Origin of the sequence: Pseudonocardia abyssalis, from assembly GCF_019263705.2 — a bacterium.
GTDB classification, from domain to species: Bacteria; Actinomycetota; Actinomycetes; order Mycobacteriales; family Pseudonocardiaceae; genus Pseudonocardia; species Pseudonocardia abyssalis.
Genome location: NZ_JADQDK010000001.1, coordinates 5820763 through 6273229, shown reverse-complemented (window position 1 = coordinate 6273229; position 452467 = coordinate 5820763). Strand labels below are relative to the sequence as shown.

The window sequence follows — 452467 nt, the reverse complement described above, 5'->3', positions numbered from 1 at the left end:
GCTACCTTTCGGCAACGTTCCGGGGCTGTGTTCCCACTGTACACCTCCCGATCCTTGCGGATCCTGGGGGGTCCCAGTGGGGCGGTCCTCGCTCACCTGGTGACCGGGCCCCTGAGGGGCTTCGTTCTGTCCGGTGTCGCGCTGACAAAGAGAAAGTTACGCGGGGGGTTGACACCAAGTCAAATCGCCGCCCTTGAATCGCGCTGACCTGCGGAAACATGCCCGTAACCGTCACCCGGCGTCGTGCTCGTCGCGCTCGTCGCCGATGAACGGTCGGGGTCAGCGGGACCTTTCCGGCGGCTCCGGGGACGCCCGATCAGGGCTCTGAACTGCGGAGATGGCAACGTCGTCGCGTCCGTGTGGGCTCGTCGGACGCCCTTCGGCGGTGCCGCCACCCTGATCGGTGTGACCTGGGGAACTTTTCAGATTGTCGCTCTCCGCGACGGGCGGCCCGGTTTCCGTCGCCAGGCGGTGCAGCATGGCGTTGTAGGCCTTCAGGTCCGCGTCACCGTCGTGCTCGGCCCGACGATCATCGCGTCGCGCCGACCGTTCGTCGTGGCGCGACCATTGGATCAGCAGAGCGATCACCACGAGCAGCAGCGGCAGCTCCCCCGACGCCCACGCGAGACCGCCGCCCAGGCGCTGGTCCTGCAGCAGGTCAGGGACCCAGGGCAGGGCGAGCGCGCGGTAGAAGTCGCCGCCGATCACCGTCGCGCTGCTCATCAGCGCCACCCCGAAGAAGGCGTGGAAGGGCACCGATGCGAACACCACCGCCAGGCGCGCGACCGGCGGCAACCGCCTCGGTGACGGGTCGATCCCGATGATCGGCCAGAAGAACAGCGCCCCCACCAGCAGGAAGTGCAGGTTCATCAGCACGTGCGCCCCGTGCTCGGGTAGCGCCGCGGGGAACAGCCCGGAGAAGTAGAGCGCGTAGTACGACCCGACGAACAGCGGCAGCGCGACCAGCGGGTGCGTCAGCCAGCGCGACACCGGGGAGTGCACCGCAGCCAGCAGCCACTCCCGCGGCCCCGGCGGACCGGAGCGTCCCCCGGAGGGCAGCGTCCGCAGCGCGAGCGTCACCGGCCCGCCCAGTACGAGCAGGATCGGCACCAGCATCGACAGGATCATGTGCTCGCCCATGTGGACGCTGAACATGGCGGGCCCGTACCGGCCGATCCCGGAGCTCGTGGCCAGCAGCAGCGCCGCGCACCCCGCCAGCCAGGCCAGGGTGCGACCCACCGGCCATGCGTCACCCCGGGCCCGCAGCCGGCGCACCCCCACCAGATAGGCGACCGCCAGCACGATCGCCGCGGTCCCGAAGATCAGGTCGAAGCGCCAGTCGAACAGCAGCCGCTCCAGCGTCGGCGGGCCGTTCAGGTCGTAGCCGATCAGCGCCTCCGCCCGCGACGGTGCGCCGCTCCCGTCGTCCGGTGCCGCCGTGCGTCCCAGCGCGACCGCCAACCCGATGGTGGCGAGCATCAGCAGGATCTCGACACCCCCCAGGCGCAGCAGCGCCCCTGGCTCACCCCGGGACGCCGGGCCGACGGTGCGCTGCCGGTGCAGAGCGCCCAGCGCACCCAGTGCCAGCAGCGCGCCGGCCTTCGCCAGCAGGAGAGCGCCGTAGTAGCTGTCGAACAGCGCTCCGGGGGCGATCCGCGTCAACGCGTTCACGATCCCGGTGCCGGCCAGCACGATCCAGCACACGAGCGCGATGTTCGAGAACCGCGGGACGGCGGTGCCCAACGCGGCGTCGCGGTCGGGGCCGCGGGCGGCGGCGAGCGCGATCACCGCCACCAGACCGCCCACCCACATCGACGCGGCGAGCACGTGCAGCACCAGGCTGTCCGTGGCCAGGTCGTGCGATCCCCCGGCGGCGGAGTGGCCCGTCAGCGTCACCGGCAGGGGCCCGACCACGGACAGTCCGAACAGGACCGTCGTCCAGCCCCAGGTGAGCACGCTCCGGCACCCGACGACGACGAGCAGCGCGACCACCGCGGTCCACGCCCACGCCGTGGACGCCGCGAGCTGCGGCACGACGTCGACGAGCAGCCCGATGTCGAGCACGTCCGCGACCGGGCGGCCGAGTGCGTCGGCGACGTTGAGCGGCACCAGCAGCACCGCGGCGACCAGCCATCCCGCGCCCGTCCACGACGCCGTCCGCAACGCGCGGTACCCGGCGACGTCGAGGTACCCCGACCGCTGCGGGGGCACCAGGAACGCGGCGAGCAGCAGCGCGCCGATCGTCAGCACCATCCCCACCTCGGCGACGGCCCGCACGGCGGGCAGCCCTGCCGTCGTGAGCACGCCCGGATCAGGCAGCCCGAGCGCGACGAGCGGGCGGGCGCCGGACAGGACGGTGAGGCCGGCGGCCACGAGGACGGCGATCGCCGTCCCCAGTGCGACCAGCCCGGCCGGACCGGACGAACGGGGTGGAGCGGCGGTCTCGACGGGGGTCTTCGCCATGTCAACCAGGCTAGCCGCAGGTCCGACGCCCGGCCGGGCACACTGCGGCGGTGGCCGACGATCCCCTCATCACACTCTGCGGTGGCGACGCCGCGGCATGGGCCGCCGCACCGCTGCGAGGGCTCGATCCGGTGCTGGTCCCCCGTGTCGTCGGCGGCCGGCTCGTCGTGGACGAGCCCGGGCGCGGTGGGGCGGGCGGGGTCCTGCTGCGGCTGGCACTGCACCGCGTCGTCGACGTCGACGGGGCCTTCGCCCGGCTGCGGGACACCCTGCGGCCCGGCGGGACGCTCGTCGTCGTCACGCCGTCGGTGTCGGTGCGCTCGGTCGCGGACCTGCGCTGGCGCGGGGCCCTCCGCCCGGTGCACCGGGGGCCATGGCTCCACCGCGCCGCGCTCGACGACGCGTCGTGGCTGCTCATGGCCGCCGACTTCGCCGTGCTGGCCGACGACCGCGTCCCGTTCACCCTGCCCCTGCCCGACGGCGGTGCCGCCCGCCGCGCGGTCGCGGACCTCCCCGCGGCGGGGTTGTGGCCCGACCTCACCGCGGACGTCCGCACGGAGCTGGCCGCGGAGCTCGTCCGGCGCTGCGGCCCGGGGTGCCGGCTGCCGGTCCCCCTGCGGCGGCTCGTGGCCCGCCGCTAGAGCGCGGCGAGCACCTCACGCAGCGGCTTCGGCCGCCCGAGGTGGTAGCCCTGCCCCTGCGCGACGCCGAGCCCGCGGAGCTGGCCGACCAGCGGCGGCCGGTCCACCTGCTCCGCGACCGTGACGATCCCCAACCGGTGCGCCACCCCCACCACGGCCTCGACCAGTGCCCGGTCGACCGGCTCCGTGTCGAGCTGCCGCACGAAGTCGCCGGCGATCTTGATCCCGGTGAACGGCAGGTGCTTGAGGTAGGAGAAGGAGCCGAAACCGGCGCCGAAGTCGTCGAGGGTGAAGCCGCACCCGGCCCGGGTGAGCCGACAGGCGAGGTCGCGGGCGGCGTCGATGCTGGCGATCGCGGCGGTCTCGGTGATCTCCAGACCGAGGCGGCGCGGGTCGACGTCGGCGCGCGAGAGGACCGACAGGATCCAGGCGCCGAGCTCGGGGTCGTCGAGCGACCGCGCCGAGACGTTGACCTCCAGCCGCAGGTGCGACTCCAGCGCCCACGGCGTCGCCAACGCCGCGATCGCCCGTTCCAGGACCCAGCGGTCCAGCCGCAGCACCAGGTCCGTCCGTTCCGCCGCCGGCAGGAACTCGGCGGGCCCGAGTGCGGGCTCCAGCCCGTCGCGCAGCCGGATCAGCAGTTCGTGCCGGACGACGGTGCCCGTCCTCAGGTCGAGGATCGGCTGGGCGTCGAAGGTCATGGTGCCGTGGTCGAGCCCGGCCCGGACGCGCTCCAGGACCGAGACGCGACGCAGCGCCTGGTCGTACTGGTCGGGGGCGAACAGCCGCGCCCGGTCGCGCCCGGCGCCCTTCGCCTCGTACAGCGCGAGGTCGGCCTGCGACATCGCGCTCTCGACGTCGTGACCCGGCCGGAACGCCGCGACCCCGACCGAGACGCTGACGCGCAAGGCGTCGCCCTCCCCCGGCACCTGCGTGCCGCGCGCCGCGGCGCACAGGCGCTCGCCGAGGTCCAGTGCGTCGGCGGCGCCGCAGGCCGGGACCACCACCGCGAACTCGTCGCCGCCGAGCCTGCCCAGCAGCGCGTCCGGCCCGAGCTGCGCCCCCAACGTGCCGGCGAGGGTGCGCATGACGCGGTCGCCCGCGGCGTGGCCCCGGATGTCGTTGACGTCCTTGAAGTTGTCGACGTCGACGAGCAGCAGCGCCGCCCCCTGCTCGTCGGCCAGGCACTCCTCGAGCCGCCCGGTGATGCGGCGACGGTTGGCGATGCCGGTGAGGGGGTCGTGCTCGGCGAGGAATGCGAGCTCGGCCCGGGCGCGGCTCTGCTCGGTGACGTCGCGCACCGCACCGAGCACCCGCACCGGTGCGCCCGACGCGTCGGTGAACACCTCGCCGAAGCACTCGAACGTGCGCAGCGTGCTGCGGTCGTAGGAGTGCATGCGGTGGGTGTAGGTGAAGGGGGCGCCTGTCCGCAGCGCTTCCGCGATCACCGCGCCGACCGTCTCCCGGTCCTCGTCATGGATCAGCCTGGCGAACCCGGCCTGGTCGAGTGTGCCCCCCGGGGGGATGCCGAACAGGCGCAGCAACGAGTCGGACCACTCCACGTGCTCGTCCAGCGGGTCCCACTCCCAGGACCCCATGCCGGCCATCGCCTCGAGCCGCGCGAGGCGCCAGCGGTCGTTGCGGTCGTCGCGCAGCTGCCGCGGCGTCTCGTCGGTGACCTCGTAGAGCAGTGCCGGTCCGCCCGGGTCGAGCAGGCTGCAGGTGATCGTCCACCAGCGGGTGCCGCCCACCGGCGACGGCCAGCGCAGCGCCTCGCGCCGGGTACCTGGGCGGACGGCGTGCAGGAGGCGCACCACCGACGCCGGCCCCTGCCAGGAACCGCCGTGCGGGACGACGAGGTCGCGGGCGGCGTCGTTGGCCCACTGCACGGCGCCGTCCTGAACCACCACCAGCCCGACGGAGGTACGGCGAGCCACGTCCCCCGCGGTCACCTCGGCCGCCACGTCGCTCATCCTGCCAACAGTCGGGCCGTCCGGCTCGATCAGTCGGGCGGCGCGACCGCGGCGGCCCCGACCAGCTCCGGGCCCGCGTCGGAAACCGGCTCGTCGCCGTCGACGACGTCGGCCACGACGCAGGTGATGTTGTCGGGCCCGCCGCCGTCGTTGGAGAGCTCGATCAGCCGCTCCACCACCGCCTGCGGGTCGCCCGCCGACGTCAGCACCTCGAGGATCTCGTCGTCGCCGAGCACCGCGGTGACCCCGTCGGAGCACACCAGGTAGCGGTCGCCCGGCTCGGCCTCGTGGTGGAACAGGTCCGGCTCGACGGTGTTGCCGTCCTGCAGCGTCCGCATCAGCATCGACCGGCGCGGATGCTCCCGCGCCTCCTCGAGCGAGATGCGTCCCTCGTCGACCAGGGCCTGCACCAGCGTGTGGTCGCGGGTGAGACGCAGCAGCTCCCCCTCGCGTACGAGGTAGGCGCGCGAGTCGCCGACGTGCAGGATCCCGACCCGACCCCCGTCGAAGAGCAGGGCGACGACCGTGGTGCCCGACCCGCGCAGCGCGGTGTTCTCGCGCGCGAGGCCGGTGAGCCGGTCGGCCGCGGCGGTGACTGCCCTGGCCAGCACGCCGAGCAGGTCGAGGCCCGCGAGGTCGGTGCCGGCGAGGTCCTTGTCGAGGTCGGCCAACGCCGTCACGGCGACGGAACTGGCCACCTCACCGTGCGCGTGCCCACCCATACCGTCGGCGACGGCGAGCAGGCGCGGACTCGTGACCGCGGAGTCCTGGTTCAACGGACGGCGCCGACCCACGTCGGACCCGGCCGCCGAGCGCAGCGTCAGGGGCATGGGCACACCTTCTCATGGGGTCGACATCGGCCACCACGACGACACCCGGGAGAGGTCCTGCTCGCCGCGCGGAGTGCGTGCGGGGCCCGCTACGCTTTCAGCGGGCGGTTCGTCCGTCCCGGCCCTCGTAGCTCAGCTGGATAGAGCAAGAGCCTTCTAATCTCTAGGTCGCAGGTTCGAGTCCTGCCGGGGGCACACACCACCAGGTCAGCGCGATGGCCTGCAAACGCATGCAAGATCCATCTACCGAGTACCTACCGTTTACGCGCTGGTGCGAAGCGGTCGAGTGCGGTGGACGCGGCGGCGCCGGCCACGCGGCGGGTCATGTAGACGTCCTGGGTCATGGAGATGCGCTCGTGGCCGAGGTAATCGGCGATCTCCCGAGCGGACAGCCCCTCGGCATCCAGCCGGGTCGCGACGAGGTGTCGGAAGGCGTGTGGGTGAAGGCCCTCCCACTCCGTGCCGGCCACGGTCTGGCGCAGCTGCTTGCGTGTGTTGTCCGGGTCGCGCAGGGTCCCGGCGGTGGAGGGGAACACCCACAGGCCGTGCGAGTCCGCGTGCCGCTTCACGAGCAGCTCCATCAACCAGGCCGGCGGGGTGATCGTGCGCATGCTGGCCCGCACCTTGGTGTGCGGCTGGACGATCAGGCCCTCCCCCGGAACCCGGATCACCGTGCCCTCGAACGCGAGCGTGCGGGCCTTGTCGTCGACGCGGGTCCAGTCGAGCGCCAGCAACTCCCCGATGCGGCACCCGAGTCCCGACAGCGCGTCGACGAGGTCGCGGAGGTCGTACTTGCCCGCGTCGTCGGACTCGGCGAGGAAGGCCTGTAGCCGGATCAGCCCGTCTTCGGTGAGCGTCATCGCCTCGCGCGCCGGCTTGGACTTCCGGGCCGGTGTCAGCTCACGGACCGGGTTGGCGTCGAGCGCGTCGTGACGCACGGCCAGGCCGAGGATGCCCGAGAGGACCACCTTGGCGTGGTGCGCGGACGCCGAGCCGCGCCGTTGCCGGATCTCCCGGATGACGCGGTCCACTGTCGACACCCGGAGGTCGCTCAGCCGCAGCTCCCCCACCGCCGGCTCGACCGAGCGTCGCCAGGCGTCCCGATAGGTGATCTTCGTGCGCAGAGCGCGGTCGGACTCGTCCAGCTCCCGGAACCACATCTCGGCGACGACCCTGACGCGGGTGTCGCCGGTGATCTCGCCGTCCAGGGCGACGCGGTTGCGATCACGCATCGCCTCTTTGAGCCGGTTCTCCGCGGCGAGCTTGGTCGGGCCAAAGCGCTGCACGCGGCGGGTGACGCCGTCGAAGTCGCGGTAGTTGGCCCACGAGCGGTACCGCTCCCGGTCGAGGCGCACGGTCAGGATGTGGCCGTACGTCCCGATCGGGAGCGGGGGCCGGCCCATCAGGCGGCGTCCCCGTCGAGCTGGGCGAACCACTGCCGAACAACGGTCTCCTCGTACCGGAGGTACCGCCCGACCCGCTTGCCCTTCGGGCCGTAGCCCTTGCAGCGCCAGTCGTAGAGCGTGCCGACCGGGACGCCGAGGTAGTCGGCCACGTCCTGCACAGTCCAGAGCCGGTTCTTGACCTGCATCGCTGTCACCTCCTCCCCTACGCCGCCGGTTGATCGTCGGTTGCCGGAAGCTCGGCGACCTGGTCGCGGGCGCATTCGTACTGCTCGCGCCATCGCTTGCGTTCGGAGATCAGCCGGAGCAGCAGTTCGAGCCGGTCGGGCTGGTCGGGGTCGGTGGGCCGGATCGGCTCCCAGGTGTAGCGCTCCCGCTCTCCGTCCGGTGTCGACTGTTCGACCGCAGCGCCGACGACACCTAGGGTGCGGAGCACGTGCTCGCGGCGTTCGGTGCGGTGCTCGGTGAGGTTGCGCCCAGCCCACTTGCGCGAGACCAGGCAGCGCCGGCCGCCGTAGCCGAGGTTCTCGCGCTTGTGCGCCTTGCCCTTGCACAGCCCGGGCACGAGACCGGCTTTCGCGTTCTCGGGTGCGACGCCGTAGAGCAGCCAGTTGGCGCAGGTGGGCGAGCACGGTTCGTAGCGCAGCGCGTCGGCGAGCCGGTCGACGTGCGCGATCGCGGAGGTGGAGTCGGGTTCGTGGCACTCGTCGAGGGACTTGGTCAGGTACTTCACGAGGTAGCGCAGGCATTGGCCGGCCTGCTCGGTGTCGCCGAGGACGCCTTGCACGTCGACCTGGCTGCCGAACTGGACCACGTGTGCGGGCGGCGCGGCCTTGTCCCTCGCGAGCTCGTCGAGGACGTCGTCCCAGGCGCGCAGTGGCCGGCCGGTGTCGGGGTCGATGTAGCAGGGGATCTCGCGGGTCTCGTCCCAGATCGGCGGCCGGTCGGGTGAGTAGGTGGGTTCGTCGTGCGCCGGCCACCAGACCTGGTGGTAGGTGGCGGCGGCGACCTGGCGCAGGAGCTTGCGCGGGATGGTGCCGCGGACGGCGGCGTGCAGGTGCGGGGCGCCCCGGCGCTGCGGTTCGACGGCGGCGAAGTACTGCACGTTCCACCCGACGGCGCGGCGCAGGTTCTGCCAGAACCGGTCCACGAGGTCGCCGAAGTGGATCGCGTCGCGGGCCGCGCGGCGATAGTCGTAGCGGTCGGGGTCGACGGGTGAGCCGTCGGAGTAGACCCGGCCGTAGGAGGGCAGGGTGAGGGTCAGGAACGTCGAGGGCCGGTAGCGCCGGCCGTCGGGGGTGTCGAAGGTCCGGCCGACGGTGCGGGCGGCGACGGGCAGCCGGGGCAGGTTCGGTGCGTCCTGCCGGCGGCGCGTGGAGCGGACGCGACGGGGCTTGCGCTCCCCCGGTGGGCGGGTGCTGCCGCGGGCGCCGGCCGCCCGGACCATGTCGTCGGCGTCGCCGATGGCGCGGTCCAGGTCGGTCACGGCGGCGGTGTCGTTCTCGGCGAGCGCGGCGGCGCGGGCGGACTCAAGGTCGGCCCGGTAGCCGATCACGGCGAGCTGCTCGGCGGTCGGTTCGGCGGTGACGATCTCCGGGTCGGTGTCGAGGTGCCATCCCTCCTGCGCCTGCCACATCCGCAGCCGGCGGGCGCGCTCGGCGCACGGCGGGCACTTACTGGCCCGGGTCGCGCCGCACGGGATCGGGACGGCCATGCGGGCGCCGGTCTGGGTGTCGATCCGGCGGACGGCGAGCGGGCGGAGGCAGGCGCCGACCTCGGTGGCGGCGGCCTCGGCCAGCTCCCGGGCGAGCGGGGCGACGATCTTCACGGGTGGGGTCATGCCGGGATCTCCTCTCGGGTGGGGCGGGCCGCGTCGTGGGCGTCCAGGTTGTTCAGGTAGCGGCGGAACCGCAGCTCTCGGACGGTGGCCCGGGCGAGGTGGCCGGCGAGGGCCAGGCCGGCGAGGCCGAGCAGGCCGGCGGTCATCACGGTGTCGATGGCGGGCCACACGCCCGACGCGGCGCAGAGCCCGCAGAAGCCAGCGATGCTGGTCATGATCAGGCGGTACTCGTTCACGAGGTCACCGCCGCGACGACGGACGCGATGTCGGCGTCGGTGAGCCAGGTGCAGCGCATCCGGCGCGGGATGCCGCCCTCGGCGAGCAGCCAGCCGACGCCGCGGTCCTCCGGGTCGATTGTGGAGGCGTCGAAGCCGCGGGTGTGCCAGCCGTGGCCGAGGATGATGTCCGAGCTGGTCTCGGTGGTGCAGCGGAACGCGAGCCGGTAGCCGAACAGGTCCCGCAAGGAGACCGGGATGATGTCGTGGCTGGGGCGCTGGGTGGCGGCCACGGCGATGATGCCGGCGGCGCGGCCGCGGGCGACGATGTCGCGCAGCAGCAGCGAGAACTGGTCGCGCTGCTTCTTGTCCCCCGCCGTGGCCGAGTAGTAGGCGAGTTCGTCGATCACGAGCATGATCGCGTCGGTCCAGTCGTTGCGCTCGATCTGCCGTGCGCTGTCGGCGTCGAGCTGGTCGTAGCGGCGGTCCATCTCGGCCTGCAGCTCCCCGAGCGCGTCGATGGCCTCGGCGAGGTCGGGGCCGACGAACCGGTCGGTGGCGCGTCGCCAGAGGCCGAGTTCGACGCGCTTGCCGTCCATCAGCCACAGCCGGCAGTCGGTCGCGAGGGCGGCGTGTGCGGTGATCCGGTTCAGCCCGCCGGACTTGCCGGCGCCGGGCTCCCCGGCCAGCAGGATGTTGCGGTAGATGAGCGTGATGTCGACGGGGCAGGCGTTCTCGTCGATCCCGAGCCGGATCGGGTCCCAGATCGAGGTGGGCGCGAGGTCGATCGGGCAGGCGCGCGGGCGGAATCGGCGGCGGATGGCGCGCATGGTCAGGCTCCCTTCTGGGTGGGCACGCTGTGCAGGACCGGCCGGGCGACCGGGCGCGGTGTCGTGTGGGCGGCCAGCTGGGCGGCCGGGCCGCTGAGCGGGTCGCGGCGGATGACGTCGACCAGGACCAGCGCTGTCATCCGGCGGGTGACGTTGATCCGGGCGTCACGGGCGAAGCATCCCGAGGCGATGTGCGCGAGGTTGCGTTCGATGTCGGTGCCGTCGATCCCGGCGCGCAGCAGCACCCACACTCGTTCCCCGACCGGGGTCGGGCGCGACCAGAGCAGGACCGGCAGGTTCCCGGTCCAGTTCATGACGCGGCGCTGCACGAACACCGAGCGGAGCCGGTGGCGGGTGAGCATGGCCAGCGTGCGGCGGTGCAGGTAGCGCCGGCTGGCCGGGACCGCGATCGCCGCCAGGGCCGGGATGCCGAGGACGAGACCGGCGCCCCAGGTGGGCAGGTGCTCGGTGAGCCAGGACCAGGCGAGCAGCCCGGCGACGATGACGGCGATCTCGGCGCGGCGGCGGATCAGGAGGCCAGCGAGGCGGGCCGGGCGCGAGCGCTGTGGGCGGGTGAAGACCTCGAACGGCTCCGAGCGGGCGAAGCGGTCCGGGTCGGTGCGGCGGTTCATGCGGCCCTCCGGGTGCGTCGGCCGACGGCCCGCATGGGCACGAGGGCGAGTTGGGCGAGGTGGTCGGCGCAGCGGCGACGGTGGGGCTGCGGGCGGCGGCCGAGGACGGCGCAGCAGACCTCGCAGCGGTCAACCGGGGCGCGGCGGTTGCGGCGGTCGGTGCGCATGGCGTGGCTCATGGCGTCGTCTCCGTTCCGATGTGGCCGATGGCGGACCAGAACCGGTTCGCCGGCACCACGGTCGTGCGCAGGCCCTTGCGGGTGTCGCGCAGCAGGGCCGTGGCCTCGGCGAGCCGGGCGGCCGGGTCGACGGTGCGGGTGTCGTCGTAGACGGGCCGGCCCTGCGCGTAGCCGGCGACCTGGCCGGCCAGGACCTCGGCGAGGTCGTCGAGCGCGTGCAGGGTCGTGACGATCTCGCCGGCCAGGGCGTAGAAGTCGGCGTGATCAGGAGTCGCGTGCCGCTGGTGGCGCACGACCTGCCCCCACCCGTCGGTGCCCTCGGCGGCCCGGTCCAGGGCCGGGGAGCGCTGCTCGTCGATGCCGTTCATGACGCCCTCCCGGACGTGCGGTCGAACGGGTCGCCGATCACGCGGGCGGTGTGCTCGGCGTGCCAGTCGGCGGCGGTGCTGCGCCAGAACCGGGCGTCGTCCTCGTCGCGCCGGCGCGCGTCGAGTACGGCGGCGCCGAACACCCACGGCAAGGTGCAGTCGGTAGAGAAGATCCACCGCAGGAGCACGCCCCACCAGCGGGCGCGGCGCTCGCACACCGCGGCCAGGGCCTCGGCGCGGTGGGCCTGCTCGGCGTAGCTGCCGCTGGGCAGGGCCAATGCCTCGCCGTACTCCTGCGAGCACCGGAGCATCGCGCGCTCGACGAGGTCGGGAACGGTCGTGCCGGCGGGCACGGTGATCTCACGCAGCATCGCTGTGACCCGCCTTCCCGGCCGGGCGCGGGGCGCGCATGCCGATCGCACGCAGGCTGTAGGCGATCCGGGCGCGGCAGCGGTGCTGCTCCCCCGGCCGGGCCGGCTTGCACGCCTTGTCGTCGATGTAGGGCGTCACGGTCAGGCCGTCGAACTCGACCGGCCGGAACGGCGTGCCGGGCACGGTCGGCGGAGGCACCGGCTGGACCTCGCCCATGAACTTGATCTCGAAGGTCTTCTCGGTCTTACGGACGTCCGGGTCGGCGTCGTGGGCCATCGCCGACCACAGGCGCAGGCCGGTGACCTTGTCGAGGGCCTGGACGAAGTTCTCGCGGGTGGACTTGTCGAAGTCGCGCATCGGCTCGACGTCGGTGACGAGGTAGCAGCCGTGCGGGAAGATCTGCTCGTGCGGGATGGGAAGGCGCTGGTTGCTGGCAGACACGAAGGACTCCTGAGACTGAGTTGCGCCAGTTGGCTAACTGGCTTGAGCCAGTAGAGCACGTGGCGCATGACACAGGAACGGCGACCTATGGATTTCACCTGACTGGCGCAAGCCAGTACGGTGGGTGACATGACTTCTTCCGAGGGCGGCGACCGTCGTCCGGCCAGCGAGCGCCTGGCCGATGAGCTGCGCGTTTCCATCGAGTCCGGCGAGCTCGCGGCCGGCGCGAAGCTGCCCTCGGAACGCGAGCTCGCCGAGTTCCACGGCATCGCGCGCAACACCGCCCGCCAGGCCATCCGGCTACTCGCCGAGAGCGGGCTAGTCATCGCCGAGCACGGCCGCGGGGTGTTCGTGCGGCCGGCCATCTCCGTGATCCGCCTCGGGAACGACCGCTACAGCCCCCGCTACCGCGACACCGGCCTGTCGCCGTTCCTGCTGGAGTGCGCGAAGCAGGGCAAGGCCGGCCGGTTCGAGGTGCTGTCCGTCGAGCGGGTCACCCCGCCGGCCGACGTCGCCGCACGGTTGAAGATCTCCCCCGACACCCCGTCGGCCCTGCGCCGCGAGAACGTGTTCTGGGCCGACGCCGACCCGGTCCAACGGGTCACGACGTGGCTGCCGTGGGCACTCGCCGACAGCACCGCGCTCCTGCGCGACGAGGTGGGACACCCGTTCGGCATCCACGGGATCTTGGAGGAACGCGGGCACCTAATGGCCCGCATCCACGACGAGATCAGCGCCCGGATGCCCACCCCCGACGAGCGGGAGCACCTACAGCTCTCCCCCGGCGTCCCAGTGCTCGACGTCCTACACACCAGCATCGACACCGAGGGCGAGCCCTACGAGCTGACGCGGTTCGTCATGCGCGCCGATCTGTCGGGACTGCGCTACGACGCCCCCGTCGAATAGGTGCGCACCACCGGCCTGATCGCCGCACTCGCCCTGCTGTGGGGATCGGGATTCTTCTGGATCGCACTGGCGCTCGACGGATTCACCCCAATACAGCTCACATTCGCCCGGCTCGCGCTTGGCGCCTTGGTGCTCGTGCCGATCGTGCTCGTGCGCCGGCTACCGCGGCCGGCCGGCCGGGCAAAGTGGTTTCACCTCACCGTTTCCGCGCTGATTGCTAATGCGATCCCCTACACACTGTTTGCCGTTGCGGAACAGACCGTGTCGTCGAGCCTGGCTGGCGTCATCAACGCCACAACTCCACTGTGGACGCTGCTACTCGCGACAGCGACCCGCAGCGACAGCCGGCTTACAGTTAGACGCAGCGCGGGCGTTGCCCTCGGATTCGTCGGCGTCATTGTGGTGTTCGAGCCGTGGAACGGCTTGGCCAGCGGCACAACCGGCGGAGTGCTCGCCTGCATCGGCGCCGCAGCCAGCTACGGACTGGCCTACATCTACCAGGCCCGCTTCCTCACCAACCGCGGACTTTCACCCCTGACGCTGACCGTCGCACAGCTCGTGATCGCAACCGGCATCCTCGCCGTAGCCCTGCCGTTCAGCGGCGCGATCCACGGCCCCGAGGCGCTGCCCACCGTGTCCGTCCTAATCCTCGGCATCATCGGGACCGGTATCGCGCTGATCATCAACTTTCAGCTCATCGCCACCGAAGGCGCCACCGCCGCCAGCGTCGTGACCTACCTGGTTCCCGCGATCGCGCTGCTGCTCGGCGTCCTGATTCTCAACGAGCCCGCGAGCTTGACCTTGCCCATCGGCGGTGTCCTCATCCTGGCCGGCGTCGCCCTCACCCGTGCCGGCCGGCCCGTAGCCGGGTAGGCCGGATCGGACCCCGGAACGACGCCGCCCGCTCGCGCCGGTGCCAGCCAAGACAGCGGCATGTCGAGTTGTGCGACATGACCTGCTGGTAGCCGGGTACTTTGCCCCGATGAAACGTGGCAGACCCAGAAAGGACGCCAACCGGCAGATTGGCCATCTTGCGGAAGTATCCGTGATGAAGGTCTGCGCTTTGGCGGACTACATATCGAGTATCAACAATGAAGACTTTGGCGAAGACTTACTCGTTCAGACCTGTATCGAACAGGAAATGGACGACTCTAAAATCTGGATACAGGTGAAAGGATTCAAGGGAACCTCACTCCGCGATTCAGCATCCCCGAAAGCTGTCGCAATATCTAACGGACATCTCGCCCGCTGGGTGAAGAGTGCAGACTTGGCAGTAATAGTTCGATGGGACGTCACAAATGACTGTGGCTGGTACCTGATCCCCGATGGTAGCGATTACTCCAAGCGGATCCCCGTCGATAAGTCGGGAACCCAAACCATAAAGTTCGACAAGCGGCAGGCTTTCGATATTCCAGCAGTCAAGATTCTGGCATGGAAGACCCGCTTCCGCCATGCAATGAGAAACATCGCAACGATATCTCACTTGAAATCTTTAGGAGAGCTTGACGGCAAGGAAACTCTGGATCTGCAACACGAGCTGTATGACAGACTTGCTCAGATTGCGTTTGATATCGGGACGCTTCTGCCCAATGGAAAAGACGGATGGATGATCTCAGCAGACTTTCAGGAGATCGTCTTCGAGTACACCAGGTCACGCCGAGAAGACCCTTCTCCCAGCCCTCTCGGAAATCTGCTTCTTGCTGACATGAATGAAGACTTCAGCGATGCCGAGATGATCCACACGGTTATCCTGGAGTCTGTTTACCACGCACTCGTAAGATTTCAGGCCGCATACATTCCAGCCGAGGCGGCGATGCCAGCGGAACTATTCGCGGAGATTGTCAACTTCCTCGCCCTCATCATTGGATCGGTCTACACACGCGACACGCTGGGTTGGGCGTAGGCCAGCGGAGCTGATACCCCGGCTGTCAGGCTCCAGCCGGCTGCAGATCCACGAGTCCGGGCTACGAGACGCAGGTTTCGCCGCACCTGTAGCGAAGCACCGTCGCAAGTCCGTTGCCGCCACGTTGCCGCGTTGACCTCTTTCATCATCAAGGGCGCGCTTCGCGCGCCGCCGGGCCAGACCCCGCCTTGCCGCTCCGCTCCCGGCGGGGCTCGCCCGGCGCAGCGGGATCGCCCTTGCTGATCAGTTCACCCGCAGACGGCTAGCGACTGGCTACGACTCACACAGGCCCGAGTTCTCCGCGGCCCCAAATATTGCGGACGCCTGACTCTGCGAAACGTCGCCCTGAAGGACGAACATTGACTCAGCGAGCCTTCGACCCTGCGCGGCGCCATTTACCTGCGATGAGTTCGCCAGGAACTCGCACGCCGCATCACCGTACGCAATCATATCTGCTTCGGTCGAAGTCAAGGCACCTTGATTGACGATGATTGCCATGTACGCCTGCTCCGCCGCCTGCCGCGGTGACAACGGTTCGACCGCTACTTCGCCACTTCCGCCGGTACTTGCACATCCACCCAATAGCGCCAATGACACCACAGCGATGATGCTGGTGGTGCTCACGCGGCTACTCGTCACTTCCCGACCTCCGTATGAGTCCGATCGTCAGATCACGGACTGTGGCGTGGATCATGCCGCCCTAAACGTGGCGTCACAAGCACCTACGGTCGACGCGGTCAGGAGGATGCGGAACGGCCCCTCTGCCGTTGATCGTCCACGTCGCACCGGCGGAGTACAGGGCGCCTGCGGCGTCGCTACGCGATGGCTGCGCCACCCTGGACACCACCACCGCGACGAGCAAGGCGGCCAGGACGAGGGAGCCGGGGAGGTGTGGGCCGAACCCCGCAGCGGGTCGGTTCAAGATCGCATCCCACATTTACCTACCTGGAACGGCCAGGAACGACGCCAGATGTCGCGTAGGCGCCGGAACTGTCCGCCCAGCTCAGCGGCACTGTCCGGCACCACGCGGCACCGTCCCGGGACACCGACTCGGAATCTCTAGGTCGCAGGTTCGAGTCCTGCCGAGGGCACCACACCGAGGTCACGGTCTCACGCCGGCCACCGGCCACCGGCCTTCGGCGGGCGGCCGCGGGGGCGCTTGACCGCGACCACCACGCCCCGGTCGAGGATCTCGCCTCCCCACACACCCCACGGCTCACCGCGGCTCAGCGCTCCGCGCAGGCAGGCGGGTCGGATGCGGCAGCTCCCGCAGTGTCGTTTGGCCGTCTCCAGGTCGGCCGGTGTCTCGGCGAACCAGAGGTTCGGGTCGTGGACGTGGCAGGGGCGCTGCCAGGTCGGGTCGGTCGTGCTCGGTATGGATCCCCCCATGGACCCCACCCTGTCGAACGTCCGGCACGTCCACATCGGTCGATCGACTGATCCACCGCGACGCAGAGCGACCGACGGCTCAGCGCTCGCGGTCGCCGTACGCCACGACCGAGAGGAACCGGATCGGCAGCTCCACCAGCTCCTGCGGGCCGTGCACGCCCTCGCCGTCGAGTTGCAGGGCGTCACCGGGGCGCAGGGTGTAGCCGGAGTCGCCGTGGCCGTGGCCATCTCGCCCTCCAGCACGAACAGCAGCTCCGTACCCGGATGCTGGAACAGCGGGAACACCTCGCGGCGCTCGGTGAGCGTGACGAGGTGGGCCTCCATGCGCTTGTGCCGGCCGCGCAGGGCGCCGAGCAGGGTGTAGCCGAGCAGGGTGTAGTAGTGGCCGACACGGGTCCCGCGGGCGGTGATCCGCGCACCCTCCCCGGCCGGGGTGTACACGGCCTCGCGCGGTGTGTCGGCGCCGCGGAACAGCGCGGTGACCGGCACGTCGAGCGCGGCGGCGAGGCGGGCCAGGGTCGTGAGACTGCAGGAGGTCTGGGCGTTCTCGATCTTCGACAGCATCGCCTTCGAGATGCCGGTCCGGGTCGCGAGGTCGCCGAGGGTGGCTCCGACGGCGAGACGGTACCGCCGTACCTGGACCGCGGGTGCCCGCTCCAACAGTCCGTCCGACGGCGCGGGACGGTCGACCTCGCGCGCGGCCGGTCCGTGGTCGGGCCTCACCGCATCTCTCCCGCGCCGACGTAGGGGTGCGGGCTGGTGAGCGGGGTGCCCGCAGCGAAGCGGCCGAGCGGGAACGAGGTGTCGCCCCCGTCGACGACGAGACGCGCCACCAGCTCGCCGACGGCGGGCGAGGTCTTGAACCCGTGACCGCTGAAGCCGGCGGCGACGAGCAGCCTGTCGACGCCGGTGGGGCCGATCACCGGGTTGTAGTCGGGTGTGACGTCGTAGCAACCGGCGTAGGTGCTGCTCACGGCCGCGTCCGGCGGCCCGGGGAACCGGTGCGCGATCTTCGCGACGGCCTGCTCCGGCTGGGCCGGGTCCGGGTGGTCGGAGTAGTGATCGGTTCCGGAGCGGTGAACTGCGGCGAGCGACCGCTGTGGACGGGTACTTCTGCACAGACGAGAAGGTCCCGCCACCGGAAGCTGGTGCACACCCCCGGACGTCGCAGCCACCAGGAGCCCGCCATGTACGACACCCCCCGACCCGCCACCGGCATCCGCACGATCCTGCTGCTCGTCGGCGGCCTCGTCGTCGGGATGGTCCTGCTCGTGTCCTCGCTCCTCGGCGGAGACGGAGGCGGAGGCGGCACCTCGAGCGAACCGGAGTGCCGGACCGAGTTCTTCGACAGCGGATCGATCAGTACCTGCGACGGCGATCTGCTCTACACCGACGACGACGGCAACGACTTCTCCTCCGGCGGCTGACCCGGGTGATCCGGACGACGATCCCGACGCGCGGGCGCCGTGCATCGTCGCGCACCTCCACCACCGGTTCCGGCAGGCCTGCGGCATCACCCGGGCGAGTGGCGGGCCGGGGCGGCCGAGCGTGCTATCGCGGCCCGGACGCGATGGCTACGGTCGGATCATGACCACCGGCACCGTGGCCGCTTCGAGACGCGTCACCGACTACACGACCCGCTTCCGCACCTTCCTCGACAGCGAGGTCGCGTCCGTGGAGGCCGGGCTCGCCGCGGCGGGCGTCGGTACCGTGTGGCGGCCCGCCCTCGACGCCGACGGCCGGATGCACCCGGTCGTCTGGGCGGCGCGCCGCGAGGTCCAGAGACGTTCCGCCCGCGCCGGGCTCTACAACCCGCACATCTCCACCGGGGCCGGGGGCGACGGGTTCTCCCGCGTGGAGATGCAGCACGTCGAGGAGTACGTCTACCGCAGCTCCGGCCTCGGACTGGGCCTGGCCGCGCTGGGCTGGACCGAGGGCGTCAGCCCCGCCATCGAGCACTGCTCCGACGCCGCGCGCGGCCGCTACCTCGAGCCGCTGTTGGCCGGGGAGATCACCGGGGCGTTCTGCAACACCGAGACCTCGGTGGGCACCGACGTCCTCGCCATGACCACCCGCGCCCGCCGCGACGGCACCGACTGGATCCTCGACGGCGCCAAGGCATGGATCACCAACTCCCACTTCGCCGAGGTCCTGCAGGTCGTCGCCGTCACCGAGGCCGGGGCGGGCACGCGGTCGCTGTCGATGTTCCTCGTCGACGCCGACGCGCCGGGCGTCACCCGCGGCCGGGACATCCCCACGATGCTGGGCGACGGCCTGACCGGCGAGCTGCACTTCGACGGCGTCCGGGTGCCTGCGGAGAACGTGGTGCGCGAGGTCGGCGACGGGTTCGCGCTCGCCATGGCGTGGATCAACTGGCGGCGGATGTGCCGCGGCGGGATGTGCGCCGGCTGGGGTTCCTGGCTGGTGGACCGGGCGATCGACCGGGCGCGCACGCGGCAGTCCGGCGGACGGCCGATCGCGGACCTGCAGGCCGTGCAGCACCTGATCGCCGACATGGACACCGACGTCTACGCCGCCCGCGCCACGTCGCTCGTCGCGCAGGCCGAGCTCGACGAGCTGGGGCCGTTCTCGATCCCGCTGCACTCCGACGCACCGCGGCTGGTCAGCCTGATCAAGGTGGTCAACGACGAGGCGTTCTTCCGGGTGGCCGACAACGCGGTGCAGGTGCACGGCGGCACGGGACTCCTGCAGGGCTCGCCGGAGGAGAAGCTCTTCCGGGTGGCTCGCAACCTGAAGATCCCGGCCGGCACGGTGGAGATCCAGCGCAACGCCATCGCCCGGGGGCTGCTGCGGTGACGACCGGCTGCGTCACGGGCCGGTTCCAGCCCGTTCACGACCAGCACCTGGAGCTGATCGGCGTCGCGCTGGCGGAGTGCGACCACGTGATCGTCGCCGTGACGAACCCGGACACCGAGGCCCGCCACGAGGAGTCCACGTCGGCACACCGGCACACCCGGGCGGCCAACCCGTTCACCTACTACGAGCGGTCCCGGCTGCTGACCGCCGCACTCGCCGGGGCCGGGTGGGCCGACCGCACCACGATCGCGCCGTTCGACCTCACCCGCCCCACGGTCTGGGCGGACTACGTCCCGCTCGACGCCCGGCAGTACGTGCGCGCCTACCACGGCTGGGAGCGGCAGAAGGCCGAGGCGCTGGTGGCGGGCGGCTACCCGGTGACCGTTCTCGACGGCGACCCGGCCGCCAAGCGCTCCGCCACCGAGGTCCGCGTCCTGCTCGCGGCGGATGCAGGCTGGCACGACGCGGTGCCTCCGGGTGTGGCGCCCCTGCTCGCCGAGATCCTCGCCGTGGCCCCGATGGCGGCCCGCCGGTGACCGCCCCGGCCCCGACCCGAGCTCCCGGAGACCCCGACCCGCGCACTACGGGACCCCGGCTCGCGGGGGTGCGTACGACCCGTCCCCCGGGTCGGGGCGTGAGCGTGCGCCGGTCGGGGTGCCGGTGAGGCCGCCGGAGGCGGTGCTCCCGCGCGCCGACGGCACGTTCCACCACGGCGAGACCCAGCCGCGGCTGCCCGACGACCGGGTCCCCGTCGTCCTCGTGGTGCTCGACGGGCTCGGCGACCGCCCGGTCCCCGAGCTCGGGGGCCGCACCCCGGCCGAGGCCGCCCACACCCCCGTGCTCGATGCGCTGGCCGCGCGCGGGGCGTCGGGATGGCACCTGCCGTTCGGGTGGGGACCGGCGCCCGCGTCGGAGCTCGCGCACTGGGCGATGTTCGGGTTCGCCGACGTGCCGTTCCCGGGCCGGGCCGTGCTGGAGGCCGTCGGCGCGGGCCTCGACGTGCCGTACGGGACGGCCGTGACGCACGCCGCACTGCGGGCGTCGTCCACCCACGACGGCCGGGTGTGGATCACCGGCCGGGCCGCGGCGGACGACGCCTCCGACGTCACGACCCTCTTCGACGCCCTCTCCCCCGTCGCCGCCCGACACGGGGCGACGCTGCGCGCCCTGCGCGGGAGGGGCGAGGCCCTGCTGACGCTGGCCGGGCACGCGAGCGGCGCCGTCACCGACTCCGACCCGTTCTTCGCCGAGCGGCACCCGTGGCTGCGGGTGCTGCCCACCTCGCCCGAGGGCACGGCCACGGCGGAGACGCTCAACGCGCTGCTGCTCGACGCCCGCGCCGTGCTCCGCGCCCACCCGGTGAACGCCCGCCGCACCGCCGACGGTCTGCCCCCGCTCGACGTGCTCACCACGAAGTGGTCCGGCGACCGCACCCCGATCCCGACGTTCACGGAGCTGAACGGCGTGGCGGGCGCGCTGGTGACCCAGACCGGGCTCTACCGCGGCCTGGCCGGAGTGCTCGGCACGGAGCTGCGGCACGTGGCCGCCTCGCCGGACGTCGCCGCCGACCTCGCCACCCGGCTCGCCGCGGCCGACGAGCTGATCACCGGCGGCGCGCGGTTCGTCCACGTCCACACGAAAGCCACCGACGAGGCCGGGCACACGAAGCGGCCGCACGCCAAGCGGGAGGTGCTGGAAGCGGCCGACCGCGGCCTCACCGGGCTCGCGGACCTGGCCGGGCGCGCCGTCGTGGCCGTCACCGGCGACCACGCCACGCCGTCGGTGGGTGGGGTGCTGCACACCGCCGACCCCACCCCGCTGGTCGTGGCCGGGCCGGGGGTGCGACCCGACGGCGTCACCGCGTTCGGCGAGGCGCCCGCCCGGCACGGCTGGTACGGCCCCGTCCGGGCCGCGGAGCTGCTGCCGCTGCTGTTCGCGCACGCCAACCGACCTGTCTTCCTGGGCCACCGTGCCACCCGACGGGTGACGTCGGCCCTGCCGGACGATCCCGAACCGATGCCGTCCAGCCCTGCTCCGTGAGTACGACGTCCTGGACCGGCGGGAGCGGTCGTGGCAGGACCGGTCCACAATCGGGGCCATGACCAGTGATCACGTCGACGTGCTCATCGTCGGGGCCGGCCTGTCCGGGATCGGGGCCGCGTGGCGGCTGCAGCACGACGCCCCCGGCACGAGCTACGCGATCCTGGAGTCGCGCGACGCCATCGGGGGCACCTGGGACCTGTTCCGCTACCCGGGCGTCCGGTCGGACTCCGACATGTTCACCCTGAGCTACCCGTTCCGGCCGTGGCGGGGGCGGGAGTCGATGGCCGGCGGCGAGAAGATCCGGGAGTACATCCGCGACACCGCCACCGAGGCACGGATCACCGAGCACATCCGGTTCGGTACGCGGGTGCTCGGAGCGCAGTGGTCCTCCGACGACGCGCGGTGGACGGTCCGCACCGACGGCGGCGACGTGTGGACGTGCACGTTCCTCTACGCCTGCACCGGCTACTACGACTACGGGAAGGGGTACCAGCCCGACTTCGCCGGCCTCGACGACTTCGCGGGCCGGTTCGTGCACCCCCAGTTCTGGCCCGCCGACCTCGACCACGCCGGGCAGCGGGTCGTCGTCATCGGCAGCGGCGCCACGGCCGTCACCCTCGTCCCCGCGATGGCCGGGAAGGCCGGGCACGTGACGATGCTGCAGCGCTCGCCGTCGTACCTGACGGCGCTCGCGCGCACCGACGGCATCGCGAACACCCTGCGGACGTACCTGCCCGCGGGGCTCGCCCACTCGATCGTGCGCACCAAGAACGTGCTGCTGACCTCGGCGTTCTACCAGCTGTGCCGGCGCCGCCCGCAGACCGCGAAGAAGCTGCTGCGGGCGGGCGCGCTGCGCTTCATCGACGACCCGGCGTACGTCGACGAGCACTTCACCCCCACCTACGAACCGTGGGACCAGCGCCTGTGCGTCGTGCCCGGCGGCGACTTCTTCCGCTCCGTCGCGGCGGGCGACGCCTCGGTCGTGACCGAGCGGATCGACCGGTTCGTGCCGGAGGGGATCCGGCTGGAGTCGGGGCGGGTGCTCGACGCCGACATCGTGGTCTCGGCGACCGGCCTGTCACTGGTGGCGCTGGGCGGGATGGACCTGGTGGTCGACGGGGACCCGGTCGACGTGGGCAGCAGCGTCGCCTACCGCGGGCTGATGCTCGGCGGGGTGCCGAACTTCGCGTTCTGCTTCGGGTACACCAACGCCTCGTGGACGCTGCGCGCCGACCTGTCGTCGCGATTCGTCGCCCGGCTCGTGCGCCACCTGCGCGAGCACGGTCTGGCGTCGGCGACGCCCCGGGTGCCCGACGCCGACGCCCCGCGCCTGCCGTTCCTGGACCTCACCTCGTCCTACGTGCAGCGGGCCGTCGACCGGTTCCCCCGCCGCACCGGCCGGGAGCCGTTCGACGTGCGGCAGAACTACCTGCTCGACCGACTCGTCATGAGCAGCGCGAGCCTGCGCCGCGACATGGACGTCGCCCCCGCCCGGGTCCCCGTGCGGTGACCGCGATCCCGGGCGGCCTGCTCGCCGTCGGCGCGGCACTGGTCGTCGCCGGGGTCGTGGTGGCGGTGCGGCGGGCACGGTTCGTCGGCCGGGCGGCGTCGGTGCCGGGCGCCGTCGTGGGTTCCGAGACCGACGGCGGGCACCGGCACCCGGTACCGGAGTTCACGACGGCCGGTTCGTGCGCACCACCTGCGCGCGCAGCAGCCTACCGTGGACCGTCCGCCTCGGCTTGCGGGTACGGGTGCTGCACGACCCCCGCGACCCACGTCGCGCGTCGTTGCCGGGCGGGCCCGCGGGACGCGTCGCGGCGGGGCCGGTCGTGGTCGGCGTCGCGTTCGTCGTGGCCGGTCTGATGGCCCGGTCGCTGCCCGCCGCGCTCGGCTGACGGATCACGGCCCCGTCGCAACGGACGCTCAACGGAGCGACAACGGCCGCCCCCTTGCCGCCCCCCTCGCCCGACGGGCACGATGGCCGGGAGGGGGTCGAGGGTGACCGATCGCACACAGGCGCGGGTGCTCGTCGTCGACGACGACGAACGGGTGCGCACCGTCGTGTCCTGGCAGCTCGAGGCCGACGGCTACCTCGTCGACGAGGCTCCGGACGGGGCCGCGGCGCTGGCCCGGATCGCCGACGCCCGCCCCGATCTCGTGGTGCTCGACCTCTCGATGCCGGGCGTCGGCGGGCTCGACGTCCTGCGCCGCGTCCGCGACGGCGACGGGTCCCTTCCGGTGATCGTGCTGTCCGGGCGCAGCGGGGAGACCGACCGGATCGTCGGCCTGGATCTCGGCGCCGACGACTACCTGGTCAAGCCCTTCTCCCCCGGCGAGCTCGCCGCCCGGGTCCGCTCCGTCATGCGCCGCTCGGGACGCTCCGCCCCGGGGGCGCGCGGCGGCGGACTCGTCGTCGACCCGGCGACCCGCGACGTCGTCGCCGACGGCCGCACCGTCGACCTGACGGCACGCGAGTTCGACCTGCTCGCCTTCCTCGTCCAGCACCCGCGGCAGGTGTTCAGCCGCGCGCAGCTGCTGAAGCAGGTGTGGCGCAGCGACCCGGGCTGGCAGGGCGAGGCCACCGTCACCGAGCACGTCCACCGACTGCGGCACAAGATCGAGTCCGACCCCGCGCACCCGCGTCGGCTGCGGACCGTGCGCGGTGTCGGCTACCAGCTGGAGCCGTGATGCCCGCCCTGACCCGTGACGCCGTCGCCGAGCTCGACCACGCCGACAGCCTCGACCTGCTGCACCGCCAGACCACCGTGCTGGAGCTGATCGCGGGCGGCGCCGCCCTCCCGGAGATGCTGACGGCGGTGACGGTGGCGCTGGAGGAGCTCATCCCGGGCAGCCGCTGCTCGGTGCTGGTGCTCGACGACAGCGGCACGACGCTGCGCCACGGTGCGGCGCCGTCACTCCCGCCGGTGTACTCCGCGGCCGTCGACGGCATCGCACTCGGCCCCGAGTCCGGCTCCTGCGGCACGGCGGCGCACCTCGACGCCGAGGTGGTGGCCGAGGACATCCTCGACGACGCACGCTGGACCCGCTTCCACGCACTCGCCAGCCCGCACGGACTCCGGGCGTGCTGGTCGAGCCCGATCCACGGCCGCGCGATCGGCGGGGCCACCGGGGTGCTGGGCACGTTCGCCGTCTACCACGACGTCCCGCACCGCCCGTCGGAGCGCGAGCGGCGCCTCGTCGAGCGGTTCACGCACCTGTCGTCGGTGGCGATCGAGCACGCGCGGCTCTACGGGGCACTGACCGAGAGCGAGGAGCGGTTCCGCCGCGCGTTCGAGGACAACGCCGTCGGCATGGCGCTGACCGGGCTCGACGGCCGGTTCGGCCGGGTCAACCGCGCCCTGCGCGAGATGCTCGGCCACGACGAGGACGCGCTGCTCGCGGCCGGGCTGGGTTCCGTGCTCGACCCGCCGACCGCCCCGGCGGCGCTGACCGCGATCGAGCTGTGCACCAGTGGCGCGCTCGACTCCGTGCAGTTCGAGACCACCCTGCTGCGGGCCGACGGCGAGCCGGTGCAGGCGGGCGTCACCGCGTCGGTCGTGCGGGGGGCGGGCGGGGAGCCGGTCTACCTGAGCGTCAACGTCCTCGACGTCACCGCCCGGCGCGCGGCCGAGGCCGACCGGCGGGCGCGGCGCGACGCGGAGCTGGCCCGCGAGGTGGCGGAGTCGGCGAGCCGCGCGAAGTCGGACTTCCTGTCGGCGCTGAGCCACGAGCTGCGCACGCCGTTGCAGGCGATCACCGGGTTCACCGAGCTGCTCGGCACCCTCGAGCTCAGCCCGGCGCGCCGGTCCGCGGCCCTCGGGCACATCGGCGGGGCGTCCTCGCACATCCTCGCGCTCGTCGACGACGTGCTCGACATCGCCGCGATCGAGGCGGGGGCGCTCCCGCTGCATCCGGTCGACGTCGACGTCGCCGGGCTCGTCGGCGAGGTCGTCGACCTGCTGGGGCCCCTCGCCGACGAGCGCGGTGTCGTGCTCGACGCGTGCGCCCCCTGCGGCACGGTGCGCGCCGACCCGCGGCGGCTGCGCCAGGTGCTGATCAACCTCGTCACCAACGGCGTGCGCTACAACCACGCGGGCGGCCGGGTGCGGGTGCGGGCCGGGGCCGGCACGATCCGCGTCGCCGACTCCGGACCGGGCATCCCGGAGGAGTTCCTGGAGCGGCTGTTCGTGCCGTTCGACCGACTCGGGGCGGACGTCGGTCCCGAGCCCGGCGCCGGCCTCGGGATGGTGCTCGCCCGCGGCCTCACCGAGGCGATGGGCGGGCAGCTCACCGTGGACAGCGCACCGGGGTCGGGCACGACGGTGCTGGTGCGGTTGCCGGTCAGCTGACGGCGGACTCGATCCGGTCGAGCGTGCCGGCGAGCTGCTCCTGCGAGACCCGCGGGAACATCTTCTCGAACTGCGGGTCCTTGACGCCGGTCCAGTCGTAGACCGAGGTGACCTCGGTGCCCCCGTCGACCTCGCGCAGGTCGTAGGTGAACGTGTGGCCGCTGGCCTCCATGTCGCCGAGCTTGCCCGCCAGCTCGCACGTCGGGTCGACCTTCGGGGCCCAGCCGACGCGCGCACCGGGGACGTAGGCGGTGACGGAGTTGACCATCCGGTACTCGCCCAGGTCGTCGGCCTGCATGTTCATCGTGAAGACCTGGCCGATGCCCGAGATGGGCGGGGTCGTTCCCTCCACACTCTGGATCGCACCGGCACCGTCGATCGCGGAGTGCTGGTTCGGGTCGGACAGGAGCGCGAAGATCGTGTCGGCAGGGGCAGCGATGACCTTGCTCGCCTGAAGCTTCTTGTCGGTGTCCATGTGGGGCGGGTACCCCGTTCGGACGAGCCCCAATCCCTACCCGAGGGTGAAGGGGTCGCGCGTGCCGCCCGTCAGCTCCACCCAGACGGACTTGTTCTCGGTGTAGGCGAGCACCGCCTCGACCCCGTTCTCGCGGCCGATGCCGGACTGGCCCATGCCGCCGAACGGCACGCTCGGCGACACCACGCGGTAGGCGTTGACCCACACCGTGCCGGCCCGCAGCCTCGCGGCGACCCGGTGCGCGCGGTGCACGTCCTTCGTCCAGACGGCGCCCGCCAGCCCGTAGGGCGTGTCGTTGGCGAGCGTGAGCGCCTCCTCCTCGTCGGTGAACGTGACGGCCGAGAGGACCGGGCCGAACACCTCCTCGCGGAACACCGTGTCGGAGGCCTTGACCGACAGCACGGTCGGCTTGACGAAGTAGCCGCCGAGGCCGTCGTCCGCAGCGCCGCCGTACGCCACCGTCGCACCCTCGTCCTGCGCGGTGCGCAGGTAACCGAGCACCTTCTCGTACTGCGGCCCGTTCGCGACCGGACCCATCTCGGTCTCCGGGTCGTTCGGGTCGCCGAGCCGGATCGTGGCGGCGCGCTCGGCGACCAGCCGGATCAGCTCGTCGTGCACCGACTCGTGCACGATCAGCCGCGAACCGGCCATGCAGGTCTGCCCGGTGGCCGCGAACACGCCCGCGATCAGGCCGTTGGCAGCGGCCGCGAGATCGGCGTCGGGGAAGACGATCTGCGGCGACTTCCCGCCCAGCTCCAGGGTGACGGCGTTGAGGTTGTCGGCCGCGGCGTGCGCGACGGCCCGACCGGTGGCCGTGGAGCCGGTGAACGCCACCTTGTCGACGCCCGGGTGCCCGGCCAGTGCCGCACCGGTCTCCCGTGACAGCCCGGTGACGACGTTGACGACGCCCGCCGGGAACCCGGCCTCGGCGAACAGCTCGGCGAATCCCAGCGTGGACGCGGGCGAGTGCTCCGAGGGCTTGACGACGAACGTGCAGCCCGCGGCGAGCCCAGGCGCGAGCTTCCAGGTCGTGAGCAGCAGCGGGGAGTTCCACGGCGTGATCGCCGCGACGACCCCGACCGGCTCGCGGCGGGTGTAGACGAGGAAGTTCGGGTTCGGCGCCGGGATCTGGCGGCCCTCGAGCGTGGCCGCGAGGCCCGCGTAGTAGTGGTACCAGGAACCCAGGCCCGTGAGCTGGCCGATCATCTCGCGGTAGAGCTTGCCGGAGTCGTTGACCTCGAGGCGGGCCAGGCGCTCCGCGTTCTCCCCGATCAGGTCGCCGAGGCGGCGCATCAGCGCGGCGCGCGCGAAGCCGGTCAGGGAACCCCACTCGCCGTCGAGAGCGGCGCGGGCCGCGGCCACCGCGGCGTCGACGTCCTCGGGCCCGCCGTCGGGCACCTGCGCCCAGGGTTCCCCCGTGTACGGGTTCTCCGACTCGAACGTGCGGCCGGACGCCGCGTCGACGGCCCGGCCCCCGATCAGCATCCGGAACACCTCGGTCATGCCGTCCTCCTCGCGCGCCGCGCACCCACCAGGGGGTACTCGCCGGGGAGGTTACGAGGCGGGAGAGCCCGACGCATGTGTACCCGGCGGTAACACGGGGGCCGGTCCACCGACATACAGGGCGTGACCCGACGCCGCGTCCTCACCGCCCTGCTCGTGGTGGCCGGCATCGCCGGCTGCTCGGTCGGCCCCGCGTGGCGGATGCCCGGCGTGGTCGGCCAGAACCTGCAGGCCGCCCAGGACGCCGTGCAGGAGCTGACCGGGTTCGAGGTCCCGGTCACGACGCACGACCTCAGCGGGGCGAACCGCACCCAGGTCGTCGACGTCGACTGGCTCGTGTGCACCCAGACCCCCGACCCGGACAGCGAGATCACGGCGGGCTCGATGGTCGACCTCGGCGTCGTGCGGCAGGGCGAGGGCTGCTGACCGGGGCGGGGCGGCCTCAGCAGGCCGCCCCGCCCGCTCAGCCGGCGAGCAGACCGTCCGTCTCGGCGATCTCCGCCTCCCGGATGGCGACGATCCCCTCGGCGGGCGCGCCCGCCGGCGGTCGGACCGGTCCGCGGCGTCCGCGCGGCCGACCCTTCCCGCGCAGCGACGGGAATACCTGGTGGGGGTACCGCCTTCCCTGCTATCGTCGCCATACCCCCATGGGGTATACCTGAGGAGGTACCGATGACCATCGACCACGCCGTGGCCGCTCCGCACGCGCACGACCACCACGACCACGCCGCCCGGTTCCGCGACCGGTTCTGGATCAGCCTGGTGCTCGCGGTGCCCGTCGTCGTGGCCAGCCCGATGCTCGCCGACCTGCTCGGCTACACGGTGCCGGGCTGGGCCACCGGGATCCCGCCGACGCTCGGCCTGGCCCTCTACCTCTACGGCGGATGGCCCTTCCTCACCGGCGCCGTCGGCGAGGTACGGGCGCGACGGCCCGGGATGATGACGCTGGTCGCACTGGCGATCACCGTCGCCGCGGTCGCCAGCACCGCGACGACGCTCGGACTCGGCGACCTGATGCTCGACTTCTGGTGGGAGCTCGCGCTGCTGGTCGTCATCATGCTGCTCGGGCACTGGCTGGAGATGCGGGCGCTCGGACAGGCCTCCGGCGCCCTGGACGCCCTGGCCGACCTGCTCCCCGACTCCGCGGAGCGGGTGTCCGCCGACGGCACGGTGACGGCGGTCCCGCTGGCCGGCCTCGTCGTCGGCGACGTGGTGCTCGTCCGTTCCGGCGGCCGCGTCCCCGCCGACGGGACCGTCACCGAGGGGGCCGCGGAGGTGGACGAGTCGACGGTCACCGGCGAGTCGCGCCCCGCACTGCGCGGGGCGGGCGACCGCGTGGTCGCCGGTACGGTCGCCACCGACTCCGCGATCCGCGTCCGGGTCTCCGCCGTCGGCGAGGACACCGCGCTCGCCGGAATCCGGCGCCTGGTCGCCGACGCGCAGGCGTCCCGATCCCGCGCACAGGCCCTCGCCGACCGGGCCGCCGCCGTGCTGTTCTGGTTCGCGGCCGCGTCCGGGGCACTGACCTTCGCCGTGTGGACCGCCTTGGGCGACCTCGACGCCGCGGTCGAACGCACCGTCACCGTGCTGGTCATCGCCTGCCCGCACGCTCTGGGTCTGGCGATCCCACTGGTCATCGCGATCTCGACGTCGATGTCGGCGCGCGCGGGGATCCTCGTGAAGGACCGGCTCGCGCTCGAGCGGATGCGCTCGGTCGACGCCGTGCTGTTCGACAAGACCGGCACCCTGACGCGCGGCGAGCCGACCGTCGTCGCCGTCTCCCCGGCCCCGGGACGCACCCGCGACGAGGTGCTCGCACTGGCCGCGGCGGCCGAGTCGGACTCCGAGCACCCACTGGCCCGCGCGATCGTCGCCGCGGCGCCGACCGTCCCCGCCGCCCGCGGCTTCCGGTCGCTGACCGGCCGCGGCGTGCAGGCGGTGGTCGACGGGCACGAGGTCGCCGTCGGCGGCCCGGCCCTGCTGCGCGAACTGGCCCTCGACCCGCTGGACACCCGCAGCGGCGCGACCGTGCTGCACGTCGTCCGCGACGGGGTGGTGGTCGGCGCGATCGCGCTCGCCGACGCGGTCCGTCCGGAGTCGCGCGAGGCCGTCGACGGGCTGCACGCGGCGGGAGTCCGCGTCGTCATGATCACCGGGGACGCGCGGGACGTCGCGGAGGCCGTCGGTGCCGAACTGGGCGTCGACGAGGTCGTCGCGGAGGTGCTGCCCGCCGACAAGGACGCCGCCGTGGCCCGGCTGCAGGCACGCGGGCTCCGGGTGGCGATGGTCGGCGACGGCGTCAACGACGCTCCCGCGCTGGCCCGCGCGGACGTCGGCATCGCGATCGGGGCCGGCACGGACGTGGCGATGGAGTCCGCCGGGGTCGTGCTGGCCACCGACGACCCGCGCGCGGTGCTCGCCGTGCGGCGGCTCTCCCGGGCGGGGTACCGCAAGATGGTGCAGAACCTCCTCTGGGCCACCGGGTACAACGTGCTGTCGGTACCGCTGGCCGCCGGGGTGCTGGCCGGGGCCGGGTTCGTGCTGCCGCCCGCGGCCGGGGCCGTCGCGATGAGCCTGTCGACGGTCGTCGTGGCACTGAACGCACAGCTGCTGCGCCGGGTGGACCTGCGTACGGTACCCCCGCAGAGTATGGTGGAGTCGTGAACGGATACGCCCAGGACAAGGACGCCTACCTCAAGCGCATGAAGCGCATCGAGGGCCAGGTACGCGGGATCGCCAAGATGATCGAGGACGACAAGTACTGCATCGACGTCCTCACGCAGGTCTCCGCCGCCACGAAGGCGCTGGAGGCAGTGGCACTCGGCCTGCTCGACGAGCACCTGCGCCACTGCGTCTCCGAGGCCGTCGCCCAGGGAGGGCAGGCGGCCGACGACAAGGTCGCCGAGGCCAGCGCGGCCATCGCGCGCCTCGTCCGTTCGTAGAGGAAGGAAACGACATGACCGAGCACACCTGGACCGTCACCGGCATGACCTGCGAGCACTGCGTCGCGTCGGTCACCGAGGAGATCACCGAGATCGACGGCGTCACGGCCGTCGCGGTCGACCTGCCCACCGGGGCCGTCACCGTCCGCAGCGCCGCCCCGCTCGACGACGGCGCCGTACGCGCCGCCGTCGCCGAGGCCGGGTACGCGGTGGCCGCCTGACCATGCGCACCACCACCAAGCTGACCGCCTACGGTGCGGCGCTCGTCCTGGTCACGGCCGGGGCATGGGCGACCGGAACCGCTGTCGGTCCCCTGGGTTCCGCGGTCGCCGCTCCCGGCACCGCGGCCCACGGGGACGCTCACAGTGGCACCGTCGCGGAAGCGACAGAACCACCCCCGGGCCTGGCCGTCACCGAACGGGGCTACACTCTGCGACCCACCGCGACGACCCACACCGGCGGCCCGTTCGCGTTCACGATCACCGGCTCCGACGGGGCCCCCGTCACCGCGTTCGACGTGGAGCACGAGAAGCGGATGCACCTGATCCTCGTGCGCCGCGACGGCTCCGGGTTCCGGCACGTGCACCCGGAGATGGCGCCGGACGGGACCTGGACCGTGCCGCTGGAGCTGCGCGACGGCGGAAGCTACCGCGCATTCGCCGACTTCGTCCCCACCGGCGGCGCCCCCGTGACGCTGGGCGTCGACGTGTCCGTGCCCGGAGAGTTCGTCCCCGTCGAGCACGTCCCGACCCGCACCGCGCAGGTCGGCGGCTACTCCGTCACCCTCGACGGCGACCTGGTGCCGGGGCGGGCCTCCCCCGTCACGCTCACGGTCGCACGCGACGGCGTGCCCGTCACCGATCTCGATCCCTATCTCGGCGCGTACGGCCACCTCGTCGCGCTGCGCGGCGGTGACCTGGCCTACCTGCACGTGCACCCGTCGGACGGGCCCGCGGGGCCGGAGATCGGGTTCGTCGCCGAGGTGCCGAGCGACGGCACGTACCGGCTGTTCCTGGACTTCTCCCACGGCGGGGTCGTCCGCACCGCGGAGTTCACGGTGCCCACCGGCCCGGCCACCGGACCCGTGGCCGAGAGTGAACCGCATTCGCACGAGGAGGGACCCCGATGACCGCCACGCTCCCCGTCACCGAGATCGAGCTGGTGATCGGCGGGATGACGTGCGCGTCCTGCGCCAACCGGGTGGAGCGCAAGCTCAACAAGCTCGACGGCGTGAGCGCCAGCGTCAACTACGCCACCGAGAAGGCCAGGGTGCAGGCGCCCGCCGGCGTCGATCCTGCGGTGCTCGTCGCGCAGGTGGAGGCGGCCGGGTACACCGCGGTCCTGCCGGCCGCGGAGCCCGCTCCCGTCGAGGAGGTGGCCGACCCGCTGCGCGAGCGGCTGCTCGTCTCGATCGCGCTGTCGGTGCCGGTGATCGCGCTGTCGATGGTGCCGGCGTGGCAGTTCACGTACTGGCAGTGGATCGTGCTCGCGCTCGCCGGGCCGGTCGTCGTCTGGGCGGCGGCGCCGTTCCACCGCGCGGCCTGGACCAACCTGCGCCACGGCGCGGCCACGATGGACACGCTGGTGTCGATGGGCGTGCTGGCCGCGTTCGCGTGGTCGCTCTACGCCCTGCTGTGGGGCACCGCGGGCACCCCCGGGATGGTGCACCCCTTCGAGCTGACGATCTCGCCGAGCGACGGCGCGGCCAACATCTACCTCGAGGTCGCGGCGGGCGTCACGACGTTCCTGCTGGCCGGACGGTGGTTCGAGTCGCGGTCCAAGAGGCAGGCGGGGGCGGCGCTGCGCGCGCTGCTGGAGCTGGGGGCGAAGGACGTCGCCGTGCTGCGCGACGGGTCGGAGACCCGCGTGCCGGTCGAGTCGCTGCGCGTGGGCGACCGGTTCGTCGTGCGCCCCGGGGAGAAGGTCGCCACCGACGGAGTGGTGGAGGACGGCAGCTCCGCCGTCGACGTCTCGCTGCTGACCGGGGAGCCGGTGCCGGTGGAGGTCGGGCCCGGTGACGCCGTGGTCGGATCGTGCGTCAACTCCGGCGGGCGCCTGGTCGTGCGGGCCACCCGGGTCGGCGCCGACACCCAGCTCGCCCGGATGGCGAAGCTCGTCGAGGACGCGCAGAGCGGCAAGGCCGCGGTGCAGCGCCTGGCCGACCGCGTGTCCGGGGTGTTCGTGCCCGTCGTCATCGCCCTCGCCGCGGCCACCCTCGGGTTCTGGCTCGGCACCGGCGCGGGGGCCGCGACCGCGTTCACCGCGGCGGTCGCGGTGCTGATCGTCGCGTGCCCGTGCGCGCTCGGGCTGGCCACGCCCACCGCGCTGCTCGTCGGCACCGGGCGCGGCGCCCAGCTCGGCATCCTGATCAAGGGACCGGAGGTGCTGGAGTCCACCCGTCGCGTCGACACCGTCGTGCTGGACAAGACCGGCACCGTCACCGAGGGGCGGATGTCGCTGGTCTCCGTCACCGGCGACGAGGACGCGCTGCGGTTCGCCGGGGCGGTCGAGGCGGCGTCGGAGCACCCGATCGCGGCGGCCGTCGTGGCCGGGGCGCGGGAGCGCGTCGGGGACCTGCCGGAGGTCACCGGATTCGCGAACGTCGAGGGCCTCGGGGTGCGCGGCACCGTCGAGGGCCACGAGGTCGTCGTGGGGCGGGCGGCACTGGTCGACGTCGACCTGCCCGGGCCGCTGGTCGCGGCGCGGGAGGCGGCCGAGGAGTCCGGGCGCACCGCGATCGTCGTCGCCTGGGACGGGGTGGCGCGCGCCGTGCTCGTCGTCGCCGACACGGTGAAGCCGACGTCGCGCGAGGCCGTCGCGCAGCTCCGGGGCCTCGGCCTGCACCCTGTCCTGCTCACCGGCGACAACGCCCGCGCCGCCCGCGCCGTCGCCGCGCAGGTGGGTATCGACGACGTGATCGCCGAGGTGCTGCCCGCCGACAAGCTCGACGTCGTGAAGCGGCTGCAGGACGAGGGGAAGGTCGTGGCGATGGTCGGCGACGGCGTCAACGACGCCGCCGCACTCGCCCAGGCCGACCTCGGGCTCGCGATGGGCACCGGCACCGACGTGGCGATCGAGGCGAGCGACCTGACGCTGGTCCGCGGCGACCTGCGGGCCGTCGGCGACGCGATCCGGCTCTCGCGCCGCACGCTCGGCACCATCAAGGGCAACCTGTTCTGGGCCTTCGCCTACAACGTCGCCGCCCTGCCGCTGGCCGCCTCCGGACTGCTCAACCCCATGATCGCCGGGGCAGCCATGGCGTTCAGCTCGGCGTTCGTGGTGGCCAACAGCCTGCGGCTGCGGGGGTTCCGGCCCGCGCGGTGATCAGCTGATGCCGACGAGGTCCACGACGAAGACCAGCGTGGCACCGGCGGGCAGGCCGGGGGGCGGGTTGTCGCCGTAGGCCAGGTCCGGCGGCATCACGATGACGCGGCGCCCGCCCGGCGCCATGCCCTCGATGCCCTGCGAGAAGCCGGGGACGACCTGGTCCAGCGGGAACTCGATGGGGGCGTCGCCGCGCGACCACGAGCTGTCGAAGGTCGAGCCGTCCGACCACAGCGTGCCGGTGTAACGGACGTTCACCGTGTCGGCCTGGGTCGCCGCGGCGCCCTCCCCGACGACGACGTCCTCGAGGAGCAGCTCGGTCGGCGGCGCGCCCGAGCCGGCCCCGGCCTGGGTGGGGGCCGTCAGGTCGGTGGGGTCACCGGACAGACCGGGAACGCCGCCCTCGGGGCCGGCCGGGGCGGCGGCGGTCGCGGAGGCGGACGACGCGGCGGTCGACGGGGACGCGGCGGGGGCGGCGGTCTCGGCGCCGCCGCAGCCGGCGAGGGTCAGGACGAGGAGTGCGGGGAGCAGGAGCCGTCTCATGCGACCAGGAGATCACGCAGCGTGCCCGTCACCGCGCGCGGGCCCGTCAGCGCAGGACCGCTCGGATCTCCCCCACCGGTTCCCCGCCACCCAGCACCGGACGTCGGCCCAGGTCGTCGGGGATGTCGGCGCCCAGTGCGCGCAGCGCCTCGGCGACGACGACCGGCAGCGGCCGCATCGCCCCGTCGAGCACCTTCACCGCGACCGCGCCGCCGTCGGGCAGGGCGGCCGCCCACACCCCCTCCGCCCCGTCCTTGGCGACGAGACCGGGCACGTCGGCCATGAACCCGGTGACGTCGCGGCCGATGCCGCCGACCCATTCGGGATGCGCCGACATGGCCGCAGCCACCCGCTGCTCGGGCGTGCCGGGCTCGGCCAGGACGAGCCACGCGAAGGCGTGCGCGAGGCCGGTGAGGGTGCAGGAGTAGAGCGGCGCGCCGCAGCCGTCGACCGTGACGTGCTCGGCGGTGTCGCCGGTGAGTTCCTCCACGGTCTCCCGGACCGCCTTCTGGAGCGGGTGCGCCGGGTCGCGGTAGCCCTCGACGGGCCAGCCGGCCGCCACGCACGTGGCGATCATCGCGGCGTGCTTGCCCGAACAGTTCTGCACCAGTGACGACGGGCCGAACCTGTCGGCCCGCCAGGTGGCGCCGACGTCCTCGCCGAGCGGGTAGGCGGGAGTGTTGGCCAGGTCGTCCTCGGTGCGGCCCGCGGCGGCGAGGATCCGGCGGACCCCGTCGACGTGCAGCGGCTCTCCGGAGTGGCTGGAGCAGGCGAGCGCGAGCAGCTCGTCGTCGATGTCGAGTCCGGCGCGCAGCATCGCGACGGCCTGCACGGGCTTGAGCGCGGACCGCGCGAAGATCGTGACGCCCGGGTCGCCGCGGTGCAGGACCGTCGAGCCGCCGCCGTCGAGCGCGACGAGGTGCCCGCGGTGCACCGACTCCACCGTCCCGCCCCGCACCACGTGGGCCAGGGCCTGTGCCCGATCGTCGATCACGCATCGACGCTACGTGAGCGCGACGGGTTTCACCGAACGCCCACGGAGTGCGGCCCTCCGTCCGTACCGTCCGCGGGCATGGACGGACGACAGTGGCTCGACAGCTACCAGCACCGGCTCACGGACCTCAAGGCCCGTGCCGACCGCGCGCAGGCCGCGCTCGCCGGCGTCGACGGCACGGCCGCGAGCCCCGACGGGGCGGTGTCGGTCACCGTCGCCCCCGGGGGCGCGGTGCGGCGCATCGTGTTCTCCGAGCGCAGCGAGGCACTCTCCCGGGTCCAGTTGGCCGCGCTCGTCGTCGAGACCGCGGCCCGGGCACAGGCCGAGGCCGACCGTCGGGTGACCGAGGCCGTCGCCCCGCTGCTCGGTGGCGACAGCGAGGCGATGCAGGTGATCCGCTCGTACCAGGGGTCGGGGTCGTGAACGCCGACTTCGGGTTCCGGCTCGGCGACATCGGGGCGCACATCGGCTTCGTCGAGGGGTCGGTCGCGGAGCCGATGCGCCGGGCAGGCGACGCCGGACGCCCGCTCGACCCGCTCTCCTACGGGCTGCTCGGGCAGGTGTTCGCCCTCGCCGTCGGGGTGGCGGCGGGCATCGGGGCGCACGCGGTCCGCGGGCTCGCCGACGAGTCGGAGGGCTTCGTCGTCGGCCTGCGCGCCACGCGCGACGCCTACGAGCACGCCGAGCGGGTCACCGCCGAGCTGTTCCGGCCGCCGCGATGACCGCGCCGAACCCGCTGATCGTCGAGGCGGAGAACGAGGACGCCCAGCCGCTCGACAACTGGGAGGGCGCGGGCGCCACATCGAGCGTCGCCGACATGAACGCCGCGTGGGCGCGCGACGACCCCGACCTCCTGCAGATCGGGTTCACCACCGCCGGTGCCGCGCTCGACGGACTGGACGCGGTGATGAACCCGCTCGACGCCCTCGCCACCTCCGCCATCGGCTGGTTGATCGAGCACGTCTGGTGGCTGCACGAGCCGCTCGACGCCCTCGCCGGTGACCCGACCCAGATCAAGGCCCAGGCGCAGACCTGGCGCAACGTCGGCGCGCAGCTCTCCTCGGTGGCCGCCGGGTACCGAGGAGAGCTCGCCGGCGGCTCCCCGGACTGGGAGGGGGCCGCGGCCGACGCCTACCGCGCCGCGGTCACCGACTACGCCACCCGCCTCGACGACGTCGCCGCGATGGCCGAGCGCCTGTCGTCGGTGATCCTGGTGTCCGGCGCCGGGGTCGCGGCGATTCGCTCCTGGATCCGCGACCAGATCGCGGAGTTCGTGTGGCTCCTCCTGCAGCTGCTGCTCTGGTCGGGCGTGCTCGCCTTCCTCACCGCCGGTGGATCGCTCGCCGCCGCGGCGGTGCAGGCGATCGTGCGGGCGGAGCGACTGGCGCGCTCGTTCGTCCAGCAGATCTCCCGCCTGCTCGACGCCCTCGACGCCTCCGGCCGCACCGCCCACCAGCTGGTCTCGGCGATGCGCGACACCGTGGCGCAGGTCCGCGCCGCCGCCCCCCTCCTCGACACGACGGGCGAGGGGATCCTGAGCGGTGCCGGCACGGTCCGGGCCGCGGAGGTGATCGAGACGGGCAAGCAGCTCACCAACGCCGCACAGGACCGTCAGGGCTGGGACGCACCCTCCCCCGGCTGATCGCGGTCCCGCCCGGCAGCGGCGGCGAGCGAAGGCCCGCCGTCGCAGCGGCGGTGGGCGGGCGGGGTACGGGGGCAGCTGGAGCCACGAGTTGTGTACCGATGTCTCTCGCGGGTCCTCGACGGTCGGCCCGGGCCGATCCTTGCTCCGCGCGGAGCGGGCGGTTGTGCGGGCGGGGCTCGTCGTCGGCCGCCCGTCTCCTCGCGATCGGGACGGGTGCAACCGCGGTGGCCGGGCCGCCCGCTCTCACCACTCGATCGGGGCGAGGTCGGCGGACACCCCCAGCACCAGGTCGGCGTGGACCGGGCGGTGTCGCCGCGGTCGACCGCCGACAGCACCTCGGTCATCCCGCCGGCGTCGCGCGACCGGTGCCGGGCGTGCGGCAGGATGGCCGCCATGGCACAGGTGACGGCTACGGCCGAGCGCACGATCGACGCCCCCGCGGAGACGGTCAGCACGGCACTCGGCGACTACGAGAAGGTCCGTCCGACGATCCTCACCGAGCACTACTCGGAGTACCGGACCGAGCCCGACGGGCGGGTGCACTGGAAGCTCGCCGCCACCGAGAAGCGGGTGCGCGACCAGCTCGTCGCCGTCGAGAAGCCCGACAACGCCACGATCGTCGAGCGCGACGCGAACTCCTCGATGGTCACGACGTGGACGGTCACGTCCGAGGGAACGCACCGCAGCACCGTCCGCGTCGTCACCACCTGGAAGGGCGCGGGCGGGATCGGCGGCTTCTTCGAGCGGACGTTCGCGCCGAAGGGCCTGCGCCGGATCCACGAGGGTGTGCTGGCGAACCTCGACGGCGCCGTACGTGGCTGAGACGGGCATCGTCGCGGTCGCCGGTGAGGCGCTCGTCGACCTCGTCCCGGCCCCCGTCGGCGGCTACCTGGAGATCGCGCCCGGCGGGAGCCCGGCGAACGTCGCGGTCGGGCTGGCCCGGCTCGGCGTCCCGGTGCGGATGCTCGCGCGCCTCGCCGACGACCCCCTCGGGCGCCGGATGCGCGCGCACCTCGCCGACAACGGGGTGTCGCTCGACCACACGGTCGCCGCCACCGAGCAGACGTCGATGGCGCTGGTGACCGTCGACGACGACGGCGTCCCCAGCTACGACTTCCGCGTCGACGCCACCGCCGACTGGCAGTGGACCGACGCCGAGCTGGCCGGGGCGCTGGACGGCCCGGTCGTCGCCGTGCACTCCGGCTCGCTCGCGCTCACCACCGCCCCCGGCGACGGCCCGCTGCGCGCGCTGCTGGAGCGGGCCATGGCCACCGCGACCGTCAGCTACGACCCGAACTGCCGCCCGCTGCTGATGGGGGACCCGGCCGGCGTGCTGGAGGGGGTGCACGCGCTGCTCGCCGTGGCCGACGTCGTCAAGGTCAGCTCGGAGGACCTGGAGTGGCTCGGCCTCACCCCCGAGGCCGCGCTGGAGGACTGGGTCACGCGCGGGCCCGCGGTCGTCGCGATCACCCTGGGCGGCGACGGCGTGCTCGCCGGTACCGCCACCGGACTGCGGACGCGGCGACCGGGCGTGCCGGTGACGGTCGTCGACACCGTCGGCGCGGGAGACACGTTCTCCGCGGCCCTGCTCGCCGGGCTGCACGGCCGGGACCTGCTCGGGGCTGCGCGCCGGGCCGAGCTGAGGGCCCTGGACGCGGCCGTCCTCGACGCATTGCTCGACCTCGCCGCCCGGGCTGCGGCGATCACCTGCTCGCGGCGCGGGGCCGACCCGCCCACCGCGGCCGAACTGGCCTGAAACGTGGGTGGGGCGGCGACGCCCCAGATCTTTTCGCCGCCGCCCCACCCACGGGCCCGCCGTAAGGCCGACACGATCATCGACCGCGCAGGGTCCCCGGCGCCACCTCAGGCACCGGTCCGGGTGGCCCTCCATCGGGTCGGCGCGTCGCGTTGCGTCAGAATCGCGGGGTGTCCGCTCCCCCGGAAGCTGCAGCTCACGGCCTCGTACCCCACCCCGAGGGGGGTTGGTACCGGCGCACCTGGACCTCCCCGGTGTGCGTCGACACGCCGCGGGGGACGCGCCCGAGTGCCACGGCGATCCTCTACCTCCTCGACGCGGTGTCGGCCCGGCACCGCGTCTCCTCGGCCGAGCTGTGGCTGTGGCACTCGGGCTCGGCGGTGGAGCTGACGGTCGACGGGAGGGCGTCGGTGCTCGACGCGGGCACCCCGCAGCTGACGGTGCCCGCCGACGCCTGGCAGTCGGCCCGACTCCTCGGCCCGGCCCCGGCCCTGCTCAGCTGCGTGGTCTCCCCCGGCTTCGACTTCGCCGACTTCGAACTGGCCTGACCCCGATCCCCGAGCGGGAGCGGCACACTCGCCGGGTGAGGTTCGCCCGAGTTCGCCGGCGCGCCCTGCGAGGGTGCCCTCGGGCCGGTGAGTCGGCCGATCAGGCGCGGGTGCGGTCCAGGAGCCTCTCGACGGGCCAGGTGTTGAGGACGCGGTCGGGCGGCACCGCGCAGGCGACCGCGCGCTCACAGCCGTTGCCGAGCCAGTCGAGCTGGCCGGGGGCGTGGGCGTCGGTGTCGATCGTGAACTCGCAGCCCGCCTCGACGGCGAGGCGCAGCAGGCGCTTCGGCGGGTCGAGCCGCTCGGGCCGGGAGTTGACCTCCACCGCCACGCCGTACTCCGCGCAGGCCGCGAAGACCCGGTCGGCGTCGAACTCCGACTCCGGACGCTTCCGCTTGCCCATGACCATCCGTCCGGTGCAGTGCCCCAGCACGTCGACGTGCGGGTTCGCGACAGCCGTCAGCATCCGCTCGGTCATCTCCGCCCGCGGCATCCGCAGCTTGGAGTGCACGCTGGCGACGACGACGTCGAGCTGGTCGAGCAGGTCCGGGTCCTGGTCGAGCGCGCCGTCGTCGAGGATGTCGACCTCGATGCCGGTGAGGACGCGGAAGTCCGTCAGTTCGGCGTTGAGCTCAGCGATCTGCTCCAGCTGCGCCCGCAACCGCTCCGGCGAGAGCCCGTTGGCCACGGTCAGGCGCGGCGAGTGGTCGGTGACGACGAGGTAGGAGTGCCCGAGCGCCCGCGCCGTCTCCACCATCTCGCGCAGCGGTGAGCCACCGTCGGAGGCGTCGGTGTGGCTGTGGCAGTCGCCGCGCAGCGCGTCCTTCAGGGCCAGCGCAGCCGCGTCGAGCGGTGTGCCCTCCGTCGCCTCGAGGCGGCGCAGGTACACCGGCTCCTCACCGGTCAGCGACTCGACGACGCACCGCGCCGTCACCTCCCCGACCCCCTTGAGCCGCACCAGCTCGCCGGACAGTGCGAGCCGCGTCAGCTCCCCGCGCTCCTTCCTCGCCAGCACGGCGGCGGCGGTACGGAACGCACGGACGCGGTAGGTGGACTCGTGCGCACGTTCCAGCAGGAAGGCCACCCGGCGCAGGTCGGCCACGGGGTCGCGGTCGTCGCTCACCGGCCCGATCCTGCCCTACGGTGGACGTCGTGGAAGCCCGTGGAGTCCTCCTCGTCGGATCCGTCGCGGCCGACCTGCGCACCGCGGCGTTCGGGCTCACGACCCTGGCCAGGCGCTACGCGCGCTGTCCGGCGTTGACCGACGGGCCGGGCGAGGGCGCCGACAGCGAGCGCGTCACCACCGGCCACCTCGAGGACCTGCGGTCCTGGGCGCAGGTGCTCGTCGAGTACCGGCGCGGCCGCACCCGGTTCGTCCTCGACCACGTGCGCCTGACCGCGGCCCGCGAGGCCGGGCAGCTCCCGGTGGTGGCCACCGACGAACCACGGGTCGTCGACGCGCTGCGCCGGGAGTCGCCCGACTGGTTCGTGGTCCTGCTGCGCGGGGTGGGCGACCGCACGTGGGCCGAGCTCGACGTCGCGCTGTCCGTCGGCCTGCCCGCCGCGGTCGCCCCACCCCTGGTGCACCTGGCGATCCAGCTGCGCGAGGACTCAGCGGCGGGCCCAGAGCCGCGGTAGGTCGTGCTCGATCCGCGCGGCCCGCTCGACGTCACGGCCCAGCAGTACGCCGAAGCTGAACCCGTTCTCCCCGCTCGCGTGGGCCGCGGCGCCCAGCTCGCGCAGTGTCGCGCTCGCGACGACGGCGTCCTGGTGCTCCCCCAGCGCCTTCTGCAGGTGCTTGAGTCCCTTGTCCTTCGTGCCCGCGACCTCGGTGGCGTAGCGCAACCGCTTGCCCGCCTTGCGTGCCGCGTGCACGGCCTCGGTCTGCTCCGGGCCGGACTGCACCGCGACGTCGACGGCCCGGGTCAGCCGCTTCGTCGCCCGCGCGACCCCGGCCTTCAGCCCCGACTTCCCCCGCGCCGCCTTCGTCAGCGGCGGCTCCTCCAGCAGGGCGTCGAGCGCGCTGCGCAGGGCGGCGTAGCGCTCGCCGTCGAGTTCGGTGAGGACGGCCGCACGTGCCTCGGCCTCGATGCGGGCGAAGTGCCGGGTCGCGAACGCCTCGGCGTGACCCAACCGCAGCTCGGGCGGCAGCGCGGCGAGTCCGGCGAGCACCCGCTCGCGGAGCACCTCGGCGTCGCGGGCGGGGGCGAGGGCCTGGCCGAACCCGCGCAGCGCGTCGACGACGGGCTCGGTGCGCTCGGCGTCGAGCAGTGGCCGGTAGGCCTGCAACGCGCTGCGCATCCGGCGCGCGGCGACCCGCAGCTGGTGCACCGCGTCGGGCTCGTCGCGGCGCACGCGCAGGTCCTCGGCGGCGATGCGGTCGGCCTGCGCGGCGACGTAGGTCATCAGCACGGCACCGGCGGACCCCTTCTTCCCGACCCGGGCCCGACGCGGGCGGGCGGGGCGGAGCAGGCGGTCCAGCTCGGCCTCGACGCCGGGAGGGGCGGGGGTCAGGCCGGACTCGGCGAGGCGGCCTGCCAGGCCGTCCGGGGCCCCGGCCCGCAGGTCGAGCGCTGCCTCGGTCCAGGTGCGGACGTCGGTGGAGCGGCCCAGCGTGGCCACCGAGACATGGTCGTGCACGACCTCGGCGACGACGGTGTCGTCCTGCGAGAGCAGGCGCGTCACCGCGCGGGTCGTGCGGGCGCGGCCGACGGGGCGCACCGCGCGGTCGCGGGCGGCGCCGCGGATCAGCTCGTCGATCTGCGCGGGCACCGGGGCGGGTTCCGGCGCGTCGGCCGCGACGGGCACGCGCAGACGCTCGTCGTGGTCGCCGTCGGGGAGGTCCAGGTTCCACTGCGCAGGCCCGTCTCCCCGGTGCAGGGACAACGTGATCCCGGCCACGGACAGGCGCAGGTCGTCGGTGTCGTAGCGCTCGACCTCGAGCACCACCACCGGCGACGGCTCCTCACGGTGCACCCCCGGCAGGCCGGCCAGCCGGGGCGATCCGGCCTCGGCGGCGCCTCGGAAGTGCAGGGGCGTGGGCGGGGCTGCGGTCGTCTTCGGCATTGAACCGGAGTGCCCGGTCTCAGCCCTCCCGTAAACGGGACTTGAGCACCTTGCCCATGTCGTTACGCGGCAGCACGTCGACGAACCGCACCTCCCGCGGGCGCTTGTGCGGGGCGAGCTGGGCGGCGACGTGGTCGATCAGCTCCTGCTCGACGGGCACATCCCCCGCGGCGACGACGACCGCGACGACCCGCTCCCCCAGGTCCTCGTCGGGCAGGCCGAACACCGCGGCCTCGGCGACGCCGGGGTGCTCCAGCAGCGCGTTCTCGATCTCCCCCGCGCCGATCTTGTAGCCGCCGGACTTGATCAGGTCGGTGGAGTGCCGGCCGACGAGCGCGAGCGCCCCCGACTCCGTCCAGCGACCGATGTCGCCGGTGGCGAACCAGCCGTCGTGGTCCGTGCCGCCGCCGCGGTTGAGGTACCCGTCGAACAGGCCGGGGCCGCGTGCGTGGACGGTGCCCAGGTCCGGGTCGCCCTCGACCGGGTCCAGGCGCACCTCGGTCCCGGCGAGCGGGCGGCCGACGGTGCCGGGCTCGGGCTCCTCGTCGGCGCGCACGGCGGTGAGGATGAGCGACTCGGTGAGCCCGTAGCGCTCGCGGACGGCGAGGCCGGTGGCGGCGCGCAGGCGGGTGTGGTCGACGGCGGTGAGCGCCGCGGAGCCCGAGACGAGCAGCCGGGCGCGGCCGATCCGCTTCGCGGCGTCCGGGTCGTCCTGGAGCTGGTCGGCGAGGCGGTGGTACTGCGTCGGCACGCCGAACACCATCGTGGCGCCGCCGTCGACGGCGTCGGCGAGCGCGCCGGCGTCGAGGGCGGGGAGGTGGTGCAACGACCCTCCGCGGCGCAGCGGTCCGAGCACCCCCAGCACGAGCCCGTGCACGTGGAACAGCGGGAGGGCGTGGACGAGCACGTCGTCGCCGGTCCAGGACCAGGCGTCGGCGAGGGCGTCGAGGTTGGCCGCGACGGCCCCACGGGAGAGCACCGCGCCCTTGGGCGGGCCGGTGGTCCCCGAGGTGTAGACGACGAGCGCGGGCGCGGCCGGCCCCGGGTCGCGCGGGGGCGCGCCGCCACCGGTGCTGCTGAGCTCGACGTCGATCCGCGGGAGATCCGCCAGCCCGCCGGGGAGGACGGCGCCGGGGGCCGCGAGCACCGCACCGGGCTCGGAGTCGGCGAGGACGTGGGCCAGCTCGCGCTCCCCCAGCTTCGGGTTGACGGGCACCGCGGGCACCCCGGCGAGCACCGCCGACGCCACCGCGACCGCCGTGTGGATCCCCGGCACCGCGTGCACCGCGATCCGCTTCGGTCCGGCCGCCCGGATCCGCTCGGCCAGCGCGTCGGCGACCGACGCCAGCTCCGAGTGCGTCAACGAGTCGTCGCCCGCGCGCAGGGCGGGGCGGTCGGTCGGGTCGAGGAGCGTGGGGAGGACGGTCACGCGATCACCTTGCCCGGGTTGAGGATCCCGCGCGGATCCAGGGCCGCCTTGACGGCGCGGTGCATCGCGACGACGGCCGGGCCGAGCTCGCGCAGGGCCCCGTCGCGCTTGAGCAGTCCGACGCCGTGCTCGCCGGTGACGGTGCCGCCGAGGTCGAGCGCGGCGTCGACGATGTCGTCGAACGCGGCCTGCGTACGGATGCGGGCCGCGTCGTCGCCGTGCGGGGTGAGCATCAGCGGGTGCAGGTTGCCGTCGCCCGCGTGCGCGACGGTGGCGATCACGACGTCGCGGCGCGCGGCGATCTCCTCGATCCTCGTCAGCATCTCGGCGATCCGGCCGCGGGGCAGGCAGACGTCCTCGGTCAGCATGGCCTGGCCGAGCTGCTCGAGCGCCGGGTAGGCGAGGCGCCGCGCGTCGAACAGGGCCTCGGCCTCGACCGGGTCGGTCGACACCAGCGCGTCGCTCGCCCCCGCGGCCAGGAACTCGGCGTGGATCGCCGCCGCCTCGTACTCCGCTGCGGGTTCCGGGAGGTCGGTCTGGGCGAGCAGCAGCACGGCGGCATCCTCGGGGAGACCGGCCCGCTTCCAGTCGTTGACGGCCTTGAGGCACACGCGGTCGACGAGCTCGAAGATCGCCGGCTGCAGCCCGGCGGCGGTGACGCGCGAGATGGCGTCGCCCGCCGCGGGGAGCGTGTCGAAGAAGCCGACGACGGTGCGTGGGGCGGTGGTCCGCGCGGGCCGCAGCTTGACCGTCACCTCGGTGACGACACCGAGCGTGCCCTCCGACCCGACCATCAGCCCCGCCAGGTCGTAGCCGACGACGCCCTTCGCGGTGCGCCGACCCAGCCGCACGACCTGGCCGTCGGCGAGCACGACCTCCAGCGCGAGCACGTAGTCGCGGGTCACGCCGTACTTGACGCAGCACAGGCCGCCCGCGTTGGTGGCGACGTTGCCGCCGATGGTCGACCAGGGGGCGCTCGCCGGGTCCGGCGGGTACCAGAGGCCCTCCTTCGCCGCGGCCGAGCGCAGGTCGTCGTTGACGACGCCCGGCTGCACGACGGCGAGTCGCTCCGCCGGGTCGATCTCGACGATGTCGCGCATCCGCTCGGTGGACAGGACCACGCACCCCTCGACGGCGTTGGCGCCGCCGGACAGCCCGGTGCCCGCCCCACGCGTGACGACCGGGACGCCGTGCGCTGCGCACGCGGTGACGATCGCGGCCACCTCGGCGGTCGTGGCCGGGCGGGCCACCGCCACCGCGGCCCCGTGCGGCGCCCACTCGGCCTCGTCGTGCAGGTAGGGGGCGACCGTGTCGGGGTCGGTGAGCAGGTGCCGCGCCGGCAGTGCGGCGCGCAGGTCGTCGAGCACCGTCATGGCGCCGACGCTAATCCGCCGAGGCGCGGGCCGCGAGTGCCCGCCCCAGGAGCGTCCCGGAGCGCCACGCCGTCTCGACCTTCGGCGTGCCCCAGCCGTCGCCGGCGAACGCGATGCCGTCGTCACCGAGGTGGAAGGGCTCGTCCCGATCCCGCGCCGGGGAGGCGTAGCGCCAGCGGTGGGCGTAGGTCCACTCCGGCTCGACCGACACGCCGAGGAGTCCGGCCAGCGCGTCGAGGACGAGCGGGACGGCCGAGTCCGGGTCCGTGTCGTGGTCGCGGGCGACGTCGGCGACGGTGTGGGAGACCAGCACCGGGGCGCCGTCACCGCGGCGGGCGCCGTCGTCGGCGACGAGCGTGAGCACGGGATGGTCGTTGACGAACGCGACCGGCAGGTCGTCCCACCGGCGTCGGGACCACCCCGCGGCGACGGCGATCACCGGTGTCCACTCGGGGGACGGCGACGGTGTGCCCAGCAGCCGCGCGGACTGCGGGTCCGGCATGGCGAGGACGACGGTGTCGGCGGACTCTCCGTCGACGACCGGGCCGGGGCCGACGCGGGTGACCTCGTGCCCGAGACGGACGTCGAGGCCCGTCGCGAGGTCGGCGACCAGGCTGCGGAGCCCGCCCGGTGCGGCATAGCGGACGGGTCCGGGGGCGCTGCCCCGCTTCCCGTTGCCGAGCACGGCGGGTTCGGAGGTCCACTCCCGGACCAGGCCGGCGTCCTGCCAGCCCTGGACTACCGCGGTGAACTCCGGGTCGCGCGCGGTGAAGTAGGCCGCGCCGAGGTCCACCGGACGTCCGGCGAGGCGCCTGCTCGACATCCGCCCGCCGACGACCCGCGCGCGCTCCAGCACCCGCACCGGCAGCCCCGCGGCCGCCACCTCCCGCGCACACGCGATCCCGGCGATCCCGGCCCCCACGACGATCACCGACATGGCGGCCACGCTAGGCGCCGGGTGGACCCGGCGCCCGGTGACGGTGGCCACCCCGCCCCGCGTGCCCGGCCTTGCACTGCGCACACCCACGCACCGGCGGAGACGGCTGGTGCGTATCGGTGCGCAGGGCACAGGGCCCGCGCACCGACCGGCGTCTCGCGCACGTCCGGCGGTGCGCGAGCCGCCGGTACGTGCGCGAGCCCGGATGGGCGCCGCCCCGACCCGCGAGGCACCGCCCCGACCCGCGGGCGCGGAACCAGCGACTCGCGGGGCGGGGTCAGGGGCGGCGGCGGGTCAGGGGGTACGGACCCGGGCCAGGCGGGCCAGCCACCACGCCGTGCGCTCCGGGTCGGCGGCGAGTGCCTCGTCGAGGATCGGGACGGGGGGCGTGCGGGGCACCGGGAGCAGCCCGCCGACCGGGGCGAGGGGGGGCACGACGTCCGCCGCCAACAGCGCGCCGGTGCCCAGACCGCAGGCGAACTCCAGCGACGGCAGTGCCCCGGCCAGCGCGATCTCCGCGGCCAGCCCCACCCCGGACTCCAACGCCGAGGACACCACGCACGGCAGCCCGCACGCCTCCGCGACCTCCAGCGCCCGGCGCACCCCGCCGAGCGGCGCGCACTTGAGCACGACGACGTCGGCCGCCCCCGCGACGGCCACCTTCAGCGGATCCGACGCCCGGCGGATCGACTCGTCGGCGGCGATCCGCACATCGACCCGCCTGCGCACCGCTGCGAGATCGGCGAGCGACTCACACGGCTGTTCGACGTACTGGAGCCCCCCGGCCGCGCGGTCCAGGGAGCGGATCGCCACCACGGCCTCGTCCACCGACCACCGCGCGTTCGCGTCGACCCGCACGTGCCCGCCGGGCCCCACTGCGTCGCGGACGGCCTCGACGCGCGCGAGGTCGTCGGGCAGCGACCCCGGCGCGTCGGCCACCTTCACCTTCGCCGTGCCGCACCCCGACGCCACGACCATCGCGTGCGCGACCGACGGCGACACCGCCGGCACGATCGCGTTGACCGGCACCGTGTCCCGGACCGGCGCGGGCCAGCCGTCGAACGCGGCCTCGTGGGCGGCGTCGAACCAGGCGCGCGCCTCCGGGTCGGCGTACTCCGGGAAGGGGCAGAAGTCGCCCCACCCCGCGGGCCCCTCGAGCAGCAGGCCCTCCCGGACGGTGATCCCGCGGAAGCGGGTGGTCATCGGCAGGGAGTAGACGTACACGGTCCCTATGCAACCAGTTCGTGGTCGGCCGGGTTCACCTTGCGGGTGCGGCGCCGGTAGTCGAACGTGTAGCCGGGCCAGACCGTGCGGTTGTTGCCCTCCGCGTCCAGGTACCAGGACTTGCAGCCGCCGGTGTTCCACACCGAGCCGACCAGCCGCTTCTGGATGTCGGCGTTGAAGGCGTCCTGGCGGTCGCGGCGGGTGTCGATCGCGGTGACGCCGTGGACGTCGAGCAGGCGCAGCGCGTCGAGGATGAAGCTGGTCTGCGACTCGATCATGAACACCATCGAGCTGTGCCCGAGGCCGGTGTTCGGGCCGATCATCATGAACAGGTTGGGGAACCCGGCGACGGTCGTGCCGAGCAGTGCCTGCGGACCGGAGGCCCACTCGTCGGCGAGCTTGACGCCGTCGCGCCCGGTGACGGTGACGTCGGCCAGGCTCTCCCCGACCCGGAACCCGGTGCCGAAGATGATCGTGTCGACCTCGTGCTCGATCCCGTCGGCCGTGACGACACCGGTCTCGGTGACGCGGGTGATCCCGTCGGTCACGACGTCGACGTTGGACTGCTTGAGCGAGGAGTAGTACTCGTTGGACATGAGGATGCGCTTGCAGCCGATCGTGAAGTCCGGCGTCAGCTTGGCCTTGAGGTCGGGGCGGTCGGCGAACTTGCGGTCCAGGTAGGCGCGCGCGAAGCCCTCGATGATCTTCATGCGGGCGGGCTTGAGGAAGCCGCCCACGAGCATCTCGTTGCGCGCGTAGACCAGGGAGCGCTGCACCTTCTGCGCCGCCGGGAGCGCCTTGTACAGCGCGCGGAGCGGGCCGGCGATCTCGCGATCGGGCTTGGGCAGCACCCACGGCGCGGTCCGCTGGAACAGCGTCAGCGCGGCGACCTCGGGCTGGATGTGGGGCACGAACTGGATCGCGCTCGCCCCCGTCCCGATGACGGCGACGCGCTTGTCGCGCAGGTCGTGGTCGTGGTTCCAGCGCGAGGAGTGGAACACGGCGCCGCGGAACTGCTCGATGCCCTCGATCTCGGGCGTCGACGGCAGGTGCAGCGGCCCGGTGCCCCACACGACGGCGCGCGCGTGCACGACGGAGCCGTCGGCACTGCTCACGGCCCAACGGCTGCCGTCCCACTCCAGGCCGGTGACCTCGCGGCCGAAGCGCAGCCGGTCGCGCAGGCCGTAGCGGTCGGTCACCGACTCCAGGTACGCGCGGATCTCCGGCTGGCGTGCGAACGTCCGCGTCCAGTTCGGGTTGGGGGCGAAGGAGAAGGAGTACAGGTGGCTCTGCACGTCGCAGGCGCAGCCCGGGTACGTGTTGTCCCGCCAGGTGCCGCCGACGCTGTCGCCCTTCTCCAGGATGACGAAGTCGCCGCGTCCGGCCTCCGCGAGCTTCACGGCGGCGCCGAGCCCGGCGAACCCGCTGCCGACGATGGCCACGTCCACGGTCTGATCGGTCATCCCACGTCCTCCCGGGTCACTGTTACCGGCGGTAAGTTACCACGAGTAAGTTACCTGCGGTAGGGTCTTCCCGTGACGACGACACGAGCCCCCCGTCGCCGCGTCGGCCGGGCGGAGCGCGAGCAGCAGATCCTCGACGCCGCCGTCGTCGTGTTCAGCGAACGGGGCTTCCAGAACGCGTCGATGGACGCCGTCGCCGAGCGCGTGGGCGTCACCAAGCCCGTGCTCTACACCCACTTCGGCTCCAAGGACGGCCTGTTGCTCGCCTGCATCTCGCGGGCGCGCGCAGAGCTGCTGGAGGTCACGTCGAGCGCGGCCGCGTCCGCCGACACCCCCGAGGAGATGCTGCGCCGCGGCACCCGCGCGTTCTTCGACTACCTCGAGCGCCACGAGCCGGAGTGGACGCTGCTGTACTGCGAGTCGACGGTCGCGGGCGAGGCGCTGGAAGGCATCCGCGCGCAGCAGACCGACTTCATCGCCGCCCTGCTCGCCGTGCAGGCCCCCGGCACCGACCCGCAGCAGCTCGCAGGCTGGGCGCAGGTGATCGTGGGGGCGTGCGAGCGGCTGGCCGTGTGGCGCGGCAGTGCCCGGACGGTCACGAGCGAGCAGGCCACGCAGTACCTCATGGACCTGGCCTGGACGGGGTTGGGGACGCTGAACCCGGGCACGGGATGATCCTCCGATGAGCACGACGGCACCCCGCCTGCTGCAGGTCCGGCGCAGCGAGCGGGTCACCCCGCGGATGATCCGCGTGACGCTCGGCGGCGACGAGCTCGCCGGCTTCCCCGGCGACGGCCCGGACCGCCGGATCAAGATGTTCTTCCCCGTGCCCGGCCAGGAGCGCCCCGCGGTGCCCCGCGCCGCGTCGGGCGGGCCGGTGTGGCCCACGGGTGAGGCCCGGCCGGCGATCCGGACGTACACGGTGCGGCGGTTCGACGCGGGCGCGGGCGAGCTCGATGTCGACTTCGTGCTGCACGGCGACGGGCCCGCCGCGGCCTGGGCGGCCGAGGCGCAGCCGGGCGCCTGGGTCGGCGTCTCCGAGCCGGGCGGGCGCTACGACCCCGACGCGGGAGCCGACTTCCACGTCGTGATCGGTGACGAGACCGCCCTCCCCGCGGTCGCCACCGTGCTCGACGCCCTCCCGCCCGGCGTGCCCGCGCTCGTGTTCGTGGAGGTCGCCGACGCGGCCGAGGAGCAGGCGCTGCCCGGCATCGTCACCTGGGTGCACCGCGGTGACCGCGCGGCCGGGGCGCCGCTGGCCGAGGCGGTGCGGGCGGCGGAGTTCCCGCCCGGCCGCGGGCAGGCGTGGCTCTCGGGCGAGAGCGCGTGCGTCAAGGACCTGCGCAAGCACCTGCTCGACGACCGCGGCATCGACCGCCGCGCCGTCTACGCCACCGGCTACTGGCGGGCCCGCTAGAAGCCCAGCAGCTTCACGATGATCTCGTTCATGATCTCCGTGGTGCCGCCGCCGATGCTCAGCAGCCGCGCGTCGCGGTAGTGCCGCTCCACCTCGTGCTCGCGCATGTAGCCGAGCCCGCCGAGGAGCTGGACGCACTCGTAGACGGCGTGGTCGCACGCAGCCACCGCGGTGTTCTTGGCCATCGCGGTCTCCATGAGCATCGACTCCCCGGCGAGCCAGCGGGTCGTCACCGTCTGCGTGTAGACCCGCGCCACGTCGATCTGCCGGGCCGTCTCGGCCATCCGGTGCCGCACGACCTGCCGCGAGGACAGCGGCCGCCCGAACGTCTCGCGCTCGCGGATCCAGGTGCTGGTGAGGTCGAAGCAGCGCTGCGCGGTGGCGTAGGCCTGCACGGCCAGCGACAGGCGCTCGCTCTGGAACTGCTGCGCGATCTGCAGGAACCCGGTGCCCTCGGCGCCGACGAGGTGCCCCACCGGCACGCGGACCCCGGCGTAGGACAGCTCCGCGGTGTCGGAGCAGAGCCAGCCCATCTTGTCGAGCTTGCGCGAGACGGCGAACCCCGGCGAGCCCTTCTCGACGACGAGCAGCGACACCCCCGCGTGCCCCTCGCCGCCCGTGCGCACCGCGGTGGTCACGAAGTCGGCCCGCACGCCGGAGGTGATGTAGAGCTTCGCCCCGTCGACGACGTACTCGTCGCCCTCGCGGCGCGCCCGGGTACGGATCCCGGCGACGTCGGACCCACCCTCGGGCTCGGTGATCCCCAGCGCGCCGATCAGCTCACCGGCCAGGGTGGGGCGCGCGAACCGGTCGATCAGGTCCGGGTCACCGGCCGCGATGATGTGCGGCAGCGCGATCCCGTGCGTGAGCAGCGCCGCGACCAGCCCGCCCGAGCCGCCGGACAGGATGATCTGCTCCGCGACGAGGAAGCCGTCGATCGCGTCGCCGCCGCCCCCGCCGACCTCCTCCGGGTGCGCGACGCCGAGCAGCCCGACGGCCGCGGCCTTCCGGTGCAGCTCACGCGGGACCTCCCCGTCGCGCTCCCAGTCGGCCAGGTGCGGCACGATCTCGCGGGTCGTGAAGTCGGCGACGAGCGCCCGCAGCGCGTTCCGCTCGTCGGTGCGCCAGGGATCGGTCATGTCGTCTCCACCACCACGTGCTCGCCCGTCGTCGTCGCGCGGACCCTCCGCCCGACCGTCTCGCCCAGCCCCAGCGACAGCGCCCGTGCGCTCGCGACGTCCCCGGGGACGGTGGATGCGCAGTACCGCGCCCCCTCCGCGGTGCGCGCCACCAGGAAGCCCTGCGCCGGGGTGCCGTCGCGGCCGTGCTCGACGGTGGCGGTCTCCACCGTCACCTCCTCGCCGTCGACGCGCTCTCGCACCGCGGGCCCCGGCCCCGCGGTGTCCCGGGACTCGGGATCGCCGACGTAGTCGTGGGGTGTCGTGCTGACGACGAGCGCGTGCTCGTGGGTGAGGTAGCCGCCGTTGCCGTGCACCAGCGCGGTGCCGCGCTCCCTACGCAGGTGCTCGGTGACGGCCACCAGCGCGTGCAGCGTGTAGCTCGACAGCGGCCCGCCGAACGCCGAGTGCCCGCCCGTGACCCCGACCGGCGGCGCGATCCCCAGGTGCTCCCCGACCAGCTTCGGGACGACGGGGAAGCAGCTGTAGACGTCGATGACGTCGAGGTCGGCGGCGCTCAGGCCCGTCGCGGCGAGGGTGCGGTCGAGGACGTCGGACAGTGCGGCCGACGCCGCGAAGCTCGGCCGGGCGAGTGCGTCGGCGGCGTCGTGGGCGCCCGCCCCGCCCCACACGTGCACGATCCGGTCCTCCGGCACGCCCGCCTCGCGGGCCGCGGCCAGCGAGGTGACGACGACCGCGGCGGCCTGGTCGACCATCGGCATCGCGTTGAGCGAGAGCGGGTACGGCTCGCACACCATCCGGTTGCCGGGTCCGACGGTGGCGATCTCGTCGGCGGAGCGCGGCTCGGGGTTCCACGCGGCCGGGTTCGTCGCCGCGACCTGCGAGAACGCCGCGTACAGCTCCGCGGAGGCCCGCGCGGCCCGCTCCGGGCTCTCCCCGCGGGCGGCGCGCAGCGCGTTCTCGAACAGCGGGTAGACGCGCGTCGGCAGCACGAGCCCGGTGCGGGTCATGGCGTCGCTGCGCAGCCCGGTCTCCTCGAACGACGGCGGCCCGCCGGGCGTGGCGCTCCAGCGCTCCGCGGGGTCGATCCCGTTGCGCCACAGCGCCTGCACCGACGCCTGCGCCTCGCCGCCGACGATCAGCGCGACCCGCGAGTCACCCGCCGCGATCCGCGCCGCCGCCTGCTCCAGCAGCTCGGCGGGGCGCTGGCCACCGACCCCCGTGTCGAGGGTGTGCCGCGGCGTCGCCCCGATCTCGCGGGCGACGCGGGCGGCGAGGTCGTCGTAGGCCCAGCTCGCGACGTGCACGGTACAGACCGCGTCGAGGGTCGTGAGGTCGATGCCGCCGTCGGTCGCCGCCGCGCGCACGGCGTCGAGGATCAGGGGGAAGGGCTCGCGCGCCCCCTCGACCGTCCGCTCCCGGTTGCCTCGGACCTGCCCGACCCCGACCAGCACCGGCCGCCGTTCGTCTGACGTCACGACGGCGACGCTACAGACGCCGCCGGGGCCCCGGGCCATGATCGCCAGGAGTGGCCCCCGGGTGTCGCCGGTGGCACCTGCGGACCACCCCCGGTGATCACCCGGCGGCGATCGCCCGGCGGCGGGCGGCTCCGGGCGGGGGCGGGGTACGACCGGGTCGGCCGCGCCCGACGTGGTGGTCGAGCCAGCGCAGCACCGGGCCGGCCGCGCGCCACGTCTCCCCGCATCGGGGTGGCGAGCGCGGCGGTGTGGCGGTCGCGGTGGGCGGCGAAGAACCCGGGGTGCTGTCGTCGGCGATCTCGGACAGGAACGCGATGGCGTCGGCGGTGAACATGCCGACGTGCACGGAATCGGGAGCCGTCCGGTTCCACAGCAGGCGCACAGGTCTCTCCCAGCGACGGGACAGCTCCGCGCGCGAGGGTCACTAGCATGTCGACGATGAACGAGCAGGTGCCGCTGCGCCGCGCCGACGGCGGCGCGATCCGCGTGCTCGTCGTCGACGACGAGTCCACGCTGGCCGAGCTGCTGTCCATGGCCCTGCGCTACGAGGGCTGGGAGGTCCGCACGGCGGCCGACGGCTCGTCCGCGGTGCGCGGGGCGCGCGAGTTCCGGCCCGACGCGGTCGTCCTCGACGTGATGCTCCCCGACTTCGACGGCCTCGAGGTGCTGCGCCGCATGCGCGCCGACACCCCGGAGGTGCCGGTCCTGTTCCTCACCGCCCGCGACGCCGTCGAGGACCGCGTCGCCGGCCTGACCGCGGGCGGCGACGACTACGTCACCAAGCCGTTCAGCATCGAGGAGCTGGTCGCGCGGCTGCGCGGGCTGCTGCGCCGCTCGGGGATGGCCGCGGTGCGCCAGGGCACGGAGCTGGTCGTCGGCGACCTCACGCTCGACGAGGACAGCCACGAGGTCCGCCGCGCCGACGCGCTCGTCGAGCTGACGGCGACCGAGTTCGAGCTGCTGCGCTTCCTCATGCGCAACCCCAAGCGCGTGCTGAGCAAGGCCCAGATCCTCGACCGCGTCTGGCACTACGACTTCGGCGGCCAGTCCAACGTCGTCGAGCTCTACGTCTCCTACCTGCGAAAGAAGATCGACGCCGGGCGCGAGCCGATGATCCACACCGTGCGCGGGGCCGGGTACGTCCTGAAACCGGCCGGGTGAGGGGCACCCTGCGGGCGCGGCTGGTCGCGACCGTCCTGCTCCTGCTCGCCGTGACGGGGGCCCTGATCGGGATCGTCACGACGGTGTCGCTGAACGGGATCCTCGTCGACCAGCTCGACGAGAACCTCCGCGCGACGGGCGGGATCGCCCGCGGGCTGCCGCCGGACGACAGCGCCCGCACCCCGCCCGACGGCGACGACCTGCCCGCGGGCGCACCGTTCGGGCCGGGGCTGCCGTTCGGGGTGCTCGTCGCCGAGATCACCGACGGGCGGGTCACGAGCGCCGCGGTGCTCGACCGCCGCGGGACGAGTCAGCCGGTGCCCTCGGAGGTCACCTCCGCCCTGCTCGACGTCGTGGTCGGCGACCGGCCCCGCAGCGCGGAGCTCGGCGAGCTGGGCAGCTACCGGCTCGTCGCCGGCGAGCGCACCGAGGCCGACGGCGACACGGTGACGGTCGTGACCGGCCAGTCCGAGCGGCCGCTGCAGGAGACGCTGTCGACGCTCGTGACGATCGAGGTCGTCGTCGTCGCGGTGGCCCTGCTCGGCGCGGGGGTGGCCGGGGCGGTCGCGGTGCGCCGGGAGCTTCGGCCGCTGGAGGAGGTCGCGGCCACGGCGTCGCGGGTCAGCGCCCTGCCGCTGGCCAGCGGGGCGGTGGAGCTCGTCGAGCGCGTGCCGGTGACGAACCCGCGCAGCGAGGTGGGGCAGGTCGGCACCGCGCTCAACCGGATGCTCGACCACGTGGGTTCGGCGCTCGAGGAGCGGCACGCGAGCGAGCTGCGGCTGCGCCAGTTCGTCGCCGACGCCAGCCACGAGCTGCGCACCCCGCTGGCCGCGATCCGCGGGTACGCCGAGCTGTCGCGCCGCGGCGAGCTGACCGAGGAGGCGGCGTACTCGCTGCAGCGCATCTCGTCGTCGGCGGAGCGGATGAGCACGCTCGTCGAGGACCTCCTGCTGCTCGCCCGCCTCGACGCGGGCCGCCCGCTGGAGCGCGTCGAGGTCGACCTCACCCACCTCGTCCTCGACGCCGTCAACGACGCGCACGTCGCCGGTCCGGGGCACCGCTGGCTGCTCGACCTGCCCGACGAGCCGGTGACCGTCACCGGCGACCCATCCCGGCTCGCCCAGGTGCTCAACAACCTGCTGGCCAACGCCCGCACGCACACGCCGCCGGGGACGCGGGTGTCGGTCGGGCTGGCGCCGCGCGACGGCGGTGTGGTGCTGACGGTCGTCGACGACGGGCCGGGGATCGCGCCCGAGCTGGCACCGCGGGTGTTCGAGCGGTTCGCGCGGGGATCGAGCTCGCGGTCGCGGGAGAGCGGCAGCACCGGGTTGGGCCTGGCGATCGTCTCCGCGGTGGTCGCGGCGCACCGGGGCACGGTGGACGTGACGAGCCGCCCCGGCCGCACCGAGTTCACGGTGACCCTCCCCCACTGAGTCTGCCGACCACCCCCCGCGAGTTTGCCGACCACGCACGGCGAGTGTGCCGACCACGCACGGCGAGTGTGCCGTTCGCGCACAGGCGGCGCACAGCTGCGGCACCGGGCGGACACAGGTCGCGTCGCCAGGCTCCATGATCGTGACGACCGCCCTCGCCCGCCCGGCCGACCCGATCTCGCGGCCGGGACGCCCGACCCGGGGCCGAGCGCGTCCGTCGCGGCCCTGCTCGCCGCGACCGCCGCCCTCTACCTCTGGGGCCTGTCCGCCTCCGGTTGGGCGAATGCGTTGCACGCCGCCGCGGCGCAGGCGGGCGGTGAGAGCTGGACCGCCTGGTTCCTCGGCTCCGCCGACGCGATCACCGTCGACAAGACGCGCGCGGCGCTGTGGGTCATGGGCCTGCCGGTGCGGATCTTCGGTCTGTCCAGCTGGAGCAGCCTGGTGCCGCAGGCCCTGATGGGCATCACGACGGTCGGTCTGCTGTACGCGGCCGTGCGCCGCACCGCGGGCCACGGGGCGGGGCTGCTCGCGGGGGCCGCCCTCGCGCTGACGCCCGTCGCCGTGTTGATGTTCCGCTTCGACAACCCCGACGCCCTGCTGACGTTGCTGCTGGTCGGCGCCGCGTACGCGACCCGCGGACGGAACCGACTCGCGGTGGAGTGTCGCATCGGCGACGCGACTCGCGGTCGGAAAGTCGACGACTCGCGGACGCGGGAACAGCGACTCGCGGACGGGTGGTCGGTCAGGATCGGGGGCAGGGGCGGGGGTCATGGGTGTGGGGGCGTCGGGAGCGTCACGTGGTAGCCGGTCGGGAGGAACCGCACGTCCCGCCCACCCGTCACCGGCCCCCACAACCCGCGCCGGGTGGAGCGGGCGGCGGCGATCGCGACCGGGCCGAGCACCACCGGGTACCAGACCCCGTACGGCTCCAGCACCTGCTGCAGCGCGAAGAACATGATCGCGCCGAGGATCGGGCCCTCGATCGAGCCGATCCCGCCGAACTGCTCGACAACGCCACCAACTTCTCCCGCCGGTCGCGCCGGTGCGGAGGCGCGTCGTCCGCTCCGGCAACGGGCCGCTCGTCGTCGAGATCACCGACACGGGCGTGGGAATGCCCGCCGAGGACCTGGCGGAGGCGAACCGGTCGCCGGCCCGGCGAACCGAGGTCGGCGGCACGGCGTCACGGCGATGGGGCTGTTCGTGGTCGCGCGGCTCGCGGCACGGCATCGACGTCCGGCTCGTGACCGGCGCCGGGCTGGCGCAGGCCCGCGTGCAGAGCGGCGGCGAGGTGGTGTCGGTCTCGTCCATCACCGGCGACCCCGGGATCACCGCGCGTCGCCATCCCGGCCACCTCGTCGTCGGGTCCACCCCGCGTCGACAGCCGGTTCCGCAGGCGGCCCCGGTCCCGGCTCAGCAGGGCCGGCCGACGACGCCGCACCGGGCGGCCCGTTCCCGGTCGACCTCGACGCCAACGGATCGCCGCAGCGCACCCCCGGCGCGCAGCTCGTGCCGGGGAGCGCGCCGGCCCGCCGGTCCGCTGCGCCGGCGCGATCCCGAGGCGATCCGCGACCGGCTCACCGGCTACCACCGGGGTCCGCGACGGGCGGGACGCCGACGACGACGGTGCCGAGTTCTGACCGACCGGGCGTGATCGGCCGACTCACCGAAGCGGATCGGCGAACTCACCGGGCCTGATCGGCGAACTCGCCGGGTGTGATCGGCAAACTCGGCGGGGAGGGACGCACAGCCGACGCACAGGTCGGCCACACGGGCCCGACAGCGGAGATCGACACGCTCGTGCCATGACCGTCGAGACCGCCCCCGCCGCACCGCCCGGGGCCCGCGCCGGCGGCCCCGTGCTGGACCTCGTCGTGCCCGTCCACAACGAGGAGGCGGCGCTGGAACCGTCGGTCCGGCGGTTGCACGCGCACCTGTCAGCCCAGCTGCCCTACCCGTTCCGCATCACGATCGCCGACAACGCGAGCACCGACGCGACCCCGCGGATCGCGCGGAGGCTCGCCGACGAGCTGGCGGGCGTCGAGGTGTTCCGAATGGCGGAGAAGGGCCGTGGCCGGGCGTTGCACGCCGTCTGGGAGTCCTCGGACGCGCAGGTCCTCGCCTACTGCGACGTCGACCTGTCGACCGATCTCGCCGCCCTGCTGCCGCTGGTCGCCCCGCTGATCAGCGGGCACTCCGACCTCGCGATCGGCACCCGGCTGGGCCGCGGGTCCCGGGTGGTCCGCGGGGCCAAGCGGGAGTTCATCTCGCGGTCCTACAACCTGCTGCTGCGCGGGGCGCTGGCCGCGCGGTTCAGCGACGCGCAGTGCGGGTTCAAGGCCATCCGCGCCGACGTGGCGCATGCGCTGCTGCCGCACGTCGAGGACGGCGGGTGGTTCTTCGACACCGAGCTACTGGTGCTGGCCGAGCGCGCCGGGCTGCGGATCCACGAGGTACCCGTCGACTGGGTCGACGACCCCGACTCCCGCGTCGACATCGTGCCCACCGCGCTCGCCGACCTGCGCGGCATCGCCCGGCTCGGACGCGCGCTCGCCACCGGGGCGCTGCCGCTGGGCGAACTGCGCGGCCAGCTCGCCCGCCCCTCGCTGGAGGTGGCCGGCGTGCCCACCGGGATGCCCGGTCAGCTGGTGCGCTTCGCCGCGATCGGCGTCGTCAGCACGGTGGCCCACCTGCTGGTCTTCCTGCTGCTGCGCGACCCCCTCGGGGCGTACGCGGCCAACCTCGTCGCCCTGCTCGTCACCGCCGTCGCGAACACCGCGGCCAACCGGCGCCTGACGTTCGGGGTCCGCGGCCGCGACGGCGCCGCTGCGCAGCAGTTCCAGGGCCTGATCGTGTTCGGTCTCGGACTCGCACTGACGACCGGCGCGCTGGCCCTGCTCTCCGCCGCCGCACCCGGTGCGAGCGCGGCCGTCGAGCTGGCGGTGCTCATCGCCGCCAACGCCCTCGCGACGCTGCTCCGCTTCGTCGCCTTCCGCACCTGGATCTTCCGCCCGAAGGAGTCCGTGTCATGACCGCCACCCTCGACCGACCCGCTCCGGCCCCTGCCGCCCCCGCCCCCGTACGGAGGCGGGCACCGCTGACGATCCTGCTCGTCGGGACGGCGGTGCTCCACATCTGGGGCCTCGACGCCAACGGCTGGGCCAACAGCTACTACGCCGCCGCCGTGCAGGCGATGTCGCAGGACTGGACGGCGTTCCTGTTCGGCTCGCTGGACTCGGCGAACGCGATCACCGTCGACAAGCCGCCCGCATCGCTGTGGGCGATGGCCCTGTCCGCGCGGATCCTCGGGTTCTCGACATGGAGCATGCTCGTGCCCCAGGCGCTGATGGGCGTCGGCACGGTCGCGCTGCTGCACGCGGCGGTACGCCGGGTGGCCGGGCCGGGCGCCGCTCTCGTCGCGGGCACCGTGATGGCGCTGACGCCCGTCGCCGTCCTGATGTTCCGCTTCAACAACCCCGACGCGCTGCTCGTGCTGCTCATGGTGGGCGCGGCGTACGCGACGGTCCGCGCGGTGGAGCGGGCCGGTACGCGCTGGTCGGTGCTCGCCGGCGTGCTGATCGGGTTCGCGTTCCTGGCCAAGATGCTGCAGGGCTTCCTGGTGCTGCCGGCGTTCGTGCTGGTCTACCTGGTGGCCGCGCCGACCGGCCTGCGCCGCCGCCTGTGGCAGCTGCTGCTGGCGGGCGTCGCTGTGGTGGTGAGCGCGGGCTGGTGGATCGCGCTCGTCGAGCTGTGGCCCGCCGACAGCCGTCCCTACATCGGCGGCTCGGAGACGAACAGCGCGCTGGAGCTCGCCCTGGGCTACAACGGGCTCGGCCGGATCCTCGGCGGCTCCGGCAACATGGGCGGCGGCATCGGTGGTGGTGGCGGCTTCGGCGGCACCGTCGGCCTGACACGGCTGTTCGGCTCGAACTTCGGCGGTCAGATCTCCTGGCTGCTGCCGGCCGCGCTCGCGCTGCTCGTCGTCGGGCTGTGGCTGACGCGCCGGGCCCCGCGCACCGACCCGCTGCGGGCGTCGCTGCTGCTGTGGGGCGGCTGGACCGTCGTCACCGGGCTGGTGTTCTCCTTCATGGAGGGCACGATCCACGAGTACTACTCGGTCGCGCTCGCCCCCGGGATCGCCGCGCTCGTCGGCGTCGGCGGGCACGCGCTGTGGCAGCAGCGGTCGACGTGGCGGGGTCGGGCCGCGCTGGCCGTCGTCACCGCCGGGACCGCGGCGTGGGCCTGGGTGCTGCTCGGCCGGTCGCCGGACTTCCTGCCCTGGCTGCGCTGGGTCGTCGTCGGGCTCGCGGTGGTGGCCGTCGCGGTGCTGCTGCTGGGACGCACGGGACGCCGGGCCGGGGTGGTCGCGGTGCTGGTCGTCGCGCTGACCGGGCTGGCCGGCCCCACGGCGTACGCGGTGCAGACGGCCGCGACCGCCCACACCGGCTCGATCGTGCTGGCCGGGCCGACCGTCGAGGGTGGGACCGGATTCCCCGGCGGCGGCTTCCCGGGAGGCTTCCCCGGCGGGGACCTCCCCGCCGGCGGGCTCCCCGGCGACGGCACCCGTCCGGACGGGGCGCCCCGGGGGACGGCGCCGACCGGCACCGTCCCCGGCGGCGGCGCGATGCGCGGCGGGACGGGCATGGGCGGCGGCCCGGGTGAGGCCGTCGAGTCCGATCCCGCGCTCGTGGCGCTCCTGCAGGACGCCGGGACGCGCTGGGCCGCGGCGACCGTCGGCGCGCAGGGCGCGGCGGGCCTGGAGCTGTCCTCGGGTACCGCGGTCATGGCGATCGGCGGGTTCACCGGCAGCGACCCCGCCCCGACGCTCACCGAGTTCCGGGGCCACGTCGCCTCGGGCGAGATCCGGTACTTCATCGGGTCCACCGACGTCGGCGGGCGCGGGAACTCCGAGATCGCCGCCTGGGTCGCCGCCACCTACACCGCGACGACCGTGGGCGGGCAGACCGTCTACGACCTCGCGGGCTGAACCGGCACGTCGGGCCGCCGCCCCCTCCGGCGGCCCGACGTGCCCCCGCCCGGCTCGCGGAGCGGGGTCGCCCTGCGTCCGGCCCACCGCGCTGCGAAGATCGCGGCGTGAACCTGGTGTGGAGCACCGCGCGCGCGGTGGCGGACGAGGCGGTCGGCACGGCGCGCGCGCTGCGCGAGCTCGGGCGGGCGGGGTTGATCGGCCCGGTGCGGCCCGACCGGCTCGCCCGCATGGCGACGGCGGCCGTGCGTTACCGGCTGAGCGTCGCGGCCGGGTACGAGGCGGGCGCGGCCCGGCACCCCGACCGGCCCGCGATCGTCGACGACGACGGCACCCTCACCTTCGGCGAGCTGCACGAGCGCACCGACCGCCTCGCGAAGGCGCTCGCCGCGAGCGGGGTCGGCGAGGGCACGCGGGTCGGCGTGCTGTGCCGCAACCACCGCGGCCCCGTCGAGATGCAGATCGCCGTGGGCAAGCTGGGCGCCGACGTCGTGCTGTTCAACACGGGCATGTCCGCCGGTCAGCGGGCCGACGTCGTCGACGAGCTCGGGGTGCACACCCTGCTCGCCGACGCCGAGTTCACCGACCTGCCCGACTCGTGCCGTGTCGTCCGCGACCTGACCGACCTGATCGCGCGCGGCGGCCCCGGCCCGCTGCCCTTCCGCCCCACCGGCGGGCACACCATCGTGCTGACGTCCGGCACGACCGGCCCGCCCAAGGGTGCCCGCCGCCCGCCGCCGCACAACCTCGCGCCCATCGCCGCCGTGCTCGGCTCCATCCCGCTGCGCGCGGGCGAGCCGGTGCACATCGCGGCGCCGCTGCTGCACACCTGGGGACACGCGGCGCTGCAGCTCGCGATGCTGCTGGGTTCCCCCGTCGTGCTGAGCGCGAAGTTCGACCCCGCCCGGTTCCTGGAGATCGCCGCGACCTGCGACGCGGTGTTCGCCGTCCCGGTGATGCTGCAGCGCGCGATGGACGAGCCCGCCGGGGGCGCCATGGCGCGGGTCGTCGCCGTCAGCGGGTCGGCGCTGCCCGCAGGTCTCGCGACGGCGTTCCTCGACCGCCACGGCGAGGTCCTCTACAACCTCTACGGCTCCACCGAGGTCTCCTGGGTCAGCATCGCCGGGCCCGGGGACCTGCGCGCGGCACCCGGCACCGCGGGCCGCGCGCCGCTGGGCACGCGGCTCGCCGTCCTCGACGAGCACGGCGACGAGGTGCCCGCCGGTACCGAGGGCCGGGTGTTCGTCGGCAACGACATGCCGTTCGAGGGCTACACGCGCGAAGGTGCCGACGTCGAGCGGTCGGGGGACCTCATGGGCACCGGCGACGTCGGGAGGGTCGACGCCGACGGGCGGCTGCACCTCACCGGCCGCGCCGACGACATGATCGTCAGCGGTGGGGAGAACGTGCACCCCGGCCCGGTGGAGGACCTGATCGTCGCGCGGGCGGAGGTGCGGGAGGCGGCCGTCGCGGGCGTCGACGACGACGAGTACGGCCAGCGGCTCGCCGCGTACGTCGTGCTGGAGCCCGGGACGTCGGTCGACGCGGACGCGGTGCGCGGCTGGGTCAGGGCGGAGCTGAGCCGGTTCGCCGTGCCCCGGGACGTGGTCTTCCTCGACGAGCTGCCGCGCAACGCGACCGGCAAGGTCGTGCACCGCGAGCTCACGGGCTGACCATCCGTTCACCCGGGCGTGTTAGGGCACCCTTACGGTACCTTCACCCGATGACGGGTTGCGAGGGTCGCTGCGCGGTCCTCGCGCGCGCCGTCGACGAGCCGCTGGCCGGCACCGCACCGCAGGCCGCGCGCTGGGTCGCCCTCGAGCACCGCGGCGCCTGGCCGCGCGACATCGCCTCCCACCCGGACCCGTCGATCTCCGGTTTCGCGGCCCGGGCCAGCGCCGCGGGCTGGCGGCCGCTGCTGATCCGCCGTCCCGGCCGCCGCGGACCCGACGGCCCCACGCGCGTGTTCCTGGCCGACACCGTGCCCGGCGCGGCCCGCACCACGGTGCTGACGATCACCGGCCCCCACGACCTCACGTCGGTGCCGCTGCCCCGGGCCGACACCCCGATCCCCGGGGAACCGGTGCGCGACCCCCTGCTGCTGGTCTGCACGCACGGCCGCCGCGACCGCTGCTGCGCCGTCGACGGGCGCGCGCTCGCCGTCGCCGTCACCACCGTCGGGGAGCCGAACGTGTGGGAGTGCAGCCACCTCGGCGGGCACCGCTTCGCCCCCACCGCGCTCGTGCTCCCCACCGGGTACCTCTACGGCCGCCTGGACGCGGCCACCGCGATCTCCGCCCGCAAGGCCGCCGCACTGGGCGAGATGGAGGCCGGGCTGAGCCGGGGCCGGTCGACGTGGTCGGCGGCCGGGCAGGTCGCCGAGCTCGCCGTGCGCGACGCCACCGGCCTGCGCGACGCCGACGCACTCACCCTTGACCCCCTCGCCCGTCCCGGCACCGTCGTGGTCTCCGGGCCCGCCGGCCGACGGTGGGCGGTGGAGGTCGCGGAGCGCCCCGGCGTCGGCCACCGCCCCGCCTCCTGCGGTGTCGCGGCCCTGCCCTACGTCGCGCTGCACGCCACCGCGGTCCTCCCGCTCCCCTGACCTCGAAGATCGGCCCGCGTCGCACTCCACGGTCCCGAACAGGGCGACACCGTGCGGACCGCGGCGATCGTGCGGCGGGGGTCGGAGTGAGGACGTAGCGTCGGGAGAGTGGGTTCAGCGACCGTCCTCGAGCACTTCGCCCTCCCCGGCGTCGACGGCCATCCGGCGGTCGTCGCGGCCGCCCGGATCGCCGCCGACCTCCTGGTCCCGCACGCCGCCACCGCCGACGACGCCGCGCACGGCGTCGACCCGGCGCACCTCGACGTCCTGGCGGAGGCCGGGCTCCTGAGCACCCGCGTCCCGGTGGCCGAGGGTGGGCACGGGGCGGACGAGTCGGTCGACGCGGCGGTGGTCGAGCAGGTCGCCGGGGCCTGCGGCGCCACCTGGTTCCTCACCACCCAGCACCGCGTCCCGCAGGCGCTGTCCCGCGGGCCCCTCCCGGGCCTCGACGGGTACCGGGCCGGGCCGGCCGCGGACCGGTACCGCGCCCGCCTGTCCGCCGCCACGACGCGGGCGGGCATCGCGATCGCGCACGTCCGCCGCCCCGGCCCGCCCGCGGTGCGCGCCGAGCCCGCCGGCACCGGGTGGACGTTCCACGGTGCCGCCGACTGGTGCACCGGGTGGGGCCTGCTCGACGTCGTCATGATCGCCGCGACGACCGCCGACGACCGCTTCGTACTCGCCCTCCTCCCGGCCCGCGAACGGCCGGGGCTGCGCGCCGGTGCGCCGCTCCCGCTCGCCGTCATGGGCGGCACCCGGACCGTCGCGTTGGAGCTGGACGGCCTGACCGTCGACGCCGACGACGTGCTGGCCGTCATCGACGCCGTGGCCTGGCGCGCCCACGACGCCGCCCGCACCGCGAACGCGACGCCCGCCTCCTTCGGTCTCCTGCGCGCGATGCTGGTGGCGCTCGCCGACCTGGGCGCATCCCGGCCGGAAGCCCTCGACGCCGCGCTGGACCTGGCCCCGCGGGCCGCCGCACTGCGCCGCGAGGCCTACGGGTCGACGGCCCCGGTGGCCGAGCGGACGGCGGTGCGCGCGGCCGTCACCGAGTTGGTGGTGCGGGGCGCGCACACCCTCGTCGCGGCGCGGTCCGGGAGCGCGCTCCTGCGCACCAGCCCGGAGCAACGCTGGGCCCGCGAGGCGGCGTTCCACCTGATCCAGGCCCAGACCGCGGGGGTGCGGGTCGCGCAGCTCCGCGCGTTCACCGGCCGGGCATGATCGGCGCCATGACCGTCGAACCGCCGCTGCGCCCGCCCGCGCACCAGGTGAGCCCGCGGGCCGTGCGCTGGTGGCAGCTGCGGGCGCTCCTGTGGCTGGTGGCGCTCGGCGGGCCCCAGCTCGTCCTCCTGCTGACGACGGGCGCACCCGCCTGGGCGTACCCGCTCGCGGCCACCGTCGCCGTCGTCCTCGTCTACGTGCTCGTCGTCCCGCGCATCCTGTTCCGCATCCACCGGTGGGAGATCACCGACGAGGCCGTCTACACGTTGTCGGGCTGGCTCGTGCGGGAGTGGCGGATCGCGCCGATCTCGCGCGTGCAGACCGTCGACACCCAGCACGGGCCGCTCCAGCAGCTCCTGAAGCTGGCCACCGTCACCGTGACGACGGCCTCGGCCCGCGGCGCCGTGAAGATCGCCGGGCTCGACGCGCGGGAGGCCGCCGAGCTGGCCCGCACCCTGACCGAGACGACGCAGGCCACCCCGGGCGACGCGACGTGACCGCCGTCGACCAGGTCGTCGGCGAGCAGCCGTGGCGCCGGCTCGATCCGCGGATGCTCGTCGTCGGCCCGCTGGGCAGCCTCGGGCGACTGGTCCCGCTGGTGCTGATCCTGCTGGTCACCGGCGGCACCGGCGACCCGGTCCGGCTCTGGATCGCCGCCGTCGCGGCCGGGGTCGTGGTGCTGGCCGGGATCGTCCGCTGGCGCACGACGCGGTACCGGATCACGGCGGACCGCGTGGAGCTGCACACCGGGTGGCTGCGCCGCCAGCGCCGCTCGGTTCCGCGCGACCGCATCCGCTCCGTCGACCTCACCGCCCGGCTGCTGCACCGCGCGTTCGGGCTGTCGGTGGTGCAGGTGGGGGCGGCGTCGGGATCGCCGCTGGAGTCGGCCGGGCTGAGCCTCGACGCCGTCAGCAGGGCCGAGGCCGATCTCCTGCGCCGCGAGCTGCTGGACCGGTCCGGGCCCGCCGCCGTCGCGGCGCAGGAGGCCGCGCCGGGTGAGCTGCTCGCCCGCCTCGACTGGTCCTGGCTGCGCTTCGCCCCGCTCACGTTCTCCTCGATCGCCGGCATCGGCGCGATCGGTGCGACCCTGTTCAACCTGGTCGACGACCTGGGCGTCGACCCCCGCGACATCGGCGCCGTCGACGACGCCGCGGGCCGCTTCGCGAGCGCCCCGATCTGGCTGGGCGTGCTCGTCGTCGTGGGGGTGCTGCTGGTGCTGGCCGTCGTCGGGTCGGTGCTCCTCTACGCCGAGCGCTGGTACGGCTACCGCCTCACCCGCGAGGCCGACGGCACCCTGCGCGTGAAGCGGGGCCTGCTGACGCAGCGCTCGCTGTCGGTGGCCGAGCAGCGGCTGCGCGGGGCCGAGATCAGCGAGCCCGTCCTGCTGCGGTTCGGACGCGGCGCGCAGTGCCGGGCCCTGTCGACGGGGCTCTCGCGCGACGCGCAGGGCGGCGCGCTGCAGCCCCCGGCCCCCCGCGCGGAGGCGCACCGCGTCGCGTCCGCCACGTTGCGCGCGCACCCCGCGGAGATCACCGGGGCCGCGCTGCGCACCCACCCGGCCGCGGCCCGGACCCGCCGCCTCACCCGCACCCTCGTGCCCGCCGTGGTGGTGTGCGCCGCCGCCTTCCTGCTCGGGCCCGGCTGGGCGGGGCCGACGTCGCTGCTGCTGCTCCCCGTCGCCGTGCTGCTGGGCCTCGACCGCTACGCCCAGCTCGGGCACCAGCTCACCGCGCGCTACCTCGTCGCCCGGCAGGGCTCGCTGGTGCGCACCACCGTCGCGCTGCAGCGCGACGGTGTGATCGGCTGGACGGTGCGGCAGAGCGTGTTCCAGCGCCGGGCCGGGGTGGTCACGGTCGAGGCGGTGACGGCGGCCGGGCAGGGCGGCTACACCGTCCTCGACGTCGCTGCGGCCGACGGCGTGGCCCTCGCCGACGCCGCCGTCCCCGGCCTGATCACCCCGTTCCTGCGCCGGTGACGGCGGCGGCCCGCGCCGCGTCGACGACCCGCCCACGTCGCGTACGGTGACGGCGCCCGCCCGGACCCGCGCACGGAGGACACCCGATGTCCCGCATCCTGATCGTCGCCCGCGGCGGGGACACGACCCCGCTGGTCATCGGCACGGAGCTCGTCCGGCGCGGCCACGACGTGCGCGTGCTCGACCACGCCGATCGGTACGCCGCGGTGAACGGTGCCGGCCTCGGGTTCGCGGCGTACGCCCACGCCGCCGCCCTGTCCCCGGCCGCGGACATCCCGGAGAACCGGTTCCTGGCCGCCCGGGTCGCGCTGGCGCTGGATCCGGGGGCCGGGGTCGACGTCCGCGCCGAGCTCGCGCGGCGCCGCCCGGACGTCGTGCTCGTCGACGCCACCTGCCTCGCCGCCGTGCGGGAGGCGGAGCGCTCCGGGATCCCGACCGCGGTGCTGGTGCCGACGCTGTACCGGTTCCTCGCCGAGCGCTGGGCAACCGGGCCACTCGGGCTCGCCTCCCGGTTGCGGCGGCTGCGGCCCGCGACGCTGTGGGGCCGGGCAGCGCGGGTGCTCGTGGCCACCGACCCCGACCTGGACGGCCCGCTGCCCGCCGGCGCGGTGCACACCGGCGCCGTCACCGGGCGGCTGCGGCCGCCGGCCCGGGAACCCGACGCGCTCGTCGCCGTCGACCTCGGCACCGGCGCCTACCCGGGGCGGACCGAGCTGCTGCAGCGGGTGCTCGACGCGCTCGACGGCCTGGACGGCACCGCGGTCGTGGGCATCGGCGACGGGGTGGACGGCGAGGTGCTGCGGGTGCCCGACGGCGTGCGGCTCCACCGCAGGCTCGACCACGCCGACGTGCTCTCCCGCGCCCACCTGCTGATCGGCCACGGCGGGCACGCCACGACCGTGCGTGCGCTCGCCAACGACCTGCCGGTCCTCGTCCTGCCTGGGCATCCCCAGCTGGTGCACCCGATGATCGGGGCGGCCGTCGAGGCGTCGGGGGCGGGGCGGGCCCTGTCGCCGGGCAGCCCGCCGGCGGAGATCGCCGCGGCGGTCACCGCGCTGCTCGGGGACGGGCCACACCGGGGTGCCGCGGCCGCCGTCGGGGCCCGGATCCGGTCCCGCGACGGCGCCGGTGCGGCCGCCGACGAGCTGGAGTCCCTGGTCCGGACGTAGCGCGGCGCCGGTCGGGGATCCCGACCGGCGCCGCGTCAGCGGGAGCTACTTCCCGGGGCCGTGCCAGTCCTTGCCGCCGCCGTGCTCCCCGCCACCGTGCTCCCCGCCACCGTGCTCCCCGCCACCGTGCTCCCCGCCACCGTGACCGCCGTCGTCGTCCTCACCGGGCACGCCGGGCGGGAGCGCGCCGGGCAGGCACAGGCCGGTCGGGTCGCTGGAGGCCCCGATGTTCAGCAGCCACATGTTGGCAGTACCGGCGGTACCGCCACCGGTCGAGGCGTCGCTGCAGTCGAGCTGCCGGCTGCCGAGCACCGCGTTCTTGGCGACGACGACGCCGTCGGTGTCGCCGAGCAGGCGGATGCCGAAGCCGTTGGCCGCGCCCTCGCCCCGGCTGTCGAAGACCCCGTTGAAGCGGATCGTCACGGTGTCGTCGTGCGGTCCCGAGACGCCGATGCCGACGTCGCGGCCGGTGACCAGGTTGGCCTCGACCAGCACGTCGGTGTTGGGGGCGCCGAACGCCGAGATGACGCCGATCCCGACGCCCCTGCCGCCGATGATCTTGTTGCCCCGCACCACGGGTCCGTCGGAGTTGCCGCCGAGCAGGATCCCGGTGCCGGACGGCAGAGCGGCGGACTTGGTCGCCCGGTTGAACTCGATCCGGACGCCGGAGGACTGGTTGACCACCGCGAGGGTGGCGTCGTCGACGCTCTCGTTGTCGCGGAACACCAGCCCGGTCGAGCGCGGGTTGTCGCCGATCGTGTTGAACGCGGCCACGCCGTGGTTGCGGAACAGGTTGTCCGACACCAGCACGTCGTTCGCGGCGCCGGAGGTGTTGAACACGCCCTGCCCGCCCTCGCCGCCGCCCCGGTTGTTGCCGTCGAACAGGTTGCGCTGGATCAGCGTCGGCTCGGAGCCGTTGGAGTTGAAGTTGATCCCGTTGACGTTGTCGGCGAACACGTTGTTGACGATCGTGTGCCCGGCGCCGCGCTGGAACGCGTCGATGCCGTTGCCGTCGCTGCCGCGGAGCGTGAACCCATCGATGGTCACGCCGTCGACACCACCGGCGACGGTGAACGCGCCGCTCGCCGAACTCACGATCGACTCGACCGCGTCGTCGGTACGCCCGGTCCGGGCGTCGACGCCGTGCTGGGCGCCGAGGAAGGTCAGCGACTTGTCGACGTCGACGTCCTCGTCGTACTCACCGGCGCAGACGTAGACGGTGTCGCCCGCCGCCGCCGCGTCGACGGCGTCGCCGATCATCGCGAACGCGGGGTCGGGGCACGTCGACGAGTCCTCGCCGACGATCAGTGCGCCCGCGGGCGCCGGGACCGGCGGCGCGGCCGATGCAGCGGTGGCCGTCACCACCCCGACGCCGAGCAGGCCTGCGGTGGCGAGGACCGCGAGCGCCTTCTTCCGATGGACGAGAAGTGCCGACATCACGAACCCCAATGGCATCGAGTATGAGCGCGATCACGTACTGCAGTCCCTAACGTGCCGATCGGCCCAGGGGTGTGGTCGTTTCGCGTCGTTCTCGTTCCGTTCGTGACCGAACGTGTTCGTTCTGCGGCCCTCGGCGTCAGCGCCTGCGGCGCGTCCCGAACATCCCGCGGGTGATCTCTCGTCCCAGCGCGCTGGCCGCGGAGCGCAGGAACGACTTCACGACCGGCGAACCGAACGCCTTCTCCACGAACCCCGGCTCCTCGCGCTCGCGACGCTCCTCGCGGGCGGGCGGCGCGTCGGCCGGGGCGGGGGGCGGCGGCACCTCGGCGATCTTCGCCGTCAACTTCTCGTAGGCCGACTCGCGGTCGACGGTCGTGCCGTACTTCCCGAACAGGGGCGACGCCGTGGCCGCGGCGGTGACTGCGTCCTCCCCGATCGCCGCCATCAGCGACCGCGGGGCCCGCATCCGGGACCACGCGACGGGGGTCGGCGCCCCGCGCTCGGAGAGCACCGTGACGATCGCCTCGCCGGTGCCGAGAGAGGTGAGCGCCTCCTCCATGTCGTAGTGCTTCGTGTTCGGGTAGGTCTTGACGGTCTTGCGCAGCGCCGTCTGGTCCTCGGGGGTGAACGCGCGCAGGGCGTGCTGGATGCGCGCACCGAGCTGGCTGAGGACGTTGTTGGGCACGTCGGTGGGCAGCTGGGTGCAGAAGAAGACGCCGACGCCCTTGGACCGGATGAGCTTCACGGTCTGCTCGATGCGCTCCAGGAACGCCTTCGACGCGTCGTTGAACAGCAGGTGCGCCTCGTCGAAGAAGAAGACGAGCTTGGGCTTGTCGAGGTCGCCCGCCTCGGGCAGCTCCTCGTAGAGCTCGGCGAGCAGCCACATGAGGAATGTGGAGAACAGGCGCGGGTTGGCGGCCTGGTCGGCCAGCTCCAGCAGCGTGACGACACCCTTGCCCTCGACCAGGCGGATCAGGTCGGACGGCTCGAACTCGGGCTCGCCGAAGAAGTCCTCGCCGCCCGCGGCCTCCAGGTTGACCAGTGCGCGCAGGATGACCCCGGCCGTGGCGGATGAGACGCCGCCGATGCCCTTGAGGTCGGCCTTGCCCTCGTCGCTGGTGAGGTGCTGGATGACCGCACGCAGGTCCTTGGTGTCGAGCAGCGGCAGGCCCTGCTTGTCGGCCCAGTGGAAGATCAGGCCGAGCGTCGACTCCTGCGTGTCGTTGAGGTCGAGCACCTTGCTCAGCAGGATCGGGCCGAACTGCGTGATCGTCGCCCGGATCGGCACCGCGGAGCTCGTGCCACCCAGTGACAGGAACTCCACGGGGTACGCGGTGGGCGTCCAGTCGTCGCCGGTGTCCCGCGCCCGCGCGTCGATCTTCGGGCCGGGCTCGCCGGGCCGCGACAGCCCGGACAGGTCGCCCTTGACGTCGGCCAGCAGCACCGGGACGCCGGCGTTCGAGAGCTGCTCGGCCAGGCCCTGCAGCGTCTTCGTCTTGCCGGTTCCGGTGGCGCCCGCGACGAGCCCGTGCCGGTTCAGGGTGGCGAACGGGATGCGCACCCGCGCCGTCGGGTCCACGACGCCGTCGACCAGGACGGCCCCCAGTTCCAGCGCCGCCCCCTCGGTGGCGTAGCCGGACGCGATCTCCTGTGCTGCGGTGTTGTCCCCCACGGCGCGCACCCTATCGCCCGATCATGTCCGCCACCGACGCGCCGCACGGGAACCCGGCCGTGCCGCCGACCAGCGCCTACGCTGGCGGGGTGAACGACCGTCTGGTGTGGATCGACTGCGAGATGACCGGCCTCGACCTGCAGAGCGACGCTCTGATCGAGATCGCCTGCCTGGTCACCGACGGTGACCTGAACGTGCTCGGCGAGGGGGTGGACGTCGTCATCCACGCCGACGAGTCCGCGCTCGCCGCGATGCCCGACGTGGTCCGCGACATGCACGCGCACTCCGGCCTCACCGAGGAGGTCCGCCGCTCCGCGGTGACGCTGCGCGAGGCCGAGGAGCAGGTGCTCGCCTACGTCAGGGAGCACGTCCCCGACGTCCGCACCGCCCCGCTCGCCGGCAACTCCATCGGCACCGACCGCGGCTTCATCGGCCGCGACATGCCCGAGCTCGACGCCCACCTGCACTACCGCATGGTCGACGTCAGCTCGATCAAGGAGCTGTGCCGCCGCTGGTTCCCGCGGGTGTTCTACGCGAAGCCGGAGAAGGGCCTCGCCCACCGCGCACTCGCCGACATCGAGGAGTCGATCCGCGAGCTCGCCTACTACCGCGGCACGCTGTTCGTCGCCCAGCCCGGCCCGAGCACCGAGCAGGCTCAGGCCGTGGCCGCAGCGCTCGCACCCCGGGGTTAACGGCTCGCGGGGTCACGTTAAGCTGGAGCGGTTCCCGGCTCCGGCCGGTGCGCATGGTGGGTGTAGCTCAGCTGGTAGAGCACCTGGTTGTGGTCCAGGGGGCCGCGGGTTCAAGTCCCGTCACTCACCCCATGCCGCCTCGTCGCAGTGCGACGACCGCGTTCATCGCGGGTGTGCGGCCATCCAGTCGTCGCGCAGCACGAACTTCTGGATCTTGCCCGACGCCGTCTGCGGGAACCCGTCGACGACCTGCCAGACGCGCGGAACCTTGTAGGACGCCAACGCGGTGCGGCACAACGCCTCCAGTTCGGTCACGTCGATCCCGCGACCGTCGCGCGGCTGGACGAACGCGGCGACGATCTCGCCCCAGTGCTCGTCGGGCAGGCCGACCACCGCGGCGTGCGCCACGGCGCCGTGCCCGTACAGCACGTCCTCGACCTCGCGCGGGTAGATGTTCTCCCCACCGCGGATGATCAGGTCCGTGATCCGCCCGCTGAGGCGCAGGTAGCCGTGCTCGTCCAGCGAGCCGACGTCGCCGGTGTGCAGCCACCCGTCGCCGTCGATCGCGGCTGCCGTGGCGGTGTCGTCGTCGAAGTACTCCAGCATCACACACCGGCCGCGGGTGCAGATCTCGCCGGATCCCCCGACCGGGACCGCCTCCCCGGTGCCGGGATCGACGACCCGCACCTCCACCCCCGGCAGCGGCCGCCCGACGGTCTCGGACCACGCGGGATGCGGGTCGTCGGGCACGGTGTGGGTGATGTAGGGCGACGCCTCGGTCTGCCCGAACCCGATGCCCACCGCCACCCCCAGCTCACGCTCCGCCCGCCGGACCAGCTCGGTGGGGACCGGTGCACCGCCCAGCGTCGCGAGGCGCCACGCGCCGATGCCGCGGGGCCGCGCCGCCTGGGCGTCGAGCATGCGGATGAGCATCGTGGGCACCGACAGCAGCACCGTGCCGCGGTGCCGTTCGAACAGGTCGAGCATCAGGTCGGCGTCGAAGCCGGGCGGGAGCACGTGACAGCCGCCCGTCTGCAGCGCCCCCAGCGTCACGAGGCCGCATCCCGCGGTGTGGAACAGCGGCATCGGGTTGACCCAGACGTCGCCCGGCCCCGCCCCGATCGTCTCGGCGTAGACGCGGCCGTTGAGGGCCAGCCCGCCGTGCGACAGCAACGCGCCCTTGGGGAACCCGGTGGTGCCGGACGTGTACTGGATCTGGGCGGGCTCCCGCGGGTCGACCGACGGCAGGTCGGCCGGCCCGGCGGCTCCCAGGAAGTCCGGCCAGTCGTCGAGGGAGACGACCGTGTGCAGCGTCGGCAGGTCGGCGGCCACGCCGAGCGCGACGGCCAGCAGGTCGCGCGAGCGCACCGTCGGCTCGACGAACAGCCCGTGCGCCCGCGACTGCCGCAGCACGTAGGCGACCTCGCTGTCGCGGTAGGCCGGGTTGACGGTGACGAGCACGATCCCGGCGAGCGCCGCGCCCATCTGCAGCAGGACCCACTCGGGCCGGTTGGTCGCCCACACCGCGACGCGGTCACCCGGGGAGAACGACGTGAGCAGGGCCCGGGCCACGCGGGTGGACGCGTCGGCGAGGTCGGCGTAGGTCCAACGGCGGGGCTCCCGCCCGTCCGCCCGCCCCTCGACCAGGGCGGGGGCGGCGGGATCGCGGCGGGCGGCCGCATCGAGAGCCGCGCCGATCGTGGTCGGCTCCGGGACGTCCATCCCGTCAGTCAACCTCCGATTCGGAGGGTGGTCAAGCGTCGGGAGAGGATGTGCCCATGAGCGAGGACGGAATCCGCCTGAGCCCCACCTCGTACGTCGTTCTGGGACTGATCCACCTGCGGGGCCCGTCGACGCCGTACGAGCTCGAGAGCGCGGTCCGGAAGTCCGTGGAGTACTTCTGGACGTTCCCGCACTCCCAGCTCTACCGGGAGCCCGACCGCCTCACCGCCTCCGGCCATCTCACCGTCGACCAGGAGCCGGGCGGCCGGCGCCGCAAGGTCTTCGCGCTGACCCCGCGGGGCCGCTCGGCGCTGGACACCTGGCTGACCCGGCCCGTCGAGGACGTGTTCGAGATGCGCGACGAGGCGGTGCTGCAACTGTTCTTCAGCGATCAGCTCACGGCCACGGCTCTCGTCGACCTCGCCCGCCACGAGATCGCCCTCTACCAGCGACGACTCGACGAGTACGAGCGAATCGCCGCACGCGAGCTCCCCCGCCACGGCCAGGACCGCCGCATGGCACCGCTACGCCTGGGGATCAAGCTCGCCGAGGCCTTCCGCGAGTTCTGGGAGGAGATCGCCGCGGACCCCCCACCGCCGACCCCGGTTCCCGACCCGGTCGACGGCCCGCCCGGGCGGCTGTGTTAGCGTTTTCGAGCGCTCGTCGGAGCGCATCGCACGCGCCGTTAGCTCAATTGGCAGAGCAGCTGGCTCTTAACCAGCGGGTTCGGGGTTCAAGTCCCTGACGGCGCACCAAAGTAGCAGGTCAGAGCGTTGTCGCTCTGGCCTGCTACTCGTTTCAGGAGATCCACTCGTCGCAAACCCTCCTGGAGCGTCCGTCATGCGCGTCCTCCCCTCGCCCTCGGGCACCACGGCATGGGCTCCGGGTCGACGAGCTCGATCGCGCCCGGGGCGACCAGCGCACGCTGGACCATCGGCCACGACACCCGATGCGCCGCGGCGACACCGGACGCCGCACGGGCTCAACCTCAGGTTGCCCGCCCCCTCTACCCATGCTCTGGCGCCCACTACCGCTGCATTCCGCCTCTCATGCGCACCACCACGGGGCCGGGGAGACGGCCGTCGAACTGACCGGCGTGACCGTTCGCGCCGCGATGGGGATTCTTCGGCCGGTGCCGATTCGCCCACCACTACAAGGAACGGTTCGGCGAGATCCGGCGGCAGAACTCTGGGGGACCGCCTGGGGCGGTGCGGCGGCTACTGTGACTTGCTCTCGATCCGCAAGGGCGAAATGCCGTAGGCGCCGCGGTGGAAAAGCAACGGCGACCGCGACGCGTCCGCACTGAGGTCCTGAACCAGCCCCAGGACGATCGTGTGGTCACCGCCGGGAAACTCCTCATGCAGCGCGCAGTCGATCCACGCGGCCACCCCGTACAGCCGAGGCGCGCCGGACGGGGCAGGCGTCCACGGCACGCCGGTGAACTTGTCGGTTCCCGAGCGCGCGAACGCAGTGCTGATTTCTGCGTGATCGTCGGCCAGGATGTTCACACAGAATCGTCCTGCTTCCCGGATGCGTGGCCACGTCGCCGAGCTGCGGGCCGGCGCGAAGGACACCAGAGGCGGATCGAGCGACAGGGAGCTGAACGACTGGCACGTGAAGCCGACCGGTCCTTCCGGCGTGATCGCGGTGATCACGACGATGCCGGACGGGAAATGGCCCAGCACGCTGCGCATGTACAAGGGGTCGACCGAGGTTACCCCGGTGTGCGTCCGGTCACTCATGCGGAACGAGGCTATGCCGAGCAGCGGCGGCCCGATATCCGCCGACATCCGCGCATTATCCGCTGGGCGAACATCGGAACGTCTGGTGCACTCCGCGGATAGTCGTCGTCATTCATCGGATAGTGCGAGCCTTTCGACTCCTGTTAGCGTCGGCGAGTGGTCGACGACGATGTGGCCGCCCGTCGATGGCGGAGCCATGAGGGGTCCGTGTCATCGAGGTCGGGATCTTGATAGCCGGCCCGTTCTACGGGCGACTGCACGCCGCCCACCTGCCGAAGTGGTCAAGATCGAGCCCCCAGGAGTTGACGATGACGCGCTCCACTGACAACCACGGTCCGCATTTACCGGCGATGCCGTCGACACTTGCCGTTCAGTATGCCGTCGCCGCGCTCGCGGCCGGGCGAATGGTGGTCGTCACCGACGACGCAGACCGGGAGAACGAGGGTGACCTGATCCTGCCGGCCGCTACTGCCACAGCCGAACAGGTCGCGTTCGTCGTACGCCACACCACCGGCATCCTCTGCGCTCCCATGCCGGCATCACGAGCCGACGCACTCAACCTGCCTCTGATGGTCGAGGAGAACACCGACGCGCACGGGACGGCCTTCACCGTCACCGTCGACCACCGCAGCTGCGGAACCGGGGTGGCGGCCGCCGACCGCGCTGCGAGCCTCCGTGCTCTCGCGGATCCGGCCACCCGGCCCGAAGACCTGCGACGCCCCGGACACGTCTTCCCGCTTCGAGCCCGAGACGGCGGCGTCCTCGTCCGTGCGGGGCACACTGAGGCCGCAGTCGATCTGCTGCGCCTGTCCGGGCACGAACCTGTCGGAGTGATCGGAGAGATCGTCGCTGCGGACGGGTCGATGGCGCGAGGAGAACTGCTGCGGACCTTCGCCGCCGAACACGACCTGCCGATCCTCGCGATCGCTGACCTCGTGCGGTACCGGCGAGCTACGGAGCGACTGGTCGAGCCCGTCGCCACCTCGGCGATGCCGACGGTGTTCGGGGACTTCCGGGCGGTTGTGTACCGATCGACGATCGACGGTACGGAGCATCTCGCCCTGGTCCACGGCGACGTCGCCGCCGCCAGCCACACCGACCGTGGCGCGCTGGTCCGGGTGCACAGCGAATGCCTCACCGGCGACATCATCGGGTCATTGCGTTGCGACTGCGGGGCACAGCTCGAGCAGGCACTTCGTGCGATCGTCGCCGAAGGGGCCGGCGCTGTCGTCTATCTCCGCGGCCACGAAGGTCGCGGGATCGGCCTGGCACACAAGATCCGCGCCTACGCGCTGCAGGAGTCCGGCCTGGACACCGTCGACGCCAACACCGCGCAGGGGCTCCCGGTCGACAGCCGCTCGTACGGCACCGGTGCGCAGGTCCTGGTCGATCTCGGCATCACCCGGCTCCGGCTCATCACGAACAACCCCGCCAAGTACGGCGGCCTTGATGGGTACGGCCTGGAGATCCTCGGCCGCGTCGGTCTCCCGACCAGTACCTCGCCACACAACGTCCGCTACCTGCGTACGAAGCAGGAGCGCATGGGGCACCTCCTATCAGGGGGCGAGAGTACGGGTTGACGCAGAACTCATGGGCGGGGTCGGAACCGAGCAGAACTGACGTCCTCGACGAGCGCGAACCAGTGGATGCGTTGAGTCCGCCTCAGCCGTGGCGTCGAAAGCCATGGCGAGAGCTCGTCACCACCGTGTGGGGCGACGATCGATCGCTGCGTTCGCGCAACGGCGAACCGGCTACGCGACGGGGATAGTCACGTGGTGGGCCAGAGAGCTAGCGTGCGGCGTCCAGGTCTGACGACGGTGTCCGGGGCGAGGTGGAGGGAGGGTCGACCCGATGCGTGCGACAGGGGCGCTGGAACCGAACTCGTCCGACACCTCGCGCATGCCCCTGGCCCGTTCCCCGATCTGCGCGACGGAGGACCTCGATGAGGCCAGGGACGTCATCTGCCGGCTCTACTACCCGCACCGGCTCGACATCGCCGAGGATCAGCCGCTCGACCTCGTGCTGAACGCCGCGGTCAGCGGGAGCATGACCCTGGGGTTCTGCACGTTCGGAGCCGATGCGCGAGCAATGCTTGAAACCTGTGGATGACCGGAGGGGCCGTACCCTTCCGGTGATCTTGAGGCCATCAAGCAAGATCGGCGCGCCAACGCCGGTCGGAAGGGTACGACCCGTGCTCACCGTAGTTCCTGGAGCTGCCGACGCAGATGAACCCCACCGGGACGGCGGCTCGCTGATCGACGAGCTGGTCCGCGAGGGCGCCCGCCGGATGCTCGCCGAGGCTCTGCAGGCCGAGGTCGACGACTACATTGCCCGCCACGTCGGCGAGCGCGACGAGCACGGCCGCCGGCTGGTCGTGCGCAACGGCACCCACCAGCCCCGCGAGGTGCTCACCAGCGCCGGCGCGGTCGAGGTGACCGTGCCGCGGGTGAACGACCGGCGCACCGACCCGCAGACCGGGGAGCGGGCGCGGTTCTCCTCGGCGATCCTGCCGCCCTGGTGCCGCAAGACCCCGAAGATCACCGAAGTGCTGCCGCTGCTCTACCTGCACGGGCTCTCGACCAGCGACTTCGTGCCCGCCCTGGGCCAGTTCCTCGGCTCGACCGCCGGGCTCTCGGCGCCGGTGATCACGAAGCTGACCGAGACCTGGAAGGCCGAACAGCGCACCTTCGCCGCCCGCGACCTGTCCAGAGCCGACTACGTCTACCTGTGGGCCGACGGGATCCACGTCAACATCCGCCTCGAAGAACACAAGCTGTGCCTGCTCGTGCTGATCGGCGTCCGTGCTGACGGGCGCAAGGAGCTCGTCGCGCTGGCCGATGGCTACCGCGAGTCGACCGAGTCCTGGGCGGACCTGCTGCGCGATGCCGCCCGGCGAGGGATGCGCGCCCCGGTCCTCGCGGTCGGAGACGGCGCGCTGGGGTTCTGGGCCGCGCTGCGCGAGGTGTTCCCCGCGACCCGCGAGCAGCGCTGCTGGTTCCACAAGATCGCCAACGTGCTCGGCGCCCTCCCGAAATCCGCGCACCCGGGGGCGAAGAAGGCACTCGCGGAGATCTGGAACGCCGAAGACCGCCGCCACGCCCTCGACGCCGTGAAAGCATTCGAGGCCGCCTACGGGGCGAAATTCCCGAAGGCGGTCGCGAAGATCACCGACGATGTCGAGGTGCTGCTCGCGGTCTACGACTTCCCCGCCGAGCACTGGATCCACCTGCGCACCACGAACCCCATCGAGTCGACCTTCGCCACCGTCCGGCACCGCACGAAGATCACTCGCGGTCCCGGCTCGCGGGCAGCCGGGCTGGCGATGGCGTTCAAGCTCATCGAGGCCGCCCAGGACCGCTGGCGCGCCGTGAACGGCCCACACCTGGTCGCGCTCGTCCGCGCCGGCGCCCTGTTCGTCAACGGCAAGCTCGTCGAACGACCCGACGACCACCACCAACCGGAAGCCGCCTAAAGATCTTCATCCACAGGTCTTGACTATTGCTCCGATGCGCGGCTCGATGCGCCGACGCTCGAGGACTGCTACCAGATCAACCTCTCCGTCCGCGGGGGGACATCGGCGTACCTGTATCGGCAGCGCAAGTACGTGGTGACGGAGGCGGGCGTCCGCGCTGTGATCTTCACACCGGCCGACGCGGTGCGGCTCGAATGGCCGGCCAGCACCGGCCAGTTCGCAGTCAAGATGTCGGCGCTGGCCCTGCACGACCACCTGTCGAACCTGCTGGGCGCGCCGGTGCCCCGGCCCGTCGACTTCCACCCCGAGGTCGATCTCCGGGCGCCGGCAGGAGCTCGGCTGGCGTCGGCGATCGCCTACTACGCAGGCGAGATCGATCGCTTCGGCGGGCGGATGAGCCCCATTCTGGAAAGCCAGTTCGAGAACCTCGTCATCGCGAGTTTCCTGCTGAGCTCACGGCATCGGTACTCTCAGGAGCTGGCCGGAGGTGACTCCCGATCCGCCCGGCCGGCAGCGGTGCAGCGCGCCCTCGATTTCATCCACGAGAACATCGCCGAGCCGATCGGTCTGGCCGACATCGCGAGCGCCGCCGGGGTTTCGGCCCGTTCACTGCAGATCGCCTTCAGCCGCAACCTCACTTCTACCCCCATGGCGGTGTTGCGCGACCTGCGCCTCACCCGTGTTCACGAGGAGCTGTCCTCGAACGACCCGGAGTCAGCGACCGTCTCGAGCATCGCGACGCGGTGGGGTTTCCTGCATCAGGGTCGCTTCGGTCAGCAGTACCGGGCCCGTTACGGATGCCGCCCCGTCGACACGCTCCGAAGGAACCACTGAGCTGCCGCGGACTGCTCGTGGTCAGCGCCCCGGGCCCCATCCGAGACCTCACCGGACGGAGCACACCACCGGCGGGTGTCCGCCGATACGACTGTCATGGTCTCGTGCGTGGTTGCCCCGACCTCGCGCGGCACGCGCCCTCGTCCGCTGCGCTCACATGCCCAGCTCCTCGCCGAAAGCCCCCTCTTCCAGACGGGCTCGGACCGCGCTGACGAAGCGGCCGGCGTCGGCACCGTCGACCAGACGGTGGTCGTAGGTCATCGGAAGGTAGCAACGAGAGCGGACGGCGATCTGGTCCTCACCGTCCGGGCCGGTGATCACAGCAGGAGTTCGGTAGACGGCTCCCGTGGCCAGGATCGCGACCTGCGGCTGGTTGATGATGGGAGTGTCGAACAAGGCACCGACGCTGCCGATGTTGGTGATCGTGAACGTGCCGCCGCTGAGTTCGTCTGCCGTGATGGTGTTCGTGCGGGTGCGCTCGGCAACGTCCGCGATACGGCGGGCGAGCCCGACGACACCCAGCTCCTGGGCGTTCCGTATGACCGGGATGAGCAGCCCCCGTGGGGTGTCAACGGCGACGGCGAGGTGGACGGCGTCGTGATAGATCGCCGACTTGCCGTCCTCGGAGATCGAGGCGTTGAGAGCGGGGAAGGTCGCCAACGTCTCGACCACGGCTTTCGCGATGAACGGCAGGAACGTCAGCTTGATGCCTTCGCGCCGGGTGAAGTCGTCCTTCGCCGCGACCCGCAAGCGGGCAACTCGGGTGACGTCGACCTCCTGGACCGTGGTCAGCTGCGCCGACAAGGTCAAGGACTCCGTCATGCGCTGAGCGATGATCTGCCGCAGCCGCGACATCGGTACCTGCGTGCCTGCCATCTCGGCCGACGTCGACCGTCCGGCTCGGCGCGGCTCCTCGCGTGGGGCCGGCTCTGCGGCCTGCTCGACAACCGGATTCGGGGCGACCGGCGCCGCAGGCGCCGGTTCCGCACGCGCACGCTGGACGGCGGTGCTTTCCGCGGGCGCGGCCGCCGGCGCGGGCTTCCTGTCGGTCACCGGTTCCGTTGTGACGGCGCAGGACTCGCCCGCCTCGCCGACATGCGCGAGCAGGCCGCCGACCTCGACCACCTCGTCCTCACCGACGAGCAGCTCGAGCACTGTGCCCGCCACCGGCGAGGGGATCTCGGTGTCGACCTTGTCCGTGGAGACCTCGAGCAAGGGCTCGTCGACCGCGACCGTGTCGCCGACGTCCTTGAGCCAGCGGGTCACCGTTGCTTCGGTGACGCTCTCCCCGAGCTCGGGCATGGTGACGGAGACGGACATGACGGCAAGAGCTCCTTGCGTGACGGGGCTAGAGAAGGTCGAGGGCGGCCGCGACGATGGCGTCGCTGTCGAGGCCGTGGTGGCGGTAGACGGACTCGAGGTCTCCGGACTGTCCGAACCGGGTGACCCCGAGGTGGGTGGCGCGCACAGAGTTGATCCCGGCCAGGAACGCCAGCGTGTGCGGGTGACCGTCGAGCACGGTCACCAGAGGGGCGGCCCGACGTGCGGGGAATGCGGTGTCCAGGACCCAGGTGTCCGTATGTGCGGACCGGGCCGAGCGCCCGGACCTGGCCTGCACGGCATCGAACAGGAGTCCGGGGCTCGTCACGCACACCACGTCGACGGCCGTGCCGAGCGACTCGAGCCGCTCCGCAGCGCCGAGTGCCTCGGGGGTCACTGCACCCATCACGGTGATGGTCACGGCGGGCGCCTGCTCCGGGCTGCGTCGGATCGGGTATGCGCCGGCCACCACCTGACGGCGGCGCCGCTCGCGGGCCGCCGCGTCGGTCGGCACCGCGGCCAGGGCCTGGTCGACCGGCCGGGTGGACAGACGCAGGTACGCCGAGCTGCCGTCCGGACGGCCCAGGCGGGCCAGGGAGGCGAACAGTGTCCATTCGGTGTCGATCGCGAACGCGGGCTCGTAGGTGATGCAGCCCGGCTGCTCCAGCCCGACGGACGGTGTGGTGATCGACTGGTGCGCACCGCCCTCGGGCGCCAGCGAGACCCCCGACGGTGTGCCGACGAGGATCGACTGCCCACCGGCGTAGATGCCGTACGACCACGGCTCCAACGCCCGCTCGACGAACGGGTCGTAGAGCACTCCGATCGGCAGCAGCGGCTGCCCCCAACGACTCCAGGTGGCACCGAGCTCGGCGAGCAACCCGACCAGGTTGCCCTCGGCGATGCCCAGCTCCAGATGCTGGCCCGTGGGCTTCTCCCGCCAGTGCAGAATGGTTTCCGGATCGTCCTCGAACCAGTTCTGTCGCTCATCGGGGGACCACACGCCGACCTTGTTCACCCAACCCCCGAGGTTCGTCGAGGACGAAACGTCCGGGCACAGCGTCACGACGCGCTTGGCGGCCTCGGGCGAGGACCGGGTCAGGTCGAGCAACGCCCGGCCCAGAGCTGCCTGCGTGGTGGCCGTGCCCGAGGGGGTGCGCCCGATGTCGATGGGGAGCTCGCCGACCGGGGTGGGTGACATCTGGTCCCTGCGCAGCCGCTCCGCGGCTGCAGCACAGGCCTCGCCGGCCTCGCTGTCGGCGGGGAACCTCTGCCACGGTGCGTCGAGCGACATGCCGGAGCTCTGCGCGAGGTCGGCGATCTGCTCGGCTGACAGCAGTGAGGAGTGGTTCTGCGGGTGTCCCTCGCTGGCCAGTCCTCGCCCTTTGACGGTGTAGGCGAAGATGACCGTGGGGCGGGCGTCGTCGATCGCGCCCAGCACGTCGCCGACGGCCCGCAGATCGTGGCCGCCCAGGTTGCGGACGGCCGCGTGGAGCGTGTCGTCGTCCAGCGTGGCGACGAGCTCGGTCAGGACGGGCGTGTCGGGCAACCGCACGCGTAGCTGTGCCGGGGTGCAGCGCAGCAGCCGCTGATACTCCGGGTTGGCCATCTCGTCGATCCTGCGGCGCAGGTCGTTCCCCCCGGGCCGCTCGAAGAGCTCGTGGAGCAGGCGGCCGTACTTGACGGTGAGCACCTGCCAGCCCGCGGCCTCGAACATCCCCTGCAGGCGCGTCGCTCCGATGTTCGGCACGACCCGGTCCAGGCTCTGCCGATTGAGATCGACGATCCACACGACTTCACCGAGCTCACCGACCATCGGGTCGAGGATGGCCTCCCACACCGCGCCTTCGTCCAGTTCGGCGTCACCGACGAGCGAGTACTGGCGACCACTGCCGGCGCCACCGAGGTGGGAGTTGACGTAACGGCGGGACAGAGCGCCCCAGATCGGTGCGGTGGCACCGATGCCGACCGAGCCGGTGGAGTAGTCGACGGTGTCGGGGTCCTTCGACCGCGACGGGTAGGACTGCAGTCCGCCGAAGGACCGCAGCGTGGTCAGGTAGGCCTCGTCGAGGTCACCGAGTAGGTAGTTGATCGCGTGCAGGACCGGTGACGCATGGGGCTTGACCGACACCCGGTCCCCAGCGCGCAAGTGTTCGAAGAACAGGGTCGTCATCAGCGTGGTCATCGACGCGCACGACGCCTGGTGCCCGCCGACCTTGAGCCCGGTCGGATTGGCCCGAACACGGTTGGCGTGATCGATGATCGCGGTGGAGAGCCACAGCACGCGCTGCTCGATCTGCTCAAGCACGACGAGGCGACCTGCGTCCTGCTCGACAGGAATGACGTTCGTCATCAGTGCTCCTCTCGGGAGAGCCAGGTGAAGTAACGACCGGAGAGTTCGTGAATGCCGCTCGCGGGATTGCGCGTGTGACCCGTCGGCACCGGTCGATCGGCGAAGGGTCGCCGGGACCTCGGTCGGTGGTGTGCGATCTGCCGAGCCCGGCCCCGGGGGGCACGCCGGGCGGTCAGCCCTGAACCGCCATCGGGCTCGTCCCCCGGGCAGTTGCGCGCAGCTCCCCCTTCCGCACCTTCCCGGTCGAGGTCCGCGGCAGCTCGGTGACCATCTCCACTTCGCGCGGGGCCTTGTACCGCGCGATCCGACCCCGGACGTGCTCGATGAGCGCCTCCGACGATGTCTCCGCACCCACGGCGAGGACCACATACGCCTTGGGGCTCTCGCCCCACCTCTCATCCGGAACGCCGATGACCGCAACGTCGGTCACGTCCGGATGGCTCGACAGGGCTTGCTCGACCTCCAGGGTGGAGATGTTCTCGCCACCGGAGATGACGATGTCCTTGGCGCGGTCGAGGAGCTTGACGTAGCCGTCCGGGAACATCACGCCGAGGTCGCCCGAGTGGAACCACCCCCCGGCGAACGCCTCCTCAGTCGCGGCGGGGTCTCGGTGATACCCCTTCATGACCGTGTTGCCCCTCATCACGATCTCGCCCATCTCGATGCCGTCAGGGGTGACGTCGACCAGCCCACCGGCCTCGTCGCGCTCGCGGCGCACCACGCGCATGCGATCAGCGGTGAGCATCCCGACGCCTTGCCGGGCGAGCAGCTCGGCCTGCTCCTCCTCGGGACGCGTCGCCCAGTCGTCGCCGACCTCGGCCACCGAGTAGGGGCCGTAGGTCTCGGTCAGCCCGTAGACGTGGACGACCTCGGCACCCAGCTTCCGCATCCGTGCGATGATCGTCGGGCTCGGGGGCGCCCCCGCCGTCGTCACGGACAGCGGGCGGTCCAGCGGATGCGCCTGTGGCGCATCGGCCAGGGTGGTCAGCACCACCGGCGCACCGGCGAGGTGGGTCACCGCCTCCGAATCGATGAGTGACCAGACCTCGGCACCGCGAACCGCTCGGATACAGAGGTGGGTCCCCGCCACCGCCGCGAGCGCCCATGTCGTGCACCACCCGTTGCAGTGGAACATCGGGAGGGTCCACAGGTAGCGGCTGCCGTCGACGAGCCGCTGATGCTGGACCTCGGCGAGTGAGTTGAGGTAGGCGCCGCGGTGGCTGTACTCCACACCCTTCGGCCGACCGGTCGTACCGGACGTGTAGTTGATGGTGATGGTCCGCGTCTCGTCGTCCACCTCCCACGGGAAGTCCGCGCCCGACGCTCGGGTCAGCAGGTCGGAATAGCGGACCGCGCTCGCTGTGGAGTGGTATGCGCCACTCTGGTCCGGGACCTCCACGACCTCGCGGATCGTGGGGAAGGCCTGACCCAGATCCAGCCCGTCGAGGAGATCACCGTCGCCGATCAGCAGGGACGCCGCCGAGTGCCGGCAGATGTAGGCGACCTCGGACGGGCTCAGCCGGGTGTTGACGGACACCAGCACCGCGCAGGCGAGCGGCACGGCGAAGTGAGCGGCCAACAGTTCGGCAGAGTTGCTGCCCAGGAAGGCGACACGGTCGCCTGGTCCGATCCCGCTCTCTCGCAGAGCCCGGGCGAACGCCGCCACCTCCTGGTGGAACTCCGCCCACGTCCATCGACGTCCTCCGTCGATGACCGCCACACGGTCGGGGTGCACCTCGGCTGCCCGCGCCATGAAGCGCAGTGGTGTCAGAGGGACATCGAGTCCGGACATCGAATCTCCATGCGAGTAGCTACGAGGTCCCGTGCGACGGACACGGGTAGGGCGGCAAGACCGAGTGGTTCGGAGACGTGCTCGCGGACGGATCCGGCGCACACTGCAGGAGGGCGAGGCGCTCACTCGTTCCCGCGGACGGCCGTCCGCAGTTCGCCCAATCCCTCGATCCGGCTCAGCAGCTCGTCTCCCGGACGGAGATAGACCTGCGGATCTCGGCCGAACCCGACACCGGACGGCGTGCCCGTGAAGATCACGTCTCCGGGGTGCAACGTCAGGTACCGCGACAGATAGGAAACGACTCGCCTGACGTCGAAGATGAGGTGCTTCGTGCTGGACTGCTGGACGACCTCGCCGTTGAGCAGGCAGGTGATCTCGAGGTCATCCGGGTCGGCGAGCTCGTCCGGAGTCACCAACCACGGACCCAGTGGACCGAAGCCGCGCAGTGACTTGGCAAGTCCGAACTGCTGTGGTGCCGGCCCCGCGAACTGCAGAGTCCGGTCGCTGATGTCCTGTCCGATGGTCAAGCCCGCCACGTGGTCCCATGCCACGGCTTCCGGAACGTCGCGTGCGACCGCACCGATCACCACAACCAGTTCGACCTCCCAGTCGATGGTCGAGTTCGGCAGGACGAGCGGCGAGCCCGGATCCGCTATGCACGAACTGAACTTCGGGAAGACGAACGGCTCCTCCGGGAGTTCCAGCCCGCTCTCCTGTGCGTGGTCGGCGTAGTTCAGTCCAACCGCCAGGCACTGCCGAGGCCGCGGGACGGGAGCACCGACACCCACCGGCGTGGCCGGGAGCGATGCAGGGCCGGGCCGTGTCGCCGCCCAGTCCCGGAACTCGGCCCATCGGGCGTAAACGGCTTGCGGATCTGAACTGAAACGACCTTCGCTGGTCTCGGCGACGTCGATCAGAACGTCCCGCTCCTGCAGGTGCAGCCGTCCTCCCACGTTCGCGATCCTCATCGGACCACCATCCGGCCTTCCGGGGCGGTGTGCCGTCGGGACTCCCCCGAGCGTGCCGTGCCCTTCACCGGTAGACCGATGTCGGTGAACAAGGTCGGCCTCCTTTGATCCTTCGATGTGATCGATCTACGCGTGAACGGCGTGGGCGCCGGCCGCGACCTGGTCGTCCAGCGCATCGATCTCGGGCGTCAGCGCACTGGGCAGTGGGTGTTCAGGGCGTGAACGGCTCCCTCAGGCCCATCTCCTCAAGGCGGGGAAGCACCTGCTCGACGAAGTACGGGAGCTCCTCGAGGTAGTCGAGCATCCCGAGCACGACGCCCTCGACGCCGATGTCGTGGATCTCCTTGAGCTGCTCGGCGACCTGGTCGGGGGTCCCGATGAACTGCGGGCCACCGAGGCCGACGATGCCGCGGTCGACGAGTTCGCGCATCTCCTCGCTGAGCGATCCGCTGCCGATGCCGAACTCGCGCAGGAAGTTCTCCGCGGCGGGGCGATCAGCCATCTCCAGCATCTGGTCGACCACCGCTCGCGCCTCCTTCTCCGTCTCCCGACACACGAGAAACCCGTCGGTGAGCGGTGAGATCTCGCGGTCGTACGTCTCACGAGCGAGCTTCTTGGCGCGCTCGACGTGCTGGGCACCGGACTCGAGGTCGTTCACGATCGCGAAGTTGTAGTCGGCCTCCCGCGCCGCGAAGTCCACGCCGGCAGGCGAGCCGCCGGCGTTCAGGATCGGCGGGTAGGGACCCTGGAAGGGCTTCGGCAGCGACTGCACCTCGCGCAGCTGGAAGAACTCGCCGTCGAAGTCGAAGGGCTCCTTCGAGGTCCAGATCCGCTTGACCAGCCCCATCCACTCGGCCCCGTACCGGTAGCGGTCGTCGTGGTCCATCATCTCCTGGCCGAACATCACCATGTCCGGGGCGAACCAGCCCATCACGGCGTTGAAGGCATAGCGACCCTTCGCGATGTGGTCGATGGTCGCGCATTGTTTGGCTGCCATGACCGGGTGGGCCAGGGTGAGGTGCAACGTCGAGACCACCGTGATGTGGCTCGTCTCCGCAGCGATCCCCGCCGCCCAGGTCATGGTCTCGAACGACTCCGAGAACGGGTCGGTGTTGCCACCCATGCCGCGCCACCGGGCGACGGGGATGAGGAACTCGATCCCCGCCTGGTCGGCTGCCCTGGAGATCGCCGAGGTGTGCGGCCATGTGATCTCGTAGCTGGTCGGCGCGGTGGTGAAGGAGAGACCATTGCTCACGTTGTGCCCGAATAGACCGAGCTTGAACTTGTTGCCCTTCCGGATCTGCTCGCGAGCAGTCAAAGGGGTATCCGCCGAAGTCGTCATCCCACGTCCTTGTGTCGAGGCCTGCCAGCAGATTAGGAGAGAGCACTCGACCACCGATATCCCCGCGACGCAGCCCCGGATCCGATTCCCGAACCGCCTCACGGAGCTCATCTCACTGTCGCAGCCAGAGATCGAGGAACAGGCGGGATGTCCGTGCTCGCGACGCAGATCATCCGGCGCGCCTGTTCTCAGCGGCGGAGGGCGCCCGCCCGCCTCCTTCGTGAATCGGCTCGTTGTCCTACCTGAAGCGGATAGACTCCGGACCCGGGGCGCACTACAAACCTCTCAGTCCCGCTTCGCGTCCTCGACTATCGACGCGCAGCGGGACGGTTGGCCCGACGGGCCCCGAATCCCAGGGACTGCGGCCGACCGATACGCACTACCGGGACGCAGGCATCACTCAAGGCCGGCGGAAGTCAGAATCAGCACGATCAGCCCGGTTCCCACGAAGCAATCGGGACGATCAGTTCTCTGATCACCGTTGAGGCACTTTCGGCAGGCGCATCGACAACCCGATCAACTCATGCCCCGCGAGATCTCGCCACGGTCGGCGGTGGGTGGCACCGCTCCGCCGCCTGCGGTGAGAGATCCCAACTGAACGGAACCGGATGTTCACCGCGTCGCCGTGTCCCGCGGAGACCCCGTCGTCGTCAGATGGGGTCGCACCGTCAGATCGCGCTCGAGTCGCGATGGGTTTCCACGTCGCGTCGCGGAGGCCGCCTTCTCGGATGAGTCCGTGATGGCGCCGCTGCAGGACGCCGGCCGGCAACAGTGAACGCCGTGGATTCCATCTCCCTGTCCGAGACCATGGCCCGACGCGGTAATGCGACGCACGGCATCGATCGAAGCAAGTACGACAGGATCAACGAGGAGCAGTCGTGAACGAGACCATCGAGATCGGCGCCGTGAGCGTGACCAGGGTGATGGAGTGGGAGGGACTCTTCGCTCCCGTCACCGACTTCGTGCCGGAGAGCGACCGGGAGTTCTGGGAAGAGCGGTCGGACGTGCTCACCCCCGACTTCTGGGACCGCGAGAGCGGCATGGCCCGCGCCTGCCTGCAGACGTTCGTAGTGCGTAGCGAAGGGCGCACCATCCTCATCGACACCGGTGCAGGCGACGGCAAGGAGCGGCCGTACCTCCAGGTGTTCGGCCACCTACAGACGGGCTTCATGGAGCGCCTGGCCGCCGCCGGCGTCCGCCCCGAGGACGTGGACGTCGTGGTGAATACACATGTCCACGTCGACCACGTCGGCTGGAACACCGTCCTGCGAGACCGAGAATGGGTACCTACCTTCCCGAACGCGCGGTACCTGTTCTCGAAGGCGGACTTCGAGTTCTGGAACCCACTCAACGGCCACGAGCGGCTGGGCATGTGGGTCAACCACAACATGTTCGAGGACAGCGTGCTGCCGGTGCACCAGGCCGGGCTGGCCGACGCCTGGGAGGGCGACACGCTGCAGATCGACTCGAACCTGACCCTGGAGCTGGCACCCGGTCACACCCCCGGGCTCACCGTGGTGAAGGTGGAGTCCGAGGGTGAGCGCGCCGTGTTCGTCGGGGACCTCATGCACAGCCCGGTCCAGATGCTGCGTCCGGACTGGAACAGCTGCTTCTGCGAGGACGCGGCCATGGCGCGCAGGTCCCGGCGCAGGATCCTTTCGTGGGCCGCCGACGAGAACGTCCTGGTGGTCCCTGCGCACTTCGACGGGCACCATGCCGCCGAGGTCATCCGAGACGGCGACAACTTCGACCTGAAGGCGTGGGCCGCGTTTCGGCCCCAGAGCTAGCTGGACAGTGTCTCGGCCCCGGATCCAGCCGGACGGTATGGATGCGTCCGGGTGGCCCTCACCCTGGCGACCCCTCCGGGCCCGAGCTTCGCAACGGGGATATCGCCGAGCCACGTATGGGATATCCGAGCCGTCCCTCGCGGACTAGCGTCGTTTCAGCCGGATCCGCCTCGAGCAGATCCGTGCGCCGTGCCGACAGCCGGTAGGACCGTTGCTTTCGTAGCGATGACGAGAGGCAGAGCAGCCGTGAACGATCCGATCGATGTCCCGTCCGCCGCCGACGGCCGGCGGTGGCCCGGAGATGCCGTGGCCGCGGTCAGCGTGACGATGGACAACATGGGCGAGGCCTACGAGCTCGAATCCAACTTGTGGCCGTCCGGAATGCCCATCGGGAACCACTTCTCCGTTTTCCGTTCTTTGCCTCCCATGCTGGAGATCCTGCAGTCCTACAACGTGCAGGTCACCTACTTCGTCGAGGCCTGGAACACGGACGTCTACCCCGACACGATCAAAGATGTGGCCGCGCGCGGCCACGAGATCGGCCTTCACGGCTTCCGCCACGAGGCCTGGGCCGCCCTCGACCCGGAGCGCGAGGAGGAGCTGCTCGACGTCTCCGTCCGACGCTTCCGAGAGCTCGGTATCAACATCCGGGGCTTTCGACCCCCGGGCGGCGGCCTGAACACCGGCACCCGGGAACTTCTCGCCGGTCACGGGATCGACTACACCTCCCCGGCGGGAGAGCACGTGGTCGCGGCCGACGACCACGTATTCCTACCGTTCCGGTGGAGATGGATCGACGCCTACTGCTATTTCGAGCCGCTCGAGGAGATGCGCAAGGCGGACGGCCGTCCGCCCGGGCTCATCGACCCCCAGGGGTTCGAGGAGATCATGGAAGCCTGCATCGGCGAGGTCATCGAGTCGGGTGGTTACGCGTCCCTGTTGTTCCATCCGTTCCTGCACGACGACGCCGACCGGCTCGCGGCGATGCGCAGGATCGTCGAACGAATCTCGACGGACTCCCGACTGTGGTGTGCTCCGTGCGGCGAGGTAGCCGAGTGGGTACGCGGCAGGCCTGGGATGTTCGACGAGGACCCGGGCCTGACCACACAGAGTTGGATGCGATGACGCCGCTCGACCATCCGCGCCGCGCGCCGGCGGCGCGGGCAACTGCGGGCGCTGGCGGCCGGGTCAGTGCCCGGCCTCAGGGGCCTACGACCCCGGCCCCGGTCGGAGCTCTGTTCGGGAGCGCTGCGCTCCGGTGACGCGACCGCAGGCAGTCCGCACGTGACCGGAAGATCCTGACGGTCTGGGCGTCGCCCTGCCCCGTGCCCTCGTACAGCCGGTGCGCAGACGACGACCGGATGGTCGTGGTCGGGCTGCGCGGCGACGATCAGGTCGCGGCGGCCGTTCCGGCAGGAGCCGTCCCGGGTTGATCCCCGAACGGCGGGGTCGGGGCTCACGTAGTAGCAGCTCAGAGCGTCGTCGCTCTGGCCTGTTGCTCGTTCCGGGGCCTTCTCCCGCCGCCCGACGTGCCGAAGCGGACAGTCGCGCTGGTCCGCCGGGCAGGTCCGAGCAGGTAGACTTAACGCGTTGGTAACTTTGCCGACCCTCAGGGCAGACCGATCGCTGATCGTTGGGCCCACCGGCCCGGCCACGAACTGTCGCCTCCTCTGAGACTTCTCAGAGGATGTCCATGTCGTCGCTCTTCAGCCCCGCGTTCCCGTTCGCCCTGCCCACCGGATCCACCGCCGTCGTCTACTGCGAGGCCCAGTTCGGTGAGCAGGACGGGAAGACCGCGAACGGCCTGGTCCGGCACTCGGAGAAGTACGAGGTCCTCAGCGTCATCGACAGCGTCCGGGCCGGCGTCGACTCCGGGCAGTTCCTCGACGGCACCGCGAACGGTATCCCGGTGCTGGCCTCGCTCGCGGAGTCCGTCGCGCACGCCGGACGGGTGCCCGACTACCTGATCTGCGGGCTGGCCCCCGCCGACGGCCTGCTGTCGGACGAGCAGCGGATCGTGCTGCTCGACGGCATCGCCCGCGGCATGCACATCGTCAACGGGCTGCACGAGTTCCTCAACGACGACGCCGAGTTCGTGGCGGCGGCGGTGATCGCCGGCGTCACCATCACCGACGTCCGCAAGCCGAAGGCGAAGCGCGACCTGCACCTGTTCTCCGGCCGGATCTTCGACGTGACGTGCCCGCGGATCGCGATCCTGGGCACCGACGGGGCGATCGGCAAGCGCACCACCGCCACGCTGCTGGTCCAGGCGCTGAACGCGCGCGGGATCAGGGCGGTCATGGTCGGCACCGGGCAGACCACCCTGATCCAGGGCGGGAAGTACGGCGTCGCGCTGGACGCGCTGGTCCCCCAGTTCTGCTCGGGCGAGGTCGAGCACCAGGTCGTCGCCGCGTTCGAGGGCGAGGACCCCGACGTGATCGTCGTCGAGGGCCAGGGCGCGCTCAGCCATCCCGCGTACCTGACCTCCGCGCACATCCTGCGCGGCAGCCGCCCGGCGGGGGTGATCGTGCAGCACGCGCCGAAGCGCCGGGTGCTCGGCGACTTCCCGATGATGCCGATGCCGACGGCGGCGAGCGAGATCGCCCTGATCGAGGCGTTCGCCGACACGCGCGTCATCGGGGTCACGATCAACCACGAGGAGATGACCGAGGTCGAGCTGACCGACGCGATCTCGGACCACCGTGCACGTCTCGGCCTCCCGGTCACCGACCCGCTGACCCGGCCGGCGTCGGAGCTCGTGGACATGGTGCTCGCAGCCTTCCCGGCCCTCGCGACGACGGCCGATACGACCACATCCGTGTGACCGCTCCCCGCATCGAGGCGGATCTCGACAAGGTCGAGCAGAACACCCGGATCCTGGTCGACCGGCTCGCCGTCGCGGGCATCAGGGTCACCGGCGTCACGAAGGCCGTGCTGGGCTCGCCTGCGGTCGCGGCGGCGATGCTCCGCGGCGGTGCCTGCGGGCTCGGCGACTCCCGGGTGCCGAACCTCGCCCGGCTGGCCGGGCTGGGCACGTCGCGCACGTTGATCCGCTCCCCCATGCTCAGCCAGGTGGGGCGGGTCGTCCTGGTCTCCGACATCAGTCTGAACACCGAGGCCGTCGTGCTGGCGGCACTCGACCGTGCGGCGTTCCGGGAGCGGCGGACGCACGGGATCATCCTCATGATCGAGCTGGGCGACCTCCGCGAGGGCATCGCCGTCGCCGACGTCCCCGAGGCCGTGCGCGCGGTCCTCGGCCATCCGTCGCTGCGGCTCGTCGGGCTCGGCGGGAACCTCGCCTGCCAGAACGGCGTGGTGCCCGACGACCGGAACATGGGTGTCCTCTCCGGCCTCGTCGACGCCACGGAGGGCCTGCACGGGATCACCCTCGACGTCGTGTCCGGCGGCAACTCGGCGAACCTCGACTGGGCCTTCGGCAGCCACGACGTCGGCCGGGTCGACCAGCTCCGGCTCGGCGAGGCCATCCTCCTCGGCGTCGATCCCCTGTACCGGACCCCGATCGTCGGACTGCACACCGACGCCTTCACCCTGACCGCCGAGGTCATCGAGGTCGCGGTCAAACCGGTCCGGCCGTGGGGGGACCGGGCGCAGGCGGCCTTCGGCGAGGCGCCGGTCCGCACCGGCGCCGGCACCGTCCGCCAGGCGATCCTGGCCCTCGGCCACCAGGACGTGGCACTCGACGGCCTGCGCCCGCCCGCGGGCATCACGGTCCTCGGGATGAGCAGCGACCACCTGGTCGTCGACCTCGGCGACCACGCCGTCGCGGTCGGGGACGAGATCGACTTCGGGGTCGACTACGGCGCGCTCCTGCGGGCGATGACGTCGCCGTTCGTCACCACGATCGAGCAGCGTGGGCCTGCCACCGCGCGGACGATGCGCCAGCGCGGCGGCCACGACGACGCCGAGCCGGGCCCGCGCACGGGCACCGGCATCCGGTGAGACACGTCGCCTCCTTCGTCGACGCAGACACCGACCGCACCCCACCGCCTGCTGACGGACCGCGTGTCAGTGCAGGTCAAGGCCGGGGAGCGGGCGTGCCGCCGATCACCGGCGCGCTGCGGCCGTAGAGGTAGCTCGCGGCGTCGAAACGCCGCAGCCGGCGCCGTAGCTCCGTGGTCGTCCCCGGCCAGTTCGTGGTGTTGCGGCCGCGCCGGTCGAGGTACCACGCCCGGCAGCCCGTCGCCCACACCGTGTCGACGAGCCGTCGACGGACCTCCCGCTCCCCGGCACGCGCCACCGCCGGGTGCACCTCCACCCGGTCGGCCCCACGGTCGCGGGCGGCCGTGAGCGCGGCCGCGACGTGGGCGACCTGGGCCTCGAGCACGGTCACCGAGGACGTCTGGACGTTCGAGTTGGGGCCGGCGAGCAGGAAGAGGTTGGGCGTGCCCGCCACGGCCGTCCCGAGGTGCGCACGGGCGCCGGTGGCCGCGAAGCGCTCGGCCAGCGACGCACCGTCGGACCCGTGCAGCAGCCGGTAGATCGGCGGTTCCGCGGCGTGGAACCCGGTGGCCAGGATCAGCGTGTCGACCCGGTGCTCCCGACCGTCGCCGTCGACGACCGAACCCGGCCGGACCTCGCGTACGTCACCGGCGACCGCGACGTTGCGCCGGATCAGGGTGGGGTACCAGGTGTTGGACCGCAGCAGGCGCCGGCAGCCGATGTCCTCCGCGGGCAGCAGCCGGGCCCGCAGGGCCGGGTCGGTGACGGAGCGCCGCAGGTTGTGCTGGGCGAGCCAGGTCAGCGCAGGGCGCAACCACCGCTGCCGGACCCCGAGAGCGACCGCCTCGGCCGCGAGGTAGACACCCAGCCGCACCATCCGCTGGGCGGGCGGGAACCGGCGGAACAGCCGGCGCTCGACGCCCGTGACGGACCGGTCGAACCGCGGCAGCACCCACTGGGCACTGCGTTGCAGCAGCACCAGCCGGCGGACCTGCGGGGCGATCCGCGGGACGAACTGCAGCGCCGAGGCCCCGCTCCCGACGACGGCCACCCGGCGGCCGCGCAGGTCGTGGTCGTGGTCCCAGCGGGAGCTGTGGAAGACCGTGCCGCGGAAGGTGTCGAGGCCGGGGAGGTCCGGCCAGGCCGGCTCGTGCAGCGTCCCGCCCGCGGCCACCAGCCACCGCGCGGAGACCGGGCCCGTGGAGGTCTGCAGCAGCCACCGGCGGCTGCGCTCGTCCCAGTCGCCGCGCAGCAGCCGGGTGCCGAAGCGGATGCTGGGGGTCGCGGAGAACCGGTCCGCGGTGCGGCGCAGGTAGTCGAGGATCTCGGCCTGCCCGGCGTAGCGGGCACTCCACTCGGGGTTGGGGGCGAACGAGTAGGAGTAGAGCGCCGACGGGACGTCGCAACCCGCGCCCGGATAGGAGTTGTCGCGCCACGTCCCGCCGATCGCGTCGGCCTGCTCGAGGACCAGGACGTCGTGGCCCTGCTCGCGCAACCGGATCAGTGCGGCGAGCCCGCCGAACCCGGAGCCGACGACGACGACCTCGCGCTGCTCGACGCGCGGACCACGGCTACCGACGGTCACGCCGCCACTCGGGTGCCGGGCCCGCGGACCACAGCACGAACAGCGAGGCGGCCAGCAGGGTCGGGGCCAGGGTCAGCGAGGCGGTGTTGCCGCCGACGATCCCGCCGCCGACCACCGCCCCGGCCATGACGAGCGCCAGCACCGCCGCGACCACCCGGATGCCGATCCCGGCCACGAGTGCCAGCCCGCCGAGCACCTCGACCAGGCCGGTCCCGTAGACGAGCAGGCTCGACTCGGGCAGGCCGTAGGTGCCGAAGTCGGCGACCCAGCGGGCGTGGTCGGTGAACTTCGGGACACCGAACACCACGAACAGGATTCCTGCGACCACCCGCACGACCGCGGCCGGCCGCGGCATCCGGTGGTGCAGACCGGTGCGGAGCACCTGGTCCATCACGCCGGTCATCACGCCCCCAGTGTCGGTTATGTCGGACATCCTCGCGACTCGCGGGTGCAGGGCCGGTGAGCGAGGCGCCCCGCGGTCAGCGCAGGCGGGCCGTGGTGATCCAGGCCCGCGAGTCGAAGGCCACGCCGCCGTCGGTGGCGTGGGCCGCGAGGACGGCGCGGAGCCGGGTCCGAGCCTGCTCGGCCGCGGGGGCGTCGAGATCGGCGAGCAGCTCCGCGTACCCCGGCAGGCGGAACACGTTGTCGAAGGCGGCGGCGGGGTCCGGGCCGTAGTGGACGGGCTCGTGCACGTCGGTGAATCCGACGTCGGTGAACCCGGCCGCCACCAGGAGGTCCTCGGTGACGGCCGGGTCGGCGAGGGAGAACGCGTCCGGGCCGCGCGGGACGGCCGGTGAGTCGGTGAGGGCCCCGCGGATCACGGAGGCCCACTCGTTGCGGTCGCGCTCCTGCCAGACCAGCAGCACCAGGCGTCCCCCCGGGCGCAGGGCGCGCCCGATGTTGGTGAACGCCGCGACGGGGTCGGCGAAGAACATCGTCCCGAACCGGCTGATGCAGAGGTCGAAGTGAGCCGCGGGGAACGGGTGGACCTGGGCGTCCGCCTGCTCGTAGGTGACGTTGGACAGTCCCTCGTTCGCGCTGAGCGCGCGGGCCTGTTCCAGCATCGGCGCGGACAGGTCCACGCCCACCGCGCTCCCGGAGGCCGCGGCGCGGGCGGCCTCCCGGGTGGTCCGGCCCGTGCCGCAGCCGACGTCGAGCACGCGGTCGCGCGGGCCGACGCGGGCCGCGGCGCGGAAGTGGACGTTGTGTCGACGCAGTTCCGCGTCGTAGTCGAACAGGCGATGAGGGTGCACCTCCCCACCGGAGCACCCCTCGGGCCGGGCTGTCCAGGTCCGCGTCGTGGACGGGCAGCGCCACCTGGACGCGATCAGCGGCCGAGGAGGGCCCGCACCCGTTCGGGGTCCGGTCCTTCCGGCCCGATCACCACCACGACGTCGTCGAATCCGGCCTCCGCGTAGCGGTGCAGCGCCTCGCCGGTGGGCCCGAGGTCGGCGTCCGAGTCGACCGGGACGGCGCACACGATCGCCCGCCCGCCGCCGGCGGCCCGGAACCGCCCGTGGGCGGCGACGATCTGGTCGGGGGTGGTGCGGTAGCCCGAGGCCAGCCAGCCGTCGAACTCGCGCGCGGCCCGCTCCACGTTCTTCCCCCACGACCCGAGCAGCAACGGGGGGACCCCGGCCGGGGCGGGGCCGAGGTCGGCGCGAGCGTCGCGGCCGTGGGTGATCAGCTCCCGGACCCGCGGCAGGTTCTCCCGGAAGGTGTGGAAGCGCGCGGCGTGGTCGCGGTCCAGGGTGGCGAAGTCGATCTCCGTCGACCCGGGGCTGACGCCGAGGGTCAGCCGGTCGCCGCACACCGCCATCAGCGAGAGGACCTTGTGCGCGAGGTCGGCGGGATGGTGCAGCGGGATCTGCACGGTCGCCGTGCCGACCTCGACGCCCTCGGTGGCCGTGGCCGCCACCGCCAGCGTGACGAACGGGTCCGGGACGAGGTACCCGCGCCCGATCACCTGGTGGATCCACAGGCTCTCGAACCCGGCACCCACCAGGCGCTTCGCCCACTCCGCGGTGGGCGGGGGCGGGCCAGGGGCCAGGTGGGCGAGCGCCGCGCCCAGCCTCACGCGCCGCCGTTCCTCTCCTGCGCGAACCGCGCGAACCAGCGCAGCGCGTCGGGGTCGTCGACGGAGGCGATGTTCGCCGCCTTCTCCAGGGGCCGGCCCGTCATCAGCTTCTTGATCGGGACCTCCAACCGCTTGCCGCTCAGGGTGTGCGGCACCGCGGGCGCCTCGACGATCTCGTCCGGCACGTGCCGGGCCGTCAGGCGCGTGCGCAGCGTGGTGACGATCTTCTTCTTCAGCTCGTCGTCGAGCGCCTGCCCCTTCGCCGGGACCACGAACAGCCCCAGCCAGTACCGGTCGTCGGGCAGGTCGACGCCCACCACGAGGGTCTCGGTGATCTCGGGCATCGTCTCGAGGACGTCGTAGAAGTCGCTGCTGCCCAGCCGCACGCCCTGCCTGTTGAGCGTGGAGTCCGAGCGGCCGTGGATGGAGACGCTGCCGTCGGCGTGCATCGTGACCCAGTCGCCGTGCCGCCACACGCCGGGCCAGGTGTCGAAGTAGGACTCGGTGTAGCGGACGGCGCCGGGGTCGTTCCACAGGTGCACCGGCATCGACGGCATCGGCTGGGTGATCACGAGGTCCCCCACCGCGTCGACGACCGGGTGGCCGTCCTCGTCCCAGGCCGCGCAGTCGACGCCCGCGAGCGAACCGCCGATGCGCCCGGCCCGGACCGGGGTGTACTCGTTGGCCCCGACGAACGCTCCGGAGATGTCGGTGCCGCCGCTGGTCGAGTCGATCCGCAGATCGGGGCTGACGTTCTCGAGGACCCAGTGGTAGCCGGCCGGGGGCAGGGCCGATCCGCTGACCATGACGTGCCGCAGCCTGCCCAGGTCGTGGTCGGAGTTCGGGCGGATGTCCGTGTTGGCCGAGGCGGTGATCACCGCGGCACCGAGCAGCATGACGTCGGCCTCCGTGCGGGCCGCGACCTCCCACACCGCGCCCACCGGGAAGCCGGGGCTGCCCTCGTACAGCACGATCGCGGCACCGTGCATGAGCGTGTTGATCTGCATGTTCCACAGCGCCCAGCCGGTCGAGGTGAAGGCGAACATCCGCTCCCCCGGCCGCATCCCGGCGTAGAGGCCGGCCCACTTCAGCCCCTCGAGGGTGATCCCACCGTGGCCGTGCACCAGGCCCTTGGGCAGGCCGGTCGTGCCGGAGGTGAACAGCACCCACAGCGGATGGGAGAACTCGACCTGCTCGAACTCCGGCGGCGCGTCGACGGCGAGCAGCTCGTCCCAGGCCGTCGACCCGTCGGGATCGGGCCGGTCGAACACGTACGGGACGTGGACGACGTGCCGCACCGTCGGCAGGTTCTCGCGCAGCTGCGCGACGACGTCGCCGCGGTCGATCTCCTTGCCGTTCCAGTGGTAGCCGTCCGTCGCGATGAGCACGGTGGGCTCGAGCTGCGCGAGGCGGCCGATGGTGCCGTCGGCGCCGAAGTCCGGGGAGCAGCACGCCCACACCGCGCCGACCGCGGCGGCGGCCAGCGAGCCGATCACGGCGTGCTCGGTGTTGGGTAGATAGGCCCCGACCCGGTCACCGGGCCGCACCCCCGCCCGGCGCAGCCAGCCGGCGACCGCCGCGACAGACCGGCGCAGCTCGCCGAAGGTGACCTCCCGGGCGGCCCCGCCCCCCTCCTGGACGCACACCAGCGCCGGGGCGTCGTCGGCTCCGGTGCGCAGAGCGCGCTGCGCCCAGTTCAGCCGCGCGCCGGTGAACCAGCGGGTGTGCGGCATCGGATCGGCGGTGCGCACCTGCGTCCAGGGCGCGGAGAGGTCGACGTCGTAGTAGTCGATCAGGGAGATCCAGAAGCGGTCCACGTCCTCGACCGACCAGGCGTGGAGGGCGTCGTGATCGGGGAACGGGCGCCCCTCCCGCTCCTCGAGCCAGTTCAGGTACGCGCGTAGCGCGGACTTCTCGATGCGGTCGGCCGTCGGGCTCCAGAGGACGGGGTCCATGCCTGGAACATAGGCCGGTACCGGGACAGCGGGTACCGCAGGAACGGGTCGTTGATCATCCGTTGAGATCCACATGAGATCCGGTTGATGTGGCCGCAGAACACTTACGGGCAAACCACCGGCACGACGGCAGCCGGGAACGCTCGACGACGAGACCCCGAGGAGTCCGACCGCATGAAGCTCGCCCTCTACCTCCCCAACTTCCGCGACGAGGTGACCGTCAAGGAACTCGAGGACCTCACGGCCCTCGCCGAGGACCTCGACTACGACTCCGTGTGGACGCTGGACCGCGTGTTCGTCCCGGAGCGGTCCGACCGCGCCGAGATGGACTACCCGTTCGGCATGATGGAGGGGCTCCCCAACGGCCTCCCGGTCATCTCGCGGGGCAAGTGGTTCCAGGGCTACCCGCTGCTGCCGTGGCTCGCCGCGAAGACCACCAAGATCCGCTTCGGCATGAGCATCACCAACACGCCGTTCCGCGGCTCGGCCGTCCTGGCCACCGAGCTCGCCACCATCGACCACCTCTCCGGCGGCCGCCTGAACGTGGGCGTCGGCTCCGGCTGGATGCCCGAGGAGTTCGCCGCCTCCGGTGTCGCGGACCTGTTCCCGCGTCGGCACGGCCACGTGCGCGAGACGCTGGAGATCATGAACGGCATCTGGAACAACGAGCTGTTCGAGTACAAGGGCGAGTTCGCCGACATCGAGCTCGGCGGCTTCGGCCACAAGCCGCTGCAGGAGAACCTGCCGATCTACTTCTCGGGCCTGAAGGACCCGAAGCGGTCGGCCAAGCGCATCGCCAAGTACGGCCTCAACGGCTGGATCGGCATCCAGGACTCGCCCGCGGACATCAAGCGGTGGAAGGGTGAGATGGAGCGCGAGCTCAACGAGCTCGGCAAGGGCTTCCCCGAGGACTTCCAGATGTGCTCGATGATCTGGACCGTCATCACCGACGAGCCGCTGGACCAGACCGACAACGGCAAGGTCACCAACCTGCTCGCGGGCACCGCCCAGCAGATCGAGGACCGGCTCAAGGCCTACAAGGAGGCCGGCATGACGATGCCGCTGCTGTGGCCGCCGTTCCGGGACGTCCCGACGTCCAAGACGATGGACGACATGAAGCGCCTGACCGAGGAGATCATGCCCAAGGTCAACGCCAGCTGAGCACCGGTCGTCCGAGCCCCCGTCCCGTGCGGGCGGGGGCTCGGTCGTGTCAGGAGCAGCCGTGGTCGCCGCAGGGATCCCGCGACCCGCACGGGCAGGACACCCGCGCGCGCTCGTGCAGGGCGGCGAGGGCCTGCGCGAGCGGGTCCGACGGGTCGCCGCGCAACCGGCCGGAGCGGGCGGCCTCCACCAGCAGGTCGTCGGCGAAGGCCTCCTCCGACTCGCACGGTCTCGCGGAACCGCGTGGCTCGTCGGTCACCGGTCACCGCCTCCCAGGGCCGGAGCGCGACACCCTCCTCGCCGCTCCCGCAGGAGCGCGCCGCCCGTCCGGCGGTCGGTGCACGCGATCGAGTGATCCCACGGTAACGCTGCGCTGCACACCCCGCAGGGCGGACGACTCCCCCGCCGGGCCCGCACGGGCTCCGCGCGGCTACGGTCGACCGATGAGTGATCCGAGCGGCCGCGTCGGCCGGTACGTCCGGATGGTCGCCCAGCCCGGGCAGGGGGCGGCCCTCGCCGACACCCTCCTGCGCGTCGCCGACGGGCTGCGCGACGCCCCGGGCTGCGAGCTGTACGTGATCAACGCCTCGCCCGACGAGGACGACACCGTCTGGGTCACCGAGGTGTGGGCCGACGAGGAGGCGTCGGACCGGGCACTGTCCGGCGAGCTCGGCGAGGTCGGCATCGGCGACGTCCTGGAACTGCTGGCCGGGCCGCCGGAACTGGTGGACCTCACCCCGCTCGGCGGTGCCGGCCTGCCGCGTTAGGCGGTGCCCTCGCTCTCCTTCTTGCGCGAGGCCTTGAGCGACCCCGGGTGGGCCTTCGCGGTGGGGTCGCCCTTGGTCCTGATCAGGCTCGCGACCGTGACGACGACCAGCACCACGAGGATCACGACCAGGCTGACCGGCGTGGAGATCTCCGGGACGGCCGGGTCGATGTCGACGTGGGCCCAGTGCAGGATCAGCTTCACGCCGATGAACGCGAGGATGAACGCGAGACCGGCGGAGAGGTACACCAGCCGGTCCAGCAGGCCCTTCACCAGGAAGAACAACGCGCGCAGGCCGAGCAGCGCGAACGCGTTGGCCGCGAAGACGATGTAGGCCTCCTCGGTCACGCCGAAGACCGCGGGGATCGAGTCGAGGGCGAAGAGCAGGTCGATGCTGCCGATCGCGATGAGCACGATGAACAGCGGCGTGACCATCCGCCTGCCGTCGACGCGGACGACGAGCCGCCCCTCGACGTACTCCTCGGTGACCGGCAGGAACCGCCGCGCGGCCTTGACCACGGCGTTGTCCTCGATGTCGGGGTCCTCGTCGCGGTGCCGGAACAGCTGCACGGCGGTGAAGATCAGCAGGAGCCCGAAGAGCAGGAACATGAACGAGAACAGCGACAGCAGCGTGGCACCCAGCGCGATGAAGATCGCCCGCATGATCAGCGCGAGCACGATGCCGAACGTCAGCACCTTGTGCTGGTGCTCCTCGGGCACCGCGAACGTCGTCATGATGATCACGAAGACGAACAGGTTGTCGACCGACAGGCTCTTCTCCACGATGTAGCCCGCGAAGTACTGCGTGCCGAAATCGGCGCCGTAGGTCGCCATGAACCAGAGACCGAACGCCACCGCGACCGCGATGTAGAACACCGACCACCCGGTGGCCTCGCGGAACCCGACCTTGTGCGGCCGGACCGCGGCCAGGACGAGGTCGAGTGCCAGCAGCCCGACGACCAGCCCGATCGTCAGAGCCCAGGTCAGCCCGGTGATCTCCAGCACGACACCCTCCATTACCGAGCCTTTACCCGATCGGAGAACCTACCGGTTCGCCGCGAAGACGCCATCCGGGAAGCAGCCCGCGGCGAGCAGTGCCCGCACCAGGACGCCGCCGATGTCGCCGAGCCGGGCCACGCCCTCGTGGCCGAGGTGCTCCCACGGTCCGGCGCCGAGCCGGTCGGTGTCGTTCTCGACGCCCTTCCGCAGTGCCTCGCCGCCCTCGGTGAGCGCGCCGTCCGCGGTGAGCAGGCCGCGCTCGGCGAGTCCGGCGGCGGCGTCGTCCCACTGCTCCTGCGACCAGCCCCGGCTGGCCATCGCGAACGGCGTGACGAACCCGCGACCGGTGGCGGTGTAGGTGACGAGCGCCTCCAGCCCGGACAGGCCGGCCCCGAGCAGCATCGCGATGTGCCCGTCGCCGCGGTGCTCGCGCAGGATGCTCAGCGCGTGCCAGAGCACGAGGTGCGGCACGGTGGGCCACTCCAGGTCCAGGTGCCCCGCCGCGAGCGGCCGCCCGTCGACGGTGCAGGACTCGGCGGCCCGGCGGGCCAGTGCGGCGGCCTCGGCCACCTCCAGCGAGCCGACGACCTCGTCGCCCAGCATCCGGCGCAGCGCGGCGTCGACGGCGGCGAACCGGGCCGCGACCAGCGCGTCCGGGCTCGCGAGCGTCCACGCGTCGGGGATGCTGCGGGCCACCAGCGTCGGGTTGAAGTTGTAGAAGGTGGCGGCGACGACACCCGCGGACACCGCGCCCATCGGCGCCGCACGCCCGGCGAAGTAGCTCATCCGGCCCGGCTTGAGACCGGCCGCGGTGAGCAGCTGCTCCGTCTCCGGCGCGAAGTAGATCATGGCGTGCAGAGGTTCGAGGGCTCGCGCGAGGCGGCCGGAGTCACGGGGGTCCACCGCCGGACCGTACCGGGGTGATCGTCAGGCGTGGAGATCGAGGGAACGGGGTAGTCCGCCGCCGACCACCCCGAACTCCCCAGGAGGAACCACACATGGCACTCGACGACAGCGACATCGGCACCACCACCGACACCGGCACCGAGGGCCCCGCCGACTCCGGCGCGGGCTCCGGTACCCCCGGGGTCTCCGACGGCGGCGCGGACGGCGGCGCCGACTCGGGCGCCGAGGGCCCGGCCGACTCCGGTGCCGGCGAGGGCACCCCCGGCCAGTCCGACGGCGGGGCCGACGGCGGCGCCGACTCGGGCGCCGAGGGCCCGGCCGACTCCGGTGCCGGTGCCGGCACCCCCGGCCAGTCCGACGGCGGCGCGGACGGCGGCGCCGACAGCGGTGCGTGAGATCGACCGCGCTCTCGACGCCGGGCGGCCCGTCGCGGGCCGGCCGGCGTCGGCGCTGCGGCGGGCGACCGGGCTCGACCCGGCCGCCTTCGCCGACGCGCACTGGGGTCGCGCGCCGCTGCTGACCCGCGGTGCCGACACGGAGTCCTTCCGCGACCTCCTCGACCTCGACGGCGTCGACGAACTCCTGTCGGTCCGCGGACTGCGCACACCGTTCCTGCGGCTGGCGCGCAACGGCTCGGTCGTCGGGTCGTCGTCGTTCACCGGGCCGGCGGGCGTCGGCGCGGAGATCTCGGACCAGGTGCGCGACGACCGCGTCGCCACCCTGTTCGCCGACGGCACCACCGTCGTCCTGCAGGCATTGCACCGCCTGTGGCCACCGGTGATCGACTTCGCGACGCGCCTCCGCGACGAGCTCGGACATCCCGTGCAGGCAAACGCCTACGTCACCCCGGCGTCCTCGCGCGGCTTCTGCGCGCACTACGACGTGCACGACGTGTTCGTGCTGCAGCTCGCCGGGCGCAAGCACTGGACGGTGCACGCCCCCGTCCACGACGACCCGCTGCGCGACCAGCCGTGGAGCGACCGGGCCGACGCCGTCGCCGCCCGCGCCCGCGACGACGAGCCGGTGATCGACACCGTGCTCGAGCCCGGTGACGCGATGTACCTGCCGCGGGGCTGGCTGCACGCCGCCACCGCGCTCGGCGAGGTGTCCGCGCACCTGACCGTCGGCGTGCACGTCATCACGAACTTCGCGCTGGTGGAGGCGCTGACGGCACTCGTGACCGGCGACCCTGCGCTGCGGGCGTCGCTCCCGCTCGGCCTCGACGTCGCCGATCCGGACGCCCTCGCCCCGCACGTCGACGCGGTGCGCGACGCACTCGTCGCCGCCCTGGGGCGGGTGCCCACCGCCGACGTCGCCCGTCGCGTCCGGGCGCGGGTGTGGAACGGGAACCGGCCCGAGCCGGTGCGGCCCGTCGCGGGTGCGGCCTTCGCCGACGGCCTCGCGACCGGTGATGCCGTCCGGTTGCGGGCGGGGCTGGGACACCGGGTCGTCGAGCGCGGCGGGAAGGTCGTCCTGGAACTCGCCGACCGCGAGATCACGCTGCCCGCCGTCACGGGTGCCGCGCTGTGCTCCGCGCTCGATGGCGCCACGCATCCGGTGGGTAGCCTGCCGGGTATGGACGAGGCCGACCAGATCGTGCTGGTCCGCCGGCTGCTCAAGGAGGGCGTGCTCGTCCCTGCCACCCCGGCATGACCCGCTGCGCCGATCTGGCCGGTGACGACGCCCGCGAGGGCACCGCGCCGCCCGGGGACCACTGGTTCCTCGTCGAGCACCCGGGGCCGTGGGGGCGGGTGGCGTTCGCGCAGTCCGGGTTCCCCCCGGCCGTCGTCGCGGCGATGGACGGATGGGTGCGCTCCGAGCGGGGCCGGGTGCTGCTGATCCGGCGTCCGGGACGGCGGGTCGGGACCGGGCCGCGGCGCTGGTTCCGCGTCGACTCGCGGCCGGGGCACGAATCGGTGCGGACGGGGACGGTCGCCGACGACACCGGGCTGATCGGCGCCCTGCACGGCGGGGGCTCGCTGCACGACGGCGCGCTGAACCTGGTCTGCGCGCACGGCCGCCACGACGCCTGCTGCGCGGTGCGCGGCCGTCCACTCGCCGCCGCACTGGCCGCCGCCGATCCGGAGGGCACCTGGGAGTGCTCGCACATCGGGGGCTGCCGCTTCGCCCCCGCGCTCGTGCTGCTCCCCCACGGGTTCGTCCTCGGCGGGATGGCCCCGTCCGAGGGCGTCGCGGCGGCGGCGGGCTACGCGGACGGGGTGATCGACCCCGGGTACCTGCGCGGCCGCTCCACCGACCCGCCGGCGGTGCAGGCCGCGCAGTGCCACGCGCGGCTGGTCACGGGCGAGCACGGCGTCGACGCGCTGCGGCTCGTCACGGTCGAGGCCCCCGAGCCCGGCCGGTGGCGGGTGGTGCTGGGCGATCCGGACGTCGTCGTGGAGCTGGCGGAGCACCGCGTCGACGCCGGACGGCCGCTGACCTGCGCCGCGACGGGCAACGGGTGGCTGCGGGAGTTCGACGTGCTCGGGACGACGTAGGTCGTCAGCCGAGCTCGGCGCGGACCGTCGCCACCGCCGCGGCGTCGAGCAGGTCGTGCTCCGCCGCGTGCTCGGCGATCTGGATGCTGTCGTCGACCGCTCGCATCGGGACCCCGAGTGCGGTGATCTCGGCGGCGAGGGCGTCGATCTCGTCGTTGCGGCCCAGGTCGAGGCCGGTGACGCGGCGGATGTAGATCGCGGCGACGCGGCCCGGGCACTCCCGCGCGATGTCGGCGTAGATCTCGGGGTCCTCCTGGCCGCTGTCGCCGATCAGCACGAGCCGCAGCTGCGGGTGCTCGTCGAGCAGGCGGCGCACCAGGGCCGGCTTGTGGGCCTGCGCGCCGATGCGGAACAACCCCGTGTGCGACGGGCCCCAGTCGGTGAGCAGCAGCGGACCCAGCGGGAACCCGCGCATCGAGACGAACTGCAGCAGCATCTCGTGCAGGTTCCACGGGCTCGTCGACACGTAGAACATCGGCCGCTCGGGCTTGCCGGGCTTCGTCACCAGCGCGCGGTACAGCGCGGCCGCGCCGGGCAGCGGGGTGCGCTCCTCGACGTCGGTGAGCAGTGTGGCCTTGAGGAAGTCCAGCCCGCGGGTGAGCCCGGTGTGCAGGATCGTGTCGTCGACGTCGCTGATCACGCCCACGTCGACGACCGGGTCGACGAGCAGCACGCGCGCCGTCGCCGTGGCGCCGTCGGGCCCGGACAGCGCGATCTCCAGCCAACCCGGCTCGACACCCGAGAGCTGCAGCTCGTGGTCGATGTAGCCGTCGCGGTTGGTGCGGACGACGACGTCGCCACCGGGGGCGTGGATCGTGACCTCCGCGCGCGGGACCTCGACGGTGAGGAAGCGCGCGAGGCTCACGCGCAGCGTCGCGCGGCGCGAGCGCGGCGAGGGCGTGGAGTCGCCGACCCTGACGGCGAGCGCCTGCGGTTCCACTGCGGCCCGGCGGCCCAGGACGAGCCGCGCCCCGACCCGTGCGCGGGCGGTGGTGCCGTGCCCGATGAACGGGATGATCACCGGGTGCCGGTGGCCGCCGAGCTTGGCCCCGGTCGCGATCCCCGCCTCGACGACGTCCTCCAGACGCAGTAGTGCGTAGGTGAACTGTCTGCGCCAACCCCGTGCCGTCACCCCGTCACCGTAACGGCCCCGGTTACGCTCGGTCCGTGCGAACCGTGCTCCTCGACCTCGACGGCACGCTCGTCGACTCCGCCGCGCTGATCACCGAGCACCTCTCCGCCGCGCTGCGCACGCTCGGGGTCGCCCGGATGCCGCACGAACTGCTCCCGCTCGTCGGCCCGCCGTTCGAGACGGCTCTGCCGGCCCTGGGCCTCACCGCGGAGCAGACCGCCACCGCGATCGCGGCGTACCGCGCCACCTACAACCCCGTCGCACCCACCGAGACGCCGCTCTACCCCGGCACCGTCGGGATCCTGGGGCGCCTGGGCGGGCTGCGGCTGGTCGTGGCCACGTCGAAGCCGGAGGAGGTGGCGCGCGGGATCGTCGAGGGCGTCGGGATCGGCGGGCACTTCGAGCTCGTCGCGGGCTCCGCCCAGCCGGTCGGACGCGTGGGCAAGGCCGCCGTCATCGGATCGGCACTCACCCGGCTGGGGCTCGACCCGGCGCGCGAGCCCGTCGTGATGGTCGGCGACCGCCACCACGACGTCGACGGGGCCGCGGAGTTCGGCATCCCGACCGTCGGCGTGGCGTGGGGCTACGCGCTGCCCGGCGAGCTGAGCGGGGCGGCGAAGATCGTCGCCGACGCCGACGCGCTGGTCGACGCCCTCACCGGCGACGCGCACTGGTCCTCTCGCCCCTGACCCGCGAGTCGCTCTTTCCCCGCCCGCGAGTCGCTGTTTTCCCGCCCGCGAGTCGCTGCTCTCGGGCCCACCGGCCCGCCCGACCGCCGGGCGGGATTCCGGCGACTCGCGGGCGCGAATCTCGCGACTCGCGGGCGCGAATCTCGCGACTCGCGGGCGCGGAACTCGCGACTCGCGGGTCAGTCGAGCGAGGTCTGGACCCAGCCGTAGCTGCGGTTCACCGCGCGACCCCAGTTGGAGTGCTCTCGTTTGCGCAGGTCGGGGTCCATCGCCGGCTCCCACGCCGCGGCGCGGTGCCAGTTGGAGCGCAGCACCTCCACGTCGGACCAGTGCCCCACCGCGAGCCCCGCCGCGTACGCCGCACCCAGCGACACCGCCTCCGAGCCGAGCGGGCGCTCCACCGGCACGTCGAGGACGTCGGCGACGAACTGCATGAGCAGGTGGTTGGCCGTCATCCCGCCGTCGACCTTGAGCCGGGTGACGGGCAGGCCGGAATCGAGGTTCATCGCGTCCACGACCTCGCGCGTCTGCCAGCCGGTGGCCTCCAGCACCGCGCGGGCCAGGTGCCCGCGGTTGATGAACGACGTCAGCCCGACCATGACGCCGCGGGCGTCGGGGTGCCAGCGCGGGGAGTACAGCCCGGAGAACGCGGGCACGATGTAGCAGCCCCCGTTGTCCTCGACGGTCTCGGCGAGCGTCTCGATCTGCGCCGCGCTGCCGATCATGCCGAGCGAGTCGCGGAACCACTGCACGAGCGAGCCCGTCATCGCGATGGCGCCCTCGAGTGCGTAGACGGGGTGGTCCCCGAGCAGGTAGCCGACCGTCGGGATCAGCCCGTGCGTCGACTCCGCGATCCGCGACCCGGTGTTCATCAGCAGGAACGCGCCCGTGCCGTAGGTGCACTTGGCCTCGCCCGGGGAGAAGCAGGCCTGGCCGACGAGCGCGGCGTGCTGGTCCCCGAGCGCGCCCGCGACCGGCACCCCGGGCAGCACCGTCGTGCAGACCCCGTAGACCTCGGCGTTGGAGCGGATCTCCGGCAGCATCCGGCGCGGCACGTCGAGGACGTCGAGCAGGGCGTCGGACCACTCCAGGCTGCGCAGGTCCATCAGCATCGTGCGGCTGGCGTTGGTGACGTCGGTGACGTGCACCCCCGTCAGGTTCCAGATCAGCCAGCTCTCCATCGTGCCGAACAGCAGGTCACCGGCCTCGGCACCCTCGCGCGCACCGGGCACGTGGTCGAGGATCCAGCGCAGCCGCGGCCCGGCGAAGTACGTGGCGGGGGCGAGGCCGCAGACCCGCGTGATCAACGGCCCGTGCCCGTCCTCGACCAGGCGCGAGACGATCCCGTCGGTGCGGGTGTCCTGCCAGGTGACGGCGCGGGAGATCGGGACGCCGGTGTGCCGGTTCCAGACGACGGTGGTCTCGCGCTGGTTGGCGATGCCGAGCCCGACGAGGTCCTCGGACCCGAGCCCGGCGCTGCGCAGCGCGGCCGGCACGACACGCGTGACGTTGCGCCAGATCTCTGCGGCGTCGTGCTCGACCAGCCCGGGCGCCGGGTAGTGCTGGCGGTGCTCGCGCTGGGCGACGGCGAGCATGCGGCCGGAGCGGTTGTAGAGCAGACAGCGCGTCGACGTGGTGCCCTGGTCGATCGCGGCGACGACGCGCTCCCCCTTCACTGCCTGCCCCACGTCGCCGCATGGCCGCCTTCACGCCGTGGAGTCCTGTGAAGGTGGCCATGCTGCAACCCGGAGGGCGTCACGCCGTCCCCTCCACCAGCGACGCCGAGATCTCCCGTGCGGCCGCGACCAGGTGCACCGCCACCGCCGCCCGCAGCTCGCCGCCGATCCCGAACAGCTCCTCCACCGGCCCGACGACGCCGATCGCCCCCGCCACCAGGCCGCCGCTGCCCCGCAGTGCCACCGCGGCACCACCGACGCCGGGCGCGAACTCCCCGCTGTCGCCCGCCCAGCCGCGCCGCCGCGCCACCGCGAGCTGGGCGTCCAGCGCCGCGACGGTGACGCAGGTGCGGCCGGTGTAGCGGGTGAGCGTCAGGTCCCGTGGGGGTGGCGTCGCGACGGGGGCGAACGCGAGCAGGCACTTGCCCAGTGCGGTGGCGTGCAACGGCTGCTCGTCGCCGGTGCGGATGGACTGCGGCGTGCCGTCCGGGCGGAAGACGTGGTGCACCAGCCGCACCGCGCCCGCGTCGGGCACGCCGAGCTGGACGGCGAGCCCGGTGCTCCCGGCCAACGAGTCGGCCCAGTTCATGGCCCGGGCACGCAGGTCGTGCCGGTCCCAGCCACCGCGGCCCAGCTCGCGCAGCGCGCTGCCCAGCACGTAGCGCGACGACGGGTCCTGCTCGACGAACCCGACCTCGCGCAGCGTGCGGACGATCCCGTGCGCGGTGGGCCGGGGCAGGTCCAGCGCCGCGGCCATCTCGTTGATCCCCAGCGGCCGGTCGGTGCTGCCCAGGAGCCGCAGCATCGCGGCGGCGCGCTCGATCGACTGGATGGAACCCGGCATCCCGCCGACCCTAACCCCCGGGAGTGTGACCTGCGTCCGAACGGCGGTTCGACAATGTCGAACACCTCGCGTTGACCCGCGTCGGCGCCGTTCCTAGCGTCCGGTGTCACGGCCTGTCTGTGGGGGCGGCCGACGAGAGAGGACTTCACCGATGAAGAACTCCTACCTGGGTGAGCTGAGTGCCGAGTTCCTCGGCACCATGATCCTCATCCTGTTCGGTACGGGGGTGGTGGCGCAGGTCGTCACCACACCCGACGGCAGCCTCGGCGACCACGACTCGATCACGTGGGCCTGGGGCATCGGCGTCACGCTGGGCGTCTACGTCGCGGCCCGGCTGTCCGGCGCGCACCTCAACCCGGCGGTGACGATCGCGCTCGCCGCGTTCAAGGGTTTCTCCTGGCGCAAGGTGGCGCCGTACGCGCTCGCGCAGACCGCGGGCGCGTTCGTCGCCGCGCTGATCGTGCGCTTCGTCTACTCCGACCTGATCAACAAGGTCGACCCGGGCCACACCATCGCCACGCAGGGCATCTTCTCGACACTGCCCGGCAACGGGGTCGAGGGCGTCGGCGTCGGCACGGCGTTCTTCGACCAGATCGTCGGCACCGCGATCCTCGTGTTCGTCATCTTCGCGCTGACGACCGCGGCCAACAACCCGCCGATGGCGAACCTCGGGCCGGTGGTCGTCGGGCTGCTCGTCGTCGGCATCGGCATGGCGTGGGGCGCGAACGCCGGCTACGCGATCAACCCGGCCCGGGACTTCGGTCCGCGGCTGGCGTCGTTCGTCACCGGCTACACGACCGCGTTCCTCGACCAGAACGGCGATCTCTACTTCTGGTTGCCGATCATCGCCCCGATCATCGGGGGCCTGATCGGCGGGGCGCTGTTCACGTACATGATCGAGGGGTTCCTGCCGAACGAACCGGAGGCCGTCGTGGTGTCCGAGCCCAACCAGAACGCCTGACTCAGCGAGGAGAACAGTGATGGCAGAGTTCGTCGGAGCCGTCGACCAGGGCACCACCAGCACCCGCTTCATGATCTTCGATCACAGCGGCAACGAGGTGGGCCGCCACCAGCTCGAGCACGAGCAGATCCTCCCGCAGGCCGGCTGGGTCGAGCACAACCCCGTCGAGATCTGGGAGCGCACCTCCGCCGTCATCCAGACCGGGCTGAACAAGACCGGGCTGTCGGCGTCGGACCTGGTCGCGCTGGGGATCACCAACCAGCGCGAGACCGCGGTGGTGTGGAACAGGCGCACCGGCCGCCCGCTCTACAACGCGATCGTCTGGCAGGACACCCGCACCGACCGCATCGCCACCGCCCTGGACAAGGACGGCCGCGGCGACGTCATCCGGCAGAAGGCCGGGCTGCCCCCGGCCACGTACTTCTCCGGCGGCAAGATCCAGTGGATCCTGGAGAACGTCGACGGGGCGCGCGAGCTCGCCGAGAGCGGCGACGCGATCTTCGGCAACACCGACACGTGGCTGATCTGGCAGCTCACCGGGGGCGTGAACGGAGGGGTGCACGTCACCGACCCGACCAACGCCAGCCGCACCATGCTGATGAACCTCGAGACCCTCGACTGGGACGACGAGCTGCTCGGCTTCTTCGACATCCCGCGCTCGATGCTGCCGGAGATCAAGCCCAGCTCCTGCCCCGGCGGCTACGGCACGACGCTGACGAACGGCCCGTTCGGCGGCGAGGTGCTCATCACCGGCGACCTCGGCGACCAGCAGACCGCCACCGTCGGCCAGGTCTGCTTCGCCCCCGGCGAGGCCAAGAACACCTACGGCACCGGCAACTTCATGCTGCTCAACACCGGCACCGAGCTGGTGCGGTCGAAGGCGGGCCTGCTGACGACCGTGGGCTACAAGTTCGGCGACGAGCCCGTCGTCTACTGCCTGGAGGGGTCGATCGCCGTCACCGGCTCGGCCATCCAGTGGCTGCGCGACCAGCTCGGCATCATCTCCGGCGCCTCGGAGAGCGAGACGCTGGCCCGCCAGGTCGAGGACAACGGCGGCGTCTACTTCGTGCCCGCGTTCTCCGGGCTGTTCGCGCCCTACTGGCGCTCCGACGCCCGCGGCGCGATCGTCGGCCTGTCGCGCTACAACACCAACGCGCACCTGGCCCGCGCCGCGCTGGAGGCGATCTGCTACCAGAGCCGCGACGTCGCCGAGGCGATGGAGAAGGACTCCGGGGTGCACCTGGAGGTGCTCAAGGTCGACGGCGGCGTCACCGCCAACGAGCTGTGCATGCAGATCCAGGCCGACGTGCTCGGCGTGCCGGTCAGCCGGCCCGTCGTCGCGGAGACGACGGCACTGGGCGCGGCGTACGCGGCCGGGCTCGCCGTGGGCTTCTGGAAGAACACCGACGAGTTGCGCACCAACTGGAACGAGTCGAAGCAGTGGACACCGGAGTGGTCCGAGGACCAGCGTGACGCTGGTTACGCGCAGTGGAAGAAGGCCGTCACGCGGACGTTGGACTGGGTAGACGTGGGCTGAGAGACCCTCGCCCCACGACGAACGAACGAACGAAGGGACACACCATGAGATCGGTCGCGCTCTCCCCCGCCGCACGGGAGTCGGCACTGGAGGCGATGGCGTCGACCGAACTCGACGTGCTGGTCGTCGGGGGCGGTGTCGTGGGTGCGGGAAGCGCCCTCGACGCCGCCACCCGGGGGCTGACCGTCGGGCTCGTCGAGGCCCGCGACTTCGCGTCGGGGACGTCGAGCAGGTCGAGCAAGCTCATCCACGGCGGCCTGCGCTACCTGGAGATGCTGGACTTCCGGCTGGTCGCCGAGGCCCTCTCCGAGCGCGGCCTGCTCATCGAGAAGCTGGCCCCGCACCTCATCCGACCGGTGCCGTTCATCTACCCGCTCAGGCACCGCGCCTGGGAGCGGATCTACGCCGGGGCCGGGGTGGCGCTCTACGACGTGCTCGCCCGCGCGTCCGGACACAGCGCGGGGCTGCCGCTGCACCGCCACCTCACCCGCCGCGGCGCGCGCCGGATCGTGCCGTCGCTGCGCAAGGACGCACTCGTCGGCGCGCTGCAGTACTACGACGCGCAGGTCGACGACGCCCGGCACACGATGTTCATCGCCCGCACCGCCGCCGCGTACGGCGCGCACGTGGCCACCCGCTCGCGCGTGGTCGGCCTGCTGCGCGAGGGCGAGCGCGTCACCGGGGCCGAGGTCCACGACCTGGAGTCCGGCCGCACGATCAAGGTGCACGCCAAGCAGGTCATCAACGCCACCGGGGTGTGGACCGACGACACCCAGTCGATGGTCGGCGAGCGCGGGCAGTTCAAGGTCCGGGCGAGCAAGGGCATCCACCTGGTCGTGCCGCGCGACCGCATCCAGGGCGACTCGGGGCTGATCCTGCGCACCGAGAAGTCGGTGCTGTTCGTCATCCCGTGGGGGCGGCACTGGATCGTCGGCACCACCGACACCGACTGGGACCTCGACAAGGCCCACCCGGCCGCGTCGGCCGCCGACATCGACTACCTGCTCGACCACGTCAACGAGGTGCTGGAGCAGCCGCTCACGCACGCCGACGTGGAGGGCGTCTACGCCGGGCTGCGGCCGCTGCTCTCGGGCGAGTCCGACGCCACGTCGAAGCTGTCGCGCGAGCACGCGGTGGCGCACACCGCGCCGGGGCTCGTCGTCGTCGCCGGGGGGAAGTACACGACCTACCGGATCATGGCCAAGGACGCCGTGGACGCGGCGGTGCACGCGCTCGACGCGAAGGTGCCGAGCTCGGTCACCGAGAACGTGCCGCTGCTCGGCGCCGAGGGGTTCACCGCGCTGAAGAACGCCCGGTACGTCCTGGCCGCGCAGTACGGGCTGCACGAGGCCCGGATCGCGCACCTGCTGGGCCGCTACGGGTCGATGATCCACGAGGTGCTCGACCTCGTGGCGGGCGATCCGACGCTCGGCGAGCCGCTCGCCGGGGCACCGGACTACCTGCGCGCCGAGATCGTCTACGCGGCGCAGTACGAGGGCGCCCGCCACCTGGAGGACGTCCTCGCCCGCCGCACCCGGATCTCGATCGAGACGTTCGACCGGGGCATCGGGTCGGTCGACGAGGCCGCCGCGCTCATCGCCCCCGTCCTGGGGTGGAGCGACGACCAGATCGCGCGCGAGGTGGAGCACTACCGCAAGCGCGTCGACGCCGAGCGGGAGAGCCAGAAGATGCCCGACGACGAGACCGCCGACTCCGCCCGGATGGGGGCGCCGGAAGTGGTCCCGCTGCGCTGAGGCACCCGTGCGCGGAAACCGTCGCCCGGCCACGGTTTCCGCGCACGACTAGCGTTCCGCGCGTGACGGGACCGGCGTGGCGGCGGCGGACGCGGGGCGAGCACCGCTGGCCCGCGCTGCTCGCCGTGGTCGTCGCGATCGCGCTGCAGCTCGGCCTGCCCGACCAGGTGACGCCGACCCCGCGCTGGCTGCTGCCGGGGCTGGAGGCGCTGCTCATCGTGGTGCTGCTGGTGAGCAACCCGCTGCGCATCGACCGGGCGTCGCAGCGGCTGCGGGTGCTCGGCATCGGGTTGGCGTCGCTCGTCGGGCTGGCGACGGCGCTGTCGGTCGTCGGCCTGGTGGTGGGGCTCGTCGACGGCCGGTTCGGCGACGACGCCGCTCCCCTGCTCGCCACCGGCGGGGCGATCTGGCTGACCAACGTCATCGCGTTCGCGCTGCTGTACTGGGAGTTCGACCGCGGCGGCCCGGCCGACCGCGCGGCGGGCGTCGCGGAGCACCCGGACTTCCTGTTCGCCCAGATGCAGACCCCCGACGTGTCCGACCCGGACTGGGAACCGGTGTTCGTCGACTACCTCTACGTGTCCTTCACCAACTCCACCGCGTTCAGCCCCACCGACACGCTGCCGCTCTCGCGGTGGACGAAGGTCGCGATGCTCGTGCAGGCGCTGGTGTCGCTCGTGACGGTGGCGCTGGTCGTCGCGCGTGCGGTGAACGTGCTCGGCTGAGGGCGCCTACCGTGGCGGGGGTGAGCGACCTGATCTCCATCGACGACATCGCCGCCGCCGGGGCCCGCATCGCCGGGCACGTGGTGCGCACCCCGACCGTGGAGTCCCCCGGGCTCTCGGCGCACCTGGGCGTGCCCGTCGCGCTCAAGCTCGAGCTGCTGCAGCGGACCGGGTCGTTCAAGCCGCGTGGGGCGTTCCACAAGCTCCTCGGGCTCTCCCCCGCCGAACGCGCCGCCGGGGTGGTGGCGGTCAGCGGCGGCAACCACGGGCTCGCCGTCGCCGACACCGCCGGGGCGTTGGGGATCGCGGCGACGATCGTCATGCCGTCGTCGGTGCCGGAGCGGGCCGTGTCGACGTGCCGCGCCTCCGGGGCCGAGGTCCGGCTCACCGACGACATGGCGGGCGCGTTCGCCCTGCTCGACGAGCTGGTCGCGGGCGGGATGACGCTCGTGCACCCGTTCGACGACCGGGACGTCATCGCCGCGCAGGGAACGGTCGGCGCCGAGTTCGAGGCCGACGCCCCCGGGCTGACCGACGTGCTGGTGAGCATCGGCGGCGGCGCGCTGATCTCCGGGATCGCGGCGGCGTTCGCGGGATCGGGCGTACGCGTGTGGGGTGTGGAGACCGAGGGGGCCGATGCGATGTCGCAGGCGCTCGCCGCGGGGGCGCCGGTGTCGTTCACCCCGACGTCGGTGGTGAGCACGCTGAGTGCGCCGTACGTGACGCCGCTGACGCTCGACCACGTGCGCTCGCTCGTCGAGGACGTCCTGGTGGTGTCCGATGCCGACGCCGTGCGCGGCACCCTCACCCTCGCCGAGCGGGCGAAGGTCTGGGCGGAGCCCGCGGCCGGGTGCCTGGTGCCGGCGGCGCTGCGGGTGCTCGACCGCGTCGGGCCGGACGCCCGGCTGGGCCTGGTGGTCTGCGGCGGCAACGCCACGACCGCCGACCTGGCGGTGTGGACCGGACGCTTCGCCGCCACCCCGTTCCCGCCGCGGGAGCCCGCCGCCGCCTGAGCCACCCGCCCGCCGCGCCTGAACCGGCCCGCGCCCGCCCAGCCTCACCCCGCCCGCCCAGCCTCACCCCGCCCGCCCAGCCTCACCCCGCCGATGCACTGCGGTGGGGTGGGACTGCGGTGGGGTGGGACTGCGGTGGGGTGGGACTGCGGCGGGGTGGGACTGCCGCCGGGCGCTCGCGCGTTGTGCCGGGTGTGCGTACCGACGTCGTCGTGATCGGGGCCGGGCAGGCCGGGCTCTCGGCCGCGTCCGGGCTGGCCCGGGCGGGGGCCGACTTCGTGGTGCTCGACGGCGAGGACGGACCCGGTGGTGCGTGGCGGCACCGCTGGCCGACCCTGCGCGTCGACGGCGCGCACCGCATCCACGACCTGCCCGGCCTGCACTTCGACCCGACCGACGTCACCCGCCCGGCCGCCGAGGTGGTACCCGAGTACTTCGCCGACTACGAGCGCGAGTTCGGGCTGGCGGTCGTTCGGCCGGTGCACGTGCGCGGCGTACACGACGATGCCCCGGACCTGCGGGTGGAGACCGACCGTGGCACCTGGACGACCCGTGCCCTGATCAACGCCACCGGCACCTGGACCCGCCCGTTCGTGCCCCGCTACCCCGGCACCTTCGACGGGCGCCAGCTGCACGTCGCCCAGTACCGCGGGCCGGACGAGCTCGTCGGGAAGCGGGTCGTGGTCGTCGGCGGGGGCACCTCGGCGGTGCAGCTGCTGATCGAGATCGCCGCCGTGGCCGTCGACACCGCGTGGGTGACGCGGCGCCCGCCGGTGTTCTCCGACGAGACCTTCGACGGGCGTGCCGCCGTCGCGCTCGTCGACGAGCGCGTGCGGGCCGGTCTGGCACCGGGGAGCGTCGTCTCGGTGACCGGGCTGCTGCGCACCCCCGCGGTGCAGGCAGCGCAGGAGGCCGGGGTGCTGGTGCGGCGGCCGATGTTCGACCGGCTGGTGCCCACCGGTGTGGCGTGGGCGGACGGGTCCACATACGACGCCGACGTCGTCCTCTGGGCCACCGGCTGGCGGGCCGCGCTCGGCCACCTTGCCCCGCTGCGCCTGCGCGGGCCCGGCGGCGGGATCGCGATGGACGGCACCCGGGTCGTCGCCGACCCCCGTGTCCACCTCGTCGGCTACGGGCCGAGCGCCAGCACGATCGGCGCGAACCGGGCCGGGCGGGCTGCGGCGCGGGAGGTTCTCAGGACGGAACCTGGGACATGTCCATCCACATGACCTCCCAGTTGTGCCCGTCGAGGTCGTGGAAGCTGTTGCCGTACATGAAGCCGTGGTCCTGCGGTTCGTCCTGCGCCGGGCTGCCACCGTTCGCGATCGCGGTGCTCACCAGCCGGTCGACCTCCTCGCGGCTCTCGGCGGAGAGCGCGAAGATCACCTCGGCGGAGGTGCGGGCGTCGACGATGGTCTTGTCGGTGAAGTCGCTGAACCGCTTCTTCACCAGCAGCATCACCGACGTGTGCTCGTTGACGTGCATGCAGGTGCCGTTCCCGTCGGTGAAGTTCGGGTCGAACGTGAAGCCGAGCGCGGTGAAGAAGGCGACGGAGGCGTCCAGGTTCTCGACGGGGAGGTTGACGAACAGCTTGCGGGACATGATCTCTCCTGGGGCACTCGATGCGGTGCGTACGCCACTATGACGCCGACCCCCGACAGAACTCATCGGTCGCTCGCGACGCTCCTCGTGGACGCCGCGGACGGCCGGTTCCCCGAACCCGACGGGACCTGGATCCGGGTGGCCCCGTGGCGGCCGGGCGTCGAGGCGGTGGTCGCGTTCACCGGGTTCGCCGTGCTCGCCGTCGACGGTCCGGTGCCCGGCCCCGTCGACGGGTTCGGCGGCGCCCACGACCCGCGACTGATCGCCGCGCTCGCGGGCCCGGACGGCTGGATCGACAGCCTCGACGCCGTGCTCGTCGCCCGCGGCACCGGCGGCCCGCCTGTGCTGGTGGGGCGGCCCGACCTGGTCGGGCACCCGCGCGCCGCGTTCGCCCGCGCCGTGCGTGACGACGTGCGGGTGCTCGGCCGCCCCACCGGCGACGAGATCGCAGTGCTCGGGCGCGGGATCGCCGGGCTGACGGAGCTGAGCATGGAGGTACCGCCCGCCGTCCGCGGAGGGACCGGACGCGCGATGGTCCGCGACGCGCTCGCCTCCGTCACGGCGGGGGACGTGGTGGTGGCGGCCTGCGCGCCGGGCAACGCCGCGAGCCTGCGCACGCTGCTGGCCGCGGGCTTCGTGCCGGTGGGGTCGTCGCAGCTGTTCCGGCGCGCCTCCGCGTCGCAGTGAAGCCGCCTTGCTGCCGTCTCGGGGCGGCAGGGTGGCTTCACTGCAGTCCGGGGGGCGGAGGCCGGGTCACGAGCCGGCCGCGCCCACCACGAAGCCGACGGCCGTGGCCGCACTCCCGCCGATGTTCAGGGTCGCGACCGTGCCCGCGCCCTCGACCTGGCACTCCCCCGCCCGCCCGGTGACCTGCCGGGCGGCGTCGTGCAGCATCCGCACCCCCGTCGCCCCGACGGGATGCCCGGCCCCGATCAACCCACCGGAGGGGTTGACGGGCAGCGCGCCGCCGCGGGCGATCCGTCCGTCGTCGACGGCTTTCGCGGCCGGGATCCCGAGGTGCTCCAACGCGACGTACTCGGTGATCGTGAAGCAGTCGTGCAGCTCGATCGCGTCCAGCTCCTCGGGTCCTGCGATCCCGGCCCGGCCGTACGCCTCGGTGATCGCCGTGCGCAGGTGCGGGAACAGGTACTCGCGGCCGCGGCTCGCGTCGAGCTTGTCCTGCAGTCCGAGCGAGCCGGTGCGGTGGCCCCAGCCGCGGATCACCGCGGGGGTGCGACCGGTGCGCCGGGCCCACTCGCCGGCGTAGCGCCGCCCGGCGAGCACCACGGCCGCGGCGCCGTCGGTGATCCGCCCGCAGTCGGCCGCACGCATCTCCCCGACCACCGACGGGTTCGCCGCGTCGTCGGCCGCGGTGACGACGTCGGTCCAGCCGCGGGTCTGGGCGAGCGGGTTGGTGCGGGCGTTCTCGCGGTTGATCTCGGCGATGCGCCGGAGGTGGTCGCGGTCGAGCCCGTCGCGCTCGTCGACCTCCTGCGCGATGCGCTCGAACAGCGTGGGCCAGGGCAGCCCGTCGGGGAACTCCTCGCGCCCCACCCACGCCGCGCAGCCGAGGTGGTCGGCCGCCTGCCGCCCGCCGACGTTGCGCATCAGCTCGACGCCCGTCACGAGGGCGACGTCGTAGCGGCCCGCCTCGATCTCCGCCATCGCGGCGAGCACGGCGATCGAGCCCGACGCGCACGCGGCCTCGTGCCGGCTCGTGGGCAGCGAGGACCAGGCGGGGTCGAGCGTGGTGAGCAGCGCGCCGAGGTGCGCCTGACCGGCGAACAGCTCGGCGGCGAGGTTGCCGACGTGCCCGGTCCCGACGTCGGACGCGGGCACGTCGGCGTCGGTCAGGGCGGACGCGACGGCGTCGGCGAGCATCGCACGCAGCGGCTCGTCGGAGACCCGGGACCAGTTGGTGGCGAAGTCGGTCTGCGCCCCGCCGAGCACGAACACCTGTTCCGTCATGGGGTCCACGATCGACCCTGCCGCGCCTGTGGACAACTCCCCGGTCCTGTCGGGGAGCCGTGCCGCACTCGTGCCGTGACCGCTCTGCCCCTCCCGCGGCCGCGCCTGCTCACCGCGGCCGGGTCCGCCGCGCTCGACGAGGCCACCGACGGTCGCTACGAACCGCAGGACGGGACCGTCGTGATGTCACCGAGCCCGGTCCCCCGCCATCAGGCGTGTCAGGGCGAGCTGATGGTCCAGCTCCGGGGCCAGGTGCCCTCGCACGACATCGAGACCCTGTCCCCCGGATCGCGGCGCACCGATCGCACCGTCAAGCGCGCGGAGTACCCCGACGCGCGCATCCCGCACTACTGGATCCTCGACATCACCGACGGCGTCGGCCTCGTGGAGTGCCACCACCTGGCCGGCGAGTTCGGGTACGCCGACGCCGGACCGGTCACGGGCCGCTGCACCACCGACGACCCGTTCCCCGCCCGCATCGATCTCGACGTGCTGCTCGCCTAGCCGTCCGTCCGCACCTCGGAACCGTCCTGCCCCCACCGGGTGTGGAACTTCCCCTCGGCGTCGGTGCGCAGGTAGGTGTGGGCGCCGAAGAAGTCCCGCAGGCCCTGGATGAGGTTGGCCGGCCCGCGCTCGCGGCGGTAGCCGTCGTAGTAGCTCAGCGAGCTGGCGAACGCAGGCACCGCCACGCCCTGCTGGGTGGCCGTCACGACCACGCGGCGCCACGCGTCCTGCGCGTCGGCCACGGCGTCGGTGAAGTACGGCACCATCAGCAGGTTGTCGAGGTCGGGGTGCTCGGCGTAGGCGTCGCGGATCCGGTTGAGGAACTGCGCCCGGATGATGCACCCACCGCGCCAGATGGTGGCCATCGACCCGAGGTCGAGGTCCCAGTCGTTCGCGATCGACGCGGCCCGCATCTGCGCGAAGCCCTGCGCGTAGGCCACCACCTTCGAGGCGTAGAGGGCCTGGCGGATGTCGTCGACGAGGCCGTCGGGCCCGTCACCCGGCGTCGGCCCGGCCAGCGTCGTCGACGCCGCCCTGCGCTCGTCGCGCAGTGCGGAGAGGCCACGCGCGAACACCGCCTCCGTGATGCCGGTCAGGGGCACGCCGAGACCGAGGGCGTCGACGGCGGTCCAGGTGCCGGTGCCCTTCTGCTCGGCCTGGTCGACGATCACGTCGACCAGCGGGCCGCCGGTCTTCTCGTCGGTCTTGCCGAGCACCTTCGCGGTGATCTCGATGAGGAAGGACTCCAGATCCCCGGAGTTCCACTCCTCGAAGATCTTCGAGATGGCCGGGGCGTCGAGCCCGCCGACGTGGGTGAGCAGGTCGTAGGCCTCGGCGATGAGCTGGATGTCGGCGTACTCGATGCCGTTGTGCACCATCTTCACGTAGTGCCCGGCGCCACCCGGCCCGACGTGCACGCAGCACGGCGTGCCGTCGACGACCGCCGCGATCGACGTGAGGATCTCCTCGACCTCCGCGTACGCCGACGGGTCGCCGCCGGGCATGATGCTCGGCCCGAGCAGCGCACCCTCCTCTCCGCCCGAGACGCCGATGCCCATGAAGCGCAGGCCGTTCGCGGCGCACTCCTCGGTGCGGCGCACGGTGTCGGGGAAGTGCGAGTTGCCGGCGTCGATGATGATGTCACCCTCGTCGAGCAGCGGCGTCAGGTCGGAGATCACGCCGTCGACGGGCTTGCCCGCCTTGACCATCACGATGATCCGGCGCGGCTTCTCCAGCGCGGCGACGAAGTCCTCCAGCGACTCGGCGGCGGTGAACGCCCCCTCCTCGCCGTAGGCCTCCATGAAATCGGTGGTCTTCGCGGTGGTGCGGTTGTGCACGGCGATCGGGACCCCCCGACGCGCGATGTTGCGGGCCAGGTTCGCGCCCATCACCGCAAGCCCGGTCACACCGATACGGCTCGTCGCCTCAGTCATGCCCGGACCGTACCCAGATCCCGAGGTGCCGCACACCCGGTCCCGCGGCGCACCTCCCTGCGTGTCCTACATCTCCGCGGCGGCCGGGATGACCTCCTTGCCGATCAGCTCCAGACGCTCGGTCTCCCACACGCGCGGCACCCAGCCGTGGGCCTCGGTGACGCCGAGGGCGGCGAGCGGCCGGAGCTGAGCGAGCAGGGCGTCGACCTTCTCGCCGTTCTCCCCGGTGTCGAGCGGGAACATGACGGTCTTCTCGATCTCGTCGTAGTCGCGCCCGACGTCGGCGCAGTGCCCGCGCAGGATGTCGAGCTTGCGCTCCACGTCCGGCCCGGCGAACAGGTTGCACGCGTCGGCGTACTGCGCGACGAGGCGCAGCGTCTTCTTCTCCCCGCCACCGCCGATGAGGATCGGCGGACGGCGCAGTGGCTGCGGCACGTTCATCGTCGCGCCGAGGCGGTAGTGCGTGCCCGCGTACGGCCCGTCGTCCGCGCCCCACATCTGGCGGCAGATCTGCAGGGTCTCCTCCAGGCGCTCGAAGCGCTCGGCGGTGCCCGGGAACGGCAGGCCCAGGCCGGTGGCCTCCTCGTCGTTCCACGCGGCGCCGATGCCCAGCCACGCGCGGCCCTTCGACAGGACGTCGAGGGTCGTGACGAGCTTCGCGAGCATCCCCGGCTCGCGGTAGGTGACGGCGGTGACCCAGGCCAGCAGCTGGACGCGCGACGTGCGCGCCGCGAGGAAGCCCAGGGTCGTGTACGCCTCCAGCATGTCGTTCTCGATCGGCCCGACCGGGCGGATCTGCCAGAGGTGGTCCATGACGCTGACGCGCGCGAAACCGGCCTCCTCGGCCGCCACGACGATGCGCGTCAGGTCGTCGGCGAGCCCGCCGGGCCCGCTCGGGTAGGTGAAGTCCGCGACGTGCAGACCGATCTCCACAGCAGTACCTCTCCCCTGCGGCCGACCAGGTGCGGCCGCTCGGACACCGACGCTAGCCCCGTGTCGCCACCGCAGCCTGGCCCCGACGGTCCTACCCTCACCCGCCGACAGCCCGGGTGCCGAGGACCGCGACTCGCGGGCGGAAGAACGGCGACTCGCGGGCGGGGAAACGGCGACTCGCGGGGGTGTTCCGGTATGCGGTACGGCGGTCCCGATCCGACGGGCGGTCGCCGTAGCGTCGCGTCCGTCGTCCGCGTCGCGTCCGTCGTCCACCTGGGAGGTTCCGTGTCGGACTACGAGGTCGTGCTGCTGCGGCACGGGGAGACCGTCGGCTACGACGGGGACCTCGGGCTCACTCCGCTCGGCGAGGAGCAGGCGCGCGAGCGCGGTGCCGTGCTGGCGAAGGAGATCGCGCCCGGCACCGTCGTCCGGATGCCGCACGCCCGTACCGCGCGCGCGATCGCGACGGCGGTCGGGTTGCGGGCGGCGCTGGTCGACGCCGGGATCGAGCCGGGCCCGCTGCACCCCGACCCGTGGTTCGACAACCTGCGTTACTCGCTGCACGGACAGGGCGTCGACACCTCCGACGCGGTCACCGAGCGGCTGACGCTCACCGGCGACCTGCCCGACTGGGCCCGCGAGTACGACCGCTTCGACTCCGACTACCGCTCGGTCGCCGCGGCGGGCGGGCCGATCGAGTACTGGCTGCACAACCCGACGCTGTACTTCGAGCCGCCGCACGTGGCCGCGCACCGGTTCTGGCGCGGCATCACCGAGGTCGGCCGCGACGCCCCGGAGAACCTGCTGGTCGTCGCCGCGACGCACTCGGCCCCGATGCGCGCGTTCCTCGCCACGACCCTCGGCGAGGACCCCGGCGAGCCGCACAATCTGGAGGACATCCGCGTGCGGGTGCGCCCCGACGGCTCCGCCGACGTCACCTTCCGCGGCCGCACCACCTCGATGACGGTGCCGCCGCACCTGCCGCCGTGGATCGACCGCGACTGGTTCGAGTCCTACGGCCGCTGATCCGACCGTCCCCGATCAGATGTTCATGTCCTCGGGCGGGCGGCCGGACGGCACACTGCCGGCCCCGGCCGGACCGTCGGCCGAGACGGGACGGTCGAGGCCGAGGGTGTACGCCGTCATCGACAGCGAGCCGTAGGCGTACCCGTCGACCAGTACGTCCGCCCCGCCGCCGGACGCCGCCCCGAGCCCCGCGAGGTAGAGCAGCGGGATGAAGTGGTCGGGTGTGGGCACGGCGACGTCGAAGTCGCGCGACCCCACGATGCCCGGCAGCACGTCCGGGGAGCCGGTCATGGTGGCGCGGGCGGCCTCGTCGAAGCGCTGCGCCCAGTCGAAGCCCTCGTCGCGGCGGCGCGGGTCCATCCCGCCGAGGTTGTGCACGACGTTGCCGCTGCCGACGACGAGCACGCCGCTCTCCCGCAGCGGGGCGAGCTTCGCGCCGAGGTCGAGATGCTCGTCGAAGGACTTCCCGGCATCGATCGAGAGCTGGATCACCGGGACGTCGGCGTCGGGGAACATGTGCGCGAGCACCGACCATGTGCCGTGGTCGATCCCCCAGCTGTCGACGTCCTGGCCCACCCACGTCGGCTTGGCGATCTCCTCGACCTCCGCGGCGACGTCGGGCGCCCCCGGTGCGGGGTAGTCGACGTCGAACAACGCTCCGGGGAAGCCGAAGAAGTCGTGGATCGTGCGTGGCCGTGGCATCGCCGTGACGGCAGTGGCGTTGATGTACCAGTGCGCCGAGACCACGAGGACCGCCCGCGGCCGGGGCAGCGCGGCACCGAGGGCCGCCCACGACTCCGTGTACCGGTTGGACTCGAGGGCGTTCATCGGGCTGCCGTGCCCGATGAACGCCGCAGGCATGGGTGTCATGCTCAGAGAGGGTAGGCGAGGCGGAGCACGGCGAGAACGAGCGCGAGGACCCCGAGCACCAGCGGCGGGAGGTAGGCCTCCTTGCGCCGGACGTGCACGACGACGGCGCCGGCCATGGTCAGCGCGAGGCCGATCGCCGCGACGGGGACCAGCCAGGTCGCGATGCCGGTGACCGCGGGGAGCACCAGCCCGATCGCACCGAGCACCTCCAGCAGACCGATGGTCTTGATCGCCGAGGACGAGAAGTCCTCGGCGTACCCCATGCCGGCCGCGACGAGCGCGGGCTTCGGTCGGGCGAGCTTCATGCCACCCGCGCCGAGGAAGGCGAGGGCGAGGACGATCTGCAGGATCCAGGCGACGACGGACACGGTGCGCTCCCAGCGCTCGACGGTGACTTGAACTCTCAATAATGTAGCGCAAGATGCATGAGCGTTGAAGCAACGTCACCCGACCGTGACCCGTGCCCCAGGATGACGCCGTGATCGCGATCCTCCTGGCCCTCGGCACCGCGCTCGGCTACGGCGTGGCCAACTACCTGGCCCCCGTGCTCGGTAGGCGGATGCCGCTCGCCGCGGTACTGCTGGGCAGCCAACTCGGCGGACTCGCCGTCTCGGTCCTCCTGACGCTCGGCTCCGACCTGACGATGGACGCCGCGGGCCTCGCGTTCGCCGTCGCGGCCGGGGCGAGCAACGCCGGCGCTCTTGCCTGCCTCTACCGCGCGGCACAGACGGGCAACCTCAGCGTGATCTCCCCGGTCGCGGCGAGCGGTGCGGCGGTGCCGGTGCTGGTCGGACTGGCCTCCGGGGACCGGCCCGGACCGTGGCAGCTCGTCGGGATCCCGCTGGTGCTCGTCGGGATCGTGCTCGCCGCACGCCGCCCACCCACCGGGCCGGGCGGCACCCGGGGCATCGGCTGGGCCCTGGGCGCCGCCGCGCTGTTCGGGACGTTCCTCACCACGTACGCCGGAGCCGCGGCCGACTCCTCGTCCGGGGCGCTGGTGTGGTCGCGGGTCGCGCTCGTGCTCACCACCGGCCTCGGGATCCTGATGCTCCGCGCCCCGGTCCGGGTCGCACCCCGCGACGGTGCGCTCGTGCTCGTCCCCGGGCTGCTGCTGGCCCTGGGCACGTTCGCGTTCGGCGAGGCCACCCGGATCGGGCTGCTCAGCGTCGTCTCGGTGATCGCCACGCTCAACCCGGTGGTGACGGTCGTGCTCGCGTTCGCCCTGCTCCGCGAGCGGCCCGCGGCGGCGCAGCGGACCGGTGCCGCGCTCGCCCTCACCGGGATCGTGCTTCTCGCGATCGCCTGACCGGTGATCGCCTGACCGGTGATCGCCTGACGATGCGCACGACTAGATCGGGTGCAACCATGCGCGCATGCCGATCACCGGGTACTCCCACGTCCGCCTGACCGTCACCGACATCGCCCGCTCGCGCGCGTTCTACGACGAGGTCTTCGGCTTCGACGTCGCCTTCGAGGTGCCCGCCGACGCCGACGACGCCACCCGCGAGCAGCTGTGGTTCGTCTTCGACGGCGTCATCTACCAGGTACCGGGCGGCCTGCTCGGCCTGCGCCCGACGGCCCCGGACGGCGATGTGTTCGACGAGAACCGCGCCGGGCTCGACCACCTCAGCTTCGGCGTCGACTCCCGCGCCGACCTCGACGCCGTCGCCGCGAAGCTCGACGCACTCGGCGTGGAGCACGAGCCCGTCAAGGACATCGGGATGGGCTTCCTGCTGGAGTTCCGCGACCCCGACAACATCGCGCTCGAACTGATGGCCCCCGCCGGGTCCTAGAACGCGGGCCAGGGGATCGCCGGGCCGTACCCCGAGGGTTCCGGGAAGCGCGGCTCGGCGATCAGCGCGTCGACGCGCGAGGACAGCGTGCGCACCTCGCGGCGCGTGACGTGCTCGCCCAGCACGTCGGCGAAGGTGCCGTCGAGCTCGGTGCGCAGCTTCTCCAGCGCCTCGACGACCTCGCCGGGCAGGGGCTCGCCGACCCAGCCCCACAGCACCGTGCGCAGCTTGTCCTCGACGTGCAGCGTGAGGCCGTGGTCGACGCCGTAGAGATGCCCGTCGGTGCCCGCGAGGACGTGCCCGCCCTTGCGGTCGGCGTTGTTGACGACGACGTCGAACGCCGCCATCCGACGCAGCGCCGGGGTGTCGGCGTGCACGAGGACGGCGGGCTCACCCCGGTCGCCCCGGGCGCGCAGCACGCCGATCCAGCCATCGGGCACCTTCTTCGGCGAGCACACGTCGACGAACTCGCGCTCGTCGTCGGTGTCGACCCAGACCTGCACCATCCCCGGCCCGAACGGCCCCTCGCGCAGCAGCGTGGGCGGCACGAGGTGCAGCCCGGCCGCCTCGGAGACGAGGAACGAGCCGTACTCGCGGCCGGCCAGCGTGCCGTCCGGGAAGTCCCACAGCGGACGCTCGCCGCGGACGGGCTTGTAGACGCACCTGGCCTCCACCCCGTCGGCGCTGACGGTGCCGAACAGCGTGGCGTTCGAGGCGTCGACGAGGCGGCCGGTGATGTCGATGCGGCCGTTGCGGAGCAGTTCCGGTACCGCGGGGTCGCGAGGATGCACCGAGGGGTGGCCCTCAGCCCTCGACGGCGGGCGTGCGCCGGCGGTAGCCGTTGAGCCGCACGCAGACGTGACCCTCGGGATCGAGCGCCTCGGCGCACAGCGGGCACGGCGGACGGCCGGCGGAGACGACCTTCTCCGCGCGGTCGGCGAAGGCCTGCGCCTGCACCGGGGAGAGGAAGACGCGCAGGGCGTCGGGGCCCTCCTCGGCGTCGTCGAGGACGACCGACTCGTCGACCTCCTCCTCGCTCACCGCGAGCAGCTCCACGACGACCGACTTGGAGTCGGCGTCCCACCCCAGGCCCATGGTGCCGACCCGGAACTCCTCCTCCAGCGGCACGGCCAGGGGGTCGAGGTCGGTGCCGTCGCCCGGGGTGTCGGGATCGTCGCCGCCGAACCGGCGCGCCACCTCCTCCAGGAGAGCGGCGATGCGCTCGGCGAGCACCGACACCTGCTGCTTCTCCAGGAGCACGCTGATCGTGCGCGAGTCCTCGATGGCCTGCAGGTAGAAGGAGCGGTCGCCGGGCTCGCCGACGGTCCCGGCGACGAATCGCTCGGGCTGGCGGAAGACGTGAATGACGCGTGACATGACCCTTCCAGGGTAGCTGCCCCCGGCGCGGACGGCACGCCGCACGTCAGGTGGTGCCGCCCACCACCGCATCCGAGCTGCGCGCGGCGGCCGTCCGACGGCGGCGCTTCGGGGTGGGCGGGATCAGGCCGGAGACGTCGCCGCCCAGATCGTTGACGCGCGCGACGAACGGGCGGGTCTCCGTGTAGTGCACGACGCTGATCGAGCAGGTGTCGACCATGATCCGCTGGAAGTTGTCGAGGTGGGTGGCCAGCGCGTCGGCCAGCACGGCCTTGATGACGTCGCCGTGGCTGCACGCGAGCCACACCGCCTGCGGCCCGTGCTCGGCCGCGATCCGGGCCCCGTGCCTGCGCACCGCGGCCACCGCCCTGGCCTGCATCGCGGCGAGCCCCTCGCCCTCGGGGAACACCGCAGCCGACGGGTGACCCTGCACGACCTTCCAGAGCGGCTCCTTGCCGAGCTTCTTCAGCTCCGCGCCGGTCCAGGTGCCGTAGTCGACCTCGGCCAGGTCGGGCTCGGTGACGGGCGTCAGGCCGCGGCCGGCGGCCAGCGGCGAGACGGTCTGCTCGCAGCGCAGCATGGGCGAGCACACGATCTCGGCGATGGGGACGCCGTTCAGCCGCCCGACGACCTTCTCCGCCTGCCCGCGACCGGTCTCGTCGAGCTCGACGCCGGGGGTGCGCCCGGCCAGCACACCGGCGACGTTCGCCGAGGACCGGCCGTGGCGCAGGAGGATCAAGGTGGTCACGAACGCGACCCTACGTGGACGGACCCCTACGTGGCGGCGAGGCGGCCCGTGCTCAGCGCGGCGAGCAGCAGCAGGCCCAGGCCGACGCGGTACCAGACGAAGACGTAGACGCTGTGGGCCTCGACGTAGCGCAGCAGCCAGGCGATCGTGGCGTAGCCGACGACGAACGCGATCACGGTCGCCACGATCATCTGCAGGACGCTCGGCCCGTCGTTCGCGAAGACGTCGGGGAGCTGGAACAGCCCCGCGGCGAACACCGACGGGATGGCCAGCAGGAACGAGTAGCGGACGATCGCGGGCCGCGTCATGCCGAGGAACAGGCCCGCGGTGATCGTGCCGCCGGAGCGCGAGACCCCCGGGATCAGGGCCATGGCCTGCGCGAACCCGAGCAGGATGCCGTCCCTCGGGGTGATCTTGCGGAGCTCGATCTGCTGGCGGCCGATCCGCTCGGCCAGCCCGAGCAGCAGGCCGAAGATGATCAGGGTCGAGGCCACCAGCCACAGGTTGCGGCCCACGGTCTGGATCTGGTCCTCGAACAGCAACCCGAGCACGGCGATCGGGATGGTGCCGATGATCACCAGCCAGGCGATCTTGTAGTCGTCGGTGATCCGCACCATCGGCGTCGAGAAGCCGCGCCACCACACCGCGACCAGCCGCCCGATGTCCTTGGCGAAGTAGACGACCACGGCCAGCTCGGTGCCGAGCTGCGTCACCGCGGTGAACGCGGCCCCCGCGTCGCGCCCGAAGAACACCTCGGAGGTGATCCGCAGGTGGGCGGAGGAGGAGATCGGGAGGAACTCCGTCAGCCCCTGCACCAGACCGAGAACGAGAACTTCGAGCCACGTCACGTCGAGCGACCGTACTGGGGACCGTGATCGCGCCCGCCGTAGGCTCCCCGCCGTGCAGACGAGACGGGTCGGGGGCAGCGGTCTGGAGGTCTCGCGCATCGGCCTGGGCACCTTGACCTGGGGGGCCGACACCGATCTCGAGGCCGCGACGGCACAGCTCACGGCGTTCGTCGACGCGGGCGGCTCGCTCGTCGAGACCGCCGACGGCTACGGCGACGGCCTCGCCCAGGAGACCCTCGCCGCGGTGCTCGCGGCCTCGGTGCCGCGCGAGTACGTCGTGATCGCCGGGCGCGCCTCGCTGCCCGGCGGGCCGCTCGGCGACGGGGCCGCGCGCGGTGCGCTGCTGTCCGGGCTCGACGCCACGCTGAAGCGTCTGGGGGTCGACCACCTCGACCTGTGGCAGCTCCCCGCCTGGGACGCCACGGTGCCGGTCGACGAGACGCTCTCGGCCGTGCAGGTCGCCGTGCTCGCGGGCAAGGTCCGCTACGCCGGGCTCGTCGCGCCCCGGGGATGGCAGCTCGCCACCGTCGCCGAGCGGGGCCGGACGCTGGGCCCGCTCACGGTGCCGGTGTCGGCGCAGGTCGAGTACTCGCTGCTGGCCCGCGACGTCGAGGCCGAGCTGGTGCCCGCCGCGGTGCACCACGGCGTCGGGCTGCTGGCCTGGGCCCCGCTCGGACGCGGCGTCCTGACCGGCAAGTACGCCGACGGCACCCCGGCCGACTCCCGCGGCGCGTCACCCACCCTCGCCCCCTACGTCGAGGCGCGGCGCACCGAGCGCTCCACCCGGATCGTGCAGGCCGTCCTCACCGCGGCCGACGGCCTCGGCACCTCGCCGCTGGCCGTCGCGCTGGCGTGGGTGCGGGACCTGCCGGGCGTCGCCTCGGCCGTCGTCGGCGCCCGCGACGCCGCGCAGCTCGCCGCCTCGATGGCGACCGAGGCGGTGACGCTGCCCGCGGAGATCCGCGCGGCGCTCGACGACGTCAGCGGCCCGATCGCCTGAGCCGCCCCGGCCGGACCCGGACGAACCTGGCACCGGGCCCCCGCCCCGCCTATCGTGTGGGGCCATCCGCCGTTCACCGCGGCGCAACACGGACGAGCTCTCGGAGGTGCCGGTGGCCCGCAGCAGTCCCACCGCGGACGTCGACCCCGACGCCGCCGACGGGGAGTGGGAGTACCGGCCGATCGACATCCCCGGTGACGTGTCCCGGGTGACGGCGGCGGTCCGACTGGCGATCCAGGCGGAGTTCGGCGGCTGGGAGCTCTCCCGCGTCCGGCTCTACCCCGGCGGCGTGCGCAAGGTCACGCTCCGCCGCAAGCGCAGCAACCGGATGCTGCCCGAGATCTCCTTCTAGCCGGGCAGCAGCACGACCTTGCCGGTCGTGCCCCGCGACCCGAGCAGCCGCAGCGCCTCCGGGGCCTGGTCGAGCGGCAGCTCCGCGCCGACCAGCGGGTCGATGGCGCGGCGGGCCCACAGGTCCTCGACGACGCCCTGCCACTCGTCGATCCGGCCCGGGTCCATCGTGCGGTAGAACCCCCAGTGCACGCCCACGACCTCGTAGTTCTTGACGAGCACGTGGTTGGTGGGAGCCTCGGCGATGCGCCCGCCCGCGAACCCGATCACCAGGATCCGCCCCTCGAACGCGACGACCTTGCGCGAGAGGTCGAAGATGTCGCCGCCGACCGGGTCGTAGACCACGTCGGCGCCGCGGCCGCCGGTGAGCTCCTTGACCCGCGCGACGACGTCCTCGGCCGCGTAGTCGACCACCTCGTCGGCGCCGAGCCCGCGCACGACGTCGCACTTGGCCGCGCCGCCCGCCGTGCCGATGACGCGGGCGCCGAGCGCCTTCCCGATCTGCACCGCGGCGCTCCCGACGCCGCCGGCCGCGGCGTGCACGAGCAGGGTCTCCCCCGCCTGCAGCCGCCCGCGCCGGGTCAGCGCGCACACGCCCGTCTGGTAGGTGACGAACAGCCCCGCGGCCTGCGCCGCCGTCATGCCGTCGGGCCACGGGAACGTCGACGCCGCGTCGAGGACGGCCAGCTCGGCGTACCCGCCACGGCCCATCGGCGGCGTGCCGAGCACGCGGTCGCCGACGGCGGCCCGCGCCCCCTCCCCCGCCGCGACGACCTCACCGGCGATCTCCAGCCCCGGCGTGAACGGCAGCTCCGGCTTCTCCTGGTAGCGCCCCTGGCAGACCAGGATGTCGGGGAAGTTGCACGCCACCGCGTGCACCCGGACCAGCACCTGTCCCGGCCCGGGCTCCGGGTCGGGCAGCTCGCCGAACTCCAGCACCTCGGCCGGGTCGCCCAGGCGCGCGACGCTCCAGCCGCGCATCAGTGGTCCTCCCAGGACACGGCGGGCGGCGCCCCGGCGCCCTTCGGCCCGGGGACGCCCCGGAACCCGTACGGGGCGGGCTCGCGGCCCGGCTGCACGAACCAGCACTCGCCGGGCTCCGCGCGGCCGAGGATCGCGTCGACCCCGTCGGCGACGTCGTCGGCGGTGAGCAGCGGGAAATCGCCGAACTGGTCCTTCGCCTGCGCGATCAGCGGGGTGTCGGCGAAGCCGGGGCACAGGGCCGCGACGCGGATGCCGTCACCGATCAGCGTGGGCGCCACCGCGCGGACGTAGCCGACGACGGCGTGCTTGGTGAGCGTGTAGATCGGGTCGCCGGGCATCGGCACCAGCCCGGCCAGCGAGGAGGTGGCGATGATCGTGCCGCCGCCCGCGCGGCGCAGGGCGGGGACCGCCGCGGCCAGGCCGAACACGACGTGGTCGACGTTGACGCCCATGATCCGGCGGTACGCCTCGACGTCGAGGTCGGAGATCCCGGACTGGCCCGACGTCGTGCCCGCGTTGAGGAAGACGATGTCGAGGCCGCCGAAGTGCTCCTCGACCTGCCCGACGAGGCCGGTGATCGTCTCCGCGTCGGTGACGTCGGCGACGACCGCCAGCCCGCCGATCTCCTCGACCAGCGCCGTGGCCCTCGCCTCGTCGCGGTCGACCACCGCGACCTTCGCACCCGCCGCGGTGAGCCGCCGCGCGACGGCCTCCCCGATCCCCGAGGCCCCGCCGGTGACCAGGGCGCGCTTGCCGTTCAGATCCATCACGAGCTCCTCAGACTGCATTGAATGGTCCTGCTAGCAAGTACGCAGGAACGTGTCGAGCACGCGGGTGCCGAACTGCAGGGCGTCGACGGGCACGCGTTCGTCGATGCCGTGGAACAGGGACGCGAAGTCGAGGTCGGGCGGCAGCCGCAGCGGGGCGAACCCGAAGCAGGCCATCCCCAGCTCGGCGAACGCCTTCGCGTCGGTGCCACCGGACAGCATGTACGGCACGGTCTCGGCGGTGGGGTCCTCCGTGCGCAGCGCGGCCGCCATCGCGTCGGTGAGCGGGCCCCCGAACTCCGTCTCCACCGGCGGCAGCTCGGTGACCCAGCTGCGGGTGACGTGCGGCCCGATCAGCTCGTCGACCTCGCGCAGGAACGCCTCCTGGCGCCCGGGCAGCACCCGGCAGTCGATCACGGCCTCCGCGGTGGACGGGATGACGTTGGCCTTGTACCCGGCCGAGAGCATCGTGGGGTTGGCCGTGTCGCGGATGGTGGCCCCGACGATCCGCGAGAGCGGGCCCAGCTTGGCCAGCGAGCCCTCCAGGTCGTCCTCGGGGAACTCCAGGCCGGTGAGCTCGCTCATCCGGTCGAGGAACTGCCGGACGGTGTCGGTGATCGTCAGCGGGAACGTGTGGTTGCCCAGCCGCGCGACGGCCTCCGCGACGTGGGTGACCGCGTTGTCGTCGTGCAGGAACGAGCCGTGGCCGGGCTTGCCGCGGGCGTGCAGCCGCATCCAGGCGATGCCCTTCTCGGCGGCCTCGATGAGGTAGACGCGGCGGTCCTCGGCCAGCGTCAGCGAGAACCCCCCGACCTCCCCGACGGCCTCCGTGCAGCCCTCGAACAGGTCCGGGCGGTTCCTGGTCAGCCAGTGCGCGCCGTAGGCCCCGCCCGCCTCCTCGTCGGCGAGGAACGCGAACACGATGTCGCGCGGCGGCACCACGCCCTCGCGCTGGAAGCGGCGCGCGACGGCGATCGTCATCGCCACCATGTCCTTCATGTCGACGGCGCCGCGGCCCCACACGTAGCCGTCCTGCACCGCCCCGGAGAACGGGTGCACCGACCACTCCGACGGCTCGGCGGGCACCACGTCGAGGTGGCCGTGGACGAGCAGCGCACCGCGGGACGGGTCGGCGCCGGGCAGCCGGCAGAACACGTTGTCGCGACGGGGGGCGCCGGACTCGACCATCTCGATCTCGTAGCCGACCTCCGACAGCTTGGCCGCCACGTACTCGGCGGCCTCCCGCTCGCCGGTGACCGTGTCGGGGTCACCGGTGTTGGTGGTGTCGATCCGGATGAGCTCGGAGCAGAGGTCGACGACCTCGTCGACGGCGGAACTGTCCTGGGAGCGGGTCACGCGGCCTTCCTACCATCGAGTCCCGTCCGGGGCGGTCGTAGTCTCCCCCGCATGGCCCGACTGCTCGTGGTGGAGGACGACGAGACCATCGGCGGCGTGCTCAACACCAGCCTGCTCGCCCACGGTCACGACGTCACCTGGGTGCGCACCGGCCAGGGGGCGCTGCGCGAGGCCGCCGCGCACGACCTCGACCTCGTGCTGCTCGACCTCGGCCTCCCCGACCTCGACGGCGTGGAGGTGTGCCGCCGCCTGCGCACGCAGCAGCCCGGCGCGGTGCTCGTCGTCCTGACCGCCCGCACCGACGAGATGGACGTCGTCGTCGGGCTGGAGGCGGGCGCCGACGACTACCTCACCAAACCCCTGCGCCTCGACGAGCTGCGCGCCCGGATCCGCGCCCACCTGCGCCGCGGCGGGCCGGTGGCCCCCGCGGGCGCCGGGACCGTCGAGCTGGGGTCGGTCTTCATCGACGTCGCGGGCCGCCGCGTCACCGTCGCCGGGACCGAGATCTCGCTGCGCGCCAAGGAGTTCGACCTCCTCGCCCGCCTCGCCGCCGACGCCGGGAGCGCCGTCAGCAGGGAGACGTTGATGTGCGACGTGTGGGACGTCAACTGGTTCGGCTCCACGAAGACCCTCGACATGCACATCGCGGCCCTGCGTCGCCGGCTCGGCGGTACCGGCGCGACCGGTTTGCCCGAGATCGTCACGTTGCGCGGCCACGGGTACCGGCTCGACCCTCCGCACTGAGCCGTCCGGGCCGAGATTTGTCGCAGCGGTGGGTCTCGGTTGGTCGTCCGTTGACCCTCCGTGAGCAAGCCTGGAACCATGACGGCTCCCCCGCTCCACTCCCGGCCGGCCCCCGTCCGTCCCGCACCGTCCCGGTCGGCCCTGCCCCGGCTGATCGTCCTGCACCCCAACGACGGGTCGCTCACGATCGCCCGCGTGCTCGCCCGCCGCGGCGTCGACGTGCACCTGCTGACGAGCGCCGCCTTCGCCCACGCCCTGCGGTCGCGCGCCGTCACCGGCCGGGTGCTGCCCGACCCCGGTGAGTTCCCCGAGCTGTGGACCGCCGAGCTGCGCCGCCTCGCCGAGGACGGCGGCGGCGTCCTGCTCTCCGGGTCCGACGCGGCCACGAAGTACCTCGCCGAGCACCGGGCCGCCGTCCCCGCCGCGCTGCGGTCGTTCGAGTCCGGCGACGGCGCGCACCTGGCACTGATGGACAAGAACCGGCTCTACGAGCTCGCCGCCGAGGCGGGCGTGCGGACGCCGTGGATGCACCACGTCTCCACCCGATCCCAGCTCGAGGCCGTGCGCGGCTCGCTGACCTACCCGTGCATCGTCAAGGCCACCCTGGGCCACGTGGCCCGGGAGAAGGCCGGCTTCGGCACCACCCGCCTCGCCTCCGACGCCGAGCTGCAGGACAAGGCCGGCATCCTGCTCGACCTGGGCCTCGACATCGTGCTCACCGAGCTCGTCCCGGGGCCGGAGACGGCGCTGGAGGGGTCGGTGCTGGTGCGCGAGCGCTCCGGGGAGATCACCCTGCGCTACGGCCGCCGCAAGATCCGGCAGTGGCCCGTCGACTACGGCGTCGGCTCGATGCTGGAGTCGTTCGACGTGCCGGAGGCGCACGCGAACCACCTGCGGCTGCTCGAACACGTCGGGTTCGTCGGGATCGCCTCGTGCGAGATGAAGCGGCACGCCGACACCGGCGAGCTGTACCTCATCGAGATCAACGTGCGGATCCCCGGCAACTTCGGGCTGTCGCAGGCGTGCGGCGCCGACGGCCCGTGGCGCCTCTACGCGACGCTGGCCGGCCGGGAGCTCGGCGCGCAGCCGCGCCCGGTCCCCGGGCGGAAGGTGTGGCTGCCCGAGGAGGACCTGCGGACGATCCGGTTCCGCCTGCAGAACGGGCTGACGACGGTGCCCGAGGTGCTGCGCACCTTCCGCGGCGTCCGCGACATCGGCGTCCTGTCGCTGCGCGACCCGATGCCCGGGCTGACGTGGGCGACCGAGCTCGTGACCCGGCGACCGCGGCGGCTGCTGCGCGAGGCGCTGGCCCGACGCTCGCACTAGGGGCCACCGTCGCCCATCATGTGCCGATGCGCCATCGGATCGTCGTACTGGCGGTCGTCGCCGCGGTCATGACCATCGGACTGTTCGGCGGCCCCCTGGCCGCCGTCATGGCCGCGTACATGCTCAACGCCGGGCACAACCAGGTCGACAAAGCCACCGACACCCTCGGGCTGACGCTGGCCGCGGAGTTCGCGCGCGGCGAGGTCCCCGGCGCGCTGCCCCGGGCGGGGGAGATCCGGTTCACCCTCTACGACGCGGCGGGCGCGCGGCTGGTCGGCGACGGCCCGGCCGTCGCGGACGGTCCGGTCGACGAGGTGATCGAGGGCGAGGGCATCGTCGACGGGGACGGGGCGGGCCGCTTCCTGGTGGCCATCCCGCTCTACGACGGCGACCGGATCGTCGGCGCGCTGCGCGGCGAGGCACCCCAGGGGCCCACGTTCCTGCGGATCGCCGTCGCCCTCGCGGCCATGGCGGCGCTCGGGCTGCTCGCCGTCGGCGCGGTCTGGCTGGTGTCGCGGCGCCTCGCCGCCCGCCTCGCCGAGCCGCTGGAGGACCTCGCCTCCGCCGCCCGGACCGTCGGGGCGGGCGACTTCACCGCCACCGCCCCGCCGTCGCACATCCCCGAGATCGACGAGGTGGGCACCGCGCTCAACGGCGCCGCCGCCCGCATCGGCGGTCTCGTCGCCCGGGAGCGGGCGTTCTCCGCGGACGCCTCCCACCAGCTCCGCACGCCGCTGGCCGGCCTGCGGCTGGGCCTGGAGGCCGCGCTCGACACTCCCGGCCAGAACCTGCACACCGTCGTCGTCACGGCGATGGCGGGGGCCGACCGCCTGGAACGCACCATCGACGACCTGCTGAGCCTGGCCCGCGACACCGACCGCCGCGGCGAGCCCCTGGACCTCGACGCGCTGCTCGACGGCCTGCGCCGCGACTGGGCCGCCCCGCTGAGCGGGGCCGGCCGGACGCTGGCCGTCACCGTCCCCGCCGACCCGCCCGTCGCCGCGGCGTCGACCCCGGCGATGCGTCAGGTGCTCGGGGTGCTGCTCGACAACGCCGTCCGGCACGGCGGCGGTGCGGTCACGGTGACCGTCCGCGACGCGGGCGACGCGCTGGCCATCGACGTCACCGACGAGGGGCCGGGCGTCCGCGGCACCGACCCCGACGTGTTCACCCGCCGGTCGGGGAGCGCAGGCGGACACGGGATCGGCCTCGCCCTCGCGCGGAGCCTCGCCGAGGCCGAGGGCGGTCGCCTGCTGCTCGCGAGCCGCCTCCCCACCCGGTTCAGCGTGCTGGTGCCGCTCGTACCGATCCCCGTACGCACCCCCTGAAGGGCGTCCGTTATGGTCTTCCCAGTGCGCGGCCACGGCCGCGAACGGTCCGAGTGGCGGAATGGCAGACGCGCTAGCTTGAGGTGCTAGTGCCCTTTAACGGGCGTGGGGGTTCAAGTCCCCCCTCGGACACTCACCATAACCCCACGGTTGTGCGCCCACGTGAACGTCGGCGCGCACCGTGCGCTCCTCCGGCCGGTAGGTCAGCCGGAGCCCGAGCTGGCGGTACACAGCAGCCTTGTCGGCAGTGTCCGCGGCTACTAGGACGTCGTGCACGTTCTGCAGGGCGTCGACGACGGCGCGGATCTCGTCCCGGCTCATCCGGGGTCTCGTGACCGGCGCGCGGACCGCGCCCAGGGCCGCGGCCCGTTCGGACTGCACCTGTGCCGTCCAGCCCGCGACGAGCGCCGGATCCGTGCCCGCCTCCAGCGCCGCCCGATACCGTGCCAGCTTCGTGTCGCACTCCTGGACCACCTGTTCCGCGCGTGCGGCGGCCGGGTCGACCGGGTCGTCAACCTGCGCCTCCCACATGGCCGCCACGGTCCGGTCCAGCTCCGCCGGGGCGAACAACCCCGCCAACCAGCCGTCGAGCACCGGCAGGACGTCGTGCTCGGCGATGTAGACGTTCGACGGGTGCTCCACCCTGTTGGCCAGCCCGTACTCCCGCGGGTACCGGCAGCGGTAGTACGGCCGCTCGTGGTTCCACTGCCCCTGCATCTTCCGTTCGCACACCCCGCAGTGCACCAACCCGCGCAGGACGTAATCCCGCCGCACCCGCGTCCGGGTCCGCGACCTGCCTCGACCGTGCCCGGTCATCAGCGCCTGGGCCCGCTCGAACGACTCGACGTCGACCAGCGGCTCGTGGACCACGTCGGTGGACCACACCCAGTCGTCGCGGTCGTTCCACCGAAGCTTGGTCTCGTGACCGAGCGCGACATCCTCGACGTCGAGCAGGACCTCGTCCTTGCGCTGCTTGTTCCACACCTGCCGACCCGTGTAGCGGGGGTTGGTCAGGATCACCCGGATCGCCCCCTTGGACCAGGCGACACCGGTCCTGTGGCGGTTGCGGGCGCGGTCGTACGCCGACGGGGACAGGACCCCGTCACCGGTGAGCCCCTCGGCTATCGCGAAGATGCCCAGGCCTCCGAGGTACTCGGAGAAGATGCGCTTCACGATCGGGCCCGCCAGCGGATCGGGCTCCAGCACGTGCAGGCGGCGCCCGTCGGCGGCCTTCGCAGGGTTCGCGTGCGGACCGGCGTCGAGGAGGCGGTACCCGTAGGGCGGGCGGCCGCCGAGGAAGCGGCCCTCGACCTGGGCTTGGGCGGCCATCGCGGTCCGGACCCGGATCCTGATCCGGGTCCGCTCCCCCTTGGACATGCCACCGAACACCGACATGATCAGGTCGTGGGCCTCGGACTCCGGATCGACCGCCCCGCCGACCTCGGGAACCCAGAGGCTCACGCCGTAGTGCGCAAGCACCGGGAAGGTCAGGCTGTACTGGTTGCCGTAGAAGGCGCGCTGGGGCTCGCCGACGACCACCGCGTCGAAGTCCCGATCGGGACGCTTCAGGGCCACCAAGAGGGCCGAGGCCTGTGGCCGCCGCTTCCAGGGAATCGACCGCGACTGCCCGATGTCGAAGTACTCCGCCACGATGGCGCCGTGACGGTCGGCGAGCGCCCGCGCACGGCTCATCTGCCAGTTGCGCGACGCTTCCGGATCCTGCTGATCCTCGGTCGAGACCCGGCCGTAGAACGCGAACCTGATCGTCACGCCGCCTCCCGATCCACCACGTCGCGCTCGTCGGTCCGCGTTGCGGCCAGCACTATTCGTAGCAGCCCGCGAGCCGCCGCCTGTGTCAGGAGCGGCGCCTCATTCGGGACCACAACGCGAACCCACGCACCAGCACCGTGGCCGTCAGGCGTCGCTGCGGCCAGGTTTCCGGACTCGTAGCGGTTGCGCCGTTGCGGTAGACGGCCATCCGTCCGGTCGTCACATTCGGCGTCGAACCTCGTTCCGTCTCCTGGGGGATCCGAAACAGGCGGGTTGGAGTCGATACGGCGCTCCACAGCGTGGTCATGTTGCTCCCGGAGCCTGCGCGCACCGCCGCGGGGCTCGACGGGGCCGTTGGTCACGATCACGCCACCCCCCGCCCGATCAGGCCGTGCCCTGACCGGGCGGCGGCACGTACGTCCCATCCAGCACCCTTGCGGCTCGAAGCGCCAGCGTGCACTTCGGCAGCCGAGCTGATCGACGTCGCCTCCCGCAGCAGGAGGGCGACGGCGTGCGCCGCCTGGGCCGGAACCACGCCGTTGCCGAGCAGACGCAGCTGCGCGGTACGCGAGATGGCAAGCCCGGTGACCCACCCGACCGGCAGGCCCATCAGGAACTCGACGAACTCCGGGGCCAGGACCGGTTGCCCACGCCTGCCGGCCAGCAGCGGCCGCGGGGCACGCCGACCGAGCGCCCGCTCCCACCGGGCAAGCGCGGCACCGTGCACTCCCCACCGGAAGTCGGCTGTGCCGCACCGCGCACTTTCCTTCCCGATCATTCGCTCAGCTGGTAGTCCTGCGCATCCGCCAGATCGAGGATCAGATCCAGTAGGGAGGGCCCACCGGTTCTGCTCGACGCGCTCCGGCCGTTTGATGTGCCGTCGTGCGCGGTCGGCGTCGGCAGCAAGCTCAGCAGGGCCCTCGGAACGCGGCCAGGCGAGCAGGAACACCCGCTCGCGCCGGTGCGGCGCCCCGACGTCGTCGGCGCAGACGCTGCGCCACGACGAGTCGTACCCTGTCGCGGCCAGGTCGCCGAGTACTCGGCCGAGGCCGCCGCCCCGCCATCGGAGGGCGGCGACGTTCTCCACGACCAGCAGCCGGGGTCGAACCACGCGAACCACACCCAGCACGTCCCACAGTCCACTCCGGTCCCCGTTCTCGACACCGGCTCTGCAGCCGGCTGCGGAAATGTCCTGACAGGGAAAACCCGTCGTCAGCACCTCGACCCGGCACAGCCGGGTCCAGTCGAGCGCTCGTATGTCACCGAGGTTCGGGACGTCCGCGAAACGGGCGCTCAGGACCTTGACGGCCTGCGAGTCGATGTCCGAGCACCAGCTCAGCTGGCAGCCGGACAACGCCGCCATGACCCCGAGCTCGAGTCCGCCGACCCCCGAGCACAGCGATCCGATCGTGATCGGCCGCGTCAAAGCCTCGAACGCCGTGCCGCGGTGGCGTGGCGTGGCGTGGCCGGTCACGCGGCTTCGAGGAGCGCTGAAGCGCGATCGGCCCGCTGCTCCGGGCCCGTGTGCCTCCTGCCGGACTCCGCGCGGAACACCTGGACGTCCTCGTGAGCGATCAGGTGGAGGGGGAGACCGGCTTCGCGCTGCTTGCGGATGAAGTCGCGCTGGAAGAACGAGCCTCGGGCGACGAGGCCGTCGTCGGCGACGCGACCCAGCAGGGCGACGCAGCGTTCGACGGGGACGAGGCCGGCGCGGGTGCCGCAGGCGAGGATCTGGGAGGGCAGGTCGATCAGCTCCGCGTGCTCGCGCCACGGCCGGACGGTGATCGCGACGTGCGCGCCCGGGCGGAGAACCGCCGCGAGGGCGGCGAGGATGCGCTGGAACCCGGCCAGGAGGCGGTGGTGGCCGATGTTGGCGAGGTTCCCGCGGTCGAGCAGGTTGCCGTAGAGGTGGTGGTACTTCTGCACACCGCCGCCGGGGATGACAGACACCTGCCCGTGGGTGGAGGGCCCGTAGGGCGGGGAGGTGACCACAAGCGCGGCCTGCCCCACGAGGTCCGGCGGCAGGAGCGTGGTCAGCTGGCGGGCGTCGCCGTGGAGCACCTGAGAGCCGTCGAGGACTGCCGGGTCTACGCCGTCGTGGTCGCGGGCGAGGTCGAGGTTGGCGCGGGCGACGTCGACCCAGTGCGGCTCGTACTCGACGCCGACGGCGCGGCGGCCGAGGTGGACGGCCTCGACGAGGGTGGTGCCGATCCCGCACATCGGGTCCAGGACGAGGTCCCCGGGGCGGGTGTAGTGGGCGATGGCGTGGGCGGCGACGGCGGGCAGCATCTTCGCCGGGTGCGCGGTCGAGTCCGGGGTGTAGCGGTCGCGGCGCTGGCTCGCGGGGGGATGCTGCGCGGTGGTCCATACCGACAGCGGCAGTTCCTCGATGTCGAGGTCGACCGGGAGCCGTTCGGGGTGGGCGGTGTCGGGCATCGCGTTGCCTTCCGGGTCGACGGACATGGGGTGGCCAGCGGACGTGTGGATCACTGCCGTGCTGAACGGGCGGAGGCGGGGCGGGCGCCGTCGTCGTGGGGCTGGGCGAAGACTAGGACGTCGCTGTGCACGCGCCGGTGCGCCGCGGGCGTCCGGCCGTCCGCCCGGTGGGCGGGATGCGGGCGCAGCCGGGCGGGTGGGAGGTGCACGGCGACGACGTGCTGGAGGTAGAGCAGGTCGGCGTTCTGCCCTGCGGTCACCATCGGGCCGCTCGGGTCGACGAGGACGCCGTCGCTGCGGTCACAGTGGGTGAGTACGGCGAGGACCCCGCCGAGCCGGAGTGTTCGGGCGGCGAGCCGGGCGACAGTGTCGGCGTGCTCGGCCGCGTCGTGTCTAGCAGGCATCACAGTGACCAGCAGATCGACCCGGTCGTCCGCGACGTCGGGCCGGGGAGGACCGGCATCGTTCCCAGCGGCGCCGTCGGGGAGATCTCCGGTATGCGGGCGGCGGCCGAGTTCGGCAACCGCTGCCACCACGCCGAGTGGAACCGGTTCTCCGAGTCCGTCTCGTGCGGCGGCGGGCCAGGGTAGGAGCAGGACGGTGGCGTCGGGTTCTGTGAACGAGGTGACGGCGCGGGCGAGCACGGGCAGCGGCCAGACCACGCCCGCCGGCTCGGTCTCCGGCGCCCCTCCCCGCCCCGACAGGCAGGGAGGGTCGGTGATAACGGGGCCCGCCTCGTGCCGGGTCGGGGTGAACCAGATGGTGGACGGGGTCGGGTGGTTGCCGCGCCGGGTGTGACGGCGCGCGGAGTTCGCCGGGCTCCGCCGCGTGCGGGTCGGCGCGGTCGGGTAGGGCCGGAAGTCCACGACCGTTCGGGCTCGGCGTGCCTGGCTCGACACGGCGGCGCCGGGGGTATCGGGCTTCTGTTCGTCGCGGGCTGGGTAATCGTCGGACGGCACAGGGACGCTCCTGAGGTCGGGGGCGGGCCGCGCTCCGGGCGCAGCCGAGGACGCCCCTGAACTCCGTCTTCGAGGCCCGGCGGGGACATGCCGGCATTCGCCGCCAGTACCCCTTGAATCGCGCAGCCCGCCCCACTCGCCGTGCCCGTCGCGACACCCGGCGGCGACCGGGCGGAAAGCGCGCAGAGCGCGGACGGGCTGAATTAGGTGGCTGGCGCGCGCGGCATGTCGCGCGGCCGAACGACCGGGTACCAAACGGGTACCGGACGCTTACCGATGAGGTACCGAGCGGGTACGGCGAGAGGTTCACGCAGCTCAAAGCATGATCGTTGGAGGCGATCGCCGGACCAGACCACGCGCTTCGAGCCCCGAACCTCATGCGGTCCAGGCCGTCCAAGTGATCGACGGTAAGCGTTTCGTACCTCTCCGGTATGCGATCGGGAACGGTTCGGTACCACCTGCTGTGGCGTCCTTTCCTCGCTGATTCACCGAGCGAGGCGAGGAGCCGACCGATGCAGGACAGGAACACGATTCCGAGGGCCGCTTTCGGCCCGACCGACATGCCGCTCGACGCCGCGCGCTCGGTGTTCGGGTGGCTGGTCACCGGGCCCGAGCCGCTGTCGGTGGACGGGCGCGAGTTCGCCGGGTTGCCCGACCGGGCGGTGCCGCTCGACGAGGTGCGGTACCGGCTGTTGCGCCGCCGCTGCCCACAGCCGGTGCGCGACGCGGTGTGGGCCCACCTCGTCGTGCGGTCCCGGGCAGCGCAGACGGAGGCGGGGGCCGGGGCGTGGACGGTCGGGTGCGTCGGGGTCGCGCTGCCCGCGCTCACCGGCATCGCCGCGAGGCTCACCTCCCGCTTCGTGGGCGACCCGCGCGACATCCACGCCGCGGTCCTGGCCGGGTTCCTGGCCGAGCTGCCGGTGATCGATCTGGCCCGGCCGCGGATCATGCTGCGGCTGCGGTGGGCCGCCTACCGCGCCGGGCACACCTGCCTACGGGAGTCCCTCGACGCGCCCACCCCGTCCGCGCGGGCGTTCCATTCCGCCGCCCCACCCGCACCGGCCGGGCACCCGGATCTGGTGATGGCCCGGGCGGTCACCGCGGGCGTCATCACGCCGGTCGAGGCCGAACTGATCGGCAGCACCCGGCTGGAGGAGGTGTCGCTGGCTGAGGCCGCCACCCGGCGCGGCACCGGATACGAGGCCGCGAAGAAGGCCCGCCAGCGCGCCGAGCACCGGCTCGTCGCGTTCGTCCGCGAGCGCCAGGCCGAGCCCGACGACGACCAGCTCGACCTCGACGCGATGACCGCCACCGACTCCCGTCGGACACGCAGGGTGACCGTCGAGGTGGTGTCGGGAACGCACCGGCGCCGCGTGCGCCGCCGGATGTCCCCGGACGCACAGCACGGCGGAGTTCAGGTGCGCGGACGGGACCAGCCCGTCCACGGCCGGGTTCCCCACCGCCCGGCGTCCGGCGACGACGCCCGCCGCGACCGACCGCAACAGCCGGTCGGCGGGCCCGAGGGCAGCACGAGCTCTGGGCCGGTCGAGACGCCGGGCCGCACCCCGCGACCGAGCACGGAGGAACCGCGATGCGCGTGAACCGACACACCAGCCCTCCTCACGGCGGAGGGCACCGCGTGCGTCGTCTGCTGGTGGTCGGCGCCCTCGTCGCCGTAAGCCTGCTCACGACAGTCGCCGCAGCGAACGCGGCCGAGGCCGGGGTGCTGGTGCTGGCTCAGGCCGAGTCGGTCGAGCAGGTGCTGGAGAACGTGCGCGGCTGGGTCGTCGGGATCCTGGCGTTGCTGGCCACGGTGTTCCTGACCATCGGTGGGGTCCGCTACATCCTGGGCAGCGGCGATCCTGGGGAGATCGAGAAGGCCAAGGTCGCCTTCCGCAGCGCGTGCGTCGGTTACGCCCTGGCGATCCTCGCACCACTGGTCGTCACGGTGCTGCAGGGCATCGTCGGAGCCTGACCGATGCCCCTCCCGACCTCACCGACCACACCCTGCCGGCGAGCCGCATCACCCGCATCCGCGACCGTGTCGCCCGACGTCGGACGATCGCGACGAGCAGAGCACGCCGCGAGGGGGTGGCGTCTGCTCCTGCGCGCACCGATCCTGCTCGCTGCGGTCTTCATGCTCGGCGCCGTCGGGCTGGCGACCGGGTCCTCCCAACCCGCGCCAGTGGCCCAGCACGCCGTCGCGCAACCACCGGACACCACCCCGGTACCGGTGCCGTTCTGTGAGGACGGCCTGCCGGTCGTCGAGTGCCTGGCCCCCACCCCCGCACCGGTACCGACCTTCCTGCCCCCGGACGTGGCGCCTGCGCCGACGGGCGATCCGGTCCCAGCTCCGTGCGAGGGCTTCGGGTGCCTTCCCGACGTACCCGCACCCGGCGTCGACCCGGGCGCGGTGGGCGGTCCCGCTCCGGGCGCCGAGGCGGCGGAGGAGCCGTGCGGGTTCACCGACCTCGGTGGCTGCGTCAGCAACGCGATCAACGCCTTCTTCCGCGGCGTGGTGACCGCGGCGCTCAACCCGCTGCTGGACCTGCTGTCGAACACGCTGCTCACCACACCTGAGTTGGACACGTTGCCCGGGCTCGCGGAGCTGTGGAGCAACTCCTGGCAGATCCTGCTCGCCTGCTACGGCCTGCTCGTCCTGGTGGCCGCCATCGTCATCATGTCGTTCGAGAGCCTGCAGACCCGCTACACCGCCAAGGAGATCGCCCCGCGGATCGTGGTCGGCTTCCTGGCCGGGGCGCTGAGCCTGTGGGTCGCGACCCGCGCCGTGGAGGTCACCAACGGCCTGTCCCGGGCGGTCATGGCCGGCGGGGTCGACCCGGCGGACGCGGGGCAGGCGTTGCGCGACATCACCCTCGGCTCGCTCAACGACGGCATCTTCGTGCTGTTCGTCGGGGTGTTCCTGATCGGGATGCTGCTCGCGCTGCTCGTCGGCTACGTCATCCGCGTCGCGCTCACCGTCATCCTCGTCGCCGGCGCGCCGCTCGCGCTGATGTTCCACGCGCTGCCCCAGACCGAGCACATCGCCTACTGGTGGTGGAAGGCGCTCGGCGGGTGCCTGGCGATCCAGGTCGTGCAGAGCCTCACGCTGATCACAGCGATGCGGGTGCTGCTGGCCCCCGGCGGGTTCACCCTGTTCGGGACGACCGAGAACGGGCTGGTCAACCTGCTCGTCGCGTGCGCGCTGATGTATGTGCTGTACAAGATCCCGTTCTGGGTGCTCGGCTCGATCCGCGGCGGGGGCGGGGGACGGTCGCTGATCGGGTCGCTGGTACGCGGGTTCATCGCCTACAAGACCTTCGGCCTGCTGTCGGGCCGCGGCGGCAAGGGCGGCGGAGGCCCGGCGGCGAACCGGGGCGGGCGGGGACGCGGCGGCCGGGCGGGCGGAGGCGGGACCGGTGACGGTTCCGGCGACGCCTACGCGAACGTGCGCGCCGACTCCGAAGGCCAGTACATGCTCCCGCTGAGCGGGCTGCGCCGGGTCCGCGCCGCCCGCCGTCCGAGCGGCGACACCCCGCCAGCACCGCAGGCAGGCGGGGCCGGGCAGGGCCGGCAGCTCGCGCTGCCGCTCGGCGAGGACTGGCCCGAGAACCGGCCGGTCCTCGGCCGCGACGGCCAGTACCGCCTGCCCATCGACGTGCCTCGCCGAGCCCGCACCCCGTCCACGCCACCGGGAACTCCGGATCGGAGCTCGGCAACGCCGGGACCCGCGCCACGGCGACGACGATCGGGCGTTCAGCTCGAGCTGCCACTCGACCCTTACCAGGGCAACCGGCCCGGCCGCGACGGCCAGTACCCGCTTCCGCTCGACGGCGTGCACCGGGTCCGCCGTGCCCCGGCCCCGACTCCACCGGCGCCACCGCGCCGGACAAGTGGCCCGCGACCGCGACAGCTCGAGCTTCCCTTCGACCCCTACCGGGACAACCGTCCCGACCGAGCCGGCCAGTACCCCCTCCCGCTCGACGACCTCCGCCGCGTCCCCCGCCGCCCCGCAACAACTGCGAGCCCAACACCGGCAGTGCCACCGGCACCGGCTCCGGTGCGACCGGCCGCCCCGCGATCAGGCGGTCAGCAGCTACGCCTCCCGATCGGCCTCCCCACACCGATCCGGCCAGCGGCAACCCCAGCACCAGCAGCTCCGGCGCCGCGTCCACCCGCCCGCCGCCGCGGCGGGGCGACCGGCACCACCCCCGCTCCCCGACCCGGAGCCGCCGCACCGGCTCGCGACGAGCCGGGTCCACCGCCCGCCTCCGCCACCCCGCCCGCGCGCCGCACACCACCCCCGGCCCGCCGCCCGCGCCGGTCCCGACCCGCAGACCCCACCGGAGGAACGTCATGACATCGCCCGTCCGGATCCCCGCCGACGTCGACATGGCCGACCGTGTGATCGGCTCGTTCACCGCCCGCCAGGTCACGATCCTCGGTCTGACCGGCCTCGTCCTCTACGCGGCCTGGGACGCGACCCGGGTCGCCGTGCCGACCGCGGCGTTCCTCGCCCTCGCGGTTCCGGTCGCGGTGACCGCGGTGGTCCTGGCGCTCGGGCGCCGTGACGGCGTGTCGATGGACCGCCTGTTCGTTGCCGCGATCCGCCACCGCCTCGCCCCCCGAACCCGCACCGCCCACCACGTCGACACCGGACCTGGTGGCAGTCATGACGGAAGGGCCCCGGCCTGGCTCGACGCCCGCGGCCGTCCCGCCGAGGAGCCCGCCGTCCGCGGACGGCGAGGGGTCCTGCGTCTTCCCGCCCGCTCGGTCACCGCCGGGAACAGCGGGACCGACGTCGGGGTGGTTGACCTCGGCACCGACGGGCTGGCCACGGTCGCGGTCGCGTCCACGGTCAACTTCGCGCTGCGCACCCCGGCCGAGCAGCAGTCCCTCGTCGCCGTCTTCGGCCGCTACCTGCACAGCCTGACTGCGCCGGTACAGGTCCTCGTCCGGGCGCAACCGCTCGATCTCACCGGGCAGGTCGCCGACCTGCGCACCCGCGCCGCCGATCTGCCACACCCGGCGCTGCGGGCCGCAGCGCGCGAGCACGCCGACTACCTCACCCGTCTCGGCGGGCACGCCGTGCTCCTGCGCCGCCAAGTGCTGCTCATACTGCGGGAACCGCTCGGCCCCGTTGGACCGGTGGACGGGCTCGGTGGGCCCTCACCGCTGGCGGCGGCTCGTGCCGGTCTGGCGTCGCTGACCGGCAGGCGCCACCCCGCGCGCCCGCCCGGTAGTGGCGCGCGCCGGGCCGCCGAGGCCCGCCTCGTCCGGCGGCTGGGCGAGGCGATGGAGCTGCTCGCCCCGGCCGGGATCACCGTCACCCCGCTCGACGCCGCCCGCACCACCGCAGTGCTCGCCGCCACGTGCAACCCCGACCCGCTCCTCCCACCGACACCGCGACGTGCCGGAACCGACGAGGTCGTCCACGCCGCGCCCGGTCCGACCTACTGGGAGGGCGACGACCCGGACGACGGCTACGACACCGACCAGGGGTACGGCGACTGGGACGACCCCGAACCCACCGCACCGGACGACGACGAGGACTGGGAGTACGAGGACTGGCCCGACGACGCGGACGACGTCGCGTGGGACGGGGGAGCCGGTGCTTCGCCGAACGCGGCGGCCCGGGGCGGACGGGCGAGGCGAACAGCCCCCGAACCCGAGGCGCTGAAACGGGATCGGAGTCGTCGGCGTCACGCGCCTCTCGCCCGCGGAGGGCAGCGATGAGGCGGGACCGGCGCAGGCCGCGCACGGCGGGCACGGCGGCGTCCGTGTTCGTGCCCGACACCCTCACCGTCGGCACCCGACACCTGGAGATCGGCGACGGCGAGCACGTCGCGTCGCTGGCAGTCGTCGGGTTCCCCCGCGAGGTGCACCCCGGCTGGCTCGACCCGCTGCTCACCCACCCCGGCCGGATCGACGTCGCCGTGCACGTCGAACCCGTCGACCCGGTCACCGCTGCGAGCAGGCTGCGCTCCCAGCTCGCGAAGCTCGAGAGTGGCCGGCGCTCCACCGCCGAGCACGGCCGGCTGCACGACCCGCACGTCGAGGCGGCCACGGAGGACGCCTACGACCTGTCGAGCCGGGTCGCCCGCGGCGAGGGCCGCCTGTTCCGGGTCGGGCTCTACCTCACCGTGCACGCCGCAGGCGCCACGGAGCTGGCCGACGAGGTAGCCGCGGTCCGCGCGCTGTGCGCGAGCCTGCTTCTCGACGCCCGCCACATCACCTTCCGCGCCCTGCAGGGCTGGGTCACCACCCTCCCGATGGGGCTCGACCCGGTGGGGATGCGCCGCACCTTCGACACCTCGGCGCTGTCCGCGGCGTTCCCGTTCACCAGCCCGGACCTGCCCGCGCCCGACCCCGCGAGCGCCGCCGTCGCGGACGGGGTGCTCTACGGCTACAACCTCGGCTCCCAGGGTCTCGTGCACGTCGACCGCTTCGCCGCCCACATGCACAACCACAACGCCGTCGTCCTCGGACGGTCCGGCGCGGGCAAGTCCTACCTGGTCAAGCTGGAACTGCTGCGGTCGCTGCACCGCGGCGTCGAGACCGTCGTCATTGACCCGGAGGACGAGTACACCCGCCTGTCCGACGCCGTCGGCGGCACCCGGATCGATCTCGGCGCGCCCGGGATCCGGCTCAACCCCTTCGACCTCCCGATCCACACCGGCCCCGACGGGCGCCGCCACGCCCCGCGCGACGCCTTCGCCCGGCGCAGCCTGTTCCTGCACACCGCGGTAGCGGTGCTGCTCGGCGAGCGCCCCGACCCGAGCGCGAGAGCGGCGCTCGACCGCGCGATCACCGCCACCTACACCGCCGCCGGCATCGTTGCCGACGACCCCGGCACGTGGACGAGGCCCGCTCCGCTGCTGCGCGACCTGCGCGACACCCTCGCCGACCCGGACGGACCCGCCGCCGCGAGGGAACTGGCCGACCGGCTGCACCCCTTCGTCGACGGCAGCTTCAACCGGCTCTTCGACGGCCCGACCACCACCCGCCCCGAGGGCCACCTCGTCGTGTTCAGCCTGCGCGACCTGCCCGACGAGCTCAAGGCCACCGGCACCCTGCTCACCCTCGACGCGATCTGGCGCCACGTCACCAACCCCGCCCTGCGCCGCCCACGCCTCGTCGTCGTCGACGAGGCGTGGCTGCTGATGCAGGACCGCGCCGGGGCCGAGTTCCTCTTCCGGATGGCCAAGGCGTCGCGCAAGCACTGGGCCGGGCTGACCGTCGCCACCCAGGACACCGCCGACGTCCTGGGCACCGACCTCGGCCGTGCGGTCGTCGCGAACGCCGCCACCCAGGTACTGCTCCGCCAGTCCACCCAGGCCATCGACGAGGTCACCCGTGTGTTCGACCTCTCCGCCGGGGAACGCCAGTTCCTGCTCTCCGCCGACCGCGGCCAGGGACTGCTGTCCACGGGCACCACCCGCGTCGCGTTCCAGGGCGTCGCCTCCGAGCTGGAGGACACGCTCTGCACGTCCAGCCCGGCCCAGCTCGCAGCGCAGAACCTCGCTGGGCAGGACATCGACGCAGGCCGCGGTGACGACGAGGAGGACACCGCGCCGGGCGGCGACGGAGACGGCTGGATCGACCTCGACAAGTCTCGACCTCCGGATCGGCGACGCCGCGAACGCGACTCCGCCTACGTCGTCCTCGACCCGTCCTGACCCCGGCCGAGCCGATCCAGCTGGACCAACCCCCATCACCCCACTCGGCCCGGAGGCCATGCCGTGCCCACGCCCACTCTTGTCACAACCTCGCGAACGACCCCCGTCGGCGGCCCGCTCGGCGACCTCCTGCGTGACCCGAGTGACACGCTCGGGCGGTGGTTCGCCGACACGCTCGGGCCGGTCGTGTCCGTGCTCGTCACGCACTGGCCGATCACGCTGGTGCTCCTCGCGGTCGTCGGCACGGTGACCGCGCTCGGGTGGCGGCGGTTCACGCGCCGCCGCGACGACCGGCTCCTCGCCGACGCCCGGCAGGTCACCGTGCTCGCCCCGCCCACGGTCGACCCGGCCGGCGGCGAGGCCCTGTGGGCGAACCTGGTCGGCCTGCTCCGCCCGACCTGGCGTCGCCTGCTCGCCGGCCAGCCGCACCTGGTCTACGAGTACGTCTTCACCAGCACCGGGGCAACGATCCGGCTGTGGGTGCCCGGCGCCGTCCCACCCGGACTGGTCGAGCGGGCCGTCGAGGCGGCCTGGCCCGGATCGCACAGCCGCACCGAACCCGCCGCCGCGCCCCTGCCGGCCGTCGAGCCCGGGCGACGGCGGGTGGTCACCGGCGGCGAGCTGCGCCTCGCCCGCCCCGAGGCCCTACCGCTGCGGACCCGGTTCGACGCCGACCCGGTCCGCGCCCTGCTCGGCGCCGCCGTCGGACTCGGGCACCACGAGACCGCCTGCGTCCAGGTGATCGCCCGCCCGGTCACCGGACGCCGCGCGGCTCGAGCCCGGCGCAGCGCCCGACACCTGCATGGCACGAACGGATCACCCGCCGGTCTCCTGGCCGGGGTGCTGTCCGAGATTCTCGACCTGGTCACCCCGCGCCCCCTGCGCCCTGCCCGCCGCACTGGCGCTCCCCCGGTGAGGGGAGCGCGTAGCGGGCCGGGCCAGGACCGGCAGACCGCACTCGACCTGTCGGCCCAGGCCCGGGCGGTGGTCGAGAAGCAGCGTGGCTCCCAGTACGAGACCGTCGTCCGTTACGCCGCCGCGATCGACCTGCCTGTCGACCTGGCGCGGAAGCACTCCGAGGACGATCCGGTAGCGAAGGCGCACGACCTCGTACGCGGCCGCGCCCACGCGCTGGCCGCCTCGTTCGCCTCCTACACCGAGCACAACCGCTACGGCCGCCACCGGCTGCGGCACCCCGCGGACGCCCTCGCCGCGCGCCGCCTCACCCGCCGGCCGCGCCTATGGGGAAGGGGACCGTGGGGGCGTGACGGCGACGTGCTGTCGGTGCGCGAGCTCGCCGCCCTCGCGCACCTGCCCACCGACGACCACGTACCCGGCCTGCTCCGCGCCGGAGCCCGCGCCGTCGCCCCTCCGCCGGGCATCGCCACCCCGAGCCCGGACGCCAAGCCTCTCGGGACCACCGACACCGGGCACGAACGTCCGGTCGCGTTGCTCGTGCCCGACGCCCGGCAGCACCTGCACGTCATCGGCGCCACCGGCTCGGGCAAGTCGACCCTGCTCGGCAACATGATCCTCGCCGACGCCGACGCCGGCCGCGGGATCCTGCTCGTCGACCCCAAGGGCGACCTCGTCACCGACGTCCTGTCCCGGCTACCCCGGCGCTGCGCCGACCGCGTCGTGCTCCTCGACGCCGACGCCCGCTCCCGCCCGCCCTGCCTCAACCCCCTCGACACCACCAGCACCGGACCCGGCACCCCGGCGAGCGACCTGGCCGTGGACAACCTCGTGTCGGTGTTCCGGCGGGTCTACGCCGCCTACTGGGGACCCCGCACCGACGACGTCATGCGCGCCGCCTGCCTCACCCTGGCTCTGCAGCCCGACACCCCGACGCTCGCCCAGCTCCCCGGCCTGCTCGCCGACCCCGCCCGCCGGGAACGGCTCACCGCCGCGGTCACCGACCCCGTCCTGGCCGGGTTCTGGGACTGGTACACCCAACTGTCCGACGCCTCCCGCGCCCAGGTCGTCGCGCCACTGCTCAACAAGCTCCGTGCGTTCCTGCTGCGCCCCTTCGTCCGCGAGGCCATCGCCGCCGGGCCCTCCACCATCGACATGACCACCGTTCTCGACGGCGGCATCTGCCTCGTCCGTATCCCCAAGGGCTCGCTCGGCGAGGAGACCACTCGCCTGGTCGGGTCGCTTGCCGTCGCCGCCGCCTGGCAGGCCACCACCGCCCGCGCCCGCACCCCCCAACGCGACCGCGCCGACGCCTCGCTCGTCATCGACGAGTGCCACAACTTCCTCAACCTGCCCTACCCCATCGAGGACATGCTCGCCGAGGCCCGCGGGTTCCGCGTTGCCATGACCCTCGCCCACCAGCACCTCGGACAGCTCCCCCGCGAGCTGCGCGAGGGCTTCTCGACCAACGCCCGCTCGAAGATCTACTTCAACGCCGGCCCGGAGGACGCCCGCGACCTCGCCCGCCACACCGCCCCGCACCTGACCGACCACGACCTGACCCACCTCGGCGCCTACCACGCCGCCGCCCGCCTCGTCCTGCACGGCGAGCAGGCCCCCGCGTTCACGCTGCGCACCCGGCCCCTCCCGGCACCGGTGCCCGGCCGGTCCCGCGAGATCCGGGCCGCGGCCCGGACGGCCGACGCGGCGCGCGCCCATGCCGCCCGCGAACGGGCCGCGAACGGCCGCGCGACGGCGACCACTGCTGCCCCGCCGGACCGGCCCACGACGGACGCGGTCGACCCGCGCCGCCGTGGCTGACCCGGCACCACCACCTACGGAACGGAAGGCCGCACGATGATCACCAACCCGATCCAACAGCGAACTTTGCGTGGAGTCCTCCCGAGTCACCCGACCGCGCGGCCCGGCGGGCGCGTCCGCGACAGCGCCGAACACCAGGCCGCACTCGCGTGGCGGCTCACCCCGCGCGACCACTGGATTGTCGCCATGCTCGCCGAGCACCGCGTCCTGACCGCCACCCAGATCACCGGCATGGCCTTCCCCTCGTTCCGGGCCGGACGCCAGCGGCTCCGCGAGCTCCACCAGTGGTCGGTCGTCGACCGGTTCCAGCCCTTCGCCACCGTCGGCAGCGCCCCCATGCACTACGTCCTCGCCCCCGCCGGAGCCGCGGTCCTGGCCGCCACGCACGGCCTCGAACCGCGTGAGCTGGGCTACCGCCACGACCGCACCCTCGCCATCGCCCACAGCCTGCAACTCGCGCACACCATCGGCGTCGCCGAATGGTTCGCCTCCCTCGTCTCCGCCGCCCGTCACAGCACCGGAACTGCGCCGACGGCACTGGAGACCTGGTGGTCGGAGACCCGGTGCACGCGCCTGTTCGGCGACCTCGTCCGCCCAGACGGCTACGGCCGCTGGACCACCAGCGGTCGCCGCATCGAGTTCTTCCTCGAGTTCGACCTCGGCACCGAGGCCCTGAGCCGGGTCGCGGCGAAGCTCGCCGGCTACGCCGCCCTCGCCGCCGCCACCGGCATCACCACACCGCTGCTCGTCTGGCTCCCCACCCCCCGCCGCGAGGCCGGGGCCCGCACCGCCCTGCACCGCGCCTGGCGCCACCTCGACCGGCCCACCGCCGTCCCTGTCGCGACCGCCGCCGCCGGGCTGCTCGACCCCCACGCGCCGAATCCCAGCCCGGCCGACCCCGTCTGGCTCCCCCTGCACGCCACCGGCACCGGCCGGGACGGCGCCCGCCTGCCCCTGCACCGCCTCCCCGACGCCTGGCCCCACCTCGACGGCCCCCACCCCAACGGCCCAGATCCCCTCGACGCAGCCCCCGTGCAGGCAGGCCCCACCGGCATGACCGACAGCGGCACCGGACCCCACCGGCTCCCCGCCCCGTTCCCCATGCCACCCGCCCCCTCGCCACGCGGCACAACCACCCCGGCGCCGTGAGTGCGCGGATCGGGGCCGCGCTCCTCGCGGTCGTCGTCCTGCTCCCGATCCTCGTCCTCGCCGCCGTGCAGAGCGCCGTCACCTCCATGTTCGGCGCGAGCAGCCCCAGCTCGAACGCGCTGGCCGACATCCCCGCCGACTACCTCGCGCTCTACCGGCAGGCCGCCCCGACCTGCCCCGGGCTCGACTGGTCGGTCCTCGCCGCGGTCGGCAAGGTCGAGACCGACCACGGCCGCTCCCCACTACCCGGGGTCCGCGACGGCGAGAACGCCGCCGGCGCCGGCGGGCCCATGCAGTTCCTCGCACCCACCTTCGCCGAGGTCGTCGCCCGCCACCCGCTCCCGGCCGGCGGCGCCCGGCCACCCTCGCGCTACGACCCGCACGACGCCGTGCACGCCGCCGCCCACTACCTCTGCGACAGCGGCGCGAGCACCGGCGACCTCAACGCCGCCCTCTTCGCCTACAACCGCGCCGGCTGGTACGTCCGCAAGGTCCTCGACCAGGCCCGCGCCTACGCCGCGACGCAACCCACCGGGACCGGGGACTGCAACGCCATCGCCGCCACCGGCCCGGCCACTCTCGCCGCGATCAACTACGCCTGCGGCCAGCGCGGCCTGCCCTACCTCTGGGGCGGTGACGGCCCCGACAACGGCGAGGCCGGGTTCGACTGCTCCGGCCTCACCACCGCCGCCTACGCCGCCGCCGGGATCACCCTCCCCCGCACCGCCCAGACCCAGTACCTCGCCGGCCCGGCCGTCCCCGAGGGCGCCCCGCTGCTCCCCGGCGACCTGGTCTTCTACGGCACGCCCGGCACGACCGTCACGGCCCGCATCCACCACGTCGCGCTCTACCTCGGCGGCGGACAGATGATCAACGCACCCCGCTTCGGCGAACCCGTCCAGGTCGAGCCCTACCGGTGGAACGGCGACGACTACGCAGGCGCCAGCCGACCCGCCGGAGTCCCCTCCTGAGCGGTGCCCGGAGTCGTTTGCGCTGCTCCACGAGGTGCGCACGCTCCGCTTGACATCCCCGACGAAGGAAGCGTCCATAGGTCCGTAGCCCGCACCACCGGCAGCGCACCGGGGGCCACACGCTCCGGCCGGGGCATGACCACCGCTTCGCACCACCGACGACACGGAGCCCGTCATGTCCACCAACACCACCCTGCCCGACAACGCCAGCACCACCGAGCACGGCGACGTGCGCCCCGACGGCGACGACCGGCCCGCCACCGACCGCACCGCCACCGCAGCCGATCATCTGTGGGCCGCGCTGCACGCCCGTCCCGGCGGTACCGCTGAGGAGCTGTCCACCGACGCCGGGATCGGTCGGTCGACCGCCGCGAAGATCCTCGCCCGCTGGGTCACCGACGGCACCGCGGTCCGGATCCCGACGGAGGGGAAGCGTTCCGCCTCCCGCTTCGCCGTTCCCGCGTCCGCCGACGCCTACCTGCCCGACAACACGAACGGCAGCGCGAAGGACGCCAGCGACCCGCACACCGGCCGCATCACCAACACGCCGGAGGGCGTCGGCGACACGGCCACGGACGGTGTGGGCGATGCGGATGCCGCTCCGTGCGGTGCCGAGGACCCCGCCGAAGCGGTGACCGGCGTGACGGGTACAGCGACCGACCCGGCCATCGGTACCGAAGTCGGTTCGGAGGTGGCAGCCGACGCCCCATCCACGCCCGCGACGGGCGTGCACGACGACGGGACGACGGATACGCCCACCTTCGACACGGCAGACACCGAGGAGAACCCAACGGAGGGCGCCGAGCCCGACGACGCGAACCCGGCTGTCGCGGCGGCAGTCCGCGGACCCCGGCTCGCACCCGGTGCCCTGCACGGCATGGTCGAGGACTACCTGCGCGATCACCCCGACGAGGAGTTCGGCCCGACGAAGATCGGCCACGAACTCGGCCGCTCCACCGGCGCGGTCGGCAACGCCCTCGAGCGCCTCGTGAAGGCGGGCTACGCGGTACGAACGAAGGACCGACCGAAGCGGTACGCCCTGGCAACGGCCGCAGCCACCGACCTCGACACCGCCGGGGAGGACGGCGCGTAGCCGAATCGACTACTCGAGCCGGTCGCAACGGGCGGGCACCGACGGCAGCAAACCGTCGGTGTCCGCCTGCCACTCTTCCCCTGCACTCGGACGCGGCCTCGTTGCTGGCCGCCGCTGGAGGCTCGGCCTCCACGCGGCGTCCAGGCTCACCGCTACTCGGCATGCGCGCGTAGGACGACGGCTGGCGGCGTGTCGACGGCCTCGCGCGACTGCTCGACCCGACCTCGTGCAGACCAGACGGTCGGCGACATGCAGACGATAACCTCATAGATGGACTGACTAGTTGACAGGCCGTGCGCGCGATGCGAGGGTGGTCCGGTACCCGGATAGCCGGGCCCGCTAGTTGAGGAAGGTACACCACATGCCTATCCACATCACGCTCACCAGGAAGACCCGCATCGATGACCCCACGGACGTGCTGGGCCGCACCTACTTCGGCTGGGACCCGGATGCGACCGCGGAAACCAACTGGGCGGCCAACCGGGGCCACTGGGTGCTCGGCCAGCGCGCCAGGGGTGAGAGGTACGTCCTGTTCTCGTTCGTCGACGATCGGGAGATCGTCATGGCGGCCGAGATCGATGACATCGTGGAGGCCACGGACAAGCCCGGCAAGAAGATCATCGAGGGTGCTCTGCTCCAGCCGGGCCACCCGGTCTACGAAGCCTTCGTCGGCCAGCCCCAGCCCGAGTCGGCGCGCGTCCGCAACCCCGTGACCTATCTCGACGTGACGGTCGGCGGGTGGCTCTGCGGGTGCGGGTGCGGAGCCGAGATCTATGTCGGCGAGTTCGTACGCGGTCACGAGCAGACGGCACTGCACCAGCGCGTCGCGCGCATCGGCACGATCCCGGAGTTCATCCGCTGGTTCGACACCTTGGAAGCTGGTCAGTCCCCCGAGACGACTCGCGCAACCGCGATCGCGGTGGAAGGCCGGCTCGAGCTGTCGGTGACCGCGAAAGGCGCTACGACCCTGAGGTTCACTCCGGTCCCGGCCTGATCGGCGTCACCCCGACCGGGGAGACCGGTTGCACGAGAGGCACGCCCACGTCGTCGACGTGTCCAGCTCCGAGTCGCCGTCGGGACCCGGCGACGCCCGACGCTCCGACCCGGACCACCGTTCCAGCTGGTCCGGGTCGAGGCGTGGTCCGTGCGGGCGTTCAGTCACCGATGAGACCGGCCGATCTCGCAGTGTGGGCCGTGCCCGGGGTCGCCGAAGAAATCCTCCGGCAGGTCCGGACGGTCGCCCTCGTCGTCGGGGTCCGCCTCCCCGGGCGGGACGGGGCGGGTACCGGCCGAGGTCGACCAGCCCGGCCACCGTCGTCATGGGCACCCGGGCGCAGTGCAGTCGGGGCATTCGTCGAGGAGAAAGGAAGCCCACCCAGCCCGACCTCGGGGATGAACGCTAGATGGTGGCGGGGTCGTCGGGGTCACGGACGGCGAGCAGGTGCCAGGCGTGTCCGGCCGTAACGGCGGCGGGGTCGTCGGTGACGACCACGCGGGCGGCGGGCACGCCCAACATGAACCGCCACGTCCCGGGCCATCCGGGCGCGGAGGTGCCGCAGGTGTGCGGCGGTGCCAACCGGTGGCGCCCGGGTCGGCCGGGTTCGGTTGTCGGAGGTACGGGGTGCCGGACCCCCGTCGGGCGGTCCGGCACCGGGAACGGTCAGCGGGTCGCGCGGAGGGCAGCCGTGGCTGCGCGGGCGATCTCTCGCGCGGTGGTTGCCGGGTCCGTGAGCGGGAGGACGGTGGCACCGTTCAGCGGCTCGACGGGTCCGCGCGGGGCGAGCCAGAGCACCCCGCACCCGGCCGCGCGGAGCCGGTCGACCCGGGCCTGCGCGGCCGCGCGGGGGGTCGGACAGAAGATGCCGTCGGACACGACGACCAGCAGCCGCGCCGCGCCCGGGGAGGCCAGCCCGAGGGCGCCGTCGAGGGCGGCGATGGCCTCGTCGATGACCTCGTACCCGTCCGGGGCGCGGAACCGGGTCACCCGGTCCGGTACTGCACCTGGGCGGGTGATCGCGTGCACCGCCTCGCCGAAGGCGACCGTGGCCGTGGTGGCAGGGACCCGGGTGTGGGCGGCGGCGTTCGCGAGGATCCACGCCGCCGAGGTGACCGGTCGCGCGAACTCGCGCATCGAGCTGGACACGTCGCACGCGATGCCCAGCCGCAGCGGCGGGGTCGGCACGGCGCGGCGGGTGGTGCGGGTGAACGGCTCCGCGGTCGGCATCGCCCCGGCCGCGCGCTGGGCGTCGGCGGCGAGCGCCCCGCGCATCCGCAGCCGCCCGGGCGGCATCGCCGAGGTGGTGCGCGTCGCGACCCGGTCCCGGACCCCGGCGGTGTCCAGCACCCGGCCGACCTGACGCGCGGCGCGGCGCTCGTCGGCGGTGGGCGCGCGGGTGCCCGCGATGACGTCCCGGGCCCCACCGCCGGGGGCGCCGGTGGTCGCCGCTCCGGTCCCGTCGTCGGTGGCGGGGCCGAACACCCGGGCTGCGGCGGCCCCGGCGGCCGGGTCACCCGCCGGGCCGGTGGCAGGGGCGCTGGACGTTGCGGGGGTGCCGTCGGCGGCACCGGGGACCGGTTCGTAGGCGACGGCCGCATCGATACGGCGCAGCGCGTCGGAGATCGCGCCGCTCATCGGCGACGGCCCGACGGCCGGGCCCGTCCCGTCTCCGGTCCCGGGGGCACCGTCCGGTGTCCCGGGGGCCGTGTCGGTCCCGGCGTCGGGGTCGACGCCGAGGGCGTCGCACCACCGGCGGCCGAGGTCGATCATCGCCTCGGCGTCGTCGTCCGGGGTGGCGTGCGCGGCCGTCCATATCTCGCGGAGGGTGGCGAGGGTGTCCTCGCCGAGGACGTCGGTGACGACTCGGGCGACCGACTCGACCTCGTCCGGGTTGAGGATCCCGGCGTCGACCCGGGCGAGCAGGAGCGCGGCGGCCCGTCCGGCGTCCGCGCGGCTCACGCCGAGGGTGCGGGTGGGGTCGGTCAGCCCGGACTCGTCGAGGATCAGGTGGGTGGCCGAAGCACGCAACCAGCGCCGGTCGTCCGGGCGGCGTGCGACCTGCACGGCCTCGATGCGGGACTCCTCGAGCTCCTCGGCCGCCGCCGCCGCGCCCGGGGGCGCGCCCGGGGGTGGTTCCCAGACCGAGTGCGCGGCGTGCGCGCACTCGTGCACCAGCAGGCCCCATGCGGGCCCGTACCGGGCCCGGTCCCCAAGCCGGTGTGGGGTGACCGTCGCGGGGTCGACCCCGCCGAGGTGGTGGCCGTTGACCTCGATCCGCGCCAGGGTCGGCAGGAAACATGCCGGGGCGCCCCGCCCGGCACCGGGGGCGATGGTGACCAGCAGGTCGTCGCGGTCGGCGATGACCGGGACCTCGTCGGTCATGGCGGCCGACAGGACGAGCCAGGCCGGGTCGGTGACGGCGACGGCCGGGGTGTCGGGGTCGGTGGTCGGGTCGGTGATCAGGTGGGCGCTCATGACGGGCTCCTCCGGGGGTTCGGGTGTGGTCGGTCAGATGCGGGTGCCGAGGGCGAGCGGCGCGTACTCGACGCCGAACGCGTCGCGGACCACGGTGGCGACGATCTCGCGGTCCTCCTCCGGGGCGACCCCGACGATGTTCCCGGCGGCCGCCTCGACACCGAGGACCTTCGCGATGCGGTCGAACGCGATCAGCTCCCGCAGTTGCGGGGCCCACCCGACCTCGCCTCGCCGTTGCCGGGTTGCGAGGTTCCGGGCCGCGCGCACGGCCCGCCGGTCGACCTTCAGCGCTACGGCGAGGTCATAGTCCGACGACACCTGGATCTGCGCGGAGAACCGTGACGACAGGGCGTCGGTGAGGACCGCGCCGTGGACCCCCGGGTTGTGCCCGGCCACCACGTAGAACCCCTCGGCGGCATCGACGACCTCGCCCCCGTTGGCCTTCACGATCACCTGACGGCGCCCGTCCATCGCCGGGTACAGCGTCGCGAGGACGTTCGGGGGGATCAGGGTGGCGTCGTCGACGAACAGCGGGCGGCCCTCGCGCATGGCCCGGATCAGCGGGCCGTGCACGAACACGTAACGGCCCTCCGGGGTCTGGGTGTACTCGCCCACGATGTCCGCGACAGTGGTGTCACCGTCACCGGGCACCGTGATCAGGTCACCGAAGGCCGCCTCGACCACCGAGGTCTTTCCGGTCCCGGGCGGGCCGTAGAGCAGGGCGGGCACCCCGGCCGCGCGCAACTTCCGCAGCGCCGTCACGTCCGGCACCCCCGCCACCGTCCGCGGGTGGTAGAGCTGCCCGTTCGGACGCGCCACCGGCCCCGTCACGGGCGCGTCGTCGGGCGTCGCGACAGCCCCAGTGGTGGTTGCGGCGGGTCCCGCCGTCGGGGCGGGGGCCGGGGTCGGGGCCGGGGTGGACGGGCGGGGTGCGGCCGGGCGGGCCGGGGCGGGCGGCACGGAGGCGAGGCGCCCGGTGCCCGGGGTGCCGCGGTAGCGGGCGGGCCGCTCGGAGACCAGCTCGGCCTCGCCGTGCGCGGCGAGCACGGTGAGCGCGTTCGCGACGGCCCCGGACGACCGACTCAACGCCCGGGCGACCTCCCCGGCCGTGAACGTGTCGGTGGGCGCCTCGTCGAGGTGGACCGCCACCTGACGGCGCAGCTCGCCGTTGGGCAGGCGGCCGGGGCGCCCGGTCGGTGCGGTGGTTGGGGCGGGGGCTTCGGCGGGTGTGGGCACGGCACGAGTCCTTTCGCGTTTCCGGTGAGGCGCAGAAACCGAGGCGATCGGGTCGAAACTCGTCGATCCTACGACGGTCGACGCATTCCCCAGGGTCGGGGGCTGCCTCTGCGACGACCTAAATATAGCTCTGCCGCGCCCACTCTTCAACACTTTTCCGCGCCATTTCAAGACTCTTTAAGGATATCCGCGAATTCAATCCAGGCCCTGCGGAACAGCCCATCTTCACCGGGAACGCCGGCGACCAATGGGAAGGTATGAATGCAGCCCGACCGCGGCGACCAGTCCGACATGACATCGACAGAGGAAGAATAGCGAGAGAAGCAGTAGTAGGAAGCAGGAGATTTGAGGAGGGAGAATAAGAAAGAAATGAGGGAGAGGCAGATATGAAGATATAAAGAGAACGAAGCAGCCCGACCCGATGTGAAGTTACTCCTGAGGGGAGGCGAGTCTGGGACACCAGGTGATCCGTCTGTGGACGTCCTGACATGCCCGAGGTGCACCACGGACGGGATCAGTCCTGGCCTCCACCACGAACTGATCCCTTAGCGGATCCCCCAGGTGAACCCCCAACGGCGGCCACGACGATCGGTGTTGATCTCCAGCGTCCGTCCACTCTCGACGGAGCAGCAACCGTCCCGCGCTGGTCTGTTCGAGTGAACCTTGTCCGTTCGCCCACGGCGACGCACCCCGCCAGGAACGGTGATCCCTTCGGGCCGAACGGCCGACATCCGTTCGGGCCGGTACCGGGAAGACCCACGAAGGGGACGGCGAGGCGAGGCAACGGAGGAACGATGAAACCCGATGACAGATGTTTCCTGCGGGACGCGGCTGCCGTCAAGCACATCTTCGGCGACAAGTGGACGATACCGGTGATGGTCGCGCTGGCCGGCGGCCCGATGCGCAGGTCGAAGATCCTCACAACGGTCAACTCCTACGCGATCGACGAGAACTGGCGGGGAAAGGCGACGGTCCTGCACGACCGCATCCTGAGCAGGACGCTGCACAAGATGGTGGCCGAGGGACTCGTCGCCCGTCAGGAACTGCCGGACGTCTTCCCGCGACATGTGCGGTACGAGTTGCTCCCCGAGGCGGCCGACTTCCTCGACAGGGTGCGGCAGGTGGTGGGCTGGTCGGAACACAACGCGCACGTGGTGGCGAACGCGCAGGAGTTCCACCGTCTCCAGACCGGGGAGCCGGACGGCTGCGACCATGAGGTGTGTGATCTTCCCGCGAGTGGTTGAGCTCCGCATCGTGTAGCGGGGTTCAACCGGCACGAGCCGTACCGCCCGGGGGCACGCTGCCACTGTCGTCGGCGCCCCGGGGAACGTGCTGTTCGGCGGCGCCCCGCGACTGGAGACGCCGAGCGAGGTCGATCGTGTCGGCGTCCGGCTGATCGCCGATCTCGCCGAGCCGGGCCGTCAGCAGCGCCAGCGTCCGGGAGATGGCATCCAGCCGCCCGAGTCGGCTCTGCAGCCGCATGATGTCGCGGTAGATCATCTCGTTGATGGGGTCGAAGGCCCTGGCGATCTCCAGGAGGTCGAGAGTGCGCTGCGGGTCGCGCGGGACGAGCGCTCGCGCGAGCGCCGCGGCGGAGTCGATGGCGTCGCGCCGGACCGCCTCGCGAGCGATCTCGATCCAGGGGTAGGGCGTTCCCTCGGCGAGCTCGCCGCCGTAGGTCTCGACGACGAGCTGGTCGGCGTCGATGCGCTCCTCGTCGGTGCCGGCGGCGCGTCGGGCGGTCACCGCGGCGTCGAAGCGCCAGTAGTCGACGTCCACCAGATCGGGGTCTAGGCAGAAGCGGCCGTCGCTGTTGCGGACGATGTCGCCGACCTCTTCGCCGGTGACCTGGGTCAGGGTCTGACGCAGCCGGGTGAGTGCGGTGTTGAGTGAGTTGGTTGTGCGGCCGGGCGAGCTGCCGGGCCACAGCGCGGCCGCGACGGACTCACGGCCGACTCCGTCGGGGTGCAGGGCCAGGTGCACGAGCAGCTCCCGTGCCCGAGGCTGCAGGCGGCCGGTGATCTCCACCTCCGCCTCGACCTCGTGCGAGCCGTAGCCGGCTGGGTCAGAACTGTCCGGATCGCGACGGGGACGCCAGTGCAGTCGGGGCGGGCCGAGGACCACGAGCCGGAGCGGGAGTACGCCGAACGTCGGCTCGTCCGTCGAGCGGGCGACGTGGGCCGGAGCGCGGAGTGGCGCATGTTCGGTCGAGGAAGGCGGATCGTTGCGCTCCTCGATGGACGGCGGACCGATCTCGAGAGAATCCGCCACCTTCGCGCCGATGGCGCTCCGGTCCGGCGCGGCGGTGCCGGACGCGGTGTCATGGAACAGCTCGACGATGCGGACGGCGGCATCGCGGTCGAGGGTGAGCAGACGTGTGCCGCGCAACGCGGCACACGGGCCCGGGCCGGTCGCTGTGACGGTGCCGTCGCGTCGGACGTGCACCGTGCTGCCCGATCGCCACTGGCCCAGCAAGAGCGCGCTGATCCCGAAGTCGGAGCCGTTGTCGAGGACGGCCTGCAGCCGGGCGTTGTCACCGGCGATGCGCGCGACCAGGACGAGGACGGGCATGGTGTGGTCAGTCGGCGGGTGTGCCGCACGGGCGACGGACTCGGACTCCAGGACGTCGAGCGCGCCGTCCAGCGTGTCGTGGACCTCGATCCCGGAAGGAAGGTCCCCTGTCGAGCCGAGGACGCCGATAGAGTCCTCGCGCGGAACGAGGAGGCGGACGACGGGGCCGCCCTCGTCGAGGTCCGGGCGCTGGTCCACCGCCCCGTCGAGGACTCCGGCGATCAGAGTCAGCAGCAGCGCCCGGAGCGCGTCGGGGGCACCGGGGCCGGCCAGACCGAGGCCGCGGGTGCCTGCCGCCGCCAGCGCGATCCGCTGGGCGTCCTCGCCCGGCGTCGCTCCCCCGGCCGCGGGCGTGGCCGGGCCGGACCTGGTGTCGGTGCTCGCGAGCTGGTCGTCCTCGTCGCGTCCGGGGTCGGGGTCGTCGTCAGGACCGGGATCACCTTCCGGGTCCGGCTCGTCGGGATCCGGTTGGTCGGCGCGGAGGTGGGCCAGCCGGAGCTGGTAGACCACCGGTGCGGCCGGGAGGTCGTCGCGCCGCCCGCTGCCCGGACGGTAGCGGCGCCGGTGTCGGCGCCGGGCCGCCATTAGGGCCGCGCTGACCGCCGCGGCCAGCCCGAGTCCGGCGAACGCGACGGGATCCCAGATCAGCGCCGGAGCGCCGCCGCGGGTATCGGCGTGCTCGTCTCCGCCCGCCGGCGGGCGGACGGGGCTCCCCGTCTCCGGGATCGACGGCCCGGGGATCGACGGCCCGGTCGGCAGCGGTTGCATCGGTTCCTGGGTGGGGGTCGGTGTCGTGGGTGGAACATCCGGGCCTGCCGGAGGTCGCTCGTCGGGAAGCCCGTCGACCTCTCCGGGCGGCAGGACGAGCTCCTCGCCCGGGAAGATCAGGCTGGGGCGGGTGAAGGTGCCACCGCCGGGCTGGGGTTTGCCGCGGTTGATCTCGAAGATCTCCGGCCACCGGGCCCCGCTGCCCAGCGTGCGGTCGGCGATCCGCCACAGGGAGTCGTGGACGCCGGTGACGGGGTCCGGGACGCGGACGACCACCGAGTGCGCCGACTCCGGCTCAGCGTCCTTGCCCGTGTGCGCGGCGTCTGTGTGTTCGGTGCTGGTCCGGTCAGGCACCGTGAACGCGACCGGCATCAGCGGCCCGGCCTCCGGCCGGGCGGGTCCGGCCGTCAGCGCGACGGGCCACGCGACGGCGGCCGAGCGGGCGTCACGCAGAGGAAGCCGGTTGCCGAGGATCGACAGGACGACCGCGCCGACGAGTACGGCGGCCAGGGCGTGCGTGGGCGACAGGCGCACCCGGCTCGGCACCCGGACGTACCCGGTGCCGCGGGTCAGCAACGCGGCGGTGCAGCGGACCACGTCGAGGGTGAACGCCGCCCACGCCAGCCAACAGGCGCAGGCGAGGATGTCCAGGAGCAGGCCGCTGCTCAACGGGCCGAACAGGTGCAGTTCCAGTTCGGTGCCGGTGGGCAGCCGTTCGGGCAACGGCCAGCCGACGTAGCGGGCCAGCGCCCAGGGCACCCCGGCCACCAGGACGGCGAGCAGTACGGCGGCCGACGCACCGCGAATCACGCGACCGGCTCGCCGGCGCGTGCGGGGTCGGCTCTCGGGCCGTGACGGTCGGGCCATCGTGTGCTCCTCTCGACTGGTCGGATCTCGGTCTGGCGCGGGGATCAGGCAGCCCGGACGGTCACGGGTCCGCGACGCCCACGCCGCCCTGCGGTACGGCCCGTGCCTCTCCGGACACGGTCAGCTCGGTGACCCCGGCCAGCCCGAGCAGGCGCGGGACATGGGTCGCGGTGACCCGGACAACCACACCGCCGTCGCGCAGCGAGACCTCGCCCTCGGCACCCGCGGCGGCGAGCTGGGTGCGGGCGGCGGCGACCGCGAGGTCCGGAACGAGGACGAGTCGCCCGGTGGCGCGGTAGGTGCCGAGATCGATGGCCTGCGCACCCGCGCGGGCCGCCGCCTCGGCCTGCCCGACGGCGCGGACCTTGGCAGCGAGGGCGAGTCCACCGTCGAGACCGAGACCCGCCAGCGCGAGGACCCCGGTCATCAGCACCACGACGAACGCGGTGACGCGCCCGTCGTCGGCTCGCCACCAGACGGTGCCGCACGGACGGAGCCGCGACCTGGGACTCATGGTGCGACCGCTGATCGGAAGGAGTCGACGGGCTCGGTGGCTGCCGCGGTGACCTCGGTGCGTCCGGGGACCCCGAGCAGGAGCCCGCCGGTGAGATCGACCGAACAGGACACGGTGACGGTGACCGTGCCACCGGCGCGGAAGCCCGAGGTGTCGGTCGCGACGTTCAGGTCGGCGCAGCTCGGTCCGGCCGAGCCGAGCGCTGACGCGGCGAGGTCGTCGGCCGCACGCTCGGCGCCGGCCGCGCTCCGTTCGATACTGGCCGCGCGGGCGGCCTGGTGCGCGGCGGAGTCCAGGCGCAGCCGGGCGTCGACGACCCGGTGGGCGACCACGGCGACGAGGACCAGAACCATCACCAGCACGGGGGCCAGCAGCGTCAGCTCGGTGGCCGCCGAGCCGCGGTCGGCGCGCCACCACCCTGTCCACCCCCGTGTCCATGCGGTTCCCGGGCGCTGCGGCTGCGACCTCACGCGATCGGCCGCTCGTCGGAGGTGAACCGTTCGACCGGTCCGACGGCGACGGCCCGAACAGGGAGGACGAGGAACGGCACGACCGGGGTGACCGTGCCGCTCACGGTGACGGTCACCGACGTGGCGTCGCGGGTGGTCTCGACGAGGGGTGCGGCCAGCGGCCCGCCGGCGAGCTGCGCGAGCAGTTCGCTCGCCTCCCGGGTCCCGTCCGCACCGGTACCCGCCACCGTGCGGGCGGCACCGAGCCCCTGCGCGGCGGCGGCCTGGGCGACGTGCGAGGCGTGTGACCAGAGCGCGAACTGCACGATCAGCATCAACATCAGCAGCAGCAACGGCGTCGCCACCGCAAGCTCCGCGGTGGCCGAGCCCCGGTCATCGTCCACGACCTGTCGGAGCCGCTGTCGCACACCACCCGCCGTCGTCATCCGCCGACCAGGCTGATCCCGTTGGCCGCCTCGGTGACCTTGGCGATGATGATCGCGATGACGATCAGGGCCGCGACGACGAGCAGCCCGGTGACCACGACCGTCTCGGTCGAGTACCCGGCGTCGGGGTCCCGCCGCACCGCCGCCCACCGCCCGCGCAGGTCGACGAGCAACGCGTCCCACCAGCGCGCCGCCACTCGTTCCGGGGCCAGGTGGCGCGGCTCCTGGTCCGGCTTCTCGTTCATGGTCGTCCTCCTGTCGTAGAGCCGTGGCGGTTGTTCAGAGCCCGTTGAGGATCTGGCCGATCGCCGGGTAGGTGATGAAGGTCAGGAAGCCGAGGAACAGCAGCATCACCGGCAGTGACATGCGCTCGGTGGCCGACTGCGCCCTGGCCTCCGCGTCGGTGATCTGGTGCGCCCGGAAAGAACCCGCCCGGGCGGCGAGGCTGGCCCGGACCCGGGCGCCCTCGGTCCCCGCGAGGCTCACAGAACCGGCCAGCTCGGCGAGTTCGTCGACGCCGATCTCCTCGCCCAGACGCCGCAACGCCGTCCACGCGGTCACCCGGGTCAGGTGGGCGGTCGACAGCGCGCCGGCCAGCCGATCGAAGGCCCAGCCCTGCCCGATCGTCACCGATCCGGTGAGCGCGCTGTCGACCCCGGCGCCACCGGCCAGGGTTATCCACACGAGGTCGAGGTAGGCGGACAGGGCGTGCCGGAAGTCCGCGCGCATCTCCGCGGCGCGCCCGCGGGCCCGCAGTTCCGGCCACAGGAATCCGAGCGCGGCGAACACGACCCCGCCGATCAGCGGCAGCTCGGCGCCGAACGGGATGCCGGCCGCCGCGAGCAGGAGCTGGACGATCGTCGGGGTCACGAACCCGGCCAGCGACAGGAGCGCCTTGCGCGCGAGGTGCTCCGCGACGGGTGTGCCGGTGATACGCAGATCCGCGGCTACGCGCGCACCGGGTAACCCCGCGCGATGCTGCGCCACGATCAGCGGGCCGAGGAGTCGGGCGAAACGGCCACCTGGCGACCCGATGTTCTCGGGCTCTGCCGGGGCGTCAAGGGTGCGCGCCAGTAGCTGACCCAACGTCGGCCGCGGCGGATGGGCCCAGACCGCGAGCGCCCACAGACCAGCGCCGAACCCGGCTCCGAGCAGGACCGCCCACAGCGTCGTCGTGCCCAGCAGCGTCGAGCCCAGCGCCGTCGAACCGGACGGGCTCCCCCAGCCGGTCATGATCCGGGCCTGCCTTCCAACTCGCGCCCAGTGGCCCGTCCGGATCCGACAGGATCGCGCGATGCGGGGCCACCCGGTTCGTCGCCGTCGTCCGAGATCAACCTTCCAGCCTCGGGGACGACCGCGATCGATCTGAGCCATCCGAACCCGGCCGCGAAGAGCAGGCCGACCATGAGCAGGACGGCCTGGCCGGTCACCGAGTCGTACGCGGCGAGGTAGGGCCGGTTAAGTAGCACCACGGCCACCGCGAACGCCGTGGTGGTGCCGACGACGACCCGGACCGACGTACGGGACCGGGCCCGACCGGCCTCCACCCGCATCCGCATCGACGCCCGTTCCCGCGCGGTCGCGGCGAGCGCCCCGAGGAGGTCGGTGAGCTGGCGGGCCTGCTGCTCGGCGGCGATCACCAGCGCCGCGACGACGAGATCCGCCGTCGGGTCGGCGAGGTCGCGGGCCAACAGCCGCAGCGCCGGCACGAGCCGCACGCCGCGGTCCAGGCGCGTCGCCAGCGCGGCGACCTCCTCGCGGATCGGTGTGGGCGCGAGCGGGGCCGTCGAGAGGATCGCCTGTTCCAGCCCGGCCGCCGCAGACAGGGTGTCGCGGATCATCTCGGTCCAGGTGGCGACAGCCTCGATGCGGGCGACCCGCTGCGCGTGCCCGACGTCGGGCCCGAGCACCCGCGGCAGGAACCAGCACCCCGCGGCGACGAGCACCGCCCCGACGACCCACCCGGTGAGCACCGCCGTGACGACAGCGGCGAGCACCGCGCTCCCGGCCCGCGCGACCACCTCGCGGCGGTTCCACCCGCGGTCGCGCAGCCAAGTGGCGAACGCGGCACCAGCAGAAGGGACGGGCTGCCGAGGGATCATGCCGAGGAACACCAGGAACAGGCCCAGCCCGACCCCGGCGCCGAGCAGGGCGAGCACCGCGGTCCGGCCCGGGTTCGCGACCACACCGGCGGTCGGTAGGTCGAGGGACAGCAGCGTGAGCTGCGTTGAGATGTTCATGACGGCCACCCGTCCCTGACTCGGGTGAGCAGCATCGGGTCGAACCCGGCGTCCGCGAGGTCATCGAGCGTGTCCGAGCGGATCGCCCCGGCGACCGGACGAGCACGGCGCTCGGAGTCCGGGCGAAAGATCTCGTTGGACACGACTTGTGGGCCGTCGGCGCCGACCACCTCACGGATCGACGAGACCACTCGTGTGCCGCGGCTGCCGGGGACGCGGGCGAGGTGGACGACGAAGTGCACCGCCCCGGCGACGAGCAGGTTGGTCGCCTCCAGCGGCAGCCGCTCCGGGCCCTGCGCGGCGTAGGAGGCGAGGCGGGTGAACGCGATCGCCGAGCTGGAGGCGTGCAGCGTGGCCATGCTGCCGTCGTTGCCCTGGCTCATCGCGTTGCACATCGGGATGACCTCGGGCCCGCGGATCTCCCCGACGATGACCCGGTCCGGCGACATCCGCAGCGCCCACCGCACCAGGTCGGCCTGGGTCACCGCGCCCTCGCCCTCGACGTTGGCCTCGCGGGCCTGGAACGCGGTCACGTCGGCGTGCACGTCCGGGTCGGTGTCCAGGCCGAGCTCGAAGGCGTCCTCGATGGTCACGATGCGTTCCATCGGGTCCATCTCCGCGGCCAGGGCGCGGAGCAGGGTGGTCTTTCCCTCGCCGGTGCCGCCGACGATGACCAGGTTCTTCCGCGCGCCCACACACGCCCGCAGGTACCGGATCAGGACCTCGTCGACGGTGCCGCGCCTACGCAGCTCGTCGAGCGTGACGCGCGGGAAGCGGTGTCGGCGGATCGACAGCGAGGTGACGCCGCCCGCCGTCACCGCCATCACCGCGAACAGCCGCTCCCCACCGGGAAGCTGCAGGTTGACCGACGGGCTGCCGTGGTCGAACCGCCGTTCCTGGCTCGACGCGCGGGCCGCGAGCAGCCGCACCAGCTCGGTCAGCTCGTCGTTGGACCGCGCGATCGGGCCCACCCGCTTGCGCAGCCCGTCCGCGTACTGGACAAAGACGCGGTCGAACCGATTGGCGTTGATCGTCTCGATCCGCGGGTCGTCGAGGAGCGGCTGCAGCCCGGCCATTCCGAACAGCTCGTCGACCACCTCGGCGACGACCCGCCGCTCACTCTCGGGCGACACCAGCGGCCGGTTGGCGGTCAGCTCACGCTCCGCGAACGCGTTCACCGCGCCGTCGACGATCTCCCGCGCCAGGGCCCGGTGCCCCTCCGGTGTCGTGCGGACGCCGGTGCGTCGCCGCTGCTCCTCCACCCGGCCCGGGAGCTGGGCGGCCAGGACCGAGCGGACGTGTTCCCGCAGCCGCCGCTCCGCCGCCTCGGCCGGCCCCCGTGACTCCCGCGCGTCGTCGAACGTGCCGCTGGCGAACGGCACCAGTCCGCTCCGGCGCTCGCCGCGATCGCGCAGCGGCACCACCGCCCCCGGCTCCGCATGGTCGCTGCGTCCCGCCGGGTTCGACCGCCGGGTCTCGCCGCTGTCGGTCATGACGCCCTCCCAGCCACGTTCGAGTCGTTCTGGCGGCGCGCGGCCGCACGCCGCCTGGCTCGCTCCGGCCGCCCGACGGTCGTCGGAGCGGGGGCGCCGGGCGCCAGAAGGTCCGCGATCTCCCGCGCGGACCGGCCCAGCAGGGACCGGCCGGGCCCGCTGTGGTGCCAGCGCAGCACGCTGCGTCGCCCGGACAGCACCGCTGCGCCCCGCGGGTCGAACGGGACCCGGGCCAGCGGCGCGACGCCCAGCTCGCGGGCCACTGCGGCGATCGAGTGGCCCCGGTCCTTGTCCCGGTCCGCGAGGAGCAGGACCGGATGCCGCGACCACGCCCCGATCTCCGGGATTCGACGGGCGAGATGCGCCAGCTCGTCGGCATGCGCGCCGGTCAGCAGGACCATCACGTCCGCCGACCGCAGCAGCGGCATCACCGGCGATCCCGGGTCGGCCCGGCCGCAGTCGGCCACCACCACCGCGCCCGGGTGCGCGGCGGCGGCGAGCAGCGGACCCAGCCCGCCGGCCGGGTCGGGGGCCGCGAGTACGGCGAGCGCGCCACGGGCGCGAGCGGCGTCCGGCGGGGACGCGACCACCAGCACGTTCCCGGGCAGGGCCTGGGCGTGCCGCCAGAGCAGCTGCGCGTCCTCGCCGCGCCCTCCGGCTACCCCGCCACGAGCGGCGGCGGCGAGGCTGAGCAGCCCTGGCGACTGCGCCAGGCCGAAGCGCATCGCGACATCTCCCCCCGCGGGGTCGGCCTCGACGACGACCGCTCCGGCCGGGTCGGGCCAGCACGCCGCCAGCGCGACGCACAGGGTCGTCACCCCGGGCGACCCCTTCACACTCGCCACCGCGACCAGCACCCCGATCACCCACCCGCCGCCATCAGCACGACGGCCAGCTGGCCCGCCGGCGTTGCGGCGATCTCGCGGGCGGGCCCCTCGGGCAGCTGCACCGACACGACGGTGAGCTGGCCGGTGTCCGACGGCTCGACGCTCGCGACCACGCCCGGCCACGACCGCGGCACGGCCCGCTCGGATTCCGTTCCACCGTTCGCCGCGGTCGGTGCGGCGACCACCGAGACCCGGTCACCGGACGCCACCTCCAGCGGCAGCCGGCCGGGATCGAGCGCGACCGCGACGATCGCCTGGCCCGGCGGCGGAGCGCCGGCTCCGCCGAACGACTCCGGCGTCAGCAACGCGCCCGCGGGGAGCGACACCGCGACCGGTCGCCCGATGAGCGACGCCGCGGAGTCCGCGTCGACCGCGCGGACGTCGGAGTCCGCGGGCAGGGAGACCTGCCGCAGGTCCGCGGCCGTCAGGGCCTGCCCGATGGTCACCGCTCGCGCGGTGGCGAGCACCGGCCGGCTGCCGCCGAACTGCAGCGTCAGAGCGAGCGCACCGACCGCGCAGGCCAGCACGAGCAGTACCCCCAGCAGTAGGTGCGGCACGCTGCGCCGCCCGGCCGGCGCAGCCGGACGGGATGTCGAGGACCACGGGTCGGGCCCCGGATACTCACCGGCGTGCGGCGCGTCCTCGCGGGGCTCGCGAGGAGGAAGGGTCGTTCGCATCTCCGGACCTCCTGACCGGTCGTGACGAGGGCGCGCCGGACCGCCGCACCACCCGCCCGTCCGGTGCGTCGTGTCGTCGCGATATGGCTACTGCTGTCGCTTGCTGTACTGCCGTCCACTTGCCGTGCTGTCCGAGGTCAACCGCCGCCGGTGACCAGGGCCTGGGACTCCGCGACGCGGAACGCGGCCTCCCCCGTGGTGGTCAGGTCGGGGAACGTGCCGCCGTCCCCGGCGCCCGCCCATGTGACCGTCCAGCTCACCGTGACCGACGCCGTGAACACCTCGCCGGGCTCGCCGGCCGACGAGAGCCGGTAGGTGTGCCCGCAGTCCGGCGACGGCGACGCCGCGTCGACCCCCGGGGCGTACGGGGTACCAGGGCCCCGGCAGACGACCTCGCTGCCGTCCCCCATGACCCAGGTCGCCGACTCCGGCACCGCCCGCGCCGTCACCGACACCCCCGGGACCGAGGCCGTCGCCTCGATCGCCGCCCAGTCGCCGTCGAGCCACAGCCACGTCGGCAGGTTCACCAACTGGTCGCCCAACGGACTCGCCGCTACCGCCGGACCAGGCAACCGCAGACGCTCCCGGGCCTGCGCGGCCAGCTCGGCAGGTGACGGTCCTGCCACACCCGGCGCCTGCTCGCCGTCCGGGATCCACACCGGCGGCCGGTACAGCGAGTCCCGGAATCCGTCCCCCGAACACCGCCACAGGTACCAGGCGCCCTCCTCACCGGGCTCGGGCTGCTGCTCACGCCACGCGGCAACCACCGGCACGACGACCACCGCCGGCGGCCGTCGCTCCGACGAGCGCAACGACGCGGGCACCAGCCCGCCTCCGGGCGGTTCGTAGTCGCTGATCACATACGAGCAGCGCACCCCGTCCACGGGCTGGGTCGCGCCGCCCGCGCCCCCGCCGTCCCGTGGGCCGGATCCCCCGGGACCGTCCCGATCGGATCGGGGGGACGGCGCTGACCCCCCGCCGGAGCCGGCGTCGAGATCGCAGGCCGGGGACGGGGTCTCCGAGCACGACACCGAACCCCAGCCGTCGCCCGACGGCGGCGGTTCCGGCGCCGGCTGAGCGAGAATGCCGACCACAGCGGCCAGCGCGGCGATCGCGGTCGGGGCCGTCAGCATGATCCGAGTTCCTGGACGCCGTAGTCGGAGACCTTCCACGAGCCGTCCGACTGCCGCTCCACCACGGCGTTGATCAGCCGTCGCCCGCCGGGACCCTCCGTGGCGAGCGAGTCGTCCTCCTCCCGGTACTTCAGCCAGTTCGTCGAGTCGCCGCAGTCGGTCACGACGACCCGGACCGGAGCGTCGACGGGCTCGACCGACGACACCTCCGGGGACAGCAACGGTTCGCCACGGGTCACCAGACCGTTCGCGCTGTCCGCGTAGAGACCACGCGACAGGTTCGTCAGCGCGACGCCGGTGGCGTGCCGCCCAAGCTCCGCGGACTGCCAATCCGAGGTGGTCCCGGCGACGACGAAGTCCTCCCACATCCCGCGGTACGCCGCGAGCGCCTCCTGCCCCGCGAGTTCGTCGGCCGACGGCGTGGGCGACGCCCGCGGAGGCGGCGCCGCCGGCGGCGTCGAGGACGGAGTGGTGACGTCGGGCGGCGTGCCCATCGAGCACCCGGCCACCAGGGCGAGAGCTACCACCAGGACGGACCTGGATCTGCCGACCATCGAGCACCTCCCCGCGGGCCACCTCGAACACCGATCATCGGGCGATACTGACCACGTGTACACCCATGACCTGCACGGACGACGAAGTGCGTGAACACGGACTTCACGGTCCGGAAGGGGTCAGCGACGATGTTCACCCGATAGGACCAGAGGCATGCTGCACAGCGACTCGCTCGTCCTCGCCGAGGAGGCAGTGCCCCTCGTGTCCTGGGGAATCGCGGGCTGGGCCCTCGCCGGGGCTCTGCTAGGCGGAACGATCGCCGCGGTGGCGATCCCGCGCCTGCTTGCACACCGCGAATCATCTCCCCGTTGGCGGTCGGTGAGCGGCTGCTCTGCGGCAGCCGGACTCGCCGCTGGGATCCTCGCCGTGCGCTTCGATGGGATCGAACTCGTCGCGTTCGGCTTCCTCGCCGGCGTCGGTGTCGTCCTGGCCGCGATCGACCTCCTCGAGCGACGGCTGCCCGGGCGTCTCGTCCTTCCGAGCTACGGCGTACTGGGCGGCCTGCTCGTCCTCGAAGCGGCCGTCACCGAACGCTGGAGCAACCTCCTCACCGCGCTCGCCGCCGCCCTCCTGGTGGCGCTGGCCTACCTCCTCGTCGCACTCGCGTCGCGCGGCGGTCTCGGCTCGGGCGACGTCAAGTTCGGCGGCCTGCTCGGCATGGCGATGGGGTGGCAGGGATGGTCGGCCGTCGTGACCGGGACCGCGGTCGGGTGGCTGGGAGCAGCAGCCGTCCTGCTCGTCCTACGCATCCTCGGACGTCGCCCCGGCACGATGCCGATGGGACCGTTCCTGCTCGCCGGCGCCCTGTTCGCCCTGGTGCCAGGCTGACCGGAGGGGGCAGATCGGCGGGCATCACTGTTGCCCCTCGTGCCCCCTTGTACGGCCCACGCGCTGGCGGATGTCGGGCCCTCACGACCGGCGGGAAGCGGGCTCACGCAGACCGATTCAGTGCCGCAATCGGACATTGTCGCTGTCCGGGCCCGCCCTATGGACCTCCACCGTGCCGCCGGGCTCACTGGCACGGGACCAGCCACACAGGAGCCGGTCGGGTGATGGGAGTTGAGTGCCGTGGAGCAACGCTACGAGATCCAGGGCCGGGTCGTCGAGAGGGACAAGGGGGTGATCGTCAGGGACGAGGCGCGGCGCGCGGAACGGGAATCGCTCGACTCAGCGAAGGAGGTCGCCACGACGTTCCTGGCCGACGGCCTGATGACGTGGATCTTCGAGGTGCGGTGGGAGCCGGGCCAGACGACGCCGACGTACACCATGGTCGACCGCCTTCGGCCGGCGGAAACACTCTCGTCACGCCAGATGCCGACACTCCGCGCGGTCGCGGATCGCGATCGGGGAAGGCGGGCCGCGTGAGGTTGATCGGCGGCTCGACTCCCAGCCGCGACGAGGGCCCAGCCGTGGACACGGCTCCCCGATTCCGGGGACGTGTGCGCGTGTCGTTCCCGGCGGCCCTCTCGCTGCGCGGGCTGGAGTCCGGCAACCCCGCCGGGCGACCGCACGGCCACGACTTCACCGCGGAGCTGGTGTTCGAAAGCACGACGCTGGTCTACCCGGGCGTCGTCGTCGACGACGACATGCGCACCGAGATCGAGCGGCACATCGCCGACCGGCTCGCCTTCCGCGACTTGGACCGCCTGTTCGACCGTCCCCCGACTTGCGAGGCCATCGCCGAGTACCTCGCCAACTGGCACTGGTGCTCTGCCCGCCCACCCGGCCATGCCCGTCTCGTCGCCGTGAACGTGTCTACCGGCGCCGGGGACCACGGCGAGATCCACCTGCCGGCGTCGACCGGAGCCTCGGCATGAACGGCCCCACCGATGCAGAGTGGCGTCGCTACGCCGAGCGTCTCGTCGACGGCCTGGTCCGTCGAGGGGCGCTGCGCGACGACCGCTGGCGTGCCGCGCTGCTCGACGTGCCGCGGCATCACTTCGTGCCCGCGCACTACACCCGCCCCGCGAGGGGTGGGCACTGGCAACCCAACGACCCCGGCACCGAACCCGAGGCGCCGGGCTGGCTGGGCCGGGTGTACTCCGACGCCGGGCTGACCATCGCGCTGTCCGAACTCGACGTGTGGGGCGACCAGCACCCGGTCGCGGCCTCCCCGCCGCCGGAGCTGACCGTGCGCAGTCTGCAGGCCCTCGGGGTCGACGACGGCGACCGGCTTCTGCAGCTGGGCGTGGGCTGCGGCTACACGACCGCGCTCGCCGCGCACTGGCTCGGCCCAGGGCGGGTCGTCGGCGTCGAGATCGACCCGGACCTGCTCCGGGCCGCGGCCCGCCGGTTCGAGGAGCGCGACCTGGACGTGGCAGTACGCCCGGGTGACGGCAGCCTGCCCGTCCCGCTCTCCGGAGACGGCGCACCGTTCGACCGCGTGCTCGTCGGCTACGAGTCCGACGACGTCCCTGCCGTGTGGGTGCACCACGTCCGGCCGGGCGGGCGGCTGCTGGCCCGCCTCACTGGAGGGTTGGGCGGCGGCGGGCACATCCTGTTCGACCGCCCGAGCACCGATCCAGGGGCACCGTCCGCGGAACCGTCGCTGGTGGGACGCTTCCTCGCCTGGACCGGCCCCCTCCCCGCACGGCGGGTGGCGGCGACCCGTCGCGCCGTCCGGCGGCCGGCCGGCCCGACCGGCGGGCTCGTAGCCTCGGGCAGCACCCCGGTCGCCCCGACCTTGCTTGCCAACGACGACGACCCGCTGGTCCTGCTCGCGCAGCTGCACCTGCCGCGCGGCACGACCCGCGCGGTGCGCTCCACCGATACGGGCGCCGCCACCTACCTGCAGGCTCCGGACGGCTCGTGGGCGGAGATCGCGCACGCGTCCCACCGACACGGCCGTCACGACACGCGGGAGGCAGGCCCGACCCCGCTCGTACACGCGCTCGATGCGGCTGGCGAGCTGTACAACGACCTCGGGCGCCCGGAATGGACAGACTTCGGCGTGACCGCCACCGCCGCGGGCACCCATGTCTGGCACCACGACCCCAGAACCGGTCCCCGGTGGCCCCTGCGCACGACCTGGGCCGCGAACACGGGCACCTGACCAGGGCCCCGGGCCCGCGACCGCCCTGCGATACGCGTTTGCGCGAACACGCCATTCCCTCGTCGTCCGTCGCGTACGGTGTCGACGCCGGTATGGAGCGTGGCAAGCGGCGGGAGGTGGGCTGCAGTGGCGAACCGGCCGCGGGCACTCGACCCGCAGGCGTCCCCGGCGGCGCTGTTCGGAGCCGAACTGCGCGCTCTGCGGCAGCGGCGCTCCCTGTCGCTGGCCGCGGTGGGCAGGCTGGTCCACGTCAGCGGAGACCTCATCGGCAAGATCGAGAAGGCGGACCGGCGGCCGCAGGCCGACCTCGTCACGCAGCTGGACCGTGCGCTGGAGGCCGAGGGCGCCATCGAACGCCTCGGCCGCGGGGTCGTGAACGAGGACGACCACGGCGGCCGTCCCGCGTCGGCTGCGCCTGTCCTGTCACCCGACGACGCACCGGCCCGGCTACGGCAGGTGATCGACACCGTCCGCAACGGCGACCACGCCATGAACGACCGCGCCGACCCTGGAACGCTCGTCTCCCACGCCCTCGCCGCGGAACGCGTTCTGCCCGGTGTCGGGCGTGACGCGCGGACGCCGCTGTACTCCTCGATCGCCGAAGCTCACCAGCTCGCAGGATGGATGAGCTTCGACCACGGCCGCCCACGCCAGGCCGAACGACTCCTGGGCACCGCCCGCGGCTGGGTCGAGCGCGCCACGGACCCGGCCCTCGCCGCGTTCGTCCTGGGACCGAACCTGTCCTTCGTCGCCACCTACGGAGGCGACCCCGCCCTCGGCGTCGAGCGGGCCTACGGCGCGATCGGCTGGGCCCGGCGCAGCGGCAACCACCGCCTCACCGGCTTCGCCATGGCGATCGGAGCACGGGCCCACGCCCGCCTCGGCGAGACCGACCTGTGCCTGGACCTGCTCGACCAGGCCAGCACCCAACTGGAGCGGCACGACCCCGACGGGCACGACCCCGACGCCCACCGCTGGCTGTCGGTGTTCGACCGGGCCGCGCTCGACGGGCACCGGGGCTCGTGCCTGCTCGACCTGGACCAGCCCGACCGGGCCCTGGCACCGCTGGCCGAGCAGGAACGGACCTCCCCCCACCAGTTCGTGCGCAACCGCGTCATCTGGCGTCTCGACCGCATCGACGCGCTGTTGCGCCTCGGCGAGATCGATCAGGCCTGCGCCGACCTCGCAGCCGCCACGGACACCGCGACCGGGGTGACCCCGAGGGTGCTGCGCCGCTTCGCCGCGATCGGACTCCGCCTCGGCGAGCTGCCACGCTCGGCGGCGACCACCGACGCCCTCGACAGGCTCCGCCTGCTCAGCGCGGCGTCCGCGTGAACGGGTAGGTCGCCCACTCCAGCGCCGCCACCTCCCCCGCCGGATCCCGGCGCACGGTGAGTCGCTCGCCCGTGAAGCGGCCCGCAACAGCGCGGTAGATGTCGCGGTCGAGCCGCTCGAACCGCGTCTCGCTGGTGACCGGAGCGCCGACCATCAGCGCGTGCAGCCCGTCGGCACGCCAGGTGAACACCGTCTCCGCCGCCTCCGACCACCAACGACCGAGCATCCCGTCCAGCTCGGCCGGCACCTCGGGCAACGGGACCCACGGCGCCGCATCGCCTTCCGGCTCCGCGCCCACCCGGCCGTCGATGACCGCGTCCACGAGATCGGCCGACAGCGCTCCCACCGCCGCGCCCCGGGTCGCGTTCGACAGCGCCACCGCCACCGACCGCGTGGCCCGGTCCAGCGACAGCGAAGCCAGGAACCCCGGCATCGCGCCCGTGTGCCCGGCCAGTACCCGATCACCGCGGCGCTCCAGGATCAAACCGAGCCCCCAGCCCGACGTCCACGCCGTGCGGTCGACCATCACCTCGAGCGTGTGCATCGCCTCCACCACCGCCGGGGCGACCACGTCCGGCCTGCCACCGGCCAGCGCGTCCCCCCAGGTCAGCAGGTCGGCGGCGTTCGACCAGAGCTGCCCGCCGACACCGACCGCGCCCTGGTCCATGTCCGGCTCGCGATGCACCACGTCGGCGTAGGGATCGACGCGGTACCCGCACGCCGCACCCTCTGGCCGAGCCCACACCGTTGCCGACAGCCCGAGCGGCGCGAGGAGCCGCCGGTTGATCAGCGCCGCGCAGGAGTCGCCGGTGACCTCCTCGACGACCAGCCCGAGCAACGCGTAGCCGAGGTTCGAGTAGTGCCACCGGGCGCCGGGCCGGTCCACCAGCTCCGCGCGCGGCAGCGCCCGGCGCAGCGTCGAGGCATCTGGACCCCGCATCGACTCCCACATGTCCCCTGGCGCCTCCCGCTGGACACCACCCCGGTGCGCCAGCAACGCCCGCAGCGGCACCTCACCGAACGGCGTTCCCGCGAGATACGTGCTCACCGGGGCATCCAGCGCAAGCACGCCGTCCTGCACCAGGCCGAGAACGACGGCGGCGGTGAAGGTCTTGGTGATCGACCCGACCCGGTAGGGCACCTGCGCGGACGCAACGCAGCCCCGCTCGACGTCCACCCTGCCCGCAGCCCCGAGGCCGAGGACCGAGCCCGCGCGCGCCGCCCCCAGCACCACCGACGGAACCCGGTTCTCGCGCTGCGCGGCGGCAGCCGGCCCATCGAGCCGACCGGTGGCGGTCACGTCGTCGACACCCGGAGCCACGACGCTGAACCGCGACCGTGCCCGCCGATCCGTGCCGCGCCGCGCTTCGTCAACAACCGCCCCATCGCCACCCCATTACCTCGATCGATCCGGCGGCCAGCGTACGGAGGAGGGGTGCCCGACCGCAGCGCCCCGGCGGGCGCGCAAACGGACATCTCGATCGTCCGAGCGCGTGAGCGATCAAGGCGGCAGCTCACCGGCCGCCCGATCATGGCCACAGCGATGCCGGTCCTACCGGCCCTCCGGCGAGCACGGTGCTGGCGCGGGCCGGGGCTCCGGTACGAAGTCGTGGTGCGACGCACCGAACCCCTCAACGCCCGGCAGGTCGAGGTCCTCCGCTGGATCGCCGACGGGCGTGGGAAGCCCGTTCCGGCTGGCCCGCGCCGAGCAGGGCCGGCCCACGCACTGTTCGACCGCTATGTCCGCCGCCACGTCGAGCGATGGGACCTCCCTTCGAGGGTGTCCTCGACGCATTGCCAATGCCGGCGACGTCGATCTACTCGCCGCCTAATGGCATCGACGTGTGGGGCACCTGCCTGGATCGGCTGGCGCCCGGCACCGAGAACATCGGGGTCTACACCACCCATCTCGGCCTCGTGCACCACCCGGCAGTGATCTGGGGGATTGCCGACCCGCTCGCCCACCCGGCCGAGCGTTGGGAGCCCTTCCGGGCACCTCTGCCGCTGCGGATGGCATACGTAACGCCGTCGCCTCACAGGCGCACGTGACCGACGGAGACCGCTCGGATCGGCGCAGCGCAGCGCAGCAGCGCAGCGCAGCGTTCCACATTGGAACAACTGCGGCGGCGGGACGGTCGCCACAGTATGAGCCAGAAGTCACAATGTGAGCCCTACTCAAGCACGAGTGGGCTCGCGCCGAAGGTCAAGGAGGACCACATGACAGCGGCTCCGTCGGTTCGGCCGACGTCCACCTCTCCCGAGTCCGAGGCGCTGCGGGCGCTCTACGCGGACTGGTCGAACATCATCGCCACCACGCCCGATCTGACCATGCGACTGTTCCGCAGCATCTTCGACGAGTGGCACCAGTCCACCCGCGAGCCCGAGGACGTGACCTACCGCGAGGACACCGTCGGCGGCGTCCCGGGGATCTGGGCGCTGCCCGCCGGGGCGGACACCACCCAGGTGCTGCTCTACACCCACGGCGGCGGGTTCGCCGTCGGCTCCGCGTCGAGCCACCGCAAGCTCGCGGCGCACGTGGCCAAGGCGCTCGGTGTCACCACCTTCGTCCTGGACTACCGCCGCGCCCCCGAGCACCCGCACCCCGCGCAGGTGCAGGACGGCGTCGCGGCCTTCACCGCGCTGATCGAGCGCGGCATCGCACCGGCCGACATCACCACGATCGGCGACTCGGCGGGCGGCAACCTGGCCGTCGCCATCGCACTGTCGCTGCGCGAGCAGGGCAGGCCGCTGCCCGGCCGGGTAATCGCGTTCTCCCCGTGGTTGGACATGGAGAACAAGGGCGAGACCCTGGTGACCAACGGCGCCAGCGACGCTCTGATCACCGTTCCGCTGCTCGAAGGCATGATCGCCGGCGTGCTCGCGGGCGGCGCCGTGCCCGCGACGACGCCGCTGGCCAACCCGCTGCACGCCGACTTCACCGGCTTCCCCCGGCTCTACATCAACGCCGGTGGAGCGGAGGCCCTGCTGGACAACGCCACTCGGCTCGCCGAGCGGGCCAAGGCCGCCGGGGTCGACGTCACCCTGACCGTCGCCGAGGGCATGCAGCACGTCTACCTGTTCCTGGCCGGGACCGCGCCCGAGGCCGACGCCGAGATCGCCGCGATCGCCGCGTGGTACCGCAGCTGAGCGCGACCACGCCTGTCACCACACTCACCGGCATCCCCAGGAGCACCTCATGAGCACCACCACTACCCCAGACATCGACGCCGTCGTCATCGGCGCCGGTTTCGGCGGCATCTACATGCTGCACAAGCTGCGCAACGAGCTCGGCCTGACCGTGAAGGCCTTCGAGAAGGGCGGCGGCGTCGGCGGCACCTGGTTCTTCAACCGCTACCCCGGCGCCAAGTCCGACACCGAGGGCTTCGTCTACCGGTACTCCTTCGACAAGGACCTCCTGCAGGAATGGGACTGGACCACCCGCTACCTCGAGCAGGAGGCCATCGAGAAGTACCTCAACCACGTCGTGGACCGATTCGACCTGCGCCGCGACATCCGGCTCAACACCGAGGTCACCGGGGCCACCTTCGACGAAGACACCGACCTGTGGACGGTGACCACCGCCGACGGCGCAACCGTCACCAGCCGCTACGTCGTCAACGCGCTCGGCCTGCTGGCCAAGACGAACATCCCCGAAATCGCGGGCATCGACACCTTCGCCGGCCGGGCGGTGCACACGAATGCCTGGCCCGCGGACCTGGACATCACCGGCAAGCGGGTCGGCGTCATCGGCACCGGCTCGACCGGCACCCAGTTCATCGTCGCCGCCGGAAAGTCGGCGGGACACCTGACGGTGTTCCAGCGCTCGCCGCAGTACTGCGTGCCGTCCGGCAACGGCCCGGTGAACCAAGGCGAGGTCGACGAGACGAAGAAGAACTTCGACGCGATCTGGGACCAGGTCCGCAGCTCGGTGGTCGCCTTCGGCTTCCAGGAAAGCGGCGTCGAGGCGATGAGCGTCTCCGAGGAGGAGCGCCAGCGCGTCTTCCAAGAGAACTGGGACAAGGGCAACGGCTTCCGGTTCATGTTCGGCACCTTCGCCGACATCGCCATCAACCCGGAGGCGAACGAGCACGCCGCGGCGTTCATCCGCTCGAAGATCGCCGAGATCGTGCAGGACCCGGAGACCGCCCGCACGCTCACCCCGACCGACCTGTACGCCAAGCGCCGACTGTGCAACGAGGGCTACTACGAGACCTACAACCGCGACAACGTCTCGCTGGTCTCGATCACGGACAACCCGATCCAGGAGATCACACCGGCCGGCGTGCGCACCGCCGACGGGGTCGTCCACGAGCTCGACGTCCTGGTCTTCGCCACCGGGTTCGACGCGGTCGACGGCAACTACCGGGCGATGGACCTGCGCGGCCGCGGCGGCAAGCACATCGACGAGCACTGGACCGACGGCCCGACCAGTTACCTGGGCGTGGCGAAGTCCGGCTTCCCGAACATGTTCATGATCCTCGGCCCGAACGGGCCGTTCACCAACCTGCCGCCGAGCATCGAGGCCCAGGTCGAATGGATCGGCGACCTGATCGGCGACGCCGAGCGCAACGGCATCCGGACCGTCGAGCCGACCCAGGCCGCGGAGGACGGCTGGACCGCCACCTGCAACGAGATCGCCAACTTCACGCTGTTCCCGAAGGTCGAGTCCTGGATCTTCGGCCAGAACATCCCGGGCAAGAAGAGCTCGGTCATGTTCTACATGGCTGGGATTGGCGCCTACCGACAGAAACTCGGCGAGGTTGCCGAGAACGGCTACGAGGGCTTCGAGCAGAAGAGTAAGGAGACCGCGGCCGCCTGACGGTCGCCGAGCCACCTGATCGGGCCAGTGACGACGACCGTGTGGTCGGCGTCACTGGCCCGGCTATCATGAAAGATCGGGACACCCCTCGGATGCCTCGATCCCGCCGACTCGACGACGAGGAGCGGCAGTGGCAGATGAACCGACACCGATCCCGAACACCGCGGATATCGGGCCAGCCCAACAGATGCTGCCCGACCAGGCACAGACCCGGCAGGCGCTCGAGCGGCTCCTCGCACAGGGACTCCTCGCGACGCCGGTCGCCCAGTCCGGTGTCCGCGACGTCATCGAGCGCAGCTGGCGGCGCTGCGTCGGCGCCGAGGTGCCGATCGGCCGGCACGACATCCCCTACGTCGCCGACGTGCACGACATGGCACCCCGGCTGCACGCGGCGGCCGCACCGGTACTCGACCGCCTCGGCGACGACCTCGGTGACGCCCGCGTGGCGATGTTCCTCAGCGACGACCAGGGGCGAATCATCATGCGCCGCGCCGGGGAGCCCCAGCAGCTGCGGATCCTCGACAACTCGTGTGCCGCGGAGGGGTTCGACTTCTCCGAGACCTCGATCGGCACCAACGGCCTGGGCACGGTCGCGCGCGAGCGCCGCCCACTGCTGGTCCACGGCTCCGAGCACTACAGCGAGCTGCTCGGACCGCTGACCTGCGCCGGCACACCGATCTTCGAGCCGTTCACGGGGCAGCTGCTGGGCACCTTCGCGCTCGCCTGCCGGTCCGATCACGCCAGCGCGCTGATGCCGGCGATGGCCACCGACGTCGGGCGCCAGATCGAGGGCAACCTCACCGCGATGCTGGGCGCTCACGAACGCACGCTGATCCAGGCCTTCCTGCTCGCCACACGCACCGATCGGCAGCCGGTCATCGTCGTCACCGAGAACACGGCCTTTGCCAACACCGCCGGGCTCGTTCACGTCACGCCCGAGACCCACGCCCTGCTCTGGTGCGACCTCGCCGAGTCCGGACTGCGCGCGGGCCGGCACCGGCGCGTGATCCGGCTGGCGGGCGGCCGGGCTGACGCCCTCGTGGAGCGCGTCGACGGTGTCGGTCCGACCGGCCCGGCCTTCTGCGTGCGACTGCTCCAATCACCGCGCAGCCCCGAACCCGACCGGCCCTCCGACCATCGGCGGCGACACCGCAGGGCGGCGCCGCAGGCGCCCCTGCATCCGGTTCCCGACATCTCCGACCAACTCAGGAGCGCGGTCGGTTTCCGGGAGGTCCTGGCCGTCGATGGTCCCGCGGGCAGCGGGAAGCTCACCGCGGCGATGGCGGCGTTGGCCGGGGCGACCGGGGCGACCGGGGCGCCGCCGGTCGTCGTCGACCTTGCCCGGACCGATTGCCCGGAGTCCCTCGCCGAGACCGGCGCCCCCGCCGTCGTGCTCCACCATGTCCACGACGCGCCGGCCGAGCATCTGCGCCGCATCAGGACCGCCATCGAGGACTCGAGCGTGCCGGTCGCGCTCACCGTCGACCTGGACACCGCCCACCACGACGTCGCGGCCGTGGTCGCGGCGCTGTGCACGACGGTTCGGCTGCCCTCGCTACCGGAGATGTCCGCCGAAGTGCCGCGCATCGTCCTCCAGATCGTGGCGGGCCTCCCACCCGGCCAGCGGGAGACCCGGTTCACCTCGGACGCGCTGCAAGTCCTCATGCGCTGGCCGTGGCCCGGCAACCTCGCCGAGCTACGGCGGACCGTAGAACAGTTGGCGCGCCGCCGGGCCGGCCGCAGCATCAGCTCGGCCGACCTGCCACCGCGCATGCAGCAGGCTCCGCTGCGCGGGTTCGGCATGATCGAGACCGCGGAGCGTGACGCGATCGTCAGCGCCCTGCACCGCTTCGGCGGCAACCGGACGCAGGCGGCTGCGGCACTCGGCATCGGCCGGACAACGCTGTACCGCAAGCTGCAGACCTACCGGATCCCCACCGGCGACTGACCATGAGGCTTGCAGCCGCATACGTCGTGAGGGTGCGACCCGGGTTCGCCATGACCCTCGACGAGATCGAGGAGGCTCTCCAGCACAAGCCGTGCCAGGAACTGCACTGCAGCCAGCCCCGATCCGAGTTCGCTACGTCGAAGTTGCGCAGCCGGCAAGTCGAGTTCATCGTCTGCCCCGAGCATCTCGAAGCGGTCATCAGCGGTCACGAGAGCGAAGAGCGGGCGCTGACCAGACAGGGCCGGTGTAAGGCGGCGCCGGCCAGGTCGAGCCCGGCGAAGCTGGCGACGATCTCCGTCGGGAACTCTCGGCGGCCTCCCAGGCCCGCTCGACGACCGGCGCGACGTCGGTGGCGAGGAAGGCCCGCAGGCGACGCAGGGCCGCGTTCTTCTTCTCGTCGGTCAGCAGGTCGGCGTAGTGGTGGAAGGCGGCGTGAGGTACGTCCGGGTCCAGGTTCAGGATCGGCGGCGGCAGCGACGAGCGGGTCGGCCTCGGCCCATCGTGCCCACGATTGGGCGATCCAGATCCAAGACCACTTGCCGGCCGACTATTGCGGAAGCGGCATCAGTGTCCGGGAAGTATCTCCTCCGAGGTCCGCAGGACCCGGCGTAGGACAGATGAGTCGTCGTCGCGGCGCCAAATGAGGTACACGTCGACCGGGGGCAGCGGGTCGGCGATCTCGCGCACGCGGACGCCGTCGAGCGGGAGGTGCACGACCGCGCTGGCCGTCGTGAAGTGCAGGCCGACCCGGCGGACACGAGTGCGGTGGCCGTCCACGAGTCCGGTGCGGGCTGCGCGAACCGCGGGGCGAATCCGGCCGCCTGGCAGCGCTCGACGAGCGTCGCGCGAACGACGGACCCGAACGACTCGGGAGAGGCGACGAACGGCTCGTCACGGAAGTCGGCGATCCGCACCTCGCCGGCGTCGGCCAGCCGGTGCCGGACGGGGACGGCGACGACGCACCGATCACGCGCAACGCTGCGGCTGGCGACCCCGAGCGGAGGTTCGGCGAAGCGGGTCAGCGCCAGGTCCGACTCGTTGTCGAACAGCTCGGCCACGGCCGCTGTGCCGTAGCGGCCGGGCCGGAGGTCGAGGTCGATCAGTGGGTGCTGCTCGCGCACCGCGCGAGCAGCTGGCCGACCACCACGTGGGCCGACGGTCCCGCGAAGGAGATCCGGACCCGGCCGCTGCGGCCGTCCCGGGCGGCCGCCACCGCCCCGCGCGCCTCGTCGGTGCGGGCCAACAGCGCACGCGCGTGCGGCAACAGCGCCGTTCCGGCCGGCGTCAGCTCGACCTTACGGGTGGTCCGCCGGAAGAGGTCCGCGCCGAGCTCGGCCTCCAATGCCCGGACGCTACGACTCAGGTAGGGCTGCGCCAGATGCAGCCGATCCGCCGCACGACCGAAATGCAGCTCCTCGGCGACCGCGACGAAGACCTGCAGCTTCTGCGCGTCCATCTCACACACCTATCGTTGATGCGACATCTGAAACAATAGTCCCCACACTGGTCTTGGACACGCAGCGGATTCCGGACGATCATCGACGCATGAGCCAGCCAGCGCCGTCGACCTCCGAGGTGTCCGCCGAGGACTTCGCCTACATCCACGAGCAGGTCCGCGACTTCGTCCGATCGGCGGTGGTCCCGCGCGAGAACGAGATCATGCGCGAGGACCGGATCCCCGACGATCTCCGCCGGGCCGCGGCCGAGATGGAGTTGTTCGGCTACGCGATCCCGTCCGAGTGGGGCGGCATCGGCCTGGACCTGGCCCAGGACGTCGAGCTCGCGATGGAGTTCGGGTACACGTCGCTCTCGCTGCGCTCGATGTTCGGCACCAACAACGGCATCGCCGGGCAGGTCCTTGTCGGCTTCGGCACCGAAGCGCAGAAAAAGGAGTGGCTCGCCCGGATCGCCTCCGGTGAGGTCGTCGCCTCCTTCGCCCCTCACCGAACCCCGGCGCCGGCTCGAACCCCGCCGGCCTGCGCACCCGGGCCCGCCGCGACGGGGACCACTGGGTGATCGACGGGCAGAAGCAGTACATCACCAACGCGTCCTCGGCGGGCCTGTTCGTCGTCTTCGCCCGCCACGCCGACGCGGCGCCCGGCTCCCCCGGCATCGCCGTGTTCCTCGTGCCCGCGGACGCGCCCGGCGTCACCGTCGGCCCGAAGGACGCCAAGATGGGCCAGGAGGGCTCGACGACGTCTGACGTCGCGTTCACCGGCGTACGGGTCCCCGCCGACGCCCTCGTCGGCGGGGACGAGGCGGCCGGTTACAAGGCCGCGATGACCTCGCTGGCCCGCGGCCGGGTGCACATCGCCGCGCTCGCCGTGGGGACGGCACAGCGCGCCCTCGACGAGTCGGTCGCCTACGCCGCGCAGAACACCCAGGGCGGGCAGCGCATCGGGGACTTCCAGCTGGTCCAGGCGATGCTCGCGGACATGCAGACCGGTGTGATGGCCGGGCGGGCGATGGTCCGCGAGGCCGCCCGCGCCTACGTCGACGGCACCGACCGGCGGATCGCCCCGTCCGCGGCGAAGCTGTTCTGCACCGAGATGGTCGGGAAGGTCGCCGACCTCGCCGTGCAGGTGCATGGCGGGGCCGGGTACATGAAGGAGATCCCGGTCGAGCGGATCTACCGCGACGTCCGCCTGCTGCGGCTCTACGAGGGCACCAGCGAGATCCAGCGCCTTATCATCGGCGGCGGCCTGGTCCGGCAGGCGCTGGCCCTGTCGTGACCCTCCCACCGGAGCTGCCCCTGGCCGGCGTCACCGTCGTCGCGCTCGAGCAGGCCGTCGCCGGGCCGATCGCGACCCGGCACCTGGCCGACCTCGGCGCCCGCGTCGTCAAGATCGAACGTCCCGGGGAGGGCGACTTCGCCCGCCGCTACGACGACGCCGTGCACGGGCTGGCCACGCACTTCGTCTGGCTCAACCGCGGCAAGGAGTCGCTGGCCGTCGACCTCAAGTCCGGACGTGGCCGCGACGTCGTGCGGCAGCTCGTCGCCCGTGCCGAGGTGTTCCTGCACAACACCGCCCCCGGCGTCGTCGACCGGCTCGGGCTCGACGCCGAGACGCTCCGGGCCGCCGACCCGCGCCTGATCGTCGTCAACATCTCCGGCTACGGCACCAGCGGCCCGCGCAAGGACCGCAAGGCCTACGACATGCTCGTCCAGGCCGAGTCCGGGATGGCCGCCGTCACCGGCACCCCCGAGACCGCGACCAAGACCGGCGTCCCCAGCGCCGACATCGCCGCCGGCCTCTACGCGACCACCTCGGTCCTGGCCGCGCTGCTCCGACGCGAGCGGACGGGGGAAGGCGCCGTGATCGACGTGTCGATGTTCGACTCCGCGGTCGAGCGGATGGGCCACCCGATGTACATGCAGCTCTACGGCGGCCGCCAGATCCCGCGCATGGGCCTGAGCCACGCACGCCGCGATCACCCCCTATGACGCCTACCCGACAGCCGACGGCGAGATCCTCATCGGCGTCCAGAACGACCGGGGCTGGCGCGCCTTGGTCTGCGATGTCCTCGGCTCCCCCGCCCTCGCCGACGACCCCCGCTTCGCCACCAACATCGACCGGGTCCGGCACCGTGCCCAGTGCGACGCCGCCCTCGCCGCGCACACCGCCGGATGGACCACCGCCGCGCTCGAGGAGCGCCTCGCCGCCGCCGGGATCCCGGCCGCCCAGATCAACACCACCGCGCAGATGGTCGAGCACCCGCAGCTGCGCGAACGGGACCGCTGGCGCACCGTGGCGACCGAGGCCGGCGACATCCGCGGTCTGCTGCCACCGATGACCTTCCGCGACATCGAGCTGCCGATGGGCGCCGTCCCCGCACTCGGCGAGCACAACGACCGGATCCTCGACGAGCTCGGCCTGCCGCCCGAGGGCGGACGGACAGATGGTTCAGCCGGCCGCGAGCCCACTGCCGATGTCGATCCCGACACCGCCGAGCGCACCTGCAGCGAGTTGCTCCAGTAGTCTGACGAGGCGCGCCCGCGGAATGCTGTCCCTGATGTGCGCCGTTCCGTTCAGCATCGACAGCATCACCTTGACCACTGCGCGGACGTCAGGCTCGGCCAGGTCGGCACGTTCCGCTGAGATGGCCCTGCGCCAGACAGCTTCGTACTCCCGCTGGCGGCGACGTAGCTGTCGCAGCTCTCGGACCGGCAGCTCCCGCTGTTCACGGAGGTAGACCGCGAGCAGTGCTCGCTCGTTCGCCGCGAACTGGACGTGGAACTCGACGAGCCGCGCGATTGCTGCTGGGCGGGCGCCATCACACTCGACGATCGCCCGAGATCCGTCGAGGAGGTGGTCCATCGCCGCGTCGCAGAGCGTCGTCAGCAACTCGACCTTGCTCGCGAAGTGGCGGTACACGCCCGGACCCGAGATCCCGACAGCACGGCCGATGTCATCGGTGCTGACCGCGTGGTAACCCCTGGCGGCGAACAGGTCGGCCGCCGCCTGGAGCAACGCGGACTTCCGTAGCGACAGGCTGCCTTCGCTCCCGTTCACGACAGGCATGTGCAGGCCCCCACTTGCGACTCCTCGGATCCGTGACCCAGGAAGCCTATACGTGAGCCGTCGCTAACCTCGCCCGCGGCAAAGGGGCCACCGGCGGGGCCCCTCTCGGTCGAGCTCAGGTCGACAGCCACCGCTCCGGGGGTAGGACGGGCTGGTCCAGCCGGCCGTTCGCGGCCAGCACGCGCTCGAACTGTTGCAGATGACGGACCATCGCCTTCGATGCGCGGTCGGCGTCGCCTGCCGCCACTGCCTGCGCGATGCTCCGGTGAGCGCGGCGCGTTTCCTCCATGTCCCGCAGGGAGAGCTGCTCTCCGGGAACGTGCCAGGTCAGCTCCTGTCCGAACGCCGCGATGACCAGACGGACGATCTCGTTGTTGCTGCACACCCCGAGTGCCTCGTGGAACTCGATCGACGGCTCCCACGAACCGTTGCGCGGCGATCCCGCGTTCGCGAGCGCGAGCAGCCACCCGCGCTGCTCCTCGGTCGCCGTGCGCGCTGCGGCGGCCGCCGCCGCGGGTTCGACGAGCTGGCGGAACTCGGAGAACGCCCGCATCGTCGTTCCGGACAGCGTCAACAGCAGGGCGAGCGAGCGGGTGACCTGACTCAGGTCGGGCTCTGCGACCCGGATGCCGCCGTGTGGGCCACGCCGGATCTCGATCAGTCCGTCGGATTCGAGGAGCCGCAACGCCTCGCGCACGGTCCCCCGGCTGAACCCTGTTTCGGCGATGAGGGTGGCCTCGGACCGCAGGGGCTCGCCCGGCCGCATCTCATTGCCGAGGATCTGCCCGCGCAACCGATCTGCCAGCACGTCCGACGCCTTGGGCAGCCTCGGCTGTCGACGACCGTACATCGGGGCCTCGCTCGCAACACCGCGGGTGGCCGATGGATCCAAGCCGTCCACACTCAACTCCGTCCCTGCCGTAAGCGGGACAGGACCGCAACGAGGAGGAACACGCCGTCCATCCTGTACCCGCCGTCAGCTTAAAGAGTCGGCTGCTCGGTTGCGCGACGGACCTGGCGATCCCGCTGTGATCCGCGAGACCTAGGTGAGATCGAGTCCCGCCGCATCCAGCTTCCGGTAGAGCGTCGAGCGGGAGATCCCCAGCAGCGACGCCGCGGCCTTCTTGTTCCCGGCCGCCTCGCTCAACGCGTCCATGATCGCGCTGAGTTCGGCCTGCTCGAACCGGCTCATGCGGCGGCGGTACGCCCGGGCACGCAGATCGTCTGGAAGGTCACCGACGTGCACCTCGCTCCCCCGCGCGACGGTCAGCGCCTGGTCGATCGCATGGCGCAGGGCGCGCGTGTTGCCCGGCCACGGGGTCCGGAGGAGCAGCGAGACTACTTCGGGCGCCAGCCGCGTCGGCGCGGCGAACGATCGGGCGAGTGCCGGGATGTCATTCGTCCGGTTGCGCAGCGGCGGCAGCACGACCGCAGCGCACCGCTGATCATCGTGGCCGGCCGTCATCGAGAGAGGCTGCGTGCCGGCGGTCGCCAGGCAACACCATCCCTTCACGCGCACCCCGTGCAACAGCGATGTCAACGCGCGCAACGCCGCGGGCGAGAGCCCGTCGACGTGCCTCACCACGACGGTGCCCGGCACGCCGACGAGATCAGACCGCAGACTCGCCATCCAGGCCGACGGGCCGTCCACCGTCATCGACTCGGCGTCCTTGACGACCAGCGAACCGACGCCACCCAGGTGGCGATGAACCGCCTCGGCCACCGCCGTCTTCCCGACACCCGGTTCGCCGGACACGACGATGACCCGGCCGCGCGCGCGTGCGGCGATTCCGTGACACGCTCGGAGCCACGCCGGGTCGGCGCCGACGAGGCCGGGGAGACCCGACGTCCGCGTCCGGCCGCCGCCGGTGGACCCCGACTCGGTGCGTGGCGCCTCCCGGATCTCGACGATCGCACCGATCTCGTCGCCGCCGTCGCACATGGGCTCGCCGTGCACCACGACCATCCGGCCGTCCGGCAGCTCCAGCTCGGCCTCGGAGACGTCGGGCGACCGCAGCAGCCGGTTGACCTGGTCCCAGACCAGTGCCTGCTCGGTACCGTCGAGAAGCTGGGCCGCACGGGGTGAGCTGATCAGCAACCGCTCGCTGATCACGAAGAAGTCGTGACGAACGCGTCGTGAGGCCGCCACGAACCGGTCGAGCAGTGCCCGTTCCGCTCCCGACTGCTGCGCCCACAGCCGTTGTTCGATCTGCTGCGCGGTCTGCTCGGCGATGTACTCCACGAGCGAGTTGTCGTGGTCGGCGGCGCAGGTGACGTCGAGCAGGCCATGCAGCCGGCGGTCCGCGCTTCGGATCGGGACCCCGACACAGGTGAACTCGTGCAGGTCCCCCGCGTAGTGCTCGTGACCGTCGACCCGGACCGTCCGGCCGAGTTCGAGCGCGGTGCCGACCCCGTTGGTGCCGACATCGCCCTCCGCGAAGACGAAGCCCTCGGCCGCCGACACGGCGTCGAGGCGGTCGAGCAGGTGTGCGTTCGACGAGGTGCGGTTGAGAATGCGGGCGGAGGCGTCGGTGAGCAGGAAGGAGATGCCGAGGTCCCCGAGCCGCTCGTTGACATGGTCGAGCACGGGACGGGCGGCACGCACCAGGGGTGCCTCGTGATCGAAGTCCGGGGCGTAGCGTGGCGTCATGGTGTCCACCGGCACGTCGAGGTAGGAACAGCGACGCCAGGACACGGCGATCTCCGGACGCATCGCGCAAGGGGTGCAGCCGTCGAGGAATGCCTCACGCTCGTGGGCCACCGCGTGCTGAAGGATCGTCATCGATCACTCCCCGCGTCCATCGGGCGTCCAGTGGGCGTCCGTAACCGGTGCTACGCGGAAAGATTATACCGATTGCGGCCGGGATCCGTGTCCCCTTCTGGGACACGGATCCCGGCAGACGATCATTCGAAGCAGTTCGGTGCGTGTTTGAACTCGGCCCAGTCCTCCGGGTCGTGGCTGATCCAGATGGTGGCATCGGCGGAGTCGCGGAGCAGGTTGAGCCTCCGGATCGATCTCAGCGCCTGGACGGTGTCCGCGTCGTGGGGCATGGGGGCGATCGTGGTCAGTGCGTCCCGCAGGTGCACCGTGTCGCCGGTGAGGATGAAGTTGCGACCCGGCAGCCGGACCAGCAGGCTCAGCTCACCCGGGGTGTGCCCCGGGGTGAACAGGATGACGACGCTCCCGTCGCCGAACACGTCGTGGTCGACACCGGGCACCTCGAGCACGTTGCGCCCGCGGAGCGGCTCGAGATCGGCCTGCCGGAAGAACCCCGCCCCGGCCGGGTCGGGCCAGAACCCGAACCTCATGTCGCCCTCGCCCACGTAGAACCGGGCGTCCGGGAAGAGGTAGAGGCCGCCGGTGTGGTCGAAGTGCGTGTGGGAGGCGATCACGTACTTGATGTCCGACAGCTTGTACCCGAGCGCATCGAGCTGCGCGTCCACCGTCTGTTCCGGGGAGAATCGCAGGCCGAGATGCTCGGCGAGCGGTCCGTAGACCCCCTCGGGGTCGGTGGCCGCGGCCGGGACGAGTCCGGTGTCGAACAGCACCAGACCCTTCGGGTGCTCGATCAGGTAGGCCGGCATCGGGATGGTGCACTCGCCTGCCGCACCCAGCAGGAGCAGGGACTTGTCGACGGTGAAGGTGGGCGAGTCGAGCGCCCACATCCGCTTGGCCGTTCCGGGTGTTGCCATGGTTCGTCTCCTTGCCGGGGTCAGGCGGTGACGGGGACGCGGGGCTGCACGTCGAGATCGACGCTGCTCGGCTCGCGCTCGATACGGCCGCACTCGCGGTGCAGCACGGGCATGATCTCCTCGGCGAAGTACTGCATCTGCGCCTCGATCTCCTCGCCCTGGAAGCCGGCCGACTCGAACCAGGTGTGGAACATGAAGTCGTCGTAGCCGCACTGCTCCTTGACCTCCATGATCGAGTCGATCACGTACTGCTTGGACCCGTGGATGGCGACCTTCTTGTCCCGCAGCAGCTCCGCGGTCACCTTCATGTTCAGGTCGTAGAACGGCTCGTCGGCCTCGGCCAGCACGGCGGCGAAACCGAACGGGCCGTAGTAGTCCCACTGCAGCTCCAGCGCGCGGGCAGCCCGGTCCATGTCACCGAGCCCCTTGTCCACGCAGTGGATGTAGCGGCAGGTCACCACGCCGCGACGGCGCTCGGCATCCCAGCCGCGCTTGAACTCGCCGCGGTCCTGGCGGTCGGGCCAACCGGCCTTCTCGGCCTCGTCGTGGTAGAGGTCGATGTTCTGCTTGAGCCGGGAGTTGGGCTCGACGATGAAGTAGCCGTTGATGCCCCGTTCGGCGGCGAACCGGATGGACCGGGGGCTGGTGAGGGGTTCCCACATCTGCGGGTAGGGCTTCTGCAGCGGCTGCGGGTAGACCGGGATCTCCAGCAGCTTGGTGGTGGTGGCCTGCACCGGGTTGCCGGCGGAGTACATGTCCGGGGCGCCGAGCTTGAGGACCTGCTCGAGCGTGCGGCCCATGCCCTCCTGGCTGAAGTAGGCATGGGTCTGCTTGTGACCCCACTTGGTGTAGGACGGCGGGATCGACATGAACTCGCCGTGGTGCGACATCGAGTCCTGGGTCCAGGCCTTGATGATGATGTCGTAGGCCTCCTCGAAGTAGGCCCGGTTGCGCTCCTGGTCCTGGATCGTGGAGCCGTAGGCCCAGCCGAACACCTCGTTCTCCCGAGGCTGGTAGCCGCGGCCGATCCCGAACTCCAACCGGCCACCGCTGATCACATCGAGCATCGCGGCCTGCTCGGCGATCCGGATCGGATGCCACCAGGTGACGATGTTGGCGGCCTGGCCGAGCCGGATGTTCTTCGTCCGCGACGCGATAGCCGTCTCGGCGAGCAGCGGGCTAGGGCTGAGCTCGGCACCCTCGGGCTGGAAGTGATGCTCGGTCTGGAACCAGTAGTCGAAGCCGAGCTGGTCGGCGAGGATGCCCTGGCGCACCTGGTTGATGATGGTGCGCTGGGCCGAGGCGTGTGTTGCGGGCAGGTCACCGTCGTTGACGGCCACCGTGTCCCCGTTGTACTGGACGTGCTTGACAGGAAGGTCCGAGGCTCCGTTGTGGAACACCCCGATTTCGATCGCCACCGCTGTTCTCCGTTCTCCGGCCGAAGCCGATCATTGGTCGTGCACTGGTGGACCGTGCGCCTGGACGCCCGGTCGGGTCACTGGGTCGAGTAGCCGCCGTCGATCACGAGCTCCGAACCGGTGACGTAGGACGCCTCGTCCGAGGCCAGGAAGAGCACTCCGTAGGAGATCTCCTCGGGTCGCGCCTGCCGCTGTAGCGGCGTGGCGCCGACGATGATCGGGATGACCTCGGCCGGTACGTCGTCGGACACCATCGGGGTGTCGACGATCCCGGGGTGCACCGAGTTGACGCGGATGCCCGCACCGGCGAACTCGATGGCCGCGGTCTTGGTGAGCAGCCGGACAGCACCCTTGGTGGCCTGGTACGCGGTGGCGCCGCCGCTGCCGATGAGGCCGTAGATCGAGGAGGTGTTGACGATGGAACCGCCGCCCGCCCGGCGCATCGCCTCGGCCGCGGCCTTCATCCCCAGCCAGACACCGGTCTGGTTGGTCGCGATGATCCGGTCCCAGCTCTCGCGGGTGGTCGCCTCGACGCCGGCCATGTCGAGGACCCCGGCGTTGTTGACCAGGATGTCGAGGCGGCCGAAGCGCTCCTCGGCCAGTGCTACCGCGGCGTCCCAGCCGTCCTCGTCGCGGACGTCGAACACGTGCGCGACGACGTCGTGACCCTTCGCGGTGAGCGTCTCCGCCACGGCGGCGAGCTCGTCGGCGAGGATGTCGCCGATCACGAGTCGCGCGCCCTCGGAGGCGAGCAGCGCCGCGTGCGCGGCACCCTGGCCCCGTGCCGCGCCGCTGATCAGCGCCACCTTGCCGGCAAGCCTGTCACCCATGTCGCTTCTCCTTCGGTTGTCGGTCCGCTCGGCGGGCCGCGCTCACGCGGTGCCGGCGGCACCCGACGCGGCGGGTGCCGCGTGGGCGTGTGCGTGCCCTGTCCCGTTGGCGTGTCCGTGGTCGTGGGACACCGGGTCCGCCACGGGTCCCGCGGTCTCCTTCAGGGAGCACTCCTGGCGTTCGAGCTCCCGGTCGAGGCTGCGGTTGTCCCCCCTGGCCCTGGCGACCCACGTGCGTGCGGCGTCGGGCGTCATGTGGCAGAGCCCGGGCACGTCGCGGTTGTCCAGGCACAGCGCGCGGTCGGACGCGGCCGGCGTGCGCTCGGTCGGCGGTGTCGCCCGGCCGGAGAGCCCGACCGCGGAGAACCGGCGCCTGGCGGGTGCCCGGCAGGCCGGGCACCGCATCGTCGGCGGCGCCGGATTGGACACGAAGTGCTCGCTGACGCCGTCGCAGGCCTCGCACCGGTAGTCGGCGATGATCATCGTGACACCTCCGCGCGGTATCGCTCGCGGGCGTCGGCCTCGCCGAACCTGGCCCGCAGGACCTTCTTGTCGAACTTGCCCACCCCGGTCTTCGGGATGGCGTCGACGAACAGGAATTCCTCGGGGATCCACCAGCGGGCGAAGTGCTCCAGCAGGTGCGCCGTGAGCTCCTCGGGAGTGACGGGCGAGCGCGTGACGACACAGGCCAGCGGGCGTTCCAGCCACTTGTCGTGGGGCACCGCCACGACCGAGGCCTCGGCCACCGCCGGGTGCGCCATCAGGGAGTTCTCCAGCTCCACCGAGGAGATCCATTCCCCGCCGCTCTTGATCAGGTCCTTCGAGCGGTCGGTCAGCTGCACGTAGCCGTCGGGGTCGATGACGCCGACGTCCCCGGTCTTGAACCAGCCCTGCGCGTCGTAGCTGGCCGGGCTGCGCGGGTCGTCGTAGTAGGCGCTGGCCATCCACGGCGATCGCAGGTGGTACTCGCCGACGGCCTTGCCGTCCCATGGCAGGTCGTTGTCGCCCTCGTCGACGAGCCTGACCTCGCACAGCGGCAAGGGCAGCCCCTGCTTGCCGCGGACGTCGTAGACCTCGTCCTCGGTGACGTGCTCGTACTTGCTCTTCAACGCCGTGAACGTGACGAGCGGCGAGGCCTCGGTCATCCCCCATCCCTGCGGCACCACGATGCCGTGCGTGTCGGCGAACCACTTCATCAGACCGCGCGGCGGGGCCTGACCGCCCAGCCAGAGGACCTCGAGCGAGGAGACGTCGTAGTGCGGGTCGTCGCGCTCGAGCAGGTCGCGCATCATCACGCCGATGGTCACCGCGCCGACGGCATGGGTGACCTCGTGCCGGTCGATCAGCTCGAGGTAGTGCTTCGGCTCGGGGTGCGGACCGGGCAGCACCAGCGTCGCGCCCTGGAGTGCGGCGGCGAAGGGTATGCCCCAGCTGTTGGCGTGGAACATCGGACTGATCGCGAGGAAGATCGCCTCCTCGCGCACCCCGATCGAGCCGTGCAGGCACAGGGCCAGGGTGTGCAGCACCACGCTCCGGTGGCTGTAGAGGACGCCCTTGGGGTCCCCGGTCGTGCCCGACGTATAGCACATCGCGGACGCGGTGGTCTCGGGGAAGTCGGGGAACTCCAGCTTCCCGTCCTGGGCGGCGAGCAGCTCCTCGTAGGAGTGGACCGGACTCAGCGTGGTCTCGGGCACCTCGCCGGCGAGCACGACGTAGGCCTGCACACCGGGCAGGTCCGGGGCGAGCCGCTCGACCAGCGGGATCTGGTCGGGGTCGATCAGCAGCACCCGGTCGTCACCGTGGTTGATGATGTAGGCGATCTGCTCGTCGAACAGCCGCAGGTTCACGGTGTGCAGCACGGCGCCCATGCACGGCACACCGACGTAGGCCTCGTAGTGGCGGTGGGTGTTCCACGCCAGCGTCCCGACCCGGTCGCCGGGCTGCACGCCCAGCGCGGTCAACGCCTGGGCGAGCTTGCGCGCCCGTACCGCGTACTCGGCGTAGGTGTAGCTGAGGTCCTCGCCGGCACCGGTCCGGGAGATGATGCGCTTGTCGCCGAACACCCGTTCCGCACGCCAGAGCAGCTGCTTCATCAGCAGCGGCCGATCCATGATCAGGCCGTCCATGCCCACCTCCGAGCTCGGTCCATCCGCTGGTCGACGCTAGCCATCGGGGGAGGAAGTGGCGTGTGTCACTTCGTGACACGCCTGCGGGCTCGATGCGGAGACCCGACGACCCCGGGTTCGATCGGCGCCGGGTCGACCTGTGGTGGGCATCGGAGTGACCCGTTCTGCACCACTCCCCCGAGGAGCAGGCGGGAGACATCCCCGACGAGCGGCCGTCCGTCAGGGAGGTACGCGACGCCCTGGAGGTCCCCGCAGAGCCCGGGGGTGGACGTCGGCGAATCAGGAGGCGGCCGCAGAGCCACGGCGGCCGGGCCGCACGCCGTGGAACCTACCGACGTTCCACGTCACGGCAGGAGGTGGAACGCGCGCCGGAAGTACACTGCAGGCGTCTCCGGACCCGTCCGCACGTTCTGGACCTGGCCGACCAGGATCGTGTGATCTCCGCCGGGATAACGATCGTGCATCGCACACTCGAGGATCACCGATGCGACGTCGAGCACCGGGAGTCCGTTGTCGTCGGCGACGAAGCCGGCGTCGGCGAACTTGTCCGCGCCGCGGGTGGCGAAGCGCATCGCGAGCTGCGCGTGCTCGGGATGGATCACGTGGACGATCCATCTCGTGGCGCGTTGGAAGACCGGGGCGCACTCGGCGCCATTCGCCAGGCACACCAACACGAGCGGCGGCTCCATCGAGACCGAGCAGAACGACGTCGCTGTGAAGCCCCACCAGCGGCCCGACGGGTCAGCCGTCGTGACGATCGTGACCCCGCTCGGGAAGGACGCCATGGCGTCCTTGAACAGGTGCAGCCCCGCTGGCGCAGGCGGAGGGTCCTCCGCACTCACCGCAGCGCCGTCGCATCCGGGTCGGCCACGAACCCCATCTCGTGGTTCATGCGGACCCGCTTGGTCGTCAGGTAGGCGATGTTGTCCGCATTCGGGGCGATGATCAGCGGTTCGCGGGCGGCGATCCTCACCCCGTGCCCGGCGAGCCCGTGGTACTTCGCCGGGTTGTTGGTCATCACGCACACCTGTCGCACGCCGAGGTCACGCAGGATCTGTGCGCCGATCCCGTACTCCCGGCTGTCGACGGGCAGCCCCTGGGCGAGGTTCGCCTCGACGGTGTCCATGCCCCCGTCCTGCAGGGTGTAGGCGCGGAGCTTGTGGCTGAGCCCGATCCCCCGGCCCTCGTGGCCGCGCAGATAGACGACAGCACCGCGGCCGACCATCCCGATGCGCTCCATCGCCGCCTGGAGCTGCTCGCCGCAGTCACAGCGGCGCGACCCGAACACGTCCCCGGTGAGGCACTCGGAGTGGACGCGCACCAGTACGTTGTCGTCGGAGGCCGGCTCCTCGGCCTGGCTCACGTCACCCATCACGAGTGCGACGTGCTCGCTGTCATCGAGCTCCGAACGGTATGTCGTGACCGTGAACTCGCCGTACGGGCTGGGCACCCGGCCGGAGGCCTGGCGCACCACAAGGGTGTCCGTACGCAGGCGGTACCGCACCAGGTCCGCGACGGTGATCGAGACCAGCCCGTGCCGCTGGGCGAACCGGGCCAGCTCGGGACGTCGCGCCATGGCGCCGTCGGCGTTGGTGACCTCGGCGAGCAGACCGGCGGGTGCGAGCCCCGCGAGCCGGCAGAGGTCCACGGCGCTCTCGGTGTGCCCGGCCCGCCGCAGCACGCCGCCCTCGCGGGCCCGCAAGGGGAAGATGTGTCCGGGCCTGGACAGGTCCCCCGGCCCCGTCCCTGGATCGGCGAGTGCCCGGATCGTCGCCGCACGGTCGGTGGCCGACACCCCGGTGCTGGTGACGTTCTTGAGGTCGACCGAGACGGTGAAGGCCGTCGCTCTCGGGTCGTCGTTCTCCGCGACCATCGGAGGCAACTCGAGCCTGTCGACGAGCGCGGCGTCCATGCCGACGCAGACGAGGCCGCTGGTGTGGCGAATGACGAATGCGAGCATCTCCGGGGTCGCCAGCTCAGCGGCGGCGATGAGATCGCCCTCGTTCTCGCGGTCCTCGTCGTCGACGACGAGGACCATCCGTCCGCGTCGCAGCTCCGCCAGCGCGGCACCGACCTGGTGGTCCTTGTCCATGCAGGTCACGGTAGAAGGCGTAGGCGACGCCGACGTGTACGACATCGCGACACCTCGTCCTGGTGCGCTGCGGTGGCGCGTTGCAGGCTCCGGACGTTCCCCTCAGCCCGGTTCGGGGGGCGCCCGCGGCGGGAGCGGGCGCCGCGCCGGCCCGACGTAGTCCTCGCGGTCGGGCGCCAGCATCCGGAACCGGTCCCCGCTCTCGATCTCCTCGAGCATGTGCGCCGCGATCCCGGGCAGGAACGAGATCAGGCTGGCCACGTACATCTGCGGCGGCCCGAACCCGAGCTCGGTGAGCACCCTGGCCATGGCGCCGTCGATGTTGAGCGGGAGCGGCCGCCGGCCGGGCCGCAACGCGTTGTACGCGGCGAGGATCGCTTCGTGCAGCCGGCTGACCGTGCCCTCGACACCGTGCCGGCGGGCGACCGCCAGCACCGCCACGGCCCTGGGGTCCCGGTCGGTGAACTCCGGGTGCCCGGCCCCCGGAAGCGGCTCCCCTGCGTCGCGGCGCTCCTGTGCCACGGCGGCGGCGACGGCCGACAGACCGGCGTCGGTCCGGTCGTCCCCGAGACGCTCCAGTGCGGCGGACAGCATCTCCCCCGTGTGCTCCGGCGAGATCGTCCGGCGCCCCGCGCAGGACAGCGCCGCGAGGATCCCGACGGAGGGGTCGGGGTGCACCGAGATCGCGATGCGCCCGGCGAGGATGTTCGGTCCGCGCGCGGCCGGGTACGACATCAGCCCGCACAGCGCGGCCTCGAACACCGCGGCCTGCGCGGCGGTGGGCAGCTCGCCGCGCAGGGTCAGCCAGGTGCACTCGGCGTAGCCGCGGCCGCGGATCAGGTCCGAGAGCGGGTAGCCCCGGACGTAGATCTCCTCGTCGTCCATCTCGGTGATCGCGGTACGGAACCGCAGACCGTCGCCGCTCGTCATCGCTGGACGCCTCACTCCCACAGCCGGCCCGCGGGCCGCCGGTTCAGATGTCGCTGTCGGCCAGGAACCCCAGCACCGTGGAGGTGAAGGCGTCGTTGTCGTCGCCCGCGACCATGTGCCCGGTGGCGGACACGTCCACGTGCCGCGTACCGGGGATGAGCTCGAGGAACTCCGCGACACCCTCGTCGCTCACGATGTCGGACTGTTCCCCGCGCACCAGCAGGGTCGGCACCGTGACCCGCCGCGCCGCGGCGGCGGCCCGTTCGTGGCTGGTGGACCGGCGCGGCTCGGAGTCGATCTGCAGGAACGCCGGGTCCCAGTGCCAGTACCACCGGCCGTTCTCCCGCTGCCGCACGTTCTTGCGCAGACCCTCGGGAGTCGGCGCGCGCTTCCGGTGCGGGTTGTAGGCCCGTACGGCCTCCGCGACCTCGTCCAGCGAACCGAACCCGTCGGGATTCGCGCTCATGAAGGCCATGATCCGGGCGACGCCCGCGGGTTCCGCCCGCGGCACGATGTCGACGAGCACGAGCGCGCGGGCCACGTCCCCCCGCTCGCCCTGCGCGACGAGCGAGGTCATCCCGCCCATCGACGCTCCGATCAGCAGCGGGCGCTCCTCCAGTGCGCCCACCACGGACGCCAGGTCGGCCACCAGCCCGTCGATGCCGTAGTCGCCGTCGGGTGCCCAGTCGCTGTCGCCGTGGCCGCGGGCGTCCAGCGCGAGCGCGGTCCAGCCGTTGTCGGCCAACGCGGCGGCCGTGCGGAACCAGGAGTGCCGGGTCTGCCCACCGCCGTGCAGCAACAGCACGGCTCCGCGACGCTCGCCGACCCCGTCCCAGCGGTCCCCGACGATCTTGCCGGCGGCCCCGTCGAACACGGCCCGTTCACCCGGGCGGACGCCGTTCACGAGCGGGAGCTGATCGTCGCCGTCGGGGCGGGACCGAAGAGGTTGGTATCGACCATGCCCCGGACCATAGACGTCCGGTCGAGCTCGGGCGAGGTAGGACGCCACCCCATTCTCTCAACCGTCAGTTCGAAGTTCGCCCGAGATGTCGTTCTACGATCACGTGCTGGAGTCCCGCCATGCTGACAGGGGATCAGCGCCTGGCCGGGGAGCCGCCGGATACGGGTGAGCCACGCGGTGGTCTGCGCACGGGCCCGCGCTCCTGCCCGCCGCCGCACACCACCCACTGGGTCGGCGGCCACAGCGACTCCTCGATGCGGCGGGCGGCCCGGTTCGGCGACGGATGGCTGGCGATGCACCGGATGCCGAGCAGAGCGGTGAACCGGATGGTCAGACCGGTCGCCGGGTCCTCCGGGTCAACGATCAGCCGTCAGCACCAGGGCCGAGCCGTCGGTCAGCGCGCCGGAGGTGACGACGCCGACCTCGTGGCGCGGCACCTGCCGGTCACCACCACGACCCTGGATCTGCAGCACCGCCTCGGCGACCGTGTTCATGCCGTGCAGGTAGCCCTCGGCGAGCAGGCCGCCGTGGGTGTTGACCGGAAGCGTTCCGTCGCGTGCGGTCGCCCCGGACCGGACGAACGCGCCGGCCTCTCCCCTATCGCAGAAGCCCAGGCCCTCCAGCCCCATCAGCACCACGCTGGTGAAGCAGTCGTAGATCTCGGCGAAGTCGACGTCGGTGGCGCTGATGCCGGCCCGGCCGTACAGCTCGTCGCGCAGCCCGTGGGTGAAGTTGCGGGTGTAGTCGTCGTGCAGCAGCTGGTCGCCAATGTCCAGGCCCGGCCGGGCGTCGGCCCGGTAGGCGGCCGATGCCACCACCGCCGGCGGGTGCGGCAGGTCGCGAGCCCGGTCCAGGCTGGTCACCAGCACCGCGCAGGCACCGTCGACCTCGCTGGTGCAGTCGGCGGCCCGGAACGGCTCGGCGATCATCGGCGAGTCCAGGTAACCGGGCAGGTCCAGCGGGCGGCGCTGGATGGCACGGTCGTTTGCCTGCGCGTAGACCCGCTGCGCCAGCGCGACGGCCGCCAGGTCGCGCTCGTCGCCGCCGGTCTCGTGCAGGTAGCGCCGGGCCCACATCGCGATGTACATAAGGTACGCGGAGTAGCCGATCGGGTACCGGTACTGCGCCGCGCCACTGCCGAAGGCGGTGCTGCCGACGCGAACCCCGGACCGGCCGTTGAGCGCGCGGAAGACCACCACGTTCTCCGCGTAGCCCTGGGCCACCGCCATCGCGGCCTGCTGCACCATGAAGCACGGCGACTGTCCGCCCTGCTGGAAGTCCATCACGAAGCGCAGCCCGGGTACGGCGAGCGTGGTGGCCACCGCCTCGCTCGACACCGAGTCGTTGAGAACGCTGAAGCTGACCACCCCGTCGACGTCGACGGGCCGCAGGCCCGCGTCGAGCGTGGCGGCGCGCGCCGCCTCGGTCGCCAGGTCCAGCACCGTCCGCCCGGAGGCCTTGCTGAACGCCGAGTACCCGACGCCCGACACCGCCACGTCTCTCATGTCGCCTCCCGGTCGAGGACGCTAGGGCGGCGGACCCGGTTCGTCAACCGGCGATTCGAACTTTTTCGTTGGCGTTGGTTAACGGCTAAGTGTTAAGATTCCGTCCATTGAGTCAGGACGGCGGAACCGTCGGGCCTGGTCCGACGCCGGCCGCGGCGGGCCGCGACCGGTGAGCGGTCCCCGCCATCGCGAGCGGTCCCCGCCATCGCGAGCGGTCGCCGCCACCGACAGCAGCGCAGACCGCGGAGGCCGTACATGACCACACAGCAGCAGGCCGGGATCCTCGTCGACCGGGTACGGCTCGGCGACGGGGACGACGAGATGGGCCTGGTCACCCTCAACCGGCCAGCCGAGATGAACCCGCTGGACTGGCCGACGGCGCTGGAGCTGGGCCGGGTGTTCGACGAGCTGGCCGGCGACGACCGTGTCCGGGTCGTTGCGGTGACCGGCGCCGGGCGGGCGTTCTCCGCGGGTGGGGACATGAAGAAGTACCGGGAACTGCAGCGTGACCCGGCCGCGTTTCCCCAGTTCCTGAGCGACGCCACTGAGGTGTTCGCCCGGATAGGCCAGTACCCGAAACCGTTCGTCGCCCTGGTCAACGGCGTCGCCGTGGCCGGCGGGATCGAGCTGCTGCTGTCCTGCGATCTCGCCATCGCCTCCACCTCGGCCAGGATCGGCGACGCGCACCTCACGTTCGGCCAGATGGGTGGGGGCGGGGTGCTCACGTTGCTGCCGCGCGCGGTCGGCCCGGCCAGGGCGCGCGAGCTCATCCTGTCCGGTCGGCTGCTCTGGCCCCAGGAGGCCCTGGACTGGGGGCTGGTGTCGAAGGTGGTGCCCGACGAGGAACTCGTCGCAGCGGGAACCGCATTCGCCGCGGAGGTGGCGAAGAAGTCGCCGCTGGCGGTGGGCAACGCCAAGCGGGTGCTCAACGCCGCCCTATGGGACGGCACCGGCGTGGCCGCCGGAATACGCCTGGAGCGTGAGGTCACCAGCCGCTACTGCCTGACCAGCCACGACGCCGAGGAGGGCCTGGTCGCCTTCGCCGAGAAGCGCCGGCCATCCTTCACCGGGCGCTGAGGAGGACCGCCGTGCCGACCCCCGAGCGCCCCGGGCCGCCCCCGCCGAACACCGACGTCGACAGCGAGCCGCATTGGGCGAACCTGCGCGCGCACCGCCTGGCGCTGCAGGCCTGCGCAGCGTGCGACCGGCGCCGGTTCCCGCCCACGCCGGCGTGCCCGTACTGCGCGCACCCGGAATCGCGGTGGGAGGATGCGCCCGGCACCGGCACCGTCTACTCCTCGATCACGGTGCACCGGACCCTGGACCCGGCCTTCGCCGCCGAGGTGCCCTACTCCGTCGCCACCGTCGACCTCGACGGAGGCGGCCGCATGATCGCCAGGATGGCCGACGGGGTGCCCCTAGACGCCCGGGTCGTTCCCCACTTCGTCGATCACGAGGGGTGGACGGAGCTCCGCTTCACCGGCGTGGTCGGCTCGTGACGGACATCGGGGTGGGCGGCCACGCCCGGCCGCCGGGCCCTTCAGCCGCCGGGACCGGCTCCGGGACGGAACAGCCGCAGCAGGTTCGCCGCGACCGCGGCGGACGCCGCGTCGAAGTCCCGCTTGCGGCGGCCGCGGAACCACACCGGCACGTAGTTCATCGCCCCGTAGAGGTTGTGCATCGCCACGTCCTCGTCCACGTCGAACTCCCCGTCGGCGATGCCGCGGCGCACGACCGCCCGGAAGATCGCGTCGTGTCCCTCACGCAGCCGGCGGGTCCGCCGCCGGTAGGTTTCGGGCCAGTCCAGCGGCTGGAGGAACAGCCGGGCCATCTCCGGGCGGGTGCGCACGATCAGCTCGAGCTGTCGCGTGATCAGCAGGGTGAGCTGCTCGGTCGCGGTGCCCGGGTGTGCGACCACCAGGTCCCGCAGCTCGCCGTTGAGCGAGCTGCCGAGCTGCTCGAGGCAGGAGCTGACGAGCTCCTCCTTGCTCGGGAAGTAGTGGTAGAGCGACGCCTTGGTGAGGTCCAGCCGCTCGGCGATCTCGTCCAGGCTCAGGCCGTGGTACCCGCGCTCGGCGAGCACCACCGCCGCCGCGGCGAGGATGTCCTGGACCTTGCGGTCGCGCCGCCGCGCAACCCGCCCCCCCGTGGGCTGCTCCGCCGAGCCGACCGCCCCGCGCACACCTGTCATCGCCGCTCCGTCCCGTGATCGCCGGGTCGATGCTACCAGTCGGTCGATTACCGACGATCCTTCTATACTTCGACCGGATGGTTGACGATTCGCCGATCGGGCACCTACGGTCAGCACGACTGCAGGAGGCGACGATGACTGCTGTGACGGCCCGTGGACCGGGCACGAAGGTGACCGACCCGGCACAGGTGATCGCGTCGCTGCCGCCGGTCGACGTGCTGGCGCTCGGTGGCCTGGCCCTGGAGAACCGGCCGGCCACCCTCGTCCGGGCGGCCGTGCGGGCCGGGTTGCGGACACGGGTGCTCACCTCCAGCCCGGCGGCGTCCTGGGACGCGGATGTGCTGCTGGTCGCCGGGCTCGTGGAGCGGCTGAGAATCCCGCACGTCTCCCTTGGCGAGGCGGGTCTGGCCCCCGGCGTGCGCGCGGCCGCCGACGCCGGCGTGGTGTTCGAGGACCTAGACGAGGCGGTGCTGATAGGCAGCCTGATCGCTGCGGCCGAGGACTCCCCCTACCAGGTCCTGCACAAGCTCGGCGCCAACGACGTGCTCGACGACAACCCGCTGCTCGACACGCGCGACGGGCACCGCGTGGTGGCGGCCTGCCACCCCGATGTCGCGTTCCTGCACGCCCCGCTCGGCGACAGCGCGGGCAACCTCGCCTATCTCGGCAGCCGCTACGCCGATCTGCTGCTGGCTCGCGCGAGCACCCGGGTCTACGCCCAGGTCGACGCGATCGTGCCGACCTCGGTCGTCCGCCGGGTCGGCATCGGCGTACCGGGTCACCTCGTCGACGGCATCGTCGCGGCCCCGTTTGCAGCGCACCCCACGGCGAGCGGAGGGTGCTACAGCGCGGACGTGCGCCATCTCGCGGAGTACGTGCGGGCCGTGCGGACCGGGGCGGCTCAGGAGTACCTGCAGCGCTACTGCCGGGCGGAGCGGCCAGCGGAGTACGCCGAGCTGATCGGCCACCCGCACCTGCGCACACTCGAGACGGAGGCACTCGCGTGAACCTGGGATCCAGGGAACGGATGGCCGTCCTGCTGGCCCGCGAGCTGCGTGACGGGTGGACCGTAGGGACGGGCGTCCGCTCGCTGGTGCCGGCGGCGGCCTGCCTGCTGGCCCAGGCCACGCACGCCCCGGACCTCACCGTGCTGGCCGGAGGCATCTACACCAACCCCCGGCGGCTGGTGGCGCTCGCCGCCGGACTCGACTGCCGCCCCGAGGCCACCGGCGACTTCGTCGACGTCTACCAGACCACGGAGCGGGGCATCGACGCGATCTTCCACAGCGGCCTGCAGATCGACCGGTTCGGCAACGTCAACCTGCACTGGGTGGACCGCCCTCAGGGACGGCTGCGGGGGCCGGGAGTCGCCAACACCTCCTTCGGCCACACCGCGGGACGCATCCTGCTCTGGCTGGAGCGCCACGACCCGCGAGTGCTCGTCGAGCACGTCGACTTCGTCTCGATCGCCGGCCTGCGCATCCGCAGGCGCACCCGTGCCGAGCTGGGCATGCCCAACCTCGGGCCCGCCGTGCTCGTCACGCCGTCGGTGCTCTTCGCCCCCGACGGGGGCGAACTGCTGGCACGCAGCACCCACGGCACCCGGGACTGGGCCGCGGTCCGACGCGACACCGGCTGGCCGCTCCCCGACCAACCTCCGCCCTGCACCCCCGAGCCGACGCCCGAGGAGATCTCGGTGCTGCGCTCGGTCGTCGACCCCGGTGGGTTGCTGCGGGAGGCCGCCTCGTGATCTACCTGGAGCACGAGGCGAAGTCGGTGCTGGCCGCGGCGGGGCTGCCCGTGCCGGTGGGCAGGCTCTGCACCGGCAAGGCCGTGCCGCTGGTCGGGGAGACCGGCCCGTGGTACGTCAAGGCGCAGGTGCCCTACGGCGGACGCGGCAAGGGCGGGCTGGTCCGCCGGGCCGACGACGAGGCCGGGCTGCTGGCTGCGGGCGAGGCGATCCGGCAGGTGGCACCCGAGGCCGACCAGCTGGTGGAGCTGGCCGTCCCGACCCGGTCCGAGCGCTACGTCGCGATCGGGTTGGACACCGCGGCCGGGCGGCCCTACGCGGTGTTCGGCGCGCGGGGCGGGATCGAGATCGAGTCGGGCGACCCCGCCCTCTTGGCCCGGACCGACATCTCGATGGCCCGGGGGGTCCGGGCGGAGGACGGGGCCGAGCTGGCGCACCGGGTCGGCCTGCCGGCCGACGAGGCGGCTGCCGCCGGGGCGCTGCTCGTCCGGCTGTGGGACCTGTTCCGACGCCACCAGGGAGAGTTGCTGGAGATCAACCCGTTGATCTGGGACGGGGCGCGGTTCGTGCTCGCCGACGCGAAGCTGCGTACCTTCGAGCACGAGGCCGAGGACGGCACGGTCTACTTCCCGCGCCCCGGCCCGGTCGCCGTGCTCAGTGGAGGCGCCGGGCTGGGCATGGCGGTGGCGGACATGCTGCACCATCTCGGCACCCCACCGGCCAACTTCGCCGACATCGTCGGCGGGGTCACCACGCAACGGCTGACCCACGTCGCCCGGCAGGTCCTGCACCGGTGCCGCGACGACGACGTCGCGGCGGTCCTGATCGTGCTGTCCGTGTCGCTGACCCCGCTCGGCGGCGTGTTGAGCGTGATCCGTGACGTGATCGTCGAGGTCGGCCTCGACGTCCCCGCCGTCGCCTACTTCGGAAGCGGGGCGGCTCGTTCGGACACCGGGGACCTGCTGGGCGAGCTGGCCGGGCTCGGCGTCGACGTGCGGCCCGAACTGGAACAGGCGATCTCCCGTGCAGCCGAGCTGGCTGGCGCGGCAACACGTCCGGACACGGAGGCAGCGTCATGAGCATCCTCGCCGACCGCAGCACCCGCGTTCTGGTCCAGGGCGCCACGGGCTCCGCCGGACGGCGCCAGCTGCGGGCTCTCGCCGAGTTCGGTACCCCCGCGGTCGCCGGCGTGACGCCCGGCCGCGGCGGCACGACTGTCGACGACGTCGCGATCTTCGACACGGTCGCGGAGGCCGTCGCGGCCACCGGCGCGACCGCCTCGATCGTGCACGTCCCCCCGCGCGACCGAGCGGCGACCGGCGCCGCGCTGGAGGCCATCGAGGCCGGCCTGGACCCGGTCGTACTCGTGACGGAGGGGGTTCCGGTCCACGAGACCCTCGAGATCGTCGAACACGCGCGCGCAGCCGGAACGACCCTGGTCGGGCCCAACTGTGTCGGCGCGATCATTCCCGAGTCCGCCCTGCTCGGCATGCTGCCCCCGGGCTGCACCACACCCGGCCGGGTCGGGCTGATCTCCAAGAGCGGCAGCCTGGCGATCGAGATGCTGCGGGCGCTGACCGGTGCGGGCATCGGCCAGTCCACGGCGGTGTCGATCGGCGGAGACCCGGTTCTCGGCACGAGCCAGGCTCGCTACCTGGAGCTGTTCGAGGCCGACCCGGACACCGATGCGGTACTGGTGCTCGGCGAGATCGGCGGGACCATGGAGGCCGCCGCGGCGGAGCAGGTGACGCGGATGCGGACCCCGGTGGTGGCGTTCATCGCCGGCCGTACGGCACCGCCGGGCCGGCGGATGGGGCACCTCGGCGCCCTGAGTTCGTCGGGCGCGGACTCCGCGGCCGGCAAGGAGTCAGCGCTCGCCGAGGCCGGTGCGGTGGTGGTCCCCACCCTGTGGGCGGCCCGCGACGCGCTGCGGGAGCTGACCCGTGGCTGATCTCGAGGTCGAGGTCGTCGGCGGCACCCACTGGGTGCGGCTGAACCGGCCACAGGTGCTCAACGCCATCACGACCGCGCTCAAGGACGAGTTGCTCGCCGCGCTGGAGCGGGCTGAGGACGATCCGGGTGCGGCCTGCCTGGTGCTGACCGGTACCGGTCGGGCGTTCTGTGCCGGGGCGGACACCCGCGAGCTGGCCGCCGCGGGCGAGGTCGAGAACCTCCTGACCTCCGTGGCCCGGGTGGAGCGCACCCAACGGCTGGTCGAACGGATGCGCCGCAGCCGCCTTGCGACGGTCGCCGCGGTCAACGGGATCGCCGCCGGCGGTGGGGTCTCCCTGGCCCTGGCCTGCGACATCGTGGTAGCGGCGGGGTCGGCCCGGTTCGCCCTGCTGTTCGGGGCGAGGGGCCTCGTCCCCGACGCCGGTCTCACCCGCCACCTCGTGGAGTCGATCGGCAGGCGTCGTGCGCTGGCGCTCGCCCTCACCTGCGCCGACCTGGACGCCGACGAGGCCCTGCGCTGCGGGCTCGTCGATGCGGTCACCTCCGACGACGAGCTGGTGAGCAGGGTGACCGAGCTCGCCGCTGATCTCGTCGGTCGCGGGGCGCACACGATCGCCCTCACCAAGCGGGCGTTCGCCGCCCCGCAGCACTCCGACCTCTCCCTCGAAGCGCTTACACAGGCGGTGGCGCTGCAGGGCGCGGCGACCCCCGGCACCCGAACCGCCCCGGCGAAAGGACGATCATGACCCGGTCACCCTCCCCCGGCCGCAGGCTCCGCCTGCCCGCGGTCCTGCTCACCATGGCGTTGCTGCTCGCGGGATGCGGCGGCGGAGCCGCCCCCGGCGCGGCCGGCGGCCCGTTGCGGATCGCGAGTGCCAGCTCGAGCCTCAGCGCCGGACCGCTCCTGGCGGCGATGGCCCTGGACACCTTCGCCCAAGCCGGCATCGCCTACGAGTACACCGACTTCGCCGGGAACAGCCCCAACACCATCGCCGCGCTGAGCGCCGGTGCCGCCGATGTCGCGCTGGTCGGCGCGGCGTCGGGATGGGACGCCCTGCAGGAGGGAGCGCCCCTCGTCGTCGTCGCCGCGATCGCCGGGAACACCAGCGAGCTCGGCATGCGCACCGACGTGGCGCAGCGCCTCGGGATCACCGAGACCTCGCCGATCGAGCAGCGGGTGCAGGCGCTGCGCGGGCTGACGATCGCCACCGCACGGACCGGGTCGGCCAACTACCAGATGCTGCGCTCCCTGTTCACCCTCTACGGCCTCAACCCCGACACCGACGCGACCATCGTCCCGTCCGAGCCGACCGCGATCGTCGCCGGGCTCCAGAACGACGGGATCGACGCCGCCTTCTACGGGACCGGGGTGATGCAGACCAACTACGCGGACGGCACCGCCGTCCCCATGGTCAACCTGCCTCGCGGTGACGTCCCGGAGCTCGAGGACATCGTGTTCGCCACGGCGTTGGTGCGCACCGAGACACTCGAGAACGACCCCGCCCGGGTGGAGCAGTTCGTCACCGCGCTGCGGGCGGCGGGCACCGCCATCACCGACCGGGGCGAGGAGACCCGCGCCGCGGTGAAGGACAGGTACTTCCCCGACCTTCCCGACGAGGTCTACCGGCTGTCCTGGGATCAGGTCGCACCGGCCTGGATCCTCGACGGCGCCCTGAGTCCCCAGCAGCTCACCGCATCGCTGGAATTCCAGACCCAGACCACAGGGAAGCCCTACGACGGGATCGGCTTCGAGGACGACGTCGCGCCGATCGCCCGCTCGTGAGCGGCGGCACCGTGACCGCGACACGTGCGGAACTCGTCGGTCTCGACGGCGTGAGCGTCCGCTTCGGCGACACCGAGGTCCTCGCGCCCACCTCGATCCAGGTGCGCGAGCGTGAGTTCGTCACGCTGTTCGGTCCGAGCGGATGCGGGAAGTCGACCCTCCTCAACATCGTCGCGGGGTTGCTCGTCCCCAGCTCGGGTCAGGTGCGGTTCGACGGGAAGGCGATCTCGGGGATCAACACCCGGATCGGCTACATGACCCAGGACGACACCCTGCTGCCCTGGCGTACGGTCCGGGCGAACGTGGCGATGCCGCTGCGGATGCGCGGCGTCCCGCGCCCCGAGATCGCCGACCGGGTCCAGACCTACCTACGGCTGCTCGACCTCGAGCACGCCGCGGACCGGTACCCGGCCCAGCTGTCGGGTGGTATGAAGCGGCGAGCCCTGCTGGCCCGCAGCATGATCTACGAGCCTCGGATGCTGCTGATGGACGAGCCCTTCGCCGCCGTCGACGCGAGGCTGCGGGAAGGACTGCACGACGAGGTGCGTCGGGCGGTGGAGCAGGCGGACCAGACCGTGTTGTTCGTGACCCACGACGTCGCCGAGGCCGCGCTGCTCTCGGACCGCGTCCTGGTGCTCGGACACCGACCCGGCCGCGTGGTCGCCGAGCTGACCATGCCCTTCGGAGCGAATCGCGACCTCCGTCGGCTGCGGCTCAGCGAGGAGTACCTCGCAGCCCAGCTGGCCGTGCGCCGCGCCCTGGACACCGCGGAGGAGGACGATGACTGACACCATGAACGGTCGCGCCCGTGCTGTGGCGACCAAGCCGGTACTAGCATCGGGGATCCGGGACCGGGTGGCCCGCCACCTGTTGCAGGCGGCGATCCTGGTCGCCTTCCTGCTGCTGTGGCAGTACGCCTCGGGACGCTGGGTCGCGCCACTGTTCATCAGCTCCCCGGTCGCGGTGTGGGACACTGTCGTCCGCTGGATCGCGGACGGCACGCTCCTCCACCACGCGGTCGCCACGTTCCGGGTCGCGGTGGCCGGTTTCCTGATCGGCGGGCTGTCCGCGGTGGTGTTCGGTTACCTGCTCGGCGTCTCGCGGTTCTGGGCGGGGGTGGCGGAGCCGTTCATCACCGCGCTGTACGCGCTGCCCAAGGTGGCGATCATCCCGCTGCTGATCATCTGGGTGGGCGTCGGTGCGGGGCTGTCGCTGGTCGTCTGCGCGCTGATCGTGTTCCTGCTGCTGTTCTACAACACCTTCTACGGCATCCGGGAGGTCAAGCCTGCCCTGATCGACGGGGTGCGCATCATGGGCGGCGGCTGGGCGGACGTGGCGTTCAAGGTACGGCTGCCCTCGGCCTTCGTGTGGATCGTCGCGGGAATGCGGATCTCGGTACCGCAGGCTCTGGTCGGCGTGGTCACCGCGGAGATCCTGGCCGGCAACCGCGGCCTCGGCTACCTGGTGAGCTTCAACGCGGGCCAGTTCAACACCGCAGGCACCCTGGCCGCGGTGGCGACGCTGCTGCTGATCGGGCTGGGGCTCGACCGGGTGGTCGCGCTGGCCACCCGGAGCGCGCTCGCCTGGCAGCACGGCGGGGGCCGGTGAGCGTGCCGGCCGGCGTCGGTCACCGGCCTGCGCTCGCGCGCCTGCTCGCACCGGCGTCGGTCGCGGTCGTCGGGGCGTCGGAGGGTCTCGGTGGCTTCACCGGGTCCTGCGTGCACAACCTGCTGCGCTACGGGTTCACCGGCCGGATCCACCCGGTCAACCCGCGGCGCGCCGAGGTGCTCGGCCTCACCTGCCACCCGAGCCTGGCCGAGGTGCCCGGTCCGGTCGACTCCGCCGTGCTGCTCGTCGGTGCCGACCGGGTGCTGCCGGTGCTGGAGGACTGCGTCGCCGCCGGGATCGACAACGTGATCGTCGCCGCGTCGGGTTTCGGCGAGGGCGGGGCGGGACCGGCCGGCCTGGCCCGACGACGGGCACTCGACGCCTTCCTGGACCGGCACCGGATCACCCTGCTGGGACCGAGCACCACGGGTGTCGTCAACCTGTTCGACCGCTACGTTCCGCGCGCGGCCACAAACATGATCGGCCCGGACGGCGTGGTGCCTGGACCGGTGGCGGTCGTCTCGCAGAGCGGCGCGTCGAGCAACATCGTGTTCAACCGCGCGCAGGATCACGGGCTCGCCGTGGGCCTCGCCGTCGCCACCGGGCTTCAGGCCACCCTCACGACCTGGGACGTCGTCGAGCACCTGGCCACCGACGACCGGGTCAGGGTGCTGGCACTGATCGTCGAGGAGCTCGGCCCCGCGGCGGCGTGGCGGCCGCGGGTCCACGCGGCGGCCGCGGCCGGCCAGCAGGTCGTCCTGTGCCGGGTCGGCACCTCCGATCGCGGGGCCGCTGCCGCGGCGTCGCACACGGGAGCGGTCGCCGGGCACTGGCGCTCGCAGCGCGCGGCGCTGCGTGACGCCGGGGTGCTGGTCGTGGACGATCTCGACCAGCTGTGGGAGGTTGCCGCGCTGTGCGTCGCATGGGGCACGGCGTCCGCACCGGCACGCCTGGGCGTCGTCGCGCTGTCCGGCGGCGAGGGCGCGCTGATTAGCGACCAGGCCACCGCGGCCGGGATCGCCATGCCCGACCCGTCCGACGCCTTCGTCGGACTGGTCGGGAAGCATCTCACCCTGACCCGGGGCGCCAACCCCTTCGATCCGTCCGGGGAGATCCTCGGCAAGCCCGACCTACTGGTCCCGATGCTGGAGCAGTTCTTCGACGACCCGGCTTTCGACCGGGTGCTTCTCGCCTGGCACGTGCTCGACCAGAACGTCCTTCCCGCCCAGCAGGAGGCGCTCGACGACCTGTTCGCGCGCTACCGGCACCGGCTCGTGGTCACCGCGTGGCCGCTGTCGACCCTGGACGGGTGGCACCGGCTCGCCGGACCGGGCGCCCCACCGCTGCTGCCCGGCTCGCACCGAGCCATCGCGGCGCTCGCCCGCTGGTCCGGATCCGCGCCCATCATGGCGGTGGCACCGGCGGTGACGGCACCGGTCACGCTCCCGGCCCGGCTCGGCACCGGCTACCACGAGGTCCGGGAGCTGCTGGCGGGTCTCGGCGTCCCCTTCGGCCCGGCGCGTCGGGCCGAAGGGGAGGACGCCGCCGCGGCGGCGGCGGCGGCGATCGGTCCACCGGTCGTGCTCAAGTCCGACGTCGACTCGATCACCCACAAGTCGGCCGCCGGCCTCGTCGAGCTCGGCCTGGTCGCCGACGACCAGGTGCGGGCCGCGTGGCGCAGGCTGCACGCGGCGACCGCGTCGGCCACGGTCATCGTCGAGGCACAGCTCACCGGGGAACTGCAGGTGTTCCTGGGTGCCCGGCGAGACCTGGACGCCGGCTCGGTGCTGCTCTTCGGCTCCGGCGGTTCGGCAGTGGAGTACCTCGACGACATCGGGTTGGTTCCGGCCGGCGCCGACCCACGCCGCGCGATCGCGGCCAGCCGGGTCGGTCGCTTCCTCGCCGACCGCACGCCCGCCGTCACCGACGCACTGGCCGACATGCTGGCCGCGCTGGGCGGCGTCGTGACCGACCCGCGGATCGCCGCCGTCGAGGTCAACCCGGTGATGGTCGACCTCCGGCGGGGTACCGCGCTGGCCGTCGACGCACGGATCGAGCTCAGCTCGGACTGAGCCGCGCAGCGGTCACGTCCCCTGCCCGAAACGTGGCGGCCGCTTCTCGACGAACGCCGCGATCCCCTCCCTGGCGTCGGCGGTGCCGAAGAGCCGGTCGATCCCGGACGCCTCGGCGCGCATCCCGGCTCGCCGGCCGCCGTCGAGATGGGCCAGCACGCACGCCTTGAGCTCCCGCAGCGCCGGACGGGCCCCCGCCGCGAGGCCTGCCGCGTAGTCCACGGCCTCCGCCACCAGCCGATCGACCGGGTGCACGCTGTTGACCAGGCCCAACGCCAACGCCTCGGCGGCGGCGAGCTGGCGTCCGGTGTAGAGCAGGTCCAACGCCCTGCCCTTGCCCACGACCTCCACGAGCCGCTGCGTGCCGCCCGCCCCGGGGAGCAGCCCGAGCTTCACCTCGGGGAGCCCGATCCGCGCCTGCTCCGCGAGCATGCGGAGGTCGCACGCCAGTGCCAGTTCCATGCCGCCGCCCATGGCGTGGCCGTTGACCGCGGCGATGGTCGGCAGCGGGATGGCCTCGATGTCGTCCATCGCCCGTTGGATGCCGCTGATGAACCGGGGCATCTCGTCCGCGTCGAGCGCGTTCATCATCTTGATGTCGGCCCCCGCGACGAACCGCGGCCCGGCCCCGGTGATGACGAGCGCGCCCACCTCGTCGCGGGCCGCCGTCCGGGTCGCCGCCAGCGAGATCTCCTGGACGAGCGCGAGGTCCAGCGCGTTCGCCGGCGGCCGGTCCACGGTCAGCAGGCCGACCCCGCGGTCGACCTCGATCCGGACGTGCTGGAACTCGGTCTCGGTCATCCCGTCGCCTCCGTCGTGGTCGGGTCGGTCGCGGCTCGGCGGGCGCCGAGCACCCGGTCCAGCCAGGCCACCAGGTCGGCGACCACCTCGGCCCGGTTGGTCTCGTTCAGGATCTCGTGCCGGCCGCCCTCGTAGGTGACGACCGTGACCTCGGTGAGCCCGGCCGCACGGTAGCGCTCGACGAGCAGGTTCAGCAGGGCGAGCCCGGCGTTGATCGGGTCCTGGTCACCGGCGACCACGTAGAGCGGCAGGTCCGTGCGGATCCCGCCCAGCCGCTGCGGGTCGGCCAGTTGGGTGCCGGACCCGAACATGAGCTTGGACGAGGGGATGTCGGTGCCGAAGCCACAGGCCGGGTCGGCGACGTAGGCGTCCACGACCGCCTCGTCGCGGCTGAGCCAGTCGGACTCGGTGCGGGCCGGCTCGAACGCGGCGTTGAACCCGGCGAGCTCCAGCGGCTGGTCCAGGTCGATGGCCGCGGCCAGCTGGTCCAACGCGGTGGTCCCGGACAGCACGACCGCGTCGACGCGGTCGCTGTGGTCGAGCAGGTACTGCTGGGTGGCCAGCGAACCCATGCTGTGCCCGAGCAGCACGACGGGCAGCCCCGGGTGGGTCTCGTGGACCTTCTCCACCAGCGCGCCGACGTCCCCGACCAGGCGGTTCCAGCCGTCCTCCCCGAAGTCCCCGAACCGGGACGGGTCGCCGGCGGTGGCACCGTGGCCGCGGTGGTCGTTGGCGTAGACCACGAAGCCGGCCTCGTTCAGGGCAGCCGCGGTCTCCGCGTAGCGGCGCGCGTGCTCGCCCAGGCCGTGCGCGATCTGGACGACGCCGCGCGGGGCGCCCACCGGGTCCCACCGGTAGACCACCACCCGGGTGCCGTCCCGGGACACCAGCTCCGAGGTGTGGGCCTGCTCGACGGTGCTCATCCGGATCCTCCTCAACGAGGTCGTGCACAGTGGGTCGCGCCTAGTGACGCGGTCGCCGGGAGACGCTAACGTACCGGGTGATCCTTATCAGGAAAACAGCGAGGTTTTCAGATGGCAGCCCTTCGGGAGCGGCTCACCCCGGAACAGACCGACTTCGTCAAGGCGGTGGATGCATTCTGCGAGCGGGAGTGCCCGCCGCACAAGCTGCGCGAGATCACCGCGGGCGGCACCGTCGCGCACGACGACACGCTCTACCGGAAGCTGGCCGCCACCGGTTGGCTCGGGTTGACCATCCCCGAGGAGTACGGCGGCTCGGGCGGCGAGCTGTCCGACGTCGCGCTGCTCACCGAACGCCTGTCCTACCATCGCCTGCCGGTCACCGGGTACCTCACCACGGTCATCACCGCCCAGGCGCTGATCAGGTTCGGTACCGAGGAGCAGAAGCAGCGCGTGCTCCCCGGGGTGGCCCGGGGTGACGTGCTGTCCATCGCGATCACCGAGCCGGACACCGGATCGGACGCCGCGGCGGTGCGCACGCACGCCCGCCGCGACGGCGACGGCTGGCGGATCAACGGCGAGAAGATCTACACCAGCAACGCCAACCACGCGCGCTGGGTCCTGGTGGTCACGCGCACCAACCCGGACGCGTCCAAGCACCGCGGCATCTCGCTGTTCCTGGTGCCGATGGACCGGGTCGACGTGACCAAGCTGGACATGCTCGGGCACATCGACACCACCATCACCCGCTACGCGGACGTCCGGGCCACCGACGCCGACATCGTCGGCGGGATCGACTCGGGGTGGCAGGCGCTGGTCCAGGGGCTCAACAGCGAGCGGATGATCATCGGTGCGGAGGCGGTCGGGGTCGGCCAGCGCGCGTTCGACGACGTGCTGCGCTATGTGAAGGACCGCCACCAGTTCGGGCAGCCGATCGGCCGGTTCCAGGCGCTGCAGCACGGGCTCGCCGAGACGGCCACCAAGCTGCTCGCCGCGCGGCTGCTGGTCCGGCACGTCGCCGAACTGCTCGACGAGGGCGACCCGGCCCCGGCCGAGGCCTCGATGGCGAAGCTGTTCGCCACCGAGACGGCCAAGGAAGCCGCCCTGCAGGGCATGCAGTTCATGGGCGGGATGGGCTACAGCATGGAGAGCGACATGCAGTCCTACGTCCGCGACAGCCTCGTCATGACCATCTTCGGCGGCACGTCGCAGATCCAGAAGAACATCATCGCCGGGCAGCTCGGCCTCAACGACTGACCAGCCCGCACCACCACCGGGGAGCACCATGACCGACGAGCTCAGCGACCGACTCGACGAGCTGGCCGCCCGCGACGACACCTGGGTCACCCGCGAGGTGCTGCAGCGCTACGTCGACCAGGGCGCCTGGACCGAGCAGAGTTTCGTGCACGACCTCGAGCGGCACGCGGCCGAGCGGCCGGACTCCCTGGCGATCATCGACGAGGATGGCCGGCGCACCAGCTACGGCGAGTACGAGCAGCGGACCCGGCGGTTGGCGAGCTCGCTGCTGGGTCTCGGCCTGCGGCCCGGCGACCGGCTCGCGATGCAGCTGCCGAATTCGAGCGAGTTCTGCCTGACGTTGATGGCCTGTGCCCGGGTCCGGATCATCCCGGTGTTCCTGCACGTCGTCTACGACGAGCACGACCTCGACTACGTGCTGAACCTGACGGAGGCCCGCGCGCTGGTCGTCCCCGCCTCGTTCAACGGGCGCGACTTCGTCCCGCTGGCCCGCACGATGTGCGAGCGGATCGCCGTGCTGGAGCACATCGTGGTGGTCGGCGGTGACGGCGGCGACGGGCTGCTCTCCTTCGAGGACATGGCCGCGGCGCAGCCGGCGCAGGACATCGAAGCACTGCGCCCCACCGGCGCCGACCCGTTCTTCATCATGTTCACCTCCGGCACCACCGGGCGGCCGAAGGCGGAGCTGCACACCCACGCCAACAACCTGTTCTGGATCCAGAGCTTCGAGCAGGGCCAGCAGTTCCCCCGCGACGCACAGTGGATCATCGTCACGCCCATCGCGCATCTGACCGGGCTGGGCCTGGGCGTGCTCTCGGCGCTGCGCCGTGGAGCGGCGTTCACGCTGCTGACCGGCTGGGACGTGGGCAGGTGCGTCGAGCTCCTCGAACGCGACAAGCCGACCTACCTGCTCGGGGCGGCGCCGATGCTCATCGACCTCGCCCGCTTCCCCGACCTCGGCTCCCGCGAGGTGCGGAGCCTGCGCGGCATCTGCTACGCGGGCGCCCCCTGTCCGGCCGAGACCCTCAACGCGCTCAACGCCCAGCTGGGTGCCGAGATCGCCGCGTTCTACGGCTACACCGAGGCCGGCGTCACCTTCATGACCCGGCCCGGCGACCCGATCTCGGTCACCAGCCGCAGCATCGGCTCGGTGCTCGACGGGGTCGAGATGCGACTGGTCGACGACGAGGGCGACGACGTCGAGCCGCCCGGCGAGGGCGAGCTCTGGTCGCGCGGGCCGAACTTCGTGGTGGGCTACTACGGCCAGCCGGAGACGACCGCGCGGATGTTCGACGCCGACGGCTGGTTCCGTTCCGCCGACATCGTCCGCATCGACACCGACGGCTACGGCTACTTCGTGTCGCGCCGCGACGACCTGATCAACCGGGGCGGGTACAAGATCGACCCGCGGGAGATCGAGGAGCTGCTCTACACCCACCCCCGGGTCGGCCAGGCCGCGGTGGTCGCCATGCCCGACGAGCGGCTCGGTCAGCGGGCCGCCGTCTTCGTCGTCCCCGCGACCCCGGGCGACGAGGTCGCACTGGCCGATCTGACCACCTTCCTCGAGGAGAAGGGGTTGAGCCGCACCAAGTGGCCGGAGGCCGTGGAGCTGGTCGAGTCCTTCCCGATGACCAGCACCGGCAAGTTCATGCGGTACTCGCTGCGCGAACGGGCCGAGCAGCTGCGTCCGCAGCGATGACGCCGGTCCCGCCGTGATCGACCTGCGGGAGTTCGTCCGTCCCGGGGACACCGTGGCCTGGGGGCAGGCGGGCGCCGAGCCGCGGGCGTTGATCGGTGCGCTGCTGCTCCAGGCAGCGGGGCTGGGCGGGGTCACCGCGTTCGTGGGGATGACCTTCGACGACCGGCTCGCCGCGGCGCCCGGCGTGGCACTGCGCTCCTACGGCGCCCTCGGCGTGCTCTCGGGCGGGCCGGTGGAGGTGCTGCGCTGCCACATGTCGTCGCTCCCCGGACTCATCCGGTCCGGCCGCCAGCCGGTGGACGTGGCGTTCTGCCAGGTCTCACCGGCCGACGCGGACGGTTACCACGGTCTCGGGGTGAGCGTGGACTACCTCATGGCGGCGGTCGGGACCGCGCGGGTGGTGCTGGCCGAGGTCGACCCGTCGGTGCCGGTGACGCACGGGCCGGGTCGGGTGCACGGCTCGGTGTTCGCCGCCACGGTGACCACGGACCGCGGGCCGACGCCGGTCCCCGATCGGCCGGGAGGCGAGATCGAGGCCCGGATCGCCGCGCACGTCGCGGCGCTGGTGCCGGACGGGGCGGTGCTGCAGCTGGGCGTCGGCGGGCTGGCCACCGCGGTCGCGGGCGCGTTGCGGGGCCACCGCGGGCTGCGCGTGCACAGCGGGCTGGTCGGGGACTGGCTGGTCGATCTGGACGAGTGCGGGGCGCTGGTCACCGGCGACGGGCCGCCGGCCGTCGTGGCGGGCACGGCGCTGGGCACCGACCGGCTCTACCGCCACCTCGACCGCAACCCCCGCGTCGAGATGCGCCCGGTCGAGCAGATCCACCCGCCCGCGGTCACCGCCGCGATACCCGGGTTCGTCGCGGTGAACCAGGCGCTGCAGGTCGACCTCGACGGGCAGGTCGGCGCCGAGTCGGTGGCCGGCCGGTACCTCGGGGCGGTCGGCGGCCAGGTCGACTTCCTGCGCGGAGCCGCGATGTCGGCGGGCGGGCTCGGGATCGTGGCCGTGCCGTCGGTGACCACCCGCGGCGCGTCCCGGATCGTCGAGCGGCTCGACGGCCCCGTCACCACGTCGGCCACGGACGTCGGGTGGGTGGTCACCGAGCACGGTGCCGTCGACCTGCGCGGCCTCAGCCGCGGCGAACGGGCCCGCGCCCTGCGTACCGTCGCCGACCCGTCCCACCGGCCCCACCTCGGTGGGGTGGTGTCCACCCATTGCCCCACCACGGCCACTACCTCATAATTCTTATGATGAACGGAGGCATGCGATGGCAACAGTCATCTCTCCTTCCCGCTCCGCGAGGACGCGGGCGTCACGCGCATGGACGAGCTCACCGACGGCGGTGTGCCGGTGATGACGTCCGTGGACGACGAGGTTCGCCGCACGACCGTCGGCGCGATCTGCGCCGGTGTCGATGTCCACCCCGCCACGGAGGGATCCGCATGACCACCCCGCTCGACCAGCTGACCGACGCCCAGGCCGACCTGGTCGCCCGTGCCCGCACGATCGCCCAGAACGAGCTGCGACCCCGCGCCGCGGAGTGGGACCGGCGCGCGGAGTTCCCCGAGGAGCAGTTCGACCTCCTGCGCAGGGCCGGCCTGACCGGGCTCACGGTCCCCGTCGAGTACGGCGGCCAGGGCCTGGGGACCTTCGAGGCCTGCCTGGTGCTGGAGGAACTGTCCGCGGGCTGCCTGGCCAGCGCGATGACGATCCAGATGCAGGTGAACGGGCCGCCCCGGGTGATCGCCCGGATCGGCACCGACAAGCAGCGCAAGGAGTACCTGCCACGGGTCGCGGACGGTTCGGTGTGCTTCTCGATCGCCATGACCGAGCCCCAGGCCGGCTCCGACGGCACCGCCCTGCAGACCACGCTCAGCCCGAACGGCGACGGGTTCCTGCTCAACGGCGAGAAGTGCCACATCACCGGTGCGCTGCGTTCGGATGCCTTCCTCGTCTTCTGCCGGGCGCCGGACACCGCCGGCCCCGACGGCATCGGCGCGGTCCTGATCGACCGCGACGTGGAGGGCCTCGCCCCGATCGAGACCGAGCCCAAGATGGGCGGCCGCGCCATCGCCGAGGGCATCATGCGCTTCACCGACGTCCCGGTGCGCGCCGACCAGGTCGTGCTCGAACCGAGGAAGGGCTCCCGGGACGGGGCCAGGTTCCTCATCCGCCAGTTCAACCCGGAACGCTGCGGCAACGCGGCGATGTCGCTGGGCCTCGCCCGCAGCGCGCTGGACGACGCGGTCGCCTACGTCAAGCAGCGCGAGCAGTTCGGCCGCCCCATCGTGGAGTTCCAGGGCCTGCAGTGGAAGATCGCCGACATGGCCACCGCCATCGACGCGGCCCGGCTGCTGCTCTGGCGCGCGGCCCGCACCGACGTCGAGGGCTTCCCCGGCATCCGGGAGACCGCGATGGCGAAGCTCGCCGCGAACGAGGCGGCCCTCATGGTCACCACCGAGGCGCTGCAACTGCTCGGTCACAAGGGCTACCTCACCCGGTACCCGATGGAACGCTACGTGCGCGACGCGTTCGGCCTGGGCATCGGCGGCGGCACCACCGCGGTCCTGCGCAACATGATCGCGGGCGAGGTCACCGGCGTGCGCGTCAGCCAGCGGAAGTCCTGATGGACCTGGCGCTGTCCGCCGAGGCGGCATTCTACCGCGAGGAGCTGCGGTCGTGGGTCGAGGAGCACCTGCCGGCGCAGTGGCGTGACGTGCCCGTCGGCACCGGCGACGACGCGGCGTACGTCGCGATGCGCCGCGAGTGGGGGCGCATGCTGCACCGCGGCGGCTGGCTGGCGCCGCACTGGCCGGTCGCCCACGGCGGGCGCGGGCTCGGCGTCGACGCCCAGCTGGCGTTCCTCGACGTGCTGGTCGCGGCGGGTGCCCCCGAGCAGATGAACACCAACGGGATGGGCATCTTCGCGCCGGCCCTGATGGCGTTCGGCACCGAGGCTCAGCAGGACCGCTACCTCGGCCCGATGCTGGCCCACGACGACATCTGGTGCCAGGGCTTCTCCGAGCCCGGGGCCGGGTCCGACCTGGCCGGGCTGGCCACCCGGGCGGTTCCCGACGGCGACCGGTTCGTCGTCTCCGGGCAGAAGGTGTGGACCTCCTACGCCCTGTTCGCGCAGCGCTGCTACCTCATGGTCCGGGTCGCCGGGGTGCCGGACGGCGTCACGATGGTGGTGCTGCACCTGGACCGGCCGGGAGTCACCGTCCGGCCGCTGCGGAACATCACCGGTACCAGCGAGTTCTGCGAGGTCTTCCTCGACGAGGTCACGGTCGACGCCGACGACGTCGTGGGCGGGATCGGCGACGGGTGGCGGGTGGCCACGTACGCGCTCGCCCGGGAGCGTTCGACCGGGCTGGCCCAGCGGGCCCTGCAACTGTCCCGCGAGCTGGTGCTGATGAACGCCCGGCTGCACCGCGACGGCCACGCCGACGACGTCCTGGTCGAGGCGTTCGTGCGCAGCCGCGCGGTGGACAGCACCGTGCGCCGGGTCCTCGCGACGACCGCCGACGGGGGTGAGCCGGGGATGCTCGCACCGGTGGCCAAGCTGCTGTGGAGCGAGGGCCACCAGGCCCAGCTCGCCACCCTGGTCGAGGCGGCGGGCCCGGAGCTCACCGGCGCCGGGGACGGCTGGTCGGACTGGCTGCGGGCGCTGCTGTTCAGCCGGGCGGAGACGATCTACGGCGGTACGTCGGAGATCCAGCGCAACCTGATCGCGAAGTCGCTCGGGCTACCGAGCGACCGCGGCTGACCGGACAAGGAGCGGGATGGACCACCGGATCGACGACGAGACGGCGGTGCTGCGCGCGGCGCTGCTGGAGTTCCTGCGCGAGCGGATGCCCGACCCCGGTGCGGAACCCGGGCCGGCGGCGCGGCTGGACGCCTGGCGGGAGCTGGTCGAATCGGAGTGGCTGGAGCACTTCTCCTCCGCGGACCGGGCCGACCCGGCCGTGCGGGTCGCGGCGCTGCACGTGGCGGAGGCCTTCGGAGCGGCGCCGGTCACCGGGCCGGTCGACGTGGTCGCCGGCTACCTGCTGCCGCTGGCCCTGACTACCGCCTGGACCGCCGGGCTCGACCGGCTGCGCGACGGGTCGCTGGTCACCGCGCTCGTCCCCGGCATCGACGCGTCCGGCCCGGACGCCGTCCCGCGCCGCCGGGCCGTCCGGCCGGCCGCGGCGCCCGACGCGCACGGGATACGGGTCAGCGGCGTGCTGCCGCGGGTGGCCTGCGCCGCGGGCGCCGCGGCGGTCGTCGTCGCGGTGCAGCTCGACGGGCGTCCCGCGCTGGCGATCGTCGAGCTCGACCGGGCCGGCGTGATTGTCGGTGAGCCGTCCGGTGTGGACCTGCGCCGGCCGGTGGCCGACGTGACCCTCGACGCCGTCGCGGTCGACGCCGCCTCGATCCACGCCCCTCCCGACCTGCTCGAGCGCGAGGACGCCTGCGCGGCCGGGCACAGCCTGTTCCTCGACGCCGAGGCCGTCGGCGGCGGCACGGAGGTGATCGCCCGCACCGTGGCCTACTGCACCGACCGGGTCCAGTTCGGACGCCCGATCGGTTCCTTCCAAGCCGTCCGGCACCGGCTGGCCGACGTGACCGTGCAGGTCGAGGGCGCCCGCTCGCTCGCCTACCGGGCGGCGTGGGACCTCGCCGCGGCCGAGCGCGACGCGCCCGCCGACGTGGTCGCCAGCCGGTTGTGGTCGTCGCGCGCCTACCTCGCGGCCGGCGAGGCGGCGGTGCAGTGCCACGGCGGCGCGGGCTTCACGTGGGAGCAGGGCGTGCACGTATTCCACCGCGCCGCCCTCGCCGGGCGCGGCGGGGCCGACCTCGCCGCGGCCCGTGGCGCGCTCGCGGCACACCTGCGGGCGCTCGCCGACCCGACCCCGGGCGCCGGGCGCGCGGCCGAACCCGTCGGGGCGACGGGAGGGGCGCACCGATGAGCGAGCGGGTCGTGCTGGTCGACCGACCGGAGCCGGGCGTCGCGGTGATCACCCTGAACCGGCCGGCCGTGCGCAACGCGGTCGGATGGCAGTCGTGGGAGGAGCTGGGGCCCGCGGTGGCCGAGGTGGCGGCCGACGACGGCTGCCGCGCGGTGGTGCTCACCGGATCGGGCGGGTCGTTCTGCGCCGGCGGGGACGTCAAGTCCTCCCCGTCGCGCGGCACCGGGCTCGGGGCGCCCGCGGCGCGGCTGCTCGTCGGGCAGCGGGTGCTGGAGGACCTGCTCCGGCTGCCCAAACCGGTGCTCGCCGCCGTCGAGGGCCCGGCCATGGGCATCGGCTGGAGCCTGGCGCTGGCCTGTGACGTCGTCGTCGCGGCCAGGGACGCGGTGTTCGGCGCGCCGTTCGTGCTGCGCGGGCTGGTGCCCGACGGCGGTGCGGCCTGGTTCCTGACCCGGGCGCTCGGCCGCCAACGGGCGTTGGCCCTGCTGCTCACCGGCGGCCGGATGACCGCGGCGGAGGCCGCCGCGGCGGGCCTCGTCGCGCACCAGGCGTCGCCGGGTGCCGCGCTCACCGACGCCGTCGCGATGGCCGTGGCCATGGCCCGCGGGCCGGCCGAGGCGCTGCGCCTGACCAAGGGGATGGTCCGCGCCGCCGACGACCTGCCGCTGGAGCGCTTCCTCGAGGTCGAGTGGCTCTCGGCGACGCTCGACATCACCGGTCCCGACGCCGCGGAGGGTCGCGCGTCCTTCGTCGAGAAGCGCGAACCCGACTTCTCCGCCGTCCGCGAGAGCCCGCTGTAGCACCTGCCGCGGCACCCACGTCGGCGGTGGCCGACCGAAGGGGACACCCGATGGATTTCGACCAGGACGAGGATCACGACGCACTGCGCAGGGGCGTGCGCGAGCTGATCGCCCGCTACGACGACGCGTACTGGTCGGCGTGCGACGCCGAGCACCGCTTCCCGACCGAGTTCTACCGGACACTCGCCGACGGCGGCTGGCTCGGCGTGGCGATCCCGGAGGAGTACGGCGGCGCCGGGCTGGGCATCACCGAGGCGGCGCTGCTGCTGCAGGAGGTCGCCTCCTCGGGTGCGGCGATGAACGGCTGCAGCGCCATCCACCTCACGCTGTTCGGAATGAACCCGCTGGTCAAGCACGGGTCCGCGGAGCTGCGCCGGGAGCTGCTCCCCCGGGTCGTGTCCGGCGACCTGCACGTGTCCTTCGCGGTCACCGAGCCCGACGCCGGCACCGACACCAGCCGCATCACGACCCGCGCCCGCCGCGACGGCGACGGTTACGTCGTGGACGGGCGCAAGGTCTGGATCACCAAGGCCCAGCAGGCGGAGTACCTGCTGCTGCTGACCCGCACCACCCCGTTGGAGGACTGCGCCAAGCGCACCGACGGGATGACGCTGTTTATGGCACCGATGGACCGCTCTGCCATCGACGTCCGCGAGATCCCCAAGATGGGCCGCAACGCGGTCAACTCCAACGAGCTGTTCATCGACGGGCTGCGGGTGCCCGAGGCGTGTCGCATCGGGGAGGAGGGCCAGGGCTTTCGCTACCTGCTCGACGGTCTCAACCCCGAGCGCATCCTGCTCGCCCACGAGTCGGTCGGCATCGGCCGTTCGGCGGTGGACCGGGCCGTGACCTACGCCAGGCAGCGGGTGGTGTTCGACCGGCCGATCGGGCAGAACCAGGGCATCGCGTTCCCGCTCGCCGAGGCGACGATGCGGCTGGACGCGGCCGAGCTGGTGGCGCGCAAGGCGGCGTGGCTCTACGACCGCGGCCGGCCCTGTGCCCGCGAGGCCAACTCGGCGAAGTACCTGGCGGCCGACGCGGCGTTCTTCGCCGCCGACCGGGCGGTGCAGACGCACGGCGGGTTCGGCTACGCCGTCGAATACCACGTGGAGCGCTACTTCCGGGAGGCGCGGCTGATGCGGATCGCGCCGATCTCCCAGGAGATGGTGCTCAACTACGTGAGCGAGCACGTCCTCGGCCTGCCCCGGTCCTACTAGGGTCGGCTCGCCCCGACAAGGCGTTCCCGGCACCCGGGGGTCGGCCCGGATCGGCCGACCGCAGACATGTCACCCACTGCGCTCCCGAGCACTGGAGACGATCACGCAGGAGCCGACCCCGTCATCCGGCCGGACGCCGTTCCGCGAGCGCGGGCGGATCGTCGACGCCCTGAGCGCGGCGGCCGGACGCGCCCCGATGTATCAGACGGCGTTCTGATGGCCGCCGGGGTCCGCCTCGACGGGCGGGTCGTGCTCGTCACCGGGGCCAGTCGCGGGGTTGGGCCGCGGATATGCGCTCGACCTGGCCCGCCGCGGCGCCGCGGTCGCGCTCAACGCCCGTGACGGGGACGCACTCGCGGCGCTGCGCGCGGAGATCGAGACGGCGGGCGGTCGGGCCGCCGTCGCCGCTGGCGACGTCGGCGCTCCCGGCGTGGCCGAGCGGGTGCTGGAGGCCGCGGCCGCGCTCGGCCCGCTCGACGCCGTGGTGAACAACGCGGGCGTCAACCGGGACCGGACGGTGGCGAAGATGTCCGACGAGGAATGGCACTCAGTGATCACCGCCAGTCTCAACGGCACGTTCTTCGTGTGCCGGGCGGCGGTACGGGCCTGGCGGGCCACCGGGCGCGGCGGCCGGATCGTCAACACCGCATCGGTCGCCGGCCTCGTCGGGAACGTGGGCCAGGCGAACTACGCCGCGGCGAAGGCCGGGATCATCGGCTTCTCGCTGAGCCTCGCCCGCGAGGTCGCACCGTCCGGCATCACCGTCAACGTCGTGTCACCCCGAGCGGTCACCGACATGAGCGGTTGATCCCGCCCGAGCGCCGCCGGGCCTTCTACGAGATGCAGTCCCGCACGAACACCCTGGGCAGGCCGGGCACCCCCGAGGACGTCGCGCCGGTGATCGCGTTCCTGTGCAGTGCGGAGAGCGCCTACCTGACCGGCCAGACCCTCACGGTCACCGGCACCCCGGGGACGTCGGTGGGATGACGTCCCCGGGGTAGCGAGGGTCAACCCGCGTAGAGCGCCTCGATATCCGCCGCGTACTTGGCCGCGATCGGCTTGCGGCGCAGCTTGCTGGTCGGGGTCAGCTCGTCACCGGCCGGCAACCACTCCTGCGCGAGCAGCTTCCACCGCTTGATCTGCTCGATCCGCGACAGCGTGGCGTTCGCCCTGGCGACGCCGTCGCCCACCTCGGCGATCACCGCCGGGTCCCGGGAGAAGGCCGCCAGGTCCGAGCCGTCCAGGCCGTGGGCGGCGGCGAACGCGGGGACCGCCTCGGCGTCCAGCACGAGGATGGCGACGTTGTAGGGCCGGGCGTCGCCGAAGCAGACCGCCTGGCCGATCAGCGGGCTGCCGGACTTGAGCGCTGCCTCGTGTTGGCGGGCGACATGTTCTTGCCGCCGCTGTTGATGATCAGCTCCTTCTTGCGGTCGATGATCGTGAGGTAGCCCTCGGCGTCGATCCGGCCGACGTCGCCGGAGTGCATGAAGCCCTGCTCGTCCACGGCCTCGGCGGTCTTCTCCGGCTGGTTGCGGTAGCCGCGCATCACGATCGGGCCCCGGACGAGCACCTCCCCGTCCTCGGCGAGCCGCACCTCCACCCCCGGGAGCGCCGTGCCGCAGGTGCCCAGTTTGATCCTTCCCGGCGGGTTCCAGGTGGCGATCGGCGAGAGCTCGGACATGCCCCATACCTCGGCCATCATCAACCCGAGTGCGGCGAAGAACTGGTGTACCGGCATCGGCGTGGGCGCGGCGCCGACCAGCCGGACCTCGGCCGCGTCGAGGCCGAGCTTGGCGCGCAGCGGGGCCAGCACCGCCGCCTCCCCCGCGGCGGCCCGGCGCGCGGTCGCCTCGTCGAGCGCGGTGCCGGCCTGCTCGGCCCGTACCCGTGCGAGGTGGGCGTCCATCGCGTCGTCGAAGGCGGCCCGGAACTCCGGCGGGGCGGCCGCGACCTGCGCCTCTACCGCGGCCTTGAGCTTCTCCCACACCCGGGGCACCGCGAGGAAGATCGTCGGCCGGCACTCGGCGAGGGCCGCGGCCAGCCGGGACGGGTCCGGACAGCAGGTGACGGTGTAGCCGAGGTTGTTGGCCAGGTAGATGCCGATCGTGCCGGTCGGCGATGTGCGCGGCGGGCAGGTAGGACACGACCCGGCCGCCCGGCTTGATCGGCCAGGTGCGCACCAGCATGTTCCACTGCGCCACCAGGTTGGCGTGGGTCAGCTCGACGCCCTTGGGCGGCCCGGTGGTGCCCGAGGTGTAGATCAGCGTCGCCACGTCGCCCGGCTCGACCCGGGCGCTCACCTCGTCGAGGTCGAAACCCGCGTGTGCGGCCGCGACCAGATCGTCGAGGGTCAGGGTCCCGTCGTCGCCGGCCCCGTCGATCACCACGATGTGCTCGACGGAGCCGCCGAGCGCCAGCGCCGCCTGGGCGACCGGGAGGAACTGCCGCTCGGTGACGACGACCCGGTTGTCCGCATCGGAGAACAGGTAGCCGACCTGCTCGGCGGAGGAGGTGTTGTACACCGAGAACGGGGCGGCGCCGAGGTACTGGGCGGCGGTGTCGACGACGAAGAACTCCGGCCGGTTGGCCAACATCAGCCCGACGCTGTCGCCGCGGCGCACGCCGAGACCGGCGAGCCCCCCGGCGACGTCGGCGACCCGGTCGCGGTACTGGCTCCAGGTCAGCGTCCGCTGCTCGCCGACCGTGCGCAGCGCGATGTCGTCGGCGAATCGGGCTGCCGTCCGGGCGAACACCTGGGGCAGCGTCTGCGCCCCGTCGAGCGGCAGCGGCTCGCCGCACAGGGGTGAGCGAACCAGGTGTGGAGCTGTGTCGGTGGTCGCGGTCACGGGTCCTCCTCATCGAGCGAACGTGACGCACGTCGCCGGGTACGTTAGGGGCGGCAACTCGCCGTGCCAGCCCCCGAACGGTCTGATCCGCATCCTCGGCCGCAGCGACGACTCCGGGTCCGCCCGCGTGGGGTCAGCCCGCGGCGAACCAGACCGACTTCTCCCGGGTGAAGTGGCTCATCCCGGAGAATCCGCCCTCGCGGCCGAACCCGGAGTTCTTGTACCCGCCGAAGGGCACCGCGGGGTGCAGCAGGTTGTAGGCGTTGATCCAGACGTTCCCGGCCTCGATCCGGTCGGCGAAGCGCAGGGCGCGGTCGATCCGGGCGGTGAAGACACCCGATCCCAGCCCGTAGGTCGCGTCGTTGGCGATCTGCAGCGCCTCCTCCTCGTCGGCGAAGGACATGACCGACAACACCGGGCCGAAGATCTCCTCGCGCGCGATCCGCGCGGTCGGCTCGACGTTGTCGAACACCGTCGGGGTGACGTAGAAGCCGGGCAGGTCCGGCCTCGCCCCGCCGGTCACGAGATCGCCGCCCTCGTCACGGCCGACCTGCACGTACCCCTCGATCCGGTCCCGGTGCGCGGCCGAGATCACCGGACCGAGCACGGTCGACTCGTCGGCCGGGTCGCCGATCCTCAGCCCGTCGGCCGTGGCGACCACGGCGTCGAGCAGTTCGTCGTGCACGGCGCGGTGCACGAGCAGGCGCGAGCTGGCGGTGCACATCTCCCCGGCGTTGAGGAAGATCCCCAGGAAGGCCGCCTTGGCTGCACCCGCGATGTCGGCGGCGTCGAACACGACCAGCGGCGACTTCCCGCCCAGCTCCATCGTGCAGGTCTTGAGCTCCCCGCCCGCGGTGGCCGCCACCTTGCGCCCGACCGCGTCCGAGCCCGTGAACGACACGTGGCCGACACCGGGGTGGCGCACCAGTGCCTCGCCCGCCGCCGACGCGGCGTCGGTCACCACGTTCACCAGCCCCGGAGGGATGCCGGCCTCCAGCGCCACCTGGGCGAGCGCCAGCGCGGACAGGGACGCGAGCGGCGACGGCTTGATCACGATGGCGTTGCCGGCGGCCAGTGCGGACACCGCCTTCCCCGCCGCGCCGACGAGCGCGAAGTTCCACGGCGTGATGCCGGCGACGACACCGATCGGCTCGCGCAGCACCATCGTCACGAACCGGCCGGAGACCGGGATGGTGCGGCCCTCGAGCTTGTCGGGCATGCCGGCGTAGTAGCGCATGTTCTCCATCAGCATCGACCCGTCCACGGCGCGGGCCGTGGCGATCGGCTTGCCGACGTCGAGACTCTCGATCTTCGCGAGGTCCGCCACCCGTTCCTCGCAGAGGTCGGCCCACCGCCGCAGCAGCCCGGCCCGGGTGGCGACCGACCGCCTCGCCCAGGCGCGCTGCGCCTCGCGCGCGACCCCGACGGCGTGGTCGACGTCCGCCGCGCCGGCCGCGGGGAGCCGCGTGATCACCGACCCGTCCGCCGGGTTGTGCACCGCGAAGGTCTCGCCGCTGCGGGCGTCGAGCAGTTCCCCGCCCACGACCATCCTGTCGACCAGCAGCGCGGGCGTCGGGGCGGCGTCGGTCACCTGGGTCATGCGGGGCCTCCCTGGGCCAGATCGAGCACGGGTCGTTCGGCACTGCGGTTCGACACGGCGTCGGCGAACGCCGCGTCGATGTCGTCGAGGGCGTAGCGGTGACCGGAGCCGAGACGGGTGATGACGGGGTCGGTACGCAGGTCGCCGAGCATCCCGACGACGTCGCGGAGGATCTGCGGGTCGTAGAGCGCGACCCCGACCAGTGAGATGTTGCGCATCAGCAGTGCCAGCGCCGGCACGTGGAACACGTCGGAACCGCGGGTGATCTGCCCCATCTCGATGTAGCGGCCACCGCGGGCGAGCATCCGGACCCCCTCGTCGACCACGCCCGGCACCCCGGCGACCTCCAGGACGACGTCGGCTCCCCCGCCGGTGAGCTCCCGCACCCGCTCGACCCGTGCTGCCGCGTCACCGATCTCGGTGAGGTCGACGGTGGCGTCGGCACCCAGCGCCGTGGCGGCGGCGAGCCGGTCGGCCATCGCGTCGACGGCGACGACCAGGCCCGCCCCCATCCGCTTCGCCGCGGCGACCGCGTAGAGGCCCAGCCCACCGGCGCCCTGCACGACGACCCGCTCGCCCGGGCCGACCCCGCCGCGCACCAGCCCCATCCAGGACTGGGCAGCCGCACAGTTCGCGCTGATGCCGTGCTCGGGTGTCATCCCCTCGGGGAGTCCGAGCACGTACTGGCCGCGGCGCAGGTGGTAGTAGTCGGCGAAGCCGCCGACGAAGTGCGGCGGTCGCGACGGCGGGCGCAGCAGGCCGCCTATCACCTGCTCGCAGGCGTTCGCCCGGCGCTGCGTGCACGCGTGACAGCGCCCGCACGGCCGGAAGTAGGCGAAGACGATCGGGTCGCCCTCGGCCAGCGGCTGCCCGGCGGAGTCGGAGGTGACCCCGGAGCCGAGCCGCTCCACGTGGCCGACGGTCTCGTGGCCGAGTAGCAGGCCGTTCGCCGCGAGGTCCTCCACGACCGGGTCCTCACCCCGCCAGTAGTGCACGTCCGAGCCGCAGATGCTCGTGTAGTCCAGCCGGGCGAGCACCTCGCCCGGCCCGGGGTCGAGCACCGGGTACTCGGCCAGCTCGAAGGGCTTCCCGGCGCCGAAGAAGATCGCAGCGCGCCCCGTTGCTCCCATGCGGTCCCTCTCGACACGGTTCTCCCGATCGGCCACGGTCGACGGTAGGTCGCGGTAGTGCCGGGCGGATGACGCGATTCGGGACACACCCGGTCCCCGTCCGGCCGGCCCACCGGAACGTCGCCGCCCGGAGCGGATCCCGGCCGTCGGCCGTGGTCGAGCCCGACGGCGAGGCGATGCCGTCCCGCCGCGCGGCGCGCCGCGACCGGACCGGACCGAGGAGTGCCTTCGCCGTTCCACCGTTGTACGCTAACGGCCGTTAACATGCTGTCCGTTCGACGAGGAGCGCATATGGCACACCACCATCGGTACCTGTCGCACCCGGTCATCGGGAAGGGCGCCACTTCATGACCGCGGCGATGCCGGCTCCGCTGGAGATCGCGGGTACCGGCCGGCTCGCCGGCAAGGTGGCCATCGTCACCGGAGCGGCGGGTGCCGGCATCGGCCAGGCCGTCGCCCGACGCTACGCGGCCGAGGGCGCCAGGGTCGTCGTGACCGACGCCCACGCCTCCCGGCCGGCGCAGCTGGCCAAGGACATCGAGGACGCCCACGGCGTCGAGACGATCGGCATGACCGTCGACGTCCGCGATCCCGAGCACATCGCGGCGATGGTGCGCGCGGCCACCGACCGGTGGGGCCGCATCGACGTGCTGCACAACAACGTCGGGATCAACAAGCTGGCCCCGATCTGGGAGATGGACGACGAGACCTGGGACTTCGTCCAGGACATCTGCCTCAAGGCCGCCTTCCGCACGCTGCGCGCGGTGCTGCCGGCGATGATGGAGCAGGGTTCGGGCTCGATCGTCAACATGGCCTCGGTGGCCGGGTACATCGGGTCGACGATGGGCGAGTCCGCCTACTGCGCGGCCAAGGCCGGCGTCATGGGTCTCACCCGCGCCGCGGCCGCCGAGCTCGGCCCCAAGGGCGTACGGGTCAACGCCATCGCGCCCGGCCTGATCTGGAACCCCTTCCTGGAGCGCATCTACCCGCCCGGCGAGCTGCAGAAGCTCGTGGAGCCCGCCGCGCTGGGCCGCGCCGGCCAGCCCGAGGAGGTCGCCGCGCTCTCGCTGTTCCTGGCGTCCGACGAGTCCAGGTACATCACCGGAGAGGTGCACACCATCTCCGGCGGCATGTACTACAAGGCATGAGCACCTACGGCGTGTCGGTCCTCGGTGCCGACCTGAGAACGCTCGTCGACACGGCGCAGGCCGCCGACCGCGCCGGCTTCGACGCGGCCTGGGCCTCGGAGTTCTACTCCCGCTCCGGGTCCATCTCGATGGCGGCGATGGCGGGCCGCACCGAGCGCTGCCGGCTCGGTTCCTCGATCATGTACGGCATCGGGCGCAGCCCGCTGGTGCTGGCCACCGAGGCCCGCGACCTCGACGAGCTCTCCGGCGGCCGGGTCGTGCTGGGCCTGGGCAACGGCACGAGGCGGATGATGAGCGACTGGCACAGCGTCGCCGACACCTCCGCGCCCGCCCTGCGCATGGAGGAGCTCGTCGGGCTGATCCGCCGCATCTGGAACCTGCACGAGGGCCCGGTGCGCCACGAGGGCCGCTTCTACCACATGAACCTGGTGCCGACCGGCGAGCTCGAAGCTCCGCAGCGGACCGTCCCGATCGTCACGGCCGGGGTGCGTCCGCGGATGTGCGAGGTCGCGGGCCGGGTGGCCGACGGCCTCGCCGGGCACCCGCTGTTCACCACCACCTACGTGGAGGAGGTCGTCCGCCCGGCCATCGCGAAGGGGGCCGCGCACGCCGGGCGGGACCCGCGCGACGTCGAGCTGATCTCGATGGTGATCTGCGCGATCCACGACGACCCCGAGGTCGCGCGGCGCGAGGCCGCCCAGCAGATCGCCTTCTACTCCTCGGTCAAGTCCTACGACACGGTGCTCGACGTCAACGGCTTCACCGCCCAGGGCGAGGCCATCCGGGAGGCGTTCGGGCGCCGCGACCTGCCCGCGATGTACGCCGCCGTCACCGACGACATGATCGACACGATGGCCGTGGCCGGCACCGCGGAGCAGGTGCGCGCCGGGCTGAAGCGCTACGAGGGGGTACTCGACCACATCATGCTGTACTCACCGTCCATCGGGCTGCGCCCGCAGCGCGTCCAGGAGAACCTCGACAGCATGATCCGCGAATGCGCGCCCACCGCAGGAGGCGACGGAGATGACTGACGCCTCGCTCGCCGGCCGGGACCTGGGGACCATGACGTTCCCGGTCGACCGGTCCAAGGTCCGCGAGTTCGCCCGTGCGCTGGGCGATCCCGACCCGGTCTACACCGACGTCGACGCGGCACGCGCCGCGGGCTTCACCGACATCCCGGTGCCGCCGACGTTCGTCGTGTCCAGCGCCCACTGGCGGGAGGAGGACAACATGGTCGCCACCCTCGGGCTCGACCTGCGCCGCGTCCTGCACGGTGAGTGCGGCTGGGAGTACCACGGCCCGGTGGTGGTGGGCGACGAGCTCACCGCCTCGCGGCGGGTGTCCGGCGTCAGTACGCGCGAGGGCAGGCGCGGCGGGACGATGACCATGGTCTCGATCGAGACCGACTTCACCAACCAGCGCGGCGAGCTCGTCGTGCGCCAGACCGACGTGCTCGTCGAGACCGGAGGCTGACCCCGATGAGCAGCAGCACCCGGGTGACGACCCCCACCGCCCCCGTCGCCCTCGCCGTCGGCGACGAGATGCCGGCCTCGGAGTTCGGCCCGCTGACCCGTTCGCACATCGTCCGGTACGCCGGCGCCGGCGGGGACTTCAACCCGATCCACCACGACGAGGAGTTCGCGCGCTCGGCCGGGATGCCCGGGGTGTTCGGGATGGGCCTGCTGCACGGCGGACTGCTCGGGCAGCGGCTGGCGGCCTGGGTGGGTCTGGCCGCCGTCCGGGCCTACCGGATCCGCTTCACCGGTCAGGTCTGGCCCGGCGACGTGCTGGGCTTCACCGGCACCGTCACCGACATCCGCGAGCAGGACGGCGAACGGCTCGCCGACCTCGCGCTGGTCGTGACCCGCCAGAACGGCGACCCGGCGATCAGGGCGACCGCCGTCGCCCGGATCGCCTAGTGCGCGGCGGCCTACCAGCAGACCGGTCCGGTTCTCCGGCCGGACCACACCACCGACGGAAAGGACGACCGTGAGCACTGCGACCACCGACGTCACCGGTCTCGGGATGGCCTTCGGGACGATCGAGGAGGGCTGGGCCTGGGCCGGTCGCACCTCGGAGCCCAAGCAGGCCTGGTTCCCGATCGACCGGTCGATGGTCCTGTACTACTGCTCGCTGGTGGAGGACGCGAACCCGCGGTACTGGGAGGGTGACGAGTGCCCGCCCGGCCTGCTGATGACCTTGGGCTTCAACCCGCAGTGGACCCCCGAGCACCTGCACCGCGACGACTCGCTGTTCGCGCTCAACGTGCCGCTGCCCGGACACCACATCATCAACGCCTCCACCACCACCGAGCTGGAGCGAAGGCCGCGGATCGGCGACCACGTGTCGATCGTCGAGGAGATCGTCTCGGTGTCGCCGGAGAAGACGACCCGGATCGGCACCGGGGTGTTCATCACCTCGCTGACCACCTACAGCGACCAGCACGGCGAGGTCATCGCGCGCAACACGAACGTGCTGTTCCGCTACGACATCGCCGACCCCGCAGCCGGGACCGAGGAGCAGGCATGACCACCAGCACCGCCGCGGGACTGCGGTTCGACGACGTCGCGGTCGGCGACGAGATCACCCCGGTCTCGATCCCGGTCACCTACAAGCGGATCTGCATGAACGCCGCCGCCACGTGGGACTGGTTCCCGGGCCACCACGATCCCGAGTACGCACGCAGCCAGGGCCAGCAGACGATCTACCTCTCGACCCTGTTCTTCCACGGCTTCATCGACCGCGGGCTCGGCGACTGGGCCGGTCCGGACGCGCTGCTGCGCCGGCGCAAGATCTCGATGACCAGGTCGATCTACCCGGGACAGACCGCGACCCTCACCGGACGTGTCGTCGGCAAGCGCGAGGTGGACGGCACCGGCCTGGTCGACCTGGAGCTGATGGTCTCCAGCGAGGAGGGGCCGTGCGTGCCCAGCGAGGCGACGCTGCAGCTCCCGACCGGGCAGGGGTGATCATGGATTCCGACGGGCGACGCGGCATCGTCTCCTACGGCGCCTACCTCCCCTTCCACCGCCTCGACCGGGCGGCGATCCGGGCGAGCCTCGGCCAGGGCGGCGGCACGGGCACCCGCACGGTGGCCGCCTACGACGAGGACTCGACGTCGATGGGCGTCGAGGCCGCCCGCCGGGCGCTGTGGGGCGCACCCCTGCCCGAGTCGCTCTACTTCGCCACCACCGCACCCGCCTACGCCGACAAGACCAACGCCACCGCGATCCACGCGGCGCTGGGCGGCAGCCGGGAGGGTTTCGCCACCGACCTCGGCGCGGCGGTCCGTGGCGCGTCCGGTGCCCTGCGGGCCGCCGCGGCCACCGGCGGGATGGCCGTGCTGTCCGACATCCGGACCGGGCGTCCCGGCTCGGCGGACGAGACGGCCGGGGGCGACGGCGCCGTCGCGTTCGCGTTCGGCACCGGCGAGCGGGTCCTCGCCGAGATCGTCGCCCAGGCCTCGGTGTCCGCGGAGTTCCTGGACCGCTGGAGGGTGCCGGGCGAGCCCTACAGCCGGGTGTGGGAGGAGCGCTTCGGCACCCAGGCCTACCTGCCGCTGATCAACGATGCCGTGACGCGGGCCCTGAAGTCCGCGCAGCTCGAGGCGCCGACCCACGTCATCGTGTCCTCCCCCCAGGCCCGGGCGGCCCGGGCGGCGCTCGGCGCGTTCCCGAAGCCCTCGCGCGCCGACGCGCTGGAGCAGGAGGTCGGGTTCGCCGGTGCCGCGCATGCCGGTCTGGTGCTCGCCGACGTCCTGGACCGGGCCGCGCCGGGTGACACCGTCCTGCTCGTCGTGGCCGCCGACGGGGCCGACGCCACCGTCCTGCGGGTGACCGACGCGATCACCCGCCGCCCCACCGGCGACGGGGTGCGCGACCAGCTCGCCGTCTCCCGGGAGGTGTCCTACCCGGACTTCCTGACCTGGCGCGGGTTCCTGGACCGCGAGCCCCCGCGCCGCCCCGACCCGGAGCGACCGGCCGGACCGCCGGCGGCGCGCTCGCAGCGCTGGAAGTACGCGTTCGAGGGTTCGCGCTGCCTGTCCTGCTCGACGGTCAACGTCCCCCCGCAGCGGGTGTGCGTGCACTGCGGCGCCGTCGACCGCGCCGAGCCGGTCCCGCTCGCGGCCACCCGGGCCACCGTGGCCACGTTCACCATCGACAAGCTGGCCTTCTCCCTCGCCCCGCCCGTCGTCGACGTCGTCATCGACTTCGACGGCGGCGGCCGCTACGGGTGCCAGCTCGCCGACGCCGACCCGGCCGCGGTCGCGATCGGCGACCGGGTGGAGATGACCTTCCGCCGCTTCCACACCGCCGGCGGCGTGCACAACTACTTCTGGAAGGCACGTCCCGTCAGGAAGGAGCACTAGTCATGGCCAGCAACGGTATCCGCGACAAGGTCGCCATCGTCGGCATGGGGTGCACCCCCTTCGGCGAGCACTGGGACCGCTCGGTCGACGACCTGCTCATCGACGCCGTCACCGAGTGCATCGGCTCCGTGCCCGGCGTCGAGAAGGACGACATCGACGCCTTCTGGCTCGGGACGATGGCGTCGGGGTCCTCCGGCCTCACCCTGTCCCGGCCGCTCAAGATCGGCTACCGGCCCGTCACCCGCGTGGAGAACTACTGCGCCACCGGTTCGGAGTCGTTCCGCAACGCCGCGTACGCGGTGGCGTCGGGCGCCTACGACTGCGTGATGGCCGTCGGGGTGGAGAAGCTCAAGGACTCCGGGTTCTCCGGTCTGGTCATCCCGACCCCGGCGAACGACGGCACCGAGTCCGAGCTCACCGCACCCGCGATGTTCTCGCTGCTGGCCCCGTCGTACGCGAAGAAGTACGGCGTCGACGCGGACGTGATGAAGGAGGTGATGACCCACATCGCCTGGAAGAACCACCTCAACGGGGCGAAGAACCCCCGTGCGCAGTTCCGCTCCGAGGTCGCCAAGGAGACGATCTCCTGCTCGCCGCTGGTGGCCGGCCCGCTCGGCATCTTCGACTGCTCGGGGGTGTCCGACGGCGCCGCCGCGGCCCTGATCGTGCGGGCCGAGGACGCCCACCGCTACACCGATCGGCCGATCTACATCAAAGCGCTGTCGTTCGTGGCCGGCCCGGCCGAGGGACCGCTCGACCCCGCCTACGACTACACGACGTTCACCGAGGTCGTGCGCTGCGCCGAGGACGCCTACGCGCAGGCCGGGGTCAAGGACCCGCGCACCGAGATCTCGATGGCCGAGGTGCACGACTGCTTCACCCCCACCGAGCTGGTGCTGATGGAGGACCTCGGGTTCTCCGAGCGCGGCCAGGGCTGGAAGGACGTCCTGGGGGGCTTCTTCGACCTCGACGGCGGCCTGCCGGTCAACCCCGACGGCGGCCTGAAGTCCTTCGGCCACCCGATCGGCGCCAGCGGGCTGCGGATGCTGTTCGAGATGTGGCTGCAGCTGCGGGGCGAGGCCGGCGAGCGGCAGCTCGCGAGCCCCCGGCTCGGGATGACGCACAACCTCGGAGGCGCGCCGGGCGCCTGCGTCTCGTTCGCCTCGATCGTCGGAGCCGAACGGGACTGACGCCCCGCAGCGGACCACCGTCGGCCCTGCGACGGGCCCGGTCCCGTGCCGTCGGGTCGGCGTCGACGCCGACCCGACGGCACCCGATCAGGTGATCGTGAACCCCGCGTAGTCCTTCGCGGCGGACTCCTCCCACTTCGTGAGGTAGGTGGGCAGGCCGCCCGGGTAGTTGAGCATCTGCCGGGTCTTGCCGGGGATGTTGGCCCCCATGTACCAGGAGTCGGCCCGGTCGAACAGCGAGGGCACCACCAGCTCGGCCACGTGCTCGCGCCACGCGTTCTCCGCGTCGACCTCGGCCTCGACCCGAGTGCGGCCGCTGCGCAGCAGGTCGTCGATCATCCGGACGATCAGCTCGCCCTGGATCTCGGCGCAGGTCGGCCCGTTGCAGAACCCCGACGGGCTCTGCGGCCCGTAGAGGAACAGCAGGTTCGGGAACCCCGCGGTGGCCACGCCCATGTAGGCGCTGACGCCGTCGGCCCACTTCTCCCGCATGGTGATTCCGCCGGTGCCTCGGATGTCGATCGCCGTCAGCCCGCCGGTGACCGAGTCGAACCCGGTGGCCAGGACCAGCACGTCGAGCTCCACCTCGCCGGCCGCGGTCCGCACCCCGGTGGCGGTGACCTCCTCGATCGGGCTCTCCCGCAGGTCGACGAGGGTGACGTTGTCCTGGTTGTAGGCCTCGTAGTAGTTCTGCTCCAGCGACGGGCGCTTGACGCCCAGCGGGTGGATCGGGACCGCCGGTGCCAGCTTCTCGGCGACCGCCGGGTCGTCCACCCGCTCCCACACCTTCTTCCGCCAGAACTCGTAGGCGGTGTCGTTGGCCTTCGTGTCGAACAGCACGTCCTGGAAGGTGCCGAGCCAGAAGGTGAACCCGCCCATGCCCCAGATGCGCTCGTAGGTGGCCTCGCGCTCCTCGGGCGTGACGTCCAGGGCCGACACGGGCAGGAAGTCGTAGTCGAAGCCGCCGAAGGTCGTGGTGCGGATGGCGTACCGGGCCGCCTGGCCGTCCTTGATCTCCTGCTGCTGCTCGGGGGTCAGCGTCTGCTGGCCCATCCGGAACGCCAGGTTGGGCGTGCGCTGGAAGACGGTGAGCTCGGCCGCGTCGCGGGCCGCCTCCTGGATGACCTGCACGCCACTGGCCCCGGTGCCGATCACCCCGACGCGCTTGCCGGTGAGGTCGACACCGGACTGCGGCCACAGTCCGGTGTGGTGGCACTCACCGCGGAAGGACTCCAGCCCGGGGATCGGCGGGATGTAGGGCTTGGAGCCGAAACCGGTGCACGGCACCAGGAAGGTGGCCCGCACCGTCGATCCGTCGGCGGCCCGCACGACTCACTGCTTGCGGCCCTCGTCGAACTCGGCCGAGGTGACCCTGGAGTCGAACCGGATGTTTTTGCTCAGGTCCAGCTTCTCGTCGAGGTAGTCGAAGTACCTCCGGACCTCGCTCCAATCCGGGAACCGCTCGGAGTACTCCCAGTCCTGCCAGAGGTCCTCGCGGGAGAACTGGTACATCGGCCCGTCGCTGTCGACGCGGGCGCCCGGGTAGCAGTTCCAGTACCAGATGCCGCCGATCCGCGATCCGGCCTCGTAGACCTTCACCGAGTACCCGAGCGACCGCAGCCGGTCGAGCTGGTAGATGCCGGCGAAACCGGCGCCGATCACGAGGACGTCCAGCTCCTCGACCGTGTCCGACTGGGTTTGACTCATGCATGCTCCCCTCGTGACCCCGGGCGGTCTTCCCACCCCGGGTCGGTGCGGTGGGCCACGTCACACGCGCCCGGAGCCCATCGTGCGACAGGAACGGGTGCGGAAGGTGTCGCGCAACGGGACATGTGCCCGCGCTCAGCGCGGACGCAGGCCCATGCCTTGGACGACGTGCTTGCACTGCATCTGCGACGTGTCGGCGGTGACCATGGTGATGGTGATGCGCACGTCGCGGACGTGGCGCTGCCTCGCAACCTCCGTCATGGAGGAGCAGCCGCCGAGCACCTGCATGCCCTCGTTCGCGACGTCGACGAAGGTCTCGGACCGGAACAGCTCGGCTCATCGCCACCTGCGGCCGAGCGGGCCGTCCCGCGCGACCAGCGTCGCGGCCCGGTAGGTCGACAGGCGGGCGGCGTCCGCCGCGGTCTGCATGTCCGCCGGCAGTCTGCGCGATCGTCCGCGAGTCTCCGGTCGGCCTGCCCGAACTGCTCGCGCCCCGCGCGTGCACCGGCGCCTGGGTCGACGACGGTCGGGTGAGATCCACGTCGTCCACCCGATGGGGGCAGCCCTTGCCGACCTGGACGATCAGGACGATCAGGACGATCAGGACGATCAGGACGATCAGGACGATAATCTGATGATGTCACAACCCCTTGAACGGGAGTCCCCGTCACCGACGTCGACACGGACTGCTACTCAGCTCTGCGCGACACCGGCGACGCCGAGATCGCCCAGGGCTCCGGTGGCGGGTGCCGGGCCGGATGACCCTCGTGGTCCAGGTGTGCGACCGCTACCGTCACTCCGGGGCACGAGCGATCCGCTGACTGGGGCCGACGGCTCGTCGCGCGACGTCGGCTTCGCCGAGCTGGCCGACACCTCCGACCGGGTCGCCGTGCGCTGCGCGAGCTCGGGGTGGCACCGGGCGGGCGACCGCGTGTTCACGATGATGCCCGGTTGCCCGTGCCCTGGGCGCTGCTGCTCGGCACGCTCAAGGTCGGCGCGGTGTGGAGCTGCCTGTCCACCACATTCGGCCCCGACGGGGCCGCCGTCCGGGTGGAGGCCGTCGCCGGCCTGCCGGGCGGCGCCGGACCCCAGGCCTACTCCTCGGCGAAGGCCGCGGTGATCAACCTGAGCCGGCGACAGCGGTCGAGCCGGCGGCACACCGCGTGCGGGTCAACGCGATCTGCCCGGGTGTGATCCTCACCCCGCTGCTGCACCAGGGCCGGGAGGGGCAGATGCGCGAGCTGCTGCCCACTGTCCAGCCGTGGCCCGACCACGGCCGCCCGGAGCACACACCGGTGTCCGCTCGCACATCCGCCGGCGGGTCAGTGACCCGACCCCGGGATGAGCCCACCCACCAGACCATCTTCTTCGACCAGCACGTGGTCACGATCCTGGAGGCCGGCATCGCCGACGGCTCGTTCCTTCCGGTGGCCTCGGCCCGGGTGCTGGCCTCGGCATCATCGGCATGTCGGCCTGGGCCTACCAGTGGTACCGCACCCGGACCGATGGCCGCCCGCGACACCGGCCGCAGATACGTCGAGATCGTCCTCGACGGGCTGAACCGAGCCCAGCAGACCCAGAGATGAGCACCGTGGCCGGATCGAACCGCACCGACGTCGACGTCGACGTCGGGGCCGGTTTCACCGGCCTCTACATGCTGCACCGGGTGCGTGACGTGCTCGGCCTGCGGGCCGTCGTGATCGAGGCGGCCGACGGGGTCGGCGGCACCTGGTATCTGAACCGGTACCCGGGGGCGCGCTGCGACTCCGAGAGCTACGTGTACTGCTACTCCTTCTCGAAGGAGCTGCTGCAGGAATGGGAGTGGAGCGGCAAGTTCCCGCGCCAGCCGGAGATCCTCGCCTACCTGGAGCACGTCGCGGACCGGCTCGACCTGCTGCGCGACATCCGCCTCGGCACCCGCGTCGAGGCCGCGGTACCAGGACGCCGACGGCATCTGGCGGGTGCGGACCAGCGCCGGTGACGTCGTCAGCGCCCGGTTCCTCGTCACGGGGATGGGGCTGCTCGCCTCCGCCCCGTACACGCCCGACATCCCGGGCCTCGACACGTTCTCCGGCGAGTGCCACCACACCGGACGCCGCCGCACGAGCCCGTGGACATCGCGGGCCGGCGGGTCGGGGTGATCGCGCCGGCTCCACCGGGGTGCAGGCCATCCCGGTGATCGCCGAGCAGGCCGCGCACCTGCACGTCTTCCAGCGCAGCCCGCAGTTCACGGTGCCCGCGCGCCACCACACCGTCGACCGTGCCGTGCTGGCGGAGATCAGGTCCGACTACGACGCGATCTGGGCGAAGGCCAAGTGGTCGCTCAGCGGCTTCCCGTGGCAGCACAACGGCCGCTCGGCACTGGAGGCCACCCCCGGGGAGGTCCGGGAGACGTTCGAGGAGCTGTGGGAGCAGGGCGGGTTCCGGTTCGTGTTCGGCTCCTACCGCGACCTGCTCACCGACATCAGGGCCGCCGACCTCGCCGCCGACTTCGTCCGGCAGAAGATCCGCGCGACCGTGTCCGACCCGGACACGGTCGCGAAGCTGATGCCGGCCCACCATCCGTTCGGCGGCCGGCGGCCGGCGGCCGATCATCGACACCCACTACTTCGAGACCTACAACCGCGACGACGTGACGCTCGTCGACCTGCGGGAGACACCGATCGAGGAGGTGACCCCGCAGGGCATTCGGACCACGACCGGGAGGTCGAACTCGACGTGCTCGTCCTGGCCAACGGTTTCGACGCCGTGACGGGACCGTTCACGAGGATCGACATCACCGGTCGCGACGGCCTGGCGCTGCGCGACGTGTGGGCCGACGGGCCGAGCACCTACCTGGGACTGGCCGTCGCCGGGTTCCCCAACATGTTCACCATCACCGGCCCCGGCGCCACCTTCGGCAACCTGCCGGTGTCCATCGAGCACCACGTCGAGTGGATCGCCGCCTGCATCGAGGACACCCTGCGCCGCGACCTCGCCATGGTCGAGGCCCAGCAGCGCTGGGCGGACCACGTGCGGGCCCAGGCCGAGCGCATCGTGGCCGGTCCATCGGGGAGCTGGTACGACGGGGCGAACATCCCCGGTAAGTCGCGCAGGCCCCTGTCCTTCTTCGGCAGCTTCGGTCTCTACCGTCGCACATGCGAGGATGTCGCGGCGAACGGCTACGAGGGCTTCGACCGGCACCCGTCGGTCTGAGCGGCCCGGCGGGCCTGCGCGGGCCCGAGACGCCGTCCGACCGCCTAACCTCGACGAGGAGGAGACCAGTGGACGGCACCCGGACACCCGTGCACGGCACCGGCAGCGGGCCGCAGGTCCACCACACCCCCGAGGACATCTCCACCGCTGTGCGGGCCCTGCGCGCGACCGGCCGCAGCATCGCGTTCGTGCCGACGATGGGTGCGCTGCACGCCGGGCACCGCGAGCTGATCCGGCACGCCCGCCGGGCCGACGACGACCCTGCGACGGTCGTGTCGATCTTCGTCAACCCGCTGCAGTTCGGGGCCGGGGAGGATCTCGACCGCTATCCCCGACCGCTGGAGGCCGATCTCGCCGCGTGCCGGGACGAGGGCGTCGAGCTGGTGTTCCTGCCCGGGGTCGCGGACATGTACCCGGAGGGCGCGGACACCACCGTCGTGCCGGGTCCGCTGGGCGGGCAGCTGGAGGGCGCGGTCCGGCCCGGCCACTTCGCCGGGGTGCTCACCGTCGTCGCGAAGCTGTTCCACATCGTCGCCCCGGACCTCGCGTACTTCGGCGAGAAGGACTACCAGCAGCTCGCGCTGATCACCCGGATGGTGCGCGACCTGAACTTCCCGCTGTCCGTGGTGCCCGTCCCCACCGTCCGTGAGCCGGACGGGCTGGCCCTGTCCAGCCGCAACGTGTACCTCACCCCGGCCGAACGGTCCCGCGCCACGACGCTGTTCCGCGCGCTGACGGCGGGTGCCGCCGCGGCGGCGGACGGCCCGGCCGCCGTGCTCGACGCCGCGCGGGCGGTACTCGACCGGGACGGTGGGCTCGCGGTGGACTACCTGGAGCTGCGCGGCGCCGCGCTGGACGTGGACCCGGGGCCCGGCCCGGCCCGGCTGCTGGTGGCCGCGCAGCTGGGCACGACCCACCTCATCGACAACATCGGCCTGCACCTGTAGCGACACACCGGAACCGGCTCGGTCGGGTGTCCGGCGCGACGTACCCGGCGTGACGGTCGACCGCGTCGTGGGCCCGTCGAGGGCACGTCAGCTCATCGTCAGCCCGCCACTGGCCGACAGCGTCTGCCCGGTGATGTAGCCCGCCGCGTCCGAGGCGAGGAACACCACGGCCGGCGCGACGTCGTCGGGGGTGCCCATCCGCCGCATCGGCACCGCCTTGGTCATCGCGGCGATGAGCTTGCCGGAGCGCTCACCGGCGGTGATCTGGCGCAGAAGCGGGGTGTCGGTGGGCCCGGGGCAGACCGTGTTGGCCGAGATGCCGTACTTCGCGAACTCCCGCGCGATGGTCTTGGTGAAGCCGATGACGCCGCTCTTGGCCCCGGAGTACACCGACTCCATCGAAGATCCCACGCGGCCGGCGTCGGAGGCGATATTGACCACGCGGCCGTACCGGGCCTCGACCATGGCCGGCAGGGTGGCCCGCAGCACCCTGATCGGGCCGTTCAAGTTGATCTCCAGCACCTTGTGGGTGAAGTCCTCGTCGGTCTCCAGGAACGGCTTCAGCTCGTCCCAGCCCGCCACGTTGACCACGATCGTCGGGGCGCCGAGCCGTTCGGTGGTCTCGGCGACCGCCGCCGCCACGGAGTCGGGGTCGGTCACGTCGAGCGGGACGCCGATGCCGTCGATGTCGGCGGCCACCTTCTCGGCCGCCTCCCGCGACAGGTCGGCTACGGCGACGGTGCGGCCCGCCGCCGCGAGCTGCCGGCAGATAGCGGTGCCGATACCCCCGGCGCCGCCGGTCACGAATGCGACCCGGCGGGCGTCCCCGTCCGCGGGCAGTCCGTCTACACCGGTCATGTCGTCTCCTCAGCGTCATCGGTGGGCCGGGCGAGTGGTGGACTTTGCCCCCACGACATCCCTACGATCCTCGTAATCATCATACCCGACAAGGGAGGCGCCGGATCATGACCGCAACGGTCGAGGAATACTCCGACATCCTGTACGAGGTCAAGGACGCGGTCGCACGGGTGACCATCAACCGCCCCGACAAGCTCAACGCGTTCACCCCGCACACGGTCAAGGAGCTCGCACACGCGATCTGGCGGGCGGGCGCGGACAGCCAGGCCGGCGTGATCGTGCTGACCGGCGCGGGCGAGCGCGCGTTCTCCGCGGGCGGCGACGTGAGCGTCGAGAACGAGGACACCTTCCGCGCCGGCGACGACTCGTTCGACAAGCTGATGAAGGAGCTCTACCGCGCCTTCCGCGAGTGCCTCAAGCCGGTGATCGCCCGCGTCGACGGCTACGCCATCGGCGGCGGACACCACATGGCCTACGTCACCGACTTCACGATCGCCTCGGACCGGTCGGTGTTCGGTCAGAACGGCCCGCGCGTGGCCAGCCCGGCGGAGGGCTGGCTGGTCAGCCACCTGTGGACGGTCGTCGGGATGAAGCGGGCGAAGGAGATCTGGATGCTCTGCCGCCGCTACACCGCGCAGCAGGCGCTGGACTGGGGCCTGGTCAACGCCGTCGTGCCCGCCGACGAACTCGACGCCGAGGTCGAACGCTGGTGCGCGGAGCTGCTCGCGCTCAGTCCCACCGTCCTCAAGCTGATCAAGAAATCGTTCGACGACTCGACCGCGCACATCCGCGAGGAGCAGGAGCGGTTCACCATCCTCAACCAGGTCAACCCCGGTTTCTTCGCCTCCGGCGAGCAGACCGAGGGCTCGCAGGCCTTCATGGACAAGCGCAAGCCCGACTTCTCGCCGTGGCGCTGAGCATGCCCGCGACGTCGACGACGACGTCGACGTCGACGTCGACCGCGACGATCCGGCTGCCCGACGCCGGGCTGCCACCGGCGGCCGAGGCGCTGCGGGGCGAGGTCCGCGAGTTCCTCCGGGCCGAGCGCGATCGCGGCACCATCCAGAGCACCAGCGACGCCTGGCTGGCCGGGTTCGACACCGGGTTCTCCGCCAGGCTCGGCGACCGCGGCTGGCTGGGAATGACCTGGCCGCGCCGCTACGGCGGCCACGAACAGCCGTCGTTGCACCGCTTCGTGGTGATCGAGGAACTGCTCGCCGCCGGGGCGCCGGTGGTCGCGCACTGGGTGACCGACCGGCAGAGCGGGCCGGCGCTGCTGCGCTACGGCACCGAGGAGCAGCGCGAGCGGTTGCTGCCGGAGATGGCGCGAGGACGGTCCTTCTTCGCGATCGGGATGAGCGAGCCCGACAGTGGATCGGACCTGGCCTCGGTGCGGACCACGGCGCGGCGCGACGGTGCCGGGTGGCGGCTGAACGGGACCAAGGTCTGGACCAGCCAGGCCCACCACTGCGACTACATGATCACGCTGTGCCGCAGCTCGCCGCGCAACGACGCCGCCCGCCACGACGGGCTGAGCCAGTTCATCGTCGACCTGCGGTCGCCGGGCTGACCATCTCCCCGATCCGGCTGCTCGACGGCGAGCACCACTTCAACGAAGTCCTCCTCGAGGACGTGTTCGTGGGTGACGACATGGTCCTCGGCGAGGTCGGCTCCGGATGGAGTCAGGTCACCTCCGAGCTGGCCTTCGAGCGCAGCGGTCCGGAGCGGTTCCTGTCCACGCTGCCGCTGCTGGTCGCACTCGTCCGGGTGGCCGACCCTGACGACCGGCGCCAGGCGGTGGCGATCGGGCAGCTGGTCGCCCAGCTGTGGACACTGCGCAGGCTCTCGGTGCAGATCGCCGCGGCCCTGGACCGCGGGGAGGCTCCCGACGTCGCCGCGGCACTGGTCAAGGACATCGGCACGACGCTGGAGAACGAGATCATCGACGTCGCGCGCTCCGTGGCCCCGGTGGAGCCGAGCGCCACCGCGGCCGACCCGTTCGCCCGCGAGCTGGCCCGCGCCGTGCTGCACGCGCCGGGGTTCACCCTGCGCGGAGGCACCAACGAGGTGCTGCGCGGAATCGTGGCCCGCGGGTTGGGGCTGCGATGATTGCGGGGTCGCCCGACGACCGGGCGCTGCTGGAGCGGACCGTCGGCGAGATCATGGCCGACCGCTGCCCGCCCGAGGTCGCCGCCGCCGCCGAGGGCTCGTGGAGCGAGCCGCTGTGGGCCGCGCTGGTCGAGGCCGGCATGACCGCGGTCGGGGTGCCCGAGCACCTCGGCGGGTCCGGCGGGGAGCCGGCCGACGCGGCGGCCGTGCTGCGCGTGGTCGCCGCGCACGCCGGGCCGGTGCCGCTGGCCGAGGCGCTGTTCCCGGTCGCCGCCGGCTGCGCGGTGTCCGGGCTGGCGTTCCCGCAGGGGCCGAGCACGGTCGCGCTCGGTCCCGGGCTGACGATCCGGCGGACCGGGGCGGGGGTGGTGCTGGACGGGACCGCGCCGCGGGTGCCCTACGCCAGGTTCGCCACCCGCATCCTGGTCGCCGGCGTCGGCGGGGGTCACCGTCCCGAGCTGGTCGCGTTGCTCGACCCGGCGCATCTCACGCTGGCCGCCGGTGACAACCTGGCCGGCGAACCCCGTGACGACCTGGTCGCGGCCGGGTCGGAGATCCCCACCGACGACCTCGCGGAGGTCCCGGCGGGCACCTCCGCGCAGCTCCACCGGCTGGGGGCGCTGGCCAGGGCGGTGCAGCTGGCCGGCGCGCTGGGCACGGTGCTGGAGCTGACCGTGCGCTACGCAGGCGAGCGCGAGCAGTTCGGTCGTCCGATCGGCCGGTTCCAGGCCGTCGCCCACCAGGTCGCGGTGCTCGCGGGCCTGGCCGCCGCGGCCGGTGCGGCCGCGGACGCGGCCGTCGCCTCGCTCTCGCGCGGCTCGGACCCGGCCGACCTCGGGCTGGCGGTCGCCGCCGCGAAGGCCCGCACCAGCGCGGTGGCCGGCCCGGCGGCGCGGATCGCCCACCAGGTGCACGGCGCGATCGGCTTCACCCAGGAGCACCGGCTGCACCACCTGACGCGGCGGCTGTGGTCGTGGCGCGAGGAGTTCGGGTCCGACGAGCACTGGGCCGCCGAGCTCGGACGCGCGGTGGTCACCGCCGGTCCGGACGAGCTCTGGCCGACGATCACGAGGATCTGAGGTGGACCTCACCTACTCCCCCGCGCAGACGTCCTTCCGCGCGCGGGCCCGTGACTGGCTGGCCGCCCACGTGCCGGCGGAGCCGCTGCCGCCGCCCTACACCGCGGAGGGGGTGGCCGCGCACCGGGTGTGGGAGCGGCAGCTGCACGACGCCGGGTACGCGGCGCTGCACTGGCCGCGCGAGCACGGCGGCGGCGGTGCGGGGCTGATCGAGCAGGCCCTGTTCGGGGAGGAGTACGTGCGCTCGGGCGCTCCGGTGCGCCTGAACCGGCTGGCGCTGGGCATGGCCGGACCCACCGTGATGGCCCTCGGCACGCCCGAGCAGCAGCAGCGCTGGCTGCCCGGGATGCTCAGCTGCGAGCAGCTGTGGTGTCAGGGCTTCTCCGAGCCCGACGCCGGCAGCGACCTGGCCGCGGTCCGCACCCGCGGCGAGCTCGACGGCGACCAGCTGGTGATCACCGGGCAGAAGGTGTGGACCTCGCTCTCGGCGTTCGCGCAGTGGATGTTCGCGCTGGTCCGCACGGATCCGGCGCAGCAACGGCACCGGGGTCTGACCTTCGTGATGATCGCCATGGACTCCCCCGGCGTCGAGCTGCGTCCGATCCGCCAGCTGCACGGCGAGCCGGGCTTCTCCGAGGTGTTCCTCACCGGGGTCCGGGTGCCGCTGGCCGACGTCGTCGGCGGGATCGGGCACGGCTGGGCGGTGGCCATGGCCACGCTGGGCTTCGAGCGCGGCGGGCTCGGCGACCACGCCCGCTTCGCCCGCGACGTCGACGACCTGGTGGAGCTGGCGCACCGTGCCGGGGTGGCCGACGACCCCGTGGTGCGCGACGAGGTCGCCGCGCGGTTCGTCGAGGTGCAGCAGTTCCGTCGGCACGTCGAACTCGTGACGGGCCGGATGGCGGCCGGTGCACCGACCGACGCCCAGGCGAGCATCACCAAGCTGTACTGGTCGGAGATGGAGGCCCGGATCTTCGAGACGGCGCTGCGCATCCTCGGCCCGCTCGCCGAGCTGACGCCGGAGGCGTCGCTGAACCTGGCCGCGCCGGGGCTGCACCGCCGCTACTGGCACGCGCGGGCGGCCCGCATCTTCGCCGGCACCAGCGAGGTGCAGCGCAACATCATCTCCGAGCGCGTGCTCGGCCTGCCGAGGGAGCCCCGGTGGACCTCGACCTGACCCCGGACCAGCGCTCGCTCGCCGCGGGGGCGCGCTCCTTCCTGACGGCGCAGTGCCCCCCGTCGCGGGTCCGCGCCGCCTGGGACGACGGCGCCGGGCTCGACCGCGCGCTGTGGGCCCAGCTCGCCGAGGTCGGCTTCCTCGGCGTCGCCGTGCCGGAGCGGTTCGGCGGCCTGGGCTGCGGCGACCTGGAGGTCGCGGTGCTGCTGGAGGAGGCCGGGCGGGCCGCCCTGCCGGTGCCGCTGGCCGAGACCGCACTGGCCGCGCTGACGCTGGCCGACCACGGCTCCGCCGACCAGCGCGAGCGCTGGCTGCCCGCCATCGCGTCGGGTGCGGCCGTGGCCACCGTGGCGCTGCCCGGCCATCCGCTGGTGGCCTGCGCCGCCGACGCCGACCTGCTGATCGTGGCGGCACCCGACGGCCTGCACGCCGTCGAGCGCGGACGCTGGACCAGCGTCGCGCAGCCCGCGTTCGACCTCTCCCGGCGGCTGGCGAGCGTGACCGCCGACACCGGGCCGGACACGCTGCTGCCCGGTACCGGACCGGCCCTGCGGCTGCTCGACCGGGCGGCCGTGGCGAACGCGGCGCTGCTGCTCGGCGTCGCGTCCCACCTGGTCGACGTCACGGTCGGCTACGTCGGGCAGCGCCACCAGTTCGGCCGCCCGGTGGGGTCCTTCCAGGCCGTCAAGCACCGCCTCGCCGACGCGCACGTGGCCGTGCAGATGGCCCGACCCGCCGTCCGGGTCGCCGCCCACCTGCTCGCCACCGACGACCCGGAGGCCACCGCGGCCGCGGCCGTTGCCGCGGTGGCCGCCTCCGATGCCGGGAGGGCGGCCAACGAGCACGCCCTGCAGTGCCACGGCGGCATCGGCTTCACCTGGGAACACGACCTGCACCTGTGGCTCACCCGCGGCAAGGCGCTCGAGCTCGCCTGCGGGACGCCGGCCGCGCACCGGGCCCGCCTGGCCGCGGCGTTGTTCGACGGTCCGGTCCACCAGTCACACCACGGGAGGCCCACGACATGACCGCAGGCACGGGACCACTGGCCGGGATTCGGGTGCTCGACCTCTCGGCGCTCGCGCCGGGCCCGTTCGCGACGACGCTGCTCGGCGACCTCGGTGCCGACGTGATCACGCTCGAGGCCCCGCCCGCGGCCCGGCCCGGGAGCGGCGTGAGCGACCTGGGGGTGCACGGGGGACGCGAGGCGCGCCGCCTCGGGCTCAGCCCCCTGCACCGGTCACGCCGCTCGATCGTGGTGAACCTCAAGGATCCGGCCGGCCTGGACATCGCCCTTCGGATCGCCGCGCGCAGTGACGTGTTCGTGGAGGGCTTCCGCCCGGGCGTCTGCGAGCGGCTCGGGCTCGGATACCCGGCCCTGTCGACCACCAGCCCCGGACTGGTCTACTGCTCGCTCACCGGGTACGGGCAGACCGGCGAGCTCGCCCAGCACGCGGGGCACGACCTCAACTACATCGCCGAGGCCGGGTTGCTCTCGGCCAGCACCCGGGCAGGACAGCGTCCCGGGATCCCGCTGAACATGGCCGCCGACTACGCCGCCGGCGGGCTGCTGGCCGCGTTCGGCATCCTCGCTGGGCTGACCGGCCGGGCGAGCACCGGCCGCGGCACCCATGTCGACGTGTCGATGTACGAGGGCCTGCTGAGCCTGCTCCAGGTGGTCCCCGCCTGGATCGACGCCGGGGCGCCCGACCCGTCCTGGGGTGGTGGGCTGCTCTCCGGCGCGGTGCCCTTCTACGACTGCTACCGCACCTCCGACGACCAGTGGATCTCGGTGGGCGCACTGGAGCCGAAGTTCTTCGCGAACCTCTGCACGGCGCTCGGCCGGCCCGAGTTGATCGCGCTGCAGAACGACCCGACCCGGTGGGACGAGATGCGCACGGCGTTCACCGAGACCTTCGCCGACGCCCCGCTGGCCACCTGGCTGGACCGGCTCGGCGCGGTCGACACCGCGGTCGCACCGGTCCGCTCGCTCCCCGACGCCTTCGCCACCGCGCACCGCCGCGGCGTGCTGCCTGCGCCCGGCCAGGTCGGCCCGGTCCCGCGGATGAGCGGCTGGGTCACCACCGCGGGTCCGGTGGTGACCCGGCCCGGGGCGCACACCAGGGAGGTGCTGGGCGGGCTGGAGATGACCGGCGAGCAGATCGACGAGCTGATCGCGACCGGCGTGGTCGCGGAATGACCGACCGGGGCACAGGAGGAACGGTGGAGGTAGATCTCGAGGTCGGCGACGGTGTCGCGGTACTGACGCTGAACGCACCGGAGCGGCGCAACGCGCTGACGCCGCAAATGGCCGGCGAGATGGTGGCGGCACTGGAGCGGGTCGACGCGGACGACAGCGTCGGGGCGCTGGTGATCCGCGGCGCCGGCGGCCGGTTCTGCGCCGGGGCGCACACCGGCACCCTCGCCGGCGCGGGTGCCGATCCGGCCGACGACGCCACCTACACCGGGCTGTCGGTCATCTACGAGTCGTTCACCCGGGTGGGCCGGGTCCGGGCGTTCACCATCGCCGCGGTCCGGGGCGCGGCCGTCGGTGCGGGGATGAACCTGGCCCTGGCCACGGACATGCGCGTGGTCGCCGGGAACGCCCGGCTGATGTCGGGGTTCCTGCGGATCGGGCTGCACCCCGGCGGCGGGCACTTCGTGCTGCTGTCGCGACTGGCCGGGCGCGAGGCCGCGGCCGCGATGGCACTGGGCGGCGCGGAGATCGACGGTGACCGGGCCGTCGCGCTCGGCCTGGCCTGGGAGGCGGTCGACGACGGCGCCGTCGAGGCCCGGGCCATGGAGTTCGCCGCAGGCGTGGCCAAGGACCCGGCGCTGGCCAGGGCCGCGGTACGCAGCTTCCGGATGGAGACCGGCCCGCCGGCGGTCGGCTGGGACACGGCGGTACAGACCGAGCGGGCACCACAGATGTGGTCGATGCGCAGGCGAAGCGGAGGACGATGATGACCACCACGACACCCACGACGGTCAACCGGACCTGGACGAAGACCGGGATGGGCAAGCTCGAGCTGCGCGAGGCCCCCGTCCCGGAACCCGGCCCGGAGGAGGCCGTGCTCCGCACCCGGCTCGCCACCGTCTGCGGCTCGGATCTGCACTTCCTGCACGAGTTCCCGATGCCCCGCGGCGTCGAGCAGGTCGGGATGGGCCACGAGGCGGTCGGCACCGTCGCCGCGCTCGGCGCGAACGTCCGCGGGTTCTCCGTCGGCGACCGCGTCGTCGCCTCCTGCGTGGTCGGCTGCGGCGAGTGCGGCAACTGCCTGCGGGGGCAGCTGCAGGCCTGCCTGGTCCTGGGCAGGGTGCCGGGCATCTCCAACGCCCTGGCCGGCTGCCAGGGCGACCACTTCGTCGTGCCGCGCGCGACCATCAACATGGCGAAGGTGCCCGAGGGCCTGTCCGACGAGCGCGCCCTGCTGGCGGGCGACGTGATGTCCACCGGGTTCTCCGCGGTCGAGCGCGCGAACGTGGAGACCGGCGACACGGTCGCGATCTTCGCCCAGGGGCCCGTCGGGCTCTGCGCCACCGCGGGCGCCCGGCTGCACGGTGCGGGGCTCGTGATAGCGGTGGAGGGGGTACCGGAGCGCGCCGAGCTGGCGCTGCGGCTCGGCGCCAACGTCGTCGTCGAGCCCGAGGGCGCGGTGGCCCGCATCCGGGAACTGACCGGCAAGCGCGGCGTGGACGTCGCGATCGAGGCGCTCGGCCGGCAGGAGACCTTCGCCGCGGCGCTGGAGTGCACCCGCCTGGACGGCACCGTGTCCAGCGTCGGGGTCTACGCGGCGCACCGCAGCCTCGACGTCCCGATCGGACTCGGGTTCTACCAGCGCAAGATCGTCACCAGCCTCTGTCCGGCGGGGAGCGACCGCCTGCGCCGGCTCTTCGCGCTCGCCGAGCACGGCTCGACGGACCTGTCGCAACTGTTCACCCACCGGATGCCGCTCTCGGCCACCGACGAGGCGTACGAGCTGTTCGGCTCCCGTCGCGACGGAGTGGTCAAGATCGCCCTGGTGCCCGATGCGGGGTCGTGACGGAGGGGTTCGACGGCCTCGTGCGCGTGCCCCGTCAGGACGATCCGGCCCGGCGGGCGACGGCCACGGCGGCCTCGCCCTGCTTCGCGCCGGCCATGTCGGCGATCTCCGCCCAACGGTCGGCCAGTGCGTCGTCCGTCGGCGGCTCGGCGAAGTCCACCCCGAGCGACTCCACGAGCCGCACCCGGCTGAAGTGCGGCCCGTTGACCCGGACGATCTCGGCGGTGAGGTCGCACTCCTCGGTGCACAGCCAGCCCACCGCCGCCGCCACCCAGGCCGGGTCGAGGTCGGTGGAGGCGTCGAGCAACCCGTCGGTCATCCGGGTCAGCGCGACCGGGGCGACCGAGTTGACGCGGATGCCGTAGCGCGCGCCCTCGAGCGCGAGGGTGTGCATGAGGCCGACGACGCCGAGCTTCGCCGCGGCGTAGTTGGCCTGCCCGAAGTTGCCGAACAGGCCGGCACCCGAGGTGGTCATCACCACCCGTCCGTAGCGCTGCTCGCGCAGGTGCGGCCAGGCCGCCCTCGTGACGAACGCCGTGCCGTCGAGGTGCACCCGGATCACGGCCTGCCACTGCTCGGTGGTCATCTTGTGGAACGTCGTGTCCCGCAGGATGCCGGCGTTGTTCACCACGACGTGCACACCGCCGAACGCCTCCACCGCGGCGGCGACCGCTGCCCGGGCACCGTCGTCGGTGGAGATGTCGTGGTGGTCCGCCACCGCGACCCCACCGGCCGCGGTGATCTCCGCGACCACGTCCTGCGCGGGGCTGCTGTCGCCGCCACCCCCCTCCCGACCCACCCCCGGATCGTTCACCAGTACCTGTGCACCGCCTGCGGCCAGCCGCAGGGCGTGGCTGCGGCCGAGGCCGCGACCGGCCCCGGTCACGACAGCCACCCGTCCGTCCACACCTGGCATCGTCGTCTCCCTGCGCTCGTCGTCCGTCCGGTCGGCCGCCCGGCGTGTGCATTCGATGACGTCGCTCCACGGCATCGACCGGCTCGGTGGACCGGCCGGCTCCCGGCGGGCGGTGCCGGTGGGGAGAACTTCGCCGTCCCCCTGACCGCATCATCACCGCATAATCATTACACCGAAAAACCGGCCAGTCCCGACTCGTGCCACCCGATCGGACCTGTGCACCGCGCCTTGCCTCGCCCATCGTGACACCCGTCACCCAACTGCCTGGAGGCTCTTCCATGACCGAATCCCTGCGCTGGGCGCTGGAGCGGGCCGCGCTCGTCGCGGGCGACCGCACCGCGGTCGTCGACGGCGACATCAGGTTCGACTACACGACCCTGGCCGAGCGGGTCGACGCGCTCGGCGGCGGGCTGCAGTCACTCGGCATCGGCACCGGCGACGTGGTCGGCGTGCTGGCCCTGAACGGGCACCGGCACCTGGAGTACTGGCTGGGCGTGCCGGCCATCGGCGCCATCCTCAACGACCTCAACTTCCGGCTCAGCGAGGAGGAGCTCGCCTTCATCGTCGACGACTGCGGCACCGTGGCACTGGCCGTGGACGACGTGCACCTGGAGGTGGGGCGCAGGCTGCTCGACCGGTGCCCGACGCTCACCACGCTCGTGCACATGGGCTCCGGGCCCGCGCCGGAGGGCATGGCCTGCCACGACGTGCTGGTCACCCACGCGCCGGCGACCCCGGTGAACCCGGGCCCCGACGACATCGCCGGCATCTTCTACACCGGCGGCACGACCGGGCGACCCAAGGGCGTGCTGCTCAGCCACCGCAACCTGGTCGCGAACGCGAAGCACGCGCTGCTCACCATCCGGCACACCCCGGACGAGCGCTACCTGCACGCCGGGCCGATGTTCCACCTCGCCGACGGGTCACAGACCTATGCGGTGACGTGGATCGGCGGGGTGCACGTCTTCGTCCCCGGCTTCGACGCCGACCTGGTGGGCCGGGTCATCGAGCGCGAGCGGGTGTCCCTGCTGCTCATCGTGCCGTCGATGATCAACATGTTCGTGAACCACCCCGGGACGGCCGACCGCGACCTGTCCAGCCTGCGACTGCTGCTCTACGGCGCCTCGCCGATGCCCGACCAGCTCCAGCAGGCCGCGATGAAGCTGTTGCCGTGCGAGTTCAGCCAGCTCTACGGGATGACCGAGGCCGCCCCGCTGCTCACCCAGTGCACCCCGGAGGACCACCGGCGCGGGGCGGCCGGCGAGCAGCCGTTCGCCGCCCGGCTGCGGTCGGCCGGGGCGCCGGTGATCGGGGTGCAGGTGGAGATCCACCGCGAGGACGGCACCCGGGCCGCGCCCGGGGAGGTCGGCGAGATCTGGGCCCGGGGACCGAACATCATGGTCGGCTACCTGAACCGTCCGGAGGAGACGGCGGCCGCGCTCGACGCCGAGGGCTGGTACCACAGCGGGGACGCCGCGTGGGCCGACGAGCAGGGATACGTCTTCATCGTCGACCGGGTCAAGGACATGATCATCTCAGGTGGGGAGAACGTGTACTCGGCCGAGGTCGAGAACGTGCTCTACACCCATCCGGACGTCCTGGAGGCGGCCGTGATCGGGGTCCCGGACGACTCCTGGGGCGAGCGCGTGCACGCCGTCGTCGTGCCGCGGCCCGGGGCGGAGCCCGCGGTGGAGGACCTGATCGCGCACTGCCGGGCCAGGCTCGGCGGCTTCAAGGTGCCGCGCTCCGTGGACTTCCGGGCCGACGCGCTGCCCAAGTCCGGCGCGGGGAAGATCCTCAAGCGAGAGCTGCGGGCGCCGTACTGGGCCGGGAAGGACCGGGGGGTGAACTGAGCCGGCGACCGCGCTCAGCCCGCGGCGTTCTCCCGGCCGTCGAGCCACTCCTTGAACCGGCCGTAGTGCTTCTCCGGGTCGCGCTCGACGAAACGGGCCTGCGCGTGGCACAGCGGCCGGTCGTCGCCGGACAGGTACAGCTCGGCGTGGATGATCCAGTGCCCGCGCTCGTCGCGGGACTCCGGCCAGGCCCGCACGTCCAGCTCGCGATCCAGCGGGACGGGACGCCGGAACGCCACGTTCATCTCGGCGGTCACCGACAGGACGGCCGCCGCGATCGGTACCGCGCCGCACGCCTCGTCGAGCGCGCCCATCACCGAACCGCCGTGCACGACGCCACCCGCACCCTCGTGCTCGGCGGAGAACCGGGCCGTGCCCTCGACCGCCCCGTTCTCGCCCCGGCGCAGCACCAGTCCGAAGCGGCACCGGCCGGCGGGCCGGCAGCCCATGCACAGCATCTTGCCGAACTCGATGCTGAACATCGGCGCGGCGCCGTCGGGGGACTCTACGGGGGCCGGGACGGCGCCCGGACGGGCAGGCAGGCTCACCGGCGTCACGGTATCCGAACCCGGCCCGCACACCGCAGCCGGTGGTCAGCGATGTTAGTCACTGCTAACGTCTGGAACCATGTCTGACCCGCTCGCCACCCTGGCCGGCTTCGCCGAAGTCGCCCCGGGCCGGCTCGACCGCCCGTTCCTCGGTCTGCACCTCGATTCCGCCGTCGCGGCCCTGCACGACGCCGGCATGGCACCCGACGACGTCGACGGCCTGCTGTGCGTGGGCTCGATGATGGGTGAGTCCGTCGAGCACACCTTCCTGTCCGAGGAGATCCAGGACTCGCTCGGGCTGCACAACCTCAGCCTGCAGCTCGGCGTGCAGCTCGGCGGCGGCAGCCACCTGGCGATGCTCGGCGTCGCCACCCGGGCCATCCAGAGCGGGCAGTGCTCGGCGGTGCTCTGCGTGTCCGCAGGGGTGTTCCCGCCGATCCGCGACGTCGGCCGCAACCTGATGACGATGACCTGCCACCCGGACTACGAGCTGCCCTACGCACCGTCGATCCCCACCCTGTACGGGCTGATCGCACAGTCCTGGCTCGACGAGGTCGGGCAGGGCCGGGAGGTGTTCGCCGAGGCGGTGGCGGCCCAGCAGGAGTGGGCCGTCGCGCACCCGACGGCGATCGGGGCGGGGGCGGGACCGTTCACCGTGGAGCAGGTGCTGGAGGCCCGGCACATCGCGGGGCCCTTCGGCTATCTCGACTGCTCGATCCCGTGCGAGGGCGGCGGCGCGTTCGTGCTGGTCTCGCCGGAGCGGGCGGCGGGCCTGCGGCACCGTCCGGTGCACGTGGTGGGCGTCGGTGAGGGTCACACCCACGGCTTCCTCACCTCGATGCCCGACCTGTCGCGCACCGGGGCGGTCCGCTCCGGGGCGAAGGCGTTCGCCGAGGCCGGCTTCGGGCCCGCCGCCGTGGACCTCGCGCAGCTCTACGACGCGTTCAGCTCCAACCCGCTGATGCTGATCGAGGAGCTGGGACTGGCCGAGCGCGGCAAGGCGGTCGAGCTCTACCGCGAGGGCGCCACGCGGCCGGGCGGACGGCTGCCGGTGAACACCAACGGGGGCCTGCTGCGGTTCGGGCACTCCGGCACGGCCTCGGGGATCTGCGGGATCCTGGAGGCCTACCAGCAGATGACCGGCCGGGCCGCCGGTATCCAGGTCGAGCGGGCCGACCGGGCCGTCGTGCACGCCTACGGATCCATGTTGTGCAGCCATGTCACCGTCGTACTGGAGGGCTCGTGACCACCTACCTGGACGGCCTGGCCGACCCCGAGGTCCTGCCGCGCGTCGACGACGTCAACCGCGGCCACTTCGAGGCCGCGGCGAAGGGCCGGCTCGCGGTGCGCCAGTGCACCGCGTGCGACCTGTTGTTCCACTACCCGCGCCCGTTCTGCCCGCGCTGCCACTGCGCACGGCTGCGCTGGACCGACGTCTCCGGCGAGGCCACCGTCGTGGTCTCCGCGGTCGTCAGCCGGCCCCCGTGGAACGACCTGCCGCGGGCCGCCCCGTACCCGGTGGTGATCGTGCGGCTGGCCGAGGGCCCGCAGATGCTGTCCACCGTCGAGCACTGCGATCCCGCCTCCGTCGTGCCCGGGATGGCCGTCCGCGCCGCGTTCGAGCGCGTGGGCGACATCGGGCTGGTCCGTTTCGTGCCCGCGTCCTGAGCCACCGACCCCGGGCCCACCCGCACCCCTTCGGAGGAACCGTGACCATCGACCACGACCTGCACGCCAACCTCGTCACCCGGGTCAACGTCGGCGACATGCTGACCCGCAGCGCGTGGCGCAACCCCGACCGCGAGGCGGTCGTCGACGGCGCCCGCCGGTTCACCTACGCCGAGCTCAACGGCGAGGTCAACCGGCTGGCCCACGCACTGCTGGCCGCCGGGTACCGGCGCGGCGACGTGCTCGCCCTGGCCAGCGGCAACAGCGTGGAGTTCCTCGCGACCTACTACGCCTGCGCCAAGACCGGTGTCGTCTGCGTGCCGGTGAACCTCGCGTGGGGGCCGCCCGAGGTCTCCTATGTCCTGGAGCACTCCCGGGCTCGCGGCGTGGTGGTGGAGAGCCAGCTCGCCGGGCTCGTCGACGGTGCGCTGCAGCTCGTCGAGGGCAGCGGTGTCCTCGACGTGGTCGTCGCCCCCGGGACCGGGGCCGACTGGGCCGCCGGCTCGACGGGCACCTGGCGGGATCTGGCGACGTTCCTCGGGGACGCCGGGACCGGCGAGCCGGAGTGCCTGGTCGGCGACCGGGACCCGATCAGCTACCTCTACACCAGCGGCACCACCTCCGCCCCCAAGGGCGTGGTCAGCAGCCACGTCGCGGTCTACATCGAGTCGCTGAACGCCCCGCTGGTGCTGGGCATCGACGGCAAGGAGCGGTCGGTGGCGATGATGCCGCTGTTCCACACCGCGCAACTCAACGGCTTCACCACGGGGCTGCTCTACATGGGCGGCACGCTCGTGCTGATGCGCGCGTTCGACCCGGCCGCTCTCCTGGCGACGATCGAGTCCGAGCGGATCACCCAGATCTTCGGGCTGCCGATGATGTACCGGATGATGATGGACCACCCCGACATCGACAAGCGCGACCTGTCCACGCTGCGGTTGGCCCTCTACGCGATGGCACCGATGCCCGACACGGACCTGCGCCGTGCGATAGAGGTGTTCGGCTGCGACTTCGCGCTCGGCTTCGGGCAGACCGAGATGAACCCGATCACCACGGTGTTCCCGCCCGAGTACCAGCTCAGCCACGCCGGCTCGGTGGGGCTGCCGGTGCCCAACGTCCAGGTCGGGATCATGGACGACGCCGGCAACCTGCTGCCCGACGGCGAGACCGGCGAGATCGTCTACCGCGGCCCGCACGCGATGGAGGGTTACCTGCGCAACCCCGACGCCACCGCCGAGGCGTTCGCTCACGGCTGGTTCCACTCCGGCGACGTCGGCCGGTTCGACGCCGACGGGCTGTTGTGGTTCGCCGACCGCAAGAAGGACGTGATCAAGACGGGCGGCGAGAACGTGGCGTCCATCGAGGTGGAGAAGGCGCTCTACGAGGCCGAGCCCCGGATCCAGGAGGTCGTCGTCGTCGGGCTGCCGCACGAGCGCTGGTCCGAGGCCATCGCCGCGATCGTCACGCCCAAGCCCGGCGTGGAGCTCACCGAGGAGGAGGTGCTCGCCGCGGCGCGGAGCAGGCTGTCGGGGTTCAAGGTGCCCAAGGCGGTGCTGTTCGCCGACGAGATGCCCCGGACCGCGACCGGCAAGATCCAGAAGAACGTGCTGCGCGAGCAGCACAAGGGGCACTTCGGGACCTGACGGCCCGCACCGCCGGAGGGGGGCGGTGCACCGCCCGGTCGGGGTTCCGGCCGGCCCGCGCTGCGCGGGCCGGCCGGACCGGGGTCAGCCGCCGGTCACCGAGGGGAACTTCGGCGCCCGCTTCTCCTTGATGGCCGTGGCGCCCTCGAGGACGTCGTCGTCGAAGAAGTTGAGCATCTCGTAGGCGAGCGAGGCCTCGAAGATCGGGCTCGCGTCGCGGATCCAGAGGTTGAGCGAGCGCTTGGTCCAGCGCAGCGCGTGCTGCGGGCCGGCAGCCAGCTTCTCCGCGACGGACAGCGCGGTGGGCAGCACCTCCGCCTGCGGCCGGCACAGCGAGACCAGCCCGATCCGCTCGGCCTCCTTCCCGTCGATGAACTCGGCGGTGAGCAGGTAGTACTTGGCCTTCGCCATGCCGCACAGAATCGGCCAGATGATGGCCGCGTGGTCGCCCGCACCGACGCCCAGGCGAAGGTGCCCGTCGGTGAGCCGGGCGTCCTCGGCGATCACCGAGATGTCGGCCATCAGCGCCGCGGCCAGGCCGGCGCCGACCGCCACCCCGTTGATCGCCGAGATCACCACCTTCTGGCAGTTGGCGATGTTGTAGACCAGGTCGGCGGCCTCCTTGGCGATGGCCGCGATCTGCTTGAAGTCCTTGACCTGGTCGACCACCATGTCGAGGTCGCCGCCGGCGGAGAACGCCTTGCCCGCGCCGGTGATCACCGCGATCCGCGTCGCGTCGTCGGCGTCGACGTCGAGCCACACGTTGCCGAGCTCCCAGTGCAGCCGCTTGTTGGTGGCGTTGAGCCGTTCCGGCCGGTTGATGGTGATCAGCAGGACGCCGTCGGAGGGGCGTTCGAAGGTCAGGTACTCGTACTGGTCGTAGTCCACGGGAGCTCCTCGCTCGTCGATGTGCGCAGAAATGGTCGGGGCGGGGCTAGAGGCCGATGTGCTTGGCGATGATCTCCTTCATGATCTCCGTGGTGCCGCCACCGATCCCGAGGATCCGGGAGTCGCGGTAGTGCATCTCCACCTCGGTCTCCCGCAGGTAGCCCATCCCGCCGTAGAGCTGCACCGCGGTGTCGACGGCGAGCGCGCAGGCCTCCACGGCCTGGTTCTTGGCCATCGAGACCATCCGCACGTCGGTGTCGCCCGCGATGATGCGGTCGACCGCGGCGCGGGTGTAGGTCCGGGCCACGTCGACGGCCGTGGCCATGTCGACGATCTTGTGCCGCACCACCTGCCGGGTGGACAGCGGCCGCCCGAAGGTCTCCCGCTGCTTCACCCACTCCAGGGTCAGGTCCAGGCAGCGCTGGGCCGTGGCGTAGGACTGCACGGCGAGGAAGGCCCGCTCCACCTGGAACTGCTGCATGATCTGCAGGAAGCCGCTGTTCTCCGGGCCGACCAGGTTCGCCGCGGGCACCCGCACGTCGGAGTAGCCGAGCTCGGCGGTGTCGGAGCACAGCCAGCCCATCTTCTTCAGCGTGCGCGAGACGGTGAAGCCCGGCGTACCGCGCTCGACCACGAGCAGCGAGATGCCCGAGGCCCCCGGCCCGCCCGTCCGCACGGCCGTGGTGACGAAGTCGGCCCGCACCGCGGAGGTGATGAAGAGCTTCGCGCCGTTGACGACGTAGTGGTCGCCGTCGCGGCGGGCGGTGGTGCGGATGCCGGCGACGTCGGACCCGGTGTCGGGCTCGGTGATGCCGAGGCTGCCGATCTTCTCCCCGGCGAGGGTGGGCACGACGTAGCGACGGATCTGGTCGGGGTCGCCCGCCGCGACCATGTGCGGGAGCGCGATGTTGTGGGTGAGCAGGCTCGCCAGCACCCCCGAGGAGCCGCCCGCCTCCATCACGGCCTCGGTGAGCAGCACCAGGTCCCGCAGGTCGCCGCCACTGCCCCCCACCTCGTCGGGGAACCCGATGCCGAGCAGTCCGACCTCGGCCGCCCTCGTGTGCAGCGACCGCGGCAGCTCGCCCGCGTCCTCCCATTCCGGCAGGTTCGGGGCGATCTCCCGCCGGGTGAAGGACAGGGCCAGGTCACGCAGGGCGAGCCGCTCCGGCGTCGTCCACGGGTCCTGCGGCGCGACCGAGACGTCGCGCTGGTCCAGCTGGGTCATGGAGCTCCTCGGTTGTGCCGGCCGGGATCCGCAGCACCGATCGTGCGCACCCCGTTGTCGCAGGACGTTAGTAGCCGCTAACGTAACCGGTCAGGAGATCGACGTCGATGCCGCCATGGAGGAGAAGTTGGTTGACGTGCTGCCCGACCGGGTCGACACGCAGGCCCCGGACTACATCGGCAACCGCGAAGGACTCACGGCCCAGCTGACCGCGATCTCCGAGCAGCTGGCGCTGGCCAACGGTGGGGGCGGCGAGAAGTACGTCGCGCGCCACCGCAAGCGGGGGAAGCTGCTCGTCCGCGAGCGGATCGAGCTGCTGCTCGACCCGGACACCGCGTTCCTGGAGCTGTGCCCGTTCGCCGCGTGGGGCACCAAGTTCCCGGTCGGCGGCAGCGTGGTCGTGGGGATCGGGGTCGTCGAGGGCATCGAGTCGATGATCATCGGTCACGACCCCACGGTCCGGGGCGGGGCGTCGAACCCGTTCACCTTCCGCAAGGTCTTCCGCGGCATGGCGATCGCCCGGGAGAACCGGCTCCCGATCATCAACGTCGTGGAGTCCGGCGGGGCCGACCTGCCGACCCAGGCCGAGATCTTCGTACCCGGCGGCCAGCTGTTCCACGACCTGACCCAGCACAGCGCCCTGGGCCTGCCCACCCTCGCGCTGGTGTTCGGCAACTCCACCGCGGGTGGCGCCTACATCCCTGGCATGTGCGACTACGTGGTGATGATCCGCAACCGCTCCAAGGTCTTCCTCGGCGGTCCGCCGCTGGTGAAGATGGCCACCGGCGAGGTGTCCGACGACGAGTCGCTCGGCGGCGGCGACATGCACGCCCGCACCTCGGGCCTGGCCGACTACCTCGCCGAGGACGAGCAGGACGCCATCCGCATCGGGCGACGGATCATGGCCCGGCTGAACTGGCGCAAGCTCGGTCCCGGCCCCACGATGCCCGCCGACCCGCCGGTGCTCGACCCCGACCAGCTGCTCGGCATCGCCTCGGTCGACCCGAAGGTCCCCTTCGACCCGCGCGACGTCATCGCCCGGGTGGTCGACGGCTCGGCGTTCGACGAGTTCAAGCCGCTCTACGGCACCTCGCTGGTCACCGGTTGGGCCTCGATCCACGGCTACCCGGTCGGCATCCTGGCCAACGCCCGGGGCATCCTGTTCGGCGAGGAGGCGCAGAAGGCCTCCCAGTTCATCCAGCTGGCCAACCAGGTCGACACGCCGCTGATCTTCCTGCAGAACACCACCGGATACATGGTCGGCGCCGAGTACGAGCAGGGCGGGATCATCAAGGACGGCGCCAAGATGATCAACGCGGTGTCCAACAGCACCGTGCCGCACCTGACCATCGTCATGGGCTCCTCCTACGGCGCGGGCAACTACGGCATGTGCGGGCGGTCCTACTCCCCGCGCTTCCTGTTCGCCTGGCCCAACTCCAAGTCGGCCGTGATGGGTCCCGCCCAGCTGGCCGGGGTGCTCTCGATCGTGGCCAAGGAGTCGGCCGCGGACCGCGGCCTGCCCTTCGACGAGGACGCCGACGCCCAGATGCGCGCCGCCGTCGAGGACCAGATCGAACGCGAGTCGGTGGCGCTGGCCAACAGCGGACGGCTCTACGACGACGGGATCATCGACCCGCGCGACACGCGGACCGTGCTCGGGCTCTGCCTGTCCGTGGTGCACAACGACGAGGTCCGTGGCCAGCGTGGCTACGGCGTGTTCCGGATGTGATGGCGATGCCCGTGATCAAGAAGTTGCTGGTCGCCAACCGTGGCGAGATCGCCCGGCGGGTCTTCCGGACCTGCCGCGACCTCGGCATCGCCACCGTCGCGGTGTACTCCGACGCCGACGTCGACGCCTGGCACGTCGAGGACGCCGACGAGGCGGTGCGCCTGCCCGGCTCCTCCCCCGCCGAGACCTACCTCCAGGTCGACCGGGTGATCGCGGCCGCGCTGCGCACCGGCGCGGACGCCGTGCACCCCGGCTACGGGTTCCTGTCGGAGAACGCGGGCTTCGCGCGGGCCTGCGCCGCCGCCGGGCTGGTGTTCGTCGGGCCGCCGCCGGACGCCATCGACGCGATGGGCTCCAAGCTCACCGCGAAGGCGATGATGGCCGACGCCGGGGTCCCGGTCCTCCCCGGCGGTGACGCGACCGGGCTCGACGCCGACGCGCTGCGCAAGCTCGGCGCCGAGGTCGGCTACCCGCTGCTGGTCAAGGCGAGTGCCGGCGGCGGCGGGCGCGGGATGCGGATCGTGGAGTCGGCCGACACGCTCGAGGAGTCCGTCGCCTCGGCGGCACGCGAGGCCACCTCGGCGTTCGCCGACGGCACCGTGTTCCTGGAGCGCTACGTGCAGCGCCCCCGGCACGTCGAGATCCAGGTCATGGCCGACATGCACGGCGGCACCGTTGCGTTGTTCGAGCGCGAGTGCTCGGTGCAGCGACGCCACCAGAAGGTGATCGAGGAGGCTCCCTCGCCGGTCGTCGGCGAGGACCTGCGGGCCAGGATGGGCGCGGCGGCGGTCGCCGCGGCGCAGGCCGTGGGCTACGTGGGGGCGGGCACCGTCGAGTTCGTCCTGGACGCGAACGGCGGTGCCGACGACGGCACGTTCGCCTTTCTCGAGATGAACACGCGCCTGCAGGTCGAACACCCGGTCACCGAGCTGGTCACCGGGCTGGACCTGGTCCGCCTGCAGCTCCTGGTGGCGATGGGCGAGCCGCTGCCCCCCGAGGTCCTCGAGCCGACGATGACCGGCCACGCGGTGGAGGCCCGGCTCTACGCCGAGGACCCGACGGAGGGCTACCTCCCCCGCACCGGAACCCTGCGCACGCTGCGGTTCCCCGAGCTCGCCGGCCTCCGGGTCGACTCCGGGGTGCGTGACGGGTCGGTGGTCAGCCACCACTACGACCCGATGCTCGCCAAGGTCATCGTCTGGGCCCCCACCCGGGCCGAGGCGATCGGCACGCTCTCCGCGGCGCTGGCCGGTGCCCGGATCCACGGCCTGACCACCAACCGCGACCTGCTGGTCCGGGTGCTGCGGCACCCGGAGTTCGCCGGCCGCGGCACCGACACCGGCTTCCTGGACCGCCACGACGCCACCGAGCTCGGCGGGCCGCTCGTCGACGCCGACAGCGAGCGGCTGCACGCCGTCGCCGCCACCCTCGTCGGTGTGGCCGCCCACCGGGCGGCCGCCCGGGTCCAGCCGACCCTGCCGGCGGGGTGGCGCAACAACCCGTCCCAGCTGCAGCGCGTCGGCTGGACCACGGCCGCCGGTGCCGAGCTGCACGTGGCGTACGCGCTGCACCGCGACGGCGTCGAGGTGGAGGTCGACGGCAAGCCGATCGAGGACGTCGTCGTGCTCAGCCACGGCCCCGACCGCGTGGTGCTGGAGGCGGCCGGGGTGCGGCGCTCCTTCGAGGTGCTGCTCGACGGCGGGACCGCCTACGTCGACAGCAGTGCGGGGTCCAGCACGTTCACCCGGATCCCCCGCTTCGTCGACCCCAGCACGCTCAAGCCGGCCGGTTCGCTGACCGCGCCGATGCCCGGTTCGGTGATCCGGGTGCACGTGGCGGCCGGGGACGTCGTCACCGCGGGCCAGCCCCTCGTCGTGCTGGAGGCGATGAAGATGGAGCACTCGGTGACCAGCCCGATCGACGGCGTGGTGGCGGAGCTGCCGGTCGAGGTCGGCCGGCAGGTCTCCACCGGCGACCCGCTGGCCGTGGTCGAGCCCGTCGACGACGAGACGTAGTGACGAGACGTAGTACGGGCCACACGATCCGCCGTCCGGCGGCGCGTCACCGTGAGGGTTAGGGAGCGGACATGGAACTGCACGAGACCGAGGAACGGCGCGACCTGCGCAAGGCCGTCACCGAGATCGCGAAGGACTTCGGCCACGACTACTACGTGGCCAAGTCCCTGGCCGGTGAGAAGAGCACCGAGCTGTGGAACGCCGTGGGCAAGCAGGGCTTCCTGGGCGTCAACATCACCGAGGAGTACGGCGGCGGCGGTGGTGGGATCTACGACATGCAGATCGTCGGTGAGGAGCTGGCCGCGGCCGGGTGCCCGCTGCTGATGACGGTCGTCTCCCCCACCATCTGCGGGACGATCATCCAGGCCTACGGCAGCGACGAGCTCAAGGCGCGCTGGCTGCCGGGCATCGCCAGCGGCGAGATCATCATGTCGTTCGCGATCACCGAGCCGGACGCCGGCTCCAACTCCCACAACATCTCCACGCACGCCAAGAAGGTCGGCGGCGAGTGGGTGCTCAACGGCACCAAGTACTACATCTCCGGCGTCGACGAGGCCGAGGCCATCCTGGTCGTCACCCGCACCTCCACCGACGACCGCGGCCGCGGCCGGCTCAGCCTGATCGTGGTCCCCACCGACGCGCCCGGGCTGACGAAGACCGACATCCCGGTCCAGGCCGTCACCCCGGAGAAGCAGTTCACCCTCTTCTTCGACGACGTGCGGGTGCCCGCGGAGAACTTGATCGGCGAGGAGAACGACGGCCTGCGCCAGGTGTTCATGGGCCTGAACCCGGAGCGCATCATGGGTGCCGCCCTGGGCAACGGCATCGGCCGCTACGCGCTGGACAAGGCCGCGAACTACGCTCGGGAGCGCAAGGTCTGGGACGTGCCGATCGGCTCGCACCAGGGCGTGTCGCACCCGCTCGCGCACGCCAAGATCCAGGTCGAGCTGGCCCGGCTGATGACCCAGCGGGCCGCGTCGCTGCACGACGCCGGTGACCCGGGTTCCGGCGAGGCGTCGAACATGGCCAAGTACGCCGCGGCCGAGGCCGGCATCCTCGCGCTGGACCAGGCGATCCAGACCCACGGCGGCAACGGCATGGCCACCGAGTACGGGCTGGCCACCCTGTGGGGCCCGGCCCGGCTGATGCGCACCGCGCCGATCAGCCGCGAGATGATCCTGAACTACGTGGCCCAGCACAGCCTCAAGCTGCCACGTTCGTACTGACACACCGGTCGTCGGCAGGCTGCGCCTCGGCGGAGCCTGCCGACGACCGTCCGCGGCCGTCGGGGCTCGCGCCGCACTCAACCCACTCATCGACGAGCAGCCGTCGAGCGACGGCGAGGAGCAGGTATGGATCGCGGTATCGGTCATTGGGTCACCCGGCGGGCGTTCCTCCACGGCGAACGCATCGCGTTCGTGTCCGGGGACGACCACCACAGCTACGCCGACGTCGACCGGCGCACCGACCAGGTCGCGTCGGCCCTTCGCGACCTGGGCGTCCGCAAGGGCGACCGGGTGGCGGTCCTGCTGGTCAACTCCGTGGAGTTCATGGAGCTGCTGCTGGGCTGCGCGAAGATCGGCGCGATCACCGTGCCGATCAACGTGCGGCTGGCCGGGCCGGAGATCGGGTACATCCTCGCCGACTCCGGCGCCGACGTCTTCGCCTTCCACGAGCCGCTCGCGCAGGGGGCGCTGACCGCGCTCGCCGAGCCGGGGGTGCGGGTGCGGCACCGGATCCGCGTGTGGGGCCCGGCCCGCGAGGACGAGATCGGCTACGACGCGTTCCTCGCCGGCGGGGCCCCCGAGCCCTTCCACGGCGACGTCGACGGCAGCGACATCGCGTTCATCATGTACACCTCGGGCACCACCGGCCGTCCCAAGGGCGCCATGCTCACCCACGACAACCTGCTGTGGAACGCGGTCAACGTCCTGGGCACCAACCACAGCCTGCGCGGCAGCGACGTGACCGTGGCGGTGGCCCCGATGTTCCACATCGGCGGGCTCGGGGTGCACACCCTCCCACTGCTCTACGTCGGCGGCACCAGCGTCATCCTGCCCTCGTTCGACCCGGTGGGGACGCTCAAAGCGATGGCCGAGAGCCGGGCGACCGTGCAGTTCATGGTGCCGGCGATGTGGTCGGCGCTGACCCGGGTGCCGGACTTCGACGGCTACGACCTGTCGGCGCTGGAGCTGGCCATGGGTGGTGGGTCGCCGGTGCCGTTGACGGTGATCGAGTTCATGCAGCAGCGCGGCGTGCCGTTCAGCGAGGGATTCGGGATGACCGAGACCGCGCCGCTGGTGTCGATCCTGGAGACCGACCACGTCACCGCCAAGGCGGGGTCGATCGGGCGCGTGGCCGTGCACGTCGACGCGCGGATCGTCGACCCCGACGACCGGGACCTGCCCCCCGACACCGTCGGGGAGCTGCTCGTCCGCGGGCGCAACGTGTTCATCGGGTACTGGATGAAGCCGACGGAGACCGCCGAGGCATTCCGCGGCGGCTGGTTCCACACCGGCGACCTGGGCCGGATGGACCCCGAGGGCTTCATCACGCTGGTGGACCGCAAGAAGGACATGATCATCTCCGGCGGGGAGAACGTCTACCCGATCGAGGTGGAGCAGGTGCTGTTCCAGCACCCCGGTGTGCTCGACGCCGCCGTCGTCGGCGGGCCGGACGAGCAGTGGGGCGAGCGGGTGGTCGCCGTCGTGGTGGCCGACCCCGCGGCCGGTGCGGAGCCCGCCGCCGAGGACCTCATCACCTGGTGCCGTGATCGGCTGGCGCACTTCAAGTGCCCGCGCGAGGTGCACCTGGTGGCCGAGCTGCCCCGCAACGCCACCGGCAAGCTGCTCAAGACCGAGCTGCGCACGCGGTTCACCGGGGTCGAGGGCGGGGTGGTCCAGCGCTGACACCGGCTCCGGGAGGGCCGCGCCGGGCCGCTCAGCCGGACGCCGGGACAGCAGGCGTGAACTCGTCGACACCCGCAGGAGCATCGTCGTCGAGCAGCGCGCTGCCGTACACCTGGTGCAGCGTCGTGAGCATCTCCTCGAGCGGCAGGTCGGTGTAGACCCCGCGGTCGCGGACGTATTCCATGTACGTGCCGCCGTCGGCAGTGTGCTCGTGCAGCAGGGCGTCCGACCGGCCGTCGAACGCCATCGGCTGCACCCCGAACCGCGCGCACAGCTCGGCGTTGAACGCCGGCGTGGCCTTGACCCACCGGCCCTCCAGGAACAGGTCGGTGTAGCCGTGGAACACGAACAGGTCGATGCCGTTCATCTTCCTCCTGAGGCGCTCGGTCTGCAGGTGGTTGCGCACGTCGGCGAACCCCAGGCGCGCCGGGATGCCGGCCGCCCGCGCCGCCGCAGCGAGCAGGACCGCCTTCGGCACGCACCAGGAGCGCCCGGACTCCAGGACCGCGCTCGCCCGATAGCTCGCCGGGTCGGTGCTCGTGGCGAACGGGTCGTACCAGATCCGGTCGCGGACCACATCGAACAGGAGCACCGCCTGCGTCACAGGGTCGGTCTCGATGCCGACGACCTCGGACGCGAAGGCGCGTACCGCAGCCGAGTCGGAGTCGACGAACCGGCCGGGGGCGAGGTACTCATCAGTGATCACTACCGAAGAGTAACGAGCGCGAGCGCGCCTGTCCCGCGCCGGGGACACGGGTCACGCGGCCTGCTCTGTCACCGGCCGACCTGACGCCGTGAATCCATCGCGCCCAGCGTGAGCTGAGCAGTCGGCACGCGGCCGCATGCTCGGGGCGTCGGGCCGCCGCCACGATCGGCGCGCGGCCGCCGCTGCGGGATCCGGCCACGCCTATAAGATGGTCTCGTTCGCCCGCACGAGGACGACGACCGACGGTATTCCTGGTGAGGTGACGACGTGGCTGGGTTCCGCCGCACCGTGCTCCTCGAGGTCGCGACCGAGCTGTTCTCCCGGCAGGGCTACCACGCAGTCGGTATCGACGACATCGGAGCGGCCGCGGGCGTCACCGGTCCGGCGGTGTACCGCCATTTCCAGAACAAGGACGCCATCCTGCGAGAGCTGTGCAACACGGCGATGACGGAGTTGCTGGCCGGTGCGCGGCGCGCCGCCCAAGCGGGCGATCCGCAGCACGTCCTGAACGCGCTGATCTCCGTGCACGCCGGGTTCGGGTCACGCCACCGTCGGCTCGTGGCGGTGTACGTCCGCGAGCACCGGGCACTGTCCCCGATCGCGCTGCGCGCACTGCGGCGTCGCCAGCGCGACTACGAGGCGATCTGGTCCGAGGCGCTCAGGCAGGTGCGGTCCGACCTGGGCACCGCGGAGATACGCGGTGTAGTCACCGCGGTGCTGTCGCTGATCAACGCCGCCGCTCACATGCCGACCGAGCTCGACGACGCCGCGGTGGAGCGGCTGCTGAGCGCCGGCGCTGCGGCGGTACTGCTTGCCCGGTCCCCCGACGACGTCGACGTCGACGTCGACTCCGCCGCGGGCTGACCCGGCGCGCACCGTCCCGGCCGCTCGCCGGCGAGTACCGCGGGCGGTCACGCGCATGCGGGACGGCATGGTGGGCAGCTGTATCGCGTCGCGGCGACGCTACTGGCGGATCCGTTCACCGTCGGACCTGCGCCTGCTGTCAGCCCACCCACCCGCCGTCCCCAACGGTGTGCACGCTCTCCGTCTGCGAGGGCGAGTCGGTCACCGAGGGCGGGTGCTGCTCGTCCTCGGGTAGTGCCCGACCGGTCGACCGGGATACGGTCGGGGCGATCGTGATACTGATCATCCCGATGCCACGAAGCCAGCAGAGCGGAGCAGCGACGTGCACTACGCCTTCGACGCCGACCAGGAGACCTTCCGGCGCGAGCTCGCGACCTTCGCGCAGAAGGTCCTCGCCCCGCACTACCAGCCCGACGACCGGGCGGGCCGGATGCGCCCGGAGCTTCCCCGGGAGATGGCGTCGATGGGCCTCACCGGCCTGCGCGTCCCGGAGCGCTTCGGCGGCCAGGAGGCGGATGCCGTCACCACCGGTCTGGCGGCCGAGGAGGTCTCCCGGGCCGACGTCAACGCCTGCTACATCCTGCTGGTCGCCGCGCTGAACGCCGACATCCTGGTCGGCAACGCCGGCGAGGAGCAGCTGGCCCGCTGGCTGCCGCCGATCGCCGACGGCTCGGCGCTCTCGGCGCTGGTGCTGACCGAGCCCGAGCACGGGTCCGACGCGGCCAACCTCTCCCTGCGCGCGCAGCCCGACGGGGCGGGCTGGCGGCTCACCGGGGAGAAGACCTCGATCTCGATGGGCATGCTCGCCGACACCGGCATCGTCTTCGCCAGGACCGGCGGGCCGGGCGCCCGCGGCGTCAGCGCGTTCTACGTCGACCTGCACGACGACCGGATCGCCCGCACCGCGCTCGACGACCACGGTGGCCGGGCGATCGGGCGCGCGTCGCTGCACTTCGACGGCGTGCCCGTGGGTCGCGACGAGCTGATCGGGCAGGAGGGGGCCGGCTTCGTCTCGGTGATGCAGGGGTTCGACTACTCCCGCGCGGTGATCGGGCTGATGTGCGTCGGGATCGCCGAGGCGGCCCTGGACGACGCCCTGGACTACGCCCGGACGCGGGAGGCCTTCGGCGGCCCGATCGGGCGCAACCAGGGTGTGGCGTTCCCCCTGGTCGAGCAGGCGACGCGGCTCGCCGGGGCCCGGCACATCTGCTACGAGGCCCTGTGGCGCAAGGACCAGGGGCTGGACCACACGGTGGCCGCGAACATGGCGAAGTGGTTCGCACCCAAGACCGCGGGCGAGGTCGTGCACCAGGCGCTGCTGACCTTCGGGCACGCGGGGTGGGGCAGCGACAGCCCCCAGGGGCAGCGGCTGCGCGACGTCATGGCCTTCGAGATCGCCGACGGCACCGCGCAGGTCGCCAAGCTGGTGGTCGCCCGGCACCTCCTGGGCCGCAAGTTCGCCCCGTAGCGAGAGACCGCCGATCAGCCCGACGCGGCGAGCCGGTCCCGCACGCCGGCGAGCCGCTCGTACTGGCCCAGGACGTCGACGGCGGTCGGCATCATCACGAACGCCTCGGCGCCGGCGTCACGGTACCGGGCCAGCGCGTCGGCCACGCGGTCCTCGCCACCGATCACGCACCACCGCTCGATGGCCTCGACGGGCATGCCGTACTGGCCGGCGACGAACCGCTCCAGCTCCCGTCGCCCCGTCTCGGCGTCGTCGGTGACGTGCACGAACACCAGCATCACGGTCGTGCACACCGGGCGACGGAACTCCTCGGCGTGCGCCCGCAGGTCCTCGATCGCCCTGCGCACCCGCTCGGGCTCCAGCCACACCGCGAACCAGCCCTCGGCGAACCGTGCGGCGCGGCGCACCGCGTGGGCGGACCGGCCGCCGACGACCAGCGGGGGCCGCGAGGACGGCACCGGTTCCAGCATCGGCGAGCGGACCGGCAGCAGCGGTCCGGCATGGTCCACGGCCTCGCCGCGCAGCAGTGCATCGACGACACCGATGGCCTCGTCGAGACGGCGGCCCCGCTGCGCCACGGGGTAGCCGGCCGCCTCGAACTCGGCCGGGTTCTCCCCGCCCGCGCCAACCCCGACGACGAGGCGGTCCGGCGCGAGCGCGGCGACCGTCCCGAGCTGCTTGGCGGTCCACACCGGGTTGCGCATCGGCAGCAGCAGCACCCCGGTCCCCAGTACCAGCCGCTGCGTGACCGCGGCGACCGCTGCCAGCGCTCCGCACGGTTCCAGGACCGGCGGGTGGAAGCTCAGGTGATCGCCGACCCAGCCCGAGTCGAACCCGAGGTCCTCCGCCAGCCGGGCGGCGGCCAGCAGCGGCGGTGTCCCCAGCCGCAGCGGGTCGAAGTTCGGCAGCATCACTCCGAACCCGGACTCCCGCACCGCCAAGGGCACGCTCACGCGGCACCGACTCGGCCCGGCTCGCCCGGGTCGATCCGCGCGGTCGGCTCGCGCCCGAGGATCTTCCCGACCGGCAGCGTGTCGATCACCTGATCCTTCCCGGTGACCTCGAATCCCGCGAGCCCGCCGTGGCAGCTCGCACCGAGCCCCGCCTGGTCGACGGCCGCGCCTCGGGCGGCACGACGCGGTCGGCCCACCTCTCATGGTGCGCACCGACGATCACCACCTCGCGCACGGCGGTGTGCCCGACCAGCAGCACGCTCCTCCTGGTCGGGTCCGGACGTCCGACGGACCGGCGGAGTTCGACCACGTCCTTGCGGCGCGGCAGGCAGGTCGTGGCGTTCGCGGCCCGCGAGGAGAGGTAGGGCTCCCGTGGGACCGCTCCTGTACGGGTAGCCGCCCCGCGGCGCTGCGCATGTGGCGGTGACGCAGTGTTCACCACCGGACCTCCGTGAGCGGCTGGCCGGATCTGATCCTCAGCCGCCCATCGTTGGATTGTGACGTTGATTCGAGCATCAGGGGTGGGCACTGTCAACCGCGGCGGGCTCCGGAGACGGTCTGTACACGTCATCGTGGCGAGTAGCGTTCATCCGAGGAGCCAGGCGGACTATTCTCATGATGATTAGGCGAACCGATGAGGTTCAGTGACCGGGAGGTCGGAATGCCCCAAGCAGTGATCGTCGAGGCCGTCCGCACGCCCATCGGCAAGCGCGGCGGCTCGCTCGCGGGGGTGCACCCCGTCGACCTCGCGGCCAGGGTGCTCGAGGCTCTCGCGGCGCGGACCGGCCTCGACCCCGCACTCGTCGACGACGTCGTGTGGGGTTGCGTCAACCAGGTGGGCGACCAGTCCGCCAACCCCGCCCGATCGGCGGTGCTGGCGGCCGGCTGGCCCGAGACGGTTCCGGGGACGACGGTCAACCGGGCCTGCGGCTCGAGCCAGCAGGCACTCGACTTCGCGGCCGGCATGGTGATGGCGGGCCAGTACGACCTCGTGGTGGCGGGCGGGGTGGAGTCGATGAGCCGGGTTCCGCTCGGTGCCGGGCGGGACGTCGGCCTGCCCTACGGCCCTCGCCTGCTGGGCCGTTACGAGACCGAGCTCGGGGGCGGGACATTCCACCAGGGCCGCGGCGCCGAGTTGATCGCCGCGAAGTGGGGCCTCACCCGCTCGGTGCTCGACGAGTTCTCCGCGCTCAGCCACACCCGGGCCGCAGCAGCCATCGACTCCGGCGCGTTCGACGGCCAGCTCGTCACGATCCCGGAGGCCCCCGGCCACACCGCCGACGAGGGGTTGCGCCGCGGCACGACCGCGGAGAAGCTGGGGGCACTGAAACCGTCCTTCGACGCCGACGGCGTGATCCACGCCGGCAACGCCTCGCAGATCTCCGACGGCGCCGCCGCCCTGCTGGTCACCACCCCGACCCGGGCGGGTGAGTTGGGGCTCACGCCGATCGCCCGCTACCACAGCGGGGCCGTGGGTGGAGCGGACCCCGTCATGATGCTCACCGGGCCTATCCCCGCCACCGCGAAGGTGCTCGGCCGGGCCGGGCTGTCTATCGACGACATCGGCGCCTTCGAGGTCAACGAGGCCTTCGCCCCGATCCCGCTGGCCTGGCTGGCCGAGACCGGTGCCGATCCCGAGCGGGTCAACCCGCTGGGCGGAGCGATCGCCGTCGGGCACCCGCTCGGGGCGTCCGGCGCCATCCTGATGACCCGCCTGGTCCACCACATGCGGGATCGCGGCATCCGCTACGGGCTGCAGACCATGTGCGAGGGCGGCGGGATGGCCAACGCCACGGTCGTCGAACTGCTCAGCTGACGGCCGCTGCGGGTTCGGACCCGGATCGAGGTCCGGACCCTGTTCCCGCCTACCGGTCAGCCGCCATGATCCCGAAGGGCTCGGACTCCAGGCTGGTGATGTTGTACGCCAGCACGCGGGACCTACACCACCGGTTGTCCTGTTCTACGCCTTGACGCCCGGTCCGGACGGTCCGGACGGTCCGCACCGCTCAGGCGTTGAAACCTCCACCGCAGATGACGACCTGGCCGCTCACGTAGTCGGACTCGGGGATACAGAGCAGGTAGACGGCGCCCGCGGCGTCGGCCGGTGTTCCCGCCCGGCCCAGCGGGATGCCGCGTTCCATCGCGTCGAGCAGCTCCGGGTTCACCCCGACCGCCAGCTGGCGACCCGCAATGTCGATCTTCCCGTCGCCCCCGGCGGGCACCTCGGTGAGCCGGGTGCGGATCAGGCCGAAGGCCACCGCGTTGACTGTCACGTTGTAGCGGCCCCACTCCTTGGACAGCGCCTTGGTCAGCCCGATCACCCCGGCCTTGCCCGCGGAGTAGTTGGCCTGACCGGCGTTGCCGCCGGTGCCCGCGATCGACGAGATGTTGACGACCTTGCGGCACGGCACCTCGGTACCGGCCGCCCTGGCCTGCTTGACCGCGGCGCTGATCACCGGCTGGGCGGCCCGCAGGATCCGGAACGGCGCCTTGAGGTGCACGTCGAGGATGGCGTCCCACTGGTCGTCGCTCATCTTCTGCACGACCGAGTCCCACGTGTAGCCGGCGTTGTTGACGATGATGTCGACCCCGCCGAACTCGTCGACCGCTGTGGCGACGAACCGCTCCGCGAAGCCGTCCTCGGTGACGCTCCCGGCACAGGCGACCGCGGTGCCACCGGCCGCCTCGATCGCCGCCACGGCCTCCTTCGCCGGGTCGGCGTCCAGGTCGTTCACCACGACCCTGGCGCCCTGCCCGGCCAGCTTCTCGGCGATGGCCCGCCCGATCCCGCGCCCGGACCCGGACACCAGGGCCACCTTGCCATCCAACGTACCCACGTGTCTCCACCTCTCGATCGGGGCGCGGCGGCGCCGGGCCCGGTCTGCGCCGGTAGTGCGGTCAGCTTCCCGTCAGCAACGCGTCGGGCACGTCGACCAGGCGGGACCGCAGGTACTCCCCCAGTCCCTTCGCCTGCGCGTCGGGACGGGTCGAGGAGGCGACGCCCTCGCCGAGCAGGCCGTGCACGACCACGTTGAGCGCCCGGATGTTCGGCAGCTCGAACCGCTCGATCCGCAGCTCGGACACCTCCGGGCCGAGCAGCCCGCGCAGCCGGTCGACGGTCAGGTGCGCACGTGCCCAGGCGTACCCGGCGTCGTCGCGCGCCCACAGGCCGATGTTCGCGTTGCCGCCCTTGTCACCCGAGCGGGCACCGAGCACCGCGCCCAGCGGCGCGCGGCGGGTGGGCCCGACCGGCGCCGGGGTCTGCGCGGCGGGAGCCGCCGCGGCGGCCGGCGCCGGTGCGGTGGGCGGGTCCGCGATCACGCGCCGCTCGCCGTCGGGCAGGACGAGCACCTGGTGCACCGACGAACGGGGGACGGCCGCGGGCCGGTAGACCCCGTAGGCCGACTCCGACGTCGGGGGGGTGGTCGTGTGGAAGCCCGCGTAGCCGGCCAGCGCGACCTCCATGATCCCGCTGGAGAACGCCCGCCCGACCTTGCGCGGATCGGGGTCCTTCACCGTGACCCGCAGGTGCGCGGTGGCCTGCTCGTTGGTGGGCGCGTCGGGACTGTCGAAGCGCAGCAGCCGCACGTCGACCTCGGCGAACCGGTCGCGCCCGCCCAGCACGTCGAACAGCTGCTGCTCGGCGAACGCCGCCTTGGCCTCGATGTCGAGCCCGGTGAGCACCATCGTCATCGTGTTGCGGAACCCGCCGACGTCGTTGAGCGCCACCTTCAGCGTCTCCGGCGGCGGGCTCCCGGTGGCCCCGGTGATCTCCACCCGGTGCTCGGCCTGCTGGCGCAGCGTGATCGTGTCGAAGTGCGTCACCACGTCCGGGCCCAGGTAGGCCGGTTCGGCGATCTCGTAGAGCAGCTGTGCGGTGACGGTGCCCACCGACACCAACCCGCCGGTGCCGTCGTGCTTGGTGATCACCGACGAGCCGTCGGCGGCCACCTCGGCGATCGGGAAGCCCGGGTAGCGGCGGTCGGTCACCTCGTCGAGGAACGCGTAGTTGCCACCGGTCGCCTGTGGGCCGCACTCGATGACGTGGCCGGCCGCGACGGCGCCGGCGAGGGGGTCCCAGTCGGTGCGCTCCCACCCGTGCCACCAGGCGGCCGGCCCGACGACGAGGGAGGCGTCGGTGACCCGCCCGGTGACGACGACGTCCGCCCCGGCGCCCAGGGCCTCGGCGATGCCCCAGCCGCCCAGGTAGGCGTTGGCCGAGACGGGCTTGGCCTCCCCGACCGGCGGGGTGATCGCGGCGAGGTCGCCACGCAGGTCGTCGCCCTCGACGTGGGCCACCCGGACCGGCACACCGAGCCGCTGCGCCAGCTCGCGCAGTGCGGCGGCCAGCCCGGCCGGGTTGAGCCCACCGGCGTTGGCGACGACCTTGATGCCGCGGTCGGCACAGGTGCCCAGCACCTGCTCCATCTGGGTGAGGAAGGTGCGGGCGTAGCCGCCCGCCGGGTCCTTCGCCTGGGCCTTGGCCAGGATCAGCATCGTCAGCTCGGCGAGGTAGTCGCCGCAGAGCACGTCGATGCCGTCCCCGCCCACCCCACCCTCGACCATCTCCCGCGCCGCGGAGATCCGGTCCCCGTAGAAGCCCGAGCAGTTGCCGATGCGGATCGGGTCCCTCATGCCGCACCTCCCGTGAACTGACCCGGCTTGCGGCCCCCGCCGGGTGGCCCGGCGAACGCCTGCGCGATCGAGAGCCACTCGTCGGCCAGCGGGCCCTCGGCGAGCAGCGCGGTGTCGTCGCGGTGGCGACGCTGGGTGACCAGCAGGCAGAAGTCGAGCGCGGGACCGCTGACCCGGTCGGGCGCCCCCTCGGCCCCCCACGTCCACCGGCTCCCGTCGGGTGCGGTGAGCTCGACCCGGACCGGCTCGGTGGGCACCTCGCGGCCGTTGGCCAGGTAGCTGAACGCCCGCGCCCCCACGCCGATGTGGGCGACGTGGCGCAGCCGGGACGACGGCGGGCGCGTGCGGCCCAGGCCGTCGGCCACGTCCTGGCCGTGCGCCCAGGTCTCCATGATCCGCGCCGTCAACGACGACGCCGCGCTCATCGGCGGACCGAACCACGGCACCCGCACCGACGGCTCGATCCGGGCGAACGCGGTGACCAGCGCGGCGCGCGCACCGTCGAACCAGGCCAGCAGCTCCGTGCCCGGCATCGCCCGGTACCGCGCGGCGATGGTGTCCGGCGAGATCGTCCCGTCGGCCAGCTTCGGCACCACCTCGGCGGTGAAGCCCTCCGGGTCGGTGGCCGAGCGGACGGCGGCGTCGTCGAAGAACGCCAGGTGGCTGATCTGGTCCCGGACGGCCCAGCCCGCGGCGGGCGTCGGGGCGTCCCAGCCCTCGGGCCCCTCCGGCAGCCCGGTGAGCAGCTCTCGCAGATCGGCCGTCTCCGCCTCGATGTCGGCGATGACGGACTCCATGGACACGGCCACGGCTACAACCCCTTCCAGACCGGTGTGCGCTTCTCGCGGAACGCGGCCGGGCCCTCCTGGGCGTCCGCGCTGTGGTAGACCGGCTCCCAGATCTCCTCGGCCAGCTCGTAGGCCCGGGCCAGCGGGTACTCCGCCGAGAGGTACGCGGTGCGCTTGGCCGCGAGCACCGACAGCGGGGCGTTCGAGGCGATCCGCACGGCGAGCTCCTGCGTCCGGGCCCGCAGCTCGGCCGCCGGGACCACCTCGTTGACCATGCCGACCTCGCGGGCGCGCTCCGCGGAGATCGGGTCGCCGGTCAACAGGATCTGCAGCGCCAGCCGTGGCGGCAGCAGCCACGACAGCGGCGCCGCCCAGGGGGATCCCCGACCCACCTTGACCTCGCTGACGGCGAACGTGGCGTGCTCGGCGGCCACGACGAGGTCGCACTGCTGGGCGAGCAGGAACCCACCGGCGAACGCGACGCCGTTCACCGCGGCGATCGTCGGCTTGACGACGTCGATGTTGCGGCCGAACTGCGGGGCGAAGTCGGGCGGCGGGACGGTGAGCGCCGTCTCGGACATCTCCTTGAGGTCGCCCCCGGCGCAGAACGCCCGGTCGCCCGCCCCGGTCAGCACCATGACCTTGGCCGAGTCGTCGCCGTTGAACCGGTGGGTCGCGGCGAAGAGGCCCTCCCGGGCCGCCGCGTTGAGCGCGTTGCGGGCCTCCGGACGGTTGATGGTCACCCAGGCCACCCCGTCGTCGACCTCGTACGTGATCGTTTCCTCGCTCACCGGTTCCCGTCCTGTCATCCCGGGGCCCCACGCGAAGTGAGGACCTGTTCACTCGCGACCGTACCGTCTCGCCTGTCATGATGACCAGATGGCGAGTGGGACATCAGCCGACGGCGTGCGGCGACGCGACCCGGACCGGCGCCGCCGCATCCTCGCCGCCGCCGCCGACCTGGTGTCCCGCCGCGGCTTCCACGCCGTGGCGATGGACGAGATCGGCGCCGAGGCGGGCATCGTCGGCTCGGGCGTCTACCGGCACTTCGCCAGCAAGAACGACCTCCTCGTCGCCCTGCTCGACCAGGCGATGCAGCGGCTGCAGAACCGGGCCACCACGATCGTCGCCCAGACCGACGACGACCACGACGCGCTGTCCCTACTGGTCCGCGACCACATCCGGGTCGCCCTGCACGACCGCGACATCCTCGCGGTCTACCACCGCGAGGCGCACAGCCTGCCCGACGCCGACCGCAGACGGCTGCGCCGCGAGCAGCGCCACTACATCGAGGAGTGGGTCGGCGTGCTCGGACCGCTGCGACCCGACCTCGGCGACGGCGAGCTGCGGCTGCTCGTGCACGCCGCCATCGGCGCGGTGCAGGCGACGCTGTTCTACCGCAGCGGGCTGACCGAGCAGCGGCTCGCCGAACTGCTCGACGTGACCGCCCACGCCTGCCTGGGCGTGCCCCCGAGCTCGGCGCCGGATGTGAACCGGATCTGACTAGGGCCTGTTCTAGGCACACGACCCGGCCGCGCTCCGCCATCGACGTCAGCAGGCTCTTCCGTCCCGGCGGCACACCGGTCCCCGCAGCGGACCCCGCACTCCGACCACGCATCGACCGCAGCGCGCCCGATCCTCCCTGCCCGGCAACCCGGTGATACCGCCACGGTCATCCCGGGCGCGATAGCGCCCGGCCGGCGGCGGACCGCAGGTCGGCAGGCGCGTGGGAGCCGCGACCGACGACTCCGGTGTCGTCGTCACCAAGGAGCCCGCGCATGGCATGGCGGTCGCCGCCGGAGTGCTCTCGCCTCACCGCGGTGCTCGACCCGCAACCGGGGGAGGCGGATGAGCCGGATCACATGGCGTTACCGTTCACCACTGTCACAGTTGACGATGTAGAGATCTCCGCCGGAGGTCCGCGCTCCGCCGGGAGGCAGCGATGACCCAGCATGTCGGCACACACCGCGCGCCGCCCTCCCCGGGCGGGCACGTCCGCGGGCGGCGGTTCGCGATGGTGTTCCTGCCGTCGATGCTGGCCCTGGGGCTGCTGACTGCCGGGGTTGCCACCGGCGCGGTGCCCGTCGCGCTGGCGATGGAGGGGCGGCAGACCCTGAAGTTCACCGCCGCGCGGTTCGACGCCGAGGCGCGCGGCGCACTGCCCTCGTTCGTGCAGAACAGAGACGGCTCGCGCCAGCCCGTCGTCGTCCTGCAGCTGTCCGACATCACGATCGCCGGTGCGTGCGTGTCGACCGCGGTCGACACGCCGCTCGGCTCCTACGTGCTACGCGCGGTCACCGACGACTCGGCGCCGATCGTGGTCGGCGATGCCCAGATCGCCATCGAGAGCCTCGACGGCGTGGGCGCAGCGGGACAGCAGATCCTCCTCAACCGCAGCGAGACGGCGCCGGACGGTACACCGGTGGACACGTCCACCGGTGGGGTGCCGGTCACCGCGGGCGGTCTCGCGCTGGACATCAGCGCGACGGCCCGATGGGCGACGGTCAACCAGCTCACCCTGTCGGGGTTGCGCCTGCAGGTGGGCCAGGACCAGCCGGAATGCCTCTGATGCCCCGATCAGCTGCGGCACGACGTCGGCGCGACCGGGGCGCTGGAGGGGGCCGGTGGCACCGGTGGTGGCGCTCGCACCCGCTGGCGGCGGTGATCCTGACCGCCGCGGCCGGCCTGGTGATCCTCTTCCTACCGGGCGGGCGGCTGACGGTGCTGCTGCTGCCCGGGCTGGCCGGGACCTCCGGGTTCCTCTTCGGCTGCGCCCTCTGCGCGCTCGCCGCATTCCTCTGGTTCGCACCGGGCCACCGGGAGTTCACCGGCGTGGCGGTGATCCTCGTGTCGTTGACCTCGTTGGTGACCACCAACATCGGCGGCTTCTTGGTGGGGACGCTGCTCGGTGTCCTCGGGGGATCCCTCGGCTTCGCGTGGCACAGCACCGACGACCGGTCACCCTCGGAAGCCGGGCCGGCCACCCGACGGGGCGCCGGATGAACGGCCGCGAGTACCGCATCGACGAGCTCGCGCGCACCGCGGGGACGACCGTGCGCAACATCCGCGCCTACCAGGACCGTGGTCTGCTCCCGCCTCCGCGCCGGGCCGGCCGGGTCGGCCTCTACGACGAGGCCCACCTGGCCCGGCTGCGACTCGTCGGCCGCCTGCTCGAGCGGGGCTACACCGTGCAGAACATCGGTGAGCTCATCGCGGCCTGGGAGCAGGGGCGGGACCTCACCGCGGTGCTCGGCCTCGAACAGGTCGTCACCGGCTTCTGGAGCGACGAGATCCCGACCATGACCACCCCGGCGGATCTGAGCCCGTTCGCCGGTCCGGACGGCCTCGACACCGCCATCACCCGGCTCCACGACATCGGCGTGATCGAACCACAGGATGCGGGCCGGTACAGGGTGCCGAGTCCGCGGCTGCTCAACGCCCTGCGCGAGCTGGTCTCGTCGGGCCTCCCGGTCGACGCTGTGCTCGCCGTCGCCGAACAGCTCAGATCGTCGGTGGACGCGCTGGCCGCACGGTTCATCGGCGGGCTCGCCGATGCCGTGCTGGCCGGACACGAGCCCGGGTGGATCCCCAGCGGGAGTGAGATGACCCAGCTCACCGCCGCCATCGGCCGAGCGAGACCGGCCATCGCCGCAGCGGTCGACGCCGCGTTCGGCCAGGCGCTGGAGCGGCACAGCGGCGGCGCGATCGGCGACTACATCAGTGGGATCGCGGCGCACCCCGGCCGCGGCCACGACGTCGTGTAACTCCACTGGCTCAGCACTCCGGCGAGGTTCTGGCGCCCTTCCACCGGCTCGACGCTCGCCACCGACCTCGCCGCGCTCGACGGCCCGCCCGGGTGAGCCCGGGTTGCGGGTCGTCCGGTCGGCGACAGGACATGAGCACCTCGGCGCGGTGGCAGCGAAGGGGCGGAGCGCGGGGTCGCACACCGCAGCGGCCACCGTCGCCCACTACGCGGGCGTCGGGTCACGCACGGTGACGAGCGGCTGGCGGACCGGTTCCGTCAGCACCATGGTCTATGAGGTGCTGCTGGTAGACGCGTACGTGTCCTTCGGGCGGGGGGTGTGCCCGCGGTGGGCCGGTTGATGTCGCTGCTCGTCGTGTAGGTCCCGGCAGGAGCTGCTCGACGACGAGCTGGCCGGGCGCAGCTGCGCCGACCGGCGGGCCGAGGCTGATGGGGGACGGTGACCGAGCAGTATGCGATAGGTCATGGGCATCGGCATGGTTCTTCTCCCGGGTATCAGGTGACGCGACCGTTCTCCGCCTCGCTCGGGATGACCGGATCACCGAGCTCCAGGCTCGTGCTGACCGCCCCGTCGTGGCGCACGTCGACGGTGCCTGTGGCGGGAAGGCCGTTGCTGGCTGTGACGGTGTAGGTGCCCTCGGGCAGCCCGGTCAGCCGAAACGATCCGTCGGCGGCGGTGCGGCCGGACGCCACCACCGTGCCGTCGGCATCGCGGACGGTGGCCACGGCGCCGCCGATCGGCATGCCCTGCCGCGAGCGGACCGTGCCGGTCACCTCGCCGGCGGGGGCGAGGTCGATGTCCTGGTGGACGGTGCCGGTCTGCGGCACCTGGATCAGTATCGAGGCCGAGGGCGCGGACGTGGGTGCGGCGAGGAGCCGGTGCTCCCCGGCGGGGATGTGGGTGAGCAGGTAGCGCCCGTCGGTGTCGGCCCGCCCGCCGGCGACGCGCTGCCCGGCGAGGTCGACGACGGTGACGAGCGCGGGCACCCCCGTTCCGCTGGCGGTCCGGATCCGGCCGGTCACGCAGGCCGGGCCGTCGACGGCCAGGTCGTGTCGGACCGCGGCCTCGGTGACCTCGACCCACTCGGTCGCGGGCTCACGACCGCCGGACTGCCCGACGAGCAGGTACTCCCCTGCCTCCGACAGGTCGGCGCGGTAGTCACCCCGACCGTCCGAGTAGGTGGCGGCGACCTGGCTGCCCGTGTTGTCGAACACGGCGACCGCGGCGGCGGCCAGCGGGTTCCCGTCGCGATCGGTGAGCCGTCCGTAGAGCGCCGGGCCGGCCGGGGCCTTCTGGAAGGTGTGCGGCTCGGGAGTCACGGCGAACCCGTCGGCGACTCCGGGGGTGTTCACGGGCATCGAGGCGCCCGCGGTCGCGCCGGCTCCGGCGCCCGGCGCCACCACGGCGAGAGGTTTCCGCCGCGCCGGTGCCTGCGAGTCGCCGGCCGGTCCGCGGCCGGCGGATCGCTCGTCCGCGGTGTCGTCCGCCGACGACCGACCGTCCCCACGGCGCTCAGCGAGCAGATAGAGCACCGGCACCAGGACGAGGGTGAGCAGCGTGGAGGTGACCAGGCCGCCGATCACGACCACCGCGAGCGGCTGGGCGATGAACCCGCCACCGCCGCCGGTGAAACCCAACGCCAGTGGCAGCAGGGCGAACACCGTGGCCACGGCCGTCATCAGGATCGGGCGCAGCCGCTGCGCCGAGCCCTCGACCAGGGCTTCGCGCACGGTGTGCCCGTCGCGCCGGTACTGGTTGACCAGATCGATCAGGACGATCGCGTTGGTGACCACGATCCCGACGAGCAGCAGCATGCCGATCAGCGCGGGCACACCCAGCGGTATGCCGGTGATCAGCAGCAGACCGAGCGCTCCGGTCGCCGCGAACGGGATCGAGACGAGCAGCAGCAGCGGCTGCAGCAGGCTGCGGAACGTCACGACCATGACGAGGTAGACCACGGCGATCGCGGCCAGCAGCGCGAGTCCGAGCTGGGTGAACGCCTCCTCCTGATCGGCGCTGATCCCGCCGATCTCCGCAGTGACCCCGTCCGGAAGGTCGAGTTCGTCCAGCTCGGCCCGCAGGTCCGAGGTGACGGCGCCGAGATCATCGGCGTCCGGGCGGGCGGTGATCTGTGCGCTGCGCTCGCCGTCGGTCCGCACGATCGTCGGCACGGTGGTGGTCTCGGTGATCGTGGCGATGTCGGCGAGGGTCACCGCGCCCAGCGGCAGCGCTCGCAGCGCGGCCAGGTCGGCCGGAGCGTCACCGGTGCGCAGCACGACGTCCTGCTCGACCCCGTCGATCGTCACCGTGCCGGCGGTGGAACCACGCAGCGCCGTGGCCACGGCCTGGCCCACCGCCGCCTCGGTGAGCCCCTGTTCGGCGGCGAGCCGCCGGTCCACGGCCACGTCCACCGTGGTCTGTTCGGCGGCGAGGTTGTTGCGCACGTCGGCCGCGCCCGGGATGGCCTCGACGGCCCGCTGGACCGTGGCGGCGGCCTCGGCCAGGACCTCGGGGTCCTGGGCGCGGACGTCGACGGCGAGCTCGTCGGTGCCGAATCCGCCCTGCCCGGCGGTGACCGTCAGCGTGCCTGCGCCGTTCAGGCCGTCGAACGTCTCGCGCAGGTCGGCGGCCACCGCCTCGACGTCCGCGTCCTCGGCGAGGGTCACCGCGAACCGGGTCGCCGTGCTCTCGAGGTCGCCGGGTGGGCCGAGCAGCACGGCGCCACCGGCCGGGGAGCCGACCGTGACCTGGTAATTCTCGACCTCGTCGATGCCGGCGAGGACCTCCTCCACCTGCCGTGCGGCGGCGTCGGCCTGGGGCAGCCCGGTGCCGGGATCGAGCTCCTGGGTCACGGTGAGGGTGTCGCCGCCCGTGCTGCCCAGGAAGTTGGTCTCCAGCAGCGGCACCAGTGCGACGGTTCCACCCAGGACCGCCACGGCGAGCGCGAGCGAGAGTACCGGGCGGGCGAGCGCCCCGTTGAGCACCGGAAGGTAGCCACGCTGCAACGCGGTGGGCTCCTCGGTGACGCGGCTCTCCGCGTCGGCCGGTGCGGACGGGCTGCGCAGGAACACCGATGCCAGCACCGGTACCACCGTCAGCGAGACGAGGAGCGAGGCGAGCAGAGCGGCGGTGACGGTCACCGCGAACGGTCGGAACAGCTCGCCGACCTGACCGCCGACGAAGGCGATCGGGAGGAACACGGCGACGGTGGTGATCGTCGAGGCGGTGATCGCGCCGGCCACCTCGCGGATCGCGGTGAGGATCGCCGCGCGCCGCGGGCCGCCGTAGCCGATGTGGCGCTTGATGTTCTCGATGACGACGATCGAGTCGTCGACGACGCGCCCGACGGCGACGGTGAGCGCGCCGAGGGTGAGGATGTTGAGCGTGTTGCCGCCGAGGTAGAGCACGATCAGCGCCAGCAGCACCGACAGCGGGATCGACACCGCGGTCACGACGGTGGCCCGCACCGAGAGCAGGAAGCCCAGGATCACCAGCACGGCGAACAGCAGGCCCAGCAGGCCCTCGGTGGTGAGGTCCTCGACCGACTGCTCGATGAACGGCGCCTGGTCGAACACCACCGTGACCTCGGCGTCCTGCGCAGCTCCACCGAGCAGGTCGGCGACCTCCCCGAGCGCCTCGGTGACCTCCTCGGACACCGCGATCGTGTTGGCATCGGGCAGTTTCGTGATGCCGATCCCGATGCTCGCCGCACCGTTGGTGCGGGTGTACCCGGTGGCCGGCGCGGGCTCGGCGGTGACGACGGCGATGTCGCCCAGGCGCACCGGGTCAGCACCCGGTGCCGCCGGGACGACGAAGAGCTCGCTCAGCTGCTCGACCGCCGTGATCGGGGTGCCGACCTCGACCGCCACCGGTTGGGTGTCGGGGGTCAGCTCGCCGGCGGGCACCCGCACGCCGTTGGCCTGTAGCACCTGGGAGATCGCCGCGGGCGACACGCCGCGATCGGCCGCGGCCGCCGCGTCGAGGTCGATCGTGACACGTGGGTCCGCGATGCCCGACAACGTCACCTGCCCGACACCGTCGAGCGCGCCGAGCAGCGGTCGCACGTCGTCGCGCAGCACCGCCGCGAGCTGGTCGTCGGCCAGCGTGGACGATGCCGCGAGCTGCAGCACCGGGATCGCGTCGGTGGTGATCGCGCTGACCGTCGGTGTCACGCCGTCGGGGAGCGCGATGCCCACCACCGCGCGCTCCACCGCGGTGGCGGACTCGTCGATGTCGGTGCCGTAGGCGAACTCCAGGGTGATCGCGGAGACGCTGCCGCTGGACGTCGAGGAGGACCCGATCAGGCCGTCGACGCCGTCGACGGCCGTCTCGATCGGGTCGGTGACCTGCCGCTCCACGGACTCGGGTGAGGCACCCGGGTAGGGGGTCACCACGGTGAGCACGGGCAGCTCGAGCGAGGGCAGCAGCTCCTGGCGAAGCGAGGTGGCCGCGACCACGCCGAATGCGAGGACGAGCAGCGTGACCAGTCCGACGATGGCACGGTTGGTTAGGCTGAGACGCGCGAGCCAGGTCATGGGGATCAGTGAATACTACGGTCGGGGCGAAGCTTCATCGGGAGCTGAGATTTCGCTGAGGCACGGAGGGCAGGTCATGGACGGCGAACGGTTGGAGCTGCTCGCGTCCATCGATCGGCACGAGGCCGTGCTGCGGCGGGCGATCACCCGGGCCGGGCCGGACCCGCTGTTCGACAGTGGGCTGACCATGCAACAGCTCCGGATCCTCCTGTTGCTCGACACGGATGGTCCCCTCCCGCAGGGCGACCTCGCCCACGCTCTCGGTGTGACTCTGCCCACCGTCACCGGAATCGTGGATCGGCTGGTCGGTCGCGAGCTGGTGCACCGCATCGAGAACGCCGGCGACCGCCGGGTCCGGCTCGCGGGCCTCACCCCCGAGGGCCTCGCCCTCGTCGAACAGATCGCCGCGGCCGGCCAGAAGCGGCGCCGGCGGTTGCTCATGCGCATCGATGTCGATGCCCTGCGCGGGCTCGAACGGGGACTGGCCGCGCTGCGCGAGCTCGCCCAGGACGACTCACCGCGGCGACGCAGCGCGCCGTGACCCACGCCCCCCGAGCCGCAGTGCCACGGCATCGGGGGGCGTCCAGCCGCGTGGCGGATCCACCGGACAGGCAGGCCATCTGCGTGCGCCGCGTCCTACCTCAGCGGACCATCGTTGATCAGGCCGCCGAGCGGGCCTTCGACGAAGCGGGGGTCCACGTCGGGCAGCTCGGTCTCCAGACCGTCGGCGCCCTCCGGCCTCGGCGCGTCGACGGCGTCGATCACCTGGGCCAACAGGTCCTCGACGAGGGTGGTGACGGCGTTGACGCCCTGACCCAGGTCGTCGGGGGTGGAGACGTCGGCCAGCGCGACACCCGCGCCGCCGAGCACGGTGGCGGCGACGATCGCGGCGACGACGAGCTGCTTGCGTGTCCTCATGTCCGGGCTCCTCACATGTTCTCCGCGCCGGCGTAGATCGCCTCGCGGATGCGGTTGTAGGTGCCGCAACGGCAGATGTTGCGGATCTCCTCGATGGCCGAGTCGTCGAGCTTGCGGCCCTCGGCGGCGCACTGGCGGACCTTGGCCACCGCGGCCATGATCTGGCCGGGCTGGCAGTAGCCGCACTGCGCGACGTCGTTGTCGATCCAGGCCTCCTGCATGGGGTGCAGGTCGGAGCCGACGGTGTCGGCCAGGCCCTCGATCGTGGTGATCTCGTCGTCCGCGCCGATCTGGCTCACCGGGACGGCGCAGGGGTTGAAGGCCTTGCCGTTGATGTGGCTGGTGCAGGCCTTGCAGACGTTGATGCCGCAGCCGTACTTGGGTCCGGTGACCCCGAGGATGTCGCGGATCACCCAGAGCAGGCGGACGTCGTCCTCGACCTCCACCGTGACGGACTCGCCGTTGAGGGTGAACGTGTGGGTGGGCATGTCGGCTCCTAGAAGGTGAACTGCAGCCCATTGGTGGGCGACTGCGGGACCGGCGGCACGACCGGCTTGGGCTCGTACGGGAACGGGTCCTTGTGGTTGATCGGGAAGAACTCGGGCGTGATGCCGGTGGCGCGCCGGTAGGCGTTGGCGACCGCCGCCCCGGTGGAGGCCACACCGGCCTCACCGATGCCGCCGGGCTCGGGGAAACCGGAGTCGACGATGTGGATGTCCATCTCGATCGGGGTGTTCCACTGCCGGGTGTAGAAGTAGTTGTCCCAGCTGGCCTCGACGAAGTAGCCCTCGGTGAGATGCAGGCTGGAGGTCAACACGTTGGCGATCGCGTCGTTGATGCCACCCATCATCTGGGCCTCGACGCCGCGCGGGTTGATCACCAGGCCGGGATCGATCGCGAAGGTCACCTTCGTCACGCGGGGCCCGGTGACGCCCTCGCGGATCGGCCGGTTCACCGTCTCCGGCCGGCAGTCGATCTCCACCAGGCAGGCCGACACGCCCTTGTACTCGAAGTGGAAGCCGAGGCCCTGCGCGGTGCCCTCCGGCATCGACTTGCCCCAGTCGCCCTCCTCGGCGACCTTGTCCAGCACCCCGCGCGCCCGGTCGGACTTGAGGAACTCCCGGCGGAACTCGTAGGGGTCCTTGCCCATCTGCTCGGCGATCCGGTCGACCATCAGCTCGCGGGCGGCCGTGACGTCGGGCGAGTAGATGTTGCGGGTGGACTGCGTGTTGAACCGCAGGTCGACCTCGTTGAGCAACCGGGTGCTCACCCCGAAGTTGTAGTGCGTCACCTGCGTCAGCTCGAAGATGGACTGGGACAGCGTGTAGTTCGCGGCCGGCAGCTTGAACACCGCCGCGGTCAGCGGCTCGCCGAGACCCGGGTTGGTCTCGGTCGCCACGCTGGCGTGACGCTGCTCGAAGCTGACCACCGTGTCCCCGGCGATGACGGCGCGCACGCGCGAGGTGCACAGCGGGTGCACGCGCCCGACGCGCGAGTCGTCGGCGCGGTGCCACATCAGCTTGACGGGCTTGCCCATCTTCTTCGAGATCTCCGCGGCCTCGAGCGCGGCGTCGAAGAACAGCTTGCGGCCGAACGAGCCACCGCCCTCGATGACATGGAAGGTGACCGCGCTCGTCGGCAGGCCGATCACCTTGGCGATCTCGGCCTGCGCGGCGATCGGGTTCTTCGCCGGGCCCCAGATCTCGGCCCTCCCGTCACGCACGTCGGCGATGGCGGAGTTGGTCTCCAAAGAGGCGCCGCTGCGGAAGTAGAACGTGTGCTCGCTCTCCAGGCTCTCGCCCACCACCCCGGCCGGGACGACCAGCGGCAGCTCGGCCGCCTTGATCTCGGCGAGCACCGAGTCGTCGTTCGCGCCCTCGGCGGTCCCGGGGCCCCACCGGGCCCGCAACACCCGGATCGCGTCGATGCACTGGCCGAAGGTCAGCGCACGGACCGCGATGCCGGTGCCGACCACCTCGACGTCGGTGACGCCGGGCATCCGCCGGACCTCGTCGATGTTGTCCACCGAGTCGACCGTGCCGTTGAGCGTGGGTGCCCGGCAGACCATGGTCGGCAGGGCGTCGGGGATGTCCAGGTCGGTGACGAACTTCTTCGCACCGGTCACCATCGCGAGCTGGTCGGACTTGTTGCGCGGCTTCCCGACGACCGTGAACTCCTCGCGGGGCTTGAGGAGGACCTCCACCTCCTCGGTCACGTCGGTGCCCGCGACCTCGGCCAGGTCACCGATCGGGATCACCGCCCCGACGGTGCTGGTGATCAGGCCCGCCCGGCTGGTGAGCAGGCCGACCTCCTGCTCCAGCTGGGCCGCCGCCGCGTCGAGCAGCCGCTTGTTGGCGATCGCGGCCGCCACCCGGATCGGGGTGTAGGTGGTGAACGTGGTGCTCGACCCGGCGGTGATCTGGTTGAACAGCAGCTCCGGGCGGGCATCGGCCAGGGTGACGATCACCTGGTCGGGATCGAGGCCCATCTCCTCCGCGATGATCATCTGGGTGGACGTGATGATGCCCTGCCCGTTGTCCGAGCGGGGGAGCGCGAACGACACCGTGCTGTCGCGGTTGACCGTGATGCGGATCAGATTCGCCGTCGCGCGGGATGTCTCGCGCAGGAGATCGAGCAGATCGTAGGCCTCCGGGACCTGCGGGGGCGACACGAGCGGGCTCGCGACTGCGGTCGGGCCCAGCCCGAGCGACTGGCGCCCCATCTCCGCGGCCACCACCAGCGTCGGGGCAGCGATGACGAAACCGAGGAACTTCCGTCGACTGACGTCGACACGCGGGCGAGCAGGTCGCGGTGTAGCGGCAGTGCGGTGGTGGGCCATCCGGTGGTCCTCTTCCTGGCAGACGACGGGCTGGAGCCGGCCCGGTGGGAGCCGGGCGGTGAGCGGTGAGCGGGCACTGTCCTGGTCCTGGGCACGGCGACCCGAGGCACAAGCACTTTCCACGGAGCTAACGATTCACCGGACCGGAAGGTTCGCCCCCGCTGTCGACACGGCGCCGTTGCCCTACGAGCCGCAGCTCTCCGTCGCCGAGCGCCTGCACGAGGACCCGGGTCTTCCACGCTGAGGCGCTGGGCCTGCCGATACCGCGAACCGGCGGTTCCGCTCACGACCGCCACCGACCCGTCGCTCACCTGCGGTCGTAACGGCAGCCTGGTGCGCCCGTCACCTGGACCGACGGGGGATCCGCGCAGAGACACCCCTGCCGCCTGGTCCTGGACGCGATCTTCTACCTGGTGGTCGGCGGGATCGCCTGGGCGGCGTTCCCGCACGACTTCCCGCCCGCCAAGACCATCTACGGCTTCTACCTCCTCTGGGTCGAGACCGGGGCCTGGCTCCCCATCCACGACGCCTTGCGCGACCTGGTCGTCGCCTACACGAGGGCCGCGACCCCGCCCCGGCCGCTGCGATCATCGGCTCCCAGAGCCTTCTCGGCGTCGACATGTCACGGCGCCTCGCCCGCACCGGCGACTGGTGACCGAGTTCCGAGCCGCACTCCTGGCGATGGACGCGGTCGGCACCGGCCCGGGTGTGGCTGTCAACGAGCCCGCCCGCGGTGACGGCAGCGGGTTCGCGCCGTCCTCCCGGGGCGCGTGGCGTGCCCTGAACGAGGGATCCCGCGCCGGGGCTGGCCCCCGGTGGGGTGCTGGTCAGGGCGCCAGCCGCTGTGCCAGCGCAGCCAGCCTGTCGACGCCCTCGCACTCCAGGGCGGGCAGCGCGGCGGCCTCGCGGCGCACCGCCGCGAGGCGGTCGGAGGCCGGGGCCCCGCCCACGGCAGCCGAAGCGGTTCGCGACCACGTGTCGGCGAGCCGCCGGTACACCGCGGCCGCCGCGAACACGGCCGGATCGTCGACCCAGCCGCCGAGATCGGTCAGGAACTCCGCCTGCAGCCGCCGGAACAGCCCGCCGCCGGTTCCCGCTTTCTCCACGAACACCTGCAGGCTGAACAGCGCACGATCCAGCGCGTCCCCCGGGAACTGCTCGGCCCAGAGGTCGAGGTCGGCCACGAACGCAGCGACCCCGGCGGTCCCGGCGACCGCCGTCGCACCCATCGCCGGGACCGGGTCGGACATCCCGTGCACCGCCTCGGCACACGCCCTCGCCGCCGCCGCCCGCAGGTCGGGCAGTGCGTCGGGGAAGCCGAGCCGGAAGCAGGTGTGCCGGGTGGGCACCGGGAAGCCGACGGCCGAGCGGGCCCGCGCCAGGTCGTCGCGGCCGATCGTCTGCGGCTCGGCCCGGTCGTTGTCCACCACGACAACCGTGCCCGCGTCGTCGTCGTAGCCGATGACGACGATGTCGTGGCGACTCATCCGCATCTTCACCCGCAGGTAAGGCAGCTCGGCCATCTCGGCCCAGCACAGGACCGGGCGGCCCGCATCGAGCTCGTCGCGCACCCACTCCCAGCCCAGCACCGGATCGTCGGTCGAGCGCAGCTCCTGGGCGATGCCGAGGTTCGCGCTGAACTGCTCGGTCAGTGATGCGCCCCGCCCGACCAGGTAGATCGGGGTCCCGAGGCCGGGGCCACGAAGGTAGCTGAAGCTCAGGCTGCCGCCCAGCCCGAACACCGCCCCCTCGCCCATCGGCACGTCGCCGTAGCTCAGGCCGGCCCATTCGAGCAGGTCACGCAACGAGCCGGACCCGCAGTGCCCGCCGATCCGGTGCGGGTACCCGGCCACCATCGAGCCACCCATCAGGCACCCCGGGCGATCGTGCCGGGCACCGACGGGCGGGGCGGTCCGGTGTCCGCCGTCGCCGGGTCGGGTCGTGCGACACGGAACCTGCTGACCACGTCGGCCCCGTCGACCGCGCCGAACCGCTCGAAGTGCGCGAGGTCCACCGTGACGAACACGGCGCGCGCGGAGAACCGCACCGCACCGTCGGCGGCGCGCCCCTCGGCCACCATCGTCAACCGACGACCCTCCTGACTCACCAGTCCACCCACCAGCCGGTGCGGCTCCCCCACCGGCACCGGTGCCAGGTAGTCCATCTGGAGGCTGCGGGTCACGGCCGGCTGCTGCAGCACGTAGAGCAGGAACGCCACCAGGTCGTCGCACGCCGACGCCAGCACCCCGCCGTGCACGACACCGTGGGCGCCGGCGTGCTTCGGCGCGAAGGACACGTCAGCCAGGACCTCGTCGCCGACGCGGTAGACCTGCAGCGCGACCCCGGCCGGGTTGTCCGGGCCGCAGCCGAAGCAGCGGTCCCCGTGCGGGTCGAGCAGGACAGCGTCCGCTGGCCGCGGAGGAAGCTCCGTCATCGGTGGACCCTTCGTTGCGTTGTGTCCGTCTTCTTGACAGCGATGCGCCATCTGTCAGGCTGCCATCATGGCACAAGGGCAGCACCGATTCCCGGGTGTCACGCGCCACCTGCTGCGCGAGGTCGTGATCGACGCCGCCGCCCAGGTTGCCGGCCGATCGGGCTGGGAGTCGCTGCGGATGGGCGACGTGGCGGTCGCGGTGGGCATCAGCAGGCAGACGCTCTACGCGGAATTCGGCTCGAAGCCCGCACTGATCCGCGCGGTCGTGCTCCGCCGTACCGACCTGCTCCTCGGTGCGCTGTCCGACGTCCTGGCGGGCACGGAAGGCGACGAGCAGGAAGCGGTCCGCACCTGCTGCCGGTTCCTGCTGAACGCGGCCCGGGAGGACCCGATGGTCACCTGCCTGCTCACCGGGGCGGAGAGCGGCCTGCTCGACCTGGTCACCACCGACTCGGCCCCGATCATCGACCGGGCCACCGCGGCCCTCACCGGCCACGTCCTGCGACGCCGTCCCTCCGCGGACCCGCGCCAGGTGGCGGTAGCCGCCGACGCACTGGCCCGGCTGCTGGTCAGCCACGTGGTGCTGCCCGACCGCGACGTGGACACCGTGGCCGGTGAGATCGCCGAACTCATCGGGCCCTACCTCCGAGAGGTCCTCTCGACCGGGTGACCCGTGCGGGGGTCCCGGATCCGTGCGGTGTCAACCCGATGCCGAAAGACGCGCACGTCGGGATCCACGGGCTGCGACCCGCCCGCTATCGGCTCAGCACGTCGGCGATGCGCCACCGCCCGTCCACCAGCTCGGCGGTGACGACCAGCCGGGCGCCACTGGCGGCTCCCTCGGGCAGCTCGAGGTTGCGGATCGTCTGGTCCACGAACACCAGCACCTCCGCGCGACTCCCCCGCAGGCTCTGCACGGCCGACTCCCGCACGGTGGCGGTGACCGTGGCCTGCTGGGCCGGGGCCAGCTCCCGCACGGTGGCGAACTCCTCGCGGAACCGGTCGGCGAAGGCGCCGACGACGGCGTCCTGCGCGGCGCGCTCGTCGGCGTCGAGCGAGTCGAACGCGTAGCCGTAGGTCCGCTCGACGGCCGCGTTGACGTCGCCGAGCAGCCGGGCGGTGCTCTCCTGGTCGACCAGCGCGGTGTTCGCGGCCGGGCCGCGCAGCTCGTCCGCCTGGGCCGCCATCGCCACCGCAGCACCGAGGCCGAGCAGGCCGACCACGGTCGCGACGACGGTGGTGCGCACCGGCCTCGCCATCATGCCTCGCCACACTTGGACCGCCTGCGCGCGCGCCCGCTCGCCGCGCACCGCCGTGCCCCTCGGTCGGCCCGGGCCGCCGCTGGGCGCCGGGTCCTCGGGGACGGCGGGAGGGTCGCCGGCGGCCCGGTCCTCCGGCTCGGCGGCGGCCGAGGTCTCCGGATCGGTCCCCGACTCCGCCGGAACCGGCGCAGCTGCGGTGTCGGGGACAGGCGCGCTCGTCGCAGCAGGACCTGCGGCGGCAGCGGGCCGGCGGCCGCGGGTCACGGGTTGAGCCCGATCACGCGCACGCCGCTGGCCTTCCAGCCCTCGTCGGTGCGGGTCATGACGACCTCCAGTCGTTGCCGGTTGGTCACCGGCTCCCCGTCGGGCGGGGTGGTGAGGATGTCGGTGGACACCAGGACCGTGGCGGTGCCGCCGGCGAGGTCGAGCGTCGCGACGGCGGAGTCCAGCGGGCGGGCCTCCGTGCTCCGCCGGGCCTGCTGGATGGTCTCCACGAACGCCGCGCGGCTGCGCGTCAGCTCGGCGAGCAGCGGCCCGGTCGCCACCTCCTCCCACCGGTCGATGCCCTCCTCGGCCGTGTCCGGGGACAGGGTGTTGAGTACCGCCGCGGCGTTCTCGGCGTCCAGCCGGACGGTGTCCCGGGCGCGGGCCACGCCCGCGTCCTCCGACCCGGCGGCCAGGGCGAGCGCCACGCCGAACCCGGCGGCGCACAGCACCCCGCACACCGCGAGGACGAGCGCGCCGGTGGCGAGCCGACGCCACAGCGGGCCGGCCGCCCCGGCCTCGGGTGACCCGCCGGACGGGTCGAGGGCGGGCTCGATGTCGGTCACGGTCATCGCTGCGCCTCCAGTGGTCCGGCGATCGTCGCCGGGGGGCCGGGGAGCCCGGCGGCGCCGGCCAACCCGGGGACGTCGTCGTCCTGCCCGGCGGACAGGCGGGTGCCCGTGGGCCGGAACCCGCCGGGCTCGGTCGGTTCGGGGGCCGGACCGTAGTCGGGGGCGTTCCCGTCGCCCCGCACCCCGATGGGGCTGGGGGAGGTCTCCGCGCAGCGCGCCTCGTAGTTGGCGGGCATGTCGTCGGAGGTCTCCGACCCCGGGCGGCGCACCGTGCCCTCGTAGCCACGGGTGCACACGGGCGGCTCGGCCAGGTTGAGGTCGAGCTGGATGTTGCCGATGCCGTCCTCGGGCACCACGCTGAAGCTGCCCGCCGACATCACCGGGAAGGTGACCAGCAGCTGGCGCAGCCCGTCGGTCCGGGGCTCCAGCAGGCGCGAGGTGGTCAGCAGGTCGGCGAGCAGGCCCTCCAGGGGTGCACCGGTGTCGGTGAGCACGTTCCGGACCTCACCGGCGAGCTGCGGCAGCGTCCGGACCAGCCCGCGCAGGTCGGGGTCGGAGGTCCGCAGCTGCTCGGCGACCAGCCGCAGGTCGTCGCTGAACGAGCGGACCTGCGGAGCCAGGTCGTTCTGGGTCTGCAGCACGGTGCGGGCGTCGCGGATCAGCTGCAGCGTCGGGTCCTTCGCCTCGATGGCCGCCCGGGTCAGGGCCTGGCCGTCCACCACCAGCGACCGCAGCGCCGGACCGGTGTCGGAGAACGCCAGACCCAGCTCCTCCACGACCGTGCTCAGGTCGTCGAGCGGCACCGATCGGACGAGGCCGTCGGCACTGGCCACTACCTGCTCGATCGGCAGCGGGACGCTGGTCCGGCCCACCGGGATGATCGATCCGTCCGCCAGGGCCGGGCCGCCGGTGGCGTCCGGGCGCAGGTCGAGGTACTGCTCGCCGACCGCCGAGCGGTTGACGACCACCGCGGACGCCGAGGCCGGGATGTCCGGACCACCGCGGTCCATCCCCAGGACCGCGGTGACCCCGCCGGGGCGCAGCTCCAGCCGGTCGACCCGGCCCACCGGGACGCCGCGGTAGGTGACCTCCGCGTTGGCGAAGATCCCGCCCGACTCGGCGAGCTCGACGTCGACGCGGTAGCCGTCCAGGCCGACGAACCGGCCCAGGTCGGCGTAGCGGATGCCGGTGTAGGAGACGCCGAGCACGGCGATCAGCAGGAAGACCGTGACCTGGATCCGGACGGTGCGGGTGAGCATCAGCCACCTCCGATGACGGCGCCGAGGAGGTCGCCGAGGCCGCCCTGCCCGCCGCCGCCGGGCAGGGCGGGGATCGGGACGGGCGGGATCTCCCCCGGTGAGGCCGGCGGTGGCTGCTCGACGCCACCGGCCTGCGGCCCGCCCAGGATCTCCGGGTCGAGGATCGGCTGCTGGGTCCGGCCGAGGTTGCCGAGGATGTCGGTGAGGTCCCCGCTGACCCGGATGAATCCGTCGACGTAGTCGCCCTGCTCGGCCCGGATGTACTCGTCGTGGAACGGGTAGGTGGGCACGACGGAGAGGCTGACGGCCAGGTCCTCGGCCGAGACGGCCAGCTGCTCGAGCGTGGGGGTGAGCAGCCGCAGGTCCTCGACGACGTCGTCCTGGCTGCGATTGATCACGTCGACCCCGACGTCGCTGAGCCGGTCCAGCGACGCCAGCATGCCGACCAGCTCGGTGCGCTGGGACTCCAGGACGGCGAGGCCCGGGCCGATCCCCTCCAGCACCGCGGCGATCTGCCCGGTGCGGGCCTGCAGCTGCCCGCCGAGCGCGTTGAGCGAGTCGAGCGCGCGCACGATCTCCGCGCGCTGCTCGTCGAGCCCGCCCACGAAGGTGTCGAGGTCTCCGAGCAGGGCCCGGACCTCGGTCTCGTTGCCCTCCAGGGCCGCGTTCACCTCCTGGGCGATCGTGCGGACCTGCTCGACGGCCCCACCGTTGAGGACCATGGACAGCGCGCCGAGGACCTCCTCGACCTCCACCCCGCGGTCGGTGGCGGCCAGCGGGACGACGGTGCCGGCGGCGATCCTGCCCGTCGCCCCCTCGGGCACGGAGATCGACACGTACTTCTCGCCGAGCAGGCTCGTCTGCTGCAGGCTGAAGGTCGCGTCATGGGGCACCGCCACGTCGCCGGGCAGGGTGACGAGCACGTCTGCGGTCCACCCGTCCGCGGCCAGCGCGACGGACTCGACGCGGCCGACCTCGACCCCGTCGACCTTGACCATGGACCGCGGCACGAGGTCGAGCACGTCCTGGAACTGGACCGTCACCGTGTAGGGCCGGTCACCGACGTCCGCGCCGCCGGGCAACGGGAAGTCGTACACGCCGCCGCTGCCGCAGCCGGCGACCAGCACCGTGAGCGGGAGTGCGACGAGCGCGGATCGGAGCCGACTCATCGGCTGCCCCCTTCGGGCTGGTAGAGACCCGTCCGCTCGTCGCCGGGCTCGGGGAACAGCGACAGCGGCAGCGACCCGAGGTCGCCGGTCTGCAGCGCCGTGAGCACCTCGGTCCCGGTGGGCAACCGGACGACGTCGTCGAGCACGTTCTGCACCGGCCGGCACAGGTCCTCGACCTCCTCGGTGACCTGTCCCTCGGGCTCGGGCAGGATCCGGTCCACCAGATCGCAGGCGGTCAGCAGCGGCGGGTAGGCCAGCTCGTTGACGTTGAGCCGGGCGTGCAGGGTGCCGCTGGACGGGTCATAGGTGTTGAGCAGGTTGTTGAACGCCATCGGCCCGACGTCCAGGATCTCGGCGAGCGCGTCGCGTTGCTCGACCAGTACCCCGGTGACCGACACCAGCTGCTCGACGTCGGTGTCGAGCGCCTCGCGGTTGTCGGCCACGAACCCGGCCAGCGTGCCGAGCGCGGCCGCACCCTCGCGCAGGGCCGCGTCGAGCTGCGGGCGGTCCTCCTCGAGGAAGCCGCTGACCTGCGCGAGCTGCTCGGTGAAGGCGCGGACGTCGTCGTCGTTCGCCGCCAGCGTGCTGGTGAACTCCTGCAGCCCGGCGATCGTCCCGAACAGCTCCTCGCGCGACCCGGACAGCGTGGCGGTCGCCCCGGACAGCTCGGTGATCGTGTCGCCCAGCAGCGCACCGTTGCCGTCCAGGTTGTCCGCTCCCACCTGCAGCAGCTCCGACAGCGCCCCGTCGCGGTTGGCACCCTCGGGGCCCAGTGCGGTGGTCAGGTCGTCGACCGACGAGACGATCTCGTCCAGCTCGACCGGCACCGCGGTGCGCTCCAGCGGGATCACCGCCCCGTCGGCGAGCCGCTCGCCGCCGGTGTAGGCCGGGGCGAGCTGCACGTACCGGTCGGCCACGAGGGTGGGGATGACCACGGCCGCGAGCGCGTCCGCGGGGACATCCCATCCGTCGTCGAGCTCCAGCTCGGCACGGACCCGGTCACCCTCGGGCACCACCTCGGCGACCCGGCCGATCGGGACACCCAGCACCCGCACGTCAGACCCGGTGTAGAGCCCCACCGCCGAGCCGAAGTAGGCGGTGACCCGGCGCGGCTCGGGCCCGCCGAGGGCCGCGGCGACGCCGAGCGCGACCAGCACCGCGATCGCACCGACCGCGATCGGGCGGGAGTGCTGTTCGATCCAGGACCCGGCGCTCACAGCGTGCACCCCTCGGAGTTGATCGGGCCCACCGACGGGGGCGCGATGTTGCAGAAGTACGCCTCGAACCAGCGGCCGTTGCCGATGATGTTCGCGCCCACCCGGATGACCGGTGCGAGACGCTCGATCCCGAGGGCGAGGTTGTCGCGGTTGCGCTGCAGGATCGCGGTGATCCGCTCCAGCTCGGCCAGTGCCGGGCCGATCTGCTCGCGGTTGTCCTCCACCAGCCCGGTGAACTGCGCCGACATCCGGCGCGCGCCGGCGAGGAAGGAGTCGATCGCCTCCTGGCGCCGGGACAGCTCGGCCAGCAGGAGCTCGCCGTCGGAGAGCAGCCGCGCGAAGGTCTCGTCCCGGTCCGCGAGCACGCCGCTGACCGTGTTCGCCCCGTCGAGCAGCGACGCGATCTCGGCGTCCCGGCTGGAGATGGTGCGGGAGAGCCGCGACAGCCCGTCGAGTGCCCCGCGGACCTCCTCCGGGGAGTCGGCGAACGTGTCTGCCACCACCCGCATGCCCTCGGCGAGCTGCGCGGTGTCCAGCTCACCCACCGTGTCGCTGAGGCCCTCCAGCGCCTGGGTCACGTCGTAGGGCGAGCGGGTGCGCTCCAGCGGGATCGTCGCGCCGGGCTCCAGGGCGGCCGACCCCGCGGGCTCGACCGCGAGGTACTTCTGACCCAGCAGGTCCTTGATCTCGATGGACGCCGAGCTGGCGTCTCCGACCCAGGCCTCGTCGGCCGTGAAACCGACCCGCACGCGGTCCCCGGCCAGCTCGATCGACTCCACGCGGCCGACGCTGACCCCGGCGACCCGGACCTCGTCGTCGTCGCGCAGCCCTGCCGCCTCGGAGAACTCGGCGTGGTAGCTGGGACCGCTCCCGATCACCGGGAGCTCGTCGACGAAGAAGGCACCGAGGATGAAGGCGACGATGACCGTCAGACCGATCACCGCCGTGGGGATCCGGTTGCCCTCGAGGAGGAATCTCATTGCACGCACCTCGGCTGCGGCGCCAGCACCGTGGCGTCCGGGTAGATGTCGGTGAGCTGGACCGGCTCGATGCCCATCGCCGACCAGCCGATCTGGGTGGACACCGAGCACAGGAACAACGAGAAGAAGCTGCCACCCTGGCTGAAGTTGCGCACCATCTTCTCCGCCTTGATCGGCAGGTTCTGCAGGGCGGGCTCGATCTCGCCCTCCTGGTCGGCCAGCCGGCGGGACAGGTCACCGAGCGCGGCGATGTCGCTGCGCAGCGCGGGACGGGCCTCGTCGAGCAGGCCGGCGGTCGTGTCGGTCAGCTCCCCCAGCGCCGCCACGGCGTCGCCGATCGGGCGGCGGTCCTCGGCCAGCCCGCTCACCAGCTGCTGGAGCTGGGTGAGCACCGCGCCGAGCTCGGTGTCCCGGTCGGCGACCGTACCCAGCACCTCGTCGAAGTTGGTGATCACCTCGCCGATCACCGCGTCGCGGTCGGCGATCGCGCCGGTCAGGTCCGCGGTGCGGGTGAGCAGGCTGCGGATGGTGCCGCCCTCACCCTGCAGCACCTGGATGATCTCGTAGGAGAGCTGGTTGACGTCCTGCGGCGAGAGCGCCTGGAACAGCGGCCGGAACCCGTTGAGCAGGGCGGTCAGGTTGAGCGGGCCGGTGGTGCGCTCCAGCGGGATGGTCGCGCCGGGTTCCAGCGCCGGTCCGGGGGCGGCGTCGCCGCGCCCGATCGCCAGGTAGCGCTGGCCCACCAGGTTGCGGTACCGGATCGCGGCCGTCGAGGTCCCCGGCAGCGACCGGTCGGCGAGCACCGTGAACCGCACCTCGGCCAGGGTCTGCTCGACCACCCGGATGTCCTCGACGGACCCGACGCGGACTCCGGCGATCCGCACGTCGTCGCCTTCGACCAGCCCGGTGACGTCGGTGAACCGCGCTGTGTAGCTCGTCCGGTCCCCGGGGCTGTAGTTGGTGATGACGATCGCCAGACCGGTCGTGGCCACGGCCGTGACCACGATGAACACGAGCATCTTCACCAGCGGTGCGACGACCCCACGCAGGTCGACACTCATCGTCCGCCTCCGATCAGGTTCGCCACGGGGTCGGTCTCGCTCTGGTAGCGCGGGGGCAGCGGATGGTCGGACCCGTCCTCGATCGGCCCGCCGGGCAGCGAGTACTCCGGGTGCTCCCCACCGGCGTACTGAGAGGCGTTGATCCCCTCCGGCGGTCCGGGGACGCAGTACGGGGCCCGGTCGTCGACGTAGCGGGCCTCGTCCTGGCCCGGCACGTACTTGCCTCGGCTGCCACCGACCTCGATGTCGAGGTAGAGGCCGGGGAACTCGCGCCCGCCGCCCCACAGGCGGGCGAGCCGCTCGTCCATCACGGCGAGGTTGTCGAAGGTGCAGGCGAACACGGGTGAGTACTGCGCGAGCAGGCCAAGGGTCGGGTTGGCCGCCGCCGCCAGCTCGACGACGGTGGTGCCGTTGAGGTCGAGGAACTGCGTCAGGTCGTCCGACGCGGTGGTGACCATGGGATAGAGCGCGGCGAGCTGCGCCTCCAGCTCGGCGACGGTCCGGCTGGTGACGGTCAGGTCCTCGGCGGCGTCGAGCAGGTCCGGGGCCGCGTCGGTGTAGAGGTCGGCGGTGTCGGCCAGCCCGCTGATGTCGGCCTGCAGGTCCGGCAGGACGGTGTTGAGCTCGGCGACGTAGTCCTGCAACAGCACCGCTGTCTCCCCCAGGTCCGCGCCGTTGCCCGACAGCGCCGTGGACACCGCGTTCAGCGTCATCGCGAGGTCCTGCGGCTGGACCTGGCGCAGCAGCGGGAGCAGGCCGTCGAGCAGGCGCTGCAGCTCGATCGCGCTCGATGAACGGTCGAGGCCGATGACCGCGCCCTCCGTCAGGGGCGCTGTCGTCGACCCGGTGGTCGCGAGGTCGACGAACCGCGGCCCGAAGAGGGTCTTGGGCACCAGCCGGGCGGACACGTCGGCCGGGATCTGATCCACGACTGCGGGGTCGAGTCCGAGCCGCACCTCGACCAACCCGTCGCGCTGGGTGATGGACTCGACGGCGCCGACGATCAGTCCGTCGAGCTTGACGTCGGCGGACTCCTCGAACTGGTCGGGGAGCTCCGTGAGCTGCAGCGTCACCGGCACGACCGGGGTGAAGGCCTTCTGGTACAGCGCCACGGTGAGCACCACGGCGCCGATGACCATCGCGATGAACCCGACTCCGAGCATCCGGATCGCGGTCCGGCTCCATTGCCCGCTCATCCGGCGATCCGGACGGTGGTCGTGGAACCCCAGATGGCCAGGCTCAGCATCAGGTCGAGCAGCGTCACCGCGACCAGCGAGGTGCGCACCGCGTTGCCGACGGCGACGCCGACGCCGGCCGGCCCGCCGCTCGCGGTGTAGCCCGCCCGGCAGTGCACCATGATCACCACCACCGCGAAGAGGAGGACCTTTCCGAAGGACCAGAGCACGTCGCCCGGCGGGAGGAAGAGTTCGAAGTAGTGCTCGTAGGTGCCGGCCGACTGTCCGTAGAACAGGGTCGTGACGACCTGTGAGGAGCCGTAGGAGGACACCAGCCCGATCACGTAGATCGGGACCACCGCGACCAGACCGGCGACGACGCGGGTGGTCACCAGGAAGGGCAGGCTGGGCACGGCCATCACCTCGATGGCGTCGATCTCCTCGGAGATGCGCATCGCACCCAGCTGCGCGGTGAAGCCGCAGCCGACGGTGGCCGAGAGCGCGATACCGGAGACCAGCGGCGCGATCTCGCGAGTGTTGAAGTAGGCGGTGATGAAACCGGTCAGCGCCGCGGCACCGATCTGGTTGAGCGCGGCGAAGCCCTGCAGGCCCACGACGCTGCCGGTGAAGAAGCACATCGCGGTGACCACGCCGACGGTGCCGCCGATCACCGCGAGCGCACCGGAGCCGAAGCTGACCTCGGCCAGCAGCCGGATCACCTCGCGCTTGTAGCGCCGCACGGTGCGCGGTCCCCAGGCGAGGGTCCGCAGGAAGAACAGCATCTGGCTGCCGAGGTCGTCCAGCCACCGGACGGGGGCACCGGCAGCACGCCGCAGCCGCGGGTCGACGAGCAGGCGCAGGTTGTCGCGTTCGGCGGACATCACGATCCCTTGGGCGGGACGACCTGCAGATAGATCGCCGTGAGGATGAGGTTGAACAGGAACAGCAGGAGGAAGGAGATGACCACCGACTGGTTGACCGCGTCCCCGACGCCACGTGGGCCCGGCGGGGTGTTCAGGCCCCGGTAGCTGGCGACGATCCCGGCGATCAGCCCGAAGAGTGCCGCCTTGATCTCGCCGATCGCGATGTCGGAGAGCTGCGAGAGCGCGGAGAACGACGCGATGTACGCCCCGGGCGTGCCGCCCTGCAGCACCACGTTGAAGAAGTAGCCGCCCAACACGCCCACGACGCTGACCATCGCGGAGAGCACGACCGCGACCAGCATCGCGGCCAGCACCCTGGGGACGACGAGCCGCTGGATGGGGGAGATGCCGAGCACCTCCATCGCGGCGATCTCCTCGCGGATGGTGCGGGCGCCGAGATCGGCGCAGATCGCCGAGCCGCCCGCCCCCGCGATCAGCAGCGCGGTGACGACCGGCGCCGCCTGCTGGACGATCGCCAGCACGCCCGCCGACCCGGTGAACGACTGTGCACCCAGCTGCTCTGTCAGCGACGCCAACTGCAGGGCGATCACCGCACCGAACGGGATGGACACCAGCGCGGCCGGCAACATCGTCACGCTCGCGACGAACCACGACTGCTGGATGAACTCCTTGGTCTGGAACGGGGGGCGGAACAGGGCACGGCCGACCTCCCGCGCGAGCGCCAGGAGCTGCCCGATCTCCTGCAGGGCTGTGCTACCAGGGAATCGACCTGCTGCGGTCACCGCGTCCCCTCGTTCCGCTCGTGGCCCGGAGATGGACCGTGATGCTGGTCTCAACGGGCCGGGCAGGCAGAGGTAACGGTCATCGCCCAAAATAGTTAGCCGCGGTTAACGCCCGGTGCGCTCGGCGACAGTTGCGCGACGGGGGAAGTCGCGTCAGCGCACCGCGGAGCGCGGGTCGACGTCCGAGCCGAGCCGGGCGCGCAGAGCCGGGTCCGTACGGGCACGGTCGAGCAGGTCGAGAACCAGCAACGGGTCGGCGTCGAGCCGGTCGACCGGCAGCGGCAGCCCGCCGTTCCAGGTCGGGACCTCCTCGGCCGACCACGGCCCGTCCGTCCCCCGTCTGCGCATCGCGGGCGCGCTCGTCACCACCCCGATCAGGCGTCCGCGGTACGGCGCCCGGGCCACGATCGAGACGACGGCGTCCCACTCCACAGCCACCGATCCGGACGGCGAGCGGTACTCGAGCCCGGCCGGGACGACGACGAGCTCCTCGACGCCGTGCAGCCGGCGGACCGCCGCCGCGACCGGCCAGGCGACGCCGAGCAGCCCGAGGCATGCCACGACCCACGCCGGGCCGGGCGCCAAGAGCAGAGCCCCGGCGGTGAGGGCGACCGCTCCCGCCGTGACGGCCGAGGCGACGGCGACGCCACGGGCCCCGGGCACGGCGACGCCGTTCTCGTCGAAACGCTCGGAGCGCCCCCGAACCACGGTCAGCCGCCGCGGGCGGTGCGCCGCCGCGGCGACGATCCCGATCACCGCGGAGCCGACGAGCGCCACCCCGGCGAGCACGAGCACCGACCCGATCACGGACCCGACGTCGTCGCGACCGATGCTCACCACGCCCGTCCAGAGCAGCAGCGCACCGAATCCGAGGACGCACCCCGAGCGCAGGACGAGCCCGATCATCGACCGCTTCGGCCACTCCGCGGGCCAGCGCACCCCGGCCACGGCTTCGGACATCGCGCCTCCCCCGCTCGGATGTCGACACCGTATCGGACCCCGGTCTCGTGCCGGATCGGGTCCGGCCTCGTTCAGAGCGTGCGCGAGATGATCTCCTTCATGATCTCGTTGGTCCCGCCGTAGATCTTCTGCACCCGCTGGTCGGTCCACGCACGGGCGATCCGGTACTCGCTCATGTAGCCGTAGCCGCCGTGCAGCTGTACACATTCGTCGATCACGCGCATCGCACGCTCGCTGGTCCACCACTTGAGCATCGCGACCGTCGGGATGTCGAGCTCCCCGGCGAGGTGCTTGGTGATGCAGTCGTCGAGGAACACCCGGCACACCCGGGCCTCCGTCGCGGCCTCGGCCAGGGTGAAGCGGGTGTTCTGGAACGAGAAGACCTCACGGCCGAACGCCGAGCGATCCTTGGTGTAGCGGACGGTCTCCCGCACGGCCATCTCCATCGCGGCCACCGAGGTGATCCCGATGAGCAGCCGCTCCTGGGGAAGCTGCTGCATCAGCTGGACGAAGCCCTGGCCCTCGGTACCGCCCAGCAGGTTCCCGACCGGGACGCGGACGTCGTCGAAGAACAGCTCGGCGGTGTCCTGGCCCTTGAGCCCGACCTTGTCCAGGATCCGCCCGCGGCGGAAGCCCGCGCGCTCGGCCTCCACGACGAGCAACGAGATACCCTGCGCACCCGCCGCGGGGTCGGTCTTGGCCACCACGAGGACCACGTCGGCCTGGCCACCGTTGGTGATGAACGTCTTCGCGCCGTTCACCACGTAGTCGTCGCCCTCACGAACCGCTTTCGTCTGCACGTTCTGGAGATCGGATCCGGTGCCGGGCTCGGTCATCGCGATGGCGCCGACCCACTCCCCGCTGGCCAGCTTCGGAAGCCAGCCCAGCTTCTGCTGCTCGGTCCCGTAGGCGAGCACGTAGTGCGCCACGATCGCGTTGTGCAGGGCCACTCCCCAGCAGCTGTCCCCGCAGGCGGCCTGCTCCTCGATCAGCACGGCCTCGTGCGCGAAGTTGCCGCCGCCGCCGCCGTACTCCTCGGGGATCGACAGGCACAGCAGGCCGACCTCCCCCGCCTTGTTCCACAACTCCCGGTCGACCTGCTTCTGCTCCATCCAGCGGTCCTGGTGGGGAGCCAGCTCCTTCTCGCAGAACGTGCGGGCCATGTCGCGGAAGTCGTCGAGGTCGGTGTTCATCCACGGGGATCGGGTGGCGCTCATGGTTCCTCCGGAAGGGCTGGTTCGGACGTCAGGCCGGACGGCCCGGCGCGACGGGAAGGCGGGCGAGGCCGCGGAACGACAGGCCGGGACGCCAGGTCGCCGTGCCTGCGGTGGCCAGCTCGGGGAACCGGGCCAGCAGGCGGGGGAAAAGCTCGACCGCCTCCAACCGGGCCAGCGGTGCCCCCAGGCAGAAGTGCAGGCCGCCGCCGAAGGAAAGGGGCGCGGCCTGACGGCGGGTGATGTGCAGGGAGTCCGGATCGGTGTAGACCTCCGGGTCACGGTTGCCGGCGCCGAGCAGCATCAGGACGACCTGGCCTGCCCCGACCTCGACGTCTGCGACCGCGGTGTCGACCAGTGCCGTCCGGCCGTCGGTCTGCACCGGGGCGTCGAACCGCAGCATCTCCTCCACGGCGTGCCCGGCCAGGCCGGGACGCTCACGCAGCAGGGCGGCCTGCACCGGCGCCCCGAGCAACGCCGCCAGGCCGTTGCCGATCAGGTTGGTCGTGGTCTCGAAGCCCGCCGCGAACAGCAGGATCGCGGTGCCGACGCACTCGTCGTCGTCGAGTTGGTCCTCGCCGCGCGCGGTGGCGAGCCGGCTGAGCAGGTCGTCGCCAGGGCGTCGTCGCTTCTCGGCGAGCAGGTCGCCGACGTAGGCCGCGAGCTGGTCCTCGGCGTGCACCGCGGCCTCCACCGCAGCGACGTCGGCGCTGGGCTCCAGCGGGGCCACCAGGTGCCGCACCCACGGCGCGGCGACCGCGAGGTCGATGTCCGGGACACCCAGCAGGTCGCCGATCACCCCGACCGGCAACGGCAGGGCCAGCTCGGTGACGACGTCGAGGACGTCACGCCCGGCGAACCCGTCGAGCAGCGCGTCGATCCGCCGCACCACCGCCGGGCGCAGCGCCTCGACGTGCCGAGGGGTGAACACCGACGACACCAGCCGCCGCAGCCGGGTGTGGTCGGGCGGGTTGCGGAACAGCATGGTGCGACGGAACCGGCGCAGAGCCTGCCGACGCAGGTCCTCGGGCACGGCGGCGAGTTGGAAGCCCAGCGACTCGTCCATCTTGCCCAGCGCCCGGTTGCGTAGCGCCGCCTCGCAGTCGCGGTACCCGCTGAGCACGAGCAGACCGGCGGCGGTCCGCAGCCGCGGTGCCCGTTCGCGCAGGCGCCGGTACCCGGCGTACGGGCCGGGGGCCCCGTGGTCGGTCAGCAGCACCTCCATCAGCGTCTGCTCCGCGTCCGGGTCGGCCCCCGCGAGCCCCTGTGCGATCACGCGGTGAGCCGGGTCAGGCGCACCGGGAGCCCGTCGGCCGGGACGGGCAGCGAGGTGTTGTCCCAGCGGGGCCGGTACCCGGGCTCGACGCTCCACCGATGCGTCCGCAACATCTCGTGCAGGATCGCGGTGACCTCCAGTGTGCCGAACGCCATCCCGATGCACTTGTGCACGCCACCCCCGAACGGGATCCAGGCGTCGCGATGCGACCTGTCCTCGTTGCGGGGCTCGGCGAACCTGTCCGGGTCGAAGGTGTCGGGGTCGGTCCAACAGCCGGGGTCGAAGTGATTCACCGCTCCGGCGACCAGAACCAGCGTGCCCCGGGGGATGTGGTGGCCCAGCAGGGCGGTGTCGGTGACCGTGCGGCGCATGACGACCGGGACCGGCGCGACGAGCCGCAGCGACTCCTTGACCACCAGATCGAGCGTGCGCAGGGTGCGCAGGGCGGCCATGTCCAGGGGCGCATCACCCAGGGCGAGTGACTCCTCGCGCGCCCGTTCCTGCCACTGCGGGTTCGCCGCGAGGTAGTAGGCCGCCGCGGCGCTGGTGATGGTGGAGGTGTCGTGCGCCGCCATCATCAGGAAGATCATGTGGTTGATGACGTCGGCGTCGCTGAAGGCCTCCCCGTCCGGTGTACGGGCCTGGCACAACGCCGAGAACAGATCGTGGCCCGGTTGCGCGCGTTTGCCCGGCAGGTTCTCCGCGAAGTAGCTCTCCAGGACCGCCCGGCCACGCAACCCCGCGCGCCAACGGGTGCCGGGCACGTCCCACTTCACCAGAGCGCTCGCCGCGCGCACGCAGTCGACGAACGCTCGGTTGATCCGCTCGGTCTCCGGCCCCGTGCGCTCGTCCATGAAGACCCTGGTCGCGACGTCGAGAGTCAGACGCTTGAGCTCGGGGTAGATCCGGACGGATCGGTCGGTGGGCCAGGTCGGAACGGTGTCGCGGACGCACGGAACCGTCTGGTCGACGTAGCCGGCGAGCCGGTCGGCCGTGAAGGCATGCTGCATGACGCGGCGGTGCGCGCGGTGCTCGTCGAAGTCGAGCAGCATCAGTCCACGCCCGAAGAACCGGTCGATCAGGTAGCGCCACCCGTCCTGCGAGTAGGCCTTGTCCGCGTTGGCCAGCACCGCACGGGTGGCTTCCGGGCCGGCGGCCATCACCACGCGCTCGCCTAGGAAACCGGTCCAGGACACCGGCCCGTAACGGGCGTGCCGGGCACGGGTGAAGTCACTGCCGTACCGGATGTACTCGAGCGTGCGCCCGAGCACCGGCAGACCCTGGTGACCCGGAACGGCCGCCAGGCCGGGCGGCGCGGTGGCGAGATCGACCGGGCGACCGCGGACCGCACCGCGCAGCACTGCGGCATCGACGGAAGCCGGCAGCGGCGCCAGCAACACCGTGGACAGCCGCTCGCGAGCCGCCCGGACCATCTGCGGGACCATGAGTACCTCCGAAGGAATGAATGGCACCACGTTAGACACAGATGCAAAATGTGTCCAGCGCCTTGACTCAGTAGGCTCTGGCGTCGAGACTCCGTGCATGGTCGCCCGTTCCCTCGCCGAGCGGACCCATCGACTCATGCGCGATGAGGCCCTCGACGTCGCCGCCCACCTCCTCGTCGCGGGTGGGTGGCGGGGCCTGCGGCTGCAGGACGTCGCCGACCGGGTCGGGGTAAGCCGGCAGACCCTCTACAACGAGTTCTCCAGCAAGCAGGGCCTGGCCGGAGCCCTGGTCCTCCGACTCACCGAGCAGTTCCTCGACAGTGTGGAGGTGGCGCTCGGCGGCGAGCGGGATCTCTACACGGCCTGGGTCGCGGCCGTACGGATGACGGTCCGGCGTGCCGGCGACGATCCCCTGCTCCGCGCCATCCTGACCGGCCACGGCAGCGAGGAGCTCCTCCCCCTGCTCACCACGCAGAGCGAGCCGGTCGTGCAGGTGGCGCGCGACCGGGCGAGCACCTTCCTGCTGCAACGCTGGCCCGAACTGGACCCGCGCGACGTCACCACCGCGTCCGAGGTGGCCACCCGGCTCGCCATCAGCCACGTCGTGACCCCCCTGCACGACGCGTCGACGGTGGCCGAGCAGATCGCGACCGTGGTGACACGCTTCCTCGGCCAGGATCCGGAGCCCGGCCCGGCCGCGTGAGTCCTGGATGGACTCCATCCGCCGGTTCACCTCGTCCAGCGCGGTGGGCGGCGTGCGGTCGCGGCCCCCGGTGGCAGCCCCGAGCGCGGCAGCGACGGGGATCCCGGGCCCAGCGGGCCGGAGCGGGTCAACGCCTGCCGCGGCCCAGCGCCCATGCCCCGCCGACCGCCGCCATGAGGAGGGCCCGGTCACGGCGGCGGGCCCGCATGTCGGCGCGGTCCTCCTGCAGCGAGCCCCGGCGGTGCGCGTCGCCGATCCGGAACGTCAGGTCCTTGTCGACGACATCGGCGAGGAACGTGCGGGCGGCGTGCGGGACCTCGGTCGCCGCGAGCAGGGTCTCGACCCCGGTACGGATCGCCAGGTTCGGCGACAGGTAGTCGCGCGTCATCGCGAACAGGATGTCGTTGAGCTCGTCCTGGAACACGTCGACCATGGACAGGTGCGGCGCGAGGTAGCGCACGCAGCCGTCGATGTTGGCGAACGACTTGGTGATCAGGGCGATCATCGGGCTGGTCGCCACGCCGCGGGCGGTCGCGAACCGAAGCACGTTGGTCAGGGAGACGCCGAGGTTGAGGTTGTCCATCGACGCCCCGCCAACGGTGGGGAGGTAGCGGGTGACGTCGCTGGCGAAGCCGGGCAGGTCGGCCCACGTGGTCGCGCGGCCGAGCTCGAGCCAGGAGCGGGCGAACCCGGCGCCGTCGTTGAGCGCCATGTTGAGCAGCAGCAGCGCCAGCGCGACCGACGTGCGGGTGTCGACCTTGCCGACCATGCCCCAGTCGATGATGTAGGCCGGGGAGCCGGGCTGGACGAAGACGTTGCCGGGATGGGGGTCGGCGTGGAACACGCGGTCGACGAAGAAGCTGCGGTAGGACCACGCCAGCAGCTGGCGGCCGATCTCGTCGCGCTCGTCGTCGGCGAACCGGTCGCGGTTGACGTCGCGGATGGACCCGCCCGAGGCCACCGTCTGCACCAGCACCTGCGGGGTGTCGTGCACGACCTCGGGGATGCGGAGGCGGTCGAACCGCGCCACGGTCGGTCGCCCGAGCTCCATGTTCTCGGCCTCGATCCGGAAGTCCAGCTCCGGGCGCATCGCGGTGAAGATGACGTCGAGGATGGCCTCCATGTCGATCACCTCGTTGAACCGCGCGGTGCGCTTGGCCACCATCCGCACGGCGCGCTGCAGCACGACCATGTCGTCCTGCATCGCCTCGCGGACGGCGGGCCGCTGGATCTTGAGGACCACGTCCTCCCCGTTGCGCAGCGTGGCCTTGTACACCTGCGCGAGGGAGGCCGCGCCGAGCGGCCGGTCCTGCTTGATCTCGGCGAACATCTCGCGCCAGGCGGGGCCGAGGTTGGCCTCGAGGACCGGCTCGAAGTCGGCGAAGGGCCGCACGGTGACCTGCTCGTGCAGGTTCTGGAACTCCTCGATCATGGCCGGCGGGCAGAGGTCGGGCCGGGTCGAGAGCATCTGGCCGACCTTGATGTAAAGCGGCCCGAGGTCCTCCAGCGCGGCCCGCACGGCCCGCGCGCGGCGCCGCGAGCCGTCGACGTTGCCCCTGCCGCCGCGCCGGATGCCGACCGAGCCGGCCACCTCGCCCGCCACGAGCCCGGCGAGCACCCGCGCCACCAGGCGGACGCGGTCGCGGGTGGCCATCAGGAGCGCCGGTGCGGCGCACCGGAGCGCCCGAGCAGTGCCTGCTCCGCCTGGTAGGAGCGTTCGGCCTGCCCCACGATGCCGTCCAGGACGAGGTCGACGTGGTCGACGAGGATCTGCCGGAGCAGGAAGTGCAGGCGGGCGATCATGCCGTGCTCGCAGGTGATCGCGCCCCGGTAGCCGACGCGCACGGCGCCGGAGCCGACGTCGGTCAGGGTGAGCGTTCCCGCGTAGCCGAGAACCAGCTTCGGCGCGGTGAGCTGCACGGCCACCTCCCGTCCCGGGACCACGGGGGTGACCGCGGCGCTGCCGGGGATCTTCCACTGCACCGGACCGACCTTGAGCCGCGCGTCGAAGGCGGCGGTGAGGTCCGCGGAGTCGGTCTCGTAGGCGATGACCTCGGGGATGCAGTCGAGGTACCCGTGCACGACGCTCACCAGCGGCCAGACCCGCTCCGCCGGGATGGCGAACGACCGCGTCTCGTCGGCCTCAATGCGCATCGTGTTCCATCCCGTTCCGATCGTCGGATCGATCGCGCCGGTCACCCGGCGCCTCCCTGGCCCGCCGCTCGGCCGGCCGGTCCGGGCGGATGGCGCCCGCCCAGGGGTCGCGGGTCGACGGGCCGCTGCCGAGCACGGCGGGCAGCAGTGCCGTGACGGCATCGCGCAGAGTACCCAGACCCTGGGCGAGGGCGCCCGAGGACTGTTGCCGCGCCTGGTGGCGCAGCAGGTCGGCCAGCACCAGACGCGTGCAGTCGGTGCCGGTGTCGTGCGCGACCGCGGTGAACGTGCCGCCGGACCGGACGTGGTCGGCCAGGCGCTCGAAGGCGACCACGTGCCGCCCGTCGAGGTCGTAGAGCCCGGCCTCGTCACGCCGCAGCCGCATGGGCGGACACTCCATCGTGGTCCTCCTACGGAGCGGCGGTGGGCCGCCGGGACGGCCCACCGCCGGGGGGGTGCACCGATCAGCGGGTGGCCGTGGTGGCCGGCTTCGCCTTGGCCAGGGTGTCGACCTTGGCGCTGAGCTCCGCGAGCGAGGCCTGGAGCCGGGCCAGGTCGGCGTCGGTGTGGTCGTCGTCCTCGTTGGACACGGCCTTCGAGACACCGGTGCGGACGTCGGACTCGACGTCACGGCCGCGGTCGATGAGGTCGTCGACGAGGTCCTTGCTGTTGTCGACGACGTCCTGCAGGAACTTGGTCAGGGAGTTGGAGCGCCGAGCCATGTGATCTCCTTCGTCGGGTCGTGCCGGCGGCAGGATGCCGTCGGTTCCCCGGCCGCGGTGGCCGGAAGTCGTTGCGCGGGTTCAGACCGCGGCGGGTGAGGTGGCGGGGAGGGCGTCGCTGGAGTGGCCGGGGGCGAGGGACGCGTCGGGGTCGAGGGCGACCGCGGCGTTGTTGACCGCCGTGGCGACCTCCCCGAACCCGACGGAGATCAGCTTCACCTTGCCGGGATAGGTGGTGACGTCACCGGCGGCGTAGATCCCGTCCAGGTTGGTGCGCATGGCGGTGTCGACGCGGATGGACCGGCCGTCCAGCTCCAGTCCCCAGTCCTTGATCGGCCCGAGGTTCATCAGGAAGCCCAGCGCCGCGACCACGACCTGGGCCGGGAGCACCTCCGGCTCCTCGCCCTTCGCCTGGACCTCGATGCCGTCGACGGCACCGTTGCCCCGCACCGCGTTCACCGTGGCGTCGAGGATCAACCGGCAGGCGCTGGCGCGCAGCAGCTGCACGGAGTGCTCGTGCGCGCGGAACTGCAGGCGACGGTGCACCAGGGTGACCGAGGTGGCGCGGGGCAACGCCGCGAGCGCCCAGTCCACCGCCGAGTCACCGCCTCCCACGACCACGACGTCCTTGCCGTCGAGCACGTCGAGCTGCGGCACGAAGTAGCGCAGCCCGCGGTCGAGGAAGTCCTCGGCCGAGCACGGCAGCGGCCGCGGGGTCACCGCGCCCACCCCGCTGGTGATCACGACCGCCCCGGCGTGGATCCGCCGTCCGGTGGCCGTGCGGATCGTCCACCGCTGCCCGGAGCGCTCCAGCTCCACCGCCTGCTCACCCAGGACGTAGGTCGGGTCGAACTGCGCGGCCTGGCTGGCCAGGCCGTCGACCAGCTGTTGGCCCCGCACGGCCGGCAGGCCCGCGACGTCGTAGATGTTCTTCTCGGGGTAGATCGCGCTGACCTGTCCACCGAGCTGCGGTTGGGCGTCGAGGACGGCGGTGCGGAGCCCGCGGAAGCCCGCGTAGTAGGCGCCGTACAGGCCGGCCGGGCCGGCGCCGATCAGCAGCAGGTCGACGTCGATGTCGTCGGGCATGGCAGTGGCTCCTTCGCGGACCTCAGTCCTCGTCCTTCTCGAATCCGGCGACGAAGCTGGTGTCGGTCAGCACGTCGACGTTCGAGGAGCCGCCGGGCGACCCCACCTCGTCGAACAATGCCTTCGCGGACTCCTGGAACGGCTTCCACTCAGCCGTGACCTTCTGGCCCGGCACGATCGCCTCGACCGGGCACACCGGCTCGCAGGCGGCGCAGTCGATGCATTCCGTGGGGTGGATGTACAGCATCCGGCCGCCCTCGTAGATGCAGTCGACCGGGCACTCCTCGATGCACGACTTGTCCATGACGTCGACGCACGACGGGCCGATCACGAATGCCACGGGGACTCCTCGGGGGTAGGTGGGACGGCGCCGGGCGCGCCGCGTGGACTGCGCCCGGCGCCGGCGTCGTCAGGCGTTCGCGCCGACCAGCGCAGCCTTGATCTCGCGCTCGTCCGAGTCGCCGAAGTGGTCTTCCATCTCCATCGGCGAGTAGTCCTCGTCGATCTCGTAGACGTCGCGGCCGCGCGCGCTCTCGATCGACTCCATCCGCCGGTTCACCTTGTCCAGCGCGTAGTCGCTCATCTCGTCGATGGAGATGCCGAACGGCGTGGGCTTGCCCTCGCTCTCGTACTGGTCGAACAGGGCGACGATGAGCTGCAGGGCGGGCGGCAGGAGCTCCTGCATCCGCTCGTCGACGACGTCCCAGTTCTTGTCGTCGGCCGCGACGTGGCGACGGCAGGTGAAGGTGCCCCACGCCATGTGGCGCCGCTCGTCGTCGCCGATGAGCTTCACCAGGCGCTGCATGCCGGGGAGGATGTCGCGGCTCGCACACACCTTGGCCCAGGCGTAGTAGCCGGTGAGCGCCAGGGTGCCCTCGACGACGTGGTTGTAGGTGACCGAGGCCCGGATCTGGTTGGCCGGGGTCGGGTCCGTCATCAGGGCGTACATCGAGTTCGGCAGTTCTTGCTTGAAGATCGTGTCGTAGGCCGGGCTGTACTCGACGTGACTGTGCAGGTCTGCGCTCAGGCCGACCGCGTCGAACCACAGCCGGAAGGCCTGCATGTGCTTGGCCTCCTCGAAGATGAACTGCGTGACATACGCCTCGTCGGCCAGCCGACCCTCGGCCGCCATCGCGTGCGCGAACGGCTGCATGTCCTGCGTCACCGACTCCTCACCGGCCATGAACTGCGAGGCCAGGACCAGCGTCATCCGCTGCTCGTCCTCGGTCATCGCCTCGAAGTCGGCCCTGTCCTGCGAGAAGTCGATGTCCTCGGGGTTCCAGAACTTCTTGTTGCCCTTGCGGAACAGGCGCATCGGGAACGACTCCATGCGGAGACCGTCGTGGGACAAGCTGCCCCAGCCGTTGCGCTTGTTGTGCTCGATGATCCGGTCGATGGCCATGTCCGGTCTCCTTCAGGTCGTAGCGGTGGGGTCGGTTCGCGCTGCTGTCAGTAACGGATGAGGCCGCGGATGTTGAGCCCGGCCCGCATGTCGTCGTAGCCCTGGTTGATCTCCTCGAGGCGGTACTCACGGGTGATCAGCTCGTCGAGCTTGAGCTGTCCGTTGTTGTAGAGCTCCAGAAGCCGGGGGATGTCGTGCTGGGCGTTGGACGACCCGTAGAGCGCGCCCTTGATCGTCTTTTCGTAGAGGGTCATCTCCAGCAGCGACGCGGTGATCGTCGTCTCCTCCGGATGACCGATCGCCGTGATGACCACCCGGCCGCGTTTGCCCACCAGGGCCAGCGCCGAGCCGGTCTCGGCTCCTTCGGCCACACCGGTCGTCACGATGCAGGCGTCGGCGAGCTGACCGCGGGTCAGGCCGCTCACGATCTCCCAGGCGGAGTCGGCGGACTCGGCGACGTGCGTGGCACCGAACTCGGCGGCCCGCTGGCGCTTGTACTCCACCGGGTCGACGGCGACGATGTAGCGGGCGCCCGCGATGCGTGCGCCCTGGATGGCGTTCATGCCGATGCCGCCGGCACCGAGCACCACGACGGTGTCGCCGGCACGCACCTCGGCGGAGCGCACCGCGCTCCCGTAGCCGGTGGTGACGCCGCACCCGATCAGCGCGGCCTTGTCCAGCGACGTGCCCTGGTCGACCTTGACGACGGAGGCGACCGGCACGACCGTGTATTCGGAGAACGTGCCGAGCAGGCACATCTGCCCGATGTCCTCGCCGCGGGCGTGGAAGCGGTAGCCCCCGTCGAGCTGCGGGCCCATCATGACGGCACCGCCGAGGTCGCACAGGTTCGTCATGCCGCGGGCGCAGTAGGAGCAGCGGCCGCAGGACGGCAGGAAGGTCAGGACGACCGAGTCGTCGACCTCGAGGTCCTCGACCCCGGCACCGAGCTCGACGATGGTGCCCGCTCCCTCGTGCCCGCCCACGACGGGTAGCGGGAACGGGAGGTCGCCGGTCACGAGATGCTCGTCGGAGTGGCACAGGCCGCTCGCGGTCAGCTTGACCAGGACCTCGCCGGGCCCGGGCGGATCGAGGTCGATCTCCTCGACCTCCCACTTCTGGCCCAGGCCCCAGAGCACTGCTGCCTTCGTCTTCATTGACTACTCCTCACCATCGAGATGCTGTGCACAGCGTCACAACGATCTGCCGCTGCGTCACCGGGCCGGCCGCGCCAACGGTGGCCCGGGTGGGCCACCGCGGGACGCGCCGGCGGCGACGCACGGACCGCGCGGGCCGCTACGATCCTCGCCATGTCCTCGCCCAGCGGGCCCGTCCCGCACCGCTCCCGCGGCGCCATGCGGATCCCCGGAACCCTCTGGTTCGCCGCCGTCGCATGGATCGGACTCGCACTCGTCGAGCTCTACGCCGCAGCCGACTCACTCGCAGCCAACCGTCTCGACTCGGAGGCCGACCGGGTCGCCACCCAGCTGGGCCCCGACGCCGTGAGCGGGCCGCCCGCCGTCGCCTCGACCGCGGTGATCGCGATCCTGGCCGCGGTGTCGACCGTGGTGCTGACCGCGGCGCTGTTGTCGGGTCGTGCGTGGCCCCGGTTCGTCCTCGTCGGGCTCGGGCTGTTCGTCGCGGTGGTCTTCGCCGCGGGCGGCACCTGGCATGCCGTCGCGGCGTTCGTCCTGGTGACGCTGGGCGCGTTCGCGATGGTCCTGCCGAGCGCGCACCGCTTCCTCGCCGTGCCGGATGCTCGCTGACCGCGACACCCCACGATCCGGGCCTGACGACCTGATCGTCATCGCGGTCCGGATCGGCGTGGTCGCGTCCCTGGGCGCGCTGGCCGTGCTGACCGACCCGGCAGTCCGCGCGTCGCTGGCGGTGGTGTTCGCCCTGGTCGCCGTCGCCGCCGGCTACGCGGTGCTGCTCGCCCTCGCCCGGCTGGCCCGCGGGAGCGGACCGAGACCGATCGTGGTGTCGGGTACCGACGCCGTCCTCGCGCTGCTGGCCGTCACACTGACCGGAGGCGTGGTGAGCCTCGCGGTCGCCGTGCTCCCACTCGTGGTCATCGCCAACGGTTTGCGCACCGAGAGCCGCCGCGGCGAGCTGTTCGCGCTGCTCGTGGGCGGTGCGTACCTCGGAGCCTGCATCGTCGGCAGCCCGTCCACCACGACGGTCGATGCGCAGATCTCCGCGGGGCTGTGGTGGACCTTCTACCTGGTGGCGGTGGCCACCCTGACCGGGGTGTTCGTGCGGCGGCTCGACAGGCAGTACCGTGCGGTGGCCGAATCCCGCGCCGAGGTGATCGCCGAGCACCAGGCCGTCGTCGAGGAACGCGACCTGCGTAGCAGGCTGCTCGACTCCCAGCAGGCACGGCTCGACGGCCTGCGCGTGATCCTGCACGAGTTCCGCGCACCGGTCTCCGCGCTGACCGCGCTCGCCCGGGCCGCCACCCGGTCGGCACCCGATCCGATGCTGGATCTGATCACCGCGAATGCCGAGCATCTCCAGGACATGCTCGACGGGCTCGCCGAGGTGGCGGTGACAGAGGGCGGGGCGGTCGGCAGGGTCCGTGAACGGTCCGTCCGCCTGCAGGACCTTGCCCTGGCCGCTCTCGCCGGCGCGGGGCTGCCCGAGGAACGCCGCTCGATCGTCGTCCGCCCTCCTGACGCGACGGTGCGGTGCGACCCTCAGCGGCTGCACCGCATGATCGGCAACCTGGCCGGGAACGCCGCCCGGTACAGCGGGAGCGAACCGGTCGAGGTGTACCTCGCCCGGGAGCGCGACGACCTCGTCGTCGAGGTCCGCGACCGTGGGCCCGGCCTTTCGGTGGACCAGCTCGGCCAGGTCACCCAGAAGTACGTGAGTCTCGGGGACAAGCGGGGCACCGCGGGTCTGGGGTTGTGGATCGTCAGCGAGCTGACGACGTCGATGGGCGGGACGCTGACCCTGTCCGCACGTCCTGGGGGCGGGCTCGTCGCCCGGCTGGCCCTGCCCGTCCGGGCGTGAGACGCGGCCGACGCCGGTTCAGCTCTCCCAGTTCTGTCCCGGGTACTTCTCGGGCAGCAGACCCTCGCGGACCGCACGCACCACGGTCTCCGCGCGGGTCGCCGTGCCGAGCTTGCGCATCACCCGCGAGAGGTACTCCTTGACCGTGTAGGACGACAGGTGCAGCTCCTCCCCGATCTGCCGGTTGGTCATGCCGTCGGCGACCAGCGACACGATCGACAGCTCGTGCGCGGTGAACCGGCAGCTCGGGTCACCGCCCAGCACCGCCTGGGCCAGCCGCGAGTCGATCACGAGATGGCCCTCGGCGACCCGGCGTAGACCCGCGGACAACTCGCCGCACGAGGAGTCCTTGAGGAAGAAGCCCTTCGCGCCGGACTGGACGGCGGCCACCGCCGCGACCCGATCCTCGAAGCTGGTCAGCATCGCGACCCGGACGTCCGGGCGCAGCCGGACCACGTCCTCGACCAGGCCGATCCCGGAGCGGCCACTCAGCCGGAGATCGACGACCACCAGGTCGAGCCGGGTGTGTGCGGCCATCTTCCCGGCCAGGAACTCCAGTGCGCCCTCCCCGTCGAGGAATGCCCCCACGACGTCGATGGCGTCTCGGGCAAGCGCTCGCTGCAGCCCCTCCAACACCAACTCGTGGTCGTCGACCAGTACGGCGGTGAGCCGGCCCTCCTCGAAATGCATCCGTGCGGGGTCCGTCGCCTGCCGCTGCCCCGGTCTGATCACCGCCGTCTCCCCTCGGGCCGACCCAACGGCCGCCGAACGGCTCGGAGGGATGTTCGCACGCGCGTCGTGCACGGTTCGCTCACAAGAGGGTGGAGACGACACCGACGGAGATCAGGAGTACCCCGGCGATCTGGCACGCCAGCGCCCCACGGCGATACACGACCACCTTGCGCCGGCGGTGCTCGGTGGGCAAGGTCGCCGGCAGCAGGCTCGCGGCGTTGCGGCGTCCCCACACCCCGACGAGGAGCACGGCGGTTCCCAGCACCACCGACCCCACCAGGTTGACGATCACGACGCTCACCGTGGCGCCTGCGTGCCCTCGGCGGGCGCCGGCGACCCGAACGACGGCGCAGCGTCCGGATCGGCCGGGCGGAAGTGTTCGGCGTAGACCACGTCGGCGTCCCGCACCTGCTGGGCGATCCAGTCCTGCCAGATCGCCAGGCTGCGCTCGACCTGCAGGGCCTGCCGCAGCCCGTCGGCGACCTGGTCGAAGGATGCGGGGACGAAGGGGATCACCGCATCCACCCGCCCGACGTTCCATCCGAACTGTCCCTGCACCGGCCCGTACAGCTCTCCGGGCGCCACGGCGAACGCGGCGTCGCCCACGGGAGCCTCCAGCTCGTCGCGCGCGAGGTCGCCCAACAGCCCCCCGGTGCCACGGGTGCTCTCGTCCCGGCTGCGGTCGGCGGCAACCTGCTCGAAGGCGACGCCACCCCGGATCTCGTCGAAGGCGGCCCGGGCCTGCTCCTCGGACTCCACGACGATGTTGCGCAGCGTTCGTCGTTCGGGGGTGCCGAGAGTGTCCTGTCGATCGGCGTAGGCGGCGCGCAACTCCTCGTCGGTCACCGTGACGGTGCCGACGACGTCCTGCATCAGCAGCCCGACCGTCATCTGCCGCCGGATCTCGTCGAGCACCGACTCCTCCGACGTACCGACGTTGCCCAACGCCCGCACGAACGCGTCGCGGCCGCCGGGGCCGAACTGCTCCTCGATGTAGCGATCGCGGGTGTCGGTGACCTGTTTGTCGGCGACGACCACCCCACGCTCCAGGGCCTCACGGTCGAGTATGTCGCTGAGCACGACCGACTTGGCCACGTCGCGCCGGAAACCGTCCGCGGCCGCAGGGTCCTCGGGGGCCTGCACCCCGTAGAGCGCTTGGAGCGCGACGACGCGCTGGTCGAGTTGTTCGACCGTGACGGTGCGGCCGTCGAGCCGGTAGGCGGCATCGGCGGGCAACGCGGAAGCCTGCCACCACACCGCACCCGCAGCGGCGGCCGCCACCACCACGACCACGGCTGCGGCGGCCGCGCGACCGGCCCATGTGGTGGGCAGCCGGAGCCCGCGCCGATTCGGCCCGGTCCCCGCGGACTCCGCGGACTCGGCGTCCTCCGCCGACTCGGGACCCTCCGCCTCGCCGGCGTCGGCACTCTCCGTGCCGGCCGGCTGCTCGGCGCCGTCGGAAGCGGGATCGCCGGCGTCGGGGACGGGATCACCACCGTCCGCGGAATCACCCGGCACCGGTTCGGCACCGGCCCCGCCCTCCGGTGCGGACCCGCCCTCGCCGGCCACGTCGGGAGAACCCGATGAGCCGTTCGCCGCGGCCACCGGTGACTCCGGTGCGGCGTCCACGTCCGCTGTCTGAACTCCGGTGGCGTCGTCGATGTCGACACCTTCCGTGCCCTGCTGGCTCATCACTGCACTCCCACGAGACGGCGGTCACGGTCCATGGTGTCTAACGGCTCGGCCGGCCCCGAGATGCGAGCCAGCCATACGGCGAACACCGCCGCACCCATCGCGACACCCACCGACACCGCGAGGAGCAACCCGAACTGGGCCACCACCGACAACCTGGAGAACATCAGGACGGCGTAACCGGTGGCCGACGCGGCGGCCGCGAGCAGCACCGCACGGTGCAGCGATCGGTCGTTGCGGCGCGCCGCCTCCGCGGCCAGCACCGTGAACTCGCAGCCGACGGCCGCGGTAAGCGACCCGATCGCGATCGTGACCGGGGTCAGCCCGATCCCGGCGACCCAGATCGCCGCCAGGCCCCATCCGGTGGCCAGCGCGGCTGCGACCACGGCGAGAACGGCGTCGGAGCGCTTTCGTAGACCGACCGCGAGGACCAGTCCGGCGACGACGATGCCCAGCACGTTCGCCAGGTACCGGTCCGCGGAGATCGTCTCGTAGGACCCCACGGCCACCATCGGCAGGCCGGTCAGCTCGACCTGCATGCCCGCGGGAGGCGGCGGGAGCACCGAGCGCACGGACTCCCGCAGGTCCAGCAACTGCTCCGCATCGTCGAGCCGGGTTCCGAAGGTGATGACCGCGAGCGAGCGATCGGAGTTGATCACGCTACCGGTCAGGTAACGGGGCAGCAGCCGCAGCGCGGAGGCGAGCTGGCCGTCGGTCGGCGTCTCGCCGAGGAAGCCCAGCAGGCCGGGTGGCGAGATGATCGGCCGCAGCCGGTCCCCCTCGGCGGTGATCACCGCCTGCTCCGCGGCACGCATCCACTCCAGCGCCTCCGGCGTCGCCGCGCCGCCGCCGGAGAGCAGGATCGTGAACTCCCCGCTCGACCCCAGCACGTCCTCGACGTACTCGGCGTCGTCGACCACGGACAGACCTCCGGCGAACCCCTGCAGGTCCGCGCGCAAGGGCAGATCGACCAGCGCGAACCAGCCCGCCCCGGCGAGCACCACGGCCGCGGCTGCTGCGGCGATCCGCGTCCGCGTCGAGCCCCGCGGCGCCGGCGTGCGCGCCGGCTCCGGCTCCGGTCCCGCCGCGACGGGGGCGCCCCGCCGCCAGGTCACCGCCACCCCGGTCAGCACGGCGACGGCGATGCCCACAGCCAGGGTGACCCCGAGGTCACGCACGGTCGGGATCGGGCTGACCGTCAGGGCGCCGAAGCTCGCGGCGGTCGCTGCGCCGACGACCAGCACCAGCCTCCGCGACGCACCGGTGGCGAGGTAGGTGGTGAAGTCGCTGCCGACACCGATCAGTACCGGGAGGAAGGCGATGACCCCCAACGACAGCGGGCGGTCGACCCAGCCGAAGACCCCCAGGGTGATCACCGTGCCCACCGCGGTGGCCGCCAGCGGCAGCACCCGGTGCCGCCGGTCCGCCCAGCGCACGGCGAGGAACCAGGCCCCGACCGCCAGCAGGGCGATGCCCCCGAGCAACGGGACCTCCGTGCGGACCCGGTCGCCCAGTGCGGCCGCGACGGCCGGCACCCCGGACACCGTGACCCGCTCGGCGTCCAGTCCCGCCACCGCGACCGCGCCCCGGACGTCGGCGACCAGTCGTTCCACGCCGGCCTGATCCAGATCCTGACGGGGCCTGACGAGCACCGCGACCGCCGAGGCCTCCGGCACCACGAATCTCCACTGCGGGCGCGGCTCGCCGCCGCCTCCGAAGATCACCGAGCTGACGAACTCGTCGTTGCGCAGCGTGGGCAGCCCGCCCGGCAACCCCTGCACGATGAACGCCCCGTAGCGCTGGTCGAACTCGGCCACGGCGGCCGCCGCGGCATCCTGGGCCGCAGCCTCGGACCCGCCCTCGGCGATGACCCGCTCGGCCGCGGCGGCACGCACCCCGTCGCGGTAACCCGACAGTTCGGCGAGGAGCTCCTGCGCCCGCCCGGCCACCTGGTTCAGCACCGTGGCCGGGCCGTAGACCGCGGCCACGTCCGGGGTGCGGGCGAGCTGCCCCTCCAGCTTCAGCAGGGCGGGCAATGTGTCGGCGGACAGCAGCTGCCGAGGCTGCACAGACTCCAGCAGCACCACGACGGGGTCACCACCGAACGACGACCCGACCTCGGCGAGCGCGATGGCGGCGGGGTCGTCGGGCACGACGACGGAGTTCACGCCGGTGTCGACCCGGAGTTTCAGCAGGCCCATCAGCACCGCACCGACCAGGCCGGCCACCAGGAGCCCGGCCACCCATCGGCGCCATCCGAGCCGTGCCACCCACCGGGCGGGCGAACGCGGCGACCCGAGACGGCGGGGCGGGCCGTCCCCGAATTCCTGCTCGCGTGGGCCCGTCACCCTGCCGGCCTCGTCACCGTCATCGCACCATCATCCTCATCACGTGATGGCGGTGACCCGGGGGCCGGGTCACCGCCAGTGGGCTCCTTCCCCTCAGTTCTCGGGGACTGGATCCCGCTCGACCCGCGGGTACTCGCCGTCGAAGGACCGGCGTGGGTCGGAGTTGTCGCCCGCCTCGGGGTACGGGTTGTACTTCTCCAGCGGGCCGAACTGGGTGTTTAGCGGCTGGTTCACCGATTTCTCGTTGACGACGACGAAGGCGCGCAGCGCCGTCCCGTTCCCGTCAGCCGAGACTCCGAGGGTCTGGGACAGGCCTGCGAACCACAGCGCGGTGTCCTTGCCGTAGGGGCGCAGGTAGGCCAGCGCCGGGTTCAGGTCCGACAGGTTGACCTGCAACGTCGGGACGAGGTCCCGGGTCACGTCGGTGAAGCCGCCCACCCGCGTCAGGGTGTCCGGCGCGCGTTCGAGAGTGGTGTCGAGCGACGGCAGGAGGCCCCTGAGGTCCGCCGACGTCTCGGGCAGTTCGCGCAGCGCGGCGGACAGGTCGGGCGCGGCGGCCTCCAGGTTCGCCGCCACCGGGGCGAGCGAGCCGGCGAGCGTCTTCAGGCTTCCGCTGGCGTCCCGCGCGGTGTCCAGCACGCCCGGCAGCTCACGCAGCACGGCCTCCAGATCGGTCCGGTTGTCGGTGACCACCTGGGTGATCCGGTCCGCGTCGCGGACCAGGTCGGTGATCCGGCCCTGGCCGGTGTCGAGCGCCCGCAACAGGGCGGTCGTGTTGCCGGTGACCTCCACGAGGTCCTCCGACTGGGCGGCCAGCGCGTCGAGGGCGCTGCCGCCCTCGCGACCCAGCGCACCGAGCCCGGCCACGGCGTCGGCGATGTCCTCGCGGGACCCGTCGGTGACCAGCGCCGCGGACCGGATGGTGCTGCCCAGAGCGTCCCGGGTGGGCTGGTCGAGGCTGGTCAGCACGTCGTCGAGCTGGACGCTCGACCGGGCGGCGCTGCGCGGCAGGATCGCTTCGGTGGCGATCTCCGCGCCGGAGCCGTCGTCGATGTCGGCGTAGGTCTCCTCCACCAGTGTCTTGTTGCGGATCGTCACCGTGACGCCCTCGTGCAGCGGCCCGGCGTCCTTGTCTAGATCCAGGGTGACGACCGCGGAGCCTCCCTCCACCTGCACGTCCTGCACCCGGCCGACCACGACACCGGCCTGCCGCACATCGGACTGCGGCACCAGGTTGTCCACGTCGTCCATCGCCAGCGTCACGCGGTAGCCGGCCTGCGAGATGAGCGGGATGGTGCCACCGGAGTTGAGCCAGAGGAATCCGAAGATGGCTGCCGACAGGCCGACGAACGCCAGGACCACGAGGGTCCGCAGGATCGGCACCAGGAACAGTGGTATGCGCATGTCCGGCACCTATCGAGGGGTCGGGGTCGCGAGACCCTGGAGCGGAAGCGGGAGCGAGGTCGGTGTCACCTGCAGCAGGCCGCGCAGGATCCCCCGGTTGGCGTCGCGCAGGCTGGTCACGGAGTTCGTGTTGTAGACGAATGCCTGCAGGTCGGTCAGGTACGGGACGAGGCCCGCGGTGACCGGTTCGAGCCGCTCGGAGATCGGCACCAGGTCGTCGAGGCTGGCGTTCAGGTCGCCGACCACGGGCCGCAGGTCACCGACCACCGGGCGCGCCGCGGCGATCACCGGGGTGAGCGTGTCCAGGGTCGTGTCCAGCCGCTGGACGGAGTCGTTCGTGCGGGAGAGCGCCCCCGGCAGCACGTCAGTGGCCTCCCGGAGGTTGACCAGCGCGGGGTCGAGCTCACCGGCCAGCTCCGTGACGCCCTGCGTGGCCGCACGCAGCTGGGCGTCGAGGTCCGGCAGCTGGGCGAGCGCGTCGTCCAACGGCTGGCTCTGCCCGGCCACGGTGGTCAAGGTCGTCTGCAGGCTGGCAGCCAGCCGCGAGATCCGCTCGTCGTCGCGGCCCAGCGCGGAGGAGATCCGGCTCAGCGCAGTCACCAGTCGGGCGATCTTGTCCCGCCGCACGTCCAGCTCGGCCACGACCGGCTGCAGGTCGGTGAGCACCGCGTCCGCGCCCCGCAGCCCATCGGGCAGCGTCGCGGGCGCGTTGGCCAGCGCCGTGTCGGACTCCGACAGCAGGCTGGTCAGGGCGTAGCGGGCGTTCTCGTCCAGGTAACCCGTCACCTCGTCGATCTGGATGGGCTCCGAGGACTGCCCCACGGGCAGTACCGCACCGTCCTCCAGCGGGATGCCGGGCGGGCCTCCCGGGCTGACCTCGACGTACATCTCGTTGAGCGGGCTCTTGGGCCGCAACACGACCCGGGCGTTGTCGTAGACCGGGTACTCGGCCGCCACCGCGAGGGTGAGCACCGCGTCGCCCTCGTCGGAGACCCGCGCCTCGCGGATGTCGCCGACCGCCACGCCGGCGATCCGCACCTCCTGCCCGTTGCCGGGGCTGATCGCCGGTGTGGCGTCGAAGGTGGCCTCGAAGATCAGCACGTTCTCCCACGGCGGGTTGAACCGTTGCTGACTCAGGATGTAGCCACCCACCCCGAGGCCGAGCACGATCAGCGCGGCCATGACCACGATGTTGCGGAACAGGCCCGGCTCGCTGCGGGCGTGGGCCCACATGCGGGGCAGCCAACCCTGTTTGTGGGTCGTGGCGCTCATCGCTGGATCTCCTGGAACTGGGCGAGGTTGGCGAACAGCTGCTCGACGCTGACCCCGGGCAGCCCCGCGACGCTGCCGCCGTTGACGCCCGGGTTGAACCCGATGACCGCACCGTTCTCGTCGGTGAGAGCCGAGACGCTGTCGAGGTTGGTGACCATGTAGGCCAGCTCGGTGTAGAACGGGTTGTCACCGCCACCGCCCTCGTAGGGACCGGTCCCGTCGAACCCGGAGTTGATGGTGTCGAGCACCGGTCCGTTCACCCGGTCGAGGACCGGGCCCTCCAGGTTGTCCAGCACGGTGGTGAGGCCCTGGGTGGCCGGGACGAGGTCGTCGACCAGCGGGCGAGCGTCGACGAGCAGACCGCGCAGGTCGGCGACCACCGGTCGGGCCTCCTCCAGGACGGGCTCGGCCGTGTCGAGCAGTTCGTCGAGCTCCTCGACGACCGGCAGCGCCGGTCCCGCGGTGTCCCGCAGCTCGGCGAGGGTCCCGTCGAGGTTGTGCAGGCCGGTGTTGGCGATGCGCAGTGTCTCGGGTGCGTTGCGCAGCGACGCGGCGATGTCACCGCCGCGCCGGTCGAGCACGCCGGAGAGCGAGTCGAGTCCGGTGACGACGTCGTCGAGCTGGCCGTTGTTCTCCGACAGCGCGCGCGACGCGGACTCCAGTCCCTGGACCAGCTCGGTCAGATCGACCTCCGGCCGGGTGCCACGCGCGGCCTGCAGCACACCGCCGGCCGGCCCGAGGGTGCCCGGGGCGGTCCGCGCCAGATCCTGCAGGGCCTCGGACCCACCTCGGGACAGGGTGTCGTCGAGGTGGCCGGTGCTGCGCTGCAGCCCGAGGAGAGCGTCCGGCTGCAGCGCCGCCGCCACCCGGTCCAGCTCGACCGGCACCGAGGCGCGGTCGACCGGGATGTCGTCCTGCACCTCGCCCCGGTCGCCGCCGGGTTCGAGTTCCAGGTAGTAGCTGCCGCCGAGCAGGGTCGTGGCGCGGATCGCCGCGCTCGGCGCGGAGCCGAGCTTGTCCTTCTCACCCGGGTCGAGCTTCATCTCGACCAGGGCGGAGCCGTCGTCCGCGCGCTCGACTCCGGTGACGACGCCAACCGGGACACCGGCGATCTTGACCGGCGTCTGGTAGGCGCGCATCCGGTAGTCCTGACTGAAATTCGCCCGGATCGTGTCCCCGGGGCTGAGCCAGGTGAGGATCTGCGCCTTGCTGAACAGCGCCACCCCCAGCAGCAGCAGGACGATCGTGACCAGGATGCCGATGCCGACCGGTGACAGCGGCTTGCGTTGACGGAACGTAGGGGTGGCCATCAGTTGCGCCCCCCCAGCAGCGGCAGCGGCTGGCGGTCGGTCTCGAGCTCGCCGGGCTCCGGGTCACCGTTTCGGGCGACCGTCGGATCCTCGACCGGCAGCACCCCGGACGCCGACTCCGCCGAGACGATCGGGAAGAAGCGCAGCCAGTGTCCCGCCGCGTCACCGTTGCTGAGCGCGCTCGTCGCGTTGGTGAAGAACTGCGAGATCTCCGGGGAGAACGGCGCGGCGTCGGCCAGCAGCGGCGCGGCCTCCCGCAGCGTCTGCACGAGCCTGGGGGTCAGCGGCCGCGCGTCGGCCATCAGCTCGGTCAGGTCCACCACCGCGGGCTCGGCGACGTCGGCGACGCCCGGCACCCGGTCGAGCGGCCCCACGCCCTCGCGCAGCACGCCCCGGACGTCCGGGGTGGCCCGCCCGAGGGCCTCCGCGCCCGGGCGCAGCTCGGTGACCGCCACCCGTGTGTCGGCGAGCGGGCCGTTGAGCGTGTCCAGGGCGGACCGCACGTCCCGCAGGGTGCCCGGGGCCCGCTCGAGGGTCTGCTCGAACGGCCCGGTGTCGTCCACCGCCACCGCGTCGAGAGTGTTGCTGAGGCTCGTCATGAGGGAGGCGATCTCCTGTTCCCGGCCCTCGAAGCGGCCGGCGAGGGTGTCGGCCGACTGCAGCAGGCCGACCAGGTCGGCGCCGTCACCGGCGCTCAGGGACCGGGACACCGTGCCCAGGTCGGGAAGCAGTTCCGGGGAGGTCCGGAACGCGTCCGCCAGGTCCTCGGACCGGCCGGCGAGCCCGCCGCCGAGCTCACGCAGCGTCGATCCCAGCGCGGTGCGGGTCGGCTGGTCGAACACGTTGAACAGGTCGCTGACCTCCTGCGCGCCGCGGGTGATCCGCTTCTGGATGACCTCGTCCTCGCCGAGCAGGCCGGCGTCCTCGCTGCCGGGGTCGAGGTCGACGAACTTCTGGCCCAACGCCGAGCGGGCGCCGACCGACGCCGTCGCCGCGCTGGAGTTGCGGTAGATCGGGCGGTCCCCGTCGAGCTTGAGCACGGCGACCGCGCCCTGTGCCTCGGAGTACTCGATGGCGTCGACGGTGCCGACGCGGGCACTGGCGATCCGGACGTCGTCACCACGGCGCAGTGCGCCGACGTCGTCGAAGGAGGCTCGGACCATCGTCACGGTCGCGCCGGGGATGCCGTACTGCGCCTGGAAGGCGAACACGACGGAGGCGACGAACAGGACCACGACCGTGATGCCGATGAACAGGGCCGAGGAGCGGGAGTTGAAGGCCTTCTGGAGGAGCCTCACGAGCCGCCTCCCAGCAGCGAACCGAGCATGCCGCTCTCCTGTTCGGGGGTCAGTCCGGTGGCACCGTCGTCGTCGGGGCCGGGCGCCTGCAGCAACGAGCCGCCGACCGGGGGGCTGGTGGGTGTGCCGGGGACGTCGCTGCCGGGCTGCTCGCCACCGATCAGCGGCGGAGTGCCGAACAGCGGGGGAACGGGCACGGCCTGGGGCAGGAAGTTCGTCGCCGAGTCCTGGTTGACGATGATGTGGGCCCGGAAGTAGTGCGACAGCCCGTCGTAGCCGTTGGTGGTCAGCGCCCAGTACCGGACGAAGTTCAGCACGTTGTCGAGGTTGGCGGTGAGGTCTTCGACGAGCGGGCGGGCGTCGGCCGACGCCGTGCGCAGGTCGGGTGAGGCCGTGCGCAGGTCGGCCGCCACCGGCTGCGCCTCCTCCAGGAGTTTGCGCGCCTCCTGGAGCACCGGCTCGGCCTGGGCCAGGGCGGGGTCGAGCGAGTCGGCGAAGGTCCGCAGCTCGCCGGAGATCTCCGAGAGGTCCTCCGTGACCGGCCGCAGCGTGCGCAGCGTCGGGGTCGTCTCCTGGGCGGTGCCGGCGAGCTCGCCCAGCGTGGTCCGCGCGGAGCGCAGCGCACCGGGCAGCTCGGCCAGGGTCTGGTCGAGTGCCTCCTGCTGGCGGCTGCTCGCCGCCAGCAGCCGATCGGCGGACGCCACCAGCCGGTCGAGCGACGCGCCGCCGTCGGTGGCCAGCGCACCGGCCACCGGCTCGACCCGGTCGACCAGCGACCCGAGCAGGACGTTCTGGTCCTCCAGGACGGCCGTCAGGCCCTCCGTGTCGCGCAGCGCCGGGGCCAATGCCTTCAGCGCGGCGTCGACGTTGCCGCCGTTGTCGCGCAGCCCGTCGCCGAGCGTGGTGACCAGGAACGCCAGCGACTCGCCGGTCGGCTCGTCGACGGTGTTGAGGATCTCGTCGAGGTCCACGTTGGTACCGGTCCGGTCCCGCGGGATCGTACCGCCGGTGGCCATCGTGGCCGTGCCGGGCGTGCCGCGTTCGATGTCCACGTAGCGCTCACCGAGGAGGCTGATGGGCCGGATGGTGGCCGTCGCATCCTGGTAGAGGGGCAGTGCCGAGGGATCGAGGTCGAGGAGGACGTCGGCGTGGTCGCCGTCGACGACGATGTCGCCAACCTCACCGACGACGACACCGTCGACCTTGACCTCGTTGCGCGTCAGCAGCGGGCCGGCCGAGTCGAACTCGGCCACCACGACCATGCCCTGCGCCGATGGGTTCTCCGCGGCCAGGCCGCTCATCGCGCCGGTGGCCCCGATCGCGGCGACGAGTCCCACCGCGAGCGCGCGGGGCGTCGAGAGCTTCATCGCATTCCCTCTCCGAAGGCGTCCGTCCAGGGCTGGTCGACCAGCTCACCGGGCAGCGGCGCCAGGTTCTTCGTCGTGCCCGGGGGCAGGACGCCCGGGTTCACGTTGACGTTCTCCGCGCCCGCAGTGACGTAGATGCGGGCGTAGTGACCGTTGCGGTCGAAGTTGGCGTTCGCCGAGTTCCAGTTGGTCAGGAAGCCCGCCAGCTCGGGTGTGTACGGCCGCAGGAAGGCCAGCGCCGGGGTGATCCCGGCGACGGTCTCCTCGATTGCCGGAACCGTCGCGGTACCGCTGTCGAGCAGCCCGGGGGTGAACTGCAGCAGCTCCGACGCGGAGTCGAGGGTGGGCCGCAGGTCGGCGATGGCCGGGCGGAGATCGCTGAGCAGCGGGCGCAGGTCGGCGGCGACGCCCGGCAGCCGCGCGGTCGCCGGTTCGAGCGCCTCGAGCAGTGGGGTCACCTCCTCGACCGTGCCGGGCACGCTGTCGAGCGTGGTACGGGCCTGCCGGAGTGTGGGGGGCAGCTCCCGGAGGGTGCCGCCGAGTGCCTCACGCTGCGCGACGATCTGGTCGACGGCCCCGCCGAGCTGGTCGACCACGCGCGACACGTCACCGTCGCGGCGGGCCAGGATCGTCATCGTCTCGTTGAGCCGGGTGACCAGCTGGCGCACGGCCTCCCCGTCGGTGCCGAGGCCGCGCAGCACGTCACCCAGTGCGCCGATCGCCGGGCCCGCGGTCTTCAGCGTGGCGTTGAGGTCGCCCTCGCTGCCCGCCAGCGTCTCGTCCAGGTTGCGGGTCAACGAGTTGAGCTTCTCCCGGGTCGGCGGGTCGAGCGCGGCGAGCACGGTGTCGAGCTCGACCGGGGAGGGCTGGTCCCCAGTCAGCATCCCGCCCGAGGGGATCTCCGCGTTGTCGGCGGGCCCGTCGGTCAGGTTGACGAGCCGCTCGCCGAGCAGGGCCTTCCAGACCACGCTCGCGGTGGCGCCGTCGTGCAGCGGCGCGAACTCTCGGTCGAGGACGAGCGTCAACTGGGCCCGGCCGTCGACCACTTCCAGATCCTCGATCTGGCCGGCGTCGAAACCGTTGACCTTGATCAGGGTGCCCTCGATGAGGTTGGCCGCGTTGTCGAGCACGACGGTGACCCGGTACGGGCCGCTGAAGGACATGACGCCGGCTGCGGTGGTGGCCAGGACCAGTACTGCAACCACCACCGCGGTCAGTATGCGTTGCACGTCAGTCCATCCCCAGGGGTCCGGCGGACTCGCCCGCGAGGAACTGGCGGACGAACGGGTCGTCGGATCCGAAAGCCCCCGCGGCGTCGCCGTAGTGCACGACGTTGCCCTGCCAGATCAGGCCGACGTAGTCGCTGACCTTCCTGGCCGATCTGATGTCGTGGGTGACGATCATGTAGCAGCCGCCGTGCTCCGCGTGGATCTTGAGGATCAGGTCGCAGAGCAGGCTGGTGCGGACCGGGTCGAGGCCGGAGTCCGGCTCGTCGAAGAGCACGATGTCGGGGTTCATGACCAGTGCGCGGGCGAACCCGGCGCGCTTGCGCATGCCACCCGAGACCTCGCTGGGGAACTTCCCGACGGCCGCCTCCAGGCCCACCTCCACGAGGTTCGACATCACGATCTCGCGGATGTCGCCCTCGGACATGTCAGTGTGCTTGCGCAGCGGGAAGGCCGTGTTGTCGTAGACGTTCATGGAGCCGAACAGGGCGCCGTCCTGGAACAGGACCCCGAACCGCTTGCGCAGCTCGTAACGTTCACGTTCGGTGATCCGCCACATGTCCTGGCCGAAGATCACCACCTCGCCCTGGTCGGGCTCCAGGAGCCCGACCAGGTGCTTGATGAGGACGCTCTTGCCGGTACCGGACGGCCCGAGGATCGTCGTGATCGCGTTGTCCTGGAACTCCAGGTCGAGCCCCCTGAGGATCTTGAACGACCCGAAGGCCTTGTGCAGGTTGCGCACCGACATGGGAGGCGGTCCGGCGGCACTGCCGACGTCCCGTCCACGTTGCCCGTGAAGGCCTGCTGGAGGATGGGCACCGACTGGTTCGGCTCTCGGGGACATCGGAGACCTCCGGGGATGGGGCGGCGTCGCCCCGACGTGGTGGACTAGTTGGCGATCGGCGCGTTGGCGGCGAGACCCCAGAACAGCTGGGTGCCGAGAACGCCGACGACGTGGATCAGGACCATGTTGAGCATCATCGACTTCGCGGTGTTTCGTCCCACGCCGACCGGGCCACCGCTGGCGTTGTAGCCGTAGTAGCAGCCGACGAAGATGATGACCGTGCCCATCGCCATGACTTTCGAGAGCGAGTAGACGAAGTCGAGTGGGTTCTGGTAGAGCCAGAAGATGAAGGAGTAGCCGCCCGCCGAGACGCCGCCGAGCTGGATGACGACGGTCAGGTACTCGGCGATGTACATGATGCCGAGGCCGACGACGTAGAGGAACGGCATCGCGATCCAGGTGGCGATGATGCGGGTGCCCACGAGGTAGCTTCGCGAGCGGACCCCCATGACCTCCATGGCGTCGATCTCGTCGGAGATCCGCATCGAGCCGAGCTCGGCGACCAGCCCGCATCCGACCTTCGCCGCCAGGATGTAGCCCCACATGTAGGGGCCCATCTCACGGATGGCGCACCAGGCGGAGAAGATGCCCGAGTAGAGCGGTGCGCCGATCTGCTTGAGGGTGTAGTTAGCCTCCAGGCCGCACTGGTAGCCGATGACGAACATCATCAGCCAGATGATCAGGCCACTGGAGAGGATGAGGACGCCGGACTGCCGGAAGACCTCGGACGCGTAGTGCCGGACGTCGGGCAGGTCCCGGATGATCCGCGTGGAGAACTTGGCGATCTCGCCGCCGGTGGTGAAGGCCTCCTTGACCTTCTGCTCACCGAAGGTGATCTTCGGTCCGAGCTTCTTCGGAGGTCCGGGAGGCGGGCCCGCGGGACCGGGACGATCCATCGTGCTGGTCATGTCACGCGCTCCTCTACTTGTAGACCTGGATGTCGGGGTTCAGACCGAGCAGGATCGTCGTGAACACCATGTTGAAGATCCAGATCGCCGCGAACGCGATGACGACCGCCTGGTTGACCGCGCTGCCGACACCGATCGGGCCACCGCTCGCCTTGAGGCCCTTGTAGCAGCAGACGACCCCGATGATCAGGCCGAACAACGCGGTCTTGACCACGCTGCCCCACACGTCGGTGGCGGAGAGGTTCGCGAAGAGACTGTCGGCGAAGGCAGCCGGGTTGGCACCGAGGATGGGCACCGCCGCGATGTAGCCGCCGAGCAGGCCGAACATGATGGCCACCAGGTCGAGCAGGCCGGTCATGATGAACAGCGCGACGACCCGAGGGAGCACGAGGGTCCGGATGGGGTCGACGCCGAGGACCTCCATGGCGTCGATCTCCTCGCGGATGCGCCGGGCGCCGAGGTCGGCGGTGATCGCCGTACCCACCACGCCGGCGACGACCATGGCGTTCACCCAGGGAGCGAACTCCCGGACACTCGCCATGACGAAGAACGAACCGAGCCGCTCGGGGATGCCGAAGAGGGCGAAGAGGTTGCCGCCCTGCAGGCCCGGCGCACCCAGCCCGAAGGCGGTGGTCGACACCGCCATCGGGATCCAGCAGAGCTTCAGGATGTCGAACATCTGGTCCCGGACGTCGGACCAGTAGCCCAGTGGGTGGCGCACCGCCATCCAGAGGACCTGGAACATGAGCCGGGTCATCTCGCCGGCCTGGACCAGCGGTCCTTCAAGACCCTTGAGCGGGTTGGACACCCGGGGTAGACGTCTGGTCGAGTCCTTGGGGATCGAGACTGTCGTCGGCGAACTCACGGTCGGTTCCTTCCTGATCGATCGAAGTCGGCTCACATCGAGCGGCGCCGGGGCAGCAACTGTCGACAGTGGCAACCGTCAGTCGTGTGCGATGAAATCGCCCGCGTGATGCAGCTTACGATCGCGTTATCTGGGTAACGCGCGAGGAATGGGGGGGATACGCCGACAACTGGGGGGGAAGAAGTCCCCCCGATCGGGGGGTCGACCGGTCGACCGCCGTCAGCGGGCGGTCAAGGGAACCGCAACGCCCAGTCGCAGGCCGTGTAGGCGCGGCGCGTCACTCACCCAGATGCGTCCGCCGACCCGCGCGCATTCCTTCGCCAGGCTCGGCAGGCCGAACGAGTTGTTCTCGTGCCCGCTCAGAACCCGTCGAACATCGACGGCATCGCCCGACCCGTCATCGTCGATCTCGACGGTCCACCACGATCCGCCCCGGCGCAGGTGCACCGCGATCTGGGTGGCGTGCCCGTGGTGCCCGGCGTTCGCCGCGCCCTCCCGCACCGCCCGGACGAGCAGGTCGGCCGACACGGCGTCGGGCTCGGGCCCTTCGCCGGTGACGTCCAGGTCCGGGGTCGGCCCGCCACCGGCCCCGACCCGGGCGAGCACGCTGCGGATCCTGGACGCCACCGCCTGGTCGCCTTCCTGCGTCCCGCGGTCGTAGGGCACTCCCCCGCTGGCGATCTCGACCAACGCCACCCGCAGTTGCTGCAGGGCGGTACCGAGACGGTCCGCCAGCCGCTCCAGACCGACGGTCGCCTGCTCGTCCAGTGCCCCGCCGGCGCGAAGCTCCTCGACCTCCAGAGTGGCGGCGAACAACTGCTGGGTGACCCCGTCGTGCAGCGCGGCAGCGATCCGGGACCGCTCGCGCAGCTCCTGCAACGAGACCGATCGTCGGAGCAGCAGCGCCTGCTGGAACGCCAGGGCAGCAACCTCGGACAGCTCGGTGAGCGTCGCGAGGTCCGCCGCACTCGGCCGGAAGCCCGACGTCGCACCGTGATCACAGAACACGACCCCGAGCAGCCCCAGCCGGTCACTGCGCAGCAGCTGGACGGCGATCGGGCCGTGCACGTCGAAGAGCCGCAGACACTGGCCGGGCACCATGTCGGCCACGTCGGAGGTGGGTACCACCAGGGGCACAGCCGAACCACTGAGCTTCGAGATCACCCGGTAGTCCCCCACCGGTCCGCCGGCGGCGACGACCTTCGTGGGGTCGACGCCGAAGCCCGCACGACCATGCACAACCCCCCGGACCGGGTCGACAGCCATGATCACCGACCGTCGGAACGCGGTTCGCTCACACACCGCCCGGGCCACCGCGTCGAGGACCTCGGTCGGTTCGGTCGCCGACAGGAACAGCCGGGCGAGCTCGACACGGTCGACGCTCACGGCCGGGTCGGGTGGCGCCTGCTTGTCGGCCGGGTGGCGAGGAGCCATCTGTTCCTCCGAACCGTGGTGCCGTCCGGTGGCCGGCCCGGCGGGAACTGGGGATCGCCCACTGTAGACTTCTTGTGATGAGCAACTCAGCAGGCCGCGCGTCGGCGCGAGGTCCAGCCCCCGTCCCCGTGGACGTGGCAGCGGCCGTCAGAGCGGCGTCGACGGGTCTGACGGTCCTACTCCTCGGCGGGCTGATGACCCCAATCGCGCAGGCCTACCTGCCGGTGGTGGGCCAGTTCTGGCTGCTACTGGTCTCGGTGGTCGCCTTCGCCGCGGCGGGCAGCCAGGTGGGCGATGCGGAACTCGCCCCTGTGCACGGAGCCTGCGCAGCACTCGGCAGCTTCCTGCTCGTACTCCCGCTCGTCTTCTGGTTTCCGCCCGCCGGGGCCGGTCTCGACTTCGCGCAGATCGTCTCCGCGGCCGGAGCGGCCCTGGTGGTCGGAGCGCTCGCCGGACACGTAGCCGGGCGGCGCCGCGACGAGGTTGGCTGACCCGTTCGGACGCGGCGAAAAGTAAACCGTCGAAATGCGATGTTGCCCCGGAGTCCTCATCGACTCCGGGGCATCCATCGTGACGGCGGAAACCGGTTGTAGATCAGCCGGATACGTTCTCCACAGAAAGCTCCCCGTCGCTGTAACGCTTACGGAGCACCTTCTTGTCGTACTTCCCGGTTCCGGTCAGCGGCACCTCGTCGATGAAACTCCATCGCTCCGGGAGCCACCATTTCGCGACCTTGTCGGCGAGATAATCGTTCAGCTCGCCGGGCGTGACGGACGACCCGGGGCGGCGCACGACCGCGGCCAGTGGGCGTTCCTGCCACTTCTCGTCCGGCACCGCGATCACCGCCGCCGACAGGACGTCCGGGTGGCCGATCAGCTCGTTCTCCAGTTCGACCGAGGAGATCCACTCGCCGCCGGACTTGATCACGTCCTTGGCCCGGTCGGTCAGGGTGATGAACTGGGCCGGATCGATCAGCCCGACGTCGCCGGTGCGCAGCCAGCCCTCATGGAACTTCTCGGGGTCCTCGTCCCCGTAGTAGGAGGCGGTGACCCAGGGCCCGCGGACCTCGAGCTCCCCCACCGACTTGCCGTCGTGCGGCAGCGGCGTGCCCTCGTCGTCGACGATGCGCGCCTCCACCCCGGCGACGACACGACCCTGCGTACCGCGCAGGTGCATCTCCTCCTCGGGGGTCGCAGTGGCGGGCGGGAGCGCGACCGAGGCCAGCGGCGAGGTCTCGGTCATCCCCCAGGCCTGCACCATCCGGACCCCGAGCTCGTCGAAGGCCTGCATCAGCGAGCGCGGCACCGCGGAGCCACCGCAGGCCACGAACTTCAGCGAGCTCAGATCGTGCCCGGGGTTCTCCCGGACGTGGTTGAGGATGTCGTTCCAGATCGTCGGCACCGCACCCGACATCGTGGGCCGCTCCGACTCGATCATCGCCACCAGCGGTGCGGCCTGCAGGAACGGGCCCGGCAGCAGCAGTTGGGCACCCGCCATCATGGCCGCATAGGGCAGGCCCCAGGCGTTGGCGTGGAACATCGGGACGATCGCCAGGATCGTGTCGTCGTAACCGACGCCCAACGCGTTCGCCGTACAGGCCGCCTGGGAGTGCAGCCACATGGAACGGTGGCTATACACGACCCCCTTCGGGTTGCCGGTGGTGCCCGAGGTGTAGCACATCGCGGCAGCCGAGTTCTCGTCCACCTCGGGCCAGTCGAACACCGGGGACTGCGCCGCGAGGACCTCGTCGTAGCGCAGCACCTGCTTGCCGTGGCCCTCCAACGGCGCGAGGTCTCCGCCGCCGGTGACCAGGACCGTGTGCACCGTCGTCATGTCGGGCAGAGCGCGGGCCAGCAGCGGTGCCAGCGAGTCGTCGACGATCAGCACGCCGTCCTCGGCGTGGTCGGCGATGTAGGACAGCTGGTGCGGGGGCAGCCTCAGGTTGAGGGTGTGCAGCACCGCGCCCATCGACGGGATGGCCGCGTACCCGTCGAGATGCTCCTGGTTGCTCCACTGGAACGTGGCCACTCGCTGGTCGCCGGTGACACCGAACCCGCGCAGCGCGTTCGCCAGCCGCGCCGCCCGCTCACCGAGCTCGGCGTAGCTGGTCCGCCGGGTCGACCCCGGCGCGACGGCGGTGATCGTCTCGCGGGCACCGTGCACGGTGGACGCGTGCCGCAGCACCGATCCGACGGTGAGCGGGCTGTTCTGCATCGTGCTCAGCACGGCGGCACTCCAATCTCGACGGGCACGCGGCGGTCAGGCGTTGACGAGATCGTCACGGCCGGCTTCGGTGAGCATCTTCTCGTACTCCGGGAAGAGCTCCTTGGCCGTGGGGATCAGCTTGAGCAGCTTCGGCACCGGCCCCTTGGCACGCACCGTGCCGCGTGCCATCGCCACCGAGAGGTTGACCTTGCCGAGCCAGAACCTGTTGCCGGTGTCGGCGGTCATGAACAGCTCGACGTTGGGCTCCTTGGTGCTGCCGGCGCCGGTCTCGACCTCCTTGTTCGGCATGTCGACCGTGATGGTTGCGTCGGGATCGGTGTAGTGGATCCGCAGGACCACCCCGGACCCGGCGAGCTTGTCGGACAGCCCGTCCTTCTTGGTCGCCAGCTCGAAGATGCCGCCGAGGTAGGTGTAGACCTCGGACTCGTCGGTGAACACGCCCATGTGTCTTCTCCTTCTGTGGTGGAACGGTGTGCGGCGCCGGGATGGGTCGGCCTCAGTCGAGGCTGACCCACACCGACTTGGTCTGGGTGAAGCCGAGCAGCGACTCCTCGCCGAGGTCGCGGCCGTAGCCCGAGGCCTTGTAGCCGCCGAACGGGGCTGCCGGGTCGAGCATGTTGTACTGGTTGATCCACACCGTGCCCGCCTGCAGCCGGTGGGCGACCCGGTGGGCCCGGGTGACGTCCGAGGTCCACAGGCCCGCGGCGAGGCCGTACTCGCTGTCGTTGGCCCGGCGGACCACCTCGGCCTCGTCGTCGAAGGGCAGCACGGTCAGGACCGGGCCGAAGATCTCCTCCCGGGAGATCCGCATGTCGTCCCGGACGTCGCTGAAGATCGCGGGGGTCAGGAAGTTGCCGCTCGCGAGGTCGCCGTCGGGCCGCTGTCCACCGCACACGAGGGTGGCGCCCTCCTCGGAACCCGACCGCAGGTAGCCCTCCACCCGCTCGCGCTGGGCGGGTGAGATCAGCGGGCCCATCTCGGTGCCGTCGGCGAGACCGTGCCCGAGCTGGATCTCCCGCGCCGCGGACTCGAGCTCACCGAGCAACTCGTCATGCACGCTGCGGTGCACGAACAGCCGTGAACCGGCGCAGCACACCTGGCCCTGGTTCAGGAAGATCCCGGTGAGCGCGCCCTGGGCGGCGCCCTGCAGGTCCGCATCCGGGAACACGATGTTGGCGGACTTGCCGCCCAGCTCGAGGGTGAGCTTCTTGAGGCTCGCCGCACTCGCTGTGACGATCTTCTGCCCGGTCGCGGTCGAGCCGGTGAAGGAGATCTTCGCGACGCCCCGGTGCTCGATCAGGGCCTGCCCGGCCTCGTGCCCGTAACCGGTGACCAGGTTGACCACGCCGGGGGGAATACCGGCCTCGTTCGCCAGCTCCACCAGCCTCAGCGCGCTGAGCGAGGTCATCTCCGAGGGCTTGAGCACCACGGTGTTGCCGGCCGCCAGCGCGGGAGCCATCTTCCAGGACGCGATGAGCAGCGGGAAGTTCCACGGCACGATCAGCCCGACGACGCCGAGCGGCTCGCGGCGGGTGTAGGCGAACGAGGTGCCGACCGGCGGTGACACCGGCAGCGTCTGCCCACCGATCTTCGTGCACCAGCCCGCGTAGTACCGCCACACCTCGGCGGCGATGCCCACATCGAGGAACATCGACTCGGTGAGCGGCTTGCCGTTGTCGAGCGTCTCGAGGGTTGCCAGCTCCTCGGCGTGGGCCTCGATCAGCGACGCGATGTCGAAGAGCACCCGGGCCCGACCGGCGGCACTGAGGTCGCCCCACGGGCCCATGGCCCGGGTCGCCGCGGCGACGGCGCGGTCCACGTCGGCCGCGCTTCCCGCGGCGATGGACGCGATGGCCTCCCCGGTGGCCGGGTCGCAGGTCTCGATGAGGCGGCCGTCGGAGGCCGGGGCCGGCTTGCCCCCGATGACGATGCTCTCCCCCGCTCGGGAGAGGACGTCGCGGACGCCGTCGATCGCCTCGGACACCGCGGAAGTCATCGTCGGGTTCTCCTCACTGCACTGTGACCGGGACTACAACGCAACGGAGTGTGCACGAGACGGACGGTGACGTGGACGGGCGCCGCGGGCCATCGGTGGCCCGGGCGGGCCGATGTCGACAGCTCTGCCGCGGACCGTCAGCTCGTCGTGTGCACGATGAGGACGTCCGCACCGGCGGTGCGGGCCGCGGCCGACGGGACCGATCCCAGGACGCGACCGGTGAGGGTGTTCAGACCGCGGTTCCCCACGACCAGAAGGTCTGCGCGATGGTCGAGGACCGCCTTGCGCAGGACGTCGACGGGGGCACCGTCCACCGCCTGGGTGAAGATCTCCTCGACACCCAGCTCCTTCGCCGCGGTCGCGGCGACGCGCAGGTTCTCCTCCGCCGGCGTGGATCCGCGGACGAGGAACGACTCGTCGCCCAGAGCGTCCTCGGCAACGTCGACGTCCTCGCGACTCGCGGGCGTGTAGGCCGACACGATCACCAGACGGGCCTGCGCGTCCCGCGCGACCTGCGCCGCACGCTGCACCGCGCGCAGGGCGGTGGTGGAGCCGTCCGTGCCGACGACGATCGACCGATAGGCGGACATGTGTGCCTCCCGAATCCGTCGGACCGTCTGGTGACCGTCCGTGCGCGGAGGTTACATGCCGTCACGACAGGCCTGAACAGTCGAGACTCGGGTTCGTGGACCGGTCGACTGCGCCATTCGGGGTAGGGCAGGATGCGCCCATCCGTCCGTCCGTACGGGCCGGTCGGCTGTGCGAGCCATCGGAGGTCATCCCGTGCCCGACAGCGCAGCGCCCGACATCCGGTTCGAGAACATCTCGACCTCGCTCGGTGGCGAGGTCGTCCACCAGAGGTTGCGGGCGGAGATACCGGCCGGCCAGATCACCGTACTGATGGGCCCCTCCGGAGGGGGCAAGACCACGCTGGTCCGTCATCTGGTCGGCCTGGTCCCCCCCGACACCGGGCGGGTCCTGGTCGGCGGACGATCGGTGTGGGATCTCGACCCGAAGTCGTTGAAGGCGCTGCGCGCGGAGATGGGGGTGCTGCTGGGCGGGGCCACCCTGTTCGAGCCGTCCGTGTTCGGGTCGCAGACGGTGCGCGAGAACCTCGCCCTGCCACTGCACCTGCGGAACGTGGACGAGGAGTCGATCTACGCCACCACGGTCTGGTGGCTGCAGACACTGGGCCTCGACACGGTTGCCGACCAGCTACCCGAACAGCTCTCGGCCCGCATGCGGCGACGGGTCGCCCTGGGCGCCGCGATGGTGGGAGACAGGCCGCTCATCGTCCTCGACGATGTCGACCTCGGCCTGGACGCCCCCACCACCGCGCGCACCGTCGAGGCCATCCTGACCAGCCAACGGCGCAGCGGCGCGACGATGCTCATCACCACCCACGACATCGACCTGGCGAAGGCCCTCGACGGCCGGCTCGCGGTCCTGGCGAACGGGCGGATCGTGGCGAACGGCCCCACCCGCGAACTCCTGGCGGGGGTCGACGACGCCGAGGAGTTCGACCGGAGGTTCCACGTGCTGGACTGGATGGGACCGCCGATGCCGGAGATCGAACGGTCGGGAGGCCGATTCCGAGAGCTGACCTTCGACCCGCAACTCGTCATCATGGCGCTGATCGCTTTCGCCGCCGTCCTCGCCGTCGTGCTCGCGATGCGCGCGGCGGGGGGACCGCTCGGTCCGTAGTCGGTCCGCCAACCGGCCCTCTGCGATGCGGATCTACGACGCAGCGTGATCAGGACTAGGGGTTCGCCCAAGTCAGGGCGTGCGGTCTCAGCTCCGCACCCGACCCGTCTCTCGCACACCGTCGGCTATCGTCTCGTCGTGGCCGCACCAGAACGACGTCTGCCGCGTACCCAAGGACAACGCACCGCCGACAGCCGTTCCCTCATCCTCGACGCAGCGATCGAGGGCCTGGTCAGCGACGGCTACCGCTGTACCACCACCGTCACGATCCAGGCCCGCGCCGGTGTAACACGCGGTCGCTTGCTGCACCACTTCCCCTCCCGTGAGGAGTTGTTGATCGCGGCCGCTCAGCATCTGGCACGAGAGCGTCTGACGGAGATGGATGACTGGATCGCCCGCTCTCCGCATGGACGCGCCAGCGGTGCCGAGCGCATCGAACATGCCACCGACCTGTTGTGGGAGACGTTTCGCCAGCCCTACTTCTGGGCAGCGATGGAGTTGTGGACGGCAGCACGTACCGAACCGGAACTCCGCATGGCACTCTTCCACGCCGAGAGCAGGCTGCTCGGCACGATCGAGACCGTCGTGGACGCGATGTACGGACCGGTGCTGTCGAGCCACCCTGATTTCGCCGAGGTGCGCGACCTGGTCTTCACCAGCATGCGCGGCGTGGGGCTCACCTACGCACTGCACGACCGAGATCCGACCACAGAGCCGTTGCTGGCGCGCTGGAAGCGGCTGCTGATCCGTACTCTCGTATGAGAGTTGGGCCAACGCCTCGACATCGAAGCCGATCTACCCGGTCGACCGCTGGGCGTCGACGAGCAGCGCGACGGCCGCGTAACCCCTGACCTCCACGCTGCGGGCCCGGCCGACCGGAGCAATGCTTGAAACCTGTGGATGACCTGGAGGGGCCGTACCCTTCCGGTGATCTTGAGGCCATCAAGCAAGATCGGCGCGCCAACGCCGGTCGGAAGGGTACGACCCGTGCTCACCGTAGTTCCTGGAGCTGCCGACGCCGATGACCCCCGCCGCGAAGGCGGCGGTTCGGGTCTGATCGACGAGCTCGTCCGCGAGGGCGCCCGCCGGATGCTGGCCGAAGCCTTGCAGGCCGAGGTCGACGACTACATCGCCCGATTCGCCGCCGAGCGCGACGAGCACGGCCGGCGGCTGGTGGTGCGCAACGGCACCCACCAGCCCCGCGAGGTCCTGACCAGCGCCGGAGCGGTCGAGGTGGTCGTGCCGCGGGTCAACGACCGGCGCACCGACCCCGAGACGGGCGAGCGTCGGCGGTTCTCCTCGGCGATCCTGCCGCCGTGGTGCCGCAAGACCCCGAAGATCACCGAGGTGTTGCCGCTTCTCTACCTGCACGGCCTGTCCACCAGCGACTTCGTGCCCGCCCTGGGCCAGTTCCTCGGCTCGACCGCCGGGCTGTCCGCGCCGGTGATCACGAAGCTGACCGAGACCTGGAAGGCCGAGCAGCGCACCTTCGCCGCCCGTGACCTGTCCGGCGCGGACTACGTCTACCTGTGGGCCGACGGGATCCACGTCAACATCCGCTTGGAGGAGCACAAGCTGTGCCTGCTGGTGCTGATCGGGGTCCGCGCGGACGGGCGCAAGGAACTCGTCGCCCTGGCCGACGGCTACCGGGAGTCGACCGAGTCCTGGGCGGACCTGCTGCGTGACTGCGCGCGGCGCGGGATGCGCGCCCCCGTGCTCGCGGTCGGCGACGGCGCCCTGGGGTTCTGGGGCGCGCTACGCGAGGTGTTCCCCACGACACGGGAGCAGCGCTGCTGGTTCCACAAGATCGCCAATGTGCTGGGTGCTCTACCCAAGAGCGCGCATCCCGGGGCGAAGAAGGCGCTTGCGGAGATCTGGAACGCCGAGGACCGACGCCACGCCCTCGACGCGGTGAAGGCGTTCGAGGCCGCCTACGGGGCCAAGTTCCCCAAGGCGGTCGCAAAGATCACCGACGATGTCGAGGTGTTGTTGGCGGTCTACGACTTCCCGGCCGAGCACTGGATCCACCTGCGCACGACCAACCCGATCGAGTCGACCTTCGCCACCGTCCGGCACCGCACGAAGATCACCCGCGGGCCCGGGTCGCGGGCGGCCGGGCTGGCGATGGCGTTCAAGCTCATCGAGGCCGCCCAGGACCGCTGGCGCGCGGTGAACGGCCCGCACCTGGTCGCCCTCGTCCGCGCAGGCGCCCTGTTCGTCAACGGCAAGCTCGTCGAACGACCCGACGACCACCACCAACCAGCAGCCGCCTAAAAGATCTTCATCCACAGGTCTTGACTATTGCTCGCCGACCGCATCCTCGCCGTTGTTCACGGATCACGACCCGGATAAGGGTCGGGGAGCTCGACCGGCCCGGCCCACGCGCTGTGAGAGCCCGGCTGAGGGGCCACCACTACGCGAATACACCCACCCGGCTCTGTAGTGGGACGACGCCGGACGTCGGCAAGGCGCTGAGCGGCACGAACACCAGGCAGGGCTCCGGTCAGCATTCCTTCGGGACGAAGAAGTCAGGTAGCGGCGGGTTCACTAAAGCCGCAGGTCAGCAGCGTGCGAGACGGTGGGGTTATGGTCCAACTCGGTCCTCGGACACACTTCTCCCGCGGCGCAGCAGGAAGCGCTGCACCTTCCCGCTGGGCGTCTTGGGCAGTCGCTCGACGAAGTGGACGCGGCGCGGGTAGGCGTGCGCGGCGTAGCGGGTGCGGACCAACTGCTGCAGCTCCGTCGCCAGCTCGTCGTCGCCCGCGCGGCCGTTCAGCACGACGAACGCCTCCGCGACCTCCCCGCGCACCTCGTCCGGCACCCCGATCACGGCGCACTCGGCCACGTCGGGGTGCAGGACCAGCACCGACTCGATGTCGAACGGGCCGATCCGGTAGCCCGCCATCAGGATCACGTCGTCGTCGCGGCCGGTGAAGAAGAGGTACCCGTCGGGGTCCATCGAGCCGCTGTCGCCGCTGAGGTAGTGGCTGCGGTCGGCGGTGAACCGCTCCGCGGACCTCTCCGGCGCACCCTCGTAGCCGGTGAACCACAGCAGCGGGCTGCGCTCGGTGTCCACCGTGACGCGGCCGACCTCGCCCACCGGCGCCGGCCCGTCGCCGTCCTGCTCGAGCACGGCGAGCACGTAGCCCGGCATCGCCCGCCCCATCGACGACGCCTTGACCTCGGCCCGCACGTCGGCGTGGTGGCCGTTGATCGCGACCATCCCCAGCTCGGTCTGTCCGTAGTGGTCCAGCACCGGGACGCCCAGGGCGCCCTCCGCCCACGCGACGACGTCCGGGGTCAGCGGCTCCCCCGCGCTCGACGCCGCCCGCAGCACCAGCCCGTCGGGCACCGGCAGCCCGGAGGTACGCAGGGCCCGGAACACCGTCGGCGCCGCGGCCACGTTCGTGACCCGCTGCTGCGCCAACACCCGCCAGAACACCGCCGGGGTGAAGTTCGCCTCCAGCAGCACCGTGCGGCGTCCGGCCGCGAGCGGTGCGCACAGCGCGTAGTACAGCCCGTAGGCCCAGCCGGGGTCCGCGGCGTTCCAGTAGACGTCGCCGTCTCGGACGTCGAGACCGAACTCCAGGTAGGCCACGAACGACGCCAGCGCCCGCGCCGGCACGACCACGCCCTTCGGCCTGCCGGTCGTCCCCGAGGTGTAGAGCTGCAGGAACGCGCCGTCCGGGCCCTGGACGGCGGGTGCCGCGCCGGTCGGGTCCGCGGCCGCGAGGTCGTCGAACCCGACGTCGCCCGGGCGCGCACCCTCCCCGACGGTGACGATCCGCCAGGGCGCGTCGGCCGGGACGTCGGGACCGGGGTCGAGCTTCGCCCGCTGCGAGCCGTGGCAGACCACCGCGGCCGCGTCGCTCGCCTCCAGCCGCATGACGATCCCCTGCGCGGCGAACGCGGTGAACAGCGGCACGTGGACCGCACCGAGCCGCCACAGCGCCATCACCGTGACGGGGAGCTCGACGCCCTTCGGCAGCAGCGTCGCCACCCGCGTCCCGGGCCCGACCCCGAGTGCCGCCAGCCCCGCCGCGACCCGCTCGGAGCGCCGCCGCAGCTCGCCGTAGGTCAGGTCGGACGCCTCGTCGTCACCGACGACGGTGACCGCCACCGCGTCGGGGTCGTGCCGGTCGCAGGCCAGGTGCGCGACCGACAGGTCCGCCCGCCCGTACTCGGCGATCAGGGCCTCGACCCGGTCAGTCACGGTCATCGTCGGCCACCTCGGTCTCTCGTCGATCTCGCGTTCCACCTCGGACTGCGGTACCCACCGCCCGGGCCTCGGCACAGCCGTCACCCGATCTCGTCACGCGGGGCCGGGGTCGGCTCACGTCTCCGCCGGGCGCCTCGGCCGGCACACCAGCACCGGGCAGGGCGCCGAGTGCTGCACCTTCGAGGCGGTGCTGCCCAGCAGGATCGTCGACGTGAGCCCGCGGCTGCCTGCGGCCAGCGAGATGAGGTCGGCGCGGGCCTCCTCCGCGGCGCGCACGATCTCCGAGGCCGGGGAGCCGCTGCGGACCTGCTTGTGGATCGTCGGACCCCAGCCGTCGAACACGCCGGCCACCACGTCGACCGCGGCCTGGGCCTCCTCCTGGAAGCTGAAGTCGGTCGGCTCGGCGTTGCGCCGGTCGGTGAGCTCGTTGGCGAACGGCACCGCGGCGTAGGGGCTCACCACCGCCACCACGGTGACGTCGGTGATCTCGCGGGAGTCGGCGATCCACTGGAACTGCTCGGCCCCGACCAATGAGGCCCGGGACCCGTCGGTCGCGACGATCACGTGCATGGCTCAGAGTTCCTTGTCGGTCGTGGGAGCGACGGCGGGGGTCCGCCTGCCGCCGGAGTAGCGCTGGACGAGGAAGAGGACCAGGCCGACGGCGAGCAGCCCGGCCACCCACAGCAGCGAGCCCGGGTCGTCGACGACGGTGTAGACCAGCACCGCCAGGTTGCCGACGATGCCGAGGACCAGCAACGGGGTGTTGGCACGGTAGGTGTGCGGCGTCTCGTCCTGCCCGCGCAGCCTGAGGCAGGCGACGATGACCAGCGCGTAGATGAACAGCAGGAACACCACGGTGATGGTGGCGAGGCGGTCGACGATGTCGAGGTCGGAGCCGGTCAGCTGGATCACCGCGCCGATCGCCAGCAGCAGGCCGACGACCCCGGCACCGAACAGCAGTGCGACGTACGGGCTGCGGCGGGTCGGGTGGACCTTGGCGAAGACCCCCGGCACCACGTCCTCGCGGGCCATCCCGTACAGGATCCGGGACTGGGCGACGACCGTGACCAGGGCGGTGTTGCTGATCGCGATCATGGCGATGAGGCCGAACACGACCAGCATGACGCCCACCGAGATGGGCAGGATCCCCGCGCGGATCACCTCGAGCAGCGTGTTGCCGGCCAGGGTGTCGATCGGCACGGCCAGCGCGGCGGCCAGGGAGACCAGCACGTAGACGACACCGGCGGTGAGCATCCCGCCGATCAGTGCCCGCGGGAAGGCCCGGGACGGGTCGATGGTCTCCTCGGCCACGTTGGCCGCGTTCTCGAACCCGGTCATGGCGAAGAAGGCGAGCGAGACGCCGGCCAGCACCGCGATCACCGGGCTGCCCTCGGCGCTGAACCGGGTGAGCACCGACGGGTCGCCGATGCCGGTGAACAGCGCGATGAGCCCGATGACCATGATGATCAGCAGGCCGCTCAGCTCGATGAACGTCATGATCACGTTCACCACCACCGACTCGCTGATCCCGATCAGGTTGATCAACGTGATGACGGCGACGAACACCAGCGCGATCAGCAGCGTCGGGATGATCGCGTCCTCGGGCAGCCCGACGACCCCGGCGAAGTACCGGACGAAGCCCGACGCCAGCGACCCGACGGCGGCCATGTTGGCCGACAGCATGCAGATCGTGATGAAGAACGTCAGGATCGGCGACCGGAACGCCTTGTTGACGTAGAGCGAGGCGCCCGCGGCCTGCGGGTACTTGGTGACCAGCTCGGCGTACGCGAGGCCGGTGACGGTGGCCACCGTGACGCCGGCCAGGAACGCGATCCAGAACGCGCCGCCGACGGCTGCGGCGACCAGGCCGATCAGAACATAGATGCCCGATCCGAGCACGTCCCCGACCACGTAGAAGTAGAGCTGCTTGGCCGTGATGGACCGCTTGAGCTCGCTGTGGCCGAAGGTCTCCTCGGCTGCGGGATGTGACATGAGGGGGGACCGTACGGCGTCGAGGTTTCGAACGGGTACCGAACATTGTCCGAGTTGGCCGTGCCCCCCCGCCGCGGGTCGGTCAGAGGGGGACCACCAGCCGGACCTTCCCCTGCTCGGCGGCGTAGTTCAGGGTGTACCAGGTGCCGCCGCCCGCGGACTCGGCGCCGCGCGGGAACCCGATCACGAGGCCGGCGCGGTCGACCATCCACCGGTCCCGCGCGTGGTAGGCGGCCTTGCCGAGCAGCGTGGCGCCCATCTCGACGACGTCGGCGAGGCGTCCCGCCTCGCGCAGTCGGTCGATGACCTCGGTCGAGCCGGCGGGCTGGTCGACGAGCCGGCAGGGCACGACGACGGTCAGCGCGGCCTGCGAGTTCGCCGCCAGCCACTGCAGCGCGGCGGTGTCGACGCCCGACGCGCCGCCGACGTAGAAATGGGCACCGTCGTCGGAGAACGGTCTGAGGTAGGCCTCGAACGCCTCGGCCAGCTCGTCGACGGGAGCGTCGCCGATGCTGCGGGTACCGGTGATCGCCACGTTGCGTTCCACTCGGGCGTGCTCCTCGGGGTGGGTCCTGCGTGCCTGCGGACTGCCGAACGTACCGCTCCGGACCCCCATCGGACCCTCGCGCACGGCCCCTGATGGGCCATCTTCGGCCGCAGGGGTCCCGATACCCGGGGGGCCCGATACGGGGACCGGTGCGCGGAGGTGGCTCGATGAGCACGATGCAGGAGTTCCGGTTCGACGGCCGCGGGGTGATCGGCGCGGACGGCCGGTTCGCGGGGGCCCGCGACGCGGCCGACCCCGCCCGCGTCGCCGGCATCCGCTCCGACCTGCCGATCTGCGTCACCGTCGGTGACGCCGACCCGGTCAACGGGCAGCTCGCGCCCGTGCACGCCCTCGTCGACCGCTACCGCACCGCCGGGGTCGCCGACGTCGAGCTGCACGCCTACCCCGGCGCCCGGCACGAGGTGCTCAACGAGACCAACCGCGACGAGGTCGAGGCCGACCTGCTCACGTGGCTGGAGCGGGTGCTGGGTCCCGGAACCCCCTGACCGGCAACCGGGCCGCGAGCCCGGTCTCCTGCACGGTGGGCCCGCTGCCGGGCTCCGGGCCCTACCCGCGGTTCCCGATGCTCGCCGGAGCGGTGTCGCGCCTGCCGGCGCTGCTGTCCGTCACCCCGCACCCCGGCGCCCGGGAGAGCGCGACAGCTCGGTGACGGCCTGGCGCAGGTCCCAGTAGGCCTGCAGCTCCGCGGTGACGGGGGTGAGCACGAGGTCGTCGGCCACCTCCGCGACCGCCCGGTCGAGCCGCCGCTCCACCGCCGCCCGGCGCCGCCGCGCCCCGATGCCCGCGAGGATCCGGGAGATCCCGGCGAGCACGAGCCCGACCAGCAGGCCGCCGAGCAGGAGCGCGGTGGGCCACGGCACCGCGCCGATCATCGGCGTCGGGGGTTCGGGCAGGCGCAGGAGCGTGAGCAGGTAGAGGCCGAGCAGCCACACCCCACCGGCGACGGCGAGCACGGCGAGCAGCGCCTGCAGCAGCCCCGCCGCGCGCCACCACCGGGGCGGGCGGTCGAGCCCGAGGTCGGTGGAGGCGACGGCGCGGTCCAGGGCGTCGGGCAGGTCGTCCTGTCGCCGGCGCGCCGCGGCGTGGACGGCGGCGGGCCAGGGCTCGGGCAGGTCGGCGGCGGCGGTGTCGGACAGGGCCCGCAGCGCGAGGTCGACGCGCGAGCGCTGCACCGCCGACGCCTCCGGCAGGGAGGTGCGCGACACCGGGACGCTCGCGTCGGCGTGCTCGGGGCCGGCGCGGTCGAGGTGCAGGCGGCGCAGCGGGTCCGGGCGCAGGCGACGGACGTAGCGGGTCCAGGGCCAGCCGGTGGCCGCCACCGCACGGTGCACCGACGCGCGCTCGACGGCCGCCCCGACCGCGGGCACGCCCGCCGCGGCGCTCAGCGCGGTGTCCAGGTCGGCGACGGTGCGGGCGTCGAGATCGGACCGGACCGGGCCGCCGACCAGGTCACGCAGGTCGACGGCGACGGCGTCGAGATCGGCCGACACGCGACGTAGTGCCGCACGGTGGGCCGCGACCGCACCGGTCAGCACCGCGCGCAGCTCGTCGCGCCCGCCCGGGGTCACCGCCGAGACGCCGAGGACGGGGACGCCGTCGAGCCCGTCGTCGGCGAGCAGGCGGCGGACGTCGGACAGCGCGGCGGTGACCTGGTCGGGCGGGAGTCGGTCGACCTGGTTGAGGACGACGACCATCACCTCGCCGTGCTTCGCGAGCGGCCGCAGGTAGCGGTCGTGCACGGCGGCGTCGGCGTACTTCTGGGGGTCGAGGACCCAGACCAGCACGTCGACGAGCGCGACGAGCCGGTCGACCTCCAGCCGGTGCGCGACGACCGTCGAGTCGTGGTCGGGCAGGTCGAGCAGGACGAGGCCGGGCAGGTCGTCGGAGTCGACGTGGTGGCGGCGCGGGATCTCCAGCCAGTCGAGCAGCGGGCCCGCGCCGTCGGCCCCCCACACCGCCGCGTGGGCCACGCCGGTGGTGGGGCGGCGGACGCCGACGGTCGACACGTCGGCGCCGGTCAGGGCGTTGAACAGCGAGGACTTGCCGCTGCCGGTGGCACCGGCGAGCGCGACGACGGTGTGCGCCCCCGACAGCCGCAGCCGCTCCCCCGACCGCCGCGCGAGCCGGCGGGCCGCGTCGAGCCGGGGCTCGTCGACGCGGCCGGTGCCCGCCTCCAGCACGCGGTCGAGTGCACGCAGCCGGGCCGCGATCCCGGCCTCGGCCGCGCTGCGCTCCTTCTCCACCCGCGTCGGGCTCATCGCGCACGCTCCACGGCCGCGGCCGCGCGTTCCAGCGCCGCGGCGTCGTCGGGATGGGTGGCGTGGCGGTGCAGGAGCGCGGCGAAGCGGTCCTCCTCGCGGCCGAGCAGGGCGGCGACACGGTCGAGCAGGTCGGCCCGGGCCCGGGCGGCCAGCGCGCGCACGGCCTGGTCGCCGAACACCGCCTCCAGCACCTTCTGCGACAGCACGGTCGTGCCGCCGGCCACGGCGACCTCGATCGGCGGCGCGAGCACCGACGTCGTCGCGAACACCGCGATCATGACGACGAGCCCGGTCGCGTTCACACCGTACGCGGCGGCGCGCGCCGTGGTGCGGCGGTCGGCGCCCTCGCTGCGGACGAGGTCGAGCACCGCGCCCTGCCAGTCGCGGACGGTGCGCTCGGCGTCGTCGCGGAAGCCTGGCGAGACGCGGTCGAGCCGCTCGCCGGAGGACTGCAGCAGCCCGGTGCCGGCGGCACTCGACCGCCACGACCTCGCCGCGGCCTCCGCGGCGCGCCCCGCCGCGCTGTGCACGAGCAGCGTCACCCCCGACTCCAGCGCGACCGTCAGGTCGCCGCCGGGCGCGGGACGCCCCATGATCGCGGCGGTGAGGCGGTCGCGCCAGTGCCCGACCTTCGTCTGCAGCGTGCGCAGCAGCTCCCCCGTGCCGACGAACTCCTGCCAGCGCGCCAACACCTCGCCGCGCAGCAGCGCGCCGTCGCGCATGCCGTCGTCGACCTCCTCGATCGCCGCCGCGTACGCCGTGCGGGCGTCGGCGCGCAGCCGCGAGGCCGCGTCGGACTGGGCGCGCGCGTGCTGCGCCAGCGCCGCCACGCGGGGGCGCAGGCTGTCGAGCGCGCCGTCGAGGGTGCGGCGGATGACCGCGGCGCGGCCCGCGGCGTCGCGCGCGAGGTCGTCGAACCAGCGGCGGATCGGGGCGACGACGGCGTCGGGCAGCAGGCCGTCGACCAGCTCGCTCTCCGGGATCACGAACAGCGGCGCGGCGCCGAGCCCGTGCGCGACGAGCATCTCGTGCAGGTGCGCGGCGATCTCCCGCTCGGCCCCGGGCGGCACGCGGTCGAGCAGGACGGCCAGCGCGGTGCCGCGGGCGGCGGCGGTCTCCAGGACGTCCCACGGCACGGCGTCGGCGTAGCGGGCGGCGGTGGTGACGAACAGCCAGAGGTCGGCGGCCGCGAGCAGCTGCCCGGCGAGGCGGCGGTTCGCGGCGACGACCGAGTCGATGTCGGGGGCGTCGAGGAACGCCAGGCCGGGTGCGAGAGCGGTGGACCCGACGAGCTGCAGCGTGGCGTGGTCGGTACCCGCGCCGGTGGTGCGGGTGAGCTCGGGCAGCACGCGGGTGTCGGCGAACCAGGCCGTGTCCGACGGGTGGCAGACGAGCACCGGGGAGCGGGTGGTCGGGCGCAGGACGCCGGACGGGGTGACCGGGGCCCGGACCAGGCTGTTGACCACCGTGGACTTGCCCGCGCCGGTCGACCCGCCGACGACCGTGAGGAGGGGTGCGTCGAGGCGCTCGAGGCGGGGCAGGACGTAGTCGTCGAGCTGGTGGACGAGGTCGACGCGCTCGCGGCGGGCGCGTTCGGCGCCGGGGACCTCGAGGGCGAGACCCGCACCGTCGGCGGTGTCGCGCAGGGCGCGGAGTGCGGCGACCAGTGATTCTGCCTGCATTACCCGCCGCCCTTCCCCGCGCCGATCCGGCTCGCCGGAGCGTACGCGGCTGCTTCTGTGGCGCGGTCTGCTGGCGTGCTGCTGCTCGTGTGGTCCCGGTTCGCCGAAGGTGCCGCCGCGGTGCTTCCGGTCCTCGCCGCCTTCGGCGGCTGCGGTCCGGGTCACCTTGCCATCGAACACCGTGCTTGCGTTCGCGATCGCACATTCTCTCGGTCGATTCCTGGGTTGTCGCACGTCAGGCCGACACCATCGAACGTATGTCCCAGATCGGCGTCGATCATTGTCCGCCGCGAGGGACCGTGTCTGATCCTGTTCCGTCCGGGATGCTCGGTTTGGAGCTCGATCTCGCGACCGCCGAGCTCTTCGGGTTGTCCGATGCCGATCTGGTGAATGCCGTGGTGGGGTTCGAGGCGATGGTGCCGTGGGCTGCGGCCCGGCAGTTCGCTGTTCTCGCCGAGTTCTCGCGTCGGGGCGGGGACGGGCCTGTTCGGCGCCTTCCGCCGCTGCGGTTGCGGCTCGGGAGTGGTCCGGCTCCGAGGTGGCCATGGCGCTCAGCTTGTCGTCGGGCGTGGACCGGCTCGCCGTGTCGTCCGATGAGATGGCGGCGGCGGTGCAGGACCGGATCCATTCCGCCGCTCCCGGTCAGACGTGGGCGCAGTTGTCGGCGGCGATCCGGCGGGCGATCCTCGCCGTCGATCCCGACCGGGCCGCGGAGCGCCATCAGGTCGCCCGGGAGGAGCGGCGGGTGGATGTGTTCGCCGGTGAGGAGGGGATGGCGACGGTGTGGGCGCGGATGTCCGCGCCGGATGCGGCGTCATCGTTCGAGTGGCTCACCCGGTCGGCTCGCGGGATGGGTGCCGACGCGGCCTGGAAGCGCCTGGCTGTCACCGGGCGGCGGCCGCCTGCGAACTCGACCACGTGGTCGCGTGGCAGGACGACGGGGCCACGTCGGAGGACAACCTCGCGGCGTTGTGCACCGCCCACCCCGACCTCAAGGAACAGCCGGGCTGGCAGGTGACGCTGCACGCGGACCGGTCGATGGAGTGGATCACCCCGACCGGCCATCGGTACCGGACGGAGCCCTACCCCTGCGCCCGAGCGGAACATCATCGCCGTCCGGAGCGGCGGAAACAGCAACGGGGTTCCGCTCGACCGACGTCCCGACGGATTCGGGGGTCAACCCGCCCGACGCCGTCGGCCGGGCGCCGCAGCGCCGTCCGGGCCGCGCGTCAGACCGCGCGCGCGAAACGGCGGGTCGACGGCACCAGGCAGGCGAGGGCGGGGGCGGCGAGGCAGACCACCGCGCACACGGCCAGTACCGGGGTGAGGCCGAAGGTGAGGATCGCGGGCGCGATGAGGGCCAGGCCGACCGGGGCGAGGCCGTAGGAGAACAGGAAGTCGACCGAGGACACCCGAGCCAGCAGCCGCGGCTCCACCTCGCGCTGGATGGCGGTGAACCACGGGACGTTGAACACCTCGATCCCGACGCCGGCCACGACGTAGGCCGCCACGACGAACGCGGGGTGCGGGGTGAGCAGCAGCGCGAGCGGGGCCAGCGCGTAGACCCCGAGGCCGGCCATCGCCCACCACCCCGGCGACGACGGACGCCAGCGCGCCACCAGCAGGGCACCGAGCAGCGCCCCGACCGTGTAGCCGGTGGCGGCCGCGGCGAGCACGACCTCGCTGCCGTAGACGTCGCGGCTGACCAGCGGCAGCGCCACCCCCGTCACCGAGTACCCGGTGAAGACCACCGCGGTCAGCGCGGCGAGTCCGGCGCCGAACCAGGGGTGGCGCCGGGCCTCGACGAACCCGTCGGCGAACTCCCGCACCACCCCGGGGCGCGGACCGGCGACGGTCGGCGCGGCCCCTCCGGCCGGGGGCAGCAGTGCGGCGAGCAACCAGAGCGCGGCGATGCCCAGCAGGACCGTCTGCACGCTCGTGAGCAGGGCGAAGAGGGCGGCGAGAGTGGGGCCGAGCAGGGTACTGACCCGCACCGCGAGGGTGATCGCTGCGTTCGCGGTCTGCCGCCGGTCGGGGTCGACGACCTCCGCGGTGAGCGCCTGGAACGCCGGCCGGCACGCGCCCTGCCCGGCCCCGGCGACGGCGGCCGCCACGGCCATGAGCAGCACCGAGGTGCCCAGCCCCAGCGCGATCAGCGGGGTCGCCGCGGCGGCGGCCAGACCGGAGGCGAGGACGACCGGGCGCCGCGCGTAGCGGTCGGCGAGCACGCCGGCGAGCGGCACGGCGGCCAGGAACCCGACCGTCCGCGTGGCCAGCACGACGCCCAGGCCGACCGCGTCGAGCGATCCCTCCAGCACCGCCAGACCGAGGACGAACGGTAGGGCCCACGTGGCCAGCCCCGACGCGGTCGTGCCGAACCACAGCCGCACGAACCGGGGTTCGAGCAGCACGGACCAGGCGGCAGCCGGGTCCGGCATCGCGCTCGGGGACGGAGACGGGGACATACGGACACCCTCCAGTGCAGCGACGGTGACGACCGCCGCTTTATCGACAACGGTTGTCATGATGCACTGGAGCGGGGTACTTGTCCTACCCTGTGCGCCGTGCGGGCGTGCGATGGCTGACGCGGAGGACGTACGACGGCTGGCGCTGACACTGGACGGCGTCGTGGAGATCGACAGCGCGGGCTTCGACTTCCGGGTGCAGGGCCGGGGCTTCGTCTGGTCCTACCCGGAACGGGTCCCGGGCCGGCGCCGGGAGATCCGCACCGACATCGCGGTGCTCTACGTGGGCGACGAGGCCGAGAAGCAGGCACTGCTGCTCGGGGAGCCCGAGCTGTTCTTCACGACTCCCGGCTACGACGGGTTCGCGCTGGTGATGGTCCGGCTGGAGCGGGTGGACGTCGGACGGCTCACCGAGTTGATCGAGGACGCCTGGCGCATGCGCTCCGAGGGGAACGTCCCCGGCCGGTAGCCTGATCAACCGGAGCGCGGGTACACGGCGAGGAGCGGCGCACCCGGATCCTGCTGCGGTTCGGGACCGCCTGCCCTAGGTGTTCTGTCCCGTGAGGTTGGGGACTCGGGTGGCGGGTGGGCCGCCGATCGCGGTGTGTCCGCGGTGATGGTTGTAGTAGTGCAGCCAGTCGGGCAAGGCGGCTCGTCGGGCGGTCTCGGTGCGGTAGGGCTGGGCGTAGGCCCATTCGTCGAGCAGGGTGCGGTTGAACCGCTCGACCTTGCCGTTGGTTTGGGGCCGGTAGGGGCGGGTCCGTTTGTGGACGGTGTCGGTGTTGTGCAGGGCTTGGGCGAAGTCGCGGGAGCGGTAGCAGGACCCGTTGTCGGTCAGGACGCGGGCGATGTTCTCGATGCCTTGTGCGTGGAACCAGGCCGCGGCGCGGGCCCAGAACTGTGCCGCGGTGGTCTTGCGCTCGTCGGGCAGGATCTCGGTGTAGGCCAGGCGTGAGTGGTCGTCCAGGGCGTTGTGCAGGTAGCTGTAGCCGATCTTTCGGCTACCTCTGTTGCGGCGGCCAGCGGCGCGGCCGAGGGTCTTGTGGCCGCCGCCGTCGGGGATGTTGCCCAGCTTCTTGATGTCGACGTGGACCAGGTCACCAGGCTGTTTGTGTTCGTAGCGGCGGACGGTCTGGCCGGTGGTGCGGTCGAGGTGGGCCAGACGGGCCATGCCGAAGCGGGTCAGGACCCGGTGCACGGTGGAGGAGGCGATGCCGAGCAGGAACCCGATCCGGGCCGGTCCCCAGCGGCGCAGGACCCGGACTTTGATGATGCGTCGCTCGGTGCGGGTCGGGGTTTGGTTCGGGCTGTGGTGCGGGCGGGAGGAACGGTCGACCATCCCGGCTGGGCCTTCGGTGCGGTAGCGGCTTGACCAACGCTTCGCGGTGCCGACTGAGACCTGGAACCGTTCCGCGGCGCGGCGCAGTGGCCACCCGTCCTCGACGACGCAGCGGGCGAGGCGGAGCCGGCCGGTCTCGGACAGCGGGGCGTTACGGTGGAGCACGAGGGCCTCCTTGGGTCGGGTGCAGATGTCGCTATCCACACCGGACCTGGAGGCCCTCCCTTACGCCAAGATCATCTGTCGCGTGTCGTTCTCAACCTCTGTGGGCAGTACACCTAGCGCGGGCTGCTCGCCCGGCGACCGGTGCCGACCACGTCGTCGGCACGGGCGGCCGGCAGGAAGATCGTGAACGTCGGGGGCCGGGCGCGGGAGAGCTCCAGGCGCCCGCCGTCGGCCTCCACGAGTGCGCGGGCCAGCGCGAGCCCGATCCCGGTGGACGAGCCGACCGACACCCCGCGCTCGAACACGTGCGGGACCAGCTCCTCGGGCACCCCGTCTCCCGCGTCGGTGACCTCGATGACCAGGCTCTTCTCCGTGGCCCGCGCCGCGACGACGACGGTGCCGCCACCGTGGCGCACCGCGTTGTCCAGCAGCGCGCCCACGGCCTCGCGGATGCGGGCGGGCGTGACGCGGGCCAGCAGGCCGTCGGGGACGCGCATCTTCAGCATCCGACCCTCCGCCCGCAGCGGGGCCCGCCACTCCTGGGCGACGGCCTCCAGGCCTTCCTTCAGGTCCAGCGGCTCGGCTCCCGCGGCACGCGCGGCGCGGGCGGCCTCCAGCAGCTCGTCGAGGACGGCGGCGAGCTTCTCGGCCTGGTCGAGCGCGGCGAGGGCCTCGGACCGGGCGCTCGGGTCGGGGTGCGTCGTCAGCTCGTCGAGACGCAGCTGGAGCGCGGTGAGGCGGCTGCGCAGCTGGTGGGAGACGTCGCCGACGAGCTGGCGCTCGCGCTGCACCAGCTCGGCGAGCGCGGCGGCGGAGGTGTCGAGGACCTCCGACACGGCGTCGAGCTCCGGGATGCCGTGCCGGGCCGGGGCCGAGCGGAAGTCACCCGCGCCGAGGCGGGCGGCGCGGTCGGCGACGTCGCGCAGCGGCTCGGCCAGGCGCCGGGCCGTCAGCGTGGCGACGACCGTGCCCACCGCCACCGACAGCACGACGAGCAGCAGCACCACCAGCGTCACCTGGACCTGCTGGCCGAGCAGCACCGCCCGCGGTTCCTGCATCGTGGCCATGCCGCCGGAACCGAGCGGGAGGGTCTCGGTGACCGCGTCGCCGCCGACGTCGGACCCGATCACCAGCGGCGCACGCCCGGCCTGCTCCAGGATCAGCCGCCCGCCGCGGGGCACGGCGAGCTCCAGCCCCGCGATGTCGACGGCGGCCCCCGGGCCCTCCAGCCGGGTGGCGACCTGCTCCAGGCGCGACGTCAGCTCGGCGCGGTCGAAGTCGTCGACGAGCTGCCAGGTGGTGATGGCCAGCGGCCCGCCGAGGACCAGGGCGGTGAGGGCGACGACGAGCAGCGTCGACTGCAGGATGCGGCGGCGCATCTAGTCGTTGTTGAAGCGGAAGCCGACGCCGCGGACCGTCGCGATCCGGCGCTCCCCGCCGATCTTGCGACGCAGCCAGGACATGTGCATGTCCAGCGTCTTGGACGTCTTCATCTCCGGGTCGTTCCACACCTCGCGCAGGATCTCCTCGCGCGTGACGACCTGCCCGGCGCGCAGCAGCAGCACCCGCAGCAGCTCGAACTCCTTGTTCGCGAGCCCGACCTCCGCCCCGTCGACGAGGACGCGGCGCCCGGACAGCTCCATCCGCACCCCCGCCACCTCGACGGCCTCCGGGGTGAGCCGGCGCAGCAGCGCCCGCACCCGCGCGAGCAGCTCCGCGAGCCGGAACGGCTTGCCGACGTAGTCGTCGGCGCCCGCGTCGAGACCGACGACGAAGTCGACCTCGTCGGTGCGGGCGGTGAGCATGAGGACGGGGAGGTCGGGGTGGTGCAGCCGGACGCGGCGGCAGACCTCCAGGCCGTCCATACCGGGCAGGCCGAGGTCGAGGACGAGCAGGTCGACGTGGCCGGCGTGCACGCGGTCGAGGGCCGCGACGCCGTCGGTCGCCACCGCGACGGTGTAGCCCTCACGCGTCAGTGCGCGGGAGAGCGGTTCGGCGATGGCGGCGTCGTCCTCGGCGAGCAGGACGGTGGTCATGGTCGTCACAGTAGGCCCGGCAGACTGCTCCCCGTGAGCGACTCCGATCTCGATCTCGCCCTGCGCATGGCCGACGCCGCCGACGCGATCAGCCTCGACCGGTTCCGCGCCGCCGACCTCCGCGTCGAGAGCAAGCCCGACCGCACCCCCGTCACCGACGCCGACACCGCCGTCGAGGAGGCGCTGCGGGCCCTGATCACGGCCGAGCGGCCCGACGACGCCGTGCTCGGCGAGGAGGAGGGCGGCACCGTCGACGGGGCCGCGCGCGGCTGGGTGCTCGACCCGATCGACGGCACCAAGAACTTCTCCCGCGGGGTGCCCGTGTGGGCCACGCTGATCGGGCTGACGACCGACGGCACGGCGACGGTCGGCGTCGTCAGCGCCCCGGCGCTGGGGCGGCGCTGGTGGGCGGCGCCCGGGGAGGGGGCCTGGACCCGCGACGTCACGGGCACCCGGCGGATCGCGGTGTCCGGGGTGTCCGACCTCGGCGACGCCTACGCCTCCACCACCGACGCCCGCGGGCTCGGCGAGCGCTGGACCCGGCTCGGGGCCGCGGTCTGGGAGACCCGCGCGTTCGGCGACTTCTGGCAGCACTGCCTGGTCGCGGAGGGCGCGATCGACCTGGCCGTCGACGCGGGGGCGAGCCCGTGGGACCTCGCCGCACTCGTCCCGATCGTCCGGGAGGCGGGCGGGCGCCTGAGCTCCCTGTCCGGCGACGACGGCTTCACCGGCGGCAACGGCCTGTCCAGCAACGGGACACTCCACGACGCAGCCCTGCGCCACCTCACCCCCTGACCCCTCCCCTGCCCCCTCCCCCACCGGCGAGTTTGCCGCCCCCACCCCGCGAGTTTTCCCCTCCGGCCCGGCGAGTTTGCCGCCCCCACCCCGCGAGTTTTCCCCTCCGGCCCGGCGAGTTTGCCGCTCCCGCCCGGCGAGTTTTCCCCTCCGGCCCGGCGAGTGTGCCGCGCCCGCCCGGCGAGTGTGCCGATCGCGCTCGCAGACCGCGCCGGTCGTGCACCCACCCGCCGTACACGATCGGCCGACTCAGCGGGTGTTCGCAGCAAACTCGCCGGGTGGCGTCGGCAAACTCGCCGGGTGGCGTCGGCAAACTCGCCGGGTGGGGGTGAGCCGGTCGCGGTGGGGGTGAGTCGGGCGGGCGGGGGGTCGTGCCGCAGGTGGGTGCCGGGCGGGGCCGCCGTAACCTGGGGACACCATGACCGAGTCGCCCGCCCGCCCCCGCTCCGCCAGCGAGATCGCCGCCCAGGCGCACCGCCGCCGCACCTTCGCCGTGATCTCCCACCCCGACGCGGGGAAGTCGACGCTCACCGAGGCGCTCGCCCTGCACGCCGAGGTGATCGACTCGGCGGGCGCGGTGCACGGGAAGGCCGGGCGCAAGGGCGTCACCTCGGACTGGATGGAGATGGAGCGCGCCCGCGGCATCTCCATCACCTCCGCGGTGCTGCAGTTCAGCTACCGCGACCACGTGATCAACCTGCTCGACACCCCCGGCCACGGTGACTTCTCCGAGGACACCTACCGCGTCCTCGCCGCCGTCGACGCCGCGGTGATGCTGCTCGACGCCTCGAAGGGCCTGGAGGCGCAGACCCTCAAGCTGTTCGACGTCTGCCGCAGCCGGAAGATCCCCGTGCTGACCTTCGTCAACAAGTGGGACGTGCCCGGCCGCGAGGCTCTCGAGCTGCTCGACGAGGTGGAGCAGACGATCGGGCTGCGGCCGATGCCCGTCACCTGGCCGGTCGGGATCGCGGGCGACCTGCGCGGCGTCGTCGAGTGCGCCACCGGCGAGATGCGCCGCTACACGCGCACCGCGGGCGGGGCGACCAAGGGCGAGGTCGAGGTGCTCGACCCCGACCGCGCCGCCGCGGAGGAGCCGCTCTACCTCGAGACCGTCGTCGACGAGCTGGAGCTGCTGCGCGAGATCGGCGCCGAGTTCGACGAGGACGACTACCTCGCCGGCACGGCCACGCCGGTGCTGTTCGGCGCGGCGCGGCACGGCGTCGGCGTCGGGCGGCTGCTCGACGCGCTCGTCGACCTCGCCCCCGCCCCGGCCCCGCGCCCCGACGCCGACGGGACGCCGCGGCAGCTCGACACACCGCTGTCCGGCCTGGTGTTCAAGGTGCAGGCGGGCATGGACCGCAGCCACCGCGACCGCACCGCCTTCCTGCGCATCAACTCCGGGCGCTTCGAGCGCGGCATGGTGCTCACCCACGCGGGATCGGGCAAGCCGTTCGCCACGAAGTACGCGCAGGCGGTGTTCGGCCAGCAGCGCACCACGCTGGAGGAGGCGTTCCCGGGCGACATCGTCGGGCTGGTCAACGCGGGCGCGCTGCGCCCCGGCGACACCCTCTACGCCGAGGACCCGGTCGAGTTCCCGGCGATCCCGAGCTTCGCACCGGAGTTCTTCGCGGTGGTCCGGGCCAAGGACGCGGGCCGCTACAAGCAGTTCCGCCGCGGGATCTCCCAGCTCGACTCCGAGGGCGTCATCCAGGTCCTGCGCTCCGACCGCCGCGGCGACCAGGCGCCTGTGCTGGCCGCCGTCGGGCCGCTGCAGTTCGAGGTCGTCACCGCGCGCCTGGCCGACGAGTTCAGCGCCCCGGTCACGCTGGAGCAGCTCAACTACAACGTCGCCCGGCTCACCGACGAGGCCGGCGCGGAGATCCTCAACAAGGAGAGCGATACCGAGGTCCTGCACCGCTCGGTCGACGGCGCGCTCCTCGCGGTGTTCGTCAACAAGTGGCGGATGGAGACGATCCGCCGCAAGCACTCCGACGTCATGATGGAACCGTTGCTGGCCGGGGCCGTCGACCGCTGAATCCTCACGCCGCCCAACTCTGACGTGAGCGTAGAGTTCGGCGCCGTGTCCCGTCCTTCCTGGCTCGCTCCCCGCGTCCTGCGCACGGAGGCCCTCTCCGGCCTCGTGGTGGCCCTCGCCCTGATCCCCGAGGCCATCGCGTTCTCGATCATCGCGGGGGTCGACCCGCGGGTCGGGCTCTTCGCGTCAGTGACGATGGCGATCACGATCGCGTTCACCGGCGGACGGCCCGCGATGATCTCAGCGGCCACCGGGGCGGTGGCGCTCGTGATCGCCCCGCTGGTGCGCGACCACGGGCTGCAGTACCTGATCGCCGCCGTACTGCTCGGGGGCACGTTCCAGATCGTGCTGGGCCTGGCCGGCACCGCGCGACTGATGCGGTTCGTGCCCCGCAGCGTGATGGTCGGCTTCGTCAACGCACTCGCGATCCTGATCTTCGCCTCGCAGCTGCCGTACCTGGTCGGCATCCCGTGGATCGCCTGGGTGCTGCTCGCCGTCGCGCTGGCGGTGCTTGTCGTGCTGCCGCGACTGACGTCCGCGGTCCCGGCCCCACTGGTCGCGATCGTCGCACTGACGGCGTTCACGGTGTTCGCCGCCGTCAGCGTCCCGACCGTCGGCGACCAGGGCGAGCTGCCCGACGGCCTGCCCGTCCTCGGCCTGCCCGACGTCCCGTTCACGCTCGCTACCCTGGCGATCATCGCCCCCTACGCGCTGGCGATGGCCGTCGTCGGGCTGCTGGAGTCGCTGATGACGGCGAAGCTCGTCGACGAGATCACCGACACCGCGTCGGACAAGACGCGCGAGTCGTGGGGCCAGGGCGTCGCGAACGTCGTCACCGGGTTCTTCGGCGGCATGGGCGGCTGCGCGATGATCGGCCAGACGATGATCAACGTGCGGTCCGGCGGGGCCCGCACCCGCGCCTCGACGTTCCTCGCCGGCGCGTTCCTGCTGGTGCTGATGCTGGCGCTCGGCGACGTCGTCGGGGCGATCCCGATGGTCGCGCTCGTCGCCGTCATGATCATGGTGGCGGTCGGCACGTTCGACTGGCACAGCATCGCGCCCGGCACCCTGCGCCGGATGCCCTACAGCGAGACGGCGGTGATGCTGTCGACGGTGGCGGTCACGGTGGCCACCCACAACCTGGCGTACGGCGTCGGGGTCGGCGTCGTCGTGGCGTCGGTGCTGTTCGCGCGGCGCGTCGCGCACGTCGTCGACGTGGCCGTGGAGCGCGACGACGAGACGGCCGTCTACCGCGTCACCGGACAGCTGTTCTTCGCCTCGTCGGGCGAGCTGGTGACGGCGTTCGACTACGCGGGCGACCCGTCGTCCGTCGTCATCGACCTCTCGGGCGCGCAGGTCTGGGACGCCTCCACGATCGCCGTCCTCGACACCATCACCGCGAAGTACCGGGCCCGCGGCACCACGGTGACGATCACCGGCATGGATCCCCGGAGTGCGTCGCGGCACGCCGCCCTGGCTGGTCACCTCGGCGGTACGTGAGCGAAGATCGGCTCCACCCCGAGCACAGGAGGCACCGTGGCCGACACCGTGGACGTCGCAACGATCACCACCGACGCCGCACACCGCGTGATCGCGGCGGCGGAGGCGAAGGCCGCGGAGATCGGCGTGCCGATGTGCGTCGCCGTCACCGACCCCGGCGGCAACGTCAAGGCGTTCTCCCGGATGGACGGAGCGCCACTGCCGTCCTCGCAGGTGGCCCAGGACAAGGCGTACACCGCGGTCGGGTTCGGGATGCCGACGCACGAGTGGCACGGCTTCATCTCCGACGACGCGCCGCTCGCCGCGGGTGCCCCCACCGGCATCGACCGGCTGGTGATCTTCGGCGGCGGCTACCCGATCCGGGTCGACGGGGCGGTGGTCGGTGCGATCGGCGTCAGCGGCGGGCACTGGTCGCAGGACCAGCAGGTCGCCGAGGCCGGTCTGGCGGCGCTGGCGTGAGTCCGGAGCTCGCCTTCGAGGACCTCACCACCGGCCGGGTGTTCGAGCTGGGCACCACGGTGGTCGACCGCGACGAGATGGTCGCGTTCGCCCGCCGGTTCGACCCCCAGCCCTTCCACCTCGACGACGACGCCGCCGCGGCCTCACTGTTCGGTGCGCTCGCCGCGTCGGGCTGGTTCACCGCGGGGCTGTGGATGCGCCTCTACGTCGACTCGGTGCTCAACCGCGCCACCTCGCTGGGCTCCCCCGGCGGCGAGGACATCGCCTGGCCCGCGCCGGTGTTCGCCGGCGACGAGCTGCGGGCCACGATGGAGATCCTCGAGGCCCGCAGGTCGAGGAGCAGGCCCGGGCTCGGTCTGGTGAAGCTGCGCGCGCAGCTGCACCGCGGCGACACCGAGGTCTTCCGCAGTACGTTCACGGGCATGTTCGGCACCCGCGACTGACCGGGCCCGGGTCACCCGGACAGCGCGCGCACCACCCGCGACGGCGACGGCCTCCCCAGCTGCCCGGCCATCCACGCACTGGTGGCGACGAGCGCGTCGAGGTCGACGCCGTGCGCGATCCCCAGCCCGTCGAGCATCCAGACGAGGTCCTCGGTGGCGAGGTTGCCCGTCGCCGACTCCGCGTAGGGGCAGCCACCGAGACCGCCCGCACTCGCGTCGACCGTCGTGACACCCCGGCGCAGGGCGGTGAGCGTGTTCGCCAGGGCCTGCCCGTAGGTGTCGTGGAAGTGCACCGCGATCCGCTCGACGGGCGCACCGCCCGCGACGCACGCGTCCAGCACCGCGTCGACGTGGCCGGGGGTGCCGGTGCCGATCGTGTCGCCCAGGGAGAGCTGGTCGCAGCCCATCTCGACGAGGCGGCGCCCGACCGCGGCCACCTGCGCCGGGTCGACGGCCCCCTCCCACGGGTCGCCGAAGCACATCGACACGTAGCCGCGCACCCGCAGGCCCTCCGCGACGGCCCGGGTGACGACGGCGTCGAACATCGCGAACTGCTCGTCGAGGGAGCGGTTGAGGTTGCGCTGCGCGAACGTCTCGGTGGCGCTCGCGAAGACCGCGACGTGCTCGACACCGGACTCCAGCGCCCGGTCCAGGCCGCGCTCGTTGGGGACCAGGACGGGGTAGTCGACACCGGGCGCGCGCGTGAGGCGGGCCAGGAGGTCGGCGGCGTCGGCGAGCTGCGGCACCCACCTCGGGTGCACGAAGCTCGTGGCCTCCAGCGTGCGCAGGCCGGTGCCGGCGAGACGGTCGAGGAACTCCGCCTTCACCTCGACGGGCACCACCGTCTTCTCGTTCTGCAGGCCGTCGCGGGCCCCGACCTCGTAGATCGTGACGGCGTCGGGCAGCTCGGTCCCGGCGACGGTCTGTGGCAGCTCACGTGTCATCTGCGACCTCCTGGTAGAGCAGCGCGTGGACCTTCTCCACCTGCGGCACGTCGGTGAACTCGAGCGGTTCGTCGGACGCCGACTCGATCACGAGCGTGCCGCAACCGAGGAAGCGCTCCAGGATGGTGTGCCGGAACTGGACGCTGTTGATCCGGCTCATCGGGATGTCGATGCCGGTGCGCGACAGCACGCCCTCCCGGACGAGCACGCGGCGCGTCGTGACGACGAAGTGCGTGCTGCGCCAGCGGACGACGGGGATCAGCGTCAGCCAGACCACCAGCCCGGCGCCGACGACGCCGAGCGCGACCCACGCTATCGGCGCCCAGGCCTGCTCGCGCACGAGTGCGGCCACGAACACGCACAGCGCGACGACGAGCAGCAGGACGAGGACCGGGACGATCAGCATCTTCCCGTGGGGGTGCTTGTGCAGCACGATCCGCTCGCCGTCGACGAGAAGATCATCGGGGTAGGCCACGGGAGAACCGTACTGGCTACTCCGCGGGGCGCAGGTGCACGACGTCGCCGGCGGCGACCGCGCGGCGATGACCCGTGGCGTCGAGCAGCAGGAGCCTGCCGTCGGCGTCGACGTCCTCGGCGATACCGCTGACCGACGTACCGCCCGGCAGCTCCACCCGCACCGGGGAGCCCAGGCTCAGGCAGCCGGCCCGGTAGTCGGCGCGCAGGCGGGTGACGTCGGGGTCGCCGCGGCCGTCGCGCCACTCCGCCTCCCGCGCGACGAGCCGCGTGAGCAGCTCGACGAGCACGGCGGTGCGGTCGATCTCCCGTCCGCTCTCGGCCGCCAGCGAGGTGGCGCCGGGCTGGTCGCTCGGAGCCGAGTCGACGTTGAGCCCGATGCCGACCACGACCGCGGGCCGCGACGGGTCGGCCACCTCGGCGAGGATCCCGGCGACCTTGCGCGGCGCAGCGCCCACGAGCAGGTCGTTGGGCCACTTGAGCCCGGCCGGGGCGTCGGTGAACGCCCGGACGGCGTCGAGCACGGCCAGGCCGGCGAGCAGCGGCAGCCAGCTGAACCGCGACGGCGAGACGCCGTTCGGGCGGAACAGCACGCTCACGGTGAGCCCGGACCCGGGCGGCGACACCCAGCTACGCGCCAGCCGCCCCCGCCCCGCCTCCTGGTGCTCGGCGACGAGCACGGTGCGGTCGGGGGCACCGGCCAGTGCGGCGGCCATCAGGTCGGCGTTGGTGGAACCGGTGCGCTCGACCACGTCGAGCTGCGCCCACGGTCCGACGAGAGCGGCGCGCAGCGCCCCGGCGTCGAGCGGCTGCGCGGTGCGGTTCATGTGCAGGGACGCTACCGGCGCCGCCCGTGCGACGTGGGCCGGACCGCCGCATCCGCGACCGGTGGCGGCCCGGGGTCGCCGGACGCGCACCCCGATCCGCCCATCGGTCCGCCGATCACCGACGGCCCCACGGCCGGCGCGGCCGTCCTCGGGGCGGTACCGCGCGGGCCACGGCGATCACCAGGCGCCGATCACCGGGCGGCGGGGGCTCCCAGCACGTCGGCGGTCGGGGGCGGGATCGCGATGGCCGACGCCGTCCGCTTCCCGAGCGTCCGGGAGATCGCGGGCACGGAGGCGGCCAGGCGCAGGGGCCACACCGGCCGCGGGTCGCCGCGCTCCATCCGGTCCAGGCTCCCCCGCTCGGCACGGACCTGCGAGAGCTGCTCGGCGTCGGACACCGCCCGGCGCCGCACCGCGAACTCCCGGCACGCGGAGTCCAGCGACGCCGGATCCGGCGACTCGGGGGCGGAAGAACCCCGACTCGCGGGGCGGGGACCCGCGAGGAGGGGGGCGAGGGTGTTGCCCGCGTCCGCGGCGTCGGCGATCGCGATGTTGATGCCGTTGCCGCCCACCGGGGAGATGACGTGCGCGGCGTCGCCGAGCAACAGCAGCCCGGGCCGGTACCAGCTCGGTAGGCGGGTGATCCGGACGTTGAGCAGCGTGAGGTCGGTGAACGCGGTGAGGGCGTCGAGCCGGTCGCCGAGCCACGGCATCCGGTCGCGGGCCAGCGCCACCACCGGCTCCACCCCCGCCTCCCGAGCCTGCGCGACCGTCCCCGTCGGGATGATGTAGCCGAGCTGCCAGGTGGCACCCTGCCCGAGCGCGACGATCGCGGCACCCGGCACGGCGAAGTAGTCCAGGCCCGAGAGCGGCGGGTCGCCGTCGCGACGCGGGACCTCGAACCACAGGATGTCGAGCCCGGCGCCGAGCTCCTCGGTGTCGAACCCGCCCATGCGCCGGACCTGCGAGAACCGCCCGTCCGCCCCGACGACGAGCGGCGCGCGGAGCTCCCGGGTCTGCCCGTCGGCGGCCCGGTAGCGCACACCGCGGACCCGCCCGTCCTCCTCGACGAGCTCGTTCACCCGCGCCGACATCTCCAGCCGGAAGCCGGGGTACGCCGCCGCCCGCTCGGTGAGCAGGCCGAGGAACTCCGGCTGCGGGAGCAGGACGTAGTGCGGGAAGCGGGTGCTCGCGGTCGAGTAGTCGGCGATCCGGTAGGCCGTCGTCGGGGTGTGCCAGGTGAACGCGTCGGCCGTGGCGTGCGGGCGGGCGAGCACGTCGTCGGCCAGGCCCAGCGCGTCGAGCCAGTCCATGACGGGCGGGGCGAGCGAGTCGCCCCGGAAGCGCCGCGCGAAGTCCGACCGCGCCTCCAGCAGCGTGACCCGCCGTCCGGCCCGGGCCAGGAGGTAGGCGAGCACCGCCCCTCCCGGCCCGCCACCGACGACCACGCAGTCCGTCGCGTCCATCTCTCACTCCTCAAATGTCTCGACTATCGAGAGAGTAGTACGGCCCCGACAACTCCGTCGCGGAGGACCGGTCACGACCGGACGTGGGGACCCCTGCACACCGCCTCCGATGCGGCTCTACCGACTCGCAGTCAGACATCAGGATCGGTAGCGCCCAGGATTGACAACTCGACCTCTTCATAATCGACGATCTGATCCATTCATGAGGTCCGCTCCCGGATGGACAGGAACTCGATCAGGGGCTGCACGCCCACAAACCCGTCGCCAGCGTTGGAGACGCAAGATCATAGAATCGCGATCGCGATCCGACCGGGGGGTCGGATGGATCTCATCGAGCAAGCGTCAACCACCGCCGGATGCGCTGTAGCGGCTTTCGTGCCGATGTGTGCGTTCGGCACCTCAGTTGCCTCTGCGACTTCGCCTGCGGACATGCAGAGAAGTGCGGCTCCACCCTCCGCGGCTCGACAGCAGGTGGCGTCCCCGCAGGCGTCAAGGACGTCGTCAGTCGTCCCTGCGGCAAGACCCGGAAGCGGATGCCTTCCCCAGCGGGGCTACTGCGTGGTGCTGCCCCGAGGAGACAGCCACTGTGGCAACGGGCGGGTATACCGCAGCAGTGGCAGTTCTCGGGTCCGCGTGTGGATTCATTCCGCCACCCGGAGGTATTGCCTGCGCCGGCGGCGCAGCGATCTACGGACCTGCGACTTCTGAGCAAGCAAGGACTGCGGTCAAGGGCCGGCCGTGTCTCGGGCTGACAGATCTGACTGGAACGGGGATACCCGTTCCGGTGACGGCAGTCTGCTAGCTCACGGATTGCCGAACCTTCGCGTCACCCCCAATGCTGCCGTCCGATCGGGGCATCCGCAGCCCCGGACGTGACCAGGCACGCACGGACGTCCGGTTACCGGCCGGTTAGGCTTCCCGGCCATGACCGCCGCAACGGAGCCGATCGGTGATGCGTCCGGCGCTGCCGCCGACGAACCTGACATCCACACCACCGCAGGCAAGCTCGCCGACCTCTACCGACGCGCCGCCGAGGCCGTCGACCCGGGTACGGGGATCGAGCGCCAGCACGCCAAGGGCCGCCAGACCGCGCGCGAGCGCATCGACCAGCTGCTCGACGAGGGGTCGTTCGTCGAGCTGGACGCGCTGACCCGGCACCGCTCCACGAACTTCGGGATGGACGCCAAGCGCCCCTTCGGCGACGGTGTGGTGACCGGCACCGGCACCATCGACGGCCGCCCCGTGGCGATCTTCAGCCAGGACGCCACCGTGTTCGGCGGTGCGCTCGGCGAGGTCTACGGCGAGAAGATCGTCAAGGTCATGGACCTGGCGCTCAAGACCGGCGTCCCGATGATCGGCATCAACGACGGTGGCGGCGCGCGTATCCAGGAGGGCGTGGTCGCGCTCGGCCTCTACGGCGAGATCTTCGTCCGCAACGTCCGCAGCTCCGGCGTGATCCCGCAGATCTCGCTGGTCATGGGCCCGTCGGCGGGTGGAGCGGTGTACTCCCCCGCCCTCACCGACTTCATCGTGATGGTCGACGGCACGTCCAACATGTTCATCACCGGCCCCGATGTGATCAAAACCGTCACGGGCGAGGACGTCGAGATGGAGGACCTGGGCGGCGGCCGGGCCCACAACACCAAGTCCGGCGTGGCGCACTACCTGGGCAGCGACGAGGCCGACGCGCTCGACTACGTCAAGGAGCTCCTGGGCTACCTGCCGAGCAACAACCTCTCCGAACCGCCGGTCTACCCGGCGCCCGAGCCCGTCGCGGGCTCCATCGCCGACGGCCTGACCGACTCCGACCTGGAGCTCGACACGATCGTCCCGGACTCGGCGAACACCCCCTACGACATCCGCGGCGTGATCGAGCGGGTCGTCGACGAGGGCGAGTTCCTCGAGGTCCACGAGCTGTTCGCGCCCAACATCGTGTGCGGGTACGGGCGGATCGAGGGGAGGTCGGTCGGGATCGTCGCCAACCAGCCGACCCAGTTCGCCGGCTGCCTCGACATCGACGCGTCGGAGAAGGCGTCGCGCTTCGTGCGCACCTGCGACGCCTTCAACATCCCGGTGGTGACCTTCGTCGACGTCCCCGGCTTCCTGCCCGGCACCGAGCAGGAGTGGAACGGCATCATCCGCCGCGGCGCGAAGCTGATCTACGCCTACGCCGAGGCCACCGTCCCGCTGGTCACGGTGATCACGCGCAAGGCCTACGGCGGCGCGTACGACGTGATGGGGTCCAAGCACCTGGGCGCCGACATCAACATCGCCTGGCCGACGGCGCAGATCGCGGTGACCGGGGCCGCGGGCGCCGTCAGCATCCTGTACCGCAAGGAGCTCAAGGACCTCGAGGGCGACGAGCTCGCCAACCGCCGAGCGGAGCTGCAGCAGGAGTACGAGGACACCCTCGCGAACCCCTACATCGCGGCCGACCGCGGCTACATCGACGCCGTCATCCCGCCCTCGCACACCCGCGGCTACGTCGGGCGGGCACTGCGGGCGCTGGAGACCAAGCGCGAGGCCGCGCCGGCCCGCAAGCACGGGAACATCCCCCTGTGACCGACGACGCTGCGACCGACAACGCTGCGACCGACGAGGGTCCGGGAGAGGACGCCACGAGCGACGAGGCCACCCCCGAGCAGCGGCGCGCCCTGTTCCAGGTGGTGCGGGGCGCGCCGTCGGACGCCGAGGTGGCGGCGCTCGCCGTCGTGCTGGCGGCGGCGGCTGCCGGGGGCGACGACGTCCCCGTGAAGCCCCGCGACCGGTGGTCGGACCCGGCCGCGCGGATGCGCACCGTCCTCACCCCGGGCCCCGGGGCCTGGAGGAGCAGCCACCTGCCCCGCTGACGGCCCAGGTCGGGCCGTCAGCGCGCGACGGCGGTCCGGGCGAGCGCGTGCTCGACCAGCGCAACCAGCGCGTCGCGGCCCGAGTCGCCGTCGCGGGCGTCCAGCCACACCAGGGGGACGTCGGGGCCGAGCGCCAGCGCGTCGCGGACGTCGACGGGGTCGTGCCCGTCGGCGCCCGGGAACCGGTTGACGCCCACGACGAACGGCAGCCTCCGGTTCTCGAAGTAGTCGATCGCCGGGAAGCAGTCGTCGATCCGGCGCAGGTCGACGAGCACGACCGCCCCGACGCAACCGCGGGCGAGCTCGTCCCACATGAACCAGAACCGCGACTGACCGGGCGTGCCGAACAGGTACAGGATCAGCGACGAGTCGATCGTGAGCCGGCCGAAGTCCATCGCGACGGTCGTCGTCCGCTTGTCGGGCACGAGATCCGCGTCGTCCACCCCCACCGACGCCGAGGTCATGGCCTGCTCCGTCAGCAGCGGCGGGATCTCCGAGAGTGTCCTCACCAGCGTCGTCTTGCCCGCTCCGAACCCGCCGGCGACCAGCACCTTGAGCGGGATCAGTTCCTCATCGACGCGCACGCAGACCCTCCAGCAGTCGTTCCAGTACCGCGGGCACCGGCCCGCCCTCACCCGTCGGCGGCAGGTGCACCGCGAGATGTCCGGCACCGACGAGGTCGCTGACCACCACCCGGGCCACACCGATGGGCACGCCGAGCGCGGCCCCCACCTCGGCGATCGACACCGGTCGCGCGGCCAGCTCCACAGCTGTGCGGTACTCCGGGTCGAGTCCGCCCGGGAGGACGTCGGCGATGGCGGTCACGAGGGTCTCGACCGGCATGTCCCGGCCCTCGACCGAACGCGTCCGGCCCCGGGTGATGGCGTACACCGGGACCACCCGCCCGTCCGGCCGGTGCTCGCTCACGTCCCAGCCGAACGCATCGCCGGGGTGAGGGCGTGCCCGGCCCGCGCGGCGAGCAGCGTCATCTCGTAGCCGACCATCCCGATGTCGCACTGCCGCTCGGCGAACACCGAGAGCGTCGCGCCGTGGCTGATCGACGTGACGAACAGGTAGCCGCCCGCCATCTCCAGGATCGTCTGCGCCACCGGCCCGGCCGCGAGCAGGTGGGCGGTACCGCGCGCGAGGCTGACCAGGCCCGAGGCCGCCGCGGAGAGCTGGTCCCCCAGCGCCACGCCGACGTGCGCCGACGTCGCGAGCCGCAGCCCGTCGGCCGAGACCAGCACGCCGTGCACCACGCCCGGGGTGCTTCCGACGAACTCCTCCAGCATCCAGTCCAGCTGCCCCGTCACGACGCACCTCCGTTGTCGACGGCGAGCTGTGCCGCGCTGCGGCTGGCCTGGTAGCGCGAGAGCGCGCTGACGGCGGCGCCGTCGTGCGCGGGACCGGCCGGGTCGGGCGCCGCGGGGCCGCGGAGCTCGGGCGCGAGGTGCGCCTGCGGGACGCGGCGGCGCAACCCGCCGCGCCCGGGCTCGACCGGGCCGGGTGGCTCGGCCGCCGGCCGGGGCCGAGGGCTCGGCACCGCCGGAACGGGCCCGCCGACCGGGCGCGGCGGGGCGTCGAACCGCTCCTGCGGTGCGCCCGTCTCCGGCCGCCACCAGCCTTCCCAGTCACCCGAGGGCGCCCCCTCCGTCGGCACTGCGAACGGGGTCGCCCACGCGGAGGCGGGTTCGGGCACCGGGGCGGCCGTCCGGACGGGCGGCTCGACCGCGGCGGGCGTAGCGCCGTCGAACCGGGCGGCGTGCCGGGCGGGGGTCTGGTCCCCCGGCGCGCGGCGGGGCAGCGGAACCCCACCGGGCGGTGACAGGAACAGCGCGGAGGGCAGCACGACGACCGCCGTGACGCCGGAACCGGGGGTGGCACCGAGGGACACGCCGATCCCGTGCCGGGCCGCCAGCCGCGCGACGACGTGGAAGCCCAGCCGCTGGGCGACGGCGAGGTCGACGTCCTGCGGGTCGGCGAGCTGCTCGTTGGCCGCGGCCAGGTCGGCCTCCGGCATCCCGACCCCCCAGTCCTCGACGGTCACCAGGCACGCGTTCTCCGCGCGCGGGTCGGGGCGGGCGCGGACGGTCACGGTCGTGTCCGGCGGCGAGAAGCGCACGGCGTTCTCGGTGAGCTCGGCGAGCAGGTGGGTGAGGTCGGCGACGCTGCGCCCGGAGACGGCACCCACGCGATCGTCGATCACCGTCGTCACCCGGTCCAGGTCCTCGGTCTCGGCGATGGCCGCCCGCACGACGTCGCGCAGCGGCACGGGCGCCGTCCACGTCCGCGGCGGCTGCTCCCCGGCCAGTACGAGCAGGCTCTCGGCGTTGCGCCGGACGCGGGTGGCGAGGTGGTCGAGGGTGAAGAGGTCCGCGAGCGCGTCCGGGTCCTGCTCCTTCTCCTCGAGCTGGTTGATGATGTCCAGCTGCCGGTAGAGCATGCTCTGGTTACGCCGGGCCAGGTTGACCAGCATGTCGGAGGCGAACCGCCGCCGGCCGATCTCCGCGTCGGCGGTGACGAGCTGCCTGCTCAGCTCCTCCTTCTGCGACTGCTCGTCCTCCGTGATCCGCCAGAAGATCACCATGCCGACGCAGGCGGCGAGCACACCGAGGCCGTGGATCGCCGACCAGAGCCAGGGGTTCGCCTGGCCCGCGGGGTGGGCGAAGATCAGGCCGCCGAGCCAGATCGTGCCGATCCCGTGGCTCAGGACGGTGAATGCGACGTTCCACAGGAACGGCACCCAGTCCTGGTACAGCGCGATGAAGCCGATGATGATGAAGAAGTGGAAGTGCGCCTCGATACTCCCCGAGGTGAGCACGACCAGGCCCGCGGAGCAGAACACCAGCCCGCCGGTGACGAAGAACGACGCGAGCCGTCGGTGGGCCACGAGCACGCCGGCGGCGAGACCCGCCACGGGACCGAGCAGCGTGGCGCCGATGACCAGGACCGGGTTGCCGAGCGCGAGGCCCAGCACCGCGAGCGCGGGCAGGTGCAGCGCCAGCGTCCGCAGCAGCAGGCGGTGGCGGTGGTGCCAGGACCGGTCGTCGAGCGTGTTGCCGCGGGGCAGGTAGTCCCACAGGGATCGGGCCGGCGCAGGCGCCGGTCCGGCGTCGACCGCGCCCGGCGCGGGATCGACGGGCGAGTCCACGTACATCGTGCTGTCCCCTCCGGCGACCACGACGGACGCCATGCCTCGGCCGCGCACCGTACGGGTCGCTCACGGCCCGATCACGCTGCGTACCAGAGCGCTGGGCGGAGCGGAGCAGCCGGTCGGCGCTCCGGCCGCGCGAACGGGGGTACGCGTGGCGTCCGAACGGACCGCGCCGCGGACGGGCACCACGCGACCGAGGGCCCGGGTGATCCATCCGGCGCCCGACGACGTGCGCTGGGCGCCACGGACGGCGCGGAGCGTCACCGCGTCCCGGAGCAGTAGGGCTGCTCCGTTCGGACCTACCCCCGGTCCTCCGTCGGGATCGGGCCGGGAGGCGGTGGTCCGCGGTGCGCAGACCTCCGGACACCGGCAGGATCGGCCCCATGAAGGCCACCTGGAACGGCACCGTGATCGCCGAGAGCGACTCCACCGTCGTCGTCGAGAACAACCACTACTTCCCGGCCGACTCGGTGAAGGCGGAGTACCTGCGCGACTCCGACCACACCAGCGTGTGCTCGTGGAAGGGAACCGCGAGCTACAAGACCCTGGTCGTCGACGGCGCGGAGAACGCCGACGCCGCCTTCTACTACCCGACCCCGAAGGGCCCGGCCGCGCAGATCACGGGGCACTACGCGTTCTGGAAGGGCGTCACGGTCGCGCCCTAGGCCTAGGGCTGCCCGTCGGCTCCATGCCGACGTCGCGGCGTTCCGGGTGGCCGCTCCGCAAGCCCGAGGAGTGGCCGGTCCCGGGTTGGATCGGCGTCGACGAGAATGCGGCGGGGTGGTCGCCCGGGGCGTCACCGGCCGGCTGGAGATCCGTCGGACACTCCCTAAGTCCTGATCAAGTGACTGGCCCGGATGCGGTGACCGGGCCCACACTCGTGGCGAGGGCCGCACCGGTCCCGGCGTCCGGGGGGACGCGGGCCGCGGCCCACCGAGGAGGTGTGTCGTGAACGCATCGATCCTGGTGGTCGGACTGCTCGTCGCGGTGGTCCTGATCGCACTGGTCATCGGGCTGTCCCGGTCGGCCGTCCGCGGCGGGCGCCGCCGCGTTCGCTCCGGCGGCGACGCCGGTTCCGCGGGCATCTGGGCCGGCGGCTGGGGCGGCGACGGCGGTGGCTCCTGCGGTGACGGCGGCGGTTCCGGAGGGGGCGGCGGGGGCGACGGCGGGGGCGGCGGCAGCTGCTGACCCCTCGGCCCGCGAACGGCGCGCACGGCGTCGCGGCCGTAGGGTCCGGCGTCGTGCGCGTCGTTCTGGCCTCGGCCTCCCCCGCCCGTCTCTCGGTCCTGCGCGCGGCGGGGCTGGACCCGCTCGTCGAGGTCTCCGACGTCGACGAGGACGCCCTGCTCGCCACGATCCCCGGCGCCACCCCCGCGGAGAAGGTCACGACGCTCGCGGGCGCGAAGGCCACCACGGTGGCGCGCCGGACCGACGAGCCGGACGCCGTCGTCATCGGCTGCGACTCGATGCTGCACTTCGCCGGCGACCTCGTCGGCAAGCCCGCCACCGCCGACGATGCCCGCGCCCGCTGGCGGGCGATGGCGGGCGGCACCGGCGAACTCGTCACCGGGCACGCGGTGCTCCGGGTCGTCGACGGCGAGATCGAGCGGGTCGCCGAGGGGCACGCCGTCACCGTGGTGCGGTTCGGCGAGCCCACCGACGAGGAGCTCGACGCCTACCTCGGCACCGGGGAGCCACTGCTCGTCGCCGGCGCGTTCACCCTCGACGGGCTCGGCGGGTGGTTCGTGGAGGGGGTCGACGGCGACCCGTCCAACGTCATCGGGATCAGCCTCCCGCTCGTGCGCAGGCTGTTCGCCGGGGTCGGCGTCCAGGTCACGGACCTGTGGCGACAGGACTAACGTGTGGGGCATGGCTCTGCAGAACGACCCCGATCCGAAGCTCGCCGAGTACGCGCACCCGGAGCGCCTGGTCACCACGGCGTGGCTGGCCGAGAACCTCGGCGCCGACGGCCTCGTCGTCGTCGAGTCCGACGAGGACGTGCTGCTCTACGAGACCGGCCACATCCCCGGCTCGGTGAAGGTCGACTGGCACACCGAGCTCAACGACCCCACCACCCGCGACTACGTCGACGGCGCCCGTTTCGCCGAGATCTGCGGCGAGCGCGGCATCACCCGCGACACCACCGTCGTGTTCTACGGCGACCGCAACAACTGGTGGGCCACCTACGCGCTGTGGGTGTTCAGCCTGTTCGGCCACGCCGACGTCCGCATGCTCGACGGCGGGCGCGCGAAGTGGGTCGCCGAGGGCCGCGAGATGACGACCGACGCCCCGAAGCCCGAGGCCGTCGAGTACCCGGTCGTGGAGCGCGACGACACCGCGATCCGCGCGTTCAAGGACGACGTCCTCACGCACCTCGGCAAGCCTCTCGTCGACGTCCGCTCCCCCGGTGAGTACTCCGGCGAGCTGCTGCACATGCCCGACTACCCGCAGGAGGGCGCCGTCCGCGGCGGCCACATCCCCGGGGCGGCGAGCGTGCCATGGGCCCGCGCCGCCGCCGAGGACGCCACGTTCCGCTCCCGCGCCGAGCTGGCGGCGATCTACGAGCAGGAGCAGGGGCTCTCCGCGTCGGACGACGTGGTCGCGTACTGCCGCATCGGCGAGCGCTCCAGCCACACCTGGTTCGTGCTCACCCACCTGCTCGGCTTCGAGCACGTCCGCAACTACGACGGCAGCTGGACCGAGTGGGGCAACGCCGTGCGGGTCCCGATCGTCCAGGGGACCGAGCGCGGATGACCCTCCCGCCCCAGCTCGCCGAGCTGGTCGACGACTTCGCCGCCGTCACCCCGAAGCAGCGCCTCGAACTGCTCCTGGAGCTCTCCCGCGAGCTCCCGGAGCTGCCGGAGCGGTTCGCCGACGCCGCCGGGACGATGGAGCAGGTGCACGAGTGCCAGTCGCCGCTGTTCCTGGCGGTGGAGGTCGACGACGCCGAGCGCGTCCACCTGTTCTTCTCCGCGCCGCCGGAGTCCCCGACGACCCGCGGGTTCGCGTCGATCATGCACACGGGGCTCGACGGCGAGCCGGCCACCGACGTGCTCGCCGTGCCCGACGACTTCTACACCGCACTCGGGCTGGCCCAGGCGGTGAGCCCGCTGCGGCTGCGGGGTATGTCGGCGATGCTCGGCCGGATCAAGAAGCAGGTCCGCGCCGCGACCGGGTAGCTCAAGTTCTGGTGAAGAACGTTCCCTGACGCGGGGCCCGTCGCAACACTGTGAGACGTCTCATGAGGACGTTCTTCAGGAGGTGTGCGATGGCCGGTGACACCTGGGGCATCAGCGGGCCGGAGTTCCTGCTCGGCTACCTGCTGCTCGCCGCGGTGGTGGGGGTCGCGGCCGTGCGCCACCGTCGCGCGCTGGCCGAGGGTCCCGATCGTCCCGCCCACGACCTGGGCGGGCACGACGTGGCCTACCTCAACGGCGGGGCCGACCTCGCCGTCACCTCGGCGCTGACGGCGATGCACCTCACCGGCACGGTCGCGCCGGTCAAGGGCTCGATCCACGCGGTCGGCCGGCTCGCCCCGGGCGCCGACGCGCTGGAGCGGGCCGTCCACTTCACCACCGGCAGCCCGGTGCAGCGGTCGCGGCTGCCGCTGCACGGGCCCGTCCGCTCCGCCCTCGACGGCATCGAGAAGCGCCTCGTCGCCGCAGGCCTGCTGCTGTCCGAACCGCGGCGCCGGGCGATCCGGGCGACGGGCTGGTGGCTGGGCGCGGTCGCGCTGCTCGGGCTGCTGCGCCTGCTGGCCGGTGTGGCCGAGAGCCGGCCGGTGGGGTTCCTGGTCGTCGCCCTGCTCGCCGTCTCGCTCGTCACGGTCGTGCTGCTGGTGCGCGCGCCGCGGCGCACCCGGGCCGGTGACCGCCTCCTGGCCCGTCTCGCGCAGGAGCACCACGCCCTCGCCCCCGCCCAGCGCCCCGACTGGGTCGCCTACGGTCCGGCCACCGCCGCGCTCGGCGTCGGGATCTTCGGGGCGAGCGCGCTCTGGGCCTCCGACCCGGCGTTCGCCGAGGAACTCGCCCTGCAGCGCGCGACCACCGGGTCGGGCGACGTCGGCTACGTCGGCGGAGGCGGCGACGGGGGCGGGGGCGGCGACGGGGGCGGCGGGGGCGGCGGGGGCGGCGGATGCGGCGGCGGGTGTGGTGGCTGAGGCCACCGGGGCCCTCCCCACGGGCCTGGGTATCGGCTGGCGATCCGAGATCGCCGGCGTGGTGTCCGCAATCGATGCCCTCGGGTTCACCGAGGTCATCGCCGAGTCCCTCGCTCCCGCAGATCCGCCTCGAGGGGTGGCGGATCTGCGGGGGCGTGGTGTCCCCGTCGTCCCGCACGGTGTGCGGCTGTCACTCGGCGGCACCGACGCGCTCGACGCGGGCCGCGTCACCCACCTCGCCGCGTGCGCCGCGGCGCTCGGTGCGCCGCTGGTGAGCGAGCACGTCGCGTTCGTCCGGGCCGGGGGCCGCGACGCCGGGCACCTCCTGCCGCTGCCCCGCTCCCGCGAGGCGCTCGACGTCCTCGTCGCCAACGTGGCCCGCACACAGGCCGAGCTGGACGTCCCGCTCGCGCTGGAGCCCGTCGCGGCCCTGTTCGACTGGCCCGACGACGAGTACACCGAGGGCGAGTTCCTCACCGCGCTGCTCGACCGCACCGGCGCGCTGCTGCTCCTCGACGTCGCCAACGTGCACGCCAACGCCGTCAACCGCGGACAGGACCCCGAGGCCGTGCTGGAGTCGTTCCCGCTCGACCGCATCGCGTACGTGCACGTCGCGGGCGGCGCCGAGCACGACGGGCTGCACCACGACACCCACACCGCGGCCGTCCCCGACGCCGTGCTCGGGCTGCTGTCCGCACTCGTCGACCGGCTCCCCGCGCCGCCCGCGGTGATGCTCGAACGCGACGGCCACTACCCGCCCGCGGCGGCCCTGCATGCCGAACTGGCCGCGATCCGCTCCGCCACCGCCCCTGCGAGACGCGGCCCCGCGGTGCGCGGGTCGGGGCCCGCGGGTCGGGGTCCTGCTGCGCGGGGATCGGGGTCGTTCACCGGAGCCCCCCTCACCGACCGGCAGACGGTGCTCGTCGCGAACCTGGTGGCGGGCGGTCCGCGACCCCCGGCCGTCGACCCCGGCCGCCTCGACGCCACCCGGCGTGCTCTGCTCCGCAAGCGTGCCGGCCTGGCCGCCGTCGAGTGGCCGCTGCTCGCGGCGTCCTACGGCGACCGGTGGGCCTCGGTGTTCGCCCGGCACCGCGACGGGTGCGAACCGGTCGGGGCCCTGCGCGACGGCTGGGACGTCGCCCGGTCCGTCGACGACCTGGGCCCGGGCGCCGCCCGCGAGCTCGCCGAACGCGAGTCCGCCCTGCGCTACGACGGGCGGAGCACCCCGCTCCCCCGGCTGCGCACCCGGGTCCGTCGCCGTCTCCGCATCTGAGACGTCGTCCACGCCACACCCGCCTTCGTCCAGCGCGCGCGGCCGTCATGCCTAGACTCCCCGGTAACTTGCGCCGGGGCACGGGATCCCCGGTCATCGACAGGGAGGCCGCAACGTGCCGCGCTTGACCAAGGTTCTCGTCGCGAACCGCGGGGAGATCGCCGTCCGCGTCATCCGGGCCTGCGCCGACGCCGGCATCGGCAGCGTCGCGGTCTACGCCGACCCGGACCGGGACGCCCCGTTCGTCCGGTTGGCCGACGAGGCGTTCGCGCTCGGCGGCTCGACCGCCGCCGAGTCCTACCTCGACATCGCGAAGGTCGTCGACGCCGCGAAGCAGGCGGGCGCCGACGGCATCCACCCCGGCTACGGCTTCCTGTCGGAGAACGCCGACTTCGCCCAGGCCGTCATCGACGCGGACATCACCTGGATCGGCCCGACGCCGCAGGCCATCCGCGACCTTGGCGACAAGGTCACCGCCCGCCACATCGCCACCCGCGCGGGCGCCCCGCTGGTCCCCGGCACGAACGACCCCGTCTCGGGCTCCGACGAGGTGATCGCGTTCGCCAAGGAGCACGGTCTCCCGGTCGCGATCAAGGCGGCGTTCGGCGGCGGCGGGCGCGGCATGAAGGTCGCGCGCGAGGAGAAGGAGATCGCCGAGCTCTACGACTCGGCGGTCCGCGAGGCCACCGCGGCGTTCGGGCGCGGCGAGTGCTTCGTCGAGCGCTACCTCGACAAGCCCCGCCACGTCGAGGCGCAGGTGCTGGCCGACACCCACGGCAACGTGATCGTCGTCGGCACCCGCGACTGCTCGCTGCAGCGCCGCTTCCAGAAGCTCGTCGAGGAGGCACCCGCGCCGTTCCTGTCCGACGAGCAGCGCGCCACCATCCACGAGGCGTCGAAGGCCATCTGCAAGGAGGCCGACTACCACGGTGCGGGCACCGTCGAGTTCCTCGTCGGCCAGGACGGGCTGATCTCGTTCCTGGAGGTCAACACCCGGCTGCAGGTCGAACACCCGGTCTCGGAGGAGACCAGCGGGCTCGACCTCGTCCGCGAGCAGTTCCGCATCGCCGAGGGCCTCGAGCTGAACCTGCTGGAGGACCCGGAGCCGCGCGGGCACTCGATCGAGTTCCGGATCAACGGCGAGGACGCGGGCCGCGGCTTCCTGCCCGCCCCCGGCACCGTCACGTCGATCTCGTTCCCGGCCGGCCCGGGCGTCCGCGTCGACGCGGGCGTCGAGTCCGGCTCCGTCATCGGCGGGCAGTTCGACTCGCTGCTGGCGAAGCTGATCGTCACCGGCTCCGACCGCGCGCAGGCGCTGGAGCGCTCGCGCCGCGCGCTGGCGGAGTTCCAGGTCGAGGGTATGGCCACGGTCCTGCCCTTCCACCGCGCCGTGGTGGCGGACCCGGCGTTCGCCGGTGAGGAGTTCACCGTCCACACCCGGTGGATCGAGACCGAGTGGGACAACCAGGTCCCGCCGTTCGAGGGCGGCGAGGGTGCCGACGAGGAGACCGCGCCCCGGCAGTCGGTCGTCGTCGAGGTCGGCGGACGGCGCCTGGAGGTCTCGCTGCCCGGCGACATCGCGTTCGGCGGCGGGGGCGGCGGTGCCACGGCGAAGGCGGCCCCGCGCAAGCGCGGCGGGGGCAAGGGCGGCAGCGCGGCGTCGGGCGACTCCGTCACCGCGCCGATGCAGGGCACGATCATCAAGGTGGCCGTCGCCGACGGCGACACCGTCTCCGCGGGCGACCTCGTCGTCGTGCTGGAGGCCATGAAGATGGAGAACCCGGTCACCGCGCACAAGGACGGCACCGTCACGGGCCTCTCGGCGGAGCAGGGCGCCTCGGTCACCCAGGGCACCGTGATCTGCGAGATCAAGGACTAGTCCTCTGGACGCGGTGGAGATCAACGCCGGCGCGTGGTACCTCCGGGTGCCGCGCGCCGACGACCGGATGAACGACGGTCCGGCCGTGCTCGCGTCCTGCCTCGATCCGGAGATCCGGCGCTGGCGGCACCGACCGCCCGCCGACCCGGCCGAGGCCGACGCCTACATCCGGCGCCGCGCCCTCGACTGGGCCCGCGACGAGCGCTATACCTGGGCCGTCTGCGAGCCCACGACCGGCGAGATGCTGGGCGAGGTCTCGCTCGACCACGTCGACCTGCCGATGGCCCAGGCCGAGGCCGCGTGCTGGGCCCTGCCCGCCGCCCGCGGCACCGGCATGATCACCACGGCCCTGTCGGCCGTGCTGCGCTTCGGGTTCGCCGGGCTGGGGCTGCACCGCGTCGGCTACCTGTGGGCCGCGGGCAACACCGCGTCCGGCCGGGTCGCGGAGAAGTGCGGCTTCCGCCCCGAGGGCCGCATGCGCGACGCCTGGCTGGCCGACGGCACCTACCACGACGTGGTCGTCACGGGCCTCCTGGCGACGGATCGTTGACGCCCGAACACACACGCGTTTAACGTCGACGGGCCAGGTTGATCCACAGCGACCCCGCACCGTGCTGGACAAGTGCATAGCGGACAGCAGTGAAGTACCCGTGTGTCCATCCACGGGGCCCGGTTACTCCGCCACGCGGACGACCGCGCCGCGGATCCCCCCGCACCACGCAGGCTCAGGCCGCGCCGTGCGGACGCCCCCGATCAGCAGGGCTCCGGCCCACCAGGCGACCAGGATCCGTCATGCCCCCCGACCCGTTCGTCACGACCCACATCCACACCGACGGGCCCATCCCGGGCCCGCACTCCCTGCTCACCCTGACCTCGGCGGCCTTCACCGGCCACGGGGTCCTGATCAGTACGTTCACCGCGAACGTGCGCGAACTGCCCGGCGCCACGCTCCACCCGATCGCCCTGTCCCACTGGCGGGCCAGGGCCGACGACTGGCTGCACACCCGCCGCGCATCCCGTCCCCCCGCCCCCGCGATGATCGACTACACCCGGTGGATCGAGAAGCTCGCCGGGACCCCGTCGTTCGTCGCCGACCCCGCACGAGCCGACTACGTGTTCGTCTACTGGTACCTGCAGCGCTTCATCGGCCACTGGCCGTTCGCGGATACCCTCCTCGACCCGGTACTGCACGACCGGCTCGACTGCTCGACCCTGTGTTCGCTGGCCTCGTGCCGAGTGCCCCTGGCCAGCTGAACCCCTCGTGCGCGGAAACCGTGGTCCGGACCACGGTTTCCGCGCACGGCATGATCGCCCCATGACCGCGCTGACGAAGGGCGCCAACACCGGCGTCGCCGCCCGGCGCCTCGACGTCTCCCTGAGCTGGTCGGACCGTCCCGGCCTGCCCGACATCGACGCGTCCGCCCTGCTCCTGGACGCCGACGGCCGCGTCCGGTCCGACGCCGACCTCGTGTTCTACAACCAGCCCGAGCACGCGTCCGGGGCGGTGCGGCACACGGGGAAGGCCGTGGGTGCCGACACCCTGCACGTCGACCTGGGACGGGTGGAGGACACCGTCGACCGCGTCGTGCTGGCCGCGTCGGCCGACGGCGGCACGTTCGGCGACGTCCCCGGCCTGACGCTCCGGCTGACCGACGCCGACGGGCGCGGGATCGTCGCCGAGTTCGCCATGACGGCGTCGACGGAGACCGCGTTCATCGGCGGCGAGCTGTACCGCCGCGGCGGGGCGTGGAAGTTCCGGGCGATCGGCCAGGGGTACGCGTCCGGGCTCGCCGGGCTGGCCGGAGACCACGGGATCACCGTCGACGACGAGCCCGCGCCCCCGGTCGTCGAGGACCGGTTGCCGATCGACCTGCGCAAACGCCTGGACCTGCGCACCCGCCAGGTCGTGGTGTCGCTGGAGGAGCACGGGGCCCGCGGGGTCGCCGCCCGCGTGGTGCTGGCGCTGGACGCGTCCGGCTCGATGAGCCGCCTCTACCGCGACGGTGTCGTCGGCCGGGTGGTGGAGCGGATGGCCGCGGTCGCCGCGGCCCTGGACGACGACGGCGCACTGCAGGCCTGGACGTTCGCCACGAACCCGGCTCGGCTGCCCGACCTCGCCGTCGACGACCTGCCGGAGTGGGTCCGGCTGCACGTGCGCGTCGGGGAGTTCCGGATCCGCAGGCGCCCGCGGGACCTGGAGCCCGGGCAGGTCGACATGGCGGTGGTCGGCGGGTCCAACGACGAGCCGAAGGTGATCGCGCAGATCCGGTCCTTCGTCGCGTCGACGCCCACCCCGGTGCCGACGCTCGTGCTGTTCTTCTCCGACGGCGGGATCACCCGCAACCGCGAGATCGAACGGGAGCTGCGCGCCGCCGTCGACGAGCCGGTGTTCTGGCAGTTCGTCGGGCTCGGGCGGCACAACCGGTTCGGCGTGCTGGAGAAGCTCGACACGATGACCGGGCGCCGTGTCGACAACGTCGGCTTCTTCGCCGTCGACGACATCGACGCGGTCCCCGACGCCGAGCTCTACGACCGGCTGCTCGCCGAGTTCCCGTCCTGGATCACCGCCGCACGGGCGGCCGGGGTGCTGGGCTGACGCCCCTGTGCGCGGAGAAGGCGGTCCTGGCCGCCCTCTGCGCGCACGGGCTCACGGAAGGCGCGACGCCGTCGGACCCCGCCCGGCGACGGCGCCCGCGACCCCGGCCAGCACCGTGACCCCGGCCAGCAGCAGCGCGACGAACCCCAGCCCGCCGACGAGCAGCCCGAGGAACGCCGATCCGGCGCCCACGGCGAGCCCGGTGCGGGCGATCACGGGGCCGCTGCGACCGCGGGTGACCGCGCGGGCGCCCGCAGCCGTCAGCGCGATCGCGAGCAGCCCGGCGAGCGGGCCGAGCACGAACGCGGTCGGCGGGATCAGGAAGATCGCGACGTTGTCGACGAGCTGGGCGCCGACCGCGGCCACGGCCACCGGGACGACGGGGATCTGCGACGACGTGACGGGCTGGATGCTCATGCCGTCCATCGTCGGACCGTCACCTCGCCCGCGGTATCGGGGAAACCCCCGAGTCGACCCTCAGTCGAGGTCGCGGCTCAGTCGAGATCACCGTGGCGCATCAGCTGGCGGCCGGCCTCGGTGATCGAGCCGGACAGCGACGGGTACACGGAGAACGTGTACGCCAGGTCGTCGACGGTGAGGCCGTTCTGCACCGCCAGCGCGATCGGCAGGATCAGCTCGCTCGCCACCGGCGCCACGACGACCCCGCCGACGACCACGCCGGTGGCCGGGCGGCAGAACAGCTTCACGAACCCGCGCCGCAGCCCCTGCATCTTCGCGCGGGGGTTCGTCGAGAGCGGCAGCATGATCGTCCGCGCGGGGACCTCGCCCGCGTCGATCGCCCGCTGGCTGATCCCGACGGTCGCGATCTCCGGGCGGGTGAACACCGCCGACGCCACCGTCTTGAGCTTGATCGGCGCGACACCCTCACCGAGCGCGTGCCACATCGCGATCCGCCCCTGCATCGCCGCGACGGAGGCGAGCATGAGCAGGCCGGTGCAGTCGCCCGCCGCGTAGACGCCGGGGACGCTCGTCCGCGACACCCGGTCGACGGGGATGAACCCGCCGCGGTCGGTCTCGACGCCGATCTTCTCCAGCCCGAGATCGGCGGTGTTGGGCACCGATCCGACCGTCATCAGCGCGTGCGAGCCGGTGACGGTGCGGCCGTCGGCGAGCGTCACGACGACCCCGTCGCCGTCCTCGGTGCGGCGCACCGAGTCGGCCCGCGCCTGCCCGAGGATCTCCACGCCCCGCTCGGCGAACACGTCCTGCAGCACAGCGGAGGCGTCGGCGTCCTCACCGGGGAGCACGCGGTCGCGGCTGGAGACCAGCGTGACACGCACGCCGATCTCGACGTAGGCCGACACGAACTCCGCGCCCGTGACGCCCGACCCGACGACGATCAGGTGCTCGGGCAGCTCGGGGAGGTCGTAGAGGTCGCGCCAGGTGAGGATGCGCTCGCCGTCGGGGCGGGCGTCGTCGAGGACGCGGGGGGTGGCGCCGGTGGCGATCAGCACGACGTCGGCGGGATGGATCTCGCGGGTGCCGTCGGCCGTGCGCGACTCGACGACGTGCGGCGCGCGGGCCGCCGGTTCGTCGGTGAAGGTGGCGGTGCCGCGGACGATCCGCACGCCCTCGCGCTCGACGCGCGCCCGCACGTCGGCGGACTGGGCGAGCGCGAGGCCCTTGACCCGGCTGTTGACCCGCGGCAGGTCGACGCCCACGGAGTCGGGCCCGGCGGTGAGGCCGAGCTCGGGGGCACGGTGCAGGTCGACGCGGATCCCGGCGGAGGAGATGAACGTCTTGGACGGCACGCAGTCGTGCAGGACGCAGGCTCCGCCCATGCCCTCCTGCTCGACGACGGTCACGTCGCTGCCGTGCTGCGCCGCCACCAGTGCCGCCTCGTAGCCGGCCGGGCCACCGCCCATGATCACGATGCGAGTCACCCGATCACCGTACGCGGGCGGATGAGCACTACCCTGTGCCGGTGCCGCTCTACGCCGCTTACGGGTCGAACATGGACCCCGCCCAGATGAAGCAGCGCGCTCCCCACTCGCCGATGGCGGGAACCGGGTGGTTGCAGGGGTGGCGCCTCACGTTCGGCGGCACCGACTACGCCTGGGAGGGCGCGCTGTCGACCGTCGTCGAGGCGCCGGGTGAGCAGGTGTTCGTCGTCATCTACGACGTCACCGACCAGGACGCCTCGCAGCTCGACCGCTGGGAGGGCGGCGAGCTCGGGATGCACAAGAAGCTGCGCCTGCGGGTGCACACGCTCGAGGGCGACGTCCTCGCGTGGATCTACGTGCTCAACGACTACGAGGGCGGCGAGCCCAGCGCCCGCTACCTCGGGGTGCTCGCCGACGCCGCCGAGCAGGCCGGCGCACCCGACGACTACGTCGCCGCCCTGCGCAACCGCCCCAGCAGCAAGTCCTTCTGACCCCTCCTCGTAACCCGGGCGACACACGTCCGGAGCGAGCGCGTACTTGGCTGACCCGTCGTCGGACGGGAGGGCCGCGTGCTGATCGAGTTCCGGCTGCTCGGCCCGGTCGAGGCGTGGCGCGACGGCCGCCGGGTGGAGCTCGGGGGCCGCAAGCAGCGCGCGCTGCTCTCCGCGCTGCTGGTCCGGGCCGGCCGGGTGGTGTCGCTCGACCAGCTCATCGACGACCTGTGGCCGCACGATCCCCCGCCTCGCGCGGCCGCCACCGTGCAGGTGTTCGTCTCCAACCTGCGCCGGGCGCTCGAACCGGACCGGCCGCGCGGGGCCCCGGCCGACCTACTGGTCACCGCCGCCCCCGGATACGTGCTGCGCACCGACGCGATCGACGCCGTCGAGTTCGTCCGGCTCGCCGGGGACGGCCGGGCCGCCCTGCGCGACGACGACGCCGAGCGCGCGGCCGACCTCCTGGCCGCGGCCGAGGCGCTGTGGCGCGACGCCGCGCTCGCCGACGTCGCCGACGCCCCGTTCGCCCGCGCCGAGGCGGCCCGGCTCGACGAGCTCCGCCTGTCCTGCGCGGAGGACCGCGTCGACGCCGATCTCGTGCTCGGCCGGCACGCGGCGGTCGTCGCCGAGCTGGAGCAGCGCGTCGACACCCATCCGCTGCGGGAGCGGGTGCGGGCGCAGCTGATGCTGGCGCTGTACCGCTCCGGGCGCCAGGCCGACGCGCTCGCCGTCTACGCCGCGGGCCGCCACCTGCTCCGCGACGAGCTCGGTCTGGAGCCGGGGGCATCGCTGCGGGAGCTGCAGCGCGGCGTGCTGCGCCACGACCCCGCCCTGGCCTGGGCGCCGCCGGGACCCGTGCTCGACGGTCCGGCGTTCGTCGAGCCGGACGACGAGCCGGGCCGCGTGCTCGTCGTCGACGACTCCGGGGTGAACCGGCGCCTGCTCGTCACCGCGCTGACCGGTCTGGGGCACGAGGTGGTGGCCGTCGAGAACGGCAAGCGGGCCCTGGACCTGCTGCGCACCGCGGACGTCGACGTCGTGCTGCTCGACGTCGTCATGCCCGTGCTGGACGGCTTCGCGACGCTGGCCGCGATCAAGGCCGACCCGCGGCTCGACCACCTCCCGGTGATCATGGTGTCGGCCGTGCACGAGCTGGACGCCGTGGTGCGCTGCATCGACCTCGGCGCCACCGACTACCTGCCCAAGCCGTTCAGCGCGGTGGTGCTGCGGGCCCGCCTGCGCTCGTCGCTCGCGGCGAAGCGCCTGCGCGACATCGAGCGCGACCACCTGCGTCGCGTGGACGAGGTCGTCTCCGGATCGGGCCGGGGGGACGAGACGGCGCGCGACGACGTCGTGGGCCGGCTCGCGCGGCGGCTGGAGCAGTTGACGAGCGACGTGACCGACCGCGAGTCGGCGCTGCGAGCGGAGATCGCGGCACTGCGCGCGGAGCTGGGGAGGTCGGCGTCGTGACCTCGCTGCGCGGGCTCGTCCGGGTCGGCATCGGGACCGGGGTCGCCCTGCTCGCCGTGCTGCTGCTGGTGAGCCTGGCGGCGGAGCGGAGCACGCACGACTCGGCCGACGCGGAGTCGCGGCGGTCGACGTCGCTGCGCCTGGCCGACGAGCTGCGCCAGACCTCCGACGACCTGACGCGGATGGCGCGCACCTACGTCGCGACCGGGGAACCGCGCTACCGGGAGTGGTTCGAGGAGATCCTCGCCATCCGGGCCGGCACCGCGCCGCGGCCGCAGGACTACGACGAGATCTACTGGGACGTCGTCACCGACACGGGGCTGCGCCCGACGCCGTCCGGTCCACCGGTGAGCTTCGCGACGCTCGCCGCCCGCGCCGGCTTCGAGCCGCCCGAGCTGGAGCTGCTGGCGGTGGCCCAGGCGCGGTCCGACGCACTCGCCGGGATCGAGCAGCAGGCGTTCGCGCTGATCGGCGACCGCGACCGGGCCACCGCGCTGCTCTACGGGCCCGGGTACCTGCGGGCCAAGGCGCAGATCATGGAGCCGATCGGGGAGGTGTTCGCGCTCGTCGACGACCGCACCGCGCGCGAGACCGCGCAGGGCGTCGACCGGGCACGGGCCTGGTCGGCGGCCGCCGTCGCGGTGGCACTGCTGCTGCTCGCGGGGATGGCCGTGTTCGCCGCCGTGACCCGGCGGGCGGTGATCCGGCCGGTGCAGGACCTCGACGAGGCCACCTCCCGCATCGCCGACGGCGACCCCGGCGCGCGGGCCGGGGTCGGCGGCGTGAGCGAGATCCGGGCGCTGGCCACGCGGTTCAACGGCATGGCCGAGCGGGTGCGGGAGCGCACCGCGGAGCTGGCCCTGCTGCACCGCGTCGCCGCCACCGCGCACCAGGCCGCCGACCTGCCCGCCGCGACCCGGGAGGTGCTGCACCTGGTCTGTGCCCACACCGGTTGGCCGGTGAGCCACGTGTACTGGCAGGAGTCGGGCGCACTGGTGCCGTCGACGATCTGGGTCGGCGGCTCTCCCGCGTTCCGCGCCGCCACCGCCGACACCCCCCTGGCCGGCGGGATCGGGCTGCCCGGGCGGGTGCTGGCCACCGGCGCGCCCGCCTGGATCCCCGACGTCCGGCACGACCCGGCCTTCCTGCGCGCCGCCGCCGCCGACGGGCTGGGCGCCGGGATGGCGTTCCCGGTGCTCGCCGGGGACGAGGTCGTCGCGGTGCTGGAGTTCTTCTCCGCGACCCCGGCCGAGCCCGACGAACGGCTGCTCGCGCTGCTGTCGGACATCGGTGCGCAGCTCGGGCGGGTCGTCGACCGCGTCCGGGTCGCCGACGCGCTGCGCGAGGCCGCGGCCGCCGCCGAGAGCGCCAACACCGCCAAGAGCGCGTTCCTGGCGACGATGAGCCACGAGATCCGCACCCCGATGAACGCCGTCATCGGCATGTCCGGCCTGCTCCTGGACACCGACCTCGCCCCCGAGCAACGCCAGTTCGCCGGGATCGTGCGCGACAGCGCCGACTCCCTGCTGCTGCTCATCAACGACATCCTCGACTTCTCCAAGATCGAGGCCGGGCGGCTCGACCTGGACCGCACGCCGTTCCACGTGGCGGAGTGCGTCGAGGGCGCGCTCGAACTCGTCGCCGCCGACGCGGCCCGCAAGGACGTCGAGCTGCTCTGCGTCATCGACCCGGACGTGCCCGACGCGCTCGTCGGCGACGTCACCCGCGTCCGCCAGGTGCTGCTCAACCTGCTCTCCAACGCCGTCCGGTTCACCGCGGCGGGCGAGGTGCAGGTGGCGGTGCGGGCGCAGAGCTGCGACGACGGCACCCACGAGTGGCGCTTCGCCGTGCGCGACACCGGGATCGGGATCGCACCCGACCGGATCGGGCCGGTGTTCGAGTCGTTCAGCCAGGCCGAGGTGTCGACGGCCCGACGCTTCGGCGGCACCGGTCTGGGCCTGGCCATCTGCCGTCGGCTCTGCGACCTGATGGGCGGCACGGTCTCCGCCGTCAGCACCGTCGGCGTCGGCACGACCGTCACGTTCACCGTCCGCGCGCCGGGTGCCACGCTCCCCCGTCGCGACCCCCGGCCGGACGCGGTGCCGCTGCTCGCGGGCCGCCGCGTGCTCGTCGTCGACGCGAACGCGGTGAACCGGCAGATCCTGTTGCACCACACCGGATCCTGGGGGATGCCGGGCGAGGCGACCGGTTCGCCGGAGGAGGCACTGCGCCGCATCGCGGACGAGCGGTTCGACGTCGTCCTGCTCGACGTCCGCCTGCCCGGCACCGACCTCGCCGCGAGAATCCGGGCGACCCCGCACGGCGCCGACCTGCCGATCGTCCTGCTGGCCTCGATCGGGCAGGCGCGCAGCCCCGACCACGTCGTCCTGACCAAGCCGGTCAACCCCGCGCAGCTGCTGCGGACGCTCGTCGAGGTGCTGCACGGTCCCGTCGACCGGACCTCCACCGCCGCCCCGGAGACCCTGCCGCCCCTGCGGATCCTGGTCGCCGAGGACCATCCGGTGAACCAGCGCCTCGTGCAGCTGCTGCTGGCCAAGCTGGGGCAGCGCGCCGACGTCGTCAGCGACGGGGTGGAGGCACTCGCCGCCGTCGCCCGCCGGGACTACGACGTCGTACTGATGGACGTCTGCATGCCGGAGCTCGACGGGATGGAGGCGACCCGGCGGATCCGCAGACGCCTGCGCGGGAGTGGGCCGCGGATCGTCGCCGTCACCGCCGACGCGCTGCCCGGCGACCGGGAGGCGTGTCTCGCGGCGGGGATGGACGACCACCTCACCAAGCCGCTGCGACCCGCCGAGTTGGCGTCGGCACTGCGCCGGTGCGTGCCACCGGTGCTCGATCCCTCGGTGCTCGATCCCTCGGTGCTCGATCCCTCGGTGCTCGATCCCTCGGTGCTCGATCCCTCGGTGCTCGATCCCTCGGTGCTCGCCGACCTGCGCGAGCTCGTCGGGCGGGACCCGGACGTGCTCGCCGGACTGGTCGAGGACTTCCGCGCCGAGACGCCGTCCCTGCTCGACGCGCTGCGCACGGCCGTCGCGACGGGGGACTCCGCGGAGGCCCGCCGCGCCGCGCACACCCTGCGCGGCCTGGGCGCCACCTTCGGGGCGACGACGATGGCGCAGCTGTGCCTGCGTGCCGAGACGGCCGCCGCGGCCCCCGGCACCGTCGAGGCGATCGCGGCCGAGCACGAACGCGTCCTCGACGCACTGCTGCGCTTGGCGGCCGTTTAGCGGTCCGGTGTTCCCTGCGTGCGGGGTCAGCGACGCCCCCGCCGCCGACCCACCACCGTGCCCCGGAGGCATGCGATGAGCATCGACGACGTCGGGACCACCACCGACCCCGCACCGACGACCGCGACCAGCGAGACGCTGGAGGACTACACCCTCCGGTACGCGCCGAGCACCTACCGCAAGTGGACGCCCGGGGTGGTGGCGACGACCGCACTCGGCGGGATCGCCTACCTCGCCGACTTCGCGATCGGCGGCAGCATCGGCCTCACCTACGGCACCGGGAACGCGCTGATCGCCATCCTCGTGGGGGTGGTGGTGATCTTCACGACCGGCCTGCCGCTGGCCTACTACGGCGCCCGCTACAACATCGACCTCGACCTCGTCAGCCGTGGCGCGGGCTTCGGCTACTACGGCTCGGTGCTCACCAACGTCATCTTCGCGACGTTCACGTTCATCTTCTTCGCCCTCGAGGGCTCGATCATGGCGCAGGGCCTGCTGCTCGGGCTCGGCATACCGCTGTGGCTCGGGTACCTGCTCTCCACACTGATCATCATCCCGATCGTGATCTTCGGGATGTCGGCGCTGTCGAAGATGCAGGTCTGGACCACACCGCTGTGGCTGATCCTGATGGTCGGCCCGTTCGTCTACCTCGTGGTCGCCGAACCGGCGTCGGTCGGCACGTGGCTGGCGTACGAGGGCACCTCCGGCCCGGGCATCAGCATCACCGCCATCGCGCTCGGGGCGGGTGTGGCCCTGTCGCTGATGGCCCAGATCGGCGAGCAGGTCGACTACCTCCGCTTCATGCCGGCCAGGACCGAGGCCAACAAGCGCTCCTGGTGGGCCGCCGTCATCGCCGCGGGCCCGGGCTGGGTGCTGCTGGGCGGGGTCAAGCAGGCGGCGGGTGCGTTCCTGGCCGTGTACATCGTGGGGCAGATCGGCGCGGTCGCGGCCGTCGAGCCGGTGCAGCAGTTCAACGCCACCTTCTCCGAGATCGTCCCCGGGTGGGTTGCCGTGCTGCTCGCCGTCATCCTCGTGGTGATCAGCCAGATCAAGATCAACGCGACGAACGCGTACTCCGGCTCGCTGGCCTGGACCAACTCCTTCACCCGCGTCACCAAGCGCTACCCGCGCCGCATCGTGTTCGTGTTCATCAACCTGGCGTTCGCGCTGACGCTGATGGAGGCGAACATGTTCGCCTCGCTGAACTACCTGCTCGGCTTCTACGCCAACTGCGCGATCGCCTGGGTGACGACGGTGGCCGCGGACATCGCGATCAACAAGTACCTGCTGGGCATCTCCCCGAAGGAGCCGGAGTTCCGCCGCGCGTACCTCTACGCGGTCAACCCCGTCGGCGTCGGGTCGTTCCTGGTGGCGACCGGGGTGTCGTTCGCGGCGTTCTTCGGGGCGTTCGGCGAGTCGACGAAGGCCTGGTCGCCGTTCCTGGCCCTGGGCCTGGCGCTGGTGCTCACCCCGCTGCTGGCCGTGGCGACGAAGGGCAGGTACTACCTCAAGCGTCCCGACCTGCAGCCGGAGCCCCGGTTCACCGCCGACGGCACGCCGGCCACCACCACGCTCGACTGCGCCGTCTGCGGTCTGACCTACGAGCGTCCGGACATGGTCGACTGCAGCTTCCACAGCGCCCGCCTCTGCTCGCTGTGCTGCTCGACGGACAAGGCGTGCGAGACGGTCTGCCACGAGAGCCAGACCTTCCTGGGCCTCCCGATGGGAGCCCCCCACCCCTGACCGCGAGTTTGCCGACCACCCCCGGCGAGTTTGCCGCTGCCGCCCGGCGAGTTTGCCAACAGCCCCCGGCGAGTTTGCCGACAGCGCCCGGCGAGTTTGCCGCTGCCGCCCGGCGGGTGCGCCGATTGTGCCCCGGCGCCCCCGTCCCGGGCAGTCGTCCGGCGTGGCTTCACCACGTGTAGCCGCGCCGGGCGAACGCCGCCCGCAGCTCGGCGTAGACCCGCGACATGCTGCGGAGGTCGTCCTTGTCCATCCGTACGACGATCCATCCGCGACGCTCCAACTCCTCCTGACGTGCCCTGTCCTGCTCACCCCGCCCGAGGTGGGGCTCGTAGCCGTCGTACTCCAGCGCGATTCGCAGGTCCGGCCAGGCCAGATCGATCCGGAAGACCTCTCGCCCGTCCTGGACGATCCGCCAGTTCACCTCCGGGATCGGAAACCCGTCCTCCAGCAGCCGGTACCGGACCCGGCTCTCCGGCGGGGACTCCGCCTCCGCCGACGCCAGCCCGAGCAGGACGCTCCCGCGGACGGTGCCCCGCGGATCCGCGCGGCGGCGCAGACGTGACCCGACCGCCGTCCGGAACCGCTCGTGGTCGGGCCGGGCCATCCGCAGCGCCTCGTCGGCGACGGCCAGCGCCCCCGGACCGTCCGGCGTGCAGAGCAGATCGGCGACGACGCGGTCCAGCGCGAGCACCCGGAGGCCGTCGATCTCCTCGACGTCGTCGGCGAAGGACCGGCCGTGGTGGACGACGAGTCCCGGGCGGCTGCGGAACTCGCGCCCGTACGGGATGCGGACGTGGGTGGTGGCGCGATCGACGGAGCGGCAGCCGTGCAGGTAGGCGGCGGTGGTGTCGACGAGCACCGATCCGTCGGCCGTAGCCAGCAGTGCAGCGGCGGCCCGCGTGCACGGGTCGAGGAACCGGGCCGACTCGACGAGCGTCACCGTCCACAGAGGACGGAGTGCACCGGATCGCAGGGCGACCTCGACGGATCTCCGCCCGATGGCGGCCGTCAGGTCCCGGCGACGGTACGCGCCGTGGAGACCGGGGATCGGGATGTCCATGACCCCGACGATGAGGCCGATCCGGGCACTCGCCACGACGAGTGGCGATCCTGTGGACAGCTGCGTGCCGATGTGGACAACTCACCGGACGTGATCGGCAAACTCGCCGGGCGGCAGCGGCAAACTCGCCGGGCGGCAGCGGCAAACTCGCGGGGTGGGGGGACAGCAGTGCGCCCCGACTCGCTGGGCGGGTCGGGGCGCGGTGCCTGTGCGGGTCAGTCCGTCGTCGTCAGGGCGTTCAGTGCGGTCTGGGCCAGGACCCGCACGCCGAAGGGGAGGGCGCGTTCGTCGAGGTCGAACGTGGGCTGGTGGATGTCGCGCATCGGGCCCTCGCCGGGCCACACGCCGAGCCGGGCCATCGCGCCGGGGACGTGCTCCAGGTACCAGGCGAAGTCCTCGCCACCGCTGGACTGCTCGGTGCCGACGGACGCCTCCGCACCCAGGACCGTGGCGGCGGCGTCGGCGAGCATGCCGGTGCTGGCCGACTCGTTCACGACCGGGGGAACGCCGCGGATGTGCTCCAGGACGTAGCCGACGCCGGTGGGGGCGAGGACCGCCGCCACCAGGGTGCGCATCTTGTCCTCGAGCTCGTTCCACGTGGCGTGGTCGGCGGTGCGCAGAGTGCCGCGCAGCAGACCGTGCTGGGGGATCGCGTTGGCCGCCTCGCCGGACTGCACCGCACCCCAGACCAGGACGGTGCCCGAGCGGGGGTCGACCTGGCGGCCGAGCAGCAGTGGCAGCTGCGTGATCAGCAGGCCGAGCGCCTCGACGAGGTCGGCGGTGAGGTGCGGGCGGGCCGTGTGGCCACCCGGCGACGTCAGCCGGATCTCCAGCAGGTCGCACGCCGAGGTGATCGGGCCGACGCGGGTGCCGAGCTTCCCGACCTCCAGGCGCGGGTCGCAGTGCAGCGCGAAGATCCGCTGCACTCCCTCCATCGCGCCGTCGGCGACCATGTCGAGCGCGCCGCCGGGCTGCACCTCCTCGGCCGGCTGGAAGATCAGCCGGACGCGGCCGGGCAGGTTCGGCGCGGATGCGAGCGCGAGGCCCGCCCCGAGGACGATCGCGGTGTGGGCGTCGTGGCCGCACGCGTGCATGGCGCCGTCGACGGTGGACGCGAACGGCAGGCCGGTGTCCTCCTGCAGCGGGAGGGCGTCGAGGTCGGCGCGCAGCGCGACGCAGCGGTCGCCGTAGCCGATGTCGCAGACCAGACCGGTGCCGCCGGGGAGCGTGCGGGGTTCGAGACCGGCGGCGAGGAGCTGCCGGGCGACGAGCGCGGTGGTGCGGTGCTCGGCGCGGCCGAGCTCGGGTACCGAGTGCAGGGTGCGGCGCCAGCCGACGACGTCGTCGGTGTGGGCGGCGAGCCAGCCGTCGAGCCAGGCCGGCCCGGTGCCCGTACCGAGGTCGACCACTGCGGGCGCGGTGGGCATGACCGGGGAGGATTCCAGCAAGGTCACTGCGCACCCCCGCTCCGGACGTGCATCTCTGCTCTGTCCTGCATCGGGCCATGGTGCTCACCCGGACGGCGGTGTACCAAGCGTAAATCGGTCACGTAGGGAAACGCTCGCCGAGGGGTCGCGGATCTGCTGCGGACGGGCGGGCGCCGCGCGACGAGCGGTGATCCACACCTACGACGAGCGGCTCCTTCGGCCGTTCGTCTCACCGCGGCACACTCCCTGGGGGTCATGCAGCGAGGAGTACCCCGTGCACCCGGGCGATACGCGGACGTCAGAATGAGCAGGTGACGACGCCGGATGACGGACAGCGCCGCATCGGCGGCCGGTACCTGCTGTCCGGCAAGATCGGCAGCGGCGCCATGGGCACGGTCTGGGCCGGCTACGACGAGGTCCTGCGCCGACGCGTCGCGGTGAAGGAGCTGCGGGTCCCGCACGGCGTCGGCGACCGCGAGGCGCTGGACATGCGCGAGCGGATCCTGCGCGAGGCGCGGGCCGTCGGCGGGCTGTCGCACCCCAACGTCATCACCGTGTTCGACGTGGTCGAGGCCGACGGCGAGCCCGTCGTCGTGCTGGAGCTCGTGCCCTCCCGCAACCTCGCGGAGATGATCTCCGATCACGGGGCCCTGTCCGTCGGTCAGGCCGCCGTCGTCGGTTACGCCACCGCGGGGGGTCTGCGGGCCGCGCACCGCGCGGGGATCACGCACCGTGACGTCAAGCCGGGCAACGTCCTCATCGCCGATGACGGCCGCGTCAAGCTCACCGACTTCGGCATCGCCCGCAACGTCGCCGACGCCCCGATGACGAGCGCGGGCCTCGTCCTCGGCTCCCCCGCCTACATCGCCCCCGAGGTCGCGGCCGGTCAGCCCGTCACGCCGGCCGCCGACCTGTGGGGCCTGGGCGCCACGCTGTTCGCCGCCGTGGAGGGCCGCCCGCCCTACGACGTCGGCGGAGACCCGGTGCAGACGATCACCGAGGTCGTCGACGGCGACGTGCCCCGCACGCGCAGCGGCGGCCCGGTGGCCGAGGTCATCGCGGCGCTGATGGTCAAGGACCCGGACGCCCGGATGCCGCTCGACGAGGTGCGCATCCGGCTGCGGCCCCTCATCTCCGACCCCGACGACCCGATGTACCCCGGCTCCCCCGACGCCCCGACGCTGGCCTCGTTCGTCACGCCGTCGGTCGAGCCGCCCCCCGACTACGCCCCCGAACGCAGCTCCGCGGTGCTGGAGGCCAGGACCCCGGCCGCCGCCCCGCTGGCCGCCGACCCCGGCCCGCTGCCCGGCCCGCCCGGACGCCCGCTGCCGTCGTGGCCGGAGCCGCTGCGGGCGGACCCCCAGCGCCCCGAGCCCCAGCGCCCCGAACCCCAGCGCCCCGAGCCCCAGCGCCCGCCCCGGCCGCGCGCGCTGCCGCCCACCCCGGCGGCCCCGGCGACGCCGCTGCAGGCCGTGGCGCTCGTCGTCGCGGGGGCGCTGGTCGTGCTGCTCGGCACGGCGGCGGGCTGGGCGATCACGCGGATGGTCGGCGGGCAGTCGCCGTTCGGGACGATCACGGTGACGTCGGCGGGCACCGCGCTCATCTCCCACCTCGACCCCCTCGGCTTCGACGCCGACGTGCCGGTCGGCTGGACCCAGTTCGCGCACGAGACCGTCGACGGCTCGCGCGCGGCGTCGTTCGTCAGCCCGGACGGCACCGAGGAGTTCACGGTGGAGCGGGCCGAGACCCGCGACGCGGCACTCGCCCGGCTCACGACCGACGCGCTGGGCGTCGACTCCGTCGACCAGACGCCGCTCCTCGACGACCGCCTGACCTACCGCACCGACCGCCACGGGCAGGAGCGAGCCACCTGGATGGCGCTGGTGCCCGCCGACGGCGACGCGGTGTGGGTGGCCCGGCTCACCGTCCCCGGCAACCGGGGCGAGGGCATCGCCGAGGCCCTGTTCGACGTGCTCATGGCCGGTTTCGCCACCGCCGGGCGCTGATCACGCGGCCCGTAGGCTGCGGGGCATGAGCGAGCGCCGACGAGCGAATCATCGACACAGCGCCCGGCGCGCAGCGCCGACCGAGCGCAGCGGGGGAGAGCGATGAGCGAGCACCAGAGCGCGGCGGCCGCACTGGCCGACGCCACCGGTGTGGCCACCCACGACGTGGCCGTGGTGCTGGGGTCGGGCTGGCGCCCGGCCGCCGACCTGATCGGCGAGGCCACCCACGAGATCCCGATGGCCGACCTCCCCGGCTTCCTCGCCCCCACCGTCGCGGGGCACGGGGGCACGGTGCGGTCGGTGCCGGTCGGCGGGCGGCGGGTGCTGGTACTGCTCGGCCGGACGCACTTCTACGAGGGCCACGGCGTCGACCCGGTCGTGCACGGCGTGCGCACCGCGGCGGCGGCCGGCTGCGGGACGGTCGTCCTGACGAACGCGGCGGGCGGCATCCGCGAGGGCATGGCCGTCGGTGACCCGGTCCTGATCTCCGACCACCTGAACATGACGGCGACCTCGCCGCTGCGCGGGGCGCAGTTCGTCGACCTCACCGACCTCTACTCCCCGCGGCTGCGAGCCCTCGCGCGGGAGATCGACCCCACGCTCACCGAGGGCGTGTACGCCGGGCTGACCGGCCCGCACTTCGAGACCCCCGCGGAGATCCGGATGTTCCGCGGGATGGGCGCCGACCTCGTCGGGATGTCGACGGTGCTGGAGGCGATCGCGGCGCGGGCGCTGGGCGTCGAGGTGTTCGGGCTGTCCCTGGTGACGAACCTGGCCGCGGGCCTGAGCGGCGCTCCGCTGGACCACCACGAGGTGCTGGAGGCGGGCGCCGCGGCGGCCGGACGGATGGGTGGGCTGCTGCGGGAGCTGGTGACGCGGTCGTGAGCGGTGACGCTTGCCCTGGCGAGCTCTTCCGCGCACCGGCATGAGGCCCGAGCTCCGGGACGCGGCGCTGCGCTGGATCGCCGACGACCCCGACCCCGCGACGCGCGCCGAGCTGCAACGCGTGCTGGCCGACGTCATGGCCGGCGGCCCGGACGACGAGCTGACCGACCGGATGGCGGGGATGCTGCGTTTCGGCACCGCCGGGCTGCGCGGGCCGGTGCGGGCGGGGCCCGCGGGGATGAACGTGGCCGTGGTGCGCCGGGCGACGGCCGGGCTCGCGGCCTGGCTGGCCCGCGACGGCTCCCGCGGCACGGTCGTCGTGGGGCGCGACGCGCGGCACGGGTCGGAGGCTTTCGCCGCGGCCACCGCCGACGTCCTCGCGGGCGCCGGGTTCAGCGTGCGCACCCTGCCCTCCCCGCTCCCGACGCCGGTTCTCGCGTTCGCCGTCCGGGAGCTGGGGGCGGTGGCCGGGGTGCAGATCACGGCGTCGCACAACCCGCCCGCCGACAACGGCTACAAGGTCTACCTCGCCGACGGCGCGCAGCTCGCTCCCCCGTCGGACGCGGAGATCGAGGCGGCGATCACGGCCGCCCCGGCCGCGGTGTCGGTGCCGACCGGCGGGGACGTGACCTCCGTCGACGTGACCGAGTCCTATCTGGACCGGGTCGGGCGGCTCCCCCGCGGCGCCGCCCGCACCCTGCGCGTCGCGCTCACCCCGATGCACGGCGTCGGTGGGGTCACCGCGGTGCACGCGCTGCACCGGGCCGGGTTCACCGACGTCCACGTCGTCGCGTCGCAGGCGGTGCCCGACCCCGACTTCCCGACCGTCGCCTTCCCCAACCCGGAGGAGCCCGGCGCGACCGGCGCCCTGCTCGCGCTGGCCGCCGAGGTGGACGCCGACCTCGCGGTCGCGCTGGACCCCGACGCCGACCGCTGCGCACTCGGCGTACCCGGCGACGGCGGCTGGCGCATGCTCACCGGCGACGAGACCGGCGTGCTGCTGGGCGACCACCTGCTGCGCACCGGCTCCTACGACGACCCGCTCGTCGCCACCACGGTCGTCTCGTCGTCGATGCTGCGGTCCGTCGCACAGTCCTACGGAGCACGCTTCGCCGAGACGCTCACCGGCTTCAAGTGGATCGTGCGCGGCGGGCCCGGTCTGGTGTTCGGCTATGAGGAGGCGCTCGGTTACTGCGTCGATCCCGGGGCCGTCAACGACAAGGACGGGATCGCGGCGGCCACGGTGGCGTGCGACCTGGCCGCGTCCCTCGCGGAGTCGGGGAAGACCGTCCAGGACCGGCTCGACGACCTGTCGGCGCAGCACGGCGTGCACCTCACCCGCGGCATCTCCGTGCGGATGGAGCCCGGCCCGCGCGACGCCGCCGTGGCCCGGCTGCGCGACTCGCCGCCGGACGGCTGGGCCGTCACCCGCCCCGCCCCCGACGTGCTGGTGCTGCGTCGCGACGGCGAGCGGCTGGTGATCCGGCCGTCGGGCACGGAACCGAAGCTCAAGGCGTACCTGGAGGTGGTGGAGCACGGTGACCGGGCGCGCGGGCAGGCCCGGCTCGACGCGCTCGCCGCCGCCGCCGCCGAACTGCTGGAGGACCGATGACGGTCGGGCTCGCGCCCGGGTCCGGGCCCTACGGCGTCACGGCCACCGCGGACGCGGTCCGGGTGAGGCTCGTGCACGCCGACACCGTCGCCCGGGTGCCCGTGGATCCCGACGGACGCACCGGCCCGCCGCAGGCGACCGACCTCGCCGCCCCGGACTGCAGCCCCTCCGTCCTGTGCGCGACCCCGGACGGCGCGGTGTGGGTGGCGCTGGAGTCCGGGACCCTCGCGCGGGTCTCCTCGTGACCAGGCTGCTCGTCGTCCACCACACGCCCTCGCCCGCCACGGCCGAACTGCTCGACGCCGTGGTGCGCGGGGCGGAGGACCCGGAGATCACCGGCGTCGAGGTGGTGCGGCGCGCTGCCCTCGCGGCCACGGCGTCCGACCTGCTCGCCGCCGACGCCGTCGTCCTCGGCACCCCGGCGAACATCGGGTACATGTCCGGGGCCCTCAAGCACTTCTTCGACACCGTCTACTACGTCTGCGCCGACGACACCCGTGGCCTCCCGTTCGGCCTCTACGTGCACGGGAACCTCGGCGTCGAGGGGGCGGTGCGGTCGGTGGAGACCGTCACCTCCGGGCTGGGCTGGTCGCGGACCGCCGCCCACGTCGTCGTCACCGGGGCGCCGGGTCCGTCCGATCTGGACGCCTGCACGGAGCTGGGCGGCACCCTCGCCGCGACGATCGAGCCCGGCGGCTGAGCACCTCCGCCGCTACTGTGCCGCGGTGCCCCGCCCGAAGGTCCACGACGCGGCCCTGCGGGAGCGCCTGCTCGACCGCGCGGGCACGCTGCTCTCCGGCGGCGGTCCCGGCGCACTGAGCCTGCGGACGCTGGCGCAGGACTGCGGGACGTCCACCACCGCGGTCTACGCGCTGTTCGGCGGCAAGCCCGCGCTGCTCGACGTCCTGCACGCGCGCGCCGTGCACGGCCTCGCCCAACGCCTCGACGCGGTCGAACCGGCCGCCGATCCGGTGGAGCACCTGAGCCGGCTCGCCCACGCCTACCGCGAGGTCGCGCTCGGCGACCCGCACCTGCACGGCTCCACCCTGACCACGGCGGTCCTGCCGTCCTTCGCCCACACCGTGCGGCGCGCGATGGCGGCGAGGGCCCTGCGCACCGACGCCGACCCGTCGACGGTGGCCCTCGCGGTGCAGGCGCTCGTGCACGGTCTGGTCGACCTCGAGCGCCACGGGCTCGCCGCGGCGGGCGGTTTCCCCGCCGCCCTGCACGCCGCGCTGGACGGCTGGCTGCGCGCGGACCGGTGAGGCTGCGGCCCGGCCGTGCAGCACAGCCATTCGGGGCAGGGCGGGGCGGGGCGGGCCGGGCGCGGGTTACGGCACCGCGCCGAACTGCCGGTCCCCCGCGTCCCCCAGCCCCGGGACGATGTACGCCGAGTCGTTGAGCCGCTCGTCGATGCTGCCGGTGACGACGCGGACCGGCAGGCCGCTGCCCTCCAGGCGCGCGATGCCCTCCGGGGCGGCGAGCACGCAGATCGCCGTCACGTCGGTGGCCCCGCGCTCGGTCAGCATGCGGATCGTGTGCTCCATCGAGCCGCCGGTGGCGAGCATCGGGTCGAGGACGAACACGGGCCGGCCGGCGAGCGACTCGGGCAGCGACTCCATGTACGGCACCGGCTGGTGGGTCTGCTCGTCCCGGGCCAGCCCGACGAAGCCCATCTGCGCCTCGGGCATCAGCGCCTGCGCGGCGTCGACCATCCCCAGCCCGGCGCGCAGGACCGGCACCAGCAGCGGCGGACTGGCGAGGCGGTAACCGGTGGTGCGGGCGACGGGGGTGTGCAGCGGGGAGGTGGCGACGGGGGCGTCGCGGGTGGCCTCGTAGATCAGCATCAGGGTGAGGTCGCGCAGCGCCGCACGGAACGTCGCGTTGTCGGTGCGCGCGTCCCGCATGGTGGAGAGGCGGGCGAGGGCCAGCGGGTGGTCGACGACGCGGACATCCATGCCGCAGAGGCTAGCCATCACCGCGGACGTCGTACGCGGCCCGGGCTGCCGCGACCTCGTTCCGGTGCACCTCGGTCCACGTGACGAGGGCCTGGATCGTGACGTGCAGCGCGGACCCGAGCGGGGTGGGTGCGTGGTCGACGCGCGGCGGCACCACCGCGTGCCCGGTGCGGCCGACGAGCCGTCGCGCTCGAGCCGGCGCAGCGCCTGCCACGGTGGGCATCCGCCGGCTGGTGCCGTCGGTCTCCCGGCGCAGCTCGGTGGAGCGTGCTGGGCGCGGCGCCGCTCGGGCTGGTCCTCACCGCGTCCGGCCGACGAGCGTGAGCACCGCCGCGGCCAGCTCCGGCCCGGCGTCCTCCTGCAGGAAGTGCCCGGCCCCGACGATCGTGGGGTGCTCCCGGCCGGCCGCACCGGGCATCTCCGCGCGCAGCACCGGCTCCATCGCCGCGGTGATCGGGTCACCGTCGCTGAACGCGCACAGGAACGGCAGGTCGAGCCCGCGCAGCACGGCCCACGCGGCGCGGTTGGCCTCCGTCGACGGGTCGTCGGGCCGGGTCGGGACGAGCAGCGGCATCGCCCGCGGGCCCGCCTTGTACGACTCGTCGGGGAACGGGGCGTCGTAGGCCGCGCGCACGTCGTCGGTGAACGGGGTGCGGCAGCCCGACTGCACCAGCCGCGCGACGTCGAGCTCCCGCGCCTTCTCCACCGCGCGCCGGAACCCCCACCAGACCTCGGGCATGTCGACGTCACCGGTGGGCAGGCCGGTGTTCGCGGCGACGACACCGGCGAACCGCGCGGGGTGCTCGGCCACCAGCCGCAGCCCGATCAGCCCGCCCCAGTCCTGCCCGACGAGCGTGACGCCGTGCAGGTCGAGCACGTCGAACACCAGCGCCCGGACCCACTCGACGTGCCGCGCGTAGCCGTGGTCGGCGATCTCCGCGGGCTTGTCGGAGCGGCCGAACCCGACGAGGTCGGGCGCGATCACCCGCAGCCCGGCGGCGACCAGCGGCGGGATCGTCGTGCGGTAGAGGAACGACCAGCTCGGCTCACCGTGCAGGAGCAGCACCACCGGGCCGTCGGCGGGGCCGTCCTCGACCCACGCCATCCGCAGCGCACCCCCGTCGCCGTCGGGCACGTCGGCGTACCGCGGCTCGTGGGCGAAGTCGGGCAGGTCGGCGAAGCGCGATTCGGGGGTGCGGAGGAGGCGCATGTCCGCGATCCTGCACCCGTGCTGATCCGTGACGCGACCCCGGACGACTGGGACGCGATCTGGCCGTTCCTGCGCGAGATCGTGGCCGCGGGCGAGACCTACACCCTCCCCCGCGACATCACCGAGGACCGCGCCCGCGCGGTGTGGATGCTGACGCCGCCGAGCGCCACCTTCGTCGCGGTCGACGACGACGGCACGGTGCTCGGCAGCGCCAAGGCCGGCCCCAACCAGCTCGGGCCGGGCTCGCACGTGGGGACGGGCAGCTTCATGGTCGACCCGGCGATCGCGCGCCGCGGCGTGGGCCGGGCGCTGGGCGAGCACGTGATCGCCTGGTCGGCGGCGCAGGGGTTCCGGGCCATCCAGTTCAACGCGGTCGTGGAGACCAACACGCGGGCACTCGCGCTGTGGCACTCACTGGGGTTCGCGACCGTCGGGGTGGTGCCGGGGGCGTTCGCCCATCCCGAGCACGGCGACGTGGGCCTGACCGTCATGCACCGGCCTCTCGACGGCCCCGCGGCGGTCCAGCGTCGCCCGCCCGCCGGCCTCCCCCGGACGGGACGGTGACGCACCCGCACCGGGACCTCGTCGGGATCGGCGCACCGCTGCGGGGCGGACCCGCAACCGCGGGCGCCGTGCTCGTCAGGGGGTGGCCGCCGCCCGGCCCAGGACGCAGAACTCGTTGCCGGAGGGATCGGCGAACCTCTGCCACGGATGGTCACCCGAGGCGGTGAGCGGCGTGGCCCCCCACCCGGCGACGCGCACCGCGACGTCGCCACCCCCGGCGTCGGGCCGGACCTCGAGGTGCAGGCGGCTCTTCCCGCGCCGCGGCCCGGGCTCGGGCCAGAGCCCGAGGAGGGCCCGAGGCCGGCGGTGTGGCGCAGCGTCACCGCCCCGGACCGCCCCGCCCACGGCACCCAGCCGGCGATCCCGGCCCGGAGCACGGCGTCGCGGTCGGGGTCGGGGCTGTCGAGGGGCGGTGCGGCGACCGGTCCGGTGTCGAGCTCGTCGGTACCGGCGGCGGGTACCACCACGTACGGTGACCGCACCGAGGGACCGCCCGCCCCGGTCCGCGGTGGCGCCGGTGCGCCGAGGGAGGGCCGATGACCGACCCCGTCCCGCCCGACGCCCCCCGAGCCCCCCGATCCCCCCGATCCCCCCGATCCCCGTGGTCCCGTGCGGTCCGCGACCTCGTCGCCGCCATGACCCTGGAGGAGAAGGCCGCCCAGACCAGCGCGACGGTGCTGCCCGCCACCGACGACGGCGCCGCTCCCGTCCCGGGCATCGGCATCGTCTACGTCCCCACCTCCACCCCGGACGCCCCCGCCCGCCTCGCCGCGTTCCGCGAAGCCGGCGCCGCGGGCGACCGGTTGGGGATCCCGGTGCTCCCGCTGGCGCTGGGCCCCGACCACGACCGGCCGTTCCTGCCGCCGCTGGGCCGGGTCGCCACGTGGGACCTGCGCCTGGCCGAGCGGATGGCCGCGTCCACCGCTCGCGCGCTGCGGGCCGCAGGCCTCTTCGGCCACCTCGTGCCCGCCGGGTCCGGCGCCGACCGCGGCACCGACGCGTCCGGGCCGCCCGCAGTGTCCGACCCGGTGCTGGCGGCCACCTTCGCCGCCGCGCGCGTCCACGGCGCGCAGGGCCGGACGGCGGGCCGGACCCACCTCATCGACGAGCACCACGTCGCCGTCATCGCCCCGCTCGGGGTCTGGCCCGACGGGCACTGGCACGAACGCGTGCTGCGCACCCACCTGCTGGCCGCCGCCGAGGCCGCGGTGCGGGCGGGGGCCGCCGCGGTGGTGCCGTCGCCCGCGAGCAACGCCGGGGTGCCCACGCACACCGACGTGTGGCTGCTGCGCGACGTCCTGCGCCGTGAGTGGCACTTCGGCGGCTCGGTGCTCGCCCACCCCGGGGCCGTCGGCGCGCTGGAGACGGCCTACCGCATCGCGGACGGTCCCGACCAGGCCGTCGCGCTGGCGATGGAGGCGGGCGTCGACGTCGTCGGCGGGGCGCAGGTGGAGCGGCTCGTCGCGCTGGTGTGCAGCGGGGCGCTGTCGTCGTGGCTGCTCGACGACGCCGTCGCCGCCGTGCTGACGGTGAAGTCGCGGCTCGGCCTGGTCGCACCCGCACCCGCGACCGCGCCGTCCGGCGCGGACGACGACGAGGTCGGCCCCGCTGAGGAGACGGCGGCCCGGGTCGCGCGCACGGCGTTCACCCGGTCGCTGGTCCTGCTCGCCGACCCGAACGCCGTCCTGCCGCTGCGGACGCCCCGCATCGTCGACGTCGTGCCGGGCACGGCCGACTCGCCCGACGCGGCCGGGCTGGCCCGCGCGCTCGACGCGGTACTGACCCGGAGCCTGGTGCGCGACGGCCGGGCCCCGTGGCCCGAACCGGGCGACGTCGTCGTGGTGGTCTCCGCCCGGCCCGAGGACGCCGTGCGGGTCGCGGAGGGCGCGGTCGCCGCCGGGCGGCGCTGCATCGTCGTCGTCACCGGGGACCGCGTCCACACCCTCGCGGCGCTCGCCGCGACCACCGCCACCGTGCTCGTCTGCTGGCGCCCCCTCGGCGAGCACGCCCGGCTCCTCGCCGACGTGCTCACCGGGCGCGCCGAGCCCGCGGGCCGCCTCCCGCTGGCCCTGCCCGGCCCGGCGGGGGGCACCGCCCCCGTCTTCCCGCTGGGCCACGGCACCGGCTACACGTCGTTCGAGTACTCGCGGCTGGCCGTCACCCCGGCCGTGCTCGACGGCGGCGACGTCGTCCGCGTGCGCTGCTCGGTCACCAACACCGGGCAGCGCCGCGGCCGCGAGGTGGTGCAGGTCTACCTGGCCAACCCGACCGGGCGGACGGTCGTCACGCCGGAGGTCTCGCTCGCCGCCTTCTCCACCGTCGAGGTCGCCGCGGGGCAGACCCTTCCGGTGACGATCCGGCTGCCGCTGGCGCGACTGGCCGTCTGGAACCGCACGATGCACCACATCCTCGAACCCGGCACCGTCGACGTGCTGGTGGGCCGCTCGGCCGTCGACATCCGGCTGCGCGGCACGGTGACGGTCGCGGCGCACCCGTCGCGCAGGCAGCCCTGACCCCGGGCCCCGGCTACTGCAGCGGGAACGGCGGCTGCCACCACGACGGCTCGTCGACGACCTCGACGGCCACCACCCACTTCACCCACCAGAACCCGCGCCGCCCGGGCGCGACCAGCCGCACCGGAGCGCCGTGCCCCGCGGAGAGAAGCCGCCCGGCCAGGTGCGTGGCGAGCAGCAGCGACCCGGCCTCCGACGCCGGGAAGCGCCGGCGGTACCCGGTGGCCGACACGACGTCGATCGACGCGGACGCCGGGAGCCCCAGCGCGGAGACCGACACGCCACGCCACTGCTGCTCGGAGTACCAGCCGCCGGTGCAGTCGAGGACTGCGCGGACCGACGTCGACGGCAGGGCCGCGAGATCGACCTCCCCGCCGGGCGTGCGCAGCGGGCGGTCGGGCAGGCGCGGCACCGGGTCGAACATCCACTGCGTGACGGGGACGGTCGTGACCTCGTGCGACCCGGTCTCGCGGCGGTCCCGCCCCGGCGCGACGAACCAGAGCAGCGCCGAGCCCGCGACGACCCCGGTGCCCAGCAGCGCGCGTCGGCGGTCGAGGTCGGTGCGACGCAGCAGGGGCCGCCTGCGGTGCACCCGCAGGTGCGCCACCAGCAGCACGACGACCCCGACCGCGGCGCCGACGTGGATCTGCATCGGCAGCAGCCCGAGCACGACCGGGTCCCAGCCCCACAGCGCGTGCAGGACCCCGCTGCCGACCGCCAGGCCCACGAGCACCACGAACATCCAGCCGATCACCTTGCGCGACCGTCCGGGCCGGCGCAGCCCCCGACGGGCGATGCGCGACTTGGCCGGGACGAGCACCAGCAGGCCGAGTCCGGACACCCCGTGGACACCCGTGGTCCACCGGGCGGACCCCGGATCCCCCGTGGCGAAGGCGAGCACACCCGTGGCCGTGGTCGTCACCAGGAGTATCAGGATGGTGACGTTGACGGCACGGCTCGCCCGGTTCATGCGCCCCCTGTCGTGGATCCGGCACGATCGGTGATCGACTTCGACATTCACCCTGACCCGAACGGGTGGTACGTCGCAAAGACTGTCACGCCGGAGGCCCTTCCGACGCTGTACTACATGACTAGGAGGTGATCCGGTGCCGGAGAACACGACTTCCGACGAGGCGACGCTGGTCGCAGCGGCCGAGAAGCTCACACAGTGCGACGGATACGTGGTGCTCGCTGTGGACCCCCAGACCGGGGAGGTCGACGCCCACGGGCCGTTCGACGGATTGACGGCCACGATCAAGGCCGACCAACTCCGCCGCGATTTCGACCGCGGTGGCCTGGAGGACGTCACGGTCGGCGTCGTCCGTCTGCACAGCTCCACCTGAGACACCGCCCCGCCCGCATCACCACACACGCCCGCCGCCACTCCTGTGCGGCGGGCGTGGTGTGTCCGGGGTCTGCGGTCCCGATCGCGCGGTCCCGATCGCGCGGTCCCGATCGCGCGGTCCCGATCGCGCCTAGACTCCCCGCGTGACGACGACCGTTCCGGCCCCGCGGGCCTCGCTGGATCTGGCCGACGCCGTGCGTGACGACGGGTCGCTGCGCCGGTTCCTGCGCGGCCTGCCCGGCGTCGACCAGGTGGGCCTCGAACGCCGCTCGGCGACGCTGGCCACCCGCAGCATCAAGAAGGAATCCAAGCTCCAGGCGCTCGACATGGCGATCTCGATGATCGACCTGACGACGCTGGAGGGCTCCGACACCCCGGGCAAGGTCCGTTCCCTGTGCGTCCAGGCGCGCCGCCCGGACCCCGACCATCCCGACGTGCCGCCGGTCGCGGCCGTCTGCGTCTACCCCGACCTCGCCGGCACGGCCGTCGACGCCCTGCGCGGGTCGGACGTCGCCGTCGCCGCGGTCGCCACCGCGTTCCCGGCCGGGCGCTCGTCGCGCGCGGTGAAGCTCGCCGACACCGCCCTCGCCGTCGACGCGGGTGCGTCCGAGATCGACATGGTGATCGACCGCGGCGCCTGGCTGACCGGCCGCTACGGCCAGGTGTACGACGAGATCGTCGCGGTGAAGGCCGCCTGCGGGTCCGCCCACCTCAAGGTCATCCTGGAGACCGGCGAGCTCGCCGGCTACGACGACGTGCGCCGCGCGTCCTGGCTCGCCCTGCTCGCGGGCGCCGACGTCATCAAGACCTCCACCGGCAAGATCTCCCCCGCGGCCACGCTGCCGGTCGTGCAGGTGATGCTGCACGCCGTCCGCGACTGGCACCGGGCCACCGGCGAGCTGCGCGGGGTCAAGGCCGCGGGCGGGATCCGCACGAGCAAGGACGCGATCCGGCACCTGGTGGCGGTCAACGAGGTCGCCGGACCGCAGTGGCTGACGCCGGACCTGTTCCGGTTCGGCGCGTCGTCGCTGCTCACCGACCTGCTCCGGCAACGCCGCACCCAGGCGCTCGGACACTACGAGAACACCGACCGGATCGGCACGGCCTGATGACCACCTGGGACTACGCCCCCGCGCCCGAGTCCGCGGCGCTCGCGAACCTACAGCCCTCCTACCGGCCCTTCGTCGACGGCGCGTTCGTCGACGGGGGCGGCCAGGCGCTCACGACCGTCAACCCGGCGACCGAGGAGGTGCTCGCCGAGGTCGGTACGGCGTCGGCCCAGGACGTCGACCGGGCCGTCGCCGCCGCCCGTCGGGCGTTCGAGAAGACCTGGGGCCCGATGCCGGGCGCCGAGCGGGCCAAGTACCTCTACCGGATCGCCCGGATCGTCGCCGAGCGCTCCCGCGAGCTGGCCGTGCTGGAGACGCTCGACAACGGCAAGCCGATCCGCGAGTCCCGCGACGTCGACGTGCCCACCGCGTCCGCGCACCTGTTCCACCACGCCGGCTGGGCCGACAAGCTCGGCTACGCCGGGCTGGGCCCCGACCCGAAGCCGGTCGGCGTCGTCGGCGCGGTCATCCCGTGGAACTTCCCGCTGCTGATGGCCGCCTGGAAGATCGCCCCCGCGCTCGCGTGCGGCAACACGATCGTCCTCAAGCCCGCCGAGACCACCCCGCTCACCGCACTGGTCCTCGCGGAGATCGCCGCCGAGGCCGGGCTGCCCGCGGGGGTGCTCAACGTGCTGCCCGGGGCGGGCGACGTCGGCGCGGCGCTCGTCGGGCACGCCGGGCTCGACAAGGTGGCGTTCACCGGCTCCACCGACGTCGGCAAGGAGATCCAGCGGACGCTCGCGGGCACCGGTCGCCGCCTCACCCTGGAGCTCGGCGGCAAGGCGGCCAACATCGTCTACGACGACGCCGCGATCGACCAGGCCGTCGAGGGCGTCGTCGACGGGATCTTCTTCAACCAGGGCCACGTCTGCTGCGCCGGGTCGCGGCTGCTGGTGCAGGAGTCGATCGCCGAGGAGTTCTCCGAGCTGCTGCTGCGCCGGATCGAGACGCTGCGCGTCGGCGATCCGCTGGACAAGAACACCGATGTCGGCGCGATCAACTCCCGCGCCCAGCTGGAGCGGATCGTCGACCTCGCCGCGGCGGGCGACGCCGAGGGCGCGGTGCGCTGGACCAGCGCCTGCCCGCTCCCCGAGCGCGGGCTGTACTTCCCGCCCACCGTGTTCTCCGGCGTCGAGCAGACGATGCGGGTGGCCCGGGAGGAGATCTTCGGCCCGGTGCTCTCGGTCCTCACGTTCCGCACCCCGGAGGAGGCCGTCGCGAAGGCCAACAACACGCCGTACGGCCTGTCGGCGGGGATCTGGACGGAGAAGGGGGCGAAGGCGATGTGGACCGCGCAGCGCCTGCGCGCCGGGGTGGTCTGGACCAACACCTTCAACCGCTTCGACCCCGCCTCCCCCTTCGGGGGCTACCGGGAGTCCGGCTTCGGTCGTGAGGGCGGACGCGCGGGCCTGGAGGCCTACCTCTCCGCCTGACGCCGACACCGCCCCCCGCGGATCAGCACGGGCGAGCTCCGGTTCGAGCCGAACAGGCGGACGCCGCCACGCGTCGAGGGCCGCAAGGTCCGCGGCAGCGCCTAGGCTGACGACGTGACGCTCAGCCCCCCCACCGACGGCCGCCTCCCCGTGGCCAAGACGTTCAAGCTGTACCTGGGCGGGGCGTTCCCGCGATCGGAGTCCGGCCGCGTCTACCCCGTCTCCGACACCAAGGGCCGGTTGCTCGCCCACGCCGCGCAGGCGAGCCGCAAGGACGTCCGCGACGCCGTCGGTGCCGCCCGGGGTGCGTTCGGTGGATGGTCCGGGGCCACCGCGTACAACCGCGGGCAGGTCCTCTACCGCGTCGCGGAGATGCTGCAGGCCCGCCACGACCAGTTCGTCGACGACGTGCTGGCGGCCGAGGGCGGCACCCGCCGGAAGGCCTCGGGTCTCGTCGACGCCGCGATCGACCGTTGGGTCTGGTACGCGGGCTGGACCGACAAGATCGCCGCGGTGCTCGGCTCGGTCAACCCGGTCGCGGGGCCGATGGTGAACTGGTCCGCCCCGGAGCCGACGGGCGTGGTCGGCGTGCTCGCACCGCAGGCGTCGTCGCTGCTGGGTCTCGTCGACGTCGTCGCGCCCGTCCTCGCCGCCGGCTGCACCGCAGTGGTGGTGGCGTCGCAGGAGCGCCCGCTGCCCGCCGTCGGGCTCGGCGAGGTGCTGGCCACCTCCGACGTCCCGGGCGGCGTCGTCAACATCCTCACCGGGTCCACCGCGGAGCTGGCGCCCTGGCTGGCCGCGCACGGCGACGTCCACGCGCTCGACCTCGTCGGCGCACCGGAGGGCATCGCGGTCGAGTGCGAGCGCGCCGCGGCCGGCACCGTGAAGCGGGTGCTGCCCCGCCCGGCCACCGAACCGGACCCGGTTCGCGTACCGGGCATCTCGCGGCTGCGCGCGTTCACCGAGATCAAGACGGTCTGGCACCCGGTCGGTCGCTGACCGGGGCGGGTCCTAGGCTCCTGGCCGTGGCCAGCGACATCGTCCCGATCCAGCTCTCCCTCACCGAGGGCGACCTCGTCACGCTGTGGGCGCCGCGGTGGCGCGAGGACGGCGAGGAGTGGGAGGCCTTCCTCGGCGACGACGACGCGCTGTTCGCCTTCCCCGAGGTGCCGCAGCTCGCGGCGTTCGTCCGCACGGTCCTCGAGCACGACCTGATCGACCACCCCTCGTGGTCGGTCGTGCCGGACCTCACCGTCGCCGAGCTGACACCCGAGGACACCCAGACCTACGACGTCATCGGCGTGCCCGAGCTGGTCGCCGAGGACGCCGACCAGTGGACGATCGGCGAGCTGGGCGAGATCGTCGACATGCTGCGCTCGATCGCCGACGTCTGCGGGCTCGACGTCGTCACCGAGGTGCTCGACTCCGCGCCCGGGTTCGGGCTGCTCCGCCAGGGCACGTTGCCGTTCGTCGGCCGCGAGGGCGGGCGGCAGTGGACCGAGCTGGCCGATGTGGTCGCCGCGCGGTGGGACGACGTGATCGACGCCCTCGACGACCTCGTCGACACCCCCGAGGTCGACGCCGCGGCCCTCGCCGCGGCGGAGAAGGAGGTGACCGCGGCCGTCGTGCCCGTCGAGGACACCGACGCGGTCGCGCCCGCCGACGACACCGACGACGCCGACGACGCCGAGGAGCCGACGGGCTTCTGGGACGAGGTCGGCATCCACCCGATCCGGATCACCACCCGCGACGGGGAGTTCGTGTCGCTGCGCTGCTTCCTCGACGACAAGCCGGTGTTCCTGGGCAGCGGCGGCGCCGTCGAGGTGTTCGGCAGCGAGCGCGCGCTGGCCCGCTGGATCGGCGAGGACGGCGCGGACGGCCACGACCTCACGGTCGCGTCCACGTGGCCCGACGTCGTCGCGAAGGCCACGGTGGGCGAGCTGGAGGTCGAGGTCCACGAGCTCGACACCTACGTTCTCACCGGGCTGGCCGACGACATCGCCGAAGGCGTCGGCGCCGTCGACGCGACGCAGCTGGAGCAGGCCATCGAGCTGATCCGCGACGTCGGCGAGTGGGCGGGCGACGACGAGCCAGCCGAGGCGCTGGCGGAGAACCAGCCGCTGGGCTGGCTCGTGTCGTTCGTGGTGCGCCCGAACCCGACCCGCCTGGCCCCGAGCGCCCCGTTCGACCGGGAGTCGGCGCGGTTCCGCGAGCTCGTCGAGGACCTGTCCGGGCGCCTGCACCAGAACTAGGCCTGCAGGGCCGCGTACCCCGGCTTGATCACGTCGTTGATCAGCGCCAGCCGCTCGTCGAACCCGATGAACGCCGACTTCATGGCGTTGACGGTGAACCACTGCAGATCGGCCCAGGTGTAGCCGAAGGTCTCGGCGAGCCCGGCCAGCTCCCGGCTCATCGAGATGTCGGACATCAGCCGGTTGTCGGTGTTGACCGTGACCCGGAACCGCAGCTTCGCCAGGAGGCCGATCGGGTGCTCGGCCGGCGACCTCGTCGCGCCCGTGTGCAGGTTCGAGGTCGGGCACATCTCCAGCGGGATCCGCATGTCCCGGACGTACGCGGCGAGGCGGCCGAGGGTGGCGTCGCCGTTGTCGTCGACGGTGATGTCGTCGACGATCCGGACGCCGTGCCCGAGCCGGTCGGCCCCGCACCACTGCAGCGCCTCCCAGATCGACGGCAGCCCGAACGCCTCGCCCGCATGGATCGTGAAGTGCCCGTTCTGCTGGCGGACGTACTCGAACGCGTCGAGGTGGCGCGTGGGCGGGAACCCGGCCTCGGCGCCCGCGATGTCGAAGCCGACGACGCCGGTGTCGCGGTAGCGGATCGCCAGCTCGGCGATCTCCCGGGACCGCGCGGCGTGCCGCATGGCCGTCAGCAGGCAGCCGACCCGGATCCGGCGCCCCCGCTCCGCCGCCCGCCCGCTGCCGACGCGGAAGCCCTCCAGCACCGCCTCCACGACCGCGGGCAGCTCCAGGCCGCCCTCCACGTGCAGTTCGGGGGCGAAGCGCACCTCGGCGTAGACGACGCCGTCGTCGGCGAGGTCCTCGGCGCACTCGGCGGCGACGCGGACCAGCGCGTCGGCGGTCTGCATCACGCCGACGGTGTGCCCGAACGTCTCCAGATAGCGCACGAGTGACCCGGAGTGCGCGGCGTCGAGGAACCAGCGGCCCAGCGCCGGAACGTCGACGGTCGGTAGCGGGCCGTAACCGACGGCGTCGGCGAGCTCGACCACCGTGGCCGGGCGCAATCCACCGTCGAGGTGGTCGTGGAGCAGTACCTTGGGTGCGTCGCGGACGGTCTCGAGGTTCAGGGGTACGGGCACGTGCTGAACCTAGAACACCACGTCACGGCGCTCTCCCCGGCCGGCCGGACTGGTCCGTACGGGCGATGCCGCCTCCGAACGGGGAGCCGCGGGCGGGTGATCACCGGCCATCGCTACGCTGAGTGCTCCCGCCCGCTCAGAGGAAGCTCCCCGCCGCCATGAGCAATGACTCGATCCAGTCGTTCGACCGCATGCGCGGAATGCTCGTGCGCGCTGCGGAGATCCGCGACAGCGAGCAGCAGCAGATCTTCGACTCCCTCGACGAGATCCACGCCCGGCTCGCCGCGCTCGACGCGCTCGGCACCGTGCGCAAGCGGCTCACCGAGCTGCCCGACCGCACCGAGGTCAGCGTCCTCGCCGAGCGCCTCGACGAGACCGTCGCCAAGCTCGACGCCCAGGACGCCACGCTCGCCTCGGTGATGCGGGCCCTGGAGGCGCTGCCCGACAAGCTCGCCAAGCCGTTCGCCCAGCTCGACGGCCGCCTCGACGGCATGGCCGGGCGCATGGAGGGCATCTCCGGGCGCATGGACGGTCTCGACGACCGCCTCGGCGGCCTGCACAAGCGCCTCGACGACCTCGACAACCGCCTCGACCGCCACGAGATGCGCCTCGACGCGATGCCGTCCTCGGTCGGCACCCCGATCAAGGAGCGGATCGAGGGCATCGAGCGCGTCGTCCGCGAGCAGCTCGACGGCGCCTCCCGCGCGTTCGACGAGACCGGCGAGGGCCTGCGCAACCTGCTCGGCGACACCAGCGTCGGCCTGCACCGCCGCCTGGAGGACCTGGCCGGGCGCCCCGCCGTCGACCCGACGGAGCCGCTCGACGGCCTCGCCGCCCGCCTGGAGTCGCTCGCGGCCCGGCTCGACGCGGTCGACCAGGCCGTCACCGACCGGCTGGAGTCGCTCGACAAGGCGGTCGACGGCAGGTTCGGCTCCCTCGACGGCCGCCTCGACGAGAAGCTCGCCCGCCTCGACGCCGTGCTGGTCGAGCGCCCCGACGCCGCCGAGGTGCGCGCGCTGGTGGAGCGGGCCAACGAGGAGTCCGAGCGGCGCAACGGCGGGCAGCTCGACGAGGCCATGGCCACGTTCGCCGAGCTCATCCTGGGCCGCGGCGGCCAGCCCCAGTCCCCGCCCCCGCCGCCCCGCCCGACCCAGCGGCGCTCGTCGCGCAAGGTCACGGTGAAGTCGCCGAACGGGGCGAGTGCGGGCGACACGGTCACCGACGACCCCGACGACGACTGACCGCAGCACGCACGGCCGAGGGCCCCGATCCACCGCGGATCGGGGCCCTCTCGCTCGCCGCCCCCGCCCGGCGAGTTCGCCGCCCCCGCCCGGCGAGTTCGCCGCCCCCGCCCGGCGAGTTTGCCGCCCCGCCCGGCGAGTTTGCCGCGCCGCCTCGGCGAGTTCGCCGCTCCGCGAGTCGGGGTGTCGCTGCGCGCGAGTCGGGGTCAGTGCGTCCCACCCGGCGCATGATCGGCCCTGACGGCGGGCGTCAGGGCCGGATCGTGTCCAGGAGCAGGGCCGGGCGCTCGGCCGGCCCGTCGGTGATCCGCAGACCCCCGTCGAGCGCGGCCCGGGCCCCGGCGACGGCGTCGGGGGTGTCGGTGTGCAGCTCCAGCAACGGCGTCCCGACCCGCACCTCGGCCCCCGGGTCGACGAGGAGCAGCACCCCCGCCCCGGCCTGCACGGCATCCTCCTTGCGCGCCCGTCCGGCCCCGAGACGCCAGGCGGCCACCCCGACGGCGAGGGCGTCGGGGGTGAACGTGCCGGAGCGCTCGGCCGTGACGGTCTCCACGTGCGACGCCACCGGCAGCGCCACGGACGGGTCGCCGCCCTGGGCCGCGATCATCGCCTCCCACACCGGGTAGGCAGCGCCGGAGGCGAGCACGTGCGCCGGGTCGACGTCGGTGATCCCCGCGAGCGCGAGCATCTCCCGCGCCAGCGCGACCGTCAGCTCGACGACGTCGGCCGGACCGCCCCCGCGCAACACCTCGACCGACTCGGCGACCTCCAGCGCGTTGCCCGCAGCCCGCCCGAGCGGCACGGACATGTCGGTGACCAGCGCCGTGGTCGCGAGCCCGTGCGCATCCCCGATGTCGACCATCGTCCGCGCCAGCTCGCGTGCCCGGTCGAGGGTCTTCATGAACGCCCCCGACCCGACCTTGACGTCGAGCACCAGCCCGCCCGTGCCCTCCGCGATCTTCTTGCTCATGATCGAGCTCGCGATGAGCGGGATGGACTCGACGGTGCCGGTGACGTCACGCAGCGCGTAGAGCTTACGGTCGGCCGGGGCGAGGGTGGGGGTCGTCGCGCAGATGACCGCGCCGACCGACGCGAGCTGCGCCGCGATCTCCTCCAACGTCAGCGACGCCCGCCAGCCGGGGATCGACTCCAGCTTGTCCAGCGTGCCCCCGGTGTGCCCGAGCCCGCGCCCGGACAGCTGCGGCACCGCCGCCCCGCACGCGGCGACGAGCGGGGCGAGCGGCAGCGTGATCTTGTCGCCGACGCCGCCCGTCGAGTGCTTGTCCACCAGCGGCCTGCCGATGTCGCCGAAGGCCAGCGTCTCCCCGGAGTCGATCATGGCCTGGGTCCAGCGGGCGATCTCGGCGGCGTCCATCCCGTTGAGCAGGATCGCCATCGCCAGCGCGGACATCTGCTCGTCGGCGACGTCACCGCGCGTGTACGCGGCGAGCACCCAGTCGATCTGCTCGTCGGTGAGCCGCCCGCCGTCGCGCTTGGCGGTGATCACGTCGACGGTCGAGAAGCTCATGCGCCGACCGTACGACGCGCCGTGCCCCGCCCCACGCGCACCCTGCACCCCGACGTGCACCGTCGAGGATGCGCGCAGCGGCCCGATGTTCGCGCGGCCGATCCACCCGGCGGACCGCGACTCGCGGGCGCAGAAACAGCGACTCGCGGGCGGGGAAGTAGCGACTCGCGGGGTCAGGTCGGGAGGTGTTCCGGGCCGAACGCGTCGGGGAGGATCTCGCTGAGGGGTCGGATGCCGCGGGGGGTGTCGAGCAAGCAGTCCGGCCCGCCGAACTCGTAGAGCACCTGACGGCACCGCCCGCACGGCATCAGCAGCTCACCCGTGCCCGACCGGCACGCCACCGCGACGAACCGCCCGCCGCCGGTGAGCCGCAGCTGCCCGGCCATCGTGCACTCCGCGCACAGCCCGAGCCCGTAGGAGGCGTTCTCGACGTTGCACCCGGTCACGACGCGGCCGTCGTCGCAGACCGCGGCCGCGCCGACCTGCAGGTGCGAGTAGGGCGCGTACGCCGCCCCGGCGGCGTGCACCGCCGCCGAGCGGAGCGCCGACCAGTCAGTCACATCCACAGTCAGTCACCCTCGCCCCTGCGGTACTCGACGCCGATCGCGGCGGGCGGGCGCAGCCGTTGCGACGCCACCGCCAGCACCAGCAGCGTGACGATCTGCGGCGCGTAGGAGGCGAACTCGCGCGGCACCGTCTCCGTCGAGAAGTAGACCGCGTACACCGCCGCACCCGCGACGAGCGCGATCGCCGCGGTCTGCCAACGCCGTCGCACGACCCACAGCACCGCCAGTCCTACGGCCAGGATCGACGCCCCGTAGAGCAGCGCGTGCACCGCCTCGCCGCCCGCGCGCAGCTGCACGCCGTCGACGTAGCCGAACAGCGCCGAGCCGGCGAGCAGCCCACCGGGCCGCCAGTTGCCGAAGATCATCGCGGCCAGCCCGATGTACCCGCGGCCGCCGGTCTGGCCCTCCAGGTAGCCGAGCTGCCCGGGGTTGAGGGTGAGCGCTGCGCCGCCGAGCCCTGCGAGGCCGCCGGAGACGATCAGCGCGACGTACTTGTAGAAGTAGACCTGCACGCCCAGCGACTCCGCGGCCACCGGGTTCTCCCCGCACGAGCGCAGCCGCAGCCCGAAGCCGGTGCGCCACAGCAGCAGGTAGCTCGCGGGCACCAGCACGAACCCGAGCACGACGAGCGGCGTCAGCCCGGACAGCAGCCCGCCGAGGAGCCCGGCGACGTCGGAGAGCACGACCCGCTGCTCCCGCTCGACGGCGGAGAGCCCGTCGGCGAGCGGCTGCACCGAGAACGTCTCGAACCCCTCCACCCGCGGGCTCTGCCGCGGGTTGCCCGAGATCGGGAGGAACACCAGCGTCGAGAGGTACTTCGTGACGCCGAGTCCCAGCAGCGTGATCGCCACGCCGGAGACGATGTGGTTGACGCCGAACGTCACGGTCGCGACGGCGTGCAGCAGCCCGCCGAGCACCCCGAACACCAGCCCGCCGACGACCGCGGCGTACGGGCCCCACTGGTAGCCGGCCCAGGCCGCACCCCACGTCCCGAGGATCATCATCCCCTCGAGGCCGATGTTGATGACCCCTGCGCGCTCGGCCCACAGCCCGCCCAGCGCGGCGAACAGGATCGGCAGCAGCAGCCGCACCGCGGCCTGGGTGGTGCCGCTGGAGGTCAGCTGGATCTGGCCGGTGAGCGTGGCCGTGATCGCCAGCAGCCCGACACCGATCGCCACGACGAGCGCGGAGCGCGCCCAGCCGGGCAGCGCGGCGACGCTGCGGCCCGCCTTCGCGAGGGTGGCGGTCATGCCGACGGCTCCTTCTCGGTCGCTGACACGTTCTCGGTTCCCGGGACGCTGCGCAGCTGCACCGCGACCCGGCGCTGCTCGGCGGCGAGCTCGTAGCGCCGCACGATCTCGTAGGCGACGACGACCGACAGCACCACCGAGCCCTGCATGATCAGGACGATGTCGCGGGGCACGCCGACGTTGTCGAGCGCGATCGCCGACTTGTCCAGGAACGCCCACAGCAGCGCACCGAACGCCATGCCCGCGGGATGGTTGCGCCCCAGCAGCGCGACCGCCAGGCCGGTGAAGCCGTAGCCCTGCGGCGACGTCAGCGTGTACGCGAAGTCGCGCCCGAGTACCTCCGGCAGACCCGCCAATCCGGCGACCGCACCCGAGAGCACTAGCGCGATGATCACCATCCGCCTCGCGTCGACACCGCCCGCGGTGGCCGCCGTCGCCGACTCCCCGGACGCCCTGAGCTCGAACCCGAACCGCGTGCGGTTGAGCAGGAACCAGTAGCCGACGCCGAGCAGCACGGCCACGGACACCATCCCGAAGACGGTGCCCGCACCGGTGTCGAGTCCCGGGAACTGCCCGCTCGGCTCGATCGGCTTCGTCGAGATGTTGTTGCCCTGCAGCACGCCGAACGAGTCGGGCCGGATGAGGAACGCGATCACGCCGAGCGAGACGGCGTTCAGCATGATCGTGGAGATGACCTCGCTGACCCCGCGGTAGGCCTTGAGCAGCGCGGGGATCCCGGCCCAGACCGCACCGACGAGCACCGCGACGACGATGATCACCAGCGTGTGCAGCACCGGCGGCAGGACGATCAGGCCGCCGACGATCGCGGCCACGCAGGCGGCGAGCCGGTACTGGCCCTCGATACCGATGTTGAACAGCTTCATCTGGAAGCCGATCGCCGCGGCCAGCGCGACGAAGTAGTAGATGGCGGCGCTGTTGACGATGTCGACGGCCGTGGTGCCCTGGCCGACCTGGCCGACCATCACCCCCAGCGCGGTCAGGGGCGACGCCCCGCTGATCACCAGCGCCACCGCGCACAGCGCGGCCGCGAACACGATCGCCAGTACGGGGGGCAGCAGCGCGGTGCGGATGCGGCTGACGGTCATGCCGCGGCTCCGTCGGCACCGGTCATGGCGGTTCCCAGCTCCTCCGGCGTGACCGTCGCGGGGTCGGCGTCGGCCACCAGACGCCCGCGCAGCATCACCTTGATCGAGTCGGACAGGCCGATCAGCTCGTCCAGGTCGGCGCTGACCAGCAGCACCGCGAGGCCGTCGGCGCGCGCCCGGCGCAGCACCTCCCAGATGCCCGCCTGCGCCCCGACGTCGACGCCGCGGGTGGGGTGCGAGGCGATCAGCAGCACCGGGTCGCCGGAGAGCTCGCGCCCGACGATCAGCTTCTGCTGGTTGCCGCCGGACAGCGCCGCCGCGGCGACGTCGACGCTCGGCGTGCGCACGTCGAACTCCTCGACGATGCGCCGGGTGTCGCGGCGGGCGGCCTCGCGGTCGATCAGGCCGTTGTGCGCCACCGGACGACGGCTCTGGTAGCCCAGGATCCGGTTGGCCCACAGCGGCTGCGTGGCGAGCAGCCCGTAGCGGGTGCGGTCCTCCGCGACATAGCCGATGCCGGCCTCGCGGCGCGCCAGCGTGCCGGCGCGGGTGATGTCCCTGCCGGACAACGTGATCGTGCCGTCGGCCGCCCTGCGCATCCCCATGATCGTCTCGACGAGCTCGGTCTGCCCGTTGCCCTCGACGCCCGCGATGCCGAGCACCTCACCCGCGTGCACGACCAGGTCGACGTCGGCGAGCAGCGGCCGGCCCCCGTCGTCGGAGGCCAGCTGCAGGCCCGTCACCCGCAGTACCTCGCGGTCGGTGACCGTGGAGTCGCGGGTCTCCGGGCTGGGCAGCTCGCTGCCGACCATCATCTCGGCCAGCTGCCGGCTCGTGACCGCCTTCGGGTCGGCGGTGCCGACGCTCGTGCCGCGGCGGATCACCGTGATGGAGTCGGCGATCGCGCGCACCTCGTCGAGCTTGTGGGAGATGAACAGGAACGTGAAGCCGTCGGCGCGCATGCCGCGCAGGGTGTCGAACAGGTCGTCGACCTCCTGCGGCACCAGCACGGCGGTCGGCTCGTCGAGGATGATCGTCCGGGCGCCGCGGTAGAGCACCTTGACGATCTCGACGCGCTGCCGGTCGGCGACGCCGAGGCGCTCCACCAGCGTGTCGGGCCGTACGTCGAGCCCGACCGTGCGCGCCAGCTCGGTGATCCGCGCCTTCGCCTTCGCCCCGATGCCGAGCTGCGCCTCCGCCCCGAGCAGGATGTTCTCCGCGACGGTCAGGTTGTCGGCGAGCATGAAGTGCTGGTGCACCATGCCGATCCCGGCCTTGATGGCGTCGGCGGGCGAGCGGAACCGCACCTGATCGCCGTCGACGGTGATCGTCCCCTCGTCGGGCTGCTGGATCCCGTAGAGGATCTTCATCAGCGTCGACTTGCCGGCGCCGTTCTCCCCACACAGCGCATGGACCTCGCCGCGGCGCACCGCCAGGTGGATGTCGCTGTTGGCGACCACCCCCGGGAAGCGCTTGGTGATCCCGGAAAGCTCGACGGCGTAGTCCGTCATGCCACTCCTTGTCGAACGTGCGGGCGCCGGACGTGCGTCGGGGGGCCGGGGCGATCGGCCCCGGCCCCCCGCGTACGGCGATGATGCCCTACTGCGCACCGCTCACGGCGTGCTGTTCACCGTGATGTCGCCGTTGATGATGGCGGCCTTGTAGGCGTCGAGATCGGCGACCAGGTCGTCGACCCCGCCCCCGCTGGTCGAGTACCCCACGCCGTCGACCGACAGGTCGAACGCCGGCGGGATCACCGTCGTGTCACCGGCCGCGACCGCGTTGATGTAGTTGAAGACCGCGACGTCGACGCGCTTGAGCATCGAGGTCATGATCACCTCGTTGGTCGGGGCGTCGACGGTGTTGTACTGGTCGGAGTCGACACCGATCGCGAACTTCGGGGCGTCCGGGGTGGTGGCCGAGGCGACCGCCTCGAACACGCCCTGGCCGGAGCCACCGGCCGCGTGGTAGATCACGTCGGCGCCGCCGTCGAGCTGGCCACGGGTCACCTCGGTGCCGCGGGCCGGGTCGTTGAAGCCGGAGAAGTCGCCGGCGGGCGAGATGTAGTCGACGTCGACCTCGATGTCCGGGGCCACCGCCTTCGCGCCCTGGACGAAGCCCGCCTCGAACGCCTGGATCAGCGGCACCTCGACGCCACCGACGAAGCCGATCTGGCACGACGTCGTGCGCAGCGCGGCCGCCGCGCCGACCAGGAACGAACCCTGCTCGGCGGCGAAGATCAGGCTGGTGACGTTGGGCAGGTCGACGACGGAGTCGACGATCGCGAACTGGGTGTCCGGGAACTCCGCGGCGACCGTCGTCAGCGACTCGGAGTAGGCGAAACCGACCGCGACGATCGGGTTGAAGCCGTCCGTGGCGAGCTGGCGCAGGCGGCTGACGCGCGCGTCCTCGCTCTCGCCGGTGGCCGCAGCCACCTCACGGGTGTTGGCCTGCACCAGGCCGAGCTCGGCGACGGCCTGCTCCAGACCGGCGTAGGCGGAGTCGTTGAACGACTGGTCGCCCCGGCCGCCCACGTCGAACGCGAGGCCGACGCGCAGCGCGCTGGCGTCGGCGTTCGGGGCGATGGGGGCCGCGGTCGGGGCCGCGCCGCCCGCGGCGGCGGGGGCGGGGTTGCGGGCGCACTCCGTGGCGGCCGCGTCACCACCGGCGGCGGGGGTGCCGGTGTCGCGGGCACAGCCCGCGAGGACCAGCGCACTGCTCAGCACTGCTGCTGCGAGTGCCATACCTCTTCTGTTGCGCACGGAAGGGTGCCTCCTGATTCTGACCGGTGCACCTCGTGGGCCCGGGATTCCTTGGGAGCGGCGCAGCGGTGCGCGCGACGGGGAACCGTAAACCCGGCGGGTGGGGGTTGACCATGGCCGTGACCGAATCGTCGGCTCCGGTGGGTGAGCGCCCCCTGCGCACCCGGTGATCGGATGTGCGACATTCGGCCCATGGACGAGGTCACGACGACGGTCGCCGCCCCACCGGAGACGGTGTGGGCACTGGTCACCGACATCACGCGGATGGGCGAGTGGAGCCCGGAGAACACCGGTGGGACATGGACCGGCGGGGCGACGGGCCCGGCCCCCGGAGCCCGGTTCATCGGCCGCAACCGCAAGGGGTGGGTGCGCTGGAGCACCCGCTGCCGCGTCGTGGAGTGCGCGGAGCCGTCCCGGTTCGCGTTCACCGTCGCGGAGAACCGGATGACGTGGGGCTGGCGGCTGGAACCCGCCGACGGCGGTACCCGGCTCACGCAGTGGCGCGACCGCACCGCCCCGCCGAACGTCGCCGTCCGAGCGCTGGTGGCCAGCGGGTTGCTGGGTCGCGACCGCGAACAGCTGATGGTCGACGGGATGCACCGCACGGTGGCTGCGGTGAAGGCGGCGGCGGAACGCTGAGGCCCACCCGGGTGATCGTTCCGAGGTGGGGCTCGATGCGGTCGGAACCGCCGTGGCGCCCACCTCGCAACGGTCGCTGGGGCGGGCGGGACGGAGGGTGGGCATCCGTCCCGCGCCGCTCGCGGAGATCACCGGTGGTCGCCGGGGCGGTTAGAGTCCCCCGCCGTGCGGTGGGTCGCGGTGGTGGGGCTGGTGGTCGGGCTGCTGGTCACGCCGGCGGCAGCCGCCGGGGCCGCCGGGTGTCCGGGGCAGGCCGTTCCCCCGGGCCCGCCCGCCGCGGAGGAGACGGCCGGCGTCGCGCCGTTGGCGGTGCCGTCGGAGCCGGTCGGCGGGCTGGGCGTCTGTGGTGACCGGGTGGCCGGGGGCGGGGCGGTGCCCGCAGAGCTCGATGCGGTGGGGCCCGTCGCCGTGGGGCCCGGCGCGGTGCAGCCCTCCCCCACGGCGTCGTTCGTGCTCGCCGATCTCGACACCGGCGCCGTGCTCGCCGTCCGCGCCCCGCACGCCCGCCACCGCCCGGCATCGACGATCAAGGTGCTGACGGCGATCGTCGCGCTGCGCGACCTCGATCCGGACCTCGTCGTCGAGGGCACCGCGGAGGACCTGCGCATCGACGGGAGCCGCGCGGGCATCGGCCCCGGCGGCCGCTACACGGTGCGGCAACTGCTGGCGGGGATGCTCCTCAACTCCGGCAACGACACCGCGGCCGCGCTGGCCAGGACGCTGGGCGGCGACGCGGCCACCGTCGACGAGATGAGGGCGACCGCCGCGAGCCTGGGCGCCCTGGACACCCGACCGGCCACCCCGTCCGGGCTCGACGGTCCGGGCGGCGCGTCGAGCGCCTACGACCTCGCGCTGCTGTTCCGGGTGGCGCTGCGCGACCCGCTGTTCGCCACGACGATCGCGACGCCCTCGGTGCCGTTCCCCGGTTACGGGGACGTGCCGGGGTTCGAACTGTCCAACTCGAGCCGGTTCCTCACCCGCTACCCCGGCGCACTCGGCGGCAAGACCGGCTTCACCGACGCCGCGCGGCACACGTTCGTCGGGGCGGCGGAGCGCGACGGCAGGCGGCTCGTCGTCGCGCTGGTGCGCGGCGAGCAGTCCCCCGCCCCGATGACGGCGCAGGCCGCGGCACTGCTCGACCTCGGCTTCGCGCTGTCCGCCGACGTCGAGCCGCTCGGTGTACTGGTGGACGAGGCACCCGCGACCACCACCCCGCCCGTGGCCGCCGACCCGGGGACCCCCGTTCCGGACGATCCCGCCCCGGTCGGTCCACTGCTCGTCGGCGGCACGGCGCTGCTGCTCGCGCTACTGACCGCCGCCGCGCTGGTCCGTCGCAGGCGCTGATCGTTCCGGGAAGCGGGCGACACCGGGTCGCGAGCGGGCGCGAGGTCAGTCCCGCCGCCGACCCCGCAGCAGCCCGAACCCGAGCACCCCGGCGATCGCCCCGGCCCCGACGAGCCCGGCCGCGGTACCGGCGGCCGGCCCCGAGCGGACCGTCACCTCCGAGTGGATCACCGCCGGCCCTGGCACCTCGACCTTCTCGTCCTGCTCGTTCTCCCGCGACGTCGCCGCCCAGGCCGTGACGAACAGGATGAAGCGCGAGGTGAAGAACGCGAACACCATCAGACCGATGAACGGGCCGATGATCTGGCCGGTCGGGGAGTTCGTGACCGACGCGAGGTAGACCGTCATGACCTGCTTGAGGACCTCGAACCCGATCGCGCCGAGCACCGCGGCCTTCGCCGCGCTGCGCAGGGTCGCGTGCTCACGGGGCAGCCGGGCGATCACCCACAAGAAGATCAGCCAGTTGGCGGCGAGGCCCAGCAGGATGCCGAACAGGCCGAGGAGGAACTTCGCCCAGCCCTGTTCCGAGAGCCCGACGAACTCCAGGATCGTGCCCGTGAACCCGAACACGAGTCCGGTGATCGCGAACGAGCCGATCATCGCGACGCCGAGGCCGACGAGGGTGAGGAGGTCGAACAGCGTCTTCTTGACGATCGGCGGTGCGGTCGGCGGCTGGCCCCACTGCTCGGACAGCGCCTCTCGCAGGTTCGACATCCAGCCGATCCCGGTGTAGAGCGCGCCGAGCAGGCCGATGATGCCGATCGTGTTGCGGGACATGATCGCGTTGTCGACGATCGGGACGATCAGGTCGTCGAGCCCGGCCGGGGCGTTGGCGCTGATCCCGGCCTTGAGCTGGTCGAGCAGGTCGGGCTGCACGAACAGCACGTAGCCCAGCGCGGCCACCGAGACCAGGATCAGCGGGAACAGCGCCAGCACGGAGAAGTAGGTGATCGCCGCGGCGTAGTGGTCGCCGTGGCGCTCGGTGTAGCGGGCGCCCGCGCGCACGACGTGGTCGAGCCACTCGTACCTCGCCCGCAGCTGCTCGAACTTCGTCGGCTCGGCGGGCTTGTCCGCCTCCACGGCTCTGGCCCGGACGATGTCCGCGTCCTTGTCGACGGCAACAGCCACGCGGCTCACGTCCTCTTCGGTTCGGTTCAGGTCGGGGGAAGGAACCCGATCTTGTCGTGGACGGCGGCCAGTGTCGCGCCGGCGACCTCACGCGCCCGGGTGGCTCCGCGGGCGAGCACCCGGTCGAGCTCGGCCGGGTCGTCCAGATAGCCCTGTACCCGTTCTGCGAGCGGTGCAGTGAAATCCGCGACGATCTCGGCGAGATCCTTCTTCAGGTCGCCGTAGCCCTTGCCCGCGTAGTCGCCCTCCAGCTCGGCGATGGTCCGGCCCGAGAGCGCGGAGTGGATCGTCAGCAGGTTGGAGATCCCCGCCTTGTTCTCGGGGTCGTAGCGGATCTCGCGCTCGGCGTCGGTGACGGCCGAGCGGATCTTCTTCGCGCTGACCTTCGGGTCGTCGAGCAGGTTGACGATGCCGCCGGGCGAGGAGTTCGACTTGCTCATCTTCGCCGACGGGTCCTGCAGGTCCTGGATCTTCGCCGTGCCCGCGAGGATGTACGGCTCGGGCACGACCAGTGTGCGGCCGAAGCGGGAGTTGAAGCGCTGCGCGAGGTCGCGCGTGAGCTCGACGTGCTGGCGCTGGTCCTCGCCCACGGGCACGCGGTCGGCGTTGTAGAGCAGGATGTCGGCGGCCTGCAGGATCGGGTAGGTGAACAGGCCGACGGTGGCGCGGTCGGCCGTCTGCTTCGCCGCCTTGTCCTTGAACTGCGTCATCCGGCTGGCCTCGCCGAACCCGGTGAGGCATCCCAGGACCCACTCCAGGCGGGCGTGCTCGGGCACGTGCGACTGCACGAACACGGTGCATCGGTCGGGATCCAGGCCCAGCGCGAGCAGCTGCGCCACGCCGTTGCGGGTACGGGCGGCGAGCGTCTTCGGGTCGTGCTCGACGGTGATCGCGTGCAGGTCGGGCACGAAGTAGAACGCGTCGTGGTCGTCCTGCAGGGCCACCCACTGCCGCACGGCGCCGAGGTAGTTGCCGAGGTGGAACGAGTCGGCGGTCGGCTGGATGCCGGACAGCACCCGCGGGCGGCGGTCGGTGGGCGTGCTCATGGCGGCCATTGTTCCCGGTGCGTCGACGGGGTTCGATGTCCGGTGCCGGTGCGCCGCTCCGACGTACCGGGCGAGCGGCGCCGTGAGGGTGCCGCCACGAGCGGAGGAGCGAGCCGTGAAGTACATGATCCTGCTCTACGGGTCCCAGCAGGCCTACGACGCGATGGCCGGGCGCCCGGGCGACGGTCCGGCGATGTCACCGGAGGACCTCGCGGCGATGCACGAGTACATGCGGTCCTTCCACCAGAAGCTCGTCGACTCCGGGGAGTTCGTCGACGCCCGCGGCCTCACCGCCCCCGTCCTCGCCCGCCGCGTGCAGTTGCGCGGCGGCGTCGCGGCCGTCACCGACGGGCCCTACCCGGAGACGCAGGAGGTGCTCGCCGGCTACACGATCGTCGACTGCGCGAGCCTCGACCGGGCCGTCGAGATCGCCGCGGGGCTGGTGAACCCGGACGTCCCCGGGGAGTACGTCGACGTCCGGCCCGTCCTGGAGGACGTCGCCGAGCTGGAGGTCTGAGACCGTGTCCGCGGACCTGCTGCGCACGCTGGCGCCGCAGGTCCTCGGCGCGGTCGTCCGGCGGTTCGGGCACTTCGACACCGCGGAGGACGCCGTGCAGGAGGCACTGCTGGCCGCCACCCGGCAGTGGCCCGTCGACGGTGTCCCCGACGACCCGAGGGCCTGGCTGATCACGGTGGCCGCGCGCCGGCTCACCGACCTGCTGCGCAGCGAGGCGGCCCGGCGGCGGCGCGAGGAGGCCGACGCCCGGCTCGTCGTCGCGCCGGGCCCCGTCGTCGACGCGGACGACACGCTCGTGCTGCTGTTCCTGTGCTGCCATCCCGCGCTGTCCCCGGCGTCGCAGATCGCGCTGACGCTGCGCGCCGTCGGCGGTCTCACGACGGCCGAGATCGCCCGGGCGTTCCTCGTGCCGGAGTCGACGATGACGCGGCGGATCACGCGGGCGAAGCGGGCCGTCGCCGGGCAGTCGTTCGGGATGCCGGCCGACGCGGGACGCCTCGACGCCGTCCTGCACGTGCTCTACCTGGTGTTCAACGAGGGCTACGCGGCGACGGCCGGCCCGCACCTGCAGCGCGCGGAGCTCGCGGCCGAGGCAATCCGGCTCTCCCGGGTCGTACACCGCCTGCTCCCCGACGACGCCGAGGTGGCCGGGCTGCTCGCACTCATGCTGCTCACCGACGCCCGCCGCCCGGCGCGGACCGCCCCGGACGGATCGCCGGTCCCGATGGCCGAGCAGGACCGCGCGCTGTGGGACGCCGACCGCATCGCCGAGGGCGTGCGCCTGGTCAGCGCGGCACTCCCCCGCGGCCCCGTCGGGCCGTACCAGCTGCAGGCGGCGATCGCGGCCGTGCACGACGAGGCCCCGGACGCCGCGTCGACCGACTGGCCGCAGATCATCGAGCTCTACGGGGTGCTGCTGCGGGTCACCGACACCCCACTGGTGCGGCTCAACCGCGCCGTCGCCGTCAGCATGGTCGACGGTCCGCGAGCCGGTCTGGCCCTCGTCGACGGGCTCCCGCTCGACGACGACCACCGCCTGCACGCCGTCCGTGCGCACCTCCTGGAGACCGCGGGCGAGGCCGACGGAGCCCGCGCGGCCTACCTGCGCGCGGCCCGGCTGACGCCCAGCCTCCCGCAGCAGCGGTACCTGCACGGGCGCGCCGCCCGCCTCTGATCCCGCCCGGGGACGGCTCCGACGTGCGGTGGGGCCGCGGCGTCGGTCGACCCCTTGGGCCGCGGTACCCCACGCGCGTAACGTCGGTCACAGGCAGAGGAGGCCCATGTGACGCTGTTCGTCGCCCAGGAGACCGGTACCGAGGACAACCCCTACCTGCTCGGGATCCACGCCCCCGTCCGCGACGAGATCACCGCCGAGGACCTCGAGGTGATCGGCGAGATCCCGCGCGACCTCAACGGCGTGTACCTGCGCAACGGCCCCAACCGCCGCTACGACGCTCCCGGTCGCTACCACTGGTTCGACGGCGACGGCATGGTGCACGCGATGTCGTTCGAGAACGGGACGGCGCGCTACCGCAACCGTTACGTCCGGACGAAGGCACTGTCGACGGAGGAGGCGGCCGGGCACGCGCTGTGGAGCGGGGTCATGGAGCCGCCACGGGGCAACCCCGTCGGCACCGCGCGCGGCCTGCCGTTCAAGGACAGCGCCAACACCGACCTCGTCCACCACGACGGTCGCGTGCTCGCCACGTGGTACCTGTGCGGGCAGCCGATGAGCCTCGACCCGCTGTCGCTGGAGACGATCGGCGCCGAGGACTTCCTCGGCACGCTGCGCGGGGACGTGATGGCGCACCCGAAGTCCGACGAGCGCACCGGCGAGCTGATGTGGTTCGACTACGGCGCCCGCGACCCCCTGCTGCGCTACGGCGTCGTCGGCGCGTCGGGGCGCATCGAGCACGAGGTGGCGATCGACCTGCCCGGCCCGCGGCTGCCCCACGACATGGCGATCACGGAGAACTTCTCGATCCTCATGGACCTGCCGCTCGTGCAGGACCGGGACGCCGCGCGGCAGGGCCGCTACAAGCTGCACTTCGACCGGGAGACCCCGTCGCGGTTCGCGGTGATCCCCCGCCGCGGTACGGACGTCCGGTGGTTCACCGCGGAGCCCTGCTACATCTACCACGTCGTCAACGCGTTCGAGGAGGGCCGCACGATCGTCCTCGACGTCTGCCGCGTCACCCGCCCGGAACCGCAGCCGACCCGCCCGGGCCCGCTGGGGAAGCTGCTCGGCTACCTGCGCCTCGACGCCCGCCTGCACCGCTACGTGTTCGACCTCGACACCGGCACCAGCACCGAGACCCAGCTCGACGACGCCAACACCGAGTTCCCCTCCATCGACGCGCGGATGACGGGCCGACCGGCCCGCTACGCCTACAACGTGCACATCGCCGACACCGAGACCGTCCTGTTCGACGGGCTGCTGCGCTACGACCGCGTCACCGGCGAGCGCCAGGACCACCGCTTCGGGCCCGGTCGCTACGGCAGCGAGGCCCCCTTCGCCCCCCGCGACGGCTCGACCGGGGAGGACGACGGCTACCTGGTGTCGTTCGTGACCGACGAGCGCACCGGGCGCAGCGAGGTGGAGATCCTCGACGCGTCCGACCTGACCGCGGGCCCGGTCGCCCGCGTGCTGCTGCCGCAACGGGTACCGGTCGGCTTCCACGCCACCTGGGTACGGGCCGACCAGCTCCGGACCCCCTCGTGAGCGGAGCGGCGGGCCCTGGCGACCGTCTCCGCGCACGGGTGCCGCAGGCGCACCGGCACCCCCCGGAGCGGATCGCGGAGTACGTGGCCGCCGGCTGGTGGCACGACGACGCGGCCTGGACCTGGGACGCCCTGTTCCGCGCCCGCGTCTCCGAGCGCGGCGACGCGGTGGCCGTGGTGGACCCGGCCAACCGGGAGTCCCTGCTCGGCTCGCCGCCGCGGCGGCCGACCTGGGTGGAGCTCGACGCCGAGGTCGACGCGCTGGCCGCCGTGCTGGCGGCCCGCGGCATCGGGCCGGGTGCGGTCGTCGGCACGCAGCTGCCCAACACCGTCGAGCTGGTGGTGGCCTACCTCGCCGTCACCCGGCTCGGGGCGGTCGTCTCGCCGTTCCCGATGCCGTGGCGCGAGCACGAGCTGGCCCCGCTCGGTGCGTCGGCCGGGCTGCGCGCCGTCGTGACGGTCGGCTCGTTCGGCGACCGCCGGCACGCCGCGGAGGCCCGGGCGTCGGCGGACGGCTGGCCCGGTGACGTCGCCGTGCTCGCCTGGGGCCCGGACCTGCCCGCGGGCGTCGAGTCGCTGGACGGGCTGCCGGCCGCCACCGTGCCGCGCCTGAAGCAGCACCCCGCCGACGTCGTCACGCTGTGCTGGACGTCGGGCACCGAGGCCACGCCGAAGGGCGTGCCCCGCTGCGCCAACAGCTGGACGGTGATCGGGCGGGGCTGCGCCGCTGCCCCGGGCCTGACCGCCGCCGACGTGATCCTCAGCCCGTTCCCGCTGGTCAACATGGCCGGCTTCGGCGGGATCTTCGTGCCGTGGCTGCTGACCGGTGCCACGCTCGTCCAGCACCATCCGTTCGACCTGCCGACCTACCTGCGGCAGATCGCCACCGAACGCGTGACGTACACGCTGGCGCCGCCCGCGCTGCTCACCGGCATGCTGCGCGCGCCCGGGCTGCTGGACGCGGCCGACCTGTCCTCGCTCCGGGTCGTCGGGTCGGGTTCCGCCCCGCTGTCCGGCGCCCTGATCCGCGAGTGGCGCGACCGCTTCGGCATCGAGGTCACCAACTTCTTCGGCTCCAACGAAGGCATCCCGCTGATCTCCGACCAGCTCACCGTGCCCGACCCCGACGCCCGCGCCGCCTACTTCCCCTGGTTCGGCGGGCCCGGCCGCACCTGGCCCAACCCGGCGAGCGCCGGGGTCTGCACGCGGCTGGTCGACCTCACCACCGGCGAGGACGTCACCGAGCCGGGGCGTCCGGGCGAGCTGCGGGTGGCCGGTCCGACCATCATGTCGGGCTACTGGGGCGGGGCCGGCGACCCGTTCGACGACCAGGGCTTCTACCGCTCCGGCGACGTCTTCGCGATCGCCGACGACGACCCCACGCTGCTGCGCTACGTCGACCGCGCCCGTGACATCGTCGTGCGCGGCGGCATGAACATCTCCCCCGCCGAACTGGAGGCGTTGATCGTGTCGCACCCGGCCGTCGCGGAGGTCGCCGTCGTCGGGGTGCCGGACGAGGTGCTCGGGGAGCGCACGGCCGCGGTCGTCGTGCTCGCGCCGGACACCGCGGCCCCCACCCTGGACGATCTGGTGGCGATGCTGCGTGAGCGGAAGGTCGCGTCCTACAAGCTGCCCGAGCGCCTGGCCGTCGTCGACGCGCTGCCGCGCAACCCGCTCGGCAAGGTCCTGAAGCGGGAGCTGCGCACGTGGCTGAGCTCTCCGTAGCGCTCGGCCTCTGGCAGGACCGGCCGTCGATCGAGGCGGTGGAGACCGCGCGCGCCGCCGACGGGTGCGGCTACGCCCGGCTCTGGATCGGTGAGATGGCCACCTACGACGCGTTCGCACTCGGCGCTGCGCTGCCCGGCCGGATCCCGCTGGTGCTGGGGCCGTTCGCGGTGGCCGTCCGCACGCCGGTGCAGATCGCGATCGGTGCCGCGACGGTCGCGGAGCTGACCGGACGGACCGTGGAGGTCGCGATCGGGTCGTCGAGCCCGGTGGTGGTCGGCGGGTGGCACGGCCGCCCGTCCCCGAGCCCGGCCCGGGCGCTCGCCGAGACCGCGCAGTCGCTGCGGACGCTGCTCGACGGCGGCCGTGCCGACGTCGACGGGGAGGCGGTCCGCACCCGCGGCTACCGCCTGCGCGCACCCGCCCCCGGGGGCCCGATCACGGTCGCCGCGTTCGGGCCCGCCGCGGTGCGGGCCGCCGCGCGGCACGCCGACCGGATGGTGCTCAACCTGCTCACCCCCACCTCCGCCGCCCGGTTGGTCGACGCGATGCGCGCGGCCGTCCCACCCGGTCGGGCGGTGCCGCGGACGGCCGCCTGGGTCACCGCCGCCGTCGATCCCGACGAGGCCGCACTCGCCCAGCTCCGCCGCGGCGTCGTCGGCTACCTCGCGGCGCCGGGCTACGGCGAGGTGTTCGCCGAGGCCGGGTTCGGCGACCTGGTGGCCTACGCCCGTACCCGCCCGAAACCCGCCGCCCTGCTCGCCGCGGTGCCCGACGAGCTGGTGGCGTGCGTCGGGGCGGTCGGCAGCGCGGAGCAGGTGCGGGAGCGCATCGCGGAGTACGGCGTGGACGAGGTGTGCCTGGTGCCGGTGTCGACCGACGCCGATCCGGCGGGTCGCGCCACGCTGGAGGCGCTGGCCCCGTGAGATGACACCTGGCCCTGCGCGGCCGGGCCCGCGCAGCACCAGCCGTCATCTCACCCACGGGGCGCCGTCCGTCTCGGGGACCTCCGGGTCGAGCGCAGCCGTCGACGGCGGCCTGCTCAGGCGTCGTCGTCCTGTGGCTCCGGGGCCGGCGCCCGGACCACCTCGACCGTGCCGTTCTCCAGGTCGATCGGTCCGAGCCGCCACTTCTGGCCGTCGCCGGACTCGCCGCCCTCGTCGCTGATCTCCGGACCAGGAAACAGACTCCCGAGCACTCCCATGGCCCCACGGTAACCGCGGGGCACGGCCCCCGCGGCTCAGGCCGTCGTGAGCGGGAGCAGCCTCGGCGGGGCGGTTCCTGCCGGCTCCAGGCGCGTCGGCGAGCCCACGTAGGTCGTCGTGCGCTGGCGCACCGGACGCCCGGCCGCGTGCGCGATCGCGGCCAGCTCCGTGACGGTGCGGGCGCTGCCGTTCTCCGACCCCGCCATCCGGCTGATCGTCTCCTCCATCAGCGTGCCGCCCATGTCGTCGGCGCCGCCGCGGAGGATGTCGGCGGACAGGTCGTCGCCGAGCTTCACCCACGAGCACTGGATGTGGTCGATCCGCCCGTGCAGGGCGAGCCGGGCGACGGCGTGCACGGCCCGGTTGTCGCGCTCGGTGGGTCCCGGACGGGCGAGCCCGGCCAGGTAGATCGGGGCGTTGTGGTGCACGAACGGCAGCGGGACGAACTCGGTGAAACCGCCGCTCTCGTCCTGCTGGCGGGCCAGGGTGCGCAGGTGCCCGAGCCAGTGCCGCGGCTCGTCGACGTGGCCGTACATCATCGTGGAGCTCGACGCGATGCCCAGCTCGTGCGCGGTGCCCACGACCTCCAACCACTGCGACGCCGGCAGCTTGCCCTTCGTGAGCACCCAGCGGACCTCGTCGTCGAGGATCTCCGCCGCGGTGCCGGGGATCGAGCCCAGCCCGGCGTCGCGCAGCTCGGTGAGCCACTCCTCGATCGACACCCCGGCCTTCGCCGCCGCCGACACGATCTCCATCGGCGAGAACGCGTGCACGTGCATCCCCGGCACGGCGGCCTTCACCGCACGCACGAGGTCGGCGTAGAAGGTGACGGGGAGCTGGGGGTCGATGCCGCCCTGCACGCACACCTCGGTGGCCCCGTCGGCCGCCGCCTCCACCGCGCGGGACGCGACCTCGTCGAGCGAGAGCCGGAACGCGTCGGCGTCGCGCTCGCGCTGGGCGAACGCGCAGAACCGGCAGCCGACGTAGCAGACGTTGGAGAAGTTGATGTTGCGGTTGATCACGTAGGTGACCTCGTCGCCGTTGACGTCGCGGCGGACGTCGTCGGCGAGGCGGGTGAGCTCCTCCAGCGCCGGGCCGTCGGCGAGGATCAGCGCCATCGCGGCGTCGTGGTGGGCCGGGTCGAGCAGCGCCGACGGGTCCGAGCCCGCCAGCGCGAGACCCGCCCGGACGTCGGAGTCGAGGCGCACGGGCGCGGCCTGCTGCGACGCGGCCAGCTCGTCCTTGAGGGCGTCCCAGTCGCCGTAGACCGACTCGAAGTCGCCGCGCCGGTCCTCGGTGCGGCCCTCGGTGTCGATCGAGGCGTTGAGGTCGGTGCGGCCGGTGGAGGCGAACCCGCCGTCGGGCTCCTGCCACGGACGCCCCGTCACGACCGCGCTCTCGTTCGCGAGCCCGTCGTCGCCGGAGAGGGCGGCGACGTGCGCGTGCAGCCGCGTGTCGATCCACGGCGAGCCCGCCCGCACGTACTTCGGGTAGACGGTGAGCCGCTCGCGCAGGGTGAACCCGGCCGCCTGCGACCGCGTGGCCAGCTCGTCGATCGCGGGCCACGGGCGCTCGGGGTTGACGTGGTCGGCGGTGACGGGCGAGACGCCGCCCCAGTCGTCGATGCCGGCGCGCAGCATCAGCGCGAACTCGTCGCCGACGAGGTTGGGCGGGGCCTGCACGTGCATCTTCGGCCCCAGCACGATGCGGGTGACGGCGATGGTGGCGGCGAGGTCGTCGAGGTCGGCGTCGGGGTCGTTGCGCATCGCGGTGTCCGGCTTCGCCCGGAAGTTCTGGACGATCACCTCCTGGATGTGCCCGGCCGCCCGCGACGCCGCCCGGATCGCGAAGATCGACTCGGCGCGCTCGGTGCGGTTCTCGCCGATCCCGATGAGGATCCCGGTCGTGAACGGCACGCCGACGCGCCCGGCGTCGGTGAGGGTGCGCAGCCGGACCGCGGGCTCCTTGTCGGGGCTGCCGTAGTGCGGGCCGCCGGGCTCGCTCCACAGCCGGGTCGCGGTGGTCTCCAGCATCATCCCCATCGACGGGGCGACGGGCTTGAGCCGCGTCAGCTCCTCCCAGGACAGGACGCCCGGGTTGAGGTGCGGCAGCAGCCCGGTCTCCTCGAGCACCGCGATCGCGCAGGCGCGGACGTAGTCGAGCGTGGAGTCGTAGCCGCGGGCGTCGAGCCACTCGCGGGCGGCGGGCCAGCGGGCCTCGGGGCGGTCGCCGAGGGTGAACAGCGCCTCCTTGCACCCCGCAGCCGCCCCGGCCCTGGCGATCTCCAGCACCTCGTCGCGCTCCAGGAACGCCGCGGGCAGCTTGTGCGGGACGGTGGCGAACGTGCAGTAGTGGCAGCGGTCCTGGCACAGGCGGGTGAGCGGGATGAACACCTTGCGCGAGTACGTGACGACGCCGGGGCGACCCTCCGCGGCCAGCCCGGCGTCGCGGATGCGGGAGGCGGCGGCGAGGAGCTCGTCGAGGTGCTCGCCGCGGGCCGCGAGCAGGACGGCGGCCTCGGTCACGTCGAGCAGGGCCCCGTCTCGGACCCGGCGCAGCGCGCGCCGGAGCGAGGCGTCGGTCGGTGCGGGTTCGGGGAGAGTCTGGGCCATGCCACGACAGTAGGTCGACTCCGGCCCGCGGTCGACAGCCGCCGGGCCGCGGTGTGCACTGGACCGGTGCGGCGGGGGCGGGGCAGGACGGTGATCACCGCCGTGTGGGCGGTGGGACTGGCCGTCGCGTGCGCCCCGGCCACGCCCCGGCCGGCCGCGAGCGTGCTCACCCCGCTGGTCGTCGTCCTGCACGGTCTCGGCGGCACCGGGGCCGACGCGCACGGCTACGGCTGGGACGCCGTCGACGGCGTCGCGGTGGCCTACCCCGACGGCGTCGGCGGATCGTGGAACGCGGGCGGCTGCTGCGGCCCGGCCCACGAGCGGGGCGTCGACGACGTGGCCCGGCTCGACGCGCTCGTCGCCCGGATGGTCGCCGAGGACGGCGTCGACCCCGACCGCGTGTACGCCGTCGGGTTCTCCAACGGCGCGATGATGGCCTACGCCTGGGCGTGCGGGTCGCACACGCTCGCCGGGATCGGGGTCGTGGGCGGGGCCCGGGTGGCACCCTGCCCCGATCCCGGGTCCGTCGCGGTGGTGGCCGTGCACGGCGACGCCGACCGGAGCGTCCGGATCGGCGGAGGCGTCGGCCCCCGCAGCGCCACCGGCTACGACTACCCCTCGTTCGACGAGTCGCTGGCCCCGTTCCCCGACGCGGAGCGGATCGTGCTGCCCGGCGTCGGGCACGAGTGGCGGCCCGGCACCGTCGACCTGCTGTGGGAGCGGCTGCGGACGGCGGTGCGGCCGGCCTGAGCGAGCGTCGGTCGGTCACACCTCGGGGGCCAGCGTCGAGGCCATCGACTCAGGGTAACCTCACCGACCCGGGGTCGAGATGAGTTCCGGACGCCCGGACGGTCTCACAACCATGGGAACCCTCGTCTACGCGATGAACATCTCCCTCGACGGCTACGTCGAGGACCCGGCCGGTGGCATCGGCTTCACCGTGCCCGACGAGGAGGTGCACCGCTTCGCCAACGAGCAGGCCCGGGAGACGTCGGTGTTCCTGTTCGGCCGTGGCCTCTACGAGGTGATGGAGGACTTCTGGACGGCGCCGGAGCGGGCCGACGGGGACGCGGTGGAGGCCGAGTTCGCGCACGCGTACGCCGCGACGCCGCGGATCGTGTTCTCCGACTCGCTGACCTCGGTCGCGCCCGGGTGCCGGCTGGTGCGCCGGACCGACACGGTCGACGAGGTGGCGCGGCTCAAGGCGGGGACCGACGGCGACCTGGCCGTCGGCGGTGCCGGTCTGGCCGCGTCACTGGTGGACCTGGTCGACGAGTTCCGCGCGACCGTCGTGCCGGCCTTCACCGGCGGCGGCACCCCGTACTTCCCGCTCGGCGTCGACCTGCGGCTGCGGCTGGTCGAACAGCGCACGTTCGGGTCGGGCACCGTGTACCTGCGCTACGCACGGATCCGCTGACGACGCTCAGGCCACGTCGGCGGGCCGCCCACCGGTGACGGCGACCAGTTCGTCGAAGGTGCTCGGGAAGACCGCGTGCGCGATGCCCCCGGCCGCCCACACCTCGTCGTACGCCGACAGGGCGCGGTCGACGAGAGTGCGCAGCGGGGCCGGGTGCCCGACCGGGGCGATCCCGCCGATCACCTGGCCGGTGGCCGCGTGCACGAACTCCGCCGACGCCCGGCTCACCTGCTGCGCACCGACGAGTGCCGCCACCTTCGCGGTGTCGACGCGGTGCGCGCCGGAGGTGAGCACCAGCACCGGCTCCCCGTCCGCGGAGAAGACGAGCGAGTTCGCGATCTGGCCGACCTCGACGCCGAGGGCGGCGGCTGCGGACGCCGCGGTCGTGACGGCGTCGGACAGGACCTGCAGCCGTGCGACGCGGGCCGGGTCGGCCCCGCCGGTGCGCAGGGCGGCGGTCACGAGCTCGACGTTGCGGTGCACGGACGTCATCCCGTCGGGCCCGCTCACGACGTCGCCAGCCGCGAGCCGGTGAGCTGGGAGGCGCCGTCGGCGGAGCTGAGCAGGCAGTAGACGTCCCGGTCCTGGAACGAGCCGCTGCCGCTGTCGCGGCCGAACTCCGCCTGCGACGGAAGCAGGGCGGTCACGACGACCCCCTCCCGGTCGGCGACCAGCCCGGAGTCGAAGCGCATGGCGCAGGCCGCCGCGGCGAACTCCGCCAGGCCGTCGGGGTAGGGCACGGCATCGGAGCTCGCGAACGTCTCGACGACGCCGAACACCTCCGCGGCGTGCGGGGAGTCACAGGACACGGTGGCGCTGCTCGCGATCTGCTGCCCGGGGTCGGGACGGACCTGCAGGCAGTAGAGGAACGAGACGTCGTAGACGCCGATGTCACCGCCCTCGCCGTAGGTCAGCGTGCGGACGTCCGGATCCCCCAGCCCCGCCAGCGCGAACCCGCCGACCAGCCCGCCGACGAGCCCGGCCACCAGTGCGACGGCGATCCCGATCAGCCACGGACGGACGCTGCGCCGCGGGGCGGACGCGAGCGGGGTCGTCGCGACGTCCGGGGCTGGGGCCTCGCCCGACGACGCCAGCAGCGCCTCGGCCTGCATCCCCGACAGCCGCGCCTGCGGCGACCGCTGCAGCAGCCCGGTGATCACCGACCCGAGCGGGCCACGGGTGCGCGTCGTGGGCAGGTCGCCGTGCAGGACGGCGGAGATCGTGGCGGCCGTCGTCTCGCGGTCGAACGGGCCGTGGCCCTGCACCGCGTGGAACAGCGTGGCACCGAGCGCCCACAGGTCACCCGCGGGCGACGCCGAACCGCTCTCGAGCCGCTCGGGCGACATGAACCCCGGCGACCCGATCAGCGACCCCGTCGTCGTCAGGCGGGGGTCCTCCGCGGCCTGGGCGATGCCGAAGTCGGTGAGCTTCACCCGGCCCCCCGCGGCGAGCATGACGTTGCTGGGCTTGACGTCGCGGTGCACGACCCCGCCCTCGTGCGCCACCCGCAGCGCCGCGAGGAGCTGGCGTGCGATCGCGGTGGCGTCGCGCTCGTCGAGCGGCCCGGACTCCGCGACGACCTGCGCCAGCGTCCGCGCCTCGATCAGCTCCATGACGATGTGGTCGACGCCCTCGTCGGTGACGACGTCATAGACGGTGACGATCCCGGGGTCGTTGAGCCGCCCCGCGGTCCGCGCCTCGCGCAGCAGCCGCTCGCGGAAGAGCTGCCGCTCCTGCGCGGGCAGCCCGGCGGGCAGGTGCAGCTCCTTGACGGCGACGTGCCGCCCCATGACGCGGTCCTCCGCGCGCCAGACGATGCCCATGCCGCCGCGGCCCAGCTCGGCCAGCACGACGTAGCGGCCGCCGATGACGCGCGTGGGCATCACGGTCCGTACACCACCGTCACCGGTGCGTGGTCCGACCAGCGCTCCGCGTGGCTCGGGGCCCGTTCCACGACGGCGGAGCGGGCGCGGGCGCCGAGGCCCGGCGTCGCGAGGTGGTGGTCGATGCGCCAGCCGGTGTCGTTGTCGAACGCGTGGCCGCGGTAGGACCACCACGAGTACGGCCCGTCGACGCCCGGGTGCTGCGCACGCACGACGTCGACCCAGCCGTCGCCGACCAGCGCGGCCAGCCACTCCCGCTCGTGCGGCAGGAACCCCGAGTTCCTGACGTTGCCGCGCCAGTTGCGGATGTCGGCCTCCGCCGGGGCGATGTTCCAGTCGCCGCAGACGAGCACCTCGCGGTCCTCGGCCGCGGCCTTCGCCCGCCGCAGCGCGAGGTAGGGCGCGAAGGAGGCGAGGAAGCGGTCCTTCTCGTCCTGCTTCGGCGTGCCGACGGTGCCGCTGGGCAGGTACAGCGACCCGACCGTGACGCCGGGGAGGTCGACCTCGAGGTAGCGGCCCGAGCCGGCGAACTCGTCGTCGTCGATGCCGGTGCGGACGGCGTCGGGCTCGGCGCGGGTGAGGACGGCGACCCCGCTGCGACCCTTCGCGGACAGGCACGGCGCGAACCGGGCGTGCCAGCCGTCGAACAGTCCGGCCGGCACCTCCTCGGGCTGCGCGCGCGTCTCCTGCAGGCAGACGACGTCGGCCGCGGTGCCCGCGAGCCACGTCGCGAGCCCCTTGACGGCGGCGGCCCGGATCCCGTTGACGTTGACCGAGGTGACGACGAGCAGCCCCGATTGATCCACCTGGGCAGAATCCCTCAGCCGCAGTCGGTGCCGGGCACGGGGGTCAGGTAGGTGTCCGAGACGAAGGTCCCGTCCTCCAGCGCACGGAAGCCGTCGGTGACGGTCCGGGTGCCGTCGACCAGCGTGCCGCGGGCCAGCGCACCGAGCAGCTCGGACTCCTCAGCGGGCCCCGCACGCACGTTGAGCTGGTCGGTCGTGACCTCCAGCTGACAGCCCGTGGACCCGTCGGCACCCGCCGTTCCCGCGCCGCGGTCGATCATCGCGAACACCGTGAGGACCACACCCAGGATGAGGACGAACGTCCAGCTGCGGTACGCCTCGACGCCCGGGCGCTTGAGGGCCGGACGCTTGATTCCCAGGGGCACCGACCCACGGTAGCCGCCCGGTGACGGCCCGGGCATCGCCCACGCAGGCGGGTTTTAACAGAACGGGCGTACGGTATAGCGTGGCGGCAACGTCCCCGCGTACCCGATCACCGAGGCAGGCGCAGAACCCGATGAAGGTCATCTACACCTACACCGACGAGGCACCGGCACTGGCGACGCACTCGCTGCTCCCGGTCGTCGAGGCGTTCCTGGGCAAGGCCGGCGTCGACGTCGAGACCCGCGACATCTCCCTCGCCGCCCGCGTGCTCGCCGCGTTCGGGCTGGTGCCCGACGCGCTCGCCGAGCTGGGCGAGCTGGCGACGACGCCCGAGGCGAACATCATCAAGCTGCCCAACGTGAGCGCGTCGATCCCGCAGCTCAAGGCCGCGATCGCCGAGCTGCAGAAGGCCGGCTTCGACGTCCCGGACTACCCGCACGACGCCTACGACGCCGTCAAGGGCAGCGCGGTCAACCCGGTGCTGCGCGAGGGCAACTCCGACCGCCGCGCGCCCGCGTCGGTCAAGGGCTTCGCGCAGGCCCACCCGCACTCGATGGGCGCCTGGTCCGCCGAGTCCGGCTCGCACGTCGTCACGATGGACGACGGCGACTTCCGGCACTCCGAGCGCTCGGTCACCCTCGACGCCGCCGACACGCTGCGCATCGAGCACGTCGCCGCCGACGGCACCGTCACCGTGCTCAAGGAGGAGCTCCCGGTGATCGCGGGCGAGATCGTCGACGCCGCGGTGATGCGCCGCGAGGCCCTCGACGCGTTCCTCGCCGCCCAGGTCGCCGACGCCCGTGAGCGCGGTGTCCTGTTCTCGGTGCACCTCAAGGCCACGATGATGAAGGTGTCGGACCCGATCCTGTTCGGGCACGCCGTCACCGCCTACTTCGCCGACGTGTTCGCGCAGTACGGCGACGACCTCGCCTCCGTCGGCGCCAACCCCAACGACGGCCTCGCCAGCGTGCTCACCGCGCTGGAGAAGCTCCCGGCCGCCACGCGCGAGTCGATCGAGAAGGCCATCACGGCCACCTACGAGTCGGGCCCGTCGGTCGCGATGGTCGACTCCGACCGCGGCATCACCAACCTGCACGTGCCCAGCGACGTCATCATCGACGCGTCGATGCCCGCCGCGATCCGCACGTCGGGGCAGATGTGGAACGCCGCGGGGAAGCTCCAGGACACCAAGTACGTCATCCCGGACTCCTCCTACGCCGCGCTCTACGCCGAGACGATCGACTTCTGCCGGGAGAACGGCGCCTTCGACCCCACGACGATGGGCACCACCCCCAACGTCGGCCTGATGGCGCAGAAGGCCGAGGAGTACGGCAGCCACGACAAGACCTTCGAGGTCGCGTCCGCGGGCACCGTCCAGGTCGTCGGGGCCGACAGCACCGTCCTGCTGTCGCAGACCGTCGAGGCCGGCGACATCTGGCGCGCCTGCCAGACCAAGGACGCCCCGATCCGCAACTGGGTCGAGCTGGCCGTCTCCCGCGCCCGCGCCACCGGCTCGCCCGCGGTCTTCTGGCTCGACGAGACCCGCGGCCACGACGCCGAGGTGCTCAAGAAGGTGCGCGCGCAGCTCGAGGAGCTCGACACCGACGGGCTGACGATCGAGGTCCTCGACGTCGCCGCCGCCACCCGCTACACCCTGGAGCGGGCGAAGCGCGGCGAGGACACCATCTCGGTCACCGGCAACGTGCTGCGCGACTACCTCACCGACCTGTTCCCGATCCTGGAGCTGGGCACCAGCGCCAAGATGCTCTCGATCGTGCCGCTGATGAACGGCGGCGGGCTGTTCGAGACCGGCGCGGGCGGGTCGGCCCCCAAGCACGTGCAGCAGCTCGTCAAGGAGAACCACCTGCGGTGGGACTCCCTCGGCGAGTTCCTCGCACTGGCCGTCTCGCTGGAGTTCCTGGCCGAGAAGACCGACAACCCGCGCGCCGGGCTGCTCGGCAAGGCCCTCGACGACGCCACCGGCAAGCTGCTGGAGAACGGGAAGTCGCCCTCGCGCAAGGTCGGCGAGATCGACAACCGCGGCAGCCACTACTACCTGGCGCTCTACTGGGCCCAGGCGCTCGCCGCGCAGACCGACGACGCCGAGCTCGCCGGCCTGTTCACCGACCTCGCCACCCGCCTGGCCGGTGACGAGGAGACGATCGTGGGCGAGCTGGCCGCGGTGCAGGGCGAGCCCGTCGACCTGGGCGGCTACTACCACGTGGACAAGGCGAAGGCCGACGCGATCATGCGTCCCAGCGCCACGTTCACCGCGGCCCTCACGGAGTTCTGACCACCGGCATGGGTGACGGGCGGGCCGCCACGCCCGAGGATCTGGGCCGGCTGCTCGTCGAGCGCGTCAACACCGGCGACGTGGAGGGGGCGGTCGCCCTCTACGAGCCCGACGCCGCTCTCGGCCGCCCCGGCGGCGGGACGGCCGTCGGGGCGGCCGAGATCCGCGAGGTCTACGCGTTGCTCGTGGAGGACGGCACGCGGCTGTCGCCCGGGCGGCCGCGGCCGACGGTGCGCCGGGGGAACCTGGCTCTGACGTCCACCGCCCGCGACGACGGCACCGTCACCTGCGAGGTGGCGCGGCGCCAACCCGGCGGGCACTGGCTGTGGGCGCTCGACCAGCCCGACGCGCGCGACTGACCCCGCGGCGGGTGTGCCGTCGACGCCCGGGTCGTGGCCGATCGTGCACATCGGATCGGCCGAGACGGTGGGCGTCTGCGGCACGCTCGGCGGTCAGGGGGTGCGGGGCTCGGCGGCGTAGTCGCCGGGCGTCACGCCGGTGACCGTGCGGAAGTCGCGGGTGAAGTGCGCCTGGTCGGCGTACCCGAGATCGGCGGACACGCGGGCGAGCGTGCCGGGACCGGTGCGCAGCCGGGCCGCGGCCTCCTGCAGGCGGCGGCGCTGGATCAGCCACTTCGGGTTCAACCCGAGGCGCCGGGCCAGCAGCCGCTGCAGTGTGCGGTCGCCGATGTCGAACTTCGCGCAGACCTGGCCCACCCGCCGCACCTCCGGGTCGCCCTCCACGTACTCGACGATCGCGTTGACCAGCCGGCCCTCGTCGTCGACGGGTGCGAGGCGCTCCAGCTCCCGCTCCAGGTGCGCGACGGCGGCGAGACGACCCGCGGCGTCCGGGGCCGGTCCCATCGCGGCCCGGACCCGTCCGGTCAGCCCGGACCCGTCGACGCCGGGGACCTCGGACAGGTCGACGTGGCGGTCGGTCAGCTCCGTGACCGCCCCGCCCCACACCAGCGAGCCGCCCGCGGGCTGCAGCATCGCCCCGACCGCCCATCCGGTGCCGCTCAGCTCGACGACCGACAACCCGGTCCGCACCCCGTAGAGCCGGGCGTAGGAGTCGGCCACGACGACCAGACACACGGGGTACTGCAGCACGCGCTGGCTCGACACGGTGCCGGGCGGCAGCGACCAGACCGGCACCCAGTAGCGGCGCACCAGGTCGGCGAGCCCGGGCCCGGGCGCGTAGCGGTGCACCGGGGGGCTGAAGCCGGTGGCGTCGCGCAGGTGGGCGTGCTCCACGGGGTCGATCGGGCGCGGCTCCTCCACACCCCCATCCTCCCCGCCGAGTCCGCCGCTCGCGTCCGGGGTGTTGGCCGAAGGGCGTACGCGATCGGCGAAGACGGTGCGCGCCGACGGCACACTCGCGGTGGGCGGTAAACCGGTTGCGGGCGGTCGTAACGTGGACTGACGTGCTCGCGCCCTACCCGCAGCTCGTGATCGCCGCATTCCGCCGCTTCGCCACCTACCGTCAGGCCGCCCTCGCGGGCCTGACCACCAACGTCGTCTTCGGGCTGCTGCGCGCCGCCGTGCTGGTCGCCGTGCTGGACCAGCGCCCGGTCGTGGCCGGGTACGACGTGGCCGCGGCGGTCACGTTCGTCTGGCTCGGGCAGGGGCTGCTCACCGTCGTCCTGCTGTGGGGCGACAGCGAGCTGTCCACCCGGATCCGCACCGGCGACGTCGTGATCGACCTGGGCCGTCCGTGGGACCTGCAGGCCGCGCTGCTCGCCACCGACCTGGGACGCGCCGGGTTCGCCGTGCTGTCCCGGCTCGTGCCGCCGATGGTCTTCGGCGCGCTGCTGTTCCCCATCCGCTGGCCCGAGCGGCCCGCCACCTGGGTGTTCTTCGCCGTGGCCGCGCTGCTCGGGGTGGTCGTCAGCTTCGGCGTGCGGTTCCTGCTCAACGCCAGCGCGTTCTGGCTGCTCGACGCGCGCGGCGTCCTCGCCGTGTGGGGCGTGGTCGGCGGGGTGCTGTCCGGGCTGGTGGTCCCGCTGGCCTGGTTCCCCGGGTGGGCGCGCTCGGCTCTGGCGTTCACGCCCGCACCGTCGCTGTTCCAGACCCCGATCGACGTCTTCCTGGAGCGCGGCGATCCGCTGGGCGCGCTCGCCGGGCAGGCCTTCTGGGCGGTGCTGCTGCTCGCCGTCGGCCGGGTCGTGCTGCACCGGGGATCGCGACGGCTGGTGGTGCAGGGTGGCTGACACCGGCACCGCGGTCCACCGTCGCATCATCGCCTCCCGGATCCGCAGCCAGCTCGCCTACCGCACCTCGTTCGCGCTCGACGTCGTCGCGCAGCTGATCGGGCAGAGCATCGAGCTGGTGGCGATCCTCGTCGTGTTCACGCAGGTCACGAGCCTAGGTGGGTTCGACCGCAACGAGGTCGTGCTGATGTACGCCCTCGCCGCCACCGCGTTCGGGATCGCCGACCTGTCCGTCGGCCAGGTCGAGGAGCTGCCGAACCTCATCCGCACCGGGGAGCTCGACGTCCTGCTGCTGCGCCCGCTCGGCACGCTCGCCCAGATCCTGTCCGCCGACGTCGCCCTCAAGCGCCTGGGTAGGGTCGCCGCCGGGCTCGCCGCCCTGGCCTACGCCCTGGCCACCAGCGGGATCGAATGGACGCCCGTGCGGGTGCTCGTCGCGGTGACCGCGCCCCTGACCGGCGCGGTGATCTTCGCGGCGGTCTGGGTGGCGGCCAACACGGTGTCGTTCTGGGTGGTCGACGGCCGGGAGGTCGCCAACTCCGTCACCTACGGCTCGAACTTCGCCACCTCCTACCCGATCACCGTGTACGGGCCGTGGCTGCGCCGGATCCTGTGCTTCGCGGTGCCCGGCGCGTTCGTCGCCTACTTCCCGGCGCTCGCGCTGCTGGGCCGGCCGGATCCGCTCGGGTTCCCGGTGGCGCTGCAGTACGCCTCGCCGCTCGTCGCCGCGCTCGCGGTGGGCGGGGCGGCACTCGTCTGGCGGACCGGGGTCCGCCGCTACCAGGGAACGGGATCATGATCATCCGCACAGAGGGGCTCGGCCGGGAGTTCCGCGTGCGCCGCGCCCGGATCACCGCCGTCGCCGACGTGACGCTCGACGTCGCCCGCGGGGAGGCCGTCGGCTTCCTCGGACCCAACGGCGCGGGCAAGTCGACGACGATCAAGATGCTGACCGGCGTGCTGGTGCCCAGCTCGGGGACCGCGCGGGTGTGCGGGCTCGACCCGGTGCGTGAGCGGAAGGCGCTGGCGCGGCGGATCGGCGTGGTGTTCGGACAGCGCAGCCAGCTGTGGTGGGACCTGCCGCTCGCCGAGAGCTTCGCGCTGCACGGCGCGATCCACCGCGTGCCGGCCGCGCAGCACCGGGAACGGCTCGACGAGTGCGTCGAGCTGCTCGACATGGCCGCGTTCCTCGGCACGCCGGTCCGCCAGCTCTCGCTCGGGCAGCGGATGCGCGGCGAGGTCACGGCCGCCCTGTTGCACTCCCCCGAGCTCCTCGTCCTCGACGAGCCGACGATCGGTCTCGACCTCGCCAGCAAGGAGCGGCTGCGCACGTTCCTGTCCGCGGTGAACGCCCGCGGCGACGTGACGCTGCTGCTCACCACGCACGACCTGCCCGACGTCGAGCGGCTGTGCCGGCGCGTCGTCGTCATCGACCGGGGGCGCGTCCTCGTCGACGACGACCTCACGACGCTGCGGCGCCGCTTCGCCGGGCACCGCACGCTGGTCGTCGAGCTGGTGGAACCCGCGGGTCCGCTGCAGGGGCTGGCCGGGGTCGTCGGCGTCGCCGTCGAGGCGCAGGGGCTGCGCCAGCGCCTGGAGTTCACCGACGCCACCACGGCGGCGGCGCTGATCGCCGAGGTGGCGCGCCGGGTGGAGCTCCGCGACGTCACCGTGGACGAGCCGTCGATCGAGGACCTGGTGCGGACGCTGTACGCCTCGTGACAGGTGTCATCGATCCCCGTGATCGTCGGGACTGCCGCGGGCCGCCCCCGGGTCGCGATGCTCGGACCATGATCCGATCTGCGCGCCTCGCCGCCGCCGTGGCCGGGCTGTTCGCCCTGACGGCCTGTGCCGCCCCGGCGTCCGGCTCCCCCGGGTCCGATGCCACCGCCCCGCAGCTGCGGTGGTCCGACTGCGCCTCCGACGCCGCACTGGACTGCGCGACCCTCACCGTGCCGGTCGACCGCGCCGAGCCCGACGGCCCGACGTTCGCGCTGCCCGTCGTCCGGATCCCGGCCGGTGACCCCGCGAACCGGATCGGCTCGCTCGTCCTGCACCGCGGCGGTCCCGGCTACAGCGTCGTCGACTACGTCACCGGCATCCGCGCGGGCGCCGTCCCTGATCCCCTGACACCCGAGGTCTACGCCCGCTACGACGTGATCGCGCTCGACCAGCGCGGCGCGGGCGGGTCGCAGCCCGCGATGGCGTGCGCCGACGCGGCCCCCGAGATCCCCTCGATCCCCGTCGACGACGCCGAGCGCGACGCCCGCCTCGCCGCCGACGCCGCGTACGCGCGGTCCTGCGTCGCGAACTCCGGCGAGATCATGGACCACCTCTCCACCGACGAGGCCGCCCGCGACATGGACGCGCTGCGCGGCGCGCTGGGCGAGGAGCGGCTGAGCTTCGTCGGGCAGTCCTACGGCACGTTCCTCGGCACGGTGTACGCCAACCTGTTCCCCGAGCACGTCGGCCGGTTCGTCCTGGACAGCGTCGTGGACCCGGCCCAGATCACCGGCGACGAGCCGCTGCGCAGCACCCGCCTGGGCAGCGACGTGTCGACCGCCGCGACGATGCAGGAGTTCCTACGGCTGTGCGCGGCGGGCGGCGAGCGCTGCCTGTTCGGCGCGGGCGACCCGGCCGGTGCGTGGGACCGCCTCACCACGGCACTGCGCGAGGCCCCCGTGCAGCTCACCGCGCCCGACGGGCGCACCGTGCGGCTCGGGTACTCCGAGGTGGTGTCGTGGGCCGGCAACTGGCTCTACCAGCCGAGCCTGTGGGAGCAGCCCGTCGCGGGCGCCTCGTTCCTGGCCCTCGCCGAGCAGGCTCTGGCCGACCCCACCGGTGAGGCGGGCGTCACGACGGCCCAGGTCCTGATCAGCCTGCGCGACGACGCCGACCTCATCGCCGCGCCCTACGCCGGCCCGCTCAACGCCACCGCGTTCGGCGTCAACTGCGCGGAGAACGCCTCCCCCGACGGCCCCGACGCGTTCACAGCCGCGGCCGCCGGGCGCGACACCGCCGTGCCGCACTTCGGGGCGCTGCGGGCGTGGGGCGACAGCGTGTGCGCGCAGTGGCCGGTCACCGTCGAGGGCTACCGCGGCCCGTGGGCCGCGCCGACCGACGAGCCGGTGCTGATCGTCAACAGCCGGTTCGACCCGGCCACCCCGCTCGCCGCGGCACAGCGCCTGCACGACCTGGTGCCGAACAGCGCGCTGCTGGTGCACGAGGGCGTCGGGCACGTGGCCGCGCAGCAGTCGACGTGCGTGGTGCAGGCGGTGGGCACCTACCTGACCGAAGGAACGGTTCCGGTCCAGGGCGCGACCTGCTCCCCGGACCGGGTGCCCTTCAGCTGAGCTGGCCCGTCGAGGCGACCCCGGGGATCGCCCCGCCCCGGAACGCCTCGACGAACAGGGCGTGGTCCTCGCGGACCCGGGCGGCGTAGGAGTGGGCGAACTCGACGACCCAGTCGGCGAACTCCTCCTCCCGCCCGTCGAGGACGGCCAGGATCGCGTCCTCGGTCTGGAACGGGACCAGCGTGTGGTCGGCGTCGGAGTCGGCGACGCAGTGCACCTTCGCCGTCGCCCGGCCCAGGTAGCCCACGACGGGCAGGATCTCGTCGGGCTCGGTGAGGTTGCTCCAGTCGAGGTCGTTCTCATACGGCGAGACCTCGCTGACGACGAACCCGACGCCGTCGAGGTCGGTCCAGCCCAGCAGGCGGTCGGCGTGGGCCTGCAGCGCGCGCTGTGAGACCGCGGTGCGGTGCCCGTGGTGCCGGAACGCCGCCGCGATCTCCGGATCGGTCACCACCCGCGACGGCGCCGCGACGTTGCCCTGCTTCATCGACACGACGACGTCGTTGTCGAGCGCCTCGTTGAGCCCCTCGATCAGCACGGTGTAGGCGGGGAGCCCGGCGCTGCCGATCCCGAACCCGGAGCGGCCGATCACGTCCTTCACCGTGTAGGCGACGCCGCGGAAGCGCTTGGACTCCGGGATCGAGTCGAGGTAGCGGCCGAACGCGTCGACCACCTTCGCCCGCTCGTCGTCGTCGAGGCGGCGCACGCCGGGCCCGTCGCGCAGGATCCGGTCGAAGCCCTCCTCCTCGGTGATGCCGTCGAGCAGCTCCACCCGGGTGCGCAGCCGGGCGAGCTGCAGCACCTGGTGGATCGCCCCCTCGGCGGTGCGCAGGTTCAGCGCGAAGCTCCGGTCGTCGTCGGAGTCGACGAACGTGCGCACCTGGTCGACGTAGCCGCGCACGAAGCCCCGGACGAGCTCGGTGATGTCGTCGTCGGAGATCGCCTTGCGCCAGCCCATCAGCGCCATGCTCGCCGCGAACCGCAGCACGTCCCAGGTGAAGTGCCCGACGTAGGCCTCGTCGAAGTCGTTGACGTCGAAGATCAGGACGCCGTCGCCGTCCATGTAGGTGCCGAAGTTCTCCGCGTGCAGGTCGCCCTGGATCCACACCCGGCTCGTCTGCTCGTTCGCCCACGGGTCGTCCTGCTCGGCGACGTCGGCGTAGAACAGGCACGCGCTGCCGCGGTAGAACGCGAACGGGTCGGCGGCCATCTTGCGGAACTTCGTCCGGAACGCGGCGGGGTTCGCGGCCATGAGGTCGTCGAAGGCGTCGACCAGCGTGTCGACGATGCGCGCCGAACGGGTGTCGGAGGCGTCGGTCATGCGCCGAACGTAGCGGGTGGAGCCCCGTCGGGGAGAGGCACGCGCAGAACCCGCAGCTGCATCGCGAGCAGCGCGTAGTAGCCGACGACGGTGGTGAGCTCGACGGCGCCGGCCTCACCCAGCGCGTCGACGGTACGGGTCCAGGCGTCGTCGGTGAGGTCGCCGGTGGCGAGCAGCTCCGCCGTCGCGTCCAGGGCCGCCCGCTCGACGGGATCCCCGGTGTCGAGGGTGGCGCCCAGCGCGGCCGCGACCGGGGCGTGCGCGTGCCACTCGTAGCCGCTGCGGTGGTGCGCCGCGACGCGCAGGATCACCAGCTCGCGGACCCGGTCGGGCAGGACGCCGTCGTAGCGCAGGGCGGCGCCGAGCGCCTGCAGGGCCGTGCCGGACCGGGGCGCGCGGAGCATCGCGTCGAACGGGCCGTGCAGGGTGCCGTCGGGCGCGATCTCGACCCGTCCGGCCGGGGTCGCGAGGCTCTCACGCAGCGTCCGCTGCTCCTCGTCGAGGTCGGCGGGGAGCAGCGGCGACAGACGCCGCTCAGGCGAGGGTGAGCTGGCCACGGGTGATGGTGATCGCGAGCAGGATCAGCACGACGCCCGGCACGACGTAACAGACGACGTCGAGGACGCGGCTGCGGATCGCGAGCAGCCCGACCTCGTCCTGCGGGAGCGCCACCCGCAGCGTCGCGGCGACGAGCAGGGCACCGCCGAGCAGCACCCCGCCCTGGCGCCAGTGCTCCATGAGCACGCGCACCATCCCGGCGGCGGCGATCAGCAGCACGAGCCCCGTCGGGGCCCACACCGGCAGGCGGGTGCGCACGCTCAGCCCCGACCCGCCGCCTTCTCGGCCGCCTCCACGACGTTGGTCAGCAGCATCCCGCGCGTCATCGGGCCGACGCCGCCGGGCATCGGCGCGAGCAGGCCCGCGACCTCGGCCACCTCGGGGTCGACGTCGCCGACCAGGCCCAGCTCGGTGCGCGTGACGCCGACGTCGAGGACGGTGGCGCCCGGGGCCACCATGTCGGCGGTGATCAGCCCCTGCACACCGGCGGCGGCGACCACGATGTCGGCCCGGCGCACCTCGGCGGCCAGGTCGCGGGTGCCGGTGTGGCACAGCGTGACCGTGGCGTTCTCCGCGCGTCGGGTGAGCAGCAGGCCCAGCGGGCGCCCGACCGTGACCCCGCGCCCGACGACGGTGACCCGCTTGCCCGGCAGCTCCACGCCGTAGCGCGCGCACAGCTCGACGATCCCGCGCGGCGTGCACGGCAGCGGCCCCGGCTCGCCGAGCACCAGCCGTCCGAGGTTGACCGGGTGCAGGCCGTCGGCGTCCTTGTCGGGGTCGACGCGCTCGAGCGCCGCACCGGCGTCGAGCCCGCGGGGCAGCGGCAGCTGCACGATGAAGCCGGTGCACGCCGGGTCGGCGTTCAGCTCGTCGATGACGGCCTCGACCTGGGCCTGTGTGGCGTCGGCCGGCAGCTCCCGCTGGAACGAGGTGATCCCGACCTGCGCGCAGTCGCGGTGCTTGCCGCGTACGTAGGAGTGGGAGCCGGGGTCGTCACCGACGAGCACCGTGCCGAGCCCGGGGGTGGCCCCCGCGGCCGTCAGCTTCTCGACGCGGCCGCGCAGCTCGTCGAGGATCGAGGCCAGGGTCGCTTTGCCGTCCATCAGTCTCGCCGTCACGTCTGCATCCTTCCAGACGACCGGCCGTCATGATCTCGGCACGGTCACGGTGTCTCATTCCGGTACAGGTCCACTTCTGGCCTATCGGGCAGGTGTCTAATCCTTGTGACGACGCGCACAATCGGCGCCGTGACCGGCAGAGACGCCGGACGAGCCACCGACGAGAGGCATGGTCCATGAGTGTGGAGAGCGACGTCCAGTCCGGAGCGCACGCCGCCGCAGCGCCGGCCCCAGTAGCCCCAGCCGGTAACCCGGCCCTGCTGGGTCTTGCAACGTTCCTGCCCGGCGCCCTGTCCCTCGGCCTCTGGTTGGTCGGCTACCTGCCCGCCGGTGACGTCGGCGGCATCATCCCCGCGCTGGTCTTCTCGAACGGCCTGTTCCTGATGATCGCGAGCATCTGGGCCGCCCGGATCGGGGGCAGCGCGGTCGCCGGCATCTTCGGCACGTTCTCCGCATTCTGGATCAGCCTGGGCATCCTGCTCGCGGCCGTCACCAACGGCTGGTTCGCGCTCACCGCGACGAGCACCCCGCTGCCGACCTTCCTGCTGTCGTGGCTGATCGTCTTCGTCGCGCTGACGCTGGCGACGCTGCGGCTCCCGCTGGCCTTCTCGGCCGGCTTCGTGTTCGTCTGTGTCGCGGTGGCCCTCGTGCTCGCCAACGCGCTGACCGGCGCGGCGATCTTCAACACCCTGGCCGGGGTGAGCGTGTTCATCTTCTGCGCGATCTTCGCCTACGTGTGGATCGACGGCATGGGCCAGGAGCTCGGCGGGCCGGCGATGTCGCTGGGCAGCCCGATCCAGAAGTAGCAGCCCCTCGCGAAGTACCAGTACCCGCTCGACCCCGGAGGCCCCGCCGCACACACCGTGCGGCGGGGCCTCCGTTCGTGTCCCGGCCGGGTCACCGGAAGTCGCGGCTCTTCACCGCCACCGCCAGGTCGAGGCGCTGCAACCGGTCGGCGACGAGGTTGAGCACCCCCTCCTCGCTGCGCTCCAGCCGCCCGCGCACCAGCAGCGCGGCACTGCCGACGGCCACCGTGCGGTAGCGCGCCCACAGCCCCTCCGAGCAGGTGACGTTGAGCATCCCGCTCTCGTCCTCCAGGTTGAGGAACGTGACGCCCTTCGCGGTGGCCGGGCGCTGCCGGTGCGTGACGGCCCCGCCGACCAGCACGCGGGGCGGACGCCGCTCCGGGTCGGTCGGGGCGTCGAGCGCGGCGAGCCGGTCGATGCGCAGCGCGCCGAGCCGGTCGAGCCGCTCGCGCACGTGCTGCAGCGGGTGACTGTCCGGGGAGACGCCGGTGGCCCAGACGTCGGCGACGGTGAGCTCGACGTCGGTCATGCCGGGCAGCGCGGGCGCGTCGAGACCCACCGCGGTGCCCGGGAGCTGGTCCGGGCGCACCGACGCGACCACACCGGCCGCCCACAGCGCGGAGCGCCGATCGACTCCGAAGCACCCGAACGCCCCCGCCGTCGCCAGTGCCTCGGCCTGCGGCACGGTGAGCCGGACGCGGCGGGAGAGGTCGGCGAGGTCGCGGAAGGGGCCGCGCAGGCCGCGCTCGGCGTCGATCAGCTCGGCGAGGTCGGGCCCGATCCCGCGGATCTCCGCGGTGCCCAGCCGGATCGCGAACCCGCCGTCGCTGAGCGGGTCGGGCTGCAGCAGCGCCTCGGACCGGCCGTGGTTGACGTCCGGGCCGCGGGCGAGCACGCCGTGCCGGCGGGCGTCGGCCACCAGCGACTGCGGTGAGTAGAACCCCATCGGCTGGGAGTTGAGCAACGCCGCGCAGAACGCCGCCGGGTGGTACCGCTTGAACCAGGCGCTGTAGTAGACCAGCGACGCGAAGCTGATCGAGTGACTCTCCGGGAAGCCGAAGTTGGCGAAGGCCAGCATCTTGGCGAAGATCCCGTCCGCGATCTCCCCGGTGATCCCGTTGGCCGCCATCCCGTCGAAGAACCGCGCGCGCAGTTTCTCCATCTTCTCCGTCGACCGCTTGGAGCCCATCGCGCGCCGCAGCTCGTCGGCGTCGCCCGGGGTGAAGCCGGCGACGTCGACCGCGACCTGCATGAGCTGCTCCTGGAACAGCGGCACGCCCAGGGTCTTGTCGAGCGCGTTCTCGAGCAGCGGGTGGTCGTGGCGCCACTCCGCGCCGTTGCGGCGGGCGATGTAGGGGTGCACCGAGCCGCCCTGGATGGGGCCGGGGCGGATCAGCGCGATCTCGACGACCAGGTCGTAGAACGTGCGCGGCTTGAGCCGGGGCAGCGTGGCCATCTGCGCGCGGGACTCCACCTGGAACACCCCGACGGAGTCGGCGCGACACAGCATCTCGTAGACGCCCGCGTCGGTGGGCTGCAGCTCGTGCAGCTCGATCTTCTCCCCCGTGTGCTCGGCGACGAGGTCGATCATCAGGTGCAGCGCGGTGAGCATGCCCAGCCCGAGCAGGTCGAACTTGACGAGCCCGGCGTACGCGCAGTCGTCCTTGTCCCACTGCACCACGGTGCGGCCCTCCATCCGCGCCCACTCGACGGGCACCACCTCCGCCACCGGCCGGTCGCAGATGACCATGCCGCCGGAGTGGATGCCGAGGTGGCGGGGGAAGCCGATCAGCTGCCCGGCCAGCTCGGCGACCTGGTCGGGCATGCCCTCGACGACCGGCGCGCCGTTCCAGCGCTCGATCCGCTTGCTCCACGCGTCCTGCTGACCCGGTGAGAACCCCAGCGCACCCGCCATGTCGCGGACCGCCGACCGCGGCCGGTAGGTGATCACGTTGGCCACCTGCGCCGCGCACCACCGCCCGTGCGTGGCGTAGACGTACTGGATGACCTCCTCGCGGCGCCCGGACTCGATGTCGAGGTCGATGTCGGGGTAGCCCTCGCGCGCCGGGGACAGGAACCGCTCGAACAGCAGCCCCATCGCCACCGCGTCGACGTTCGTGATGCCCAGTGCGAAGCAGACCGCGGAGTTGGCCGCCGACCCCCGCCCCTGGCAGAGGATGTCGGCGCGACGGCAGAACTGCACGATGTCGTGGACGATCAGGAAGTAGCCGGGGAAGTTCTTGGCCTGGATGATCTCCAGTTCCTTCTCCACCGTGGCGACGGCCCGGGGGTACTCGGCGTGGCTGCCGTAGCGCCGCGCCACCCCGCGCCAGGTGAGCTGCCGCAGCCAGCTCGTCTCCGTCTCCCCCGGCGGCACCGGGAAGGGCGGCAGGTCCGGGGCCACCAGCCGGATCGAGAACGCGCACGCCCGCCCGAACTCCGCCGCCCGCCCGACCGCGCCCGGGTACCGCGTCTCGAACCGGGCCGCCATCTCCGCCCCCGAACGCAGGTGGGCGGTGCCGGCAGGGGGCAGCCAGCCGTCGATCTCGTCGAGGCTGCGCCGGGAGCGCACCGCGGCCAGCGCCGTGGCCAGCGGGAACCGGTCGGGCGTGGCGTAGTGGGCGGCCGTCGAGGCGATCGTGGGCAGGCCGGCGTCGCGGGCCAGGGCGGCGAGGGCGTCGTTGCGTTCGGAGTCGGTGGGCAGGCCCTGGTGGGTGAGCTCGACGGCGACCCCGTCCGCCCCGAACCACCCGGTGAGCCGGCGGAGCTCCTTCGCCGGATCACCGCCGGTCTCCAGCGCACGCCGCACCGCGCCCTTGCGGCAGCCGGTCAGCGCGATCACGTGGCCCGCGGTCTCGGCCACGACCTCGTCGAGGTCGTAGACCGGGCGCCCCTTCTCCTCCCCCCGCAGCTGCGCCGCGCTGACCGAGCGGCACAGCGCGGCGTAGCCCTCGGGGTCGCGGGCGAGCAGCAGCAGGTGCCCGCCTTCGGGGTCGGCCACGCCGTTCTGCGGGGCGGACAGGCCCAGACTCAGCTCCGTGCCGAACACCGTCGGCATCCCCACCTCGGCCGCGGCCTCGGCGAAGCGGACCACGCCGTACATACCGTCGTGGTCGGTGAGTGCGAGCGCGTCGAGGCCCAGGCGCGCCGCCTGCTCCACCAGCTCCTCGGGGTGGCTCGCGCCGTCGAGGAAGCTGAAGTTGGAGTGGCAGTGCAGCTCGGCGAACGGGACGCGCACCTCCGGCCGCTCCAGGTCGGGCGACTCGTACGGGCCGCGCTTGCGCGACCACGCCGGTGAGTCGCCTCCGTCGACCTCCGGCCCGCCGGTGAGAGTCGATCCGTCGCGCGTACGCCCGGACAGCGCCGCCTCCAGCACCGACCACGGGACGTCCGGGTTGTTCCAGCCCATGCCGTCCAGTCGAACACATGTTCGAGATCAGCTCAACGTCACGCCCCCCACCCCCGCGAGTTTGCCGACACCGCTCCGCGAGTTTGCCGACGCCGCCCGGCGAGTTGTCCTACGCCGCCCGGCGAGTTGTCCTACGGCGCCCGCACCGGAGCCGGGAGGTGCGGCTCGATCGCCCGCAGCAACGCCGCCTTCGGCCGGGCGCCGACGACCTGCGCCACCACGACACCGTCGACGTAGAGGTTCAGCGTCGGCATGCCCATGACCCCGGCGGCGCGGGCGGTCAGCGGGTTCGCGTCGACGTCGAGCTGCGCGACGACGAGCCGACCCTCCAGCTCGGCGGCGATCTCGCGGAGCACCGGCTTGATCATCCGGCAGGGCGGGCACCAGTCGGCGGTGAAGTCCACGAGCACGGGGTGCGACGACCGCAGCACCAGCTCGTCGAACGTCGGATCGGTCAGGACGATCATCGGGTTCCCTCCGGGAGGTCGAGCGCGCACCGCGGTTCGGGGGCGCGGGCCGCCAGTGCGGCGTTCAGCTGCGTGCGCAGCTCCGCGCGGACGTCGTGCAGCCGGGCGAGGTAGGCGTCGACCTCGTCGAGCTTGGCCCGGTACACCGCGATCGAGTCCGGGCAGCTCCCGCCGGTGGCGTGCCCGGCGCGCAGGCACTCCACGAACGGGCGGGTCTCCTCCAGCGCGAACCCGAGCCCGACGAGCGCCCGGATCTCGGTGACGGCCCGCGCGTCGGCGTCGTCGTAGCGGCGGTGGCCGTGGCCGTCGCGCCGCGCGGGCAGCAGGCCGAGCGACTCGTAGTGGCGCAGCGTGCGGGTGCTGACGCCGACGCGCCGCCCCAGCTCCCCGATCCGCATGACGGCGACGCTAGACCCGTACGTCGACGTCAAGGCCAGCCCGGAGTTCCGCGTAGGCCCATGCGGCGAGCGTCGTGGGGGTGGTCGTGGTGGCGTCGCGGGGCTGCTCGGGCACGAACCCGTCGCGCATACCGGTCGACATCCCCATGATCGACTCCACCTGCGCCACCCCCCGCCCCGCGCCGCGCAGCATCCCGCGCATCTCCTCGTCGGGGATGCGTTCGGCGCGCAGCGGACGGCCGGTCGCCCGCGCGACGACGGCGGCCGCCTGCTCCCAGCTCAGGTCCTCGGGCCCGTGCACCGCCTGGACCCGCCGGCCGGTCCAGCCCGCGAGCAGGCGGTGCACGGCGACCTCCGCGATGTCGCGCGGTGCGACCCAGGGCATCTGCCGGTCGACCGGCAGCACCACCGGGACGACGTCGGACAGGGGTTGCAGGAGCAGGTTGGTGAAGAAGTAGCCGCAGCGCAGGTGCAGCACCGGGGCGCCGGTGGCGTCGAGCAGTTCCTCGGTGCGGGCGAGCCCGTCGATCTCCCCGACGCCGTGCCTCAGCTCGGCGCCGACGCTGCTCTGGAACACCGTGCGGACGATGCCGTTCTCGGTGACGGCGCGGGCGGCGTGCGCACCGAGGCGGGCGTGGTGGGCGACCGGGTCCCCGTCCGGACCGGCCGGGTTCACCCAGAACAGGGCATCGACCCCGGCCGTGGCGGCGGCGACCGCGTCGGCGTCGTCGAGGTCGACCCGGACAGCGACGACGTGGTCACGCACGGCCTCGGGCAGGCGCGCGGGATCGCGCAGCAGCGCGACCGGACGCAGGCCGGCGCGCACCAGCATCGCGACGACGTGCCGGCCGACGTTCCCGGTGGGTGTGGTGACGGCGATCCTCATGACCCCACGCTGGCAGCGGTCCCTGACAACCCCCGTCAGGCACCTCAGTCGTAGACGCCGACGACCCACCACCTCCCGCCGCGGTGGGCCAGCAGCAGCGCCGTGCCGTCGTCGAGGGCGATCTGCATCCGGCTGACGGGCTCGGCGCCCGCCCACCAGCGCTGCTCCAGCGGCCACGGACCGCCCCACCCCCGCACCTCGCGCACCGGGCCACCGTCGACCGCGACCCGGTGCGGCGCCGCGGTGAGCCGGTCGGGGTCGGCGAGCCCGACCGGGGCGCCGTCGACGTCGACGGGCTCGGCCGGCAGCGGCTCGACGGGCACCGTCGCCGGGGACGGGGCCGGCACCCGGCCCGGCCACGACGGCGGCGGTTCCGGGACCGCGGAGCGGCCGATCGGCGCCGACCGCGTGACCGCGCGGCGGCGCGCGTTGCTGGGGCGGGGGTGCCCGTCCTCGGGACGGTCGACCGCACTCACCCGCCCGGTGGCGCGCAGCACGTCGTCGGGCCAGCCCGCGGGGGCCCGGCGCGGTCCGCCGTCGCCCGGCCGCTTCCCCCACGACCACGCCCCCAGCTCGGGCCCCTCCTCCCCGGCCGCCCGGACCGGCCCCGCACCCCCTTCCGACCCGGCCCCGTCCACCGACCCGGCCCCATCCACCGACCCGGCCTCCCCGACCCGACCCGGATCGCCGCCCGCCCCGGATCGCCGCCCGGCAGCACGGGCGGCCCGGCGGGCGGACACCCGCGCGCCGGCAGTCGGGGCGGCGGTCTCTCGCTCGTCGCCCCAGGGCACCAGCCGCACCTGCTCGGCGGGATCGCGCCCACCGGCGAGCACCGCGGTGACCACGCCGTCGGGCCCGAGCAGCGCCTGCACCCGCACCATCGCCCGCCCCGCCCGCGCGTCGG

The 452467-nt window shown here is 72.9% G+C and carries 430 protein-coding genes, 4 tRNA genes and 8 pseudogenes (1 of these 442 cut by a window edge); 223 read left to right on the top strand and 219 right to left on the bottom strand.

The features are described from left to right. Positions 1–279: 279 nt before the first annotated feature. Positions 280–2463: a bifunctional copper resistance protein CopD/cytochrome c oxidase assembly protein gene (locus tag I4I81_RS30910; RefSeq protein WP_218601172.1), complete on the bottom strand. Its 2184-nt coding sequence runs from the start codon at positions 2461–2463 to the stop codon at positions 280–282. Positions 2464–2513: 50 nt separating this feature from the next. Here I4I81_RS30910 and I4I81_RS30905 point away from each other — a divergent pair, with 50 nt between their 5' ends. After that, positions 2514–3104, top strand: a complete 591-nt coding sequence (locus I4I81_RS30905) for a hypothetical protein (protein WP_218601171.1) — start codon at positions 2514–2516, stop codon at positions 3102–3104. Here I4I81_RS30905 and I4I81_RS30900 read toward each other — a convergent pair. Both I4I81_RS30900 and I4I81_RS30895 read right to left on the bottom strand, forming a co-directional pair. Next, entirely contained in the window at positions 3101–5077 is a 1977-nt protein-coding gene (locus I4I81_RS30900; RefSeq protein ID WP_218601170.1) for a putative bifunctional diguanylate cyclase/phosphodiesterase, read from the bottom strand. The genes I4I81_RS30905 and I4I81_RS30900 overlap by 4 nt on opposite strands. A 29-nt stretch (positions 5078–5106) precedes the next feature. After that, positions 5107–5907, bottom strand: coding sequence for a PP2C family protein-serine/threonine phosphatase (locus I4I81_RS30895; protein WP_218601169.1), 801 nt, complete (start codon positions 5905–5907; stop codon positions 5107–5109). A 121-nt stretch (positions 5908–6028) separates the two neighbouring features. Here I4I81_RS30895 and I4I81_RS30890 point away from each other — a divergent pair. After that, positions 6029–6102: transfer RNA gene (locus I4I81_RS30890), tRNA-Arg, on the top strand. 59 nt (positions 6103–6161) lie between these two features. Here I4I81_RS30890 and I4I81_RS30885 read toward each other — a convergent pair. The 10 genes from I4I81_RS30885 to I4I81_RS30840 are packed head-to-tail and all read right to left on the bottom strand — an operon-like array spanning position 6162 to position 12187. Continuing rightward, the gene (locus tag I4I81_RS30885) at positions 6162–7310 is read right to left on the bottom strand and encodes a site-specific integrase (protein ID WP_218601168.1); all 1149 of its coding nucleotides are present in this window, start codon (positions 7308–7310) and stop codon (positions 6162–6164) included. Beyond that, positions 7310–7498 carry a helix-turn-helix transcriptional regulator gene (locus I4I81_RS30880; RefSeq protein ID WP_185719359.1) on the bottom strand — a complete coding sequence of 63 codons (189 nt, stop codon included), beginning with the start codon at positions 7496–7498 and terminating at the stop codon, positions 7310–7312. The genes I4I81_RS30885 and I4I81_RS30880 overlap by 1 nt, the downstream gene beginning before the upstream one ends. A 17-nt stretch (positions 7499–7515) precedes the next feature. Continuing rightward, the gene (locus tag I4I81_RS30875; RefSeq protein WP_218601167.1) at positions 7516–9150 is read right to left on the bottom strand and encodes a replication initiator; all 1635 of its coding nucleotides are present in this window, start codon (positions 9148–9150) and stop codon (positions 7516–7518) included. After that, positions 9147–9365 (bottom strand): hypothetical protein, encoded by a 219-nt coding sequence (locus tag I4I81_RS30870; RefSeq protein ID WP_218601166.1) that lies wholly within the window; start codon positions 9363–9365, stop codon positions 9147–9149. Before I4I81_RS30870 ends, I4I81_RS30875 begins: the two co-directional genes overlap by 4 nt. Before the next feature lie 17 nt (positions 9366–9382). Further along, on the bottom strand, positions 9383–10195 hold the full coding sequence (locus I4I81_RS30865; protein ID WP_218601165.1) for an FtsK/SpoIIIE domain-containing protein: 813 nt from the start codon (positions 10193–10195) through the stop codon (positions 9383–9385). A 2-nt stretch (positions 10196–10197) separates the two neighbouring features. Next, entirely contained in the window at positions 10198–10827 is a 630-nt protein-coding gene (locus I4I81_RS31330; RefSeq protein ID WP_218601164.1) for a hypothetical protein, read from the bottom strand. Beyond that, the gene (locus I4I81_RS30855) at positions 10824–11006 is read right to left on the bottom strand and encodes a hypothetical protein (protein ID WP_218601163.1); all 183 of its coding nucleotides are present in this window, start codon (positions 11004–11006) and stop codon (positions 10824–10826) included. The genes I4I81_RS31330 and I4I81_RS30855 overlap by 4 nt, the downstream gene beginning before the upstream one ends. Further along, complete coding sequence (locus I4I81_RS30850; RefSeq protein WP_218601162.1) at positions 11003–11374, bottom strand: hypothetical protein; 372 nt, start codon at positions 11372–11374, stop codon at positions 11003–11005. The genes I4I81_RS30855 and I4I81_RS30850 overlap by 4 nt, the downstream gene beginning before the upstream one ends. Further along, positions 11371–11745, bottom strand: coding sequence for a hypothetical protein (locus I4I81_RS30845; protein WP_218601161.1), 375 nt, complete (start codon positions 11743–11745; stop codon positions 11371–11373). The genes I4I81_RS30850 and I4I81_RS30845 overlap by 4 nt, the downstream gene beginning before the upstream one ends. Next, positions 11735–12187, bottom strand: coding sequence for a plasmid replication, integration and excision activator (locus I4I81_RS30840; protein ID WP_225924741.1), 453 nt, complete (start codon positions 12185–12187; stop codon positions 11735–11737). Before I4I81_RS30840 ends, I4I81_RS30845 begins: the two co-directional genes overlap by 11 nt. Positions 12188–12316: 129 nt before the next feature. On the opposite strand from I4I81_RS30840, the gene I4I81_RS30835 reads away from it, so the two are divergent. The 3 genes from I4I81_RS30835 (at position 12317) to I4I81_RS30825 (ending at position 14996) form a co-directional block, all read left to right on the top strand. Further along, positions 12317–13093: a GntR family transcriptional regulator gene (locus I4I81_RS30835; protein ID WP_218601160.1), complete on the top strand. Its 777-nt coding sequence runs from the start codon at positions 12317–12319 to the stop codon at positions 13091–13093. Continuing rightward, positions 13094–13966 carry a DMT family transporter gene (locus I4I81_RS30830; RefSeq protein WP_218601159.1) on the top strand — a complete coding sequence of 291 codons (873 nt, stop codon included), beginning with the start codon at positions 13094–13096 and terminating at the stop codon, positions 13964–13966. A gap of 109 nt (positions 13967–14075) precedes the next feature. Further along, positions 14076–14996, top strand: a complete 921-nt coding sequence (locus I4I81_RS30825; protein WP_218601158.1) for a hypothetical protein — start codon at positions 14076–14078, stop codon at positions 14994–14996. A gap of 273 nt (positions 14997–15269) precedes the next feature. Here the strand turns inward: I4I81_RS30825 and I4I81_RS30820 are convergent, their stop codons facing one another. The 3 genes from I4I81_RS30820 to I4I81_RS30805 all read right to left on the bottom strand — a co-directional run bounded on the left by I4I81_RS30820 (position 15270) and on the right by I4I81_RS30805 (position 17524). Then, a complete protein-coding gene (locus tag I4I81_RS30820; RefSeq protein WP_218601157.1) occupies positions 15270–15620 on the bottom strand; it encodes a DUF732 domain-containing protein in 351 nt (116 codons plus the stop codon). Between the two features lie 486 nt (positions 15621–16106). Further along, positions 16107–17108 (bottom strand): WhiB family transcriptional regulator, encoded by a 1002-nt coding sequence (locus tag I4I81_RS31725; protein ID WP_372453520.1) that lies wholly within the window; start codon positions 17106–17108, stop codon positions 16107–16109. Further along, entirely contained in the window at positions 17105–17524 is a 420-nt protein-coding gene (locus I4I81_RS30805) for an NAD(P)/FAD-dependent oxidoreductase (RefSeq protein ID WP_226363655.1), read from the bottom strand. The genes I4I81_RS31725 and I4I81_RS30805 overlap by 4 nt, the downstream gene beginning before the upstream one ends. Before the next feature lie 48 nt (positions 17525–17572). On the opposite strand from I4I81_RS30805, the gene I4I81_RS30800 reads away from it, so the two are divergent. The 8 genes from I4I81_RS30800 to I4I81_RS30765 all read left to right on the top strand — a co-directional run bounded on the left by I4I81_RS30800 (position 17573) and on the right by I4I81_RS30765 (position 25594). Next, positions 17573–17812: a hypothetical protein gene (locus I4I81_RS30800; RefSeq protein ID WP_225924740.1), complete on the top strand. Its 240-nt coding sequence runs from the start codon at positions 17573–17575 to the stop codon at positions 17810–17812. A gap of 160 nt (positions 17813–17972) precedes the next feature. Beyond that, on the top strand, positions 17973–19202 hold the full coding sequence (locus I4I81_RS30795; RefSeq protein WP_218601155.1) for an acyl-CoA dehydrogenase family protein: 1230 nt from the start codon (positions 17973–17975) through the stop codon (positions 19200–19202). Next, complete coding sequence (locus tag I4I81_RS30790; protein ID WP_218601154.1) at positions 19199–19738, top strand: adenylyltransferase/cytidyltransferase family protein; 540 nt, start codon at positions 19199–19201, stop codon at positions 19736–19738. Before I4I81_RS30795 ends, I4I81_RS30790 begins: the two co-directional genes overlap by 4 nt. Positions 19739–19862: 124 nt before the next feature. After that, positions 19863–21242 carry a BPG-independent phosphoglycerate mutase family protein gene (locus I4I81_RS30785; RefSeq protein ID WP_226363654.1) on the top strand — a complete coding sequence of 460 codons (1380 nt, stop codon included), beginning with the start codon at positions 19863–19865 and terminating at the stop codon, positions 21240–21242. Between the two features lie 58 nt (positions 21243–21300). Further along, positions 21301–22755: a flavin-containing monooxygenase gene (locus I4I81_RS30780; RefSeq protein ID WP_218601152.1), complete on the top strand. Its 1455-nt coding sequence runs from the start codon at positions 21301–21303 to the stop codon at positions 22753–22755. 178 nt (positions 22756–22933) lie between these two features. Next, the gene (locus I4I81_RS30775; protein WP_218601151.1) at positions 22934–23140 is read left to right on the top strand and encodes a hypothetical protein; all 207 of its coding nucleotides are present in this window, start codon (positions 22934–22936) and stop codon (positions 23138–23140) included. 82 nt (positions 23141–23222) lie between these two features. Further along, positions 23223–23933 (top strand): response regulator transcription factor, encoded by a 711-nt coding sequence (locus I4I81_RS30770; RefSeq protein WP_218601150.1) that lies wholly within the window; start codon positions 23223–23225, stop codon positions 23931–23933. Next, positions 23933–25594 carry a GAF domain-containing sensor histidine kinase gene (locus I4I81_RS30765; protein WP_218601149.1) on the top strand — a complete coding sequence of 554 codons (1662 nt, stop codon included), beginning with the start codon at positions 23933–23935 and terminating at the stop codon, positions 25592–25594. The genes I4I81_RS30770 and I4I81_RS30765 overlap by 1 nt, the downstream gene beginning before the upstream one ends. Here I4I81_RS30765 and I4I81_RS30760 read toward each other — a convergent pair. Together I4I81_RS30760 and I4I81_RS30755 are read right to left on the bottom strand one after the other, a co-directional pair. Beyond that, positions 25587–26069 (bottom strand): SRPBCC family protein, encoded by a 483-nt coding sequence (locus I4I81_RS30760; protein ID WP_218601148.1) that lies wholly within the window; start codon positions 26067–26069, stop codon positions 25587–25589. The genes I4I81_RS30765 and I4I81_RS30760 overlap by 8 nt on opposite strands. Before the next feature lie 36 nt (positions 26070–26105). Continuing rightward, positions 26106–27572, bottom strand: coding sequence for an aldehyde dehydrogenase (locus I4I81_RS30755; protein WP_218601147.1), 1467 nt, complete (start codon positions 27570–27572; stop codon positions 26106–26108). Between the two features lie 123 nt (positions 27573–27695). On the opposite strand from I4I81_RS30755, the gene I4I81_RS30750 reads away from it, so the two are divergent. The 6 genes from I4I81_RS30750 to I4I81_RS30725 all read left to right on the top strand — a co-directional run bounded on the left by I4I81_RS30750 (position 27696) and on the right by I4I81_RS30725 (position 33838). Then, a complete protein-coding gene (locus I4I81_RS30750; protein WP_218601146.1) occupies positions 27696–27998 on the top strand; it encodes a hypothetical protein in 303 nt (100 codons plus the stop codon). 246 nt (positions 27999–28244) lie between these two features. Next, on the top strand, positions 28245–30236 hold the full coding sequence (locus tag I4I81_RS30745) for a copper-translocating P-type ATPase (protein ID WP_218601145.1): 1992 nt from the start codon (positions 28245–28247) through the stop codon (positions 30234–30236). Then, on the top strand, positions 30233–30514 hold the full coding sequence (locus I4I81_RS30740) for a metal-sensitive transcriptional regulator (RefSeq protein ID WP_218601144.1): 282 nt from the start codon (positions 30233–30235) through the stop codon (positions 30512–30514). Before I4I81_RS30745 ends, I4I81_RS30740 begins: the two co-directional genes overlap by 4 nt. A gap of 14 nt (positions 30515–30528) precedes the next feature. Then, on the top strand, positions 30529–30735 hold the full coding sequence (locus tag I4I81_RS30735) for a heavy-metal-associated domain-containing protein (protein WP_218601143.1): 207 nt from the start codon (positions 30529–30531) through the stop codon (positions 30733–30735). Between the two features lie 2 nt (positions 30736–30737). Beyond that, positions 30738–31643 carry a DUF8832 domain-containing protein gene (locus I4I81_RS30730; RefSeq protein ID WP_218601142.1) on the top strand — a complete coding sequence of 302 codons (906 nt, stop codon included), beginning with the start codon at positions 30738–30740 and terminating at the stop codon, positions 31641–31643. After that, a complete protein-coding gene (locus I4I81_RS30725; protein ID WP_218601141.1) occupies positions 31640–33838 on the top strand; it encodes a heavy metal translocating P-type ATPase in 2199 nt (732 codons plus the stop codon). Before I4I81_RS30730 ends, I4I81_RS30725 begins: the two co-directional genes overlap by 4 nt. Here the strand turns inward: I4I81_RS30725 and I4I81_RS30720 are convergent, their stop codons facing one another. Together I4I81_RS30720 and I4I81_RS30715 are read right to left on the bottom strand one after the other, a co-directional pair. Beyond that, positions 33839–34381 (bottom strand): FKBP-type peptidyl-prolyl cis-trans isomerase, encoded by a 543-nt coding sequence (locus I4I81_RS30720; protein WP_218601140.1) that lies wholly within the window; start codon positions 34379–34381, stop codon positions 33839–33841. It abuts the gene before it with no gap. A 46-nt stretch (positions 34382–34427) separates the two neighbouring features. Then, positions 34428–35375, bottom strand: coding sequence for an asparaginase (locus I4I81_RS30715; RefSeq protein WP_226363652.1), 948 nt, complete (start codon positions 35373–35375; stop codon positions 34428–34430). A 78-nt stretch (positions 35376–35453) separates the two neighbouring features. Here I4I81_RS30715 and I4I81_RS30710 point away from each other — a divergent pair, with 78 nt between their 5' ends. The 6 genes from I4I81_RS30710 to I4I81_RS30685 all read left to right on the top strand — a co-directional run bounded on the left by I4I81_RS30710 (position 35454) and on the right by I4I81_RS30685 (position 39324). Continuing rightward, a complete protein-coding gene (locus I4I81_RS30710) occupies positions 35454–35798 on the top strand; it encodes a YbaB/EbfC family nucleoid-associated protein (RefSeq protein ID WP_218601139.1) in 345 nt (114 codons plus the stop codon). Then, entirely contained in the window at positions 35795–36097 is a 303-nt protein-coding gene (locus I4I81_RS30705; protein ID WP_218601138.1) for a hypothetical protein, read from the top strand. The genes I4I81_RS30710 and I4I81_RS30705 overlap by 4 nt, the downstream gene beginning before the upstream one ends. Then, the gene (locus I4I81_RS30700; protein WP_218616502.1) at positions 36094–37017 is read left to right on the top strand and encodes a PPE domain-containing protein; all 924 of its coding nucleotides are present in this window, start codon (positions 36094–36096) and stop codon (positions 37015–37017) included. The genes I4I81_RS30705 and I4I81_RS30700 overlap by 4 nt, the downstream gene beginning before the upstream one ends. 396 nt (positions 37018–37413) lie before the next feature. After that, positions 37414–37842: an SRPBCC family protein gene (locus tag I4I81_RS30695; RefSeq protein WP_218605703.1), complete on the top strand. Its 429-nt coding sequence runs from the start codon at positions 37414–37416 to the stop codon at positions 37840–37842. After that, entirely contained in the window at positions 37835–38776 is a 942-nt protein-coding gene (locus tag I4I81_RS30690) for a carbohydrate kinase family protein (RefSeq protein ID WP_226363651.1), read from the top strand. Before I4I81_RS30695 ends, I4I81_RS30690 begins: the two co-directional genes overlap by 8 nt. 170 nt (positions 38777–38946) lie before the next feature. Beyond that, entirely contained in the window at positions 38947–39324 is a 378-nt protein-coding gene (locus I4I81_RS30685) for a cupin domain-containing protein (RefSeq protein WP_218605704.1), read from the top strand. 100 nt (positions 39325–39424) lie between these two features. Here I4I81_RS30685 and I4I81_RS30680 read toward each other — a convergent pair whose 3' ends face one another. Further along, entirely contained in the window at positions 39425–40447 is a 1023-nt protein-coding gene (locus tag I4I81_RS30680) for a PHP domain-containing protein (RefSeq protein ID WP_218605705.1), read from the bottom strand. 29 nt (positions 40448–40476) lie between these two features. Between I4I81_RS30680 and I4I81_RS30675 the strand changes: the two genes are divergently transcribed. Next, positions 40477–40962 (top strand): hypothetical protein, encoded by a 486-nt coding sequence (locus tag I4I81_RS30675; protein ID WP_218616501.1) that lies wholly within the window; start codon positions 40477–40479, stop codon positions 40960–40962. Here the strand turns inward: I4I81_RS30675 and I4I81_RS30670 are convergent. The 6 genes from I4I81_RS30670 to I4I81_RS30645 form a co-directional block, all read right to left on the bottom strand. Then, on the bottom strand, positions 40936–42390 hold the full coding sequence (locus I4I81_RS30670; protein ID WP_218616500.1) for a CYTH and CHAD domain-containing protein: 1455 nt from the start codon (positions 42388–42390) through the stop codon (positions 40936–40938). The two genes, I4I81_RS30675 and I4I81_RS30670, sit on opposite strands and share 27 nt — an antisense overlap. 19 nt (positions 42391–42409) lie before the next feature. Continuing rightward, positions 42410–43819: an AMP-binding protein gene (locus I4I81_RS30665; RefSeq protein WP_218605772.1), complete on the bottom strand. Its 1410-nt coding sequence runs from the start codon at positions 43817–43819 to the stop codon at positions 42410–42412. After that, positions 43816–45192, bottom strand: coding sequence for an FAD-binding oxidoreductase (locus tag I4I81_RS30660; protein ID WP_218605773.1), 1377 nt, complete (start codon positions 45190–45192; stop codon positions 43816–43818). Before I4I81_RS30660 ends, I4I81_RS30665 begins: the two co-directional genes overlap by 4 nt. A 10-nt stretch (positions 45193–45202) precedes the next feature. Next, on the bottom strand, positions 45203–46129 hold the full coding sequence (locus I4I81_RS30655) for an NAD(P)/FAD-dependent oxidoreductase (protein WP_218605774.1): 927 nt from the start codon (positions 46127–46129) through the stop codon (positions 45203–45205). 294 nt (positions 46130–46423) lie between these two features. Continuing rightward, positions 46424–47353 carry an o-succinylbenzoate synthase gene (locus tag I4I81_RS30650; protein WP_218616499.1) on the bottom strand — a complete coding sequence of 310 codons (930 nt, stop codon included), beginning with the start codon at positions 47351–47353 and terminating at the stop codon, positions 46424–46426. Between the two features lie 5 nt (positions 47354–47358). Continuing rightward, positions 47359–48816 carry a flavin-containing monooxygenase gene (locus I4I81_RS30645; protein WP_218605376.1) on the bottom strand — a complete coding sequence of 486 codons (1458 nt, stop codon included), beginning with the start codon at positions 48814–48816 and terminating at the stop codon, positions 47359–47361. Positions 48817–48888: 72 nt separating this feature from the next. Between I4I81_RS30645 and I4I81_RS30640 the strand changes: the two genes are divergently transcribed. Beyond that, entirely contained in the window at positions 48889–49491 is a 603-nt protein-coding gene (locus I4I81_RS30640; protein ID WP_218605377.1) for a TetR/AcrR family transcriptional regulator, read from the top strand. 7 nt (positions 49492–49498) lie between these two features. Beyond that, positions 49499–50233, top strand: a complete 735-nt coding sequence (locus I4I81_RS30635) for a siderophore-interacting protein (RefSeq protein WP_218605378.1) — start codon at positions 49499–49501, stop codon at positions 50231–50233. On the opposite strand, the gene I4I81_RS30630 is transcribed toward I4I81_RS30635, so the two are convergent. The 3 genes from I4I81_RS30630 to I4I81_RS30620 all read right to left on the bottom strand — a co-directional run bounded on the left by I4I81_RS30630 (position 50230) and on the right by I4I81_RS30620 (position 53232). Then, positions 50230–51372, bottom strand: coding sequence for an acyl-CoA dehydrogenase family protein (locus I4I81_RS30630; RefSeq protein WP_218605379.1), 1143 nt, complete (start codon positions 51370–51372; stop codon positions 50230–50232). The two genes, I4I81_RS30635 and I4I81_RS30630, sit on opposite strands and share 4 nt — an antisense overlap. Further along, positions 51369–52850 (bottom strand): TLP1 C-terminal extension domain-containing protein, encoded by a 1482-nt coding sequence (locus I4I81_RS30625; RefSeq protein ID WP_226363650.1) that lies wholly within the window; start codon positions 52848–52850, stop codon positions 51369–51371. Before I4I81_RS30625 ends, I4I81_RS30630 begins: the two co-directional genes overlap by 4 nt. A 97-nt stretch (positions 52851–52947) precedes the next feature. After that, positions 52948–53232 carry a hypothetical protein gene (locus I4I81_RS30620; RefSeq protein WP_218616498.1) on the bottom strand — a complete coding sequence of 95 codons (285 nt, stop codon included), beginning with the start codon at positions 53230–53232 and terminating at the stop codon, positions 52948–52950. A 47-nt stretch (positions 53233–53279) separates the two neighbouring features. On the opposite strand from I4I81_RS30620, the gene I4I81_RS30615 reads away from it, so the two are divergent. The 3 genes and pseudogenes from I4I81_RS30615 to I4I81_RS30605 all read left to right on the top strand — a co-directional run. Next, positions 53280–54011, top strand: a complete 732-nt coding sequence (locus I4I81_RS30615; protein WP_275957376.1) for a response regulator transcription factor — start codon at positions 53280–53282, stop codon at positions 54009–54011. Beyond that, the gene (locus I4I81_RS30610; RefSeq protein WP_218606131.1) at positions 54008–55444 is read left to right on the top strand and encodes a sensor histidine kinase; all 1437 of its coding nucleotides are present in this window, start codon (positions 54008–54010) and stop codon (positions 55442–55444) included. The genes I4I81_RS30615 and I4I81_RS30610 overlap by 4 nt, the downstream gene beginning before the upstream one ends. A gap of 225 nt (positions 55445–55669) precedes the next feature. Further along, positions 55670–56071: pseudogene (locus I4I81_RS30605) on the top strand (glycosyltransferase family 39 protein); the annotation flags it as partial. Between the two features lie 140 nt (positions 56072–56211). Here the strand turns inward: I4I81_RS30605 and I4I81_RS30600 are convergent. Further along, positions 56212–56400 carry a hypothetical protein gene (locus tag I4I81_RS30600; RefSeq protein ID WP_218616497.1) on the bottom strand — a complete coding sequence of 63 codons (189 nt, stop codon included), beginning with the start codon at positions 56398–56400 and terminating at the stop codon, positions 56212–56214. An 846-nt stretch (positions 56401–57246) separates the two neighbouring features. Between I4I81_RS30600 and I4I81_RS30595 the strand changes: the two genes are divergently transcribed. The 8 genes from I4I81_RS30595 (at position 57247) to I4I81_RS30560 (ending at position 67395) form a co-directional block, all read left to right on the top strand. Continuing rightward, positions 57247–58473 (top strand): bifunctional glycosyltransferase family 2/GtrA family protein, encoded by a 1227-nt coding sequence (locus I4I81_RS30595; protein ID WP_218606318.1) that lies wholly within the window; start codon positions 57247–57249, stop codon positions 58471–58473. After that, on the top strand, positions 58470–60428 hold the full coding sequence (locus tag I4I81_RS30590) for an ArnT family glycosyltransferase (protein WP_218616496.1): 1959 nt from the start codon (positions 58470–58472) through the stop codon (positions 60426–60428). The genes I4I81_RS30595 and I4I81_RS30590 overlap by 4 nt, the downstream gene beginning before the upstream one ends. Before the next feature lie 107 nt (positions 60429–60535). Continuing rightward, positions 60536–62101 carry an AMP-binding protein gene (locus I4I81_RS30585; protein ID WP_226363649.1) on the top strand — a complete coding sequence of 522 codons (1566 nt, stop codon included), beginning with the start codon at positions 60536–60538 and terminating at the stop codon, positions 62099–62101. 50 nt (positions 62102–62151) lie between these two features. Continuing rightward, complete coding sequence (locus I4I81_RS30580; protein WP_218605366.1) at positions 62152–63030, top strand: ferredoxin family protein; 879 nt, start codon at positions 62152–62154, stop codon at positions 63028–63030. Positions 63031–63138: 108 nt separating this feature from the next. After that, complete coding sequence (locus tag I4I81_RS30575) at positions 63139–64251, top strand: acyl-CoA dehydrogenase family protein (protein ID WP_218605365.1); 1113 nt, start codon at positions 63139–63141, stop codon at positions 64249–64251. An 8-nt stretch (positions 64252–64259) separates the two neighbouring features. Then, on the top strand, positions 64260–64748 hold the full coding sequence (locus I4I81_RS30570; RefSeq protein WP_225924738.1) for a PH domain-containing protein: 489 nt from the start codon (positions 64260–64262) through the stop codon (positions 64746–64748). Continuing rightward, on the top strand, positions 64745–66226 hold the full coding sequence (locus I4I81_RS30565; RefSeq protein WP_218605363.1) for a PH domain-containing protein: 1482 nt from the start codon (positions 64745–64747) through the stop codon (positions 66224–66226). The genes I4I81_RS30570 and I4I81_RS30565 overlap by 4 nt, the downstream gene beginning before the upstream one ends. A gap of 86 nt (positions 66227–66312) precedes the next feature. Further along, positions 66313–67395, top strand: coding sequence for a glycosyltransferase (locus I4I81_RS30560; protein WP_218605362.1), 1083 nt, complete (start codon positions 66313–66315; stop codon positions 67393–67395). Between the two features lie 45 nt (positions 67396–67440). Here I4I81_RS30560 and I4I81_RS30555 read toward each other — a convergent pair whose 3' ends face one another. Next, positions 67441–68832 carry a right-handed parallel beta-helix repeat-containing protein gene (locus I4I81_RS30555; protein WP_225926471.1) on the bottom strand — a complete coding sequence of 464 codons (1392 nt, stop codon included), beginning with the start codon at positions 68830–68832 and terminating at the stop codon, positions 67441–67443. 139 nt (positions 68833–68971) lie between these two features. After that, positions 68972–70507, bottom strand: a complete 1536-nt coding sequence (locus I4I81_RS30550) for a helicase HerA-like domain-containing protein (RefSeq protein ID WP_218605760.1) — start codon at positions 70505–70507, stop codon at positions 68972–68974. Between the two features lie 89 nt (positions 70508–70596). On the opposite strand from I4I81_RS30550, the gene orn reads away from it, so the two are divergent. Then, on the top strand, positions 70597–71199 hold the full coding sequence (gene orn, locus I4I81_RS30545; protein WP_218605759.1) for an oligoribonuclease: 603 nt from the start codon (positions 70597–70599) through the stop codon (positions 71197–71199). A 56-nt stretch (positions 71200–71255) separates the two neighbouring features. Beyond that, positions 71256–71331 (top strand) — tRNA-His (locus I4I81_RS30540). A gap of 30 nt (positions 71332–71361) precedes the next feature. Here the strand turns inward: I4I81_RS30540 and I4I81_RS30535 are convergent. Next, complete coding sequence (locus I4I81_RS30535; RefSeq protein WP_218616494.1) at positions 71362–72921, bottom strand: AMP-binding protein; 1560 nt, start codon at positions 72919–72921, stop codon at positions 71362–71364. A gap of 56 nt (positions 72922–72977) precedes the next feature. Between I4I81_RS30535 and I4I81_RS30530 the strand changes: the two genes are divergently transcribed. Together I4I81_RS30530 and I4I81_RS30525 are read left to right on the top strand one after the other, a co-directional pair. Continuing rightward, the gene (locus I4I81_RS30530) at positions 72978–73568 is read left to right on the top strand and encodes a PadR family transcriptional regulator (protein ID WP_218605667.1); all 591 of its coding nucleotides are present in this window, start codon (positions 72978–72980) and stop codon (positions 73566–73568) included. A 32-nt stretch (positions 73569–73600) separates the two neighbouring features. Then, positions 73601–73676 (top strand) — tRNA-Lys (locus I4I81_RS30525). Between the two features lie 462 nt (positions 73677–74138). On the opposite strand, the gene I4I81_RS30520 is transcribed toward I4I81_RS30525, so the two are convergent. Further along, a complete protein-coding gene (locus I4I81_RS30520) occupies positions 74139–74711 on the bottom strand; it encodes a flavin reductase family protein (RefSeq protein ID WP_372453689.1) in 573 nt (190 codons plus the stop codon). A gap of 260 nt (positions 74712–74971) precedes the next feature. On the opposite strand from I4I81_RS30520, the gene I4I81_RS30515 reads away from it, so the two are divergent. The 5 genes and pseudogenes from I4I81_RS30515 to I4I81_RS31320 all read left to right on the top strand — a co-directional run bounded on the left by I4I81_RS30515 (position 74972) and on the right by I4I81_RS31320 (position 78969). Continuing rightward, complete coding sequence (locus I4I81_RS30515; protein WP_275957372.1) at positions 74972–76243, top strand: bifunctional 3,4-dihydroxy-2-butanone-4-phosphate synthase/GTP cyclohydrolase II; 1272 nt, start codon at positions 74972–74974, stop codon at positions 76241–76243. A 271-nt stretch (positions 76244–76514) separates the two neighbouring features. Continuing rightward, a complete protein-coding gene (locus I4I81_RS30510) occupies positions 76515–76772 on the top strand; it encodes a cupin domain-containing protein (protein ID WP_218616493.1) in 258 nt (85 codons plus the stop codon). 82 nt (positions 76773–76854) lie between these two features. Continuing rightward, on the top strand, positions 76855–78135 hold the full coding sequence (locus I4I81_RS30505) for an IS256 family transposase (protein ID WP_218606453.1): 1281 nt from the start codon (positions 76855–76857) through the stop codon (positions 78133–78135). Between the two features lie 36 nt (positions 78136–78171). After that, positions 78172–78573: pseudogene (locus tag I4I81_RS31325) on the top strand (cupin domain-containing protein); the annotation flags it as partial. A 78-nt stretch (positions 78574–78651) separates the two neighbouring features. Further along, positions 78652–78969, top strand: coding sequence for a helix-turn-helix transcriptional regulator (locus I4I81_RS31320; protein WP_267461553.1), 318 nt, complete (start codon positions 78652–78654; stop codon positions 78967–78969). Positions 78970–79122: 153 nt separating this feature from the next. On the opposite strand, the gene I4I81_RS30495 is transcribed toward I4I81_RS31320, so the two are convergent. From I4I81_RS30495 to I4I81_RS30475, 5 genes are all read right to left on the bottom strand, one after another. Further along, positions 79123–80289, bottom strand: a complete 1167-nt coding sequence (locus tag I4I81_RS30495) for a 2-oxo acid dehydrogenase subunit E2 (protein WP_218601177.1) — start codon at positions 80287–80289, stop codon at positions 79123–79125. Positions 80290–80317: 28 nt separating this feature from the next. Then, positions 80318–82642, bottom strand: a complete 2325-nt coding sequence (locus I4I81_RS30490) for a thiamine pyrophosphate-binding protein (RefSeq protein ID WP_218601178.1) — start codon at positions 82640–82642, stop codon at positions 80318–80320. Positions 82643–82814: 172 nt separating this feature from the next. Next, positions 82815–84434: an AMP-binding protein gene (locus tag I4I81_RS30485; RefSeq protein WP_218601179.1), complete on the bottom strand. Its 1620-nt coding sequence runs from the start codon at positions 84432–84434 to the stop codon at positions 82815–82817. A 122-nt stretch (positions 84435–84556) separates the two neighbouring features. Continuing rightward, on the bottom strand, positions 84557–85402 hold the full coding sequence (locus I4I81_RS30480) for a fumarylacetoacetate hydrolase family protein (RefSeq protein WP_218601180.1): 846 nt from the start codon (positions 85400–85402) through the stop codon (positions 84557–84559). Between the two features lie 211 nt (positions 85403–85613). Beyond that, positions 85614–86744: an LLM class flavin-dependent oxidoreductase gene (locus tag I4I81_RS30475; RefSeq protein ID WP_218601181.1), complete on the bottom strand. Its 1131-nt coding sequence runs from the start codon at positions 86742–86744 to the stop codon at positions 85614–85616. A gap of 878 nt (positions 86745–87622) precedes the next feature. Between I4I81_RS30475 and I4I81_RS30470 the strand changes: the two genes are divergently transcribed. From I4I81_RS30470 to I4I81_RS30455, 4 genes are all read left to right on the top strand, one after another. Continuing rightward, positions 87623–88531 (top strand): MBL fold metallo-hydrolase, encoded by a 909-nt coding sequence (locus I4I81_RS30470; RefSeq protein WP_226363648.1) that lies wholly within the window; start codon positions 87623–87625, stop codon positions 88529–88531. Positions 88532–88777: 246 nt separating this feature from the next. Then, positions 88778–89656, top strand: a complete 879-nt coding sequence (locus I4I81_RS30465; protein WP_218601182.1) for a polysaccharide deacetylase family protein — start codon at positions 88778–88780, stop codon at positions 89654–89656. 568 nt (positions 89657–90224) lie between these two features. Next, positions 90225–91355 (top strand): N-acetyltransferase DgcN family protein, encoded by a 1131-nt coding sequence (locus tag I4I81_RS30460; RefSeq protein ID WP_218601183.1) that lies wholly within the window; start codon positions 90225–90227, stop codon positions 91353–91355. Continuing rightward, the gene (locus I4I81_RS30455; RefSeq protein WP_218601184.1) at positions 91352–92491 is read left to right on the top strand and encodes an alanine/ornithine racemase family PLP-dependent enzyme; all 1140 of its coding nucleotides are present in this window, start codon (positions 91352–91354) and stop codon (positions 92489–92491) included. Before I4I81_RS30460 ends, I4I81_RS30455 begins: the two co-directional genes overlap by 4 nt. Positions 92492–92567: 76 nt before the next feature. Here I4I81_RS30455 and I4I81_RS30450 read toward each other — a convergent pair whose 3' ends face one another. The 5 genes from I4I81_RS30450 to I4I81_RS30430 all read right to left on the bottom strand — a co-directional run bounded on the left by I4I81_RS30450 (position 92568) and on the right by I4I81_RS30430 (position 98108). Beyond that, a complete protein-coding gene (locus I4I81_RS30450) occupies positions 92568–94076 on the bottom strand; it encodes a flavin-containing monooxygenase (protein WP_218601185.1) in 1509 nt (502 codons plus the stop codon). After that, a complete protein-coding gene (locus I4I81_RS30445; RefSeq protein ID WP_225926464.1) occupies positions 94063–94479 on the bottom strand; it encodes a DoxX family protein in 417 nt (138 codons plus the stop codon). Before I4I81_RS30445 ends, I4I81_RS30450 begins: the two co-directional genes overlap by 14 nt. Positions 94480–94555: 76 nt before the next feature. Further along, positions 94556–95329, bottom strand: a complete 774-nt coding sequence (locus I4I81_RS30440) for a class I SAM-dependent methyltransferase (RefSeq protein WP_218601187.1) — start codon at positions 95327–95329, stop codon at positions 94556–94558. 74 nt (positions 95330–95403) lie between these two features. Next, positions 95404–96153 carry an LLM class flavin-dependent oxidoreductase gene (locus I4I81_RS30435; protein ID WP_218601188.1) on the bottom strand — a complete coding sequence of 250 codons (750 nt, stop codon included), beginning with the start codon at positions 96151–96153 and terminating at the stop codon, positions 95404–95406. Next, positions 96150–98108, bottom strand: coding sequence for an acetoacetate--CoA ligase (locus I4I81_RS30430; protein WP_218601189.1), 1959 nt, complete (start codon positions 98106–98108; stop codon positions 96150–96152). Before I4I81_RS30430 ends, I4I81_RS30435 begins: the two co-directional genes overlap by 4 nt. 174 nt (positions 98109–98282) lie before the next feature. Between I4I81_RS30430 and I4I81_RS30425 the strand changes: the two genes are divergently transcribed. After that, entirely contained in the window at positions 98283–99269 is a 987-nt protein-coding gene (locus I4I81_RS30425; RefSeq protein ID WP_218601190.1) for an LLM class flavin-dependent oxidoreductase, read from the top strand. A 49-nt stretch (positions 99270–99318) separates the two neighbouring features. Here the strand turns inward: I4I81_RS30425 and I4I81_RS30420 are convergent, their stop codons facing one another. Then, the gene (locus tag I4I81_RS30420) at positions 99319–99528 is read right to left on the bottom strand and encodes a hypothetical protein (RefSeq protein ID WP_218601191.1); all 210 of its coding nucleotides are present in this window, start codon (positions 99526–99528) and stop codon (positions 99319–99321) included. Between the two features lie 184 nt (positions 99529–99712). Here I4I81_RS30420 and I4I81_RS30415 point away from each other — a divergent pair, with 184 nt between their 5' ends. After that, the gene (locus tag I4I81_RS30415; protein ID WP_218601192.1) at positions 99713–100036 is read left to right on the top strand and encodes a putative quinol monooxygenase; all 324 of its coding nucleotides are present in this window, start codon (positions 99713–99715) and stop codon (positions 100034–100036) included. Here I4I81_RS30415 and I4I81_RS30410 read toward each other — a convergent pair. Both I4I81_RS30410 and I4I81_RS30405 read right to left on the bottom strand, forming a co-directional pair. Then, a complete protein-coding gene (locus tag I4I81_RS30410; RefSeq protein ID WP_218601193.1) occupies positions 100033–101040 on the bottom strand; it encodes a TerC/Alx family metal homeostasis membrane protein in 1008 nt (335 codons plus the stop codon). The two genes, I4I81_RS30415 and I4I81_RS30410, sit on opposite strands and share 4 nt — an antisense overlap. A gap of 39 nt (positions 101041–101079) precedes the next feature. After that, positions 101080–101937 carry an SCO6745 family protein gene (locus I4I81_RS30405; RefSeq protein ID WP_372453521.1) on the bottom strand — a complete coding sequence of 286 codons (858 nt, stop codon included), beginning with the start codon at positions 101935–101937 and terminating at the stop codon, positions 101080–101082. Positions 101938–102032: 95 nt separating this feature from the next. Here I4I81_RS30405 and I4I81_RS30400 point away from each other — a divergent pair, with 95 nt between their 5' ends. The 3 genes from I4I81_RS30400 to I4I81_RS30390 are packed head-to-tail and all read left to right on the top strand — an operon-like array spanning position 102033 to position 104438. Further along, entirely contained in the window at positions 102033–102335 is a 303-nt protein-coding gene (locus I4I81_RS30400; RefSeq protein ID WP_225924737.1) for a hypothetical protein, read from the top strand. Further along, on the top strand, positions 102328–103593 hold the full coding sequence (locus I4I81_RS30395) for a cupin domain-containing protein (RefSeq protein ID WP_226363647.1): 1266 nt from the start codon (positions 102328–102330) through the stop codon (positions 103591–103593). The genes I4I81_RS30400 and I4I81_RS30395 overlap by 8 nt, the downstream gene beginning before the upstream one ends. Continuing rightward, positions 103590–104438, top strand: a complete 849-nt coding sequence (locus tag I4I81_RS30390; RefSeq protein ID WP_218601194.1) for a sucrase ferredoxin — start codon at positions 103590–103592, stop codon at positions 104436–104438. Before I4I81_RS30395 ends, I4I81_RS30390 begins: the two co-directional genes overlap by 4 nt. Before the next feature lie 4 nt (positions 104439–104442). On the opposite strand, the gene I4I81_RS30385 is transcribed toward I4I81_RS30390, so the two are convergent. Continuing rightward, positions 104443–105570 carry an App1 family protein phosphatidate phosphatase gene (locus I4I81_RS30385; protein ID WP_218601195.1) on the bottom strand — a complete coding sequence of 376 codons (1128 nt, stop codon included), beginning with the start codon at positions 105568–105570 and terminating at the stop codon, positions 104443–104445. 35 nt (positions 105571–105605) lie between these two features. On the opposite strand from I4I81_RS30385, the gene I4I81_RS30380 reads away from it, so the two are divergent. Next, the gene (locus I4I81_RS30380) at positions 105606–106259 is read left to right on the top strand and encodes an HAD hydrolase-like protein (protein WP_218601196.1); all 654 of its coding nucleotides are present in this window, start codon (positions 105606–105608) and stop codon (positions 106257–106259) included. A 179-nt stretch (positions 106260–106438) separates the two neighbouring features. On the opposite strand, the gene glpK (I4I81_RS30375) is transcribed toward I4I81_RS30380, so the two are convergent. After that, the gene (gene glpK / locus I4I81_RS30375; RefSeq protein WP_226363646.1) at positions 106439–107947 is read right to left on the bottom strand and encodes a glycerol kinase GlpK; all 1509 of its coding nucleotides are present in this window, start codon (positions 107945–107947) and stop codon (positions 106439–106441) included. Positions 107948–108014: 67 nt separating this feature from the next. Next, the gene (locus I4I81_RS30370) at positions 108015–108779 is read right to left on the bottom strand and encodes an IclR family transcriptional regulator (protein WP_218601197.1); all 765 of its coding nucleotides are present in this window, start codon (positions 108777–108779) and stop codon (positions 108015–108017) included. A 151-nt stretch (positions 108780–108930) separates the two neighbouring features. Between I4I81_RS30370 and I4I81_RS30365 the strand changes: the two genes are divergently transcribed. The 6 genes from I4I81_RS30365 to I4I81_RS30340 all read left to right on the top strand — a co-directional run bounded on the left by I4I81_RS30365 (position 108931) and on the right by I4I81_RS30340 (position 115998). Then, entirely contained in the window at positions 108931–109740 is an 810-nt protein-coding gene (locus tag I4I81_RS30365; RefSeq protein ID WP_218601198.1) for an MIP/aquaporin family protein, read from the top strand. Between the two features lie 19 nt (positions 109741–109759). After that, positions 109760–111277: a glycerol kinase GlpK gene (gene glpK / locus I4I81_RS30360; protein WP_218601199.1), complete on the top strand. Its 1518-nt coding sequence runs from the start codon at positions 109760–109762 to the stop codon at positions 111275–111277. Positions 111278–111321: 44 nt separating this feature from the next. Continuing rightward, positions 111322–113031: a glycerol-3-phosphate dehydrogenase/oxidase gene (locus I4I81_RS30355; protein ID WP_218601200.1), complete on the top strand. Its 1710-nt coding sequence runs from the start codon at positions 111322–111324 to the stop codon at positions 113029–113031. Between the two features lie 62 nt (positions 113032–113093). Beyond that, complete coding sequence (locus tag I4I81_RS30350; protein ID WP_218601201.1) at positions 113094–113756, top strand: DUF1345 domain-containing protein; 663 nt, start codon at positions 113094–113096, stop codon at positions 113754–113756. 20 nt (positions 113757–113776) lie between these two features. Continuing rightward, on the top strand, positions 113777–114769 hold the full coding sequence (locus I4I81_RS30345; protein ID WP_226363645.1) for a threonine ammonia-lyase: 993 nt from the start codon (positions 113777–113779) through the stop codon (positions 114767–114769). Positions 114770–114963: 194 nt separating this feature from the next. Continuing rightward, positions 114964–115998, top strand: a complete 1035-nt coding sequence (locus I4I81_RS30340; protein ID WP_218616491.1) for a flavin-containing monooxygenase — start codon at positions 114964–114966, stop codon at positions 115996–115998. Here I4I81_RS30340 and I4I81_RS30335 read toward each other — a convergent pair. Next, complete coding sequence (locus I4I81_RS30335) at positions 115964–116371, bottom strand: VOC family protein (protein ID WP_218606315.1); 408 nt, start codon at positions 116369–116371, stop codon at positions 115964–115966. The two genes, I4I81_RS30340 and I4I81_RS30335, sit on opposite strands and share 35 nt — an antisense overlap. Positions 116372–116458: 87 nt before the next feature. Between I4I81_RS30335 and I4I81_RS30330 the strand changes: the two genes are divergently transcribed. Continuing rightward, complete coding sequence (locus I4I81_RS30330) at positions 116459–117058, top strand: N-acetyltransferase (RefSeq protein ID WP_218606314.1); 600 nt, start codon at positions 116459–116461, stop codon at positions 117056–117058. 66 nt (positions 117059–117124) lie between these two features. Here I4I81_RS30330 and I4I81_RS30325 read toward each other — a convergent pair whose 3' ends face one another. Next, positions 117125–118339, bottom strand: coding sequence for an acetyl-CoA acetyltransferase (locus I4I81_RS30325; RefSeq protein WP_218616490.1), 1215 nt, complete (start codon positions 118337–118339; stop codon positions 117125–117127). A 75-nt stretch (positions 118340–118414) separates the two neighbouring features. Between I4I81_RS30325 and I4I81_RS30320 the strand changes: the two genes are divergently transcribed. After that, positions 118415–118843: a Uma2 family endonuclease gene (locus I4I81_RS30320; RefSeq protein ID WP_218602128.1), complete on the top strand. Its 429-nt coding sequence runs from the start codon at positions 118415–118417 to the stop codon at positions 118841–118843. Here the strand turns inward: I4I81_RS30320 and gnd are convergent. Next, positions 118840–120276: an NADP-dependent phosphogluconate dehydrogenase gene (gene gnd, locus I4I81_RS30315; RefSeq protein WP_218602127.1), complete on the bottom strand. Its 1437-nt coding sequence runs from the start codon at positions 120274–120276 to the stop codon at positions 118840–118842. The two genes, I4I81_RS30320 and gnd, sit on opposite strands and share 4 nt — an antisense overlap. A 66-nt stretch (positions 120277–120342) precedes the next feature. Then, positions 120343–121209 carry an LLM class F420-dependent oxidoreductase gene (locus tag I4I81_RS30310; protein WP_218602126.1) on the bottom strand — a complete coding sequence of 289 codons (867 nt, stop codon included), beginning with the start codon at positions 121207–121209 and terminating at the stop codon, positions 120343–120345. A gap of 285 nt (positions 121210–121494) precedes the next feature. On the opposite strand from I4I81_RS30310, the gene I4I81_RS30305 reads away from it, so the two are divergent. Next, positions 121495–122235 (top strand): histidine phosphatase family protein, encoded by a 741-nt coding sequence (locus I4I81_RS30305; protein ID WP_218602125.1) that lies wholly within the window; start codon positions 121495–121497, stop codon positions 122233–122235. Positions 122236–122250: 15 nt separating this feature from the next. Here I4I81_RS30305 and ygiD read toward each other — a convergent pair whose 3' ends face one another. Further along, complete coding sequence (gene ygiD / locus I4I81_RS30300; protein ID WP_218602124.1) at positions 122251–123105, bottom strand: 4,5-DOPA-extradiol-dioxygenase; 855 nt, start codon at positions 123103–123105, stop codon at positions 122251–122253. A 2-nt stretch (positions 123106–123107) separates the two neighbouring features. After that, a complete protein-coding gene (locus tag I4I81_RS30295; RefSeq protein WP_225924736.1) occupies positions 123108–123512 on the bottom strand; it encodes a DoxX family protein in 405 nt (134 codons plus the stop codon). 71 nt (positions 123513–123583) lie between these two features. On the opposite strand from I4I81_RS30295, the gene I4I81_RS30290 reads away from it, so the two are divergent. Both I4I81_RS30290 and I4I81_RS30285 read left to right on the top strand, forming a co-directional pair. Next, positions 123584–124411 (top strand): EamA family transporter, encoded by an 828-nt coding sequence (locus I4I81_RS30290; protein WP_218602123.1) that lies wholly within the window; start codon positions 123584–123586, stop codon positions 124409–124411. A gap of 67 nt (positions 124412–124478) precedes the next feature. Then, a complete protein-coding gene (locus I4I81_RS30285) occupies positions 124479–124898 on the top strand; it encodes a VOC family protein (RefSeq protein WP_218602122.1) in 420 nt (139 codons plus the stop codon). Here the strand turns inward: I4I81_RS30285 and I4I81_RS30280 are convergent. Genes I4I81_RS30280 through I4I81_RS30265 form a run of 4 tightly spaced genes read right to left on the bottom strand, consistent with a single transcriptional unit; the run spans position 124895 to position 127871 of the window. Beyond that, positions 124895–125689 (bottom strand): SCO1664 family protein, encoded by a 795-nt coding sequence (locus I4I81_RS30280; RefSeq protein WP_218602121.1) that lies wholly within the window; start codon positions 125687–125689, stop codon positions 124895–124897. The two genes, I4I81_RS30285 and I4I81_RS30280, sit on opposite strands and share 4 nt — an antisense overlap. A gap of 13 nt (positions 125690–125702) precedes the next feature. After that, the gene (locus I4I81_RS30275; RefSeq protein WP_218602120.1) at positions 125703–126275 is read right to left on the bottom strand and encodes a DUF3090 domain-containing protein; all 573 of its coding nucleotides are present in this window, start codon (positions 126273–126275) and stop codon (positions 125703–125705) included. Between the two features lie 46 nt (positions 126276–126321). Beyond that, complete coding sequence (locus I4I81_RS30270) at positions 126322–127023, bottom strand: histidine phosphatase family protein (RefSeq protein ID WP_218602119.1); 702 nt, start codon at positions 127021–127023, stop codon at positions 126322–126324. A gap of 26 nt (positions 127024–127049) precedes the next feature. After that, entirely contained in the window at positions 127050–127871 is an 822-nt protein-coding gene (locus I4I81_RS30265) for an undecaprenyl-diphosphate phosphatase (RefSeq protein WP_218602118.1), read from the bottom strand. 52 nt (positions 127872–127923) lie between these two features. On the opposite strand from I4I81_RS30265, the gene I4I81_RS30260 reads away from it, so the two are divergent. Then, positions 127924–128871: an aldo/keto reductase gene (locus I4I81_RS30260; protein WP_218602117.1), complete on the top strand. Its 948-nt coding sequence runs from the start codon at positions 127924–127926 to the stop codon at positions 128869–128871. Positions 128872–128983: 112 nt separating this feature from the next. Then, positions 128984–129223, top strand: a complete 240-nt coding sequence (locus tag I4I81_RS30255; RefSeq protein WP_218602116.1) for a DUF5703 family protein — start codon at positions 128984–128986, stop codon at positions 129221–129223. On the opposite strand, the gene I4I81_RS30250 is transcribed toward I4I81_RS30255, so the two are convergent. Genes I4I81_RS30250 through I4I81_RS30240 form a run of 3 tightly spaced genes read right to left on the bottom strand, consistent with a single transcriptional unit; the run spans position 129220 to position 132329 of the window. Beyond that, positions 129220–130203 carry an NADPH:quinone oxidoreductase family protein gene (locus I4I81_RS30250; protein ID WP_218602115.1) on the bottom strand — a complete coding sequence of 328 codons (984 nt, stop codon included), beginning with the start codon at positions 130201–130203 and terminating at the stop codon, positions 129220–129222. The genes I4I81_RS30255 and I4I81_RS30250 overlap by 4 nt on opposite strands. Continuing rightward, on the bottom strand, positions 130203–130973 hold the full coding sequence (locus I4I81_RS30245) for an SDR family oxidoreductase (RefSeq protein ID WP_218602114.1): 771 nt from the start codon (positions 130971–130973) through the stop codon (positions 130203–130205). The genes I4I81_RS30250 and I4I81_RS30245 overlap by 1 nt, the downstream gene beginning before the upstream one ends. A 33-nt stretch (positions 130974–131006) precedes the next feature. Next, positions 131007–132329 carry a M20/M25/M40 family metallo-hydrolase gene (locus tag I4I81_RS30240; protein WP_218602113.1) on the bottom strand — a complete coding sequence of 441 codons (1323 nt, stop codon included), beginning with the start codon at positions 132327–132329 and terminating at the stop codon, positions 131007–131009. Between the two features lie 51 nt (positions 132330–132380). On the opposite strand from I4I81_RS30240, the gene I4I81_RS30235 reads away from it, so the two are divergent. From I4I81_RS30235 to I4I81_RS30220, 4 genes are all read left to right on the top strand, one after another. After that, positions 132381–133073 (top strand): response regulator transcription factor, encoded by a 693-nt coding sequence (locus I4I81_RS30235; RefSeq protein ID WP_218602112.1) that lies wholly within the window; start codon positions 132381–132383, stop codon positions 133071–133073. A gap of 78 nt (positions 133074–133151) precedes the next feature. After that, positions 133152–134399 carry a carboxylate--amine ligase gene (locus tag I4I81_RS30230; protein ID WP_218602111.1) on the top strand — a complete coding sequence of 416 codons (1248 nt, stop codon included), beginning with the start codon at positions 133152–133154 and terminating at the stop codon, positions 134397–134399. A 26-nt stretch (positions 134400–134425) separates the two neighbouring features. After that, on the top strand, positions 134426–135727 hold the full coding sequence (locus I4I81_RS30225) for a sensor histidine kinase (protein WP_218602110.1): 1302 nt from the start codon (positions 134426–134428) through the stop codon (positions 135725–135727). Positions 135728–135774: 47 nt separating this feature from the next. Then, positions 135775–135859 (top strand) — tRNA-Leu (locus I4I81_RS30220). Here I4I81_RS30220 and I4I81_RS30215 read toward each other — a convergent pair. The 4 genes from I4I81_RS30215 to I4I81_RS30200 form a co-directional block, all read right to left on the bottom strand. Then, the gene (locus I4I81_RS30215) at positions 135824–137497 is read right to left on the bottom strand and encodes a recombinase family protein (RefSeq protein WP_218602109.1); all 1674 of its coding nucleotides are present in this window, start codon (positions 137495–137497) and stop codon (positions 135824–135826) included. The genes I4I81_RS30220 and I4I81_RS30215 overlap by 36 nt on opposite strands. A 364-nt stretch (positions 137498–137861) precedes the next feature. Continuing rightward, complete coding sequence (locus I4I81_RS30210; protein ID WP_226363644.1) at positions 137862–138971, bottom strand: DNA cytosine methyltransferase; 1110 nt, start codon at positions 138969–138971, stop codon at positions 137862–137864. Then, the gene (locus tag I4I81_RS30205; protein ID WP_225926447.1) at positions 138968–139933 is read right to left on the bottom strand and encodes a TRM11 family SAM-dependent methyltransferase; all 966 of its coding nucleotides are present in this window, start codon (positions 139931–139933) and stop codon (positions 138968–138970) included. Before I4I81_RS30205 ends, I4I81_RS30210 begins: the two co-directional genes overlap by 4 nt. Before the next feature lie 50 nt (positions 139934–139983). Then, positions 139984–140892, bottom strand: a complete 909-nt coding sequence (locus tag I4I81_RS30200; RefSeq protein WP_226363643.1) for a hypothetical protein — start codon at positions 140890–140892, stop codon at positions 139984–139986. A 512-nt stretch (positions 140893–141404) separates the two neighbouring features. Here I4I81_RS30200 and I4I81_RS30195 point away from each other — a divergent pair. The 10 genes from I4I81_RS30195 (at position 141405) to I4I81_RS30150 (ending at position 155514) form a co-directional block, all read left to right on the top strand. Further along, the gene (locus tag I4I81_RS30195; protein WP_218605857.1) at positions 141405–142493 is read left to right on the top strand and encodes a hypothetical protein; all 1089 of its coding nucleotides are present in this window, start codon (positions 141405–141407) and stop codon (positions 142491–142493) included. A gap of 38 nt (positions 142494–142531) precedes the next feature. Next, positions 142532–142867, top strand: a complete 336-nt coding sequence (locus tag I4I81_RS30190; RefSeq protein ID WP_218605856.1) for a pilin — start codon at positions 142532–142534, stop codon at positions 142865–142867. Between the two features lie 258 nt (positions 142868–143125). Continuing rightward, complete coding sequence (locus I4I81_RS30185; RefSeq protein ID WP_218616487.1) at positions 143126–145252, top strand: TrbL/VirB6 family protein; 2127 nt, start codon at positions 143126–143128, stop codon at positions 145250–145252. Then, positions 145249–146628, top strand: a complete 1380-nt coding sequence (locus tag I4I81_RS30180) for a PrgI family protein (RefSeq protein ID WP_218616486.1) — start codon at positions 145249–145251, stop codon at positions 146626–146628. Before I4I81_RS30185 ends, I4I81_RS30180 begins: the two co-directional genes overlap by 4 nt. Then, the gene (locus I4I81_RS30175; RefSeq protein ID WP_218605680.1) at positions 146625–148571 is read left to right on the top strand and encodes a VirB4 family type IV secretion system protein; all 1947 of its coding nucleotides are present in this window, start codon (positions 146625–146627) and stop codon (positions 148569–148571) included. Before I4I81_RS30180 ends, I4I81_RS30175 begins: the two co-directional genes overlap by 4 nt. A gap of 63 nt (positions 148572–148634) precedes the next feature. Further along, positions 148635–151307, top strand: coding sequence for a type IV secretory system conjugative DNA transfer family protein (locus I4I81_RS30170; protein WP_370467235.1), 2673 nt, complete (start codon positions 148635–148637; stop codon positions 151305–151307). A 36-nt stretch (positions 151308–151343) separates the two neighbouring features. After that, complete coding sequence (locus I4I81_RS30165; RefSeq protein ID WP_218616485.1) at positions 151344–152456, top strand: replication-relaxation family protein; 1113 nt, start codon at positions 151344–151346, stop codon at positions 152454–152456. Further along, on the top strand, positions 152453–153427 hold the full coding sequence (locus tag I4I81_RS30160; protein ID WP_226363641.1) for a bifunctional lysozyme/C40 family peptidase: 975 nt from the start codon (positions 152453–152455) through the stop codon (positions 153425–153427). The genes I4I81_RS30165 and I4I81_RS30160 overlap by 4 nt, the downstream gene beginning before the upstream one ends. A 175-nt stretch (positions 153428–153602) precedes the next feature. Beyond that, positions 153603–154520: a hypothetical protein gene (locus tag I4I81_RS30155; protein ID WP_218606086.1), complete on the top strand. Its 918-nt coding sequence runs from the start codon at positions 153603–153605 to the stop codon at positions 154518–154520. A 361-nt stretch (positions 154521–154881) separates the two neighbouring features. Next, positions 154882–155514, top strand: a complete 633-nt coding sequence (locus I4I81_RS30150) for a hypothetical protein (RefSeq protein WP_218606085.1) — start codon at positions 154882–154884, stop codon at positions 155512–155514. 666 nt (positions 155515–156180) lie between these two features. On the opposite strand, the gene I4I81_RS30145 is transcribed toward I4I81_RS30150, so the two are convergent. Both I4I81_RS30145 and I4I81_RS30140 read right to left on the bottom strand, forming a co-directional pair. After that, positions 156181–157992 (bottom strand): VWA domain-containing protein, encoded by a 1812-nt coding sequence (locus I4I81_RS30145; RefSeq protein ID WP_218606189.1) that lies wholly within the window; start codon positions 157990–157992, stop codon positions 156181–156183. A 33-nt stretch (positions 157993–158025) separates the two neighbouring features. Continuing rightward, the gene (locus tag I4I81_RS30140; RefSeq protein WP_218616484.1) at positions 158026–159228 is read right to left on the bottom strand and encodes an AAA family ATPase; all 1203 of its coding nucleotides are present in this window, start codon (positions 159226–159228) and stop codon (positions 158026–158028) included. 794 nt (positions 159229–160022) lie between these two features. Here I4I81_RS30140 and I4I81_RS30135 point away from each other — a divergent pair. Continuing rightward, positions 160023–160472 carry a winged helix-turn-helix transcriptional regulator gene (locus I4I81_RS30135; RefSeq protein ID WP_218600953.1) on the top strand — a complete coding sequence of 150 codons (450 nt, stop codon included), beginning with the start codon at positions 160023–160025 and terminating at the stop codon, positions 160470–160472. 22 nt (positions 160473–160494) lie between these two features. Here I4I81_RS30135 and I4I81_RS30130 read toward each other — a convergent pair whose 3' ends face one another. The 12 genes from I4I81_RS30130 to I4I81_RS30075 all read right to left on the bottom strand — a co-directional run bounded on the left by I4I81_RS30130 (position 160495) and on the right by I4I81_RS30075 (position 171800). After that, the gene (locus I4I81_RS30130; protein ID WP_218600954.1) at positions 160495–163377 is read right to left on the bottom strand and encodes a BTAD domain-containing putative transcriptional regulator; all 2883 of its coding nucleotides are present in this window, start codon (positions 163375–163377) and stop codon (positions 160495–160497) included. Positions 163378–163495: 118 nt separating this feature from the next. Next, on the bottom strand, positions 163496–163948 hold the full coding sequence (locus tag I4I81_RS30125) for a pilus assembly protein TadG-related protein (RefSeq protein ID WP_225924735.1): 453 nt from the start codon (positions 163946–163948) through the stop codon (positions 163496–163498). Next, positions 163945–164418: a TadE/TadG family type IV pilus assembly protein gene (locus I4I81_RS30120; RefSeq protein ID WP_226363640.1), complete on the bottom strand. Its 474-nt coding sequence runs from the start codon at positions 164416–164418 to the stop codon at positions 163945–163947. Before I4I81_RS30120 ends, I4I81_RS30125 begins: the two co-directional genes overlap by 4 nt. Continuing rightward, complete coding sequence (locus I4I81_RS30115; RefSeq protein WP_218600955.1) at positions 164415–164843, bottom strand: TadE/TadG family type IV pilus assembly protein; 429 nt, start codon at positions 164841–164843, stop codon at positions 164415–164417. Before I4I81_RS30115 ends, I4I81_RS30120 begins: the two co-directional genes overlap by 4 nt. Then, entirely contained in the window at positions 164840–165088 is a 249-nt protein-coding gene (locus I4I81_RS30110; protein ID WP_218600991.1) for a hypothetical protein, read from the bottom strand. The genes I4I81_RS30115 and I4I81_RS30110 overlap by 4 nt, the downstream gene beginning before the upstream one ends. Before the next feature lie 34 nt (positions 165089–165122). Further along, the gene (locus I4I81_RS30105; RefSeq protein ID WP_218600956.1) at positions 165123–166076 is read right to left on the bottom strand and encodes a type II secretion system F family protein; all 954 of its coding nucleotides are present in this window, start codon (positions 166074–166076) and stop codon (positions 165123–165125) included. After that, positions 166073–167083, bottom strand: a complete 1011-nt coding sequence (locus tag I4I81_RS30100; protein ID WP_218600957.1) for a type II secretion system F family protein — start codon at positions 167081–167083, stop codon at positions 166073–166075. Before I4I81_RS30100 ends, I4I81_RS30105 begins: the two co-directional genes overlap by 4 nt. After that, the gene (locus I4I81_RS30095) at positions 167080–168576 is read right to left on the bottom strand and encodes a TadA family conjugal transfer-associated ATPase (RefSeq protein WP_218600958.1); all 1497 of its coding nucleotides are present in this window, start codon (positions 168574–168576) and stop codon (positions 167080–167082) included. Before I4I81_RS30095 ends, I4I81_RS30100 begins: the two co-directional genes overlap by 4 nt. Next, positions 168573–169394 (bottom strand): MinD/ParA family ATP-binding protein, encoded by an 822-nt coding sequence (locus I4I81_RS30090; protein ID WP_218600959.1) that lies wholly within the window; start codon positions 169392–169394, stop codon positions 168573–168575. The genes I4I81_RS30095 and I4I81_RS30090 overlap by 4 nt, the downstream gene beginning before the upstream one ends. Positions 169395–169438: 44 nt before the next feature. Continuing rightward, a complete protein-coding gene (locus I4I81_RS30085) occupies positions 169439–170020 on the bottom strand; it encodes an SAF domain-containing protein (protein WP_218600960.1) in 582 nt (193 codons plus the stop codon). 257 nt (positions 170021–170277) lie between these two features. Next, positions 170278–171000: a hypothetical protein gene (locus tag I4I81_RS30080; RefSeq protein WP_225924734.1), complete on the bottom strand. Its 723-nt coding sequence runs from the start codon at positions 170998–171000 to the stop codon at positions 170278–170280. A 266-nt stretch (positions 171001–171266) separates the two neighbouring features. Beyond that, a complete protein-coding gene (locus I4I81_RS30075; protein WP_226363639.1) occupies positions 171267–171800 on the bottom strand; it encodes a hypothetical protein in 534 nt (177 codons plus the stop codon). 181 nt (positions 171801–171981) lie between these two features. Here I4I81_RS30075 and I4I81_RS30070 point away from each other — a divergent pair, with 181 nt between their 5' ends. The 5 genes from I4I81_RS30070 (at position 171982) to I4I81_RS30050 (ending at position 176215) form a co-directional block, all read left to right on the top strand. Continuing rightward, complete coding sequence (locus I4I81_RS30070; protein ID WP_218600961.1) at positions 171982–172656, top strand: prepilin peptidase; 675 nt, start codon at positions 171982–171984, stop codon at positions 172654–172656. A 240-nt stretch (positions 172657–172896) separates the two neighbouring features. After that, the gene (locus I4I81_RS30065; RefSeq protein ID WP_218600962.1) at positions 172897–173193 is read left to right on the top strand and encodes a hypothetical protein; all 297 of its coding nucleotides are present in this window, start codon (positions 172897–172899) and stop codon (positions 173191–173193) included. An 80-nt stretch (positions 173194–173273) separates the two neighbouring features. After that, positions 173274–173645, top strand: coding sequence for a 6-pyruvoyl trahydropterin synthase family protein (locus I4I81_RS30060; protein ID WP_218600963.1), 372 nt, complete (start codon positions 173274–173276; stop codon positions 173643–173645). Beyond that, positions 173642–174880 (top strand): protein-L-isoaspartate O-methyltransferase family protein, encoded by a 1239-nt coding sequence (locus tag I4I81_RS30055; RefSeq protein WP_218600964.1) that lies wholly within the window; start codon positions 173642–173644, stop codon positions 174878–174880. The genes I4I81_RS30060 and I4I81_RS30055 overlap by 4 nt, the downstream gene beginning before the upstream one ends. Positions 174881–175006: 126 nt before the next feature. Then, positions 175007–176215, top strand: a complete 1209-nt coding sequence (locus I4I81_RS30050; protein WP_218600965.1) for a helix-turn-helix domain-containing protein — start codon at positions 175007–175009, stop codon at positions 176213–176215. Here I4I81_RS30050 and I4I81_RS30045 read toward each other — a convergent pair. Beyond that, positions 176196–177515 (bottom strand): serine hydrolase domain-containing protein, encoded by a 1320-nt coding sequence (locus tag I4I81_RS30045; RefSeq protein ID WP_218600966.1) that lies wholly within the window; start codon positions 177513–177515, stop codon positions 176196–176198. The two genes, I4I81_RS30050 and I4I81_RS30045, sit on opposite strands and share 20 nt — an antisense overlap. A 461-nt stretch (positions 177516–177976) precedes the next feature. Between I4I81_RS30045 and I4I81_RS30040 the strand changes: the two genes are divergently transcribed. The 4 genes from I4I81_RS30040 (at position 177977) to I4I81_RS30025 (ending at position 182982) form a co-directional block, all read left to right on the top strand. Next, entirely contained in the window at positions 177977–178264 is a 288-nt protein-coding gene (locus I4I81_RS30040) for a hypothetical protein (protein WP_218600967.1), read from the top strand. Positions 178265–178432: 168 nt separating this feature from the next. Then, a complete protein-coding gene (locus I4I81_RS30035) occupies positions 178433–179362 on the top strand; it encodes an alpha/beta hydrolase (protein ID WP_218600968.1) in 930 nt (309 codons plus the stop codon). Between the two features lie 49 nt (positions 179363–179411). Further along, positions 179412–181034 (top strand): flavin-containing monooxygenase, encoded by a 1623-nt coding sequence (locus I4I81_RS30030; RefSeq protein ID WP_218600969.1) that lies wholly within the window; start codon positions 179412–179414, stop codon positions 181032–181034. A gap of 187 nt (positions 181035–181221) precedes the next feature. After that, positions 181222–182982, top strand: coding sequence for a sigma-54-dependent Fis family transcriptional regulator (locus I4I81_RS30025; RefSeq protein ID WP_218600970.1), 1761 nt, complete (start codon positions 181222–181224; stop codon positions 182980–182982). Positions 182983–183546: 564 nt separating this feature from the next. On the opposite strand, the gene I4I81_RS30020 is transcribed toward I4I81_RS30025, so the two are convergent. From I4I81_RS30020 to I4I81_RS31365, 3 genes and pseudogenes are all read right to left on the bottom strand, one after another. Further along, the gene (locus tag I4I81_RS30020) at positions 183547–183759 is read right to left on the bottom strand and encodes a type 2 periplasmic-binding domain-containing protein (RefSeq protein ID WP_226363988.1); all 213 of its coding nucleotides are present in this window, start codon (positions 183757–183759) and stop codon (positions 183547–183549) included. 26 nt (positions 183760–183785) lie between these two features. Then, positions 183786–184103: pseudogene (locus I4I81_RS31720) on the bottom strand (LysR substrate-binding domain-containing protein); the annotation flags it as partial. Then, positions 184082–184438 carry a LysR family transcriptional regulator gene (locus I4I81_RS31365; protein ID WP_218600972.1) on the bottom strand — a complete coding sequence of 119 codons (357 nt, stop codon included), beginning with the start codon at positions 184436–184438 and terminating at the stop codon, positions 184082–184084. The gene I4I81_RS31365 and the pseudogene I4I81_RS31720, both read right to left, overlap by 22 nt. 89 nt (positions 184439–184527) lie before the next feature. Here I4I81_RS31365 and I4I81_RS30005 point away from each other — a divergent pair. From I4I81_RS30005 to I4I81_RS31485, 3 genes and pseudogenes are all read left to right on the top strand, one after another. Then, positions 184528–185714, top strand: a pseudogene (locus I4I81_RS30005) (acyl-CoA dehydrogenase family protein). Continuing rightward, positions 185711–186427: a CaiB/BaiF CoA transferase family protein gene (locus I4I81_RS31490; protein ID WP_308187717.1), complete on the top strand. Its 717-nt coding sequence runs from the start codon at positions 185711–185713 to the stop codon at positions 186425–186427. The pseudogene I4I81_RS30005 and the gene I4I81_RS31490 overlap by 4 nt, the downstream one beginning before the upstream one ends. Beyond that, positions 186414–186962 carry a CoA transferase gene (locus I4I81_RS31485; RefSeq protein WP_308187793.1) on the top strand — a complete coding sequence of 183 codons (549 nt, stop codon included), beginning with the start codon at positions 186414–186416 and terminating at the stop codon, positions 186960–186962. Before I4I81_RS31490 ends, I4I81_RS31485 begins: the two co-directional genes overlap by 14 nt. Here the strand turns inward: I4I81_RS31485 and I4I81_RS29995 are convergent. The 13 genes from I4I81_RS29995 to I4I81_RS29935 form a co-directional block, all read right to left on the bottom strand. After that, positions 186888–187496, bottom strand: coding sequence for a TetR/AcrR family transcriptional regulator (locus I4I81_RS29995; RefSeq protein ID WP_218600973.1), 609 nt, complete (start codon positions 187494–187496; stop codon positions 186888–186890). The two genes, I4I81_RS31485 and I4I81_RS29995, sit on opposite strands and share 75 nt — an antisense overlap. A gap of 124 nt (positions 187497–187620) precedes the next feature. Beyond that, the gene (locus I4I81_RS29990; RefSeq protein WP_218600974.1) at positions 187621–188406 is read right to left on the bottom strand and encodes a FadR/GntR family transcriptional regulator; all 786 of its coding nucleotides are present in this window, start codon (positions 188404–188406) and stop codon (positions 187621–187623) included. A gap of 141 nt (positions 188407–188547) precedes the next feature. Further along, positions 188548–190287, bottom strand: coding sequence for a sigma-54-dependent Fis family transcriptional regulator (locus I4I81_RS29985; RefSeq protein ID WP_218600975.1), 1740 nt, complete (start codon positions 190285–190287; stop codon positions 188548–188550). A 122-nt stretch (positions 190288–190409) separates the two neighbouring features. Then, positions 190410–191198, bottom strand: coding sequence for an N-acyl homoserine lactonase family protein (locus tag I4I81_RS29980; protein WP_218600976.1), 789 nt, complete (start codon positions 191196–191198; stop codon positions 190410–190412). Positions 191199–191218: 20 nt separating this feature from the next. Further along, positions 191219–192616, bottom strand: coding sequence for an LLM class flavin-dependent oxidoreductase (locus I4I81_RS29975; RefSeq protein ID WP_218600977.1), 1398 nt, complete (start codon positions 192614–192616; stop codon positions 191219–191221). 77 nt (positions 192617–192693) lie between these two features. Next, entirely contained in the window at positions 192694–193446 is a 753-nt protein-coding gene (locus I4I81_RS29970) for an SDR family NAD(P)-dependent oxidoreductase (RefSeq protein ID WP_218600978.1), read from the bottom strand. A gap of 42 nt (positions 193447–193488) precedes the next feature. Further along, complete coding sequence (locus tag I4I81_RS29965) at positions 193489–193929, bottom strand: FmdB family zinc ribbon protein (RefSeq protein ID WP_218600979.1); 441 nt, start codon at positions 193927–193929, stop codon at positions 193489–193491. Beyond that, on the bottom strand, positions 193926–195572 hold the full coding sequence (locus I4I81_RS29960) for a long-chain fatty acid--CoA ligase (protein WP_218600980.1): 1647 nt from the start codon (positions 195570–195572) through the stop codon (positions 193926–193928). The genes I4I81_RS29965 and I4I81_RS29960 overlap by 4 nt, the downstream gene beginning before the upstream one ends. A 344-nt stretch (positions 195573–195916) precedes the next feature. Next, entirely contained in the window at positions 195917–196357 is a 441-nt protein-coding gene (locus tag I4I81_RS29955; protein WP_225926431.1) for a flavin reductase family protein, read from the bottom strand. Positions 196358–196410: 53 nt separating this feature from the next. Beyond that, a complete protein-coding gene (locus I4I81_RS29950) occupies positions 196411–197664 on the bottom strand; it encodes a bifunctional 3,4-dihydroxy-2-butanone-4-phosphate synthase/GTP cyclohydrolase II (protein WP_218600982.1) in 1254 nt (417 codons plus the stop codon). Positions 197665–197766: 102 nt separating this feature from the next. After that, positions 197767–198594 (bottom strand): citrate/2-methylcitrate synthase, encoded by an 828-nt coding sequence (locus I4I81_RS29945; RefSeq protein WP_218600983.1) that lies wholly within the window; start codon positions 198592–198594, stop codon positions 197767–197769. A gap of 43 nt (positions 198595–198637) precedes the next feature. After that, positions 198638–199498 (bottom strand): alpha/beta fold hydrolase, encoded by an 861-nt coding sequence (locus I4I81_RS29940; protein ID WP_226363637.1) that lies wholly within the window; start codon positions 199496–199498, stop codon positions 198638–198640. Positions 199499–199911: 413 nt separating this feature from the next. Next, a complete protein-coding gene (locus tag I4I81_RS29935) occupies positions 199912–201060 on the bottom strand; it encodes a thiolase C-terminal domain-containing protein (RefSeq protein WP_218600984.1) in 1149 nt (382 codons plus the stop codon). A 255-nt stretch (positions 201061–201315) separates the two neighbouring features. Between I4I81_RS29935 and I4I81_RS29930 the strand changes: the two genes are divergently transcribed. Both I4I81_RS29930 and I4I81_RS29925 read left to right on the top strand, forming a co-directional pair. Further along, a complete protein-coding gene (locus tag I4I81_RS29930) occupies positions 201316–202137 on the top strand; it encodes an enoyl-CoA hydratase/isomerase family protein (RefSeq protein WP_218616482.1) in 822 nt (273 codons plus the stop codon). A gap of 11 nt (positions 202138–202148) precedes the next feature. Then, entirely contained in the window at positions 202149–202559 is a 411-nt protein-coding gene (locus I4I81_RS29925; protein ID WP_218616481.1) for a Zn-ribbon domain-containing OB-fold protein, read from the top strand. A 41-nt stretch (positions 202560–202600) separates the two neighbouring features. Here I4I81_RS29925 and I4I81_RS29920 read toward each other — a convergent pair whose 3' ends face one another. Next, positions 202601–203251 carry a TetR/AcrR family transcriptional regulator gene (locus tag I4I81_RS29920; protein ID WP_218600720.1) on the bottom strand — a complete coding sequence of 217 codons (651 nt, stop codon included), beginning with the start codon at positions 203249–203251 and terminating at the stop codon, positions 202601–202603. A gap of 134 nt (positions 203252–203385) precedes the next feature. Between I4I81_RS29920 and I4I81_RS29915 the strand changes: the two genes are divergently transcribed. From I4I81_RS29915 to I4I81_RS29875, 9 genes are read left to right on the top strand one after another with little or no spacing between them, the layout of a single operon-like run. Further along, complete coding sequence (locus I4I81_RS29915; protein ID WP_218600719.1) at positions 203386–204258, top strand: CoA-transferase; 873 nt, start codon at positions 203386–203388, stop codon at positions 204256–204258. Next, on the top strand, positions 204255–205001 hold the full coding sequence (locus I4I81_RS29910) for a hypothetical protein (protein WP_218600718.1): 747 nt from the start codon (positions 204255–204257) through the stop codon (positions 204999–205001). The genes I4I81_RS29915 and I4I81_RS29910 overlap by 4 nt, the downstream gene beginning before the upstream one ends. Continuing rightward, positions 204998–206080: an ATP-grasp domain-containing protein gene (locus tag I4I81_RS29905; protein ID WP_218600717.1), complete on the top strand. Its 1083-nt coding sequence runs from the start codon at positions 204998–205000 to the stop codon at positions 206078–206080. Before I4I81_RS29910 ends, I4I81_RS29905 begins: the two co-directional genes overlap by 4 nt. Next, positions 206077–206952 (top strand): succinate--CoA ligase subunit alpha, encoded by an 876-nt coding sequence (locus tag I4I81_RS29900; RefSeq protein ID WP_218600716.1) that lies wholly within the window; start codon positions 206077–206079, stop codon positions 206950–206952. The genes I4I81_RS29905 and I4I81_RS29900 overlap by 4 nt, the downstream gene beginning before the upstream one ends. Then, positions 206945–207700, top strand: coding sequence for an enoyl-CoA hydratase/isomerase family protein (locus I4I81_RS29895; RefSeq protein WP_218600715.1), 756 nt, complete (start codon positions 206945–206947; stop codon positions 207698–207700). The genes I4I81_RS29900 and I4I81_RS29895 overlap by 8 nt, the downstream gene beginning before the upstream one ends. Then, positions 207697–208737, top strand: coding sequence for an ABC transporter substrate-binding protein (locus I4I81_RS29890; RefSeq protein WP_218600714.1), 1041 nt, complete (start codon positions 207697–207699; stop codon positions 208735–208737). The genes I4I81_RS29895 and I4I81_RS29890 overlap by 4 nt, the downstream gene beginning before the upstream one ends. An 11-nt stretch (positions 208738–208748) precedes the next feature. After that, positions 208749–209525, top strand: coding sequence for an ABC transporter ATP-binding protein (locus I4I81_RS29885; RefSeq protein WP_218600713.1), 777 nt, complete (start codon positions 208749–208751; stop codon positions 209523–209525). After that, positions 209518–210345 (top strand): ABC transporter permease, encoded by an 828-nt coding sequence (locus I4I81_RS29880; protein ID WP_218600712.1) that lies wholly within the window; start codon positions 209518–209520, stop codon positions 210343–210345. The genes I4I81_RS29885 and I4I81_RS29880 overlap by 8 nt, the downstream gene beginning before the upstream one ends. Further along, positions 210342–212417 carry an acetate--CoA ligase family protein gene (locus I4I81_RS29875; protein ID WP_218600711.1) on the top strand — a complete coding sequence of 692 codons (2076 nt, stop codon included), beginning with the start codon at positions 210342–210344 and terminating at the stop codon, positions 212415–212417. Before I4I81_RS29880 ends, I4I81_RS29875 begins: the two co-directional genes overlap by 4 nt. A 12-nt stretch (positions 212418–212429) precedes the next feature. Here the strand turns inward: I4I81_RS29875 and I4I81_RS29870 are convergent, their stop codons facing one another. Together I4I81_RS29870 and I4I81_RS29865 are read right to left on the bottom strand one after the other, a co-directional pair. Continuing rightward, positions 212430–213218 carry an enoyl-CoA hydratase/isomerase family protein gene (locus I4I81_RS29870; RefSeq protein WP_218600710.1) on the bottom strand — a complete coding sequence of 263 codons (789 nt, stop codon included), beginning with the start codon at positions 213216–213218 and terminating at the stop codon, positions 212430–212432. Continuing rightward, entirely contained in the window at positions 213215–214141 is a 927-nt protein-coding gene (locus I4I81_RS29865) for an alpha/beta hydrolase (RefSeq protein ID WP_218600709.1), read from the bottom strand. Before I4I81_RS29865 ends, I4I81_RS29870 begins: the two co-directional genes overlap by 4 nt. A 111-nt stretch (positions 214142–214252) precedes the next feature. On the opposite strand from I4I81_RS29865, the gene I4I81_RS29860 reads away from it, so the two are divergent. The 11 genes and pseudogenes from I4I81_RS29860 (at position 214253) to I4I81_RS31310 (ending at position 225051) form a co-directional block, all read left to right on the top strand. Beyond that, positions 214253–215395, top strand: coding sequence for an acyl-CoA dehydrogenase family protein (locus tag I4I81_RS29860; protein ID WP_218600708.1), 1143 nt, complete (start codon positions 214253–214255; stop codon positions 215393–215395). 28 nt (positions 215396–215423) lie between these two features. Continuing rightward, positions 215424–217094 carry a class I adenylate-forming enzyme family protein gene (locus I4I81_RS29855; protein WP_218600707.1) on the top strand — a complete coding sequence of 557 codons (1671 nt, stop codon included), beginning with the start codon at positions 215424–215426 and terminating at the stop codon, positions 217092–217094. Between the two features lie 13 nt (positions 217095–217107). Beyond that, positions 217108–218337, top strand: a complete 1230-nt coding sequence (locus I4I81_RS29850) for an acetyl-CoA hydrolase/transferase family protein (RefSeq protein ID WP_218600706.1) — start codon at positions 217108–217110, stop codon at positions 218335–218337. A 78-nt stretch (positions 218338–218415) separates the two neighbouring features. After that, entirely contained in the window at positions 218416–218541 is a 126-nt protein-coding gene (locus I4I81_RS31315) for a hypothetical protein (RefSeq protein WP_267461536.1), read from the top strand. Then, on the top strand, positions 218538–219722 hold the full coding sequence (locus I4I81_RS29845) for an acyl-CoA dehydrogenase family protein (protein ID WP_218600705.1): 1185 nt from the start codon (positions 218538–218540) through the stop codon (positions 219720–219722). Before I4I81_RS31315 ends, I4I81_RS29845 begins: the two co-directional genes overlap by 4 nt. Further along, positions 219722–220861, top strand: coding sequence for an acyl-CoA dehydrogenase family protein (locus I4I81_RS29840; RefSeq protein ID WP_218600704.1), 1140 nt, complete (start codon positions 219722–219724; stop codon positions 220859–220861). Before I4I81_RS29845 ends, I4I81_RS29840 begins: the two co-directional genes overlap by 1 nt. 16 nt (positions 220862–220877) lie before the next feature. After that, a complete protein-coding gene (locus tag I4I81_RS29835) occupies positions 220878–222047 on the top strand; it encodes an acyl-CoA dehydrogenase family protein (RefSeq protein WP_218600703.1) in 1170 nt (389 codons plus the stop codon). Continuing rightward, positions 222044–222847: an enoyl-CoA hydratase/isomerase family protein gene (locus tag I4I81_RS29830; RefSeq protein WP_218600702.1), complete on the top strand. Its 804-nt coding sequence runs from the start codon at positions 222044–222046 to the stop codon at positions 222845–222847. The genes I4I81_RS29835 and I4I81_RS29830 overlap by 4 nt, the downstream gene beginning before the upstream one ends. A gap of 50 nt (positions 222848–222897) precedes the next feature. Next, positions 222898–224064, top strand: a complete 1167-nt coding sequence (locus I4I81_RS29825) for an acyl-CoA dehydrogenase family protein (protein WP_218600701.1) — start codon at positions 222898–222900, stop codon at positions 224062–224064. Positions 224065–224338: 274 nt separating this feature from the next. After that, a pseudogene (locus I4I81_RS29820) lies at positions 224339–224872 on the top strand (SDR family NAD(P)-dependent oxidoreductase); the annotation flags it as partial. Beyond that, a complete protein-coding gene (locus I4I81_RS31310) occupies positions 224869–225051 on the top strand; it encodes an SDR family oxidoreductase (RefSeq protein WP_218600699.1) in 183 nt (60 codons plus the stop codon). The pseudogene I4I81_RS29820 and the gene I4I81_RS31310, both read left to right, overlap by 4 nt. 20 nt (positions 225052–225071) lie before the next feature. Here the strand turns inward: I4I81_RS31310 and I4I81_RS29815 are convergent, their stop codons facing one another. The 5 genes and pseudogenes from I4I81_RS29815 to I4I81_RS29800 form a co-directional block, all read right to left on the bottom strand. Next, positions 225072–225407, bottom strand: a complete 336-nt coding sequence (locus tag I4I81_RS29815; RefSeq protein ID WP_443690140.1) for a hypothetical protein — start codon at positions 225405–225407, stop codon at positions 225072–225074. Further along, positions 225407–226156: an AMP-binding protein gene (locus tag I4I81_RS31305; protein ID WP_267460775.1), complete on the bottom strand. Its 750-nt coding sequence runs from the start codon at positions 226154–226156 to the stop codon at positions 225407–225409. The genes I4I81_RS29815 and I4I81_RS31305 overlap by 1 nt, the downstream gene beginning before the upstream one ends. A 79-nt stretch (positions 226157–226235) precedes the next feature. Continuing rightward, positions 226236–226817, bottom strand: a pseudogene (locus I4I81_RS31300) (AMP-binding protein); the annotation flags it as partial. Positions 226818–227043: 226 nt separating this feature from the next. Next, positions 227044–228510, bottom strand: a complete 1467-nt coding sequence (locus tag I4I81_RS29805) for an aldehyde dehydrogenase family protein (protein WP_218600698.1) — start codon at positions 228508–228510, stop codon at positions 227044–227046. Continuing rightward, positions 228507–229640 carry a zinc-binding dehydrogenase gene (locus I4I81_RS29800; RefSeq protein ID WP_218600697.1) on the bottom strand — a complete coding sequence of 378 codons (1134 nt, stop codon included), beginning with the start codon at positions 229638–229640 and terminating at the stop codon, positions 228507–228509. The genes I4I81_RS29805 and I4I81_RS29800 overlap by 4 nt, the downstream gene beginning before the upstream one ends. 347 nt (positions 229641–229987) lie before the next feature. Between I4I81_RS29800 and I4I81_RS29795 the strand changes: the two genes are divergently transcribed. The 8 genes from I4I81_RS29795 to I4I81_RS29760 all read left to right on the top strand — a co-directional run bounded on the left by I4I81_RS29795 (position 229988) and on the right by I4I81_RS29760 (position 236347). Further along, positions 229988–230788, top strand: coding sequence for an SDR family NAD(P)-dependent oxidoreductase (locus I4I81_RS29795; protein WP_218600696.1), 801 nt, complete (start codon positions 229988–229990; stop codon positions 230786–230788). Then, the gene (locus I4I81_RS29790; RefSeq protein ID WP_218600695.1) at positions 230785–231819 is read left to right on the top strand and encodes an LLM class flavin-dependent oxidoreductase; all 1035 of its coding nucleotides are present in this window, start codon (positions 230785–230787) and stop codon (positions 231817–231819) included. Before I4I81_RS29795 ends, I4I81_RS29790 begins: the two co-directional genes overlap by 4 nt. Beyond that, entirely contained in the window at positions 231812–232261 is a 450-nt protein-coding gene (locus tag I4I81_RS29785) for a MaoC family dehydratase N-terminal domain-containing protein (RefSeq protein ID WP_218600694.1), read from the top strand. The genes I4I81_RS29790 and I4I81_RS29785 overlap by 8 nt, the downstream gene beginning before the upstream one ends. Positions 232262–232266: 5 nt before the next feature. Then, positions 232267–232707 (top strand): MaoC/PaaZ C-terminal domain-containing protein, encoded by a 441-nt coding sequence (locus I4I81_RS29780; protein WP_218600693.1) that lies wholly within the window; start codon positions 232267–232269, stop codon positions 232705–232707. Positions 232708–232777: 70 nt separating this feature from the next. After that, positions 232778–233317 carry an FAS1-like dehydratase domain-containing protein gene (locus I4I81_RS29775; RefSeq protein WP_218600692.1) on the top strand — a complete coding sequence of 180 codons (540 nt, stop codon included), beginning with the start codon at positions 232778–232780 and terminating at the stop codon, positions 233315–233317. Continuing rightward, positions 233314–233757, top strand: coding sequence for a MaoC/PaaZ C-terminal domain-containing protein (locus I4I81_RS29770; protein ID WP_218600691.1), 444 nt, complete (start codon positions 233314–233316; stop codon positions 233755–233757). Before I4I81_RS29775 ends, I4I81_RS29770 begins: the two co-directional genes overlap by 4 nt. Then, on the top strand, positions 233709–235157 hold the full coding sequence (locus I4I81_RS29765) for an OB-fold domain-containing protein (protein WP_218616480.1): 1449 nt from the start codon (positions 233709–233711) through the stop codon (positions 235155–235157). Before I4I81_RS29770 ends, I4I81_RS29765 begins: the two co-directional genes overlap by 49 nt. Before the next feature lie 2 nt (positions 235158–235159). After that, on the top strand, positions 235160–236347 hold the full coding sequence (locus I4I81_RS29760; protein WP_218600689.1) for an acetyl-CoA acetyltransferase: 1188 nt from the start codon (positions 235160–235162) through the stop codon (positions 236345–236347). An 87-nt stretch (positions 236348–236434) separates the two neighbouring features. Here I4I81_RS29760 and I4I81_RS29755 read toward each other — a convergent pair whose 3' ends face one another. The 3 genes from I4I81_RS29755 to I4I81_RS29745 form a co-directional block, all read right to left on the bottom strand. After that, a complete protein-coding gene (locus I4I81_RS29755) occupies positions 236435–237676 on the bottom strand; it encodes a flavin-containing monooxygenase (protein ID WP_218600688.1) in 1242 nt (413 codons plus the stop codon). A gap of 3 nt (positions 237677–237679) precedes the next feature. After that, positions 237680–238054, bottom strand: coding sequence for an NAD(P)-binding protein (locus I4I81_RS29750; RefSeq protein ID WP_218600687.1), 375 nt, complete (start codon positions 238052–238054; stop codon positions 237680–237682). Positions 238055–238189: 135 nt separating this feature from the next. Then, positions 238190–238384 carry an acyl-CoA dehydrogenase family protein gene (locus I4I81_RS29745; RefSeq protein ID WP_225926420.1) on the bottom strand — a complete coding sequence of 65 codons (195 nt, stop codon included), beginning with the start codon at positions 238382–238384 and terminating at the stop codon, positions 238190–238192. A gap of 621 nt (positions 238385–239005) precedes the next feature. Between I4I81_RS29745 and I4I81_RS29740 the strand changes: the two genes are divergently transcribed. From I4I81_RS29740 to panC, 6 genes are all read left to right on the top strand, one after another. Continuing rightward, positions 239006–239248, top strand: a complete 243-nt coding sequence (locus I4I81_RS29740) for a hypothetical protein (protein WP_218600685.1) — start codon at positions 239006–239008, stop codon at positions 239246–239248. Continuing rightward, positions 239218–239640 (top strand): hypothetical protein, encoded by a 423-nt coding sequence (locus tag I4I81_RS29735; RefSeq protein ID WP_226363636.1) that lies wholly within the window; start codon positions 239218–239220, stop codon positions 239638–239640. Before I4I81_RS29740 ends, I4I81_RS29735 begins: the two co-directional genes overlap by 31 nt. Before the next feature lie 5 nt (positions 239641–239645). Further along, complete coding sequence (locus I4I81_RS29730) at positions 239646–240035, top strand: NAD(P)-binding protein (RefSeq protein ID WP_226363635.1); 390 nt, start codon at positions 239646–239648, stop codon at positions 240033–240035. After that, positions 240016–240195 carry a hypothetical protein gene (locus I4I81_RS29725; RefSeq protein ID WP_225924731.1) on the top strand — a complete coding sequence of 60 codons (180 nt, stop codon included), beginning with the start codon at positions 240016–240018 and terminating at the stop codon, positions 240193–240195. The genes I4I81_RS29730 and I4I81_RS29725 overlap by 20 nt, the downstream gene beginning before the upstream one ends. Positions 240196–240214: 19 nt before the next feature. Then, a complete protein-coding gene (locus I4I81_RS29720) occupies positions 240215–241249 on the top strand; it encodes an NAD(P)/FAD-dependent oxidoreductase (protein WP_225924730.1) in 1035 nt (344 codons plus the stop codon). A gap of 68 nt (positions 241250–241317) precedes the next feature. After that, positions 241318–242196 carry a pantoate--beta-alanine ligase gene (gene panC / locus I4I81_RS29715; RefSeq protein ID WP_226363634.1) on the top strand — a complete coding sequence of 293 codons (879 nt, stop codon included), beginning with the start codon at positions 241318–241320 and terminating at the stop codon, positions 242194–242196. An 87-nt stretch (positions 242197–242283) separates the two neighbouring features. Here panC and I4I81_RS29710 read toward each other — a convergent pair whose 3' ends face one another. Beyond that, positions 242284–243054, bottom strand: a complete 771-nt coding sequence (locus tag I4I81_RS29710) for an SDR family NAD(P)-dependent oxidoreductase (RefSeq protein ID WP_218600682.1) — start codon at positions 243052–243054, stop codon at positions 242284–242286. Between the two features lie 107 nt (positions 243055–243161). On the opposite strand from I4I81_RS29710, the gene I4I81_RS29705 reads away from it, so the two are divergent. The 9 genes from I4I81_RS29705 to I4I81_RS29665 all read left to right on the top strand — a co-directional run bounded on the left by I4I81_RS29705 (position 243162) and on the right by I4I81_RS29665 (position 251459). Continuing rightward, complete coding sequence (locus I4I81_RS29705) at positions 243162–243971, top strand: enoyl-CoA hydratase-related protein (protein WP_218600681.1); 810 nt, start codon at positions 243162–243164, stop codon at positions 243969–243971. After that, positions 243962–244624 carry an acyl-CoA dehydrogenase family protein gene (locus I4I81_RS29700; protein ID WP_226363633.1) on the top strand — a complete coding sequence of 221 codons (663 nt, stop codon included), beginning with the start codon at positions 243962–243964 and terminating at the stop codon, positions 244622–244624. The genes I4I81_RS29705 and I4I81_RS29700 overlap by 10 nt, the downstream gene beginning before the upstream one ends. Positions 244625–244692: 68 nt before the next feature. Continuing rightward, the gene (locus tag I4I81_RS29695) at positions 244693–245163 is read left to right on the top strand and encodes an acyl-CoA dehydrogenase family protein (RefSeq protein ID WP_226363632.1); all 471 of its coding nucleotides are present in this window, start codon (positions 244693–244695) and stop codon (positions 245161–245163) included. Then, the gene (locus tag I4I81_RS29690) at positions 245160–246242 is read left to right on the top strand and encodes an acyl-CoA dehydrogenase family protein (RefSeq protein ID WP_218600680.1); all 1083 of its coding nucleotides are present in this window, start codon (positions 245160–245162) and stop codon (positions 246240–246242) included. The genes I4I81_RS29695 and I4I81_RS29690 overlap by 4 nt, the downstream gene beginning before the upstream one ends. A 1-nt stretch (position 246243) precedes the next feature. Next, positions 246244–247419 (top strand): acyl-CoA dehydrogenase family protein, encoded by a 1176-nt coding sequence (locus I4I81_RS29685; RefSeq protein ID WP_218600679.1) that lies wholly within the window; start codon positions 246244–246246, stop codon positions 247417–247419. After that, complete coding sequence (locus I4I81_RS29680; RefSeq protein ID WP_218600678.1) at positions 247404–248444, top strand: acyl-CoA dehydrogenase family protein; 1041 nt, start codon at positions 247404–247406, stop codon at positions 248442–248444. The genes I4I81_RS29685 and I4I81_RS29680 overlap by 16 nt, the downstream gene beginning before the upstream one ends. Beyond that, positions 248441–249616 (top strand): CaiB/BaiF CoA transferase family protein, encoded by a 1176-nt coding sequence (locus tag I4I81_RS29675; protein WP_218600677.1) that lies wholly within the window; start codon positions 248441–248443, stop codon positions 249614–249616. Before I4I81_RS29680 ends, I4I81_RS29675 begins: the two co-directional genes overlap by 4 nt. Before the next feature lie 23 nt (positions 249617–249639). Continuing rightward, positions 249640–250380, top strand: coding sequence for an enoyl-CoA hydratase-related protein (locus tag I4I81_RS29670; RefSeq protein WP_226363631.1), 741 nt, complete (start codon positions 249640–249642; stop codon positions 250378–250380). Then, the gene (locus tag I4I81_RS29665) at positions 250380–251459 is read left to right on the top strand and encodes a zinc-binding dehydrogenase (RefSeq protein WP_218600675.1); all 1080 of its coding nucleotides are present in this window, start codon (positions 250380–250382) and stop codon (positions 251457–251459) included. Before I4I81_RS29670 ends, I4I81_RS29665 begins: the two co-directional genes overlap by 1 nt. A gap of 34 nt (positions 251460–251493) precedes the next feature. On the opposite strand, the gene I4I81_RS29660 is transcribed toward I4I81_RS29665, so the two are convergent. Further along, a complete protein-coding gene (locus tag I4I81_RS29660; RefSeq protein ID WP_226363630.1) occupies positions 251494–252354 on the bottom strand; it encodes an SDR family NAD(P)-dependent oxidoreductase in 861 nt (286 codons plus the stop codon). Positions 252355–252653: 299 nt separating this feature from the next. Here I4I81_RS29660 and I4I81_RS29655 point away from each other — a divergent pair, with 299 nt between their 5' ends. Next, entirely contained in the window at positions 252654–254228 is a 1575-nt protein-coding gene (locus tag I4I81_RS29655) for a long-chain-fatty-acid--CoA ligase (RefSeq protein ID WP_218600673.1), read from the top strand. A 14-nt stretch (positions 254229–254242) separates the two neighbouring features. Here the strand turns inward: I4I81_RS29655 and I4I81_RS29650 are convergent, their stop codons facing one another. Beyond that, entirely contained in the window at positions 254243–254776 is a 534-nt protein-coding gene (locus I4I81_RS29650; protein ID WP_218600672.1) for a PaaI family thioesterase, read from the bottom strand. A 79-nt stretch (positions 254777–254855) separates the two neighbouring features. On the opposite strand from I4I81_RS29650, the gene I4I81_RS29645 reads away from it, so the two are divergent. The 3 genes from I4I81_RS29645 to I4I81_RS29635 are packed head-to-tail and all read left to right on the top strand — an operon-like array spanning position 254856 to position 258087. Then, a complete protein-coding gene (locus I4I81_RS29645) occupies positions 254856–256022 on the top strand; it encodes a thiolase family protein (protein ID WP_218600671.1) in 1167 nt (388 codons plus the stop codon). Continuing rightward, positions 256019–256444, top strand: coding sequence for a Zn-ribbon domain-containing OB-fold protein (locus I4I81_RS29640; protein WP_218600670.1), 426 nt, complete (start codon positions 256019–256021; stop codon positions 256442–256444). The genes I4I81_RS29645 and I4I81_RS29640 overlap by 4 nt, the downstream gene beginning before the upstream one ends. A gap of 41 nt (positions 256445–256485) precedes the next feature. Then, positions 256486–258087 (top strand): AMP-binding protein, encoded by a 1602-nt coding sequence (locus I4I81_RS29635; protein ID WP_308187716.1) that lies wholly within the window; start codon positions 256486–256488, stop codon positions 258085–258087. An 84-nt stretch (positions 258088–258171) separates the two neighbouring features. Here the strand turns inward: I4I81_RS29635 and I4I81_RS29630 are convergent, their stop codons facing one another. Both I4I81_RS29630 and I4I81_RS29625 read right to left on the bottom strand, forming a co-directional pair. Continuing rightward, positions 258172–258975, bottom strand: coding sequence for an enoyl-CoA hydratase/isomerase family protein (locus tag I4I81_RS29630; protein ID WP_218600669.1), 804 nt, complete (start codon positions 258973–258975; stop codon positions 258172–258174). Positions 258976–259021: 46 nt separating this feature from the next. Continuing rightward, positions 259022–260200 (bottom strand): acyl-CoA dehydrogenase family protein, encoded by a 1179-nt coding sequence (locus I4I81_RS29625; protein WP_218600668.1) that lies wholly within the window; start codon positions 260198–260200, stop codon positions 259022–259024. A 115-nt stretch (positions 260201–260315) separates the two neighbouring features. On the opposite strand from I4I81_RS29625, the gene I4I81_RS29620 reads away from it, so the two are divergent. From I4I81_RS29620 to I4I81_RS29605, 4 genes are all read left to right on the top strand, one after another. Beyond that, complete coding sequence (locus I4I81_RS29620) at positions 260316–261929, top strand: acyl-CoA carboxylase subunit beta (protein ID WP_218600667.1); 1614 nt, start codon at positions 260316–260318, stop codon at positions 261927–261929. Beyond that, the gene (locus I4I81_RS29615; protein WP_225924729.1) at positions 261929–263944 is read left to right on the top strand and encodes an acetyl/propionyl/methylcrotonyl-CoA carboxylase subunit alpha; all 2016 of its coding nucleotides are present in this window, start codon (positions 261929–261931) and stop codon (positions 263942–263944) included. The genes I4I81_RS29620 and I4I81_RS29615 overlap by 1 nt, the downstream gene beginning before the upstream one ends. Before the next feature lie 71 nt (positions 263945–264015). Continuing rightward, positions 264016–265170, top strand: a complete 1155-nt coding sequence (locus I4I81_RS29610; protein WP_218588745.1) for an acyl-CoA dehydrogenase family protein — start codon at positions 264016–264018, stop codon at positions 265168–265170. A 126-nt stretch (positions 265171–265296) separates the two neighbouring features. Beyond that, complete coding sequence (locus I4I81_RS29605) at positions 265297–266853, top strand: acyl-CoA synthetase (RefSeq protein WP_218600666.1); 1557 nt, start codon at positions 265297–265299, stop codon at positions 266851–266853. Between the two features lie 31 nt (positions 266854–266884). On the opposite strand, the gene I4I81_RS29600 is transcribed toward I4I81_RS29605, so the two are convergent. Beyond that, on the bottom strand, positions 266885–267559 hold the full coding sequence (locus I4I81_RS29600) for a transglutaminase-like domain-containing protein (RefSeq protein ID WP_218600665.1): 675 nt from the start codon (positions 267557–267559) through the stop codon (positions 266885–266887). 267 nt (positions 267560–267826) lie between these two features. On the opposite strand from I4I81_RS29600, the gene I4I81_RS29595 reads away from it, so the two are divergent. Both I4I81_RS29595 and I4I81_RS29590 read left to right on the top strand, forming a co-directional pair. Next, positions 267827–268423 (top strand): TetR/AcrR family transcriptional regulator, encoded by a 597-nt coding sequence (locus I4I81_RS29595; RefSeq protein WP_218600664.1) that lies wholly within the window; start codon positions 267827–267829, stop codon positions 268421–268423. Between the two features lie 322 nt (positions 268424–268745). Then, positions 268746–269891, top strand: coding sequence for an acyl-CoA dehydrogenase family protein (locus tag I4I81_RS29590; RefSeq protein WP_218600663.1), 1146 nt, complete (start codon positions 268746–268748; stop codon positions 269889–269891). Positions 269892–269905: 14 nt separating this feature from the next. Here the strand turns inward: I4I81_RS29590 and I4I81_RS29585 are convergent, their stop codons facing one another. Then, a complete protein-coding gene (locus I4I81_RS29585; RefSeq protein ID WP_218600662.1) occupies positions 269906–270844 on the bottom strand; it encodes an LLM class flavin-dependent oxidoreductase in 939 nt (312 codons plus the stop codon). Positions 270845–271505: 661 nt separating this feature from the next. Between I4I81_RS29585 and I4I81_RS29580 the strand changes: the two genes are divergently transcribed. After that, positions 271506–272660: a thiolase family protein gene (locus tag I4I81_RS29580; protein WP_218600661.1), complete on the top strand. Its 1155-nt coding sequence runs from the start codon at positions 271506–271508 to the stop codon at positions 272658–272660. 190 nt (positions 272661–272850) lie between these two features. Here I4I81_RS29580 and I4I81_RS29575 read toward each other — a convergent pair whose 3' ends face one another. The 4 genes from I4I81_RS29575 to I4I81_RS29560 all read right to left on the bottom strand — a co-directional run bounded on the left by I4I81_RS29575 (position 272851) and on the right by I4I81_RS29560 (position 277058). Further along, positions 272851–273681 carry an SDR family NAD(P)-dependent oxidoreductase gene (locus tag I4I81_RS29575; RefSeq protein WP_218600660.1) on the bottom strand — a complete coding sequence of 277 codons (831 nt, stop codon included), beginning with the start codon at positions 273679–273681 and terminating at the stop codon, positions 272851–272853. 61 nt (positions 273682–273742) lie between these two features. Further along, a complete protein-coding gene (locus I4I81_RS29570; protein WP_218616479.1) occupies positions 273743–275479 on the bottom strand; it encodes an acyclic terpene utilization AtuA family protein in 1737 nt (578 codons plus the stop codon). Then, positions 275476–276288 (bottom strand): TIGR03084 family metal-binding protein, encoded by an 813-nt coding sequence (locus tag I4I81_RS29565; protein ID WP_226363629.1) that lies wholly within the window; start codon positions 276286–276288, stop codon positions 275476–275478. The genes I4I81_RS29570 and I4I81_RS29565 overlap by 4 nt, the downstream gene beginning before the upstream one ends. Positions 276289–276290: 2 nt before the next feature. Further along, positions 276291–277058, bottom strand: a complete 768-nt coding sequence (locus I4I81_RS29560; RefSeq protein ID WP_344252451.1) for an enoyl-CoA hydratase/isomerase family protein — start codon at positions 277056–277058, stop codon at positions 276291–276293. Between the two features lie 88 nt (positions 277059–277146). Between I4I81_RS29560 and I4I81_RS29555 the strand changes: the two genes are divergently transcribed. The 4 genes from I4I81_RS29555 (at position 277147) to I4I81_RS29540 (ending at position 280031) form a co-directional block, all read left to right on the top strand. Next, a complete protein-coding gene (locus tag I4I81_RS29555) occupies positions 277147–277770 on the top strand; it encodes a TetR/AcrR family transcriptional regulator (protein WP_218601265.1) in 624 nt (207 codons plus the stop codon). Between the two features lie 439 nt (positions 277771–278209). Next, on the top strand, positions 278210–278836 hold the full coding sequence (locus I4I81_RS29550; protein ID WP_218601264.1) for a DUF6230 family protein: 627 nt from the start codon (positions 278210–278212) through the stop codon (positions 278834–278836). Further along, a complete protein-coding gene (locus I4I81_RS29545) occupies positions 278761–279270 on the top strand; it encodes a DUF6114 domain-containing protein (RefSeq protein WP_308187715.1) in 510 nt (169 codons plus the stop codon). Before I4I81_RS29550 ends, I4I81_RS29545 begins: the two co-directional genes overlap by 76 nt. After that, complete coding sequence (locus tag I4I81_RS29540; protein WP_218601262.1) at positions 279267–280031, top strand: MerR family transcriptional regulator; 765 nt, start codon at positions 279267–279269, stop codon at positions 280029–280031. Before I4I81_RS29545 ends, I4I81_RS29540 begins: the two co-directional genes overlap by 4 nt. Positions 280032–280525: 494 nt before the next feature. Here I4I81_RS29540 and I4I81_RS29535 read toward each other — a convergent pair whose 3' ends face one another. Next, a complete protein-coding gene (locus tag I4I81_RS29535; RefSeq protein WP_218601261.1) occupies positions 280526–284566 on the bottom strand; it encodes an efflux RND transporter permease subunit in 4041 nt (1346 codons plus the stop codon). A 76-nt stretch (positions 284567–284642) separates the two neighbouring features. Here I4I81_RS29535 and I4I81_RS29530 point away from each other — a divergent pair, with 76 nt between their 5' ends. Next, entirely contained in the window at positions 284643–285107 is a 465-nt protein-coding gene (locus I4I81_RS29530) for a MarR family winged helix-turn-helix transcriptional regulator (RefSeq protein ID WP_218601260.1), read from the top strand. A 95-nt stretch (positions 285108–285202) separates the two neighbouring features. Here the strand turns inward: I4I81_RS29530 and I4I81_RS29525 are convergent, their stop codons facing one another. Genes I4I81_RS29525 through I4I81_RS29515 form a run of 3 tightly spaced genes read right to left on the bottom strand, consistent with a single transcriptional unit; the run spans position 285203 to position 288323 of the window. Next, entirely contained in the window at positions 285203–285484 is a 282-nt protein-coding gene (locus I4I81_RS29525; RefSeq protein ID WP_218601259.1) for a hypothetical protein, read from the bottom strand. A gap of 11 nt (positions 285485–285495) precedes the next feature. Beyond that, on the bottom strand, positions 285496–285972 hold the full coding sequence (locus I4I81_RS29520; RefSeq protein ID WP_218601258.1) for a (2Fe-2S)-binding protein: 477 nt from the start codon (positions 285970–285972) through the stop codon (positions 285496–285498). Between the two features lie 8 nt (positions 285973–285980). Beyond that, positions 285981–288323, bottom strand: a complete 2343-nt coding sequence (locus tag I4I81_RS29515; RefSeq protein WP_218601257.1) for a molybdopterin cofactor-binding domain-containing protein — start codon at positions 288321–288323, stop codon at positions 285981–285983. A 365-nt stretch (positions 288324–288688) separates the two neighbouring features. Between I4I81_RS29515 and I4I81_RS31715 the strand changes: the two are divergent. After that, positions 288689–289060, top strand: a pseudogene (locus tag I4I81_RS31715) (transposase); the annotation flags it as partial. A 90-nt stretch (positions 289061–289150) separates the two neighbouring features. On the opposite strand, the gene I4I81_RS29505 reads toward I4I81_RS31715, so the two are convergent. Both I4I81_RS29505 and I4I81_RS29500 read right to left on the bottom strand, forming a co-directional pair. Next, entirely contained in the window at positions 289151–290191 is a 1041-nt protein-coding gene (locus I4I81_RS29505) for a BtrH N-terminal domain-containing protein (RefSeq protein WP_218601256.1), read from the bottom strand. Further along, positions 290191–290757: a PaaI family thioesterase gene (locus tag I4I81_RS29500; RefSeq protein WP_218601255.1), complete on the bottom strand. Its 567-nt coding sequence runs from the start codon at positions 290755–290757 to the stop codon at positions 290191–290193. Before I4I81_RS29500 ends, I4I81_RS29505 begins: the two co-directional genes overlap by 1 nt. Before the next feature lie 67 nt (positions 290758–290824). On the opposite strand from I4I81_RS29500, the gene I4I81_RS29495 reads away from it, so the two are divergent. After that, the gene (locus I4I81_RS29495) at positions 290825–291427 is read left to right on the top strand and encodes a TetR/AcrR family transcriptional regulator (protein ID WP_218601254.1); all 603 of its coding nucleotides are present in this window, start codon (positions 290825–290827) and stop codon (positions 291425–291427) included. 85 nt (positions 291428–291512) lie between these two features. Here I4I81_RS29495 and I4I81_RS29490 read toward each other — a convergent pair whose 3' ends face one another. From I4I81_RS29490 to I4I81_RS29425, 14 genes are all read right to left on the bottom strand, one after another. Then, entirely contained in the window at positions 291513–292004 is a 492-nt protein-coding gene (locus tag I4I81_RS29490; protein WP_218601253.1) for a hypothetical protein, read from the bottom strand. 275 nt (positions 292005–292279) lie between these two features. Further along, complete coding sequence (locus I4I81_RS29485) at positions 292280–292855, bottom strand: nuclear transport factor 2 family protein (protein ID WP_218601252.1); 576 nt, start codon at positions 292853–292855, stop codon at positions 292280–292282. Beyond that, positions 292852–294114: an MCE family protein gene (locus I4I81_RS29480; RefSeq protein ID WP_218601251.1), complete on the bottom strand. Its 1263-nt coding sequence runs from the start codon at positions 294112–294114 to the stop codon at positions 292852–292854. Before I4I81_RS29480 ends, I4I81_RS29485 begins: the two co-directional genes overlap by 4 nt. Continuing rightward, the gene (locus I4I81_RS29475; RefSeq protein WP_218601250.1) at positions 294114–295283 is read right to left on the bottom strand and encodes an MCE family protein; all 1170 of its coding nucleotides are present in this window, start codon (positions 295281–295283) and stop codon (positions 294114–294116) included. Before I4I81_RS29475 ends, I4I81_RS29480 begins: the two co-directional genes overlap by 1 nt. After that, the gene (locus I4I81_RS29470; protein WP_226363628.1) at positions 295280–296500 is read right to left on the bottom strand and encodes an MCE family protein; all 1221 of its coding nucleotides are present in this window, start codon (positions 296498–296500) and stop codon (positions 295280–295282) included. The genes I4I81_RS29475 and I4I81_RS29470 overlap by 4 nt, the downstream gene beginning before the upstream one ends. Then, positions 296497–297480 (bottom strand): MCE family protein, encoded by a 984-nt coding sequence (locus I4I81_RS29465; RefSeq protein ID WP_218601249.1) that lies wholly within the window; start codon positions 297478–297480, stop codon positions 296497–296499. Before I4I81_RS29465 ends, I4I81_RS29470 begins: the two co-directional genes overlap by 4 nt. Continuing rightward, positions 297477–298541, bottom strand: a complete 1065-nt coding sequence (locus I4I81_RS29460) for an MCE family protein (RefSeq protein ID WP_218601248.1) — start codon at positions 298539–298541, stop codon at positions 297477–297479. Before I4I81_RS29460 ends, I4I81_RS29465 begins: the two co-directional genes overlap by 4 nt. After that, positions 298538–299737 carry an MCE family protein gene (locus I4I81_RS29455; protein ID WP_218601247.1) on the bottom strand — a complete coding sequence of 400 codons (1200 nt, stop codon included), beginning with the start codon at positions 299735–299737 and terminating at the stop codon, positions 298538–298540. Before I4I81_RS29455 ends, I4I81_RS29460 begins: the two co-directional genes overlap by 4 nt. After that, a complete protein-coding gene (locus I4I81_RS29450; RefSeq protein ID WP_218601246.1) occupies positions 299734–300597 on the bottom strand; it encodes an MlaE family ABC transporter permease in 864 nt (287 codons plus the stop codon). The genes I4I81_RS29455 and I4I81_RS29450 overlap by 4 nt, the downstream gene beginning before the upstream one ends. Next, entirely contained in the window at positions 300597–301382 is a 786-nt protein-coding gene (locus I4I81_RS29445) for an MlaE family ABC transporter permease (RefSeq protein WP_218601245.1), read from the bottom strand. The genes I4I81_RS29450 and I4I81_RS29445 overlap by 1 nt, the downstream gene beginning before the upstream one ends. 153 nt (positions 301383–301535) lie before the next feature. Continuing rightward, positions 301536–302342: a PH domain-containing protein gene (locus I4I81_RS29440; protein WP_218601244.1), complete on the bottom strand. Its 807-nt coding sequence runs from the start codon at positions 302340–302342 to the stop codon at positions 301536–301538. A 71-nt stretch (positions 302343–302413) separates the two neighbouring features. Next, entirely contained in the window at positions 302414–303559 is a 1146-nt protein-coding gene (locus I4I81_RS29435) for an acyl-CoA dehydrogenase family protein (protein WP_225924727.1), read from the bottom strand. Between the two features lie 28 nt (positions 303560–303587). Continuing rightward, the gene (locus I4I81_RS29430) at positions 303588–304832 is read right to left on the bottom strand and encodes a cytochrome P450 (RefSeq protein WP_218601243.1); all 1245 of its coding nucleotides are present in this window, start codon (positions 304830–304832) and stop codon (positions 303588–303590) included. After that, positions 304829–306277, bottom strand: coding sequence for a cytochrome P450 (locus I4I81_RS29425; RefSeq protein WP_218601242.1), 1449 nt, complete (start codon positions 306275–306277; stop codon positions 304829–304831). The genes I4I81_RS29430 and I4I81_RS29425 overlap by 4 nt, the downstream gene beginning before the upstream one ends. Positions 306278–306374: 97 nt before the next feature. Between I4I81_RS29425 and I4I81_RS29420 the strand changes: the two genes are divergently transcribed. Next, positions 306375–306980: a TetR/AcrR family transcriptional regulator gene (locus I4I81_RS29420; protein WP_218601241.1), complete on the top strand. Its 606-nt coding sequence runs from the start codon at positions 306375–306377 to the stop codon at positions 306978–306980. Positions 306981–307107: 127 nt separating this feature from the next. Here I4I81_RS29420 and I4I81_RS29415 read toward each other — a convergent pair whose 3' ends face one another. The 8 genes from I4I81_RS29415 to I4I81_RS29380 all read right to left on the bottom strand — a co-directional run bounded on the left by I4I81_RS29415 (position 307108) and on the right by I4I81_RS29380 (position 313498). Further along, complete coding sequence (locus I4I81_RS29415) at positions 307108–308634, bottom strand: ABC1 kinase family protein (protein ID WP_218601240.1); 1527 nt, start codon at positions 308632–308634, stop codon at positions 307108–307110. Next, entirely contained in the window at positions 308634–309134 is a 501-nt protein-coding gene (locus I4I81_RS29410; protein WP_218601239.1) for an SRPBCC family protein, read from the bottom strand. The genes I4I81_RS29415 and I4I81_RS29410 overlap by 1 nt, the downstream gene beginning before the upstream one ends. Next, a complete protein-coding gene (locus tag I4I81_RS29405; protein ID WP_218601238.1) occupies positions 309124–309519 on the bottom strand; it encodes a hypothetical protein in 396 nt (131 codons plus the stop codon). Before I4I81_RS29405 ends, I4I81_RS29410 begins: the two co-directional genes overlap by 11 nt. A 79-nt stretch (positions 309520–309598) precedes the next feature. Continuing rightward, complete coding sequence (locus I4I81_RS29400) at positions 309599–309856, bottom strand: hypothetical protein (RefSeq protein WP_218601237.1); 258 nt, start codon at positions 309854–309856, stop codon at positions 309599–309601. Between the two features lie 81 nt (positions 309857–309937). Continuing rightward, a complete protein-coding gene (locus I4I81_RS29395) occupies positions 309938–310942 on the bottom strand; it encodes an NAD(P)/FAD-dependent oxidoreductase (protein ID WP_218616478.1) in 1005 nt (334 codons plus the stop codon). Between the two features lie 22 nt (positions 310943–310964). Further along, the gene (gene fdxA, locus I4I81_RS29390) at positions 310965–311282 is read right to left on the bottom strand and encodes a ferredoxin (protein ID WP_218601642.1); all 318 of its coding nucleotides are present in this window, start codon (positions 311280–311282) and stop codon (positions 310965–310967) included. Between the two features lie 69 nt (positions 311283–311351). Further along, positions 311352–312344, bottom strand: coding sequence for a R2-like ligand-binding oxidase (locus I4I81_RS29385; protein WP_218601641.1), 993 nt, complete (start codon positions 312342–312344; stop codon positions 311352–311354). A gap of 47 nt (positions 312345–312391) precedes the next feature. Next, entirely contained in the window at positions 312392–313498 is a 1107-nt protein-coding gene (locus I4I81_RS29380; RefSeq protein ID WP_218601640.1) for an NDMA-dependent alcohol dehydrogenase, read from the bottom strand. 153 nt (positions 313499–313651) lie between these two features. Between I4I81_RS29380 and I4I81_RS29375 the strand changes: the two genes are divergently transcribed. Next, positions 313652–314107 (top strand): hypothetical protein, encoded by a 456-nt coding sequence (locus I4I81_RS29375; protein ID WP_218601639.1) that lies wholly within the window; start codon positions 313652–313654, stop codon positions 314105–314107. Continuing rightward, the gene (locus I4I81_RS29370; protein ID WP_218601638.1) at positions 314097–315356 is read left to right on the top strand and encodes a sensor histidine kinase; all 1260 of its coding nucleotides are present in this window, start codon (positions 314097–314099) and stop codon (positions 315354–315356) included. Before I4I81_RS29375 ends, I4I81_RS29370 begins: the two co-directional genes overlap by 11 nt. An 18-nt stretch (positions 315357–315374) precedes the next feature. Here the strand turns inward: I4I81_RS29370 and I4I81_RS29365 are convergent, their stop codons facing one another. From I4I81_RS29365 to I4I81_RS29300, 14 genes are all read right to left on the bottom strand, one after another. Then, positions 315375–316046 (bottom strand): response regulator transcription factor, encoded by a 672-nt coding sequence (locus I4I81_RS29365; RefSeq protein ID WP_218601637.1) that lies wholly within the window; start codon positions 316044–316046, stop codon positions 315375–315377. A gap of 121 nt (positions 316047–316167) precedes the next feature. Continuing rightward, positions 316168–316389 carry a hypothetical protein gene (locus I4I81_RS29360; protein ID WP_218601636.1) on the bottom strand — a complete coding sequence of 74 codons (222 nt, stop codon included), beginning with the start codon at positions 316387–316389 and terminating at the stop codon, positions 316168–316170. Beyond that, the gene (locus I4I81_RS29355) at positions 316386–317780 is read right to left on the bottom strand and encodes a peptidyl-prolyl cis-trans isomerase (RefSeq protein ID WP_218601635.1); all 1395 of its coding nucleotides are present in this window, start codon (positions 317778–317780) and stop codon (positions 316386–316388) included. The genes I4I81_RS29360 and I4I81_RS29355 overlap by 4 nt, the downstream gene beginning before the upstream one ends. Further along, complete coding sequence (locus I4I81_RS29350; RefSeq protein WP_226363627.1) at positions 317780–320023, bottom strand: MMPL family transporter; 2244 nt, start codon at positions 320021–320023, stop codon at positions 317780–317782. The genes I4I81_RS29355 and I4I81_RS29350 overlap by 1 nt, the downstream gene beginning before the upstream one ends. Before the next feature lie 198 nt (positions 320024–320221). Next, complete coding sequence (locus tag I4I81_RS29345) at positions 320222–321532, bottom strand: MlaD family protein (RefSeq protein ID WP_218601634.1); 1311 nt, start codon at positions 321530–321532, stop codon at positions 320222–320224. Positions 321533–321541: 9 nt separating this feature from the next. Continuing rightward, positions 321542–322804 (bottom strand): MlaD family protein, encoded by a 1263-nt coding sequence (locus tag I4I81_RS29340; protein ID WP_218601633.1) that lies wholly within the window; start codon positions 322802–322804, stop codon positions 321542–321544. Then, positions 322801–324114 carry an MlaD family protein gene (locus I4I81_RS29335; RefSeq protein WP_218601632.1) on the bottom strand — a complete coding sequence of 438 codons (1314 nt, stop codon included), beginning with the start codon at positions 324112–324114 and terminating at the stop codon, positions 322801–322803. Before I4I81_RS29335 ends, I4I81_RS29340 begins: the two co-directional genes overlap by 4 nt. After that, on the bottom strand, positions 324114–325412 hold the full coding sequence (locus I4I81_RS29330) for an MlaD family protein (protein ID WP_218601631.1): 1299 nt from the start codon (positions 325410–325412) through the stop codon (positions 324114–324116). The genes I4I81_RS29335 and I4I81_RS29330 overlap by 1 nt, the downstream gene beginning before the upstream one ends. Then, positions 325409–326779: an MlaD family protein gene (locus tag I4I81_RS29325; protein WP_218601630.1), complete on the bottom strand. Its 1371-nt coding sequence runs from the start codon at positions 326777–326779 to the stop codon at positions 325409–325411. Before I4I81_RS29325 ends, I4I81_RS29330 begins: the two co-directional genes overlap by 4 nt. Then, a complete protein-coding gene (locus I4I81_RS29320) occupies positions 326776–328008 on the bottom strand; it encodes an MlaD family protein (RefSeq protein WP_226363626.1) in 1233 nt (410 codons plus the stop codon). Before I4I81_RS29320 ends, I4I81_RS29325 begins: the two co-directional genes overlap by 4 nt. Position 328009: 1 nt before the next feature. After that, a complete protein-coding gene (locus tag I4I81_RS29315) occupies positions 328010–328849 on the bottom strand; it encodes an ABC transporter ATP-binding protein (RefSeq protein ID WP_218601629.1) in 840 nt (279 codons plus the stop codon). 44 nt (positions 328850–328893) lie between these two features. After that, complete coding sequence (locus I4I81_RS29310) at positions 328894–329757, bottom strand: ABC transporter permease (RefSeq protein ID WP_218601628.1); 864 nt, start codon at positions 329755–329757, stop codon at positions 328894–328896. A gap of 13 nt (positions 329758–329770) precedes the next feature. Beyond that, positions 329771–330565, bottom strand: a complete 795-nt coding sequence (locus I4I81_RS29305) for an MlaE family ABC transporter permease (protein ID WP_226363625.1) — start codon at positions 330563–330565, stop codon at positions 329771–329773. Between the two features lie 276 nt (positions 330566–330841). Further along, complete coding sequence (locus I4I81_RS29300; protein WP_218601627.1) at positions 330842–332056, bottom strand: sensor histidine kinase; 1215 nt, start codon at positions 332054–332056, stop codon at positions 330842–330844. A gap of 128 nt (positions 332057–332184) precedes the next feature. On the opposite strand from I4I81_RS29300, the gene I4I81_RS29295 reads away from it, so the two are divergent. Beyond that, positions 332185–332547 carry a hypothetical protein gene (locus I4I81_RS29295; protein WP_218601626.1) on the top strand — a complete coding sequence of 121 codons (363 nt, stop codon included), beginning with the start codon at positions 332185–332187 and terminating at the stop codon, positions 332545–332547. Positions 332548–332650: 103 nt separating this feature from the next. On the opposite strand, the gene I4I81_RS29290 is transcribed toward I4I81_RS29295, so the two are convergent. The 4 genes from I4I81_RS29290 to I4I81_RS29275 form a co-directional block, all read right to left on the bottom strand. Beyond that, positions 332651–334282, bottom strand: coding sequence for a long-chain fatty acid--CoA ligase (locus tag I4I81_RS29290; protein ID WP_218601625.1), 1632 nt, complete (start codon positions 334280–334282; stop codon positions 332651–332653). 33 nt (positions 334283–334315) lie between these two features. Continuing rightward, entirely contained in the window at positions 334316–334726 is a 411-nt protein-coding gene (locus I4I81_RS29285; protein WP_218601624.1) for an SCP2 sterol-binding domain-containing protein, read from the bottom strand. Between the two features lie 52 nt (positions 334727–334778). Further along, positions 334779–336278, bottom strand: a complete 1500-nt coding sequence (locus I4I81_RS29280) for an aldehyde dehydrogenase family protein (protein ID WP_218601623.1) — start codon at positions 336276–336278, stop codon at positions 334779–334781. A 137-nt stretch (positions 336279–336415) separates the two neighbouring features. Next, positions 336416–336868, bottom strand: a complete 453-nt coding sequence (locus tag I4I81_RS29275) for a universal stress protein (protein ID WP_218601622.1) — start codon at positions 336866–336868, stop codon at positions 336416–336418. A gap of 193 nt (positions 336869–337061) precedes the next feature. Here I4I81_RS29275 and I4I81_RS29270 point away from each other — a divergent pair, with 193 nt between their 5' ends. The 3 genes from I4I81_RS29270 (at position 337062) to I4I81_RS29260 (ending at position 340256) form a co-directional block, all read left to right on the top strand. After that, positions 337062–337982: an ABC transporter ATP-binding protein gene (locus tag I4I81_RS29270; RefSeq protein ID WP_218601621.1), complete on the top strand. Its 921-nt coding sequence runs from the start codon at positions 337062–337064 to the stop codon at positions 337980–337982. 138 nt (positions 337983–338120) lie between these two features. Further along, positions 338121–338744 carry a TetR/AcrR family transcriptional regulator gene (locus I4I81_RS29265; protein ID WP_218601620.1) on the top strand — a complete coding sequence of 208 codons (624 nt, stop codon included), beginning with the start codon at positions 338121–338123 and terminating at the stop codon, positions 338742–338744. 225 nt (positions 338745–338969) lie between these two features. After that, a complete protein-coding gene (locus tag I4I81_RS29260) occupies positions 338970–340256 on the top strand; it encodes an IS256 family transposase (protein WP_218606451.1) in 1287 nt (428 codons plus the stop codon). Between the two features lie 310 nt (positions 340257–340566). Here I4I81_RS29260 and I4I81_RS29255 read toward each other — a convergent pair whose 3' ends face one another. From I4I81_RS29255 to I4I81_RS29240, 4 genes are all read right to left on the bottom strand, one after another. Next, on the bottom strand, positions 340567–342201 hold the full coding sequence (locus tag I4I81_RS29255) for an AMP-binding protein (RefSeq protein ID WP_218603832.1): 1635 nt from the start codon (positions 342199–342201) through the stop codon (positions 340567–340569). 114 nt (positions 342202–342315) lie between these two features. After that, positions 342316–342771 carry a universal stress protein gene (locus tag I4I81_RS29250; protein WP_218603833.1) on the bottom strand — a complete coding sequence of 152 codons (456 nt, stop codon included), beginning with the start codon at positions 342769–342771 and terminating at the stop codon, positions 342316–342318. 3 nt (positions 342772–342774) lie between these two features. Then, positions 342775–344193 carry an APC family permease gene (locus I4I81_RS29245; RefSeq protein ID WP_218603834.1) on the bottom strand — a complete coding sequence of 473 codons (1419 nt, stop codon included), beginning with the start codon at positions 344191–344193 and terminating at the stop codon, positions 342775–342777. Between the two features lie 82 nt (positions 344194–344275). After that, positions 344276–344740 (bottom strand): putative molybdenum carrier protein, encoded by a 465-nt coding sequence (locus I4I81_RS29240; RefSeq protein WP_218603835.1) that lies wholly within the window; start codon positions 344738–344740, stop codon positions 344276–344278. Between the two features lie 167 nt (positions 344741–344907). Between I4I81_RS29240 and I4I81_RS29235 the strand changes: the two genes are divergently transcribed. Beyond that, entirely contained in the window at positions 344908–345246 is a 339-nt protein-coding gene (locus tag I4I81_RS29235; protein WP_225924724.1) for an alpha/beta hydrolase, read from the top strand. Positions 345247–345366: 120 nt separating this feature from the next. Here I4I81_RS29235 and I4I81_RS29230 read toward each other — a convergent pair whose 3' ends face one another. Both I4I81_RS29230 and I4I81_RS29225 read right to left on the bottom strand, forming a co-directional pair. Continuing rightward, positions 345367–347019 carry a GTPase gene (locus I4I81_RS29230; protein WP_218603837.1) on the bottom strand — a complete coding sequence of 551 codons (1653 nt, stop codon included), beginning with the start codon at positions 347017–347019 and terminating at the stop codon, positions 345367–345369. Beyond that, the gene (locus tag I4I81_RS29225; protein ID WP_218603838.1) at positions 347016–348704 is read right to left on the bottom strand and encodes a dynamin family protein; all 1689 of its coding nucleotides are present in this window, start codon (positions 348702–348704) and stop codon (positions 347016–347018) included. Before I4I81_RS29225 ends, I4I81_RS29230 begins: the two co-directional genes overlap by 4 nt. 544 nt (positions 348705–349248) lie before the next feature. Here I4I81_RS29225 and I4I81_RS31820 point away from each other — a divergent pair. Continuing rightward, entirely contained in the window at positions 349249–349722 is a 474-nt protein-coding gene (locus tag I4I81_RS31820) for a hypothetical protein (RefSeq protein ID WP_218603841.1), read from the top strand. 211 nt (positions 349723–349933) lie between these two features. On the opposite strand, the gene I4I81_RS29215 is transcribed toward I4I81_RS31820, so the two are convergent. After that, entirely contained in the window at positions 349934–351169 is a 1236-nt protein-coding gene (locus I4I81_RS29215) for an MFS transporter (RefSeq protein ID WP_372453614.1), read from the bottom strand. Positions 351170–351281: 112 nt separating this feature from the next. Here I4I81_RS29215 and I4I81_RS29210 point away from each other — a divergent pair, with 112 nt between their 5' ends. Continuing rightward, positions 351282–351638, top strand: a complete 357-nt coding sequence (locus I4I81_RS29210) for an MmcQ/YjbR family DNA-binding protein (protein WP_218603839.1) — start codon at positions 351282–351284, stop codon at positions 351636–351638. 75 nt (positions 351639–351713) lie between these two features. On the opposite strand, the gene I4I81_RS29205 is transcribed toward I4I81_RS29210, so the two are convergent. The 3 genes from I4I81_RS29205 to I4I81_RS29195 all read right to left on the bottom strand — a co-directional run bounded on the left by I4I81_RS29205 (position 351714) and on the right by I4I81_RS29195 (position 354709). Continuing rightward, the gene (locus I4I81_RS29205) at positions 351714–352673 is read right to left on the bottom strand and encodes an IS481 family transposase (protein ID WP_218616460.1); all 960 of its coding nucleotides are present in this window, start codon (positions 352671–352673) and stop codon (positions 351714–351716) included. Positions 352674–352786: 113 nt separating this feature from the next. After that, entirely contained in the window at positions 352787–354052 is a 1266-nt protein-coding gene (locus tag I4I81_RS29200) for an ATP-binding protein (RefSeq protein ID WP_218606213.1), read from the bottom strand. After that, a complete protein-coding gene (locus I4I81_RS29195) occupies positions 354053–354709 on the bottom strand; it encodes a response regulator transcription factor (RefSeq protein WP_218606214.1) in 657 nt (218 codons plus the stop codon). A 66-nt stretch (positions 354710–354775) separates the two neighbouring features. Between I4I81_RS29195 and I4I81_RS29190 the strand changes: the two genes are divergently transcribed. The 5 genes from I4I81_RS29190 (at position 354776) to I4I81_RS29170 (ending at position 359941) form a co-directional block, all read left to right on the top strand. Continuing rightward, the gene (locus tag I4I81_RS29190) at positions 354776–355504 is read left to right on the top strand and encodes an inositol monophosphatase family protein (RefSeq protein WP_218616636.1); all 729 of its coding nucleotides are present in this window, start codon (positions 354776–354778) and stop codon (positions 355502–355504) included. Between the two features lie 418 nt (positions 355505–355922). Then, positions 355923–357539 (top strand): peptide chain release factor 3, encoded by a 1617-nt coding sequence (locus I4I81_RS29185; protein WP_218616477.1) that lies wholly within the window; start codon positions 355923–355925, stop codon positions 357537–357539. A 45-nt stretch (positions 357540–357584) separates the two neighbouring features. Then, positions 357585–359039, top strand: a complete 1455-nt coding sequence (locus I4I81_RS29180; RefSeq protein ID WP_226363624.1) for a SulP family inorganic anion transporter — start codon at positions 357585–357587, stop codon at positions 359037–359039. A gap of 36 nt (positions 359040–359075) precedes the next feature. Continuing rightward, the gene (locus I4I81_RS29175; protein ID WP_218605543.1) at positions 359076–359498 is read left to right on the top strand and encodes a GlcG/HbpS family heme-binding protein; all 423 of its coding nucleotides are present in this window, start codon (positions 359076–359078) and stop codon (positions 359496–359498) included. Further along, a complete protein-coding gene (locus tag I4I81_RS29170) occupies positions 359495–359941 on the top strand; it encodes a MaoC family dehydratase (RefSeq protein WP_226363623.1) in 447 nt (148 codons plus the stop codon). The genes I4I81_RS29175 and I4I81_RS29170 overlap by 4 nt, the downstream gene beginning before the upstream one ends. A gap of 11 nt (positions 359942–359952) precedes the next feature. Here I4I81_RS29170 and I4I81_RS29165 read toward each other — a convergent pair whose 3' ends face one another. The 4 genes from I4I81_RS29165 to I4I81_RS29150 all read right to left on the bottom strand — a co-directional run bounded on the left by I4I81_RS29165 (position 359953) and on the right by I4I81_RS29150 (position 363652). Next, positions 359953–360885 (bottom strand): hydroxymethylglutaryl-CoA lyase, encoded by a 933-nt coding sequence (locus tag I4I81_RS29165; RefSeq protein ID WP_218605544.1) that lies wholly within the window; start codon positions 360883–360885, stop codon positions 359953–359955. After that, the gene (locus tag I4I81_RS29160) at positions 360875–361360 is read right to left on the bottom strand and encodes a PH domain-containing protein (RefSeq protein ID WP_218605545.1); all 486 of its coding nucleotides are present in this window, start codon (positions 361358–361360) and stop codon (positions 360875–360877) included. Before I4I81_RS29160 ends, I4I81_RS29165 begins: the two co-directional genes overlap by 11 nt. 16 nt (positions 361361–361376) lie before the next feature. Continuing rightward, positions 361377–362186 (bottom strand): biotin--[acetyl-CoA-carboxylase] ligase, encoded by an 810-nt coding sequence (locus I4I81_RS29155; RefSeq protein ID WP_218616476.1) that lies wholly within the window; start codon positions 362184–362186, stop codon positions 361377–361379. 191 nt (positions 362187–362377) lie between these two features. Beyond that, entirely contained in the window at positions 362378–363652 is a 1275-nt protein-coding gene (locus tag I4I81_RS29150) for an FAD-dependent monooxygenase (RefSeq protein ID WP_218616475.1), read from the bottom strand. A 924-nt stretch (positions 363653–364576) separates the two neighbouring features. Here I4I81_RS29150 and I4I81_RS29145 point away from each other — a divergent pair. Beyond that, positions 364577–366214, top strand: coding sequence for an acyl-CoA carboxylase subunit beta (locus I4I81_RS29145; RefSeq protein ID WP_218604827.1), 1638 nt, complete (start codon positions 364577–364579; stop codon positions 366212–366214). Then, positions 366211–366501 carry an acyl-CoA carboxylase subunit epsilon gene (locus I4I81_RS29140; RefSeq protein ID WP_308187714.1) on the top strand — a complete coding sequence of 97 codons (291 nt, stop codon included), beginning with the start codon at positions 366211–366213 and terminating at the stop codon, positions 366499–366501. The genes I4I81_RS29145 and I4I81_RS29140 overlap by 4 nt, the downstream gene beginning before the upstream one ends. A gap of 17 nt (positions 366502–366518) precedes the next feature. Here the strand turns inward: I4I81_RS29140 and I4I81_RS29135 are convergent, their stop codons facing one another. From I4I81_RS29135 to I4I81_RS29120, 4 genes are read right to left on the bottom strand one after another with little or no spacing between them, the layout of a single operon-like run. Next, positions 366519–367085 (bottom strand): GTP-binding protein, encoded by a 567-nt coding sequence (locus I4I81_RS29135; RefSeq protein ID WP_218604828.1) that lies wholly within the window; start codon positions 367083–367085, stop codon positions 366519–366521. After that, the gene (locus I4I81_RS29130; protein ID WP_267461535.1) at positions 367072–367392 is read right to left on the bottom strand and encodes a DUF742 domain-containing protein; all 321 of its coding nucleotides are present in this window, start codon (positions 367390–367392) and stop codon (positions 367072–367074) included. Before I4I81_RS29130 ends, I4I81_RS29135 begins: the two co-directional genes overlap by 14 nt. A gap of 32 nt (positions 367393–367424) precedes the next feature. Beyond that, positions 367425–367814 carry a roadblock/LC7 domain-containing protein gene (locus I4I81_RS29125; protein ID WP_226363622.1) on the bottom strand — a complete coding sequence of 130 codons (390 nt, stop codon included), beginning with the start codon at positions 367812–367814 and terminating at the stop codon, positions 367425–367427. Further along, positions 367811–369694 (bottom strand): sensor histidine kinase, encoded by a 1884-nt coding sequence (locus I4I81_RS29120; protein ID WP_218604830.1) that lies wholly within the window; start codon positions 369692–369694, stop codon positions 367811–367813. Before I4I81_RS29120 ends, I4I81_RS29125 begins: the two co-directional genes overlap by 4 nt. A 344-nt stretch (positions 369695–370038) precedes the next feature. Between I4I81_RS29120 and I4I81_RS29115 the strand changes: the two genes are divergently transcribed. The 11 genes from I4I81_RS29115 to I4I81_RS29065 all read left to right on the top strand — a co-directional run bounded on the left by I4I81_RS29115 (position 370039) and on the right by I4I81_RS29065 (position 379562). Beyond that, positions 370039–370320 carry a DUF427 domain-containing protein gene (locus I4I81_RS29115; protein WP_218604831.1) on the top strand — a complete coding sequence of 94 codons (282 nt, stop codon included), beginning with the start codon at positions 370039–370041 and terminating at the stop codon, positions 370318–370320. 283 nt (positions 370321–370603) lie between these two features. Beyond that, positions 370604–370843: a hypothetical protein gene (locus I4I81_RS29110; RefSeq protein WP_218616474.1), complete on the top strand. Its 240-nt coding sequence runs from the start codon at positions 370604–370606 to the stop codon at positions 370841–370843. A 53-nt stretch (positions 370844–370896) separates the two neighbouring features. Then, complete coding sequence (locus tag I4I81_RS29105; protein WP_218616473.1) at positions 370897–371514, top strand: Maf family protein; 618 nt, start codon at positions 370897–370899, stop codon at positions 371512–371514. A 10-nt stretch (positions 371515–371524) separates the two neighbouring features. Continuing rightward, entirely contained in the window at positions 371525–372409 is an 885-nt protein-coding gene (locus I4I81_RS29100; protein ID WP_218606196.1) for a sulfurtransferase, read from the top strand. After that, positions 372406–372834, top strand: a complete 429-nt coding sequence (locus I4I81_RS29095; protein ID WP_218606197.1) for a SufE family protein — start codon at positions 372406–372408, stop codon at positions 372832–372834. The genes I4I81_RS29100 and I4I81_RS29095 overlap by 4 nt, the downstream gene beginning before the upstream one ends. 89 nt (positions 372835–372923) lie before the next feature. After that, the gene (locus I4I81_RS29090) at positions 372924–373814 is read left to right on the top strand and encodes a TIGR04222 domain-containing membrane protein (RefSeq protein WP_218616472.1); all 891 of its coding nucleotides are present in this window, start codon (positions 372924–372926) and stop codon (positions 373812–373814) included. After that, positions 373804–375087, top strand: coding sequence for an MbnB/TglH/ChrH family RiPP precursor modification enzyme (locus I4I81_RS31480; protein ID WP_308187713.1), 1284 nt, complete (start codon positions 373804–373806; stop codon positions 375085–375087). Before I4I81_RS29090 ends, I4I81_RS31480 begins: the two co-directional genes overlap by 11 nt. A 115-nt stretch (positions 375088–375202) precedes the next feature. After that, a complete protein-coding gene (locus tag I4I81_RS29080) occupies positions 375203–376966 on the top strand; it encodes an acetyl/propionyl/methylcrotonyl-CoA carboxylase subunit alpha (protein WP_218603198.1) in 1764 nt (587 codons plus the stop codon). 13 nt (positions 376967–376979) lie between these two features. Further along, positions 376980–377516 (top strand): GNAT family N-acetyltransferase, encoded by a 537-nt coding sequence (locus I4I81_RS29075; protein ID WP_218603197.1) that lies wholly within the window; start codon positions 376980–376982, stop codon positions 377514–377516. 242 nt (positions 377517–377758) lie between these two features. Beyond that, positions 377759–378220, top strand: coding sequence for a hypothetical protein (locus I4I81_RS29070; RefSeq protein ID WP_218603196.1), 462 nt, complete (start codon positions 377759–377761; stop codon positions 378218–378220). A 61-nt stretch (positions 378221–378281) separates the two neighbouring features. Beyond that, positions 378282–379562 (top strand): VWA domain-containing protein, encoded by a 1281-nt coding sequence (locus I4I81_RS29065; RefSeq protein ID WP_218603195.1) that lies wholly within the window; start codon positions 378282–378284, stop codon positions 379560–379562. 51 nt (positions 379563–379613) lie between these two features. Here I4I81_RS29065 and I4I81_RS29060 read toward each other — a convergent pair whose 3' ends face one another. Then, positions 379614–379979, bottom strand: a complete 366-nt coding sequence (locus tag I4I81_RS29060) for a hypothetical protein (RefSeq protein ID WP_218603194.1) — start codon at positions 379977–379979, stop codon at positions 379614–379616. A gap of 77 nt (positions 379980–380056) precedes the next feature. Continuing rightward, positions 380057–381466, bottom strand: a complete 1410-nt coding sequence (locus I4I81_RS29055) for an NAD(P)H-quinone dehydrogenase (protein WP_218603193.1) — start codon at positions 381464–381466, stop codon at positions 380057–380059. A 41-nt stretch (positions 381467–381507) separates the two neighbouring features. Here I4I81_RS29055 and I4I81_RS29050 point away from each other — a divergent pair, with 41 nt between their 5' ends. The 4 genes from I4I81_RS29050 (at position 381508) to I4I81_RS29035 (ending at position 388424) form a co-directional block, all read left to right on the top strand. Next, entirely contained in the window at positions 381508–381957 is a 450-nt protein-coding gene (locus I4I81_RS29050) for a gamma-glutamylcyclotransferase family protein (RefSeq protein ID WP_218603192.1), read from the top strand. Between the two features lie 78 nt (positions 381958–382035). Then, positions 382036–383430 (top strand): BTAD domain-containing putative transcriptional regulator, encoded by a 1395-nt coding sequence (locus I4I81_RS29045; protein ID WP_218603191.1) that lies wholly within the window; start codon positions 382036–382038, stop codon positions 383428–383430. Then, positions 383427–386681 (top strand): hybrid sensor histidine kinase/response regulator, encoded by a 3255-nt coding sequence (locus I4I81_RS29040; RefSeq protein ID WP_218603190.1) that lies wholly within the window; start codon positions 383427–383429, stop codon positions 386679–386681. Before I4I81_RS29045 ends, I4I81_RS29040 begins: the two co-directional genes overlap by 4 nt. Before the next feature lie 75 nt (positions 386682–386756). Beyond that, complete coding sequence (locus tag I4I81_RS29035; RefSeq protein WP_225924722.1) at positions 386757–388424, top strand: purine-cytosine permease family protein; 1668 nt, start codon at positions 386757–386759, stop codon at positions 388422–388424. 169 nt (positions 388425–388593) lie between these two features. On the opposite strand, the gene I4I81_RS29030 is transcribed toward I4I81_RS29035, so the two are convergent. Both I4I81_RS29030 and I4I81_RS29025 read right to left on the bottom strand, forming a co-directional pair. Beyond that, a complete protein-coding gene (locus I4I81_RS29030) occupies positions 388594–389487 on the bottom strand; it encodes a hypothetical protein (RefSeq protein WP_218606000.1) in 894 nt (297 codons plus the stop codon). Between the two features lie 215 nt (positions 389488–389702). Continuing rightward, positions 389703–390914: an amidohydrolase gene (locus I4I81_RS29025; protein ID WP_218605999.1), complete on the bottom strand. Its 1212-nt coding sequence runs from the start codon at positions 390912–390914 to the stop codon at positions 389703–389705. Between the two features lie 311 nt (positions 390915–391225). Between I4I81_RS29025 and I4I81_RS29020 the strand changes: the two genes are divergently transcribed. The 6 genes from I4I81_RS29020 (at position 391226) to I4I81_RS28995 (ending at position 396682) form a co-directional block, all read left to right on the top strand. Next, positions 391226–392920 carry a serine/threonine-protein kinase gene (locus I4I81_RS29020; RefSeq protein WP_226363621.1) on the top strand — a complete coding sequence of 565 codons (1695 nt, stop codon included), beginning with the start codon at positions 391226–391228 and terminating at the stop codon, positions 392918–392920. 102 nt (positions 392921–393022) lie between these two features. After that, the gene (locus tag I4I81_RS29015) at positions 393023–393805 is read left to right on the top strand and encodes a purine-nucleoside phosphorylase (protein WP_218605817.1); all 783 of its coding nucleotides are present in this window, start codon (positions 393023–393025) and stop codon (positions 393803–393805) included. 40 nt (positions 393806–393845) lie between these two features. Beyond that, positions 393846–395417, top strand: coding sequence for a phospho-sugar mutase (locus tag I4I81_RS29010; protein WP_218605818.1), 1572 nt, complete (start codon positions 393846–393848; stop codon positions 395415–395417). Further along, positions 395414–395662: an NHL repeat-containing protein gene (locus tag I4I81_RS29005; RefSeq protein WP_218605819.1), complete on the top strand. Its 249-nt coding sequence runs from the start codon at positions 395414–395416 to the stop codon at positions 395660–395662. Before I4I81_RS29010 ends, I4I81_RS29005 begins: the two co-directional genes overlap by 4 nt. Continuing rightward, positions 395659–396117, top strand: coding sequence for a flavodoxin family protein (locus I4I81_RS29000; protein WP_218605820.1), 459 nt, complete (start codon positions 395659–395661; stop codon positions 396115–396117). Before I4I81_RS29005 ends, I4I81_RS29000 begins: the two co-directional genes overlap by 4 nt. Positions 396118–396142: 25 nt before the next feature. Continuing rightward, positions 396143–396682 (top strand): TetR/AcrR family transcriptional regulator, encoded by a 540-nt coding sequence (locus I4I81_RS28995; RefSeq protein WP_218616471.1) that lies wholly within the window; start codon positions 396143–396145, stop codon positions 396680–396682. 66 nt (positions 396683–396748) lie between these two features. On the opposite strand, the gene upp is transcribed toward I4I81_RS28995, so the two are convergent. From upp to I4I81_RS28980, 3 genes and pseudogenes are all read right to left on the bottom strand, one after another. Beyond that, complete coding sequence (upp, locus tag I4I81_RS28990; protein WP_218616470.1) at positions 396749–397375, bottom strand: uracil phosphoribosyltransferase; 627 nt, start codon at positions 397373–397375, stop codon at positions 396749–396751. 10 nt (positions 397376–397385) lie between these two features. Next, positions 397386–397637 (bottom strand): annotated as a pseudogene (locus I4I81_RS28985) (winged helix-turn-helix transcriptional regulator); the annotation flags it as partial. 36 nt (positions 397638–397673) lie between these two features. Next, positions 397674–398585 (bottom strand): haloalkane dehalogenase, encoded by a 912-nt coding sequence (locus I4I81_RS28980; RefSeq protein WP_218606346.1) that lies wholly within the window; start codon positions 398583–398585, stop codon positions 397674–397676. Between the two features lie 18 nt (positions 398586–398603). Here I4I81_RS28980 and I4I81_RS28975 point away from each other — a divergent pair, with 18 nt between their 5' ends. Further along, positions 398604–399149 (top strand): GNAT family N-acetyltransferase, encoded by a 546-nt coding sequence (locus tag I4I81_RS28975; RefSeq protein WP_218606345.1) that lies wholly within the window; start codon positions 398604–398606, stop codon positions 399147–399149. A gap of 75 nt (positions 399150–399224) precedes the next feature. Here I4I81_RS28975 and I4I81_RS28970 read toward each other — a convergent pair whose 3' ends face one another. Next, the gene (locus I4I81_RS28970; RefSeq protein ID WP_218616469.1) at positions 399225–399494 is read right to left on the bottom strand and encodes a VOC family protein; all 270 of its coding nucleotides are present in this window, start codon (positions 399492–399494) and stop codon (positions 399225–399227) included. 191 nt (positions 399495–399685) lie between these two features. Between I4I81_RS28970 and I4I81_RS28965 the strand changes: the two genes are divergently transcribed. Beyond that, positions 399686–401662 (top strand): fibronectin type III-like domain-contianing protein, encoded by a 1977-nt coding sequence (locus I4I81_RS28965; protein ID WP_218616468.1) that lies wholly within the window; start codon positions 399686–399688, stop codon positions 401660–401662. Positions 401663–401675: 13 nt separating this feature from the next. On the opposite strand, the gene I4I81_RS28960 is transcribed toward I4I81_RS28965, so the two are convergent. Continuing rightward, on the bottom strand, positions 401676–402584 hold the full coding sequence (locus tag I4I81_RS28960) for a molybdopterin-dependent oxidoreductase (RefSeq protein WP_218604249.1): 909 nt from the start codon (positions 402582–402584) through the stop codon (positions 401676–401678). 184 nt (positions 402585–402768) lie between these two features. On the opposite strand from I4I81_RS28960, the gene I4I81_RS28955 reads away from it, so the two are divergent. The 5 genes from I4I81_RS28955 to I4I81_RS28935 all read left to right on the top strand — a co-directional run bounded on the left by I4I81_RS28955 (position 402769) and on the right by I4I81_RS28935 (position 407801). Further along, on the top strand, positions 402769–403005 hold the full coding sequence (locus I4I81_RS28955; protein WP_141279019.1) for a hypothetical protein: 237 nt from the start codon (positions 402769–402771) through the stop codon (positions 403003–403005). A 145-nt stretch (positions 403006–403150) separates the two neighbouring features. Continuing rightward, the gene (gene deoC / locus I4I81_RS28950) at positions 403151–404116 is read left to right on the top strand and encodes a deoxyribose-phosphate aldolase (RefSeq protein WP_218604248.1); all 966 of its coding nucleotides are present in this window, start codon (positions 403151–403153) and stop codon (positions 404114–404116) included. Then, a complete protein-coding gene (locus I4I81_RS28945; RefSeq protein WP_218604247.1) occupies positions 404116–405549 on the top strand; it encodes an aldehyde dehydrogenase family protein in 1434 nt (477 codons plus the stop codon). Before deoC ends, I4I81_RS28945 begins: the two co-directional genes overlap by 1 nt. A 114-nt stretch (positions 405550–405663) precedes the next feature. Then, positions 405664–406548, top strand: a complete 885-nt coding sequence (locus I4I81_RS28940) for an aldehyde dehydrogenase family protein (RefSeq protein WP_226363620.1) — start codon at positions 405664–405666, stop codon at positions 406546–406548. Positions 406549–406574: 26 nt separating this feature from the next. After that, the gene (locus tag I4I81_RS28935; RefSeq protein ID WP_218604246.1) at positions 406575–407801 is read left to right on the top strand and encodes a SatS C-terminal domain-containing protein; all 1227 of its coding nucleotides are present in this window, start codon (positions 406575–406577) and stop codon (positions 407799–407801) included. Here the strand turns inward: I4I81_RS28935 and I4I81_RS28930 are convergent. Then, positions 407798–408886 carry an adenosine deaminase gene (locus I4I81_RS28930; protein ID WP_218604245.1) on the bottom strand — a complete coding sequence of 363 codons (1089 nt, stop codon included), beginning with the start codon at positions 408884–408886 and terminating at the stop codon, positions 407798–407800. The genes I4I81_RS28935 and I4I81_RS28930 overlap by 4 nt on opposite strands. A gap of 158 nt (positions 408887–409044) precedes the next feature. On the opposite strand from I4I81_RS28930, the gene I4I81_RS28925 reads away from it, so the two are divergent. Next, complete coding sequence (locus I4I81_RS28925; RefSeq protein WP_218616467.1) at positions 409045–410127, top strand: PA containing protein; 1083 nt, start codon at positions 409045–409047, stop codon at positions 410125–410127. Between the two features lie 250 nt (positions 410128–410377). On the opposite strand, the gene I4I81_RS28920 is transcribed toward I4I81_RS28925, so the two are convergent. The 6 genes from I4I81_RS28920 to I4I81_RS28895 all read right to left on the bottom strand — a co-directional run bounded on the left by I4I81_RS28920 (position 410378) and on the right by I4I81_RS28895 (position 417321). Then, complete coding sequence (locus I4I81_RS28920) at positions 410378–411655, bottom strand: thymidine phosphorylase (RefSeq protein WP_218616466.1); 1278 nt, start codon at positions 411653–411655, stop codon at positions 410378–410380. Between the two features lie 173 nt (positions 411656–411828). Next, complete coding sequence (locus I4I81_RS28915; protein WP_372478328.1) at positions 411829–412215, bottom strand: cytidine deaminase; 387 nt, start codon at positions 412213–412215, stop codon at positions 411829–411831. An 8-nt stretch (positions 412216–412223) separates the two neighbouring features. Beyond that, on the bottom strand, positions 412224–413471 hold the full coding sequence (locus I4I81_RS28910) for an ABC transporter permease (RefSeq protein ID WP_218605401.1): 1248 nt from the start codon (positions 413469–413471) through the stop codon (positions 412224–412226). Then, on the bottom strand, positions 413468–414577 hold the full coding sequence (locus I4I81_RS28905; protein WP_218605400.1) for an ABC transporter permease: 1110 nt from the start codon (positions 414575–414577) through the stop codon (positions 413468–413470). The genes I4I81_RS28910 and I4I81_RS28905 overlap by 4 nt, the downstream gene beginning before the upstream one ends. Beyond that, positions 414574–416088 (bottom strand): ABC transporter ATP-binding protein, encoded by a 1515-nt coding sequence (locus tag I4I81_RS28900; RefSeq protein ID WP_218605399.1) that lies wholly within the window; start codon positions 416086–416088, stop codon positions 414574–414576. The genes I4I81_RS28905 and I4I81_RS28900 overlap by 4 nt, the downstream gene beginning before the upstream one ends. Before the next feature lie 102 nt (positions 416089–416190). Continuing rightward, the gene (locus I4I81_RS28895; protein ID WP_218616465.1) at positions 416191–417321 is read right to left on the bottom strand and encodes a BMP family lipoprotein; all 1131 of its coding nucleotides are present in this window, start codon (positions 417319–417321) and stop codon (positions 416191–416193) included. Between the two features lie 210 nt (positions 417322–417531). On the opposite strand from I4I81_RS28895, the gene I4I81_RS28890 reads away from it, so the two are divergent. Then, complete coding sequence (locus I4I81_RS28890) at positions 417532–417978, top strand: SRPBCC family protein (RefSeq protein ID WP_218616464.1); 447 nt, start codon at positions 417532–417534, stop codon at positions 417976–417978. Between the two features lie 165 nt (positions 417979–418143). Further along, positions 418144–419322 carry a D-alanyl-D-alanine carboxypeptidase family protein gene (locus tag I4I81_RS28885; protein WP_218616463.1) on the top strand — a complete coding sequence of 393 codons (1179 nt, stop codon included), beginning with the start codon at positions 418144–418146 and terminating at the stop codon, positions 419320–419322. 45 nt (positions 419323–419367) lie between these two features. Here the strand turns inward: I4I81_RS28885 and I4I81_RS28880 are convergent, their stop codons facing one another. Together I4I81_RS28880 and trpS are read right to left on the bottom strand one after the other, a co-directional pair. Continuing rightward, positions 419368–420450, bottom strand: coding sequence for a YhjD/YihY/BrkB family envelope integrity protein (locus tag I4I81_RS28880; RefSeq protein WP_226363619.1), 1083 nt, complete (start codon positions 420448–420450; stop codon positions 419368–419370). A 26-nt stretch (positions 420451–420476) separates the two neighbouring features. Beyond that, positions 420477–421496: a tryptophan--tRNA ligase gene (trpS, locus tag I4I81_RS28875; protein ID WP_218601480.1), complete on the bottom strand. Its 1020-nt coding sequence runs from the start codon at positions 421494–421496 to the stop codon at positions 420477–420479. Positions 421497–421620: 124 nt separating this feature from the next. On the opposite strand from trpS, the gene I4I81_RS28870 reads away from it, so the two are divergent. The 5 genes from I4I81_RS28870 (at position 421621) to I4I81_RS28850 (ending at position 427385) form a co-directional block, all read left to right on the top strand. Further along, complete coding sequence (locus I4I81_RS28870) at positions 421621–422013, top strand: YciI family protein (protein WP_225926372.1); 393 nt, start codon at positions 421621–421623, stop codon at positions 422011–422013. 4 nt (positions 422014–422017) lie between these two features. Next, on the top strand, positions 422018–423187 hold the full coding sequence (locus I4I81_RS28865) for an RNA polymerase sigma factor (protein WP_218601478.1): 1170 nt from the start codon (positions 422018–422020) through the stop codon (positions 423185–423187). Between the two features lie 108 nt (positions 423188–423295). Next, positions 423296–424735, top strand: a complete 1440-nt coding sequence (locus I4I81_RS28860; protein WP_218601477.1) for a carotenoid oxygenase family protein — start codon at positions 423296–423298, stop codon at positions 424733–424735. A gap of 38 nt (positions 424736–424773) precedes the next feature. After that, positions 424774–426459, top strand: coding sequence for a class I adenylate-forming enzyme family protein (locus tag I4I81_RS28855; RefSeq protein ID WP_218601476.1), 1686 nt, complete (start codon positions 424774–424776; stop codon positions 426457–426459). Beyond that, positions 426441–427385 (top strand): LLM class F420-dependent oxidoreductase, encoded by a 945-nt coding sequence (locus I4I81_RS28850; RefSeq protein WP_218601475.1) that lies wholly within the window; start codon positions 426441–426443, stop codon positions 427383–427385. Before I4I81_RS28855 ends, I4I81_RS28850 begins: the two co-directional genes overlap by 19 nt. A gap of 116 nt (positions 427386–427501) precedes the next feature. Here I4I81_RS28850 and I4I81_RS28845 read toward each other — a convergent pair whose 3' ends face one another. Together I4I81_RS28845 and I4I81_RS28840 are read right to left on the bottom strand one after the other, a co-directional pair. Then, positions 427502–427663, bottom strand: coding sequence for a hypothetical protein (locus tag I4I81_RS28845; RefSeq protein ID WP_218601474.1), 162 nt, complete (start codon positions 427661–427663; stop codon positions 427502–427504). A 36-nt stretch (positions 427664–427699) separates the two neighbouring features. Further along, positions 427700–430276 (bottom strand): bifunctional FO biosynthesis protein CofGH, encoded by a 2577-nt coding sequence (locus I4I81_RS28840; RefSeq protein WP_218601473.1) that lies wholly within the window; start codon positions 430274–430276, stop codon positions 427700–427702. 90 nt (positions 430277–430366) lie between these two features. Here I4I81_RS28840 and I4I81_RS28835 point away from each other — a divergent pair, with 90 nt between their 5' ends. Then, a complete protein-coding gene (locus I4I81_RS28835; protein ID WP_218601472.1) occupies positions 430367–431026 on the top strand; it encodes a CE1 family esterase in 660 nt (219 codons plus the stop codon). A 112-nt stretch (positions 431027–431138) separates the two neighbouring features. Further along, positions 431139–431693 carry a dihydrofolate reductase family protein gene (locus I4I81_RS28830; RefSeq protein WP_218601471.1) on the top strand — a complete coding sequence of 185 codons (555 nt, stop codon included), beginning with the start codon at positions 431139–431141 and terminating at the stop codon, positions 431691–431693. A 6-nt stretch (positions 431694–431699) separates the two neighbouring features. Here I4I81_RS28830 and I4I81_RS28825 read toward each other — a convergent pair whose 3' ends face one another. The 4 genes from I4I81_RS28825 to I4I81_RS28810 are packed head-to-tail and all read right to left on the bottom strand — an operon-like array spanning position 431700 to position 434747. Then, a complete protein-coding gene (locus I4I81_RS28825; protein WP_218601483.1) occupies positions 431700–432185 on the bottom strand; it encodes a YbaK/EbsC family protein in 486 nt (161 codons plus the stop codon). Positions 432186–432199: 14 nt separating this feature from the next. Next, positions 432200–433576: a serine/threonine-protein kinase gene (locus tag I4I81_RS28820; protein ID WP_218601470.1), complete on the bottom strand. Its 1377-nt coding sequence runs from the start codon at positions 433574–433576 to the stop codon at positions 432200–432202. Further along, positions 433576–434367, bottom strand: coding sequence for an exodeoxyribonuclease III (locus tag I4I81_RS28815; RefSeq protein WP_218601482.1), 792 nt, complete (start codon positions 434365–434367; stop codon positions 433576–433578). The genes I4I81_RS28820 and I4I81_RS28815 overlap by 1 nt, the downstream gene beginning before the upstream one ends. A gap of 29 nt (positions 434368–434396) precedes the next feature. Beyond that, complete coding sequence (locus tag I4I81_RS28810; RefSeq protein WP_218601469.1) at positions 434397–434747, bottom strand: SH3 domain-containing protein; 351 nt, start codon at positions 434745–434747, stop codon at positions 434397–434399. A 131-nt stretch (positions 434748–434878) separates the two neighbouring features. On the opposite strand from I4I81_RS28810, the gene I4I81_RS28805 reads away from it, so the two are divergent. Continuing rightward, positions 434879–437038, top strand: coding sequence for an NADP-dependent isocitrate dehydrogenase (locus I4I81_RS28805; RefSeq protein WP_218601468.1), 2160 nt, complete (start codon positions 434879–434881; stop codon positions 437036–437038). Between the two features lie 8 nt (positions 437039–437046). Next, positions 437047–437397, top strand: coding sequence for a YybH family protein (locus tag I4I81_RS28800; protein ID WP_218601467.1), 351 nt, complete (start codon positions 437047–437049; stop codon positions 437395–437397). 93 nt (positions 437398–437490) lie between these two features. On the opposite strand, the gene I4I81_RS28795 is transcribed toward I4I81_RS28800, so the two are convergent. Further along, the gene (locus tag I4I81_RS28795) at positions 437491–438318 is read right to left on the bottom strand and encodes a helix-turn-helix domain-containing protein (RefSeq protein WP_218601466.1); all 828 of its coding nucleotides are present in this window, start codon (positions 438316–438318) and stop codon (positions 437491–437493) included. Between the two features lie 143 nt (positions 438319–438461). Between I4I81_RS28795 and I4I81_RS28790 the strand changes: the two genes are divergently transcribed. The 4 genes from I4I81_RS28790 (at position 438462) to I4I81_RS28775 (ending at position 442600) form a co-directional block, all read left to right on the top strand. After that, positions 438462–439247 carry an ABC transporter permease gene (locus tag I4I81_RS28790; protein WP_218601465.1) on the top strand — a complete coding sequence of 262 codons (786 nt, stop codon included), beginning with the start codon at positions 438462–438464 and terminating at the stop codon, positions 439245–439247. Next, positions 439240–440046: an ABC transporter permease gene (locus I4I81_RS28785; RefSeq protein ID WP_218601464.1), complete on the top strand. Its 807-nt coding sequence runs from the start codon at positions 439240–439242 to the stop codon at positions 440044–440046. The genes I4I81_RS28790 and I4I81_RS28785 overlap by 8 nt, the downstream gene beginning before the upstream one ends. Continuing rightward, the gene (locus tag I4I81_RS28780) at positions 440043–440969 is read left to right on the top strand and encodes an ABC transporter ATP-binding protein (RefSeq protein ID WP_218601463.1); all 927 of its coding nucleotides are present in this window, start codon (positions 440043–440045) and stop codon (positions 440967–440969) included. The genes I4I81_RS28785 and I4I81_RS28780 overlap by 4 nt, the downstream gene beginning before the upstream one ends. Before the next feature lie 68 nt (positions 440970–441037). After that, on the top strand, positions 441038–442600 hold the full coding sequence (locus I4I81_RS28775) for an alpha/beta hydrolase (protein WP_218601462.1): 1563 nt from the start codon (positions 441038–441040) through the stop codon (positions 442598–442600). On the opposite strand, the gene I4I81_RS28770 is transcribed toward I4I81_RS28775, so the two are convergent. Genes I4I81_RS28770 through I4I81_RS28755 form a run of 4 tightly spaced genes read right to left on the bottom strand, consistent with a single transcriptional unit; the run spans position 442593 to position 445582 of the window. Beyond that, complete coding sequence (locus tag I4I81_RS28770) at positions 442593–443921, bottom strand: DUF2252 domain-containing protein (RefSeq protein ID WP_218601461.1); 1329 nt, start codon at positions 443919–443921, stop codon at positions 442593–442595. The two genes, I4I81_RS28775 and I4I81_RS28770, sit on opposite strands and share 8 nt — an antisense overlap. Next, positions 443918–444478, bottom strand: a complete 561-nt coding sequence (locus tag I4I81_RS28765; protein WP_218601460.1) for a carboxymuconolactone decarboxylase family protein — start codon at positions 444476–444478, stop codon at positions 443918–443920. Before I4I81_RS28765 ends, I4I81_RS28770 begins: the two co-directional genes overlap by 4 nt. Further along, positions 444456–444737: a DUF3017 domain-containing protein gene (locus I4I81_RS28760; protein WP_226363618.1), complete on the bottom strand. Its 282-nt coding sequence runs from the start codon at positions 444735–444737 to the stop codon at positions 444456–444458. Before I4I81_RS28760 ends, I4I81_RS28765 begins: the two co-directional genes overlap by 23 nt. A 2-nt stretch (positions 444738–444739) precedes the next feature. Beyond that, on the bottom strand, positions 444740–445582 hold the full coding sequence (locus I4I81_RS28755) for a bifunctional methylenetetrahydrofolate dehydrogenase/methenyltetrahydrofolate cyclohydrolase (protein WP_225926364.1): 843 nt from the start codon (positions 445580–445582) through the stop codon (positions 444740–444742). A 191-nt stretch (positions 445583–445773) separates the two neighbouring features. On the opposite strand from I4I81_RS28755, the gene I4I81_RS28750 reads away from it, so the two are divergent. Then, complete coding sequence (locus I4I81_RS28750) at positions 445774–446403, top strand: GPR1/FUN34/YaaH family transporter (protein WP_218601458.1); 630 nt, start codon at positions 445774–445776, stop codon at positions 446401–446403. 91 nt (positions 446404–446494) lie between these two features. On the opposite strand, the gene I4I81_RS28745 is transcribed toward I4I81_RS28750, so the two are convergent. The 5 genes from I4I81_RS28745 to I4I81_RS31705 all read right to left on the bottom strand — a co-directional run. Further along, positions 446495–449812, bottom strand: a complete 3318-nt coding sequence (locus I4I81_RS28745; RefSeq protein WP_218601457.1) for an error-prone DNA polymerase — start codon at positions 449810–449812, stop codon at positions 446495–446497. A gap of 131 nt (positions 449813–449943) precedes the next feature. After that, entirely contained in the window at positions 449944–450279 is a 336-nt protein-coding gene (locus I4I81_RS28740; RefSeq protein ID WP_218601456.1) for a thioredoxin family protein, read from the bottom strand. Next, a complete protein-coding gene (locus I4I81_RS28735) occupies positions 450276–450677 on the bottom strand; it encodes a MerR family transcriptional regulator (RefSeq protein ID WP_218601455.1) in 402 nt (133 codons plus the stop codon). The genes I4I81_RS28740 and I4I81_RS28735 overlap by 4 nt, the downstream gene beginning before the upstream one ends. 10 nt (positions 450678–450687) lie before the next feature. After that, on the bottom strand, positions 450688–451563 hold the full coding sequence (locus I4I81_RS28730) for an NAD(P)H-binding protein (RefSeq protein WP_218601454.1): 876 nt from the start codon (positions 451561–451563) through the stop codon (positions 450688–450690). Between the two features lie 44 nt (positions 451564–451607). Continuing rightward, a protein-coding gene (locus tag I4I81_RS31705; RefSeq protein WP_218616462.1) for a Y-family DNA polymerase crosses the window boundary here: on the bottom strand, positions 451608–452467 show its 3' portion. Its footprint extends 1063 nt past the window's final position; only the last 860 of its 1923 coding nucleotides appear in the window; its start codon lies off the right edge, out of view; the stop codon is at positions 451608–451610.

Bases quoted from the DNA above. Each gene is read 5' to 3' on its own strand.
- I4I81_RS30285 (WP_218602122.1), top strand. From the start codon at position 124,479: ATGCCGATCACCGGGTACTCCCACGTCCGCCTGACCGTCACCGACATC.
- I4I81_RS29120 (WP_218604830.1), bottom strand. From the start codon at position 369,694: ATGGCGTCCGTCGTGGTCGCCGGAGGGGACAGCACGATGTACGTGGAC.
- I4I81_RS29185 (WP_218616477.1), top strand. From the start codon at position 355,923: ATGACCGAGTCGCCCGCCCGCCCCCGCTCCGCCAGCGAGATCGCCGCC.
- I4I81_RS29750 (WP_218600687.1), bottom strand. From the start codon at position 238,054: ATGAGTCAAACCCAGTCGGACACGGTCGAGGAGCTGGACGTCCTCGTG.
- I4I81_RS30175 (WP_218605680.1), top strand. From the start codon at position 146,625: ATGAGGCGGGACCGGCGCAGGCCGCGCACGGCGGGCACGGCGGCGTCC.
- I4I81_RS30495 (WP_218601177.1), bottom strand. From the start codon at position 80,289: ATGTCCGTCTCCGTCACCATGCCCGAGCTCGGGGAGAGCGTCACCGAA.
- I4I81_RS29535 (WP_218601261.1), bottom strand. From the start codon at position 284,566: ATGACCTGGCTCGCGCGTCTCAGCCTAACCAACCGTGCCATCGTCGGA.
- I4I81_RS29145 (WP_218604827.1), top strand. From the start codon at position 364,577: ATGACCGCCGCAACGGAGCCGATCGGTGATGCGTCCGGCGCTGCCGCC.
- glpK (WP_218601199.1), top strand. From the start codon at position 109,760: ATGGCAGAGTTCGTCGGAGCCGTCGACCAGGGCACCACCAGCACCCGC.
- I4I81_RS30910 (WP_218601172.1), bottom strand. From the start codon at position 2,463: ATGGCGAAGACCCCCGTCGAGACCGCCGCTCCACCCCGTTCGTCCGGT.
- I4I81_RS29950 (WP_218600982.1), bottom strand. From the start codon at position 197,664: ATGGACAAGGACCACCAGGTCGGTGCCGCGCTGGCGGAGCTGCGACGC.
- I4I81_RS28925 (WP_218616467.1), top strand. From the start codon at position 409,045: ATGAGCAATGACTCGATCCAGTCGTTCGACCGCATGCGCGGAATGCTC.
- I4I81_RS30800 (WP_225924740.1), top strand. From the start codon at position 17,573: ATGTACGACACCCCCCGACCCGCCACCGGCATCCGCACGATCCTGCTG.
- I4I81_RS29710 (WP_218600682.1), bottom strand. From the start codon at position 243,054: ATGACCGGTGTAGACGGACTGCCCGCGGACGGGGACGCCCGCCGGGTC.
- I4I81_RS29870 (WP_218600710.1), bottom strand. From the start codon at position 213,218: ATGACCGAGACCGAGTTCCAGCACGTCCGGATCGAGGTCGACCGCGGG.
- I4I81_RS28825 (WP_218601483.1), bottom strand. From the start codon at position 432,185: ATGACGTCCGTGCACCGCAACGTCGAGCTCGTGACCGCCGCCCTGCGC.
- I4I81_RS29060 (WP_218603194.1), bottom strand. From the start codon at position 379,979: ATGAGCATCCAGCCCGTCACGTCGTCGCAGATCCCCGTCGTCCCGGTG.
- gnd (WP_218602127.1), bottom strand. From the start codon at position 120,276: ATGACTGAGGCGACGAGCCGTATCGGTGTGACCGGGCTTGCGGTGATG.
- I4I81_RS30095 (WP_218600958.1), bottom strand. From the start codon at position 168,576: ATGACCGACAGCGGCGAGACCCGGCGGTCGAACCCGGCGGGACGCAGC.
- I4I81_RS29200 (WP_218606213.1), bottom strand. From the start codon at position 354,052: ATGCGCCGCCGCATCCTGCAGTCGACGCTGCTCGTCGTCGCCCTCACC.
- I4I81_RS29100 (WP_218606196.1), top strand. From the start codon at position 371,525: ATGGCTCTGCAGAACGACCCCGATCCGAAGCTCGCCGAGTACGCGCAC.
- I4I81_RS30510 (WP_218616493.1), top strand. From the start codon at position 76,515: ATGCGTGCGACAGGGGCGCTGGAACCGAACTCGTCCGACACCTCGCGC.
- I4I81_RS29315 (WP_218601629.1), bottom strand. From the start codon at position 328,849: ATGTCCCCGAGAGCCGAACCAGTCGGTGCCCATCCTCCAGCAGGCCTT.
- I4I81_RS30110 (WP_218600991.1), bottom strand. From the start codon at position 165,088: ATGAACGAGAAGCCGGACCAGGAGCCGCGCCACCTGGCCCCGGAACGA.
- I4I81_RS29025 (WP_218605999.1), bottom strand. From the start codon at position 390,914: ATGCCCACCGCGCCCGCAGTGGTCGACCTCGGTACGGGCACCGGGCCG.
- I4I81_RS29760 (WP_218600689.1), top strand. From the start codon at position 235,160: ATGGCCAGCAACGGTATCCGCGACAAGGTCGCCATCGTCGGCATGGGG.
- I4I81_RS29935 (WP_218600984.1), bottom strand. From the start codon at position 201,060: ATGAGAGACGTGGCGGTGTCGGGCGTCGGGTACTCGGCGTTCAGCAAG.
- I4I81_RS29930 (WP_218616482.1), top strand. From the start codon at position 201,316: ATGACCACACAGCAGCAGGCCGGGATCCTCGTCGACCGGGTACGGCTC.
- I4I81_RS30780 (WP_218601152.1), top strand. From the start codon at position 21,301: ATGACCAGTGATCACGTCGACGTGCTCATCGTCGGGGCCGGCCTGTCC.
- I4I81_RS30325 (WP_218616490.1), bottom strand. From the start codon at position 118,339: ATGACGGAACAGGTGTTCGTGCTCGGCGGGGCGCAGACCGACTTCGCC.
- I4I81_RS30390 (WP_218601194.1), top strand. From the start codon at position 103,590: ATGACCCGCTGCGCCGATCTGGCCGGTGACGACGCCCGCGAGGGCACC.
- I4I81_RS29310 (WP_218601628.1), bottom strand. From the start codon at position 329,757: ATGACCAGCACGATGGATCGTCCCGGTCCCGCGGGCCCGCCTCCCGGA.
- I4I81_RS28740 (WP_218601456.1), bottom strand. From the start codon at position 450,279: ATGATCGTCCTGACCGATCCGACGTTCGACGAGCTGGTGCTGCGGTCG.
- I4I81_RS29420 (WP_218601241.1), top strand. From the start codon at position 306,375: ATGGTCGCCCGTTCCCTCGCCGAGCGGACCCATCGACTCATGCGCGAT.
- I4I81_RS28745 (WP_218601457.1), bottom strand. From the start codon at position 449,812: ATGGGCTGGAACAACCCGGACGTCCCGTGGTCGGTGCTGGAGGCGGCG.
- I4I81_RS29545 (WP_308187715.1), top strand. From the start codon at position 278,761: ATGGGCGACGGTCAACCAGCTCACCCTGTCGGGGTTGCGCCTGCAGGT.
- upp (WP_218616470.1), bottom strand. From the start codon at position 397,375: ATGGATGTCCGCGTCGTCGACCACCCGCTGGCCCTCGCCCGCCTCTCC.
- I4I81_RS30155 (WP_218606086.1), top strand. From the start codon at position 153,603: ATGTCCACCAACACCACCCTGCCCGACAACGCCAGCACCACCGAGCAC.
- I4I81_RS29945 (WP_218600983.1), bottom strand. From the start codon at position 198,594: ATGACGAGCGGCGACGGTCTGCGGTTCCGTACCGCGATCACCGAGATG.
- I4I81_RS30245 (WP_218602114.1), bottom strand. From the start codon at position 130,973: ATGGATCTGAACGGCAAGCGCGCCCTGGTCACCGGCGGGGCCTCGGGG.
- I4I81_RS28840 (WP_218601473.1), bottom strand. From the start codon at position 430,276: ATGGCCCAGACTCTCCCCGAACCCGCACCGACCGACGCCTCGCTCCGG.
- I4I81_RS30145 (WP_218606189.1), bottom strand. From the start codon at position 157,992: ATGAGCGCCCACCTGATCACCGACCCGACCACCGACCCCGACACCCCG.
- I4I81_RS30370 (WP_218601197.1), bottom strand. From the start codon at position 108,779: ATGCCGGGTTCCATCCAGTCGATCGAGCGCGCCGCCGCGATGCTGCGG.
- I4I81_RS30425 (WP_218601190.1), top strand. From the start codon at position 98,283: ATGAAGCTCGCCCTCTACCTCCCCAACTTCCGCGACGAGGTGACCGTC.
- I4I81_RS29880 (WP_218600712.1), top strand. From the start codon at position 209,518: ATGACTGACACCATGAACGGTCGCGCCCGTGCTGTGGCGACCAAGCCG.
- I4I81_RS29090 (WP_218616472.1), top strand. From the start codon at position 372,924: ATGGCCGGTGACACCTGGGGCATCAGCGGGCCGGAGTTCCTGCTCGGC.
- I4I81_RS30415 (WP_218601192.1), top strand. From the start codon at position 99,713: ATGAGTGATCCGAGCGGCCGCGTCGGCCGGTACGTCCGGATGGTCGCC.
- I4I81_RS29500 (WP_218601255.1), bottom strand. From the start codon at position 290,757: ATGACGGAGCTTCCTCCGCGGCCAGCGGACGCTGTCCTGCTCGACCCG.
- I4I81_RS30235 (WP_218602112.1), top strand. From the start codon at position 132,381: ATGGCCCGACTGCTCGTGGTGGAGGACGACGAGACCATCGGCGGCGTG.
- I4I81_RS29010 (WP_218605818.1), top strand. From the start codon at position 393,846: ATGAGGCCCGAGCTCCGGGACGCGGCGCTGCGCTGGATCGCCGACGAC.
- I4I81_RS29035 (WP_225924722.1), top strand. From the start codon at position 386,757: ATGAGCATCGACGACGTCGGGACCACCACCGACCCCGCACCGACGACC.
- I4I81_RS29300 (WP_218601627.1), bottom strand. From the start codon at position 332,056: ATGGCTCCTCGCCACCCGGCCGACAAGCAGGCGCCACCCGACCCGGCC.
- I4I81_RS30770 (WP_218601150.1), top strand. From the start codon at position 23,223: ATGGCCGGGAGGGGGTCGAGGGTGACCGATCGCACACAGGCGCGGGTG.
- I4I81_RS28820 (WP_218601470.1), bottom strand. From the start codon at position 433,576: ATGCCCACGCGCGTCATCGGCGGCCGCTACGTCGTGCTGGCCGAGCTG.
- I4I81_RS30865 (WP_218601165.1), bottom strand. From the start codon at position 10,195: ATGCGCGCCATCCGCCGCCGATTCCGCCCGCGCGCCTGCCCGATCGAC.
- I4I81_RS28965 (WP_218616468.1), top strand. From the start codon at position 399,686: ATGACCGACCCCGTCCCGCCCGACGCCCCCCGAGCCCCCCGATCCCCC.
- I4I81_RS30795 (WP_218601155.1), top strand. From the start codon at position 17,973: ATGACCACCGGCACCGTGGCCGCTTCGAGACGCGTCACCGACTACACG.
- I4I81_RS30600 (WP_218616497.1), bottom strand. From the start codon at position 56,400: ATGTTCTTCGCGCTGCAGCAGGTGCTGGAGCCGTACGGGGTCTGGTAC.
- I4I81_RS30900 (WP_218601170.1), bottom strand. From the start codon at position 5,077: ATGAGCGACGTGGCGGCCGAGGTGACCGCGGGGGACGTGGCTCGCCGT.
- I4I81_RS28830 (WP_218601471.1), top strand. From the start codon at position 431,139: ATGGGAACCCTCGTCTACGCGATGAACATCTCCCTCGACGGCTACGTC.
- I4I81_RS29465 (WP_218601249.1), bottom strand. From the start codon at position 297,480: ATGAGATTCCTCCTCGAGGGCAACCGGATCCCCACGGCGGTGATCGGT.
- I4I81_RS30480 (WP_218601180.1), bottom strand. From the start codon at position 85,402: ATGAGGATCGCGAACGTGGGAGGACGGCTGCACCTGCAGGAGCGGGAC.
- I4I81_RS29920 (WP_218600720.1), bottom strand. From the start codon at position 203,251: ATGACAGGTGTGCGCGGGGCGGTCGGCTCGGCGGAGCAGCCCACGGGG.
- I4I81_RS30570 (WP_225924738.1), top strand. From the start codon at position 64,260: ATGACCGTCGAACCGCCGCTGCGCCCGCCCGCGCACCAGGTGAGCCCG.
- I4I81_RS29645 (WP_218600671.1), top strand. From the start codon at position 254,856: ATGTCTGACCCGCTCGCCACCCTGGCCGGCTTCGCCGAAGTCGCCCCG.
- I4I81_RS29215 (WP_372453614.1), bottom strand. From the start codon at position 351,169: ATGTCCCCGTCTCCGTCCCCGAGCGCGATGCCGGACCCGGCTGCCGCC.
- I4I81_RS30485 (WP_218601179.1), bottom strand. From the start codon at position 84,434: ATGTCCGGACTCGATGTCCCTCTGACACCACTGCGCTTCATGGCGCGG.
- I4I81_RS30275 (WP_218602120.1), bottom strand. From the start codon at position 126,275: ATGTCACGCGTCATTCACGTCTTCCGCCAGCCCGAGCGATTCGTCGCC.
- I4I81_RS29805 (WP_218600698.1), bottom strand. From the start codon at position 228,510: ATGACCCAGGTGACCGACGCCGCCCCGACGCCCGCGCTGCTGGTCGAC.
- I4I81_RS29190 (WP_218616636.1), top strand. From the start codon at position 354,776: ATGGCCGACGCCGCCGACGCGATCAGCCTCGACCGGTTCCGCGCCGCC.
- I4I81_RS28770 (WP_218601461.1), bottom strand. From the start codon at position 443,921: ATGACCGACGCCTCCGACACCCGTTCGGCGCGCATCGTCGACACGCTG.
- I4I81_RS28920 (WP_218616466.1), bottom strand. From the start codon at position 411,655: ATGAGCTTCTCGACCGTCGACGTGATCACCGCCAAGCGCGACGGCGGG.
- I4I81_RS29790 (WP_218600695.1), top strand. From the start codon at position 230,785: ATGAGCACCTACGGCGTGTCGGTCCTCGGTGCCGACCTGAGAACGCTC.
- I4I81_RS30710 (WP_218601139.1), top strand. From the start codon at position 35,454: ATGGACGGACGACAGTGGCTCGACAGCTACCAGCACCGGCTCACGGAC.
- I4I81_RS30520 (WP_372453689.1), bottom strand. From the start codon at position 74,711: ATGTCGGCGGATATCGGGCCGCCGCTGCTCGGCATAGCCTCGTTCCGC.
- I4I81_RS28900 (WP_218605399.1), bottom strand. From the start codon at position 416,088: ATGACGGACTACGCCGTCGAGCTTTCCGGGATCACCAAGCGCTTCCCG.
- I4I81_RS30590 (WP_218616496.1), top strand. From the start codon at position 58,470: ATGACCGCCACCCTCGACCGACCCGCTCCGGCCCCTGCCGCCCCCGCC.
- I4I81_RS29225 (WP_218603838.1), bottom strand. From the start codon at position 348,704: ATGCAGGCAGAATCACTGGTCGCCGCACTCCGCGCCCTGCGCGACACC.
- I4I81_RS29830 (WP_218600702.1), top strand. From the start codon at position 222,044: ATGAGCGAGCGGGTCGTGCTGGTCGACCGACCGGAGCCGGGCGTCGCG.
- I4I81_RS30885 (WP_218601168.1), bottom strand. From the start codon at position 7,310: ATGGGCCGGCCCCCGCTCCCGATCGGGACGTACGGCCACATCCTGACC.
- I4I81_RS29355 (WP_218601635.1), bottom strand. From the start codon at position 317,780: ATGAGCCAGCAGGGCACGGAAGGTGTCGACATCGACGACGCCACCGGA.
- I4I81_RS30225 (WP_218602110.1), top strand. From the start codon at position 134,426: ATGCGCCATCGGATCGTCGTACTGGCGGTCGTCGCCGCGGTCATGACC.
- I4I81_RS29890 (WP_218600714.1), top strand. From the start codon at position 207,697: ATGACCCGGTCACCCTCCCCCGGCCGCAGGCTCCGCCTGCCCGCGGTC.
- I4I81_RS30430 (WP_218601189.1), bottom strand. From the start codon at position 98,108: ATGGACCCCGTCCTCTGGAGCCCGACGGCCGACCGCATCGAGAAGTCC.
- I4I81_RS28775 (WP_218601462.1), top strand. From the start codon at position 441,038: ATGATCCGATCTGCGCGCCTCGCCGCCGCCGTGGCCGGGCTGTTCGCC.
- I4I81_RS30475 (WP_218601181.1), bottom strand. From the start codon at position 86,744: ATGACGACTTCGGCGGATACCCCTTTGACTGCTCGCGAGCAGATCCGG.
- I4I81_RS30460 (WP_218601183.1), top strand. From the start codon at position 90,225: ATGTCGTCGCTCTTCAGCCCCGCGTTCCCGTTCGCCCTGCCCACCGGA.
- I4I81_RS30150 (WP_218606085.1), top strand. From the start codon at position 154,882: ATGCCTATCCACATCACGCTCACCAGGAAGACCCGCATCGATGACCCC.
- I4I81_RS28870 (WP_225926372.1), top strand. From the start codon at position 421,621: ATGATCCTGCTCTACGGGTCCCAGCAGGCCTACGACGCGATGGCCGGG.
- I4I81_RS29555 (WP_218601265.1), top strand. From the start codon at position 277,147: ATGGCGAGTGGGACATCAGCCGACGGCGTGCGGCGACGCGACCCGGAC.
- I4I81_RS29015 (WP_218605817.1), top strand. From the start codon at position 393,023: ATGAGCGAGCACCAGAGCGCGGCGGCCGCACTGGCCGACGCCACCGGT.
- I4I81_RS30645 (WP_218605376.1), bottom strand. From the start codon at position 48,816: ATGACCGATCAGACCGTGGACGTGGCCATCGTCGGCAGCGGGTTCGCC.
- I4I81_RS30490 (WP_218601178.1), bottom strand. From the start codon at position 82,642: ATGACGAACGTCATTCCTGTCGAGCAGGACGCAGGTCGCCTCGTCGTG.
- I4I81_RS29255 (WP_218603832.1), bottom strand. From the start codon at position 342,201: ATGACCGTGACTGACCGGGTCGAGGCCCTGATCGCCGAGTACGGGCGG.
- I4I81_RS29865 (WP_218600709.1), bottom strand. From the start codon at position 214,141: ATGAGCACCGTCGAGCAGGCCCACACCTCGGAGCTGGTGTCCCGGGAC.
- I4I81_RS30870 (WP_218601166.1), bottom strand. From the start codon at position 9,365: ATGACCAGCATCGCTGGCTTCTGCGGGCTCTGCGCCGCGTCGGGCGTG.
- I4I81_RS30035 (WP_218600968.1), top strand. From the start codon at position 178,433: ATGACAGCGGCTCCGTCGGTTCGGCCGACGTCCACCTCTCCCGAGTCC.
- I4I81_RS31820 (WP_218603841.1), top strand. From the start codon at position 349,249: ATGGCGCTCAGCTTGTCGTCGGGCGTGGACCGGCTCGCCGTGTCGTCC.
- I4I81_RS30735 (WP_218601143.1), top strand. From the start codon at position 30,529: ATGACCGAGCACACCTGGACCGTCACCGGCATGACCTGCGAGCACTGC.
- I4I81_RS29530 (WP_218601260.1), top strand. From the start codon at position 284,643: ATGGACGGCGAACGGTTGGAGCTGCTCGCGTCCATCGATCGGCACGAG.
- I4I81_RS29345 (WP_218601634.1), bottom strand. From the start codon at position 321,532: ATGCGCATACCACTGTTCCTGGTGCCGATCCTGCGGACCCTCGTGGTC.
- I4I81_RS31315 (WP_267461536.1), top strand. From the start codon at position 218,416: ATGGACGAGCTCACCGACGGCGGTGTGCCGGTGATGACGTCCGTGGAC.
- I4I81_RS30365 (WP_218601198.1), top strand. From the start codon at position 108,931: ATGAAGAACTCCTACCTGGGTGAGCTGAGTGCCGAGTTCCTCGGCACC.
- I4I81_RS29365 (WP_218601637.1), bottom strand. From the start codon at position 316,046: ATGCATTTCGAGGAGGGCCGGCTCACCGCCGTACTGGTCGACGACCAC.
- I4I81_RS28780 (WP_218601463.1), top strand. From the start codon at position 440,043: ATGATCATCCGCACAGAGGGGCTCGGCCGGGAGTTCCGCGTGCGCCGC.
- I4I81_RS29785 (WP_218600694.1), top strand. From the start codon at position 231,812: ATGACTGACGCCTCGCTCGCCGGCCGGGACCTGGGGACCATGACGTTC.
- I4I81_RS28910 (WP_218605401.1), bottom strand. From the start codon at position 413,471: ATGACCGCCACCCTCGCGAAGGCGGGCCGCAGCGTCGCCGCGCTGCCC.
- I4I81_RS29580 (WP_218600661.1), top strand. From the start codon at position 271,506: ATGCCCCAAGCAGTGATCGTCGAGGCCGTCCGCACGCCCATCGGCAAG.
- I4I81_RS31330 (WP_218601164.1), bottom strand. From the start codon at position 10,827: ATGAACCGCCGCACCGACCCGGACCGCTTCGCCCGCTCGGAGCCGTTC.
- I4I81_RS30445 (WP_225926464.1), bottom strand. From the start codon at position 94,479: ATGACCGGCGTGATGGACCAGGTGCTCCGCACCGGTCTGCACCACCGG.
- I4I81_RS30695 (WP_218605703.1), top strand. From the start codon at position 37,414: ATGGCACAGGTGACGGCTACGGCCGAGCGCACGATCGACGCCCCCGCG.
- I4I81_RS30535 (WP_218616494.1), bottom strand. From the start codon at position 72,921: ATGGACGTCCCGGAGCCGACCACGATCGGCGCGGCTCTCGATGCGGCC.
- I4I81_RS30855 (WP_218601163.1), bottom strand. From the start codon at position 11,006: ATGAGCCACGCCATGCGCACCGACCGCCGCAACCGCCGCGCCCCGGTT.
- I4I81_RS29525 (WP_218601259.1), bottom strand. From the start codon at position 285,484: ATGAGGACACGCAAGCAGCTCGTCGTCGCCGCGATCGTCGCCGCCACC.
- I4I81_RS29410 (WP_218601239.1), bottom strand. From the start codon at position 309,134: ATGCGCATTGAGGCCGACGAGACGCGGTCGTTCGCCATCCCGGCGGAG.
- I4I81_RS30165 (WP_218616485.1), top strand. From the start codon at position 151,344: ATGATCACCAACCCGATCCAACAGCGAACTTTGCGTGGAGTCCTCCCG.
- I4I81_RS30745 (WP_218601145.1), top strand. From the start codon at position 28,245: ATGACCATCGACCACGCCGTGGCCGCTCCGCACGCGCACGACCACCAC.
- I4I81_RS29460 (WP_218601248.1), bottom strand. From the start codon at position 298,541: ATGAGTGTCGACCTGCGTGGGGTCGTCGCACCGCTGGTGAAGATGCTC.
- I4I81_RS29675 (WP_218600677.1), top strand. From the start codon at position 248,441: ATGACCGCAGGCACGGGACCACTGGCCGGGATTCGGGTGCTCGACCTC.
- I4I81_RS30030 (WP_218600969.1), top strand. From the start codon at position 179,412: ATGAGCACCACCACTACCCCAGACATCGACGCCGTCGTCATCGGCGCC.
- I4I81_RS28750 (WP_218601458.1), top strand. From the start codon at position 445,774: ATGAGTGTGGAGAGCGACGTCCAGTCCGGAGCGCACGCCGCCGCAGCG.
- I4I81_RS29620 (WP_218600667.1), top strand. From the start codon at position 260,316: ATGGAGGAGAAGTTGGTTGACGTGCTGCCCGACCGGGTCGACACGCAG.
- I4I81_RS29375 (WP_218601639.1), top strand. From the start codon at position 313,652: ATGTCCTCGCCCAGCGGGCCCGTCCCGCACCGCTCCCGCGGCGCCATG.
- I4I81_RS29280 (WP_218601623.1), bottom strand. From the start codon at position 336,278: ATGACTTCCGCGGTGTCCGAGGCGATCGACGGCGTCCGCGACGTCCTC.
- I4I81_RS28800 (WP_218601467.1), top strand. From the start codon at position 437,047: ATGGGTGACGGGCGGGCCGCCACGCCCGAGGATCTGGGCCGGCTGCTC.
- I4I81_RS29965 (WP_218600979.1), bottom strand. From the start codon at position 193,929: ATGATCATCGCCGACTACCGGTGCGAGGCCTGCGACGGCGTCAGCGAG.
- I4I81_RS30880 (WP_185719359.1), bottom strand. From the start codon at position 7,498: ATGCAGGTCAAGAACCGGCTCTGGACTGTGCAGGACGTGGCCGACTAC.
- I4I81_RS30400 (WP_225924737.1), top strand. From the start codon at position 102,033: ATGGCACTCGACGACAGCGACATCGGCACCACCACCGACACCGGCACC.
- I4I81_RS29520 (WP_218601258.1), bottom strand. From the start codon at position 285,972: ATGCCCACCCACACGTTCACCCTCAACGGCGAGTCCGTCACGGTGGAG.
- I4I81_RS29570 (WP_218616479.1), bottom strand. From the start codon at position 275,479: ATGAGGGACCCGATCCGCATCGGCAACTGCTCGGGCTTCTACGGGGAC.
- I4I81_RS29800 (WP_218600697.1), bottom strand. From the start codon at position 229,640: ATGGGAGCAACGGGGCGCGCTGCGATCTTCTTCGGCGCCGGGAAGCCC.
- I4I81_RS30755 (WP_218601147.1), bottom strand. From the start codon at position 27,572: ATGACCGAGGTGTTCCGGATGCTGATCGGGGGCCGGGCCGTCGACGCG.
- I4I81_RS29385 (WP_218601641.1), bottom strand. From the start codon at position 312,344: ATGGCCATCGACCGGATCATCGAGCACAACAAGCGCAACGGCTGGGGC.
- I4I81_RS29795 (WP_218600696.1), top strand. From the start codon at position 229,988: ATGACCGCGGCGATGCCGGCTCCGCTGGAGATCGCGGGTACCGGCCGG.
- I4I81_RS30135 (WP_218600953.1), top strand. From the start codon at position 160,023: ATGAAACCCGATGACAGATGTTTCCTGCGGGACGCGGCTGCCGTCAAG.
- I4I81_RS29405 (WP_218601238.1), bottom strand. From the start codon at position 309,519: ATGCGGCTGCGGCGTGACGAGGCCGGGCTCTACGACCTCGACGGGCGG.
- I4I81_RS29900 (WP_218600716.1), top strand. From the start codon at position 206,077: ATGAGCATCCTCGCCGACCGCAGCACCCGCGTTCTGGTCCAGGGCGCC.
- I4I81_RS29690 (WP_218600680.1), top strand. From the start codon at position 245,160: ATGATTGCGGGGTCGCCCGACGACCGGGCGCTGCTGGAGCGGACCGTC.
- I4I81_RS30105 (WP_218600956.1), bottom strand. From the start codon at position 166,076: ATGACCGGCTGGGGGAGCCCGTCCGGTTCGACGGCGCTGGGCTCGACG.
- I4I81_RS30040 (WP_218600967.1), top strand. From the start codon at position 177,977: ATGGGACCTCCCTTCGAGGGTGTCCTCGACGCATTGCCAATGCCGGCG.
- I4I81_RS29505 (WP_218601256.1), bottom strand. From the start codon at position 290,191: ATGGGTGGCTCGATGGTGGCCGGGTACCCGCACCGGATCGGCGGGCAC.
- trpS (WP_218601480.1), bottom strand. From the start codon at position 421,496: ATGAGCACGCCCACCGACCGCCGCCCGCGGGTGCTGTCCGGCATCCAG.
- I4I81_RS29425 (WP_218601242.1), bottom strand. From the start codon at position 306,277: ATGGTCCCGCAGATGGTCCGGGCGGCTCGCGAGCGGCTGTCCACGGTG.
- I4I81_RS30530 (WP_218605667.1), top strand. From the start codon at position 72,978: ATGAGCGAGGACGGAATCCGCCTGAGCCCCACCTCGTACGTCGTTCTG.
- I4I81_RS29400 (WP_218601237.1), bottom strand. From the start codon at position 309,856: ATGGCTCGGCGCTCCAACTCCCTGACCAAGTTCCTGCAGGACGTCGTC.
- I4I81_RS30845 (WP_218601161.1), bottom strand. From the start codon at position 11,745: ATGCTGCGTGAGATCACCGTGCCCGCCGGCACGACCGTTCCCGACCTC.
- I4I81_RS30355 (WP_218601200.1), top strand. From the start codon at position 111,322: ATGAGATCGGTCGCGCTCTCCCCCGCCGCACGGGAGTCGGCACTGGAG.
- I4I81_RS30335 (WP_218606315.1), bottom strand. From the start codon at position 116,371: ATGTCCCGCAAGCTGTTCGTCAACCTCCCCGTCGAGAACCTGGACGCC.
- I4I81_RS29615 (WP_225924729.1), top strand. From the start codon at position 261,929: ATGGCGATGCCCGTGATCAAGAAGTTGCTGGTCGCCAACCGTGGCGAG.
- I4I81_RS28905 (WP_218605400.1), bottom strand. From the start codon at position 414,577: ATGACCGTCAGCCGCATCCGCACCGCGCTGCTGCCCCCCGTACTGGCG.
- I4I81_RS30765 (WP_218601149.1), top strand. From the start codon at position 23,933: ATGCCCGCCCTGACCCGTGACGCCGTCGCCGAGCTCGACCACGCCGAC.
- I4I81_RS29665 (WP_218600675.1), top strand. From the start codon at position 250,380: ATGACCACCACGACACCCACGACGGTCAACCGGACCTGGACGAAGACC.
- I4I81_RS30595 (WP_218606318.1), top strand. From the start codon at position 57,247: ATGACCGTCGAGACCGCCCCCGCCGCACCGCCCGGGGCCCGCGCCGGC.
- I4I81_RS30070 (WP_218600961.1), top strand. From the start codon at position 171,982: ATGCTGCACAGCGACTCGCTCGTCCTCGCCGAGGAGGCAGTGCCCCTC.
- I4I81_RS30730 (WP_218601142.1), top strand. From the start codon at position 30,738: ATGCGCACCACCACCAAGCTGACCGCCTACGGTGCGGCGCTCGTCCTG.
- I4I81_RS30615 (WP_275957376.1), top strand. From the start codon at position 53,280: ATGTCGACGATGAACGAGCAGGTGCCGCTGCGCCGCGCCGACGGCGGC.
- I4I81_RS29835 (WP_218600703.1), top strand. From the start codon at position 220,878: ATGGACCACCGGATCGACGACGAGACGGCGGTGCTGCGCGCGGCGCTG.
- I4I81_RS30720 (WP_218601140.1), bottom strand. From the start codon at position 34,381: ATGAGACGGCTCCTGCTCCCCGCACTCCTCGTCCTGACCCTCGCCGGC.
- I4I81_RS29395 (WP_218616478.1), bottom strand. From the start codon at position 310,942: ATGCCCGACGACATCGACGTCGACCTGCTGCTGATCGGCGCCGGCCCG.
- I4I81_RS28980 (WP_218606346.1), bottom strand. From the start codon at position 398,585: ATGCGCCTCCTCCGCACCCCCGAATCGCGCTTCGCCGACCTGCCCGAC.
- I4I81_RS28730 (WP_218601454.1), bottom strand. From the start codon at position 451,563: ATGAGGATCGCCGTCACCACACCCACCGGGAACGTCGGCCGGCACGTC.
- I4I81_RS29370 (WP_218601638.1), top strand. From the start codon at position 314,097: ATGCTCGCTGACCGCGACACCCCACGATCCGGGCCTGACGACCTGATC.
- I4I81_RS30115 (WP_218600955.1), bottom strand. From the start codon at position 164,843: ATGACGACGGCGGGTGGTGTGCGACAGCGGCTCCGACAGGTCGTGGAC.
- I4I81_RS30850 (WP_218601162.1), bottom strand. From the start codon at position 11,374: ATGAACGGCATCGACGAGCAGCGCTCCCCGGCCCTGGACCGGGCCGCC.
- I4I81_RS28735 (WP_218601455.1), bottom strand. From the start codon at position 450,677: ATGCGGATCGGGGAGCTGGGGCGGCGCGTCGGCGTCAGCACCCGCACG.
- I4I81_RS28845 (WP_218601474.1), bottom strand. From the start codon at position 427,663: ATGGGAGTGCTCGGGAGTCTGTTTCCTGGTCCGGAGATCAGCGACGAG.
- I4I81_RS29335 (WP_218601632.1), bottom strand. From the start codon at position 324,114: ATGGCCACCCCTACGTTCCGTCAACGCAAGCCGCTGTCACCGGTCGGC.
- I4I81_RS30250 (WP_218602115.1), bottom strand. From the start codon at position 130,203: ATGCGCGGCTGGAGCGTCGCGCGCCTGGGCGACCCGGCCGAGGTGCTG.
- I4I81_RS29415 (WP_218601240.1), bottom strand. From the start codon at position 308,634: ATGGCCACCCGCGACCGCGTCCGCCTGGTGGCGCGGGTGCTCGCCGGG.
- I4I81_RS30055 (WP_218600964.1), top strand. From the start codon at position 173,642: ATGAACGGCCCCACCGATGCAGAGTGGCGTCGCTACGCCGAGCGTCTC.
- I4I81_RS29845 (WP_218600705.1), top strand. From the start codon at position 218,538: ATGACCACCCCGCTCGACCAGCTGACCGACGCCCAGGCCGACCTGGTC.
- I4I81_RS30515 (WP_275957372.1), top strand. From the start codon at position 74,972: ATGACGCGCTCCACTGACAACCACGGTCCGCATTTACCGGCGATGCCG.
- I4I81_RS29915 (WP_218600719.1), top strand. From the start codon at position 203,386: ATGACTGCTGTGACGGCCCGTGGACCGGGCACGAAGGTGACCGACCCG.
- I4I81_RS29480 (WP_218601251.1), bottom strand. From the start codon at position 294,114: ATGCTCACCCGCACCGTCCGGATCCAGGTCACGGTCTTCCTGCTGATC.
- I4I81_RS30725 (WP_218601141.1), top strand. From the start codon at position 31,640: ATGACCGCCACGCTCCCCGTCACCGAGATCGAGCTGGTGATCGGCGGG.
- I4I81_RS30205 (WP_225926447.1), bottom strand. From the start codon at position 139,933: ATGCCCGACACCGCCCACCCCGAACGGCTCCCGGTCGACCTCGACATC.
- I4I81_RS30875 (WP_218601167.1), bottom strand. From the start codon at position 9,150: ATGACCCCACCCGTGAAGATCGTCGCCCCGCTCGCCCGGGAGCTGGCC.
- I4I81_RS29030 (WP_218606000.1), bottom strand. From the start codon at position 389,487: ATGGACATCCCGATCCCCGGTCTCCACGGCGCGTACCGTCGCCGGGAC.
- I4I81_RS29605 (WP_218600666.1), top strand. From the start codon at position 265,297: ATGGATCGCGGTATCGGTCATTGGGTCACCCGGCGGGCGTTCCTCCAC.
- I4I81_RS30125 (WP_225924735.1), bottom strand. From the start codon at position 163,948: ATGAGTCCCAGGTCGCGGCTCCGTCCGTGCGGCACCGTCTGGTGGCGA.
- I4I81_RS30825 (WP_218601158.1), top strand. From the start codon at position 14,076: ATGAAACGTGGCAGACCCAGAAAGGACGCCAACCGGCAGATTGGCCAT.
- I4I81_RS29610 (WP_218588745.1), top strand. From the start codon at position 264,016: ATGGAACTGCACGAGACCGAGGAACGGCGCGACCTGCGCAAGGCCGTC.
- I4I81_RS29780 (WP_218600693.1), top strand. From the start codon at position 232,267: ATGAGCAGCAGCACCCGGGTGACGACCCCCACCGCCCCCGTCGCCCTC.
- I4I81_RS29070 (WP_218603196.1), top strand. From the start codon at position 377,759: ATGCCCCCCGACCCGTTCGTCACGACCCACATCCACACCGACGGGCCC.
- I4I81_RS29005 (WP_218605819.1), top strand. From the start codon at position 395,414: ATGACGGTCGGGCTCGCGCCCGGGTCCGGGCCCTACGGCGTCACGGCC.
- I4I81_RS29985 (WP_218600975.1), bottom strand. From the start codon at position 190,287: ATGACGATCCTTCAGCACGCGGTGGCCCACGAGCGTGAGGCATTCCTC.
- I4I81_RS29095 (WP_218606197.1), top strand. From the start codon at position 372,406: ATGACCCTCCCGCCCCAGCTCGCCGAGCTGGTCGACGACTTCGCCGCC.
- I4I81_RS30195 (WP_218605857.1), top strand. From the start codon at position 141,405: ATGCAGGACAGGAACACGATTCCGAGGGCCGCTTTCGGCCCGACCGAC.
- I4I81_RS30025 (WP_218600970.1), top strand. From the start codon at position 181,222: ATGCTGCCCGACCAGGCACAGACCCGGCAGGCGCTCGAGCGGCTCCTC.
- I4I81_RS29155 (WP_218616476.1), bottom strand. From the start codon at position 362,186: ATGAACCGCACCGCGCAGCCGCTCGACGCCGGGGCGCTGCGCGCCGCT.
- I4I81_RS30180 (WP_218616486.1), top strand. From the start codon at position 145,249: ATGACATCGCCCGTCCGGATCCCCGCCGACGTCGACATGGCCGACCGT.
- I4I81_RS29235 (WP_225924724.1), top strand. From the start codon at position 344,908: ATGAGCACGATGCAGGAGTTCCGGTTCGACGGCCGCGGGGTGATCGGC.
- I4I81_RS30700 (WP_218616502.1), top strand. From the start codon at position 36,094: ATGACCGCGCCGAACCCGCTGATCGTCGAGGCGGAGAACGAGGACGCC.
- I4I81_RS29515 (WP_218601257.1), bottom strand. From the start codon at position 288,323: ATGGCCCACCACCGCACTGCCGCTACACCGCGACCTGCTCGCCCGCGT.
- I4I81_RS28755 (WP_225926364.1), bottom strand. From the start codon at position 445,582: ATGGACGGCAAAGCGACCCTGGCCTCGATCCTCGACGAGCTGCGCGGC.
- I4I81_RS29285 (WP_218601624.1), bottom strand. From the start codon at position 334,726: ATGGGCGTGTTCACCGACGAGTCCGAGGTCTACACCTACCTCGGCGGC.
- I4I81_RS29825 (WP_218600701.1), top strand. From the start codon at position 222,898: ATGGATTTCGACCAGGACGAGGATCACGACGCACTGCGCAGGGGCGTG.
- I4I81_RS29195 (WP_218606214.1), bottom strand. From the start codon at position 354,709: ATGACCACCGTCCTGCTCGCCGAGGACGACGCCGCCATCGCCGAACCG.
- I4I81_RS29655 (WP_218600673.1), top strand. From the start codon at position 252,654: ATGACCGAATCCCTGCGCTGGGCGCTGGAGCGGGCCGCGCTCGTCGCG.
- I4I81_RS29230 (WP_218603837.1), bottom strand. From the start codon at position 347,019: ATGAGCCCGACGCGGGTGGAGAAGGAGCGCAGCGCGGCCGAGGCCGGG.
- I4I81_RS30635 (WP_218605378.1), top strand. From the start codon at position 49,499: ATGAGCACGACGGCACCCCGCCTGCTGCAGGTCCGGCGCAGCGAGCGG.
- I4I81_RS29540 (WP_218601262.1), top strand. From the start codon at position 279,267: ATGAACGGCCGCGAGTACCGCATCGACGAGCTCGCGCGCACCGCGGGG.
- I4I81_RS31365 (WP_218600972.1), bottom strand. From the start codon at position 184,438: ATGGACGCGCAGAAGCTGCAGGTCTTCGTCGCGGTCGCCGAGGAGCTG.
- I4I81_RS29210 (WP_218603839.1), top strand. From the start codon at position 351,282: ATGGCTGACGCGGAGGACGTACGACGGCTGGCGCTGACACTGGACGGC.
- I4I81_RS29245 (WP_218603834.1), bottom strand. From the start codon at position 344,193: ATGTCACATCCCGCAGCCGAGGAGACCTTCGGCCACAGCGAGCTCAAG.
- I4I81_RS29970 (WP_218600978.1), bottom strand. From the start codon at position 193,446: ATGGGTGACAGGCTTGCCGGCAAGGTGGCGCTGATCAGCGGCGCGGCA.
- I4I81_RS29435 (WP_225924727.1), bottom strand. From the start codon at position 303,559: ATGAGCGCCACCCGATCCCCGTGGATGAACACCGACCTCGACGACTTC.
- I4I81_RS29980 (WP_218600976.1), bottom strand. From the start codon at position 191,198: ATGGCAACACCCGGAACGGCCAAGCGGATGTGGGCGCTCGACTCGCCC.
- I4I81_RS30895 (WP_218601169.1), bottom strand. From the start codon at position 5,907: ATGCCCCTGACGCTGCGCTCGGCGGCCGGGTCCGACGTGGGTCGGCGC.
- I4I81_RS29150 (WP_218616475.1), bottom strand. From the start codon at position 363,652: ATGGACGCGACGGACTGCGTGGTCGTCGGTGGCGGGCCGGGAGGGGCG.
- I4I81_RS30660 (WP_218605773.1), bottom strand. From the start codon at position 45,192: ATGACGGTGCTCGACGACCTGCGCGCCGCACTGCCGGCGCGGCACCTG.
- I4I81_RS29450 (WP_218601246.1), bottom strand. From the start codon at position 300,597: ATGTCCGCCGAACGCGACAACCTGCGCCTGCTCGTCGACCCGCGGCTG.
- I4I81_RS29380 (WP_218601640.1), bottom strand. From the start codon at position 313,498: ATGAAGACGAAGGCAGCAGTGCTCTGGGGCCTGGGCCAGAAGTGGGAG.
- I4I81_RS29855 (WP_218600707.1), top strand. From the start codon at position 215,424: ATGACCGACGAGCTCAGCGACCGACTCGACGAGCTGGCCGCCCGCGAC.
- I4I81_RS29770 (WP_218600691.1), top strand. From the start codon at position 233,314: ATGACCACCAGCACCGCCGCGGGACTGCGGTTCGACGACGTCGCGGTC.
- I4I81_RS30230 (WP_218602111.1), top strand. From the start codon at position 133,152: ATGACGGCTCCCCCGCTCCACTCCCGGCCGGCCCCCGTCCGTCCCGCA.
- I4I81_RS29165 (WP_218605544.1), bottom strand. From the start codon at position 360,885: ATGACACGTGAGCTGCCACAGACCGTCGCCGGGACCGAGCTGCCCGAC.
- I4I81_RS30580 (WP_218605366.1), top strand. From the start codon at position 62,152: ATGACGGGTTGCGAGGGTCGCTGCGCGGTCCTCGCGCGCGCCGTCGAC.
- I4I81_RS30555 (WP_225926471.1), bottom strand. From the start codon at position 68,832: ATGTCGGCACTTCTCGTCCATCGGAAGAAGGCGCTCGCGGTCCTCGCC.
- I4I81_RS29115 (WP_218604831.1), top strand. From the start codon at position 370,039: ATGAAGGCCACCTGGAACGGCACCGTGATCGCCGAGAGCGACTCCACC.
- I4I81_RS29485 (WP_218601252.1), bottom strand. From the start codon at position 292,855: ATGACCGTGACCGACATCGAGCCCGCCCTCGACCCGTCCGGCGGGTCA.
- I4I81_RS30655 (WP_218605774.1), bottom strand. From the start codon at position 46,129: ATGTCGGTGATCGTCGTGGGGGCCGGGATCGCCGGGATCGCGTGTGCG.
- I4I81_RS28805 (WP_218601468.1), top strand. From the start codon at position 434,879: ATGAAGGTCATCTACACCTACACCGACGAGGCACCGGCACTGGCGACG.
- I4I81_RS29440 (WP_218601244.1), bottom strand. From the start codon at position 302,342: ATGTCCGAAGCCGTGGCCGGGGTGCGCTGGCCCGCGGAGTGGCCGAAG.
- I4I81_RS29625 (WP_218600668.1), bottom strand. From the start codon at position 260,200: ATGACCCAGCTGGACCAGCGCGACGTCTCGGTCGCGCCGCAGGACCCG.
- I4I81_RS29340 (WP_218601633.1), bottom strand. From the start codon at position 322,804: ATGAGCGCCACGACCCACAAACAGGGTTGGCTGCCCCGCATGTGGGCC.
- I4I81_RS29860 (WP_218600708.1), top strand. From the start codon at position 214,253: ATGGCAGCCCTTCGGGAGCGGCTCACCCCGGAACAGACCGACTTCGTC.
- I4I81_RS29275 (WP_218601622.1), bottom strand. From the start codon at position 336,868: ATGTCCGCCTATCGGTCGATCGTCGTCGGCACGGACGGCTCCACCACC.
- I4I81_RS29455 (WP_218601247.1), bottom strand. From the start codon at position 299,737: ATGAGCGGGCAATGGAGCCGGACCGCGATCCGGATGCTCGGAGTCGGG.
- I4I81_RS30560 (WP_218605362.1), top strand. From the start codon at position 66,313: ATGTCCCGCATCCTGATCGTCGCCCGCGGCGGGGACACGACCCCGCTG.
- I4I81_RS29960 (WP_218600980.1), bottom strand. From the start codon at position 195,572: ATGGACGGCCTGATCATGGATCGGCCGCTGCTGATGAAGCAGCTGCTC.
- I4I81_RS29475 (WP_218601250.1), bottom strand. From the start codon at position 295,283: ATGAGTCGGCTCCGATCCGCGCTCGTCGCACTCCCGCTCACGGTGCTG.
- I4I81_RS30760 (WP_218601148.1), bottom strand. From the start codon at position 26,069: ATGGACACCGACAAGAAGCTTCAGGCGAGCAAGGTCATCGCTGCCCCT.
- I4I81_RS30100 (WP_218600957.1), bottom strand. From the start codon at position 167,083: ATGAACATCTCAACGCAGCTCACGCTGCTGTCCCTCGACCTACCGACC.
- I4I81_RS29955 (WP_225926431.1), bottom strand. From the start codon at position 196,357: ATGGCGTCCTTCCCGAGCGGGGTCACGATCGTCACGACGGCTGACCCG.
- I4I81_RS29065 (WP_218603195.1), top strand. From the start codon at position 378,282: ATGACCGCGCTGACGAAGGGCGCCAACACCGGCGTCGCCGCCCGGCGC.
- I4I81_RS30835 (WP_218601160.1), top strand. From the start codon at position 12,317: ATGACTTCTTCCGAGGGCGGCGACCGTCGTCCGGCCAGCGAGCGCCTG.
- I4I81_RS28945 (WP_218604247.1), top strand. From the start codon at position 404,116: ATGACCACCTGGGACTACGCCCCCGCGCCCGAGTCCGCGGCGCTCGCG.
- I4I81_RS30670 (WP_218616500.1), bottom strand. From the start codon at position 42,390: ATGCCGAAGACGACCGCAGCCCCGCCCACGCCCCTGCACTTCCGAGGC.
- ygiD (WP_218602124.1), bottom strand. From the start codon at position 123,105: ATGACACCCATGCCTGCGGCGTTCATCGGGCACGGCAGCCCGATGAAC.
- I4I81_RS29840 (WP_218600704.1), top strand. From the start codon at position 219,722: ATGGACCTGGCGCTGTCCGCCGAGGCGGCATTCTACCGCGAGGAGCTG.
- I4I81_RS28890 (WP_218616464.1), top strand. From the start codon at position 417,532: ATGGACGAGGTCACGACGACGGTCGCCGCCCCACCGGAGACGGTGTGG.
- I4I81_RS28895 (WP_218616465.1), bottom strand. From the start codon at position 417,321: ATGGCACTCGCAGCAGCAGTGCTGAGCAGTGCGCTGGTCCTCGCGGGC.
- I4I81_RS29250 (WP_218603833.1), bottom strand. From the start codon at position 342,771: ATGCACGTGATCGTCGCGACCGACGGGTCCCGGGCCTCATTGGTCGGG.
- I4I81_RS29325 (WP_218601630.1), bottom strand. From the start codon at position 326,779: ATGAAGCTCTCGACGCCCCGCGCGCTCGCGGTGGGACTCGTCGCCGCG.
- I4I81_RS29550 (WP_218601264.1), top strand. From the start codon at position 278,210: ATGACCCAGCATGTCGGCACACACCGCGCGCCGCCCTCCCCGGGCGGG.
- I4I81_RS29495 (WP_218601254.1), top strand. From the start codon at position 290,825: ATGGCACAAGGGCAGCACCGATTCCCGGGTGTCACGCGCCACCTGCTG.
- I4I81_RS30630 (WP_218605379.1), bottom strand. From the start codon at position 51,372: ATGACCGATCCCTGGCGCACCGACGAGCGGAACGCGCTGCGGGCGCTC.
- I4I81_RS29705 (WP_218600681.1), top strand. From the start codon at position 243,162: ATGACCGCAACGGTCGAGGAATACTCCGACATCCTGTACGAGGTCAAG.